The sequence below is a fragment of the Brucella pituitosa genome, assembly GCF_965577835.1.
Classification (GTDB): domain Bacteria; phylum Pseudomonadota; class Alphaproteobacteria; order Rhizobiales; family Rhizobiaceae; genus Brucella; species Brucella pituitosa.
Genome location: NZ_OZ264094.1, coordinates 57,672 through 519,044, shown reverse-complemented (window position 1 = coordinate 519,044; position 461,373 = coordinate 57,672). Strand labels below are relative to the sequence as shown.

Sequence of the window (461,373 nt, the reverse complement as noted above, 5' to 3'; positions counted from 1 at the left end):
GGGCCAGCAATTCTGGTACCGAGACTTGAGCGTTCATGATGACGAGTTCCTACCATTTGTTTTGAACCAGTCTAAAAACTGTCAGGCTCGTCTCACATTTTGACAATAGCACTTTTTTTCAACATGGATTAGTTTAAGTAATCTCAAGGTTTCCCCGCCACTTTGCTGGCTTCAAGATTGCGGATGAGGTTTCTGTGGCCAGACCTTATGACCTTTCCTCCATAACCGCACTCATCTGTTTTGAGGCTGCGGCACGCAATCTCAGTTTCAAGAAAGCCGCGCAGGAACTGAATGTGACACCTGCGGCAATCAGTCACCAGATAAAGGCGCTTGAAGCGGACCTTGGATGCGTCCTGTTCATCCGGCAAAACAAGGGTGTGGAGCTGACGGAAAAAGGCGCATTTTTATTCGTGGCCCTGCAACGAGGCTTTGAATCCATCTCCGAAACGGTCAGCCAGTTGAGGGAGATACCGGAAACTGTGGACGTTACCGTGCGCTCCACGACGGCTGTGAGTTCATTATGGCTGACACCAAAGATTTCAGCGTTCTGGAAAAACCACCCCACAGTTACGATTGCGCAGATTGTCAGCGACATTGCGTCCGACACCAGCCGCTGTGACCTTAGCATTCATTATGGCATCCCCGACGAAGGCAGCGAATGCTGCAGCCTCTTTCGCGACCGCATCGTAGCACTTGGAACGCCGCGCTTCGCTGCGGAACATGGTATTTCGACTATTAAGGATCTGATTTCTGCGCCGCTAATACATTCCAGCGGCGAAGAAACCAACTGGACGAAATGGTCAGACTGGTTTTCGTCGCTTGGCCAGTCCACTCCGAAGGGTCGTAATTTCTACGTCAACAATTACATGATTGCCCTCCAGACTGCACAAGACGATCTTGGCGCAGTTCTAGGGTGGGATGGATTGGTCAAGAGCCTGTTGGATGAGGGAAGGTTCATACAACTCGTGCCCGATTGCATCGCTTCGCCAATGCCATTCTATCTGAAAATTCATCCACGCGCCTCAACGAAGGCGCGCATTTTTGCCGAATGGCTCGTAGGAAATGTCTGAAACCTTTATGCCTAAATCCTTTCCCACGGAAAAGTATCGAGCCGCTCGACACCATTTTTCGTGACCAGCATCTGGGTTTCCAGCTTGATGCTTTCGGAACCTTTTTCGGCAATCAGGCTTTCGACGTTAAGTACCATATTTTCCTCAATCATCCCGCTGAAATCATTATCGAAGTCCGGGTGCAGCATGATACCTGGCCATTCGTCAGCCATCCCGGTCCCATGGACTGCCAGCGAATAACGGTACGGGAGGTATTTCTCAGGTATGCGCCAGCTTTTCTCATTGAACTCAACGAAGCTCACACCAGGACGAATGATTGAAATATTATGATCGATCTGGTCCCGGGCAGCGGCGTAGAGCTTCTTTTGCTTTGCACTCATCGCGACATGGCCGCAGGTCCATGAGCGCGACAGGTCGGCGCAATAGCCGTAAGGACCTATCATATCTGTATCAAAGGCGATCATCTCGCCTTGTTTAATGACATAATCGGAGCATTCCTGATACCATGGATTTGTCCGTAGGCCCGCTGTCAGCAGTTTGGTTTCGAGCCATTCGCCACCGCTTCGTGCATTTTCGAAATGAAGCTCGGCCCAGATTTCGCGCTCTGTCCGCCCCGGTTCTGAAACCTCGTACATGCGCGCCATACCTGCCTCACATACGCGAATGGTCCAGCGCATCAGTTCGATTTCTTCCGCACTTTTTATTGAACGGGCCCGCTCGGCCAGTTCCTGACCATCCAGCAAGACAAAGCCGCGTGCCTGCAATTCATACACCGGTCCCGGTTCCAAGCGATCCACAGCAACACGGTCGTTAGCGCCATGTTGCTTGATGATACCGGCGATCTCATCAGCCCAGGATTTCAGGCGCTGTTCAACCAGATTGCCGGCTGTGAAGAACAGAAAGGATTTGGCTGTACGGACCTCATCGACCCCGGGCAGTCCGTCATTGACATGTTCAGCGCCTTCGAATTCGAACATGATGGCAGGTCCTTCAGCCAAAATGAGCGCATAGCGTGAGGGATTGTGCATTGTCCATATGCTCATATCGGACGAATCCAGCGCATAACGAATATTGACCGGATCGTAGAGAAGCAGTGCTCCACAATCCGTCTGGCGCATTTTGAGGCGAAGGCGGTCGAGGCGATAATGTCTTGCCCTATCGAGCGTTTCGATGGGTATCGGGCTGATTAGTGGTCGATCCGCACCTTCTGGATTGAGATAAGTGAGTTTTCGCTCGTCTTTGAAGACCGCTGCACTTTGTCCGGTCATATGGTCGTCAGGCGCCATTCAAATATTCCTCTTTAAGCAAAGCGCCAGGAACTTCGGATGCTCGTTTCGCATCCGAAGCAATCGTTTAAGTGGCGCTCGTGGGTTTCTCAGGAACAAGCAGAGAATTTCGAGCAATATGGCAGATGGGACAAGCGTCCGATAATCAGTGCGGGACGCCGTTCTTTTTTGCGGTCCAGGTCGCCAGATAATCCATCAACGCCGGCGAGAGGCAGTCATAGGGTTCAAGCCCAACCTCTTTCAGCCGGGCCCGTATACCCGCCATTTCATCAGGATCGACGCCGCCTTCAATGACCGAGGATACGAAGGCTGCGAATTCCGGCCCGGGCCAGTCTGCGTTTTCGAACCGTTCTGGATGGATGAAGGATAGTCCCTGGAATGCATGTTCACGTTCAACGGGACCGTACATGTGCACACCGCACTCCTTGCAGGCATGGCGTTGGATCAAGGCGCCAGCATCGACGACGGCAAGCTTGTCGCCATTTTCAATAACGCTGACCTTCTCCGTCGGCGCGACGGCGACGACGGAGAAGGTTGCACCTTCCGGCTTCCAGCATTTCGTGCAGCCACAAGCGTGGTTATGGGCGATCGGGGCTGCGACCTTCACCTTGACTGTGCGTTCGGAACATTTGCAGGCAAGCGTCCCGCCGGCAAACTGATTGCTACCTTTTTGCAGTCCATCCTGGATGGCAGGATGTAGAAGTCTCGTGCTCATGTCTTCCTCCCATGATGTCATGTTTCAGTTATTCGTCGACTGGACACTTCACCAGAAGTGCCCAGAAAGCGAAGAGTGGCATATCGAGCGAGCGTACGGCGTGCTTGATACCAGGGACATTATAGAACGAACCACCGATGCCCGGTGAGAACCAATCACCGTCCGCCTGACTGAATTCGCCATCGGAGCAAACGAGATAAACCTCTTCAGGAGCATGGTTGTGATCTGGATAGCGGACATTGGGGGCAAGCAGCGTCGCGCCAATCCACAGATCATCACGCTGTTCAATTCCTCCAGCACCGACTACCATAGCATTGCCATGTCCGTCCGCATAATTGGCGCTAGCTGAGCCGTCGGGATCAACACGCCGCCGCCAGTCCAGGCGCGGCGCTATTGTTTGAAAGGTTGCGATCAGACGGCGGAGCAAGGGATCCTTGACATCGACTGCCAAGGCGGCATCGAGATGTTGGCAAACAGGTAACTGCTTCCCCTCGCCCACGCGCTGTTCCCCTGGCGTTTTGAGTGCATCGAATATCTGGCCGATTGAACGTCTGGATTCACCATGACTGGCGAATTGACCGAAAGCAGCCTCTGTCGCATCAAGAAAGGCCTGCAATGCTTCATCACGAACTGTCATGCGAACCTCTATGAACTTCAAATCGGGAATTATCTCCGGATCATATATCCTTTGCTAGCCGCAGACCGTCATAAATCGCGGCATGAGTGTTACGGGCTGCGACAGCGTCACCGATCCTGAAGAGCTGGAATGTTCCGTTCGGATTGCGAACGACTGATTGCGGTTGACCAGCCAGCAATTGTTTATAGGACGTTTCGCCGCCATTGGACGATAGCGGTTTGAGTTCGAAATAGAGTTCGTCCAATGGAATGGTACCGTGGTTGACGACGACCTGATCGACAATACGTTGCTTGACAACACCCCCATAGTCGCTGCCAATTTGCGAGACTAGCTGGTTGCCGGTCTTTTCGACCGACTCCAGACGGAAGGTCACGGTGAACGTTACATCGAGCTTTTGCAGCGACCGCATATAGGGAACGAGGTTCATGGCCATGACCTCTGGCGCAAACGCCCGATCAGGTGTCATGATTTCAACCTTGGCACCTGACTGTGCGATGATTTCCGCAGCCTGCAGGCCTGAATGGTCGCCTGCATCGTCATAGACCAGGACATTGGAACCCGGTTTTACATCTGCGGCGATGATATCCCATGCCGAGACGACGAGTTCGTTGCCCTTGGCCAGCACTTCGGTATGTGGCAGGCCGCCCGTGGCGATTATCACTACATCGGGCGCGAGCGCCTGAACGGTTTCAGCATCGGCCCATTTGTTGAAATGAAAGATGACGCCGTGTTTCTCGCATTGAGCCATACGCCAGTCAATGATGGAGATCATCTCGCGTCGACGTTCGCTTTGAGCGGTCAGGCGGACCTGGCCACCGGGATGTGCGGAAGCTTCAAGGACAATGACTTCGTGACCACGCTCGGCGGCGACGCGTGCCGCTTCCAGACCGGCTGGTCCCGCACCAACAATCACGACCTTTCGGCGTTCCGTTGCCCTGTCGACGACATGTGGCATGGTCAGTTCGCGACCCGTGGCGGCGTTGTGGATACAATAGGCGGCACCGCCCTGATAAATGCGGTCAAGGCAATAATTGGCACCGACGCATGGACGGATATCGTCCTCGCGTTTTTCCATTATCTTGCGCACGATATGCGGATCGGTCATATGGGCCCGGGTCATGCCGATCATGTCAACCTTGCCTGATGCAATGGCATGACGCGCCGTAGCAACATCTTGAATCTTGGCTGCGTGGAAGGTCGGAAAATCGGTTGCCGCGCGTATCTCACCAGCAAAATCGAGATGAGGCGCGCTGGCCATACCTTGAATTGGGATCACATCGGTGAGACCAGCATCGGTATCGATATGGCCACGAATAATGTTGAGATAATCGATTAGGCCGCTGTCCCTGAGGCGACGCGAAATTTCCATTCCCTCAGCCTTGTCGGTTCCCCCGGCCAGGGTTTCGTCGGCGGTATAACGAACGCCGAGAATGAAGTCGTCACCAACGCGCTTGCGTATCGCTCGAAAGACGCCGAAACAAAACCGCATGCGGTTTTCAAGCGAACCGCCGTAGGGACCGTCGAGATCGTTGGTAAGCGGCGAGTTAAACTGGTCGATGAGATGACCATAGGCCTCCAGTTCGACACCATCCATGCCGCCGGCCTTCATGCGTTCTGCGGCATCCGCGAAATCAGTAATGATGCGCTCGATGTCCCAGTCCTCGAGTTTTTTGGGGAAAGCGCGATGTGCCGGTTCTCGATGGTGTGAGGGGGCAACGACCGGCAGCCAGTCAGCCTTGTCCCAGCGGGTACGTCGACCCAGATGAGTGAGCTGGATCATGATCGCCGCACCTTCTTCGTGCACGGCATCGGTCATTTCCCTGATCCAGGGAACGATCTCGTCTTTGTAGGCGAGAAGATTGTTGAACACAGGCGGACTATCCCGCGATACGGCTGCCGAACCCGCAGTCATGGTGAGAGCGACCCCACCTTTCGCCCGCTCTATTGTATAGGCGCGGTAGCGTTCCTTGGGCATTCCGTCTTCGGGATAAGCCGGCTCGTGAGATGTCACGATAATCCGATTACGTAGCGTCAAATGCTTGAGTTTATACGGCTGCAGAAGAGGATCGTTCGACATCCCACCGGTTCCCATTTATTGAGTTTTCCAGAACGCTAAGTCGAAATGTACATAAGTGTCAATCACGAAAACATAGTAGTGCGTCTATTTGACATAAATGTACATTTTACTTGCAGCATCGCGACAGGCTTGATAGGAAATGGCTATGGATGAACTTTTACACGACAGTGGCTGGCGTGGATCGACCGAAGGATGGCTGGAAGCAGCTTATCAATCGCTGGTGGAAGCCGGTGTCGACTCCGTCAAAATTCTGCCGCTGGCGAAAAAACTCAATCTCTCGCGCACCAGTTTCTATTGGTTCTTCAAGGACCGCGAAGAGTTACTCAGCGCATTGATCGCCAAATGGAGAGACAAGAATACTGGCGGCATCGTCAAGCAGTCGGAGGCCTATGCCGAGTCAGTTGCAGAAGCTATGCTGAATGTGTTCGATTGCTGGCTCAACAAAGAGCTGTTCGACTCTAAGTTTGAATTTGCTGTTCGCAGTTGGGCGCTGCAGTCTCCCGAATTATTGAATGAGATACAGGAAGCGGATCAGCTTCGCATGGAAGCGCTAAAACGGATGTTCATGCGCTTCGGAATGCCTGAAATAAGCGCCGATGTGCGGGCCAGAACAACATATCTGGTTCAGATCGGTTACATTTCTATGCAGGCCCAGGAAGATGCCGCGACAAGAATGCGACGTATCCCTGAATACATTCAGATCTATACGAGCCAAAAGCCCGAACAACGGGAACTTGATCGTTTTTTTTCGCGCCACGGTTTTAAACCGGGTTAGGAGTTTAGATGCGGCAGCCGGTTAAAATTGGCATTATTGGTGGCGCAGGCTGGCTTGGCAAAGCCATATCAAGCGCCATCATAACTGCGGGAATAACTGACGCTGCACGGCTAACACTGTCCTTTCGTAACAAAGCACCAGCAGAATATACACAGGGAAACTGGACCACAGATAATCAACATCTCGTGGATTTTTCAGACGTTGTCATTCTTTCTGTCCGGCCAGAAGACTGGCGCGGACTAAAAATTGATATGTCCGGAAAACTGGTCATTTCCGTCATGGCAGGAGTGAGCCTCCAGAAACTTATGTCCCATCATTCGTCAGACCGCGTCATCAAGGCAATGCCGAACGCGGCAGCGGCGGTAGGAAAATCCTATACGCCGTGGATCGGTTCAGAAAAGTCGACCCAAGCAGACAAACAGCTTGCAGCGTCGATTTTTGTGGCCTTCGGTCTGGAAGACGAGTTGGCTCAAGAAAGTGAGATCGATTATTTTGCGGGCCTGTCCGGCTCTGGACCAGCATTTCCCGCCCTGCTTGCATCCACGATGTTTGACGAGGCGGTCGCCTTTGGAATTCCGCCGAGGATTGCCCTTCGCGCTGTCACCACATTGCTTGTCGGCACGGGACGGCTGTTGGAAGCCACCCCCCAACCACCGCAGGAGATCGTCAACACTTTTCTCAACTATAGAGGGACGACGACAGCTGCACTCGATGCCATGCGTGCGGCCGAATTTGATCTGGCCATCGCTAAAGGACTGTCGGCAGCCTTCATGAAGTCGATGAGTATGGGGGAAACTGTCTGAGATTCACACAGCGGGTAAGCGCAACGCCCCGTCATCCAACAAACGCGTTGCGACAGAGGGAACAATAATGAAGAAACTTCTAGCATCTACATGTCTTTTCTTTGGTACCCTTGGGATCAGTTCGATTGGTCATGCTGCCGATTGCGGTTCCTTGACTATTGCGAGCATGAACTGGCAGAGCGCCGAAGTCCTTTCAAATCTGGACAAAATCATCCTGAACGAAGGATTTGGGTGCAGTGTCGAAATCACTGTCGGCGATACGGTTCCAACCATCACGTCTATGGCTGAGAAAGGGCAACCCGATATCGCGCCCGAGGCCTGGATCGATCTTCTTCCGGACGTCGTAAAAAAGGGCACCGATGAAGGCAAGATAATCCAGATCGGCTCTCCGCTACCGGACGGTGGTGTGCAAGGATGGTGGATTCCCAAGTATACGGCCGAGGCCCATCCTGATATCAAGACCATTCCTGATGCACTAAAGCACCCGGAACTTTTCCCCGGTTCGGAAGACACGTCCAGGGGAGCTATCTTCAATGGACCGCAGGGCTGGGGCGGTACCGTTGTGACTTCACAGTTCTACAAGGCGTTTAACGGCGAAGCAGCGAAGTTTGTATTGGTGGATACGGGATCTGCTGCTGGACTCGACGGTGCTATTGCCAAGGCGTACGAACGCAAGCAGGATTTCATCACCTATTATTGGGCACCGACTGCGCTGCTCGGAAAATACGAAATGGTGAAGCTGGAGGCCGGCGTCGATCACGACGCTATGGAATGGCAACGATGCAACACCGTGGCCGACTGTCCCGATCCGAAGCCAAACGCCTGGCCCATCGATAAAGTCGTGACACTCGTCGCGAAAAATTCTTCCGACAAAATTGGCCCGGAAGCCATGGCCTATCTTGAGAAGCGGTCCTGGAGCAATGCGACCGTCAATAAACTCATGGCGTGGATGAGTGAAAATCAGGCATCCGGAGAAGACGGCGCAAAGCATTTCCTCAAGGAAAATACTGAGGACTGGACAAAGTGGGTTTCGCCGGAAGTCGCCGAAAAAGTCAAAGCTTCTCTCTGACGAATAGGTTCAGCGGTACACGGCCGTGTACCGCTGATGCCGACGATCAAAACCAACCGACAAAAAAATAAGGGGAAGCGGATGGATTGGTTTTATAAGTTTCCACATATGAACGACGACGCACTTCGTGCCTTGAAGAAGGCGATCGACGATGGCTTTCGTGGCTTCACGCGTACCTATGGCGATATCATAGAGACAATTTTCTCGCCGCTTCAGCATTTTCTCATCGGTACCGACCGCTTCATGACCCAGACTCCCTGGCCGATCATCATCCTGTTGATTGTGGGGATCGCGTGGTTCGCAAGCCGAAGCCTCAAGGTTGCTCTGACCAGTCTCATCATTCTCCTGGCAATTGGCTATTTCGATATGTGGGATGATACGATGCGGACTATCTCCATGATCCTCGTCTGCACTATCCTTTCAATCGCCATAGGAATTCCGCTGGGTATTCTCATGTCGCGTTCTGACGGCATTCAAAGAATTGTAAATCCTATTCTCGACGTTATGCAGACAATGCCAAGTTTTGTGTATCTCATACCGGTCGTCATGCTGCTCGGCATCGGAAAAGTCCCCGGTCTCATTGCCGTCGTCATTTATGCGATCCCTCCGATCATCCGCCTGACCGACCTGGGTATTCGTCTTGTTGATCGCGATGTCCTCGAAGCGGCGGACGCATTCGGTTCATCGAATTCACAAAAGCTTTTCAAAGTGCAACTCCCGCTCGCTTTGCCCACAATCATGGCTGGTATCAATCAGACAATCATGATGGCCCTTGCCATGGTCGTGGTCGCTTCGATGATTGGCGTGCAAGGGCTGGGGCAACCCGTTCTAAAGGCCATTGCCAATCAGTATTTTACACTGGGTGTCTTTAACGGACTGGCAATTGTCGGCATCGCGATTATCTTCGACCGGGTTAGTCAGGCCTATGGCAAGCGTCTCCAGAAACATCAGGAGGCGGCCCATGGCTGAGCCTACGTTCGGCGGCATTCAAATCCGCCACCTTTACAAGATTTTCGGTCCAAATCCCGCTGCCCATGTCGATGCGGTACGGAGCGGCCTGTCCAAAACAGAACTGAACGAAAAATTTGGACACATACTTGGCTTGAAAGACATCAACATCGAAATTCCCCCCGGCCGCATCCAAGTCATCATGGGACTGTCGGGATCGGGGAAATCTACCCTTATCCGCCACGTTAACCGCCTGATCGATCCAACTGCTGGAGAGGTCATTGTGGGCGGTGCCGATGTCATGAAGATGAACCAGGCCGAATTGCGCGATTTCCGGCGTCATCAAACGGCGATGGTGTTTCAGAAATTCGCACTTCTTCCCCATCGCAATGTGCTGGACAATACAATCTATGGATTGGAAGTGCAGGGAGTTGAGCGTGGAAAGGCTGTCAACACGGCCATGCGCTGGCTGGAGCGCGTAGGACTGAAAGGCTTTGAGAAAAAATTTCCCAATCAGCTATCAGGTGGAATGCAGCAGCGGGTAGGTCTTGCCCGCGCCCTTTCCAACGATGCTCCAGTACTTTTGATGGATGAAGCTTATTCCGCGCTCGATCCACTTATCCGTACGGATATGCAATCTGTTCTGCTCGATATTCAGAAAGAGATCAAAAAGACAATTGTCTTTATCACACATGATTTGGACGAAGCATTACGGCTCGGCGACCAGATAGCGATACTGCGCGATGGTGAAGTTATTCAGCAGGGAACCAGTCAGGAGATCGTCTTGCGCCCGGCTGATGAATACGTCGCCAACTTCGTCAAGGAAGTCAATCGCGGCCGCGTCATCCATGTGGACGCTGTAATGACACAAGATGCCAACATCGTTGCTCAAGAGGGCCCATCGATCAATTGTCGAACGACTATTGAAGAAGCTGTCAGAATATTAACGTCAACGCAGCGTTCGCAGCTAGCGGTTTTGGATGACCGCTCAAGGCTTGTGGGAACGGTTTCGTTGCAGCAACTCGCTCACGCCATGGTGAATTCTCGCCCCAGCCACCTGTAACTAAAGTAAGCCTCATGGTGGCTTAAACTCAGGTTAGGAGAGCACAAATGGTTAGCGAGGACGATCCCGGTCAACAGCCAGAAAGATCTCTGTTGAGTTTCAGCTTATTTAAAATATCTTTTCATTTCGTGTTGATCCTACAGCAACACAAAAATCAGCGAAACTCCAAAAAACAATCAATCAGTCCCCAAGGGAAACCCTCTTTTAGTTCACTTGGGGACTTCTTAATATTATAGGTCTGCCAGAAGGTCGTTAATTCTGTTTTCTGATTCCGCAAGGGCTTCTTCTATAGGCTTATTTCCTACGATTGCCGCATTTAGTTCTTCTGCTAAAATGTCCTGGATAGCAAACTGTCTTTGAACTTGTGGTGGCAACGTCTGGCCTGTAGTTGCAATTTTCTCGATATCAGAGCGGTGTGGCATCGCTGCGAATGTTTCTGAATCGACTATGGACTGGATTGCAGGCAAATGCCCAGTGCGGGCCCACTCAGTTTCATTGTCAGCTAAAAACTTAAACAGCTTGCCTATTGCCGCACTTTGCTCATCCGATCTATCCTTTTTCGGAAGCACCCATGCATGTCCATCGGCATAAGTCGCATCTTTCTCAGGAAAGAGCTGAGATACCGGATAGACGCGATAGCCACCGGACAGAGAATTGCCCGCCTTTTTAGCTTGCTCATCGAATGTTCCAATGAGCCACGTGCCATTTACCGCAATACCACCCGCACCCTGACTAAAGGCGGCCACCGAGGCGGCATAATCCATATCCTTAGTACTCAGGCCTTCAGTATAAATCCTCTTCATCAGCGAAAGCGCTGCAACACCCGCTGGCGTGTTTAGCTTTACCTCTGAAGGATTGGCGAAGAAATCTGAATTCTGTTGCTGCAACCACGTGTAGAACAGCCTTGCGTAGGCTGCGCTTTCGTTAGCCGTGATTTGCACAAAGTAAGGCTTTCCAGTTTTCTCCTTAAACTGAGCGCCTTGCACGAACAATTCATCGACAGTCTTGGGCAGAATTGGAGTGCCATCCGGGTTTACCAGACCCGCTTCCTTCATAAGGTTCATGTTGACATGAAGCAACATTGTCCAAGTGTCAAAAGGCAGACCATAAACGGCCTCTTCTTTTGTCACGCCGCTTTTGGCCACCTCAGTAAAAGTCGTCAAATCAACCCCTGAACTGGTCAATAGTTCATCGATCGGCTCTATGAGCCCACGCGACTGATAATCAGGTATGATTGAATAATGCATGCTCACCACGTCGGGAGCAGACCGAGACGCCAGCTGCGCATTAAGCTGATCATAACCAGGCCACTCGACTGTCGTGACATTCACTTTTATATCAGGGTTATCTTGCTGAAACTTATTAACCAGAGTGGTTATGATGCCGCATTCGCCGACGGCTTTTGAAACATCCGTACTCTTGCCATATTCAGCTTCGCAAGCACCGAAGAATCGTTGCAGATTGATCGTAACTTCGGCCTGCGCAACCGACATCAGGCTATAAAAGCCAAATACACTTCCAAGTAAAATTCGTTTCATTTCTCTCTCCCTTTTTTACTTCGTGTGAAAGATCGCTCCTCCGATCCATCACCTGTTATTTGACAGCTCCACCTGACACGGCGGTGACAATGTGTTTTTGAAACAGAACATAGACGATGATCACTGGTAGGCTGGCAAAGACAGCCTGAGCCGTCAGAAAGCCGAGACCTTCACTCTGCGCAAAGTTGGTCTGACTCGAAGCAATCCCCACTGTAAGCGTGTACATCTCTTTGTTTGTCGCAGAAATCAAAGGCCACCAGTAATCATTCCATGCATGAAGGAATGTAAAAATACCAAGTGTTGCCTGTGCCGGTAATGTGAGTGGCAATAGAACGCGCCAGAATATTTTAAAGCGTGACGCGTGATCAAGAAGCGCTGCCTCATCAATTTCGGGTGGAATAGCCTTAAAAAACTGGGTCATCAGGAAGACCCCGAAAGGAGCTGACAGGCCCGGCAAGATCAAGGCTTGATAAGTATTATGCCAACCAATCCATGTGAACATCTGATGGCGGGCAATGATCACTGCTTGTTCTGGCACTGCCAATCCGAACAATACGATGACAAACAAAACTTTTCGAAACGGAAACTCCAGTCGGGCAAAAGCATAGCCAGCCAATGATGAGAGGGCCAGAACACCGACAGTCATCCCAACCGCTACGATGAAACTGTTTCCTAGCCAGCGGAACACCATGCTGGATTGGCCGATGTCAGCGTAGTTACGCAAGGTATAGGGGAAGCTGAACACGGCTTCAGATCCCAAGGCAAGTTCCGCATTTGCCTTAAACGATAGACCAACGACCCACAAAAAAGGCGCTAGCATGATGATCGCGAGCACTGTTATACCAATCAGAATAATCCGATCGTTACTCTTGTTGGATGTAATCATGATCGACCCTCCTTGCGTCGGGTTACAAAATATTGCGCCATCGCTGCGAGCAGAATGATCATGAACAAGACTTCTGACGCAGCAGCAGCTCTGCCGATTTCCCAGCGGACAAAACCAGTTTCGTAGATGTACATAACGATCGGACGTGATGAACCCGATGGCCCGCCATTGGTCATTAGCAAAGCCTGACCAAATAGCTGAAATTGCATCACGATTTGAATAATCGTTACGAGGATCAGCGTTCGCATAATTTGGGGAAGCGTTATATGCGTCAGAACGCGACGATGCGATGTATTATCCAATGCCGCCGCTTCGTAAATGTCGCGCGGGATTTGTTGCAAAGCCGCGAGAAACAACATCATTGGCAATCCGATGCACCACCATACTGTTGCAACACCAACAGAAAATAGTGACCATCCCGATGTTGATAGAAACCCTATCGGCTCCAATCCGAGTTTAGAGAAGATCATCGCCATCAGACCTTCATTCGGAATGAAAACAATGCGCCAGATAAGCGTCACAATAGTGACAGACAGTACCGATGATGCGAAAAAAGTTCCCCTCAGTACTGACGATAAACGACCCGGCCTGTTGAGTGCCAGCGCAAGCCCTAATCCGATAACAACAAGTGTTGGAACCGAGAAAACTACGAAAACGACGGTATTGCGTAATGCCTGAAGGAAGACCCGATCATTAAAGAGACGTTCATAATTCCGAAACCCAACAAACTGTCCGGGGGCAAACAAATCTACCTTTAGCAATGAAAGCCACATACCCCAAAACAGGGGAATGACAAGCATGCTGACAAACATCAACATGAATGGCACAACAAAAAGAGTATTACTATGGCGCTCTTTCATGCTGTACCAACCTTAGTCGGTATGGCCCTTCCATCTTGAGCAAACAGATGCACAAAATTCAAATCTGGCTTCAGATAAATTTCGTCTTTTGCTTTGATCAAAGTTCGACCATCAGCCTGTGCGGTCAACTGTGATCCATCGTTCAGACGTGTATAAAGCAGGGTTCGTTCACCAAGGCGTTCAACAATTTCGACTTTCGCCTTTACACAGCCAACTTCCTCCGGGTTAACAACCTTCACGTCTTCAGGACGAACACCCATCGTTTCAATTTCTAAACCATCTTCACGCATTGGAAGACGAAGGGCCCCAATACCACTAACGTCTATGCTCGTTCTGTCACTGTTTGCCTGTACTGACAAAACGCGCAGGAAGCTCATCGCGGGCGTCCCAACGAACCCCGCCACGAAACGCGTGGCCGGTCTTTGATAGATCTCAGTTGGCGTGCCAATTTGCTCAATTTTGCATGCATTCATAACAACAATACGGTCAGCAAGGGTCATTGCTTCCACTTGATCATGTGTAACGAAGACCATTGTCGCGCCCAGCCGCTGATGCAAGCTTGCTAATTCGAGGCGTGTACGGCCACGCAGCGCAGCATCAAGATTGGAAAGCGGTTCATCAAACAAAAATGCTTTGGGCTCTTTAACAATCGCGCGACCGATAGCAACACGCTGACGCTGCCCGCCTGAAAGCTGTTGGGGCTTTCTGTCCAGATAAGACGCAATTTCAAGGATTTGAGCGGCACTGTTTACACGCCGTTCAATCTCGCTTTTTGACGTGTTGATGTTTTCAAGACCAAATGACAAGTTCTGCCGGACAGTCATATGCGGATAGAGCGCATATGACTGAAAAACCATGGCAACTCCTCGCGCGCCGGGCTTAAGTTCATCAATCCGATTGCCACCGAGACGGATCTCGCCAGACGACAATGTTTCCAAGCCGGCAATCATGCGAAGCAATGTTGATTTTCCGCAACCCGACGGCCCAAGAAATGCAACAAACTCGCCTGCATTCACGTTCAATGAGATGTCGTCGAGAACCGTTAGATTACCGAAATTCTTGGTGACATTACGTATTTCAATCGCTGCCGACATGCTTCGCCTCCAGACGGATCATCCGGTAGCTCAGCGGCGAAATACGCGACTTTACGCGACCATCAACAGCAACCGTACCTTCACCATTCTGCGGCCCTACAATCTCGCCTTGCAGACCGTTTACTGCTCGCAGGTCAGGATGAATGATGACCTTATCTTCAATCACTTGGAGATCCTGATAGCCATCAAGTGCGATATTGAAATCGATAGCTTCATTTTCATGGCGATTGACGACAAATAGAGTGATGCCTGTGTCATTCTCTACCGCAGAAACGTCAAGGTATGGCACATTATCGCAGTATTCTGACTTGTACGTCGGGCATTCTACGTTCAGACGTAAGGCTGTACCGCGTCCATATTTTGATGCGAAGAGAAACGGATAGAAAATGGTTTGCTTCCACGCAGGCCCACCGGGAACGGTCATGATAGGCGCAATCACATTGACCAATTGTGCCAGACAGCCAATCCGCACGACGTCAGAACGCCGAATGAAGCTGTTGATGATGCAACCCACCTGCAGTACATCTTCAAAATTATAGATGTCTTCCAGCAGTTCTGGGGCATGGGGCCAACCATCTCTGCCTTCGAGAACCATACGATCCGCTTCGCGAGAGTGATACCAAACGTTCCACTCATCAAAGCTGATATAGACATTTTTCTTGGAGCGTTTTTTCGCCTTTGTGAAGGTTATAACGCCCGCGATAGTATCTATATATTGTTCCAGACGCGCATTCTGGGCGAGATATTCGGCAGTATTTCCCGCATGATTTTCGAAATACATATGCAGGCTGATATAGTCGACAACATCATATGTATAATCAAGAACAGTCGCCTCCCACTCTGGATACGTGGCCATTTTGGGCGATGATGATCCACATACAACCAATTCGATTGATTTATCGAAAGCACGCATCGCTTTGGCAGTTTCAAATGCTATTCGGCCATATTCATCTGCGGTCTTTTGGCCTATCTGCCATGGTCCGTCCATTTCATTGCCGAGACACCAAAGCTTTACGTTCCAGGGTTCGCTTTGTCCGTTCTTTTGACGTAAGTCTGACCAGTAAGTTCCACCGGGATGATTAACGTATTCCAGAAAATTGCGTGCTGCATCAAGGCCGCGTGAACCAAGGTTCACAGCCAGCATCATCTCAGTGCCTGCTGCTTTTGCCCAATCTGCGAATTCGTGAATACCAACTGCATTGCTCTCAGATGTATGCCATGCAAGATCGAGGCGTACGGGGCGGTCCTCTTTCGGACCGATACCATCTTCCCAATTATATGCAGATACAAAATTACCACCGGGATAACGAACGACTGGAACGTCCAGTTCTCGAACTAGGTCAAGAACATCTTCTCTGAAGCCATGTGCATTTGCTGTCTTATGGTCCGGTTCATAAATACCCGTATAAATGGCTCGTCCGAGATGCTCAATGAAAGAACCATATAGACGCGGATCGATGTCCGCGACTTTGAAACCGCGATTTGCGGTAACATCTGCACGCATTGTAAGTCTTCCTCCACAATATCAGCTTTTCTGATATATATCTCCTTTATAGATATTCTTATGAAGAGGAAGTTGCGTCAAGAGCCTTTTCTAAATCAGGTGCGAACTCGAAGCTTAATACCTTGATTATAATTACCAAATTCCCGGCCAAAAATATTTACACCGCCTGGATTCTTAGCCGTATCGGAAACTCCGATACGAATCCTTATCGAACGATGATCTTTCAAGCCAAGATCATTGATTGTGACATCGGACATACGTGTACCATCGATAAACGTACCCGCAGTGGTCACGCGCCATGATTTTAAGACACCATACTGGCTACCATGCAGCTTCCACCAATCTGGCGTATATTTTCCACGCTGATCGCCGAAATCTCCCGGCGAGGTCCAAGTTGCAAGCTTTACTCCATTGAGAAAAACATCAATATCTGATGGCCATTCTTCGGATGTACCTGGAACTTCTGATGAGAGCTCCAGTACGAGTTCCAGTTCGGTGATGCTTTTACCATCAATGCGTGCATTGTTGGGAAACTGATAGTCAATATAGCCTCGCGTGAACCAAACCAGTCCTGCTTTCATGCGCTCTGGGTTGAGAAACGTGTCTGGATTATCAAGGTATCCAATGATTTTTTCATCAGAACACATTCCGCACGGTGCCGTGACGTCAAAACCAGTATAAAGCCCGACCGGCATTTCAACTTCGATCCAGTCATTGCCTGGCTTATCCGCCTCGGCATTAAAGACCAGCATGACTTCTTCATGCAAAACCTTGCAGATCTTTTGACTACCTTTACGTGCCTTACGCGTTTCAGTGTGGATCAAGCCAACTTCTTCAAGCATCGAAATGTTGGCCGATACACTGGACTGCGGTTGCCCTAAGCGGTCCGCAAGTTCGTTAACATTTAAAGGCCCTTGATTATGTAAAATTTTCAATATTTCCAGTCGTGCGGCCGATGCGAGCCCACGCAATACCGGCAAAGCATCATCTGCCGTGAGAACAAGAAAATTTTGTGCCATCTTCGCCCACTCTATATATCGGATATCTTGCTTTATATATTAATTATCCGATATAGAGAAACCAATCTACATGTTTATGATATCGGTAATGTCAAATATCTTAGATGAGGCTCATATAGACCATTGAGTCATTACCATTTGCATCTTATCGCAAGCAGATGCACCCCTGCCGCGACTTCAGATTGCCATTCAAGAAATTACTCGCCGGAGACACGATTGTGGTCTGCTCCCTGAGGCGTTGGTGCATGAAGCGAATTAGGGGCGGATTCCGGTCTTTGACGCTGTATTATGTGGTTTCAACTTTCACGCGGACGGATTTCGGGCGTGGTGTCTGCAGCATGCGATTACGGACACCGCATCCAATCTTAACTTCAGTCTTCTGATTGGCAAAATTGCGCAATCTCAGCGTTGACCCGTTTGTTGATTTATAATTGCCTATGGCGTTTTCTACTCTCGCTCGCTTCCCATACCCGGTAAGATTTTGCCATGCCATCCGACCGAGTTGACCAATTATACGGCTATGCCAATCACATTGATCTGGTGGGCCGTATAGGGCTGCTTGTAAGTTTCGCATTCGTGGTGGAATGATAATGCTCACACCAGGACTATGGCTGCGTAAGGCTTGATAGGTTTTATCGCTGTCATACGCACCATCGGCCATGAAACTAGCGATCGGGTGATCAATCATTCCCAGCAAATCAGGTCCCTGGCTGAGGTCAATTGTATTCTGATCTGTCAGTGTTTCTGCAATGACTTGATTGCTATCTGCATCAATAGCAAAGTGCAGCTTGCGCCATTTGCGGGCAGACTTAGCGCCATGCTTTTCTTCAAGCCATTGTCCTGCGCCGTATATCTTCATACCAGTGCTATCGACGATCACATGAAGAGGCCCGTCAGTTCCATCTATCCTGGCACACCGGGTTAAGCTGGACATCTCGAGATCGGCGCAGCGTCTGCTTAATGTTGTATGATCTGGTACTGGCAGTTCAACATTGAGCGGCGTCAATAACGAGGCCATCAAACCTTCTGTCTGACGCAAAGGCTGGTTAAACACTTTGCCACATATCAGCGTCGTTTCAATCGCCAGATCACAATAGCGACGTTGACCGCCGCGCGTTTTGCGCGGTGGCGCAATCCACCCGGCTATCGCTGCTTCACTGATCCAGAAAGTAACACTGCCACGCTGACGCAAGCCGGATTCATACTCCGCCCAGTTCGTGACCTTGAACTTCTGTTTAGGTATCCGATGACGATGAGCGCAATTGTGTTTGAAAGGCATTGGCTTGTTCCAAATTCTAAACAGGCCTCTAACATTACAACCCAATACTGTAGGTTTTCTGAAACTGAAATGTTATTTATGTACCAACGCCGGATCGCAGCTTATCGGTGATGATACGTTTGGGTGCACAACCTTGTTTCTTCAAAAGCCGAACCAGCAAACGCTTTGCTGCCTTGGTGTTGCGGTGGGTTTGAACAATCTCCTCGAGCACATAGCCATCTTGATCAACTGCGCGCCACAGCCAGCACTTCTTGCCGCCGATGCTAACAACGACTTCATCGAGATGCCAGACGTCACTGGCCGAGGGTGTCTTGCGGCGCAATCGCGCGGTGAGCAAAGAGCCATGTGACCGGCACCATCAGCGGATCGTTTCGTAAGAAACCTCAACGCCCCGTTCAAGTATCATTTCTTCAACTTCACGCAGGCTAAGATTGAAGCGGAAATACAGCCAGATTGCACGCGCTACGATTGAGATGGGAAAGCGATGGTTTTTGTACGTCGGGGCTTGCTCATTCATAGACATCAAATACTGCAATCACCTTGACGAATAATCAATGTGACAGCACCCGAAGATCCGTTAAGGCGACGCCACCGAGGCTCATTATGGTTCAGACACCAAGGTTTTCAGCGCTGTTTATGAAAATCTTTAGGATCTTCCGTAGCCTGTCTGCCGGACATTTAACCGGCCAATCACATGGAATTCAGCGAGCTTTGAAGTTTCACAAATGTATGATATTATTTGGTTTTTAGTGATGTCCGCAGTGGTCATAAAAGCGGACAGAAAGCAGGACAAATGCCAATCCCCGACGATGGCGAGACGATAGGCTTGTTCGAACCCCTCATGGTTTCGGAAGGCTCTCCCGCGCGCGCGGGCTTAAATGATCTCGTACTTGAACTTGCGGAAAAATCTGCCGCATTCCGTAGTGGCCTTCCTGCTTCCATTGCCGAGGCTCTTGCCGATCTCGTGCGGGCGATGAACTGCTACTACAGTAACCTTATTGAAGGACACGACACCCATCCGATCGACATCGAACGCGCGATGCGAAACGACTATAGCGTAGATCCGAAGAAACGGAGCCTTCAGCTCGAAGCCAAAGCGCATGTCGCCGTTCAGAAATGGATCGATGAAGGCGGCATGGTGGAACCGCCGACAGCACCCGCATCGATCATCGAATTGCATCGCCGTTTCTGCGAGATGTTGCCGCCAGAGCTTCTCTTTGTTCTCAACCCGAAGACGGGCGAGACGATTCCTGTTGTTCCTGGCGAGCTGCGCACCCGCTATGTGGAAATCGGACGGCACATCGCCATCAGTCCTGGCGCGGTGCCACGATTTCTCGAACGAATGCACAAAGCTTACACCCTTCCTGGCAGGATCGAGCCGATCCTTGCCGCAGCCTGTGCCCACCATCGGCTTCTCTGGGTGCATCCTTTCCTCGATGGAAACGGACGGGTTGCCCGTCTCATGTCCTACGCCATGTTGCGCAAGACGCTGGACACGCGCGGTCTTTGGTCGGTGGCACGCGGGCTGGCGCGGCAAGAGGCGGCTTACAAGGACCACCTTGCCGCTTGTGACGGTCCCCGTCGGGGGGATCGTGACGGGCGCGGCACCTTGAGCGAGTCCGCGCTTGCCTCCTTCACGGGTTTCTTTCTGCGTACCTGCATCGACCAGGTGGAGTTTATGGAAAACCTCATGCGTCCGGATCGGTTACGTGACCGCATACTGATTTGGGCTGAAGAAGAAATCCGTGCCGGAGCCCTGCCTCAGAAAGCTGATGCCATATTGAAGGCCGTCCTCTATCAGGGACAGATCGAGCGCGGAGAGGTCGAGGTGGTTCTTGGCACCAGTGACCGCACCGCACGACGGGTTACGTCCGCGCTTCTCGAAGTGGGCGCTCTGTCCTCCGCATCAACGCGCGCTCCACTCAAACTAGCGTTTCCCGCCAGGTATGCAGGGCGGTGGATGCCAGGACTGTTCCCCGATCGGGATGAATGAGACGGATGGCTGGTATAGGGTCCGCTGCGGTGCTGTCACATTGATTATTCGTCAAGGTGATTGCAGTATTTGATGTCTATGAATGAGCAAGCCCCGACGTACAAAAACCATCGCTTTCCCATCTCAATGTCAATCGGAACGGAATATTCACCCCTTTTACTTATCCAATATTGACCCCCTGATTACGGATTAGCACCTGGCCTGCCCGACGCTGGCCGGGGTTGCAAAGGGTAGGCCAAGTGCGGGTGATCAGCTCTTTCGGCTTTAGCTTTGAGAGCGGTTTTTAAAGCGCCATGAATCGTTGCTTGTCTCTACGATTGGGGGTGCGGATAAAAACTTGGACTGGTCTTACGTCACAATGCCAAGACTGTTTCGATATTCGATTGGGCTTTGTGCACCAAGTGATATCTTGATCCGCTTCTCGTTGTACCACCGAATGTAGCCATCGACTTCTTTGATAAACTGCTCGAGCGTGGTGTTCTTCCAATCACGCGGATAAAGGAGTTCTGTTTTCAGCCTGCCGAAGAAGCCTTCACATGCAGCGTTATCTGGCGAACACGCCTTGCGGGACATTGAGCGGACCAGCTTCGCATCACTAATCCTCGATAGCCAACCCGGCCAGCGATAGTGTGCACCGCGATCAGAATGAACTATTGACCGCTCTTCTGTACCTGTCACAGTGGTGCGTCGCCTTAACCTATTGATTTCATTGATTCGAGGTGCAACTTAAATTATAGAATCAAATATCTAACTGCCTGTTTAAGTCCTTCGTGGATCTACTCGTCTCGTGATCCGAATTGAGTACGTCGAGCCTTCTGCGCTTCGACAATCCCATTTCTCAGGTCTTCAAAAAGCCCACGGGGCAACATACCGTAGTAGAAAGTTCCATCAGGCTTTGGTCGAAGGTCATAGCCTGGCCATGTGAAACGGTTGAGTTCATCAAAGCGAATCCAATGCCGCGCACTATCCAAGCCTAAGGTTTTGCAAACGTTGACTGGAATTTCAAGCGACATGCTCGGGTCGACAAGCACGGAGTGAGTGATCGGTGCAACGATGGTTCGAATCTGCCCACTGTCGCCCTGAGGGACTGCAACCACAATGGCGCAAGGCCTGTCCTTTTTTCCTTCGAGTGCACCAGCTTCATGCTCAGAACTCCAAAGGAAACTATAACGAATGACGAGACCTGGTTTTGGGAGAGGAATACTCACCGTGTAGCGCCGTACTCAGCCGCCTCGATAGCTGCAAGTGTTTCGTCGTCGAGTTCGCCAGTCTTGAGGACCTGACGTTCTCTGAGTTTAAGGCGCTCAAAATGTTCAAGTTCAGTAGCGGAAAGATAAGCGCCAACTATCCGTCCATGGCTCGTCACGCTAATGATGCCGGCTTTGATCGCCTCATCTTGGTAACGACCAAAATTGCGAGAAAAATCGCTTGCGGGCACAGCTCTAAATTCTGGCATTGTGTATCTCCTACTGTTCACGCAAATTACGTAATTTACGTAAAAATGTCAATTCTCGATCAGAGGGCAATACGATATTTACGATCGCCCGCTTATTAGCTGCCCTTTGGAATAAGGATTTTGCGTAAGTTCGAACGCATTCGTGCATTAACACTTGTAACCCTAGTGAACCGCCTCGAATTTACCGCAGACCGTTTGGCTTAAGTTATGCGGCCATGGCTGGCGCGTCCAGCATGGCGTCATATCGTTCTTCTGCTTCGGCAGGTGGAATGTTTCCGATGGGCTCAAGAAGACGCCTGTTGGATGGGCAGAAATACAAGAGGTCATAGGGCAACACGTTCTTGTAACCCGGTAGATTTGTTGGCGACTTTGAGATTTAGATTGACAGTCTGGAGCGCATTCCGAAAAGGGTGAAGTGTTTTCAGAAAAAGGTGCGCGTAAAAACAAATAGATATGGCATTTCCAATGATTCAATCAAAACAGAAAATGCTCCAGGTCCTGGGGGAACTCAATCCATCACAGACTTGCCGTTATGCCACCGTCGACGAAAATCGTCTGCCCGTTGACGAACGAGGCTGCATCACTGGCCAGGAATACTGCAGCGCCGACCAGTTCATTGACATCGCCCCAGCGCCCTGCAGGGGTACGTTTAGTAAGCCAACCCGAAAAATCGGCGTCTGCTACCAACGCCGCATTGAGCGGCGTCCGAAAATAGCCTGGCGCAATTGCATTGATTTGCAGCCCGTGGCGCGCCCAATCGGTGCACATACCGCGCGTCAGGTTACGGATCGCACCTTTGGTAGCCGTATATGGCGCTATTCCTGGCCTAGCCAACTCACTCTGTACGGAAGCAATATTGATAATCCGTCCTCGCCCACGGTTTATCATGTGACATGCCACCGCCTGGCTGACATAGAAAACACTGGTAACATTGGTCTTAAAGAGTTCTTCCCAACGTTCATGATCGAAGTCTTCCAGCGGTTGCCGATGTTGGACACCGGCATTGTTGAAAAGAATATCAATCGCGCCGATGTCCCGCTCGATTCGCTCCACTGCCTCGAAGACAGCCTTGGGATTGGTTACATCGAATGCCGCTCCTTCGGCATCCAATCCCATTTCGCGAAGGCGTGCGCATTCGTCCTGCACGACATCTGTCCGCCTTCCATTCAGGACGACTTTTGCGCCCCGCTCGGCGAGGCCTTGCGCTAGCGCAAGGCCTATACCGCCGCTCGATCCCGTGATCAGCACGATGCGACCATTCACATTGAAGAGTTTGTCCATTGCTCACCCGCAAAATAGTTCTCTGAAGATCAGGAGGTTTTTACCCGAGCCGAGTGTCAATCCGCGCTTTCTGCAAACGCCTCCTGCCGCGTTTTCCGAATTGCCGGAATGGCGACAAGAACCAGCATGATGGCAGTCGCCGCCAGAAGCACACACGATAGTGGTTCACGCACGAAGATCGTCCAGTCGCCTCGTGACAGGATCATCGCGCGGCGCAGATATTCTTCCATGAGCGGTCCGAGCACGATGCCAAGAAGCAGCGGCGCCGGTTCACATTCGAGCTTGCGCCATAGGTAGCCGAGGGCAGCGAAGGGAATGGTCATCCAGATATCGAATACGCTGTTGCTCATGGAGTAAGCACCGATCACGCAGAACATGAGAATGGCCGGCACAAGTATGCGATAAGGAATCGACAGCATTCGGACCCACAGGCCCACCAACGGCAGGTTCAGTACGACCAGCATTAAGTTGCCGACCCACATCGATGCGATCAACCCCCAGAACAGCGTAGGGTTGCTGGTCATCACCTGAGGTCCAGGCTGGATATTGTGGATCATAAGCGCTGAAATCATCAACGCCATCACCGGATTGGACGGCAAGCCCAATGTAAGCATGGGAATGAAGGACGTCTGAGCACCAGCATTGTTGGCGGCCTCTGGACCAGCAACTCCAGCAAGCGCGCCTTTGCCAAAAGTTTCCGGCTTGTCGGAGAGCTTCTTTTCAAGAGCGTAGGAGCTAAAGGAGGAAAGTGTCGCACCACCACCAGGCAGCACCCCTAGCACCGAGCCGAATGCCGTTCCACGCAGTGCCGGTAGAAAGGAGTGCTTCAATTCTTCCCAGCTCGGCATCAGTCTTCCGATCCGCATGTTGACCTTGCTTCGATTTTCACGCTGCTCCAGATTTGTAATGATCTCAGCAAAGCCGAAGATGCCGATTGCGATTGCAGCAATCTCCAGCCCGTCTGTCAGTTGCGGCATGTCGAACGAGAACCGGGCGACGCCGGAGTTGACATCTGTTCCCACCATTCCGATCAGCAAACCGAGGACAACCATCGCAAGTGCCTTGAGAATAGAACCGTGTGCCAGCACGACGGCTGCGATGAGACCAAGAACCATCAGGGAGAAATATTCGGCGGGACCAAATTCGAATGCGAGACTTGCCATCGGCACAGCGGCTACGGCGATGACGACAGTTGCGACCGTACCAGCCAGGAACGAACTCAGGGCGGCAATTGATAATGCAACCCCGGGCTTTCCCTGGCGAGCCAACTGGTAGCCATCCAGCGCGGTGACGACAGACGATGTCTCACCAGGCAAATTGACGAGAATGGCGGTCGTCGATCCACCATATTGAGCGCCGTAATAAATTCCGGCTAACATGATCAACGCCGCGTCCGGACTGGCCATCTGAAAGGTAATTGGCAATAGCATGGCGATGGTAGCCAAAGGCCCGAGACCCGGCAGAACACCGATGGCAGTGCCAAGCAGCACGCCGAGAAAACAATATGCAAGGTTTTGAAGCTGTAACGCTGTCGAAAGACCGAGCGCTATGTTGCCAAATATATCCATCTTAACCTCCCAGAAAGATGGGCCAGACGGGAAGCGGTACGCCAAGGCCATAAATGAAGATCAGGTAGCAGGCAAAGCTGAGAGCGATAGCGACCACCACGACTTCCAACGGTCTTTTTTCATGCCCCGCCAGCGCAGACGTTATAACCATCAGCACAATCGCGACGATAACCCCGAGATAAGGGAGAAGCAGCGCGAAGAACGCAATCGACAGAAGCACCAGCAGAAGTTCCCGCCAGCCGACCGGCTCAATCGCGTCATCAACGGCGACCCCGGCGACGCGGCGACGCGAAGCACCTACAACGATCAAAATGCCCAGCACTGCCAAAGTGACGCCAAGCGCAAAAGGAAACCAGCCAGGCCCCATTTGCCTCAACGTGCCCAAGTCATACTCGCGCGCCAATGCGGCGAAGGTTGCGCCGAAGCCCGTGAACATAATGCCCGACCAGAAATCACGCCGATTGTGGATCCGCAGTTTCATGGGTCCTCCTGGTTTAAAGCGTGAGCGCCGGAATGCGACGGTCGCGCGTGACATGCCGCGTTTCAAGCTTTCAGTGCACCGAGAGTCTGCTGCGCGCCCAGACGGATAAGTCTGGTATCTGCAGCCACCGTGATCAGCTTGAACCCCTGATCACGGCGTTGTTTCGCATCTTCGATACTCACCGCGTGAATACCGGCAATCTTTCCAAGTTGATTTGTGATTTCGAGGATCGCAGCAATTCCGTCCTCGGTCTCTGGGGCTAAAGCACTGTCTGGTGAGTGGCCAAGCGAAATATTGAGATCGCTCGGCCCAACAAAACAACCGGAAATACCGTCGACTTCCAAAATTTCCTGAACATTGGCCAAGCCCTCTGCCGATTCCAACATCGGCAGGGTGAGAAGTTCCTGAGACGAGCCGGAGAAGTAATCGTTTCCAGCATACATTGTGGCGCGCGTCGGCCCCCAGCTACGGCTACCAAGCGGAGGATAGAATGCGTTTTGAACGATAGCTTCAGCCTCCTGTCTGTTATTGATGAAGGGGACGATGACACCATAGGCCCCGAGATCGAGCACGCGCTGGATCTGGATCGAGCTGTTGGCAGTAACGCGGACAATAGGAGTTGTCGACGAGATACTAAGTGCTTGCAGCATCACCTGGACACCATCAAGACTATTTTCACCGTGCTGCAGATCGACCACGATGAAGTCATAACCACACTGGCCCAGGGTTTCCGCGCCAAGCGGGCTAGCAAGGTTGCACATCGTGCCGATCATTGTGTCACCGGCAGTCGCACGCTGCCGCGTCGTGTTTATACGCATATCGGGATATCCTGTGTTTGATTTTGACGTGCCTGTCGCAAAGACCCGCGTTTCCGTTACGGTGTTGCGACGCCGGCATCTTCGGCGACCTTGCGCCAGTTCTTCAGTTCTTCGGCTATCAATTGACCAAATTCTGCAGGCGTATCGGATGCGGGCTCAGCGCCAATCGAAGCAAGTTTCGCCTGCACCACTGGATTTGCCATCACTTTCGTAAATGTTGCATTCAGCTTCATTACGATTTCGTCAGGCGTTCCCTTTGGTGCCAAGACGCCGTACCAGTTGTTGAGTTGGTAACCCGGCAGGCCACTCTCATCAAAAGTCGGCACATCAGGAGTGCTTGGGGACCGCTTGCTGCTGGTAATGCCGATGAGCTTCAACTGCCCGCTATCAACGAAGCCACGTACTGGCGCCAAAGAAGTCCACAGCAATTGCACGCGATCAGCAACGAGATCGGTGATCGCAGGACCATTGCCGTTGTAAGGAACATGAGTAAGCTTCACACCTGCGAAATGCTGGAATCGCTCGCCGGCCATGTGGTTGCTCCCGCCAATACCGCCCGATGCATAGTAAATTGTTTCGGGCTCTGCTTTGGCGAGGGCAATCACGTCAGCGATAGTCTTTGCAGGTAATTTTGAATTGGCTACAAGGTAGTGAGAGTAACGCAGCAACAGGGAAACCGGTGCGAAATCTTTTACAGGGTCGAAGGCTGGCTTCTTCTGGACGCTCGGCACGATGGTGACGTCAGATGACGTCAGAAGCAACGAGTAGCCATCCGCCTCCGCCTGGGCAATGTTGACAGTACCGATCACGCCGGCGGCGCCCGGAAGGTTCTCAACAATGATTGATTGCCCGAGTTCCCTACCCAGTTGCTCTGCAACTACGCGCCCAACGAAGTCCGAAGTACCGCCGGGTGGAAAAGGCACAACCATCTTTATCGATTTTGATGGGTATGTCTCGGCGGCGACAACATTACCGGCCAATGCCATTATGCCAATTAAAGCTGCCGTTGCTGGTTTCAGAAAATTCATGGCGTCCTCCTCCAGGATCCCTTGACGGCGTCACGACAACAACGATGTCTTAGCCGAACAAAAACATTGCTAAAAGATATTTGATCAAATATCAATGTGCTTCAAGCAGTTTTCTGGACGGACGAAGATGAAACAGCAAATTTTGCAGATGGGACCGCTTCTCCCCGAAACGATGAGCGAACTGGAAACGACCTATATCGTCCATAGATATGACCTGGTGCCCGACAAGTCGAAACTTTTGTCCAGGATCGCGCCCGCCCTCTGTGCGATCGCAACTCGAGGCGACTACCTGCTCGGCGAAGACATCATGCGCAGCTTGCCAAATTTGAAGTTAATCGCTTCATCTGGCGCGGGGTTCGACGGGATTGATGCAAAGGCTGCGAAGGCACAAGGCATCACTGTTACCAACACGCCTGGCGTCGTCTCGGAATGCGTCGCAGATCTAGCCATGGCTCTTATCCTCACCACGATCCGGAAAACACTCGTTCACGATCGTTTCGTCAGATCCGGCGAATGGCGACATACGAAGCCCACACTGACCGAGAAAGTCTGGGGTGAACGTATTGGAATAATCGGCTTAGGCGGCATAGGCAAAGCCATTGCCCGGCGTGCAACAGCGTTTAGGATGCCGGTAGGCTATTATGGTCGCCAGAAGCAGGAAACAGTGGATTTTCAATATTTTGGTGATCTTGTTAAACTTGCGCACTGGGCGAAGATACTCGTCGTCGCCGTTCCCGGAGGCAGTGCCACGGCAGGTCTTGTATCTCGTGCAGTCATAGACGCACTCGGTCCCACCGGTGTTCTGATCAACGTCTCTCGCGGATCGGTCATTGACGAGCCCTATCTTGTAGATGCGTTGGTTACAAGGCGACTGGCAGGCGCAGGACTGGATGTCTTCGCCGATGAACCGAACATCCCCGAACGGCTTTTGGAACTGGATACAGTAGTGCTCCAACCACACATCGGTAGCGGCTCAAACTACACCCGCATTGCCATGGGTCAACTACTTCTCGACAACCTTGCAGCGTTCTTTGCAAACCGACCTCTGCTCTCGCCTACATCCTAATATTGATTTGAAATCGAGTATAACTTAGCATTTACTCCAACCTCAGGTGAGTTATTGGCAATGGCCGACCCGATCCAGCGTTCCTCTACACTCCGCATAGGCGCGACGACATCCATGCAGGTAGCAGCAGATCTACGTCGACGTATCTTGGAAGGAGAACTGGTTCCCGGACAGCGGTTGAAGATCGATGAGATCGCCGTGATGTGCGGAGTTAGCCACATGCCTGTCCGCACAGCTCTGCAAGAACTGGAGTCGGAGGGAATAATCGCCGTCCATCCCAGACGCGGAGCCGAGATCCGGACAATCGACGCCGAGTATATTACTTCAATGCTTGATGTTCGAGGCGCGATGGAGGTTATGCTCACCGCAAAATGCGCAACGATGATCGACGAAGCTGGCCTGGTTACCATGGAGCGGCTCGTCATTAACTTCGAGGAGAAAGCCAAGCTGCAGGATCCGCCTGCGATGCTCCGCGCAAATCTCGAACTTCATAGTTTCATCAACGGTATTGCGAAAAACTCCGAAGCCCTGCGTGTACTAGGGCGGGGCCGCCTGCTCATCGAGGCTATGCGTATTCGATACGGATATGGGGGGACGCGAACCGCCACAATCATTGAGGAACACCGCATCATTTATGACGCGATCCGGCGGCGAGATGTCAAGACAGCTCGCGATATTGCGCTTCAGCACTGTGAACATGCACGTGATGAATTGCTCAATATGCTAAAGTAGTGAGTATATTTTATAAGGTCCACTAATATATTCCCTGGAAGGGTATCCAGTGCGAAAGCACAAATTGGAGGTTTTATCGCAATTTGTTGAATATTGGCGTCCTTATATGTGAACACAATCATGCTGTAAGCTCCGTAAAGGGTACAATCAGATTGATTATCCGTCACTATGATTGCACCTACTCGATCCATGAAAGCTCATCTCAGTTTCTGATGCAGGGATACAGAAAAGCTCTGGCGTAATCATCCGTAGGCGCTCTTCGGGACAAAAATTAAAAATGGAGAATTTCGATGTCGCAAGCTGAAATAGGTCTGATCGGCCTCGGCGTTATGGGGTCTAATCTGGCGCTGAATATTGCCGAGAAAGGCAACCGCATCGCTGTGTTTAATCGTACCGTTGAAGCGACACGCAAGTTTTATGAGGATGCGGGCGAGCTTCAGAGCAAGATCATCCCTTGTGAAACCATTGAAGAATTTATAGCCGCCGTTCGTCCGCCACGCCCAATCATCATCATGATCAAAGCGGGTGAAGCCGTTGATCAGCAGATGGACGCGCTTTCCGGTTATCTTGCAGATGGCGATATCATGATCGATGCAGGGAATGCAAATTTCCGCGACACCATGCGTCGTTTTGAAAGCCTCAAAGATAGCGGCCTGACGTTCATTGGCATGGGTGTTTCCGGTGGTGAAGAAGGCGCGCGGCATGGACCTTCGATCATGGTGGGTGGCACGGAAGATTCGTACAATCGCGTCCAGTCCGTTCTGAAATCGATTGGCGCGAAATTTAACGATGAACCTTGTGTTGCGTGGCTTGGCGAAAATGGTGCGGGCCATTTTGTAAAAACAATCCACAATGGCATTGAATATGCCGACATGCAGATGATCGCTGAAATCTATGGTGTATTGCGCGATGGTCTGGGCATGTCTGCTGCCGAAATTGGAGAGGTTTTCGGGAAATGGAATAAAGGGCGCTTAAACTCGTATCTGATCGAAATTACCCAGAAGGTTCTTGCTACAAGTGATCCCGTCAGCGGAAACCCAGTTGTCGATATGATCCTTGACAAAGCAGGGCAAAAAGGCACCGGGAAGTGGTCTGTGATCGAAGCGCAGAATATGGGCGTTGCGGCAATCAGCATAGAAGCCGCTGTTGCTGCGCGTTGTATCTCTTCGCTGAAAGAAGAGCGCATCGCTGCTGAAAACATTCTCGGACTGCCACCGGTTCCTGCACTGTCAGTCGCAGATAAGGCGACTTTCATTGATGATCTCGAGAACGCCCTTCTGGCGGCTAAGATTGGCGCTTATGCGCAGGGGTTTGCAACGCTTTCCGCAGCTTCGCGGGAATTCAACTGGAACCTGCCAATGCCTACCATCGCCAAGATATGGCGTGAAGGTTGCATTATTCGTTCTCAGTTCCTTGATGAGATTGCGAGTGCATTTGAAGCTGCACCTGACGCTGCCAATCTTATTGTGACAGCGGCTTTCGCAGCCCTCATTAATGAAACAGATGGGGCATTGCGGCGCGTTGTTTCGACGGCAGTACTAGCTGGCTTGCCTGTGCCAGCGCTCGCATCTGCACTTGGTTATTTTGATAGTTATCGTCGCTCACGGGGATCTGCCAATGTCATTCAAGCACAGCGCGATTTCTTCGGAGCACATGGCTTTGATCGTGTTGACGGGAGGGACATCCACCACGGCCCATGGGGAAGTCACATCTGACCAACACTCATTGGCTAGAATCGATGCGCCGAATCTCGCAATCCAATTGAAATGATTGTCCATGGATCGGCGATAGGCTTGCACCATGCCTTACAACGGCGTTGGTGCATGAAGCGAATTAGGGGGCGGATTCCGGTCCTTGACGCTGTATTATGTGGTTTCAACTTTCACGCGGACGGATTTCGGGCGTGGTGTCTGCAGCATGCGATTACGGACACCGCATCCAATCTTAACTTCAGTCTTCTGATTGGCAAAATTGCGCAATCTCAGCGTTGACCCGTTTGTTGATTTATAATTGCCTATGGCGTTTTCTACTCTCGCTCGCTTCCCATACCCGGTAAGATTTTGCCATGCCATCCGACCGAGTTGACCAATTGTACGGCTATGCCAGTCACGTTGATCTGGTGGGCCGTATAGGGCTTCTTGTAAGTTTCGCATTCGTGGTGGAATGATAATGCTCACACCGGGACTATGGCTGCGAAAGGCTTGATAGGTTTTATCGCTGTCATACGCACCATCGGCCATGAAACTAGCGATCGGGTGATCAATCATTCCCAGCAAATCAGGTCCCTGGCTGAGGTCAATTGTATTCTGATCTGTCAGTGTTTCTGCAATGACTTGATTGCTATCTGCATCAATAGCAAAGTGCAGCTTGCGCCATTTGCGGGCAGACTTAGCGCCATGCTTTTCTTCAAGCCATTGTCCTGCGCCGTATATCTTCATCCCAGTGCTATCGACGATCACATGAAGAGGCCCGTCAGTTCCATCTATCCTGGTACACCGGATTAAGCTGGACACCTCGAGATCGGCGCAGCGTCTGCTTAATGTTGTATGATCTGGTACTGGCAGTTCAACATTGAGCAGCGTCAATAACGAGGCCATCAAACCTTCTGTCTGACGCAAAAGCTGGTTAAACACTTTGCCACATATCGGCGTCGTTTCAATCGCCAGATCACAATAGCGACGTTGACCGCCGCGCGTTTTGCGCGATGGCGCAATCCACCCGGCTATCGCTGCTTCACTGATCCAGAAAGTAACACTGCCGCGCTGACACAAGCCGGATTCATACTCCGCCCAGTTCGTGACCTTGAACTTCTGTTTAGGCATCCGATGACGATGAGCGCAATTGTGTTTGAAAGGCATTGGCTTGTTCCAAATTCTAAACAGGCCTCTAACATTACAACCCAATACTGTAGGTTTTCTGAAACTGAAATGTTATTTATGCACCATGTGTAGACGCCCACATTGCAAGAAGAATCTTTGGTTAGCATTGCGCGTTGTCGGGTGCTGACATGTGTCCGGCCTGTGATGCGGCTTTCTTACATGCCGCTGGCCCGTATGGTGTTCGAAGGTCAGGTCCAAATCAACGCCGCGTGCTTGTAAGGCACTTTGGTGCACACTGGTTTTCCTGATCCCGTCTCACGACCGTTGCGCCATACTTTCCAATGACCTCTCTTGCTACGACGTCCCCACGGTTACGTTGGCTTATGCCTTCGCAACCGGAGCTCTGTATATCTCTCCCTTAGCCATAATAGCCCAAACAATGCGTGCCATCTTGTTAGCAAGTGCTACTCTCACAAGCATTGGCGGTTTATGCGCCAGCATTTTGGCAAGCCAGGTTCCAGGCATTGCACCCTTTCGGGTTCGCCATACGACCACACTATTGGCACCCATTATCAAGAGCCGGCGTAGAGATCGCTCCCCCATCTTTGTCGTAGACCCGAGGCGTTGTTTGCCTCCCGTCGAATGCTGTCGCGGAACAAGCCCAAGCCATGCAGCAACATCACGCCCACGTTTCAAAGTCTCGGGTGATGGCGCAAGTGCTACCAAGGCCGTTGCAATCAGGGGCCCAATTCCGGAGATCGTCATCAACCGATGTGCGGTCTCGTTCTCTTTGGTATTGCGCACAATCTGTGCGTCCATTGCGCGGATCTGATCAGTTTGTTGTAACAAAGTGGCACTCAGAAAGTGCATCGATGTGCGTGCCGTTTCAGGAAGTGCTGTTTGCAAATCCTCAATCATCGCGATCAGCTTGGATGCATAATGCGATCCTTGCGGTGCTATCAAGCCAAACTCTGCCAGATGACCGCGTAAAGCATTGATAGTTTGTGTACGCTGCCGGATTAAAAGATCACGGGTACGCAACATGACCGCTGCGGCTTGTGTCTCTTCGCTCTTCACCCCAACAAATCGCATTGTCGGTCGTTGCGCAGCCTCGCAGATGGCCTCAGCATCTGCCATGTCATTCTTCTGCCGCTTTACAAAAGGCTTCACATAAGCGGGTGGGATCATACGAACCTCGTGTCCCAACTGGCCAATCTCGCGAGCCCAGAAATGGGAACTGCCGCAGGCTTCCATAGCAACCAGGCAACGGGGTAAGCTTTCAAAGAACTTCAAAACCTGAACACACCGCAACTGCTTACGAAATACAACGGCTCCCGATGCATCCGCGCCGTGAACTTGAAATACGTTCTTCGCCAAATCCAAACCAATTGTACGAACTTCGATCATGATGCCCATCTCCATAAATGGTTTAACAAACCCACTCTGACACAGATTAGGGTCGTCGGGGGCGTCTACATCATCAACGCCGCGCCGCGCTTTGCATAACGCTGACACAGCATATTAGATGTCGGATGAATGCGTTTGATACCGTGAAAGAGGTCGCGTCATCATCGCTGGCCTCCGATCCAGCAATGATCTTGAATCGCAAAATCAAACCCGAGCGAATCTAATGGCGATCCCGAGTAGCGCTAACAGACTCTAAGGTCGGTATTGTTGAATTCCAAAGGCTGCGGCGGATTTACCCGTGTGCATTGATGACGGCCAAAAAGGCCGGGCCATAGCGTTCGAGTTTTGTATCGCCGACACCGGGCACGTCGGCCATTTGGGCGCGTGAGGCTGGTCTTGCTGTGGCCAGTTCGATCAGTGTGCGATCGTGGAAAATGACGTAAGGCGGAACATTTTGCGCGCGCGCGATCTCTAACCGCTTCTCGCGCAGCGCCTGAAACAGTGCTTCATCACGCTCCGAAAGGGCGGATGTTACCGATTTTCCACGCGTAACAGCACCACGCGATGACTTCGATTTCGGCGGGACACGCAACATGAGCGTCTGCTTTGCGCGCAAAAACTGCCTGCCTGCCTCTGAGATCGACAAACCGCCATGCCCGGCAAAGTCGACATCGATCAGCCGCTGCGCGACCAACTGCCGTACGATCGCTCGCCAGGTGTGATTGTCATGCTCGCGGCCGATTCCGAAAGTCGAAATCTGGTCGTGGCCGAAGCGGCTGATACGCTCATCCTCGACGCCAAGCAGGACATCGACAATATAGGCTTGCCCGAACCGTTCCCCGGTTCTGTGAATGCAGGACAATATTTTCTGCGCGGCTATTGTCCCATCGAAGAGGGTCGGTGGTTCGGCGCAGGTATCGCAATTGCCGCATGGTTCACATCGATCACCGAAATAAGACAGCAGCACCTGTCTGCGACAGTTCGCGGCTTCGGCGAGCCCAAGAAGTGTGTCGAGTTTCTGCCGCTCCATCCGCTTGCGCTGATCGGGCGCGTCGGATTCCTCAATGAAGCGGCTGCGCAGGACGATATCGTCATAACCGTAGAGCATCATCGCGTCGGCTGGTAGTCCGTCGCGCCCCGCACGCCCTGTCTCCTGATAATAGGCTTCGATGCTTCCCGGCAGATCGATATGGGCGACGAAACGGACATCCGGTTTGTCGATGCCCATCCCAAAGGCAATCGTTGCCACCATGATGACCGCTTCGTCATGCTGGAATCGTGCCTGGTTCGCCTCGCGCGCAGACTTTTCCATGCCGCCGTGATAGGCGAGGGCGTCGTAGCCAAGGCTACGCAGCCATTCGGCCGTTTCTTCCGTCTTCCGTTTCGAAAGGCAGTAAACGATGCCGCTTTCGCCCTGGTGGTCCTGTAGAAAGCGTTTCAACTGCGCACGAGGATTGTCCTTCTCCGTGATCGCGTAGCGAATATTGGGACGGTCGAAACCGGCGATGAAGGAATCGCGCTTGTCAATCTGCAGATGCGACAGGATTTCCGCGCGTGTCGGCTCGTCGGCGGTTGCGGTCAACGCCATGCGCGGCGTATCGGGAAACTGCGTCATCAACACATCAAGCTGCCGATAGGACGGCCTGAAATCATGCCCCCATTGCGACAGACAATGGGCTTCGTCGATAGCGATCAGCGAGAGAGGCGCATCGCTCAGGCGTTGCAATGTATCCGGTCTGAGCAGTGTTTCAGGCGCGACATAGAGCAGATCAAGCGCCCCAGCATGGATATCACGCCACAAGGCCTGCCTGTCATCGCCAGCAAGGTCGGAATTGAGCGCCGCTGCCTTCACACCCGCCTGCCGGAGCGCGGAGACCTGATCGGCCATCAGCGCCAGAAGTGGTGAAACCACGATCCCCATACCCGGTCGCGCAAGGGCGGGAATCTGGTAGCATAGCGATTTGCCGCCGCCCGTTGGCATCAGGACGAATGCATTATTGCCCGCTATCGCATGCGATACGATCTCCGCTTGCCGCCCACGGAAGGCATCGTATCCATAAATGGTTTTGAGAATGTGGAGCGGGTCGGTCATCATCATCAGCAGTCAAGGCATCATTTGTTGTTCAGATTCGGCAACCACAGTCTTAGCAGACATCAGCGGAAAGCCAGCCCTTCATCACAAGAAATGATACCGCACATCAGCTCGCCAGAGGATATCTTTCACAAGGCGTTGCTGGTCATCGGGACCGAGCCTTTGCCGTCCCGATGAGAACGCCTTAGTTTAACCGCACCTTGCTGGAGTGATCAAACAAATGCATGCGGTGGGAGGAAATATTTAGCCCCACTTTGTCGCCTGCGGCGTAATGCGTCTCTCCTTCAACGGTCGCCGTCAGCTTTTCGTCGCCCACTTCAAGGACGATATGTGTCTGAGCACCCGTCGGCTCAACGAGCCGAACTTTGGCCGGCAAACCACCTTTCGATCCAATCTGCAGATGTTCGGGTCGCATCCCCAGTATTATTTTCTGACCGGCCTGCAGTGCACCTTCAGGCAATGGAAGTACGGCTTCACCGATACGGGCAACGCTTCCTGAAGCATCTCGCTCAATCGAAGCTTGGAGAAAGTTCATTGAAGGTGAGCCGATAAATCCGGCAACAAAAACATTTGCCGGGCGCGTGTAAAGCTCCATCGGCGTTCCTTGCTGTTCGATCCTTCCCTTGTTCAGAACGACAACCCGGTCGGCCAATGTCATCGCCTCTATCTGGTCGTGTGTCACATAGATCGATGTCGTGCGTACTTTCTGATGCAATTCCTTGATCTCGGCTCGCATCAGGACGCGCAGTTTTGCATCCAAATTGGATAATGGTTCATCGAACAGAAAAACCGACGGTTTGCGAACGACAGCACGTCCCATCGCAACACGCTGGCGCTGCCCACCCGAAAGCTGGTGCGGTTTGCGCTCCAGCAGATCTGTAAGGTCGAGCATTCGGGCTGCGTCGGCCACACGTTCCTTTATTTCGGCTTTAGGACGACCTGCGAGTTGAAGATTAAACGCAATATTGTCGAAAACCGTCATATGTGGGTAGAGGGCGTAGTTCTGAAAAACCATCGCGACATCCCGATCACTCGGGTTGGCGCGATTGACATTCCTGTCGCCGATCAGCAAGTCACCGGCGGTAATCTGCTCTAGTCCCGCGATCATTCTGAGCAAGGTGGACTTGCCGCAGCCGGACGGCCCGACAAGCGCCACAAACTCCTCATCTGCAATCTTCAGATCAACGTTCGGGATGACCTCCACATTGCCATAGCATTTGCGGATTGAATGAAGCTCGACCGAAGCCATTTGCTCAACCTTTCTGCCCTGGTGCTATCCGATTTTGCCGCCCCGCCACCAGAACGGCCAGATCCGGGCGATCGGTGGTCAATTGACCTATCGGCTTAGACATCCAGTATTCCAGTTCGGATTCGGTATTGGGAACCCAGCACCCCAGCCTCGCCGTTCCCACGTCCGCAACGCACTGCTCCAGCACGTTTTCCAGCAGACTTTTCTCAAATGCCAATATCGTGGCCGTGTCGAGGCCCCGCCTGAGCACCTTGTCGAAGCCGCCGAAGAATTCGGCAGAACGACGATCTATCGACATGAGCAATTGCTGCTGGGGAAACCGACGATGAATATCCTCCAGAACTTCCGGAACGAAACAGGTGAGAAAGACGCGATCGATCATGCCGCGTTCTTTAGCCAGTGCGATGATTTTCTCTGGCAGATCGGGATAAGGCACACCCCGCTCATCGATTTTGATCTCCAGCTCCAGCTCCAGTCGGGTCGGCGCGAAAACATCGAGCACCGCCGCAAGCGTTGGAATTGTCTCGCCACGGCTATCGTTCAGAACAATCCGGCCAAGCGCTTCTGCACTTTGAGCTTGAACCGGCCCTCGCCCGTTCGTCGTCCGGTCGAGCAAGGGATCGTGGATCACAACCGGGACGCCATCGAAGCTCAAGTGGACATCCAGTTCCACGGCATCCACATCGAGGGCTAGCAGGTTACGGAAGCCGGCTAGGCTGTTTTCAGCCCACAAATTTCGACCGCCACGATGGCCGATGATCTTAACCATTTGAATTTCTCCGGTTTTATTATTTTCCGCTGTCCACCAGGCCTTTGACGAACCACCGCTGCATAACAAGGATTACAAGTACAGGTGGAAGCATGGTCCAAAGGGAAGCGTTCATAAGAAGATGCCATGTCGGCAGTCCATCGGACTGCGGCATAACCTGTTTCAAGCCGACCACCGCGGTTGCCATGCTGGGATCAGTCGTCATGAGCAACGGCCAGAGATACTGGTTCCAGCCCATGAGGAACAGGATGATCGACAACGCCACGATATTTGACCGCGACAATGGTAGTAGAATTCGAAAGAAGAACTGCATCGGTTTGGCGCCGTCGATGCGGGCTGCCTCACATAGATCGTCCGGAATTGTCAGGAAGAATTGCCGAAACAGGAATGTAGCGGTTGCCGATGCGATGATCGGCAGGATGAGGCCCGGATAAGTGTTGACCATATTCCAGTTCAACTCGACCGCTATGCCGAGCCAGCCGAAAAGAATGTTCAACGGCAGCGCCATGTTGGCGGCAGATTCATAGGTCGGTACGATGCGGACCTCGATTGGCAGCATCATCGATATGAATATCAGCCAGAAGGCGGTCATCCGGAAAGGAAACCGAAAGTAGGTGACGGCAAATGCTGCAAGCAGGGACAGAACCAGTTTGCCGGCAGTAATCCCGAGTGCCACGATAAATGTGTTCACCAGAAGCTGGCCAAAATTGATCGTGTTCAAAACTTCGCGCGAATTGACGAAGAACTGATCGCCGGGGAGCCAGCTCAACGGAACTTTGAGCACATCCTGCTGGCTCAAAGAACTCGTGACCAGAACAAAGTACAGCGGGAGACAAACCAGGACGATCCCGAGTATCAGAATCGCATGGCAAACCGCATCGAGGATTGGAGTGCGCTCATTCATAGCTCAAACCGCATAGTTGACGCGCCGCTCGACCAGTCGAAACTGGGCAAAAGTGAGGGCGAGAGCGAGGATCATGAGAATGACGGACTGGGCGGCAGAAGAACCCATATCCAGATTGACGAAGCCATCCTGGTAAACCTTGTAAACAAGGATCGAGGTCGCACCGGCAGGTCCGCCGCGCGTCGTCGCATCGATGATGGCAAAGGTGTCGAACAGGCCATAAACAAAATTGATGACCACCAGAAAGAACAGCGTCGGCGCGATCATTGGCAGCGAGATGCGCTGGAACCGCCGCAAAGGTCCGGCACCGTCGATGGCGGCTGACTCCAGAATCGAGCGCGGCACAGCCAGGAGAGCTGCTGCGAGAAAGATATAATTGTAGCAGATATGCTTCCACGAAGCGGCGAGCACAATGAGGATCATTGCGTCCGTCGAATTCTTGGTCGGATCCCAGCCGATCCCCATCATATGCATCATCTGGGAGATCGGACCTACACGCGTATTGAAGAGAAATGCCAGCATGATCCCTGCGACAGCGGGAGCAATGGCATAGGGAAGCAATAATATTGTGCGATATGTTCCACGTGCGCGGATAACATGGTTCGTAGCAAAGGCGAACAGGAGCGCAACTGACAGCGTTATGGCATTTTGCCAGAGCGTAAACCACAGCGTCAGCTTGGCCGATGCCCAGTAGGGCGCACTTGCAAACAATGCTGTGAAATTGGCAAAGCCCACCCACTGCACGGACCCGCCAAATGGATCGTTCAACTGAAATGCCTGAATGAGCGCGCGAAACGAGGGAATAAAGAAAAAGAACAGCAAGACCAGCAACTGAGGCAAGAGAAGCAGGATCGGTGTTCTCAACTCCTGGAAATGCGCGCGCTTCAACCCGCTTTCCTTCCGCTCCGCAAGGGAGCGGAAGCGGAGAGAACGTCCACGTAGAGACATCATCGCATCACTTTCCCGCGTTCAGTTTCTCGAAGCGACGGAGCACTTCATTACCGCGGGCGACGGCGGAATCCAGAGCTTCCTGGGCCGTCTTCTGACCCAATGCTGCAGCCATCACTTCTTCCATGATCAGAACATTTGCCTGATTGGAGTTGCCGAAACGGAATCCCATCGAATTGTCCGAATTCGGTTTGCGCATGAGCTGTTCGATAGCAATCGCGCGGGTCGGGTGCTGCTCGAAATAGCCTTCCTTTTTCAACGCATCGTAAGCCGTGGTTGTAACAGGAACATAGCCGGTATTCTTGCTCCACCAGACCTGTGTTTCGGGCTTGGCCAGAAAATCGAAGAAAGCCGCAGCGCCCTTATATTCATCCTCGGAATGACCCTTCATGGTCCACAAGGCACCGCCGCCGATGACGCTGTTATGGGGAGTACGATCCTTCTCATGCGGGAGAAACGTCGCATTCCACGGGAATTTTGCCGAAGCCTCCACAGCGGCATGTGAGGCGGTCGAGGCAATTATGGTCGAACAGGTGCCAGACGTGAACAACTGGACAGGCTGAACACCCTGCCCTGCGATCTCCATGACGCCGCTCGAGATCAGATCATGCATACGCTCGACCTGAGTACCGAGATATTTGTTGAACACAAACTCCGTATCGATCCCGTCGATACCATTTCGTTTCGTGCCATAGGGGAAATCATTCACAGCCGAATAATTCTCGAGAAAGCTCCACTCATAGTCACCGGGCAGAGACATCGCGCATTGCGAGACGCCCTTATCGTGGATCGCGTGGAGTTGCTGGGTAAGTTCCGGCCAGTTGTCTGCTGGCTTGTCGAAACCGGCAGCTTTGAAATGCTCCTGATTATACCAGAGAATTGGCGTCGACGAATTAAAGGGTAGCGCCTGCAGCTTTCCCTTGTCGCTGTAATAGGCAGCAACCGGAGCTATCACGGTGCTCCAGTCGATAGTGTAACCCTCTTTGCTCATCAGATCCGCGACGGGAATGACCGCGCCGGAATTCAGCATCGTGAGGAATGCACGCTCGTTCGTCTGGACGATTGTCGGCGCGCGCTTCGCCCGATAAGCGGCAATCATAGCATTAATGAGTTCTTCGTAACTGCCCTTATTGACCGGAACGACGGTGTACTGATCCTGCGTTTCGTTGAACTGTTTTGCCAGTTCGCCGACACGATCGTTAAGCACACCTCCCATTGCATGCCAGAATTCGATCTGGGTCTTGGCCTCTGCCGACATACTGACCAGCATTGAACAGCCTGCCATCATAGCCGCTATTAAAAGACGCTTCATCGCTTCCTCCCATATCGATCAAGTGCTTGAATTACGAGCATACGCTCTGATGCATGTTTGTCCAGCCCGTTTTTCCACCCGCCCACACTTCCTCCATAGCGAGATAGTCACAACCATAATCGAAGGATATTTAACCGATAAGCACTTAAATTCTCAAGTATCAAGCACTTCGTCAGTTGATCTTTCGATCACATCAGACTTATCATACGCTCTTAGTATAATCATAATCTCAGGATTCCTTCCATGGCAGCTACCCTTCAACCAAGCAATCCCGGGGATTTCGATCTCGTCATTTTTGACTGTGACGGCGTGCTGGTCGACAGTGAGATAATCAGTTGTAGTGCGGTCGCGGAGGTTTTGACCCAATACGGTGTCCCGACAGAACTTGAATATGTGATGCGCAACTTCCTCGGGCGTCCCGCTTCAGCGGTAACGGACGAGTTTGTGCAGCGCGCGGGCAGAGCCCTGCCGGAAGATTTTGTAACGAGCTGGCGAGAGAGCCTATTCAAGCGCTTCGAGCTGGAGCTTGTCGCGGTTAAAGGTATTCAGGACGCGATTGAGGCAATTCCTCTTCCATACTGTGTCGCATCGTCCAGCGACGAAGAGCGCCTCGACGTCTCATTGGGGAAAACCGGTCTGTTATCGCTGTTTGAAGGCAATATCTTCAGCACAACAATGGTGAAGCGCGGCAAGCCCGCACCCGATCTTTTTCTGCTTGCTGCCGACAAATTGGGGGCGAAGCCCTCGCGATGTGTCGTCGTTGAAGACAGCCGTAGTGGTGTGCAGGCAGCCAAGGCGGCTGGAATGACAGCAATCGGCTTTACCGGCGGCAGCCATTATTTGGTGCTGGATAATACGGAGGCATTGCGCGAAGCGGGTGCCGATCATATTCTGACGAACGCTGCCGACCTGCCCGCCTTATTGAAAGATATTTCCTCTGATGGCCGATAACGAAAAGCCTAAACTGGATGACGCCGCACGGGCTGGCTGGCTATATTACATTGCTGGCAAGACACAGGACGAAATTGCGCAGATGCTGGGCGTTTCCCGGCCTACTGCCCAACGTTTTGTTTCCCAGTGCCGATCCGAAGGCCTTATTACATTCCGGATGAACCATCCGATAGCCGACTGCATGGAACTGTCCAGCAGGCTTACAGACAAATTCGAACTGGTTTATTGCGAAGTCGTACCTTCAGAAGGAACATGGCCGGACGTATCAACTGCTGTTCCCGAGGCTGCTGCCGTTTTGATTGAACGCCAGTTGCGGTCACGAAGCGCCATTGTTATGGCCGTGGGAACCGGACGCACGATGCGGGCAACAGTTCAACGTGTTTCGCCGTTGAACGGCTCCATTCACCGACTGGTTTCGCTTGTCGGGCACATCGGGATCGATGGATCGGCAAGTCCATTCGACGCTCTGATCAAGCTTTCAGAAACCGTGAATGCTCAACACTTTCCCCTCCTCCTGCCGCTTTATCTCCCCTCCTCCGAGGAGAGAGACGTTCTGCTCTCAATAGAGCCTGTTCGCCGGGTTCATGAGCTTGCGACGACCGCCGATCTTTGGCTAACCGGTATTAGTGATCTGTTGGCCGGGTCTCCTTTGTCCAAAGAAGGATTTCTCAATAGGGACGAACTGTTCGAGCTCAATCGTCTCGGGGCAGTTGGGGAAATCTGCGGTTGGGCATTCGATGCCGAAGGAAGAATATTGGACGGCGCCACCAATCTGCGGATTACAAGCGTTGCACCGCAGATCGGGGTCACGCGGCCGAGAATTTGTGTTGCTTCGGGACAACGCAAGCTGGCCCCGTTAAAGGCGGCCTTGCACGGGCGCATAATCAATGGGCTGATAACCGATGAGGACACAGCAAAGCGACTTTTGATGTGACCGTGACGCCAATATTCCAGGCTTGCATCTTGGACCGGCATGCGCGGCAAGGCTGTTGTGTCGTTGTCGGTCCCACTCAGGACCGATCATCGTCTGAGTTGTGACGGTTCCCGCAGTTGTCTGGCTGCCCGCTATTGCCCTGCTGCGCCAAGCTGGCGGAGAAAGCTCCGATAATCCGTCCGAACCCATTCCTCCACAAGTCGTCCCTGCCCGTCGAAACGGAATATGTTGATCAGGTCCATTACAATACGTTGTCCGTTGGGTGGTAGTGTTCCCGCCGGAGACATCGTGAAGTCCCGGACAAATACCCCTTCGATCCAGGTCTGACAGGCGATGTTGTTATCCTCGGCGATCATGATCCCGCGCCGAATCGAACGGTCGTCAAATGCTGCACGAAGTGCCTGAAAATATGCCGAAAGTCCTGCATAGTCCGTTTCGAACCCGTCGGGACCGTGGAAGCGGAATTCGTCCATGTTGAAATAGGTATCCGTCTCCAGTTGGTCCGCACCGGAGACCTCCAGTTCACCAGCTCTGATCAGGCAAGCGATCAATTCGTCTCGACGCAATATCATGTCTTATCCTTTGCAATGGCAATCTTCGCCCCTCGTCCGGATAAAAATAGAAGGGAAAGACTGGAGGGATAAGATGGCCAGTGCCGCATGATACGGTGAATAATTTTCACCAAACTGGACAACGTATCCCGCAAGGGCACCAGAATAAATCGGCTTTCTCAACTTGACGTTGCCGACAATCGCGCCCTGATATCCGGAGTCCTCAAGATGTCGACGAAGGCCCGCAGGGCTGACGGCACATGTCGGCGACCGGGATAATAGAGCATCAGAGGAGAAAACGGAGGGCACCAGTCTTCAAGCACCGTCACGAGGTCACCGGCGACCAGCAAATCATATGCGAGGTTCTCCGGCACATAGGCAATACCCAGTCCCGCGGCAGCCGCCCCGATCATCAGATCATTGTCGTCAAGCGTCAGCGTGCCGGGAACATCGATCGTCACTTCCTGGCCATGCTTCTCAAATTCCCAGCGATACCGTTTGCCGCTCGGCAAACGCTGGCGGATGCAGCGGTGATTGCGCAAATCATCTGGAATCAGAGGACGACCGAAATCGCGTACATAGGCAGGAGCAACGACCGCGAGGAAGCGCAGCTCTTCGCTGACGCGGACGCCGATCATGTCTTGTGGCACCGCTTCTCCCAGCCGCACACCGGCATCGAAGCCCTGCTCCACGATATCGACCAGTTTCCCGTCGCTGACCAGATCCAGTTCCACTTCGGGATAACGGGTCAAAAAGGTAGGCACGACATGGCGAAGCAAGATGCGGGCCGCTCCCTTACTAGCATTGATGCGCAAAGAGCCGCTTGGACTGCCACGCTGATCGGCAAGGGTATCGAGCGCCATATCGAGCTCCCGAAGGGTTGGAGACACCCTTTGCAGCAGCTTCGTGCCGGCTTCCGTGGGAGAAACACTGCGGGTGGTGCGGTGCAGCAGCCTGATATCGAGCTGCGCTTCGAGTTTTTTCATGCGATGGCTGAGTGCGGAGCGCGATACACCAAGGAGATCGGCAGCTCGGCGAAAGCTGCGCTCGGTGGCGACCGTTGCAAAGGCTTCCAGATCCGCGAGTGTCGGTTTCATGACTGATGAAATCCTTTCGCCAATACATGTTTATTGAAATGCGGACAGTATCGCCACGGTCCGTTCACCGCCAGTATCCCCGACGCTGGCAAGTCGCGTCGGCATCACAAACACAAAAGGCGATAGCCGGCCTCGATGGAGTCCGGCTATCGCCTCATTTTTCCCGGTGTCAGCCGATCATCATGCCGTCTGGGACGGTTGCTCATAGCGATCGTGGCGGCGGACCCAGTCCATTCCCCCGACCTCGTTGCGACCTTTCGGAGCGAGATCGAGCATATTGTAGGTGCCCATCATTACCTCGACGCCGCGTCCATAGGTCGAGTAAGTGCGGAAAACCTCGCCCTTGTCGTTCTTGTAGAAGGCGCTGACGCCAGGCCATTCTGCGCCGGTTCCCTGCCATTCGCCGAAGTTGTAATCTATTCTTTCGCCAGCGACCTCATCGGGTGTGAAGCTGACCCGGAAGTCGTAGTTGAAGTCGGTGTCGAAGGACGACACCCAATTGAACTGCCAGCCCATGCGCTTGCGGTAACGCTCGATGTCGGCAAGCGGCGCGCGGGAGACGGCGATCATGGTGACGTCATGATGCGCAAGGTGCTGGTTCATACCGTCGGTATGGTCGGCCATGAAGGAGCAGCTGGGGCAGCCTTCCTTCCATCCCGGCGCGAACATGAAATGCTGCACCACGAGTTGCGACCGACCGTCGAAGAGATCGGCCAGCGTGCGTGTACCCTCCGGTGTGTCGAACAGGTATTCCTTGTCGATACGAACCCAAGGCAGTGCGAGCCGCTGCTGGGCAACCTTGTCGCGAAGATGCGTCAATTCCTTCTCCGCTTTCAGGAACTCCCGGCGGGCGGTCAACCATTCATCGTGTGAAACAACAGTGTGTTGCATTGTCAGTCTCCTATGGTTTGAGTATCGGTGCGCCGCAACCGGGAGGCAGATAGCTTCATCCACGGCGACAGGTGAAAGACACTCATCAGCACGTACATCACGGCCATGTCGTCGACGGGAAAGAAGGTCGACGCGCCGGAGCACATCGTCATGCCCTGCGAGCCGACGACAGAAATCCATGCCATCAGCGCGAAGGTCGGGGTTGCGGCAAGCCCAATCCAACTGGCCGCATCGCTCGTCGGTCTCGGCGGCGAACCGATCCTTTCTGTTAAACTGCGCATTGGCATATCCGCTTCTCCCATCGAATTGCCGTTTCCGGCGGTTGCGATACAATGAAGCTAGCTCGAATGGAGGAGTGCGTGAGAGTTACAAGTGTGACGGGATTTCAATGGATACGCTGATCGCCGCTGCCGCAGGTGCTCTCTCGGCTGGCGATCCCCTCGCTGCGCTAAAAAGGGTCGCATTACGCGATGACCCACCGGCGCTGGCATTGCGGGGCATTGCAATGGCGCAACTTGGCGACTTCGCGCGCGCCCGAGCGCTTCTGCGAAGCGCGGCGCGTATGTTCAGCCCGAAAGAAATTATAGCCCGTGCGCGTTGTACCGTTGCCGAAGCGGAAATCGCGCTTGTTTCCCGCGATCTCGGACGGTCGTTGCAAACGCTCAATGCAGCCCGTGCAGTCCTTGAAGCCTCCGGCGACCGAAGGAACGCGGCCCATGCCGGTTATCTCGAGGCCCGGCACCTTCTGCTGATAGGCCGTCTCGATGAAGCCGAAGCGGTGCTCGGAGAGTTCCATGCCAGCGCTCTGCCGCGCGCGTCGCTGGCCGGGCGCGAACTGGTGGCTGCGGGCATAGCCATCCGTCGCGTCAAGACCGAACCGGCGAAAGCGGCTCTGCAGCGGGCAAAGCAGGCAGCGGCAGAGGCAGGCATTCCGGCGCTGTCGGCAGAGGTTGACCAGGCGGTACGAGCCTTCGCAACACCGGCAGCGCGCTTGATCACGTGCGGCGGCGAGCGCTTGCTCCATCTCGAAGACGTCGAAAGGCTTTTGGCCACCGATACGCTGATCGTAGATGCCTGCCGCAATGTGGTGCGTGGCGGGACAACGATCATTCCGCTCGCCACCCGTCCGGTATTGCTTGCCCTCATGCGCGCTTTGGCGGAAGCCTGGCCGAAGGATGCAACACGCGAAACCCTTCTCAATCGCGCTTTCGGCGCACGGCATGCCGATGCATCGCACCGTGCGCGACTGCGCGTTGAAGTCGCCCGGCTGCGTGAGGCTCTTAAACCGCTGGCGACACTGAGTGCAACGGGGGAAGGTTTTGTTCTGCAACCGAACGCCACCCGCAATGTTGCCGTGCTGGCACCCCGCGTGGAAGGCGACCGTGCCGAAGTCCTCGCTCTGCTCAGCGATGGGGAAGCGTGGTCGAGTTCGGCATTGGCGCTGGCGTTGAACGTGAGCCCGCGCACAGTGCAGCGAGCACTTGAGGAGCTTGCCCGTGATTGCAAGGTCGAGACGTTCGGGCGCGGACGGGCTTGCCGCTGGATCGCGTCGAGCGTTCCCGGTTTCCCGACAAGCTTGTTGCTCCCCGTTACGCGGATTTACAGCTAGGATGAAGACATGAAACACTCAACCGCCGAAATCATTCGTGAATATGGTCCCTTTCCCGATGCGGACGACGTGGCCGGGGTCAGCTTCGACGGCAATCAAGTCTGGTTCGCAACGGGCAAAAAGCTGAATGCTCTTGATCCCGAAAGCGGAGAGATCCTGCGTTCGCTCGATGTGGTCGCCGATGCGGGAACTGCATTCGACGGCGAACACTTGTTCCAGATCGGCGATGCCATGATCCGCAAGATTGATCCCAGGACCGGCGAGGTTGTGTCGGTAATACCAGCGCCCGATGGCGGAAATTCCGGTCTGGCCTGGGCGGAGGGTTCGCTCTGGGTCGGACAGCATCGCGGCCGCAAGATACATCAGGTGGATCCCGAGACCGGAGAAGTGCTGCGTACAATCGAATCCGATCGGTTCGTCACCGGTGTCACCTGGGTTGACGGCGAACTTTGGCACGGCACATGGGAAGACAATGGAAGCGATATTCGCCGCATCGATCAGAAAACAGGTGCCGTACTCGAGCGATTGGACATGCCGTCCGGAGCAGGAGTTTCGGGGCTTGAATCCGATGGCGGCGACCGGTTTTTCTGCGGCGGCGGGGATAGCGGAACGGTAAGGGTCGTTCTTCGGCCCCGGCGTGGCGTCTAGAAAGAATCCCGAACCATGTGAAACGGTTTTCGAACGAGATGCACGTTAAGCCTCTCAGTGCCCCGACCGCGGCTCATGAATTTTGGGCAGGAACCACGCCAGAAGTCCAAACAATGGGAGGTAAGAGCACAACCGGTAAACGGTCTCCACGCCATATTGATCTGCGAGCACACCTAGAATTGCAGCGGCAATGCCTCCAAGCCCGAAATTCAAGCCATAGAAGAGACCACCAATAAGCCCGATGCGATTGGGCAAGAGTTCCATCGCATAGATGAGGATCGATGCGAATGCGCTCGCCATAATCAGATTGATGAAAACGGTGAGAACGCCGGTCCAGAAAAGATCCACATAGGGAAGCATCAATGTCAGCGGCAAAGGTCCCAGCACGGAAATCCAGATAATCTTGTAGCGACCTATCCGGTCTCCCACGATGCCACCGATCAATGCGCCCGCCGCAGAGGACATCAGAAAAATAAAGAGCATCATCTGTGCGGAAGGAATGGACAGCCCAAATTTGTCCATCAGATAGAACGTGTAAAATGAGCGAAAGCTTTCGCCATATGCGTTCTTTGTAAACATCAAAAGGGTCAATACGACCAGACCTGTGGCGATGGTAGCCGGCGCATGACGGATGGGTTCCCCACCTGCGCTACCCCCTGCCCGCACCGCAGTGAATGCAGCACGAATTTCTTTCTGTTTACTGCCGATCCAGACAAGGAGCGACATCGCGAGCAAAGCCAATACTGCGAACCAGGCAAGACTTTGCTGCCCCCATGGCACGAGTATCAGTGCCGCAAGAACAGGTCCAAGCGAACCGCCTGCCTGCCCGCCCACCTGGAAAATACCCTGTGCAAGCCCCTGACGTCCTCCTGCCGCATATCGAGCCATCCGCGTGGCTTCCGGATGGAAGATCGAGGATCCAATGCCGATGAGCGCCACAGAGACAAGTATCACTGCATAACTATGCGCGAAAGCTAGACTCACCAACCCGGAAAGCGTGAACATCATGCCGACTACCGGCGAATAAGGTGCAGGTCTTTTGTCGGTAATCATCCCGATGATTGGCTGGAGCAAAGACCCTGCAATCTGGAACATAAGGGTGATCATCCCGATCTGCACGAAGTCGAGCGCATAGGCGTCTTTGAGGATCGGATAAGATGCAGAAATCAGGGATTGCATCAAGTCGTTCAAAAGATGCGAGAAACCCAGAACGAGCAGCACAGCTATGTAAGATTTGGAATGCGTTCTGGCGGGACTTGATGCTATTACGTTCACTGGTTCCCCCAAAAGCAATAGAAAGCAAACAATATTCTTGCTTTACCTCATACTCTGATCAACGTCCATGTTATGTGGCAAATAACACTCTGAACAACGATCTCAAAAGATCGCGATCAGGTGCGGACGTTCTCTACGAAAACGGCCATCAATATCCATGGAAACACACTCTTGACGGAAAACGGAGACTGATCGAGCATGCAGCTCAGCATCTGAACCCTTTCTGATCAGCGCCAAGGAGTAAACCATGAGTGACGATCATCATCACTATTCGGATAGATGGAAGCATGACGGCGTGCGCGTGATCAAAGGGGATCAGCTTGATCCGAATACCGCGCAAACGCCCGGCATGTTTCGTCAGGCGGCGATCAATCACGCGCGCGTCGGAGCACAGAAAATCTGGGCCGGAACGGTCGCAATCGAGCCCAATGCGAAAACCGGCGTCCATCACCATGGTGCGCTGGAAAGCGTCATTTTTGTTCTTCGAGGCAAGGCACGGATGCGATGGGGAGATCATCTCGAATATGTGGCCGAAGCGGGACCGGGCGATTTTATCTTTGTGCCACCCTATGTTCCCCATCAGGAAATAAATGCCGATCCAGACAATGTGCTGGAATGCGTTTTGGTTCGATCCGACAATGAAGCGGTTGTCGTGAACATCACGGACGTCGATCCGATAGAAGATCCGGAGGAAGTTTATTGGGTGGACCCGATACATCCTCATCCCAAATAACGGCACCTGCCTGTCCGACATAAGGGACGTCGCCATCAAACGTCAGTCCTTGAACTGAGGTTGATCAATTGTTTTATGAGGATTTTCTCCGATGTGATTGGGAAGGCTTGCTCTTTTTAGATAAGCGCAATGGAAAACTCGTCATTCTTTTCAGGGTCTCGTCGTGCCGGATGAGATGATGATGAAGCGCCGCGATAACGTGCAGCGTGACAATAGCGATGGCGCCATAAACGAGCGCGGCGTGCAGCCACGACCAGAATGCTTCGTCAGCGTCTGAGACGGTCAACGGCAAATTCGGCATGACGAACAAGTCAAAGACATAGCTCGGGATATCGAGAGGCGAAGTTGACACAACTGCCCATCCGCTGAGCGGAATCAGGACAGTCAGTGCCAAAAGCATTCGATGAGCGCCCCCTGCCAGCAGCACCTCCAGCCGGTGCGTATCCTTGTAAGGCAAGGGGTGAATGCTCGTAGCAAACCAAAAAACCCGGATGAGTGCCAATCCGAAAATCGCGAAGCCGAGTGATTTGTGCCACTGATAGAGCGTGAACTGGAACACCGGGTCGGAACCCGTTGTCTGTGTGAGAAAACCGAGACCGATCTGAAGAATAAACAGGCAGGCGATCAGCCAATGCAGAAGCTGCGCCACAAACCCGTATTTGGTTTCAGTATTGTGCCACATCACAATCTTTCCGAAAGGCTTCAAACCTGTTTCATTCGAACTGCTTATAGGCACTCAAGGCAATTTCCTGGAGTCGTGCGCGAGGCATGTCGCCGACAAGCGCACAACTGATGGCATTGTCTGTCCATACAAGCGCTTCCAAATTGTCCTGAGACAGATAACGCAAGGACGTCTCCTTCATGTCGTCCGACGGCACGATGAACAGAGTGACGCGCTTGCCTCCCCGCTCTTCATACATCAGTTGCGCTGCAGGTCCGCCCTGGGCAGGCAGCAGGCGCCCGCCAACCAGCGAAAGCCCTTCGGCCTGCAAATCGGGAATGGTAAGGGCGCGATCAAGCCGCCTGGAGAGCCACGCCGAAAGATGTTGCTCCTGCTCGGCTTTCACTTCCACGGGATGCACGATTTCGCTGGCGTAAAGATTGTGAGCCGCCATAGCATCACTTGCGAGTGGCCATGCAGACGCCGGCGCGGGGCCAGAAAAATCGCGCCCGAACCAACCGCCGAGCCCTGCCAGTGCCACCAGAAACACCACAGCAGCGGCCATGCGCCACCCTTGTTGTCGCGCGGCGAGAACCTGCTTGTTGAGATTGTCTGGGAGAAGTCGCGCGGGGAGCGGTTCGTCGGGGACAGGGACATATAGTGCTCGCAACGTCTCGTTCTGCCTTTGCCAGATAGCGACTTCCGACTTCAAAGATGGATTGGATAAAAACGCGGCCTCCACTGCCTGACGGCGTTCCTCGCTCAAAAATCCATCAGCATAGGCCTGCAATTCGGTGTCGCTGATCAGGTTGCTCTTCATTTCACGACCCTCAATTGCGCACCTGCCTCCTCCGTTAGCCTGCGTAAAGTGGCCCGCGCACGCCCCAACCGAGACATCAGTGTGCCGAGCGGAATATCCAGTACCGCGGCAGCTTCCGTGTAACTCATGCCCTCGATTGCGATAAGCAAAAGCGCTTCCCGTTGTTCGGCAGACAGCAACTCTATTGCGCGCGCAGTTTCGGCAAAAGCAAGCCGGGAGGGAGATGCGCTGGCAACCTGCGGTTCTATCGTGACGCTCGATAACGGCGCATTATCCGGTGCGCGTCGCCTGTGGCGCAATTCGTTTCGCCAAATATTGATAAGCATCCGAAACAGCCATGCACGCAAGGGCCCGGAAGGTTGCCAAAGACTGCGTTTGCGAATGGCGCGCTCCAGACAATCCTGAACGAGATCGTCTGCCCGGTCGGCGTCATGTGTCAGCGCCCGGGCGTACCGCCGGAGCGCTGGAACACATTCTTCCATTTCATCCAGGAAGCGCGACATGTCTTTTTATCCGGCTTTCTCAATCCTTCGCGACATGCCAGACGCCGCCGACGCCATCGCCGGAAACGTCACCCGGCTTTTTATCGCCTTGCCAAAGATAGAGAGGTTTTTCTTCATAGGCCCATTGTTTCGTGCCATCCTTACGGGCAACAAGACTGAACTCGTCACCGGCAGTCGCCTTTCCGTCAGCCTTCAACGGTGGCCACTTCTTCGCACAGTCATCGTAACAGTTGGATGTCCCTTTGGTGTCCTTGTCGAAGACGTAAAGCGTCATCCCTTTGGCGTTCGTGAGGACCTCCCCTTTCGCCGTTTTCATCGTTTTTATGGTTCCCGATGCGTAATCTTCTGCATGCGCAACGAACGGCAAGCCAGTCATAAGAGTGACGGCCACGAAAAATATTGTCGGTCTGCACATAATAATCCTCCTTTGCGCTGTTGTCCTTGCTTCCATTCACGACAACACCGCGCCCGCGAAATTAATCCGCAGCCGGAGACATTATTTTGCTCCACGCAGATTCATCTCGAATTTAACCACGTTGGAATAGATCGGTGTGCCAACATCCATCCCGTATGGGGAACGGAGCACGTCGCCGGTCACATGAAACGTAACCGTTTTCGCGTCGTTGCCGACAAGGGCTGCAAAAAATGTCTCGCCATGGGTTTTACCGCGCGCTGTCAGCATCCCGTCGATACGGGCCGTGCGCGGACCGGTCTGCGTAATCCGGGTCGATTCAAAAGTCAGAACCGGATAATTTCGAACGTCGAAGACCGCAGAGGACTTCAGAAAGTCCGTGATGCGAGATTGCCTTGCATCGACGCTTGCGGGCCGGAGCCGAAGCGATACAGAGGATCTGGAGAGATTTTGTGCATCGAGCTCCAGATTGCCGGTGAACTCGCCAAATGAGCCGCCCAGACCGCCACCCCCGACCTGGCTCACGGTAAAGGCGATTTGTGACGACTGCTGAATGGTATAATGCCCGCTGGCAACAACGAACGTATCGGCATGCGATGAGCCGGGCATCGCGGCTATGACCATTGCGATAGCGAAGGGGCGGAACATGACGACCTCCCATGTTTGCCGTGTCCCAACATCAACACCGGTCGCGCTTTTTTAATCCGTCTGTGAGCGTATTTTTTTAAACCGCGATGCTTGTTCGCAAGTCTAGCACATTTGAGTTGAGCCAATTTTGCGAGCGGTTGCTTGCAATAGCGTGAAAGCCTCAAAACGCCTGTCGTGCCATTTGGCTCGCCCGGCATCTGGCCTGTTCACCTCCCCAAGTTCCGACATGGAAAGCATTGCGGAAGCAAGATCAGAATAAGCACCCGACGCCAGCGCACCCAGCATGGCAGAGCCGAGCAGAACAGGTTCCGGCGACGTTGAGGCGGCGATGACAAGGCCTGTCGTGTCGGCAAGCACCTGTCGCACCAGATGCGAACGCGCTGCTCCGCCCGAGACGACGATAGTGTCTGTCACAATGCCCTTTGTCTTCTGGGCCTCGACGATCTGTCGCGCACCATAGCCAAGGCCGCACAGCCCAGCGAGATAAAGCGCCGTCAAGCTATCGATTCCGGCATCAAGGTCCAGCCCAGCAATGATCGCGCGCGCATCGGGATCGGCGAACGGTGCACGATTGCCGAGGAACTCCGGCACGACATGAATGTCACCGATGATCGCCTGCGCATTTTCAACACCACCTCTAGCCTCGACTTCGGCTGCAAGACCGTCAGCCAGACCCATGCCTTGAGCTGCCGCCAGCTTTTCGGCTTCCACAGCGAACGGATGCATGTGGATCAGATGATCAATAGCGGCACCCGCAGCCGACTGACCGCCTTCATTGAGCCACAAACCCGGTACCATCGCGGAATAATACGGACCCCAAACACCATCCACAAAGACCGGCTGTTCGGTGGTGGTCATGGTGCAGGCCGAGGTGCCGAACACATAGGCCATGCGCGACAATATCCGGCCTTCCGCACCACGTGCTCCGACAGTGCCGATACCGCCTGCATGAGCATCAATCAGTCCGGCGGCAATTGCTGTGCCCGGCATCAGGCCAAGTTCTGTCGCAGCCTGTTCGCTCAAGCCGCCAAGTTTCTCGCCACCCGCGCGAACGTCGGTACCAATGCGAACGAAATTTTCATCCGCCAACTCGCCAAGGCCGACTTCACGGAAATAAGCCTCGTCCCAGCGCTTTTCATGGCTGAGATAAGTCCATTTGCAGGTAACGGTGCAGGCCGAGCGGGCAAGACTACCGCAGGATTTCCATGTGAGAAAATCGGTGAGGTCGAAAAACTGCCAGGCAGCGGCGAACGTTTCCGGCTTGTTTTCCTTCAGCCACAACAATTTCGGCGTTTCCATCTCGGGAGAAATGGTGCCGCCAACATAGTCGAGTACCTTGGCGTTGGTCGCGTTGATCCGCTCTGCCTGTTCGACAGCGCGATGATCCATCCAGACAATGATGTCGCGCGCCGGATCGTTTGACTGGCCAACGGCCAACGGCTTGCCGCCCTCGCCCAGCACGACCAGCGAGCATGTCGCGTCATAGCCAATACCGGCAATGTCTGCCGAATTGACACCCGCAATCCTGACGGCTTCGCGCACACTTTCGCACACGGCCTGCCAGATATTGGCGCTCGACTGCTCGACAACACTGCCTGCTTCGCGCCAGATGGTGATATCGCGCTTGGCCGAAGCAAGCATGGTACCGCTGGCGTCAAACAGGCCAGCGCGGGCGCTGCCGGTGCCGACATCGACGCCCAGATAATAGCTGGTCATGGTCGCTCCTGTTTACAGATCTAGACTCTGCGGAAGAATAACCAAATCGCGGATGGTGATGTTGCGCGGGCGGGTCAGCATGAACATAACGGATTCCGCAACTTCCTTCGGCTCCATCAGACTGCCATTGGCAAGCGCTTCATCGAGCTTGGCCTTCGGCCAATCGCTGATGAGTGCGGTCACGACTGGGCCGGGCAGAACACCGCCAACGCGGATTCCATGCGGGGCAACCTGACGACGAACCGTGTGCACGAAAGCCTGAACGGCATGTTTGGATGCTGTATAGATCGGCTCCCAGATCACCGGCACGACGCCTGCAACGGAGCTGGTCATGATAATATCGCCAGTCTTGCGTTCCATCATATGCGGCAGCACCGCATGAATGGTGCGGAAGGCTGCATTGATATTGAGGTTTAACATGCGGTCCCAAGCGTCTGGATCGCCCTCCCACAGAGGGCCGCCAATATAGGCGCCAGCATTGGCGTGAAACACGTCCAATTGGCCGGCCTGTTCGAGTATCTGCGGCATCATGGTGGCAACCGAAGCCGGGTTGAGCAGATCAATGACCAGAGGCTTGGCTTGGTTGCCTAGCTCGGCGCATTTTTCCTTCAGCGCCTTCTCGTCGCGATCGACGAGAAACACGGTCATACCTGCTTCAATCATATGCTTTGCACATTCGAAGCCAATGCCTGAGGCAGCACCAGTTACAGCGCCAACTTTTCCGTTGAGATCCTGAGCCATTTTTCAGTCCTTAAAATTTTAAGCGCGACCGTGCGACTGGCGCGAGCGGCGGGCAATGGAATCGACGATCACCGCGATTGCGAGCACTGCGCCTGTGATCATGTAGCGAAGCGAAGACGACAGATCGAGCAGCGTTAGGCCACTGGCGATCGATTGAATGACAATAATGCCGAGCAGAGCCGACCAGGCGCTGCCGCGACCACCGAAAAGGCTAGTGCCACCAATGACGGCTGCCGCGATGGCATTGAGGTTGACGTCACCGGTGCCGGCCTGCTGACTGGACGATGCCAGACGAGATGCTGCCAGAATGCCACCGGCTGCAGCAAGAACAGAACAGGTCATGAAAGCCGACATATAGATGAACTTCACATTGATACCGGCACGGCGCGCTGCTTCACGATTACCGCCGACTGCTTGCATGGCCCGCCCCCATTTTGTGCGGGTAAGCGCATAGTTCATCGCGATGACTAGCGCCACGAAGAGTCCGAACATCCATGGCACGCCGCGCGACTGGTTGAGGTAGAACACCGCACCACCTACAATGATTGTGATGATGATGGCTTTGAGCGCGATCCCAACTGACGACGGTGTCGACAGACCGGCTTCGCGTCGACGCTGCGCCGAACGAAAACCAGTGAAGAAAATGGCAAGCCCGGCAATCAGCACCAGTGCATAGGAAAGCGGACGCGGCATCACCAGAAGTTGGCCGAAGCTGACGAGCCACGAGCCGTAAGGCAGGTTGATTGAGCCCGTATTGCCAAGGAGATAAAGCTGAAGGCCAAGCGCTGCCAGCAGACCGGCCAGAGTTGAAACAAAGCTTGGCATGCTGAAGCGGTTATAGAGAAAGGCATAAAGCAGGCCGATCAGCGCGCCGGCACACAGCGCCGCCAGCATCGCGATCCCGACAGGCCAGCCATGATTGACCCAGAGCACGCCGACGATAGCCGAAGCCAGACCGCTGACCGAACCGACCGAAAGATCTATTTCGCCCAACATCAGGATGCAGACGATACCGAGTGAGATCACACCGATGGTCGAGCAGTCGAATAACAGGTTGACGAGGTTGTTGCTCGATAAGAAGACCGGGTTCAACGTCTGGAAAACAGTCCAGATGATGATGAGACCGACGATAACCGGCAGCGATCCAAGATCGCCCGAACGAACACGATCAAAGAAACTGCGCAACGCACCTGAAACGCCTTCATCGTGGCGCACCCGCGTATCCTGGCGATCAAGAGGGGTATTTCCGGTTGCCTGGTTCATTATGCTTCTCCCCCATCATGGGTCTCACCGGCATCATGCTGCGCTTGACGCCGTTCGGCGCGGCGGGAAACGGAATTGCTGCTCGCGCCAGTAATGGCTGCGACCAGTTCCTCATTTGAGGAATCCGGATAAAAAACACCATTGTTGCGGCCAAGCCGCAGAACGACGATGCGGTCTGCCACCGCGCGCACATCTTCCATATTGTGGCTAATCATCAAGACGCCGAGCCCGCGGTCACGGACACGCTCAATAAGATCGAGAACTTCAGCCGTCTGTGCGACACCCAACGCTGCCGTTGGCTCGTCGAGCATGATTAGCTTTGGATCGAGCAGCAGCGAACGCGAGATCGCAACCGTCTGGCGCTGGCCGCCTGAAAGAGAGGCGACGGGCTCACGCACGCTCGGAATACGTGCGGAAAGCTCGTTGAGAAGCTTCCAAGCCTTGATTTCCATCGACACTTCGTCGAGGCGGTAGGGGTTCAATTCGCGGCCAAGGAAGATATTGGCCACGACATCGAGATTCTCGCACAGCGCCAGGTCCTGAAAGACCGTCGCAATGCCGAGGCCGAGCGCATCACCCGGCGACGAAAGGGTAACCTTCTCGCCATTGAATTCGATTGCGCCGGATGTCGGCTGGTGAACGCCTGCCAGCGTCTTGATAAGGGTCGACTTCCCCGCGCCGTTATCGCCCACAAGAGCGACAACTTCGCCCGGAAAGACTTCCAGATCGATATCGGTGAGCGCTGAAACGGCGCCGAAATTCTTGGATATGCCGCTTAGGCGCAGCACTGGTTGCCGCGACGACGCAGCGGCTTTGTGATCTTGGGACATGTTTGCTTTCCCTGGATGTCGCAATTTTCCCCAACGTCCACCGCACATGATAACACGCACGGGGAAAGAATGCGTCCGGCCTATGCCGGACGCATAGTTGGGTTACTTCGTGATACCGAGCTTCTTGCAGCCATCGGCATAACGGTCGACGCACAGCGTTTCGGCTGAAACGATGTTCTTATCGATGATCTCCGCCTTGAGGTTTTCAGCTGTCACAACCACAGGAACAAAAAGCTTTGATGGCGTATTGTAGAGCGTGGCTTCAGCCTTCGGGGTTTCGCTGTTGAGAAGCTGGCCAGCCACGCGTGCGGCTTCTGCAGCAACGATTTCAGATGGCTTGTTGATTGTGTTGTACTGATCACCCGAAATGATGAGCTGCAGTGCGGCAATCGTCGCATCATTGCCCGTGACCGGCGGAAGCGGATCGATACCGGCTGCCTTCATGGCTGCAATCGCGCCGCCTGCAGTGCCGTCATTGGCAGCCACGACGCCGACGATCTGGTCATTGAAGCGAGTGATCTGGCCGCTAGCCCACTGCTGAGCCTTGCTTGGTGCCCATTCAGGCGTGTCATATTCGGCAAGCGTCTTGTAACCGCTATCCTTCAGTCCGGCATGGATACCCTTTTTGATGAGACCAGCTGCGGCATCGGTCGGTGAGCCGTTGATCTGCAGAACGCCACCCTTGTCACCCGCGACGCCCTTGTCCTTCAGGTGCTTAACCAACGATTCCGCAATCGACTTGCCGATGGCTTCATTGTCGAACGACACGTAAAAATCGGAAGTTGCGTCTGGAATCGGGCGGTCATAAGCGATAACCTTGATGTCCTGTGACTGAGCGAGCTTGACCAACGAAGCTGCCGCTGCTGTGTCAACCGCATCAAGCACGATGACCTTCGCGCCTTGCGAAATGACCGAATTAAACTGCTGTTGCTGCTTGCTCGCATCGCCATCGGCGTTGAGATAAAGCACCTTGCAGCTTTCGCATATTTTTTTCATCTCAGCAGCGAAGCCCGGATAATCGCGCTCCTCATAACGTGTTGATGCCTGATCCGGCATCAGAAAGCCGACTACTGCATCCTTCACTTCCGCCTGCGCGCCACTGCTTGCGAAAGATGATAGCACCACCGCAGCAAAAGCTGCCTTACCAAGTATATTTCTCATGTCTCACTCCCACTGCTTTCAGTTTCTGGTTCGCACAAACTTGCGGGCGAATTTGATCCGCCGCTCCACCCATATTTTCCCCTGTAGCGGCCTCCCACTCCATGAATGCCGTTCCTGAGGCGTTGCTTTGCTTTGCTGCTTATCGCACCACCTGGGGTATAAACATGTTGCACCATCGATAGTGCAGTACTACCATTGCTCGACATCCGGCACCTGGTCAAGAGGAAAGTGACGGAGGAATAGATTGGATTACCCCTCGCTCCTACTTGCAGCGGCCGGTATCAGCCCGCTAAGATTAGGCACCAATTCAGACGGATAAGCGCACTTGATGAGTATTCCCCGGAAAGTAACTATCTATGATATATCGGAGCGAGCGGGCGTATCCGCCTCGACCGTTGCTTCCGTTATGAATGGATCCTGGAAAAACCGAAGGATTACCAAAGCAACGGCCGATAAAGTCAGAGGAATAGCGGGCGAGCTTGGCTATACAATCAATCTCCAGGCACGAGGACTGCGCATATCAAATTCCGGTCTGATCGGCATGATCTTGCCAATGCTGGACAATCGCTATTTCAGTTCGATGGCAGCTTCGTTTGAAACAGTAGCACGCTCACGCAATCTTGTCCCCGTCGTGGCCAGCACATTGCGCGACCCGCAACAAGAACGCAGCACCGTGGAAACATTGATCGCCCATAATGTCGACGCGTTGTTGATCGCTGGCGCAACTGACCCAGACAGTGTTGCCAGGCTCTGTGAAACGGCTCACCTGAAACATATCAATGTAGATCTTCCAGGAAAACACGGCGCTTCCGTCATCAGTGACAATTATGATGGTGCCCGTCAGCTCACACAACAAATTGCCCGTCGTAGGCCACCTCGGAAAGAAAGCCGTTTCTACTTCATTGGCGGGGTAGACGGCGACCACAACACACGTGCGCGAGTGCAGGGCTATCAAGACGAGCTGGCTGCACTGAACCTTCCGGTTCACGCTGATACCATCATGACGAATGGTTATGATCCCGATATCGCAGCAAGGACGATCCGTGATATCTACAACAAACTGAACGGACTACCGGAAGCACTATTCGTCAATTCGACGAGCCCTTTTGAAGGCGTCGTCAGCTTTCTCAAAACACTTCCGGTTGACGAGGTTCGAGAGTGTTCTATCGGATGTTTCGATTGGGATCCCTTCATTGAAGTTCTCCACTTCCCGGTCGTTATGATCCGTCAGAATGTCCAAGCAATGATTGAGCGCGCATTTGAGCTTCTGGACGAGCCGGCCCAAGCAACCGATCAGCCCGAAATGATTTCGACCGAGCTGATCGTTCCCCGCGATCTTTGAATTTCACACAGTGAACAACAGGAAATATTACTTCTTTACATTCACCTTGTGTTCTATCTGTTGATTGCCGCTGAGAGCGGGGTGCGGACGAAAACTTGGACTATCAAGGAGGTAGTTCATGTATTCCTACGAAGACCGGATGCGAGCAGTTGCGCTTTACATCAAGCTGGGCAAGCGCGCGAAAGCGACTATTCGCCAGCTGGGCTATCCAAGCAAGAATGCGCTGAAGGGCTGGTGCCTGGAATATGAGCACCATCTTGATCTGCGTGCAGGATTTTCGCCCCGAGCTTCTAAGTTCACACAGGCGCAGAAGGAAGCCGCTGTTGAGCACTACCGCACGCATGGTCGTAGTGTTTCTGCAACGATGCGCGCCATGGGCTATCCAGGTCGTGCGACATTGACAGCATGGGTTCGTGAGGCGTTTCCTGAAGCTCAAGCAGCTACAGTTGGTAAAGTTGCTCCTCCACGATATCCGGAGACGTTGAAGAAGGCTGGCGTCGTCGGACTTTATAATCGGCAAGAAAGCGCGCAGGCTTTGGCCGAAAAGCTCGGCGTATGCAGACCGACACTGTATAACTGGAAAAGCCAGTTACTTGGTCCGGAGGCTCCCGCAATCATGAAACGCAAGAACACTTCACCGCCAGTGCCTGAGCGAAAAGAATTAGAGCTTCAGCTCGAAACGCTGCGCGACGATCTGTATGAATGATATCTATCGCCAAGGTGGCACAAAAAATCGGCTCCATTTTAATCAGGCTGACCATGATTGCCGGTCAAAAACATTCTTAAAGAGCTTCATTGGTGCACTTGGGGGTACTTCACCAAAGCAAGCGCAAAACTTACCTCAGCAATGACTATGGACCTGCAAAAGGAACGTCCGAATATTGGCATCCGCAGCTCAACGCCCGCACAGAACTGGATATGGCTTCTTGAAATCCTCTTACGAGATCCCCCAAAAAGCCATGGAACTATCTCTATTCTGAACTACGGAAATCCCTAGTCGTTTGGAACCTTTATTTCGGCCGGCTTTACAATAATTCTTGAATCCAAATTATGCGTTTTCGTCTGGTAGTACGCGTTGTTCTAAGTGAGTGAAGCTAACGAACGTGTAAAAAGATGACAATTAGATTTATGAACCAGATGTTGAGACAAATCGTTCGACTTTTTGCCGAAACCTAAGAATGCACGAACCATCAAAAAGGTCCGTGCATCAGCTTGAGTGTATTTATTTTGGTTAGTGGAATTTACTTTTTACGGCATGGCATGTCAGTCCCTTCAGCATTGATAGCCGTGCCTTCAGCGGTTTCAATGCCGTAGAGGAGTTTCGAACGCGCTTCGATTGACGCAAGCAGTGCTTCACCAAGGTCTAATGCTCGTTCTGACTGACGCACGCTGTAATCCGTCAGATACTTAGAAGCCAGCTCCGGCTTTTCAGCCTTGTAAAGGATATCAGCTGTCGCCTGAACTTCAGGAATGTCATCGATTTGCTTCGCTTCGAAGGCCTCAAGGGCTTGCGTTATTTCAGGCATGATTGTTTCCGGATTTGCGCACGCATGGTACATAATCCGCTTAAACAAGCGCCCCGCAAACTGTGTGGCTTCCTGCGACTGATAGTCGGCGTTGAGGAATGTGGAACCAGCATCGCGAAACAGGTATCTGTGAATGCCATACTCAGGGATGACCTTATCGATCCCGATATGATAGGGCACAAACGGCGCAGTGACAGAACCTGTTGGCGCAACCCACAGCAGATTCAAACCTGAATGCGCTGTATCACGCAGCTGAGCAACTTCACCATAACCGGAACGCTCAGTTGATACACGCGGATCACGGACCAGTTTCATCATTTTTTTCAGTGTGACCGGTGCCATATCGTGGAGTTCTTTTTCCACGGTTTCAATTGTCCAGTGCTTTTGACCGGTTCGCATCGGGCGGTCTTGTTCGCTATAGACGGCATGAACATTAAACGGCTTATCGCCATCCCGTTTCCACCAACCCTGTTCGACAGCAAAATCATAGAAATTTGGTGATGCCATATAGTCTTCGTTGTCAGTTATGTCGGCTGGAATATCGCCAATATAGCCAGGATATGAAACGCGCACATCATCTGGACCTAAGCGTTCAGCGACCCATAAGCCTTTGCCGCCTGCGAACTGAAGTACTACCCAACCTTCATTCTTATCGGCAATCAGGTGCGAGTTACCGCCGTAGGTCGTATAACCATGTTCATTGATAAGATCGCCGATAATCTCGACGGCTTCACGCGCTGTTTTAGCACGCTCCAAAGCAATGCGTGCCAGATCGCTGTATTGGGGACCCGTTTGCGGGTTTGGTGTCATTTCAACCAGTTCGTCGCGTGAGTTCGACCAGATATCCCGTACCGCCACGCCGTGCTCGTTCAAACCGCCATTGGTCAGCGGTGCTGGAAAGCCTTCGAAATCGCTATAATTCATGTTTATGTATTTGAAAGTCTCAGGAACCTGAGGAATTTCAATGAGTTTGCCTGGCATATAGGCCTTATCAGTTGCTCCTACAGACATTGTCGAACCTTTGGGATGCTTTTTAGCTGGCACAACAGTCAACCAATGTCCCGAAACTTCCTCACCTGTACCACCAATCAATACAGATCCGTCTTCAGTCAGATTTTTTCCAACATAAAAGCCATAACTAGCAAACGCATTCGAGTACAACGAAGATAATATCAATACATTCAAAGATATAATTTTACAAAATTTACTTGTTTTCATCATTTCAACTTTCATTTATCATTTCTTTTTGCACATTGATTAAACACCGTCAGACATTTATGTGCTCGTCACAGGATTGTTTATATCGAAACGATTGTAAATATTAAATATTTAATCGACAAAGATCACATTTAACTTATTGAAGCGATGTCCGGTCTCACTGAGGCGGCGTCGGATTACGGGTGCGATAACGCGATTTACAAGCTTTGATTTTTCGTCACGCTGCACAAGACAGATGCGCACCAATATCCACATAGTTTCTCAATAGAGATGATGGCATTAAGAGAAAGTTTTCTTTATGTTCGCATAATACGGGTGATTTGCTGACTTCATGTCAGAAATATTCCCAGGGAATATGCTAAGCGGAGCACGAACATGCAGACCGAATTCGACAGTCTTCTCCAGCAATCCGGGCTGTCAGTTGCAGACGCTGCAGAGATTCTCGGCTATTCCGAGGGGCATATCTACCGCTGGCGACGCGGCGAGGAAACCCCACGAAAAGCGGTTGTGAATGTTTTACGCAGCGAAGCGGAAAAACGTCGTCAGCCATCGGGCGATAGTTCGTTCACCTTCATCGATTTGTTCGCAGGTATTGGCGGATTGCGGCGCGCTATGGAAAGTGTGGGCGGGCGCTGTGTGTTCACGTCCGAATGGGATAAATATGCCCAGAAGACCTACCACGCCAATTACCGTGATAACCGGCCAATTGCTGGCGATATCCGGGAAGTGGCAGCCGATGAGGTGCCTGACCATGATGTGCTGGTTGCAGGCTTTCCCTGCCAGCCCTTCTCGATTGCCGGCGTTTCCAAGAAAAATGCACTGGGCCGCGCGCACGGGTTTGACGATGAAACACAGGGCACGTTGTTTTTTGATGTTCTGCGTATTCTCAAGCATCACCGTCCGGCAGCATTTCTTCTGGAGAATGTGAAGAACCTGAAAAGCCACGATAAAGGCCGGACATTCAGCGTGATCCGGCGTAAGCTCGAAGAAGAGCTTGGCTATTCAATCCATACCTGTGTGATCGATGCCGGGCATTTTGTGCCACAGCACAGAGAGCGTATTGTCATTGTCGGCTTCCGCACACCGGTCGATTTCAGCTTTGATGCACTTGAACTGCCTGCTTATGGCGCAAAACGGCTTAATTCAATTTTGCATCCGGAAGATGGCAGCGAAAAGCCGGAAGGGGAGTTCACAATGGGCGCCTCTGCTGAGGTCAATAAAAAGTACATCCTCACAGACAAACTCTGGCAATATCTGCAGGACTATGCAGCCAAACACAAAGCAAAGGGCAATGGCTTTGGATTTGGTCTTGTCGGCCCCGAACACATCGCACGCACGCTTTCAGCCCGCTACTATAAGGACGGATCAGAAATCCTCATCAACCGTGGTGAAGGCAAAAGCCCGCGCCGCCTGACACCACGCGAATGTGCGCGACTTATGGGATATGATGATGATTTCCGCATACCTGTGTCTGACACACAGGCCTATAAGCAGTTCGGCAATTCGGTCGCTGTTCCGGTCTTTGCCGAGGTTGCACGGATTATGCAGCCCTATATTCTGGAGCTTATTGCGCAAAGCAGAATACCGGCACGTAAGGTTGGCTGACGTTCATGATAAAGCGACGCGCAGCCGCAACATGGCTGCGATACGCGCTACCAATACAAAGCCGGAACTGATGATCCGCAAAGGACTGCATGCCAGCGGGTTCCGCTACCGCCTGCATGCAAAAAAACTTCCCGGCAAACCCGATCTTGTACTGGCAAAATATCGCGCAGTCGTATTCATCAATGGATGTTTCTGGCACGGACATGATTGCCATCTGTTTCACTGGCCAGCCACGCGCGAAGCGTTCTGGCGTGAAAAGATTGGTGGCAATGTCGCCCGTGATGAGCGCAATCTTACAGAACTGAGAAATGCCGGTTGGCGTATTGCACTCATCTGGGAATGCGCGCTGAAGGGAAAGACCCGCAGATCCTCCGGGGAAGTGATTGACACTCTCGGCCGCTGGCTTTTGACTGACGACAGGGAATTGCAGATTCGCGGCGTACAGATTTAGACGAATAATTGGGGCGGACTGAACGTGGCTGGACGGGGTTATTTATCGGGATACTTTATCGGTGCTGGTGCAAAGGTTCTTCGCGGTACCGAAGTTGATCCGACTGTCTCCAACGGACACGAGTTTCAGGGGGTTGATATTTTCCGGGCCTTTGTCGGCACGCCGGACGAGAAAGAAAAAATCCCCCTCACCTATATCTGGATGGATGACGAACAGGACGAACCACTGCGACTGGAACTGACCGGCACGTGGTACAACAGCCGTAAGAGGCAAACGCATCGCGCACCGGAGTATCGCCTCTTTTACCCCGCAGCTGCGGAAAGCGTTGTCTACCGCGCAAAGGCTGGCGATACACTCTTCCTCTGCATGACAGCGGAGCGCAAGGTTCTGGCAATCCTGTGTCCGTCAGGAAGCTCAATCGAGCAGAAGCTTCTCTGGCTGTTCGGACTGCAACTCACCACCGATTTTAAGCTCTCGCAGCAGAATATTGCCAATGACGGTGGGCGCGATGTTGACCTTGCCGCAAAGTTTATTCTGGATGAGCTCGGCATTGAAACGGAAGAACCCGAACCCGATGCGCTCAGTCTGCTGATTACCCGCTTTGGCAACATATTTCCCGGAACAGCGAAATTTTCAGAGTTCGCCCGCAAAACACTCAAAGATGTCGATCCGCTTGCAGATCCTGACGGTGCCCTCACTGCATGGATGGAGCATGAGGAAGCGCTGTTCCGCCACATGGAGCGCGTTGTCGTGGCCGAGCGACTGAAAGCAGGCTTCCTGCACAATGGTGATGCAGACGTCGATGGCTTTCTGTCGTTTTCATTGAGTGTGCAGAACCGGCGCAAGTCACGCGCAGGCTATGCGTTTGCTCATCATGTGGAAGCGGTGCTGAAAGCACACAAGATTGCTTATAAGCGTGAAGCAACCACCGAGAAACGCAACGCGGCAGATTTTCTGTTTCCGGATGAAGCGTCCTATGCCAATCCCGCCTTCCCCGCAGAAAACCTTCGCATGCTGGCAGTCAAGACGACCTGTAAAGACCGCTGGCGCCAGGTGCTGGCTGAAGCAAACAGGATTTCAGAAAAGCATCTGCTGACCCTTGAGCCGTCAATTTCCAGAACCCAGACCACCGAAATGCAGGCACAGTCCCTGCGTCTCGTCCTGCCAAAAAGCATTCACACGACCTATCACATAGATCAGCAGGAATGGCTGGTGAATATCGGGGAGTTTCTGAAACTGGTCCAGTGACGACTAGCCATATTTCCCTGGGTGAGGCGAATATTGCTCTTTGGTTGAAACAGCTGAATTGCGTTCGCGAAATCTGCGTCTGATGCCAACATCCTTTATTTCTTGTTTCGTCTGGCGTTGGTAAGAGCCTCTGCCATTGGGCGGTGTACTGGTCGCACATCAGGGAATGTAATGTTCCACCGGTTAACGCAGTTTCGCGGCGGCCTTTCACGTAGGTTTCTATGTCTATGGGCAGGCTTACAGAGTTCAAACCTGCTCTACGAACGCAAGCATAATCGTTAACGGCTTAACAACTTCAAGCGCGCGCTCGGTAACCATGAAGTTCCTCAGAATATGTGAACTCTCTTGTTCGCAGAGACGTGACATCTCGAGAGATCGCTCCAGCGCCGCGATCTGGCCGAACCTCAATTCGCGCGGTCCGGTGTCCATCGGCGCTTTTTTTCGTCGTTCAAGCGCTACTTCACGGTTCCAGGATTCTTCTTGCCAATGAAAAGTCAATCTAGATTGTAATGAGTCCGAAAGTGGAGAAATAATGGATCGAGCATTGTCATCCAGCTCTTTTATCTTGATATTCATCATATCAGTCTGCCGGCGTCTCACTGCACCTAATATCTCGGTTTTCAAAAAAGGCCGGACGGGTGTTCTACCCTTCGCACATTGGACGTGTGTTCCAAACACCAGGGGTCGTAGAATGGTATCAATTTTATCAGACGCGACGTCCGTCCATTTTCCTGCTGTTTCAGACGAAGCAACCTTGCAGAGTTGTGCTGGGACTTTGAAACGAACCCAACGCTGAACTGCACGCGCCATAAAATGAAGTGACAGTCGATCGTTAGCGAGTCCCTCGCGCTGGACATCTGTTACTGCAGTCGCAAAGATTGCTTTGGCGGCGGGAGACCATAGAGGCGGAAGCATTTCGTCGGGAAACGGATCAAAGTCCAACACAGTGACCATAGTCGGAGGCTGTCCGTTTGCCGGATGTCCTTCGGGAAGCGTCACCGTGGAATGAACGACGGGCTGGGCTGTCCCGAAGGTTTTCCGACCTTCCGAAATGTATCCCTCAACCAGTGCGTCGTGAAGCAGGCTGCCGTGATCAAGAAAGTGAAGAGGCCGAGCCGCATCTTCTCCAGTATCTGTGACTACGGTTTTTCGTGGTGGTGACGGTATCCGGGAACGTTGGATAATATAAGGCTGGTGATCCGACATCCAGTTCTCGGCTCTGGTCCCGGGAAGGGTGAAAGGTATGTAAGCAGGGCGCCCTCTCCCGTTCAGGCGATAGTACCAGAAAGTTCCGAACCGGAATTTGGAATCTTGCCCATCAGGCCTAGTCCCAATTTCAAAGTCACCTGATCTGGTAATGACCTCGAGCCAAGAGCGCATTGCTCCCTCCGAATTCTCGATCTGCCCATGTACCTTTCGCTTCAGCATCACCGGTTGAACGACAGGCTGTTTTTCCCACGCTTCGAAGGCGGCAATTGCGTTTTCTTTAGTAAACGGATCCAGATCCTGAAGGGATGTGACAAGGCCGGTAGATACAGGATTTATCCTGGCAAGCCCGGCGGGCGCGGCACGGCGGATGGCGGCCTTTGACATGACTTCGTACACACCTTTCCGTTCATCATCAGACAACGGCGGCAACGGCGCGTCAAAAACCCCGAGCTGCGACGCAACATCGGCAATTGCCGCCTCTTGAGCTCCCTCGTGGACAAGTCGCCATATACGAACCTGTCTTTGCCCTCTCTCGCGCGTGGACGCCGATCCCAGCCGGTCAACGCGTCCGATTAGCTGGTCGATGCTTTCCATTTCCCAAGGGATCGAATAAAATACAACCCGGCTCGCCGCATGATGCAGGTTCAGCCCCGCCTGCACCCAGTCCCCAACAAGGAGCAAGCGGGTCGAGCCATTCAGAAACGGCGCAAGCGTTTCCTGGACCTCACGTAAGTTCGTAACGGCCTCGATTTCTGCAGTGGCCGGCCGCCTCAGAATTCCAATGCGATCCGTGAGATCAGGAAAATAACGCGGGAGGGCGGTTCTCAGCATATCGATTGTCGGGTTGTCCCCACAAACAACGATGAAGGCTTTTGTCGTATCGTTTCGCCACTCTTCAGACAGAAGATCGAGCAACGCCTCCAATCTGCTGTCACCGGGGTCATCGAGAGATGCGGCACGGGCACGCTCCGCTTTTTGACCCAGTGCTCCACCTTGGCTGGCGATTTCCGCCAGAACATCTCTTGCTGCCCGGGCACTTCTTTGTAAAGCGCGAACGGACGTCCAGGGTCGACCTTGCATATCCCCGCTGCGGTCATTGCTGACAAGCAACTCCGCAGCAATTGCATGACGTTCACGTTCTGCGGCAAGCGGCTGGATCAGGACTTGCGTGTTGCGCCTTACCGGAAGGTACGCTCCCCAGCCATCTCTTCCATTCCTGATGACCCTTCGTGTTGCCGCGAACTGCAAATAGGTTCCGGAAGTATGCGGCTCCTGTGCCAAATGCGCCTGAGCCTCACGATCAGACAGTATGTCTCCGATCGCGCGATCCTCAAAGCGGGCCCTGAAGGCAGCCGCCGGCTCGACCATTCGCATGATCAGATCACGCCACACTGCGTCGCCCAGTCGCGGGGTTGCTGAAAGGACAAGTACCTGACGGAAGCCGTCAGCAGCTTGGGAGATCGTTTGTACAATCTCCCGTGGCATGGTCTGGGGTTCGTCAACAACAAGCAGATCAAACTTGCGGTCATCGAGCTCTACAACCCGCTCTGCGTCTCCTGGCCGACGAACAAGATCACGAGGCCTTGCGAGCAAAACCGGTTTCTTATCGGAATCCTCGTCAGAGGCGACACCTGCCAGTGCTGGCATGACATGACCACGTATCCAGCATTCCTCCTGCCACTGCGCGAGCAGATTATCAGGCGCGATAATCAATGCCCGATGCCTTGGATATTGCCATCTGAGCGCGTTCATTATCATCAGCGCCTGAACCGTCTTGCCAAGGCCGACCTCGTCAGAAAGAAGGTGGCGGACATCTGTATCGGAAAGCACACGACGCACCGTCGCGATCTGGTGGGGTAACGGGTCGGCTGCAACACCCAAAGCACCTCCCATCGCGATCCCCAGCGCTTCAGTTCGACGCCTTAGTGCCTGAATGCAATTCACAAAACGCAGGTAGTGATCCATCACACCAAGCTTTCTTCAGGGAAATCGAGTCTTGAGAGCTTCCGCCTCAGAGCTGCGTAGCGCACCGCCCTCGCCGTCTGCATGTCGGAAAGGCTCTTTGCCAAATATCGCTGCCATTCTCCCGCCTCGAGAAGCCTTCGTGGTGAGATCCACAGTTCCAGAATTGCCCGAAGTTCCGGCCGTCCGATCCAACGCAATCCCGGTCGGCGAAAAGAGTCCACATGGCAGCTGTCGAGTAGATCGATGATCTCATCCTCGGTAGCCGTTTCATAAGAAAACATGGAAAGTGACTCCCACCTCGGGTTCGGAAGGACAAGCGCCTTGAACATCGAGAGATGAGGGATGTCTCGCGCACGCTCGAGCGCAAGCAGCCATGTGCGCGCGTCCCGCTTCATGTCAGGCTCTTCGAAGGCATCGCGACCTTCATCAAGCATGTGCTTGCGCAAATCCTCATAGGCCTCGATTACAGCGAGATCGAGCTCGCCTCCGAGGTCGTCATTCCATTCAGCTATTGCAGTCTCGTGATCCGGGATTGCCTGATGGAGACGGATCCTGATCCTTCGAGCAAGAAAGACAGCATCAGGCGAGCGAAAGACCGATGGCAGATCGTCGCCGGACAGAAGCCCGTGTCGTTCCGCACTGATGTAGAGTGCGCCAGCGGGCGAGAGGACCGAAAGGTTCAGGCGCTCCTCGATCTGGCGCCACTTGTCCCCGCAGAGAAGGCCCACCAGACCGGCTTCAAGGCTGTCAGCAGCCTTATGCTGCAACCAATGAGCAACCGGGTCGCCGGCCTCTGCAAGGCGCCAGGCAAGATAGGCGCCTGTCATCTCATCGAGACCGGGAACACCATCCCTTGAGGATGCTTCTCTCACCGTGCGAAGAGATTGAGGCTGGACGTATGCCGTCTGCCCCAAACGAAACACGTTCTTCTCATGAAAAATCTTGCCTGCCCCGAGAGCTCCCCAGTTTTCGCTGTCAGGGAGAAGCAGCGTGAATTCCTCATTTGCAGCAGTTGATTTCGACGGAAACAGCTTTGAAAGCGTTGCCACCCGCGAGGCGACTTTCCGCTCGCTGTCCTGCGCGTCGCTCCACGACCGGCGCTGCTCATCGTAGAGGAAAAGGTGTGTCGCCGGCAGAAGCACAAACTGTTCTGCCAACACCCCCTCCACACGAACGTGCAGGCGGGCAGCGGCTGCTGACGCGATGCCTCGCTTTGTCAGCGATGTTCTCAGATCCCTGAGCAGGGGCATGCGTCCGGCGATGTGGACTGGTAACCGGTCTATCGTGTCCTCCGATACGAGATCCTCTTCACCTGCCACCACAAGTCTGATCTGGACCGCAACATTTTCAAGCGGAAGAGGCGCGCGGATCCGGATTTCGAGTGTTCCTTCCATCAGGTCGGTAAGCGTGGCACCGGCGGGATGGAGGGCAATACTCGCCGCGTCGATGTCAGGCGGATCGACCATCCAGAACGGCAGGTGGGAAGCCTCATCAGAACCTTCTGGACCTACTGTATGCTCTCCAATCTCAGGCATGAATATTGCCCATTCGCATCCATCAATGGCCAGACAGTCGTTCGCCGCAGCTTTCTGATCAAGTACCAGCGCTGTCTGATTGGATGTTTTTCTCGCCAGTAACGGAAAGCCGGTCGAGAAATGACCGCCGGTCCCTGCCATTGGCAATCCCGATAAGACGATGGGCCGGCCACTACGCACGCTCCGACCGTGCTTTCTGAGAATCTCGACATCTTTTGTCGAAGATGCGTCAAGCCTCTGGATGATGGACAGGCCGTCGCCGTCATTCCTGATCCTGACAATTTTTGAATCTTGCTCGATCTGCTCACCGTGCGAGAGTGCAATGGCTGCTTGCGATTCATTTTCCAGCCGGAAAAATTCTGTCTGTTCAGGCTGCAGGCCGTCCATGAGCTGTGCGGCCTGTGAAGACAGGGCACTCGCTCCATCGCCGCGCCGCAGGGGTGAATCGGGCCAATCTGCGGTCGTACAGAGATCCAGCTCGCCTCCCGCCAGAAAGTGACGAAGGTGGATGACGTCCCGTGACATTGTAGTCCCGAGAACATCTCCCTGCATTCGCAGGGTAGCGACAACCTGATCACGAAGTTCAGCAGTCAGGACCGGCCCTCTCACTGAAAGCCTGACGACGATATCGCCGTCGAGCACAACCACGAATCTCGACGCAGCAACTTCAGCCTGCCGCCCGGATCTTCGCGCTGTCAGGCGCCTCGCTTCGCCGATAGCCCGCCATGACTCGACATCGCGACGCACGTCTGCGTCCAGCCGGCGGACGAACATTTCGGTAAGCCAGCCATCTGCAGCAGGATCAAGCAGTCGCGCCATCACCTCGCGCGATAGATCGCTTCGCTGCAACCAGTTTTCAAAACGTCGGCCTGACTGCCCGGAAGCGACATTGCGGACATAGCCGAGAAGAGTATCCTTGTTGTCCGGGGAAATACCGGCCCGGACAGCGGCTCTTAAAGCCGAGGCGAGCGGCCCTTGCACCTCAAGTGGAACTGCAGCATTGCCGATCGGCCAGGAAATGTGCGGGAAGTGTTGCTCCCAGGGACTGTCGCCGGGTCGGGCAAGGCCAAATTTCCGGTGCGACAATTCGAAGAGATGTGATAGATTCGCAGGAGAAATTGACCGCGGATCGAGTTCAAGATCTCGCGCAAGCAATGGCCAGAAATCAGTCCCGGTCCCACGATATCTGTATCCCACCTCAGCAGCGATAACGACAAGCGGAAGGTAGCTGACGCCCCAACCCACTCCTGCCAGGTCAGGATCAATTTCCAGCTGTCTGGAAACCTTCCGACGGAGCACCGGTAAGGCAGCCGCGTCGAGGCCATGCTCGATTGCGAACACCGGCAAACCTGAACGGGAAATTGAAAGTTGACCGAAGTGATCTCCAAGAGCTTCATGGCAATCCTTCAAGTGTTCAATAACCGACATAGCGGGCTTCCAACAACATCAAACGGAAGAAAGGTGAAATTTGCTTTTGATGCAACTTTATTTCATTGACGAGACTCACTTTGGCAGACAATCTTCGCAATGTGTGGTTGTTGAGTAAAGTCCTTGGAATCAAAATACTACCTTGCCCGACTGGAAAAAATCTATCAGGACAATGAGCTCGACCGGGGTGTTATCGCAGATCTTGTTCGCGCGATTGTGAGGGCTCGAAGGGGGGTCAGCAAATATTCTGTCTTCGAATGGATCTTAGGCTTTGTCGGTGAAAATCATCGTGCAGCGTGCCGACCGGTAATTGAATCTGTTGTTGATGTACTCTGCGGAGCCGGAGATATCGGCATTGGGCTGATGAATGGTGAGAAAGTTCTTGTCGCGGTACCGCACCAGCGCATTGCGCTACCTGACGGTCGGATCATCGGGCTCGGCGACCATGGAGAAATAGTTGACCGCGGTCCTCACGAGCTTTTCCCGACTGTCTCCGGACGGTCGACCTCGACACTTGTTGATTTGCTTGAAACACGGCGAACGACAACAGGGGAGATCTCCTCACGCTTCCTGACAGCCGATGGTCGAATCTTTTCCGGTGAGGTGGTTCCTTTGGGAACTATCATTGTGCTTTCTCTCTGCGGAAGCTTCAATCCGGGCCTAGGTTCGTGGTCGATAGGGGAGCATAATGCTGCCTTCCTGAGAGATTGGTTCGGGGTGCCGTCCAAGAGCGAAACAGAAACCGAGTTTACTCCGGACATGGAGCAAAAGCTTGTCGCAGGAGCAGGCTGTACAGAGCGTATTGTCGTGGAGGCAGGACCAGGCACCGGCAAGACGAAGACTGCAGTCGAGCGCGTGATGAGGCTTGTGGCGGAAGGATTGACGCCTTCCCGGATTGTCCTGTTAAGTTTTACCCGTATTGCAGTCGCCGAGTTGAGAGAGAGGATCAAGAATCGCCTTTCGTCCATCCCTGGCGTCGCAATGGTGCAGATACATACTTTCGATTCATATGCAGCACGATTACTTGTCGCCGCCAGCGCCAGAATGGCAGGCGGTCATGATGCGACCGTTCAGGTTGCGGCGAGCCTTTTGCGAGCGCGAGACCCCCTTGTGGTAAATCTCATCGACCCGCTTGAACACGTAATCATCGACGAGGCGCAGGACCTTGTCGGATCGCGAAAGGCGTTTTGTGAAGCACTGATCAACGAAGTCCATCCGAAATGCGGGATAACGGTCTTCGGGGATTTTGCCCAAGCAATCTACGGATACCAGAGCTTCCGGAACGAGAACGATACGCTTCTTGATCATGTCCAGCAGTTATCGGAATTTCGCACGATGCGAATATCGAAGGATCACCGCGCCAGAACAAACAGTCTTCGGGCGCTTTTCCGGGATGCCCGCGAGTTTCTTCGCGCTAACGACCCTGTAACCCGGGACAAGTATTTCGAACTCCGTGACCTGATTGAAAAAAGCGCCTCGGAGACACGGATTCGCGACTACACCGGACACCCGTCAACCTCCCGCGGCCTGATCCTCACCCGGTACCGGTCGAGCCTTCTAGAAGCTGCAGAAGCGATGCGCATGAAGAAAAGGCCCTTTCGCATCCGCCTTAACGACAGGCCGTTGCGTATCGAGCCATGGATTGGCGCCTGCCTCGGTGGACTGGATCCGGATACAAGACTGACCAGAGAAGCATTCGGCCAGATGTATGCGGGCTGCCGGACCTCGATTTCCCGATCGCCGGATGAGTGCTGGGAGATTCTGCGCGAACTCGATGACACAGGCCGCAGCGAGCTTGCCGTTGGCCGAATTGCCGAGGGGCTTGAGTTCCCACCACCAGACCTCATCAGTGATCATGAGGGAACGTCCGGGCCGCTTCTGTCGACCATACACTCAATCAAAGGGCGACAGTCAGATCGCGTCCTGGTTCTGTTTAACGCGGAACGCCGGGAGGAAGGTGTTGACTGGTCAGAGGAGGCGCGCATCCTCTATGTAGCGGCCACGCGTGCCAGCGATGAGCTTCGTACTGGATGGGCGCCCTCAGGTCGCTTCTACACAGCCGGGACTCCCGAACGACACTGGCGGGCGCGGCGGGATTATCGAGAGATTGAAATCGGTCTTGAGGGAGACCTCATCGAATGGAGCAGATTTATGAAATCTGGCCACGGTGCCTCTCCACAAGATGTTCTTGGCTCTATCTGGCGTGCATCAGCTGATCGATTGACTGCGGATGCGGTGCCAATCAGCAGTGACCAGTTACTGGTTCGGTTGCATTCCGACGGAACGCCGATTGGCGTACTTGGCCAGCAATTCACTGACGTGCTTCGAAAGATAATCAGAGCTCCGGAGGGATCCGCACTGCCGGAGGTATCCGGGATTTCTATTACGGGGGCCACAACGGTTGTTGTGGCGGGATCAGCCACGAGAGAGCCATCCCTGACACTGATGCCCTTGTTGGGCGGCTTCGCAAGAGTTTCCGGATAGATTTTTAATGAGGGGGCAGGTTTATGAGCGATGCGCGAGACACATTGATTGACCGGATGAAAGTGGATTTGATGGGTCCGGAGGCACCCGAAGAGGTGATGTCTGACCGACCTACCGATCGCTACCTTACCGGTATCCTCTTTCCGCCGAGAACGGCGATCCCCGCCGAAGAGGACGATGAGGCGGCCGAGAGTGAGGATGCGGAGATCAACGGCACTGCCCTTGATAGTGTAAAAGCCGCATCCACCTTTCGCCCGAGCACAGCTGGACTGTCCTTTGCAATAGCGCCTGCAGGAGGCAATCCTGTTCTGAGGATCCGGGTTGATGGTGCTCGCTATATTGAGCACGAGGCAGAAGAAGATAAGGAGCCCCGGACACGGAAGCAGCAGAACTGGAAAAGAGAACCGCGACGCGCCGAGATCCTTGTTGACCTTGTTGTTGCCTCGCAACCGGGCTTTCCCGGAATAAACCTCGGCGACAAGGGGCAACCGGGCGTAACGCTCCATTTGCGGATCGCCCCATGGAAATCAGTCCTGCTGGTCACGCTCGCCATCGCCAACGATGCCGGCCCGTCGGAGAAGGTCAGTCGCTCTGCGAATGAAAAAGCCGCGCTTTTTCAGGTAAAGATGACGGTGTGGTGTGAGGCCGATTGCAGCTTCGTGCCGAAACCGGCTCCCGCGGGCGCGCCGGATCTGGACGATGAAGATCGGTCGAGTTCTGCCCTGCTGTATCGTCAGACCCAACAATGGGCGGTGGGGCACACATGTTCGGCAATCTGGGACGAGTCGACTGACGGTACCGTGGGCTGGGTTTCCACCAGCTGGTTTCCGGAATCCACCGTGTACGTTGTCAGCGCAAGCGGTGCCGGCAACTTCCGGACAGGTTCCGTTGACAAAATCCTGTCCGCATCCGTCCTCACAGAAACAGATGACGTAAATCTGGTCTCGGGGCTGAACACATTCGTCGATGCCTACGGCGACTGGATAACAGAGGCTGAAGGTCGGGTCGCCAATCTGCCGGCGGGTCTCGCTGGACAGGGCGATGTTCATATGCGCACCTGCCGTTCTGCGGAAACTCGCATGCGATCGGGGATCGAGCTTGTCCGATCGGACAAAAATGCCCTCGCGGCTTTCCGTATGGCCAATGCTGCCATGGCCCTTCAATACTCCTGGCGAAGTGACGCCAGCCCGGACGGACTGAAATGGCGACCCTTCCAGTTGGGTTTCGCTCTTCTGTGCCTGTCTTCACTCGCCGAGCCCGAGGATAACGATCGGGAGACCATGGACCTGCTTTGGTTTCCCACGGGCGGTGGTAAAACTGAAGCATATCTCCTGCTGACCGCTTTCACGATCTTCCTTCGCAGACTCCGGGCAGCAGGCGATCCCGCTGGAGGGGGCGTTACAACCTTCATGCGGTATACGCTTCGCCTTCTCACGGTACAGCAGTTCGAGCGCGCTGCAGCTCTGGTGCTCGCATGCGAAATGATCCGGAAAGGCCGGGCAAAAGCCGGTGCTGCAGAGGCTCCTTCGCACTTCGCCACCGACACACCCATTTCTCTCGGCTTGTGGGTGGGTCAGGGCGCCACTCCAAATTTCGTCAAGGATGCCGAGGCAGCACTCCTGCCAGAAAGCGAAAACTCACCGGCGCAGCTCCGCGCCTGCCCGTGCTGCCACGGGACCCTGGACTGGCGGGTTGCTCGGGACCGCAGCTGCGTGGAAGTGCGATGCGAGACCACGGGATGCGCCGTCTCTTCCGGTATGGAGCGGCTGCCGGTATGGACTGTTGATGAAGACGTCTACAACCGGCAGCCGACCCTGGTGATCGGCACAGTGGACAAGTATGCGCAGATCACCCGTAATCAGCACACTGGTAAGCTGTTCGGGATCGGTACTCCCGCGGCGCCCCCGGATCTTATCATACAGGACGAATTGCACCTTATCTCCGGACCCCTTGGAAGCCTGGCCGGTCTTTATGAAACCGCAGTTGACGAGCTTTGCCGTACGTCCGACGGGCGTCGCGCCAAGGTAATCGGTTCAACCGCAACGATCCGGCGCGCATCCCAACAGATACGCGCGCTTTTCGACAGAACCTCCTTCCAGTTTCCGCCACCCGGTCTGGACTATAGTGACTCAGGTTTCGCCGTCGAGGACAGGACGCTTCCCGGACGCCGGTATGTCGGTATCAGTACTGTCGGCCGGTCTGCCAAATTCACCCAGCAAGCCGTCTCAGCTACTCTCCTGCAGGCTGCAACGGATCCGGCAATCCAGGATCATGTCCGTGACGGTTACTGGACACTGATCAATTACTTCAACTCTCTGCGTGAGCTCGGCGGTGCACTCGTTCTGATGCGTGATGACGTGACGAGGAGCATTGGCGACTATGCTGCACGCCGCGTTGGCGAGAGGGAGCGCCTTACTGACAACCAGATCGAACTCACCAGCCGGGTACGGTCAAACGACATCCCACGATATCTTAAAAATCTGGAACGTAACTGGCAGGATGAAGAGCATGTCGACATCGTACTCGCGAGTAATATGATTTCCGTTGGAATGGACGTATCACGGCTCGGTCTTATGCTTGTGAATGGGCAGCCAAAGACAATCGCTGAATACATCCAGGCCACCAGCCGCGTTGGTCGAGATCGGCGCTGGCCGGGGCTCGTAGTCACTCTCTTCAACGCGGCAAAGTCCCGTGACCGGAGCCGCTACGAGACATTCGCAAGCTGGCATAACAGTCTCTACAGAGAGGTCGAGGCGACAAGCGTTACCCCTTTCGCCCCACGCGCCAGAGACAGAGCGTTACACGCTCCCTTTGTTGCATTGGTTCGTCATCTGGTGGCCGGCATGTCAGATCCCGGGGCGATCGACGACCACCAGAGAGAAGCGGAAGCATTACTGAACCGCATCGTAGAACGCGTACATAGAATTGATCCCGGTGAAGCAAACGCATCAAGAGAGCAGCTGGATGCGTTCCTGAATGACTGGTTCGATTTCCAGGGGCTCAAGTCGTACTGGGACGACCACAATCCGGCTCTTCTGACTTCCGCCGAAACGGCTGCAGCCCGGGGAAACAAAAGCCGATACCGGTACCAGAAGCCCACACCCAACAGCCTTCGCTCAGTTGAGGCATCGACTCCATTTGTTCTGGTCGAACAGGCCCGCAGCAGAGAGGACAGACAATGAAACCGATCGGTAACATCAGACGGAGCCAGGTCCTTTCCGGCAACGGACCGGGTGCCATTATCGACTTTCGTGGCGACGGAGGCGCGCCACTTTCGGTCGTCGCTGCGGGGCTTGAGGCCTGGGATCAGTTTTCAGCCCGGCAAGGGCTGCTGAACGATCAGCGCATCTCTCACGAACCACTGCAGGCTCGACTGGGCGTTCGAGGATTTCGCCTTCCTCCTGTGGGCCAGGAGCGGGTGAACAATGTAAACCGTGACCGGCTGTTACCTGCCTACCGGTTTCCCGACTGGCATGTGTGCCCTAAATGCGAGCTTCTGCAACGCAGTCACTCGTGGGGAAAGGAAACCGATCGGCCCGAGCTTTTCTGTCCTTCCTGCAGCACGGGTCGTGGGCGACGAGCCAGGAAAGCATTTGTCGTCCCTGTCAGATTTGTCGTCACCTGCCTCGATGGACATCTCCAGGATTTTCCGTGGGCATCCTGGCCCCGCCATGCCGAAGGGTGCCGCAGGAAACCGCTAAAGCTCATGGGCGCCGGGTCCGGCCTGAAGGGATTGCGGGTTCACTGCACCGAATGCGCGGCAGAAAGAGATCTCGATGGAGCTTTGAGCCCCGGCACGCTCAAATCCATGAAGATCCGCTGCGATGGTCTTCAACCCTGGCTCAAGGGCGAGGGTTGCGAATGTACAAACGAGCCGGTGGCCATTCAGCGTGGCGCGTCCAACGCCTATTTTCCGGTTATTGCTTCAGCACTAGATGTGCCGCCATTCGGTGGCTCGTTCCGCGACGATCTTGAGCGGTTCTGGGACGATCTGAAAGAGCTTGACGATCCGGAACAGCTACCCCGCTATGTCCGTCAAAAAATCCATCCTGAATGGCCGGATCAGTATGTGACCGCGGATCAACTGACCTCGAAGATAAAGACCTTGCTGACAATACTTTCGAGCGATTCAGCCGATCTCCGCCTGAATGAGCACATGATGCTTTGCTCCGGGCCGCGACGGGACGAGGAGTTTCCCGAGTTCAAGATCAATCCTCAGCGGATCCCTGCCTCACTCGAGACCTACTTTTCCAACCTCGTTTCGGTCGACAGACTTCGTGAAGTCCGTGCACTGCGCGGTTTCACGCGCCTGAGCCCGGCAGAGGCCGAGGATCGGAATGCAAAAATCGCTCCCTTGTCTCGCGAAAAGCTGAACTGGCTCCCTGCGATAGAGGTTCGTGGAGAAGGTATCTTTCTGAACTTCGCTCCGGGCAGCGTGAGCGAGTGGGAAGATAATGAGGAAGTCAAAGCTCGCGCGGCAGCAGCTCATGCGGCTGCCAAACGCGCCTGGGAAGAGCATAATGGCTCGGACCGCCCTTTTCCGATGGAAGTCTCACCAAGATTTCTTCTTGTTCATACAACGGCTCATGCGTTGGCCGAGCGGCTGTCGCTCGACAGCGGATATTCGACTGCCTCGATACGCGAGCGGCTTTATGTATCTCCGGGGCAAGGCGGGATGTGCGGTTTCCTGCTCTACACTTCGGCCCCTGACGCAGACGGGACGCTGGGCGGCCTTTCGCGCAAAGGGCGGGCGGCCGAGCTGGAGCCGGTTCTTCTCGCAGCGCTTCGCGACATGGAATGGTGCTCCTCCGACCCGCTCTGCAGCACCGGCATCCTGTCTCTGTCGGAGGGATCCGGATCTGCCGCGTGTCATTGCTGCGCCTTCGTACCGGAAACTTCGTGCGAGCATTTTAACCGCCATCTCGATCGGGGCTTGCTCGTAGGTACTCCTCAGAATCCGTCACTGGGCTTCTTCCGCAAACTCCTGGAAAAAGGGAACTGAAATGGCTCGCATGCATCCAAGAACGCTGGCCCCGCATATCCTTAATGATCCAAAACGCTCTTCGGAAGTCCGGGTGTACGATCGTATCCGCGACCAGGTCCCGGACGACTATGTTTGCTACTATTCTCGCTCCTGGCATCAAGCTGACACGGACGGCGCCGAGCACGATGGAGAAGCAGACTTCATTCTGGCCCACGCACAGTACGGGCTGCTGTTTATTGAAGTGAAAGGTGGGCGTGTTAGTTGTCGTGAAGAGGATGAGCAGTGGCTAAGCACAGATCGGGATGGCTTCCGGTTCAAGATCAAAAATCCCATTGCGCAGGCAAGGAGCAGCAAGCATCACTTTTTGAAGCGGCTGAACGACAACAGGCGGCTGGGTCGACGATTTATCCGCGCTCGCCATGCCGCTGTTCTGCCGGGAAGTGCCAAACCCGCGCGCGCACTTGGTCCTGATGCACCGATCGACATCATAGCGTTCGGGGATGACATGGATACTCTGGGGAAATGGCTGGTTGACCGGATCAGGGAAGGTGGAGATGTGCGTGAGCAGCCACTCGGCCTCGACGGTATGCATGCGCTGGACGAGCTGGTAACGGGCCATTTCGAACTGCGCGCCCACATTGGAACGAGTCTTGCCGAGGATGCACAGGTGATCGAGCGGCTGACGGCCGAACAGGCGTGGCTCCTGGACTCGCTCGAAGACAATCGTGAGATGGCGATATCCGGTGGCGCTGGAAGCGGAAAAACTGTTCTGGCCATCGAGAAGGCATTCCGGTCTTCAGCGGACGGCCGACGGACGCTCCTGACGTGTTTCAACGCTCCGTTGGCCAACTATCTCAAAGAGCTTTGCAAGGATCGACAAAATCTGGTGGTTGCGAGCTTTCACTCAATCTGCCGTACAATAGCCGAACAATCAGGAACGCCACTTCCGCGGAATAGCGGTCCGGAATATTTCGAAACCTTGCTTCCGGAAGCTCTTGTTGAAGCCGTTACTTCGAGCCCCGAACTCGGATTTGATACTGTCATCATTGATGAGGGACAAGATTTTCGAGACAGCTGGCTCAACGCCCTCAGGCTGTGCTTGCGTGAGATCAACGACGGCGAATTCTATGTGTTTTACGATGACAACCAGCGTCTTTTCGCTCAGGATGACACCTTCATCCGCGCCTTGCCGCAAGCCAATATCTCACTGACGCGTAATCTCCGAAATACTCGCAAGATCCATTCTCTTATGTCGCGGTGGTATCAGGGAAAGTCGAACCGCGCGGTGGGACCGGATGGAGAAGCAGTCGGTGCAATCAGCGTGAAACGACATGATCTCGCCTTTGCCCGTGTTAATGAGCGCGTTGCACAACTTATACGTTCTGGCCAGGCAACACCTGGACAGATCGCAGTTCTGACAGGACGTTCGAGCGATGTTGAAGCGGGCTTGTTTCGTATTGCCGGGGTTGAAACTTGTCAGGCCGACGATATGCACCCAGCGCGAGCTATCTTCGATACAGTCCGACGGTTCAAAGGTCTTTCTCGTCCATGCGTCTTCATAGTAGGTATTGAAGATATTAGTGAACCGGAACTTGTTTACGTTGCAATCAGTCGCGCAAATTTGCTCTTGGAGGTGGCAGGCGCCGAAAGTGACCTCAGGCGTTTTGGTGTGGGGCTCAAGGAATGAGTGGGCGCTTCCTCCAACAGCTGCTCAAACCGCCCAGTTAAAAAGGGAAAAAGTAGCGAGTTGGTTGCACCGAACCCACCGTCTCGTTTCCTGCAAAGAACCGTGCGAACGCTGAAAAGCTTCTTTGAGGGGACGGAACAAGTTGGTGTGGTTGCCGCCCTCCCTTAACGGCATCGTAATGTACCAAGATGGTGTGGTGTAGACCACATAATGGAGACGACGGCAGATGAAGGATACGATTATCGGCGTAGACCTGGCAAAGAATGTTTTCCAGCTACACGCTGCGTTTATGACAGGCGAATTGAAGTTTCGTAAGAAGCTGTCAAGCGGGCAGTTTTCCCGGTTAGTGTCTGAGCAGGCAGATGCTGGGCACGCGACAGAACGCACCTTCCGCGCTCAGCTAATACTTGCGGGTGATCACTCGCGCGATGGGCGTGGACCGTGTACTAGCCCTTCGCCCAATTTTCAAACGAAGCGACTACAAGCGCCGGGCCAGCGGCATTGCGATTCCGTGTGGACAGGCGGACGGCTCGGTCAATGAAATCGTCGGTGTTTGTACCAGGCGACCGAACGATATCATCAACTACATGCGGCTTGCCGCAGACAATGCTGAACTCGCGTTCGTCGCTGCACATGGTCGCGACCGGGACTTCTATCAGCGCCGTGTACTGCGCTCCGGCCAGCTCCAACGTCAAAGGGGCCAGAAGGGTATCCTGCATCTCGAACCCCTCGGTTTCGGAACAATGGGGTATGAACAGTGTCGCGCCGGGTGTGGATCCGAGAGCGAGGAAGTCGCGGTACTTGTCGATCCAATCGAAGAACTCGGACAAGAGCAATGCGGGTTTGGTGGATGGATTGTGCCGTTGCATTGCCGCGCGTATCCGACGAAGCATGGGTACGACCGGGATCCAGTTCCAGAACCCTCCCTGCCCCTCTTCGATTGCGAGCCGCAATTCACCTGGAATGCCGTCGATCTCTATCTTGAGCTCTCTTTTTGATCTTGCCAATATTGCGCCTACTTCGATAATTGCTACCGCTTCGTCCAGATCGACCGTTCGGGAACCATCATAGTCGAAGCATACCCCGCCCTGCTCCTTTTCAAAATCGAGGATTACCTCAAAAAACGGATTTGCAAGGCGAACTGGCGCTTTCTCATCGCTCTCATCCATGGGCGGTACCGCGTACAGTTCGACCGAAAACCTCGTCCAGTCACCCTCTTCGATTTCTTCAAGTTCGATCGTCCCAGTTCAAACGCCGGCGCATGATACTCAAGGACGGCCTGATCGAAGAAACTTGTATCGTTCGCAAGAGAGATGCCGAAACGACGGTTCTCAATGGTGAGGTCGGCGACATCAATTTCACTACTCCTCCCCAGCAAGAGGTTTTGGATCCGTTCCTTGGCGTCCTTTCCACGAACGGCAAAGCGACCTGTTGCCATGCCCTCGTCGTATCCGCATGTTTCGCGTATCCTTATCTTGTCTTTCACGTAATCTGAAAACGACCCGCCAACCATATGGTCGAGCGTCTTAGACAAACCTTCACCTGTCGGAGAAAGTTCGATGGCACCATCAAGTGGTATACGAACACGCTCCTTGTGAAGGCTTCGCTTTCCAGCCGCTTCCCGCTGCCTCGTCCGATGCAGGGCATAAGATATCAATTGTGCATCAACGGTAACAACCCGGCAGCGTTTAGGTTGCCGGGCGCCTTTGCCGAATTCCAGAATGATGATCACCGCAGGCATATCGGCATCAACCAGATGCTTCAGTGCAGACAGCTTGATCCGAGGAGCTTCTCCTAACCGGTCGGTGGACTTTATCTGGACAAGAAACTTCGGGAGTTCATTCTGGCGGTCAAGCGGCAAGTCATCACGCGGTTCGGGCTCGCGCTCCAGGATGAAATCCCAGCCCAGTCGATCATTGGATGGTCTGGTCCATTTGAAGCCCTCGGGTTCGCACCAACTGATAAACTCGTTTTCGCCGATTGTCCCAACATCCCGACGTTTCATGCATGCCCCTCTTTATACTCAGATACACAACCTTGCATGCATCACTCCCAATGAGATACGGCTTCCCCTTTGAGACACGTCTGGTGACGAACGTCATATATTGGCGAGTGTCTTCTTTTCTCTCGTGTAATGCGGCCCGACCGTCAGTTGGCTTCTTTCAAGTTCCGGATCGATCATTGATGTTGTGAAGATGATCTGATGCGGGAATTTCGCATTCTTCGATTCTTCGATCATGATTTTCTGGAATTTATGGCTTCGCATCGGCTCCATTCCCTTGTCTTCGATGTTGTCCATCAAGAGAAATTTTGGATGCCAGAATTCAGCGTCATAGGAAGCGCCGAGCATCAATGACAGAATGGACGTGTTTTTGAGAACCACGTTACTGCTCTCGGCGAAGTTCATTTTGCCATCGACCAACATCGCATCGTCCGCAAAATTGATCGAAAATGTCGTCGGATTCTCAAAGACTTCCTGCCGCTTGATGTCTTTTCTCAAGATACGCTTGGCAATTGTGCTGACAAGATTCATCGCTTTCTCGGTACGCGCATGAGACGATGAGTGGAGGCGCTTGATCCTGGCTTCTAGCCGAACGATATCGTCATTAAGCTTCGCCCGCTGTGCGGAAAGCTTATCGATCTCTTGGAGGGTCGCTCTTAGTTCCTCCAAATATTCGAGTTCCTTTTCAAGGCCACCGAGTAGCTTAAATCGCTCCGCGAGATAGCTTTCGCGCGGGGAGTTGCTGACATAATAGCGCGAGGAAAATTCGGTCATCGCCGATGCGTAATCGCGGCGAAGAACTCTTGCTAATCCCTCAAGATGATCGGCTTCCGCCGCCTTCGCCGCAAGGAGCTGGCGCGATTCTCTGATCTGGAGCTCGTTGTCGACCTTCAGCTCAAAATATTGCGATCGTGCCTTTTCCTCGTCAATCACCTCGTCACATACAATACAATGCTGGACATGCTTATCGGAAAGCGGCTTCAAGCAGGAAGGGCAGTATTGGAATTCAATGTTACCAAGTTTGGTTGAAAGGTCTTCAGCTGCATTGAGGGCGGCAAGTTGTTGCCCAAGATACTCTATGAATTTCTCGAGCTCTACGCTCTCGTCCTTGAGATCTGTCAAGCCTAGCTCTTTAATTTGAAGTTCATTGACCATCTTCTGCAATTGGCGGCGCAGTGTTTGGCGCTCCGCGACAAACTGCTTCGTCTGATCCTCCCCGACGGCGGCATGCACATTGCGAATTTCTGTTTCGATCTTTTGTTTTCGTTCGCTCAACTCGCCAAGTCGGGTATCTAGATTGGCAATCGAAGTCAGACCTTCAGCTCTGGGCAGCGACATCAATGCAGCCCTGTAGAGGCGGTCCATCTCTGTGTATTCGGCTTTGGTCTCTCTAAGCGCAATCAGGCTTTCATAGAGTTCGTATCCATTGACCCCAATGACGAGTTGTCCCACGGTCTCACGAATTTCGCGCGTGTCGAAGCTTTCAAACCGAAACAGCTTCCCAGGAGGCGTTTGCTGATCGGCGTAGAGCAGCCGCAGCAACTGGTGCATCGTGATATTCGAGTTTGCCGCGTTCGGTGCTTCTGGTATTTCCGCGGCTTGAAACATGATCTGCGTAAAGGAGAGATCGAGCCCCCCTGGAGGCCGGCGGATCGGCAAGCGCTGCCATTCGTCAATGCCCTTGTCGAGGGATTCTTCCAGTGAACCGTAAAATACGAATATTGGCTCCTGCTTCGTGCCAATAGAGCGCTGGACCGTGAAAACCGACTGAGCCGTCTCGACTTCAATTCGGACTGCAGAGCAGTCTCTGGCAGCGTCTTTCCAACGATCAAATTCGCCGCCAAGGCCATAGAAGATAAAGTCGGCTATCGTCGACTTTCCCGATCCATTCTCGCCCCTGATGATGTTGACGCCACGATGGAAGACCTCATCATAGGCAACCTTCTGGCCCTGAGTTACACGAAGTCGCCTGAGTGCAAAAAATGAAACCACGCTAGGTACCGATCCTTCTTAGCCCGGTCATCTCGCGCAGCCCACGCTTCCCCTGGCCGATTGTGACGTAGTCTGTGACAAGAAAATTCAAAATCTTTTCCTCGCCGGGCAGAACGAGACGATCACCCAACTGAGATGCAAGATTCCGTCCAGCTTCATTGAGGCAGTAGCGATCCTGGTCGACGAGCTCTAAATCGACGAGCCCCTTCCCGATAAGGTTGTGTAACGCCTGAGCCTGAATCCCACCCATTTTCGTATAAAGCAGTGGGGGAGACGGATACTGGATGAAGGTATCGCCCGGTCTTGGAATATGTAAGTCGGTAAATATCCTCCGGACGTCACCTGTCATTCGAGTGAGATGCAAGAGGCTTGGGTTTACGAAATAGAAGTCGGAAACGAAGAGACGGTCCCGGGTCGGTGGCTCCATCTTCCAACGTGTGAGCAGCGCCAGATAACGACGGGCGGTGTCAAAAAGATCGAGCTGGGCGTACCAGCTGCGAATTTCGTGATGTTTCATGGCCGGTCCCAACGGATATGACATCTCTCGGTTAGAAAATAGAGTGCGTTCATAATCGTCTTTGCCGTCGCGTTGTCCGAAGCATAGTCCCGACTAAGTGGATCTATTATATGGTCTTGAATTGCTGCGGTGATTGCGCGCTCGTCTGCACCGTTACAGATGAGCGGATAAAAAACGTACTGCTGGAAACGCTGTTCGACATCGGCAAGCAAACGCTTGTAGACAGTCGATATTGGCGTTTTCAGTCCGTTTGCCAGAAACGGCCTGGCAAATTTGCTTTGAGAGTCATTAGCGAAACCATACTGTTCTTCGCGACCCGCAGCGATCATTTTCGTCAATAGGTCCCGCCGATCGTTCGCAGCCGGCTCGGCAAGATCATCATCTTCAAACCTTCCGAGAGCAGCCGCATCTGTTGGCGGCTCTGGGGGTGCCATTGTCTTCAGCCGGTATTTTATACTGCTGTAAAAGGTACTATTCCGACTCGTTGGCTTGCAGATGTTGATGTGATCAGCATCGACGGGGAGTGTCATGACCCCGCTGATACCTGGATCGGCACTTCTCTGGTCAACGACGAGCAACGCTTTTTTAGTAAGATATTTTTCGAAATAGACGACAACTTTCATTTCCTTTCGCGCGCAATGGGCGCGGAAGCTCTCGTTCAACTCGACGAGGTCATCGTTATCCTCGCGGAGCTTGTTGACGTGTGACGATGTAAAGCCCCTCGCGAAGGTTTTGAGCAGATTTGCGAGGCTGGAGCCACTGTGCGGCGTGGCGATGAAGATAACGCCAGTACAACGGTCACCGATGGTCTGCCAGGCTTCTTCGCTCGATTCAAGCGCCGTGCGCAATATCTGTTTGACCAGCAATCCACCAAGACTGTGACAGATGAATATGATGGGTCGACTGCCAAACTCATAACTTGCGAGGGTCTCAAGGACATGCTTGGCCTGATCGTAGAGATTGTTTTCCTTCTTTGCCCATTGAGCAAAGACACTTGCTGCATAGCCGACTGTGTAGAGATTGAGATGCGGAAGATCTACCGCAATCCATTTCGGCCAGTACCCACCTTCCGGCTCGTTGCAGGGGTCGGCCGTCCATGTCTCTACAGCATGTCCCGAAAGCCCATGTACGAAAACTACGTCGGTATTGCCGCCGTTTGCGGCAATGGTGGCGAAGAAATTGGTATCGGCAGACACAATGTTTCCTAGTAGAGCAAATCACTAATACAACCCTAAATTATAGCTCCATTATTTCAAGTGATATGATAACTGAAATGACTGGTTTCTCCTGATTTCCAAGGCTTTGGTCAAGTTCTGAGATAGAACAAACCCGTTGTGATGGATAAGCTTTAGCCATTCTTATTCCTGTGACCGAGCTCGATTCACGGCGGAGACGTGGAGATGATTGTACTCCGTTTGACACTGTTACCTTAACCTCAGAGTAAGCATGTGCGACGATAACAGGATATGACCGAACCACGCGCCTCACTTTATCACCGCCATTGTTGTCCCGGTGATATTATCGCCGAAGCTGTATGGTTGTATTTTCGCTTCCCACTGAGCTATAGCATGGTCGAAGATATGCTGGCTCATTGCGGGATCTCCATCACAAATAAAACGGTGTACGAATGGGCTGAGAAATTCGGACGTGCCTATGCGGCTAGTATACGTCGCCGGAACTCACGCTTTGGGGATAAATGGCATCTGGATGAATGCGTGATATCGATCAAAGGCAAGGATCACATTCTATGCCGTGCGGTTGATCGAGATAGCTTAGTGTTGGATGATCTGGTCCAGAAACGCCGCAAAACTCTTCATGAGAAAACTTCTCTCTGCGCAGGGCTGTTCTCTGCGCACCATGGTCACTGACAAGCTAGAATCATATGGTTCTGCCAAACGAGAAATAGGTCTGAGCGTTTGCAATCATTGCCAGCACAAGGAGTTGAACAAACGAGCGGAGAGTTTGCATCAGCCGATCCGAAGACGAGAGCGAGTTATGAAGTGCTTTAAATCGGCGTGACATGTGCAACAGTTCACGTCGATCCATGATCCCATTTACGAAGTGCATTACTTTCCTCGCAGCAAATTCAACGCAACGGATCACCGTGAGTTACGCCAAACCGCCAACACCGTGTGGCCTCACTTAACGCTGGACTACAAGCCACCGGCACCCCAAACGACTATTTGGCCTCGCCAGAACGCACCGGCTTCAACACCAGCGGTGGCCAGAAGGCCAAGCATGCACTAACATTCCAAACGGATCATCCCATGGGGAAGACCACAAAACCCGCATTGTTTCGCCAATGCTGCTTCGGATCGGCCTCCTGCAGGAACGTCTTCTTCAACAATGACCTGGCGGGGGCTTAGCCTAAGGAGGCTAACTAATGCGTAATCTTTTGGCTCGGAAAGGAATGAGTCCTGAGCCTAAATTATTCTATGAGGTCCGACAGGAGCTGGTCAATATTCCCGGCCGTCGTCGAAATACGGCCATCAACGAAATGAGAGAACCCAGAAGCCGCCTCGAAATTATAACTGCATCGAAACGCTTCAGCTTCAGCGCCCGAAAGCTCAATGCTGGCAGCAGTCAATCGCTCATATGCATGCACTATGAAGTTCAACAGACACGGATTAATATTTACAACGTTACCGTACCAATGAAACCGGTGTTCACAAGCATATCGTGACTGGCTTTTGTAGCGTACACTTGTCTGCTCTATCGCGTCATCTATCAGATTTCGGGGAACTAAACACAAGAACAGCAGATCGGAATCAATAGGAAGGTCGCGAGTGGGGATCACGCGAACGCTATGGCGCAACTCATCATGGTGATGAAAGAAGTTCCTGAGGCATTTTAGAGCGAGAAAATCAGGCAAGTCTATGAAGTCAATGCCACAAGCTTTCTTCAAACGATCATTCGCACTGTGCATGGCTTCGAGTAGCGCAAACAGTGTATCGGGATCAGGTTCTAGGGAATGCTTGTGATACGCACGCATCAAGCGTTCAGCAGATGCCGATGCATTTGCAATATTGTTGTCGCTCATAACTTTTTCATCCGATCCACAGAGTGTCTCATTAAATTATCCCCCATGCCCGAAACCTCCCCCTGCCGGTCATTTCGCGTAGGTTTAGCTCCTCGACGAGGCGCAGAGCGGCACGGGGTGTGATGCTAAGTTCGGCGGCGATCATGCCAGCCGAAACCAGGGGCCTGGCCAGCACCAGCTCGATGAGTCCTGGTAAATTAGACGAGGCCCGCCTGCCCATAAGCCGCCTTTCCATCATCTGCCGTGCCAGCATCAGCCGGTCATGCTCCCTAAAACCAAGCTCGACACCGGCCATCAGCCCGTCGAGACTGGACATGAGCCGGGTTTCAAAACTGCTATGACGTCGCCGTTCGACGCGAATGGTTTTCAGACCGGCGTTAAAGGCGAGAAGATGCGCCTGACTTGTCAGGCCTTCGCGCCGGAGCAATGAGGCGGCCAGCAGACGGCCCAGCCACGGCGCCCGCTGCAAGACCGCCAGTTCGTTCCAGGCATCGAGCGCCAGGATGGCCTGCAGCACCGGCGGCAGATCGCGGATCGACCGCAACACGGTTCGCCATTGCTCTAACCGTTCGTCCTCATCCCAGTCGGGATCGCGGATCAGCGGGTCTGCCTCGGCCTTCGGCAACCGCTGCGGCTGTCTCGCTTTCGCGAGAACGTCTTCGGACCGTGCCAGAACCGCGTCGATGGCGTCGAGATCGACACCGGGCAGGTCGAGCCCGTCATCCAGACGATTGTTTCTCCCCTCCCCGTCCCGACCCGGCCGATCGACGGCCACATCGTAATCTGCAGCACTCTCACCCTCCGCGACGATGCCATCATTAGCAAAAGAGGGTGCCGGTCCCGCCTGCCGCAAACTGCGCAAGCCGTTCGCACTCAGCGCCCAGTCTGGCGACTGCGCGACAATGCGCAGTCGGGTCTTCAACACGTCCCGGGCAATGGTCAGTTGGTGGCTCGGTGAGCGAATATCGCGGGCCGCCTCGTGCAGGACGAGATCTTCCATCTCGACCAGTTCGCCATCGAGCCACAACGAGGCGCAGGCATCGGCAAAATGCAAACGTTCAATCAGGCCTTTGCCGACCGGCGAATGAGCAAGGCGCTCATCGAGACGCGCCAAAGCTGCACCGGCGCGCGCCAGCGGCTGCAACAGGGACTTCAGAGGCAATTGGTCGAGATCGTAACGCATTGAATTTATGGTAAACAAATTCTCAAACGGACACCAGTGCTTATTTATTGTCCGGCACTATGGATACTTCTGGGTTGGGCTTATAACCTCCGATAAGTATAGGTTATCGGAGGTGATATGTACGAGGCACTTGTACGTGCTGTAAAACAATGGTATCAATGGCGTACGACCAATTTCGGAGGTCCCGATGCCCCAGACGCGCTACAAGATCAGCGAAGCCCGCAAGAATTTCGCCGAAGTCCTCGATCGCGCCAACCAGGGCGAAGAGATCGTCATCATGCGTGGCAACGAAGTTTACGCCCGCATCGGTCCAGCAGCGGACGGTGGCAAGCGCCCTTTTGGCCTGTTGCGCCATCGTGGCCTGCCCGACAACCTGTTCGATACAGTTGATGCAGAGCAGGCGGCGATCGATGCCGGAGACTGGAATGATGATACCGGCGTCTGGCAAGGCAAATCCAACAATAGCGAAAACACGCAATGAAAATCCTGCTCGACAGCCACGCCGTCTACTGGTGGACAATCGGTAGTGATCGCCTGTCCACGAAGGCACGATCGCTGATCGAGGACAAGGCAAATGCTATCCTCGTCAGTGCGGTCACGTTCTATGAGCTGGACAACAAGATGCGCCTGAACAAGCTTGATCTCAAGCCCCAGGAACTGCGGGCAGCCGTCACGGAAAGCGGCCTGCAAACACTAGCCATCACCGATCTGCATGCCGAACTTGCAGCAAATTTTGATTGGGAACATCGCGATCCGTGGGACCGGATTCTTGCCGCTCAGGCGCGGCTTGAGCACTGCACTTTCATCTCGACGGATCCGGCGTTCGACGCGATTCTGCATGAGCGCATCTGGTAAGGGCAGTGGCGGTGAAGGTATTCGTGGACATTGCCGAGGCGGCGGAGCGATTTGACGAACTGATTGACTTCGTTTTGCGCGATGACGAGGTTGTCATCTGTCGAGCTGGCGATCCTATTGCCGCGATCGTGCCAATTTCGCAGAACGGCCAGGGCACATGGGATGAAGTCTGGGCGCTGGCGCTTAAGGGAAGGCCTGCAAACACGCACCAGACTTCGAACCACGATGAACTCTATGACGAGAACGGACTGCCGAAATGAGCAGCTCGTCGTCAGGTTCGATTGAAAAACGCACCGGGACTTTAGATACGATAGCGGCTGTTCTGCCGCTGAACCGCCGCGACAGGCTCGCCGGGCTATTGACCGATCAGGATATCGAAACCCTGCGCCACCTGGTCAATGAAGGCATGGGCGAAAACACCCTGCGCGCGCTGACTTCGGATCTGGCCTATCTCGAAGCCTGGTCGATGGCTGCAACCGGCAGCCCCCTGCCCTTCCCCTCGACCGAAGCCCTGTTGCTGAAATTCGTTGCCCATCATCTCTGGCGGCCGCAGCAGCGCGAGCTCGAACCCGATCACGGCATGCCGGCCGACGTGGAAGAGGAATTGCGCCAACAAGGCTTTCTGCGCGTGTCGGGGCCACATGCACCGGCTACCGTCCGCCGCCGCCTGGCCAACTGGTCGACGCTGACCCGCTGGCGCGGGCTGGAAGGCGCGTTCTCGTCACTGTCCATCAAATCGGCAATCCGGCTTGCGGTGCGCGCCCTGAACCAGCCGCGCAGCCGCAAGAGTGCCAGTGCCATCACCGGCGATATTCTGGGCAAGTTACTGGCGACGTGTTCATGCGAGGATCTCACCGCATTGCGGGATCGGGCCATTCTGATGGTGGCCTTTGCCTCGGGCGGTCGCCGGCGCAGCGAAGTGGCCGGATTGCGCATAGAACAGCTTGTCAAACAGACACCTGTCACCGATGAAGACGGCCCTCCCCTCCCCTCGCTCGGCATTCATCTTGGGCGCACCAAAACCAGTGGCGCGGATCACGATGAAATCGTCTATCTGTCCGGGCGTCCTGTCGAAGCCCTCACGCGCTGGCTGGAAGCAGCAAAAATCGACAAGGGCAGCGTGTTTCGAAAAGTTGATCGCTGGGGCAATGTTTCGGCGCGCGCACTCGAACCGAGCGCCATCAACGCGATCGTCAAAAAGCGAGCTGAGATGGCCGGCCTCGACGCGAGAGAATTCTCGGCACACGGCTTACGTTCAGGCTATCTCACCGAAGCCGCCAATCGCGGCATTTCCCTGCCAGAGGCCATGGAACAATCGCGTCATCGCTCCGTGCAGCAGGCATCAAGCTATTACAACAATGCCAAACGGCGCAGCGGCCGGGCATCAAGATTGCTTTGATGCATTATTCTTCAAATAGGTTGTCGGTGACTACTTCAGAAAATGCGATGGTTATTGATAAGATTGAACAGCAATTTTCGCATTCATCATTTCACTGATCGGCTTCCATTCAGCACGCATGCAACAAGGCACGACCTGACTTTGGATTTTATGTTCTCTGAGCGCTGGAACCTCACGCTTCACGGCGCTTCTTTAAAAAGACTACCGCAAGCAGTGGTGTTCCGCACAAGATCGTCGCTGATTAAAGCAGAGTCAATTTGGCTGGAAATCCACTCTTAGAACACATTCGGAAAAGTGCCGAACTGATTTCAGATCAAAACGCGCTCTTAAACCTGGCGCTCATGAATTAATTTGCAGCATATTTTTCGTTAGTTTCAATTGCCTGGATGTCATTGAAAAAGTGCAAGCAATCCGTCAGACAGTGCCCCTCGCCATATAATGTAATCATGACCGCCTGAATATTCTTGATAGTTAGTCGGGACTCCCTTTGCCTGCAAAACATCGCGCAAGTGCCTATTGGTTTCCAATATCGACATAGTGCCCCCGCTGTGCCCTGTTTCAAACAGACCCGCAGACATAAATACACGTAGCGGCGGCTTATCGACATTTGCAATCCGGTAAGCCATATACTCAGTTCGGTCAGGTGGCGTGCCTTCAGGGCTCCACCAGAAAGAACCAGACATGCTCAGAACATTGCCAAAAGTATGCGGATGGGCAAGTGCAACTGTCATGGACGCCAAACCACCATAGCTTGATCCTGCTAAAACAGTTCGCTCTGCGCGATGCTTGATTTGCGTCCTTTTCAGCACTTCTGGCAAAACGTCTTCAGCCATGAAATCCGCGAAATCACTATTTCCGGGCAGCTCTTTTGCACGCGTATTGCTATCAGGATTGGATACAAAAACGGCAACCGTTTGCGGGATAAGTTTCTCAGCAATCATATTGTCGAGAATAAGCGGCGCCGGAACTTTGGTTTGATACTCAACCCCGTCGAAAACGAATAACAGAATTGTATCATTGCGACTGGCGTCGAAATCAGCTGGGCGATAAATTGTTATTCTGCGGGTATTTCCGAGCTGTTTGCTTTCAAAATCAAAGTTTTCCAACGTGCCCTTGGGGTTGCCTTGCGGCTTGATGAGATGTTGTTCCTGGGTACTTTCTGTTTCAAATACCGAATCCTGATTAAAGGCATCGGGTGCATTTTCTGGAATTGGATGGAGGTTAAACGGGTCTGCTTTCGCCGTCGCAAGGATCGCCACACGTTTTTCACGCGCAGTTCCGGGAATTATCGGAACATCGACCGCGATTTGATAAGAAAGCCGCGTATCAGCGGGGACAATAAAGCTTTTAAACCACACATCAGAAGCACTCAGTCGCTGCATTTCTTCATGTTCACCAGTGGGCGCTCCAAAGATACGTGCATTGTTGCGCGCTCCTCGGACAAGAAATGTCATAATTTTCTGGCCATCCTGACCATCTTCAAAAAGTGGTGTACCGCTCTTCTTGATGTCCCGCCAGAATGTCTCCGTTGAACTGCCTTTTGACATGCCATCAGCAAGTTTCTGGATTGCCGGGCTTATCAGCACTTGGGTTTCATTGAGCTTCTGCTGCTCGATTTCTGCAACATGAATCTTCTTATCTATAGACAGGCGAAAATCACCCGCTGTCAAAACAGACAATTTGAAACGGAGCCCCTCCTCTGCAACAAACCGAAAACTCCGTTCGCCGCTCGCCTGCGACGCAAGCCTCCTGACGTGATGCCCCTTTTTATCCAGTAAGTTGAGATCATAAATACCCTTCTCGCTATGCAGGCTGGCAACAACATAATCTCCTGCATCTGCGTCGATTGTCAGCTCTCTCGCTGTCCCAGCGTTGAGGTATGTCTCCGCCAGCAGTACGTCCTGCGAAGCATTCGCTGTTGTTATGACCGACGTGATGAACATGATCGTCGCCACGATAGAGATAAGGGACTGCTGCGATATCAAGACTACCAGGCCTTTTTCAGAGTTGCGATGAGGCTGCGACCTTCACCGTAGAAACACGCATAAGCATTCGCACAGGAGGCCACATAGTTTTTGTCGCCAAGGTTTTTCGCATTTACTTGCAAAGAAAGGCCTTCCAGCTCAGTTTTCAGCGCACCAAAGTCATAGCTGACCATGGCATCGACGAGCATCACAGATGGCACTTCAAAACTATTGGCATTGTTGCCCCAACTCTTGCCGATATAACGGACACCAGCACCAACCTTCAAACCTTCGAGATGTGTACCGACAAAGTCATAAGTTCCCCACAAAGCAGCCTGATGTTCCGGGATACGTGCAGGCGTCATGTTCACTTCGCTTGCCGTTACCGACTCTTCGATTTTTGACCGCGTATACGCATAGCTTGCAATTAGTGACAGGTTGGCTGTTACATCGCCACGCGCAGAGAGTTCGATGCCGTGATTGTGTATCTTGCCAATTTGCGAATAGACAGTTTGGCCGAGCGTACTATCCCACGCGCCACTCACTACATCATTTTGCTTAAGGTCATAATAGGCTGCGGTCAGCAAAATATTGCTACCTTCCGGTGCATATTTCACGCCAACTTCAAGCTGACTGGCCGTTGTTGGATCAAAAGCGGGCTCACCAGCCAATGGAGAATAGAGAGCCGGATCGAAAGACGTTGAATAGCTGATATAGGGCGCAATGCCGTTATCGAAGGAATAAAGCGCGCCAACACGCCAAGTAAGTGCCTTATCGTCATAAGACTGATCATTGCCATTTAGCCGATCATCAATCTCAGTGCTCGCCCAGTCATAACGTAACCCGGCCAGAAGATTAAGTCCGCCGATCTGCACCTGATCCTGAAGGTAAATACCCGTCTGGCGCGCTGTGAGATGTTCCAGGCTATTTGTAACAAGCTCAACAGAGTCATAATCGAACCCGCCATATTGAGGATCCGTGAGCGAAATAGAGGGTACGGATGCCCTACCCCAGCGATAGTCGCGCACACGATATCGTACATCTACTCCGGCGAGCATAGTATGTTCGAATGCTCCAGTATCAAATTTTGCCTCAAGCTGGCTGTCAGATGTAAATTGTTTCCACTTGTCCGTGCCACCCGAGGCTGAACGAGTGATCGTTGTCGCATATCCAGTCACAGGATCAGCAGTGGCTGAGCCCCAGATAAGCGAGCGATGAGACATATTCATCTCATAATACCTCGCCCTTTGCCGGAAGGTAAATGTGTCATTCAGTGTCTGTTCAAGCTCGGCACCAATCCATGCCTGCTCGCGGCTGAAGTGCTCGTAATTCGGATCGGACACGAAGAAATCGCGGGGAACGTAGCCATAACCTTCGATCGACGTCAAGGTGCCAGCTGCGTCCAGGAAGTTGCGGAATCCCGCATGCGGTTCATTCTGATAGCCACCCAAAACTGTGAGTTTTGTATCCGCATCCGGCGACCAGGTAAGCGAAGGGGCGATCGCATATCCACGCTTCTTGGTGTAATTCTCTTGCAGATCCGTGCTTAGCCCAGTGGCTACAATACGATAAGATAAAGCATCACTTCCAGGAACTTTATCGCTGATATCAATCGAGGCGCTGACATGTTTATTTGTGCCGGCAGAAACTTCGATCTCACGTAATGGTCCATCTGTTGGCTTCTTCGAAACCATATTCAGAATACCGCCAGGATTGGCCTGACCATACAGAACCGATGATGGGCCGGAAATCAACTCGACGCGTTCCAGCAAATAGGGGTTGATCTGCGCGTAAGACAGCTCGCCGGAAAGGAACATGCCATCAAGGTAGCGTGGAATATAATAGAACCCACGCGCGAAGACTTCATCTCTCAGATTAGAAGCACCGCGATATTCGGTGAACACACCGGGAGTATAACGGAGGGCTTCCGCAACCGACTGAACGCTCTGGTCCTGCATCTGGTCTTTGGTGACCACCGCAATAGATTGCGGAGTACGTTCAATCGGTGTGTCTGTTTTTGTCGCCGTCAAACTTTGACGCGCGACATATCCCTGAACCGGGCCGTCGCCCCTCTCCCCGCCTCGACCTTTCACTTCGATAACGTTCAACTTTATAGTCGCAGCAGCCTCTTCTGCGAAAGCTTCGCCATATTCAGCCGGCTGCAAAGCAGCGAAAATTAAGGTGCTGGCGGCTGTCAATAGAAGAAGCCGAACTTGACGAAGAGAACGAATATCTGGGCGCAAAACGAGCAACATCGACGACTCCTGCTGCGATGCGGTTCACATGCAGCTTAAACTTGATTGACGTACTCATCTATATGGCTAGAATTACGCGTGTCGATTAAAATCACTTCGTCAAAAGCGGCAAAAACCTACGCTAAAAAGGCGGCGTTTAATTGCCGAGACCAGAACACTATGAATACACGACCAAATATACCGCAGCAAATTTTCGTTGGAGCGACGCAGGGAACCCCTAGTTGCACGCCGGATTCGAATGTTTATGAGGTTTGGCCGAAACTCCTCGTAATGGTCCTTCTGAACGGCTCACAACATTTCGAGATGGACGGTGTTCGCTTTGACATAACCGCAGGGGATGGGGAAAGTTCAACGCCCATTGTCTTTATGCTCAATGTAGCTGACTTCTGCTCCTTGCGGTTTTTCAATGAAAGTTCTGTTCCATTAAATAAGGTTCAAATATCAGTTCCGCGGCCGTGGATCGAAACACTGCTCAATACAAATCCGGAAGAAATGCCAAAGCTAAAGCATTTTTTGGGCGGGCATCTGAATACATTTGAATTCACGCCGGGTGAGAAAATTACCCAAGCGGTAGCACAAATGCTTAATCCTCCGCCATCAGTCGAGAGGGAATTGCAGACGCTGCATCGCCGCTCTCTCGGAATGGATATTCTTTACACTGCCTGTGCAAACCTGCTGGCTGAGACCGGGCGAAATTTCCAAGAAAAGCCCTCGCAAAATATCGGAAAAAGGCGCCAGGCCGAGAATATTCGCGATCATATCCTAGCCAGTATCAATCAGGAATTGACCATCACCGGCATTGCCCGTGCATTACATTCTAATGTTTCGACTATTCAACGAACGTTCAAAGACCATTACGGGATGACGGTATTTCACTTTATCCGTAATGAAAGGCTCGAACGCGCCCGCTCCGCACTTGAAACGCAAGGCATGTCTGTTTCTCAGGTTGCCTATATGTGTGGGTATGAAAACCCGGCCAGTTTTGCGACCGCGTTCAGAAAGCTTTATGGCATAACACCGAAACAGTTACGGATTGCGTGCGGATAAAAACTTGGACTGGTTTATGGCACAAAGCCTAGATTTTCTGATATTTGATTGGGCTAAGAGCACAAAGTGATATATTGCCGTTCAACTCAGTCAGCTGGAAGCGCGCGTGGCGCAAGGCGGGCAGAAAAAGAATGGGTATATGTCCCGCGAACCCTCCATTGAGGGCGTCAACGTTGTATGACACAGCACTCACAGCAGAATTTCCTAAATTCGATCCTGAAATTAGGTTGCTCGACGACTTTAAGAACGCAGCAAACCGTACAAACCTGTTATCGGTGTAATCGCCAGAAGGCTTGTAAATATTGCAAACGCACTCCTCAAATCAGGCTCGGTTTGGAGAAATCAGCCTGCCGCCGAAACACAGTTGCCAGGGTTATGTTCCGAGGCATCATCGTGATAGATAGCGAGCCCTTCTTCTGTTAGGCAGTATTGTGTAGGATGCACCGAAACGATCCTGACAAGTTCTTTTTTCAACAATTGTCGCAGCGTCGAATGTGCGCTCGACAGATTAATTGTCTGCCTTGTTGCGGAAGGCAATTCCGCAATCTCACTTGGTAAAACAGGTCGCTTTTTATTCCCAACTCTAACAGAAGTCATTCGGGTTGCCCGACGCCATCAGCTCAGCGCTTATGATGCCGCTTATCTGGCTCTCACTCTCACCGAGGGTCTGCCCCTGGCCACGCTTGACCGTAAACTTGCAGGCGCAGCCCGTGCGGAAAGGGCGATTGTTCTGGGCTCGCTCGCCCATGGTCACTGACAGCCATCAAACACAAACACTATTGCGCGCGGAGGCACTCGATACGATCGCGGCTGTCTTGCCGATGAACCGCCGCGATATGCTGGCCGAAATTTTGACGGATCAGGACGTCGAGACTTTGCACCATCTGGTCAATAAAGGCATGGGCGAAAACACCCTGCGTGCGCTGACCTCGGATCTGGCCTATCTCGAAGCTTGGGCAATGGTCGTAACCGGCAGTCCCCTCCCCTTTCCGGCGCCCGAAACGCTGCTGCTGAAATTCATCGCCCCTCATCTCTGGCGGCCGCAGCAGCGCGAGATCGACCCCGATCATGGCATGCCAGTCGGTGTCGAACACCAATTGCGCGCGCAAGGCTTTCTGCGCGTGTCCGGACCGCATGCGCCGGCTACCGTGCGTCGGCGTCTGGCGAACTGGTCGACATTGACGCGCTGGCGGGGGCTCGAAGGGCCGTTTTCGTCACCTCCCGTCAAATCGACGATCCGGTTAGCCGTCCGGGCCACCAACCGGCCCAGAGCCCGCAAGAGTGCCAATGCCATCACTGGCGATATTCTGGGCAAACTTCTGGCAACCTGTTCCGGTGAGGATTTGACCGCCCTGCGCGATCAAGCCATCCTGATGGTGGCCTTTGCCTCCGATGGGCGTCGCCGCAGCGAAGTTGCCAGCTTGCGAACAGAACAGCTCGTCAAACAGACGCCTGTCACCGATGAGAGCGGCTCTCCCCTCCCCTCGCTCGGCATTCATCTCGGGCGAACCAAAACCAGTGGCGCCGATCACGATGAAATCGTCTATCTGACCGGGCGACTCGTCGACGCCCTCACGCGGTGGCTCGAAGCAGCGCGGATCGACAAGGGCAGCGTGTTTCGCAAGATTGATCGCTGGGGCAATGTTTCCGCGCGGGCGCTCGAACCCATTGCTATAAACCGGATCGTCAAGCAGCGCGCGCAAATGGCAGGTCTTGATGCCACAGAAATCTCCGCCTACGGCCTGCGCTCCGGCTACCTCACAGAAGCGGCCAATCGCGGCATTCCTCTACCCGAGGCTATGGTACAATCGCGTCATCGCTCTGTCCAGCAGGCTTTTGACTATTACAATAATGCAGAACGCAGATCAGGAAAGGCCGCAAGGCTGATTTCATAAAGTTCATCTGGGGCAAATGTAAGTTATCACCCCCGGAGCAATAGTCTTGACCCACGGTTGGCTATTGCCATTTTTAACCTTGTGCAGCACGTCTCCAGGCGCTCAATATAGGACTATACTGATCTGTAGAATCAATTAGATGCTCAGCATTTGATCGCTCCGCTCGGAGTGTTTGCGTAAATATAAGGGATAGAGTTTTATGAAAGAACTTGGGAAACTAATTTCAGCAGCGCTTGTGATTACGGCTTTCAATAGTACTGCATTAACACAAAGTTTTTCGAAGACATTAGTTTATTGCTCCGAAGCATCTCCAGAAAATTTTGACGCCGCACAAACCACCTCAGGTGCCGTGTATGATGCATCAGCACGCAATATTGCGAACACTCTTATTAAAATAAAGCGTGGTTCGACCGAGCTTGAGCCAGGCCTCGCGGAAAGCTGGGACGTTTCTCAAGACGGCAAAGAATATACATTCCATTTGCGAAAAGGCGTGAAGTTTCACACGACAGATTTCTTCACACCGACGCGTGAGTTCAGTTCCGATGACGTAGTATTCACTTTTGAGCGTCAGGGCGATGAAAAGAACCCCTATTATAATCAGGGTACTTGGCCACAGTTCGGCGCTTATTCTTTCCCTTCGCTGATCGAGAAGATTGAAAAGATTGACGACAACACCGTCAAGTTTGTACTCTCACAGCCTGAAGCAACCTTCATCTCAACACTTTCGCTGACGTTCTCTGCAATTCAGTCAAAGGAATATGCGGATAAACTCGTTGCTGAAGGCCGATTGGAAGATTTCAGTCAGCAACCGGTTGGAACGGGCCCTTATCAGTTTGTCGCCTATCAGAAAGACAGCGCCATACGTTACAAAGCCAATCCAGATTATTGGGGCGGCCGTCAGAAGATTGATAATCTTATCTTCGCGATAACACCGGACGCGGCAGTCCGGCATCAGAAACTGAAAACAGGCGAGTGCCACGTCATCGCCGCTCCCAATCCGGCCGATATTGCGGAAATGAAGCAGGATCCTTCCATATCGATGCTGAGCAAAGATGGATTGAACCTCTCATTTCTTGCTTACAACACACAGCAAAAGCCATTTGATGATGTCCGCGTGCGAAAAGCACTCAATATGGCCGTCAACAAGCCCGCAATCATCGAGGCCGTCTATAACGGCTCGGCTATTGTTTCTGTAAACCCACTCCCGCCTTCAGTCTGGGGCTATAACAAGGACGTCAAGGATGATCCTTATGATCCAGAGCAGGCGCGCAAATTGCTGGAAGAAGCAGGCGTTAAAGACCTTAAAATGAAAATCTGGGCCATGCCTGTGCAGCGCCCTTATATGCCAAATGCGCGCCGGGCTGCCGAACTGATACAATCAGATTTTGCAAAAGCGGGTGTTAACGCGGAAATCATTACCTATGACTGGGGTGAATATCTCAAGCGCTCGCTGGAAAAAGACCGTGACGGCGCAGTTATGCTGGGCTGGACCGGCGGCATTGCGGACCCCGACAACTTTCTGGCGGCTCTCCTTGGCTGTCAGGCTGTCGGCAGTGCAAATCGCGCGAACTGGTGCAATGAAGAGTTTGAAAAACTGATCCGCGCTGCCAAACTAACCACCGATCAGGCCGAACGCACAAAGTTCTATGAGCAGGCACAGGTCATATTCAAGGAGCAAGCTCCATGGCTGACGATTGCGCATCAGGTAGTAGAGCAACCTGTAAGCACTAAAGTTAAAGACTTCAAAATCGATCCCTTTGGTGGCTATCTCTTTGAAGACGTCGACATCGATGAATAAAACCATATGAATCTGGTCGGATAACAAGCCGGACATAATCGGGTTGCGGGTTTATCATCGCCCGCAACTCTAACAATTAAGAGACATTTTCTGAGCCTTAAATCGGCTCAATGCCTAAGAAGATTTGCTATGAACATCACAGAACGTTTTTTGAACTACACGCGTATTAACACCACAGCCGTTCCCAATGCCGGCAAGCTTCCCTCAAGCGAAGGCCAGACACAGCTTGCAACTCTTCTTGCAGGTGAAATGCGCGTTCTGGGACTTGATGTTGAAGAGCATGATCATTCTATTGTGGTGGGCACATTAGCGGCCAATGTATCAACGGAAAATCATAATTTCCCAACGATCGCATGGGTTGCGCATCTTGATACGTCTGCAGAATATGCGACCGACACACATGCACACATTGTCGAATATAACGGCGGTGACATTGTTCTTAACGAAGCAACCAACGCTGTCATGCGGGCGTCCGAGTTTCCGGAACTTCTCGACTATGTCGGTGATCGCATCATTGTAACGGATGGCGCAAGCCTGCTCGGCGCTGACAATAAGTCTGCTATCGCTGAAATTATGGATGCCGTTCAGTATCTCACCAATCATCCCGAAATCGAACATGGCCCGGTAAAAGTCGTTTTTGTACCCGATGAAGAAATTGGGCTGCTTGGTGCCAAAGCACTTGACACATCATCGTTGAATGCAGATTTCGCATATACGCTTGATTGCTGCGCTATCGGCGAAATCGTCTATGAAAACTGGAACGCGGGAGAATTCCGTATCAGTTTTACCGGCCAGCCTGCGCATCCAATGTCGGCCAAGGGCAAGCTGCGCAACTCTATTCTCCACGCACAGCAGTTCATTGCTATGCTGCCCGGCGGTGAGCGTCCTGAATATACCGAAGGCACCGAAGGCTATTACTGGGTAAAGGGAATTGAAGGCACCGTCGCAAAGACCACTCTCACAATAGATATTCGCGACTTTACCAGCGATGGATTTGAAAAGCGGCGACAGTTCATCGAGAATTTAGCTGCCAGCTTCAATCAGTTGTCTGGCGAAGACATAGTCGGTTTTGACTACAAGCCCGTCTATCGTAACGTTGCAGAAAGCCTTCAGGGCGAAAATCGCTACCCGGTTGAACTCGCTTTAAGCGCGATGAAGACTATTGGGGTTGAACCAAAGTCCATTCCGATGCGGGGCGGCTATGACGGTGCCGTCCTTTCTGAAAAGGGTGTCCCTTGCCCCAATCTCTTCTGCGGCGCCCATAATTTCCACTCAATCTACGAATTTCTTCCGGAGAACTCCCTGAAGACGGCCTCGAAAATGGTGGTTGAAATTATAAAGAGCGCTAGGAAGCACACTTAATCCATCACCCATAAACAAACTGGCTACCACGGCTGACTTATTTTGTGCGCAGCCGTGGTATCACGCTAACTGCATAACTGGCATTTTAACTGATGTTCAACAAAGCTAATATTGACGGGCCAGAAAGGGCTTAGGCAGCTAAACCACCTATTATTGACTATCCGTCAGAACTCACAGATCGCCGCCATCTTGCACAACATGCCGATGCTTATCGAAGCGTATTGATTTCAGGCCGCAAATCAGTATGTCAGTCGGCCAGGACGACTGGAATCGCCCGAGTTTCCAGTCTATCGGGCAGATTTCGGCAAGTTTCGGTGGACTGTGTTTTGCAATCGCGCGCGTGCACTCCTACGCTCTGATCGCATGTTTATTACGCGCTGCTGCGATAATTCCCTTCCGGGTCAATGTCTTGCCCTCCCCTTCCCCCCAAACTGCTGGACTTTCCGCAATTTTCGCCAGAATAAGCCGCTGAGGCGTAATAGGGTGTCGTTATGCACCGCCCCTCCAACTGCTTTGACTTTCTAGCAGAATTTTTACAGCAGGGCAGCGAGTACGCAAGAATAAGACTATTTCTGCAAGAATTTGCAAGAATTGATTAGAATTGATTAGTAGAACTGGGATTGAATAGCCTTTAGTCTGCCACATAATTTCGCGGGGGAAATTTTTTCTCGACATAACCAATACGAGCCGGATGAAAACTCAAACGGCGTCGGCGACCAGTCAGGGGCCTCATTTATGCGCTTGTCACGAAAAGCAAAACTGTTTTCTACAGCCTCATTCTCCAGCTTTGTGGTCTTGAGTTCGGCGACATTCGCGGTTACGCCTGCCATTGCGCAAAGTGTTTGGACCGGCACCGGCTCATCTGACTGGTTTGACAGCGTAAATTGGCAGGATGGAGCTGTGCCAGACAGCCAAGACAGCGTCAGCATCGACACGTCTCTGCCTTATCCCGTCGTGATCAGCGGAAGTGTTGCCTCAAGCCTTCTTGTGGACATCGGCGTGTCGAATCCCACAGCGGCGGGTGTGGTCACTGTTACCGGTTCCAGTTCCCGATGGGAGATTACGAACCAGCTTAATGTCGGCAATCTGGGCAGCGGTAAGCTTGCGATTGAGGACGGAGCGGCAGTCAACAGCAACGAAGGCGCTCTCGGACTGTTCGAAAGTGGCGAGGGCACTGTTGAGGTCAGTGGCATGGGGTCAAGCTGGACCATGAACGGCGACCTTTATATCGGCAGAGAAGGCAGCGGTACGCTGACGATTGCGGGTAGCGGCGTGGCCTCGAGTATGCGGGGCGTTGTTGGTTACTTTGCCGGATCAATGGGTACTGTCACCGTGACCGGACAAAACTCCAGCTGGACGATTAACGACATATTGCAGGTCGGCCGAGCAGGTACAGGTGAACTTCTCATTGCAGATGGCGGTAGCATCAGATCTGGATATGGATCGGTTGGTTCTGAGACTAGCAATGCTGCGGGCAATGCGACAGTGACAGGTAGAGGTTCGTCTTGGATCATTGACGATATGCTATATGTTGGTCGTTTCGGAAACGGTGATTTGCTTGTTGCCGAGGGCGGCGTGGTTTCCTCTGGCTTTGGAAGGATCGGGGAGGGTTCGAACTCCAATGGGATTGCTGTCATCGACGGTCCGAACGCGCGATGGGAGAATGCTGGTGAGCTGGTTGTGGGAGTGGCTGGTTCCGCCTCGCTCATTGTCAAGAATGGCGGTGTGTTATCTGCCCATAGCATAACCGTAGCGCAACTGGGTTGGGGAACGGGTACGCTCGCGATTGGCGCTGATGCGGATTCCCCTGCGGCCGCGCCCGGTACCGTCGACTCATCCACCATCACCCTTGGTAACGGCAATGGCACCATTGTTTTCAATCATACAGCGAATGATTACGTGTTTGCTCCGGCGATCAGCGGCAACGGAACAGTCAATACGGTTTCAGGCCGCACCAGTCTGACGGGGGCGAACACCTATACCGGCGGCACTACGATATCGGGTGGAACAGTCGTCGCCAATCACGAAACAGACGGCGTCATCGATGCACTCGGCACTGGCCTGATTACGCTTAGCGGCGGACGACTACACTCTGCTCTGGGAAGCTCCACAATCAACAGCTATCTGGTTGCGGCCGGCAAAACGGGCACGATCAGTACTGCAACAGGCACAGAACTCTGGCTCAATGGCGGATCGGGTCAAGAATTCTCACTTCAGGGCAATCTGGTGATCGGAGCGGTTGACGGAGCAGGTGACGTTATCATGGACGTCATCGGCACTCCGACAGCCCAAGATGCAACTATAACAGTTGCCTTTGGCCGCCTTATTGATGGAAATAGCTCGCTGGGTATTCTCACGAGCATCGCAGGGGCGACACGCGTTGCCACAGGCGCAACAATCGATTTCTCCGGCCATGGTGGGGCAATTCGCAACTTACAGGACGCAACGCCGGGAAATGGCGGTACGGTCTCGTGGGGTAACGACCTATTGCGCGTATATGGCGGCAGTTTTTCCGGCCAATTCGTGAATTCACTGGGTGGTGAACTCGTTAAGGTCAGTACGGATACTCTCCTCCTCAATGGCAACAACTCAAGCTTTACGGGTACCACCACAGTCGCAGATGGAAAGCTGATCGTTGGCGATGTCAACAACAGCAGCGCTGTCCTCGGTGGCAACATCTCCGTTTTATCCGGTGCCACTCTGGGCGGTTACGGCTCGGTCGGCGAGACGACGGCTCAATCGGGCGGTATCTTGTCGCCCGGCAATTCCATCGGCACACTGACCATCGATGGCAATCTGACGCTCGCACCTGGCTCGGTGCTTGAGATCGAAATAGCCGGCAATGGCACTTCTGATCGTGTTGATGTGGCGGGAACAGCTACAGTTTCCGGCAGCAATGTCTCGGTCAAGACCATCGATCCAGAAACCAGTTACCAGAACGGTCAGCTCTATCATATCCTGACCGCGGACGGTGGCATCAGCGGTGAATTTGCAGGCGTTGTGTCTAACTCAGCCTTTCTCGATATGAGCCTTGCCTATGACGACACAGCGGCAGACCTCAAAATCTGCTTGAAGACAGGTTGCCCAGCACCCGTTGACCCCGGCACCTCTGAGCCTGAACAGCCCTCCCCTGCCCTCTTTACGACTGTGGCCCAGACCCGCAATCAGCTCGCAACCGCTGGCGGTCTGGATACGCTGGCGCAGACAGGTTCGTCGCTTACGCTCTATAATACCCTGTTGATGCTGTCGGCCGATGAGGCGCGTGCGGCATTCGACAGCCTTTCCGGCGAGGCGTATGCTTCCGCCAAGGGCGTTTTGATCAACGACAGCCAGTTTATCCGCAACGCAGCCCTCGGTCGTCTGCAGCAGGCGTTTGGCGGCACGCCGGCAACGCCGATCAATGCGCTGTCCTATGCCGGATCGCAGAGACATGTATCGGCTTCAGCCTCGGCCATCGATACTGTGGCTCCAGCCAGCATTGCTCCAGTTCAAAATCTCTATGCCGCCTGGGGCTATGCCTATGGCGCATGGACCAGACAGGATGGCAACGGCAATGCGGGCGCTGTAAAATCATCTGTTGGCGGCTTTGTCACCGGTATTGATGGCACGGTCCTCGACACATGGCGTCTCGGCCTTCTGGCCGGCTACAGCCATTCCAGTTTTGATGTGGATGATCGCGCCTCATCGGGCAGCAGCGATAATTATACGCTCGGTGCCTATGCCGGAACCGAATGGACGCTCAATAACGGTCATGCCCTGGCATTCCGGTCCGGTCTTGCCTATACATGGCATAATGTCGACATGAACCGTTCTGTCGCCTTCCCCGGCTTTGCCGATAATCTGACCGGTGATTATGATGCGGGAAGTTTCCAGGTCTTTGGCGAACTTGGCTATAAGATCCATTCTGGCAAAGCCCTGTTCGAGCCTTATGCGGGTCTTGCCTATGTTCGCCTCAAGACCGACGGGTTTGATGAAAAGGGCCAGACCGCAGCAGCTCTATCCGTTCAGTCCGGAACGACGGATACCAGCTTCTCGACGCTCGGGTTCCGCGCATCGACAGAGTTTGTTCTGGGCAGCGTCACGGCAACGGCACGAACCGACCTTGGCTGGCGACATGCCTATGGCGATATCACGCCGGTTTCCACTGCAAGCTTCATCGGTTCGGATGCCTTCACAGTCTCCGGTCTTCCGATTGCCGAAGATGCGGCTCTCATCGAAGCGGGGCTTGATTTCAAGCTGACAGAAGATGCCACTCTCGGCATCTCCTATAACGGCCAGTTCGCATCAGGCGCCAAACAGAACGGCTTCAATGCCAAACTCAGCGTCGGTTTCTAGCTTCTGCTAACCGATGCAGAGATATTGGGAATGACAACTACGCGGCCCGAAGCACTCGGGCCGGCTTCGGTGATCGCGTATGCAACAGCAGCCATGGAACTAAACAGTTATCTATGACCGTTTCCGACCCCATGCACGAACCCGCTACGCGGGAGGGCGCATGTGGCAAGGTTTGACGTTTTAGTCTGAAGCACTGGGCAAATAGGGGTTATGGTTAGAACATGGAGTTCCTTTCAACAGGAGGAACTCGCAATGACCATATTTCACAATGATGTCCCTACCACACCACTTCGCCAGCGTATGCAGCAAGATATGGTGATGCGGGGCCTGGGATCCCATACACAGCATGATTACATTCGACATGTCCGTCGCTTTGCCGCTTTCCTCGGGCGACCTCCCGACACTGCGGATGCCGAGGATATCCGACGCTACCAACTGTACCAACATGATGATGGTGTGGGACCGGCCACAATCAACAGCACAGTTTCGGCGCTCCGCTTTCTGTTCACGGTGACGCTGAAGCGGCGGGATTTGGCGCGAATGCTGGTGATAACCCGCAATCCACGCAAACTACCCGATGTGCTGAGCATAGAGGAAGCTGCACAGTTGCTCGAGGCGGCACCAGGCATCAAATACAAGGCGGCACTCGCTGTCGCTTATGGTGCGGGCTTGCGTGTCTCCGAAGTCGCCCATCTCAAGGTCGATGATATCGATTCAACGCGCATGTTGATCCGGGTCGAGCAGGGCAAGGGACGCAAGGACCGCAATGCCATGCTTTCTCCGCAACTTCTGGAACTTTTGCGGCTATGGTGGCGCGAAGGCAAGCGGCGCGGCGTCATGCTGCCCCATGGCTGGCTGTTTCCGGGACGCAGCCGCACCGGTCCGATCTCGTCGCGACAATTGCATCGTGCGGTGCAGGAAGCCGCCGAGGTTGCCGGTATCCACAAGCGCGTCAGCCCGCATACATTACGCCACAGCTTTGCCACCCACCTTCTGGAGGACGGAACCGATATCCGGATCATTCAGGTTCTGCTCGGACACAGCAAGCTCGAGACAACCGCGCTTTACGCCAAGGTCTCCACCCGAACGATCCACGCGGTCGCGGGGCCTCTCGACCGGCTGATGGCGCTGATGGAAGGCAAGACACCCGACAGCTGAGCCGTGCGTGCCTCGATTGAGGTTGCCGATATTTTCCGTGCAGCAGGGCCTGCCTACCGTACCGCTCATGCCGGGCACCTTAGCCTCACCCAGCTCAAGGTCATGTCGGCGATCGAGAACTGCCGCACCGCAGCGCTCGGCGGCCACGTCGAAGCCTGTGAGGATTGCGGGTACTGGCGTATTGCCTACAACTCCTGTCGCAACCGGCACTGTCCGAAGTGTCAGGGCGCATCCGCGCGGACGTGGTTGGCCGAACGAGAGGCAGACTTGCTTCCAGTGGGCTACTTCCATGTTGTGTTCACGCTGCCAACCGAGATCGCCGATATTGCGTTCCAGAACAAGGCGCTCGTCTACGATTTGCTGTTCAAAGCAGCATCAGAGACGATGCTGACCATCGCGGCTGATCGCAAGCACCTCGGCGCGCGCATTGGCATCACCGCAGTCCTTCACACATGGGGTTCCGCGATAACGCATCATCCACATGTCCACATGGTCGTGCCTGGCGGGGGCATCGCCAGGGACGGAAGTCGATGGATAGCATCGCTCCCGGCCTTTCTGTTTCCCGTACGCGTGCTCGGCAAACTGTTTCGACGACTGTTCCTCACACGGCTGGTTGCCCTGCACGACGCCGGGCGGCTTGGCTTCTATGGATTGATGACACACCTCACCGAGCGGCGGGCATTCCTGCGCTACCTTTCTCCAGCCCGAAAGAAACGCTGGGTGGTCTATTCCAAGGCACCGTTTGCAGGGCCCGAGGCGGTGCTAGCCTATCTGTCGCGCTACACCCATCGGGTCGCAATCTCGAACAGCAGGCTGATCGCATTCGACCAGAGTGGTGTAACCTTCCGCTACAAGGACTACCGCCGCGACAGCTGCGACCGCCAGCAGATCATGACGATCACGGCTGACGAGTTCATTCGCCGCTTCCTGATCCATGTCCTGCCGCACGGCTTCCATCGTATCCGCCACTATGGGTTGCTCGCCAGTTCCGCCCGCAAGGCCAGCCTTGCACTTGCCCGTGAACTCCTCAACGTCGCCGCACCGCCCGATGACGATACGCCCGATACACCGGACGACTCCCGCACCCCATGTCCCTGCTGCGGTGGACGCATGATTGTCATCGAAGTGTTCGAATGCTGTAGAAAGCCACGCGGACCTCCGAATGCAGCGTCAACATACCGGGAGACCTCACCATGACCCGGTGTGACAGCATTCAGACATCAGCCGCAGGTGCCACACTTCCGGCAACGGAGCCGTGTGCGGATATGGTGACCATCGGTACCGATAAGACTACATTCACCGACGCGAAGCACACACAGCATCAGGATGAGAAACAACCAGGCAATCCGTTTGTTACTATCCAGGCGCTTTCCGGAAATGCCATCCCTATCACCAACGTCAGCCGAAAATCGAAATCCCCATAACCATTACAATCTGGCCCGCGGGTTCCTGCATGAGGGGCTTTCGTACGCCTGACGGCACCCGAAACCCTTCACCTTCTCAGACGTTGAATGCATGATAAGCATGAACGTCCGGTTTCGACTGCGAGGCAATGCTACGCTAATGACTGAAATTGGTTCAAAGCCGTCAAACTGTCAGTTCGGCTCGCGAAGCAACCGCCACAATTTTCCCGCTGGAACCAGCTATTAAGACGCATTCAACAAACGATATCAGTGAATGAATTTCGAAGACTGATCACTTGTGGGTTAGCCCTCTTTTTAGCTCCGCTCCGCTCGAGTATTTGTTCGGCGGACCATTTTATTGACGTGGTGCAAAGGCCAGCGCAACAGCAATCAGTGCCAGCAGCGGACCCATCCATTTAAAGTGCCAAACAAAGCGATTGAACCATTCCTGATCACTGCTGAATTTAATGTGGTCAAAGCCGACCGCACTCATCCATATGCCCGCAGCGAACATTATAATCTGATCTATATATTGCAATTCACACCCTCCTCCACGCGCATTTACAGGTACTAAGCTGGTCCACCTTAAAAGAAGCGAGAGCGTTTTACATCGAACTGCAAATCAGAAGGGCACTCGCTCAAAAAACAGGCATTTTGTTTCCGATCCTTGCTTAGACTGTAAACCTACAATTATGGTTATCGAATGCTATGTGGCCAACACTTGACCAAATACCGTCATGCTGTTAATTATTGCTATTAAAAGCGGTGTTGAAGGCCGTCCAAACCATTCTCCAACGGAGCATTCCACATGACCGTTTCAGTCAAGGTTGCAGAAGCCAAAACCCATCTCTCGGAACTGCTGGCGAAAGTTGAAGCGGGGGAAGAGGTCATTATCTCACGCGGCAATACGCCCATCGCAAAGCTTTCACGCATTCGCCGTGAAAACAACGTCGAAGCGCTGATCGCGGAGATCAAGGCCCAACGTCTCACGCGGCAGTCGACAACACAGGACGAGATTCGTGAGTGGATCGAGGAAGGCCGCCGCTACTGATGTCTTTTGTTCTTGATGCATCCATAGCCGCGGCCTGGTTCCTGCCAGACGAACAACACGACGCGACCGATCGTTTGATGTCCGACCTGCGCACATCTGTTGCTTTCGTGCCATCCCTTTTTTGGTTCGAAGCCCGCAATCTGTTTTTTGTATCCGAACGCCGCAAACGGCTCAAACCAGGTGAAGCCCTATTATTGATGGCGCAGTTGCGTGGCTTCCCCTTAGAGGATTTTGGCTCAGGGGGCGACGGGGCCGTACTCGGCTTTTGCGAGCGACATGGTTTAAGCGGCTATGATGCCTCCTATCTTGCCCTGTCTCTCGCAGAAAAAGTCCCGTTGGCAACCGGTGATCGAAAGCTTGCTGCCGCCGCCCGTTCGGAAGGAGTCATCATTCTCGGACCGTTAGAGAATGAACACTAATCTTTCCAGGCCGGACGACGGGTTCCATCTGCGCGCTGATGCGCTCGACACGATTGCAGCTGTTCTGCCGATAAACCGCCGTGACATGCTGGCCAAGATTTTGACCGATCAGGATGTCGAGACGCTCCGTCATCTGGTCAATGAAGGCATGGGCGAAAACACGCTGCGCGCGCTGACCTCGGATCTCGCCTATCTCGAAGCCTGGTCGATGGCTGCAACCGGCACCCCCCTCCCCTTTCCCGCGCCTGAAGCTCTACTACTGAAATTCGTCGCCCATCATCTCTGGCGGCCTAAACAACGCGAGATCGAAGCCGATCACGGCATGCCGGCCGGCGTGGAAGAAGAATTGCGCCGAGGCGGCTTTCTGCGTGTGTCCGGACCACATGCACCGGCAACCGTCCGCCGTCGTCTTGCCAACTGGTCAACACTGACCCGCTGGCGCGGGCTGCATGGGTCGTTTTCGTCACCGGCCGTCAAATCGGCCATTCGGCTTGCGGTCCGCGCCATCAACCGGCCGCGCAGCCGCAAGAGTGCCAGTGCAATCACCGGCGATATTTTAGCAAAACTCCTGGCGACCTGTTCAGGCGAGGATCTCACCGCCTTGCGTGACCGGGCAATCCTGATGGTAGCCTTTGCCTCGGGCGGGCGCCGGCGCAGCGAAATTGCCGGACTGCGAACGGAACAGCTTGTCAAACAGGCGCCTGTCACCGATGAGAACGGCCCTCCCCTCCCTTCGCTCGGCATCCATCTCGGCCGCACCAAAACCAGTGGTACTGATCAGGACGAAATCGTCTATCTGACCGGCCGTCCCGTCGAAGCCCTTACTCACTGGCTGGAAGCAGCCAGGATCGACAAGGGCAGTGTGTTTCGCAAGGTCGACCGCTGGGGCAATGTTTCCGCGCGGGCACTGGAACCCAGCGCCATCAACCGGATCGTCAAGCAGCGCGCACAAATGGCAGGTCTTGATGCAAGTGAATTCTCCGCCCACGGTCTGCGTTCCGGCTATCTCACCGAAGCGGCCAATCGCGGTATCCCGCTGCCCGAAGCCATGGAACAATCCCGCCATCGCTCTGTCCAGCAGGCTTCTGACTATTACAACAATGCCAAACGGCGCAGTGGACGGTCGTCGAGGTTGCTTTGAAAGTCCAGCCCAGATGTCTGAAATCGGGGTTGAGAGGCGATCATCCGCACGTGGGCCCGACCACGTGATAGCTGTCAATGAACAATTTAGAGCCATCGTCATTGGTTTTTGAACGAATAGTTCGGGCCTTGCTTAGGCAGGTGAGACCGATCCAGGCAGACGCTCAGTCCTTGGATTTGCCGTCTGAGTGCATGGATGCCGCGTTCTCAGATGGTGCCCCTGAAAAACCGGTGCATCGACCATGCGCACAAACCTCATTCAAAAATCCGTTTAAAGGGGCCCTTCTTAGATATCGGCTACATCGCGCAGCCGTACGCCAGAGAAGTTGGCCGCACTCAATGCATCAAACATGGCGCGGTCGCAGATGGGAGGCGCTCCCATTAGATCCTGGCGGAAGATATGGGCATCTCCCACAACATCCGGTTTGAACACCAAGCTGGCTCCGCCGACGAGGCTATAAAGTTTCTCGTCCTCGCCGGTCTGATAATTGTGGTCGAGCTTGATCCTCACGCGAGAGGAGGCTTCATCCAGGGCATCGAGTCTACGCAGCACATTGCCTAGATAGTACTGAGGACCGAGGCTGCCGTCAGCAAGGCTGAAGTCGCATGCCATAAATGCAAACGCCTCGGCGTCCATCTGCTCAAACAGTTGCTTCAAAGGTTCCGACACAATCCATATGCCAGAGAGTTCTTCCAGATCGCGCGGCATTCCGCCCTTCTCCGGTACATGAACCAGGTGGGGACGCTCCGGATACTGATCTGGCATTCCGTTAGGACGCGAGACGACATTCATCCCCGGATGGACCAGCTTCTCTTCGTTGGCGATTTCTATGCCGGGGACCCTGCCGTTACTCAAGAAGCTGGCATCGACTAGGAAAAATTCGCCCTTATGAGATGCGGCTTCGACTGAAATTTCAATGGCGGTCGGTTCGTTCACGGTGGCTTCCATCATGGATTCGGGGGGACAGACCGGGAAAGCAGTTGAGCCGATGCTAGCCAGGCTTTAGCGTAGCCACAAGTTCTGTCGAAACGGTGCTCACGATAATTGATTCACGTGAGTCTCGGGGGGAGTTCGGAACAATGGTCGACAAGATGCTGGCTACGCTTTCCAATAGAGACGTTGACCCATGCCATCGTTCTCAATGACTGCGGCCACTCACTTTCCGATGAAGCCGATATTGTGGAGCATATCACCAGGATGGTTGCAGGATATCTTGGTACAGCACCACTGCCTATCCGCACTATTCTGCAAGAAGCAGCATAATCTCAAAGTTTGGAGGCCGGCGCTTTGGCAGTCTCACACAAGCCGCTCGCAACGGCATTCCCTGTCCGAGTTTATGCAGCAGTCGCAGCATAAATCCGTCAATCACGCAGCGCGCTACTACAATTATGCTGAACGCAAATCAGGAAAAGCGGCAAGGCTGATCGTATGAGTTGATCTGTAGTCGATGCAGTTCAGCAATCCCGTTTTCCTTTCGCCGGAATTTGGGGATGCGTCTCAGTTTCTGCTGACCGCCCACATTTGCCAATTGTCGAGCTTAGACTTAAACAGCTTAAACAATAGCTGGAGTGCAACTTGAAAATTATTGCCGTTGATTTTGAAACCGCAAATGAACAGCGGGGAAGCGCCTGCTCAGTGGGCTTGGCATGGATTGAAAACGGCCGCGTTATGCGTGTCGTCGAACGATTGATCCGCCCCAAAGAGATGCGCTTTTCTTCTTTCAACATCGCCATTCATGGCATTAGACCGGAACATGTCGAAGATGCGGCTGAATTTCCTGAAGTTATGGATGAGTTTGCCGATGATTTCTGCGGCGCAACAATGATTGCGCATAACGCTTCTTTTGATTTCAGTGTCTGGCGTGCGTGTCTTGATCAATACCGAAAGAGCTATCCCGCGCTTCAATATCTTTGCTCGGTCAAAATGGCACAAAAGGTCTGGCCCAATCTGTCGTCACATAAATTAAATGTACTGGCCAGTTATCTGGGATTGAGCTTCAAACATCACAATGCTGCCGAAGATGCCGCCATTTGTGCAGAGGCTTCAATTGCCATGGCCAAGGCGCTGCGTGTTACAACGTTGCTCGACGTTCCTGCTCACATCGGTATGAAACCTGGCCGATTATTTGCTGGAGGCTATGAGGCATGCACATGCCGAAAACGGTAAAATCGCTTACGAAACTACTGACTAATTACGTCACAAATACCCATTTTCGGTCGTTTCGAGCACTCCTGCAATGAAAACAAGAGGACTAATCAGGCAGATAATTTCAGGTGATGTGGCATGATAAAGCCGCGTGAATTTCTGGACACCAGGCTATATCCCTAGACCGGTGAGATGCAATGGTAATCGGGCTATCTGCCGTGCCTATTCTCACCGCTAATTACAATGGGTACGACTGGAGCGTCGCCGACGCGAAACGAAGCTAACAGGAAGCGTTGCGCTTGACGTGGCGATTTGAACCACCCCATGATTTTCTCTCCTTCCTGGTTTGGCGAGGTCAGTTTTCAATTCTGTTATTCAGGCCCTTGTGGGCCCGATAGTTAGCAACTGGCGCCAAGTTTTGTATCGGCTTGGTGTAGCTACGCAACTTGTCCGTCACGACGACACGCGGCTCACCAAATTGCGTGGCTAGCCTGGAGACAAAACGCCTGGCAGCCTTGATCTGCCCGTCGAGCTTGTTAATGCGACGGTTCAGGGTGACGATCATAGTATCGATATCGCGCAGTAATTCAGGCTGATTTGCACTATGATGGCGCAGTTTTTCCGCCTTGCGCGTATCGACTAACTGTTTGCGACGGCGCAGGAAATCCGCCAAGTGCACGTGCGAATTCCCGCGCCTGTCTTGGATCGACGCGAGAGTAAGAGATATGCTGCGCCGCCAGGATTTCCATCAGGATGCCATCGCATCCGCTTGTCGCTTCGAAGAAGGCGAGCAAGTGACTAGCATGAGGGAAGTCACCTGTTTTGATGACGCTTTCGCAGACACTACGATTGCAGTTAGTCTCAAGCCTGTCCGAGGCGTTTGCGCAATTCTTCATTTTCTGCGCGCAATTTTGCAGCCAGTTCCTGACGCAGCCTCAGATTTTCGGCTTCAAGGGCGACAAGCGATTTCAGGTCGTCGTTTGCCGCTGTCTTTGCTGCTGCCGGTGCTGCTTTTCCGGCGGCGTTCTTCCAGTTGTAATAGGTCTGTTCGCTGACTTCCAACTGTTGTAGTGCAGTTTTCAACGTGGTTTTGCCATTTTTGGTGGCCTTTTCAACTGACGCAAGAATGGAAGCGCGTTGTGCGGGCGTATATTTCTTGATCGTCCGCGCTACAGGCTCTGCTATAACGGATGCTGCCTTGGATGCTTTAGAAGCAGGTGTTGCAGCTGGCTTTGCAGGTTTAGGCTCACCTTTTTTGCGTGGTGCGCGAGTTTTCTTTGTGTCACCCACAGGCTCGGCGGCTTTCACGTCAACTGGTGTTTCGTTTACTGTCGCAATGGTCTCGTCTGGCATGGTAGATTGCTCCGGATTGTTGTTTGGAAATTCATTTAGGCGTCAAACATATAGGTCAATAGCTCATGTAACAATACGGCGGTGTACTTCATGTGTTCAGGAGGAGACAGGCTTGTATTCAGAGCATACTGATTGGGTCCAACGCTCTATCGAATGTTGAAAACCTGACGTATAATATGTAGCTACTGATAAAAGCTCTTTAGCGCTCACAGAGCGTCTTCACATTTTGCCGGGAAAGCTATTCACGGATGAAAAATCCAAACCGTAATGTTGTCGTTGAATATAAAAACAGGCGTGCCCGCAAGGGCTCGTCATCTTTGTGGGGAAATCTGGATTTGAAGTCGATTGCCCGGCAAGTGAAAGCGGATGCGCCGCAATCTCCGTTGGATGTTCAGCTTCAATCTGATCTAACCAGGCCGGTCGAGCGCAGCACTGATATCAAATCCACAAAAGCTGTATCGTTGACGGAACCGGTCATTGAGAAAGTTGATGACGCTCCAGCCGGGCCAGCACTTTCCGACATTGATACGCCAGAACCTGAAGAAGCGCCTACCACAAGGGAAGAACCGCAAACAGCTGGCATAACAGAAGCGACTGTTGTCGGGGAGAAAAAGCCATTTGTTCGACGTCGTTTGAAAAAATTGGTTTTGCAGAAACAAGAAGCGACAAATTGGATCGTTGCCGCGTCCGATATTCAGGCTGAATTGTTAGCTCTGGAAATTGAGAATGCCGATCTGAAACGCGAACTGGTCGCCAGGTTGCGGGCGGAGAATGGGCAGTTGGTCAAAATGCTCCGACAATTGGAGCATCGGGAGATCAATGGTCGCTAAGAATACCCTGCCAGCCTCGATGACCGATCGTATTCATGCGTTCTGGTGACATGCGCAAGGGTAATCGTTGCCAAAACTATTGTGTTGTGTGGATTAAGCTGACAGCATCTCGTCACACCGTTGCGGTGCTGACAATAGGAGGCCGATCACGATGAAGTCACTGGGGGAGCGTCTCGTTGCCGGGTTGAAGAACTGGCGGTCGCGGAAAAAATCGGCCCTACCGGACGAAATGCCAGATGCTGGTCCTGCGGCCAGCGAAAGCCCCGAGCAGCTTGATCATATATTGCCCACGAGACTGTCGACCAAAGTTACGACAAAAGATCCCGATGAAGGGAATGATAAGACAACAGGGCGGGTTGAGCTGGCAGATTCCCCCGAGATGTTATCGCCCGTTGAAGAACCGCAGGCCCCTCAGGAAGCGCCAGTTGTTGTGGAGCCCGAGAGGAAGGAGGGAACAGATGAAATCCTCGCCTCGCCTCCGGCTCTCAAATCACCGCAAAAACAACCCCGCGCGAGAAAGCCGGGCCCAAAGACTGAAGACGGGCCGGTGACAGACGAAGAACTGGAAGAGCTGGAAGCGGAAAATGCCCGGCTCAGGCTTCTGCTAAATGAGCGTCAGAAAGCGAAGCAGGATGGTTCTTAGACTGACCTGCCGGTAAAGATAAAATGGTTGTGTTGCAAAGATTTTACTGTTTCTACGTTATTTGTCGGTCATTACAGATAATGGCGTGAGGTGCAGAGGAATGGCAATAGATTCCAAAGGAATGCATTTTCCCAAAGTGCCATCCTTTATGCTGTTGCTGTAGTCTTTTACGTTCGTTATACGGGCTCTTATCGCGACATTCAGGAAATTACGGCTGAACGAAACGTTGATGTAGACCATACCACTTTGAACCGGTGGGTTGTTCGATACTCTCCTCAGATTGCAGATCAGGCACCGAAACATAAGCGGCCAACGCTTGACTCCTGGCGGGTCGACGAGGCTTATTTAAAGGTCCAGGGGAAATGGACCTATCTGTATTGGGCTGTGGATCGTGACAGGCAAACCCTGGAATTTATGCTCTCCGAACGCCGAAATCTCGCGGCCGCGAGGCGTTTCTTTAAGAAAGCTATCGCGAGCAACGGTTTCCCGGACAAAATCGTCATTGATAAAAGTGGAGCCTACCTGGCGGGCGCACAGGCTATCAATAACATCTTGAAAATCACCGGTACGGGCAAAGTGGTTGAAATCCTGCAAGTCAAAAATCTGAGCAATATCCCTGAGAAGGACCATCAGCTCATCAAGCGGATCACCAGGCACATGTTGGGCTTCAAAGCATTTCATTCAGCTTCAGCTACCATTGCGGGTATTGAAGTGGCGCATATGATCCACAAAAACCAATTCGCGAATGACAACCGTTCGTCATTCAAGATCTTTGCAGAGCTCGCAGCATAATTGCGTCCAGAGATAAGACCGGTTTTTACCTGCTGAAATATTTGCGACAAAGCCTCGTAAAGATGGGGCCAAGCCCGCTCCGTAAAGAGCTAAAATTGATGAACTTTAAGAAGCACGGGCTTGGGGCTGTTGATGCTAACTGCGTCCAGCGACCTCTCTGTCGATTTCGCGCAGAATAGTGACAAGGCTTTTCACATCGCGCGGGCCGTCATAGCGAACGCCATTAATGAACAAAGTCGGCGTACCGTTCACACCACTATGGATGCCGCCAGAAAAATCGATCCTGATTTTCTGGTCGAAACTGCCGTCAAAGGCCTTTTCAATGACTTTGTCATCGATACCGAGCGCCTTGCCATACCGCAGTAAATCTTCATCTCTCAGTGCATTCTGGTTTTCATAGAGCATATCATGCGCCTGCCAGAATTTACCGACGCTCGCGGCCATTTCCGCAAATTCGGCAGCACGGAAGGCATGAGGATGCATTTCGGTGAGCGGAAAATTGCGGAAGGCAAAATTCAGCTCCCGGCCCAACGCCTGCTGAACCGTTTTGAGCACCGGATAGGCTTCTCCACAATAGGGGCATTCGTAATCGCCATATTCGACAAGGCTGAGAGGAGCGGAATCCGGACCTGTTCTGTGATCGGAAACACCCAACGGAATTGTAAGACGAGGCATGATGCAGTTTCCTTTCGATTTCAGGATTTAAGGTTGCTGAGCGCTGTGAGAATGCCGTCAGCGCCGGGATTGATACCGAGCGGAGAAATATAGCTCCAGCGGATCACACCTGCGCCGTCGATCACGAAAAGCGCACGATCGGCGATGCCTTCTTTTTCGCGATAAACGCCATAGTGTTTTGCGACTTCTCCCTTGGGTTCAAAGTCAGCGAGCAGGGTGAAATGAAGATGCCGGTCGGCTGCAAAAGCCGCGTGGCACCACACGCCATCTACCGAGATACCCAGAAGCTGAGCACCGTCATGATGAAATTCAGGCAGGATTTCATTATAGAGGCCCATCTGATCACCGCAGACCGGGCTCCAGTCGGCAGGATAAAACGCCAGAATGACCGGAGATCCACGCAAATCGCTGAGCGAAACCATCTGATCGGGCGTGGCAGGCAGGCTAAAGTCGGGGGCTGGTGTGCCCGCAGGTAAAATCTTCGCGGGATAGGCGTCGGACATGATGTTTCTCCGGACTGTTAAAACGGATGCATGTCACGGAGATTAGGCCTCGTCGAAAGACGACATAACCAGCGGAAGGTCTGCTACCGCTATACATTAGTGCAGGTTAATCGGCACTGCTTTCGCGGCGACGGCGCTTCCATGGCCATTCGCCATCGATTTCCGCTTCCAGAGAAAAGCTGAGGAAGGTTCTGATCAGAACGATAAGGCCCAGCAAGCCAACGCTTTCCCATGTGAGCGGTGAAATGATAGTGGCAATAATGTCGGCACCGATCAGGATTTCAAGGCCAAGCAGAATGCCGCGACCGAGATTTGCCCGGTAACGCGTATAGGCGTTCTCGCCCGACACAACGAACACATCCTTGAGATAGATAAGCGTTGCAACGGCCACGCCGATAATGATGACGGCGACACCGAAAAACTCGAGCGCGGATGCCATTGGCTCCAGTATCGGCGCAATCAGACTTACAAATTCGCCGCGTTCCACACCCGCATTCATCCCATCCGTCCCCTGCCCGTTGACCAGCAATCAAAACCTGTCGCGAAAAACTTAAAAAGATGCGGCAAGTCTCCCTGCCACATCTTTAATCATTTCAACATTCAAGCCTGAATGAAAGCCAGAAGATCAGCGTTCAGAACATCGGCATTGACTGTCAGCATACCGTGCGAGAAGCCCGGATAGGTCTTGAGTGTGCCGTTCTTGAGAAGCTTGATCGCTTTGAGTGCCGCATCAGCAATTGGCACGATCTGGTCGTCTTCGCCATGCAGGACCAGTGTTGGCACGCTGATCGCCTTGAGGTCTTCGGTCTGGTCGGTTTCAGAGAAAGCCTTGATGCCTTCATAATGTGCCTTTGCGCCGCCCATCATGCCCTGACGCCACCAATTCTGGATTACGCCTTCCTGCACATTCACACCGTCACGGTTGAAACCATAGAACGGGCCAGCAGGAACATCGCGGAAGAACTGGGCGCGGTTTGCTGCCAGCGCCGAACGGAAGCCGTCAAACACTTCCATAGGCAGGCCTTCCGGGTTGGATGCAGTCTTCAGCATCAGCGGAGGAACTGCGGAAACCAGAACTGCCTTGGCAACGCGACCTGCCGGTTCACCATGCTTGGCGACATAGCGGGCGACTTCGCCACCGCCGGTCGAATGGCCAATATGCACGACATTCTTGAGATCAAGTGCTTCGACAACCGCAAAGGCGTCAGAAGCGTAATGGTCCATATCATGACCTTCGGAAACCTGAGCCGAACGGCCGTGACCACGGCGGTCATGGGCGATAACGCGATAGCCTTTCGAAAGGAAGAACAACATCTGGGCGTCCCAGTCGTCCGAGCTCAGTGGCCAGCCATGATGGAACATGATTGGCTGTGCATCCTTCGAGCCCAAATCCTTGTAAAAGATTTCGGTGCCGTCTTTTGTGGTGATAAAGCCCATGGTGTTTTCTCCTTCGGATGAGATGTTGGTGGTGTTGGTCTGAGTTGTTTCTGCGAGAGCAAAACCGGCTGGCAGTGAAATCGTTGCAGCAAGTGCTGCGCCTGTAAGCAGAATGTCGCGACGGTTGATGACTGTGGAAGTGCTTTTCATTCTAAGTTTGCGGACGCTGGAAGTTGTTGTCTTCACACGTTCCGTCGCCGCCTTTCTGCCTGGTTATGTTGTTCGATGGTTGGATATTGCGCCAATGCACCGGCACAAACAATTGCAATAATAATTGCGATACTGTTTCCTAAAATGTAATTATATGCGCGTGATTGTCCGTATTCCGTGCGCGCATGCTGCAAAGACGAAAGCGTTCAGATTGTTATCTATGTTCCAGGATTTGATAAGCAGCACCGTCATGCGGCTGCAGACAATTCAGGCGCTGGTTATGGCGCCTGAACTGGTTTTCATTTTCAATCAGACAGCCCAGCAGGCGCAGCCAAGTGCTCCAAAGAAGCCCTTGAGATCGCCGATTGGTAGCTGAGAACCCCATGCTGCCGCATGATCATGCCCATGAACACCGCAGTTGCTCGAGCAGCCGCATGTGGATATTGCAGTGCGACGAAGGCTGTTTTTGCCCGCACCTTCCGGCTCGCCCCATGCCGCATAGCCCCCAAATTTACGCACCGGCGACCAGTCAGGCATTGCAGGCGGAATTGGGTTTTCATCCAGATCCTTGAAGGCGTTTGCACCATAGACAACCTTGCCGCCAACCATGGTCAGATCCGACGTCAGGAATGAAATCTCGTCTTCGCTGCAATTGAAGAAGTCTTTGTCCGGCACCACCAGATCAGCAAACTGGCCTTTCTCAATGCGGCCCTTCTTGCCTTCTTCATTGGAAAACCATGTGACCTTTTCCGTCCACATCCTCAGCGCCGTTTCACGATCGAGACAATTGCGGCGCGGATAAAGCTGCATACCGCCAACCGTCTTGCCGGTGATCATCCATGAAAGCGAAACCCACGGATTATAGGACGCAACGCGCGTCGCATCCGTACCTGCCGAGACATGCACGCCTTTCGAGAGCATCTTGCCAATCGGTGGCGTTACTTCTGCAGCTGCATGACCATATTGCTCGACGAAGTATTCGCCCTGATAGGCCATGCGGTGCTGCACGGCGATACCACCGCCAAGTGCTGCAATACGATCAATCGAGCGGTCCGAGATGGTCTCGGCATGGTCAAAAAACCAGTTCAGACCTTCAAGTGGAATGTCCTTATTGACCTTCTCAAACACATCAAGCGAACGGCTGATGGTTTCGTCATAAGTTGCGTGCATCCGCCATGGCCAGCGATTTTCAGCCAGAATTCTGACGACATCTTCCAGCTCGCCTTCCATTTCCGGCCCCATATCCGGGCGCGGCTGACGAAAATCCTCAAAATCGGCGGCAGAAAACACAAGCATTTCACCTGCGCCATTGTGACGGAAATAGTCGTTGCCTTGCTTGTATTTCACCGAAGCCGTCCAGTTGAGGAAGTCTTCCTTCTCTTCCTTCGGCTTCTGCGTGAAGAGATTATAGGCCAGACGCACAGTCATCTGACCTTCGTCCGACAATTGCTGAATAACTTCATAGTCATCCGGATAATTCTGAAACCCGCCACCCGCATCAATCACGCCGGTCACGCCAAGACGGTTCAATTCGCGCATGAAATGGCGGGTCGAATTGACCTGATATTCCAACGGCAGCTTTGGACCTTTGGCGAGCGTCGAATAGAGGATGCCTGCATTGGGCTTCGCAAGCAACAGGCCGGTTGGGTTGCCATTGGCATCGCGCAGGATTTCGCCACCCGGAGGGTTTGGCGTGTTCTTGTCATAGCCAACAGCACGGAGCGCTGCACCATTGAGAAGTGCGCGATCATAAAGATGGAGCAAAAAGACCGGCGTATCTGGCGCAATCGCATTGATTTCTTCAATGGTTGGAAGACGCTTTTCGGCAAATTGATGTTCGGTAAAGCCACCAACAACGCGTACCCATTGCGGCGCGGGCGTTACCGCTACCTGCCGCTTGAGCATGTCCATGGCATCGGCCAGCGAGCGCACCCCATCCCAGCGCAATTCCATATTGAAGTTGAGACCACCACGCACAACGTGGGTGTGGTTGTCGATAAGACCCGGCAATGCACGACGACCTTTCAGATCGATCTTGCGGGTCGTAGAACCTGCATGGCCAAGCACTTCTTCATCCGCACCGACCGCGGTAAAAATGCCGTCCTTGATTGCAACAGCCGAAGCTGCGGGATTTGTGCGGTCAAGTGTCGTGAATTTACCGTTATAAAGAATGATATCTGCGGTCATGAAATCGTACCTTCTGTGGCCTACGCTGAATTAATCGCAGGAATCGCTCAATGAAATTGTTTCGGGCAGGCAGGCTTGTCCGGAAAATCCAGAGCGTGTCGCACTTAATATTACCCGCTGCGCTTGCTCTATCTTCTTGTTTTAACGCATGTCGTTATCAGAAAACCGGTTCCCACTTTTCCGCGACATGCTTTACCCATTTTCTCACACGTTTGATAAGCAAATTACACATCACCGTTTTGCTTCGCACCCTTACGTTCTGCGAGTGAATGCCCGGATGGCATATGGCCGAATACATGGGGTTTGACCTGATGCAGCCATGAAATGACCGCAGGTTCTTTAGCTATAAGGGACTTTGCAAAAGGAATGATCTGCTCGCCAGCCAGAATGCCTAACAGTCCGATCAGCGCCACCATCGGTGGCGCCGGCGAACGAACATTGAGCAAGCTATAGATGACCCCAACCAGAATGCCGGCAAAGAGTGATAGAAGATAGATTTTCACAGGCGCACCTCCAGTTGGCTATATTTGATCAGTGGCCTTCGGAGGCGTTGAACATGGTCTTGGCGTAGATGATACCCAGACCATAAGAACCACCGAACTTCTTGGCGATTCCTGTTGTCAACTCGTAAGTCTGCGTACGCGCCCAGTCGCGCTGGAGTTCAAGCAGATATTGCAGCGATGTCATCGGCTGTGCGCCTGCCTGCACCATACGGTCCATGGCGCGATTATGCGCCTCATCGGAAACGTCACCGCAGGCATCGGAAATTACGCAGACTTCAAAGCCCTGATCAATTGCCGACAAAGCAGGACCGACAATGCAAACGCTCGTCCAAAGACCGCTGAGAACAATGCGCTTCTTGCCGATGCGGTTGATTTCATCGATGACGGATTCGTCTTCCCATGTATTCATGGAGGTACGGTCGAACAGCACCTGACCGGGGAAGGCATCGGTGATTTCGTTGAACATTGGGCCGGAGAAGCTCTTTTCCGCAACCGTTGTCAGAATGGTCGAAACGCCAAAGCCCTTGGCACCATTTGCGACCAGCGCCGCATTATTGCGCAGGTTTACAGCGTCGATATTCTTGGTTGCAAAGGACATCTGCGACTGAAAATCGATCATGATCAGCGTGTGATCAGACGGTGTCAGCAGTTTCGATCCCGGTGTAGCGGTTGCAGTCAGGGCCATATCTTTCCTCGGCATGAAGCGCATCCTCAAAAAGACGCGCGTTAAAGCTCTTGGTATTCACGCGCCCATTATGGCTTGCCGGGCTGCTACCCTTCTTGTCATCCAGTCGCAAAAATTGGATGTTTTTATCGCGTGCTTTGTACAAGACTGCTATGGTCCACTTAACCCACCAGAGGAAACCTCACATGTCGCGACACACTTCGGCGAGCAATCAGTATATGGAATATATACGCCCGAAGGAGGATACGACGGTTTATTCAAGCGTGCTCAACCAGGGGATGGTGACGGCTACGCGGATTACACGCAGCGCACCGAATTTCGGCTTTGTCGATCAGCATGTCACTGAAGATGCCTTCATGCTGTCGGTACAGCTCAAGGATTATCACGGTGATCTCTGGGTAGACGGCAAGAAGGTGGATTTCCCTGCAAGCCATAAAGGCAACTTCACGCTCTATGATTATAACCGCATCTGGCAGGCAGACCTGAAGTCGGCCTTCGATTGCGTGAATTTCTATCTTCCGCGCAGCGCACTTGTTACGCTGGAAGAAGACTTCGGTTCGCGCAAGGTAGAAAACTTCAATGTTCTGCCGGGTGCCGACATTGCCGACAATACTATTCGCGGCCTGACAGAAGCACTTTTGCCCGCATTGGAAAATCCCGCGCAGGCAAGCCGCCTGTTCGTCGATCATGTCGGGCTGGCGCTTGCCATGCACATGGCTGCGACTTACGGCACTGCCGAACTGCGCGCTCCGGCCCCGACTGGCGGGCTCGCGCCATGGCAGCTCAAGCGCGCAATGGCAATCATGGATTCAAAACTCGATGGCGACATCCCTATTGCCGTCATTGCCCAATTCTGCGGATTATCTCCGTCTTATTTTACCCGTGCGTTCAAAATCAGCACGGGCATGCCACCGCACAAATGGCTGCTCAAGCGCAAGGTAGAGAAAGCCACGAACCTGCTGCGCACCACGCGGATGAGCTTGAGTGAAATTGCTGTCGATTGCGGCTTTGTCGATCAAAGCCACTTTACCCGCGTTTTCTCAAGGGCCATTGGTGCAGCACCCGGCCAATGGCGTAAAAGCATCAATTCATAAGCTGAGACGTTACGCTTTGCGATAACGCCGGCGCCACATGCCAGGCGCTTCGCCGACGATCTCGGAAAAGACCCGCGTGAAGTGGCTTTGGTCTGCAAAGCCACAGGCCAAAGCAATTTCGGCAATCGATGGACCCGCAATCAGCATGTCGCTCGCCTGCGCGATCCGATATTCAATCAGCCAGCGATAAGGCGTCTTGCCAAAAGTTTCCTTGAAAGCCCGCATGAAATGACTGCGCGACAGGCCGCAGGCATCTGCCACATCTGAAATGGAAAAATCGGCATCGAGATGTGCCGCGAGAAACTCGGTCGCACGGCGTTCCTGCTTCAGAGAAAGCGTGCCCTTGCGCTCATGGGGAAAGTAAAGTCCGCCATACGTCTGTGTGAGATGAACCATAATGGCGAGTTCGATCTGTTCAAGAAACACCGTACTCGCCAGATCCGGTCGGGCCAGAAATGGCAGCAAGGCCCGCGCCAGACCGAGGACAACGTTGTCAGTCGCGCAATGAACATTCTGCAGCGTCCTGAATTCCGGACGTCCGGCTTCCTCTGCAAAAGCACGAATATCAGCGAACGGAATCCGGAACTCTATATCGTCGAAAGGAGAAAGCTGGTGCCTTTTCCACTCCTGGCTGAGTTCTGCAATTGCCAGCGAACCCTCGTTTCGCGCGCCTTCATAGACCAGACTTCCACCGCACCAGAGCTTCTGCAGTCGAAGGTCTGTAAGCTGGGTGGTGATACTGAAGGCTTCCTCATTGGACAAAACATCTTCGAGCGGCATCGCCTCGCCCGGAAAATGGCGGCGCATGACAGTCATCGCCGACATTTGCATCAGCGATTTGGTGATGCCGGGTGTTGTCTGCTCCGCGCAATCCATTGTGTCACTCTTACCTTTGCCGGAATGGCCTTCATCGAAACTGGACACCATCAGTGATAAACCGATTTTCGCCACAGGCCGGGCGATACGCCTGTGGTGTCGACAAACCTGCTTGCCAATGCGCTCTCGCTTGAAAAGCCACAGCGGCTTGCGACCTGCTTAATTGTCAGCGAACGATCTTTCAGCAGAAGCTTAGCGTGTTCGAGTCTGACTGCCATTAACCAGGCCTCCGGCCCAATGCCTGTGCTGTTGCGAAAACGAATGCTGAATTCACCAACTGGCACACCGATGGAAGCTGCGATCTCGGTCACAGAAATGTCTTCGCCATAGTTTTCCGACATGAACTTCTTAGCCCCTGTTTCCTGCCAGATTGAAAGGCCGGACTTTGCCGTGATCGCTGCAAGCTCCGGCTTGGCTCCCTCATGCAGAAGATGCGCGCAAAGTGCCGTCGCTATGTGCTGTAGCAATGCAGGATGAAATGTATTGGCATAATCAAACAGCGGCAGAAGGGCTGTTCCCAGATTGGCAATCACCTCATCGGCCTCGCCACGTCGACATCGCAGATCTCTGGATCCATCGGAAGCGGTCAGCGCGGATGTTTCGGCGAACAATGCGCGCGGCAGCACGAAGGCCAGAGCATGCAGATTGCTATGAAGAATAATTGAAGCGCCCTGCTTGATGTCGATCAGGCAGACTGTGTTCTGCGGGTAAAGCTTTGGCGCAAGAAAGCACTCGCCATTCTCAACGTCACCGTGAACGGTATCCGCGAGATAAAGCATCAGGAAATAGGCGTCGCTGGCCGGGATATCGATCTTCGGCGTTTCATCGTGACCAAGCTTTCTATGCAGCTTCGTGACCGTGAACTGCGCTGATTTCAAAGGAACGGTCGTCAGAGCCGGAGCATCCAGAACACCGAAACGTGAACCAATACAATCATTATTAAAATGCGATTTCAAAACTCCCCCAGCCGACACCGCCACTCACCTATATTTGTTTGGTTGTTGGAGTTCACACTCCAGCTCAACGCAGAATTGCCAACATTCCTACCTGAAAGCCCACTTCAAGTCCTGAACAAATAGCACGCAGGAACATGGTTTTATTGTAAATTTCTGACTTTTACAGGACTTAAGCGTCCCATCAAGACATATCTTGTTCTGTCATTTTTCCGCCCCACACTGTTCACATATACTTGAATAAACCGTGTTTTCTTGGACATTCCGTCCATTTAAAGGGCTTATTGTCTACTCTTTTAGATACAATTTGTGAACCAAACGGTGGCTAGGCGCTGTCGATGGAAAGGCCTATCTCTTGGTCATCGAAACGACGAACACATCGCCGCTTCACACAAACCAAGGAGATAGAAGATGAAAAAGTTTGTTCTTGCTACTGTTGCTGTTGTTCTGAGCGCCGGCGCAGCTTTTGCTGAAAACCCAAATGTTGGCACCCCTGCTGATCTTTATGCAAATGACCGCACTCCAGTTGCTGCCCAGCAGGTTGATAACACTGCGACCGCTTCGATTGGGCAGAAGACCTATCAGGATGGTTCTGCTCATCGCTTTGGAGACGCGTCGCCTTCGAGCTTCCAGAACTAAGACTAAATTATTGAACAATCCCGCCTGACGGATCAATCCGAAAGGCAATCCCAGTTATCTCCCCGGTGGATGGCATTGATGCCACTCCGGTGCCCCGGAAGCACTGATGCCATCCAAAGGGCGGTTAAAAAGGAATAGAAAAATGAAAAAGTTTGCTCTTGCTGCCGTAGCCGTTGCTCTTAGCGCCGGTGCTGCTTTTGCTGAAAACCCAAATGTTGGCACCCCTGCCGATCTTTATGCGAATGACCGCACACCCGTTGCAGCCCAGCAGGTTGATAACACTGCAACCGCTTCCATTGGCCAGTCTTCGTTCCAGGATGGTTCGGCTCATCGCTTCGGTGATGCATCGCCTTCGAGCTTCCAGAACTAATATCGGCACCAGCCGGTAAGACGACACAAAAAGGCGAAGCCCATGAGGCTCCGCCTTTTGTTGTTTTTATTGCCGCCTCAACGGACATTATATCATGCGCGTAACGATTGCCTTGATTTCGCGCTCGAAGAAGTCTGAGAAGGCTGCAATACGCGGCGGCAGTTTCTGGAATGGCGGATAATAAAGAGTAAGCCAGAGCTGCGGCGGCGACCATTCCGGCAGAATCTGCACGAGACGCCCGGTGCGCAGATGCTCAGCCACAATAAAGGCCGGCAGCATCGCAGCCCCTGCCCCACCAGCCGCCATATTGGCCAGCACTTCACCATTATTGGCGCTGATCATACGCCCCGCAGATACATTGACCGTCGAACTTCCATCTGACAAAACCCAGTTTTCCCGGCGGCTTTCCGAACTATAGCCCAGACATCCATCCGATGTCAGCTCGCTCGGATGCGTTACATCAACATATGGTGTACCGGGCGCTGCGACCAGAATGCGCTTGATCTCAATAATCTTGCGCCAGATGGTGAATTTATCCGATGGTGCGCCTGAAATGCGGATCGCCAGATCGAAATCCTGCTCGACAATATCGAGCATCTGGTCGGTCAGCGAAAGCTCGACCTCAATTTTTGGATAAAGCTCGCGGAACGCTGACAGTATCTGCGGCAACACCTGCTGACCAAGCGACATCGGCGCATTGATCCGCAAGCGCCCCTGATCTGCCTTATGCACATTCATCAGTTCCAGCCGCGCAGCTTCCAGTGCATTGACCGCCGGTTCAATACGCGCCGCAAAGACCGCGCCGTCGCTCGTCAGTGAAACTTGCCGCGTGGTGCGAACAAAAAGCTGTACGCCCAATTCCTCCTCAAGTGCAGCGATTGTGCGGGTGACGGAAGCCGGTGTCATATCCATCTCGCGCGAGACCTGCGCAAAGTTGCGCTTCTCGGCAGCCAGAAGAAAGGTTTTCAGTGCTTTAAGTTCGTTCATCCGATTATTGCATTCGTTGTAATATAATCGCAATATTTGCATCAATTGTTATCAACAATCAATCCCATTAGATTGGCTTCAACAAGATTATGGAGCGGTCATGCCGCAGAAAGGCAAACATCATGCTGAACCAGATCAGAGGCCTTCATCACGTCACGTCGATGGCGGCTGATGCACGCCAGAACAACAGCTTCTTTACCGATACACTCGGCCTGCGTCGCGTGAAGAAGACGGTGAACTTTGACGAACCAAGTGTTTATCACCTCTATTATGGTGATGAAGTCGGTACCCCCGGCTCGGTCATGACCTACTTCCCGTTCCCGAACATCGTGCGCGGTCGTCCGGGCGTTGGCGAAGTCGGCGAAACCGAATTCGCTGTGCCAAAGGATTCACTTGGCTTCTGGAAAGACCGTCTGGTCGCAAAAGGCGTAACCGGCCTTGAAGCTGACCGCGTGTTTGGCGCTGAACGTCTGCGTTTCCAGGGGCCGGATGGCGATGGCTTTGCACTCGTTGAGATTGACGACGACAAGCGTGCGCCATGGATCAGTGCGGGCGTTTCCGAAGATGTCGCTATCCGCGGCTTCAGCGGCGCACGCATGCGGCTTCACGACATTGACGCCAGTGCCGAACTGCTCAGGTTCATGGGTTATGAACGCGCTGAAACCCAAGGCAATATCAGCCGCTTCATCATTCCAAATGGCAATGGTGCCGATACGGTTGATCTCGAAGCCCTTCCTTCGGCACAGGCTGCACGTCAGGGCGCAGGTTCTGTCCACCACATCGCCTTTGCCGTACCGGACCGGGCTGCACAGCTTGAAGTGCGCAAGGCGCTGATGGACACAGGCTATCATGTCACACCGGTGATCGACCGTGATTACTTCTGGGCGATCTACTTCCGCACCCCGGGCGGCGTGCTGTTTGAAATTGCCACCAACGAACCCGGCTTTGACCGCGATGAAGACACGGCGCATCTGGGCGAAGCACTCAAGCTGCCAAGCCGCTATGAGGCCTATCGTGATCGCATCGAAGCCAATCTTGAGCCTTTGACTGATAAATAACTGGATGCCTCCGGCTTTGCCGGAGGCACCCTCCTTTGGAGGATTATCATGACAAAAAATGAATATCTCAGCTTCCGGCGCGAAGGTGTTGCCGGTTCGCCGGTCGTCATCGCGTTTCACGGCACAGGCGGCAATGAGCACCAGTTCACCGGCCTGATCGACCAGATACTGCCCGATGCAGGTATTGTCGCGCCACGCGGCGATGTATCGGAATTCGGTGCCAATCGCTTCTTCCGCCGTACAGGCGAAGGCGTCTATGACATGGATGACCTTCACCTGCGCACGGAGAAGATGCTGGGCTTTATCAGCGAGGTTCGTGAGCAGCATCCGGGTCGTGAAATCTATGCGCTCGGTTATTCGAACGGAGCCAACATTCTGGCATCCATGCTGTTTGGCGACCCAAACCTGTTCGACCGTGCAGCACTCATGCATCCGCTGATCCCATGGACACCGGAACCGCAGCCCGCACTCTCCGGCAAACGGGTTCTCATCACGGCTGGCGAAGTCGATCCGATCTCGCCAATCAAGCTCTCAAAGAGCCTGATTGAATGGTTCAAAGCACAGGGTGCAGACGTCAAATCCCTGATTGCACCCGGCGGGCATGAAATCAGTCCCGTCGAATTGGAGAGCCTTGAAAACTTTCTGCGCGCTGCCTGATAAAATTATCTCGCAGTGAGCGGACGAAACCGAACCACGCCCCGGTGAGCAAGCTCGCCGGGCTTTTTTCGTTTCCGCCCCAACACAGCGTTCTTTTCATTATTACATAATACGTAATATAGTCACAATTATTGTTGCAATTGTTATCAATTATCGATCCGGCTAATTTGGGTTCAACAAGATCGCAGGGCAAGAGGCAAGCGATCACCACCACAGACCAAACTCAAAACCAAACGGAGATAATCATGTCCAACAAGCTCGAAGTTCTCACCCCATCGAACAGCCAGATCATCTTCATCGATCATCAGCCACAGATGGCTTTCGGCGTGCAGTCAATCGACCGTCAGGTTTTGAAGAATAATACTGTCGGACTGGCAAAGGCCGCCAGGGTTTTCAACATTCCAACCGTCATCACCACGGTTGAAACCGACAGCTTCTCCGGCCAGACCTATCCGGAACTGCTTGATGTTTTCCCGGATTCACCGCTTCTCGAACGCACTTCGATGAACTCTTGGGACGATCTGAAAGTCCGCGAAGCTCTTGCAAAACGTGCTGCTGAAGGCCGCAAGAAGATCATCGTTTCGGGCCTCTGGACCGAAGTTTGTAACACCACTTTCGCTCTTTCAGCCCTCAACGACACGGATTACGAAATCTACATGGTCGCCGATGCATCGGGTGGAACCTCGCTGGAAGCCCATAATTATGCAATGGATCGCATGGTTCAGGCTGGCGTTATCCCTGTCACCTGGCAGCAGGTGCTGCTTGAATGGCAACGCGACTGGGCACACCGCGAAACCTATGATGCTGTTATGAACATCGTGCGAGAACATTCGGGTGCTTACGGCATGGGCGTCGATTACGCTTACACCATGGTGCATGGCGCAAAATCACGCAGCCAGCATAATGGCCCACGCCTCGCGCCAAAGCCAGCGCTTTAATTGAGATATGGCCCGGCACAAAAGCCGGGCCACTTCAGGCCGGTATTTCTGTACAATCATCAGAACGGCCGTGCGTGATATTTAAAGCCGAAGTGCTTTTTCCAAATCCATCCCCCATTCAAACCATCTGAATTCTGAAAAAGGAAACAAGATGACCGCCGCCACTCCCCCCAAACAGGATGCCACTTCCGGCTCCGCCGGCCCATTGAGCTTCCCCGTTTTCAGAGCGCTCTGGATCGCAACCATCATCTCCAATATCGGCACATGGATGAACGATGTTGGCTCCGCATGGCTGATGACTTCGCTCTCGCCAAGCCCTATGTTTGTGGCGCTCGTACAGGCCGCAACCACCATGCCGATGTTCCTGCTGGCACTTCCTGCCGGTGCCATGGCCGACATCGTTGACCGCCGCAAACTTCTTCTGGGTGCACAGGTTCTGGGCCTCGTCGGCGCTGCAACACTTGCACTGCTGACCCTAGCCGGTCTCACCACACCCTGGGTGCTTCTTGGTGTGACCTTCGTACTCGGTATATCGGCGGCCCTTAGCGCCCCTGTCTTTCAGGCTATCGTGCCGGAACTCGTCGACAAGCAGGCACTGCCTGATGCGGTTGCACTCAACAGCCTTGGCGTCAATATTTCCCGTGCTATCGGCCCGGCACTTGGCGGCGTGATTGTTGCACTGGCTGGCATTCCAGCCGTCTTCGCGCTGAATGCAGTCTCCGTTATCGCTGTTTTGATCGTTGTTTTCTTTTGGAAGCGTACACCGACCCAATCGGCTCTGCCTGCTGAACATTTCTTCGGCGCGCTGCGTGCAGGCTACCGCTATGCACGTCACTCGGCTGCGATGCGTCTTGTTCTGATCCGTTCGGCTGGTTTCTTCCTGTTCGGCAGTGCTCTTTGGGCGATGCTTCCGCTGGTTGGCCGTCGTGAACTCGGTCTTGATGCTGCTGGCTATGGCGCTCTTCTTGGCTGTATGGGTGCGGGTGCCGTACTTGGCGCGCTCATTCTGAAAAAACTCCGCAAAAACGTTGCTGCAAACACCATTTCCATCTGGGCAACGCTGCTATTCGCCTTTGCAACCCTCACACTGGCACTCGTACCCAATGCATGGATCGGTGGCGCCGTCATGTTCCTTGCTGGCCTTGCCTGGATCGGCATGCTGACCTCGCTCAATGTTGCAGCACAGATGGCTGCACCCGGCTGGGTCAAGGCACGTGCTCTCGCTGTTTACCTTCTGGTTTTTCAGGGTGCCATGACCGGCGGCAGCATCATCTGGGGTACGCTTGCATCGCGCTTCAATGTCACAACCGCCCTCGTCGTTGCAGCCATTGCTTTGGTCATCTCTCTGGTGCTGGCTCGTATCTGGCAACTGCCAAAAGACTCGACCACAGATCTCGCCCCTTCAAACCATTGGGCAGAACCTGTTGTTGCTGTTCGTCCTGAAGGTGATCGCGGTCCGGTTCTGATCGAAATCGAATATAAGATCGAACCAACGCGTATTACAGAATTCACCACGGCACTGCGCAAGTTCAGTGCAGTTCGTTACCGGGATGGCGCTATTCGCTGGGATGTGTGGGAAGACGTGGCTGTGCCCGGGCGTGTGGTTGAAGCCTTCATCGTTGAAAGCTGGATCGAACACCAGCGCCAGCATGCCCGCATCACCCATTCAGATCAGCTTGATCAAAAGACCCTGAACAAGTTCCATCTGGGGGATACTCCGCCGGTTGTGAGGCATCTGATCAAACCGAATAAAGATGCTTCTGAAAAGCGCCATTGACGAGTCGTTATGCCAGAACAAAACGTTCCGATCTCTTCCGCTTCATGCAAAAGCGCTTGAAACATCCAAGAACTTGAACAAGCGAGCAGGTAGTATTTCGCCATAAGATACAAAAAAGGCACAGGGGTATGACCAAAACCGATAACCTCTTTAATCTCCCTGTGCGCGACGGATTGGATATGCTGCCCGAACCTATCGACCTGCCAGTTGACTGGCTAAGCTGCAGTGAATTTCGACACCCTTTATCAAAGCCTGCCTCAAAGCGCGTCCCAGAATCCCCCTGCTCTCAAACCGACAACACGCGTTTACGAACGAAAGGACCATCATCATGACCGACAATGTAAAATCCCGTCGCTCTGCCTCTCTCAAGACACCAAGCGGTTTTTCGGAAGAAGCCGTGAAGGAGATTTCCGGTGGCATCACTGCCCTGCTCGCAGATGTGTTTGCGATTTATCTCAAGACCAAGAATTTCCATTGGCATATGTCTGGCGCGCATTTCCGCGATTATCATCTGCTGCTGGACGAACAGGGCGATCAGATTTTTGCGATCACCGACGATCTGGCAGAACGCGCCCGCAAGCTTGGTGGCAACACGCTGCGCTCTATCGGCGATATTTCGCGCCACCAGCGCATTCTCGATAATGATGCGGAGTTTGTGCATCCGCATGAAATGCTCGCCGAGCTGCGCGAGGACAACAAGGCGCTTGTTGAAAGTATGCGCGTGCTGCACGAGCTTTGCGACGAATATGGCGATGTGGCAACCGCAAGCCTGCTCGAAAACTGGATCGACGAAGGCGAACGCCGCGTTTGGTTCCTGTTTGAAACGCTGCGCGGTACCAATGGCTGATCGCAGGATCAGTCACACAAAAGAAAGGGGCCGTTGGCCCCTTTTTCGTTTGTGCACGAGGTGAAGCTCAAACCCGCGCACCCTATACCCAAGTATAGAGTAGCAAAAACTCAGGTGTATGGTTTTGCACTCATAGTACGGTTTCGCACAACGCCGCATCATCCCAAAATCCTCCCATATCCAACGCAGTTCAACGACTTTACGGGAGATCGATGATGTCACACTTTACAGCACCAGTTGACCAAAAGCAGCCACGCCTTCCCCTCGACAAGTTCGCAAGCGAGACATCGATCAAGGTCTCGGCCTTGTTGCTAAATGCCGTAAAGCTTCTCGAGGAAGATGAGACAATTGCGATTGATCTGGTCAACCAGGCTTCAAGCCTGCTCGGCACACGCATGGTCGACGGCAATGATGTGGCCGACCGGATCGTTGTTGGCGGGCTGGCATCATGGCAAGTCAAGCGCGTGCGCCGCTATATTGATGAGCACATTTCCTATACAATTTTGATTGATGACATGGCCCGTCTGGTGAAGCTCAGCACTAGCTATTTCTCGGCAGCCTTCAAGAACAGCTTTGGCGTTTCACCACATAACTACATCATTCAGCGTCGCGTAGAGTTTGCCAAGGACAAGATGCTCAATAGCAACACGCCTCTTTGCGAAATCGCGCTTGATTGCGGCCTTTCCGATCAGGCTCACTTGTCGCGTGTGTTCCGCCGTATCACCGGTACGACACCAAGCGCATGGCGCCGTTATCAGACCCGTCCGAATGTTAGGGCGAATATTGCTTCAAATCTCGCAGTCGCGGAAATCTACTGACGTTTCACGCGTGAAAGTTTTCAGCCGATGCCGCAATCGCCTCCCTCAATGCGGCAATGAAAACACGGACCTTCGGCAAGACCAGTCTGGTGGTCGGATAGACTGCCCAGATATTGAGTGTTTCAGGTCTTGCTTCACCGAAATCAAGCCTGACCAGACGCCCCGCTTTCACATCGTCACTGACATACCAGGTCGATAGAAGGGCAAGCCCACCGCTCGCAAGGCAGGTGGCATAACAGCCCTCCATCGTGTTGGCGGAAAAGCGGGCGTTAAGACGAATGTGCTTTTCGCCTTCGGGCGTCGAGAAAGTCCAGTGTGTTGCAGAGCCGAGCGGCAGGCAGTCATGCTCTGCAATCTGATCAGTCGCGTGCGGTATGCCGCGTCTGGCCAGATAGTCCGGGCTTGCGACGATGCAACGAGGATTGTCGCTGAGCTTCTGCGCAATCAGGCTGCTGTCGCGCAGCCGGGCAATGCGGATCGCGAGATCCGTGCCGGTCGCAACCAGATCGGGCAAGTGATCCGTGAGATCAAGCGCGATACGCAGTTCGGGATTCAGCTCAAGCAGTTGCGGCACAAGCGGCGTGACATAGCGAAGACCAAAGGCGACGGGAACCGAAACACGCAAAAGACCTGCCGCACCTCTGGCTTCTGCCCGCAACAGCGCTTTGGCTTCGGTTTCATTTTCGATCATCGCGCGCGCAAAAGGCATGAAGGTTTCACCTTCAGGCGTCAGCGAAAGCGAACGTGTCGTGCGATGTAGCAGCCGGACACCGAGCATTGTTTCAAGAGCAGCGAGACGGCGTGTGGCAACCATCGGCTGGAGACCAAGCCTCCGGGCCGCTTCAGCCAGGCTTCCGGCATTCACTGCCGCCAGAAATACAACAACGTCATCCGTATTCATTATATCGTTTTTCGTTATACCGGCAGATCTTTCAAGATCACTAAAACGAAAATAGATAAAAAGCTAGATAGTCAGACACCGATCGCGATAGGGCGGCCATGGCTTCAAGGTGCCTTTGATAGCCGTCCTATCCAAGTTTTTCACGCGTCGTTCCGCCGGAAAGCGCCTTCCACTTTCTTCGGGACCAGCCACAAGAGGGCAGAAAAATGGACCATAACAACCAATCTTCAACGCAAGCCGCGCAAGCCGGCGCCGGTATCGGCACAGGAGCTCTGTTTGCAATGGCAGTAGCCAGCGGCGTGGCGGTTGCAAATATCTATTACAATCAGCCGATGCTCGGGATCATCGAAGCAGATTTTCCAAATGATCCGATGACGGGCTTCATCCCGACAGCAACGCAGCTTGGCTATGCCGCTGGTTTGTTCTTCCTGCTTCCGCTGGGGGATATCGTTCACCGGCGCAAGCTGATCATCGGCCAGTTCATCATTCTGGCAGTCGCGCTTGCTATTGCCGCTATCGCACCATCGGCGCTGGCTCTGGTGATTGCATCGCTCATCGTGGGTGCAAGCTCGACAGTCGCACAGCAGATCGTGCCTTTTGCGGCCTCGCTTGCCGTGCCTGAAAAGCGCGGTGCAACCATCGGCACGGTAATGGCAGGCGTCCTTTCGGGCATTCTGTTCAGCCGTACGCTTTCCGGCTTTGTCGGTGAGCATGCTGGCTGGCGCGAAATGTTCTGGATCGGTGTGCCGCTGGCGCTCTTTGCCGGTTTGCTGATGTTTTTCGCGCTGCCGAACCATCGTTCAACATCGCATATGCGTTATCACACAGCGATCCGTTCGCTGGCTAAAATTTGGAAAACGCACAGCGCGCTACGCATTGCAGCACTGACGCAGGCAGCCCTTTTTGCAGCCTTCACGGCTTTCTGGACCATTCTCGCGCTTTACCTGCAAACGCCTGAATTTGGCTTGGGCGCAGATGTTGCCGGTCTCTTCGGTATTGTGGGTGCAGTTGGTGTTTTTGCAGCACCATTTGCAGGCCGGATTGCCGACCGCAAAGGTCCGCACTTTGTCGTGCTTATGGGAGCGATCCTCACGCTGATTTCGTGGGTGATTTTCGGTCTCTGGTCGTCGCTTATCGCGCTGGTCATCGGTGTGATCGTGCTCGATTTCGGTATCCAGAGCGCTCTCGTTTCCAATCAGCACATTATCTATGCACTTGATCCGGAAGCAAGGAGCCGCCTCAATACCATCTTCATGACGGCTATGTTCCTCGGTGGTGCGGCGGGCGCTGCACTCTCAACGCTTGCATGGAAGCATGGCGGCTGGCTTGATGTGAGCCTGCTGGGCGGTTTGCTCGCCATCATAGCGCTGGCTATTCAGTTCGTCGCTTTTCGTGTTCGCAGCTCGATTGCTGCCCAACATTGAGAGGAGTGTGTCATGCGCAAACTCAAAATAAGGATTGTGGGAGGTTCGCTTGCCGGATTGTTTGCAGGCATCCTGCTCAAGCGCGACGGCCACGACGTAAGAATCTATGAGCGCTCTTCATCTGGACTGGCCGGACGTGGAGCGGGACTGGTGGCGCAGGCTGAAGTGTTTCATATTCTGCGTGTGCTGGGATTTGAACGGTTGGCACGTATCGGAGTCATCGCCGAAGAGCGTATCTACTTCAACCGCGACGGCAGCATTGCTGATCGCATGAATATGCCACAAACTCAGATTTCCTGGGATGTGCTTTATTCGACGGTGGCCTCTCAGTTTTCCACTGACGATTATATTCTCGGCCACCGCGTTCACAAGGTCACTGCAAGCAAAAGCGGTGCAGTCATAACCTTTGAAAATGGCGAAGCTGAACATGCTGATCTTGTGATTGGGGCGGACGGGCTTGGTTCGGTTGTGCGGTCAGCATTGAACGAACGGGCAGAGAACCAGTATGCGGGCTACACAGCTTGGCGTGGACTTATCGCTGAAAACGTCCTTCCGAAAGAGGCGTCCGTACTTATTGATCGTTTTGCTTTCTACACTACGCGCGGCATACATGTGCTTGGCTATCTTGTTCCGGGATCGCACGGCGAAGTTCAGCCGGGCAAACGCCGCTATAACTGGGTCTGGTTCCGACCCGTGGATACGACCAGCCTTCAGGCGGAATTGACTGGTCAGGACAATCGAAGCTTTGAATTTTCGCTCCCACGCGGAGAAATGTCTGTTGAGCGTCGAAGCAGACTCCATCAGGATGCTCTCGCGATGCTGCCGCCGCCTTTCGCATATGCAGTCAGTGCTGAACCTTTGCCTTCCATTCAGGGAATATTCGATTACGAAGCTCAGCATATAGCGGGCGAATGCGTTGCACTGATCGGTGATGCGGCCTTTGTCGCGAGGCCACATACAGCCATGGGTGTTGCGAAGGCGGCAGGTGATGCGCTTTCCCTGCGTGAATGCCTGCATACCGAACTCAAACTGTCGTCAGCGCTTGCTCGCTACGAAGCGGAACGTTTGCCAGTAGGCAAAACGGTCGTCGCTTATGGTCGCAGACTGGGTGCAACGGCGCTTTAGATTGTATTTTATACGAATATTGCTCTCATCAAGAACCGGCCAAACGTGCGCAAAAACTCTCAAATGCAGGCATTAGCAAGGTTCTGCGAATGAGGATAATGCGTTTGAAACATATAATTCGCGGCCTTTGGCCTGGAGTGAGAGCTACGTGTTCAACCAGGCATGGTGACGGATTGCTACACCTTCATTTTCAGGGGAATGGACCAGCACTTTTGTTCCGATTTTCGCCAGGACAGGGGAGGTACACCCTTTAAAGTCCCAAACGTGCGCGTAAAATGCGCCTGATCTGAGAAACCGCAATGCGCGGCGATCTCTCCGATGGGCAGAGATGAATTTTTAAGCAGGTCCGTGGCAATTTCAATTCTGTGATCCATCAACCATTTATAAGGTGATTGCCCGGTTGAAACTTTGAATGCCCGGGAAAAATAGGAAAGCGAAAGGCCACATTCTCCTGCAATTTCTGACAGTGAAACTTCACCCGTAATATTCGCGGCCAATAAATCTTTTGCACGTTTAAGCTGTCGATGAGTCAAGCCGCCGCGTTTGAACGCTGCCGACTGCTGCGCGTTCCCATAGGTCGACAACAGATGAACGATCAGACCTGCACCAACATAGTCCAGCATGAGCTGACTGGCCTGATGGCGTCCATCGAAGAATGGAAGCATCGAGCTTACGATACCGGTGACGACGGGATCATTCGTGTTTACACCAGGGGCGATATTGAAATCACGGAACTTCTGGGGTCCGATCTCTTCCTCAAGTGTGATTAAAGCGCGCCGTGATATATGAAAATTGACGCAATCAAAGCTGGATTGTAAGTCCGCAGACCACACCCGCGAGTAGTCATAGACGGTAAAACTTCCGGCGGCGCCTCCCCGAAAATCTAAATCTGAACCATCTACCCATAAGGCCCCTTTGTAATCACGAAGCTGCATGGACAGAAGAAAAGCATCTTCCTGAACATGCTCACCCGTCAAACCGTGACCTTCCGTGCTTCTCGTGAGCCTCGATGCTGAGAACAGATTCCCACTGAGTGCCGAAACGGATAGCTCCGGGACCGGTCGGGATACGAGATAATCCATCTCACTGTTGTCTGCTGAACTGCTTTTCGCCACTGTCGGGTCTCCGTCGAACTCCAATCTCAATAAGAATGATATGTTACAGGCTGGTGAATATCTTAGCTTGTCAATCCGGACGGTTAAATAGTCGGGGCCGTCTTTGTTAGAGCCCTAACGCCTCGCAGCTGCTTTTCACATAAAATGCAAATATCGTTGCCTCTTCGTGTTAGGGAGACTGAGTTTTATTGCTTTTTCGCTTTCCTCAAAACCGGATAAAGCGAGACCGCCTCCCTGCACATGGGCCAATGTATTCGCAATCGCCAGTTTTATTTCCCTGCTCGTGTAATTAGCGGTATCTGGTCCTGCACCGTCACGGTTGCGCGCCGATGGACGCGCGTCGTCTGAGATTTTGACCACAAATTCATGATGGTGGTGCTCTCCGAGTATTCTTAGCTTTCTTTGCGTGCCTGAACCTTTCAGGCTGTCGAGAGCAGCGCTAATGATATTGACGAGTGCCTGGTGGAGTTGCTTTGGCTCAGCGAACACGAACTCTTCACCTAAAAGGCCACAGTCGCTGGTAATATCAAATTCAAGAAATTCATGTTCCAACTCATCCAGCGCGCGAACGACAGCCTTCCTGATATCCACCAAACCCGCTTCAGGAAGTTTCCCTTTCCCGGCCGATTTGTAAACAGAAATGATGCCCCCGGCTGAAAAGGCTGCAGCCGCTATTCGGTCAAGGGACAGTTTCGCCCGGTGAATTTCGGGCGCGCCTTTATTTATCCATCTTAAAGCAGCGCTTGTATGCGCAACAATGGCGGTGAGTGAGTTGTTAATCTCTATTGCTATCGATTTTGCAACTTCGGCCAGGTCGGATGGATCGATATATCCTGGATTGACCACCGATACCGTTTCATCGGGAACGGTCCCGTTCCCATCACAACCGACTATTATTTGCTCTTCTGAGTTGTAGCAATCGAGATCGATGACCGTGCCAAGGGTAATGCCAAACAGTTCAAAGGCTCTTTTATCCCCATCAGATATTAAATGTACCGATCCTTGTGAGCGGATGTACAACGCAGCTTTCTCTGCCCGCTTCACCGTGACCGGCACGCAGAGAATGTTGGCATCGCCTGTTTCACCAGTTCCCTGGTAAGTTTTGTCAGATCGCAATACCTCGCTCACAATGCTGATCATAGCGAGATTGCATCCAACATCAGGATCAGGTCGACAACTTGCTTTATTGGCATGGTCGGCTGCTGCGTAACCCTGCACGACCAGACCGCTATCATAATCTCTAAACAGAAAAGCTTCATGCGCCCGGCCAAATTCAACGACCACGGCGAGTAACGTCGAAACGTTGAAACCTGAGCGCGCAACAGATATCAATCCGCCACCGCTCGACCATTTTTGCGCGTCGCTCATCTCACCCACCTAAAGTACCTTTCGGATCAACAACTAACCATTGCGCGCAGGTGAAGAGTCAATAAAGAGCGATAAAGCGGCAAGTGATTGCAATCCGCACATACAAAATATGGATTTCTAGGACATTTATCTTCAATTCTTCAGACATACGGTGACGCCAGACAACGTCAGCTTTTCTGACACTCTGGCCTTTCACATAAGCTCGGCTGATATCGCGTGAAGTTTATGATCGTTTGTCAAAATAGAGCCAGATCATCCAATCTCCGGAAGACGTCTCCCGTTATTCTCTCGTCTACAGGCACGGTCTTAAGCCGATGCAGTGTTTGCGATGGAGCCCGTTATGACAAAAGAGTTCAATCCTTCCCTCAACCGTCGTCAGGCATTGATTGCCGGTGCAGGCCTAACCTTAGTCGCTGCAGTGCCCGCTTTAGCGACAGAGCGTAAAACCACAACCAACATCCCCCAAGGAGCAAGTATCATGGCCGAAGAATTCATCACGACTAAAGATGGCGTCGAAATTTTCTTTAAGGATTGGGGTCCACGTGATGCCCAGGTGATTGTTTTCCATCACGGCTGGCCACTTTCGGCTGATGACTGGGACACGCAGATGCTTTATTTCCTGAATAAGGGATACCGTGTGGTTGCACATGACCGGCGTGGACATGGACGATCATCCCAGGTGAGCGACGGACACGACATGGACCATTACGCCGCTGACGCTTCTGCCGTTGTTGAGCATCTCGATCTGCGAAATGCGATCCACATTGGTCATTCCACTGGCGGCGGCGAAGTTGCACGATATGTCGCCCGATATGGACAGCCACAAGGCCGCGTCTCTAAGGCAATTCTGGTCAGTTCAGTCCCACCTTTGATGCTTAAGACTGCTGCAAACCCGGATGGCACCCCGATTGAGGTGTTCAATGGCTATCGCGACGCACTTGCCGCCAATCGTGCGCAGTTTTACCGCGACGTTGCTTCCGGTCCGTTTTATGGTTTCAACCGGCCTGATGCAAAAATTTCTCAGGGAGTGATCGATAACTGGTGGCGCCAGGGTATGATGGGCGGCGCTAAACCGCATTATGATGGCATTAAAGCATTCTCCGAAACCGATCAGACGCAGGATCTCAAGGACATCAAAGTTCCTACGCTCGTCACACAGGGCAGCGACGACCAGATTGTCCCTTACAAGGACGCGGCGCTGCTCCAGCACAAGCTCATTAAGGGCAGCATACTTAAGATCTATGAGGGCTATCCTCACGGCATGCTGACGACACATGCGGATGTTATCAATCCCGACCTTCTGACATTCATCAAGGGTTGATTGTTGCCGGTTAGCACTATCTCGCATAATGCGGGGGCTCGCGCTCCCGCATTATGCGTTTTGGCTATGACCACTATAGTATTTCTTTGAGAAGCAGACTGTGTGGCCTGCTGAGCTGCGCCGCCTGATATCCCTTTTTCCAGACAGTCGTGAGTTCACAGCAGGCACCAATTCCTCCCTGCTTCGAAGATCTAATCACCCCACCCCCAAAAAGACGAACAGTCTGTACAAGGGATAATGTGTCCACAAAAGGCGACGGGATACCAGGAGAATGCATCCGAAACTTCACAATAAAACAGTTTCAGAACCAGATTCCGATCGGTTCTTACCAATGGTTCCACGACCCGCGATCAATTCTATAGTCTGTATGACCTACACCAAAGTGCAGTTTCTGGTGTTCTGATTATAGCGTAATTTTCAAGAGTAACCTCGATAGTCCCCAACGAGGTTTTATCAGAGGTAAGTGTATCAACCCAGCTTCTCCCCTCTCTGGGCTTCCCCTCCCCACTTACCTCTCAAGGCCATCTTCTTCGTGTAAGAAGATGGCCTTTTTTAATCCAACAAATAAAAAATATTGATATTAATATCATTTATAATTCCGAGATTTGTCTCTCAATTATAAAATTATATTTTAATACAACACCAGTATTATCGTCCAATTATAGTTATATCGATATTGCTATGGTGATCTCACAGTGAAGCAATCGCTGCACTCAATTTAAACGGAGAGCCATCATGAAAAATGTACTTGCTTCCGCAGCCATCCTTCTGGCCACTATGGGTTACGCTTATGCTGAAAGCCCCTATGAAGGCGAGCCGGCTAATCAGGTAAGGGAAGACAAAGCATTCAATCAGCCGGACACACAGGATGCCCTGAAAAACAACGTAGCCGATCAGTCTTCGGTCATTAAGAGCGCAGATGTCACCAAAAAGCCGGTTGTTTACCAGGACGGCTCAGCCCGCGATTTCGATGATGAATTTGGCAACACCGACGTCAAATAGCTAAAAGAACTCATCTCATAAGGGTGGCAGTCGTCCCGGCGACTCCCGCCCTTTTTGCTATACTGAGCCTGCTACAGTCACAAGACGTTTATCATTACCACCCATTCACGTTTCAGATTTCCAGTCATTCGCAACACACAAAACCAAGCTTCTGCAATACATAAAACAACCCAATTTCGGGTGTTAATCGCAATCAGCAAATAGCCCAAAAATCAGCTCATCCTTACGCGCATCGAATGAATACCAGAACCAACCCTCGGATAAGGATTATATGTACCTCCCGGTACATAAGGTATATTTCCGTTCAATTCTGATAGAGAAGCCACTTCTGATTGATATCTGGTGTATTGCCTGAGCTTTTGCTGCTGTTACAGCGATAACTGGCGTCATGGACCGAACGCCTTGACGTTCAATCAACCATTGAAATGGTCGCCATATGAGAAGTGAGGTTCACATTGCCAGATAACAAAGCCGCCTTCTCTGGACAGGAAAAGGCGGCTTTTTCAAACATCACTCCCGTTACCGGTTGCCTACAGCACCTCATGGCTCCTCGCCAAAGTAAGGGGTCTGGCTTGTTTCACTTTGCCTGACGTAGCATCGGGAGTAACAAGATCGATACAACGGCTCCGTACATCATGAATGTAAAGCAATCACCATAGGAAATAATTGTTGCCTGCGTGGTCACAAGCTGATCAACCACCTGTAGTCCAATTTGCGTGTTCAGATCCACTGCATGACTGTTCAGCTGTACGCCGCGCTCAAAGGGCGATATATGACCAACAAGTCCTGAACGGGTTACCTGTGTATTGTAGAATAGAACGTACCCGACAACGGAGATACCTACCGATGAGCCGATATTGCGCATTAAGTTGTAGAAGGCCGTGCCCTGGGTTCGAAGTCCGGGCTCCAGTGTCGCAAATATCACGGTGGAAAGCGGCACAAATACAAAACCAAATCCGAAACCTTGCAGAATGCCAGTACGGATAAGCATTGACTGTGTCACTGAAGGCGTAAACAGCGACATTTCATAAAGAGCATAAGCAGTAAGGACGAATCCAAACATCAGCAGATACCTACTGCTCACATGAGTGATGAGCCTGCCAACCAGCAACATAGCAACCATCGTTCCTAAACCGCGAGGAGCCAGGATTATGCCTGCTGTCATAGTCGGATAATCCATAAGGTTTTCGAGATAGGGGGTCAGCAACGAAAGCGTTGCGAGCAATACTGCTCCAACGACGAACGCAAGAATAATCCCGACCACGAAATTCCGATCAATAAATAGCCTTCGATCGACGAATCCATCGCTTTTCGAAGCGGTATGAACAATAAAAATCCAAAGACCGATGATAAAGAGCGCGAATTCGAACATGATTTCACGAGACGAGAACCAATCCAACTGCTCGCCCCGATCAAGAAAAATCTGAAGAGATGCGACAGCCAGCCCCAGGCTTGCAAATCCGAGCCAGTCAAGTCGCTTCTTCTCACGAGGTGAATCTGGCAGCACAGCCAGAGCGAGCATTAGAGCCAGCGCTCCGACCGGAACGTTCACGTAAAAAACCCACCGCCAGTTATAATTCTCTGTCAGCCAGCCGCCAAGCGTAGGCCCAAGGATAGGGCCGAGCATGACACCAAGCCCAAATATGGCCATTGCCTGACCTCTTTTGCTTTCAGGATAAGTGTCGAGAAGTGTCGCCTGTGCCAGCGGAACGAGTGGTGCACCAAAGATACCCTGTAACAAACGGAAAATGACGATCTCGCTTAAACTCGTCGATGTCCCGCAAAGCATCGATGCCAGTACAAAGCCGGCAATGGAAAACATAAAAAGCTTTCGGCGACCGAACCAGGATTCTAAAATGCTGGTTGCAGGCGTCATGATCGCTGCGGCGACAATGTATGAGGTCAGGACCCAGTTAATCTGGCTACTGGTAGCGGACAGCGAACCCTGCATGTGAGGCAAAGCAACATTCGCGATGGTCGTATCGAGCGCCTGCATCAGTGTCGCTATAATCACGCAGGCAGTAATGGCTACGACACTGTTTCCAGGCACGCTGCCCGTGACCACTGAATTCGGTGTCATAAGCCTGCTACCGCTTTAATGTCTCTTAAGAGGGTGTTCAAAGATCGATGATAGTTCGTCCGGATATTGACGGTGGCACTTGACCCAACCCTGAGCTCCGGTGCTTCTTTCAGGTCCTCAATATTTATGCGTATCGGAATTCTCTGGACAACCTTGATCCAGTTTCCACTCGCGTTCTGAGCAGGCAGCAGAGAAAAGACTGTGCCACTTGCAGGCGCTATGCTTGAGACCACACCTTTGAAAATGCGACCGGGATAGTTATCAACATCCACCAGCACCTCGTCCCCGTTCCGGACATGAACGAGATCGGTTTCCTTAAGGTTGGCCGTTATCCAGACATCAGTGGACACGAGCATAAATGCGGGCTGGCCTTCACTTAAGAATGAACCTGTCTGAACGTTGTCGACCTGCGTGACAATTCCTGAGAATGGAGCCGTGACGTTGGTGAGTTTGAGATTTCGCTCAGCCAGTTGCAGGTTCGCTGCGCTTTGCAGGTAACTCGCTCTGCTTTCAACGGGGCTATCAACGTCTCCCCCAAGGGATGCTAGGGTTGAGCTCGCGGCATCCTGGGTTGCAGTCAGCTGATCGCGCGCCACTTTAAGGTTCCTGGTAGCCTCATCGACCGCCTGCTGGGTGCCAACTGAACTGTGGAGAAGGGCCTGTGCTCGTGACAGTTCGCTTTCAGCATAAGCGACATCTGCCTGCGCCTGAGAAGCAGCAGCGGTATTCTGTTTATAGGTAATCAACAGCGCGCTGAGCTGATCTCGGGCACTCTGGAGCTGGGCTCGGGCCTGATTGACTGCAATCAGATAGGGTTGCGGATCGATTGAAAATAGCTCATCGCCCTGTGAGACAGACTGATTGTCTTTCACGTTGACGCGAACGATTTTGCCGGGAACGGAAGAATTTACAGCCACATTCCGTGCACCGATATAGGCATCATCTTCGCTGACTATGCTGCCGCCTGACATGTAAAACCAGGCCCCGAAACCTGCTACAGCCACAGGACCAAACCAAAGGAGACCTGATCGAAGTTGGGATTTAAGAAGGGTCATCTTTTTGCCACTCGTGAGCGGATGCATAAATCTGAAATCGGAATCCAAAATCACTTCAAATGCATACCGGAGAAACATCGATTAGTGCGAACTTCCGCTTTCAACCTCGAGTGTGTGGTCGGCGTGCCCGTCTGTAATTGAAATCCAGCAACGTCGGGCGCGAGACACCCGGACGAGTTTGTGCATATCGAGCCTGGTGTTTTCCTCCAGATGCGAAAACTGAGGCAATTTGATCTCCAGGGCATCGGGTTGATAGCGGGATTTACCGGTACGGAGATTCCCTGTCGCGCTCCCCGGATTGTCGCTGCCACAACGCCCCGCCGTTTCACGTATCAACCGTGCAAATGATGACTGGGACACGCCGTCAGCCTTATTAACGAGTGCGATCATCGGATCGAGCAGGATTGTCTCTAAAGTGAAATGCTCGGTCATTACTTACTCCAGTTGCTATTTGTCTTCGCTGAAACAAAAGCATGTTCTTTGATGAGAGGTTTTAGCGAATGGAACCAATCAATAGGGCCATCGTTATTGCCTGCATTTATATCTCGACATTAAGTGTCGGAGATACTCACACCAAAGTATGTGTCGCTTAAACATCGAGATAGATTCAACGCGCTCGCAAAGCGCGTATCTTGATGTGACAGAAGCAGATTTTCTAAAGCAGTTCTTTGAACGACTGCTTCGGTGATCTCAGCCTTTGTGCAGACCCTCCTAAATCTCGTGCAGTCCCAAATGACGGCACCGTCTTAAGCAACGACCAGATGCGAGCTTCTCAGAAGACGCCCTGGCATCATCATATTGTGAGGAAAATCTCGTGCGCCCACTCCTGTTCGCAATCATCCCTGCTGCACTTATCGTATCAGCTCCGGCATTTGCTGCTACCAAACATCTCGAAGTTGGTAAGCTAGAGTGCAATTTGTCTGGCAATTTTGGTGCAATTCTTGCCGCGAAGGAAACGACGTCCTGCGTATTCACCCCCTCCGCACCTGGTGATACCGTCAAATATACCGGTACGATTACTGAGTTTGGTCTCGACATTGGTAAGATCAAAGCGGCCAAACTTGTCTGGCTGGTGGACGCAGTCAGTGAACAGCCGAACTACGACCTCGCCGGCACTTATGTCGGCGTGGAAGCGGATGCCTCTTTTGGCCTCGGCGCGGGTGCTTATGTTCTCACAGGTTCGCAAAATGCACTGACGCTGCAACCAGTAGCAGTCGATGGTGAGGAAGGCATCAATGCCGCGGTAGGAGTTGTCAGATTTGATCTGAAACCTGCCAGCTGATCTCTGGAATAATTCGCAAGAAAGGCCGGCAATCGTCGGCCTTTTTTCATGCGCGGCTGTAAATAGCTCCGGTTTTGATGAATAGCACTACGCTGCCCCCCTGAAAGTCGGCAATGAAGTGGATTTACAGTTGCAGTCAGTATCGGGAGAGCAGAGTTCAAAAATGCGATCGTAATGCTAATTTCGCACCTTTATCTTTCGGTGCATTGACAAAAATATCTCAAAACATCGCAGAGAATACTGTCAGAATGAAGAAAGTTAGCCCGATCAGCAGCGACACGCTCAGACCCACATGATCATAGATGAGTGACCCTGTAAACGCACCTGCGACAAAGCAGATCCAGACGCTAAAATTGGCTAACGCTTTTAATGCTTCGGCTTTGTCGTCCCTAATTCGCGCAAGCGACTGACCAAAGTTAAACAACGAACCGGTAATGAAGCCACGACCGACATCTGCACCACTTACGGTCTGATGTAAGCTGTTCTGCATCCCCATCGCCAATGCGACCCAAACAAGCGCCAGATATCCGTGCCCAAGGATGGAGACACAGCAGGCGAACATGAGAACCAGAGTTTCAGCTGTCGAAACCGCAAATAATAATCGTTCACTTAAATGATCGGCGATGCAGGTCCCTGCAAAAACACCCAGAACGAAAGCGGCAATGATCGATACGATCGTCAGGACAGACGAAACGTCAAAGCTCGATAGAGCCATACCCAGATGGGTACTGTTCCCGCTCATAAATGAGACATAGAGATGATTTAATTCAACATAGCCGACAACATCAAAAAAGCCGGCAAGAAAGGTCAATGCCGCCGCAAATCGGAACGCATTTCTGGGCTTTGAAGCTCGAAAAAGTTGAGCTGTTTGCGGCATGGCCAGACCAATCGAACAATAACTGAAAAGCAATAGAGCCCGCAATCATTGTGCGATTGCGGGCTGGTTCCAATGTATCAGCGAAGCAGAGGATTGTGCCCAGTTGGGATCATCTGAATTTCCTCCCCAGTCAGATTTGTGTGAGCAGTTACCGCCTGTTCAGGCAATGCACGCAGCCACTGATTAAGAGAAATCTCCTTAAACTCAGGTGCAACGAAGAGCTCAATGAAAACAAGATCTTCATCGCCGGTGTTTTCAATATAGTGACCCGCCATATTCGAAACGAAGCCCACGTCATTGGCATTAAAGTCCATTGTGCGGGCTGCTTCCTGACCAGGGAACACTGTCATACGTCCCTTTCCGCTAAGCCAGTACTGCCACTCACTTCCATTTGGATGCCAGTGCATTTCCCGGATACAGCCAGGTTTAACCGTAACAATTGCCGATGCTATCTTTTGTGAAACAGGGAAATTACGGGAGTCGATGATCTTTACGTTGCCTGCATCGCTCTCACGGGTTGGCTTCATTTCGCTTGCTTTGAACGTGTAGGAAATCTTCGGCTTTCTTGCATAACGCGCAGCTTCAGCAATCTCCTCTTCCAGTGACTTTTTTGGCTCATCACTCGCAAAAATATAGAGTGGCTCACCCTTGGGGAGCCGTGCAATTGCTTCAGAATCCAGCTGGAAATTCTGCTGGAGAATTTCAGGTGGGGTATGTTTCAGCCAGTCTGAGAGCAGAAGCGTGCTTTCTTCGGAAAAATTTCCCTGATTAAAGACGAGAAGGAATTCGCAGCCTTCATCGCCTAGGGCCTGAATGGAATGCGGCGCTCCGGCAGGGAAAAGCCACAGATCGCCCGCGGAGACATCGTCGATAAACATCTCTCCTTCCGGCGTGAACACTGTCACCCGGGCCTTGCCGGTCAGCATGAGCGCCCACTCATCTGCAAGGTGCCAGTGCAGCTCGCGAAAACTGCCTTTGGTCAGACGCATATTCACGCCTGCGATTTCATCGGAAGCGGGCAATTCCCGTGACGTCACCTGATGCGTCCATCCGCCTTCCTGAACGCGGCGATGCGTCAGATCAAAAGAATACCAGAATGGCTCAACGACACCATGATCAGTGGGCGGAGGAACATCAGCATTAGGGTTCATTTTAACAAGCCCTGTATTCTGAGGGCCGAAATTTGAAGACGAAGCATCACGTTCTGCCTTGTAGGTTTCTGCAGCCAGCCCGGAGAATTCCGAATCCGCGTCAATTGGAGTTTTGGGAGACATGAAAGAACCTTTCCTGATGTACCACGGTGAAATGTGGATGTTTTGGTTTCGGCTCTGACAGTAATCGACGAGTTTATTCCAATGAACTATACATACGTATTAAAGATCGTATCTATCCATATGTTACGAATGGAAGAAAATTGAATTAAATAGGTTTGTTCAAGACTGCTGATTTCCATGAATGCAAAGCAAATCTGATAAGCGCAAGGGATGTGGTGTAAATGGCCGTAAGATTTAAAACGGGTGATATCGTTGGGTGGAATTCAGAAGTCGGGTATGTGACTGGAACAATCATTGAAGTTCATTCCAGCGATTTCACTTTCAAAGGATATCACCATCGAGCGTCAGAAAGCTGTCCGCAGTATGAAATCAAAAGCTTAAGAACTGATCATGTTGCTGCCCATAAGGATGCAGCCCTTTTCAAAATTTCGGAACCCAGATGAGCCATCCATTTTTCACGATCGGACATTCGGACAGAAGTACGGAACAGTTCTTTTCCCTGCTCACAAAGAATAGAGTCCGGATGATCGCTGACGTGAGAAAAATTCCGGCCTCGCGAAAAAACCCACAGTTCAATGAAGATAATTTAGCCAGCACAGCGTCTGAACTTGGTATCAGATATTTACATATTTCCGATCTTGGCGGATTGAGGTCATCCCAGAATATTCCAGCCGGGACGAACGATTTTTGGGAAAACAAGAGCTTTCACAACTATGCTGACTATGCGCTGTCCGACCGATTTCGCACAGGCCTCAATCACCTTATCGAGTGTGGTATGAACGGCTCTGTCGCCATTATGTGCGCTGAGTCTGTGTGGTGGCGCTGTCACAGACGAATAATTGCAGATTATCTGATTGCTCGCGGCGAGGTTGTTTTTCATATCATCTCTGACAGAGATCCCGAAATTGCCCACCTGACAGAAAATGCATCTGTTCAACCAGACGGCACGATCATTTATCCAGCGGTCAGGATTAGTTGTCTCTAGAATAAACCACCTATTTTACAGGCTTTCCATTGCATTCGGTTTATGATTGTTTCACATTATCTCCGTTTTGAAGACGCACTGTTCACAAATGAAAACTTTTCTCTGATGCCGCACATACGTTAGCTCGGGCCACAATATTAGGCAGGTAACCTTAAAAAACGTGGCCGAGCATAGATTATGCGGGGGGCAGATTCTGAATGACGGCAATCCAGTCCTCAAAAGACTCTTTTGGTTGTGATAAGACTGACCTCCTGGTGGATAAAAGCTTTCAGGTCAATGCACTGAAATTTCACCTGAAGCGAGGCCGGAACGCGCTGCCGCATCAGGTCAGGAACCTCGCCTCGTCCGACGACCACCTGATTGGTGTATCGCTCTCTGACAACCATTACCGCACAGTCTGGCACTCCAGCCATTCGGAGAGGCACAAATTTAACGCCGGTGACATATATCTGCGAACGTTGGATAGCGATTACTCCGCTGAACTGACTGGAAGCTTCGACTTTCTTCTCATTGAGATCGACGCTCACGCATTGGCGCAGATGAGCCACGATACGGGAATGGAAAATGTCAGCGGACTGAGACGTTCGATAGCAACGGCAGATCCGGTTCTGGGAGGGCTTGCAGCTGTCATATCGCTCAATACCTCTAATGAACTTCTGATCGAAAGCGCCTCACTTGCGATTGCAAACCATCTGTGCACGACGTACGGCATCGACAGACAGAGGAAGCTATTGAACAATAGCATTCTTTCCCTCTCAGCTCAGAGAATTGCACTTGAATATATATCAACGCATTTATCCCGGAACATCACCGTCGGTGAAATCGCTAAGGAATGCGTGCTTTCAACCTCTGCTTTTACGCGGTCATTCACTGCAACGTTTGGCAAGTCGCCGTACCAATGGATCACTGACGCAAGACTGGATCTGGCGTGTGATCTTATGATTTCGACGCCTCTGAGCATCTCAAAAATTGCAATGCGTTGTGGCTTCCACGATAATTCACATTTCGGTCGCGTATTTCTTCACCGCTTCGGAATGAGACCTGGTGCGTGGCGAAAGTTGAACGAGCATTGACAGCAAATTCCATCAGGATCAGCTGATCGAGGCCAGTCTCGACTTAAGTTCATCATAGACTGCCTGCTGTTCATCAATCTGCTGATTGATGATTTCATCATCGGCAGCACCACTCAGAGCGGCCGCCTTTTCCGTAAGAACCCGGAGATTCTCAGCAACAACAGCTAATCTTTGCTCAATTTCGCTTCGCGACAATTCCATAGCCGGCCTCACCATCTCAAAAACAATATCTGATCATTATACCTCTAAAAGTATGGAATCTTGTAAAATTCCATCCTCTTGAGCAACATTCGTTTCCGCACAATCGAGCGGGATGACCGTACGTGGCTGACCAACCGTTTTTGTATGTAAGTTCCGCTTTTTGAATATTGCCGTTCTATAATCGCATGGACAGCCGAATTGCCTTTGACAGCATCTTGCATACCGATCCATCGATAGTTGAAGAGAACAGATTGGTGGATGCCTGATGACAATTGCGCTTCGCAATGCAAAAGTTTTCGGCCGCGTTGGCGAGCTGAAAATTCTACGAGACGCTTATGATCGCGTTTCCCAAACAGGCTTCGGAGAAATCGTTCTCATCGGAGCGCCTTCAGGCTATGGAAAAACGACCCTCGTCAATGCTTTTATAGCAGAAAACAGCGTCTATCATACTGTGGGGAAAGCTGACGAAGCTCTGCGAGGCGTCCCATATAGCGCAATCCTGAAGGCATTATCCGATTTCGTTTCGCCAGAAACTATCAATGACCTGACAACATTGCGCGACGATAGCAGCGTAACCTCTCCGGCGCGTGCGCGCGATCGATTTGCCAGTGCGATCCAGTCAAGTGCGCAATCCACCAATCCGCTCGTGCTCTTCATAGATGATCTGCAATGGCTTGATGAAAGTTCATCACAACTCATGCGATCTTTCTCTGAGCGTGGCTTCCGGGATATGCTCATAATCGGAACTTACCGATCTGACGCGACATCAGATTTTCATGAGAATGGACTTGCCAGGATACTCGGTGAAACTGCGGTACGAGTAACTGACGTGCCACTGACAACTCTGGCGTATGAGGCCGTCGAAGACCTGATTTCTTCGCAGAATTATGGAGATACGAGTAAGCAGCTCGCTCGGCTCGTACAGTCGGTCGCTTCAGGCAACCCGTTTCATATTGGTCTTATACTGAATGTTCTCAATCGTGCGGAAAAAGCCCCCGATCTCGCGGCTTTTGTTTCTAACCAGAAAAACTGGAGCCTCTATTCCCTCTTAGCCAAGCTCGTGGCGGGTCTGCCGGAAGAGACGCGCAATATTCTTCAGTACGCATCCTGTGCCGGCTTCACCACCGAACAGACATTGCTAATGACACTTCGCGACCTCTCGCATGAAGAGCTGCAGCGAATACTGGAACCGGCCGCTGAGTTAGGGCTGGTGAAACTGGACGGCAAGCTTCATCATTTTTCGCACGACTCTGTCCGCGAACACATTAACAGTGAGATCCAGAAAGATCAGGCTGAATTCCTTCATGCTGAAATAGCCAGAAGCATGCTCAGACTCAATGTCACATCCACGGATCAGCACCTGGCCATCGCGGAACAGATTGTCAAAGCAAACCGAAATTCACTGATTTTCGACGTTCTTGATGCCGCACTTCCGGCATTGTTGAAGGCATCGCAGATTGCAAAAGCAGTTGGGTCTCTAAAGGCCGCGCTACGCTATGCGGAACACGGTATCGCACTTCTGTCAGACAATAATGCTGTCAATTCATACCGCTGGAAACTGGCGGAACTTCGGTGTGCAATTCTCGTTGATATTCACGGTTCTGCATTAAACGACCGTGAGGTCGAAAGACTTCTTTCACAAGCTGAAAGTGCAGTTGAACGGGCAAAAGCAATAAAACTGCGCTCGGCTGTCCTGATCCTCCGGGGACAGTTTGAGGACGCAATCGACACGGCAATCAAGGGGCTTGCCGATCTGGATGTTGTCATTTCGCGTAAGCCTTCGCAGACTGAGGTTGCAGAAGCATACGAGAGCACCATAAGGGCGATCCGCAAACTCTCCGGCGACAACGTCAGTCAGCAACAGGCGATTGCCGATGAGAGTGTCACAGTTGCCATGGATTTGCTGGCAACTCTGCAGTCGTCATGGTTTTCGAACGACAGTCTAAAGTTCCTTCATGTCGCAAAAATCGTTGAATTGTCTGCCAGACATGGCGTCGCAGAAGCGACTTGCTACGGTCTTGCATGGTCTGGCGTGATACTGGCCAGCGACTATGCAGATTATGAAACCGCATTGCTGGCTGCCGAAACCGGGGTTGCTCTTTCTTATGCGCGGTCTTTCACCGCTTACCGGACATCTGCCCTGGTCGCTCTTGATCAGGTGAGTGTATGGCGGAAGCCTTTATCCTATGCGCTCGCGCGAGCGAAAGAGGCGTTTGATCACGGAAAGAACAGCGGCGATATCAGCATGGCCTGCTATGCGACAAACCACGTTGTCTCTGATCTGCTCGCGATGGGCGCTCCGCTCGGTGTGGTTGCAAATGAAGCCAATCGTGGCCTTGCACTGGCAAGCTCGGTCGGCTTCCAGGAAGTTATCGCAATCCTACAGACGCAACTGGCTTTCGCGCATTCGCTAAGGAATGAACACTATCTGCCCGGCTCCATCATGGCTCTCGCGACGACAGATGCAAAATCTCAGATGTCGCCATTGATTTTCTGGGGTCATCTCTTCGAAGGTATAGCTGCATTTCATCATGGGTTTTTCGAAGACGCGTCAAGATCCCTTGAAGAGGCTAAGGTCTGGAGCTGGACGACACCGGCGCATATTCATATTGCTGAACTGCATTTTTATTCGGCGCTCAGCGCGCACAGGAATGGGTATGAACCCGACAGTAAGGGCCTGGAAGCGCTTTGTCGTTTTGCCGCAAGCAATCCTTTAACGTTCACTAACAAAGTTTGTTTTCTGGAAGCCGAAGGCGCACTGTTCAGGGGAAACAAACTGGAAGCGCTGCGTTTGTTTGAAAAGTCAATACAGGCAGCAAAGAACGCAGAACTGTGGCATGAGCTTGCAATCGTGCATGAACGATCTGCGCGTGTTTCCCTGGATGAAGGACTGACATTTGCTGGCCTCGAGCATATCCGTCACGCTCAGTCGTATTATCGTAAATGGGGCGCGGATCATCACGTCAGCAGGCTGGAATATGAGTTCAAAGGAATGTTTACGCTTGCCGGTGATCGAAATGCTGGTCTGGTAACAGAGATACGCTTTCAGGCAACCGATACCTTCACCGACCATATAGTCGTGACTGCTATCAAGTATTCTGGTGCGTTACGGGGTAAACTCATCAGCGTTGATAAAGACGAATTTCTTGTAATAGCTAACACTCGTATCTTCAACGGAGCTTCTGAAGTTGCCTCAGAGACAACCCGTCCAACGAGTGAGACGCTTCCGACGTCAATCCTGAAGCACGTTGTCGACTCGGCACAGTCCCTGCGCTACGGCCACGCCGTTCTGGAGGCAGGCGCTCCGCACGCGGCCAGTCTGAAAGACTGTCCGGTCAGATCTGTTCTTTGTGTCCCCCTCATAAATGAGGACCGGGTTTTCTCCGTTCTTTATCTCGAAAACAACGCCGTAAGTGATGCGTTCACTCTGGAAACAGAGAAGGCGATCGAGCTTTTCGTGGTTGCGGCGTCCAAAGCTCTCGTTTTGAAAGCCGAACTGGACGAAGAGCGGGAGAGCAGCCTCGCACAAAGCCATCGGGATAAATCCATGCTCACGGCTCGCGCCGACCTTATTAAGAATTCGCATATCACGGTTCTTGGTGGCATGGCTGCTTCGATTGTGCATGAAGTCAATCAGCCACTTTCCGCTATTTCAACGTTTGCAAACTCCGGAACACGCTGGCTTCGTCAGAGTACACCTCAGATCGACAAAGCAATCACAAATTTCTCGAAAATCGAAGAGTCCAGCCTGCGGGCGAGCGCCATCATATCGGCGCTCCGCTCATTAGCAAAACAGGCGCCGGCTAATCTGGAATTCGTAAGCTTTAATCAGATCGTGGCAAATGTCCTCGAATTTATTGAAACAGATGACCGGACAAATAACCTCAGGATTGATTGTGTACTCGTCGAGAACAGCACTGTTTTTGCCGATGCGATCCAGATTCAGCAGGTCGTTTACAATCTTGTGACGAATGCACTGGATGCAATGGAAGGGCAAAATGCCGGGCGTTCTTTAAAGATAGCCAGTGAATTGAGAGAGGGATCTGTTGTGCTTTCGGTTTCCGACAGCGGCTCGGGTATCCCGGCTGCATCAAGAGAAACAATATTTGATCCATTCTTCACAACCAAAGACCGCGGTCTTGGAATGGGCCTCGCAATATGCAGGTCGATCGCAAAAGTTCACGGCGGCGACTTGCTGGTCGGACAGTCCAGCGCCAATGGAACGACGATGATCTTGCGCTTACCTGTCCATAACGCTCAATAACCGCTGAGACGTTGGCTCAGTGATGTTGTAAAATAATGGGGGGGGCTGCGTCTGCGGCCCCATTCCGTCCAAATCAGATTATGAGACGACAGCTGGTTATCGAAGATTACATTCGCTACAACCGGCTCATAACCTAAGCGCATTTTCAAGATGGTCGAGCAGTTTGGTCACATCGACCGGCTTGCCCAGAAAAGCGAAAGCGCCGCCTTCCATGGCCGCATTGCGGGTACGGTCGTCTTCAAAGGATGTCATGAAGATCATCGGCGGATGGGCCGTCTGCTTGTTCAGTTCGGCCTGAAGCTCGATTCCGCTTAATCCCGGCATTTTCACATCAACCAGCATACAATCGATATCCGATTGCGCCTCATAGGCGAGATATTCTTCGGCTGATGCGAAAAGACGGCTTTCATAACCGCAGGATTTGACGAGATCATCGAGAGCTTCCCGGATGCCCTGATCGTCATCAACAATGGCTATGGTATGAATTTGCGCTGCGGACAAGATATTGGACCTTGAATTGCTAAAATCTGATCGCACATCCCGAAAACGATTCCTGTTTTTAGAGATGCACTTAAGGCCCTTTATGCGCTCTGGCAGAGCACAAATATACCATACTTAGATACAGGTCACTTTGTCGTTTCGCTGAGGAACTCGGCTTTGCGAACCAGATCAGCAAGAGAACGCACATCCATCTTGCGCATGACATTGCCCCGATGAAGCTTCACCGTCACTTCACTGATGCCAAGATCAAAGGCGATCTGCTTGTTCATTTTGCCGGTGACGACGGCGTCCATCACTTCCCGCTCACGCGGGGTCAGGGTTTGCGCCAGTTCGACGACGGCCTGATTTTGCGCTGCCTCCTGCCTGCGCACGCTATCGCGCTGCACAGCCGAACTCACCGCATCCAGCACATCCTGTTCCTTGAACGGCTTGGTGAGAAAGTCGACGGCGCCTGCCTTCATCGCACGTACCGTCATTGGAATATCGCCAAAGCCCGTCATGAAAACCACGGGAAGGCGAATGCCCGATTTTTCAAGCTGGCTCTGAAAATCAAGGCCGCTGATGCCTGGCAAACGGACGTCGAGGAGAATGCAGCCAGGTCTGTCCACCCGCGATTGATCCGGGAATTTTGCCATGAAGGCTGCGGCTGTTTCAAATGCTTCCGCATCGAACTGCATGGACAAAAACAGATCAGCAAGCGATTCCCGCATCGACGGATCATCATCTATGATGAAGACCACCGGCTTGTCGTTTGATTGCTTTTGGGGTTTGCGTATCTCAGGCATCCTGCACTTCCCAATTGATCGGCAGGCGCATTTCAAATTCCGCGCCACCTGTTTCGTGGTTGGTCCCGGTCAAGGTTCCACCGCTTGCTTCAACCGTGCTGCGGCAGATCGAAAGCCCCATACCCATGCCGGAAGCCTTGGTTGTATGAAACGGCATGAACAGCCGCTTGAGCGTATCCTGATCTATTCCCGGTCCGCTGTCACGAATGCTGATCACGGCATGATCATTGTCGGTGCGTCCGATGGTGATCACAATCGAACGCGAACAGGTTCTGGATGCTTCCATCGCTTGAATGGCGTTGGTTACAAGATTGATAATCACTTGCTGCAGCTCAATTCGCACGCCCTCAATCACGGGCGAACGCCAGTTCTGTGCCATGCGAACCTGCGTGCTGCTGCGTTGCAGCTCATGTTCCATGAGCGCAATGGTTTCGCGAACCAGCATGGTGAGGTCGAGGGATTCCACACGACGCTTGGCCCGGCTCAGCATATTGCGCGTGTTCTGGATAACCTCGCTTGCGCGATCGCTATCGCGAATGATCCGTTCGGCAGAGCGTCGCACGGCGGTGAGGTCCGGGGGATCGCGGTCGAGCCAGCGCAACACTGTCTGCGCATTGAGCATGATGGCGCCAAGCGGCTGGTTGAGTTCATGGGCCAGCGATGCAGACAAGGCACCAACGGTTGCGGCCCGCGAGGCTTTGGTCAGTTCGGCCTGTGCTTCTGCCAGCGCCTTCTGCGCCAGTTCGCGCTGAGTGATATCAACCATGCTCAGCACAACGCGGTTGAAAGCAGCAGGATCACTCGGGAAGCTGATGCCAAGCAGGACCAGCCGTTCTTCACCGCCTAGAGTGTGAAACTCAACTTTCTCCTCGAAATAGCGCTCTCCGTCGAGCAACGCCTGCAATACATGTAAAAACTGATCTTCGCGCGGTACAAAAAGACCGCCAAGCCGATTAGGCTGATTTTCGTCGGTACCAACGAGCTCATAGGCGGCTTCATTGGCCGCTACAGTTGAAGTCAATGCGATGCATTGCGCCAAGAAATCGGGATGCGCGTTGGCATAGTTGCCGATTTCCGTGACGCCTTGTGCTTTCAGCTTCATTAAATGGGCACGAAGCCGCGAATAATCCCGTTCGCAAAGGGCGACGCGCGTGCGGTCAAAAATGGAGCGATAGCGCGCTTCGCTTTCTTTGAGCGCGGCATGGGATGCAAGCAATTCCTGCTGCGCCATTTTGTTTCTCAGAATAAGAACAGCTGTGACGACAACAGCAGCAACTGCAACGGCCAGACGGATCGTCGTCTGAAAATCCGGATCCGGACCATGCGTTGCATAATAAGATGTGATGGTGAGGATGAAGCTGCCAAAGCCACTGAGTATGATGCCTGTGCGCCCCGTTACTTCAGCTGCCAGCAGCAGCACGATGGCGTAGAGAACAGCAATAGCGCCTTCAATATCGGTGAAAGTATCGACGTAAAACACTGCAAGCGCCAGCGCGATAGCGAAAAAGCCCGCTGTCAGACTACTGCCTCGCTTATGCACGCCCTCTGCATGTTTAAACATCGTTTGTCGTTCCCCAGTTTCGACTGCGCGAAACCATAGAGCAATTTTAGTGGTTGCGAACCTATACCTAGGTTTGGGTGACAGTAGGCTTGCCGCGCCATTCGATGATCTAGTTCAGGCAAAGTCCAAAGCCTCAGCTCTTCTGTGCTCGCTTCAGTCCGATCAACAAATCGGCGATCTGCTCGTTCTCTTCGTTCAGCTTGGCGCTGTAACGGTAGCAGGTCTTGCTGACACCAAAGGTACGGCAGGCCAGTGCAATGCTGACCCCGCGTAACGCCACGGCTTTCCTGGCCATCTCTCGGCGTTGAGATGACCGCATTATTTTTTTCCAAGAGCCTCTTTTAAAAGCTCTGTCTGCATGCTCATCTCGGCATACATCTTCTTGAGCCGACGGTTGCTCCGCCGGGCAATTGATTCACTGGATCAATTGCTCTTCCGGCTTCGATCCTCCAGAGCCTTCATTTGGCTGATCATCGACGCATCCATGCCGCCATACTTGGCGCGCCACTTGTAGAATGAAGCATTGCTCATTCCAAGTTCGCGGCATAGCTCCGGTACTGGAACACCACCTTCTGCCTGACGCAGGATCGCAACAATCTGCTTATCTTCATCAACAATATCCTCGATCATAATGCCGAGAAAATTCTACTTTTAAACCCGATTAATTTCTGCGCGGGCTACCGCATGATCGGCGTTATTCGGGTAAGACCTGTTGGGGAGCTATGCACTGGCGCTGTCTGTCGGATCAGACATTTCCGGTTCCGTATCAGCAATTTGTCTATGAGGAATACAAATGTCGGATCCGTGAATTGGAAGAACTTTGCAAACGTTTAGAGGCAGTGCTTATCGAAGCGATGCAAGAGTGGCAGGTGGTACCGATCGTTGAGGCTTTACAAGCTTTGCACGGTATCCGGCTTATCGCCGCCGCTACCCTTGTTTGCGAAATTGGCGATATGCATCGTTTCGATAATCCTAAAACGTATACTTATAATCTGAGACACCAGATGCGGACAGAGATCAGTTTGATTGCAGCGAGACAATTGACAGGGTACTTGTCATAGCGCGTTGCGACGCTACGATAGTGCTTGATGCGTTTAAAGAAACGCTCGACTAAATTTCTCTGACGATAAACCATGGCGGGAATGAAAAGACACCCTTGCGGTTGGATTTGGGTGGAATATTGGCCCCTATTTTGCGGTCTGCTGCCTTCTTCCGGATAGTATCGGTATCGTAAGTTTGGTCCGCAAGCAGCGTGCCGCCTTCTTTGAGAACATTGATAAAAGCTTCTTTCTGTGAACAGGCCGCAACCTGATCGCCGGTCAGGCAACCATCGTCAACATCCCCTTTTTTCCGTGGCTCCGTGCTGGTGAATGCGAATACAGGTGCTGTCGATCATCACAATATCTCCCTCATAGGCCTCAGAGACAACCTCCAGCAACCGGCCCCAGACACCAGCACGACGCCAAGCGAACAAACCGGTTGTAACAGGCTGTTGCAATGCCATAGCGTTCAGGGATTTCGGACCACGACAAGCCAGTGCTGAAGCGCCACAGAATACCATTGAGAACCATGCGATCATCGACCCGGGGATGCTGCGCGGTTTGCACAGCAACAGGGGGGCAATAATCGACAATTCCCGTTCTGTGTGTTCATAGCGGCGTCGTGACATCAAAGAACTCTTATTCCGAGGCATTTGAATCATTAATCCGTTCAAATAACCAGCCACTTTTTGAGTGTACGGCCTCATTCCGGGGCGCAATCACAGCACTCCTGCTGCATAAAAACTGCCTATTTTCGTTTTCCAGATTACCGAAAAGGAGTTTGGCAACATCCGTTTCCCCAGTGCGTATCTTCGCCGTAAGGAAGCGCAGATACCCGCCAGGTGATTTAATTTCACCACCTCGTTGTAATATCCAGGCTATGAGAGCTGAAATGCGTTCGCGACCCATAATCGAAGTGGCGTCCTGGTATGCATTATCGGAAATACCAAGAAATGACGCAACGCCTTTTGTTGTATCAACGAGATCTCTCCAGCAAGCAATACCTTGTGCAGCATACTCGCGGATATCTGGGCAGGCTCTTAGAACCATATCAAGCGAGAACGCTCTGGATGTTTGGTGTTGTATTGGTTCCAACGCAGAAGAAAGCTTTGGAACGAAAGGTGGTTTCAAATCAACCAAATTACATAAAGAAGATTCAAAAGAGGATTCAGTCAGGGATTCCTTATAGTGCCGCTCATTTTGGGCATCACTGGTGCTCATTTCTTCCGTATTATCCTGAAAATTCAAGGATATAGACAATTGGGCATGTAATGCAGACAGATTTTCTAAGTTCTGAGTTAATTCAAGGCTTGTGGCACGGCGGGGGAGCTCTTTGATGAGTGCCTGGAAATGATCGTTTTCAGGTTGAATGGATGAAGAATTGCCTTCCGTTTCTGCTGCCAGAATTAACTGGGCGATCTCACGGCGCAACAGAGTGATTTTCTCACGCGTACGTTTCAAGACTAATGCTTCAGCCTGAATTGATTGAGCAGCTTGCGCAATTTCATCTGCGCGCTCTAGGAGCGGCTGGAAAGAAAAGCCAAACGCCTCTTCAACCTCCCCTGTCCTATCCTTATAAGCGTATCGTTTGCCATTGGGGCTGTCACGACGCAGGATCAGCCCGGCCTTAACGAGCGCTGAGATATGACGCCTTAAAGTCGATTCCGGCATACCGTGGGCACGCAGAGCCAATTGGCGATTGGAGGGAAATACCACCAAGCCTGTTTTATGACTTATTTCGTTGTTGGGATAAAATGACAGCAGAGAACTCAGGACTGCCAGACAACGATCATTTACCCCAAACTGTGTCTTGGCTATGCAAAGCTGTTTGTAGATGGCCCATCTATTAACGGATTTATTAACAGACGTGTTAGATGTCTTTGCCTGCATTTGCGCAAGAGTCATCGTTCGCCCGCGAAACGCGGACGTTATCCTCTCCAGTACCTGCATTTCCCTTCACCTTTCAAAAGGCAAAAGAAATTCGCCCGTCAAAATGACGTTCAACACTCTTGACAGTGATTCATGGAAATGCGATTCTCGAAGCGACCAAACTTGAGGAAGGCTTCCATGACGGAAACGTTATCGGGGGCCTTTTTCTTTTGCGGTTAATCTCCACTCGATTGCGGTTTTGATTGTTTATATTCGGTATAGAAACGATCCATATTGCTTGAAAGCCAGTCACTGAATGGGCGCGCTTCCGCGCTGGAAAGTTCTATGGCGACGTTTTTCGGCTTTTGCTTCATCAAAAAGCGAACGGCTTTATCCTCTGAAGCCCATGACTTTTCTGTTGTGACCTTTGCCGGCGCTTTAGCGGCAGAACGGACACTGTATTTCTTCAGATACTCATGGAGGGCATCAAACCTCTCCTCTTCAGGCAAAGCCATAAACCCAACTGATGCAATACGCGAAAGCGCCACATCAAGATGAGCTGGATTTAGGATTATCTGGCGAAGCGAAAGCCATTTGTCTCGGCCGATCTTTTTGGATGCCCCCATTGCCATGATCATGGTCGAGGGTACAGTCTCCACCACACTTAACATTTTGGACAACAGCGCGTCATCGATGCCAATGGCTGACTTAACGATATCCTTGCCCATCCCGCTTGAAAGGAGGTTCTGTGCAAAATAAGCCCGTTCAATGAAGGACAGGTTGGATCGCGCTGAGTTTTCCTGCCCCTGAGCGATTGCGGAAGAAATATCGTCGAGCTTTTTGACAACGGCTTTAACGCGAATACCGAGATCCATTGCGACACGCGCACGGCGATGACCGAACACCACCATATAACGTTCACTGTTGTTTGGATTCGGTCGTACGAGAATCGGCGTCGCCTGCCCCTGTTCCTTAATCGCTTCTCTGAGCGCTTCAAACTCATCATCGTCTTCCGATAGACGATCAGCAGCGAATGAGACATCGAGAAGCTGTGGTTCTATTTCGATGATGGTCTCGCCGTCCATCAATCGCTTTGTATTCTCGGCCATTTCTTCAATGGAACGGACAACAGTTTTGGCAGCACCCGTCATACCATAGCCAGCTTTTGCGGCCGGTTTATCGCTGCTGATTGAAGAAAGATCGAGATTGGCAAATGGATTCTTACGTGACATTGGCTGCTACCTCCACGGTCATTTCGGATAACCAGCTGAATAATAATGGGAAAATTGGAAAAAAAACGGCTGACAAAAGCTTCATTTGCGCCCCCATGTCTGATGGATAAGTTCGGCGACCTCTCCATTCGTGGCGTTCAGGCTTTCCATGGCTCGCTCATATGTTGAACGGACAAAGTCAGCCTTCTCAACTTCGTAAAGGGTCTGTTTCTTGATCGACGCATCAGAAATAGCTGTCGATTTCAGAACATGGTTTTTAAGCATGTTCTGCGCAAACATGGATTGCATGAAACCGACCATCTGAGCCTGGGGAATGTCCGTAGGTTCAAAACGGGTTATAAGATAGCGGAACCATTTGACTTTGATTTGTGCTCCTGCATCTGCCACTGACGTCATGATACCGCCGAGCATCTGAAGAAACTGAGACATCGACATAATATCGAGCATCTGGGGGTGGATGGTGATTAAAATACCCGTGGACGCCATCAGAGCTGTGATTGTCAGATAACCGAGCTGCGGCGGACAATCGATTACCACCACGTCGTAATTGTCTTCAATTTCTTTCAAAGCCTTGACAATACGCAAATGGAACAGTCGTCCCTCCTCACCCTTGCGACCCGAGATGGCGAGCGGCACATCATATTCATATTCCTGCAAAAGCAGATTTGCAGGAACGATGTCGAGGTTTGGAATATTGGTGGACTGGATGATTTCCGCAATCGGCTTCTTTTCATCGTCAAACCGCAATGCTTCGTAAAGTGAGGCAATGTCATCAAGTTCGGGCTGAATCCCGAACAGCGACGTTAGAGATGCCTGTGGATCAAGGTCAATGGCCAGCACACGATGGCCGGTCAGTGCGAGGTATTGTGCCAGATGGGCAGATGTCGTTGTCTTGCCGGACCCGCCTTTGAAGTTGACGACCGAAAGAACCTGAAGTGGTTCGCCGTCCTTGCGACGAGGAAGATATATACGCCTATCCGACTTTTTATTCTCTTCCAGATGAGCGCGAAGCTCGAGCATCTGTTCGGCAGTATAATAGCGGCGCCCTGAAACCACCTCAATCTCAGGGCCTTTGCCTTCGCTGTGTAGCTGTCTCAAATGCGATTGCGTGACGCCGATAAGATCCGCAACTTCAGGGAGTTGAAACCGCCGAAGGCTTTTACGTGCATCCGGCGGATACTGTTGAGTCCGAAGCATATTTAGCGCGCTGGAAATTTTTGAGCCCTGGCTCGCAATTTCGTGGTCAAACCGGCTTGTATTGTGATCGTTCATTTTGTGAACTAAAGTCCTTGTTTGGGTCACTTTCGCAAAAAAGCGCGCGGCATTGATATTTTCGCAACTATAAATCCGATTCTGGCCTTACGGCAAGGAATTTAAGGTTAACGAAAGATTAATTGTCGGAGTTAAAAATAAAGGGCTCAACCAAGTCCAATTATTTTGTTTTTGCTGCTTCAAAGAAATGTCAGCATAGCAGAAGAAACAATTAATGGGCATTGAGATGAATAGCTGCAGCCGCTCCGGCTCCAGCATATTTGATCGATAATCTCCCTGATCTGGTGATCGAAAGTGCACCCCGGGCGCCAAAATCAAGCAGCTGGAGATTGGGAGCATGAAAGGCGGCCCAGATTTTGTCCATTGTTGCCTTCGTGAGCGATGATAGCGTTGGGATGTGCGGCCTCGACAGTTTGTTATCCAAACCCATAGAACGTAAGACGAGGGGTCATGTTGAGGGTGAGATATCGGCAATACTCCGCTGAACCCGGACAATGCCGGAACCTTGCCTATCTCCTTCGATTGAACGAGGGTTGGCAAAGGGACCAAAAAATCTGCGTTTCTCCCATAGGCAGGACGAGATTGATAATAAAGCTAGTAGCAGTAAGTTGTCACAGATCAGTACAATTCCCTCGCGTTGCCATGCTGGGACTTCATGTTCATTCTCTTTACGCGGCCGGTTCTTCTTCAAGTCGTTGTTGAGGCAGGGGAATGCCAGGCTCTCAGGTCGACGATTACCGGCGCGGCACAATCTGACGGGAGGCGGAGTATCTGTCAGGATCAGGCATTGTCCGTCTGGTCAACATCTCGCGCGGCGTCTGTTGTTGGCTTGATGGAAGCGACATGGCGGCTGGCCTGTCGCGGAGTCTTGGTGCCGCTTGGGACTTTCATCCATCACAGGCGGGGAAAGGAGGGATCAAATCCGACAAGTCATTGAAAATATGTGGTTTTACCTCAAAAAATACGGCTGACAAAAAGCCGAAGAGCTTCAATGAAACCAAGGCGAAATTTTGCGGCATTGAATTCAATTGGTTTGCTGCTTGGCAATAAGCCACGGCTGTTTAACCGGGGATTTGCAGTACGGGGGAGGCGGGCTTTGAGGTGAATATGTTGTTTTAGACATAGTGTGGGGCGATGTTGGGGCTTGGCTCGATTAAAGGGCCAATCAGAGGAGGAACATCCTGGTAAACCGGATTGTTCATTCTGTATTGTGTTTAGCTTGGAGCCGTCGCGCTGCATGCTTATGAATAGTCGGAGGTGATCCTTGGTTAGCAACGGCTGAGCTTCCACGAAGCAACGTTGCTCTGTGGATATTGGGAAGGGAGGGATGCGACAAAATTGGGTCGCCTACTTTATTCGGGTGCGTATTTAGCGCGGGGCACCGAGCATCAGGATAGCTAAATGCAAATCAGAGATTCTGTTGAAAGGTCGAGCGACAAACTATGAAATCTGCATGTTTGAAGTGCCCTTATTAGGGCCCAACGGGTGGCCCGAATAATTAGAACTCATGTGCCATTCACAGGGGGTATAGGTCGCCGCGTTGCAGCTTGCATCCGCTTTGTTGCGAAAGCTAATGTGCCCACGGGCCGTATCAGCAGGCTTTAGCAGCAGATATAGGCAGGACGGTTCATCAGTCCAAGTAACCCGAGGTGCATAGATTAAGGCGTATAGTCATGCACGTCTGCGATTAAAGCCATTGACTGAATACCGGAGCACCGATCTGATTGATAGAATCTGATGGGCGCTCTAATCATTTGTTTCATGCACATCTTTTCCGAAAATCGTTCCACACTTTTTGGGATGTGCTCTAACCGATAAACTGATTTAATCAATGCCTAACGCGCTACTGTTCTTCGCGTTGCAGCGGCATCTTGACTGACAACGTCAGCCAGATCGGTGGAAAGGAGTACGAAGCGAGTTCTTATCCATATTGGGGGGACGCCAACGTATAACTAACGGCCCATTATGCGAGATGGCTAAAGACAAGGCTAAATATCGTGGTTCTTATTGCTATCTGAGTAATGTTTATCTACCCATTCATGACACATCATATTTTCGGCTCCTCCCGCAAGCGAGAGGAGGGGGTAAAAAGTCAGCTAATTTCAAGGCGATTGTCCGTGTTTGAAGCTTCGGCGTTCATGTTTATGTTTCATCCTTGAAGGGAGGCAGATTAATTTTAACCGGCAGACTCGCCAGTCAAAATCGGTGAAGTTTCGCATTTACCGCGGGTAAGTTCGGCGAGCGGTTTGGTCTTCAACGACTTTAAAATGATCGAGGACTGCGGATTGCCCGATGACGGGGCACACGCGACGGCGGGACTGTGCTTCGAGGCGCACATCTAAGCCCAGGAATTAATTTTGAATATGCTCGTATTTGTGAGTTGTACAATTCTGCTGATTGTTGTCGACGAGCATCGTGCATGAAAAAAGCGTCGTTGAATGCGAATGTCCGTTAGTAGCAGATTAACTCTGAGCGCCTTTTATCTGCGAATGATGGGAAGGAACCACGGCTCCATAGTCGCTCTCATCGCTGTGTAATCTGTGTACTGTCCCATATTGCGTTTTCGTGCGAACTGGATCATAGATAGACCAACTCATTCTGCTCCCGACAGCCATTCAGGCTTGGTCAAAGATTCCTAAATATATACTTGTATTCATGCCCTTCCTGGGAGTCACAGTAGTGAAACTTAATGGCATTTTAAGTTTCATAATGGTGAAGATGTCGTTGAAGATCAACGAAATTTATAGAAAGATTTAGTCAGCATGAAGGGCAACTGGCGGGGTGTCGGGGTGAATTTGTAATCGGTTCGTTCACCTGGATATCCCGAGGCCGATTAGGTCACGGCGAACGTAAAAGGAATTGTAGTCAGAAAGGCTACGCTTTCATTGCAGTTCCTCCGATTATCGCTCCGCTGGGTACGTATTTTCAGAATGTAACCAAAAGCTAGCAGTGATTGCGCTGATTGCTGTCTGGCGCAGACGCCCACCGTTTTTCCCGACTAACGTATGAAACCGACGGGTAAGATCGGATCCGGGCTGGTGCCGTAACCATAACGAGGCCAGATGGGCATAGTTGTTCGAAGCCTTGGGTTACCGACTTTGCAAATATCCTATTCGCGGATCAATTGATCCCCATCCACAAGGGGTGGGCGTAAACCGGCATACCCCGGGATCTTTTCATCAATGATAGCGATGAGAGCCTTAGGATCTCTCGGCTGCAAAGTGTTTTCGATGTTTAAAGGTCGCCATTTCGACAAATCCGTTATTCTTCTGTGTTCAATGGTATCTGATTTACAATCTGAGCCTGCGGAATCTGAAGGAAGTGAAGGCCAAGCGCGCTATTGATCTGGACCACTCGACGGTGCATCGCTGGTTGTGCTTGCAGCCCGAAACTTCTTGTGCGCTTCGATCGAACGAAGCGTCAGGTCATACGGAAGCGGAACCTGGATGAAGCCTATGTGAAAGTTAAAGGCGAGTGCCTTTATCTCTACCGTGCGGTTGGCGGCAACGGTGATACACTCGAATTGCTATTTAGCAGAAAACGTTAATTGACTGCTGCCAAGGGCACCGTAACTTTAACCTGCTCGTGGGCCAACTTGGTCCATGACATTTATATTAAGCGGCTTTCAGGCATGCATTTGACGACACAAGGTGGCAGCGGCTTGGCGCAGTTAACGGTGGTCGGATGAGTTGAAACGGTCGCGGGGAAAGTGATGAAGATTGTAGATCGGGTCATGGATGGATGCGAAGCATTGTAAATGGCGTACTGATTTAGAGCGCTTCATCACCCGCTCTCGTCGTCGCATCGGTTGATGGTTGATGTGAATTCTCAGCCCGATTATTCAAGCCATTATGCTGGCGGTGTTCACAGCGCGTGAGGCCTATCTCTCGGTTGGGGGCTCCATAAGAGCCCAGCTTATCGGTGACCATGAGACGTGGTGAGTAACCCTGGCCGGATAAAAGCTTACGCATGAACTGTTTGGCAGCCTTGGTATCGCGGCGTTTCTGGACAAGAACATCAAGCACAAAGCCACCCTGATCAACCGCACGCCAGAAGATGTGGTGCGTTCATCCAGATGCCACAATAAGCCAGTATATCCTCAACTATGGGAAAGCTCAGTGGAAAACGAAAATACAGCTGCACCACTTCCACAATGATCTCAGCTGGAAAACGATGGCGATGATAAAACGGTGCACGAGGTGCAGTCATAGCTCATTATCGCTGTTCAGGCTTGCTATAAAGTTATGGTTACGGTGCCCTGAAAATCAGGAAGCCAATTACCAATTGCGATGAATGCGTGTTGATCGGTTGGGAGATGTTTCAGAGTTGAAAAGCTCTGGCCAAGTGTACGCGATACGGTGTTCTCAGTTGAGAACACGGGCCAAACGATTAAGCCAATCTATAGATATCCTATTCGGCTGGGACAAGCTCAGACATATATATTGATGCATAGTCATAAAAGCCTCTTTGCATATACGGTCCGTTTAATCACCGATATTGGCCGTTCCTTGCAGGGATCACGCTACCACAAACCTGACGTTGGGAACGACTGAACGTGTCGCGGCTTCGGGATTTTTGCGACACTGGAGACCGGAAACGAGCCAACAGGGGTTTTGGGGAGGATGCATCCTTTCGACTGCCACAGAACTGCGCTACACTGATGCGGCTGGATATGTCCATCGGAGAGAACCCTATCATGACAGATACGCCAAGCCTCGATCGTCGCGAGTTCCTGATCGCAACCACGCTCGCGACTATCGGCGGCGCTACAGCGTCGGTTGTTCTCTCTTCCGATCAAGCAGCAGCACAAGGCGCCGCGGCCCAACTGCCGGGAGGAACAGTCTACACTCGCGAGCAAATCCAGGGAAAGAAAGTCGTCAGCGCGCTCAATGTGAACGATCTGGAGGCCGGACAGAAGCACCTTTTGTATTTTCAGGGTGTGGAGACACCTACCGGGCAGCACTGGTACGTGTCGGTTATAGTCGCCAAGGGGGCGAAGCCCGGCAAGCGCGTCGTTCTGACAAGCGGTGTGCATGGCGACGAGATGAGTTCCATACACACGGTCCAGACCGTGATGAACCAGCTCGATCCCGCGCAGATGTCAGGCACGGTAATGGCGGTGACAGACATATCCCGCCCGGCCTTGGAAAGCATGCAGCGTCGGTGGCCGAACCAAGGCAGAGGTATTGATCTGATCGATATGAACCGCGAATGGCCGGGGAACGAGAACGGTCTGACAGCACCGAGCCGCCATGCCGGGATGCTGTTCAACCGGCTGTTGCGGCCGAACGCCGACGTTGCGATCGATTTCCATACTGGGACAACGGGGCTGGAGGTCACCGCATTCAACATTGGTGATACGGCTAGACCCGAGGTCAAGGAGATGCTGGACCTTTATCCCGTCGGTCAGATCCTCGACATGCCGAAACAGGCCTATCCTACTGTTCTGCATAACGCGTTTCTGGACGTTGGAATCCCGGCCTTTTGTCCGGAGATCGGTGCTGCGCGTGTGCTGGACCCCGAGATGATCGCGCTATTCGTGGAAGGCACGATGAACGTTCTCAAACATCATGGCATTCTTGCTGGACCAATGGGCCGCACTGGCAAAGACGTAACCGTCTTTGTTGGTAATAGTGGGTTCCCGGTGCTGGCCACAGCGGGTGGAATCGTCGAGCATCTGGTGAAGCTCAACGACAAAGTCGAAGCCGGACAGAGAGTGGCCATTCAACGCAACAGCTTCGGCGAAGTGGTCGCAGAGTATACAAGCGGAGTAGCGGGCGAGGTATTGAGTCAGCGCAGCGATGTGATGTCGGAACCCGGGAACATGCTGTTGATCATTCTATTCAATAATTCGACGCCAGGCGGCGTTGAAACCTATCCCGAGTAGGCTATCTGCGCGAGCGATGTTTTAAAAGCTTGGATAACTGAGCCGTCGGCTCTCTTGGCGATAGCGCCTGTTGCCGACACAAAAATGACGGATGCTCTGCGCACAGAGTGCAAGCTTAGAGGACTATCATGTTGGGAAATCTGACTGTCTTAACAATCATTGCCACGGTGCTTGCAAGCTTTGCGAATTCCGCTTCTGGCGCATCGGTTGGTGCGGGTAATCCCTATCCCGTCAGCAACTACACGTGCGAGGACGGCACGCGTCTCGCAGTGCGTCTGCTCGGTGATGGCGCTTCGGTATCCATCAACGGCGCTAGTGCAGTGGACCTGCCGTCCATGGGGCCAGACGGAACGACCTATTCGAACGGCCAGCACACGCTGACAATCGTACAGGGACGCCTGTCGTGGGGCGTTGGCCGAGCCATGCCGTCCACATGCACCGGCGGTTGAGCGTCTCGAGCGATCAATAACAGCCAGAGCTCTTCCGTTGCTGAGCCGAGCAAGGGGCCTGGAGCGCCTTGATGACCCTAATTCTGGAAGCGGACATAGACCGAGTTCATGTAGTGTTGCTTTCAGCCATGATACGCAGAGGCAAGGCGGCTAGCTGCGCATGGAGCAGTCTGTTTAGAAAGTGGCTTTTATCCCCATAGGTCAGGCAATCTTTTTCCTCCTTTAGGAAAAGTTGACAAAAACCACATGATCCCCAATCATATGCTGGCGCGGTAGAAGTTTGGTACGCGCGCAACGCAATACGCGATATATGAAACGGTGCTTTACGCGCAATGGTCGTCTCATTTGTGACAATATTTTAATCAGCATCCGAACGTGGGCGAAATAGATTTTTTATTCTTCGTGTTGATGCGGCGTTCGAAATTATCGTCCTGTGTGAGCTTTTTCGAAGATCTGCAAAAGCCTATCAGTCTGCTTCCCGCCCCATTTCAAACGTCAGCGGATTAGCTCTGCGCTGGCGTCTCATATTTTATAGCAACCTCGACGACCGTCCACTGCGCCGTTTGGCATTGTTGTAATAGTCAGAAGCCTGCTGGACAGAGCGATGGCGGGATTGTTCCATGGCTTCGGGCAGCGGGATACCGCGATTGGCCGCTTCGGTGAGATAGCCGGAACGCAGACCGTGGGCGGAGAATTCACTTGCATCAAGACCTGCCATTTGTGCGCGCTGCTTGACGATCCGGTTGATGGCGCTGGGTTCCAGTGCCCGCGCGGAAACATTGCCCCAGCGGTCGACCTTGCGAAACACACTGCCCTTGTCGATCCTGGCTGCTTCCAGCCAGTGAGTAAGGGCTTCGACGGGACGGCCGGTCAGATAGACGATTTCGTCCTGATCAGTACCACTGGTTTTGGTGCGGCCGAGATGGATGCCGAGCGAAGGGGGGGAGGGCCGTTCTCATCGGTGACAGGCGCCTGTTTGACAAGCTGTTCCGTTCGCAGTCCGGCAATTTCGCTGCGCCGGCGCCCGCCCGAGGCAAAGGCTACCATCAGGATTGCCCGGTCACGCAAGGCGGTGAGATCCTCGCCCGAACAGGTCGCCAGGAGTTTTGCTAAAATATCGCCGGTGATTGCACTGGCACTCTTGCGGCTGCGCGGCCGGTTGATGGCGCGGACCGCAAGCCGAATGGCCGATTTGACGGCCGGTGACGAAAACGACCCATGCAGCCCGCGCCAGCGGGTCAGTGTTGACCAGTTGGCAAGACGACGGCGGACGGTTGCCGGTGCATGTGGTCCGGACACACGCAGAAAGCCGCCTCGGCGCAATTCTTCTTCCACGCCGGCCGGCATGCCGTGATCGGCTTCGATCTCGCGTTGTTTAGGTCGCCACAAATGGTGCGCGATGAATTTCAACAACAAGGCTTCAGGTGCCGGAAAGGGGAGGGGGTTGCCGGTCGCGGCCAGCGACCAGGCTTCGAGATAAGCCAGATCCGAGGTCAGCGCGCGCAGCGTGTTTTCGCCCATGCCTTCATTGACCAGATGACGCAGCGTCTCGACATCCTGATCTGTCAATATCTCGGCCAGCATGTCGCACCGGTTCATTGGCAGTACAACTGCAAACGTATCCAATTGGTGGGTGCGCCATTCGATCGGCTTTTCTTCGACCATCGCTAAAATGTCGAAGATTCAGTGTGCAATTTGAGATCGGTTTGACCAAAATCATGCCCTTTGAACAGCAGCGGTGCTTTAGCAACGCTGGCCACAGCATAGGAATAGCAGTCGCCCATGTTCAGCGACGCCGGATGGCGTCCTTTGCCAAATAGATCAAATGCGTGTTCAGCCGCGCGATAATGCGCTTGATCGAAAGCTATTGCTGTGATGTTTGGCAAATCCAAGAGCTGGTCGATAATTGCAGCGGCATTCTGAAATCCCTTGCCTGTCAGAACCATCCGGGTTTCCAACAGCGTCGGCCACCCGATAATCACCGCCTCGCGCCGCAGCAGACCTTCAAAAGGAATAGCTTCCGCCTCCCGCAGCGCCATCGCCAGGATAATCGATGTATCAATGGCAATCATCGTGGCAACCCATATTCATCGTAGAGGTCATCATGGGCAGAGGTCGTACCTTCTGGCACATCTCTACGGCCTTCTGCCATCAGATCCAACAGCGCATCCATGGGTGTGAACGCCTGCTGCTGGCGCAGCTCCTGATCATAGCGCTCCAGTGCCCGCTCGACGAGCTTGTTGATTGGCTGGCCGGTGCGTTTGGCCAGCGCATGGGCGAGATCGCGTGCTTTGGAGCTGCGCACAGACAGCTGTGGTTCAGACATTGTCATTTCCTCATTGCTTTTGCAGATTATATAGCAACCAGCGCTTCAGATGGCAAGGTTGACGCATTAGATGGCTAGCCTCCGATAACTATAAATCATGTTTGAGTACGCTACCGCAAGCGACTATGCCACCCCTTTTGTCGGCGAGTGGTCTTCGTTTCTCTGATGGGATAACGGCGAGCGATATTATGTTTCGACGGCATATCGGATCATTTACGCTGTATTAGATCGCAACCGCATATTGAAATTTAATCAGTGCACCCAAGTGAAAAATAGTATCAAACGGTAACGCGCATCTTCGCATTGAGGGAAGCATGCGTTGGGTATTCTGGGGGCAATCATGACTGTGAAATATCGCCTGCTGACGGGCGTTTCCTTCCTCGCGCTGTGCATCATGGCAGAAACGGGGAAGGCGCAGACTGTCACCCCGGATGGAGATGTACCGCAGTGGGACGGATCACCGCTAACAAGTCCATGGGATGTGGGCGGTGACCTTTATGTCGGCCGTTCCGGCGCGGGGACGTTAGTGGTTGAGGATGGGGGTAGCGTTAGCAATAGGATCGGATATCTCGGAGCCCATTCCGGCAGTACAGGCAGCGCGACGGTGACGGGCCCCGATTCGATATGGACCAACAGTGAATGGCTTTCTGTGGGCCATTTTGGTACGGGGACGCTGACGGTTGAGGATCGCGGCAGCGTAAAAAACACATATGCTTATATCGGATACGATTCCGGTATCACAGGCCGTGTGACAGTGAGGGGTGCCGGTTCGAGCTGGACCAACACCAGTACTGTGTCTGTTGGTTTTTACGGCACTGGGACGTTGGTCGTCGAGAACGGTGGCAGCGTCAGCAATACGGGCGGATATCTCGGATATAATTCCAGTGGCATGGGCACTGCGACGGTGACGGGTATCGCTTCGACCTGGGACAACAGCGGTGAATTGGCTATCGGCTTTGACGGCACGGGGACATTGGTCGTCAAGGATGGTGGCAACGTCCGCAATGCCTACGGATATCTCGGAACCAGGCTCGGTAGCACAGGCAGTGCGACGGTGAGCGGCCCCGGTTCGAGCTGGATCAACACCAGCATTCTCTCTGTCGGTCTTTTCGGCACCGGAGTGCTGACGGTCGAAGGTGGAGGCAGCGTCAGCACTAGGGTCGGATCTCTTGGAGCCAATCCCGGCAGCACAGGCAGTGCGACAGTGACGGGTCCCGGTTCGAGCTGGGCCAACAGCGACGAATTGTATGTCGGCGGATCCGGCAAGGGGACGTTGGTCGTTGAGAACGGTGGCCATGTCAGCAATACGAACGGATACCTCGGACGCGATTCCGGTAGCACAGGCATTGTGATGGTGACGGGATTGGGCTCGGAGTGGACGAACGACAATTTGCTTTCTGTCGGCAATTTCGGCACCGGGACGCTGATGGTCGGGGACGGCGGTAGCGTGAGCGCCAGTGAGGTGAGGCTTGCGACCATCAGTGGATCGAGCGGCACGCTCATCATAGGAGCGGCACAAGGCGAGACCGCGACTGCGCCGGGTACACTGAACGCTGCGACAGTGTCGTTCGGCGACGGCAGTGCCGAGATGATTTTCAACCACACGGGCACCGACTACACGTTTTCGAGCGTTCTAGAAAGCAGCGGAACGGGTACGCACAGGATAGAGGTCCTCTCCGGCATCACCAAACTGACCGCCGACAATTCCGGTTTCTCCGGGACGACAGAGGTGAATGGCGGCAAACTCATCGTCAACGGCAACCTTGGCGGCTCTCTCGACATTGCCGCTGGCAGCTGGCTTGGCGGTTCGGGTACGATAGGATCAGGGACTGGCTCGTTAATCCAGGCCATGTCGGGCGCGACAATAGCACCGGGCAATTCGATCGGTACGCTGACGGTTATGGGCGATCTCCTGCTATCCCCCGGCTCAATCTATGAAGTCGAGATTGCCAACGATGGCCGATCTGACCTGATTAATGTCATCGGTGGTACAGCGACAGTGGCGGATGCCACTGTGAAGCCAATGACACTGGACCCGGAAACAAGCTACCGCGATGGACAGACCTATCGCATTGTGAGCGCGAGCAATGGGGTTACAGGCCAGTTCCCGACGATTGCGACGACATCCGCGTTCCTCGATTATTCGCTCGCATACGATGCGAACACTGTCGATCTGACAGTGCGGGTCAAATCCACGACACCTCCAGTGACGCCTGAACCACCGGTCGTGTTCCAGAGCGTGGCGGAGACGCCGAACCAGTATGCGACCGCAGGGGCACTCGACAGTCTTGCTGAGAGTGGTCCGTCACTGGCCCTCTACAACAGGCTTCTTATGCTGGACGCCGATCAGGCGCGATCTGCTTTCGACGCTCTTTCCGGGGAAATCCATGCTTCGACCCGGACGGCCCTGGTCGAAGACAGTCGCCATGTCCGCGAGGCAATGAATGCACGCCTGCGCGCCGCTTTCGATGCGACAGGTGCTTCCTCGTCTCCAGTCATCGCTTATGATCCGGCCAACCCGTCTGCTTCAGTCGCTCCTGACTATGCGGGGGCCGCTTTGTGGACTTATGGCTTCGGTTCGTGGGGATCGGGCGACAGCAATGATAACGCTGCTGCGACTGACCGCAGGACCGGCGGTGTTCTGCTTGGCATGGATGCGGATGTAGCAGACTGGCGCGTCGGCCTTGTGGCAGGCTACAGCCGTTCCAACATAGAGGCAGACGCCCGCCTGTCCTCGGCCGATAGTGATAACTGGCATGCTGGCCTTTACGGCGGGACGCAATGGGGTAGTCTCGCTCTCAGGGGTGGAGCGGCCTACACATGGAGCAATATCGACACCAGCCGTAACATTGTCATACCGGGACTGCAGGAAACAGAAAAGGCCGGTTACGATGCAGGTCTGGTTCAGGCATTCGGTGAACTGGCTTACGGTCTTGATGCAGGCGGCACCCGGTTCGAACCATTCGCTAACCTGGCCCATGTCAGCCTGCACCGCGACGGTTTCCAGGAGAGTGGCGGCATGGCGGCGCTGTCAGGTCGGAGCGACACGCAGAACGTGACCTTCACGACGATCGGACTTCGGGCGGAACACCAGTTGAAGATGGGAGATGCGCCGCTGCTGCTTTCGGGAATGCTGGGCTGGCGGCATGCATTTGGCGACAGGACCGCAGAAAGCATTCATGCCTTCGACACCGGCAATGCCTTCCTCATCGAGGGCGTACCAATCACAACAGATAGTGCCGCTATTGATTTTGGGGTGGATCTGGAATTGTCGCAACAGGCCTCGGTTGGATTGTCCTATAGCGGGCAATGGTCGTCGAGCGCCCGCGACAATGCCGTCAAGGCTCAGTTGAAGGTCAAATTCTGATACGACCTGTCACAGCTGGCATTGCCATGTCGGGATGATGCCTTTATGGCAAAGTGATTTAGGGGCACTGTTACATTAGAGCGCGTTTCGATCCGATTGAATCAGATCTGTGCTCTTATGCTAGTGTGGCTTTGAATCTGAAATTCGATCAAAGCCCTACTCCAAAGTGATACGAATTTCAGATTCGCCACACTAGCATGGCCTCCTGGGGCGATCTCAGGGCATGGCCGCACGGGCTATGCTCTCACGAGAACGCGAAAGCTTTTGAGGAGCGACATGTCTGGCGGAGTTCCCATTCAAATTAAATACCCCGCCCATAAGCTGCAAACAACTTCGCAATACCCCTCACTACCGTGGATGTTCTGCGAGCCCGGGCAAGCTACCAATTTGTAGATTCTGCCAAAATGTATCTCCCTCTGGCAACCCTCACAAATAAAGCGGCATCCGGCGGCTGATTATCGCTACAGTTGCTTGCAAGGTAAGAAAAATATCTTGGGTAGGGCCATCCTGGCGCCACTCGTCTGACGTCTTTCGGTGTAAATGGCTCTTTTAGAGACCTTTTCACGCGCACAGCATAGAATATCAGCTGATAGGTATTTTCCCCGCCCCGTTTCATTTCGGAACAATAACGTCAAAAACACAATTAATCAAATTAGATTAATGCTCAATGGCGTTTGAATACGTTTAAATGTTCGACGTGTATACGATAAGATGTTCTGCCTTTTCCAATTCGTAGCGTACGCGCTCAAAGACGGCCCACGTTAAAAAAGCATACATACCACAAGGACCACGATGACATAAGTATTCGGCTTCATAGCATTATCCAATGCGCTGTTACGTTCGCGCATAAGGCTCTTTCAGGAAATATCAGCAATAGTTAATATGACATTGCTGATATGCACGATGATCCCCAGTCCTGCAAATTCGCGCCGAATGGCGTTGGTTATTTCAATGTCATTACCCGCATCCTCGCGCCAAACGGGTTGCGCGGCGCCGCCTTCGCCGTTGAGTTTTGATCTGTATGGTAATGGGTTGGTATGAAAATCGCTCCGACCATTTGTTACAAGCACCATAGCTTTCGGGGTGAGATCATTGTGGCCAAGCGATCTGGTGTATTGTCGATTTCCACTCAGCCTGCGCGACGTTGAATATCTGTTGGCCGATCGCGGCATCGATGGCACTTTTCGGAGTGGAAATCAGCAATCATCCGTGTTGTTGACCAGAACCGCTTTCTCGATACGAGTTGATAATAGCCCTACTCAGAACCTTATTCACAAACGAAGGTATCTATTCAGCGCAGGTTTTGGAAAGCGAATGGAAGCTATCTGCTGTAGCGCGTTACGATACGTCACAAAAGCGGAGAGCGGGTTTATGTGAAGTTGTTCATCTGACTGAGGTGACAAACGACACTGCAGAAGATGGTACAAATGATCAGGGGGCAAACATTGGCGAAATCATCTGAATTAACCTGGCACCAACGAACAGCAATTGTTAGAGTTGGGAATAAAAAGCGACCTGTTTTACCAAGTGAGATTGCGGAATTGCCTTCCGCAACAAGGCAGACAATTAATCTGTCGAGCGCACATTCGACGCTGCGACAATTGTTGAAAAAAGAACTTGTCAGGATCGTTTCGGTGCATCCTACACAATACTGCCTAACAGAAGAAGGGCTCGCTATCTATCACGATGATGCCTCGGAACATAACCCTGGCAACTGTGTTTCGGCGGCAGGCTGATTTCTCCAAACCGAGCCTGATTTGAGGAGTGCGTTTGTAATATTTACAAGCCTTCTGGCGATTACACCGATAACAGGTTTGTACGGTTTGCTGCGTTCTTAAAGTCGTCGAGCAGCCTAATTTCAGGATCGAATTTAGGAAATTCTGCTGTGAGTGCTGTGTCATACAACGTTGACGCCCTCAATGGAGGGCTCGCGGGACATATTACCCATTCTTTTTCTGCCCGCCTTGCGCCACGCGCGCTTCCAGCTGACCGAGTTGAGCGACAATGTCGCAAAGGGACAATCCCGGACCCGCGATCGCGGCGACAAGCTTCAGGGGCGGAGATTGCCGGTCAAGGTAAAGCCCAGCCTTCGAGGTGGGCCAGGTTTGAAGTCAGTGCACGCAGAGTGTTTTCGCCCATGCCTTCATTGACCAGATGACGCAGCGTCCCGACATATTGATCGGTCAATAGCCCGGCGAGCCTGTCGTGGCGTTTCATCGGCAAGACGGCAGCAATAGTGCCGAGCTTTTCAGCGCGTCGTTCAACAGCGGAGTCGCGTGATAGGATCACCGGTCAGCCTGAGCAGGGGGGCGGTCGCGGAGAAGGGCCAAAAGGGAAGAATTGATGTAGAGGTTCTCGCGCCCCGCTTTGATTTCCTGAAGCAGGCCGTTATCGGTGAGTGCTTTCAGATAGACGGAGGCTGCCTGACGTTTTGCGATGCCGGCCTGGACAAGGTCGCTAATTCGGCAGTATGGGTTGACGAAGATCACCTCGGCCAGCTCTCGCGTGTAGAGCTTTGGAAGATCGCGGCGAATTCGTTCGGCGGTCAGTTCGAGCAAACTGCGAATGGCCCTAATACGTGCTGTTGACCATTCGGCGGTCTCACGTACAGCTTCCAGCATGTAGAGAATCCATTCTTCCCAGGAAGCTTGTGTGGTGACGGCGAGAAGCCTATCGTAATAAGCGGGCTTGTTGCCGATGATGTATCGGCTCAGATAGAGGACGGGGATGTCCAGCAGGCCTTTATCGACCAGATAGAGAAGGTTGAGGACGCGACCTGTGCGACCATTTCCATCGATGAAGGGATGAATGGCCTCAAACTGGTAGTGCATCACGGCCAGGCGAACCAACGGGTCGATTTCGTCAGCCTCATGAATATAGCGTTCCCAGTTGGCAAGCTTGCTCCGGAGCAAATCCTGTCCTTCCGGCGGCGTATAGATTACCGTGCCGGTTGCCTCGTTCATCAATGCAGTGCCGGGCGTTGAGCGTATGTCGAGATCAATGCCCTTGATTCTGCGGCAGATAGCGACAGCCGTGGACGTTGATACTGGACGCTCTTTGAGTGACTGAACCCCTTCGCTGAGAGCTGTGCGATATCGCAGCGCCTCTTTCGTTGCGGGATCGGCCTGATCCCCAGGCTCGTTGGCGAAGCGGAACAGTCTATCTGTCGTGGTGACTATATTTTCGATTTCGGAACTTGCCTGCGCCTCGAGCAGCGGGATCGAATTGATGAGGACCGACTGGTTGGGGATGAGTTGTCCTGACACGCGAAGTTCGGCTAGTGAGGCCCTTGCGGCAATGCATGCCTTGAGCACGGCCTTTGTCTCGACGTCCTCTCGGGGCGGTAGAGATGGGAGATCGTTATAGGGGTGATCAGGACGGAATGTCATGTCGGTCAAACCTCATTTTGACGACACGTCGTATCGGATATGTCGATGGCATCGACACATCAGCAATGCATGTCGACAAAAGATAATTCTATCGACATATCATCAGATCTACAAGTTGGTTTTCCGAACGCTGAAAATGAGCTCCTAGGGTCGTCTCCGTGCTGGGCTGGATCGTTTGAATTCTCCGTGAAATCTGACGGGCGGATTGCCATTTGGAGATGAGGGACCTTCACACAGTTAGACGGCTGACTTTCACTCTGGCGGTCTTCCTGATTGAGCGGAGACCGTTTCATTGAATCGGCAGCACTATTCGTTTTCCCGGAGCACTGGAATTTGTTCAGTTGACCGTAAAATCGGGATGATCATGATCCTGCTCGTCGTTGAACGGTCATGTTCGGCTAGCGCGCTGAAAGTTACTGAATAAATCGCGACCGTGCCCTGCAAGGGTTTGTCGGTGCTCCACCGATCTTGGCCGAAATCTGCTCAAAAGACCGGAGCTTGGGCGTTTCCGGTCGTCCTGGCGACCGACATCACTGATTTGCGGCTTCAAATCAATAACCTCTGATAAGCGATACTTAAGATGACTTTGGCTTCAATATGAGGATATTTATGCATATTTGCGGTAGCTTCACGCAGCGAATGGCTGCCAGTTCAAAGCATAACGGGTGAAGCGCAACTGACCACTGCGCGCCAACGCGCCTTTGTCGACCAGATCCTGCAGATCACGGGTGGCGGTGGCGCGTGAGGTCTTGGTGATGGCGAGATAATTGTCCGCACTGAGGCCACCGATAAAGCCATCCGGTCCCGTCTCGAACAAACGTGCAATGACCTTTTCCTGCCGTGGGTTGAAGGCTCCCCGGAACCGATCATAAAAATGCGTTTTGGCGATGTAAAAGTGCACCCGCTGCAATGTGAGCTGTTGCACTGCCAGCACGGTTTGCGCAAACCACACCAGCCATTGGGTGACGTCGAGGGTCTGCTGATGCTGTTCCAGCTGCGCGTAATAGGCTGTTCGGCTCTGTTCGATGGCAAAACTCAGCAGGATCAGACTGGGCTGGCCCAGGGACTGCGCGAGGGCCTTTTCTGCCAGCGCCCGTCCCAGACGTCCATTGCCGTCTTCAAACGGGTGGATGCTTTCAAACCAGATAAGACTAAGGGCTGAGCGGGTCAGCGCGGGGAGCGGGGAGGGGCCGTTGGGTGCAGTTTCGTTGAACCAGGTAATGAAACGATGCATTTCGATGGGCACTCGTTTTGATGGAGGGGCCTCGAAATGAATGGTTGGACGGCCCAACTGGCCGGAAACGATCTGCATGGCGTCGGCATGGGTTCGGTAGGCACCGATAGTGTCCAGATGTCGACTGCCTGCCATCAACATGGCATGCCATCGAAACAGCGTGGCGTCATCAAGCGGCAGGGCATAGGTGCCGTACACGTCGACCGTCATTTCTGCGATCCCGTGTTCACGCGGTTGCACCGAACGCCGGTCGGTCGTCAGTCCCAGCTGCCGCCGCAGCGATGACTGCACACTCAAACGGTCCAAAGTCTCGCCCTCAATGGCGCTCGTCTTGATCGCTTCATCGCTCAAAAGTTCGATGCGCAACTGATTGCGTTCGTTGGGATTGATATGGCGCATCGCGCCGATGACTTCGCCGGAGGAGAGCAGAAATTGCCGTTCCAGAACCTACAGCGGCGCGGCGTCATAGCGAAAATGCGGCCAATCAGGCTGTATCCAGTTCCAGGGCAAGAGCGATAGTGTCCTTATCTATCGCTCTTAATATCAAATAAGTATGAGTAATAGAAGCCGCCCCGGTCACTCACGGCCCTGATTGAGGAGAAGATGTTATGTCCGCTTAGCGCTTCATGCACGAACCCGCTACGCGGGAGGGCGCATGTGGCAAGGTTTGACGTTTTAGTCTGAAGCACTGGGCAAATAGGGGTTATGGTTAGAACATGGAGTTCCTTTCAACAGGAGGAACTCGCAATGACCATATTTCACAATGATGTCCCTACCACACCACTTCGCCAGCGTATGCAGCAAGATATGGTGATGCGGGGCCTGGGATCCCATACACAGCATGATTACATTCGACATGTCCGTCGCTTTGCCGCTTTCCTCGGGCGACCTCCCGACACTGCGGATGCCGAGGATATCCGACGCTACCAACTGTACCAACATGATGATGGTGTGGGACCGGCCACAATCAACAGCACAGTTTCGGCGCTCCGCTTTCTGTTCACGGTGACGCTGAAGCGGCGGGATTTGGCGCGAATGCTGGTGATAACCCGCAATCCACGCAAACTACCCGATGTGCTGAGCATAGAGGAAGCTGCACAGTTGCTCGAGGCGGCACCAGGCATCAAATACAAGGCGGCACTCGCTGTCGCTTATGGTGCGGGCTTGCGTGTCTCCGAAGTCGCCCATCTCAAGGTCGATGATATCGATTCAACGCGCATGTTGATCCGGGTCGAGCAGGGCAAGGGACGCAAGGACCGCAATGCCATGCTTTCTCCGCAACTTCTGGAACTTTTGCGGCTATGGTGGCGCGAAGGCAAGCGGCGCGGCGTCATGCTGCCCCATGGCTGGCTGTTTCCGGGACGCAGCCGCACCGGTCCGATCTCGTCGCGACAATTGCATCGTGCGGTGCAGGAAGCCGCCGAGGTTGCCGGTATCCACAAGCGCGTCAGCCCGCATACATTACGCCACAGCTTTGCCACCCACCTTCTGGAGGACGGAACCGATATCCGGATCATTCAGGTTCTGCTCGGACACAGCAAGCTCGAGACAACCGCGCTTTACGCCAAGGTCTCCACCCGAACGATCCACGCGGTCGCGGGGCCTCTCGACCGGCTGATGGCGCTGATGGAAGGCAAGACACCCGACAGCTGAGCCGTGCGTGCCTCGATTGAGGTTGCCGATATTTTCCGTGCAGCAGGGCCTGCCTACCGTACCGCTCATGCCGGGCACCTTAGCCTCACCCAGCTCAAGGTCATGTCGGCGATCGAGAACTGCCGCACCGCAGCGCTCGGCGGCCACGTCGAAGCCTGTGAGGATTGCGGGTACTGGCGTATTGCCTACAACTCCTGTCGCAACCGGCACTGTCCGAAGTGTCAGGGCGCATCCGCGCGGACGTGGTTGGCCGAACGAGAGGCAGACTTGCTTCCAGTGGGCTACTTCCATGTTGTGTTCACGCTGCCAACCGAGATCGCCGATATTGCGTTCCAGAACAAGGCGCTCGTCTACGATTTGCTGTTCAAAGCAGCATCAGAGACGATGCTGACCATCGCGGCTGATCGCAAGCACCTCGGCGCGCGCATTGGCATCACCGCAGTCCTTCACACATGGGGTTCCGCGATAACGCATCATCCACATGTCCACATGGTCGTGCCTGGCGGGGGCATCGCCAGGGACGGAAGTCGATGGATAGCATCGCTCCCGGCCTTTCTGTTTCCCGTACGCGTGCTCGGCAAACTGTTTCGACGACTGTTCCTCACACGGCTGGTTGCCCTGCACGACGCCGGGCGGCTTGGCTTCTATGGATTGATGACACACCTCACCGAGCGGCGGGCATTCCTGCGCTACCTTTCTCCAGCCCGAAAGAAACGCTGGGTGGTCTATTCCAAGGCACCGTTTGCAGGGCCCGAGGCGGTGCTAGCCTATCTGTCGCGCTACACCCATCGGGTCGCAATCTCGAACAGCAGGCTGATCGCATTCGACCAGAGTGGTGTAACCTTCCGCTACAAGGACTACCGCCGCGACAGCTGCGACCGCCAGCAGATCATGACGATCACGGCTGACGAGTTCATTCGCCGCTTCCTGATCCATGTCCTGCCGCACGGCTTCCATCGTATCCGCCACTATGGGTTGCTCGCCAGTTCCGCCCGCAAGGCCAGCCTTGCACTTGCCCGTGAACTCCTCAACGTCGCCGCACCGCCCGATGACGATACGCCCGATACACCGGACGACTCCCGCACCCCATGTCCCTGCTGCGGTGGACGCATGATTGTCATCGAAGTGTTCGAATGCTGTAGAAAGCCACGCGGACCTCCGAATGCAGCGTCAACATACCGGGAGACCTCACCATGACCCGGTGTGACAGCATTCAGACATCAGCCGCAGGTGCCACACTTCCGGCAACGGAGCCGTGTGCGGATATGGTGACCATCGGTACCGATAAGACTACATTCACCGACGCGAAGCACACACAGCATCAGGATGAGAAACAACCAGGCAATCCGTTTGTTACTATCCAGGCGCTTTCCGGAAATGCCATCCCTATCACCAACGTCAGCCGAAAATCGAAATCCCCATAACCATTACAATCTGGCCCGCGGGTTCCTGCATGAGGGGCTTTCGTACGCCTGACGGCACCCGAAACCCTTCACCATTTCAGACATACTGCATATGTTTGCTACGTAAGCATGACGCTTTGATGCTAATCGGGTCTGATGGCCACAATCCCAGGTGTCTTGATCGGACTGGTTGCAGACGGCGTATGTTGCCCTCTCGCAGTAAATCCCGCTAACCCTCAGCTGCAAATGCTAGGCAGCATATTAGTGCTGTACATTTGAAATCCGGATAGTTTGCCGAACGAGTAAACTGACCCCTGGTGTACCATTCATAGACGCATATCGGGCTTCGATTATCTGCCATAGAAACTATGCATAGTTTTCGCAGCTCGCCCACCTTAGAAAGGCTGGGTGCGCGGCTTGTGTTGAATATGCTATGAGATTTGCTTAGCAGGTGGGTATCATGACGTGAAATTGTGTAGGGCTTTGAGATGATTGAAACGGACCATTTGATTTTAAGGAAGCCCATTGCAGAAGATTTTGCATCGTATGCTGATTTGTTCAACGACCCTCTCGTTACCATTCATATTGGTGGTAATCTTACCCGAACTGAAGCGTGGGCGCGATTTCTTCGGGATGTTGGTCACTGGACTTTGGAAGGATTTGGGCAATTCATCATCGTTGAACAGGCAACGTCTTCCTTTGTCGGAAAGCTTGGCTTCGCAAAGTTCGAGCGAGAATTAGGACCACACGCAAATACTTCGGTAGAATGCACATGGACGTTGAGTGCGGCGTTTCATGGGAAAGGATATGCGAAAGAGGCCGCAATCGCAGCGCACATTTGGCATGATAAACATAGTAACGCACCAACTGCTTGTCTTATCGCAGTGGACAACATTCCATCCCTTAAATTAGCTTCTGCTCTCGGTTATAGGGAAATTGATCGGTTAGAACGCCGCTCACACGTCGTGATCGTGCTGGAGCGAAATTTTGAGTGCTAGTCTTTCACACGTCCGCTTAGGCTTAGCGCTTTATATCGGTCATTAAAATGATTTTCTGGAACACCTAAAAGCGGACGCCATACCTACAACGCGGTAAATGTCTATGACTAGTGGATTCAGTTCATTCCTCCTTTGGGAAATGGAGGCTGATATAAACTGATAAGGAGCGATTGATCGCGTTGAAAGCTTGAGCCAGATTACAATCTGCATTCTGAAGCTGACGGAGGCTCATATGAACGGTATTGGCTACACGATGGTCGGAACAACTGATCTTCCTCGCGCATTAGCATTCTATGATCCGATTTTTGCGGCAATGGGCTTCGATACATGCTGGCGTGATGAACGCTCTGCCTCTTGGGGCAAGTCTGACGATGAGAAATTTCCCCGCTTTTTTACAGGATATCCACAGGATGGTGATGAAGCGAAAGCAGGGAACGGAACGATGACAGCATTCCTGTGCACCCCACAGCTCATTGACCAACTTCATGATCTGGCTTTGAAGAACGGTGGAACTAGTGAAGGTGCACCTGGACGTCGTCCACATTATGGTGACGGCTTCTACGGCGGATATGTTCGCGACCCAGATGGCAATAAGCTCGCCTTCGTGTGTTACGAAGCTCCTTAAGCTCAAGTGAGACGTAAAGAATTCAGTTGGTAGCTTTAGCATTAAGCGCGAAGTAATCATTGCAAATACCGAGTGAGAATTCCCAGAACCGGGCGGTTTCAGACCGGCATCTCAGGCGCGCTAAGCTGATGGCGCACGGATTCCACCGCCACTGTTACAAACTATGTGGTACGCGATTTCGGCCCAAACCACTATGCATCTCATGACCGCTTCGAGAATTACAATCAGTGCCAACCAAGGCTAAATTTAAGGTCGGAAGCTGCCGGACGGCATTGCGTCTTCATTCCTGGCATTAGCGTAGTACTCACACGCTTTCCAAAACGGTCGGTCGTTCCGCTTGTCATACATTCAATGTCTGAGAAGGGGTGGAGAAGGTCCAGTCAGCTTCTGGCATCCAACTGAAGCTGACGCGTATGAGTCGATCAATTTTTCCAACCTGCTTGTCGCTCGTCAACACCGTCATGACGTCGGGAACTGCCAGCGACAATACCGGGCAAGTCGCGCGCTTCGCATCAGGGCTTTGGAAACAGGGGTATACCTGCAGCGACCCTGGTTCCCGGTAATGTTCTTGTGTCGCAGTGTTGATTGCCGAATTTCTCGAACAGCTTTCTACTTGCTCCCGGCAGCAGCGGGGCAATACACCTCGCGATCACAAGCAAGGAAACCGCCAGGCTCAACAACGTGTTGTCCAACCTGGTCTCGCCCGCCGCAGCTATCTCGCTGTCGGGCGAGGCTGCAACCCTGGCCAGATCCCAGGGCGCTTCTTCTGCCACATATCGGTTGGCATCCGCCACGAAGGACCAGATCGCATCAAGCGCACGGTCGAAGGCAAAGACGTGCAGATTTGTCGCAACCGTGTCAGGGAGCAGATTGGCGGCTTGCAACAGCCTATCGCTTTCGACAAAGCCTTCGGAAGGCGTGGGCACAACTCCTTCTCGATAGCGCTCGATCATGCTCAGGACACGATGCACGAGGTTGCCCAGTTGCCCTGCAAGCTCGGAATCATAAGCCTGCCGAAAGCATGCATGTGAGAAATCGCCGTCGCCTGTCGATCGGATGTGTCGTAAAAGGAAGTAGCGCAACGCGTCCGGTCCAAACTCTTCCGCCAAGGGCAGGGGATCAATGGCGTTGCCGGCCGATTTGCCAATCTTGCGTCCCTCGACTGTAACATAGCCGTGGACAAGAATCCGTGTCGGCACCGGCAAACCGGCAGAAAGTAGTATAGCGGGCCAGTAGATCGCGTGGAAACGAGTGATGCCTTTTCCGATGACGTGTTCCCGCGAGATGGCTTGCGTCCACCATCGCGTCAGGGTGTCGTCGTTGCTGCCATAGCCCAATGCACTGATATAGTTGCCGAGTGCGTCGAACCAGACATAGATCACTTGCTCTCCTCCGTCCCCGGGCACGGGTATTCCCCAGCCACGCGCACGAGTCGCACTGCGCGAAATGCTGAAATCTTCGAGCCCCTGCTCAATCCACGACAGCACTTCGTTGCGCCGGGCGTCGGGAACGATCCTGGTGTTGCCTTTGACATAGAGGTCGCGCAATTTGCTTTCATATCGCGAGAGGCGGAAGAACCAGTTTTCTTCTTCGATCAGTTCCGGCCTAGTTCCGTGCTCAGAACATTTGCCTTCGTCAAGCTCCTCTGCGTTGTAGAACTGCTCGCAACCCGTACAGTAGAGGCCGCTATAGGCGCGCTTGTAGATGTCACCACGCTCGAAGCATGCTTTCCAAAGGCGCTCGACGCCGGGTCGGTGGCGTTGATCGGCGCTAGTGCGAATGAAATCGTCGTAGGAAAGATCTAGGCTTTCCTTCAGTGCAAGGAACCGAATTGCGTTGCGCTCTACTAAATTTACAACTGAAAGCCCTGCCTTTTCCGCAGCTTGAACGTTCTTAATGCTGTTCTCGTCCGTTCCAGCCTGAAGCCGTACCTGCCAGCCCTGTTGACGGTAGAAGCGGGCCAGTGCGTCAGCCTGTATCACCTCCAGGGCAAAGCCAATATGGGGCACAGCGTTCACGTAAGGAATTGCAGTAGTAAGATAGCGGCTTGGGATCAGAACGTCTTGCGGCTGTTCGTTCGGCATGTCGGAAACTCCTCTAGATAAAGGGCGAGGCGGATTCCAGACAAAAAAATACCGCCTCGAATTGAAGCGGCTTTGGTGTGTCGGTTGATCGTGGTCAGGTCACATACCGAAACGTCCCGCTTCCAGAATGGAGAGCGGCATCATCATCGTCGAAGTGATACTCGATCGGTTGCTGTTCATGGCATTAAAGTAGCCGATCAGTGACCTCTGGTCAACCTCAGGCGGGTATGCGCCATTTTCGCGGAACGTGCGAACCTGTGTCATATGATACCTGTCAATTAGCCAATTGACAGGTCCGCTTCCAATCTCCTTGGCTCTCCTTATTAACGCTGGCAAAAGAGCAAGACCGTTGAGGCAGGTTTTTCGACCGAACGGATTGTTAGCCGCCATTTATCTTCTAGTCACGGCTGAAGCGTACCTTTCGACCTCAGGAAATCCATGATTACCTCGATAATGCCAAACGCGAGGGGAAGGTTTGGATTGGAATAAGTGGCGATATTGGCCGCCGGGTCGTCCGAGACGACGGTTTTAAGGATGTGGTTAGTGTGCGGAAGCCGCGTGAGTTTCGCCGACGGTGCGGCCGCCTTTATGCCATCGCATCAGGGATGCCTATCTGAAGGTCACGTTCGCCTTGAAGAATCAGGATTGGTTTGGCGACATGCCTGGCGAGTTCCGCCGGATCAACTGTGAATATGCTTATTAGAAAGTCCTGTATGGCAGGGTTGAACAGCGATGCTAACGACGCAGGCAACTCGGTATGATTGACGTGCTTGCCTTCAGCCAAGGTATTGATTGCGGTATCTGCTGAAGAAAGAATAGATGCATTGGCAGGATTGGAACGAAGCTGTTCCTTTAAAACGTCACCGAGAGGGCGACCTGACGTTGCGATGAGTATCAGTCCGCAAATTTGTGGCTCGACCTGGGCCGTGGCCAATGCGACGAGGCCGCCCTCGCTATGCCCGAGGAGCCAAACGCAGTCAGAACTCGTTTTCCTTCGAATGCCCTCCACCCAGGCACGAGTATCGCTCACATAATCGTTGATTGTTACTGCATTAGCATCAAGAACAGCGCTAGAGCTTCCGAACATGCCACGTTTGTCGAACCGAACCGTTGCGATACTTTCTGCCCCCAACCCTTCGGCCAGAAGGCGGTACGATCCGGCGCTGATCCCCAGCGGGCTGTTCCCATCTCGATCTGTAGGTCCCGAGCCAGGGATGATGAGAACAATGGGAGCAGCTGCGTCTGAGGCTTTCGTCCATGTTCCACTTAACTCCCCAAAGGGACCTGCTACTGAGATTTCCTGTGATGATAATGCGGCAGCGGCAAACACGAATACGGACGCAAGTAAAAGCATCATTCCTCCAATTCTCGGGATGAGTTCCCCTTCAATGCCGCATATTCTTGTGACGTCTGGCTCTAAGCAAGTTCGAATAGAGTCGAAGTGTCCTAAAAGAGGGTTGGGAGCCGTCGGACAGCTGAGCGCGAGTCTCGGCCATACACGCAGCTATCATATCTCCCAAAAGTAGCCGCTCGGCCTATTGGAGTTATAGGCTTTGATAAGGGTAGGGAAAGCATCCCAATCTGCGGCGTTGCTTCAGTAAAAAGCTTGCAATTCAATTTGATATTTCCCTAAATATGAGATTAATAGGCAAGTTTTATGTTTGGTTGTCGACAGCCTGTCTTTCGCAAGGACTTTAACGGGATAGGTGTATTGAACGACATGGGCGATGCTAAATCGAATTAATAATCATTCGAATTGGCGTTGCGGAAATTGGGTGGGGTGCGATGGTTGTTCGCAATGAAATTGAGGTTTTGTATAGCGAGGAGCGACCGGGTCTTCTGAAACGTGTAGCCCGACGCCTTGGATCACAATCCGTAGCGGCTGATATTGTACAGGACGTATTTCTGCGACTGTGGGAGCGTGGCTCGGGCAGTCTTGACAGTGATGTGGCTTATCTCAACCGCTCAGTCAGCAATGCAATTGTTGATCATGCGCGCGCGGAGCGCGTCCGTTCAGCCTATGTCGCCAATATTCTGCCTGAGCAGTGTGCAGCCACCATACCAACGCCTTATGACCTTGTCGAAATACGCGATGTAGTCCGGCAGCTGGATGATGTCATCCGTGCGATGCCGGAGCGGACGCGACATATTTTTCTGCTGAACAAGGTTCATGGCTGCAAATACTCAGAAATTGCAGAGGTGCTCGGAATATCGCGCAGTGCCGTCGAAAAGCATATGGCCCGCGCCATGATCGCTTGTATCGGTTTTCAGGAGCAGTCTCTGTGAGACTTATGCATGAATTGATGCAATCCGGTGCGTTATTGTATAGAGATGCGTGGCTTACGGCTGGAAGCACTCTTCATGACCATTGATAGACATTCATCGCCGGATCGGGATATGGGACGGATCGATCAGGAAGCGATCGCATGGTTTACCCGTATCAACGGCGAGCCGTCATCTGCGGACCAGAAAAACTTTGAAGCCTGGCTTAACAAGAGCCCGCTTCATGATGAGGCTTACCGGCGGATCGGTTCGCGGTGGGTCGATGCCAATCGTCCCAGCGCGATGATTGCCTCCGAAGACGCAGATCAGCTAAGCGGCTATCTTGATGCGATTGGTCAGGTGCGCAAGCGTCGTCGCACACGAAATGCCCTCGCTGGTATTGCAGGTGCACTTGTTGCGGCACTGATGGGTTTTAATGTCTGGTTAGAGAATCCGCATTTTTTGCAAGATTTTTCAGCTGATTACGTAACAGCGCGGGCAGAGCGCCAGACAATCGTTCTGCCAGATGGCTCTACCGCGTTGCTGGATGCAGACAGTGCTATTTCCACCGATATGACGACTGACAAGCGCGGCATAAAACTTCTGCGCGGCGCAGCCTATTTTGATGTCAAATCGTCAGAGACGCCGTTTGTGGTCGATGCCGGTCGGGGTGAAACGCGTGTTACCGGCACAGCGTTCTCAGTAGAAATCCGAGGGCAGGATGTGGCGGTCAATCTTGCCCGAGGGCACGTTATCGTGTCGTCCGAAGCCGATGGAGAAAGCGCAGAACTGGAAGCCGGACAGGGCATTGGCTATGATAATGGTGGCCTTGGTGCCGTGCATCCGGTTGCTATTGATGAAGTAATGGCCTGGCAGAATGGGCGTCTCATATTCGACCAGACGCGACTCGGCGATATTCTGAATCAGATCGGCCGTTACAGGTCTGGACGGATTGTTGTCATCGGCACAGAGCTTGCCGATCAGCTGGTGAGTGGTAACCTTCCGCTTGAGGATTCAGACAGTGCTCTCGCATCTCTCCAGGCAACAGTAGGGTTCAAGATCAGCAGGCTTACCGGAAAAGTGGTGATCATTAGCCCGTAATTAATAATTATTCCAATGAATACAATTACTTGGACTTACTTGTAAAAAAGAGTCAAGTTTTTAGTGAGTATCTGATCGCTCCCAAACGTGTAACTGATTGAGAGGAACAGAATATTGAAAGCATGGCTCCCTCTCCGGTTCATGTAATGAGAGGGTTTGTTTTCATGACAAAAGGTAAGCGGGCGCGCGATCGGGTTGTTGCGCTGATGGCAACGACAATCCTTGCGATGGGTGGGACAGTGGCAAGCCCTGTTTTGCCAGCACTCGGACAAACGGCAACACAGCAGACGTATAATTTCAGAATATCTGCAAAGCCGGTGCGTCAGGCTCTCAATGATATTTCAAATATTACCGGGATTTCGGTCGTCTTTCAGGATGCATCAGCCGGCGGGATCAGTGGTTCGCCCGTGACAGGCACCATGACACGCGAAGCAGCACTTGCAGTGTTGCTCAGAGATACCGGGCTGCCTTACCATTTTACCAATAGTAATACCGTCACTGTCGCAGGCCGTTCCGGCGGCACGTCAGCTCAGGAAGTTCCGGCTAGTGCCAATGGATCACTGTTGCTCGATACAATCACGGTCACGGGTGGACGTGGCGCGTCACTTGCGGATGTTCCTTATGAAACGGCAGGATCGGGTGCATACATCAGTGCAGAGCAGATAGGCCGCGTCCCACCTTCCAGCCCCGGCGACATGTTCCGCAATACGCCCGGCGTATTTTCCGCTGGCAATCGCACAGGCCAGTCGCTGAATGTGAATATACGCGGTTTGCAGGGCATGAACCGCATTGCCACGCTGGTTGATGGCGCTCAGCAAAGTTCCTCGACCTATCGCGGATATAAAGGGATGAGCAGCCGAACCTTTGTTGATCCGGAATTCATCGGTGGGATCGAAATTGAAAAGGGGCCGTCGGGTGGTCCTTTTGGCAGTGGTGCGATGGGTGGCGTGGTGAATATGCGCACACTCAATGCGGATGATATTCTGCTGGAAGGTAAATCCTATGGCATGAAGATCAAAGGGGGCTTTGGGGGTAATAGTGTCGATCCGGGACCTTATGTTGCACCGCCCAACGAGATTAAGCAGCGATTTGATGGCAATGACTGGCTGGACAGCGGCAATCGGGTGGGGAGTATTGCACTCGCAGCGCGAAATGAAGATTTTGAGCTGACGGGCGCACTCGCCTATCGGCGCAATGGCAATTATTTTGCCGGCAAAAATGGTGAAAGGCTCGTGAAGCGGTTTGGATTTCGTAATACTGAATTCTGGGATCCGATGTCTGATTTAAAACCCGGCGGCGAAGTATATAATACGTCTCAGGACACACGATCCGTGTTGCTCAAGGGCAAGTTCAACTTTGATTATGATCAGACAATTGAGCTTGGATATATCCGATACGACAGCACCTATGGCGAAGAATACGGGGATATGAATAACCCATTCTCCCAATATAGCTGGGATCCGTATCAGGCAAATCTTAGTCATGTAACTTCGGACATGTATACCGCCAAATATACATGGAATCCTGGTGACAATGACCTTATCGATTTTCATGCCAATATTTGGCATACGAGAGTGTCCGATAAATGGGCAGCGATTGAAATTCTGACAGGCTCGCCGAGCATTTCAAAAGTTGACACGACGGGGGGAGAGATCTGGAACACATCGCATTTCGACGCACAGTTTGGCATATTTGATGTGAAGTATGGTGCAACCTATTCTTATGAAAATATAAACCAGAATCCTGGTGCGCAATTGAATATTGAAGGAGATCGCTCGGTTGCTTCGATCTTCACCAATGTAGATTATAAGCCTGCGGACTGGTTAAAACTATCCGCTGGTTTGCGCTATGAAGATTATCAGACCAATGATCGCAAGGAAGTGGACCCGACTGACGGGCTGGAAAGTAACATCTTCAATCCGCGTCTGGGTATTACCGTAGAGCCGCTTGATGGTCTTCAGCTATTCGCCACCTATGCAAAAGGCTGGCGACCACCGAGTGTGCGTGAGACGGTCTTTACGATGCCGGGACAGATTGAACCCAATCCTTATCTGAAGCCGGAGAAATCTACCAATTACGAAGTTGGGATCAATTATCTGAAGAACGACACCCTGACGGCCAATGATAAGCTACGCTTCAAGGCAGCTTACTTTGACAATGATTATGACGATTATATCGTCAGAATTTACGGTAACCGTGCGGGCCTGCCGTTCGCTTATAGAACTTTTGCGAATATCGATGGTGCGAAATATAAAGGCTTTGAACTATCGCTATCTTATGATGCCGGACGGTTTTTCGCGGATGCAAATATCAATCGCTATACGGATATTCAGTATTGCTTTGCAGAAAAGGTTGGCGAAAGTGCTTCATGCGTAGAAGCAACACCTCAGGATGATTATCTTAGCGTTTATGTACCACCCTCCTATAGCGGATCTATCACACTTGGAGCTCGTTTTCTTGATGAGAAACTCACCACTGGTGGGCGTGTATCATTCGCCGGAGAGCGCGCCATTAAGCGGCAGGGCACAGGAATTGAAAGCGACTGGCGCTCTTATCAGGTCTATGATGCATTTGCTTCTTATAAAGTAAGTGAGAGCCTGACCCTCAACGCAAGCATCGATAATGTCTTTGATCTCTATTATCTTGATGCGCTGACTGAAGCTTTGACACCTGCGCCCGGACGTACTTTCCGTATGAGCGCAACTGCAAAGTTTTAGTCGTTTAACGTCACCTTTTTAGGGCGTGTTTCAATCTGATTGGATCAGAACCGCGCTCTAAATAACTATTTAAAAACACATTTTTATCCTATTAGCGCGCGTCAGAAATCAGAGCTCTGTTGCAGATATTTTTTCGGTATTGGTGCATGGACGCAAATTAAGACTGGATCGGTTCTGTTGCAAAAAATGGTTTGGCGCGAGACATGGCTTGCGTGTTGGCGCAATGATAAGGCGAGGCTGTGAAACTACTGCTGGAGAGCGTGTGTTGTCCCTGAGGCGAAGACGCATTGCTGCTGTCGTGTTATTTGAATGAGTTCGGTGCCCGTTCACGAGAATGGAGCCTCCTCCCTGAGAGGCAGTGGAACTTATATAATGTGATTAGGCGCCGAAGACTGACTCCACGAATTCTGCCATTAACCTGCTGACTTAAATACCATATTGCCGTTCGGAGAGGGGTCATAGTCGGCGCTTATCAAGCCCTTCTTAGAATGCAGATAAACTTTTTAAATTGAATGGTTTAGATGACATTTTTGGTGAGTCACGTTTCCGCGCTTAATCACAGACATGGGGCCTCTGCGCGAAGCGCTGACGCGACTTACTGGCGATGGGCTTGTCACGTTCGAGGAAAACAAATGTTATCGGGTTGCTCCGGTTTGGCGGGGTGACCTCATGGATCTTGCGGAGGTGCGCGCGCATGACACCGAACGTCGAGATCTTGAAGCCTTGCGGGAAGCAATTCGCGCAGGGCTGGAGAGCGGCCCTGCTATCCCCGCAGAAGTAGTCTTTGCAGACCTGCGCGCACGTTACACCAAGGCCTGACAATGGCTTTGTTCATTCGTCCGGCGGCACAGGCGGACCTGATCGAGATCGGCGATTACATCGCGCTCGACAACCCGGATCGGGCGCTGACCTTTATCGCGGAATTCGAAGCGCTGATATTCAGCGTGATTGCGGCGCGACCCGACCTCGGCGAGGGTCTGCGCGTCGCGCGCCACCACCGCTATGTAGTCTTCTTCACGCACGACGCAGAACGCATCGAGGTGCTGCCGCATCCTCCACGGTGTGCGCGTGACCTGCAGGCTCTTCTGCACTGAGCCGTGGTGAAGCTACCTCAAGTGCATCATGCCTTCGGCAATGTCACCTCGAAGCGCATTTTTGCAGTTCATTTCTTTTCTACCCATTTGGCACCGTGGTTCGACGGTTTTGGGTCAGAACCAAGAATCTTGACTGGAAATCAGCTAGCGCAGTGAATTAAATCTCTTCTATTCATATAGCTGTCGGTAGCGATTCCGCAGAATGTTCTTTTGAACCTTGCCCATAGTGTTTCGAGGCAATCCGTCTAAAAACAGAATGCGCTTCTGCAGTTTGTAGCGCACCAGTCGTTCTATCGAAGTCGCCAGCACGCGAAGGCATAGACCGATATGCTAACGGACGGAAAAAATACCCTGATGGAGGACATCATGTCTGCTCAGACGGAGGATCGGCCGGGCAATAAAAGCCATCCGTCCGTCGACGGATGGCAGATACCACGGTCTTGCCGGGCCGCAAAAAGACTGATCACGCCACGCTTTTCAGCGATTGTGTTGACGTGATCCCACTTGATCTCAGCGCTGTAGTAATGGGCCGCGCTTCGGTGGTGGCTACTACCGGTGCGGCTTATCTATTTGCAACTGGAGAAATTGTCAAGTAATATCAACTAGTTAAACTATTATAATAAGCATTTGCAACTAGAGAAATTATAAAAGCACTACAGGACATTGATGGGTTTTTAATGTTTTGATCGGGGTGTCTGTCTCGAATTTATATGCGCCTGGTCGTAAGTTTTGCGCATCGTTGCCGGTTCGATTGAGCCGGAGCGAGGGTGGGAACCCACCCGAAACGCGGAGACCAATGATTATGGCTTATGATGAACTCAAAACGAGGCTTTGTGGTGTAACAACTGCACTTGTCACGCCGTTTCGCAATAGCGAAGTCGATTACCGCGCCTTTGCCGATCTCGTAAACTGGCAAATCGGAGAAGGCATCCATGCGCTCTCCCCCTGTGGGACCACCGGTGAAGCGCCGACATTGAACACAGCCGAAAAAATCCGTCTCATTAGAACCTGTGTCGAGGTTTCGGCCAGACGCGTGCCAATCATCGCCGGGACAGGAACGAATGACACGCTCTCGACAATCGCCCTGACCAGTGCCGCCGCCGCATGCGGGGCCGATGTCGCGCTTATCGTGACGCCCTATTATAATCGTCCATCGCAAGAAGGGCTTTATCGCCACTTTGAGGCGGTCGCCAACAACACCGAGATTCCGATCATTCTCTATAATGTGCCCGCGCGAACCGGTGTCGACCTGTCGCTGGACACCATCGAACGGCTTTGCAAACTCCCGGCGATCGTCGGCATCAAGGACGCCACTGGCGATCTGGAGCGCCCCAAGCGTCTCCTTCGTCGTATGGGAAGTCGGCTTATCCAGCTTTCAGGCCATGACACGACCTCCATGGCTTTCAATCTGGAAGGCGGTGACGGCACGATATCGGTGATCTCGAACGTGGTACCAGCCCAAATGGTCGCTATCCACAGTGCCTGCCAGCGCAACGATGGCTGTAGCGCGCGCTCACTCGCCTTTGCACTCAAGCCGCTTTTGACGGCTCTGGAGCAAGACACCAACCCAGTTCCTATCAAATATGCGCTGCATCACACGCGCGGCCTGTCGCCGGATGTGCGGTTGCCGCTTGTCACGGCGAATGACGAGACCACGGCCTCTATCCGCCGTGCGATTGCTGCACACGATCCCGATGGGCATCCAATCGCTGCTTTGCGTGACCCCGACGACAATAGCCGTAAGCAGCTGGCGGTCGTTCCCCGCTGACACATTCCTTGAAACGATACTTAAGGTATAACCATCATGACCAGCATCCAGAAAACTGTAATCCCCGAACAGCGAGCCAGATTTACCATCGGTCAGGACAGGTGGGGGCAATGGCTCGTGTGCGACCGGCTTGGCCTGACCGGCGGATTGTTTACCGACCGCGAAACTGCGCTTCGTTTTGCGAAGAGAGCTTGCCGCACCACATCAGACACGGTCTGTCTCTCATCCGGTTCTATCGCGTCGGATGCGATCTTCGGCAAGAAATCGACGCTCTTGAGACTAGTCCGATAGGTAGCACTTTGGCCCACAGATTTCACCAAATTCGCGCCCGGATTTACCCACGCGGGCGATGCTCTCCACATCAGCACACATCAGCCTGTTCACGCATATCGCACGTCTTCTACACCATGTTGCCTCTCATCGTCGCTGGCATGCTGGCATGGGTGTTGACCAGGGTTTTCTCGCCGTCGTGAGGCGGCGCCGAACGCACCGCTTCGTTCAAGCACTCGGGCTTTGCGCCGGGCAGCAGCTTCGTAAACCGCCAATAATGATGCGTGAATCGTAAAGTGACTTTGTCAGTTTCCCCTATCATACTGTTCCCATCAAAAAACAAAGGGGAGAGATGATGAAGAAGTTCAATCACTTGCTGGTGGCGGGTATCGCGCTCCTGTCCGTTGCTCCGGCTTTTGCAGCCGAAGCAGAATCCTGTAAAGCGCCGAAATTCTCGGATGTCGGCTGGACCGACATCACCGCGACCACGGCGCTCGCATCGCTTTTGCTTGAAAAGGCTGGATACCAGCCCCAGACGACAATTCTCTCAGTACCGGTGACCTTCCAGTCACTGGAAAATGGCCAGATCGATATCTTCCTTGGAAACTGGATGCCGCTTCAGGAGGAAGCGCGCAAACCCTATCTCGAAGGAAAGAAGATCGAGCAGGCCGGTATCAATCTCGAAAATGCAAAGATCGGTCTTGCCGCCACTGGCAAGGATCTCGGCATCAAGACCTATGCCGACATAGCAAAATTCAAGGACCAGCTCGGCGGGAAGATCTACGGCATCGAAGCAGGCAGCAGTGCCAATGCAACGATCCAGTCGATGATCGAGAAGAACAATTTCGATCTCAAGGATTTCCAGCTGGCGGAATCGAGCGAACAGGCCATGTTGTCACAGGTGCAAAACGCCGTGCGCAAGGATGAGCCGGTGGTATTCTTCGCATGGACCCCACATCCCATGAACATTCGCTACAAGCTCACCTATCTGGAGAACGGCGATAATCTCTTTGGCCCCAATGACGGTGCCGCAACCGTCGAGACGCTGACCCGCAAGGGCTATGCAGCCGACTGCCCGAATGTGTCGCATTTTCTGTCAAAGTTGAAGTTCACGACCGAGATGGAAAGCACCATGATGAACATGATCCTCAATGACGGGATGGAAGCCAAAGATGCCGTCACGAAATGGATCAAGGAGAACCCGGCGCAGCTCGACGCGTGGCTGGACGGCTTCAATACTTTAGACGGTAAGCCAGCACTCGCTGAAGTGAAGTCCGGCCTCGGCTTGCAATAATTATTAAGCCGCGAAACTATTTTTGCCGCAACTTGCTCGGCGCCTGTCCGAAATGCCGCTTGAAAGCGCGGGAAAGCGAACTGATCGATGAAAAGCCGGTCTGTTCCGCCGTATCCGCCATTGAAAGATGCGTATCGAGGATGAGGCGTCGAGCAGCCTTGAGCCGAAGCGACAGATAATAATTGCCCGGCGATTGCCCGATCACATTGGCAAACAGCATTTCGAGGCTCCGCGTCGAAAGCCCAAGCCTTCTGGCAATCCGCGTCACTGGTATAGGCCGGTCGATATGGCTCTCCATAATCTTGATGGCATCGGCCAGTCGCGGCTCGCGCTTCAAAAGCCGCCCCAGCGACACGAGTGGCTGCGCATCCGAAGCCTGCCGCACCTCGTCATAAACATAAAGGCTCGCAACATCGAGCGCGATGGAATAGCCATGCCGGGCGCGGATCAGCGCCAGCATCATGTCGAGTGCCGGAGCCGCACCGCCCGTGGTCAGAAAAGCGCCGTCGCGCACCCAGCGGTCCGACTGCATTTCCACATCGGGAAATCGTTGCGAGAAGGCTTCCAGGTCCTCCCAATGGGTGGTGGCTTTCCTACTATTGAGCAGCCCGGCCTTTGCCAGCACCCAAGAACCTGCCTCGACGCCGATCACCAGTTGAGACTGTTTGGCAGCCCGGCGCAGCTGCGCAAGAAGCTTTGGGGTCGCGTGTTCCAGCGCATGAAATGCACTGACGACAATCAGGATATCCTGCGGCGTCGCTTCAAATTTTCCATTCACACCAACCTTCAGGCCGCTTGATGTGATGGGGTCGCTTCCATCCGGAGACAGCACCCGCCACGTATAGAGTGAGCGACCCGTTACGCGATTGGCTCCGCGCATCGGGTCGAGCGTAGCTGCGAGCGACATGAGCGAACAATCAGGCAAAACCAAGAGGGTGACGGACAGTTGTTCATCGGATGGTTCAAAGATCACGTGCTTCGCTCTTCGCCAAACTAATTTCGTAAAATGATAATCTCAGCAATCTGCGACCTGTCAAGCTCGACAAAAATCGAGGGAAATCATCATGCCTTTGCAGCCCGCTCGCGAAACCTTCATCACAGCCGCCGTTACCGGTGCTGGCGCCACCACACATCGCTCCAAGAAGGTGCCCATCACACCAAGGCAGATTGCCGATGCTGCGATTGAAAGTGCTAGAGCAGGCGCGGCAATCGCTCATATTCACGTGCGTGATCCTGAAACGGGCGAACCATCGCGCAAGATCGAACTGTTCCGCGAAGTGGTCGATCATATCCGGGCGTCGGACGTGGATATCGTGCTTAACCTAACCGCAGGCGTCGGTGGCGATTTGGTCTTCGGTTCCGCTGAGGCACCCCTGCCGCCGGATGCGTCGAAGACCGACATGGCGGGCGCGACAGAGCGTCTTGCGCATGTTGCAGCACTTTTGCCGGAAATCTGCACGCTTGATTGCGGCACCATGAATTTCGGTGAAGGCGATTATGTGATGACCAACACCCCTGCCATGCTGAAAGAGATGGCAGGGCAGATCCAGCGCTTGGGCGTGCGCCCGGAAATCGAGATTTTTGATACGGGTCACCTGCCATTGGCCCAATGGCTGCAACAGCAAGGCCTGCTTGACGACCCGGTGATGGTGCAACTGTGCATGGGCATTCCATGGGGCGCACCGGATGATCTCGCGACGCTGGTGTCCATCCTCCATAATCTGCCAGATAACTGGATATTCTCGGCATTTTCCATTGGCCGTAACCAGTTGCCTTATGCTGCGCTTTCGGTGCTCGCTGGCGGCAATATCCGCGTCGGTCTTGAAGACAATATCTGGCTCGAAAAGGGCGTCCTCGCCTCCAATGGCGATCTGGTGGAACGCGCCAGAAACATCGCGGTCAATATGGGATCCAAGATACTCACGCCCGGCGAAGTTCGCGAAAAGCTCAAGCTCAAGAAGCGTTGGTGATACCCATGAACAATCGTCCTCCCAAGATTGCCTGCATTGGCAGCGGCGTTATCGGCAGCGGCTGGGCCGCGCGCTTTCTGCTCAACGGCTACGATGTTGCGGTTTATGATCCGTCGCCGGAAGCGCAGGCCACAACTGAGCACATCCTCGACAATGCCCGGCGCGCACTGTCTGCCCTGACGCCAAAGCGCCTGCCAGACGAAGGCGTGCTTTCCTTCGCGCCTTCACTGGCCGATGCCGTGCGTGATGCCATCCTGATTCAGGAAAGTGTCCCCGAAAGGCTCGACCTGAAACTCGTGGTTCTCAAGGAGATTGAGGCATCCTGTTCAAGCGATGCGCTGATTGCATCATCCACTTCCGGCTTCCTGCCAAGCAAGCTGCAAGCCCCCTTGCAGCACCCGGAACGGTTGATTATCGCGCACCCTTATAATCCGGTCTATCTGCTTCCCTTAGTGGAACTCGTACCGGGAGAAAAGACCGACCGTCACGCTATCGAAAAGGCCTCCGCCCTTTACCGCCATACAGGCATGGAAGCTGTCATTCTCGAAAAGGAAATCGATGCCTTTGTCGGTGACCGCTTGCTGGAAGCCTTGTGGCGCGAAGCGCTCTGGCTCGTCAAAGACGGCATCGCAACAGTCGAGCAGATCGACAATATAATCCGCTATTCGTTTGGTTTGCGCTGGGCGCAGATGGGCTTGTTCCAAACCTATCGCATCGCAGGTGGTCCAGCAGGGATGAAGCATTTTCTAGCCCAGTTTGGTCCCGCACTGCAATGGCCGTGGACGAAACTGACAGATGTTCCGGAGCTGGACGACACGCTGATAGGTCGCATTGCCAGCCAGTCCGACGAGCAAAACGAAAAACTGTCGATACGCGATCTTGAATTCATTCGCGACGCCAATCTGGTGGCCATCATCCGCGCCCTCTCCCAGCAACAGCAGGGCAAAGGCTGGGGAGCAGGCGCACTCCTGAACGACTATACGGCGCGGCTCGACACATCCGACGGCGCGGCCACGCCCCGTTCTGGCCCGCTGCGACTGCTCGACGTCCGTGTGATCCCGGAATGGATCGACTATAATGGCCACATGACCGAACATCGGTATCTCGATCTTTTCGGGCAGACCACCGACCAGTTTCTCGCACAAATCGGTGTCGATGCCGCTTATCTGAACGGTGGCCACAGTTACTATACCGTCGAAACCCACATCATGCATCGCGATGAAGCCAAAGTTGGTGACGATCTGCATGTCGACACACAGCTTCTGTCTTTCGATGCAAAGCGCGTTCACCTGATCCATTCGTTGAAACGCGGTGAGACAGAACTTGCAAGCGCCGAACAGATGCTGCTCCATGTCGATACGAAAGCAGGCAAAGCGGTTGCCGCCGATCCTGTCATTTTGCAAACGCTGGAAGACCTCACACTCTCCCAGAAAGGCTTGACCGTTCCCGCTGCTGTCGGACGATATGTGGGGCAGCGCGCCTGAGCGCTGCGCGATTTGGCCACAGAGCGGCCCATCATGCAAATTCGTTTCACATTTCTGCGCATAATGCTCGTACATTCCTCGCCGGTAGCACGGAGGAGGAAAATAAAATGGCCGAAAAGGCATCATCCAAGCCGGTTCTCCGATCTGGTGGCAACCCGCAAATTCCAAAGGGCGAAGGCGACGCACCGGTCAATACCTATAACGCCGCTTTGCCCGGCTGAATACGCTCATCGAGCAAACGGTTCCGAACGTTCACAAAGTGGTCAAATGGAATGCGCCTTTCTAAGGGCTTGAAGGACAAGGCTGGTTTCTGAACCACCATTCCTTCGCCAAATATATAAAGGTCGTCTTCTTTCGCGGCCTTCCCTGACGCCGCGGTGATGTTGCTTTTGTTCGCGCTAAGAGGCGCTGATCTAGGCCGGCAGATTCTAACTGTAACTCTAAAATCAGAAACCCGCCAACAAATCTGCCGCTCTTACCCTGGCCGCTCAGTAACTCTGTTATTGAAGTCCATATCCTCCAAAGCAGTGCTTCCACTTCCATTTTTGAAAGACAACGAAAACTTTGATAATTATCTCATGCTGCTTTTTCGAAATATCAATCGCTACAGGGCAGCGTTATATGTCGTAATATTGCAATCGGTAATCTCTGAACTGGCATCAACTACATCGAAAGCTTGAATAGCGAGCTCAGAGCAGAATGCCCAAATGCCCAGTGGTTCAATTCCCGAAAATGTTTGCACAGAGCCCTTCTTTCGAGGGGGCCTGTTAATTCCCTACTTAGATTTCCCTCAACAGCGTATCGGCGATGCGCACGCTCAGCGCCGCACCTGTCAGTGTCGGGTTGACACAAGAAGACGAAGGCATGACGCTGGTGCCCGCAATGAACATATTACGGTGATCATGTGTGCGGCAGTCGCGGTCCACAACCGAATTCTTCGGATCATCGCCCATGATTGTTGTGCCCATGATGTGCTGGCGGTTCTGCCATTTCACATCGGTGCTGACAATATCCGCATCCAGAAGCTTTGCGATCTGATCAAAATCCTGCAATGCGCGGTCGCGGCCTGCATTCCAGTAATCGGTCACGCTGTAATAGATGGACGGAACCGGAATACCCAGCGCATCGACCTTATTCGTGCTTGGGAGGACACGGTTCTCAGCCAGTGGAAGCGTTTCAAAATCCACCGCCCAGTTCAGCGAACGCGCCGAATAACGGCGAATTTCTGCATCAAGCTTTGAACCAAGAACACCCTTGGAGATAAGGCTTGAGGTCGTCTGGCCAGTCGGAACGGTGTTACGAACCTTGATCTTATAGCTTGGATAGTTTTTGCGGAATTCGCCATCGCGCTGATTGAGATAAACAAGAAGCTGGGTTGGACCTTCGCCCGGCCAGAAATCTTCCTTCGCCATCACATTCATGCTGATGCCGGTATGGTCCATCAGATTGCGACCAACCTGATCAGATGAATTCGCGATACCGTTGGGGAAACGATCAGACTTTGAAAGCAGCATGATCTTTGGCGATTCAATGCCGTAAGCAGCCATCACGAAATAACGTGCGGTGAGCTTATGCTCCGAACCATCTGGACGCTTGTACCAGATCGCGGTGATCTTGCCGCTATCATCAGCATCGATCTTACAGACAACTGAATTGTCCTGAATGATCGCGCCATGACGTTCCGCTTCGTCGATATGCATCGAGCCGTCATATTTCGCGGCAATCGGGCAGACCGGGTTGCAATTGTTGTTGCCGCCACAGGGCGGACGCTGGCCATAGGGGCGCGTTGCGCGGCCATTCGGCTCAAGGATCGGATTGAAACCGCCCTTTGAAAGCTTTTCTGAAAGCTGATCGAACATGTAGCTCGGCTTGAGGCCACGCATCGGATAAGGAATCGAACGTGGTGGATAGGCGCTACCCCCCTTTCCGCTTTCATCCTGACCATCGACGCCGCTGACACCCAGCTCTGTTTCAGCGCGAGCGTAAAATGGCTCGAGTTCATCATAGCTCACCGGCCAATCGCGACCATGGCCATAAAGCGACTTCAGGCGGAAGTCATTCGGGATCATACGCCATAGCGACGAACCGAAGTGCCATGTCGTACCGCCGACTACGCGTAAGTATGAGGTGTTGTACTTAACTGGGCCAACCTGCTGGAGATAATCACCATAGGTGGATGGTGCGTGTGGCAGGCTCGGAAACGGCGAGCCAGCGCCCTGCAACTTTGCATTGGCCAGCGAAAGCTTGACAGGGGCATTGCGGAAAGTCTCAACAATGTCGCGGCGATCTACGCGCGGGCCCGCTTCCAGCACGATCACTTTCTTGCCAGCTTTTGCAAGGCTGCTGGCAATGATCCCGCCCATTACGCCCGAGCCGATAATGATCAGGTCCGCATCATATGCGTCGTTTGCCATTGTTCTCTTCCTGTCAAATCTTGGTGTCAGGTTTCGGACCCCAGGCATCTGGGCCAGGTCCATAGGTCGGGATCGCCAGAATGCCGCGTGTCGGGCGGTACATCAGCGCTTCTCCGTAAGCGATAAGCTCTGCATCTTCCGGCTCACCGACCACGCCGAGATACCAGGCCGACACAATCTTGGTTGCGGTTTCCATCAGCTTTGGCTCAACGGAAGGCAGCTCAAGAAATGCATCCATACTGGCGACATTGCTCTGCTTGATGACCGAACCGAGCGCGTTCATTTGCGCTACGAGATCGGGATTGCGCTTCTGCAAGGCCGCGAAATAGCGGCTGCCCAGCACCGGATCGAGATCATGACCGGTCAGAAACGCCGAAAGCTGCATGAAGTCCTGCTGCGTCGCATCGGCGGCGGCCGCAGGCAGTGGACCTGCAAGTGCGGCTATGGCACCGAGCGCTGCAAGAGCAACTGTTCCGCGCAACACGGATCGGCGAGAGATTTGACGACCGAAAGCGGTGTCCAGAAAATTATCGACTGGCATTATTGGTCTCCTGCGGGAGTGCTCAATGCTATGGGCAAATAAAGAAACAAGCTGATCAGACGCGCACTGCACGCTTGCGGCGACGAACCAGCCAGACAATCAGCACGATCAAGAACAAAATGCCGATCACGATTGCCGGTGCTGCAAATGGTGCGAGCTTGGCAATCAGCGGCTTCGGTCCACCTTCGCGCATCAGTTTGACATCGGCGGGCGTCACTTTGACATCCGGATTGCCGTATTGCGCCAGCACATAGTTGCTGACATCGGCAATATCCTGATCGGAAAGATGATCCGTGTAGAAGGCATCTGGCCCGAAGCCCGGCATGAATGCCGTTTCCCCGTCGACTGTACGATTGACACCAAATACGATTGCGGAAAGCAGATTGTCCGAACGGTCAGCACCCGTAACCGTGTTGTGGAATAGCGACGGATATCGCTTGTTGCCTTCACCATTCATCTGATGGCAGTTCGCACAAACGCCACTGAAAATACGGAACCCACTTTCATTCGGTTCTTCCCCCGGAAGACCGCGCAACGCATATTCAGTCACTGATGGCTTGCCGAACTTGTCACGCGGAGTTGTGTCTCCGGACGAAACCGGAGCCACATCCTTGACGTAAACCGCAATCGCTTTCAGATCTTCATCGGCCAGATGCTGGAGGCTGTGTTCGATGGCTTCTGCCATAGGGCCTGCGGCCTGCGCCTTGCCCGCAACGTGGCCCGTGCGCAGATATTGCACCAGTTCTTCCTGTGACCAGTCACCAATACCGCTGACAGGATCGGACGTAATGTTGGGCGCATACCAGGAACCGAGCGAACCACCCGAAAGTGCTTGGCTAGCCTGCTCGGCCATCAGATCATTGCGTGGTGTATGACAGGTGCTGCAATGGGCCAGCGCTTCGGAGAGATAGGCACCACGGTTCCACTCTTCCGACTTGTTGGCATCCGGCGCGAAACGGGTCTTATCAAGGAAAAGAAGGTTCCATGCCGCCATCGATGTACGTATGTTGAACGGGAACGGCAGTTCAGTTTTCTGCGGCTGATGATCGACCGGCTTCACCTCATGCATGAAATAGGCATAAAGCGCTTTCACATCTTCGTCTGTCATCTTCGCATAGGCCGTGTAAGGCATGGCCGGATAAAGATGCGATCCGTCTTTCGTCACGCCGTCACGAACTGCATGCGCAAATTCTTCTTCGGTGTAATTGCCGATGCCATCAGCCTTTGATGGCGTGATATTTGTCGAGAAAATCGTGCCGAGCGGTGACGCAATACCATACCCGCCTGCAAAAGGCTGACCGCTGTGAGGTGCCGTGTGGCAGGCTGCGCAATCTGATGCGGTGGCAATGTAGCGGCCTTTGGCAACCAGTTCCGCAGACGGCTCGTCGGCCATCGCAACTGATCCGAGTGCCATAATGGAAACGGCTGTTGCGCTGAAAAGTGCTTTCCATGAAGAACGGGGTGCAAAGGGGTATTGCCTGAAGCTGCCTGATTGCGACATTCTGAACGAGCTTTCATGAAGCATGAATAATTCAATGCGAGTCGAAGGTGGCTTTCTTTGAGAAAACTACCTGCCCGCCTCGCCGGGAACGGAACAAGCATAGCAACCCAAGAATCGAAATTTCTTGGATATTCCTATTCTCCTCAATAATTCAGAGAGTTGCGTATGCAGTGTCCTGCGACTTGGTTTTTGGAATAGCTCTAAGTGACTGGATAAGAAAATCAGTCTTTGCTAAAGCCTGCTTTCATCATTTGTGAAAGCTTGACACATGAAATTCGACCTTATTGATCTGCGCATCTTCGTATCCGCCATTGAAGGCGGAAGCCTGACGGCTGCTGCGGGTCAGAACAATATTGTGGTAGCTGCGGTCAGTGCGCGCCTCAAAAAACTGGAAGAGTCCTTTAATCTCAAGCTGTTCGAAAGAACCGGTCGCGGTATTCGCCCAACTTTGGCAGGTGAAATGTTTGCGCGAAACGCGCGCAAGCTTATCGATGATGCCCGGCGGGCACAGACCGCACTTGATGATTTTGCCGACGGTCGCGGTGGTCATGTACGATTGCTGTCGAACACGAATATGTTAGCGGAACATATCCCTCATACGCTTGGGACATTTCTTGCGGCACACCCCGATGTGACGGTGAGCGTCGAGGACAAGCCCAGTCTCGAAGTGGTGAGTCTGCTGAGGAACGGGGAAGCAGACATTGGCATTGTCGCATCTTCTGCGGACATGAGTGGCCTGGAAAGCTGGCGTTTTGTTCCCGACAGGCTGGTCCTTGTAACGCCGCCAGAGCATCCGCTCGCGGCATCGGCGGTGAACTATTCGAGAATCCTCGATTTCAAACTGATTGGCTTGCCGAAGCATACTGCACTTATGCAATTCATGGGGCGGCTTGCCAATGAACTTGGCCGCAAAGTCTATTACCGCATTCGTGCAGAAAATTTTGAAAGCGCTTGTCGCATGGTTGAATGCGGCGCAGGCATCGCAATTGTCCCTCAAACAGCAGCGCTGCGCTACGGGCACTACATGGTTCTGAACATCACCGAAATTGATGAAGGCTGGGCCGATCGTAATCTCTACCTTTGCGTAAGAAATGAATTACAATTACCTACGTATACGGCGAGCTTGCTTGATCACCTTCGTCGTTATACACAAAAAGCTACCTGATTTTCATAATTCCATTGAGCTCAGCGCGCTGGATGCTTTTACTAACTATAGAAGCAATGCAGGAATTTCTGCACCCATAAATATCGTATAGTGGTGCTGTCATATTGATCATTCTTCAACACGATTACGTTATTTATTTTTTATGTATAAGCCGGACAATACGTACAAAATAATCACCTTACAATTTCGATCATGGCGCGTGTAATCTGGCTGTACTTTCGCTTCAATCTCAGTCTGCGTGAAGTTGAAGAAGTGATGCTTGAGCGTGGCGTTGATGTTGGCGATCTGCACCGGCCATCTACTTCATCTCGCTGCATACTGAAGGGAGAAGGTGAGGGTTATTTGATTGCAATAGAGGTGTGTCAAACAAGTGTAAGCGCGTGGTTCCATGTTCGTCCCCGAATTCAGCCTGGCGACGTTGTCGTCATGGACAATCTGTCGAGCCACAAGGCGCCTTGGATCCGCGAGATGATCGAGGCGGCAGGTGCTAAACAACTAGCCTCCTCCGCCTCCCGCTCTACAGTCCCGACCTCAAGCCTTCATTACGCCGCAGACGATGCAGGCAATTCTTGTCACGCTTTGGAAGTCGGGTTTCATAAAGCGCACGGGCTCATTTGGAGTGCGTATGCGTGCAGAAAACCGAGTTGACGCATACGGGGGAACAGGCCCTGGAGGCAGCATCTGCAATCGTTGCCGATACCGAAAAGCGCCTTGTCGATGCTACGACGCCGCTCAGTCCCTGAGCTTGCCGCAACGATGCTGATGCGGTTGGCAAATGCCCTTTGATAGCTGGCAGCTTCCCGATTGGGCGGGTAAGAGCAGGGAGTTCGCTCGATCCATTCTCGAATAGGCGCTTAGGATGATCCTGCTGGAGGATGTCCGACGATATCGCCCTTCAAGAACGATATGAGTGCACGCAACGGCGGCGGCGTCTGGCGACGGCTGGGATGATAAAGGTAGAAGCCAGATAATGGCTTGCACCACGCTTCCAGCACCCTGACCAACGTGCCTGAGGCGATCTGTGTTGCCACACTAGTTTCGGGGAGATACGCCAATCCCATTCCAGCGATTGCCGCGTCGCGGATGATGCTCGTATCGTTCACCAACAGCGGCCCTTCGACAGCGACGTCCACGGACCCGCTCGCGTCATCGAATTGCCATCGATGCAGGCGCCCGGAAGAGGCCCATCGATAGACAATGCATTCATGATTGCGGAGATCCCGTGGGGTCTCGGGCCGTGGATGCCTTGCGAAATAGCTGGGAGCACCGACGACAGCGACACGGAACGGGTCGGTCAGACGGATCGCAATCATATCTTGAGCCAACAGTTCACCCATCCGAATACCAGCATCGCATCCGGCCGCGACCACGTCGCTTATGTCGTCGTCAATCATTAGGTTGAGGCGGATGCCGGGATTGAGTTCGTGGAATTGCGCCATGCGGGGCAGTAGGATCAATTCCGCCGCCAGGCGCGGAAGATTGAGCCGCACCATTCCGACGGGGCTTTCGCGAAGCGCAGCGACGTCGCCGACAGCCTCCTCCAGGCCACTCAACGCCGGTCCAAGACGGGCATAAAGCAGTTCGCCAGCCTCGGTCGGGCTCACGCTTCGTGTTGTTCGGTTCAAAAGGCGTACACCGATACGTCGCTCCAGCCGGTTCAGTGTTCGGCTGAGAGCGGATGGCGTTACGTTCAATCGCCGCGCCGCGCCACGGAAACTGCTAGCCTCGAAAACCGCCATGAAAGCGGTCAGTTCGCCAAAGTCGCCACGATTCATTGTTGCTCCTGAGTCAACAGCCAGTGCCACATATAGACGATTGTAGTTTACAGTCTAAGCGACGATCTTCGAGACATATTCTTGAGGAATCAGTACATGACTGAAATTGTGAACATGGCCGCCTGGCAGAATGCACCGGGGCAATCGCTTGTGATCAGGCCGGTCTCTCCGACCGTCTTGGGTCCTGCCGAAATTCTCATCCGCAATGCCGCCGTCGCCATCAATCCGCTCGACTGGCTGTTACAGGAGAATGCCTTGCTGCCTTGGCTCGATTATCCCGCGATCCTTGGCAGTGATGTCGCCGGTGAGGTTGTTGTGGTTGGAACGGGCGTAATGCGGTTTAAGGTCGGTGACCGGGTGCTCGGTCAGGCGGTCGGAACGACGGTCAATGATCCGGCACAGGGCGCGTTCCAGACGCACACGGTGGTGCCGGAAAACATGGCTTCGCCGATACCGGACACGATGGCATTCACGGCGGCGGCGGTCCTGCCGCTTGGTTTGGGCACGGCTGCTTGTGGCCTTTACCAAGAAGTTCATCTCGGATTGACACCCCCGTCGCTGGCGCCCACACCCACCGATCAAGTGGTCCTGATCTGGGGCGCATCCTCAAGCGTCGGCTGCAATGCTGTTCAGCTTGCGGTTGCGTCGGGTTACCAATGCATCTCGGTCGCCTCGACCCATCATGCCGAGTTGTTGAAGCGGCTCGGAGCGTCCTTGGTCCTCGATCATCGACGGCCCAGCATCATTGAAGACGTCGTGCACGCGCTGCGCGGCAAGACGCTAGCGGGAGCATTGCATGCCACCGGCAATATGGCGGACTCCCTTGCCGTCGTGGCTCGCTCCGAGGGGCGCCGTGTTGTCGCGACAACGTTGCCTCCGTCGGACGGCGTGCCTCCGCAGGTCGAGGCACGGCAGATCTTCGGCACCAGCCTTAAAGACGACGCGGTGGGCGCGATGATCTACCGCGATTTTCTGCCTGCGGCGCTGGCCGTTGGGCGTTATCACGCCGCGCCGCCACCACGCATCGCAGGAAATGGGCTTGAAAGTCTTCAAACGGCAATAGAAATGCAAAAAGCCGGCGTGTCCGGGGAGAAAGTTGTCGTCAGTATGAGTTGAACTGCTGCCTCCCCGCGAGTTGACTAGACACCCGGGTCCTGCATGATCGATTTGCAAGTTGTCCCCTGGCCGTCGACTTCCGTCCACGGACGATATCGCCGTCCATCACCGATTTAGCGCAAGGCGACACTGGGTTCGCCTGCTATACGCAATTATCGACACTACCCACTTTGAGTGATAACTCATGGAAACAACCAATGTAACAGTCAAGCAATTGGTGGATTTGAGGCTTGCTAATGACTGATATCCGGCCAATCCAGACACAAGTGAACCGGCAACCTGGGTGGCCGGAGATCGCAATCGCAGTAGGTGTTTATGTCCTCGGCATTAGCTTTCTTGGATACTGGCTGCTACTCCAACCCGACGACAAAGCCGTTTTTCGCATCAACATTGCTGGCGCACTGAACTTTGCGCTTGGCTTTGCTGGGTTTCTCGGCGCTTACCTCTATCGTGTTCGCAACTGGAAGGCATTCGGTTTTCGTCCGACGACGCTCAAATGGATAGCGATCAGCATAGCGCTCGGCGTGATCGGCTTTGGCCTGATTTTCATTGTCGAAGCAGTCTATTTCCATTTCATCACCGAAGCGAATACGCAGGCGGATTTTCAAGCTGCGGCAAACGGCGGGCTCACAGGGATACTGCTTCTATTGTTCACTAGCGCAGTCTTGGGACCGATTGGCGAGGAACTCGTTTTTCGCGGAGTGGTTCAAAGTGGCCTCGAAAAATTCGGATCAGGAGTCGCGTTAGTTGGCAGTTCGCTTATGTTTGCGGCGGTTCATGGTCCAAGCGTCATCTTTTTCGATGCTTTTGTGATGGGTCTTTTCTTCGGTGCGGTGTTCCGGCTGTCAGGCTCCATCTGGCCGGCAGTAGTCCTCCACATAGTCTACAACGGCCTCAACCTCATTTATTATTCGACGATCTAGAGGCGGAACGCTGGCCGCGCTTGTAAGCAGTCCTGATCGCTATCAATGCCAGTATGAAAACTTTGACGAGGGTCCGATCATAGTCATTTCGACTCACTATCCTGAAACGCGGTGACGAACCGGGCGACGTCGGAGCCCATCGATCAGGCGTCGGAATTACCTGCCAATGACTTGTCGCGAAGGCGCGCATCCTGCACGAATTTGCGTTTTCGACCGGAGTCGAGGCCGATAGTTCTTCGTAACTTCTACGTAATTTTCGGCAGCCATACGTCTCAGTCTCGGTGCTTATCAACGGTCGACGGACGGCCGTAGTGGCAATGGATCGAAAGGACAGGCATGAAAAAGATCATTTCAGGCGTACTCGTTTGCTTGACGCTGACAGCGTGCAGCCAGACGGAAAAGGGCGCCGGCATTGGTGCTGCGGGCGGCGCTATCATTGGTGGGCTGGCAAGCGGTACCTGGGAGGGCGCTGCAGTGGGAGCCGCCGCAGGTGGCGCGGGCGGGGCCGTGGTAGGAAACATCAGAGAACGTAACAACAGAAACAGCCGCGACCGCTGGGAACAACGGGACCGCCGGAACTACGACTGCAGATACAGGGATAATTACGGCCGCTGCCGATAAAGATTGCGGCCTGGGTGGCGCACGTAGAGGCCGAGCTTGTTCAGCGGAAACCCGTTTAACTTCTTCTTATCAACCAGATGTCGCGTAACTTCGAATATTTGTTGCACAAAATAAAAATGGAATCTCATATGAAGCTACGTCACGGTTTACCAAGTGATATTCCTTTTATTTATCGCTTGGAAAAACAGTACATTGAAGAGCTTGAAAATGATCAGCTAACAAAATGGCAGGGCAATATAGAGCGCCATCTCGAACAATGGATTAGCAGCCTTCCCCAGACAACAATTGCACAGTTGCAGGGCGCGCGGGCAGGCTATCTGTTTTGGGAGCGCGAAGGCGAGAAAGCGCTAATTGCGTCGGTGAATGTCGCTACTGAATGCAGACGCAAGGGAGTCGGTTTGGCTCTAGTAGAAAGTTTCGAGAGTGAAGCTCGGCTCGCCGGGTGTTCCGTGGCGGAACTGGGCTTCGTCACCCATAATCCTGCAAGATATTTATATGAAAAATGCGGCTATCAACTCTCGGGTATGGAAGGCCGCTATGTGTTGATGACCAAGCGCTTAGGAACGCTTGGTCTCAAAAGCTTTGACTGAGATTTCCGAGACCAGTTCGCCATTTTTGTAGAGGCTACCCGAAGCGTACCATTTTGGTCGATTTGGAATTGAATTTGATGGCCTTTGTTCTTGACTTGATCTCAAGAACGGGATTGCTCCATTCTCAGCAAACGTGCTCGGCTCTCTTTCCAAATAACCGACCAAGAACAATGATCACGACTTCAATGTTCAGATAAGGCTTCCTGCCAATTTTGGCCGCCATAAAAGAAGCCAAGCACAACAACCTCTTGCTCAGTGTCATTGAAGGCGTTCGTAACTCTACGTTCAAAGCCAACGGTTCGCAGTCCTTCGCGTATATCGTTACGAAAAGTGCCGCACTCAGAAGCGTAGTCGAAGCCGCGAATATAATTTTCAAGCCTATCGATGTATCCGAGCGCTGTCTGAGGCGAAGCTCTTTTGGCTCCAGTCATAAAGAGCCAAAAGAGCTGCCTCCGCTTCCGGTGATAAAATAACCCCCCTGCGGATCACTTTCGCACTTTCATGCGTCCAGCATGTCGATTGCAAACTGAAGCAAAAGCAGAATCGACACTTACCGCACGGGACGGGTCGGATTTCATTGCGTCATACGATGCAGCAATTTCATTATGTAGCCAGCGCTCAATCACTTCATCCCGCTCTCTTAATGCTCGGATGCCAGCACGAACAACCTCACTAACTGAGGCGTAATCCCCATTCCTGACTTTGGATTCGATGAAGGCTGCTTGCTCACTAGGCAGGCTAATCGTACGTTTTTTGATATTGGCCATTCTACTTTTCTTTTTGATCGCATCAAGCATGGTATGAATAATTCACACCATCAATTAAGCTCCATGCAAAGGGCCTGTCTATTGGATGCAAAAACCCAAAAATGGTAATTTTGAACTGATGCTAACACAAGAAGCTATTTCAAGAGATCGGGGCATCCGGACGGCGCGCATTTCCAGAGTGCCAGTCAAGGCATTTGCGTAAGCCTCAACATAAGCAGACGCTCAATTACAGACGTTGGTGGTATATGCTTTCAACGAAGCTCAGGCATTGGCAATTCGGCCGGATGCATCTACATTCTCTCTAAAAAGAAACGACAGTTGTGCCAATTCACAAGAAAGCTCAGTGCATAAGCATTTCATTGCAGTGATTGAATAATATCGTATCTGATTGCCCGAAGCGCTCGCAGAGGCGTGGGGAACTAAATTTATAATGCGGGCTCGCCCGTCGCAACATAGTCTGGGAGGACACTATGATGAAACTCATCGCCACTCTGGCGACAACACTTGCTATTTCCACTGCGGCTTTCACCGCACAAGCACAGAATTATCCGGAACGAACGATAACCATGGTCGTGCCATTCGCTGCTGGTGGACCTACAGACACTGTAACGCGACTCGTCGCGGAATCCATGTCCAAGGATCTTGGACAACAGGTCATTGTCGAAAATGTCGGCGGCGCGGGTGGAACACTTGGTGCAGGGCGTGTCGCAACCGCCGATCCGGATGGTTATACGCTTCTGCTGCATCATATCGGCATGGCCACAAGCGCTACGCTCTACCGCAAGCTCGCCTATGACACGCTGAATGCCTTCGAATATGTCGGCCTCGTCACGGAAGTTCCGATGACCATTGTTGCGCGCAAGGATCTCGAACCGACCGATCTGAAGGGACTGATCGATTACGCCAAGGCCAACAAGGACACCGTGACAGTCGCCAATGCAGGTATCGGTGCAGCATCGCATCTTTGTGGCATGCTTTTCATGAGCGCTATTGAAACTCCGCTCGTCACAGTTCCTTACAAAGGAACAGGCCCGGCTATGACTGATCTGCTCGGCGGACAGGTCGATATCATGTGCGATCAGACGACCAACACAACCAAGCAGATTCAGGCAGGCACGATCAAGGCCTACGCTGTGACATCCTCCGAACGTCTGGGCGTGTTGAAAGACCTTCCAACAACCAAGGAAGCGGGTCTGGACGGTATGGAAGTGGGTATCTGGCACGGCATTTATGCACCAAAGGGAACACCGGCGGACATTACCGAGCGACTGTCGAAATCGCTTCAGCTGGCCCTGCAAGATCAAAACGTGGTTGCCCGTTTCGCTGAACTCGGCACGAAGCCGTCATCGGAATCCGATGCAACGCCAGCCGCATTGAAGGCCAAGCTCGAAGCCGAAGTCACCCGCTGGAAACCGATTATCGAGGCTGCCGGACAATACGCTGACTAATGATATTGCAAGCAATCGCGGCGCGTTTTCTAACGCGCTTCGATTGTCGATATTCGCGTCTGCGCGTCGAAGTCACAGCCGCCGGATACACAACCGATTTCATATGCCGGACCACCGGCATAGCCCTTTCAACGGCAAATCCGAAAGATGATGGGCCCATGAACGAGCCTTCGCGGAAACTCTCAATCGATCCGCCTAATGGATTGTGCGGCGCCCTTCTCGCACTGACCGGCGCCTTTTTTGCCTATCAGTCGCTGGGGCTGGACATAGGTACATCGTTTCGAATGGGACCGGGATATTTCCCGCTTGTCCTGTCCGGTGTCCTGATCCTGCTTGGACTGGTTATCCTTATACAAGCCACACGGGTCTCCGGCGAGCCCATGGGCCCAATTGCATGGCGCGGCCTTTTCTTCATTCTGCCTGCCCCGATATTCTTCGGCCTAACCGTGCGCGGCCTCGGTTTCGTACCGTCGCTGTTCCTGACGTGCCTCATCGCCTCTTTCGCCTCAATGCGCATGAAACCTCTCGCAGCCATCATTCTTGCTGCTGCGGTCACGATTTTCTCCGTCATTGTGTTCAGCTACGCGCTCGCGCTGCCCTATCAGCGTTTCGGGCCGTGGTGGCCATTCTAAGGGGGCACGAGCATGGAACTTTTCAGCAATCTCGCGCTTGGCTTTTCGACCGCATCAACGCTTGCCAATCTCGGCTTTTGCCTGATCGGGGTGCTGCTCGGCACATTGATCGGCGTCCTGCCTGGCATCGGCGCCACGGCCACTATCGCCATGCTTCTTCCGGTCACGTTTCAGATCGGCGATCCGGTTTCCGCACTGATCATGCTGGCTGGCATCTATTACGGCGCCCAGTATGGCGGTTCGACAACCGCTATTCTCATCAACATGCCCGGCGAATCCTCATCCGCCGTGACCGCCATCGACGGTTACCAAATGGCCCGCCGTGGGCGTGCGGGTGCGGCACTGGCAATTGCGGCAATCGGATCATTCTTCGCCGGGACTGTCTCCACCTTTCTGGTCGCGATCTTTGCTCCGCCGCTGACTGAAATCGCCCTGAAATTCGGCTCGGCCGAATATTTCTCGCTGATGCTCGTGGGTTTGGTTTCGTCCGTAGCGTTGGCGCACGGTTCAATCATCAAAGCTCTGGCGATGGTCGTTCTGGGACTTCTGCTGGGTCTTGTCGGCACGGATATCTACACCGGCGCGCCGCGTTTCACCCTTGGCATCACGGAATATGCCGACGGCCTCAATTTCGTGGCCGTTGCGGTCGGCGTGTTCGGCATTGCCGAAATCCTACGCAATCTTGAAAGCGAACATTCGCGCGAAGTGCTGATGGCGAAGGTCACAGGGCTGATGCCGACACGAGACGATTTCAAGCGTATGGCAGCTCCAATCTTGCGCGGAACGGTCATCGGCTCGGCGCTTGGCATCTTGCCTGGCGGCGGTGCCATTCTCGCCTCGTTCGCTTCCTACACGGTTGAAAAACGCATTTCTAAAACGCCGGAGGAATTCGGCAAAGGCGCGATCGCGGGCGTTGCAGGACCCGAATCCGCCAACAATGCCGGTGCACAGACATCTTTCATCCCCATGCTGACGCTCGGCATTCCAGCCAATCCGGTCATGGCATTGATGATCGGCGCTATGATTATTCAAGGTATTGTACCCGGCCCAAATGTGGCAGCCGAACAGCCCGCCTTATTCTGGGGTGTGATCGCATCGATGTGGATCGGCAATCTCATGCTTATAGTCCTGAACCTGCCGCTGATCGGTCTTTGGGTGAAGCTTCTAACGGTACCTTATTATGTGCTGTTCCCCATTATCATGACGTTTTGTTCCATCGGAGTTTATAGCGTTAATTCCAATGTCTACGATCTCTACGCGGTCGCCTTCTTCGGCTTGATCGGCTATCTGCTGGCCAAACTGCGTTGCGAACCCGCTCCGCTGCTGCTCGGCTTCGTTCTCGGCCCGTTATTGGAGGAGCATTTACGTCGCGCCATGATCCTGTCACGGGGCGACCCGGCAACCTTCATCACCCGGCCAATCAGCGCAATTCTGCTGACAATAGCCGCAGCCGTTCTGGTGGTCGTTCTACTTCCATCGATACGCAAGAAGCGCGACGAGGTGTTTGTGGAAGAGAGCTAGCTGTCTGGTTGCAGAACATCATTGGGATGTTGTAGGTTGGGCTATCGCAGAGAATGCTTGGCGTTTCGAACCCATGTTGAGCGAGAGCCTTTGAGATGATGCAATCCATCCTCAAGCACGAACAACCCCAGCAGTACGAACAGAGATTGCTCGATCAACGGAGCCGACAAGTGTCGTCGCCAGACGTTATGGTATCAGCGATGAAACAGTGCGCAAATGGCGCAAACGGGGAGAGCATGCAGTCCAGGACCGTTCGAGCCGGTCAAAACGTTTGCCATGGCGCGTAACGGAGGAGGAACGGGCCATCATCTGCGCAGTGCGACGCGCGACCGGTTTTCCACTGGATGACCTGACTTTCGTTCTTCGCCACTTTCTGCCGCATCTCAACCGAGACAACATCTATCGTGTGCTGAAAGCTGAAGGTTTGAACCGGCGCCCTGCAAAACCATCGACCGGCCCGGTCAAAGGACAACGCCGCTTTCGCGAATACGATCTTGGCTATATCCATATCGACGTCAAACATTTGTCAAAGCTGCGAACCGCAGATGGAGAGATCCGCAAGCGTTATCTCTATGTTGCAATCGATCGCTGTTCCCGCTTCGTGCATCTGGCTGTTTACGATGCTGAAAATGCAGCCAACGCTGTTGCCTTCCTGAGCCGGGCACGAAAGGCCTTTCCATTCCGCATCACCCATGTGCTCACGGATCTTGGGTCCTGCTTCACCGCTGATGTCTTCGAAGAAGCATGCGTGAAACTCAAAGTCGTCCTCGTACGACGAAGCCCTATACGCCCCAGACCAATGGAATGGTGGAACGTTTTAACGGTCGTATCGCCAGCGAAGTTCGTGGGATTAATGTTGCCGATCATCTCGATCTTGAGACCCTGCTCGTCGGCTTCAATCATTCCTATAATAGTCGACGGCAGCGCGTGCTCAAGGGTCTCACACCCTCCCAGATCGTTGAAAGGCACATCAACATCTCACCGCAGTTGTCCAATCCGCGCTATAAGCCCACAAAACAGGATCGCGTCATGGAAAAGGTCGATAACGTCACTCATAAGTGGGTTGCCCATATATCCGATTCCATACCCGATAATGCACGAAGCATTTCGTTCGGGTCCGCGGCGGAAATCAGCCAAAGTTTAGCATAGACGACAGGCATTCCCTTGTTCGATCTCCGACGGAGGCGAGAGAACATTCCTTCGTCCCGAACAGCCATCGTCTGATCGACTCTTAAGCGTACACGTCAAGCCCCAAGCCTTCGGGCGTGACGTTGCGCTGAGGTCGACAGAATGGCCCAGAAAGGAGCGAGGGAAAGGTGAGACGCTGGTTTCCAAAGGGGTGGCGAAGGACCCCTTTGATCGCGGTTCCAAGTTTTTTGGGTTGCCGGGCTCTGGAGAATGGAATTGGAGCAAGAAGCTGGTATTGCGGTCCCAACTCTCCGTGGCAAAAAGGAGCGACTGAGAAAATCACTACGGCGTAGACTCATAAACTGATGCACCAGATGCGGACAGCGATGAGTTTGACAGCAGCCAGGAAATTGGCCGGGTTTTTGTCGTAACGTGTTGCAATGCCGCGATAGTGCTTGAGGCGGTTAAAGAAGCGCTCGACCAAGTTTCTCTGGCGATATACCCATGGCGAGAACGCAAATACGTCCTTACGGTTTGATTTGGGAGGAATATTGGCCCAGATTTTCCGTTCCGCTGCGGTCTTCCGGATCGTATCGGTATCGTATGCTTTGTCCGCAAGCAGCGTGCCGCCTTCTTTGATGCATTCTAAGAGCCCCTCAGCCTGTGAACAATCAGCGGCCTGTCCACCTGTCAGGCAAAGATTGATCGGACGGCCTTCTGCATCAACAATCGCGTGGATTTTGCTTGTGAGGCCGCCACGGGAACGTCCCATGCAACCATCGTCGGCATCCCCTTTTTTCCTGTGGCTCCGTGCTGGTGAACGCGGACACAGGTACTGTCGATCATCACAATATCACCGTCATAGGCTTGAGAGACGGCCTCCAGCAGTCGATCCCAGACACCAGCACGTCGCCAACGAACGAACCGGTTGTAGCAAGTCGTTGCAACACCATAGCGCTCAGGGATTTCAGACCATGACGATCCTGTGCGGAAGCGCCATAGAATGCCATTGAGTACCATGCGATCATCGACGCGGGGTACACCACGCGGTTTGCATGGCAACAGCGGCGCAATAATCGACCATTCGCGTTCTGTCAGTTCATAGCGGCGACGTGACATCAAAGACCTCCAAATCCGAGACATTTGAATCACTAATCCATTCAAATAGCTAGACTATTTATGAGTGCACGACCTAGTTGCAAGGGCAATCTCTGTGATGATGAACCATTATGATGTTCAAGAAATGGCGCTTCAGCTGTCCAGACGAGGCGTCGTCCTTTTTCGTCAAGTGAAACAATTCTTTCTCGCGCCGTTGCACCGTCGACAAACGTCACGATGCGCGCTCCCGGTACGACTTTCGTATCGATGACAAAGCCCGGTACAAGCCGTGTGTGTAAAGCGCCAATATCGCGAATGGCATCCCAAGTCTGATCGGGAGAAGCGCGGGTCACCACTTCTTTCTGGATTGTGGCCATGATTGTCAGTCCTGCAAATTACAAAAGGCTTCCAGGCGATAGCCATCGGGATCTTTGACAAACGCCGCGTAGTAGCCGGGTCCGTAATCCTCTCTTATGCCAGGCTTTCCGTTATCCAACGATTCCTGCTTCATAGCAGCGTCGTAAAAGGCTTCGACATTTTGCTTGGTCTTCGCGGTGAAACAAAAGTGGAGCCCAGATGTCTCATCAGCTGGTACTGGCTTTTTACTTTTCAGGACGTAAAATCGAGCTTTTTCGATGCCATAGCCAAGCGCAGTTTCGTCTTCGCTTAAACACCCGTAACCCAAAACTCCGAGTACAGCGTCATAGAATGTTTTGCTTCGTTCGAGATCTTTTACGCCAATCGAGATATGATCGAGCATGCTGTTTTCCCTTTACTGTTGTCACGGGAGTTTAAAAATGACTGAGATAAAAAACTTGGGAAAAATTGCTTTTCTCAACACAGGACGTGACAGTGACTGACAGAGTGGAAATTAAGCCCATCGCATCTGGAAGTGGCTGGCACGTCGTCGATTTGACTTGCCATTCCGGTCCCAATGACAAGCCTTTTGAAGAAGAGCACAATAGCGTCGCGGTAGCAGCAGTTTTGAGCGGTACTTTCTCATACCGGACAACTCAGGGGCGAGCGCTACTTGCTCCCGGATCGATTTTGTTAGGCAATCACGGACGCTGCTTTCAATGTGAACACGAGCACGGTATCGGCGATCGCTGCATCTCGTTCCATTTTACACCTGATTATTGGGAGGAGATCGCAAGCAGCACTCCCGGAAAGCACCGAGGCGTCTTCAACATGGCAAGCCTGCCTCCGTCGAAAGCCGTCCTTCCAACAGTTTCCCTGATCGAGGCGACGTTAGGCCAACAAGAGGCGGATATGGAAGTCGTCGCTCACGATTTAGCCGCTATAGCGCTAGGCCTTGCCATAGGTTCAGTTGCTGTGAACGGAAATGTTCAGAAAGAGCATGAACGCCGCGTTTCTCAGATCATTCGCCATATTGAAACGACTGCTTATGATCTGGAGAATAATGCAACATCGCTTGCGGCGCTCGCTAACCAAACCCGTCTTAGCCGCTATCATTTCCTGCGGATATTCCGAAAGCTCGTCGGCATCCCCCCGCACCAGTACATTCTCAGTTTACGCTTAAAAAGAGCGGCTGTAGTTATAAGAACAACCAATACGCCTCTATCCATCGTCGCACTTGAGGCCGGATTTAATGATCTTTCCACCTTCATCCGTCAGTTCCGCGGGATCATGGGTGTCAGTCCCCGGGAATATCGCAGGCTTTTCTGATTACCGATTTGAGGAACTGATTTAGTAATCGACGCCGAAAAGGACGGCATTGTTGCCAGCATTGGAAGTACGCGCTGGAAAATCTCACCGCCTACCTACCAATATTTATGGCGGGTTTCCCAGCACACGCGAAGCCACTATTTTTGCGCCGTTCGCGCAAGGGACGATTGCAGTAATTCTACTAACGTCGAGCGCTGATCCGGTTTGAGTTTGTCGAGCTTACGTTGTCGCTAGCGGATCGCCGGGAGCTCTGCAACGTGGCTGATTTTCAGCAATTTCCAAGCGGGGTCACCACGCCCAAAGCTAATCAGAAATTCGCGTTGTTGATCTGGCATTTTTCCGATCACCATTTCAATCATTTCATGTTGCGTTTCGATTAGCTCCTTAATATCAACGGTGTTTTCAGTCATGCCCTCGAAACCGTTGCGGTATTCATTCTCAAGATCTTTTACTCGACCCGAAAGCACTGCTCCCATGGGACGATTATGGCTCAGGAGATAGACAATAAAAGCTTCGCCAACGCGTCGCTTAAGGCTTCTGATCTGCGCATGCCTCAATGTTCGCTATGGTCAAATACAGAGGCGCTTCCGAATTTTGATCGCATGAATGAAAAGGAAAAATCCGAAGCGGAACTATATGGCTTACTCACGGAGGATAAACTCGAATCGAGCCAATATAGAAAAAGTGTCAAAAAACGGTGACGTAAACTCTCTAGGAAGACGATTTAAAGCTTAGAGAGTTTCGAGGTCATATGCTGGATTTGAACGATCTACGGCTTTTCGTGGGCATTGCCGATCAACAGGGCATTGTCAAAGCGGGACGCCTGTTTAATCTCCCCAAATCAACAATGAGCAGGCGACTTTCGGCTCTCGAAGATCAGGTCAAAGGGCAGCTTGTTATACGTAACAGCGAAGAGTTTAGACTGACCCAACTTGGGAAAGAACTCTACGATATCGGTAAGTCGATGTTAGAAATCGCCCAACTCGCAGAAGATGTGGTCGATGACAAAAAAGTGCAGATTGCAGGCAAGGTCTCACTCAGCGTTTCTCCACTTATTGGAGAACTTATTTTCAAATCCTGGCCGCACATTGAAGATCCATTTCAAAACCTATCACTGACGTTAGATATTTCGGATCGCGTAATCGAAGGCTCATCAAGCTTCAGCGATCTCTATATCGTCGCGCACTCCTGGCAGTTGCGTGACAATGCGTTTGTTCAAAGACGCATATGTCGAAATCCCCTTCTTATTGTGGGATCTCCTGATTTGAAGATAGTTCCGCCCCAGACAGAAGGAGGCATCCTCAAACTACCTCACCGTTTATTCAGCTACGGACGTGATGCCGAGGAAACGACATTCATCTTCAAAGATGCGTACGAAAAGAGCGTTGTGTTATCGCAAAAGCCCAATCTGGTAACAACCGACGCGGCTTGCCTGAAACAACTCGCCATCGCAGGGCACGGCTTGGCAATTGTACCAGAATTCGCTGTTCGGGAGAGCGTTCGCCGCGGCTTATTAATTTCGGTTCTGCCGGGCTGGATTGGGCCTGACGTTACGTTCAGCCTCTTAACACCATCTCGCCGTCTGATGAGCAAGACGCTGCGATATGTTGCCGATACTGTCGGGGAGGTAATCAAGGACAGTGTGATCCGCGGTAAACCCTTGTATTCGATGGTTCCAAATTGGGAACCAGCAGTTCCAGCCAATTACAGACGTATTGTTACAGGACTGTCATATGCGTCCTCTAGCAAGACACTGTCTGAACCGGACAGACCGGCTTCAACAAATCCTGAAATTGAACCGGCGGAAAGCGACCTTACAATGCTCCCTTCCTTGAAAGCCCTAGGTATTGCCGCGATGGCGACAGCTGGCATTCCTCTCGTGGCCGTTGCTGATGACGCGCAAGGCCCTCTCGTCCTTTATACCAACGATTTTGAAGGCGTGATCACGGACCGCTTTGAGGCCGACAGTGGCCGTCAGATCGATGTCGTACAGATGAGCGGCGGTGAAATCCTCGCACGTATCGCTGCAGAAGCCAACAATCCGCAATGGGACGTTTTGATCTATAACGGTTCTTACAGTTTCCATAGTCTGGATCAGCAGGGCTTGTTGAAGCGCGATGTTTCGCCATCCAATATCGGCAATTTAAATGAGATTGGCGTTAAGCATCTGCCGGAAAACCATTCTTGGTTTCCAATCGGAATGGCTGCCTCCTGCGTGATGGTCTATCGTCCGGATCTCGTCAAACAGCCACCCCTTAATTATGCTGACCTCGCGGATCCGCGTTTCAAGGGCATTTTTGGGATGGCAGACCCAGCAGTTGCAGCACCTGCATATCCGTGTGTTGCTGAGTTCTTCCATTCAATGGGCAAGGAAAAGGCAGAAGGCCTTTTTACTAATTTCTTTGACAATGGCATGCGCGTTTTCCGCACCAATGGCCCGGTAGGCCGCGCTTTAACGGCAGGTGAAATCTCAGTCGCGATGATTACGTCGCAGGTTGCTTACACCCTGAAGGCATCCAGTGAAGCTCCTGTTGAAATTGTCTGGCCGCAGGAAGGTGCACCTGGGGTTATCCGGGGTGTAGGCATTCAGGCAAAGACGCAGCGACCTGAAGCGGCACAGGACTTTGTCGAATGGCTGTTAAAGCCTGAAACTCAGGGCTATCTGCAAGAGGCAGCTGATTCAGACGGTCTTTTCGAGCCTACAGTCAAAAATGCGCCACGTCGCGCAGATGGTCCTGCAGAAGGACTGGTTTATCGCGTTGCACCTGATGACTATGCCGTCGAGCATGAAGCTGAGATCAAGACGTGGTTCGCTGACCGCGCTGTGAACTGATCGAGCGGAAACGGGACAAATCCTGCCGTTAATTAAGAGAACAATATGACCGACGTTTTTGTCTCACGACGAAATGGCGAGCGGACGACTGTCCGCGCGCGTCTGATACCGGAAGTTAAAGCCGAAGATGTGCTGGGTATGCTTGTCGTGCTGGCGTTGTTCATTCTGGTGCTGGCGCCACTTGGCACCGTACTGATACAGGCATTTTTGCCCGGCTTATTTCATTCACAATCAACGCATTTCAGCTTGAGTGGTTTGGCTGAAGTGTTCAGTCGACCGCTGTGGCGCACGGCTCTCCAGAATTCGCTTTTCCTTGCGAGTGCTTCGGCCTTTTTTGGCTGTCTGTTCGGCACGCTGCTTGCGATTTTACGCCAGTCACCGGCACTTAGATTTGGGTGGATGCTCGATGTTGCAGCCTGGGCTGTGATCATCCTGCCCTCTTTCATTTTGGCGCAGGGATGGAGCCTATTCGGCAGTCGTGGAGGTATTGCCGTTTCTTGGTTGGGATTGGACTTCATACCAACTGCACTTTTCAGTCCGTGGGGGCTGGTCTTCATCATGAGCGTTAAGGCAAGCCCCTATGCGTATCTGACGGTACTCGCAGCCCTGCAATGGAAGATGGATGATTTCACGCATGCGGCGCGTCTTTGCGGCGCCTCTCCATTCCGTGTGCTTACAACGATCAGCATTCCAATGCTGTTGCCTGCCGTTCTATCAGGCGCCGTGTTGATATTTATTGACGTTCTGGGCGATTTTGGTCTGCCAGCTGCCCTTGCCACCACATATCGTTTTCCAACGCTTACCTACGCAATTTATGTGGCAATCAATCAATCGCCGATCCGCTTTGATCTCGCGGGCATTCTGGCTTTCTACGTTACAGCGATCATGCTGATGGCAGTTCTTGCTTATCTGTTCTTGGTGCGCCGTCGGCGTTATGACTTTCTCGGTGGCAAAGCACAGCTCTTCCAGCATAACAAAACGACGCCAAGCCTGTTTTTAAACGGAGCCGCATTGGCGGCAATATTTCTGCTGCTGATCATACCTATCGGCTCCAGCGTTCTCGTTTCTTTCACACAGCGAGTGAGTGCCGGGTTCAATTTTGAAAACCTGACGCTCGATCATTATCGCTACGTCTTGAACACGAGCGGAGCATTTCTGACAGCGTTGCGCAACTCGCTGCAAATTGCTGCTCTCGCGGCTGTTGGGAGTGCCATTCTTGCTGCTGCCGCATCTTATGTGCTGATCTTTTCTGATTTTCGGTTCAACAAGTTGATCGACGTAACATGCACTTTAAGTCTTGCAGTGCCCGGTGTTGTATTGGGTATTGGTTATATCTTCGTCTGGAATGCGCCAATTCTAAGCGACTTTAATATTTCGCTCTATGGGAAGCCATCGATATTGGTGCTGGCGGGCATTGCGGGATCGGTCCCGATTGCTATTCGTGTTCTGTTGGGTGCTATGGCACAGGTTCCTGCATCAATGCTCTCAGCTGCGGCGCTGCAAGGTGCCGGACTTGGCAGGCGCATCGTTACGATTGTTCTGCCGCTTATCGCCGCAGCCCTTCTTTCCGCGACCCTGACTGCTTTCGGCTCGGCCGTATTCGATCTTGCAATCAACTCAATCCTTCGTCCACCACGCCTTGATGTTCTGCCAGTTCATGTCAACCGTGCGTTTGAACAGGGACTGTTTGGTGCGGCGACGGCCGCAACGCTTATCGCGGGTTCAGCGACGATCGTAATAATCTTTGTCTTGCGCACACTGACGCTCTCCACATTGCGCAGGTTGATAACTGCTCCGAGGACATGACATGCTTGAGATGGTGAATATCTCCCGTAAGTACGGTAAAAATACAGTTCTTGACAATTTGTCTCTGACTGTCCCGGAAGGTAAAGTCGCATGCCTAGTGGGGCCTTCTGGTTGTGGGAAGTCTTCGATCCTGAGGCTTGTGGCTGGGCTGGATCGTCCTGATGAAGGCGAAATACGCCTACGTGGGAAAGCGATATCAACGCCGGCTAAAGTACTTGAGCCGCAGCGGCGTGGGCTTAATATGGTTTTTCAGGACTACGCGCTCTGGCCGCATATGAGCGTTGAACGCATCGTCGGATATGGTTTGAACCGATATGCAAAGGAAGCACGCTCCAAACGCGTTAACGACCTTCTCCACACGATGCAAATCACGCATCTTGCCAAGCGTCTGCCCTCGCAAATCTCAGGTGGGCAACAGCAACGCGTGGCAATTGCCCGCGCTCTTGCAACCAATCCCGATCTCCTGCTGTTCGACGAGCCGCTTTCTAATCTCGACGTGCAATTGCGTCTTGAGATGCGTCGAGAATTCGCGCGCCTATTTCGTGATCTTGGCAAGACCGTGCTTTACGTTACACATGATCCATTGGAGGCGAGCAGCTTCGCCGATGTTCTTGTCGTTTTAAAACAGGGGCGTATCGAACAAGTCGGCGATCCGCAGGACTTGTTTTCTAAACCGCAGTCCAAATGGATCGCGGGACTCGCGGGCTATGACAATCGGATTGCTGCACAGATCGTTGGCGCAACAAATAACGGTATGCTCTTAGTCAGAGCAGGGTCTCAAGACCTTGTCCTGCCGGCAAGTGTAGACGTAAATAGCGGCTATAGGGGTGAGGTCGATCTTATGCTTCGCCCCGAAGCAACTGCTGTCGATGTCAGCGTGTCCGGAGAACCGGGTCGATTACGGCTACATGGTCAGGTGTTGCAAAGCTTGTTTGAAGGTGGAAAGTGGCGCGTAGAAACGGACCTCGGCAACGCAACGATTGCTGCATTCATTTTGAACGAACGCCACGCATCTGGGACAGTTATCAGTCTTGATATTGATCAAACGCATGCCCTTCTTTTTCGCCCCTGATTTGATACTTAGAAAAATGTTCCCGAAACCAATGATCAAGCCTTATTCCAAACCATCTTTTGCCGACGAAGCATTTCGTGAGTGGTATCTGCCATCGGGTACTCAGTGTCTGGGATATGTTCCATTCCCGGTCGCTACGGTTTTGATCCGTAATGGGCTGTTTGTAGATAACGGCGCGCGCCTTGAGTTGAAGGGGTGCTGCGAGCAGATGAGTGGCCTCACTGCGACACTTGAGAAAGTCCGGGATGCCTTATGGTCAGAAGGATTAATCGTTGAACACCGCAATGAGGTCATGGATGTTCTTTACCATTGTAACGCTGAACCCATAGCCACTATTGACCGCAGCGCATTGCGAATTTTGGGGCTGTGGGCAACGAAAGTTCATGTGAATGGTGTTATAAAGACATCTGAAAACAGCAATGCCGAAATATGGCTTTCGCAGCGTTCTGATACCGCGAATGCAGCACCAGGACATTGGGATACGTTGGTGGCGGGCGGCAAGGCAAGCAATATAAGTGCACTTGAAACCGCTGTTAAAGAGGGATGGGAAGAAGCCGGTATTACAACAGAACTCATGTCCGATCTTATGCAACGTGGCCGTACCCCATGTATCTATTTTAGTCCACAAGGAATGCATCGGGAATTGCTTGTCTCGTATGATCTCGTTCTTCCATGCGATTTCGAACCCATATGCAACGACGATGAGGTTCAGGATTTCAGGCGTGTCGATGCAAGAACACTAACTCCTTCAGATGGTAAAACCCTACCCATCAAGTTCAGCTCCAAGATGGTTCTCACCTCATGGGAAATTGGTTCATGAAATTGGACGGTCCTCATTGAGTTACCTAGGTTTCTAAGCCTCTAATTAAAAATTTCCGTCAAGGATAGCGGTGATTTCGTTTGTGAGTCATGCCGAAGCGCGACTTTTGCATTTCACTTCTTTTCTACTCGAATGGCGTCATGTTTCAAATGATTTGAGCTAGAACTGGGAATCTTGACCGGTTATCTGTAAAAGAGGGCATCGGTGTGTATCTGGCTTGATTCCGACCGCTATGTTCTTGACCATCCGTCAGGCTTGTAGCCTTGTAAACGTTACGATATTGGGTGCGTGTATAGAACTTCTGGTATCAATATCGCACTGCGAAACTCTTATCGATGGTGAGTGATTTCAGGCTGCGAAACCGGCTGGGATGACCAGAATTGCCTGGATTTCCATGCTTCTTAGCCGATTTCCGCCGGGATTGGCGGCCCCGATCCAAGCGCATTGACTGGCCCCACATCGATTTATCCAATGTATTTCATGATGGTTGCTGAGAATGACAGGTGAACCACAAGCAAAGAAAACTTGGCTTAAATTTCTGGTCAATCAGGGAAATTCCGGTGATCTCGGAAGACGAACGGTTTCATCAATTCAGGGGATCTGTCTCCGCCCAATCAGGAAGACCGACGGGCTGTGATGTTAAGGGAGGAGATAGTCCACTGAATCATATTCTTTATGCGGGCAAGTAAATTTCTCGCACGCGGGTGTCTCCTGCCAGTCTCTCTGCCGGACCAGATACGTGGATTTGACCATGCTCGAAAGCATAGACATAGTCGGCAATTTCAAGTGAAAGATCGACATTCTGTTCGACGAGAACAATCGATACACCCGCTTCAGCCAGTTTGATGATGATCTCAAAAATCTGATGAATGATGATGGGCGCCAAGCCCAGCGAAGGTTCATCCAAAAGCAACAGTTCCGGATTGCCCATCAATGATCTTGCAATTGCCACCATTTGCTGTTGCCCGCCTGACAACCGCCCAGCCTGACTTTTCCTCCGCTCTGCCAGAACAGGGAACAGCGAGTACACATGGTCGAATAACTCAGCTTCTGTCTTACCGCGCCCTTCTAAATAACCAGCCATCAGATTTTCTTCGATGGTGAGGTGCTGGAAAACTGCGCGGCCTTCCGGACAATGGCCGAGCCCGCGCTTTGCGATCTGATAAGGCTTCATACGGTCGATACGTTCGCCCTTGAAACTGATTTTTCCTGCGGAAATGGGGCAAACGCCGCTTATAGAGCGCAGAAGCGTGCTTTTACCGGCTCCATTCGGGCCGATCAGAGAAACAATTTCTCCTGCATGTAGCTCAAGGTTGATGCCATGCAAGACTTTCACCCGACCGTAGCCGGATTCGATTTGCTCGACTGCGAGCAGCGGCTTCGATGTCACTGATTGCACCTGGCTGGCCAAGATAAGCCTCCTGAACTTGCTGATTGTTACGGATGTCGTCAGGCGTTCCATGCGCCAATACACTACCGCGGTTCATCACATAGATTTCGTCTGAGATGGACATAATGAGTTTCATGTCATGCTCAATGAGTACGACGGCGATGTCGCCAGATTTAAGATCAACAATATGATGCTTGAGCTCTTCTGTTTCGCCGTGATTGAGGCCTGCGGCGGGTTCGTCCAGAAGAATAGCATGGGGATCATTGACCATTGCGCGGGCGAGTTCGACCAGCTTTTGCTGACCATAGGCGAGCGATCCGGCGAGCCTTTGCGCATGATGCGAGATGCCCAGCTTTTCCAGAATAGCGTGGCACTTATCACGACGATGTCTTTCGGCACTTCTGCCGGGCAGGGCGTCTGCGATAAGCGCTGAAATGGTTCGAGGAACCAGTGCTACTTCAAGGTTTTGCATCACGGTCATGCCGTCGAACAGGCGAATATTCTGGTATGTGCGGCCAAGGCCGGCATGGGCCACAGCATGTTTTGGCAGCCGTTGTAGTTCAACACCGTTAAGAACAATTCGTCCTGATGTCACCTGATAGGAACCAGCCGCCATATTGACGAGGGTTGATTTACCCGCACCATTCGGGCCGATGATTGAGGTGATTTTACCAGGCTTCATGGTGAGCGAGGCATCATCGACCGCTTTATGTGCACCAAAGGCTTTGGTGACGTGTTCAAAAATTAGCATCAGCGTCTCCCCAATTTCGCGGCTAGCCATGAGGGACCATATTGGCGGCTGATAATGCCCATAGGCCGTAGCAGGATAACGGAGACGAGCGCGATGCCGAATACGAGCTGACGATAATCCGCGTAGTCACGCATTAATTCCGGGATGAGCACGAGAATGGCTGCTCCGAGCATAGCACCGAATGGGTTTCCGAGGCCGCCGACAACCAACACAAGAACAATGGTGAGCGACTCCCAGAAGGTGAAGCTTTCCGGGCTGACGAAGCGTTGCATGGATGCAAAGACAACGCCGCAGATACCCCCGATTACTGCACTGGTAGCAAAAGCTACGAGCTTGACCTTTGTCGTATTGATACCGCAGCCACGAGCGGCATCCTGATCTTCACGCACCGCAGACAAAGCAATTCCAAGTGCGCTCTGCTGCAACTTCCAGACAAAGAGGAATGTGATGATTAGCAAGCCGATGAGAAGATATAGAAAATCCAACGGTGACGAGATCGTCCAGCCAAGAAGCTTCGGCTCGTCAATACGGGCGATGCCCTGTGGCCCATTTGTCAACCAGTTCAGATTGTTCATCAGAACTCGAATGATTTCACCAAATCCAAGTGTGACAATCGCCAGATAATCGCCACGCAATCGCAGCACTGGGATACCAAGCAGGATGCCAGCGATGCCAGCCAGGACTGCACCGATCACCAGAATAACTGGAAAAGGCAGGTGTAACCCCAACTGGTCGGACGCCAACAGTGCATATGTATAGGCGCCGATCGCGTAGAAGGCGACGTAACCCAGATCGAGCAGTCCGGCATAACCAACAACGATATTAAGACCCATTGCCAGAACGGCATAAAGCAGAATCGTGTCGAGTACGCGCAAGGGATAAGTGGGGAGGAATTGCCCAAGAATAATGAGCGCGAGGGGAAATATCGCAAGCAACAACATGGTTCGCCCCAAGGCGTTACTTGTTGGTGCTGGAACGCAATCTGCGCTCAGGGGAGGAGCTTTAGAAGTCACTTTTGTACACCATCGTTTCTTCACTGACCTTTGCGCCCAGTAGGCCGGACGGACGGAACAGAAGGATGAGAACGAGAACGGAGAAGGCGAAGATATCGCGATATTCCGTGCCGATGACGCCGCCGGTCAAACCCGGAAGGAGAGCTGTTGCAAAGGTTTCGATGAAGCCGAGCAAGATGCCACCCAACATCGCACCGGGGATAGAGCCGATGCCGCCGAGAATAGCTGCCGTAAAGGCCTTCATGCCGATTACAAAACCCATCGTGAAGGTCGCAACCCCATAGTATGATGCATAAAGAAGACCTGCGACAGCACCGAGACCGGGTCCGATAAAGAAGATGACCGAAATTGGAATATTTGGATTAATGCCGATAAGCGAAGCTGTATTGGCATTTTCTGCGACAGCACGAATACGGATACCCATACGGCTTCGATTGACGAATAACTCCAGTGCAACCATTAGAATAAGCGCGATTGCGAGGATCGTAATCTGCTTCCAAGTAATAATGATGCCGCCAATTTCAATTACGCCGCTTGGCAGCATAGATGGATAGATGATGGGACGGCGTCCTGCGATAAGCATGACGACATTCTGGATAATGATAGCCATGCCAAGTGCGGAAAGCATTGGGGCGAGGCGGGATTTGTTGCGCAAAGGTCTGTATGCAGCGACTTCAATCGACATTCCAAGAACGCCGATTATGACGAATGAGAGAATGCCAACGATGACGGCTGCACCCGGAAAACCGGCAATCCCCAGTGAACCACTGAGAAACACAGCGATGAATGCGCCTGACATGAACATTTCGCTATGCGCGAAATTGATCAAGCGTAAAACGCCGTAAACCATCGTATAGCCCAGCGCGATAAGGGCGTAAATTGAGCCGACTGTCAGCGCATTGACAGTCTGCTGGAGGAGGAAGGAAGACATCTGCGAAGCCTCGATTGCCGAGGTGCGCTTAGGAAAAAGCAAAGCACAGCCATGCTCGGGGGATCCAAGCGCACCATTTTCAAGTTTGGACAGCAAGCCTCTGACTATTGCGAGAGGCTTGTCTGCGCCAGATCAGCGTTACTTCACGAGGGCGAACTTACCGCCATCAACCTTGTACAGGAAGATGAAAGGGTTGGTGAGTTCACCGTCCGGTTTGAAGGATACTGTTCCAACCATGGATTTGAGGTTCGTCTTCGCGATTTCTTCTGCAATTGCCTTGCGTGTCAGCGGTGCTGGCAGCTTCTTCATGGCTTCTAGGATGACTGAAGCTTCAACAAAGCCATAGGCTGAATATGGCCCAGCATCTTCACCGAATGCATCCTTATAGGACTTGGCGAAGGCTTCCAGTTCTGGTGACGAGTCATAAGGAGGTGCCTGGAACGAAACGATGGCGCCTTCAGCATTCTCAGGGCCTGCACCATTGATGAAGTCTGACGAGAATGCGGAATCTGCGCCGAAAATCGTCGACTTAATGCCAAACTCGCGTGCTTGTTTCACGAAAAGGCCAACGGCTGGCATAACGCCGCCAAAATAGATGACATCTGGATTTTCTGAACGAATACTGGTGAGCAAAGCCGAGAAATCAACGTCGGTCTGTGTGACGCCAGAGAACGAGGTCACATTGCCGCCGTCTTTTGTGAATGTATCGCGGAATACTTCGGCAACGCCCTGACCAAAGGCTTGCTTATCATGGATGATTGCAGCTGATTTGGCCTTTAGCGTGTTGATTGCATAGTCAGCAGGGGCCGAACCTTGCGAAAGATCATTGGCAATTGGGCGGAAAAGATTCTTGTAACCCGACTGCGTGACTTTCGGATTTGAGGCGTTTGTTACTTGTGGCAGGTCGCAGCGATTGTAGACGTCTGAGGATGGGATGGTTACGCCGCTGTTGAAATTGGCAACCACGCCAAGCATCGCAGCATTGTCGCAATGTTTTTGCGCAATCAGTGTGCCTTGCTTTGGATCGCCATTGTCGTCGTCGCGCTGAAGAACGACTTTCTCACCATTGATACCGCCCGCGTCATTGACCTGACGAATAGCGATCTCCATGCCATTCATCCATGTCACACCGAAGATTGACTCGGCATTGGTCAACGGACCGGCTGCGCCAATGATGATATCTGCATGGGCAGCACTCGACAGGCCTGCAACAGCAATCGTTGCTGCAAGAAACTTTTTATAAGCTTTCATTGTAACCCTCTTTTGGTTTTTTCTAGCCTTCATGGGCTGGTATTATTTTTATTTTGCGGATTGACCGTCACCCGCCGACGCCTTTTTGCTTTCAGGCTATTGCCTTAAGCCGTCTCCTGTTCCCGTTGATCTGATCTGCTTTCGATCAAAGATTTCATGAGATTGTTTGCAACGCGCTGAATATGCTTGCGCAGCGTTTCGACAGCACGCTCAGTGTCTTTCAGCTTCGCATAAGCCAGAAGGGCACGATGGTCGGAGAGTTCGAGTTCAACGTCCTGAGCGACTGCGATCTGAAGGTTAATATAACGGTTCGCATTATCATGGACGCTTTTGAGCAACTTCAGCGCGACTGTGCGTCCGCTCGGCGCATAAAGCGTTTCATGAAATTGCCAGTTCAAGTCACCCCAGTTTTCGACGTTACCGTCGACAAGGGTTTCGTCTGTCAACTGCTCTGCACGACGTAGGTCGGCGTCAGAAAGACGTGGTATCGCCATCTCAAAAAGCCATGTCTCAAGATGAATACGAATGTCAAAAAGTTCCTGAATCTCAGCCAGTGACAGCGCCTTAACGACTGTTCCCTTGTGCAATTCAGATTGGACAAAGCCTTCTGCCTCCAGCTGACGAATAGCTTCACGAATAGGAATGCGAGAAACGCCAAGCTCGGTTGCCAATGCTTCCTGCCGTAGCGGGGTGCCTTCCGCGAGCTCGCCAGCAATAATTCTGCGGCGTAGCTCCACTACGATCTGGTCAGTAAGGGATTGTCTCCCGATCTTGTTTGTCATCAGGCTCTCCATTTCCAAATTGGATACAATATGCAAAAATAAGAGTCAATAGTGAAAAATAATGTCTTATATAGCCAAATATAGAAAAATAATTTCATTTATAGCGTTGACGACGGCATTATTTCCGTTACAGTTGGATATTGTATCCAATATTGACGAGTAAAAGCTCGCATCGGGGAATCGAAATGACCAATAAAGACACGAGGGCAATCGCTGGAGAGGGTCCTTGCGGAGATGTACTTATCGTTCAACCGGGTTCAGCTGAAAGCTACTGGCAACCAGTTCCTGCGAATGGTTCTATCGATGTCATTTTTGCACCGCATCGGGTTCCGATGGAGCATCCGATTGGCTTTGGAACGCAGACAGTTCCGCCGGGTGGTTATGTACGGGAACACGCTCACGATCAGAATGAAGAAGTCATCTTCGTCGTATCCGGCAAAGGGCGTGCGGTGATTGATGGCGAGAGCCATGAAATGAACCCGGGTTCCGCTTTTTTCATCGGCAAAAATCGTCGCCACATGTTTATCAATGAAGGCGAGACCGATATTCTCTGGACATGGCTGATTGTGCCTAATGGTTTGGAAGATTTCTTCCGCCTGATCGGGCGTGATCGCGTGGATGGTGAGCCTGCACCGGAGCCGTTCCCGAGACCTGAGAATGTGTTGCAGATCGAGCGCGATACCGTTTTCGCAGCTCCGCCATCCAATCCTTACAAGGTTTAAATACAAAAATCCCCGGCCAGCAAACATTGCTGGCTTCTCCCTGAAGCTTGGAACGACCCGCAAACATGCGGGACGGCTGGCTAGTTATGTTCGAGGAAAAAATGCGTCTGAAAGACAAAGTCGCCATCATCACCGGTGCCGGTGCGGGTATTGGCAAGGCCGCCGCTCATATTTTTGTTCGCGAAGGGGCTAAAGTCATTGTCGCTGATCGTGATGGGGGAAAGGCTGCTGCGGTTGCTGCCGAACTCGGTGATGCAGCATTTGCGTTTACCGTTGATGTTTCGCGCTCGGATGAAGTGAAGCAGATGATCGATACTGCCGTTAGTAAATTCGGACGTCTCGATATTCTGGCTAACAATGCAGGATACGGTATTCCCGGCACTGTCGTGAACACAGAGGAAGATGATTGGGATGCCCTGATGGCTGTCAATCTCAAGGGCGTTTATCTTTGCTGTAAACACGCGATCCCGGTGATGGCAGCACAGGGCGGTGGCACAATCGTCAATACGGCATCCAATGTTGCAACTGTCGGTATCTTTGATCGTGCGGCTTATGTTGCCTCGAAGGGCGGCGTAGCAGCTCTTACTAAAGCTATGGCTCTGGATCACGCGAAGGAAAAAATTCGCGTAAACTGTGTGGCTCCGGGTGTCACATGGTCAAGCTACTTCGAGAAAATGGTGGAAACAACACCTGACCCCGATGGTTTCAAAAATGCATTGAAAGCGCGTTCGCCGATCAATCGCTGGGCAGAACCACAAGAAATCGCAAACTGCATTTTGTGGCTAGCGTCGGATGAAGCGTCCTTTGCGACAGGGGCTATGTTCACCGTCGATGGCGGCATGTCGGCCTGGTAAGCGCTATGACCATCGCGACCGCTACCGTTCCACATATAGCACTTCTTGGCTTCGGCGCCATCGGAAGAGATCTGTGCAGCAAGCTTCTGGCCTGCCGCTGTCAGATCACTGTGTTGTTGCGCGAAGGCGCATCAGCACCGGACCAGCCACCCCGCGGAGTCCGGTTTGTCAACGACGTGAATGCGTTGTTGGCCTCAAAGCCTTCTGTTGTTGTCGAGGCCGCCGGACAGGATGCCTTAAAAGCATTCTGTCCGGTTTTTTTAGAAGCCGGAATTGATGTGATCGCGGCCTCTGTTGGTGTCATTGGCGATGCGGATTTCAAACGTAGAGCGGCAGAAGCAAGTCGGAAAAGCGGTGCAAGGCTGATTTTCCCAACTGGTGCAGTAGGTGGTCTGGATTATCTTCACGTTGTAGCTCAAGTAGTCGATCTCAGCGTGACTTATACGTCCCGAAAGCCGGTCTCCGCTTGGGTGGCCGAACTAAAAGAGCTTGGATTGGACCCGGAGAACGTGCGCGAAGCGGTCGTGCTTTATGAAGGCAACGCCATTCGTGCAGCAGAGCTCTATCCGCGCAATCTGAATGCGGGGCTGACGATTGCACTGGCTTCCGGTGTGGAGCGCACGGCAGTCAGGGTCGTGGCAGACCCGGCGGTTTCGTTCAATACTCATGAGATTGAAGCACGAAGTTCATATGGTGAAGCGTTCATGCGGTTCGCCAACCAGCCTTCACCGGACAATCCCAAGACCTCAGCCATTACCGCCGCCAGCCTCTTAACCGAAGTCACACGTTATTTTGCCGGGCGATTAGTTCAGGCGCAGTGAATGGATGGAATGCCGAATGAGCAATGTTCTCATTGCAGGTGCAGGAATAATAGGACTGAGCGCAGCGCGTTCTTTACTCGCTGAGGGACACAGTGTCACGATTGTTGACCGCGACCCGGCAGGCGACAAGGCGTCTTTTGGCAATGCGGGCGGGCTTGGCGTTACAGAGATCGTGCCTGCAAGTGTACCTGGCCTCGTCTGGAAAGTGCCTGGCTGGTTATGTGATCCGCTTGGTCCTCTGTCCGTGCGGCCTGCACATTTTCCGAAGCTTGTCCCGTGGCTTGCGCGCTTTATGCGTAGCGGGTCACAGTCGGAGATGTTGCGTATTACCAAAGCCCTCGCAACGCTGACTGCGCCGGTTTACGATGATTATATGCCGTTGCTGGAGGAGTTGAAACTCACGCATGAGCTGCATCAGATTGGCGCATTGTGGGTCTATGAGACTGAAGCAGCGTTTCAAGCAGACGCGGTGGATCGCGACCTCCGTCGCAGTTACGGCATTATCTTTGATGAGATGGACGGTGATGAAGCGCGAAAACTTGAACCAGCTCTTGGGAAGGCTGTCGTTCGAGCCGCAATGACACCGCAATGGTCGCATTTTGATGATCCCAAACGTGTCGTGGATCGCCTGCGTGATCTTGTTGTTGAGCGCGGCGCAAAGCTTGTAACCGGCGAAGTCCTTGCAGTGGATGGTAAGCTGTTGCGTTTGGCTGATGGCAAGGCGGTTGATTTCGATCAGTTGATCATCGCAACCGGCGCATGGTCAGCACGTCTTGCAAAGACGATTGGTGATCGTGTGCTGCTCGAAAGTGAACGCGGCTATAACATCACAATCCCTAATTCTGGCGTTTCGCTTACACGTGAAGTTATTTTCGCTGAACGCAAATTCGTGGCCACACCCATGGATATGGGATTGCGTATTGGTGGTGCTGCCGAGTTTGCAGGGCTTGAAACTGCACCCAATTATGCGCGTAGCGATGCACTCGCCAAGTTGGCGCGCATTTATCTACCCGATCTTAAAGCGCATGAAGGAACGCGCTGGATGGGCCATCGTCCGACAACACCGGACAGTCTGCCAGTGATCGGACGCTCACCGCACCGCGATGACGTTATTCATGCCTATGGTCATAGCCATGGGGGGCTAACACTCGGGCCAACCACAGGTCGTCTCGTTGCTGACCTGGTTGCGCGAAGACACTCCACTATTGATCTCTCACCTTTTTCCGTCAGCCGGTTTTCCTGATCTGGAGCAGAATATGAACCCTCATACCTTTATCTGTGTTGATGCACATACTTGCGGCAATCCTGTACGCGTTGTCTCTGGTGGTGCGCCTATTTTGCCAAATGTCAGCATGGCAGAAAAACGCCAGATTTTCCTGCGTGACCATGATTGGGTGCGCCAGGCGCTCATGTTTGAACCACGTGGGCACGATGTCATGTCTGGGTCGGTTCTTTATCCACCATCACGCGATGATTGCGATCTTGGTGTATTGTTTATCGAAGTGTCAGGATGTTTGCCGATGTGCGGACACGGCACAATTGGCACCGTCACTGTCGCGCTTGAACAGGGCTTTGTCGTTCCGAAGACTGAGGGCAAACTGGCGCTTGAAGTTCCTGCCGGTCGGGTCGAGGTTGAATATAAGCGCAACGGTCGTTTCGTTGATGAAGTCCGCATTTACAATGTGCCTGCCTATCTTCATGCCAGTGAAGCGAAGATCGATGTTCCGGGTATGGGGGAACTCGTAGTCGATGTTTCGTATGGTGGTAATTTCTACGCCATTATTGAACCGCAGAAGAACTGGGCCGGTCTCGATATGATGAGCGCCGACGATATTCTGAAGATCAGCCCACTGGTGCGGAAACTTGTGCAAGAAGCCGTCGCTCCGGTTCATCCCGAGGATGATCGCATTGCCGGTGTCAGTCATGTTATGTGGGCCGATAAGGGCAAGCATCCTGAAGCTGATGCACGCAATGCGGTGTTTTATGGCGATAAAGCTATTGATCGCTCACCCTGCGGAACTGGCACTTCAGCCCGCATGGCGCAGCGTGTTGCTAAAGGCTTGCTGAAAGTCGGCGAAACTTTTGTGCATGAATCGATCATTGGAACGCTGTTTCATGGACGGGTTGAGAGTGCTGCGGAAGTTGCAGGTCGACCTGCCATTCGCCCAAGCATTGGCGGCTGGGCGCGGGTCACGGGTTACAACACGATACTGGTCGATGAGCGTGATCCGCTCGCCTTTGGCTTTCAGGTAAAGTGAGCCGGTCATGATCCTTGAAGAGCGCGATTATCATATCGTTCCGGGTCGCATGGCGGAGTTCATTGCGACTTATGAAAAGCTTGGTCTTACAATTCAGACAGAAATTCTTGGCGGGTTCGTCGGCCATTTTGTCTGCGATATTGGCGAGTTGAACCATGTTGTTGCGCTTTGGCGATATGAAAATATCTCGGATCGCGAGGAAAGACGTGCACGCATGCTCGCCCATCCGGGATGGCAAACCTATCTCGAAGCAATCAAAGGCATGATCGAGCGCCAGAGTATCCGCATTCTGAAGCCAACCGCAATTTCTCCGATGGTGTAGCCATGAAAGCTGTTCTGCCTTCTCTAGTCGATCTTGTCCCAGAGCGCATGAAGCCGGGGGCCGATCTTATCGCTGAAGGCAGAAAGCTTTCCCGTGACTGGCGGGTTGGCAGAAATGCTTTTCTTGACGCCAATAATGTAACCTGCGAGGCGGAATATAAACGCCGCAAAGCCGCTGAAGGTCGCATGATGCAACATGCGCATATCGGTTTTCGAAGCGTTGAGCGCACGGTTGAAGCAATTGGCGAAGTGCACGGCACTTGTGCCAGCCGTGGCGTGACCGTTGATCGTTTCGGTATCACACTTGATTGGTCTATGGGCTATCCGGTCGCTTTGCGCAAAGACAGACCGAGGGGCACCGGCATTGTTTTGAACGGGCCGGAGGATTTCGCCCGCATCACTAATGCTGCACCAGCGGCTGCGCATTTTGGCGACTTCATGCTTGGCTTGCCCGGTGCCATTGAAAATACCAAGGGCGCGCTTGCCGCCGGGGCGACTGCCATCGGTAATCTCGGGCAATACTTCACTTTCCGCTTGCCCTATTGGGATGATGATGTTGCGACGACGGAAGCCGCGGTTACGGCGCTTGGTTTGATTGCTGCTCAGGATGAGGAAGTGCTCGTTCATTCCAATCTGGATGACGGGTTCGCAGGCTTGTTTGCAGATATGAGTTCGGCGCTTGGGATGGTGTTGATCGAGCGTCATATCGTCGAAAATCTGATCGGTGGACGCATGTCCCACTGCTTTGGCCACCATTATACAGCGCCACTCGTGCGTATGGCTTTCCATAAGGCTCTGGCGACGTTCAGTGATGCTCCAGGCACTATGCTTTTCGGGAATACTGTGAGCTATAAGTCAAGCCCTGCGGGCAATTTCGCAAGTCTTGCCAGCTATTTGCAGGCCGATATCTGGGCCTTGGCGCGCATTCATACGGGACATGCCATCAATCCAGTTCCTGTGACTGAAAATCAGCGCATACCGGATATTGATGAAATCATCGATGCACAGACTTTTGCGACACGTATGGCTGACCATGCAATCCCAACAGCCAGTCTGATTGACATGGCACAGGTGGATAAAGCCGCTGATCGCCTGATTGAGGCGGGACAACGTTTCAGCAAAAATGTTCTTTCCGGTCTCGAAGAGGCTGGCGTCAATATTAATGATGCGGCTGCACTTATGCTCGCCTTGCGGCGCATTGGGCCGAAGCGCTTGGAAAGCCTCTACGGCGCAGGCAACGAAGACGCGACAGCCTGGGGCGGTCGTCGTTCGGTGATGTTGGCCGAATGGGTCGAAGAGCTTGAAGAAAGTGCGCATGAATGGGTCGAACTTGTCCCCGAAGCGGCGCGCATCACCATTGCTGAGAGCGGCTTATGTGGATGCGTTGCTTCATCTGATGTTCATGAGCATGGCAAGAACCTGATCGAGCGCATTCTAGGCATGAGTTCTGTCGGTATCATTGATGGAGGTACTTCTGCGGACCCGGAAGCAGTTGTCGCGACAGCCCTTGCCGAGAAGGCCGATTTCATCGCCATTTCGACTTATAACGGCATTGCATTGCGCTATGCCCGTGATGTGCTGGCCGCTCTCAAAGAGGCCGGTTCCGATATGCCAGTTCTGATTGGTGGAAAGCTTAACGAGATACCAGAGGACTCCAATTCGGGTCTTCCGGTGGACGTCAAAGCCGATATCGAAGCGCTTGGTGCTTTGCCTTGCGAAACACCCGAAGCGATGACGAAATTTATCGAAAATTTTATAACAAGCACAAATAAGGGAACAAGAGCATGACACGTTGGACAGGTGTATTTCCGGCCGTTACCACGAAGCTCAAACAGGACGGTGCGCTCGACCTTGATGCGACCGCCGCTTCCATTGATCGGCTGATTGCCAATGGGGTTTCTGGCGTTATCGTTTTACCGATGTTGGGCGAGAACGCATCGCTGAAGGCAGAAGAACGTGATCAGGTTATTCTGGCGGCTAAAGAAGTTGTCGCAGGTCGTGTGCCACTATTATCCGGACTTGCGCAGATTTCGACAGCCGATGCAGGTGCCGCTGCGCGTCATTATGAAAAGCTTGGCGCTCAAGGCCTGATGGCGTTCCCGTCACTTGCCTATAAAACCGACCCGCGGGAGACAGTGACCTGGTACAAATCGTTGGCCGCAAGCAGTGGCCTGCCGATTATGATCTATAACAATCCGATTGCTTATGGTGTGGATGTCACGCCGGAAATTCTTAAACAGCTGGAAGATACGCCGTCTATTGTCTGCATTAAGGAAGAGTGCGGCGATATCCGTCGTGTCACCGATCTTTACAATGCATGCGGCGACCGTTTCTCTGTCTTTTGCGGCGTGGATGACCTTATTGTTGAAAGCCTCGCTTTGGGCGTCACTGGCTGGGTTTCTGGCATGACGAATGTCTGGCCTGCCGAATGCGTGAAACTGTTCAATATGGCCTCTTCGGGCAATTTCGATGAAGCGCGCAAACTCTATCGTTTGCTGACGCCAGCGTTCCATCTCGATACGCATGTGAAATTGGTTCAGTACATTAAACTCGCAGAAAAGCTTGTCTATGGCGCACCGGAATGGGTGCGTGAACCGCGATTGCCTTTAGTCGGCGACGAACGCACGCATGTTGAAACTGTCGTAAATGACGCCATTGCCAAACTCGCTTCCTTGAAGGATTGAGCTATGCGCTTTTCCAAGATGATCAATGTCGTCGGCGTTCATGCTGCGGGCGAATTGAATGAAGTGATTACCGGCGGCGTCCTCGACGTGCCGGGTTCTTCGATGTTCGAGAAAATGCAGTATCTTGAAAGCAAAGCTGATGATCTGCGGAATTTTCTGCTGAACGAGCCGCGTGGTCGCGTAACGCAATGCGTCAATCTTGTTTTGCCGGCCACAAAGCAAGAAGCAGATGCTGGCTTTGTTATTATGGAGTCAGATTTTTATGTGCCAATGTCCGGCACGAATACAATCTGCACCGTAACTGCATTGCTTGAAACTGGCATGATCCCCATGAAGGAGCCCGAAACCAAGCTTGTGCTAGAAGCTCCGGCTGGACTTGTGCCAGTGACAGCACAGTGTGAAAACGGCAAATGCGTAAACGTTACATTTGAGAATGTTCCATCCTTTGTTTTCGCGCTGGATGCAAAGGTCGATGTTCCGGGGCTGGGGGCCATCACGGTTGATGTCGCCTATGGTGGGATGATCTATGTTCTTGTCGATGCCGCATCTATCGGTTTTAACGTCGACAAAACGGAAGCCGCTAAACTCGTAGAAGTGGGAGAGCGAATTAAGAAAGCCGCTGCTGAACAGCTTCCAGCTATCCACCCCGAAAATCCAGAAATCTATACGATTAATCAGACGCTTTTTGCGGGTCCGTTGGAAGAACGCGATGGCGTCAAGCGTTCGCGCAATGCCGTGATTGTATCGCCGGGCCGTATCGATCGCTCACCTTGTGGCACTGGCACAAGTGCACGGCTTGCTGTCATGCATGCGCGTGATCAGATTGCCGTTGGCGAAACATTCATTCATGAATCGATCATTGGTACTGAGTTTATTGGTCGCGTGCTTGAGGAAACAACGTGTGGCGATAAGGCCGCCATTCGTCCGGCGATAACCGGGCAGGCGTGGATCACTGCTTTCCATAATTATGTGCTCGACCCGACGGACCCGTTCCCGACGGGGTTCCGCCTCGGCGACACTTGGCCGGGTAACTGATTGAGAAAGAACGAGAAATGTCGATAGCTTTGGCCGATGATGGTTGCCGTCTTTACTATGAGGTGAAAGGCGAGGGTGAGCCGGTTGTGCTCATCCCCGGCCTGGGAGGCGATGGTCGCTTCTGGGTTGGAGTCGAGAAGGCTCTCAAAGGGTTTCAGATCATCACGGTTGATCATCGCGGTGCGGGGCGAAGTGACCGTCCCGACGAAGGCTATTCGATTGACCGGATTGCACGTGATGTTCTGACTATTCTGGATGTAGAGAAGATCGATGCCGCGCATCTGGTCGGTCATTCTACGGGTGGCACGGTCGTGCAAACCATTGCGCTTGATGCGCCTGAGCGAGCCAAGTCGCTCGTCATAAGCGGAAGCTGGGCATGTCCAGATGCACGCTTTCGTGCGCTGTTCGAGTCGCGTTTGGAAATGATGCAGAAGGGCGAGGTGACAGCCTATCAGAACCTGACACATGTCTTCGGCTATACGCCGGAATGGATAGCCGCGCATGAGGTCGAGCTGAGTGCTGCTGTAGGGAATGCAGCGGACAATCTTGCGCCATACACAGTGACAGCACAGCGCATTTCCATGTTGCTAGACTTTGATCGATCGCAAGAACTAAACGCGATCCGTCAGCCCACACTTTTGCTCGGCGCAAGTGACGACATCATGATTCCATTTCATCATATTGAAGAACTTCATCATATGATTGTGCTTTCCGAAATGCAGGAGATGGAGGGTGGTCACTTTTATCCGCGTGTTGCTCCGCGAAGGTTTGCTAATGCCATTGCTATTTTCTTCAAATCGACCTGAGCATAGCTTGGCTGTTCTGCAAATATTATACAGTCATGGTATCAACATGGTTATGTAGGGGCTTCTGTTACAAACTTTTCGTCCATGCATTTGGTAACGCGGCTCGACGGCTTTGAATTGGAACCGTGACGCTTTACCGGTAATTTGAACGAGAGAGTATCTGGTCCGGCCTGGCTTTATGCCGATCCTGATGTTCTTGACTTCGCCTCTAAATCACAAACATGCCATCGGATTTGTCCCGCGTACTTGCTTATCCTCGTCGTTCTCAGGGAAAGTGGGTGGTCCGGAAAGTGGCCATTTATTCAAGATATGGCGTCAGCAGGTCTTCGATCCACTTCATGAATGCGCGAACCCGGTGCGAAAGGTTGCTTCGATGCGCTACGACGAGGGAAACCGCTATCGCCCGGGGACGAAATTCGGGCATGATCTCCACAAGCGCTCCACTTCCAAAGTGTTGGCCAATCCCTATGAGCGGCGCTTGAATCAGGCCAAGGCCGGCGAGAGCAGCGGCGTCGTAGGTCTGCGCACTGTTGACATGCAGCGCACCTGGCAACTGAAGTCTGGCGTGACCGGTGCCGTCCGGATATTCCCATCCATAGGGTCTTGAGCCCAGAACTGTCGAAAAATGAATTGTCCGATGTTCCTGACGCTGGAGATCCTCTATTGAATGAGGGACGCCATAGCGTGCTAGGTAGGCTGGACTGGCAGCGTTGGCCATGCGCAACAGACCCAACGGGCGGGCAATCAGTGTCTCGTCCCTGATGGCGCCAAGCCGCAACACACAGTCGAACCCCTCTTGAACCAGATCGACTTGGCGATCTGTAGTCGAAATTTCCAGCTCCAACTTGGGGTGCGCCGCCATGAAATCCGGCAAGGCTGGCATGATCACAGTGCGCGCCACCTCGGTCGGAAGATCAACCCGCAAACGCCCGCGGAGCGCTACGCGATCGTCTGCGAACATTGAGTGTAGATCATCGACTTCTGCAAGCAAGTCACGGGCGCGGGCATGAAAAACGCGTCCATCTTCCGTCAACTGCACGCTGCGCGTCGTACGGTGCAGAAGCCTGACACCGAGATATTCTTCCAGCTTCCGGACGGCCGTTGAGGCCCTTCCCTTCTGAATGCCCAGGCTTTCGGCCGCTCGGGTGAAGCTTCCCATTTCCGCTACCGTTATGAAAATGAGGATGGGTTCGAGATTCTGCATGTTCGTGCCCCGGTACTGTTCTCCAAATGAAGAACAGTGAGTTCGTTCTATCGGAATTTATCACGTCTGGCAGATACAGTAAGCTCCGAATATGAAATCCTTCGTTGGAGAATGACTAGTGTCTGAGGTTATGAACCAGCATCACGTGACTGAATCTGCGACGTTGCATCGGTCCCTGTTCGTCGGCCGGATGATGAGCGCGCTTGTTGCTATCGTGCTGATGGCAGATGGGACTATTCAGCTATTCGCACCGACGCAGATCGCAAGCATATTGCAGGAAACCGGGTTCACAATGGATCTGACCCGCATCGTGGGTCCGATCATACTCGCTTGCGCCACCCTTTATGCTGTTCCGGTCACCGCCGTCCTTGGCGCAATCCTGGTGACGGGCTTTTTGGGAGGCGCCATCTGCGCCCATATCCGGATTGGCGAGTTGGGGTCGCCGCCGGAGATTATTTCCCTGCTTCTGGGGGTGATGACATGGGGCGGCCTCTATCTCCGCGATCCGCGTATCCGGGCTATTCTGCCGTTCATCCGTTAAATCAAATGGGCATTGTTCTGTCCCTGAAAATCAGGAAAAAAGCATGTTTTTAGTAATGGGAATTACCGGAAAAGTCGGTGGTGCAACCGCCCAACATCTGTTGGCACAAGGCAAGAAAGTACGCGCTCTTGTCCGCAATCGTGAAAAGGCGGCTCATTGGTCGGCCCAAGGCGTCGAGCTGGTAGACGGCGATTGGAATGACACGGCAGCCATCGAGCGCGCGCTCGATGGCGTTGAGGGCGCATTTGTTATGTTGCCTTCTGTCTGGACGCCTTCGTCTGACTACAGGGAAGCAAAGGGCATGATTGCGAACTATGTCACGGCACTCACCAAGGCAGCGGCGCCACGAGTGGTAGCGCTCTCGTCGATGGGTGCAAACAGAACCAGCGGGCTGGGGATGATCATGGCCCTGTCGCTTCTGGAGCAAGGTTTTCTCAATCTGACATCTCCGGTTACCTTTGTGCGCGCAGGCGGTTTCTTCGAAAACTTCCTATACGGCTTAGAGGTCGCTCAAGGTGGGTCGCTACCGGTCTTCTATAACCCGACAGACCGGAAATCGACTATGGTCGCGACGAAGGATATTGGTGCGGAGGTTGCATCCCTTTTGACTGGGCCAGCCTGGTTAGAACAGCGCGTCATCGAGCTCGGTTCGATGGTCAGTGCGGATGAAATTGCTACCCAGCTGGGTGAAGTCCTGAAACTTGACGTGAAAGCCTTTGCAATTCCACGTGCAGGATGGGCAGAAGCGTTCGAGCAGTTCGGCATTCCGAAGGGCCGTACCGGACCTGCTGAAGAAATGTATGATGCAGTGAATGCGGGATGGATGTCCTTAGGAGTAAAGGGTACGGAGCACGTAGCGGCTACGACGTCCGCACGCGATGTCTTCGCGGCTGCGCAGAGCGCCGCCAAGGCGTAAATCGGGGACGGCCAGCCATGACGGAGACTGCCGCTTCTGCATCGAACGCGTCGTGGGAAGCACTCAACAGTCCGAGCCAACACGCGAGGCGTCTCTACCCCCGCCCGATTGTAAGAAAATGTCCGCTATCCGCGCCTTCCTATGTAATAGCAGCCTGACTGCTTTCCTGATCCCATTTTTGTCGTTAGATCTGATGGTCTATGATTGGTAATTTACGCGTGAGCTGGATAGCCAGATCGGCCCAATCATTGAAGGCTTAGGCCGCAATCAATTGGTATGGACAGGCAACTGACGTACTCCAGGATTTCATGATGAAACTCGGCGGGCTGCAAATAGTGAAAGTGATGATGAAGTGACTGCGAGCTGAGCGGCTTTCAAGAACTGATTACTGCCATCTTTACCAATGCAGGAAAACTCTCCCACCAATCATACCGAGAAAGCCCATGATTGCGATTCCGAGCGTATACCAGATTGCAATAAACGGCATTCCGGATTCTGGACAGTGTAGTGAGTAGACGAGAACTCCTGCGGCGCCAGCAATGATACCGGCGACAAGACCGGTCAGAGCAGGATTTGCCGGAGCAAGCCGTCGCATCGCAGCAAGCAGAAATCCGAGCATGGGAAGTGCTATGAGAACAATCAACCAGGGACAGACCAACGCCGTCCGCCCCCATATCAACACTTCTGCTTGTCCGGGCTTAGCGTTTAGCAGTTGGATTGATGCCGCACCTGCAAGACAGGCCAGAAGTATGGCCAGCGGCAACCAGTGCAATCCCGTGCGAACGGGCCGCGACAAGTTGAATAATGCGGGAACCAGTATCAATAAAAGCAGGACTGCATAGCCGAATTTCATCCAATAGGCTGCCGTGGTCATCGCCAACAGCAAATCGTGACGCGCGCCAAGAAAAACCAGCATAATCGCAAGGCCGGCTGCAATACCTCCCGTTGCGTAACGCAAGAAAAGCTGGCGCATTGCGTTAGGGCCAACCGGTTTGACATCTTCTGTCAGCTTCTCGATCAGATCATCGGTCATGCCCTTTGCCTCCAAATCTTTGCGCTATTGTTGCAAGGCCGCGGTGGATGGCAACTTTGACCGCGCTCTGGCTCAAGCCTGTGTCACGTGCGGCTTCATCTATGGATTGTCCCTCGATTTTGACTTTGCGGATCAAACCTGCCGTGCGTTCGGAAACACCGCTCAACATCCTGTCCACGTCCATGCGCGCGTCGGTGGCTTCAGATTCATCGGACACAGGAACATCTTCTTCCAGAGGTATAGCAGTATCACGCCCGTGACGACGTAAATGATCGATAAGCTTGTGATGTGCAATTCCATTCACCCAGGGTAGAAACGCCATGCCTCGATCATAGGTTATGCGTCGGGTATGCATCGCCAGCAAAGTCTCCTGAATAAGGTCTTCCGCTTGCGATTTATCCCCGAAAAGACGCCGTAGAAAATAAGGTTTCAGTCGGCGCGACAAATCCTCAAGCAAGGTCCGATAGGCTGCCTTGTCTCCATCGAGCGCCAATATCATCAGTTTTTTCAACCTCTCTTCGTTCGAATAGGTCAGGTTACAACTCCCAATCACCGGCATATTCGAGAAAGAAGCGGAAAAGGTTACAACTTCCGATGAGGTGATCACATCACCGTGATCGGTGTAACCATTTGCCTCTGCATGTCGAAACTCCTCCTGTTAGGCGCTGCTGGCGCCCAGATGAACAGGAGTATCGTCATGACCATCAAACAGAACATAGTAGTCCTTCCGGCGCTTGCCTTGCTTGCCGCTATATCTTTCACGCCGGTTTCTTTCGCGCAAGACGCGATGAAATCCGACACCATGAAGTCTGACACTATGAAGAAGGATTCCATGGGCAAGCATGACGCCATGAAAGGTGACGCCATGCATAGCGATACAAAAAAGAAAATGAAGAAACATGACGACAAAGCGATGAAGAGCAATACCATGAAACAGGACGCGATGCAGTCCGGCTCCATGAAAAAGCCTCAGTAATTGTTCTGGCCCGCCAGTCTTCCCTCAGGATTGGCGGGCAAATTACCGGAGCGCAACATCATGAAACAGCTCGTCTATCGCCAGCGTCTGCTGACGCGCCTCACACACTGGATTTGGGCTGCAAGCCTCTTCTTTTTGCTGCTCTCGGGGCTGCAGATATTCAATGCACACCCCATGCTCTATCTCGGTAACGAATCCGGTTTCCACTATGATAATGCCGTTCTGGCAATTTATGCCGTCGATGGCGAAAGCGGCCCTGAAGGTCGTGTCGATATCTTGGGCAAAAGCTTCCAGACAACCGGTTTTCTCGGCGTATCGGGCGCCACAAGTGCTCCCGCCTATCAGGCATTTCCCCCTGCGTTGACCATTCCGTCTTATCGCGATCTGGCAACCGGACGTGTGGTTCACTTTTTCTTCGCCTGGGTTCTGGTGGGCACACTCATGCTATGGTTGGTCGGCAGTGTTTTGAACGGGCATCTGAAGAACGAGTTACTGCCATCTGCATTGGATATAAAGAGCCTGCCCGGCGATATTCTGAACCATCTCAAGTTTCGCTTCCAGCATGGGAAAACATATAATCCTATGCAGAAACTGACCTACTGCATGGTGTTTTTCGGGCTTTTCCCGATGATTATAATTACGGGGCTGGCCATGTCTCCCGGCATGGATGCCGTACTACCGCTGACGAAATGGCTCGGCGGACGCCAGACAGCCCGCACTCTTCATTTTGCAGCCGTTTTCCTGCTTTGCGCATTCGTCGTCATTCATATCGTGATGGTGTTTGCGTCAGGTCCGTTCAACGAAATGCGATCGATGATTTCCGGTTGGTATCGCGCCGAACTTCCGAAAAAAGACGAGGACAGGTGCCCATGAGCAAGCTCAATATTTCCAGACGACAGTTCCTAATTCTTTCCGGAGCCGCAGCCTCTTCCATTATGTTGGGCGGTTGTGACGCATTCGATTTTGTCGGCAACAACGAAAGCTCTACGCGGCACGTCCTCGAAAAGGCGAACGATCTGACCTACCTCATTCAACGGCAACTTCAGGGACATAATGCACTTGCAAGGGAGTATGGGGAAAGTGAGCTGCGCCAGGGTCAAAAGCCGAATGGTGAAACCAATCCCGCAACAGAGGAATATGAAGCACTTCGCGCTGCCGATTTCTCAAATTACGTTTTGCAGGTAACAGGTCTCGTGGAAAAACCGGCAAGTTTTTCGCTGGAGCAACTGCGCAACATGCCAGGGCGCACCCAGATCACCCGCCACGACTGCGTGGAAGGCTGGAGTACAATCGCCAAATGGACAGGCGTTCCCTTGAGCCAGATTCTCGATGTGGCACGGCCCGCACCATCTGCGTGCTTTGTCGTCTTCCACTGCTTCGATAGCGTAGACGGCGCGAAAGGGGCAGCGTCATTTTACGGCAGTATTGACCTGATTGATGCCCGTCATCCGCAGACTATATTGGCCTACGGTCTCAACAATCGGGCCCTTCCGGTGGAGAACGGAGCTCCGCTTCGCCTGCGCGTTGAAAGACAGCTCGGATACAAGATGAGCAAATACATCAAGTCGATTGAGCTCGTCTCGAGCTTCGCAAATATTCAGGGTGGAAAAGGTGGATACTGGGAGGATCATGGATATGACTGGTACGGAGGACTATGATTCATTGAAATACGTCGACAGTAACGATATCGATACGGCATGTTGTCTGACACGTGACGAGCCGACAGCGCCGCAAGGATATCACCTTGTGAATATCATACCGCCGGTTCATCCAACACAATTTATGAATAACATTATTCGATCATCAATCAGCTACTCTGGTCTAACGCAATAGCGCCCGTCCTCGGAGCCTCCGCTAAATCGGGCTGTCCCCTTTTCTTGCTTCTATCGTTAGTATCAAGAATGCAAGTTTTAGATTAGCAATCAATGTTGTCGCCCAGTTGAATAACTGAACGGTAGAGTTCAAAATCCGTGAAACGCCATATCGAGCGCGGATACGATCTCGTCATGTGAAGTAAAAAGGTTTGTGACTGGGTTCTTTAATACGGACACCGGAATTGCCGACATAAACTGTGTAACCAACACATGCTCCTCTCCTTCAATCTCGAAGCTCGGATTGAGTCGCTTCGCCGGGATGGGGGCCAGCGCTTTAATAATTAGAGGGATGACAATACGTGTTTTCAGCTCATCCAGTAGGTCAGCCTGTACGTCGAGCACATAGCCGCCACCCCCCGGATTGGAGTAAACGTCATATCTCGCCATTAGAATTGACGATAACGTTCAAGAGGTAAGCCATTTGCTTCGACGTAAGCATTAGAACTTTGCATTGCTGGACGATTTTCTTCTTTCCAAATTGCTGACTTGGCAGCAGCTAGCGCCTGCGCAATTCCACTCTCGGCTGCACGCGAAATATTTATCTTATGTCGGCGCGCTTCAGAAAGAAGCTCATTATCGATTGAAAGATTGGTGGCGCGCTTGAATGTCCGGGCGGATTCCAGTTGTGGCATAAGACGTGCTCCTTTGGCTGATAGTTATATGCGCATATTTATGTGCATTCAACCGATATCGGTATGTATCTCGTAGGCAGATAATGGCTCTGGATTAGTTGCATTTATGCTGATGGTCACTGTCTCACGTCGTATCGCACTAAGTTCCAATGAAGAAGCATGGTTACTCGATATAAGAACAACTGACGGATCCGGTGGGGAGCGAGACACGCGAAACTCTGACTGGTAATCAGTGGCTGTTTGCAACCGACATCTGGAATCCTAGTTACAATCACCAATCGAAACGGATGCCGAAGGTGCCTGCCGTTGCTGTTTGGTTACTGCGCCCACTATCGGGAGACCAGCGGTAGCTGGCCTGACCGTACAGGCTCACATTCTCCTTTAGACGCGCCGTGAGGCCGCCGCCGATCTCAAGTGCTGTGTCGCCGAAGCTGTTCTCAATCGCGGGTGAGGATGGTCCAAAGAACACGGTGTCATTGCCTGAGAAGGAATGCCAGAGATTGAACCGCGCATAAGGCTGCCACAATGTTCCGCGCTCATCTCGGGTTGAATATTGCAATCGTGCGCCAAGCCGGCCGGTCCAGGCTCTCCCTGCATCCCAATCCACTCTCGAATATTGATCGTGTGACCCGTCCACCGACATGTACTGATAGACGATCTGTGCTTGCGGTTCGATCAGCCAACGATCATCCTCACCAAAGCGGATTGGATAGCCTGCTTCGAGCGATGCCGTATATCCGGTTGCATTTGTGGTGAGGCCAGCGTTGTAAGCCGATACCGCATCCGCGTCGTACCAGCTTCCCTGTACGACCGCATCGACATACCAGCCAATGGGTGCAAAATGCGTCCAATAGGCTCCGAGCGATGGGCCTTTCAGCGTCAGTTCGCCCACGCCCAGGTCTTGCGTTCCTTGTGCAAAGCCGCGCACCGAGCTCGAATCATAGTTCGAATAGGCGAAATACAGACCAGCATGGTCACGGTGGCCACTGTCCGTTGTCCGCCGCAGAATGTCGAGGCCCGCCTGGAAGCCGGTCAGATCACCTTTCGCGCTAGCATCGACCGAACCGCCCCATCGGTTGCTGAGGTGCTCTCCGAACATCCGTCCCCAGGCGCCGTTTACGTAAGTCCGCGATTGCGGCACGCCTCGCAGGTTTTCCTCCTCGCCGACACGCTCATGTAGTGTGCCCAGGGTGGCAAGACCCATTTGCCGCGCTATAGCAGGGATTGGCGCATAAAGCGCGACTTCCGGGCGATAGAGCGGAATTTCCGGTCCTTCCGTCGCGGGGGCTGCCGGTGTGTCGATGATGTGGGACCGGAGGAACCAGTCGTTCGAATCTGTGCTGCCACCGCGGAAAAGCTGGTACTCGTAAGCGCCCGCAGTCACCCGCTGGCCGAGCGTGAAAGCGTCGTTCGTGGTGGTGCCGCCATTTGTCACCTGCACCAGCCTGATGCCGTCCGCTGCAGTCTGCTCTCCCGGACCGCCGGTATTGTTGACAAGTACCGATGTCGTGCCGCCGACTTGGCCGCTATTGATAACCAACAGATTGCTCGGCGAATTGTCAGCGCCAAGATAGGTGTTGAAGCCAATCCGGCTACCTGCGCTACCGCTGTAGCTGCCGACTGTCAGGGTCGTGTAGGTATTTGATCGTGGCAGGAACTGGATCAGACCGCTATTGGCAACCGTATCGGTTGCGTTGGAATGGCCGGTGACGTTCCAGATACTGTTGGCATCAATCGTGATATACGTCGCGTTTCTGGCCAATCCGGTCCACAGGCTGCCCTGCGCCAATGACAGATCTGTAGTGTTGCCAGTGTCGGCCAGCAGATCACCCGTCCATTTAGATGTAGTCAGGCTGGCGCTGACAGTATTGCCAGCACCGACGAGCATAAGATTGCCGGTCCACCGGCTGTTGCTGAGATTATAAGTGAGCGTCGAAGGGTCCACGACGATGTCACCCGTAAGCGACGAAATGCCGTTGATATTGAGTATCAGGTTGCTTGACGCACCTGCTGCATCCTCGGTCACTTTTGCCAGCAAGAGCTGTCCGTTGACCACAGCTGGCTTAATAGTTGTGTTGCCATTGATCGAGATGGTGCCGACACCTCCCTCGGCAAGGATGATTGGACCATTTGCGGCGCTGAGACTTCCGCCCGAGAACGACACGGTGCTCGGCGCACTTCCGGCAAGGTAAACAGCAGATGATCCCGAGCCATTTACTGCGATTGTGGAGCCGGATGCGGTGAGCGTGCCGCCATTGGCTGATGCGAGGCCGTGCGCAGCACTGCCCATTGTGGCAACGGTTGCATTAGAAGCGGTGATGCTACCGCCTGCCATCGAGTGCAGGCCGATGGCGTCAGTTTTTTGCGTGGCGACTTTGGTGCCGGTCAGGGTGATCGTGCTGCCAGCGTCGGTCGAACGGACACCATCGGCACCACCGAATGCAGCGCTATCACCACCCTTTGTTGTTATTGTGCCACCCGTGATCACGGCCGTGGCACCCTGACTGACACGAACGCCGATGCTCCCATCGCCAATAGTAGTGATAGTCGCGTTCTGGGCATGCAGTTCGCTGCCTGTCCCGATTACATCCGCGCCGTGGCTCTCCAGCCCCACCTCTGCCACCGGGAATTGAAGGACAGGGGGATTGCTGCCAGTCACGGTGAAGCCTGTTGTGATTTCTGTTCCAGTTACGGTGATCGTGCCAGCATCGGTGACGAGCAGACCTGCGCTGGACGGACCGGACGTCCGGACTATGGTGTTGGTTAGTATGACCGTACTGTCTGCACCGCTTGCCTCTGAGCCGGTCGAATTGGGTTGGTAGGTGAAAATGCCATAACCGGCGAAATCAATGCTGCCTCCGGAATCGGCCCATACACCTTGGCTGTTTGCACCATAAGTGGCGGTACTGGCACCATCACGAACAACAATGCTGCTGTCAACGCCGCGAGCAAGCATGCCAGGAGCGTCGCTATTGATTGTGCCGCCATAATAATCGCCGGAGGCGATAGCGCCGCCACCCATGGTGACTGTTCCCCCACCGGTAGCGAACAGAACAGCGCCACCACTTCCGTAGCCGTTTATATAGCCATTATTGAGGATGAGATTACTGCCGACGCCGGAAGCTACCGCTCCCGGTGCATTGTCGCCAAAGCTGAACGTATTTAGATAATTGAGAGTGATCGCCCCCCCGGCATCTGCAAATGCGGCAGAGGCGGCCGTGCCGTAGATTGTGAGATCGGTGCGGGTGAGCGTGATTATTCCGCCACCTACTGCGTAGGCTCCGTGCGCGTTGTCCAGGACGGTGGACACGGAACTATCGGTCAGCGTGACGCTGCTATTGGCTCCAACTGCGCTGATGCCATAAGCGTTGGTGCCATAGGCGGTGACCGTAGTATAGTTTCCTGTAATCACCCCGCCTGCCTCGGCGTGGAGGCCGTGACCGCCCGTGCCGTTGGTGGTTATCTCAGAAACAGCATCTGAGGAGGTGCCGATCAAGTTAGCAGTACCTTTACCACTCGCACGCACGCCGTGACCGCTGCCAGTAGCTGTAAGCAAAACAGAGGTGCCACTATAGCTGCCGGTGCCTGAGACGTCGACCACCGGCACAACATTAGCGCTTTCTCGCGTGGTGAGAGCTGGATCCGAGCAACTGCCGGAAGAAATACTAACGGATGCCGGGGCCGATGGAGCGCATTGCGCCAGCACCTGCGAGGAGGGCGACAGCGTCGTCATCGCTACGGCCAGGGTCGCAGGATTAAAGAAAATGGAACTCAATAGTGCTTTCTTGCTCGCGCCAAGCCTTGGAATCGCGACAGGTATCCCCATATGGTCATCACGCAATCGATGCCCCCCCAAACACGAAAACCATTGATACCAGGTAACTTGAGAATCAATTAAATATATTAATATAGTCTGCTTAAGTGTTTGCAAGTCTGCTTATAGATGTTTCGAAACCGCCAAAATGTTAAAAATAGCCATTTATCGCGCTTGGAGAAGCCACGCCGTAATCGTCCCGCCATTGGCGAGATTATCTGATTACGTTGCTGTCTGCAAAAATGCAGCTACGCAAACAAACCTGTGCGCCACACGCGAACTTGTTAGATAGAGAAAGGCGTCGATGGATCCGATCGCCGCATCCACCTCCAGCAAAAATATCGCTCCTTCTGACTCAGCGATAATTTAGCACGCTCCACAGTATCTAGCCGGGTACCAAGCCTACAGACAGCTGCCGGTATCAGGTCGGCCTTAACTGCCGGAGCACATGCCTCATCACGTGAATTGTCCTCAAACCTTATGCGAGTAGTGCCGCCGCGCTCTCATGAGTAAAGCAGGCCAACATTTATTGACTGGATATCAAGGCGGTCGATGACTGCTGTGCTCTAATAACCTATGGCAGCACCCGCGACGGCACGGCTGTCGATAGCGCCATAATATCGGCTGTCGCCGCCCTTTTGGATGGCCGCCATATCCTTGCCGCCGACAAGAATGCCTGCCGCCTCCCCCCAGACCGGCCAGTCAGCGTCTTCTCCGACCGTATAGCCCATGCCGGTCAGCAGCCGGATCGTATCCGGCGAAAGCGCGTTCGCTTCCATATAGACCCGATCCGGTAGCCACTGGTGATGGATGCGCGGGGCATCGATAGCCTCCTGAATGTCCATACCGTGATCGATGACATTCATGATCGCCTCCAGCGTGATCGTGATGATGCGCGAACCGCCGGGACTGCCGATGACCATGAACGGTTTACCATCCTTCGATACGATGGTCGGGCTCATTGAGGACAACGGTGACTTGCGCGGTTCAATGGCATTGGCTTCGCCCTGTATGAGACCATAGAGATTGGCCACGCCCGGCTTAATGGTGAAGTCGTCCATCTCGTTATTGAGAAGAATGCCGGTGCCTTCGGCCACTTTGGCCGTGCCGAACGATCCGTTCAGCGTATAGGTCACAGCAACGGCGTTGCCATCCTTGTCCACAATCGAATAATGCGTGGTTTCGTTGGATTCCTTGAATTCGGCTGGCTTGAGAGCCTCGCTGACGCCTGCGCGATAAGGATCGATGCGGCCACGGATTTCTTCGGCATAAGCCTTGCTGGTGAGCTTCTCGATTGGATTATCAACGAAATCAGGATCGCCCAGTGCCGTGTTGCGGTCGACATAGGCATGGCGCATTGCTTCCACCATCAAACGCGTGGTTTCCGCGGAACCATAGCCAAGATAGGAAATTGGATAACCCTCCAGCACGTTCAGGATTTCGCAGATGATCAGTCCGCCCGAAGAAGGCGGCGGCGATGAAACGATGTCATAGCCGCGATAGCTGCACTTGACCGGTTCCAGCTCACGGACCTTGTATTGCTCGAAATCGGCCTTGGCGAGAATACCGCCATTTTCCTTGCTCGATTTGACGATCAGATCGGCGATGCCGCCCTGATAGAAGGCCGATGTGCCCTTTTCCGAAATGGCCGAAAGCGATTTTGCCAAATCCGGCTGAACAAGCTTCTCACCCAACGGAAGCGGCTTTCCGTCTTTCAGAAAGATTTTCGCAGCCGCAGGATCTTTTGCCAGTCTATCATTGCCGTCAGCAAAGGAGAGAACATCGCCCAGCTCAAGCGCAAACCCATCCTTGGCGAGTTTCAGTGCCGGCTCTATCAGTTCCTCGCGCTCGCGGGTGCCATATTTTTCGCGTGCTTCCTCAAGGCCAGCCACCGTGCCTGGCACGCCGATGGCGAGATAGGTTTCAGTACTGGCGCCGTCGACCGGCTTGCCATCTTTGTCCAGATACATCGTCTTTGTGGCAGCGAGCGGTGCGCGCTCGCGAAAATCAAGAAACGTGCTCTTGCCGTCTTTGAAGCGGATTGTCATGAAGCCGCCGCCGCCGAGATTACCGGCTGTCGGATAAACGACTGCCAGTGCATAGCCGACAGCAACAGCAGCATCGACGGCATTGCCGCCGTTCTTCAGCACGCTAACACCGACCTGCGAGGCAAGATGCTGAGCTGTAACCACCATGCCGTTTTGCCCTTCCGCCGGAGCTGGTGATGCCGCGTGAGCCGAAGGCAGATGACCCGCAATGGCGATGACAGCGGCAAGGGAAAACGATTTCAGTCCGTAATGCTGCATGTCTTTTCCTCCTATGTAATCTGCCAGGTGGGTTGGACAACAACGTGCGCAATATCGCAGGCAAAAGCAAGCACGAGAAAATTTAACTAATTGATGTTGCGAATAGCGCGTGGAGCGATACTCATGTGCCAATTTTGCGGAATGAAGTGGTGATTTATGGTGTCTGACATTATTCCCGGCAATGTTTGCAAGTCCTCGGGAACTGCCTCGTACTCATTAGCACCCTTTGCTACATATCAGCGTCGTCTCAATCGCCGTATCAGAATAGCGACGTTGGCCGCATCAATTGAGCATGCCGATTAAGGAAACCGGCACGCATCTTATTGAATATCAAGCTCACATAATTTTGGGCAGAGGCTCATCCACATTCATGGCGTGATCCAGCACGCGTTGCAGATTAGCTGCGTGGCGGAAATCTGGCTGAAGGCTAACGCCATTGGCGACAGCTTTGGCAAAGCGTTGATAGTTCGTTTTTACCGTTCCCGCATCAATATCGCGCCATGTGGCCGTTTCGATATCTTCGCCAATTGAGCCGCGGAGGCTCGAGCCTGTTGGTGTGTGAAGCACCTCAAGCGCCCCTTTGTCACCGTGAATACGCAGGCGCAATTCGTTGAGATGCCCGGTTGCCCAGCGGCTTGCATGGATGACGCCCAATGCACCGTTTGCATATTCGGTACTCATGACGAAGCTGTCATTCGCGTCCATTACATATTCGCCGATTTGGTTATTATCAGCTTTCTCGAACGTTTTTAGATGTGCGGAAGCGCGCTCCACATCGCTGCCAATGGCATAAGATGCGAAGTCGAGAATATGGATGCCAACATCGCCTAGAACGCCGTTGGAGCCATGTTTTGTGGAAAGCCGCCAGAGCCATTTACTTTCAGTTTTCCAGTCGCCCCATGCTTTTGAGACGAGCCAGCTTTGCAGATAAGACGCTTCAAAATGGCGTATCTGGCCAATCTCTCCAGCGAGAACCATCTCTCGTGCTTTTTGCAGCGGAGCGACGTTGCGGTAAGTCAGATTTACCATATTGATGATGCCAGTTTGCTCGGCTGCATTGGCCATTTCTGCTGCCAGTGCATAGTTTTCCGCTAGTGGCTTTTCACAGAAAACATGCTTGCCAGCACCAATAAGCGCCAAGGTGGTTGGGTGGTGTATGGCATCGGGCGTCACATTTGCCACAGCATCAAACTCACCCCATGCAATTGCATCTTCAAGTCGGGTGAAGCGGTTGTTGATACCATGATTTTCAGAAAACGCATCGACACGTTCCGCTGAGACATCGCAGGCCGCAATGAGTTCTACACCTTCAATCGCCTTGAAGGCTTCAGCATGGCTTTTTGCCATGCCGCCTGTTCCCAGAATAAGGAGCCTCATCATGCACCTCAGCGATAACCGGCTTCGCCGGCCTTGTGCAGTTTTGGGCCGCGCTCTTCGATGGGTTCTGGTGCCTTATCGACAGGTACGTTTGGTGCCATGTGGATGCCTGTCCAGGCAGGTTGCGGGTTATAGGCCCATTTGACTGAGTTGCGCAGAACAGTCTGCACATTGGCGTCATGATAGGTGGGATAGGTTTCATGGCCGGGGCGGAAATAGAAGATATTGCCAGCGCCACGACGCCACGTCATGCCGGAGCGGAACACTTCGCCACCTGCAAACCATGAAATGAAGACAGTTTCGAGTGGTTCAGGCACCGAGAACTGCTCGCCATACATTTCCTCATTTTCAAGCACGAAGTTATCTTCTAAGCCCTGTGTAATCGGATGACCACGATTGACGACCCACACACGCTCGCGCTCGCCAGCCTCACGCCATTTCAATGCGCATGGGGTACCCATCAGGCGTTTGAAGATTTTCGAGAAATGGCCGGAGTGCAGAACGATGAGGCCCATGCCTTCAAACACACGCTTCGCAACACGTTCAACGATCTCGTCATTGACACCGCCATGGTCCTTATGACCCCACCAGACAAGGACATCGGTTTGCGCAAGTCGTTCCTCGCTCAGGCCGTGGTCCGGTTCCTGCAAGGTTGCGGTTGTTGCATCAATTTCGGCATCCCCATTCAGGCTTGCAGCAATCGTGTTGTGCATACCATCCGGATAAATCGAGCGGACGGTTTCGTTGATCTTCTCGTGAACATTTTCACCCCAGACGATAGTGCGAATAGGCACGATTATTCTCCTTGTTTTGGCGTTGTCGCCTTGGACATTGAATTTGGGAGGTCTGCGTCAAATGCGCGGCCTGCTTCATCGAAGCGATGAATGTTTTCTTCTGCGGGGGAGATGGAAAGTGTCTCGCCAGACTTGCGCGTTGCCACGCCGTTCTCACGAACCACAAGCGGCTCCTCAAGTCCGAGATTGATATAGACATAGGTGTCTGAACCCAGAATTTCTGTATGAATTACGCGCCCGGTCCAGCGTCCATCGTTTGGCACAATTTTAAGGTGTTCAGGGCGTAGGCCTATGGTGTGTGCATTGAACCCTTCAGCATGGTCGCCGGTCAGGAAGTTCATTTTTGGCGAGCCGATAAATCCGGCAACGAATAGTGAATTCGGCTTTTCATAAAGCTCGAGCGGCGTACCGATCTGCTCCACACGACCATCACGCAAGACACAGATGCGATCAGCGAGCGTCATGGCCTCCACCTGATCGTGGGTTACGTAGATCATGGTGGTGCTTTCCATGCTCTGATGGAGCTTTGCGATTTCAAGCCGTGTTGCCACGCGCAGAGCTGCATCAAGATTGGATAAAGGCTCGTCAAACAGGAAGACTTTGGGATCGCGCACGATGGCGCGGCCGATGGCAACGCGCTGTCGCTGGCCACCAGAAAGCTGCCGGGGAAGGCGCTCCAGATAGGGTGTGAGTTGGAGCATCTCGGCGGCACTTTGAATGCGGTCTTTGCATTCCTGCTTGGTTTTTCCGGCAAGCTGCATACCAAAGGCCATGTTTTGATACACAGTCATATGCGGATAAAGCGCATAGGATTGAAACACCATCGCAATGCCGCGCTTGGATGGGCTGAGGCTGTTGACGACAGTTCCGTCGATGGACAATTCGCCTTCGGTAATTTCCTCGAGACCCGCGATCAGGCGAAGAAGTGTAGACTTGCCGCAGCCAGACGGCCCGACAAAAACCATGAATTCGCCCGGGCGTATATCCATATCCACGCCCTTGATGACTTCAAAATTGCCAAAAGATTTGCGCACCTTGCGCAGTTGAAGTTCGGCCATTGGTTAAACTCCTAGCCTTTGACACCGCCAGCCGTAAGACCAGAAACGATCCGACGCTGGAAGATGAGAACGAGGACGACAAGAGGAACGGTGACGATGACCGAAGCGGCCATGATGTTGCCCCATGGAATTTCAAACTGGCTGCTGCCAGACAGAAGCGCTATGGCGACCGGAACCGTGCGTTGCCCTGCCGATGAGGTGAAGGTGAGCGCGAAAAGAAACTCGTTCCATGCAGAAATGAAGGCGAGCAGCCCGGTTGTGACGAGAGCGGGCCACATCAGTGGCATGAAAACGCGCGTAATAATCACCCATGGCGACGCGCCGTCGACAATTGCCGCTTCTTCGATCTCGACAGGAAGATCACGCATGAAGGTGGTGAGTACCCAAACTGTGAATGGTAGCGTGAAGATCATGTAAGAGAAAATCAGCGCAAGGGGGGTATTGAAGATGCCGAGAAAGCGGATCAGCTCGAACAGGCCCGCCAGCACCGCAATTTGCGGGAACATTGAGACTGAGAGAATGGTCAGCAGCAACAATCCGCGACCGCGGAAGTTGACACGCGCCAGCGCATAGGCGGCTGTCACGGCAAGCAGCAGCGAGATTGCTACAACAACCGTTGCAACAAGAAGTGAGTTTCCGAGGCTTTGAACGAAGCTTCCATGGGTCAGCACGCCGGTATAATTGGCGACCGAGAAGTTTTCCGGCCAGAAATCGACCTGAAACAGTGCGGTTCCCGATTTGAAGCTCGTGATGATCGCATAGTAGAACGGAAACACAGCAATCAGGATGATGAACGCAACCAGCAGATAAAAGCTAAGGGTCTTCACATAGTGCATGATGCTACTCTCCCTTGCCGTTGAGGTTTACGCGTCCAAAAAACATGTAGAGGACAGTGATCGCTGCGATGATGAGAAAAAGCATCGTGGAGGCAGTCGCCCCATAAGCGAACTTGTCGAAGTCGAAGAGATTTTCACGCGCGAAGACTGACATGGTTTTCGTCTGGGCATTGTTGGGTGTCAGTACGTAAATCAGGTCAAATATGCGCAATGCATCGAGCATGCGGAAGATCACAGCCACCATGAGTGCAGGACGGATAAGCGGTAGTGTAACGCGCCAGAAAACCTTGATCGGGTGGATGCCATCGATTTTTGCAGCTTCGTAAATGTCTGATGGCACCATTTGCAACCCTGCAAGGATCAATAGCGCCATGAAGGGCGTTGTTTTCCAAACGTCAACGATCAGAACTGCAATCATTGCCGTGTCAGGATTGGCTGTCCATGCGATCTTCTGGCTGATGACGCCGAGATTAAGCAGAATGTGATTGAGAATGCCGAACTGGTCATTGAGCATCCAGCCCCACATCTTGGCCGAGACAATAGTCGGTATTGCCCATGGGATGAGAATGGCTGCGCGTACCAACCCGCGACCGCGAAACTGCGCGTTCAACACCAATGCCACGATGAGGCCGAATAAGGTCTCGAGACTGACGGAAAAAACGGTGAAGCGGATGGTGTTCCAAACTGCACCCCACCATGCCGGATCGACCAGAAGCCCGCGATAAACGGTTTTACCGCTCTTGAGTGTGATCCATGTCAGGTAGTTCTTGAAGCCTACAAATTCAGCCGTTGCCAAGCTTGTTAGCGATGCATTGGTGAAACTGAAATAGATGGTGCGGAGCAGCGGCCATCCGGCAACGAGCGCCAAGACAAGCAGTGTCGGTGCAAGAAACAACCAAGCCGAGCGAATTCGCTGCTTGTGGAGGTCCGAGTGGCGTCGGCTTCCCGATGCCGCTCTTGAACCATCAAGAGAGGTCTCCGTCATGATTTTCCTCTAAAATTTCTTTCGCGCGAAGTAAGCTTGGCCTTCGAAAAATGCGTTCGGATTGCTTGGGACGATAATCCGAACGCTGCTTGAACAGTGCTTACCAGCCAGAACCTTCGAGTTCGGTCAGTTCGACTTCAAGCAATTCAAGATTTTCAGCCGCAGTACCGTTGCCCGAAAGGGTCTTGTGAACGGCATTCCAGAATTTTGCTGAAACCTCGTTATATTTAACTTTGGTGGCTGCTGACGGGCGCGGAACAGCGTTTTGGAATATCGGCTTCCAGTTGGCCATAAAAGGCTGTGCTGTGACGATCTCCTGATCATCATAAAGCGCTTCAATTGTCGGAAGACGCGAGATTTCGAGGGCCTGCACCTTCTGCACTTCGGGCGATGCGAGATATTTCACCAGAGCCACCGCCGCGTCTTGCTTGGTTGAGTATTTAGATACAGCGAGGTTCCAGCCACCCAGCGCAGAGGAGGGCGCTTCACCTTCGGCACTGGCGGGCAAGGGTGCAACGTCAAATTTGCCTTTTACCGCACTGTCGTCATTGTTGCCGAGTGCATAAGCATAGGGCCAATTGCGCATGAAGACGGCATTGCCCGTCTGCCAGACACCGCGCGATTCTTCTTCCTGATAGGCCAGCACACCCTGCGGTGATATTGAGTTGATCCAGCCTTTTGCGCGATCAAGAGCTGCTGCGGCCTGTTCATTGTTGACTGAAATTGTTCCGTCGGCCTCAACAATCTGACCGCCGCCTGACGATTTAACCCACTCAAGTGCGTTGCATGTCAGTCCTTCATAAGCATTGCCTTGGAACACAAAGCCCCAAAGATCGGCCTTACCGTCCGCACGCTCTTTATCCATAATTTCTTTGGCAGTCGTCGTCATTTCTTCCCATGTTTTCGGGACGGACTTGCTATATTTTTCCAGCAAATCTTTGCGATAAAACAGTGCTGGTGCATCGGTATAAAATGGCAGTGCGACTAATTTCCCGTTCACAGTTTGCGAAGCAATAATTGACGGGAAATGCGTGCCAGTGACGTCTTTTGTTGCTTCTTTCAGGTCGACAAACTGGTCTGAAAGCTGCGGTGCCCACACGATGTCGGTTTGATAAACGTCAATATCGGCATTGCCTGCCGCAAGCCACAACCGATACTGGCTGAACTGTTCGCTACTGGATGACGGCATCGCAACAATATTGACCTTGTGGCCGGTGTCTTTTTCAAATTTAGAAATCTGGTCTTGTAGAAATTTGATGTTATTGCCAGTTGAGTTTGCGGCAATTGAAATCTCGTCGGCCTGAGCAAAGGTTGTTGCCAGACCGAATGCAGCACATGCTGCAAGAACACTCTTGATATTTTTCATTGGTTCCTCCTCCCATCCATTCAGCAAGCGGTTTGATAAAATCGAAAACGGTTTGGATGATGAAAAGGTTGCAGACAGCAGCTTTCCTGTCAACTCATTCGTTATTGCAGCTGAATAACATTTAAATTTCTAGGATTTTATTACGTAGATTCAATGAATTAATGTTGACGCTGAAACGCAGGGCGTTACTTTCAACGCTGCGATCTTGCGATAATTCACTATAAGTTTTTGAAAAATATTGAAAACGCTTTCAAAATTCGTCATTGTCGTTACAATCAACTCTGGATATGCCAATTGTTAATAGCTGCAACCCTGCAATAATCGCTTACCTCATATGTCTTTAAATCGATAACCCAAATGAAACTTCGCGAATTTGCCAAACAAGTCGGTCTCTCTGCCACCACTGTCAGCCGTGCGCTGAGCGGTTATCCGGAGGTTGCCGAAAGCACACGCAAGCGCGTGATGGACGAAGCTGTCCGTCTCGGCTACAGGCCGAACGTCAATGCTGTGCGGCTGGTAACGGGACGTGCCGGGGCGATTGGCGTTGTGATGGGACGCAACAGCGAGTTTCACTTTGCAGAATTTATGCGCGGAATGGCCGAACGCCTGAGCGTGGACGAGGTCGATATTCTCGTCAGCCCGACTGCAAGCACGGGCACAGACGATGAGGTTCAGCTCTGTCGCAGGTTAGCAACCAGCAGGCGGGTCGATGCGATTATCATCACATCACCGAAGCCAAATGACGAACGCATAAGATTACTTCATGAACTTGGCATGCCGTTTCTTGTCCACGGGCGGTCAGACACGGACATACCGCATGCATGGCTTGATATCGATAATGAAGGTGCTGTTTATCGTTCGACAGCACATTTGCTTGATCTCGGTCACACGCATATCGCCATGATTAATGGACGATATGGGTTTACTTTTTCGCTCCATCGCGATGCAGGTTATCGCAAGGCACTTGAGGAAAAGGGTGTCGTTTTCGATCCTGATCTCATTGAACATGGCGACTTCACCGATGAAGTAGGCTATCGTCTTGCAAAAAGATTGCTGGAGCGGACCCCCCGACCAACAGCGTTTGTTGCTGGCTCCATGATGACGGCACTTGGTATTTATCGCGCAGCACGATCGCGTGGTTTGACCATCGGCAAAGATATTTCAGTCATTGCGCATGATGACGTTATTTCATTTTTGAGCGCCGATAATATGGTGCCGTCACTCACCGCTACACGTTCTTCTATGCGTGCCGCTGGTAAACGCTCTGCTGACTTATTGATGGATATGCTCGATGGCCGCGTGGCGTCTGATGTTCACGAACTCTGGCCGGTTGAACTCATCTTGAGAGAAACAGCTGTCCGCGCGCCGAAATAGGGTCTGTTGACGTTCAGGGTTCCTGACACAGTTGATTGCTGATTCAGGGTTGCAAACAAAGGAGCGCAACCTTGCCCCGTCGGATAGTCGCACAATTGCTGAATTGGGTCGGATGGAATGGCAGAATCTTACCGAGCATGGGAAACGCGCCAGAGCAGAAAATGCCATCGGTGGCTATAAATCTACAAATGGCACGTCATTACGATCACGCATTATGTGATCGTATTTCCATCTCATGCTTTCTGTTGCAACTGCTGGGCAAGCGATATTCCTTCAAATTGCCATTTCAGGCTACTTCCCTAGAACGAGCCGGATCACAGAAGTTTTTATTCGCGAGTCTGGCGCAATTGGCGGTGATCGGATGAGGTGACGCGATTGCGGGAAAGTGGTTGGACTTGCCTGATAAAGTGGAGAGCGAAGGCTTCTTCATGCACCCAGCTTGAGTGGTATGCTCTCAAACTGAATTGGGCTTTTGCAACCCAAGGATAAATGTCTTCTTTTGGGATTCCGGTCATCGGAATTGGACGTACGCGAATTCTTGCTTAGCAATCGGTGTGATCAGGCGCCGAAGACTGACCCCGCGAATTCTGCCATTAACCTACTGACTTAAATGCCATATTGCCGTTCGGAGAGGGGGCATAGTCGGCGCTTATCATGCCCTTCTTAGAAGGCAGATAACCTTTTTAAATTGAATGGTTTAGATGACATTTTTGGTGAGTCACGTTTCCGCGCTTTATCACATGCAAGACAACACCACGGGTTCTTCTGCTCGTGCGGTTCATTCCGCCTTACGGTCACATCATACCATCGTCACTCCGCCAACTGTGGTGCCCCGAAAGGCAAAGCTTCTTCGTGGTTCAGGACGCCAACGGCATCTCCGGGAAAATTCAACCATCATTGCGCCTTAGGAACAAACCCCATAGAAAATCCGAACAATCGGCCAATTTTAACTAAAGTATCAAGCGTTGGGTTCGCGGTACCGGCTTCGATCTCCGCAACTTGTCGCCGAGTAAGCGACAGCATCTTGGCAAACTCCTCTTGCGTCATGCCAATCCCCTTACGAATTTCCGCCACCGCACCGGGCAGTCTCAGGTCCCCGGTTCGAGCACGCTCCGCCAGTGTTCGCCGGTTTTCCAGAATCTCTTCTTTCGTCGGTTTCTTCCATCGAGCCATTTAGCTATCCTTCGACATTAATGGCAGCTCTCCAGAACGCTATCCGCGATTTCCAAGCAGCGGCCCATTGCACGTTCCAGAATCGCCGGGGCCGCACCCATATCTTTCGCCAGATCCGGTGCGTGTCGCAGGTGCTCGGCGAATGTGGAAAGCGCAGCGGCGAGAGCTTTCTGCTCAAAGGGTTTATGCACCAGTTCAGTGCAAATCCGCTTCCAATCGGGAAGATGGTCGCGACCACCATCACGCATGATCGCCCATCGAGTGGAGCGAACGATCCCCTCTTTGGCGAGCCGCATTGGCGCGAAATCAAACAGTGGAGACAGGCGGATCGTGCTGTCCTGGTGCTTGCTAAGAGCCGAGTTCCGGCCGTGATTGTCGGGATTGCCAAGCGCGAGGTTGGCGATGTCGCGCTTAAGGTATTCGACAATTTCCGCGAAAGGATTGGCCGAATATTGACGCGGAACATCGACATAGGCCTCATGCGTGCCGACATGGCCGAAATCGGCAACGCCGATCGCTGACACCAGGCTTTCCTGGCCCAGCCGGACGGTTCCACTGCCTTCCTTCTTCCTGTCGAAACGGGGAATGATAAGGACGCCTTCGAGAATAAGGTGGTCTACAGGCTCGCTGCTCCGGACAAGCTTGACGATGACGTGGCGCACGGCTTCAGCATCGGTCACGAAGCTGTCAGGATAGTAAAGCCCATCAGTCCGCCCGTGTCATCGAGACCTTCGGCTATTCGCCTTGCAGGCCGCTGGAGCCGAGCATTCCAAAGCGATCGGCAACTTCCATAAAGCGATCCGACCGCGCAAGCATTTCCGCTTCTGTAACTCCTTGGCGCTCAACACCACGCAGCCGCCTCGTTTCGGCCTCGACCGGTTCTTTGATCCGGATATTGCCTATGCCGCCTGTTGCCGATCGCAGAAGTAGCGGGAGATCCGAAGCGCGCGAACCTTCAATAATACCAAGATGCTCGGCAAGCTTACGCCTTGCATGTCCTTGAGGCATAAGGTCCAGGACAAAGGGCGGCCAGCTGCGGCTGTATCGATTCTCAAGATCAACGGGATAGCGGACGGACAACGCGCGATGGTCGCGGACGGTCTTTCCACCTGCGAACTCCGCCGATGCCACAGTGACGAAATAGTCGAGATCGTAATCGACGATCGACGCGCCCTGGAAACCGACCGCGTCGTCGTTAAGTTCCAGTGCCGCGGCGTGATGCCACTCACCATCAAAATGGGTTTGAAGCGTTAGGCGCATTAAGTGATCCTTTTAATGGTTCAAATAATGCATTTCATTAATTTGTTCGACCCATTAAAGTGGGTTAATAAATGCCGTTAGGACTGCCAGCTACCAAAGCTTCCATGGTCATTGCATCGCCGTGCACTAGGTTCTGCAACCAGACAACACTCTGCGTGACTGGTCGAAGGATCAGCATTCGAAAAGAATGCTTCAGGAGTGCCCACTTCGCCGGTGGATCATGGGAGCGATTCGACCCTCTCGGCCATTCGGCGAGGAAGTCGGGCAGCGGCGGCCATAGCACCGAACAGAGCGACAGCTACTATGGTTCCTATCCATGCGCCATAGAAGCCCCAGCCCAAAATCAACCCCGCCAAAGCAGGCGAAATAACATCTGTCACCGCTACGAGTGCTTGCCCCGTCCCCATGACTATCCCGTGCCGTTCTGGAGGGACTTGTACAGATAATGCAGCAAGGTAGGTAGGCTTCGCAAGAGCATCACTGACGCTGACAAACAGGACTGCAACGGCCAAAACAGCAATTGTGCTTGCCAAACCGGCTGCAATAACGCCCGTACCGATGAGGCCGAAGATCAGAACAATCAACTGACGCTCATTTAAAGACCGACCGAGCCACCCAAGGAGGAAAAGCTGGACGAGGATGTTGATCATCCCGTCAGCGGCTATGAGATAACTGAACTCGCGCGGCCCAAGCGCATGACCATTCCAGACAAACTTTTCTGCCAGGAAATTCGGGAGTTGCGAAACATACATTCCGTAAGCAAAGAAATGGCACAACATGACAATAATCAGCACGCGCATGACAGGAGAGTTGGTTATTGCGCGCAATGAGATTTGCTGCCGATTCCGTAATGCCACGTTTTGTTTCGCCACCTTGCCCTTTTTGATAAAGACGGAGGTCACGACGAGCCCGGAAAGTGCCAGACCCAGTGCCATATAGATCGGGACAAGTAATGAGATTTCCACCAGCATGCTCGAAAGGCCTGCACCGAGGATTGCTCCCAGACCGAGGCTGGCACTCACGATGCCGATCGCTTGTCGTCGCGTCGCCACCGAACTATTGTCTGCTGCATATGCTGCCGCTGCAGAGAAATTACCAGAGGTGAAACCGAACAGGAAACGAGCCAAAAGGACAGTGAAGATATTTTGCGCCAGTGCAAGCACCAACAGGCTTAGGATCGCCACTGCCTGACTGGCCATGAGAACCTGTTTGCGTCCGAAGCGGTCGGAAAGCTGGCCCAACATGGGAGATGCCGCAGATTGGCTTAGTGCTTCGGTTGAAAGAACAAGGCCGAAGATCAGGGGGCTCGCTCCCATCTCACGCAGATAAAACGGCAACACAGGTAGAACCGCCCCTACACCAGCAGCATACAGGGTTACGATACAGGCCAGTGGCAACATCAATCGCCATTCGAGCTTATCTCTTGGGATAAGGTCTCCTTCCACCCCCTTTTCGGCGCTCATCTTGGGGTTTCCTCGCAGCAAACAAGGCCCACTCTTTCCAGATAATCTTCCAATTTTGCGAGTTGGCCGACTTCAAAGGCTGCACCCACATACCCGTCTGGGCGGATCAGCACGCATTCCCCTGCTTGCAATGCATAGGCTTCCCTTATGTACCCCCACTGGTCAATGACATCGCCATCAGTACCGACGTGGTGAATGCGGAGACCTGCGCGTGGTGTGACATCTTCGGGTTCTGTCCCATGGATAAGCAATGTCCAATGGGGACCCTGCATGAGTTGGAATAGCCGTGTTGGCTGACCCGCCGCACCTTTGCAAGGCGCATCCGGAGCGCGATCTCCCGCGCAAAGCGCTTCGCCTTGGCTGCGATTCTCACTGGAAAGAGAAGATCCTGAATAACCGATATCAAGCTGATGGACCTCGCGGCCGCGCCGCATCTCACCTTGCTTCTGATCATTGAGCAATCGGCCGGACAGGCCGAGCACTGCTTTGGCTACCGGCCGCCGCTCCTCCTCATAACTGTCGAGCAGATGATCCGAAGCGCCGTCGAGCACCGCTGCCAGTTTCCAGCCGAGGTTATAGGCATCCTGGACACTGGTGTTTAGTCCTTGACCACCTGTCGGAGGATGGATGTGAGCAGCATCCCCGACAAGAAACACGCGACCGATCCGATACCGGTCAGCAAGTCGGGCGTTCATCGTATAAGCTGATGCCCACTTGACCGAGCGCACCTGTATATTTTGTTGGCATGTTCGCTCATTCAACAAGCGCTGAAGACTGCCAGCCGAGAGGTCAAAGTCTCCCTCCGACGAAATAGGTGCCTGGATTTGGAAAAGATCGGTTCCGGCTAGCGGGCAAACATGTACCATTTTCTCGATGTCGCCGTGATTGAACTGATGCCAGGCATCTCGACTTAATCCTGTCAGCATCACATCTGCCACTACCGCGCGCGCGCCCAACGTTTTGCCGGGAAAACTGATGCCCAAGGCGCCACGCACGAAACTTCGGCCTCCATCCGCACCAACAAGAAAGCGCGCCTGAAGGCTTTTCTCTCCATTAGCCCCTCCAACTCGAGCAACGACCCCATCTGTACTTTGTTCAAATCTGCTTAGTTCGAGTCCAAATTCGACTTTATGCCCCATCTCAGCCAGCCGTTCACGCAAGATGGTTTCGGTAAGAAACTGCGGAATCATCAGCGGAATATGGTACGGCTCCGCAGGCGTCGGATTAATATATTCAATCGGGTTCGTTTCGGAATAAGACCCGTCATCGTGATACACCCGCAACGGGGGGTAGATGCCGCCGGCAGCAACTATCCTGTCGAGAATCCCGAAATCTTCGAAAATTTCTTGCGTTCTTGGTTGGATTCCCTTCCCGCGCGAACCCGGAAACGGCACCTCCATTTTTTCGATTAGTCGAAAAGAAACGCCTCGACGTGCAAGTTCAATCGCTAGCGTCAAGCCAGCCGCTCCCGCACCGCAGATGAGTACATCTGCCGGAAAATCATTTGTCATCTCGATCTCCTTGTGTGTATTATGCACATAAACTCAAATCGGAATAACGTCAATGATAAATGTGCATAATACACATAATGAAAACCAACTTATTCGCGAACTCCATGAATCGCTAATCGACATCGTTACTCTCATGAACCGTCCTCAGCGCGATGAGCAAATGGTCAGGGAAGCTGGTATTGCACTCGACCGGGCTCTGTTTCCGCTGTTGGTAGGCGTCGAACGACGAGGGCCTATTGGTATCGTGGAACTCGCTGACGGAACGGGTCGGGACTACAGCACGGTCAGCCGTCAGGTGACCAAACTGGAAAGTCTCGATTTGGTCGAACGCAGGCAAAGTGCTGCCGACAAGCGTGTCAATGAAGTCGTCGTCACGTCGAAAGGCAAAGCAATGACCGCCAAGATAGACGCCGCACGCGAAAAGCTTGCTCGCTCAATCTTCAAATCGTGGGACAAGCACGACGTCAATGAGCTTGTGCGCCTGATGCGGAAATTTGCAGACGCCGTAAAAGACGAACCAACAAATCGTTGACCGCGAGCAAAACAGGTTGGCGCGAGACGAACGGAAAACGATGATCATGTGCAGACGACAACCGCACTCATCATGTGGTAGCGATGCGCGTGAGGTCTTCGTGGTGGTAAGATAATTGTCAGCGCTCAACTCCCGACACAGTCATCGGGACCAGTCTCGAATAAACGTGCATTCAACTTTTCCTTACGCGGATTGAGTTGCTGCGGAATCGATCTAAAAATACGCTTTGGCGATATAGAAACGGACGCGCTGCCGTAAGAAATCACCACGCCACGCTCAAACATCATTTCTTCAACTTCACGCGAGCTACGATTGAGATAGGAAAGTGATGGTTCTTGTACGTCGAGCCTGCTTGATCATGACGTCAAATACCGCAATCACACTGACGAATAATCAACATGACAGCACCCGTTCGCCCAGTTACATGATAGGGTGCACTATTCTTAACGAGGAGGCACGGGGATGCGCTTGAAGATGGGAATGCTGCTGGCGGGTGTCAGCATTTTGAGCGGAATAAGTTTGGCACAGGCTGAGGAGAGCGTTGAAGTCCTGCATTACTGGACTTCGGGCGGTGAGGCAGCCGCGCTCAATCTCCTGAAGGAAAACCTTCAGAGCCAGGGTATTGGCTGGGTCGATATGCCGGTTGCCGGTGGTGCGGGCGAAGCCGCGATGACGACCTTGCGCGCCCGCGTGACGGCGGGCAATCCGCCAGCCGCCGTGCAGATGCAGGGCTTCGATATTTTGGACTGGGCACAACAGGGCGTGCTCGGCAATCTGGATGAAGTCGCCGACAAGGAAGGTTGGGATAAGGTCATCCCGCCCGCTATCCAGCACTTCTCGAAGTATGACGGTCACTGGATTGCCGCGCCCGTCAATGTGCATTCCACCAATTGGGCCTGGTACAACAAGTCCGCGCTCGACAAAGCTGGCGGAAAAGTGCCGCAGAACTGGGATGAACTTATTGCGCTGCTCGACAAGTTCAAGGAGCAGGGGATTACGCCGATTGCGCATGGCGGCCAGCCCTGGCAGGAAGCGCTTATCTTTACCAGTGTCGTGATGTCGTTCGGGCCGGATTTCTACAAAAAGGCGCTGATCGATCTCGATCCGGAAGCCCTGAAGAGCGATACCATGAAACAGGTATTCGAGCGGATGGCGAAGCTGTACACCTATGTCGACGACAATTTCTCTGGACGCGACTGGAATCTCGCCTCCGCCATGGTCATTGACGACAAGGCGGGCGTGCAGTTCATGGGCGACTGGGCCAAGGGCGAATTCACGAAAGCTGGGAAAAAGCCAGGGGCTGATTTCGTTTGCGGGCGTTTCCCGGGAACGGAAGGCTCCGTGGCGTTCAACGCTGATCAGTTCGCCGTCTTTGAAGTTGGTCAAGACAAGCGTAAGGCGCAGCTTGCACTCGCGACCGCTGTGGAAGACGTCAATTTCCAATCAGCCTTTAATGTAGTGAAGGGATCGGCGCCTGCTCGCACTGATGTGCCGACCACGGCATTCGACGAATGCGGGCAGAAGGCAATCAAGGATCTGGCGGCCGCTGACAAGAGCGGATCACTGCTCGGTTCATTCTCGCAGTCGCACGCACAGCCCACCGCGATCAAAAATGCAATGTTCGATGTCATCACCCGCCAGTTCAACGGTCAGCTGACAGTGGAACAAGCAGTGGAAGAGCTTAGCGCCGCCATCGAAATAGCAAAATAAGCAATTGCGGCATGGGGGCAGAGGTGGCTTACGAGTAGAAGACTGGACCGATTAATTTCTTACGTTCTTAGATATGATGCGAGCATATTGCTTATCGCTTATTTTCAAGAGCTGAATTACGCTTGGCTTCATAGCGGGGTATGCGGTTGGGGGGAAGGCAGCTTTGGGACTCGACCAGAACACTTTGTTTTTTGCGACTGGTATCTGCTCTCTGGCGGTCGGCCTTACGATTCTGAGCGTCTGGTATCAGAACGCGCGTGACAAATTTCTGCTCTGGGGCTGCCTTGGCATGATTTTGCTCGGCACGGGGGTGGTGCTTTATTATGCTGGACCTCTGCCGTTGGCTACGGCCTCCATTGCAGCCTTTGGTCTGGAGAGTGTCGGTTTCATCTTCCTGATTGTCGGGTCACGACAGATTTCCGGACGTCCGATGCGCCGAAGCTTTCTGGTCGTTCTGGGGATTGCGGTCATATGCGCAACGACGCTTCCCATTCTGGCCGGGCAGACGGGCACCGGCACGGCGATCTTCAACCTGACGTCGGCTCTGTTGATTTTGCTGACGGTGAAAGAATATTTGCATGTTTATCGGGAGGCACCGGTACCGGTCACGGCCATGATCGTTCTTTATACCCTGACGGCGATTTCGTTCTTTCTGTGCGGCGCTGTTATCCTGCATGAACAACAATGGGTCATGACTGTGATCCCAAGCAATTGGGCCGAAGATATCAATGCCATCACTGCCATTATAGGCATTACGGGCATTGGCGCGCTGTCGCTGAATTTCACCCAGTCGCGCATTGCGCGCCGTCATGCTAACGAGGCACGCACCGACAGTCTGACCGGATTGCTGAACCGGCGCGCGCTTTACGACGTGCTGGGCGACAATGAACTGCAGCTGGGAGATTCAGTCGTGATCTTCGACCTTGATGCGTTCAAATCCATCAATGATACGCACGGTCACATTATCGGTGATCAGGTACTGGGCACCTTCTCTGACGTTCTGCGCACCCATATCAAAGGCGCAGCTCTCATCTCCCGTATCGGCGGCGAGGAGTTCGTTCTGATCCTGAGGCAGATACACAATAGCGATGTTCTTGCTCTGGCCGACGCAATCCGCAAAGCCTTTGCGGCGGTAGCCTTCGAGGGCTTAGCTGGGGAATTCTCAACGACGACCAGTGCGGGGATCGCTTTTTGCACGCCCGGAGACGATGATTTCCAGATGGTCTTCCGCAGAGCCGATGCTGCGCTTTATCGCGCCAAGCATATGGGCCGCAACAAGGTCTGCACGGAACTACACAGCGTCGCCTGAATATTGAATTACGCTTGTTGCAGAAAAATTGAAGCAATTATCCTGATTGCATTGAATGCTTTTTAAGAAAAATGCGTACACGGTGTCGGTTAAGTAGCAACAATACGTTCGGGAGAGGCTAAAAATGTTAAGTGCCGAGCATGAAAAGTCTCTGGCCGCCCTACAAACCGACACCCTTGAGAAAGTGGCTTACGGAGAGCTACTGGCGTCGGTAGCCGATCATCTTTGCAGGCGAGTGGAAACGATAGCCCCGGGCGTTATCTGTTCCGTTCTGGCCGTTGATCAAAATTCCAGGCTACGAACGCTTGCAGGTCCGAGCCTTCCAGAGCAGTATTCGCGGGCGATCGACGGAACGCTGATTGGGCCTGATGTTGGTTGTTGTGGCTCAGCGGCATATCGTGGCATTGCAGTTGAAATCACAGACATTGAATGTAACCCACATTTCGACAATTACAGGTCGTATTTACTTCCGCTTGGTTTAAAAGCCTGCTGGTCCAGTCCCATTAAGGCGCGGGATGGTCGCGTTGTTGGCACTTTCGCCTTTTATTATTCTTCCCAACGAGGACCGACAGACGTCGAAAGGGAAGTGGTTGAGCGCTGTACTCATCTTTGCAGCATCGCCATCGAGCACGATGAGATCCGACGGCGCATGCACGAATTGGCATTCGTCGACCCTCTGTCGGGAGCGCCTAACCGCGCCAGCTTCAATCTACGCATCAGTCAATTGACGGGCGATAACCCGAAACCTTTTGCCCTGCTGTTAATCGACCTAGATCACCTGAAAGAAATCAATGATACATTGGGGCATGCTGGCGGCGACGCGTTGATACGCACTACTGCGCTACAGCTCAAGTCCGCACCGGTCGCGCATGAGGCCTTTCGTATCGGAGGGGATGAATTTGCAGTGATCATACCGGATTGTCGTACGGATTCCGAGATGATCGAGGCTGCAAATATCTTGATTGAAACAATAAGCGTGCCATCCGAGTATGACGGATACACGGTCGTGTCCAGCGTGACAGGCGGAGGCGCGCTTTATGCACCGGGAGGTATCGATGCCGAAACCCTATACCAAAACGCGGACTTTGCACTCTATAATTCAAAGACAGAATCCAGAGGCGGGTTCATTTCCTTCGTGCCAGGGATGCGCACAGTCATCACCCATAGGATTCAAACGATACGTGAGGTCAGAGACGCACTATCCGAAGGTCGCCTCTTCGCTGCTTATCAGCCGATCGTGCGGATCGATACTGCCCAGATCGTTGGCGTGGAAGCGTTGGTGCGCATGCGCACCCCGGAAGGGAGAATTGTATCAGCCGACCAGTTTCATGAAGCCATTTCGGACCCACGCATTGGCAACAATCTGACGGTGCAGATGCTGTCGCAAGTGACCACTGATGTGAGGGCATGGCTTGATAACGGTATTTCGCTCCAGCACGTCGGTATTAATGTTGCTGGCTCCGATTTCCAGAAAAGCGGTCTCGAAGAACGGATCGTAGAAAAGTTTGCAGCCGCCAATATCCCTATAGAACATGTCATTCTCGAAATTAATGAAACGGTTTTTGTGGGTGGATACGACAATCACGTCGCGCGAGCAGCCGAAAATCTTCGGGCTAAGGGAATGCGTGTTGCGCTCGATGACTTCGGCACCGGTCACGCCTCGCTCACCCATCTCATAGATTTCCCCGTTGATATCATCAAGATCGACAAAACATTCGTCGGCCGTATGATAGAAGACCGTCGGAGCCTGGCAATCGTCGAAGGATTGATCGAAGTCGCACATAAGCTTGATATGACAATCATTGCCGAAGGCATCGAGACGGAGGAACAGGCCAACAAACTAACGACCCTCGGCTGCTCACTCGGCCAAGGCTATCGCTACGGGCGTCCTGTCTCGGCATCAGCCACGCTCAAACTTCTGCAACGCTTTTCGCGACAGCCCGATAAGCATTCAAAATATCAAGTGCCTTATCTATTACGAGAATAGCAATGCACCAACGGGTATCGTTAAGTTAACCTGTCGGCGGTTGACCTGTGCGGTCTTTCAGCATGACCCAAGTCGCTCGTGATCGCCTTTATCACCGCCATCGGTTTCCAGTTGAAGTGATTGCCCATGCCGTGTGGCTCTATCTTCGTTTTCCGCTCAGTTTGCGCATGGTCGAAGATCTGCTGATGCCACATGGGATAATCGCTTCGCACCAGACCGTGTGTCTGTGGGTGGAGAAATTCGGTCGACGTTTTGCCAATAGATTGCCAAGTTCGGCCATCGCATCGCTGCCTCATAACCTTTCCGGCTACTCTGCTTGTATATTCTGCGTGCGTATTTCAGGCTCATCTGCACTTTTGGTGCGGGGCGGGGCATTTTTTTGGGATGTTTCCGTTTCCTGCTGCGGAGGCCATTTGTTATAAAACACATCGAAACAAGATTTTCCCTGTAGACACGAGACACGCTTAGCTCGACTCACATGAGGGGGCACGAGCTTTTAACAATCCAACGTACGTTCCTTCGCTCATTTGTTTCCGTTGTCGGTTCCAACTTACATATGGTCGCCGCACTTGTCGGCTGCACTATGATCCGCTTGTACTGCGGCAGAAACTCAGGAGAGCGATCCCATCCTTTGTAACGGCACTTGATGCCCTATCGAGCTTCGGGTCGTTCACCTGGATCAGCCAGGCCGGTATTGCTAGAGGATCTGAAAACGCTGACCGGCAAGACCGACGAAATAGATCGTGTGCAGAAAGGGGCGCTGTACGAAAAGATCCTACGCGAACGTTTTGTCGATTCTGGCTCAATTCTCGCCAATGCCAGAGGCTGGGTCGCCGATAGGGTGGTCGCGTAACAATCCAAAGTCAGTCGGGAGCTCCTATGGCTTTCTCGTAATCCCCCAAGGGAACCCTTCATTCTGCGGGGGCGCGTCTGAAATGGTTTGTGTTTGCCCACAAGCGGGCCCGCGTTAAATTTTTACCCGCGTTATACATAGATCAAAGAATAAATATTCATCGTAATCAATTATAGGTGAATATTTGTTTGGTTATTATGAGTGATAGTTGATGTGTAGTATATCATTATATTAAGAATATACTCGTTGCCAAATAATAGTAATACGCGAAGCTTGGAGGTCAAAATCAGGATAGTAAAGTGAATGTGTTGCAATATTCTTCCGAAATATATTATTAACATCGACAAGACAATGGAAATTTTATAGGATATTATCCTAAAGTGGGCGCTGATTGTTAGTCGCGCCGGTGAACATCTTGCAATCGTTGGCATGGCGGCAGTAACACTCTATGCCGCGTCAATCATGATCCCGTCCTGCGCGAAGCGGCACGTGGCATGGGCCTTACGCGGATGTAGCGCCCACGCTAAGTCGAACTGCCAATTGGGGTCCCGGTCATCTTGGTGGGTGTTCGCATGGCGGTGGTGATGAACATTGGAGTCACAGCCATTGCTGCTTATATTGGTGCCGGCGGCCTTGGCGCCTTTATCTGGCGCGGCATCAGCCAATCAGATCCACGTCAGCTCATTACCGGCGCATTGGCTGTGAGCATATTGTCGATTTTGTAGGTTGCCGGGGCTGGAGAAACCTTATGTCTTCAAGGTTGGTCGCGCCGATCGCAAATCCATGGTTTCCGGGCTTACCTGCTCGGTTCTGAAGAATGGTCAGGTCGACATTGCACTTGTGACTGCAATCGATGGGCGCGTGAAGGCCTTCAATTTTCGCATTCTGACCGATAACAAGGAATTCTTCCCAAACTAATCCGCTGTGGCTGTTGTGCGCACGGCTGTTCTCGAAGCTAACCCAGGTATCGAAAAGCCCCTCAACGAGCTCTCTGCCAAGCTGACGAATGAGATGATGCAGACGCTGAACACTCAAGTCGATGTCGACAAAAGGCCATCGAAGCAGTTGCGAAGCAATTTCTAACCGAAAGTGGCCTTATCTAAGTTTAATGATGAGATTTCCCGTTTGGTATAGCGAACGGGAAATCCCGACTGTGATTAAGCGCGGAAACGTGACTCACCAAAAATGTCATCTAAGCCATTCAATTTAAAAAGGTTATCTGCATTCTAAGAGGGGCATGATAGGCGCCGACTATACCCCCTCTCCGAACGGCAATATGGCATTTAAGTCAGTAGGTTAGTGGCAGAATTCGAGGGGTCAGTCTTCGGCGCTTAATCACAACTGTGGGACGAAACTCGCCCTTGAAGCCTGTGAAGGAACTTTCGCACTTAATGATAGAATTAGCGTCGGAATTCGACCCGAGAATACCAGGATTACTCGCGAAGAAGCTGACGGACCTGTCTTCTCTGGTTCGGTTGACCTTCTAGAACATCTGGGCGAGGTGCAGATCCTTTATATCGACATGGCCGGTTTCGACACCAAATATCTGATCAAGACGCCTGAAGAAGCGGATTTCAGGCTATCAGATACGTTATCATTTACAGCATCGACGAAGGACATGCATATCTTCTCCGCCAATGGAACAGCGGTTCCGGCTCAAGTAATCTAGAGTTTTGAGTATCAATTTGAACGATGATTTCGGCGCAGCGGCTCATAGTGCGGTTTTGCAAAGGTATTGCAGTGATCTCTGGTAAACGCAATTGATTGTCGTACGCGCTCGGTCGGTCGGAAAAGATCGTAGACGGCGAGCTCCACATTATGGAGGCCATCACCATATAGCGAGCAGCCATGGCAACGTCGGGAACGACAGTAGCCCCGGCCCAACATCAACGAAGATTGCGCTGGGGCCGATGCGGTTAGGCTCAGGACCCATTGATTTCAGAATGATGAGCTGATTCAGTTTCGCCTTAGGAGACTGATCGGTTCTGTCGCGAATTTTTTACTTCTGCTGCGTTATTGTCGCTTCAGTGCACATGATTGGGTGAGGTGACTGGGTACGGCGATCGCTTTCAAAGGGGCCCATTTCCCCAAAAGTGTCATGCTTTATGCGGTGTTCTTCTATGTTCGCTATCCGGTTTCCTATTGCGACCTTCAGGAAAATATGGCTGAGCGTGGCGTAGATGTTGATCATGCAACATTAACCGCTGGGTCGTTCGCTACTCCCGACAGATTGCGGATCAGGCACAGAAACGCAAACACCCAACGCTTGGCTCCTGGCGGGTCGACGAGACCTATATAAAGGTCAAAGGGAAATGGACCTATCTGTACAGAGCCGTTGATCGTGACGGCCAAACTTTGGAATTTATGCTCTCGGAGCGTCGAAATCTCATTGCAGCAAGGCGTTTCTTTAAGAAAGCCATTGCAAGCAATGGGGTTCCGCACAAGGTCGTCATTGATAAAAGCGGAGCGAACCTGGCTGGTGCACAGGCTGTAAACACGATCCTGAAAATCACGGGCACGGGCAAGATGATTGAAATCCTGAGGGTTAAATATCTCAACAACATCCTTGAGTAGGATCATCGGTTCATTAAGCGGATCACCAAACACATGTTAGGCTTCAAAGCATTCCATTCAGCTTCGGCTACTATTGCGGGCATTGAAGTGGTGCATATGCTCCGCAAAAACCAATTCGCAAATGACAACCGTTCGCTATTTCAAGTCTTTGCGGAGCTCGCAGCATAATTGCGTCCACAAATAAGGCCGCTCTTAACCGGCTGAAATTTTTGCGACAAAACCGGACGAACTGGCATACCGAGCAGTAATGCACCTTACAAATGTTTCTGCTATTGAGCGCGGGGTGCGAAACGTCAGTCTCGACAATCTGTATTTCCTGGCGAAGGCGTTGGAAATTTCTCCCTCCAGGTTGATTGAAAAAACTGCAGAAGTTGATGTGTCTGCTGAAGGCAATTAAACGGTCAGAACTATTGCTGACCGTAGTAACAGTAATATCGTGTCAATCCGAGCCTCGGGCAACTTAAAGTTTATCGCGTACTGCACCAAGCGCGATTTCCGCATTTTTTTGAGCGATATCTTTTGTCTTTGCAGCCGACCGGATGGTAAGGCGATCCCCATCTTTTAAAAAAGTAAGGTTGACGCTGACTCTTCCACCAGCAAGGCGGATAGATGTCATCCGTCCAACTAACGAGCCAACAGATAACTTGTTGATCTGGCAAGGCAGCCCTTGCTGATTGCAGGCTTCTTCCAACTGCAGAAAATAAGCCGCATCGGACATATCTTTTTGTCCCACATCGGCATTTTGCCGATCAATCAACAATTTGATCGTCTGACCCTGGAAGTCATCCACACTGATCATACTGTCTTTGATGGAAACCTTAAAGTCGCTTCCAAATGCTTGAGTAATTTCTTTCTCGTCTTCGTGAAAATCAAGCGGCTTGAATCCTTCCGCAAAGGCAACGCCATTCTGGAGCAGGGCAATAGTCAATAAAGCCGTAAAAAAAACCGCAGTCGAGCGCAATACCGTGTCCTCCTCGTTGAAGGGCTCAATCAAATATCGGATTTTGCCCTGCTTTGCGGTTGCAGCCTTCTGGTCAATTCAAGCGGTAATGTGACATTGTCGCTCCAAAAACATAAAACGGCACAATACGCGGCGGAGGGTAATATTTGAAATTGCTGCTAATCATTTGCGCACCGGATAAGTGCTATCCCAAAGGTCATATCTTATCCTTTCTGTGTCTGTAGGCATCGGCCAGCTGAGCGAATTGACGCTAAATATCACTAACTTCTGCCGCCTTTCCCGGCTTTTTCGGAACACTCTTCCCGCGGATGTAAAGCGTCGCTTGACATTGTTTTTGTAAAGCATTACTTTCCATTCATGGAGATAGAGAATGTTCGCCATAAGGCATTGAGAAAGTTCATCGAAACTGGAAAGCCTAAAGGTTTGCCAGGCGATTTGATTGATCGGCTGTTTAAAATGGTGAACTATATCATAGATGCTGCCTCGATCGACGAACTCGAAATTCCGCCAAATTACGGCCTTCACCAGTTGGTTGGCGATAGGGCGGGAACCTTTGCTATGACAGTTTCGCGTAACTGGCGCATGACATTTGCGTTAAACGATGACGGAGCAATCATCGATCTGGACCTGGAGGATTATCACTGATGGCAATTAAAATTCATTCTTCTTTCGCGATCCATGCCGGTGAGTGGCTCAAGTCAGAAATCGTAGAAGCCCACGGCATTAGAATCAACGATCTGGCAGAAGCTTTTGGCGTGAGCCGACAGGCTGTCAGTGGTTTGCTCAACGGCCGTTACGCTCTAACGGCAGACATGGCGATCCGGTTCGAAAACGCCTTTGGTGTAAAAGCTGAAACGCTGATGCGCATGCAGGCCCGTTATGAGCTGGCTAAAGCGCGGGAACACGGGGCTGAATTGGCTGTTAAAAGTCTTGTTGCTGCATAGCCAATTCAAAAACTGGCACTGTAAACTTAACATCTTCTGATCAAAGACATGGTCTGTGGCTTCTGCTAATGCTGCCTGCAAGCATGCGATCTCACTCCACACTTACATAGCGACGGCTCTGCACCAGCTCGTCAAGAACGAACTCATCAAGATACCACTTGTCGCCAAACTGACCGGTGGACCGCCGGCACTGTAACGTTAACTTTGTTGTCATCTGAGTTGGCGATTATGCGCTATGCCACAGTCTCGTTCCTCGCTTTACCACCGTCATCGTTTTCCAGCTGATATTATTGCTGAGGCCGTATGGCTATATTTCCGTTTTCCATTGAGCTTTCGCATGGTCGAGGACATGCTTTCTTATCGGGGGATCGGCGTTACTCATAAGACAGTCCGCGAATGGGCTGAGAAGTTCGGGCGACAATATGCCAATAGTATCCGTCGCCGTACGCCACGGCTTGATGACAAATGGCATCTGGATGAATGCGTGATATCAATCCGAGGTGAGAAGCATATTCTTCGGCGTGCGGTAGATCAGGATGGGTTTGTAGATGAAGTTTTGGTGCAGAAACGCCGAGATACCAAGGCTGCAAAACGCTTTATCCGTAAACTCTTATCCGGCCAAGGCTGTTCGTCCCGCGTCATGGTCACCGATAAGCTTGGTTCTTACGGTGCTGCAAACCGTGAGATCGGCCTGAGCGTTTGCGAACATCGCCAGCATAAGGGTTTAAACAATCGCGCAGAGAATTCGCATCAGCCGATCCGGCGACGAGAACGCATAATGAAGCGTTTCAAATCCGCGCGACATGTACAAAAGTTCGCTTCCATTCACGACCCAATTTACAACTTGCATTACTTCCCACGCAGCAAATTCAGTTCAGCCAATCACCGTGAATTACGGCAAGCCGCAACCAACATGTGGCGTGAAATTGCATGCCTGGAAACCGCGTAATGATAGCCGCAAATATCTAACCGCGTCTGTTCTCAAGTTAACGTTACAGTGCCCGGTTTTGAAGGGCGTGCATTTCAACATCTCCTGCCGTTCGGGGACCTGGCATTCGATTTCGAAATGAATGTCATGTGGTTCGCACCCGGAACGTTCTTTCCTGCCATCGAAACGCACGTGATGGAACATGGGCTGTTCATGCTGGAGGGGCAGGGGCTCTATCTGCTGGATGACGAATGGCACGAGATTTGGGCCGACGATTTCATATGGATGGGACCGTTCTGCCCGCAGCAATTCTACCCCTCTGGTCCGGAAGAGGCCTGCTACCTACTTTATAAGGACATGAACAGAGATATTCCGCTTTGACATAATGTCACCGGGATAAGTACATACAATATCGGATCGCCAACACACTTCCGTACCCGAAATAGTATACCGATCAGGCCTCCTTATGTCTGATGAGAATAAAATAAAACCTTTCAACAAGTTGAGCCGCGAGCACTGTGGGCAGCGGTTCGATTCTTTTCAAGACTGTTATGGAATTGGGCTCGTCGGCTGACAATGAACACTCAACGGTAGTTTTCGCCCCACATGAGTGGAAAGTGGTTAGCAGCCAGATGGGACGAAGATCTTTCGGGGTCGAGAAGTGAGGTCAGTTTCCCGCTCTAGCCTAAATTACGCTGACGTTTTCGGCCTTGGACTTGCCCGTTTTGCGGTCTTGTCCGATATCGTAGCTGACTTTTTGTCCATCCTGAAGTGCGCCGCCAAAAGCGACTGCTGAGATGTGAACAAACACATCTGCCCCGCCATTTTCAGGAGTAATAAAGCCGAAGCCTTTCTCGGTGTTGAAAAACTTAACTGTACCAGTCGCCATCGTTTCCTCTTGGGACATTGTTGCTAGTATACGTCTATCTTTCTCGACAATCAGTCGCAACAGGAAACAGAAACAATCATGCACGACATCATCTGCCCGCATTGCAACAAAGCTTTCAAGATCGACGAGGCTGGATATGCGGATATCCTTAAGCAGGTCAGAGACGGTGATTTCGAGAAGCAGCTGCATGAACGTTTGGAGTTGGCCGAACAGGACAAGCGGAACGCAGTTGAGCTTGCGCAGGCCAAGGTCGCCAGCGAATTGCAGAAAACGACTTCTGCGAAGGATTTTGAAATCCATGAATTGCGGGCAAAGCTTGAGGCAGGCGAAGTCGCGCGGAAACTTGCGGTAGCTGAGGCTTTGAGCGAGATCGAAAAGCAGCGCGACAAGCTGGTGAACGACCTTGATAACGCCAGGCGCGATCAGGAAGCGATGTCCAAACTCGCTGAGGCAAAGCTCATTTCAGAGTTGCAAAAAGCTGGTTCAATTAAGGACGCTGAAATCCAGAGTTTAAAGGCTCGGCTCGATGCCGGTGAGCTATCGCAGCAACTCGCCGTTACACAAGCGGTTAGTGCGATGGAAAAAGAGCGCGAGGAGCTGAAGAACGGGCTTTCTCGAGTGGAGCTCGAAAAGCAACTGGCTGAAACAGCTCTCAAGGACAAATATGAAACACAGCTCCGGGATCGCGATGACGCAATTGAGCGTTTGAGGGATATGAAGGCGAAGCTGTCGACTAAGATGATCGGTGAGACGCTCGAACAACATTGTGCCACTGAGTTCGACCGCATTCGGGCGACCGCCTTTCCCCGCGCTTACTTTGAAAAAGACAACGACGCACGTAACGGAAGTAAGGGTGACTTTATCTTCCGCGATATCGAAGACGCAGGCTCGGAAATTGTTTCGATCATGTTCGAGATGAAGAACGAGAACGACGAGACCGCGACCAAAAAGAAGAATGAAGATTTTTTCAAAGAGTTAGACAAGGATCGCAGCGCTAAGGACTGTGAGTATGCAGTACTGGTTTCACTTCTGGAGCCTGAGAGCGAGCTCTACAACACAGGAATTGTAGACGTTTCTCATCGTTATCCGAAAATGTACGTGGTGCGACCGCAATTTTTCATCCCAATCATCACACTCTTACGAAATGCGGCGATGAATTCGCTTAAATACAAGACAGAGCTGGCATTGGTGAGAGCGCAGAACGTTGACATCACCAACTTTGAATCCCACCTTGACGATTTCAAATCAGCGTTTGGTCGAAACTGGCGTCTGGCTTCAGATGGTTTCGAAGAAGCAGTCAGGCGTATTGATGAAGCCATCAAAGATCTGGAAAAGACAAAAGAAGCGCTTCACAAGTCGGCCAATAATCTTCGACTTGCAAATGACAAGGCTGAGGATCTGACGGTCAAGCGTCTCACACGTGGTAATCCGACTATGGCAGCGAAATTTAACGAACTTAAGCCTGGAACCTCTGAGGCGGAATGATGCGTGAGGAAGCCCCAAAGCTTTAAACTCGACAGACACTGACAATATTGTTTTGATCCGGTTGCGGATTGGGGACAACTGTCATTGTCGAAAGCCAAAAACTGGATCATTGGTGCTGCATCCATTTTCATCATTGTGAAGGTGTTTGGCGACGACACGCCACGGCCAGGATCGCCGCCCGTACCTGTTTCTCCTTCCAATGAACTACAAAAGCCAGTGGCTTCAGAACAACAGGAAGCGGCCTTTGGCTTGTTACAGCCACCATCCCCGCAAAATTCAGACCAGCCAGCAAACGCGACCAATCAACATCCTTTTGGCCTTAAGTTTCTAATAGTCTACTCGATAAGGGGTCTCAATGACCTTCGAAGTATATCCCACTGACATATCCCTTCCGGTACGCTACCTATATCATATTAACGTGGATACAGTGAGGAGTGACGCAGATGGAGCAGGGAGCAGTATTTCAGAGCAATCGAAGTCAAGCTATCCGCTTGCCGAAGGCAGTAGCTTTGCCTGCCGATGTGAAGCGTGTTGATATTGTTGCTGTGGGGCGCACTCGAATTATAGCACCTGTTGGTGAGGTGTGGGATAGCTGGTTTGAGGGTATTGAACCGACATCCGACTTCATGATTGAGCGTGATCAGCCTGCGTCGCAGGAACGCGAGGCGTTGTAATGCTGAAGTACATGCTGGACACTAATATATGCATTTTTACGATCAAGAATCGACCACAGCAAGTGCGGGAAGCATTTAACCGCTTCCACGATCAATTATGCATCAGTTCGATTAGCTTGATGGAATTGATTTATGGGGCGGAAAAGTCCGCCAATCCCGAAAAAACCTTGCAGTCGTGGAGGGGGTCGCAGCTCGCCTTGAGGTATTATCGTACGATGAACTGGCAGCAAACCATACGGGCCAATTACGTGCCGAATTGGCCCGTAACGGAACTCCTATCGTCCCATATGATCAACTGATAGCTGGCCACGCCCGCTCACGTGGTCTGATTATGGTTACGAACAATCGCAGAGAGTTTGATCGTGTTCCTGGCTTACGAGTAGAAGACTGGACCCTTCAATTTCTAACTCCCGTTCATGGACTATTGGTATTCCGTGATTGTTTGTTCCATCCAAATCACTGACGGGGCGTAGGCTCAATTCCTTTCAGGATATTATGGACCATGTTGTCGCTGCTAAGGAACACCCGCTACGAATCTTGACTGGCAATCAGATCCGCGCTTAGCCGGCTTAGCGCCTTCATTTCAGTCGCTCGAGGCATCTGATCCAGCCCTCATAAGCGGACACCTTAGAAAGGTCTTCGTCTGAAGTAGGCGAGAAACGGTCGGGGCAGGTCTAGGCTCACCGTCAGGTCGGCTCTCCCAGATGCTCTCGCATCCAGCGGGCCTCCTCGGTAGCACTTCGCCCGAAATGTTTGCGGAAATCGCGGCTGAACTGGGTGGCACTGGCATAGCCGACTTCGGCTGCAACACTGGCGATTGAGCCACGGTTGGATGCGATCATCAAGCGCGCTTCGTGCAGTCGCATGGCCTTGACGTAGCGGACTGGTGATGTACCGGTGAAGGCCTTGAAATGGGTGTGATAGGAAGGAACACTCATACAAGCCTCTGCTGCTAATTCCGGGACGGAAACGCCTGTTGTGAATGATGCGCGAATACGTGCAAGGCTATCCACGATCCGGCCAGCAGGGCCCCGGTGACGCAGGGTGGCCCGAAGAGCGCCCCCTGAGGCCCGACGAGGACCAAGTAATGCAGTTCCCGCATTATGCCGGGTCCGAGGATCGCGCATTCCTGCGGGTCCGCAAGCGCGTTCATGGTTCTGCGCAGGAGATCTCGCAACTGCGTAGACAAGGGGCTTGAGACAAGACTCCGAGCTTGCTGTCGCGTCGTGTTTTTACCGTTCTCAAGCATCACAGCGATCTCGGCAGCCAGATGCAGGTCGAATTCCATGTAGAGCGCGAGCAGTGGCATTTCGGGACTGGCTTGCGACGCCATGCGGAATGGGACTGGAACCGATACGCCGAGATAGTGATCAGCATCGTAGCGATAGATTTGCCCATCCAGGAAGCCCTGTTTCGCGCCTTGCAGCACAAAGACCGCACCAGGTCGATAGAGAACCGGCACATCCTCCAGAACGGCCTCAGACCGTAAGATACGTATGCCACCCAAGGCCGTTGGGTTGTATCCGGGGTGTGGTGCTAGTTTGGATGCCTGCCAGGCTAGTTCGTCAGGTTTCATAGGATCGTTCAACTATAACAGAGGATCCGTGCTGTTGGACGGGTTCGTTTCAGATTATTTTACAATCTATCGAAACGCACAAGCAAGGCCCAATCATGACAGCTAAGACGTTCTTCATTACGGGTGCCAATTCGGGTTTCGGGTTTGCCATTGCCAGGGCAGCATCGCGGGCGGGACACAATGTGATCGGCACCGTTCGTTCCGAAGAGGCACGCAGCTCCCTGCTCGAGCGACTTCCAAGAGCCCATGCTGTATTATGTGACATCACCGAATTTGAACGCATTGAGGGGATCGTTCAAAGAGCCGAGGCCGATTTCGGCCCGGTTGACGTGCTGATTAACAATGCCGGTTACGGGCACGAGGGAGTGCTGGAGGAATCCCCATTGTCTGAGATGCAGCGCCAGTTCGACGTGAATACTTTTGGCGCCGTCGCTGTGGCCAAGGCGTTCTTGCCGCACTTCCGCCAGAGACGTTCGGGATTTGTCGTCAATGTAACCTCGATGGGCGGCCTTATCACAATGCCGGGGATCGCCTATTACTGCGGCAGCAAGTTTGCGCTACAGGGTATTTCCGAAGCCATGCGTACCGAGATGGCACCATTTGGGGTGCACGTCACCGCGCTTTGCCCAGGCTCTTTCCGCACCGACTGGGCGGGACGCTCCATGGTACGCACAGAGCGCTCGATCGACGAGTACGACAGGCTCTTTGATCCGATCCGCGAAGCGCGGCAAAAAAGCACGGAGCACAGCTCGGTGACCCGGAAAAGCTTGCTGAAGCAGTCATGTCTCTCGTGATGTCGGAAAATCCTCCGTCGCAACTGCTTTTGGGCAGCGACGCACTTGGTCTTGTTCGCAATCGGCTTCACGCGATGCTCCGCGAGATCTACGACTGGGAAGCACTCACCCGTTCCACGGACGGCTGACAATCAATTAGGTAGTCCGCCGCAAGCCCAGTCCCAAACGTCTATAAGTTTTGGGTTGGGGTTTGCGGATAGCATCTACGTTGCGAGTTTGTTGTCGTCATCCGCCCGCTGAGGGGGTAGGGTGAGCCGAGACATTGTGCAATACTTGCCATTGCCCGTCTGGATGATGATTTGGGGATGGTAGGACGGAGATTGCAGCAATGGTAGAGGAACGGCTGCCCATAGGATACGCGGGGGCGGCGCAGCAGCACCGGCCCCGTATCGCGGTTAATTGGGGACGATAACACTCATGCCGCCATCGGCCATGACGACGGCTCCGACGATATAGCTGGCTCTTGGCGAAGAAAGGAACGCGATCACTTCGGCGATCTCGTGCGGTTCTGCGGCGCGCTTGATTGGAGAGTTAGCACCATGCTGGCGTAGATAATCTTCGCTCAGAATATTTGTCGCGACATCACCCGAGCCGACCGCATTGACGCGAATGCCGTGCTCGATCGCTTCCAGGGAGAGTACACGCGTAAGCTGAGCGAGAGCCCCCTTCGAGGCGGCATAGGCGGCGAGCGTTGGGAACGCCTGGAAGCAGGCGTAAGAACCGATGTTGACTATCGTGCCACTCTTCGCGGGTATCATCACTTTCATGGCTTCGCGAGAAAATAGGAATGCACCTGTAACGTTTACAGCGAGGACTCCGTTCCAATCGTCGAGGGTCATATCGACAACCGGTTTGTTGATGATGATACCTGCATTGTTGACGACGATATCCAGGCGTCCGAATTCCTTCATGGCCGTCTGTACAGCACCGGAAGCAGTCGCCTCTTTGGAAACGTCACCGATGAACGGGACAATGCCTGGTTTTGCAATGGCCTCGACATTCGAACCGCGGCTAACGGCAATGATCTTGGCTCCGCGAGCATGAAGCAGTTCCGCGGTTGCTTTGCCGATACCACTCGCAGCGCCAGTGACGATTGCGACCTTGCCTGCGAACTCTTCGGATAATGCTTTGATACTTTCCATCTGATCTCTCCTTTCGAGAATTTCTGATCGAGACTTTGCCAGAGCGACCGGCATGAAGCCGGCCGCAGAACAAAGGGAGCTTCACTGTCCTTCGGGGAAGTCCGTGGCTGCCGAAGCATCGCCCCAAGCCTCGAGGTCTTTTCGAACGCCAGCAATCTTTGCTTCGGCCAGCTCGTTGGCGATCGTGCCGGCGAACAGATGCAGCGGCGGTTCGGCTGCTGCCACGGCAGTGATGATGAGTTGCGCCACTTTCTCGGGATCGCCTGCCTGTTTCCCATCCAAATGATCAAGGTGAAGGTCGAGTGAGGCCTTTGCCTCCGTATATTCGTCGATGCTGTGCTTCGCGATGGTGAGACTTCCGGTAGACAGGAAGTCGGTTCGAACCGGGCCAGGATAGACAACCGTCGCCTTGATTCCGACTTCAGCGACCTCGGCAGCCAGAGACTCGGTTAAGCCCGCGAGCGCGAACTTGGTCGCGACATAGCTGCTCCAGCCCGCGTAGCCACCCTGGATGCCGACGATCGAGGCCACGTTGACGATGTGGCCCGCTCGCTGACGCCGCATATGGGAAAGCGCGAACCGCATGACGTGGAGCGGCGCGAACACGTTCACCTCGAAGTTCCGACGATATTCTTCATCACTGAGTGCCTCGACGGTACCTTGCTGACCGTAGCCGGCATTGTTCACCACCACGTCGATGGCGCCGAATCGCTCGACCGTTGCATCGATCGCCGCCTTGACACTGGTTTCGCTCGTCAGGTCGGTTTCCAGAGCCAGCAGGCCATCTGCACCAGCAAAACTCTTCTCGAGAGCTGCCCTGTCTCGAGACGTCACGGCGACGCGATGTCCGCTCGCCAGAAGCGACTTTGCGAGTATTTGACCGATACCTTTTGCGGCACCAGTAATGAACCAGACTTTTGAACTGTTCGTCATTTCAAGATTTCCTTTTCTGATAGAAGGCAGAAGTTCGATGGAGCCAACTCACGGCCCGTTTCCGAGGGATCATGCAAGCAGTGCCACTCAGGGCAGATGCCGCCATTTGCTCATGCGGTGGTGCAGATCAAGGACATCTCCATCGATGACGAAGCTGCCGTCGCCTCGATGATGGATGGTTCGCCGCTCCTTGCGATCGGCATCGAGCCAGAGCCGTTCGACCTTCAAAATGAAGAGGTTGTACTCGTCGACGAGGCTGGCATCGGCCACCCTGCATTCGATATTGGCGACGCACTCCCTGATCAGGGGCGGCCCGACGTTGCCGGCAGGTACCTGCGTCAGGTTGAAACGCTGGAATTTATTGAGGGTATCCCCGGAGCAGTTACCAATATCGACGACCGTTTCTGCCAGATCGACGGTCGGTATGGCGATGACGCACTCATCGGTTTCCCGCAGCGCTTCATAGGTGTGGTCCCACGGGCCGATGATGCAGCCGATCAGCGCAGGAGCATGCTGGATCATCATGTGGAAACCCATTGTCATAATGTTGGGCTTTCCACGCAGGCTGGTCGTCACGAGCACAACTGGCCCCGGCTCGAGCAGCCGATGGGCATGCGCGGCTGGTAGCTCCTTCATGGTGGGCATGGACTTCTTCCTCTGTATTTTGGGCAGCGCTTCGGAAAGTGGAAACGCGTGCTTGCTTGTCGAGGAAAGGATATGCAGGAACTTCGCGCTTTGATCTCTCGGTGATTTGCGCGTCCTGTTGGGATATTGCTTAATTCGTCATCGGTCTAAGCCGTGGGTTTAAGCTCCGCGATAGTCGGTCGGAGACAGTCCTGTTTCGCGACGGAAGATCTGGGCGAAATGACTGGGACTGGAATAACCCACCGCCAGCCCGATCTCTATGACGCTCGCGTCTGTTTCTTGTAGCAGCAGCTGGGCTTTCGCCACCCGCTGCCGAATGAAAAAGAGTGATGGAGGTAGCCCCGTCGCCTTCTTGAACAACCGGCTGAAATGAAACTCGCTCATTCCTACCGCCTTTGCCAGACGCGTCAGATCAAACGGCTCCGCAAGATGGGCATCCATGTATGTGGTAGCCTGTCGGAGTTTCGATCCGGGAAGGGCGTTTGACCGACGTGCGTCCTGCCCGGACGCCGTGTATTTGCGCACGAGGTGGACCGCCAGGCTCTGCGCCAGGCCTTCAACGAACAAGGCATCGGCGTCCCCTTTGACCAGGGCTTCGTGAACAAGGCTCAGAATATGAGATAGGGTTGAATCACGGCCTCCGGAAATGTCCTGCAGGGAAACGGAGCTGTTCGTTCCAAGCATCTCCCGGACAATCCGCTCAAACAACGGAACCGCCAAATAGAGGTGCATCACCTCAAACGGCTGATCTCCTTCGCTTCGCCATCGCATCTCGTATGGCTCCGGCGTACGGGTGAGAAAGAAGTCTGTGGGTTTTACTTGCGATGCCGACCACTCTCCGCCGAGATCGCGCTCTTCAACGATCGCTTCACCTGAAATGACCCAGACAATGAGAGGCTCAGCCACGGCCGGGACGAGGAATGGCGCCTGACTTCGATTTCGTGAGAACAGCTGAACAAACAGATCCCGCCAGGTCACGCCGTCGCTGCTGATAAGCGTCGTCCCACTGATGTAGCTTTCGAGCCCGATCGGCGAGGTTCGCGCGGGAGCAGTTAGCAGCGAGGGAGATTGATCTGGGGTCACGGTCTTACGCATCCGGCTTTCGCTTCTGTTCGTCGTTACCAACCATCTGAAAGAGCGGCAGATACATCGACATTACCACTGAGCTTTCTCCTGACATCAGTCCGAATCCGGCCTTCAAATTGAAGGATGCCGTCGGAATGACCGACAAGCCGCAGTGGAGCGGACATGAGTCGTATCCGATGGTTTCCATTGCGACGCGCTGGTGACGCGAAGATAGATAATCGATCCGCATCGCTGGATGCGACAGAACCTACTAAACGTACCCCTGCAGGGCGCTGGGGCGATGTCAATGAACTGGTCGGCGCTGCAGTATTCCTGGCCAGTGATGCAGCCTCGTTCGTCAACGGGCAGACGATTTTCGTCGACGGTGGCATAACGGCAAGTCTGTGATGGATTGAGTTCCCCCAGGACCTGGAGCATTTTCTGTTTTGATTGAATCATTGGAAATGCTATAACTATTTGTTTTTACGCGCATCTTTTTCTGAAAACCACTTCACCCTTTTCGGAATGCGCTCCAGACTGTCAATCAGATGATTGGATCAATCATTTCAATCGTTGATCGCACCATTCTTTTTCAAAGCGAACTGCGAAACAGATAGCATCGTTTCATAATTAATTGTGAAACGGCTTGTAAAGGCGTGCGCCAGCTTTTTCGGCCGCAACCTTTAAGCGCTTGTCTCGGGTCCATAGTGACGTTCGCCTGTCAAGAAGAACCGACGCCAGCAGGTGGACATCCGTATAGCCAATGCCCATGCTAAAAATACAGTGCTTTTCAACCATGGTCATGACTTCATCATGTGTTGCGATTACAGCTTCACGCTGCACATTCAAAAAAGCCAGGACACTCGTTCTGTCTCGGAGGCTGCCCAACGCAAGTTCGCCAATAATTACTGGATGGCAAAGCAAGAGATCATCACTGATAATTTTAATAAGCTCATTATCGCCGCCGCGGAAATGGTCGATCCAAATTGAAGTGTCTGCCAGTATCACTTATCCACTGAGCTCCGGCGGCGAGGGGCTGCTTCCATGTCAGGCATCGTGCCTCCGAGGGCGATAAGGCGTTTACCAGTCTCCAGTCGCACAAGTGTTTCCAGCGCTTGACGGACTAAAGCGGCTGTTTCTTTCGTGCCTGTCAAGGATTTGGCTTTTTCTAATAGATTGTCGTCAAGATTGATGGTTGAGCGCATGATTAACTCCCTATATATCACCTAAAATAGCACCAAATGATGCCGATATCAACATTCCCCTGTCTGCTCATTCCTAACGATCCTGACTGGAAATCAGCACGTAGCCCAATGGCAGGGGTCCGCGGCGGCGGGGACGAGATCCTTGGTATATATATCTGCCTGATGATAGGCCGTTCTCGTTTGCAGGGTTCTGTGCAACAAATGACCCGCTTGGTATCAGTTCCTGCACCAATTTGACCGCTATGCCCGTCGAACCCATTTCATCAATCCACACCAAGATGCCGATAATCCTAAAACCGGAGGTCTATGAAGCGTGGATTGATCCCGCAACTCGGTTCCAGACGCGAAGGAATTGCTGAAATGGCACCTGGATGGCGATCTTCAAATGTATCGAGTTGACCGCCAGATTAATTCAAGTCGCTGGGCAGATGATGAAACGCAGATTCAGCCGATTTAGATTCAGAAGGAACTCGTTCGGCATAAACGACCTGATTTCGGCCTTTGTTCTTGGCCGCATAAAGGGCTTTGTCGGCTCGAGTAAGAGTTTCTGAAAACGTGGCTTTGTCGATATGGAGGACAACTCCAATTGAAACCGTTACAGAAATCGCTGTTGTACCTATCTGGAATCTTTTGCTACCAATGACCTGGCGAATTCTCTCGGCCGATATCTCGGGTGACATACTTCCCTTGTGGCCGAAAATAATGACAAATTCTTCGCCGCCGGAGCGGGCGATAAAATCTTCCGGGTACATCACGTCCACAATCCGAACCGCAATGTCTTGAAGCACGAGATCACCAGATTGATGACCATAGGTATCGTTGATGGTTTTAAAATCGTCGATATCGAGCATCGCAACGGCGCGACGGCCCTGGTTATCCTGATTGTTCTCCAAGCACGCCTGTCCGAAAGCAATAAGCGAACGGCGATTGGGGAGTTCCGTTAGATGATCACGAGAGGCCGCATCTTCCCACCGCTTTTTCACCTGGTCGGAACACATTAACAGGAACGACGTCGTGCCTATGACAGGCATAATGCAAAGAATCATCGGAGTAATTGCATTCATCCAATGTCCGTTATCTGCGACAGTATTCAGACCGTGATCTTCATAGAACAAATAAATGAGCGTGCGTGCCAGATTGGCGATTGTGACCGCGACATAAATAACAGTCATCGAAAGATTACCCCGGGAACGATATTCCGGATTTCTGATGTTCTGAATTAAGATGGTGGCAGATGCACAAGTGATGAATCCCCAAAGAATTGCCACAATAAATATGCGTGCTCCAATATCGGGAACAATAAAAAGATAATAGGCATACGGGATCGTACCAATCGCAGGAACAATAAAGGCGTTGGTATAGACACTAAACCCATGAAATTTTCGAATGCTTGCGTGATATGAACAAAGGGCGATTAATAGCACCGCGTTGGCCAGTGCTGTTGCCAAATTATGTGGGATATGATCTTCGATGGCAAATGTAACGCAGCCAATTGCTACCAAAAGAGTAGCCGCTTGCCATATACGAGCTGCGGGGCGAAGGGATTGGGGAAGATCGGCCAATACTGCTGTCAGGACACCACCGTTCGCAAGAATGACGAGCGTTACTGTTATATAAACAGATCGAGTGTCCATGATTACCCCCTCGTAGACAACTCGATCATATTGGGAAACGGTTTAAATAACAACGCGACCAATAAAGCGAAGTGTGCCGTTCGACGCCCAGTCCTACGAGAGGAATTGGAAGTAGAGGGGAATAGCCTATATGGCTTCCCGCTGACCTCCGACCTCATCTGGGGATGGCTATGTGCTAAACAAAAAGCATTGTAGCACATCTTGAAGAAGACCCCGACCACCAGACCGACATTTGGGCGGTTGCGGTAATCTTTTGGGGAGTTCAACTGGAACGTCCGATCGGACTTTCCATCGTGACGACGTGAAGTAACCGCACTGGCCAACCGCTCTTCGGTTCCATAATTTGTCTTCCACCTCCCGCCAATGCGATCAATTTCGCTGGATCTGCGGGATCACGGATGACGTCATTCACGGATAGCGATCCTTCAAACATTGTTGACGGTCTGGTCAATCAAGTACCACGTCACTCGTTAATGAGTGCTACCTGAGATAGATTCCGATCATCCATAACCTCGCAATCGCTATCCTGATCCGCATAAAACTTTCGGTATCGACCGTTGTTGTGACTAATCAGTTCGGCATGACTGCCCTGTTCGGCAATCCGTCCGTCTTCGATTACTATGATGCGATCGGCATTGACGATGGTCGCTAGCCTGTGGGCTATAACGAGCGTGGTGCGGCCCTGCGATAGTTCGGCCAGCGATTGCTGGATGGCACGCTCCGTCTCAGTGTCGAGCGCAGATGTCGCTTCATCGAGGATCAGGATCGGCGGGTTTTTCAGGAAGATGCGCGCGATGGCCAGACGCTGCTTCTGTCCGCCCGATAGTTTAACACCGCGTTCGCCAATGATCGTGTCCAGACCATCCGGAAGTGAGGCGATCATTCTGTCGAGCCTTGCACGACGGGCCGTTTCGACGATCTCTGCTTCCGTGGCATCGAGACGACCATAGGCGATGTTCTCACGGATTGTACCGGCGAACAGGAAGACGTCCTGCTGCACGATGCCGAGGTTAGAGCGCAGGGACTTCATGCTCATGTCGCGAATATCGGTACCATCGATGCAGATTGCGCCATCGGTCACTTCATAGAAGCGTGGTAAAAGCGAGCAGATCGTTGTCTTGCCCGCGCCGGACGAGCCGACGAAAGCGACAGTTTCTCCGGCGCGGATGGAGAGGTTTATTCCGTCGAGTGTTAGTTTTTCGGAACTGTAGCCGAAGCAAACATTTTGATAGTGGATGTCGCCAGTCAGCCTCTCGGTTGAACGTGCCTGTGGCCGGTCTGTAATATCGGGTATCGTATTCAGGAACTGTGTATATCGTTGGAAGCCAGCAATGCCCTTCGGATATGTTTCAATGATCGCATTGATCTTGTCGATCGGTCGGAAGAACACACCAACCAGAAGCAGGAAACCGACAAAGCCGCCCGCCGACAGTTCGCCTCGCGCCACGAACCATGCTCCCGCCAACATCACCACGACCTGCACGAAGCGCGTCGAAAGGTAGGACAGTGACATGGACGCCGCGAGGGCTTTGTAGGTTTCCAGCTTGGTTGTCAGATAGTTTTGATTGTTTTCAGCAAAAAGTTTCCGTTCATGATCCTCATTGGTGAAGGCCTGTACCACCCGGATACCGCCGACGTTTTCCTCGATACGGGCATTGAACTCTGCTACACGCCCGTAAAGCGCGCGCCAGGCTCTGGTCATGCGCTTGCTGTAACGGGCGGAAAAGATCGCAGTCACTGGCACAATGGTCGCGGTGATCAGCGCCAGCGGCACATGCACCCACATCATGAGAACAAAAGCGCCGATCAGCGTCATGAGCGCGATAAACAGATCTTCGGGCCCGTGATGGGCGACCTCGCCAATCTCCTCGAGATCTTTGGTCAGTCTTGCGACCAGGTGACCAGTCTTCTGGTTGTCGAAGAAGCCGAAGGAGAGTTTTTGCAGATGGTCGAAGGCCTTCCTTCGCATCTCGGTTTCGATCTTGAGGCCGAGCATATGGCCCCAATAGGTGACGATGACCTGAAGACCGGCATTAACCAGATAGATCAGGAGCAAGCCCAGAGATGCCAACGCGATCATGCCCAGTTGGTTGGTGGGAAGCAGGCGGTCGATGAACAATGTCACCGCGATCGGGAAAGCCAATTCCAAAAGTCCGGCTACGACTGCGCTGGAGAAATCAAGCGCGAACAGCCAACGGTGTGGCTTATAATAGGCGGCGAAGCGCATCAGTAAGTCAGTCATGGGGCTGCTCTTTTCCCGGGTGACGGGCTTTATCCAGCCGCAGCGCTTGCGATGCTGACATCGCATCGAGTGCCTGCCGCCCTTTCGGCACGATCAGCGGAGTATTTGACACCGGATCAGGAATGATGACGGACGGTAGACCAAACACGTCTTCAACCAACCGTTCGGTGACGATGGCTGACGGTTCGCCTTCGGCGACGATTGCCCCGTCCTTCATGGCGATCAGGTGCGAGGCATATCGGCAAGCATGGTTGAGGTCATGCAGCACGGCGACGATGGTGCGACCTTGACGGTTTAAATCCGCCAGCAGGTCCATGAGTTCGATCTGGTGGGCTATGTCGAGAAAGGTCGTCGGCTCGTCCAGAAGCAGGATCGGCGTTTCCTGCGCCAGCACCATCGCGATCCAGACGCGCTGGTGTTGATTGCCGCTGAGAAGTGACCCGGTGGGGGTGCGGACAAAAACTTGGACTATCATGGAGGTAGTTCATGTATTCCTACGAAGACCGGATGCGAGCCTTTGCGCTCTACATCAAGCTGGGCAAGCGTGCGAAGGCCACTATTCGCCAGTTGGGCTATCCAAGCAAGAATGCTTTGAAGGGCTGGTGCCGGGAATATGAGCACCATCTTGAACTGCGTTTAGGATTTGCACCTCGAGCCCCGAAGTTTACACAAGCCCAGAAGGAAGCGGCTGTTGAGCATTACCGCACGCATGGTCGTTGTGTTTCTGCAACGATGCGCGCCTTGGGCTATCCTGGTCGTGCAATGTTGACCGCTTGGGTTCGAGAGGCGTTCCCTGAAGCTCAAAAATCTACAGTTGGTAGGGCTGCTCCTCCACGATATCCGGAGACATTGAAGAAGACTGGCGTCGTGGGGCTTTATAATCGGCAAGAAAGTGCGCAGTCCCTGGCTGAAAAGCTCGGCGTATGCAGACCGACACTGTATAACTGGAAAAACCAGTTACTTGGTCCGGAGGCTCCTGCAATCATGAAACGTAAGAACAACTCGCCGCCAGTGCCAGAGCGAGAAGAATTAGAGCGTCAGCTCGAAACACTGCAGCACGATATACAGAAACTGCAGCTTGAGCACGACCTTTTGAAGAAAGCGAATGAAATTCTAAAAAAAGACCTGGGCGTCGATCTGCAACTCCTGAGTAATTGGGAGAAAACGCTGTTGGTTGACGCCCTAAAAGATCTTTATCAACTCTCCGATCTGCTTGCTCAGTTGCGACTGGCGCGCAGTTCATATTTTTATCATCGAGCCCGTATGAGGGTGACCGACAAGTACCTCACTATACGTCAGAACATCACCGAAATCTTCGGAGCCAACCGTCGATGCTATGGCTACCGCAGGCTACAGGCGTCATTGGCCAAGCAATCCGTTATAATCTCAGAGAAGGTTGTGCAGCGCTTGATGAAACAGGAGAACCTGATCGTTGCCACGCCCAAGCGGCGGCGATACCGCTCCTATCTGGGAGAAATCAGTCCGGCACCCGAGAACCTTATTAATCGCGACTTCCAGGCCACAGCGCCGAACGAGAAATGGCTAACTGATATCACTGAATTCCATATCCCGGCTGGCAAGGTGTATCTCTCGCCCATCATCGACTGCTTCGATGGTCTGGTCATAAGCTGGTCTATCGGAACGAAACCAGATGCGGAATTGGTCAATATGATGCTCGATGCCGCAATAGAAACTCTCACAGGTAGAGATGAGCGGCCAATAGTGCATTCTGATCGTGGTGCGCACTATCGCTGGCCGGGTTGGCTATCGAGGATCAGTGATGCAAAGCTGGTGCGCTCAATGTCCCGCAAGGCGTGTTCTCCAGATAACGCTGCGTGCGAAGGCTTCTTCGGAAGGCTGAAAACAGAGTTCTTTTATCCCAGCGATTGGAAGAACACCACACTCGAGCAGTTTATCAAGGAAGTTGATGGCTACATTCGGTGGTACAACGAGAAACGGATCAAGATATCGCTTGGCGCTCGAAGCCCAATCGAATATCGAAACAGTCTTGGCATTGTGACGTAAAACCAGTCCAAGTTTTTATCCGCACCACCCCGGGTCACTTCTCAGCGACAATCAACACATTCTGTACCGAAACGAAAATTTGTGTGCAACGACAGAGATTTAGAGCAATTCTAACCAATGGGTTGTCATGCACAAACCGCACTATTAAACTTGTATTTTAAAGTCATGTTTCTTGCTGATTTTATTGCAAGTTGGATTTTACATCACGTGTAAATCGTGCAGGTAGGCGGCCACGAGACGGGCGCATTAATATCTGCCCCTGTTGCCGATTGGCAACGGTATTTGGCGCTATGAGCCAGTGCGCGGTAGCTGAGCTTAATTGGCCTACAAATTTGAATCGGCGGGGGCCTCCTAGGCAAACGAGATGGCGTCGGATCACGGCAGAGATTTCTGGCAAAATGGGCAGCGCTTATTATCGCATCTTCAATCTGCGGAATCTTGACTGGCAATCACGGGACAGGAGTAATGGGCAGCTGTGAGTTTGACCGCCTAATATAGCCGATCAGCGCTCGTAATTTGGGAGCCATGTTGCGGCGTTGCGGGAAATACAAGAAAAATCCAGGGAAAGGCGGCAGAAACTCTTTGAGCAGCGGCACCAGTTGGCCCGTTTCCACGAACGGTCGGAACGTCTCTTCCGGTGCAAAGGTGATGCCGCCTCCGGCGAGCGCAGTGCGTAGCATTAGGCGGAGATCGTTAGTTGTGATCTGAGGTTCGACGGCGACGTCGAATGGAATGCCGTTCTCTTCAAATTCCCATCGATACGGAGCGACATTGGGCGCGGGGCGCCAGCCGATGCAGCGATGATGAACAAGTTCGCGTGGATGTATCGGCGCTCCGTGTATGGCAAGATAGGCTGGGCTCGCAACGACCATTTCCCGCTGATCGTCGGTTATCGGAATGGCGACCATGTCTTGTTCTATAACCTCTCCCAATCTTACTCCCGCGTCATAGCCAGCGGCTACGATATCAAACTCATCATCCGTGACTGTGACATCAATTGTCACGAAAGGATTAGTCGCCGCAAAAGAAGCTATCAGCGGGCCGGAGAGGAACTGCTCGGCGATTGAGGTGGCGGCGATCCTAAGGAGTCCGCGCGGCACGTTATCGCTCGCCACGTTTTCAAAGGCAGTTTCGATATCCGAAAAAGGTTGGGACAATGCGTCGTGCAGGCGCCCGCCCGCTTCCGTCAGGCGTACAGAACGCGTCGTTCGCATAACCAGCGCTATGCCAAATGCGTCTTCTAGTCGTCGGATCCCCTGGCTGACGGCTGAACGCGTAACACCCAGTCGATCGGCGGCAGCTCTGAAATTATGCTCCTGCGCGACGGCGAGAAAGAGTGGCAGAAGATTGAGATCGATTTTCATTGTCCAGCACAGCTAACCATTTAGTCCACCAAATGATGGATACCATTACCACTTGCGATCGTCCATCTTCTCTTCCAGCATATAGAGGAGAACCACATGGACAAGGTCATTCTGATTGCTGGTGCGTCCAGCGGAATCGGTGAAGGCATTGCTCGGGAGCTCGGCGTAGCCGGAGCAAGGCTATTACTGGGTGCACGTCGCATCGAGCGGGTCGAGGCAATCGCGGCAGAGATCCGTGGTACGGATGGTATTGCGGACGCCCGCTTACTGGACGTCACTGATCGCTCGTCCGTGGCCGCCTTCGTCCAGACAGCCATGGAGAAATGGGGACGCATTGACGTTATGGTCAACAACGCCGGTGTGATGCCGCTCTCGCCGCTCGCTGCTGGCAAGCAGGATGAATGGGAGCGCATGGTGGATGTCAACGTGAAGGGCGTACTCTGGGGCATCGGCGCGGTGTTGCCGGTTATGGAAGCTCAGGGAAGCGGCCACATCATCAATATCGGTTCCATCGGCGCACTGCAGGTGGTGCCGACAGCTGCGGTTTATTGCGCAACGAAATTCGCAGTCCGGGCGATTTCCGATGGACTACGGCAAGAAAGCACAAATATTCGCGTCACCTGCGTTAATCCGGGCGTTGTCGAAAGCGAGCTTGCCTCAACCATCACCCATCAGGAAACTGCGGCCGTGATGGATGCATATCGCACAATCGCGCTTCAGCCTTCTGACATAGCACGTGCGGTGAGGCATGTGATCGAGGCGCCGGCGGGTGTTGATACGACTGAGATTACCATCCGCCCTACAGCCTCAGCAAACTGAAGCGTGGTGAAAAATTAAGAAGAGTATCAATTGGCGACCACTGGCCGAAAGCTGCATGATCAGTACCCCTCTCACACTCACAACCCTGAAACGGATTTGACCCATGATCATTTTCCCGCGAACCGGAAGTAATTACATTACAACAAGAAATCTACTGATTGCCCTCGCTTTGAGCGCTTTTACTGTGCCAGGGCTCGCCAGCACCATTGCCCGGACAGTGACCAATGCCGAGGCGAATAACGAAGCTGTTGTGCGCGAGGCTTTTGAACAATGGGCAGCCGGAAGCGGCAATGTCTTTGACCTGCTCTCACCGAATGTCCGCTGGAAGATCCACGGTACCGGACCAGTCGCTGATACGTACAACGGCGTCGAGGATTTCATGCAGCGAGGTTCAGTTCCTCTGGTCAGCCGCCTGGCATCTCCATTAACACCGGTTGTCCACCATGTCTGGGCGGTCGGGGACAGGGTCTTCGTCCGGTTTGATGCGTCGGCAACGACGACGTCTGGTGCGCCGTATCGCAATCAGTTCGTGTGGTTATTCCGCCTGGAGGACGGATTGGTTGTCGAGGCAGAGGCGTTTCTCGATCTCGTCGCCTACCAGGAAGTGATCGACAATAACGAACCTCGCCCCCGATAGTGGTGAGATGGGAACGGCCGCGGTGGGCGTCGTTCCTTTACTGCCAACGAAAATATAGCGATTGAGGAATTCCACTGTGAAGCGCATATTATTCTGCCTGGCTACCGCAACGGTTATGTCTCAAACCCTCATTGAGGCGAAAACCGAAATGCTGATCAACCACCCCTATGTTGGTCTTTGGGTGACTGAGGACGGATACATCCGACACGAACTCCTAGCCAATGGCCGTTATGTGGAAGCGCGTGGCACGCGTGAACGCGCCTACGAAGGTCGTTACGAAGTTACCGGCGCCTACATCGAATACTGGGATGATACCGGTTTCACCGCCGATGGCGAGTTTATCAATGACATTCTCCATCACGCCGGGATGATCCTTTTCCGCCGCTGATGTCAGATTGTGCATAGCAAATCAAAGTGAGCGGAATGCGGTCCTCGGGGCTTCCAGCCCTAATACCTTTAAGCGCGATGACTGCTGATATTTCTTACATCTTCCTTGCGAACGGGCACCGGTACTGAAGCGCCGTCTGGCGTTTGAATTTGAATGTGAATCTTGAGGAGGACTGTGCCGGGATCTGTTGTAAATTTTCGTTAACGAATGAGCTCATAGGATCTTGGCTTTTAAGAGCTGAGTATTTTTGATGTTCAAGGGCCGCCATTTCGATAAGTCTGTCATCATCTTGTGCGGTCGATGGTACCAGACTTACAATCCGAGCCTGTGCGATCTAAAGGAGATGATGGCTGAGCGTGGCATTGATCTGGACCACTCGACGGTGCATCGCTGAGTTATTAGTTTCAGTCCGAAACTGCTTGAACGTTTCAATGGGAAGAAGCGTCAGGTCACGCGTAAATGGAACATCGATGAAACCTATAGTGCACCTCGCTCCGGAATAGGGGTAAGCGTGTGACGCCCTTGTAAGAGTCAAGACGAGATTTGGCTTTGATTGATTTCCCCGTGCCGCCGCATGAGAATGGCGAAGACTTCGCGGGTGATGTAGCGGTTGAGGCGGTGAATTGCCCCGAGCTTCGAATTTCCGGCTGCTATCGGCCGGGCGAAGTAGTCCTGCGTGCGTGCCTCCAATCCAAGCTTCCCGATAGCGATGATGTGATTGGCACTGTTTACAGCGCAATCGCCACCCCCTGTTCAACCTGTGCCGAATCGTTTTTCCGGAAGAGGCGGGGACGGGGCTGGCGCCACACAATGCGGCGAAGCTCGCTTCGGATTTCAACCGATCCGAGTTATCGCCCGCCGAGAGCGGCTACTGCGCCGCACTGTTCACGCCGATTTTGGTTTGAGCAAGCAGTTCAGGAGCGAGATCCTTGACGATGGCCTCAATCATGTCGCCCAGGTCGGCGACCACATCATGTAGTTCGAGATAAAGTCGCGCCAGAGACTTGAGAAATATGCGGTAGGCTTCCTCGATCTGGCGATATGCAGTAAGGTAGGGTTCTGCTGGCTGCGAACGCACGGATCAATTGCATCCGCGTCATGGTGTGTAGCGGATCGCGGATGTTGTCTGGTGTGCAGACGATAGTCATCCGGATCATCTGCAGGGCAATGCGGCGCGCCTGAATACCAGTCTTGTGGCAAACCCTTAGGACGCGTAAATTTTCTACTATGCCGTCCCTGCTGCGTGGGCCGCTCCGGCGACGGTCGAGTTTGTCAGGTATGGTGACCTCCAGCATTTAGACACCTGCGGTTTGCATGTAGCGCAGCAACCCCGCGCCGTAGCTGCGAGAGCATTCGATCCCGACCCGCTGGAGACCCCGAAGGATCGCATCCAAACCAGCATCATGCGATAGCCGTGTCGGGTTGTCGGGAAGCTCTCGGTACCGAGAACGTGGTCTCGATGATCAACCACTGCCGCGACATGCAAGTCCTTGTGTGTATCAACACCACCAATGGCGTGAGTTTCTGCTCGGTGTCCAGCTATCTAAATATCCTCTCCTGCGGCACGAGAATTATTTGCCTGAAGGATGCAAGGACAGGACAGTCATGGGACAGGATGGTCATGCCCTTCTTGGGTTCCAGCAGCACCTTCGGGGCAAGGCCTTACCGCAGGGCGTTCACGGATGATCAACAGGTCCGCGGAAAGGCACATACTGGGACGATCGGAATGAGGGTCAGATCAGGCCGGGCAGCCGTGCGGCATCAGTTCAGAGAATGGCCAATCGGTGTTTGAGTCAAACTACCCGAGAACTGATATCAATCATATGACTGTAGCCCAGCTGGCGAATAGTAGCTTTCGCGCGCTTGCCCAGCTTGATGTAGAGCGCAACTGATTTTCATGCGAATACATGAACTAGCTCCTTGACGCGTAAGGACCCGCTGTGAGTAAGCAGAAATAATTCTGAGACTACACGCCTGCGCGGCAACATTATCTCCGGCGTCGGAATTCTTGAGTAATAGATATCTATAAAAACTATAAAATTTATGGATTAATGAATTCGTTGGCTCTCCAGAGAGGATACCATGCCCAAAACAAAATCCAATCTTATCACGTTCGGAACCTGCTTAGCGGAATTCAAGGACAGCCGGTTTCCGCGCGACTATGTCGGAAGGGGACTTGTTGTCGTTGCAGACAATAGCAATGACGCTGAAGGACATCCGGCGAAGATGCTGGAGCGTGTGGGCGATGAGGCGAAGACCTACGGATATGATTTTTCCAATCTGAAGAATCCATCGCAGTGGGTTGCCAAGTCTTATGAAGCCACCAACAGGCCGGCCCTCTTCCTTCATGACCGTGATTGCAAGCTTGTGTATCGTGGCCAATTCGATGATGCCCGGCTTGGCAATAAACCGTCCTGGTTCTTGACCGCTGGCTGATACGCAACACAAACGGCCGCACTGCCGGTCGGCTCCTCCTTTTCTGTATCGGAACATCATGGCATCGCGTCGCAAGGAACAGCCCACCAAAGAAGGGCAGCACATCGAAACGGACGTGTTGGTCGTTGGTGGCGGTCCCGCCGCCGCTTGGGCAGCGCTCTCTGCCGCGGAGACCGGCATGCGTGTTGTGCTGGCGGACAAGGGCTATCACGGTACGAGCGGTGCAACAGCTCCGTCCAACACGGGAACGTGGTGCGTGCCGCCAGGAGAGGGGCGGGTAGCTTCAGTCGAGCAGCGTTTCAAGCGGACGGCTGGCCTTGCCAATCGCCACTGGATGTTGCGTGCAGCGGACAGAGCTTACGAAAATCTCCTGAAGCTCGCAGAGTGGGGTTATCCCTTTCCCAGCGACGAGGCTGGCGACCTCTACATCGCCAACCTGCGCGGTCCGGATTATATGCGCTTCATGCGCCAGCGCGTACAAAAGGCCGGTGTCACCGTCCTTGACCACCATCCCATCCTGGAATTGCTTGGCGACGATCATCTTGTCGGCGGGGCTGCAGGACTCGCGCGCCGCAATGGTGCAAGCTTCATTGTTTCAGCTGGCGCCGTCGTGCTTGCCACCGGTGGCTGCGCCTTCTTCGAACGCATCCTCGGAGGCACGGGGCTTACAGGCGATGGCTATCTCCTCGCTGCGGAGGCTGGCGCCTCCCTTTCCGGCATGGAGTTCACCGGCAAATACACACTTGCCCCTTATGGTTCCTCGCTGAACAAAGGGTTACCTTTCCGGTGGGCGACCTTTTACCGAGAGAACGGCGAGGTGCTGCGGGATGCTTGCGGCGAGCCGGTGACGAACGGTATCGGAGGCAGCGAGAAGCAAGTGTCGGCGGCGCTTCTGTCCGGTCCGGTTTATGCCCGGATAGATCTTGCCGAACCCGCGATGCAAGATTGGCTGCGTCGCGGCCAGCCGAATTGTTTTCAGCCCTACGACCGCATGGGGATTAACCCGTTCGAGGAGTTGTTCCGGGTCGACCTCAAATACGAAGGCACAGTGCGTGGCACTGGCGGTATCCGCATCGTCTCTTCCGAATGTGCAACAGGAATTGCCGGGCTTTATGCCGCCGGTGATGCTGCTAGCCGTGAAAACGTAACTGGCGGTATTTCCGGAGGCGGTGCGATTAACGCTTCCTGGGCGATAGCCAGTGGTTGGTGGGCCGGTCATGGAGCAGCCCAACATGCCCGCAGCAGAAGATCCCGGGATGCCACGCGCTTGCGACCACTCGGTACGACGGGTTTGCGCGGTGCGGGCGATAGCAAGGCTGTCAATCTCGCCACGGCCGCCCGGATAGTACACGACGAAATCGCGCCACTCGACAGAAGCTATTGGCGCAACGCCGATACGCTGGAAGCGAGCCGCCGAATTTTGGAAGATGTCTGGGCCGATCTCAATCAGACGGTGCCGGCGGTCGGCACAGACCGTCTTCGCGCACGAGAGGTAGCGTCGGTTACGGCAAGCGCCCGTTGGACCGTAGCTGCTGCGCTCTTACGCACGGAAAGCCGGGGCATGCATCGCCGCAGTGATTTTCCCATAGAAGACCAGGCACAGGCCAGCCGTATCGTCGTCTCTGGCCTCGATCATGTAAGCGCCGTGCGTGAAGACCTCGCGTTTGAAACCGCTCGGGAGGGCTGAACGATGATCGAAGTGATCTCTGTCGACCGCTGCATTCGCTGCGATATCTGTGAACGGATTTGCCCGGCATTTGTCTTTGATCGTGACGAGACAGGTCTACCAGTTATCACGAGGCAAGATGACTGCCAAACCTGTTTCCTCTGCGAGATCTACTGTCCGACGGATGCGCTCTATGTCTCCGAGAAGGCGGACGGACCGATAGGAATTTCTGAGATTGAGGTGCTGCAGCGAGATCTTTTTGGCGCTTACGCCCGGTCGCTCGGCTGGAACCGCGGCCGTGCCGGTGGCACACAAGATGATCCGACGCGCCACATCCGCGTGGCGCAGGTCTGAAGGGAGTTCGATCATGGAACGCATTACAGTGAGCGCGTTGTGCAAAACTTTTACCCTCAAGCAAGGACAAACCGTGACCGTCGACGGTGTCGCCTCCAACCGTGTTCCAGTGCTGGATGGTGTCGAGCTGAACATCAAACGTGGTGAATTCATCACGCTGGTCGGGCCTTCTGGTAGCGGTAAATCGGTGCTGCTGGACGTTATTGCTGGCCTGACCGATGCTACTTCCGGGGGCGCCCTCATCGACGGCATAGAGGTCTCGAAGCCGAATGCCCGTACTGCATACGTCTTTCAGCAATATGCGCTCTTTCCATGGCGGACGGCTTTGCAGAACGTCGAATATGCACTGGAGGTTCGCGGCGCAACCGCCGTACAACGCCGCGAGAAAGCGCGTCATTTCCTGCATCTCTTCGGCCTCAAGGGGTTTGAAGACCGCTATCCCTCGCAGCTTTCTGGCGGTATGCAGCAGCGCGTGGCAATCGCCCGAGCACTGTCCACCGATCCGCAGGTTCTCCTCATGGACGAGCCGTTTGCCGCGCTCGACGCCCAGACGCGCGATATCCTGCAAAGCGAGCTTCTGCGCATATGGGAGCAGATCAAAACGACTGTTGTCTTTGTCACCCATTCGATTGACGAAGCCATTTATCTCGCTGACCGCGTTGTCGTAATGACTGCGCGTCCGGCGAGGGTCAAGGAAATCGTCGAGATTGATCTGCCGCGCCCGCGTGATCTCAATATCCGCAACAGCGCGGCCTTCAATACCTATCGCGAACGCGTCTGGGAAAGCCTGCGTGACGAGGTCGTCAAAGCCCAGCGCGACTGGGTGCTCGCATCAAACTATACCAATTAAGGGAGGATCGGATGAGTCTGATCACTGACCGCAACCTACCGCTCCGCAAAACATTTCCATCGCCTCTAAAGCGTGCAGCAAAGTCGCCAATCGTATTTGGCGAAACCTTCTCAACGATAACACTGGGCTTACCAGCGCTCATCGCTTTTGCCCTTCTTTGGGAGATTGCGCCGCGCGCCGGCTGGATCAATTCGCTCTTTTTCCCTCCGCTCAGTCAAGTGCTTTCGGTGCTATGGGAAATGATTGTATCCGGTCAACTCGCGGGCCATATCGGCATCAGTCTGCAGCGTGCGGCAATCGGCTTTTCGCTTGCGGTTATCGTCGCGGTTCCGCTTGGCTGTTTGATGGGGCGATATCCGCTCTTTGAAAAATCTTCTGACTTTCTCGTACAGACCCTGCGCAACACATCGCAATTTGCCTTGCTCCCGGTCTTCATCCTGCTGTTGGGTATCGGTGAGGCGTCGAAGATCGCCATCACCTTTTACGCCGCTGTCTTCTTTTTGCTGATCAACACCATCGTCGGTGTGAAGTCCGTAGACCCTCTGCTCGTAAAGGCAGCCAGATCCATGGGGACATCGGATTGGGATCTCTTCAAGAAGGTCATTCTTCCCTCGGCTGTACCTTCTATTGTCGCAGGAGCAAGGCTGGGTGTGAAAACCTCGCTCTTCTCGGTCATTGCCGCAGAGATGCTCGCAGCCCAGTCCGGCATTGGCTACCTAATCCAGAATTCCTCGCTGATGTTGGAAACCGATAGAATGTATGCCGGCATCCTCACGCTGACGATCATCGGCCTCATTCTGAATTATCTGCTTGTGGCCGGGGAACGGCGCGCAACACATTGGCGTAGTAACGCTGAAAGCGGACCCAACTGAGCCTTTTCTTCCAACGAACACGCGACTTCAAAGGATCCATTCATGACATCCAAGCCACTCCGCCGGACACTATTGAAACTAGCGATCGCACTCTCGCTTCTTCCGGCCGCCGGCGCAGCGTCGGCTTTCGCCGACGAGGCGAAGCCTGAGGTCATTCGCATCGGTTCAACTGCTCCGGGTCACCTGAAATTCATCCTCTATCGCAATAAGAAGTTGCTGGAGGACGAATTCGCGAAGGATGGCATTAAGATCGAGCTCACGACATTCGATGGCGGTTCCGCCGCCACCGTTGCGCTCGGTTCGGGAGGGATCGACTTCACTTATATTGGTAACAACCCGTCGCTCCGCCTTGCGGCGACCGGGGCCGATGTGAAGCTCATCGGCCTTTCGAGCTGGAACCGTTCGAACGAGACACAGATCGTCGTCAAACCGGAATCTTCGATTCAGACAATCGAGGACCTGAAAGGCAAGAAGGTTGCCTATCTCTCTGGCACCGTGCGTCATTCGACCTTCGCTAAGGCCCTCAAGGCCGCAGGTCTTTCCCTTAAGGATGTGGAGAGCCTGAACCTCGGCATCGAAAATTCCGGCCCGGCGCTGGCTCGCGGTGACGTCGACGCCATCGTTGAGAGCACCGGTACGGTCCAGACACTCGTCGAAAAGGGCGCGGCGCGGTTGATATTCGATGCTGGCACGTCGGGACGTCCTGACTGGGCGGTTCCACATCTCCTCAGCGTCAACGGAGGGTTCGCGCGCAAATATCCTGAAATCGTGACGCGTCTTCTAGCTGTAGATATTGCGACTGCCCGCTGGGCCGATGCAAACCCGGAAGAGACAACCGCTATCTTCATTAAAGAGACTGGCAGCAGCGAAAAGGCAGTTCGCGCCACTTATCCGGAGGGTAAGTTCTTCCAGGACCCGGAGATCACGCAGGAGGCCGTGACGGCACTTCAGGGGGAGGAAGCCTTCATGGCAGATGCTGATCTGTTGAAAGGCAAAGTCAACTACGATACCTGGGTTGACCGGTCCTTCTACGAAGCAGCTTTAAAAAGGCTTGCTGCGAGCAACTGATCCGTTAGCTTCAGACAGCGAACATGTGTCGCTGCTCATTCTTCGCACCGATATTGTCCCGGTCGTTGTGACCGGGGCCTTGCTATGGATCATTCAACCGTGAATTGGTGGGATAGATGGCCCCTTCGGCTGGCGTCAATTTATGATAATTGCCTGGTGCGATGGTGGCGCTCACCAATAAGAGCAAATTCCGGTGTAAAGCAAAAGCGACTGGAGAACGGCAGCAGGTCACCTAAACTCGCCATTAAACTCGGAGAGCGAGGTTTGCTTTGAAGCCGTGTTGCTTTGCGCTACTGGCTAGTTGCCCCTGATAGGACAGACCAAGGGTCGCTGATGGCGTCAGAACCATATCGAAACCAGTTTCTATCAATGCTGCATCCTCTGCGATCGAAGTGCCGGCAATAGTGAAGTTCTCTCCAGCCGAAAATATCAGTGAAGAGATAGGTGTTGCGTCGCCAAAAGCGTGGCGCCATCCGAGCACAGCACGTGCTGCAGCGTTCATGCTTCTGATGGCGAATTCTGTTGAGGCTCTGATCCCTAATGTGGTGAAGGTTGTATCCGTTATCTGGCTGCTGGCATGAAGCGCCGCAGTCGCGCCATTTTCCGCAAAATCGTCAGTGCGCAGCGTCACATAAGCCAGTGCGGCAAATGGCTCGAAGTCGGCAATATCTGTATCTAGTCGGTAACCAAGATCGCCAAAAGCCTGAAACATTTCAGCACTATAACTGCTCTCTAAATTATCTGAAAAACCAGGGAAGGAAACCGAGCGGCTGAAATCCATTTCATGCCAACTGTAGGAAAGACCGGTTCGCAGACCCAGTGTCCCTCCACCCATGTTCACGCTGGTACCGCCATACACGCCCAGATGATAATTATCACTATCACCCTGAGAAAAGCGTTCGTCCACATGGATGTTGGTGTGGCTATATCCTGCAACCACACCCAAACGCCAGGTATCGAACACCGGTGCGTCTGCACCAAACAGGAAACCGCCCGTGGAGTATTTAAGTGTGGTGGCATTGGAATGACTGTCATAGTCACTCCAGGCACCCAAGCCTTGCCCCCAGACGGACAGCCCGCCCGCATTAGATTGAACAGGATTTGTTGCAGTTCGGCTATCAAACGGCACAGCCTTCATCGAGGGCGTGTCGTCATCAAAGGTCGACCGAATACGATTGATTGCCGCATCGCGTACAAAATGGCTGCCTTCAATCAAAGCGGTTTTGATAGATGCATGGATCTCACCGGAAAGTTGATCTAAAGCATATCTCGCACCGGTCTCATCAGGAAGTGCCGCAACAGCATTATAAGCAGAATTGCCGCCACCTGTGCTTTCAAGGCCATTTCCGATAGCGCACTGGTTGCGGGTCTCTGCAATCTCACAAAACGCAACCGTGTTGCGAACGACGTCGATATAAACGTGGTTGGCATTATAGGCGAGTGCCAGATCAACAAAAGGCATGTTCTGGTCAAGGTTGTCGAAAGCACCGGAAACCCCGCCATCAGCACCAATAATCGCCCAGCGACTGCCCGGTATATAGAGGCCGGCGGCCTTCAAAGCGTAAACCGTACCACCGTGGATTGTGACTGTACCGCTCGCATTGATCAAATCGCTTTCAAGTGCGGGGGTGATTTCGGCCTGATAAAATGATTCAGGCTCTTAATCCTCGCGCTTTTGTAACTGTCAGTTAAGGCAACCAAAGAGCCATCGCGTCAAATTTGCAACAGCATAGAGAGATGTAATATGCAATTCTACTAATCAATTCTTACCAATTCTTGCATAGATAAGCATAGGCTTGCGTACTCGTTCAACTCCTGCAAAACTTTTGATACAAAATTCAGCGCCATGGAGGGGATAGCTTGATGTCGACAGGTTTGAATGCTTGATCTCAAAACGATCATGGTCGTCACGATGGCGGTTGCCAGTCTGCAGGCTGTCGCCTGGATATTTGTCTGGAGAGTATGGCGACACCTTTACGAACTGAAATTTTTGGCCGCTGGTTTCATCGCTATCGCTGTTGGCGTATTGATGATGCTTTTGCGCGGGCAGAATCCGACCGGGTGGGAGATTGTTCTACATAATACAATCATCAAGCTGGGCCTGGTTTTGCTCGCCGAGGGGCTGGCTCGATTCCTGGGCCAGGCACGCTACACCTGGATATATATCGTACTGCTGCTTCTCCATACTTTCGTCTGGAGTGCCGTTGTGATCACTGACCCTGAAAACATCGCGATCCGCATCCATAGTTCAACGATCTTCACCGTCATTGTGATGACGATAATGTGCCGCGCCCTCACACGTGATCGGACTCAGCCCCAACTGCTCCGCTGGATCACGATCGCTATCCTCATTGAGTATATGATGGCCAGCATAGTTCAAAGTGCGATCGAACTACGCTTACCTGCCGGTTTCGAAAGTGCGCCGGTGCTCGCCGACCGTAACGCGTGGTATTTGCTACAGGGCACGCTGTTTCTGATCGCGCTTTTTGCTTGCCTGCTCTTCATGGTGAATTCACGCTTGTCAGCCGACCTGCGTGAAAAGAATGTGTCCTTGCAGCTTGAGGTCGAGGAACGGCGAAGATTGGAAGTTCGATTGAACGCAAGCCTTGAAGCCGAGCGGTCGTTGCGTGACGAACAAACGGATTTCATGCGCGTCGTTAGCCATGAATTCCGAACGCCGCTCGCTGTGATCCGCAATGCCGCTGAGATGATCGGGCTAGTGGGCAACAAGTCACCAGACGCAACACGGGAGCGGCTTATTGGTATCAACGAAGCCCTCAATCGTCTGTTTTCTCTTATTAACCGCTTCATGACAGAAGACCGTGAAAGCGGGTTTCAACCGGAATTGATACAAATCGGTTCGCTTATAGGGGACGTGCAACTGCATTTCGAAATGACCGGGCGAGGAAAACGCCTGCACTTCACGATGGAAGACGAAACCTTTGCCTTTCATGCGGATCCGGACATGCTCGCCACGATTATTATCAATCTGATTGACAACGCTCTTAAATACTCACCCAGCAGCCAACCGGTCGATATTCATGCCAGAGCGGACCACCGATCGATCACAATTGAGATACGTGACCGCGGCATGGGTATCCCTGCAGCGGAACTTGGCGCAATTGGACGTCGCTTTTTTCGTGCTTCCAATGCCAAGACAGTCGTTGGCACTGGGCTGGGATTATATACGGCTCAACGATTGCTGGCTTACCATGACGGTAAGCTGCAGATCGGCCCTAACGGGCAGCAGGGAACAATCGCGATCATGCAATTACCTTTGCCGGAAAACTCGGCAACCCAAATCCGGTCCATAAAGGAGTTAGCAGATTGACACATATCCTGATTGTCGAGGACGAGCCCAGATTGCGCAAAGATTTGGTCGATTTCCTTGCGTTAACTGGCTTCACCGCGAGGGGCGTCGCGACGGCTGCCGAAATGAGAGATGCTCTCGAGAATGACCAGTTCCCCTCTGTCATTGTGCTTGATATTGGACTGCCAGACGGCAACGGGTTTGATCTTGCAGCCGAGGTTCGCAAGGCGCATGACTGTGGCATCGTTATGCTGACCGCTTTTGGCGACAGTCACGACCGCATACGAGGCTTTGACAGCGGTGCAGACATCTACCTGGTCAAAGACAGTACGTTGCGTGAAGTCGAGGCCGCAATTCGTAGTCTGTTAAGACGTGCCGGCAATCTTACTGAAAACGCGAAAGAAACCGCTGAACTGTGGATACTGAACAGTGCGAACTGGACGCTGATTGCACCCAATCAGCAAATACTCAAATTGACCGCTACGGAGTTTGCTTTCATGAAGGCATTGTGCAGTCGTTGCGGAGACATTGTTCAGCGTGAGGGGCTAGCAGAGATTTTGGCCTGTCAGAGGTCCAGTTTTGACAAGCGGCATCTTGATACCGTCGTCAGTCGCCTGCGCCGAAAGATAGAAGATCGATCCAGGCTGCCTGCACCTATCATGGTCGTTTATGGCGTCGGTTATACATTTACAGCGACTGCCGCCGTCGCTTGAGGGTATTTGGGCACACGTTATTGAATACGGATACGCATGTCGTTTGATATAAGTTAAGCACCTGTCTTAGCCATGGTTGTGATGGGAGAAGCAGGCTTGCTGGACGGAAAGAAATGATCAGGTACGAGCATAAACTGTCACTCGCACGACGGGCTATACCGCATAAGGTCTATTTAAAAGCGGTGACACCAATGATGGTGCAGCATAGTCGAGGCGGAAATCTGCTTAACAAATTACACGAGACTGTTCAGACCAGCGGAACCACCTCTTTTTTCTATCGATCTCTGACTGATCCAAGTTTTCTAATAATACCAAATTTCAGTGATGGCTTTTAGAGCAGATTGCCTTCTTATGTACGGCGAGGCTTGGCGATTTCATGGGGGCACATAAGGTCGTGACTGGCAATAGCGTTAACTATCCAACCGTCAGAGTACTTATTGTTGTACCGTTATACAGTTCAAGCCAATTCCTTCACATTTTTCGAGATCAGCTGTGTCGCTTCTGGCATGCTTCCGAGCTTGGCAATATGCTTATAACGAGGCAATAAAATCATGAAGTCTACCATTGTGACGGCTTTTGCTCTTGTGTCGGGAACGTGTTTATCGACAGCCGTTTGGGCACAAGAAACATACGATTTTCTTGACTCAAAAGGGCAGCCATTCATAACCGCAAAATATTACGGCGTTAACGATGGGGCGTTTGGTGCCGATGGTAATTCATCAACCTGGAACCTTTCATCGTTTGACGTTGGTCAACTTAATCTCGCCATCAATCATTGGGGTGAAATCATTCAGGTCATTCCCGGATCATCGCCCGCGATCTTCAATATAGGTACGATGGATGACTATAATGCGTATGCTACCAGCCCTATAGCCTCTGAGCGAGAGGGCGCACCTACAAAAGTCCAGGCAGCCTTAATAGGCCAGAGGCCCGGCGACCTGCTCAATGAAGCTCAAGGGTTTATCCAGATCGGCACTCTTCCCTGGGCAAAAGTGGACTACACCCCCTCTCAGCTTCCCATGACGTCAGAAATTTCGCTCACGGGAACAATGATCCATGAAATCGGGCATGCTTTGGGGATTTCGAGTAATTTTCAGGGTGACGAACAGGACGATGGCTCGGCTCTTATTTACATAGATGAAAACCCAAATTCCTGGATAAGCCATCTTTATGACGACAATGGACAACAAAGCAGGCCGGATCAAATTGTCTGGTGCTCATTCTGCGACAACATTGCGCTTAATGATGATGACGAGCCTTTGGGACCTGAAGACATATTTGATGTTCGCAATAATAGCGCATATTTCGGTGGTGCACATGTCGATGACGTGCTTGCAGGAGCAATGGCGGGTGTGCCGCTAAGTATGGTATCTTCTCGAGATCCCAATGTGCCAGACATGCCTTTTTTGGCTCATATCGAACTGAAAAACAGCTTGATGAGCCATCAGCCTTACCGCAATTATACGAATTTTATGGAAGCGGAATTGGCTATATTGCAGGATCTCGGCTACAAGATAGATCGCCGGAATTTCTTTGGCTACTCCGTTTACGGAGACAATCAGATCCTCATAAATGATAACCCGTTTTTTGGACGAAATGCTGCAGGGACAGCTTATCTTCAAGAAACATATAATACGGCGACGCTTGGTCTTGGATTGCATGTTTATGGTAGCAATAACACAATAATCCAGCGTGCTGATCTGCTGTCCGCTGGAGCAGGAGGCGCTGGAATTCGTGTTGACGGTGGCAGCAACGATCTGACCATTCTGCCTGGCATCCGTGTTTATGCAGATGGCGTAAACGGGCGCGGCGTCATGTTTTCTTACGGTAAAGACCATACACTTACACATCGCGGCGATATACAGGCACTTGGTAGAGACGGTGTCGCTGTGAGCTTTGATTTTGGCCATAATGCAATGGGGGATGATGGTCCGATTGGCGAATATAGAGGTTCTTACATCCTTCGCGGGGATCAATCTCTTAGTCGATACACCCCGGAAGCTTTGCAGGCGACACGGAACGAAATCAACGGATCTTTAATCTCAACGTTTGATCTGACTGGGCGAGTGGCCGGCACGAAAGCTGCGATTTATATGTCGGACAATGCTTATGTTAGTGAGATCAATGTCATGCAGGGAGCGACCATCGCTGGTGACATTATTTCCAACTATGCAGAGGTTGATGAGGATGATGATCTTCGTTTGACCAATCTAACCTTTGGTCTGGAAGCCGATAGCGATGGCCATTCGACTGATCGTGTCGATTCCGATTTTGCACTCACTTATGATGGCAATGCCACCGGTAAAAATCTGTCGTTACAGATTGATGGCGGGACCACGACCCTGACCGGGGATCATCTGCTCTATAATGCGAGGGTGGCTGAAACAGCCATCCTGGCCGGAACCGGATCCTATCAGATCGATGCAACGCAGCGGTTTAGCAATGCTGGTGTGCTCAATCCTTCAGTCTCAGGGCAAGCCATTACAATTACTGGAAATTATGGCCAGTCAACAAATGGAACACTACAGCTTGCCTTCAACGACCAAAAGACAATCAGCAACCTGATTGTTGACGGCAATGCCGAACTTGGCGGCGCAATCGCCTTTGCACCGGAGCGCGGCTACTACGCTAGCGGTTTTAGTGTCACGTCGGATCAGTGGCTGCAAGCCAATACGTTCAATGGCGCTTTTAATAAAGTCAAAACGAGCCTCACGTCACCGACGCTGAGTGCAACTGCGACCAACGATGGTGGTAACAGCTATACAGTTTCACTTACCCGCATTGTTAATGCCTATTCGCAATATGGTGACACCGCCAACAGCCAAGATGTGGGCTATGCGCTCGATGTGATGAGCCACAATGTTGTGCCTGTGATGCAGCCATTACTGGCAGCCCTTGATTTTTCTGCAGCCGATGGTTCGATTATAAGATCGGTTCTGCCGCAGCTTTCAGGAGAGGCCTATGCTTCAGCTGCGAGTGTAATTGCCAATACAAGTGTTGCCACCCGGCTGTCGGTCAATAGCCGTTTGTCGCAAGCTTTTGGCGGTATGCCTGTAACACCGGTTTCAGTGCTGGCCTTTGCTCCGAAACAGAAAACAACTCAAGCCGAAGCGGCGATTGAAAAAGTCGAGTCCGCTCGAACTAATCTGGAGGATCTGAACCAATATATAGCTTGGGGGGCTGTATCTGGCAGCTGGTCAAGCCAGTCGGGAGATGCAAATGCTGCGCGTACAAAATCCACACTCGGTGGTTTTATCACAGGTATCGATGCAAGTGTCTATGATAATTGGCGGCTGGGTATTATGGCGGGCTACAGCCGTTCCACCGTCAACACTGCTCGCTTAAACTCTTCCGGATCCAGCGATAATTATACCATTGGTGCCTATACGGGGACCGAATGGGCGACAGTAGAAGGTGCTGTGGGCTTGCGTGCTGGTTTAAGCTATTCTTGGCATAAGATTGAGATGAGCCGTTCAGTCATCTTCAATGGTTTTTCCGATAATCTATCGGCGGACTACAATGCTGGCACGCTTCAGGTTTTTGGTGAACTGGGCTATAAACACAGTCTCAATCAGCGCTCAATTATAGAACCTTACGCCAATCTCGCTTATGTGCATCTGGAGACTGATGGCTTTAGAGAAGCGGGCCATAATGGTGCGGCGCTGGTCGTTCAGCCCGGCACGATGGAAACCACATTGTCGACCCTTGGCATCCGCACTTCGACCATCATTGATCTCGGTAATGTCTTAACAACCGCACGCGCTGACCTTGGCTGGCGGCATGGTTTCGGCGACGTAATCCCAGCTTCAACAGTGAGTTTTGCAGCAGGCTCCAACGGCTTCACTGCTACCGGAAACTCGATTGGCAAAGATACTGCACTCATTGAGGTTGGGCTTGATTTCGCAGTTGCAGAAAATGCTAAACTTGGCCTGGCTTATCAGGGACAGTTTGGATCGGGCCTCACTCAAAATGGCGCTAATGCCAGTTTAAGTAAGAAATTTTGACCCGTGTTAGCGAATTTGTGAACGCAGATTTGTTGGTCTAGAAATTCGTTTATGGATTGGTGTGTTATGAGTCCTCAATGGCACGAGTTTGGAAACCGATTCTTGGTATTAATATGATGAGAGGCTGACGCGGTCGTGCCACTGGTATGATATTTAATTGGGAAATTAGACAATGAGCTTTGCAGTTTTCCAGATTTGCAACTAGCGCTTTAGTCGTAGCAGTCAACCTGATTGACGGATTTGTGCTGTGACTGTTCTATGCCTAGGGCAAAGGGGATGCAGCGATTAACCGCTTCGGGGAGATAGCCGGTCTTGTTGCAATCTTTCCACCGCGCTTTGCTGGGTCATTTACTTCAGTCCAAAACTGCTTGAACGTTTCAATCAGAAAAAAGTGTCAGGTCACACGCAAATGGAACCTGGATGAAACCTATATCAAGGTCAAAGGCAAGTGGCTGTACTTATATCGTGTGATTGATAGCAACGGGGATACGATTGAGCTCTACTTCAACAAGGAACCTGATTTAGCCGCTGCCAAACGCTTTATACGTAAGGCTTTGGCTAAACACGGCAGGCCGAAGCGAACTACCATTGACGGAAGTGAGACCAATAGAACAGCTATCTTGCAATGTGATGTAGAGAACCGGCTCAGCCAGCCTGGCAAACCCATTGCCATTCGTTCCGGCAAATACATGAACAATATCCCTGAGCTGACCATCGGTTCATCAAGTGGCTCACTAAGCACATGTGATGCTTTAAAGCATTTCATTCAGCTTCAGCTACCATTGTGGGTATTGAGGTGGCGCTGTGATCCGCAAAAGCCAATTCGCGAATGAGACCCGTTCGTCATTCAAGGTCTTTGCAGAGCTCGCAGCATAATTGTGTCCAGAGATAAGGCCGTTTTAACCTGCTGAAATATTTGCGACAAGGCCAAGTGGCGTCCCAATAACGGGGCATGGAACGGCCCCACAACAATTAGGTGCAAGCGGTGCCGACTGGAAAATAGCGTTATCGGTCACCCAAGCCGACCTGGCTTGGGTATCAGTGTCAACATAGTTCCAGCTCCCATCCATCGAGATTTTTAGATACGATAAAACGACTTACCGTTCTCAGAGAAGATCTTTGCCGATATCGCTTCATTGAAGTTGTCCCTGATTAACTCCACATCTCGAAGCTCGAAGGGCCGCTTAGCCCTCGTAGAAGGGACATCGCTTCCAAATATAAGAGCGTCTTCATTGATCTCCGAGATATTCTTCATGACTTCCAATGGGTCGAAGTTCAACCGGCCAAACCCGGACGCTTTCACCTTTGCCCCGCTTTCGACTAGCTTCAGCAGCGTCGGAAGACCTTCTCGTGAGAGCCCAAGGTGGTCTAACGATATTTGTGGCAACTCTCGTAGCTCACTGACGTAAGGCACGAGAGTGGACGCATCCGCATAGAACTCTGAATGCATTCCACCAATTTTATGGACGCGATGTGCAAGCTTGGAGATGCTACCGAAATCGTACGATTCTCCGCGTTTCAAGTTGAATCTGACACCTCTGACACGAGCTTTAGCGAGGCGATCTATTTCGTCGTCTGATATATCGAATGGGAGTTGAGTGACGCCGACCCAATTTCTGTCCAGCTTCGAAAGAGTATGAATGAGGTAGGTTTGATCGAAGGCCTGGTAGGAACCTGATACGATAGCTCCCCCGGTAGCATTCCAGTTTTTGGAATCTTGCTGATACTGCTGCAAAGTGTACTTCGGCGGCAAATATCCCTGGTTCTCGACCAAGGGAAACCCTGGCTCCAGAATATGGAAATGGGCGTCAAATGTAATTTGTGGCGGCTTTGCGCATGCTAAGACAGGTGAGCCAGCCACCATGGCCAGCCCTGCAAATCCTTGGAGCAGGCTGCGTCGGTTCAACTCAAATGTCATCGCCAACTCCTCCCGGATTGAGAAAGCGCTCGATAATATATACTACCTTCTCAGAGCACTCGATCGGTGCAAAGTGTTTCGCGTTTTTCAGGATCACGAGTTCGGCGCCAGATATGTTCCATGCCATTTCCTGCGCCATGGATAGTGGAGTGGCGTAGTCATGCTCTGCAACAATCACGAGAGTTCTGGCTCGTATCTGATTGAGTTGCGTCCGTAGATCGACTTCAGCAAGCGCTTTGCAAACTTCGGCATAGTGATGAGGATTGTTTTTGATAAACACGTCCTCACAGCGTGCCACGATTTCCGGGTTGGCGCTTACGAACTCATCGGTGAACCAACGTTCGAGTTGAAAGGGTAGGAGGGCTTTCAGCCCATCGCGGATCGCGGTGGTTGACCTTTGTTCCCATTTCGATGCGGCATGATTCCCGTAATAGGCCGTCGTATCGATCAAGATGAGATCTTCAACCAATTCCGGATAATCAATCGCCATTGCCTGCGCGATACACCCACCCATCGAACAACCTGCGACAACGCTCTTTTCCCAGCCAATCGCCTTCATCAGTTCAGCCAGATCGTGGGAGAAAGCTTTGATTGTGTATGGTCCCGGAGGGCCAAAGCTGTCTCCGTGAGCTCTGCAATCTGGAATGAGAAGACCCCAATCCTGTGGAACATGCGAAGCGAATTCGGTCCACTGTGAAGAGTCCATAGCCAATGCATGTATCAAGACAAGTCGCGGACTTTTCTCTGTAAGCGGTGACCGCAGGCGGTATGCTATCTCGCCCATTTCGACATCAAGTCTACGCAGAGATGTAAGTTGGCCTTCGAACATAATGGAGCCTCCAATCACAGGTCAGTTTGTTGCAGTAAGCTCGCGGTGGTCACGCTTCAACATGACAGCGATTACCTGTGAAAGGACCGCGGAAAGGATCATGAATGCGGCCATAAACGCGACGCCCCATGTGAATGATCCCGTCAAATCCTTTGCGATTCCAACGAACCAGGGTCCAAGAAAGCCACCCAGGTTGCCAATCGAATTGATCATCGCGATCCCGCCAGCCGCTGCTCCTCCGGTCAAGAACATCGTAGGCACAGGCCAAAACATAGGTCTCGCAGCCATGTTGCCGATGAGGCTTACCGAGATGCCGAAGATTGCAAACCAAAGGTTTGATGTTGCAGCGGTAATGAACATTCCGATGCCGCCGACTGTGCAAGCGACCACGAGGTCGATGAGAGAAGAGCTGCGCTTCCGTGCGATCTTGCCCCACCAAACCATTCCGATAACAGCGACGAGGTAAGGAAGAGCGGAAAGCAAACCGATCATATTAATCGACAGTTGGTGCTCTTTCAGGATCTGCGGCAGCCAGATGCCGATGCCGTAGGAAGCAACCGTGAAGCCCATCTGAACAATCGCCAGTACCAGTACGCGCTTATCAACGATAGATGCCCAGAAAGATGCAACGTGTCGGCCACCTTGGGTCTCTAAGGACATCAATTGGCTTAGCCTTTGTTTCTCACCTTCAGTAAGAAATTTAGCGTCGGAGATCGATTTCGGCAGGAACACAAATACAGCGATACCCAGCAAACAAGCAGGCAAGCCTTCTACAATAAACATCCACTGCCATCCTCTAAGGCCAACGATACCGTCGTGAGAAAGGAGCCATGCTGAAAGGGGGGCGCCGATCAAGCCGGAAAGCGGTATCGCGGTCATGAAGAGGGCGGTGATGCGAACTCGGTATACCTTCGGGAACCAGTACATCACGTAGAAAATTGCTGCAGGGAAAAAGCCAGCTTCCGCTGCTCCCAACAGGAAGCGGATAACGTAGAAACTCATCGGGCCTTGAGCAAAGGCAGCCGCTGCTGAGATAATACCCCAGGTGACCATAATCCGCACGATCCAATTTCTTGCACCGTACCGCTGCATCGCAAGGCTGCTTGGAATCTCAAATGTGAAATATGCCAAGAAAAAGAGGCCTGCACCCCAACCGAACTGGGTGGCTGTGAGCCCCAGATCCTGGTTCATAGTGAGGGCTGCAAAGCCGATGTTTACGCGGTCTAGATAGTTCACGAAGTAGCAAAGGCCCATCAAGGGCACGATCCGCCACGCCACCTTTTTTACGATCTGTGCATCGTTCGCTTGAGAATTGTCCATAATTCCTCCCGTTCAATTCCTCTCCATAAAGCCACAAATATTCAACCTGTCAACCGGTTATACGTATGACTGAATGACTTGATGAATTATCCGGGTTGTGCGATAAGCTGGAAAAAAGGTGATTTATGTTATTAGACGGCGACCACAGATTACCGCTTTACGCTCGGCTCCGTGACGTGCTGGCAACACAGGTTGCAGAGCTCGTTTGGAAAGTTGATGAGGCAATTCCGACAGAAAGCGAGTTGTCATCAGAGTATGGTGTTTCGGTCCATACCGTCCGTAAGGCTGTAGAGCAACTGGTCAATGAGGGGCTTCTGGAGCGCAGGCATGGAAGCGGTACATTCGTTCGGCGACCGTCCTTCCACAATAGTCTTTTTCGATGGTTTAACTTCGAGGACACGTCTCAGTCCGGCCACAAAACCGTTCCAGAGAGCCGTCTGCTTTCAAGAGTCGTGGAGCCCGCTCCATTGGACCTCGTCCCAGACACAAAGTTCCTGCGCAGCGCCGAGGTTATTCATATAGAGCGCATCCGGCTTTGGAGCGGAGAGGTTCTCATGCTGGAGGACATCTATCTCTCTCACCCGAAGTTCGAAGCTGTTTTGAAAGATGAAGAGCACGAAATCGGGCCCTTGTTATATCCCTACTATGAGCGTCGTTTCTCGCGTCTGGTTACTGGTGTCGAGGACGAGATATCGGTTGGCCTGGCGAACGATCGGCTTGCCAGCGTTTTTTCCGTGGAAGTCGGTGCACCGGTCGTCCAGATTGACCGCCTGTCGAAAAGCGCTGACGGAGTACTTGAAGTGAGGCGTGCTTACGGGCGCGGGGATCGGTTTCGCTACCGAGTTAAGATGTCGTGAGCGGTGATGATGCTCAAGCTTGCACTTCTCGATGATTACCAGAATGTCGCTCTGAAGTCTGCCGATTGGTCCGTTTTGAATGGGCTTGTCGAAATCACAGCCTTTCATGAGCCACTTAACCCTGAAACACTGACTGAAACCCTTCGACCATTCGATGCGCTTTGCCTGATGAGAGAGCGCACTCGGTTGAGCGCGGAGGTTATCTCACTACTGCCGAACCTCAAGTTTATATGCTCGACAGGCCGATCAAATGCGGCACTTGATGTAGATGCTGCTGAACAAGCAGGCGTTCGAGTCCGGATGACCGGAAGCAGGGCCAATGGGCCAGTTGAACTGACTTGGGCACTCATTCTGTCTGCTGCTTGTAATCTTGGCGAGCAGACGCGATCGGTTCGGGATGGTGGCTGGCAGAACAATGTCAGCACCGACCTTGAAGGTGGTGTCCTTGGGGTCGTGGGGCTTGGTCGTATTGGCTCACGCGTCGCCGCCGTAGCCAAAGCCTTCGGCATGGAGGTCGAGGCATGGAGCCCAAATCTCACCCAGGAGCGTGCGTCTGCGGCAGGAGCTACCTATCAAAGCAAGGAAGCTTTGTTCGAAAAGGCGGACTTCGTGACCATCCACATGTCGTTTAGTTCTACGACGCAAGGCCTTGTAGGCGAGGCAGAATTGAACACAATGAAACCCTCAGCTTGGTTGATCAATACATCGCGATCACAGCTGGTAGATCAGCAGGCTTTGAGGGTTGTTTTGTCGACGAGGCGCATAGCCGGTGCAGCACTAGACGTGTTCCCCGAAGAGCCTCTTCCAGCCGATGACCCATTTCGATGGCAGCAGAACGTGATTTGCACGCCTCACATCGGCTTCGTCACCAAGAATAACTACCAGGAATATTTCACCCAAACTGTCGAGCACGTCCGTGAGTGGCTGGCTTCAGAGCAAACTCGGTGTAGTCCCTAAAAAACAAGACAGGGAGACGAAGATGAATGAGCATCTGAAAATTCGTACAATAGACGGTGTTCTCAGTTACCCGGTCCATCATATGCGTGGTGGAACGTCCACCGGCGTGATTTTTAACGAGGCGTACGTCCCAAAAGAACTGGCGTTACGCGAGGAGTTGCTGCGACACATTTTTGGGGTCCCTTTGAACGGAGTTATCGATAAAAATAGTCAGACGACTGGTCTGGGCCGTGGCTACCCGACTAGCAACAAGGCGTTCCTCGTCAGCATCGATCGCGATAAGGGAAAGGTTTCTAGTACCTTAGCCCAACTCGCAGCAACTAAGTCGGATATCGATTGGAGTGTGAATTGCGGGAATATGTCTTCGGCGATTCCGCTTTGGCTCTCAGAAATCGGCTGGTTTGACCAGAAAACCGGTAATCTCGAGGTCGATATTTTTAATACCAATACTGGTGTAACAACGCTTGCGCGCATGCATAAAGATTCTGGCGGAAAATTTTCATGTAGCGAAATTCCGGGCGTTGCAGGTCAATTCCCAAGCGTGGATCTTTTTCTCAATGAACCGGTGGGATCGAAAACCGGCCGCCTTCTTCCTACCGGTAGCGCAGTGAATATCATCCAAGGTAAAACCGTATCATGTGTAGATGTGGCAGTGCCTATGGTGATCTGTGAGGCCTCAGAATTTGGCATGACAGGAGACGAAAGCCCATCCGAGCTCTCAGGCAATAAAAAGCTGATGGATGATCTCAGAGAGGTATGGATTAGCGCAGGTTTGCTGATGGGTCTCAAGAAACGAGACGGAGCGCCGATGACACGTGAGGACCTCGCCCGCTCGGAGACAATTCCGAAGATTTGTCTGGTATCTCCTGCTCGAGGAAGTGGTAAACTGAGTGTCCGATATTTTACGCCCCAACAGTGCCACCAGTCTCTCGCAGTTTCTGGAGGCTGCTGTCTTGCAGCTGCGTCACTTTTACCCGGCACTGTAGCGAACAAATGCGCGGAGAACCTGCAAGCTCTCACAGGCGATTGGTCTGAGATTGAGATGGCGATCGAGAATCCAGCAGGCTTGTTAGAGATGACTATCAAGGCCAGGTCGGTTTCCGATGGCGTTTTGGTGTCTCGAGCAGGTTACAGACGAAATGCGCAGCTTCTAGTCGAGGGATATATGTCGCTCTACGGTGCTTCGGATCAATTGCGCGACGCGTTGATCGAAATGTCTGCGAGTTAACCCATGGCGTGCCAATCTGCATTGTGACGCGGCTCCGACACAGTATTGGTGGTCAACAGCCTATCTCTTCGCGCCGTTTCATGAATTTTTTGTCGCGATACACAGTCGCTTTGCCGGGGCTCACAAACACTGCAGCGCGGTCAGAACAGGTCACCCTCAATAAACAAATCGCTGGTCCCACGAAAACAGGCGATTGCGACGATGGATCGGAAGTTTCTTGCTGTTATCTCACAACGTAATGCGACACGTTTGAAGCGTTTGAGCTTCCCCATCATTTGTTCGATACGTGCGCGACCTCGATAAAGCGCCGTGGCAAAATGTTTCGGAATATTCTGCCTGTTTGATCTGTAAGGGATCACAGGGATAGCGCCAGCCTTTCGCGCAATCTCTCGATTAACGTCGCTATCATAGCCCTTGTCAGCAATGATAGCGCGGTGCCGGATTTGAGGTCCAGTTTCCATGAGGCTTTCAAACTGTTTGCTATCGGAGACTTCGCCTCCGGTCAGTTCAAACCCAAGGGGCTGACCATTTCGGTCGGTTTTGATAGATTTTGGTTCCGAACCCTCCGCGCGAACGCCCAAGCGCTTGATCTTTCTGCCCCCTTTGGCACAGGCTGCGGAAACATGAGCGCGAATGACCGTGCTATCGAACATCGCAATCAGATGAGCGCTTTCATCAAGCCCAGCCAAAATGGAAAAATCGTCTTCGAAAACACCCGCTTTACCCAAGGGGTCAAAACGCTTCCATATGCTGTTCCAGTTACCAAATTGCTCAGGCAAAGCCCGCCAGCAGATGTTGTGAAGGGTGAAATAATGTAACGCCTCAAGAAATAGACGGTCATTTTTGCTTTCGCGCCAACGGCTGTTAGACAAGTCCGAAAAACCTCCAGTGCCAGTTTATAGTGACTTTCTGTCATCTTGGTGCACTTTGCCGAACTCCAAATCACGTTGGCAATATGTGAATCACGTTGAGAGAAAATCTGGAACCGGAAAACTTACACCTGAGCCAATTCGTCCACACGGCCCAGACACGTCATTGCATCAAACAATGTGACGGCACCGTTAAATAACTTGCAATATCGACTGGCGACATGTGCGCACCGGACAAGGCTGATGAGCGTTTCCGAGGGCGCATCGTGACCTGGCGGTCAAACTATCTGCCTGAGGGTAAGATGAGCCGGTTGATCGTTTATCAGGCTATGGGATCACCAGGCTTTTGCTGTGCCGACCTGCGCTCGGCGATGGCTATTCTAAAAGCTGCCGTTTGAGCAGGGTTTCGAGCCAATTGGTAAAGACCTGCAAGCGCCGCGAGAGGTGCTGCCGGTGGGGATAAAGTAATGTCATGGGCATGGGTTCGGCGCGATGATCTGGCATGACTTCGATCAGTTCCCCAGCCTCAAGATGGATACGCACGTCATAAACTGGGATCTGGATCAGTCCGAGCCCAGCCAGGCAGCATGCGATATAGGCTTCGGCGCTGTTAACAGTCACGCGCCCACGTAACGACATAGTACTGAGCATCCCGTTTTCGATCCACTCCCAATCCTCGACGCGCCCACTGGACGGTGAGGCATAGTTGACCGCCCAATGGCTTCCGAGATCATTGGGCGTGCAAGGCGTTCCGTGGTTCCTCAGATAATCGGGGCTCGCAACATTGATAAGCGGTAGTTTGCCGATTGGTCGCGCGATCAGAGCGGAATCGTTTAAAGGGCCAACGCGCAGCACACAATCGACGCTGTCTTCCACCAGATTGACTGAACGATCGGTCACACCAAAATCGATATCAATCTGCGGATAAAGTTCGAAAAAATCGGGCAATGCTGGCGCAATGATCAGGCGTCCAATCCGCCCCGGAACATCGACCCGCAGGCGGCCTGATGGCTGTGCTGCAGTCTGGCGGAACAAGTTTTCTGCGTCCTCGACATCGGCGATTACGCGCAGGCAGCGTTCATATAAGGCGGCACCATCCTGCGTCGCCGAGACCTTGCGCGTCGTGCGATGGAGTAGCCTCGCACCAACACGCCCCTCCAGTTCCTGGATTGCCGCCGAGACGGAGGAACGCGGCACACCGAGCGTATCGGCGGCGCGGGTAAAGCTCGAACATTCGACGACACGGGCGAAAATGCGGAACAGGTCTATGCGGTCCAAAGTGTGGGGCTTTCCAATTGTGCAGCGTTTCTGACAAGTGATGTCAGAATGGGCGTCTTTATCATGCAATCCTAGGCGATAAAGTTTCAAGTTGAAAGCGGTTGCCAATGCGATCGCATGCCGGCGAAGGAGCCCCCATGACCGACCACAGCATTAAAGGAAAAACAGTCATCATCGCTGGAGGTGCAAAAAACCTTGGTGGTCTGATTGCACGCGATCTTGCAGCTCATGGCGCGAAAGCCATTGCGATCCACTACAACAGTGCAGCGTCCAAACCGGAGGCGGACGCGACTGTTGCTGCGGTCAAAGCAGCAGGTGCTGAAGCCATTGCGTTCCAGGCGGATCTGACCACAGCGAGTGCCGTCGCCAGGCTTTTCGCTGATGCGGTCGCCGCTATTGGTAACCCGGACATTGCCATCAACACGGTCGGAAAAGTGCTTAAGAAGCCGATCGTCGAGATTTCTGAAGCTGAATATGATGCGATGAGTGCGGTCAACGCCAAGACGGCCTTCTTCTTCATCAAGGAAGCGGGTAAACATCTCAATGATAATGGTAAATTGGTGACACTCGTCACATCACTGCTCGGTGCATTTACTCCATTTTACTCGAGCTATGCTGGCACCAAAGCACCAGTCGAGCACTTTACGCGTGCGGCATCCAAGGAATTTGGCGAGCGGGGTATTTCGGTGACTGCGATCGGTCCCGGACCAATGGACACATCGTTTTTCTACCCAGCTGAAGGCGCGGATGCAGTTGCGTATCATAAAACTGCAGCTGCTCTATCGAACTTTTCGAAAACAGGTCTTACCGACATTGAGGATATTGTGCCATATATCCGATTTATGGTTTCGGACGGATGGTGGATGACTGGTCAGACTATTCTCGTCAACGGCGGTTATACCACGAAGTAAGAACAGATGATCGGCTTTCCAGCTCGGGCAGGCCGTTCATCACACCATCGCGATAACGGGGATGCGTTCATGCATATGTTGCTGGTCATCTGCGGGGGCATTGTCCTTTTGGGTGTGTTTGCTCTATTTGGAAAACTCTGGGGCGGCGATGCGGCTGGTATCGCGACGGGACTGAAATTCTTTATCCCGGTCTGGCTGATGATCTCATTTGCCAACATGTGGGTTGGCGTTGCCAAAGCCGGCTACACGGTTGCGCAGGAATTACCGGTCTTGCTTGTTGTCATAGCCGTCCCGGCAGCGCTCACGTCGATCCTCGTGTGGCAACTGACGAGGAGCTGAAAATGGCTGTAGAACCGGTTTCTCACGCCGCTTAAGCCGCTGCAGTCCATACTCTAATCTGGACCCATTGTCGTGTTGCTGGGGGCTCAGTCGTCGCGACCCTGACGGCGACAATCAGCGCTTCTATGGCGCTGATTGTCGCGGTTCGTGATCATCCTGCATGACCGGCTAATGCCGAAGTTGACTCCGTCCATGGAAGATATCGAGGCCGCAGGAAGTTAAGGGTTCTTTCAGTGGCGTGTCGGGGTACATATTATTTGTCCGAGACTATTATGACGCGTCCGAGGATGGATGTATTTTCGGCATAGGCGTGGGCTGCAGCGGCGTTTGCGAGTGGGAATATCTTGTCCACAACCACCTCAAGATCACCAGTCGCTGCCAGTTCCAGCATCCGGGAGATCGTGGCATGGATCTCTGGCTTTTCCAACTGAGTTCCCATAAATACGCCGAGAAGCGATTGGTTCGCCTGCAGTGCTGGCCAAAGATCGATGCTCAGTACCGAACCACCCGCGTTGCCGACAAACACCAAGCGCCCCTCCGAGCGAAGCACCGCAAGGGAGTTTTTCAGTGTCGCGCCAACCGGGTCGATGACCAGATCAACGCCACGCCCACCAGTTAGGCGCATGACCGTATCGATGACGTCGACCGAATGGTGATCGATAACATAATCCAACCCGAGACCGATAAGACGTTCGGCTCTTTCAGCGCCAGACACCGTCGCGAGCACCGTCGCGCCTGCTCGGTGCGCGAGTTGGATGGCAGCGACACCTACTCCACCCGCGCCCGCCTGAATGAGAACGGTTTCGCCGCGATTTAAATTACCTCGTGCGAACAGGCAGTGATGAGCTGTTCCGAATGCGATCGGCAACGCAGCAGCGGCAGGCATGTCGAGGCCTTCCGGCACCAGCCAGGTCCGGCTCGCGGCAACCGCACGTAACTCCGCGTGTGATCCGGCGAGATCAAAACTTGTCACCTTCTGGCCCACCTGACGATCCGATACGTTTTCTCCAATCGCAATAATTTCACCAGCGGCCGCAAACCCAACGATGAAGGCTGGATGGGGTGGCTGCGCAGACGCGCGATTGATCAGGTCACCGCCCTCGATAGCGGCGGCCGCGACACGGATCAAGACGCCATTGCTCGGACAAATCGGGTCAGGCACATCAGTATAGCGCAGGACTTCTGGAGGGCCAGGATGGTCGTAGATGGCTGCTTTCATGATTATCTCACTGTAAGATTGCTCACTTTGGGATGAAAGATGCAGCTGACGCGTTTCATATTCACTGAAATCTGAGTGCGCCACTAACGAGGCGGTGGAACATCAGCTGACGTTTATGATGGTTCTTCTCATCAAGAGAGAACGTGCCGGATGAGGCAACAATTGTACGTTTGGGCAATAGCGCCATTGGCAAATATCTCACTCCCAGCTATAAAGTTGCGGTTTCCTGATGCGAGAAAAATTGCTGCCACGCAGATCTCATCCAGCTTCGCGACACGTCTGATCGGTGTTGCATTTCCAATGCACCTCGATACCGTTGTCTCTCATGAGTTCAAGCACCTCTTGAGTTCGTGTGTCACTTGGGACAAAACATTGAAGTGAATTCGACGCTTGATCGGTTCCAGTGTCCAATTAGATACTACGCTACGTACTGTCGCTTTTGTTTCGGTATACAGGCTGAAATTCGGAAATGACTTCGCCGACGCTCTTTATCCCGGAACAGCACGGGCATTGAACCCGCGTGTCACTACCGCTTCGCCAGGGTCGACTGTGTGCAGTCAAAGAGGAACAACAAAGGTTCTCGCATTGATGAAACGCTTGGCAAATGCAAAGCCGATCCCGGTCGATCTGACAGAAATTGCGGCCGTCTTGCATTCAAACGTGCCCATTTTGTGATCCTCTTATCTAATCCTCAGCAGTTTCAGTTCTGGACAAACTCCAGAAGGTCGGCATTCAACACATCACCATTTATTGTCAGCATGCCATGCGAAAAGCCAGGATATGTCTTCAACGAGCCGTTCGGCAGCAGGTTTACCGCCTTTAAAGCCGAGGCTGCCATCGGAACGACTTGATCGTCCTCTCCGTGCAGCACCAGCGTCGGCACGGTGATTGTCTTAAGGTCATCGGTCTGATCGGTCTCCGAGAAGGCCTTGATGCCATCGTGGTGTGCTATAGCGCTCCCCATCATGCCCTGTCGCCACCAGTTTTGGATCACGCCTTCATGGACCTCTACACCCTTGCGGTTGAAACCGTAGAATGGGCCCGACGCAACGTCGCGGAAGAACTGCGCGCGATTGCGGATCAGCGCCGTCCGAAAACCGTCGAAGACGTCCATTGGTGTGCCCTCGGGGTTGTCACTGGTCTTCAGCATCAGGGGCGGAATGGCGGCCACGAGAACAGCCTTGGCAACCCGACCCGAAGGTTCGCCAAATCTTGCCACGTAGCGTGCGACTTCGCCACCGCCGGTGGAGTGACCGATATGTACGGCATTCTTCAGATCCAGTGCTTTGACGACTGCAAAGGCATCTGCCGCATAGTTTGCAATGTCGTGACCGTGGGCGATCTGCTCGGAGCGCCCATGGCCGCGCCGGTCATGAGCGACGACGCGATAACCCTTTGAGAGGAAGAATAGCATCTGCGCGTCCCAGTCGTCTGAGCTGAGCGGCCAACCATGGTGAAAGACAATCGGCTGGGCGTTCTTGGGACCCCAGTCTTTGTAGAAAATCTGAATGCCGTTCTCGGTTGTGACAAAGCCCATGGTGTATTCTCCTTCCTGAGTGTCGCAGGTGATGAGACCTGCAGCATGCGCAGTACCCACGGAAACGCGAATTTTGCGGTAAGCACCGAGCCGGTATCACGGGTAATCGCGCACATGATCGGGGTTGTTTCGTTAGATAGCTCCCAGTGAGGCGAGGGCGACGAGCGCCAACAAACAGGCGTTTCAACCCTCGCCGAAATGTTTGCCATGCCGGTCGAGATCAGCCAGTTACGGGCGTGTTGAGAAGCTGCTGTTCCCAAAGATACGCAATGCCGCTGCCACCGAAATGTTGGATGAGAATCTCGGTCAGTGCATCGACATGTTCGGTGCGGGCCCAATCGCGTTGCCATTCACCAGCGAGTGCCATCACGGTCATCACGTTCGCACCAGCCATAATCATCCGCTGGATGGCAACTTCGTGAGACTCCTTGGAAATCCCACCCGACGCGTCGGTGATCACGGTCACGTCCCAGCCTTCGCCAGCAGCCTGGATCACGGGCATTGCGACGCAAACCTCAGTCCACAGACCCGCGATGATCAGCTGCTTGCGGCCGGTCGCCTTGACGGCGTTTACCACATTTTCGTCCTGCCAGGTGTTCACCCAGGTGCGATCAATGACTTCCTGGTCCGGAAATACGTCGGTGATCTGCTTAAAGAGAAGTCCGCCGCGCCCCGCGATCACGCTGGTCAGAATGGTCGGAACATCGAAGGCTTTTGCCAGCTTCGCCAGTGCGGTTGTGCTGTTGACCACAGCTTGCGGGTCGTGGCTGTTGAGGTTGGCCAACTGGTAAGGCTGGTGATCGATCAGCACGAGGACCGAATCTTCGGGGCGAAGAAGAGAATCGAGGCCGTTACGAAGGGTCATCAAGACTTCCTTTCTCTGCCGTCATGAACGGCGATGGGTTCAAGTGAGACACGCGTCAGTGGGTGACGTTGCCTCGACGCAATTTGCTGTTCCTTTTGGGAGGGTGGTAGTGCCATAGTCCGGCAAACTGTGTCGCGAAACAAGGAACGTCGAAATGGACATCGAAGATCTACAGACATTTGTTGCAGTAGCGGATGCCGGGGGTATATCTGCTGCTGCGCGTCGTCTCGGTGTCTCGAAGTCGATTGTCAGCCGGCGGCTCTTTCGAATTGAAACGGAGCTTGGTGTGCAGCTTCTTGCGCGAACGACTCGTGGTGCAGCGCTTACGGAAGCAGGTGTGACATTCAGAGACCATGCAGCCAGAGCAAGCGCTGAGATTGATACAGCCAGGGAAGCGATCCTTCCTGCCGGTGAATTGCGCGGCCGCTTGAGAGTTGCCATGCCGCTTACCTTAGGTGCGACCCACTTTGCCCCCGTGCTCGCCGAAATGGCGCGTCTGCACCCAAAACTTCACATCCACACTTCCTATAGTGATCGCTTTGTCGATCTCATTGCGGAGGGTTTTGATTGCGCAATTCGTGGCGCTTACCTTCAGGACTCCAATCTTATCGCGAGGCGCGTTGGGCCGATCCATGGAAAGCTTGTCGCAAGCCCGGATTATGTCGAAAAACACGGCTCACCTGAAACCCTTGATGAGCTCGTTAACCATCAGGCCCTCATGCAGGGAACAGAAGCCTGGCAGTTCATGGATGGAAGCAGGATTGTTACGGTCCAACTACAAGGCAGATTCAAGGCCGACAGTGCTACGGCGCTCGCCGCAGCCGCTGCGGCGAGTCTGGGCATCGCCTGGCTCCCTGATTGTATTACACATGAGTATGTGGCCGCCGGTGCACTGGTTCCAATCATGACACGCTATCCGGTCCCTCCGGGGGCCGCCTATGTCGTGCGCCCGCCAGGCCAGCATCCCACGCGCAAAGTGCGGGTGCTCACAGAAATGCTGACCGAGCATTTTAAACGCAACCCCGAACTTTGGGGTATGGATGACTAGGCAAACATTGGTGGACCTTGTTAGGGACCGGTTTGTAGCGGTCGTTCGATAGGGAGGGATCGGGCCCGCGTTCCGCTTGCTTTGTAGAAACCTCTTCGCTCCTCGGTATCTTTTCCCGGCAGCTTTTGGGAGAGCTTAGAATTAGTCAGTGCGCACGTTCTGCTTCTGTGTGCCGAGACCTTCGATGCCGAGTTCGACAACGTCGCCAGCCTTGAGGTAGCGCGGTGGCTTCATGCCCATGCCAACGCCGGGAGGCGTGCCGGTAGAGATGATGTCGCCCGGCTGCAAAGACATGAACTGCGAGAGATAGGAAACCAGATGACGCACGCCATAGACCATGGTCTTGGTCGAGCCGTCCTGCATGGTTTCGCCGTTGACCTTGAGCCACATGCCAAGGTTCTGCGGATCGGCAACTTCGTCCTTTGTCACCAGCCATGGACCTGTCGGACCAAATGTGTCGCAGGATTTGCCCTTGGTCCACTGACCAGCGCGCTCGATCTGGAAAGCGCGTTCCGAAACGTCATGCAGCGTGCAATAGCCCGCAACATAATCAAGCGCATCGTCTTCCGAGACGTATTTCGCGGTCTTGCCGATAACGATGCCGAGTTCGACTTCCCAGTCGGTCTTTTCCGAACCGCGCGGGATCAGCAGATCATCATTCGGACCAACGATTGCTGAAGTAGCCTTCATGAAGATCACTGGTTCTGGCGGTACAGCCATGCCGGATTCTGCAGCGTGATCAGCATAGTTGAGGCCGATGCAGATGAACTTGCCGGTGCCTGCAACGCATGGGCCGAGGCGTGGGTTGCCTTCGACCTTCGGCAGCGCATTGACATCCAGCGAACCGAGTTTGGCGAGTGCATCCGGGGCCAGAGCCGCGCCGGAAAGATCGCCTACATGGGCGGACAGATCACGGATATTGCCGTCTGCATCGAGAAGGCCCGGCTTTTCCTGACCGGTTTCGCCATAGCGAAGAAATTTCATGAGTTTACTCCTTGTGGGGATTTTCGGCAGCGAACTTAAATCGTCCAGCCTCCATCAATGTTATAAGCCTGACCGGTCGTGTACGTTGCACCCGCGAGATAGACCGCGAGATCGGCGATTTCTTCCGGCTGGCCGATACGGCCAATTGGCTGACGCGCGATGAAGGCCGCGCGCTGCTCTTCATAATCGCCCTGCGCACGCAGACGGTCCTGCAGCGATGGGCTTTCAACCGTACCGGGACAGATGGCGTTGCAGCGGATGCCATTGGCAACATAATCGGCAGCAACAGCCTTAGTCAGACCGATGACAGCGGCCTTGGTGACGCCATAGGCAAAGCGGTTCGGCACGCCCTTCACGCTCGAAGCGACCGACGCCATGTTGACGATGGCACCGTCCTTGCGTTCCAGCATGCCCGGCAACACGGCGCGAATGGTGCGGATCATCGCCTTGATGTTGAGATTGATCGCGAAGTCGAGGTCTTCGTCCTTCATCTCAAGGATTGAGCCGCCATGGACGACGCCCGCGCAGTTGAACAGGATATCGACCTGACCGATCTCGGCGACCGCTGCCTTCACTTCCGCCTCATCAAGCACATTGAGCTTGCGGGTGATAATGCCCGAAACACCGTCGAGTTCCTTGAGGGCTGCCTCATTGATATCGGTCGCGTAGACCTTGGCGCCAGCTTCCGCAAAAGCCAGCGCACTCGCACGGCCAATGCCCTGAGCAGCAGCCGTGATGAGTGCGGTTTTTCCATCAAATCGTATCGTCATGACAAACTAACCCGCATAACCACCATGCCACCAATGTTCTAACGGATTGGAATGCAATATACGTTCGATTGTACTTTCGCTGATGCGAGGCAGATTTGTTCCCTCAATCTGATCGTTGATAGAACGAAGCCCTTGAATGGATTCTTCAACGGTTGTCCAGGGAAAATCGGTACCCCAGAAGATCTTGTTACGTTCTGTGATCAGATATTCCTGCGCACAAACCAGGATATTGTAGAACTGCCAGGGGCGATAATAGAGTGCGGAGACTTCGCAATAAACATTGGGTTGTTTGCGGGCAACGATGATGCATTCTTCATACCAGGGGTGCCCCATATGGGCCATTACCATCTTTAAATCCGGATAACGTGCCGCGATTGTGTCGACGTCGAGAGGGCGGCCATATTGAACAGGCGCATTGGCACCGAACGTTGTTCCCATGTGCATGGTGAGAGGCAAATTTTTGCGCTGTAAATATTCGTAAACCGGTTCCAGACGTGGATCGAGCAAAGAAACACCATTGTAGATCGGTCCGAACTTCACGCCTTTAAGACCGAGGTCTTCAATCGCATGAACCAAAAGGTCCATGTAGTCCGGGCGACGTGGATCCATAGCGGCAAAGCCGATAAACTTGTCGGGATATTTTGCCACTGCGGCGGCGGTAACTTCGTCGTCGCCGTCAACGCCGATAGCATCTTTGTATCGAAGCGAGAATATGATGGCCTTATCGACGTCGGCCATAGCTTTGTAAATTGTATCTGCATCAGCAGCCATTCCCATCGACCCGGGACGCGAGCTCGGCGTCAGGCTATGGAACAGCGGCAGTGTTTGTTCCGGGTTGAATATGTTCACATGGCAATCGACGATCATTTTTGGCTCCCATTTGATGACATATAACGTTAAATATTCTTGGCAAAATTCTGTCAAGTATTAGTCGTATTAAATTTGGCAGACGGCGACATATGCAACTTTAAAACAGAATTTATTGGACCATATTGACATCATTTCCAAAAACCGATTAGCTATATATAACGTTAAATGTAATCATAAGAATATTCGGGAACTCATCCATGGGCACAAAGAGAGAGCTTCGCAGTTCGCAGTGGTTCGGTACAGCCGACAAATATGGGTTCTACGCCCGCAGCTGGATGAAAAATCAGGGTATTCTTCCGGAAATGTTCGATGGGCGTCCGGTGATCGGGATATGCAATACCTGGTCGGAGCTCACTCCATGCAATGCACATCTTCGCGGGCTTGCCGAACACGTCAAGAAAGGCGTTCTGGCCGCTGGAGGGCTTCCGCTCGAATTCCCGGTCATGAGCCTTGGTGAGTCCCTGGTGCGACCAACGGCGATGATTTATCGCAATCAGGTCAGCATGGATGTGGAAGAAACCATACGGGCCAACCCTATTGACGGGGTTGTGTTGCTGGCGGGTTGCGACAAGACCACGCCAGCGCTCCTGATGGGGGCAGCCAGTGTCGATGTTCCCGCCATCATGGTTTCTGGTGGCCCGATGCTGAACGGGCGGTTCAGGGGACGTCAGCTCGGGTCCGGAACCGACGTCATTCGCTTTGATGAAATGCTGCATACCGGAGAGATGTCCACGGCAGAGTTCCTCGATGCCGAGGCCGCGATGAGCCGGTCAGCTGGCTCATGCATGACGATGGGAACCGCATCAACCATGGCATCTCTTGCCGAGGCCATGGGTATGGCGTTGTCGCAAAATGCTGCAATCCCGGCAGTAGACAGTCGTCGCGCTGTTCTCGCTGCGCAGTCTGGCAAGCGTATCGTTGAGCTGGTGAAGAACGATATCCGGCTCTCGCATATCTTGACCAGGCAGGCACTGGAAAATGCGATTATCGTGAACGGTGGCATTGGCGGTTCAACCAATGCGGTGGTGCATCTTTTGGCTATCGCCGGGCGATTGGGTATCGACCTCACACTTGACGATTGGGATCGTCTTGGAAAAACCGTGCCTTGTCTTCTCAATCTGATGCCATCTGGCACATATCTGATGGAAGATTTCTACGATGCAGGCGGTTTGCCTGCGCTCATGCGAGAGTTGCTGCCGTTGATGCACGGTGATGCGATGACCGTTTCCGGGCGCACGATCGCGCAGGAAGTAGCAAATGCGGCTTGTGACAATCCGGATGTCATTCGACCATTTGAAGAACCCTTCAAGGCCCGTGGTGGAATTGCGGTTCTACGTGGAAATCTCGCGCCTGACGGTGCAGTTATCAAACCCTCTGCGGCGTCGCAAGAGCTGATGCAGCACCGGGGCAGGGCGGTGGTATTCGAGGATATGCGGGATTTCAAGGCCCGGATAGACGATCCCGAGCTTGACGTGGATGAGAGCTGCATTCTCGTTCTCAAACATGCAGGCCCGGTTGGCTATCCCGGCATGCCGGAGGTTGGCAATATGACATTGCCGAACAAGTTACTCCGCAAAGGCGTGCGTGACATGGTCCGTATATCGGACGGGCGAATGAGCGGCACTGCTTTTGGAACTGTCGTTCTTCATGTTGCTCCTGAATCTGCAATTGGCGGTCCTCTCGCCTTCGTACGCAATGGTGACATGATTGAACTTGATGTCGAAACGGGTCGTCTTCATCTGGATATTACGGATCAGGAAATGGTGGCACGCCGGGCCGAATGGCAGCCGCCTCAGCCCCATTACGAGCGAGGCTATGGCCGTATCTTCATCGACAATGTGATGCAGGCCGACAAGGGAGCCGATTTTGGCGTTTTGGTGGGCTCCAGTGGGAGTGCCGTTCCAGCGAAATCCGTTTGAAACAAAACTACTATCAATCAACCTGAAGAGAGAAGATTATGACAGCCAAGAAACTTCCGGATAATTACCACCTGCTTTTCTCAGCATTGGTTTCCGATGCGCTTGATGCAGTGGGCGTGCGCGATTGCGCGATGCCTTCCCATATACGCCCACTTGATGAATCCCTTCAGCTTTGCGGACGTGCGCGCACTGGAATCTATATGGAGGTCGCTCATGTCGAAGAAGGCGTCAATCCATATGAGCTTGAAATAAAGCTGGTCGATGATCTGAAGGTCAATGATATTGCAGTGCTCGCCTGTGGTGGGTCCGGCAGGATTGCTCCATGGGGCGGATTGCTGAGCACTGCCACCGTAGGCCGAGGGGCTGCTGGCTGCATAACCGATGGCTTTGTTCGCGATATCAAAACAATCCGTGAGCTGAAATTGCCGGTTTATCATGGCGGCATAGCACCACTTGATTCCAAGGGGCGTGGTCAGATCATGGCCATCGATGTTCCGGTAATCTGCGCCGGCGTGCGCGTGAAATACGGTGACCTGATCATTGGTGATGCTGACGGTGTCGTGGTCGTGCCGCAAGAAATCGAGGATGAGGTGCTGGCTGTCGCGTTCAACAAGCTGGAGGGGGAAGATCGCTCAAGCTCGGAGCTTCGCAGTGGCGGCTATCTTCGCGATGTCTATGCGCGATACGGCGTGCTTTAGAACGAATTGCAGTCCCCGGTTACGGGTGTTCGACAAATAAAGCAGTATCACCTCGTCGGGATGCGCTTCAGATTATCGATATGCGGACATGAAGGCGCTGTGATCGCGTCTTGGCACTTCCGGCAGCCAGCTGTCCTTGACTGCTGCCGGAATTGTTCCCAGAGAGGCATGATATGCAGAGCAATCGAGACGACAAACTTCAACAAGCGCTGCCACTATTAGAGCAGCTACTTGGTGATCGGGTCACCACCGCTCATGCTGAGCGAGACAGGCATGGACGAGGAGAGGCCTATCACCCCGTCTCCCCACCCGATGCGGTGTGTTTTCCTCGTTCAACCGCAGAAGTCGCGGAAATTCTCCGCATATGCCATGCAATTGAGTTGCCCGTTATAGCTTTCGGTGCAGGTACTTCGCTCGAAGGTCACGTTGCAGCGCTGCACGGAGGATTAAGCGTCGATCTTTCCCGTATGGATGCGGTACTTAATGTCAGCGCTGGCGATCTCGATGCTACAGTTCAGGCAGGGGTTACCCGGCAACAGCTAAATAGTTACTTGCGTGATACCGGACTTTTCTTTCCAGTAGACCCCGGTGCTGAGGCGACCATTGGTGGTATGGTTGCCACCAGAGCATCCGGAACAAATGCTGTGCGTTACGGCACTATGCGCGAGAATGTCGTGCGACTAACCGTTGTACTGGCTGACGGTCGCATCCTGCAAACAGGAAGCAGGGCGAAAAAATCTGCAGCAGGCTATGATTTGACGCGCCTGTTTGTCGGTTCCGAAGGTACGCTCGGTATCATCACCGAAATCACTGTCAGATTGCATGGTCGCCCGGAGAGTGAAGCAACGGCCATATCTGCGTTTCCTACGACACAAGCGGCAGTTTCGGCGGCCATTTTGATTGTGCAGTCGGGGATTGCAGTTGCACGAATGGAACTGGTTGATGCCAATGGCATCATTGCTTCGAATAAATATTCGAAAACAACGTTCAACGAGACACCGACACTCTTCTTCGAGTTTCATGGCACGCAGGTTGATGTCGATGATCAGGCTGAACGTGTTCGTAAAATTGTAGTGGAAGAAGGAGCGGCGGACTTCGTGTGGGAACGCGATGTTGAAGCCCGTGAAAAGCTCTGGCATACTCGTCACAACCTACATTACGCTATCAGTAACATGCGCCCAGGTGCCAGATTGTGGGGTACAGATGTTTGTGTCCCGATTTCCCGCCTCGCTGATTGCATAGCACTTGCACTCGAAGACAGCCGCGAGATGCCATTCTATGTTGCAGTTGTGGGGCATGTCGGCGACGGCAATTTTCATGTGACCTATGTCGTTGATCCCGGGAAAGAGGACGAGATGCGCGCCGTTGGCGTGCTGAGCGAACGCCTCGTACTGCACGCCATTGCTGCTGATGGAACCTGTACCGGAGAGCATGGTATCGGCTACGGGAAAATAAAATATATGAAAGCGGAACACGGCGCGACAGCGGTAGATGTCATGCGAACCATCAAGCAGGCACTCGATCCGCTGAACATTCTAAACCCCGGCAAAATTCTGCCCGAAGGTTAGCGCGTATCGATCTGATTAAAGCAGATCAGCGCTCTTGAACATATATTTTCTGGAAATCGGATTATGCGTATAAAGGCTTCGGATCATATGACCCGAAGCCTTTTGGAAAGGCGGGCATCGCGCTAGAGCTCCCGAAAAGTGCGAAGCGGTTTTCGGAAAAAGATGCGTATAAAGACAAATGGATTGAGCATTGCCAATGGTTCAATCAAAACAGGAAATGCTCTAGCCATCTTGTTTGGGCGATGAGGTTCTTGTTTTCTTCAGTACGGCAACAAGTCCGAGCAATGCCACTGATCCGAATGTAAGAAGGGTTGAAACGGCAGCAACAACGGGCGAGACATCGAAATCCAGATCCTCGAAAATTTTGCGTGGCAGAGTTTTGTCGCGCACACTGGAAAGAAAGAAAGACACCACCGGCTCATCGAAGGATACAATGAATGCGAAGATGCCGCCTGCAAGGAGCCCGGGCAGTATCAGTGGTAGTGTGACATGGCGAAATGCGTTCCAGCGAGAGGCCCCGAGACTCATCGCGGCAAGTTCCAGATCCCTGTCCGTGGCGGCAAGAGCAGCAGATACTGTGATGATCACGTAAGGTGCTGCAAGTGTGGTGTGTGCCAGAACGAAGGCTACAGTCGAGCCAGCCATCCCCATTTGCGAGAACATCAGATACATGGCGACACCAACAACGATGTTGGGGGCAATAATTGGCGCAAGCATTCCCATTGAGATCAGTTGTTTCCCCGGCAGGCGTCCCCGTGAAAGTGCCAATGCGACCATGGTGCCGAAAACCGTTGAAATGACGGCTACGGTGATCGCAATCTTGAAGGAAAAGAGGGCGGGCCCAAGCCAGGCAGGGTCCGCAAGAAGCTCCCTATACCAATCAAATGTGAAGCCGCGTGGTGGAAAACGCAGATAACGGTCAGGACCGAAAGAGATTGGTATGACGATCAGTGTCGGCATCAGCAGGAATGCGAGGCCGAAGATGCCCGCCACACGCGTCAACAGGACAGGCAGCGGCAAGCCCGAGAGAATACGGTTCATTATCGTTGATCCAATTGGTTCAGCTTCATGAAGCGGTTAAAAATCGCAATCAATACGAGAACGGCAATGAGCAAGATCGCGGAAAGTGTCGCGCCCCGTGCCCAGTCGAATTTCTCGGTAATTTCATTACTGATTGCCGTCGCAAGCATCATCGTCCGAGGTCCGCCAATGAGAGCGGGTGTCACGAAAGCCCCGAGCGATACAATAAAAACGATCAGGAAGCCCGCGGTAACCCCTGGCCGTGCAAGTGGCCAAATAACATGGCGAAATACTGAACCATGTGAAGCGCCAAGGCTGAGTGCAGCACGCGGCAATTCTTCAGGAATGGCGCGCAGGGATTGATAGATGGGCATGACCATGAAAGGTAGCATCACATGGGCCTGAGCGACGATGACAGCGGTTTCATTGTATAAAAAGCCTATCGGTGCATCCGTGATTCCCGTCCACTGCAGAAACGTATTGAAAACACCATTGCGCTGTAAAAAGACGGTCCATGCAAAACTGCGAACCAGAACACTGGTCCATAGCGGTATCAGCACACATGCTCCAATGATAGTCGCTCCCATAGGGGATGCATTTCTCATCAGGTTCGCGATGGGGAAGCCTATAATCAGAGCCAATGCTGCAACAAGAAAGCTGACCTTGAACGTACGCCAGAAAATGATCAGCGTGAAATCGTCTGAAAGCACGGCTTGATAATGACGAAGTGTGAAATCAGGATCGAACAGGCTGGTTGCTATCAATCTGAGGATCGGCCAGAGAAAAACCACGAGAAGAATGAGTAGCAATGGCAAAACAAGCATCAGGCTTGATGACAGAGACAAGCTTCGACGGTTGGTTTCAGCACTCATTGCGTGGCGCCTTCTTTAAGAAAGCAGGTGGCGCGGCCTGGCTGGACTGACAAGAATACCGTCCCATCGCTCGGAATATTCGCCGCCGCGTCCAGCCCCAGTCGGGCTGCAATACGCACATTGGCTTTTGTCCGGCTGGTGACTACGATTGATGCCCCGGTAAAACTCTTGGAGACGATACTGGCTTCGAATGTTCCCGGCGATGCGTTGGACGATGCGATGATATGTTCCGGCCGCACGAATATCTCGACAGCAGAGCCTTCGTTTACGGAGTTGCCTGAAGGTAATATCGCCTGCACATCGCCGCCGCCATCCAAAGCCACGAGTACAGAGCCGTCTGAGTTTCGTTTTACAGTGCCCGGCAGGCAGCTTGTTTCGCCAACGAAACCTGCCACGAACCGGGTGGTCGGTTCTCGATAAAGCATGTCGGGAGCTGCAATCTGCTCGATCCGCCCATGTGTCATCACAGCAATACGATCAGACATCGTAAGTGCTTCTTCCTGATCATGTGTGACGAATATAATGGTCAAACCCAGCTTGCGTTGCAGTTCTTTGATCTCGATCTGCATCTCTTCCCGCAGTTTCTTGTCCAATGCGGAGAGTGGTTCATCCATAAGCAACAGCGGTGGACGAAAGGCGATTGCACGGGCTATCGCAACACGCTGTTGCTGGCCGCCGGAAAGCTGATCGGGCATGCGATCGGCGAGGCCGGAGAGCCTGACTGTAGCCAGCGCTTCTTCGACAACCGCGTCGGATTCAGCCTTTGCCATACTGCGCATTTTCAAAGGAAAACGTACATTCTCGCGCACACTCATATGGGGAAAAAGCGCATAGCGCTGAAATATGACCCCGATCTCACGCTTGTTCGGTGGTAATGCGGTTACATCCCGCCCACCGATGTCAATCGTTCCGGAGGTTGGAACCTCAAATCCGGCGAGACACATCAATATCGATGTTTTCCCCGAACCACTCGGCCCGAGCACCGACAGAAACTCTCCTGCATCTACTTTGAAATTCGCATTATCAACCGCTGTAACATTGCTTCCATATCGCTTGACCAGATTTGTGATCTCGACCTGGGCACCCATTCTAGACATCAAAATTCTCCGGATTGAGCCTTGTCAGGCACATGAGAGCGGTCCACTCAACGTAGAGCCGTGGGAACCGCTCTAATTCGATTTTCCATAACTGTGATGTTTCTGGATTTATCGACTGAGAAACTCAATCATGCGTTGACGCATTGCAGCATCATTTTCTGCAATCCATTTCCAGTCAGGATCGATTTGTACAGCCATATTGGCCGGGTCTCCGCCACGCGTTTTCCGCTCTTCCGGACTGATCAGATCCAAAGCCTTGCTGTTCGGCGTCTCGAAGGGGAATTCTTTGGAGAAGGCTACGTGTGCTTCAGGGTTGGCGAGGAAGAAATTGATAAATTTGATCGCGCCCTCTTTGTTTTTCGCATTTTTGAGGACAGCCCACATGCCGGTGTCCTTGATGCCCTGATTCCAGGTAAATTTGATAGGCTCGCCGCTGGCGATCAGGGTAGAGGCGCGTCCGGATCCCATCATCGACATGACGACTTCACCAGTACGCAAGATGTTTTGCGACTGGTCAGCGGTCTTCCACCACACGACAATATTGGGTTTGATCTGTTCGAGTTTTGCGAATGCCCGTTCGACGTCGAGCGGGAAGAGCTCGTCCTTAGAAACACCATCGGCTTCAAGTGCAGCAACCAGCAACCAGGGCCAGTAGCTGGCGTCAGGCATTGCGCGGGGGCCAGGGAATTGTTCCACATTCCAGAAATCTGCCCAGTTCTGCGGCTGCTTTCCGTCAGGAAAACTGTCCGTGTTCCAAGCCAACACATTCGCACCCCAGGTGCGCAGGACAGCATGCCCCATGCATGTTCCCTCGATAGCAAATTCTGCCGCGTTCGAGAGCTGATCGCAAGTGATAGGTTCCAGATATTGCGCTTGGGCAAAATTGTCGTTGGGGAGCGCGGTTACGATGTCCCACTCCGCTTCAGGCAGGCTGGCCATTGCTTTGACTTTGGCCCACTGGGCTCCCAGGCCCGATGCCACGGAGATAACTTCGATGCCGGTTTCTTTTGTAAATGGCTCGAAGAAGTTCTTCTTCATCGCCTGTTCGAATACACCGCCGGCTGTTACGACAACGATTGACTTGTCATCCGCAGAAGCTCCGGCCACCCCCAGAAGCAGTCCGGCGGCCAGCACCGCGGATGCGGCAATTCCATGCATATGTTTCCTCATGCAGAGTTCCCCTATTTTTTGAAATGAACCTACTCTTTTCGAAGGTTATATTTAACGTTACATATTGCGTGTTGCCTGTCAATTTCCAATATTAGATGGGTATGTGAGCCAGATTGTTTCTCCATATTGCTTTTTTCTATTTTACGTTATAGTTCCATGGCTTGACGCTACGCCGCTTTGCGTGCTCCCTTGCCTGCAGGTAGAGGTTGCATTCAACAGACAAACAAAAGCGGATATCGCCGCCAGCGTTGAGATGGCTGTTGAGCGGGAACTATGGAAGAAAAGCAAAAATGACATCCGGCCCTGCAGACACAAGAAGACGTCGTGTAACCATCAAGGATGTGGCAGCAGCTGCTGGCGTCTCACCCATGACCGTTTCCAATGTCATTAACGGCAGACACAAGTTCGTCAGTGAAAGCACGCGCAAAACCGTTGAAAAAGAAATCCTACGCCTGAATTATCGCGTGCAAGAGAGTGCACGTGGCTTGCGCATGGCGCAAAGCAGGGCAGTTGGCGTTATTATCGTCGATGAAACGCGCTCATTCTTATCGGATCATTTCAATGCACATGTTGTGGCAGGACTGAGCAACGTCTTGAGCAATCGCGAGCACGCCCTGACACTGCAAGGCATTCCATTGGAACAGTTCAGCAAGTCATTTGCTGTCCGCAATTTTTCCGTAGACGGTTTCTGTGTCATCCTGTCTGGCCCGGAACAAAAACGCCAACAGATCATCGAGGATCTGATCCGTATGGACCAACCTGTTGTGTTGTTACAGGAACCAGCGCGCATCAATGGTGATATCTGCACGATACGACAGGATGACTATCGCGGCGGGCAGATGTTGGCCGATCATTTTGCTGCGCGCAGGTTTAAGCGGATACTTATCATCAGGCCGAAAACGGATTGGCCAGCTGTAGAAGCGCGTATTGCCAGCTTTTCTGCTGAAATCAAGCGGCTGTCTCCAGAAGCGTCCGTTGATATCATCGACTCGCCTTCTGAAGATTTTGATACGGCGCAGAAGGCGCTGACCGAATACCTCGATCATAATCCACTTCCGGAAGCCATTTTTGGTGCCAATGATCGTCTGGCGATAGGCGCGATGTATTTACTTCAATCAAGAGGGGTCTCGATCCCCGGTGAGGTTGCGATTGCAGGCTTTAACGGGTTTGAGTCACGACGCTACGCGCGCCCTTTGATCACGACCGTCATATCTCCCGCCTATGCAATCGGTGAAACTGCCGGGCAGCAATTGCTGGACCGGTTCAGTAACGGTTATTTCAGCGAAGCTGAAATTGTGCTTCCGGTTTATCTCGAGACAGGCGAGACGACATAGAAATTCTTTTCAAAGGCTGCTGAATTAAGCTTTATTACTTTTTGCAAGAAGCCAACTCGTAGATGGAGTAACCGACATGGCGGCCCATCCAGATGATCTCAAAGAGGTATCATGTGATCCCCAGTTGCAGCCTGCTTCTATGAAGCGGCGCAGGTTCTGCTGGCGTGAGTCACGAGGTGGTCGATAACCTTCTCATCCGCTGTTTTTCAGCGAGCCTGGTTTCTCTCAAAGGCGGTGATCTGAGGCAAAAAAACCAATTGTAGGGGGGCACGTTTACTGTCATTACAAATCGAGGGCCGATATCATGAGCTCTACTGCTGACGATATTGGTGCTATAATAGGAATTTCGAAGCGAGATCGCAGATATTCGGCTGCTTCACCGAGAGGGCCTCCACCGATTATGACAGCTTGTGCCCCGTCAAGAACACAAAGGTTTACTGCCTTCTCCAATTCCTCACACAATTGATCGTTGTTGCTGGCAAGCTTTTGCGGATCGCCGAGTGTACAACGTATTCCTGTGTAGAGCTGCATCAATCCAAGACTATCTGCCCGAGCAGCTATTGCATCCGCAAGGTCTGGAGTTACGGTCGCCACGCCAAACTTGCGATCCCTTCCTGCTGCCATGATCATCGAAGCTTCGCAGATGCCGATCACAGGTACGGACAATTTGTCCTGCAAATGTGCGACCCCCGGGTCTCCGTAGGCGCTGACAATCACCCCGGCACATGCGGAGGCATGGTTGATGCCAATTTCTATAACCTGCGCTGCAGACGCTATCAGTTGTGGTTCATTGGTGATCATTGGCGGACTGCGGTCGGCCGTGGCGGCTTCAAGCTGAAGCCGCCCTGCGGCCGTGCGCCGCGCAATACTAAGCATCATCTCCGTCGTGGCTTCTGAACTGTTCGGGTTGATCAGCAAAACATAAGGAGACAATGCCATTATTGTTACGCCTGTTCTTTCGCAGTTTTAAGTGTTGTTGGGTGTGGGGTATCTGCTTCCGCAGGCTGAGTCAGATCCTCCATGGAACGACGATAGGTCTCTGGTCCGAGCTGGATGCAGAATGCAAAGACGGCGTACATCGATGCCGCCAGACTAAACACACCAATCATTCCGAAACTGTCAAACAGTGCTCCGGCAATGGTTGGAACGAAGGAGCCTGCCGCTGAACCGCTCGCCAGGATCAGAGCCACACCGAAACCGCGGATACGGGTCGGATAAAGTTCCGGCGCATAAATCCAGATTGAGGTATTGAGAAGCAAGACGAAAAATTGGAACACCGCGCCGAAGAAGAGCACTAAATACAGGCTTGTTCCAAGATAAATGATAGCAAGTGCCGCTACGCACGCACATACCGAACCCAAAGTGAGAACTTTCTTACGCGGGAAATAATACCCGAAGGCCGACGCTGCAATCGCGCCCAGAACGCTGCCGCTTTGGATAATCATGCTGTAAAGAAGGCTGCCTGAAAGCGTATATCCCATTGAGATAAAAATCATGGGCATGAGCGTCAGAACGGATAGCTGAGCGCCGTAGCTCATGAGGATGGCAATCGCCACCGGGATAGTGCGGCCGATAAATGGAGGGTGGAAAAGTTCCTTCCAATTGCCTTTTGTCGGCTTGACTTCGCTCGCTTCCTGCGTGGAAAGATATTCTTTCACTTTCAGATTCCTGGGCCTCAATGTGCCCGACGCCAAAATTGAAAGTACTTTGTTGGCTTCCTCGATCTTGCCTTGCGAGGCCAGAAAGCGTGGGGTTTCAGGAACATAGCGTCGGAAAAAAACCACGAGGAAAGCAGGAATTGCAAGAACAGCGAACAGCCAACGCCAGCTGTTTTCCCCAGGGAATAGTGTGAATACCAGCAGACCGAACGCGGGAGCAAGGAAGTTCCCAAACCCACCAGCGCCTACATTGACAAGTCCTGCAGCTGTTCCACGAAATTTCGGTGAGCAGAATTCGGCCAACATTGTCACCGCTGTTGAAATTTCTCCGCCTACACCAAAGCCCACAATCGCACGCGCCACGCACATCCATCCGAAGCTTGGCGCGAGAGCACACAAGGCTGAGCCAAGAGTAAATAGCAGCAGATTGATGCTGAGCATCACACGCCGGCCATAACGATCTCCGAGAATACCGGACAACAGACGACCCGCAGCAGCGCTTGCAAATGTGATTGTGTTCAGAAAGCCGATATCTGTTCCCGACAGACCCCATTGTTCCCGTAGGATTGGCCCAACCAGGCCAATGGTGTTTTGTTCGAAGCTATCGAAGAGACATCCAATCAAAACGAGTAGCAGAATTTGCTTGTGGGCACCCGTGACACCAATCGTCCCGAGGGCCTCCTCCATCTGCCGGTTTGCTGGCGACGTTGCGCCAGATTGTATCATTTGTTCCCCTGCCATAACGGTCTAACTCCTTTGTTCAGCCGTATGAAATTATTTTTTCATATTGAAGCACAGGAAAATCAATTTTGACAACAATTTTTTTATTATTTGAAATCAAATGGATAGTCGAGCCAGTGTTTGATCAAAAAGAATGCACTCTCCTTGAAAATCTGCTAATAATTCAGGCAATCTGAAAACTGGATTTCAACTTACACTCATGAATGCTGCCCCACGATCATTCCTCTCGCGTGTGAGAGATGTACTCAAGGATCTGCCTCCAGCGGAGAAGAGACTGGGCGATTTCGTCTGTGACTTTCCGGGCGAACTTGCAAGTTATTCAGCTTCCGAACTTGCATCTCTCGCCCATGTATCCAATGCGACGGTCACCCGATTTGTTCGCCGTTTGGGTTATGAGTCTTATGAAGAATCCAGAAGACATGCGCGGGAAGAAAAGCAGACCGGCTCACGCCTTTTTCTGTCCAGCGTGACAGATCAAACCGAAGGACAATCTCTTGCAGCACATATTGGTCAGGGGATAGCGAACCTTGAAAAAACGTTTCTGTCTATTCGCGATGCTCAGATTGATGCCGTAATTGAAATACTGTTAACAACCCGCAAGACCTGGGTTATGGGTTTTCGCAGCAGCCAGCCCTTTGCCTCATACCTGCAATGGCAGATGATGCAAGTTGTCGACAATATTGTTGCAGTCCCTGGCCCGGGACAAACATTGGCCGAGTATATAGCTGCAATCGCACCGAATGATCTTGTAATTGTTTTTGCGCTTCGCCGACGGGTTGCAAAGATGGACGACATCCTTTCGGTGATCGAAAAACGGGGCGCAAAGCTACTCTATATTACTGACGAAGGTGCCCCATTGCGTTCGTCAGCACAGTGGCATTTTTATTGTCAAACCCTCGCGCCGGGGCCACTGTTCAACCATGTTGCCGTGATGGGGCTTTGCCACCTACTGGCGACGCGAGCCATTGAAAAAGCCGGTGTTGCGGGCCGAAAACGACTAAGGGACATTGAAGCATTCGGGGATGTCTTGGAGGAACTTTAGTCATTATTTGGCAAAAACGCGGTGCCGCGTTACACGATAGGTAAGCGCCAAAGATAATTATTGGATAAGTTCTCAATTATAAGAGTATTAGAGCAGTGAGTTTTCGGGAATCTTAAATATGTTTGCCACAATGAATTTGGATCAGCAGACAATGTTTACGATCAACGCTCTTTTGCTCGTGGTTTTCGCCATCGCTTTTTCATTCGCGGGGCTTGGAGCAAAGGATCGCACTTACTGGCTTTATATGGTGGCTTCAAATATCGTTCTTGCTGTTGCCTTTTTTATGTTTTCTCGAGAAATGGGTGGAAGCGCCAACAGCATTATCCTGCCAAATTTGCTGCTTTTTGTAGGATTGAGTTTCCGCTGGATCGCAATCCGCGTATTTTTTAGCCATTCTGTGCCGTTGAAGGTTATAACCTTAATTCCTCTGGCAGCGTCTTGCGCCTTCCTATTGAGACCCCTGTTAGGTAACGGCCCCGTATTCGGTGTCATCAATCTGTTGATTGCGATGCAGATCCTCGCAATTATCTGGACTATTGTCTTCGAAAAGGAAGATCTAAAATCCAGGTGGGGCTTATGCATTAGTTATGCGGTGCTCGTTCTGTCTTCATTTTTACGTACTTTACAAGGATGGATATTCGATCCCTCCATGGACTCCTTGTTACCCGTAGATATCTTTTTGCAACTTAATCTCATTGCTGCGGCCATCCACATTAGCGCGAGTGGAGCGTTTTCCTTATTGATCGCTTACGAGCGTAGTGTGAACAACCTGCGGGAAATAGCGTTGCGTGATCCTCTGACAGGTCTTCTGAACAGATGGAGCATTGAAACTTTTTCAGATTCTATGCCGGGAACAAAAAAAACCAGCCTGGTGTCGGTCATCATGATCGACATTGACCATTTCAAGTCGATAAATGACACATATGGTCATTCTGCCGGCGATGCTGCTCTCAAGCATTGCGCGAAGGTGCTCAAAGAAACCTTCAAGGAAAATGGTATGATCGCAAGAGTGGGCGGTGAGGAATTCATGATCCTTGCTCCAGGGCTACCATCCGGTTCAAGTGCAGACCTGTGCGAGATTTTTCGAACAAACCTTGCCGCACGGCCTTTTAGTCACAACGGCATACCTGTTCCGTTTACGGTGAGTATCGGTATTTATTCGGGTTACATGAAAGAGCGCACAGAACTCGATATATTCTGGGAGAATGCAGACAAGGCGCTTTACAAGGCCAAATCGCTTGGCCGGAACAAGACTGAACTCTTTGAGGAAAATGATGCTCTCCTCTGATGCAGCCAGAACGCTTTAAGCTTTGAGTTCCACATTGGCGAATCGAGGCGAAGTGATACGCTTCACGCTGTAAGCGTCTCTGTGAGAGTGTTGTCATTTGGCAACGTTTTGAGGAAATCAACGACGATTATCTGTGCAGAGGAGCCTTCTTGAAGATGCGCCTGGCGCTGAATATGACCGAAAAACATGACATTAAGACGCAACTTTATGATTTTGGGTGGTTAGGCCACTTGGAAATCATCTAAATATCTATGCTTGCAAGGTAATTTGGCTGCTCGTAGGAAATACACAGCCGATCAATTGTGATCGCCAGAAGCGAAATCTGTTTCCTTATGACCGCAAGAACGGACGAAATTGCAGCGTTATACGTTGCTGAACATGACAGGCTTGAGCGACAGATATGTCGGCGGGTGGGATGTCGTGCAACCGCATGCGATTTGGTTCACGACATTTTTCTGCGTATCTGGGAGAAGGCGACAGAACGTAAGGGCAATCAGTCGGCCTATCTGACGCGGTGCGCTCGAAATGCAGCAATTGACCATGCACGCTCTGAACGCAGCCGCGCGAAATTCGTAAGTGGCGTATTGCCGGAGCAATATGCTGCCGATCCGGCTACCCCTCTCGAGATACTGGCAGTCCGACAAGAACTCTGCAGCATTGATGAAATGCTGGCAACTCTTCCAAAGCAGACACGGCATATCTTCCTTCTTAACCGCATTCACGGCAGAAGCTTTTCCGAAATAGCTGCTGTACTGGGCATTTCGCAGCGTGCCGTTGCGAAGCATATGGCAAGAGCGGTTGCAGCCTGTGATAAGATCACTTAACGATCCACGCTGATTACAGTAAACAGAGAAGCGCGTGTTTTTGCGGGTTTCGTCAAGTCAGGTTTACAGGAGCCTATGAGTTTTAACGACCATTTGCCACCAAACACTGCCGAGGCCGCAATCCGAAAAGCCGCGAGGGAGTGGTTTGTGGCTCTGCTTGACTCACCATCGGCCGCTAAGCAAGCAGAATTTGATAACTGGCTCCGATCCGATCCCGCCCATTATAAAGCGTATCAGGCTGTTGAAAGCACATGGCATGCAACGGAGCGGCCGGGAGAAATACTTGCTGCAAGGGAAGCCGAAGAGCTTTCCGTTTATCTTCGGGCGATGGACCGGGCGAAGAAACAAACAAAGACATTTCGCCGTTTGTCAACGCTGAGTGTGATCCTCCTGTTGTCGCTGGCGGGCGGGGTATGGCTGGAGCGCCCCGGTCTGCTTGAGGACCTTACTGCCGACTATACGACGGTCCGGGCTGAACGTCGTACGATTACAATGGAAGATGGATCAACGATTGAGCTGGACGCCGACAGTGCGTTGTCTAGTGAATATGCACAGAATGAACGACGGGTAAAACTGATACGGGGAGGGGCTTTCTTTAGCGTCGTTCCTTCAACGATCCCTTTCATAGTGGAAGCTGCAAGCGGGGAAGTTCGTGTGTTGGGTACGCGCTTTGACGTCAGGCTCAGCGAGGATGGAGCTTCAGTGACACTGGAGCACGGCCGAGTAGCTGTAAGCATGGCGAACCAGACTGACACAGCTGTTCTCGATCCCGGCCAGCAGGTTCATTTTGGTGCAGCGGGAATAGATCCGGTCCGCATGGTTGATGTATCTGATGCGCTCGCCTGGCGTGACGGGAGATTTGTCTTTTACCGGGCCCGCTTATCAGACGTTGTTCGGGAAATTGAGCGTTATCGTAAGGGTCGTGTTGTCATCGCGACGTCAAAACTTGCTGATGAGCTTGTAACCGGAAGCTTTGTCTTGTCTGAACCGGATGCTGCGCTTGCCTCGCTTCAGGCAAGTGTCGGTTTTCGGATGAACACGATCGCTGGTCGACTGACCATTCTCCACCCTTGAAATTCCGATGGCCAAATAAAAAGGCGTTCTCTGGAAAAAATATGAATCCGGGGTTCAGTGATTGACCGTCTCATCCGTGAACGTATCAGAAGCACGGATGAGGCTGGCATTGACTGCCATCCGCGCTCGAAAATGTTCAAGCGTGAGAAGGGCAGGCGGAAATGATGGTGTACGGGGTTCGTAGGGTAAGCTTTGTTTTGGCGGCAGCACTGTTGGCAGCGACAAGCAGTGTCTCAATTACTATTGCGCAAGCCCAACAACAGTCAGCCCAACGTCAGATCAGTTTCAACATTCCCGCCAAGCCCGTTACACAGGCAGTCAATGATATTGGCCGGGTTGCAGGCCTGTCGGTTGTGTTTCGCGAAAACCAGGCCATTACTGCATCAGGTCGCGCTGTGCGGGGCACTATGACCGCCGAAGCCGCTCTTTCGATGCTGTTAAACGGTACAGGTCTGACGTATCGCTTCAGCAATGCTACGACCGTTCAGATTTTCGATCCATCAGCATCTGCATCGAATGGCGCTGCAATCTCTGCAGACGGCACGACAGTTCTGAATACAATTACAGTTGAAGGAAATTCACAAAGTGCTTGGGGACCCGTTGACGGTATAGTTGCGACGCAAAGCTCGACAGCGACCAAAACTGACACGCCATTGATCGAAACCCCGCAATCAATATCGGTGATCACGCGCGACAGAATGGACGTGCAGGATGTTAACCGTTTGGACGAAGCTGTGCGCTACACGGCGGGCGTTCGATCTGATTATGGTGGTGCAGTTGTCGCTGCCGATAATATTTTTATCCGAGGACAGTACATAAACACCTATACCGATGGCCTCCGCGAAACGCCGTTCAGTTATTTCGGTATCATGGCGACCGAGCCCTTTGCGGTTGAGCGTGTTGAAGTCCTGAAAGGTCCGGTCTCGGTTCTATACGGACAGAACCAACCGGGGGGCATGATTAATCTGGTTACGAAGCGGCCAACTGACTTTGCGCGTGGCGAAGTTCAGACATCGATAGGGACAAACAATCACAAGCAGGTTGCGGTCGACGTGAGCGGCCCGCTGAATGACGAAAAGACTGTTCTGGGTCGGTTCGTGGCATTGGGTCGTCTGGCTGATGGGACTGTCGACTATACAGACGACGATCGGTTGCTGATTGCGCCAAGCATCACGTTTAAACGCGATAAAGAAACACAATTGACGCTTTTTGGCTCGTATCAGCGTAACAAGGCATTGGCAGTCACTAATTTCCCTTGGGCTGCGGTCAACGGATCGAGCCCTTTTGGTCGGATGCCAATGCATCGGTTTCTTGGTGAAACCGGATTTGACGCGGAAACGCAGGAAAAGGCGAGTTTTGGTTATGAATTCTCGCATCAGATCAACAGCAACATCTCTTTCAAGCAGAATTTCCGATATTCCAATTTCGAAAATCAGGAAAACTATCTGGCGAGGAATAGTGGGCTTCTCTATAGCGACGTCACGGGTGGTGCGACGGCCATTGCACGCAACTGGCAGTTCCGACATGCTTTTGGCGACACTGTGGGTTTAGACAATCAGTTCAATGTGAAAGCAGAAACGGGTCCATTTGAACACAATGCGTTGTTCGGATTTGATTATGCCTGGAGCCGGGCGACCCGTGATGAAAAATGGGGTACCGGGCCCCGCATCGAGAATATCTTCTCTCCGCAATATGGAAGCCCAATAGACTTTTCGTCTTGGAACTCGTGGGTGAATGGTCGCACAACGACCAGTCAGTACGGTCTCTATGCGCAAGACCAGATAGCCTATGACAAGTGGCGTCTGACTGTGGGTTTGCGACAGGATTGGATCAACGCCAAGGTTGACGATCTCTGGGATGGCGACACTGGCACCTCGTCGCGGCCGAAGTCTGCCACAGCACTGCAGGACAGCAGCTGGAATGCGCTTACGGGTCGGGCAGGACTTACCTATCTCTTTGACAATGGAATTGCTCCCTACATCAGCTATTCGGAATCGTTCAATCCCGTCGTTGGCGAAGATAGGTTCGGCACTGCTTTTGAACCGGAGAAAAACCGACAGTATGAAGTTGGCGTCAAATATCAGCCCGAGGGTTGGGATGGGTTCTTTACAGTCTCCGCATTTGATCTCACTCGTACAAACGTCACAACCGCAGATCCGGACGATCTGACCAAGTCAGCGCAGATTGGCGAAGTTCGTACGCCGGGGCTTTGAATTTGAAGCAACCGCTCAACTCAGTGATGGCCTTAGTCTGATCGGCGCTTACACCTACCTTGACTCGAAAGTCACCAAAGCCACTGCCGAAGGCAGTTATGCGACTGAAGGCAAGCAGCTCATTCGCATACCCAATCACATGGCCTCGGCATGGCTCGACTATGAAGTACAGTCCGGAGTTCTCGAAGGATTGGGAGTTTCCGGAGGGGTGAGATATACAGGATCGTCGTGGGGGGACGCTCTTAATACTTTCAAAACACCGTCCTACACGTTGGTTGATGCCGCTCTGCGTTACGATTTTGGCAAGAAAAATCCTGAGCTCGAAGGCCTGACGGCCAAAGTCAACTTCACTAACCTCTTTGATAAATATTATGTTTCGAGCTGTTTCTTCACGCTCGCCTGTAATGTTGGCGAAGGGCGCAGTGTTGTCGGTACACTTCAGTATAAGTGGTGAGTATGGTCCTACACCAAAATGACGGCGAATTTTTCGCCGTCAGTTTCCGTCGGCATTGGGTAAATTCTTGATATGCTTCTCAACAGGCGTATAGTTCTGAGCACGATTGCCACTCTGCTTCTCAGTTCGAGAGCGTCTGGTGAGGCGATCACACGTGAGAGAGTCATTGCGCTCGACTGGGCGTCGGCTGAGACTCTTTTTGCTCTGGGTATCCAGCCTTTGGCCATCACGGAGAAAGCCCGGTTCCAGAGTTATTTTGGAGATACACTGGCTGCACAGGAGGTTCTGGATCTGGGGCCACCGTGGGAGCCCAACCTTGAACTCATCGAAATACTCAAACCCAGTCTGATTTATACGAGCAACTATACCCACCTGATACAGTCGCAGCTGATGAAAATCGCACCAACTGAGGTTTCGGATCTTCACGGCGGGCGTCGGGATCAAATGCAGCGCTGTGTCGATTTTGCTGTTAAGATTTCAAGAAGGCTTCCCTCCTCAGCCACATCTGATCGGCTAACATCACTGGTGAGTGGTTTAAAGCGCACGAAAGACATGCTGCGTTCCACAGATCGGCGCGACGCGGTATGCATATATCTTCATAACAATGCTCGTTTCGCAAATGTATTCGGTCCTGGAAGCTTTCCGGGAAATGTACTTGAGCATGTTGGCCTTAAGAATGGCTGGCGCGGTCCCTCGAACGACAATGGCTTTGCTTATGTCGGAATAGAGCGACTTGCTGCGCTAAAAGGCACGCGGTTATACATCCTTGGAGATGGCGACGTTACGCGCGTAACGCTTCGTAAGCTAGAGTCCAGTACAATCTGGAACGCCATCCCGGCAGTGCAACAACAAGAAGTGGTGTTACTCCCGAATATCCCGATGTATGGCGCTCTTTCTACGGCTGTAAAACTGTCTGAGCAGCTCGTGGCAGGTATCAAGCCTGATCAGAATGGGCGTATTTGAAGTGCGAAGCGCAGCGGGGGTTGGATTTCAGCGTGGTGCAATATTAAAACTGACGATTGGGCTCTCGATTTTTGCAGCAATTCTCAGCTTTATCAGTTTGAATCAGGTGCTGCCATACGAGCAATGGTATTCAGCCCTCAAAAACGATCATGCATCTGAGATTCCGGCAATCCTGTTTTCTTATGCTTATCTGCCGCGTATCGCAGTGAGCATTCTGGCAGGTGCAGCCCTTGGGCTATCGGGATGTATTTTCCAGCAAGTTTTACAAAATCCATTGGCTGAGCCGACCACTTTAGGCGTTTCTACCGGCGCACAATTGGCTCTTGTCCTATCCATGCTCTGGTGGCCCGGATCCCTTGAATATAGCCGCGAGAGCATTGCGATCGCCGGATCCCTTTTTGCTGCCTGCCTCGTTTTTATAATCGCCGGGAGGGACGGCCTCTCTTCAATATCGTTGATCATGGCAGGTCTTGTCGTCAATATGACGCTTGGCTCGCTGGCGGCTATTACAACGCTCTTCAATCATGAGTTCCTGTCCGAGCTTTTTGTCTGGCAATCGGGTCGGCTTGAACAGGATGGATGGCAACAGGTTCAGTTTCTCGGTACCAGGCTTGCGCTTGCGTTGGTGATCGCTTTGGCATTCTTACGGCCCCTTAGTCTCATGGAGATTGGCGAGGAAAGCGCTTTGGGATTGGGCTTGCGAGGTGCCTGGGTAAGGCCTCTTATCTTGCTCGTTCCGCTTCTGTTGGCAGCAAGCGTTGTTTCAGCAATTGGGGTCATCGCATTTATTGGTCTGGCTGCTCCTGCACTTGCTCGACTGGCAGGTGCACGGCGTCTCAGAGAGCGATTAATTGGTTCAGCAATGCTTGGCTCAGCAATATTGTGGCTTGCCGATCAACTGGTTCAGGCGATCCCGATGAGCAGTGCAGTTGTACCAACCGGTGTTGCCACCGCCATGTTAGGCGCGCCGCTTCTTCTGCTTTTGCTTGGGCGAGCCAATACAATATCTGCTCGCCCTCAGCATGAGCGGCTCATCAAGTGGCGTGAACTTTCAAACCCTGGAGTCAAGTTGGTGGGGTTGTTGCTGATATTGCTTCTTCTGATCTTCTTTTCGGCCTGCATGGGGCGTGGGGAACATGGATGGGTTTTTCAGGGGGCAGAACACCTCGACTTCATTGGTCGGTGGCGAGCCCCACGGATCATCTCGTCGCTGGGTGCAGGGCTGCTTCTGGGTTTGGCAGGCGTGTTTGTTCAGCGAATGTTCGGCAACTCCATGGCCAGTCCTGAAGTTCTGGGAATTTCATCGGGTGCGAGCCTTGGAGTAATAACGCTGGTCTTGCTGTTGCCATTATACCAACCTGCTTCGGTGATCGCTGCGGCAGCGATTGGCGCATTAGGTACGACCGGCTTTGTACTGCTGTTGAACAACAGATTTGGATACTCGCCTCAGAGAACAATCCTGTTTGGTGTAGCGCTTGGAACTTTGCTTGGCGCGATATCGGAGTTCCTGATTGCAGGTGGAGGATCGGCGCGCACTCTTCTGCTCACATGGATGTCTGGCTCGACCTATCGCGCTGACTGGGCCACAGCCACATCGGTTTTAGTCGTGGCAGCGGTGGCATTGCTTATTCTGCCATTGTTCGGTCGTTGGCTCGCACTTCTTCCACTGGGTGAAAGCACAGCTCGCTCAATGGGCCTTGATGTAAAAGGCGCGCGAGGACTGATCATTCTGGCCGCTTCCTTAATGACTGCAGCTGCTACTATTGTAGTTGGTCCGCTAAGTTTTATTGGGCTGATGGCTCCCCACATTGCACGGGCTGCGGGCTTCCGGAAAACTATGTCTCAATTGTACGCCGCAGCCCTTTTGGGAGCAATCATTCTTGTCGCTGCCGACTTGCTCGGGCGGCTTATAATTTTCCCATGGCAAGTGCCGGCTGGTTTGCTTTCAGCGCTCATTGGAGGTCCATATTTCTTGACTATGATGTGGAAAAAATCGCATGGCTAGAAAGCTGGACAACCCTTTTGTCGCCAGAATTATCGGAAAGAAGTGGATCTCATCATCGATCATCAGACTTGTGTTTGGTGGGGATGGATTGGCCGGGTTCAAGTCGCTCGGTATTGCAGATGAATGGATACGGTTTGTTTTCCGAATTGGACATACCTACACCACTCGACCGTATACAGTGCGGTACTGGGATGCTCAGACACTTCAAATGACCGTAGATATCATCATGCATGATGGTGGGATTGCAGCGGACTGGGCATCAAGTGCTTTGATAGGCTCACTGATTGAATTTACCGGCCCAGAGGGACGTTACCAACCACCTCATAGCATTTCTTGGGTTCTTTTACTCGCAGACATTACGGGATTGCCCGCAGCAGGGCGGATTATTGAAACATCGCCGCGATCCGTCGTGATCCATTCACATATTTGCCTGCCCGACATGCGGGATATGCAACGCGATCTGGAACACGAGCATTCAAGTCTTATTACGTGGCACAGAGATACGCATGGCGGTCCGGCCGCCGCACCGCTATCGCAGATCGCTAAGAATGTCGTGTTGCCCGAAGGTGAGGGTTATATCTGGATTGCTGGCGAAGCCAATCAGGTCGCAGATGCACGCGCTCATTTTCGCGATGAAAAAGATTTCGACAAGAATAGGATAACAGCCATCGGTTATTGGTTCGAAGGGCGCCCCAGAGAGTAGGGAACCATGCCCACCAATGGCTGTCTGCGGTCAATCCACGTTTTGGATTGCGCAACCGATATCGCCTTCACCCAAGTGCTGCGCCGGATCAACGCCTGTCTGCCCATCACAACCGCTTTGCCGACGCAACCATCTGTTTAGCTCAGCAGCTTCTGCAAGCTCCCTGTCGCGAGCAATTCATCAGCCAGAGCCATCATTGGCGGCAGAGGATAGTGATCACCATTGTCGCGCAAGACACGGATATGGCTTACGGCCTTCTCGAAATCGGGAAAAGCGGTCGGGTCTTTCAAATGCAGGTAGAGGGCGAGCACCGCAACCGAACGGGAACGACCGCCACGGCAATTGACCAGCACATTGCCCGCACGGTGAGCCGGATAATAGGGTTTGCCCGGACTCGCCTGTGTTACCAGCCCATCAAGAGCCAGCACTGCCGCAGCCATATGCGCTACATTGTTACCTTCGCCGTCGATAAGTCCGACTTTCGCCCGTCGCACATGAATACCATCGGGCAGCTGCACTTCCGGCACATGAATATTGAGTGAAACATTCAACGAGGAGGTGACATTTTCAGCGAGCATAGCTTGCGGATCACAAGCGCCCGTCAGATTACCGACATAAAGCGTGCATGTTCTGCCATTCTCAAGTGTCAGCGTGTGAACCGGCACCAGAATGGTATCGTCATTTTCGGCGCGTTCTTTTGGCGTTTCTTCAATGTTCATCATTACTCTTTTTATCCCGCGTATCACTAACATCAATGATACGGTTTACATTCCAGTAGGCGTCGAGGCCGTTGTTTAATTTGGGGGCATCCACCAAATTGCCAAAGGCCGGAACCATGATGTCGGCTTTTGTGATTGCACGCAGCCAGCCATGATCGCTTACGCGCGGATGCACATTCCAGCTGGTGCGAGAGCCTTTGCCTGAGGCAATCAGCTTGTTGGCGCGGCTGTTCGGAGCAATATGGCCGGTGAAGACAAATTTCCACGGTCTGCTGTTATCATCACTGAAATCCTGCAACAGATTATTTGATTTTTCGCTGTCGGCCAAAATAATTACCGCATCATCATCCGTACTTTCCGGCGCTTGAACAATGGTCAGTTGCGGCAACACGGCCTTGATCTGCGCTTTTGTTGAAGGCAGAACTGCGTCAGTTTCATCGGTAGATAAGACCAGCATTTCCTGTCGGATCTGCATACAGATCGAAACCTTCACACCGGCTTCATGCAGGCGTAATACCATTTCAGTGCCGCGTGCCATAATCGGAACCGGGAAAATTGTGCCGGGTTTTGCAAGGTCTGTGAGAATTTCAAACTGTTCGCATAGTGGCTGATCGCGATCGAGATAGGAAATATCCGTCTGCACGATTTTTGCCGGTGGCGGATTGTCAAAAGCGAGAACGGTGGATTCCCTGCTCCAGTCGGCCATATAAATCACACCGCCGTCGTTCTCAAAATGTATCCATTGCCCACCGATGGCATGGCCGGAGCGCCCCAGCGTGATGTCCAGGTCAAGAATGCTGGCGCGGCCTGTCAGCGGTAGAAAATGACGGGCATGTTCCGGCAGCGGTAAACCCATGACAGACAAAGCGGAGAAAGTTTCGGCACTGGCGTAGACTGGCGGTTTGCCTAAATTTTCCCAAAGATCAATTGCACCCACATGGTCGATATGCCCATGCGACAGGAAAATGGCATCAACATAGTCGATACCTGAAAAATCAGGACGCACGCCAGGTTCCGGGCCTTCACCGATATCGAGTAAAATCCGTTTACCCTTAATATCGAGCAGAAATGCTGCCGGTAATTTGCCGTTGAGGCCGCTGACGCAGGTTAAAATTGCCATGGCAGAACTCCTTTGGGCAACCAACGCGAGAATACAACCGATAGCAACATCAAAATCAGAATGCCGAAGATCATCAAACAGCCGACAGCTGCAGCAAGGGTCGACGCACCACCTTCTTCAAGGAAGATGATCATCGGGCCGATTGTCCGTGTGCTGGACGAGATGAGCAGGATCGATGTCTGTATTTCATTTATCGCACTCATAAATACGATGATCGCACTAGCAATGGAAACTGGTGCAATGATCGGCCAGATAATATCCTTCATTCGGCGTAAGAAACCTGCACCGGATATCTGAGCGGCTTCTTCCAGCGAGCGGTCAATCTGCTGGTAGCCCGACAAGACAGGTCGCAAGGCCACAGCAAAGAAGCCGGAAATGTAAGCGGCCAGAATAATCCATGGGGTTCCATAAATCGAGATATCGATAACCGGTACAGGTCTGAGAAACAACAAGATCATCGCCACACCCAATGTAACGCCGGGCAATGTATAGGTCAGTTCAGCACCGATATGCAGGAAGCGCACTAGTTTACCGCGCTTCCATGTCAGAAAATAACCCATGAACAAGGCGCAGATGGTCAGGAATATCACCGCAGTTGTGGTCAGCCACAGTGAGGTCAGGAATGCATCGCGCAAAGAGGCATGACTGAACAGTGCGGAAGTGTAATTTTTGAGTGTGAATGTTTCAGTCGTCAACGCCAGACCATAGGCTGGCACCAGCGAGGTTTGTAAAAGCGCACTGAAAGGCAGAACCATGCTGATAATGAGATAAAGCCAGACAATCGCCGAAATTGGACGCTCATATCTACCCAGCGGCATATTGAAACCACGACCGCCCATGTCAACGCGGCTGTCACCACGGTTCATACCGAAATTTGCCAGCACAATGGCGGCAATGGTCAGTGCTGCCAGCACGAGTGACAGAGCTGCCATGTTCGGCAGTGCGTTGGGTCCAATATTGTTGATCTGCTGATAGATCTGGGTGATCAGCGTAGGAACGCGTGCCGGTATTCCGAGCATTGCCTGAATACCGAAATTGCTGATCGCAGATACGAAAGACAAACAGGCCGCAGCAATCAGCCCGCCTCGGGCAAGTGGCAGGATGATGGTAAGTAAAACACGTATCCGGCTGGCGCCGGCAGCACGGGCTGCCTCAGTCAGGTTAACCGGAATGCGTTTAAGACTACCCTGCAAAGCCAGATAAACCAGTGGCGCATTGTAGATGCCAAGTACCAGAACAATTCCGCCGATTGAATAAAGCGGATGTTTGCCGCCCGGTGCCACAGAAATTCCGAGCAGATTAAAAATCGGGCTAGATGGAGAAAAGGCCTGCAACCAAGCCATCGCAATCACCTGTGGCGGGATCATCAGTGGCAGCACAAAGGCGAAAACGGCAGCGGACTTGGCGCGTAAATCGGTCTGGATCACCAGCACCGCGAATATCGTGCCGACGACCAGAGAGAAAGCTGTTGCGGCAACGGCGATAATCAGCGTGTTGATGATCGCAGCACTGGTCTGGCTGCGCAGGAATAGCTTGTTGAGGCGGTCAAAAGCAAAGCTGCCATCATCCAAAAGCGCAGATATGACCAGTCGCATTAATGGTGCTATAGAAACCAGAACCACCAGTAAGGTCAGCAAGATCAGAACAGTTGTTTGCGACGACAGGCGTAAAGATGGAAAATGCGCCAACCATGATTGGCGCATTTCCTGTGTTTTAGTGTGAGCATTCATTGAATTCAGCCACCAAAAATATTGATGAATTTCTCACGAGCTTCAGCATCTTCTTTGACGGCTTTGTCTACATCAAGCGACATAAGCTTTACATCATCAACGGAAGGCATACCTTCAGGGGAAGGGACGCTTGACAGTACGGGAATGTAGCCCTGCTGTGCTGCCAGTTTCTGACCATCTTCGGAAAGCACGAACGCAACAAATTTCTTGGCGGCTTCCGGAACGGAAGTTGATGCCATGATGGCTACCGGCTCTGAGAAGAAGCTTGAACCTTCTTCCGGATAGATAAACTCAACCGGAGAGCCGGCTTTTTTTGCGCGCAGCACATCCGCATCGATATTGATGCCATAGTTGACCTGACCGCCAGCAACAGCCTTCAGAACGGGGCCATTGCCGCCTTCAGGAACAATGTCCAGTTCATTGAGACGGTTATAATACTTCCAGCCCCATGCCGGATCTTGCAACTGGCTGTGCATGTGGACGAGTGCCGCGCCAGAATACAGCGGGCTGGGAGCTGCGATCTGTCCGGCATTTTCATCCACGAATAGTTCAGCCCAGCCCTTCACAGGCTTGGAAGTCTTCGTATTATATACAATGCCGGTCGTTGAAAGCTTGGTTCCGAAAAAGGTTTTATCCTGATCGTAGAGTTTAGAGTCAATATTTTCTACCGGAGCTTCTGGCCATGCGAGCAACTGGCCATCTTTTTTCAGAATGCCCAGATTAATAGCATCGGCAACCAGCAATACGTCGGCCTTCACTGCACCGGCCTGCCGCTCGGCTGTGAGAATATTCATCAGCTGTGATGTGCCGTTGCGCATCCATTCGACTTTAATGTCGGGATTTTTTTCCATGAAGGCATCAACAGTCTGCTGTGCAATTTCTGGCGACTGGGACGTGTACAACATAAGGGTCGACTGCGCATAAAGCGCAGAAGAACTCATGAGAAGTGCAGCGGTTGCGAGAACTAGACGCATTGTAATTGCTCCTGGGAGGTAAGGCTTAATTTCTGTTGGCTCTGGGAGAAGTTTTGTTCATTTTGTGCATCGGGAATGCACCAGAGATCGGAAAAGGAAATCGAGGCCAGATGACCGATTTCCGGAATGAAATCAGCATTATCATTCACCTCGGCATGTATGCTCAGTTCAGGCGCATCATGCGGGGAGACGGTGATTGACCAGAAGCCGCCGCGATAAACACGATTGGTCACACGTACCGGTGCGCCGTCCGCATTATAATCCTTGATGCGGATATCCTGTGGGTGTACGCACGCCTGCGCTTCGGCACGTGGCTGCTCATTAGCGCTACAGCGCATCGTGACCTGATGGCCGAGAAATTCACCACTCGCCTGACCATTGCCGTTGAGGCGGACATTTTCAATAGGCAGCACCATGCCGTTACCGATGAAGGTCGCAACAGTTGCATTTGCGGGTTCACGATACAGCGTGATCGGTGAGGCATATTGCAGAATATGGCCTTTATCCATCACCGCAATCCGGTCAGCCAGTGCCATCGCTTCCGACTGATCATGGGTGATATAAAGTAGCGTCGCGCCGCTTTCCTTATGGAAACGCCGGAATTCGTCTTCCATGGTTGAGCGCAGATGTACGTCGAGATTGGCAAGCGGTTCATCGAGCAAAACGATACTGGAACCGGCGGCGAGACAACGGGCAAGGGCAACGCGCTGACGTTGTCCGCCGGATAAATCAGCAGGGCGGCGTTCAGCAAACGGCCCCAAATTGACCTTGTCCAATGCCTGCGCAATACGGGCTTGACGCTCAATCTTTGCAATGCCTGCGACTTTCAAAGCATAGCCGACATTCTCAGCGACCGACATATGTGGCCACAGGGCGTAGTTCTGGAAAACAATACCGATATTGCGATGTTCAGGTTGAACCAGTGTTCCTGTATCGTTGGCAACGATCTGATTTCTGATCTCGATCTGACCGCTATTGTTGCTTTCAAAACCAGCGATCAGGCGTAACAACGTGGTCTTGCCACAGCCGGAAGGGCCAAGAACAGCGACAAACTCGCCTTCATTAATTTCAAAATGAATATTTTCTAAAACAGTTGTTTCAGCATATTTTTTACTGACATTCGTCAGACGCAATCCAGACACCAAAGCAACCCTTACTGGTTATGTTGGGCGCTGAATATGCAGCTTATGTGAACGTGGCATGACGCCGCGATGAAGAAATTTTGAAACTCAAGTGCTTGGGATGGAGTTGCGTAATCTTTGTTGAGTTCGCAAACGGCACAATAGATTTTCCGCATCATGACAAGAAAACGGGGCCACAGGGCCCCGCTGCATGTTCAGGCATTGAAGATGCTTATCGCAGTTGTTTTACCGGCCTGCGGCCTGCTGCGCAAAGACATAGCTGTCATACGTATATTCAGCGACACGGAACCACTCGAAGCCTTCGTCACGGAATTTCTTCCAGCTTGGATAAATTTTGGCCCATGCTGGATTTTTCTCGTTGTACTCTGCGTAGAGATCAAAAGTCACTTTGTATGCGGCGTCGAGCACATCACGCGGCAGCGGCTGAAGTTTGACCCCCTTCGATACCAATGAACGGATTGCAGTTGTGTTCTTGACGTCATAAAGCGAGATCATGTTCTGAGTGGCTGCTTCGGCGGCCGTATTGAGCGCTACCTTGTAAGGTTCCGGCAGGCTTTCATATTGCTCCTTATTGATGAAGAAGTGGACCGATGCACCCCCTTCCCAGAAGGCAGGGTAATAGTAATAAGGCGCGATCTGATAGAAGCCGAGCTTCTCGTCGTCATAAGGCCCTACCCATTCTGCTGCATCAATAGTGCCGCGCTCGAGGGATGGGTAGATATCGCCGCCGGGCAACTGCTGTGGTACGACGCCCAGACGTGACATCACTTCACCGGCAACGCCTGCGATGCGCATCTTGAGTCCCTTGAGGTCGGCGAGGCTTTTGATTTCTTTTCGATACCAGCCGCCCATCTGCGCGGCTGTGTTACCGCCAACAATCCCCACAACGCCATAGTCTGACAGAAACTCGTTATAGAGTTCATTGCCACCGCCGTGATAGAGCCAGGCATTCTGGAGGCGGGTATTCATGCCGAACGGGATCGCGGTGCCGATGGCAAAAGCCGGATTCTTGCCGGTAAAATAGTAGCCACAGGTATGCGCCATTTCGACAGTATTCGCCTGCACCGCGTCGATTGCCTGTGGTCCTGGTACGATTTCTCCAGCCTGGAACACCTGGATCTGGAACTTGCCTTCTGTCATCTTTGAAACGGCATTAGCCATATAAACTGCGCCGCCATAAATAGTATCCAGGTTGTTTGGAAAACCTGAGGTCAGGCGCCAGCGCAGCGTTGGCAGTTCTTGCGCTATGGCTGGCGTTGCAAGCGACGCTCCACTGGCTGCAGCGGCTGCGCCAATAGCGGCGCCTTTTGTCAGGAATGTTCGGCGGTTTAAGTCCTGTTTCATGTCTTTCCTCCTCTAAGACTCTTGATTATATGCAGTAGGGACAGCGGTTCCATTTGAGACTGGATCGTTGGAACTACTGTAACTATTTGTTTTTAAGCATTATCTTACGCAAAATCGCTTCACGCTTTTGGCTCCGCTGCTTTAGCGTCGCCGTCACTGATCCGGCTTTTCCTGTTGGTTTGAACCCTGGCCGAACGAAGGCGGGGAGGGCGTGCCGAATGATGGTGCGGGCAACGGTTCACCCGGAGAGGGCGCAGGCGCACCAAATGGGGCTGGTGCATCGCCAAATGGGTTTCCTCCACCTGCATCTGGCATCGGCACATTGATCTGGATGGTCGACGGGTCCAGCTGTTTATGGTTGCCCTTATAGTGGGTGACGATGCCGGGAAACCCTATGATGATCCCGACCATGACGAGCTGGATTATCAGAAACGGTATCGAGCCAACATAAATCTGCCCGGATGTAACAGGTTGGATTGTCGCTCCCGTTACTTTGTCCTTGTATGGTCGGGACGGTGCAACAGAACGCAAATAGAATAACGAAAAACCAAATGGCGGATGCATGAACGATGTCTGCATGTTAACCGCCAGCATCACGCCGAACCAGACAAGATCAATTCCAAGACTATCTGCTACAGGTGCTAAAAGTGGAATGATGATGAAGGCCAGCTCGAAGTAATCGAGAAAGAATGCCAGAAAAAACACAAGCAGATTGGCAACGATCAGAAATCCAACTTCGCCGCCAGGAATTGACGTCATCAGGTGTTCAACCCACACGTGACCGTTAACACCATAAAATGTAAGCGAGAAAACACGTGCGCCGAGCAAAATGAAGATAACGAATGAAGACAGTTTTGCTGTCGCGTAGAGAGCGGAAGTCAGCATCGGCAGATTAAGACGACGATTAATTATAGCAAGAAGCAACGCCCCGACCGCTCCCATGGCGCCGCCTTCCGTTGGCGTTGCCAGACCGATAAAGATTGTTCCAAGAACAAGAAAGATCAACACAAGCGGCGGTACTAATGAGAATACGACACGCCGAACGAGCTTCCAGCCCTTCAATGTTCGTGCGTGAACCGGTAGCGCGGGAACAGTATTGGGTCGCAAGATCGACATGCCGATGATGAAGGCACAGTAAAAGCCGACAAGCATCAGTCCCGGGACAAGTGCCCCTTTGTACATATCGCCTACCGAGCGTCCAAGCTGATCGGCGAGAACAATGAGGACAAGGCTGGGAGGGATGATCTGCGCCAAGGTTCCGGACGCCGCAATTGTTCCGGCAGCGACTTTCCGGTCATAGCCATAACGCAGCATGATCGGCAGGGAAATAAGTCCCATGGAAATGACAGAGGCTGCAACCACGCCGGTCGTTGCTGCAAGCAACGCACCAACAATAATGACAGCAAATGCGAGCCCCCCGCGTACAGGTCCGAAAAGCTGCCCGATCGTATCAAGCAAATCTTCTGCCATGCCGCTTCGTTCCAGAATCAAGCCCATAAAGGTGAAGAATGGAATGGCAAGCAACGTTTCGTTCGACATCTGCCCAAAGATGCGATCAGGAATTGCACCGAACAGATTGACCGGTAACAGGCCCAGTTCGATGCCGATAAAGCCGAAGACGAAGCCAACAAAGGCAAGGGCAAAAGCGACCGGATAGCCCAACAGGAGCACGGCCACCAGGGAGAGAAACATAAGGGGAGCGAGATTTTCCGTGAAAAATGCAATCATATCCATCCCTCTCAAAGCGCTTGCGCTTCGGCATCTTCAACGGCGACCTTATCGGGGATCTGCCCTTTGAGTATGGCGATACGCTTGATGATTTCGGATATGCCTTGCAGCGCCAGCAAACCGAAGCCGATGGGAATCAGGATCCAGACCGGCCAAAGCACCAACCCGCCTGTATTATTGGAGGTTTCGCTGCTGGCCAGCTTTGCCTCAACGATTGGCCATGAGAGGTAGATCGTGATGAGGCAGAATGGCAGAAGAAAGAAAATCGTACCGAATATCTCGACCAGCAACTGGGTTCGTCGTGAATAACGACTGTAGAGAAGGTCGACTTTGACGTGCTCGCTGTGCAGCAGCGTGTAGCCTGCGGCAAGCAGAAAAACCGCAGAGAACAGATACCACTGCGCTTCAAGCCATGCATTGGAACTGATGTTGAAAAGCTTGCGGGAGACAGCATTGATGGCACTTATAAGAACCGCCACAAGTATCAACCAGGATGCTGACTTTCCGATGAAATTATTGGCCGCGTCAATGGCGCGCGACAACGCCAGCAAAACTGACATCGTTCCTCCCCTTCTTTTCCGCCTCCTCAAGCGGTTTTGGAGGATACTATGACCGGGGATTCATCGCGGCAAGACGACTATAGATCAAAGCAACAAAGCCCTACCCACTAGTGGGTAAGCGAATTGTTCTTTGGGGAGAACCGGAGCATAATCCGACCGGAGTGAAACGAGGATCGATAAGATTATGCTTAAAATAGAAGAAGTTAGAGCGCCGATCTGATCCAATCAGTTCAAAACGCGCTCTAATGCGATGAGAGGCTCATTCTGTTTTCGATGACATAGCGTGTGAGGCCGGCAGTGCTGGCAATTCCGAGCTTCTTCTTGATATTCTTACGATGTGTTTCTACCGTTGCTTCTGAAATCCCCAGTCTGGTCGCAATCTCACGATTGCTGCCACCTTCGGCGACCAGTACCAGCACATCGGCTTCGCGCGCAGACAGTCCTTCAGATTTTTTCTCGCCTCTTTCCAAGAGCGCTTCGGAAACGCCCGAAGAGAAATATGTGCCGCCAGATGCAACAGTATGAATTGCCGAGACAATTTCTGTTGTTGAGACATCTTTCAAAACATAGCCTGAAGCTCCACGCATGATAGACGTGGAAATGTATTCGCGACTGTCATGCATGGACAACATGAGGATACGAGTACCGGGCAGTTGCTTCTTGAAAAGTTCGATCGCATCAATGCCATTGAGAAGCGGCATATTGATATCCATCAACACCACATCGGGACCAACCGATGACGCAAGCTCCAGGGCGGTGCGGGCATTTGCAGCAGCGCCAACTATTTCAATATCGTCATAGGTTTCAAGAACCGCACGCAAACCGTCCAGAACCAGAGGATGATTATCGACCAGCAATACGCGAATTTTACATTCGTTCGTCATGCGACTCCTGATTCCGGTCTTTTTTCTGTGACCGACTTCGGCAACTGTGCGGTGAGTTGCGTACCATTTACGCCTGTTTCAACCAAGAGCACACCGCCAAAATGTGCCATACGTTCCTGCATATTCCGCAAACCCAGTCCCGATAGTCCATCCTTCAGGTCACGTGCGGTGAAGCCGTTGCCATTGTCGGTAATTGTCATTGTTATTTTGCCTTTCAGGCCGCGAAGCCGGATATCGACCTGGTTGGCACCAGAATGCCGCTCAATATTGGTAAGAGCTTCCTGCACAACCCGATAAAGCGCTGTACTTGGTTCCGGTTTCACCATTTCGCTCAAGCCACTTGCTTCAAAATGCGTCTCTATGCCCGTGCGTTCTGAAAAATGTTCGCAAAGTGCTTTCAAAGCTATCGTCAGCCCCAGGTCATCGAGAATACGCGGACGCAGATCATGCGAGAGACGGCGCACTTCCTTGATCGCTCCATTAAGGGCGTCTGCCGCTTTTTCGATTGCCTGTGGAGAGCCGCCACTCGCTGTTCCGACCTGACGACTTGCAAGATCGATGGCATAGCGCACGCCTACGAGGTTCTGCGATATGCCGTCATGCAGTTCGCGCGCCAGTCGTGCTCTTTCTTCTTCCTGTGTATCGATGATGCGCTGCGCCAGCTCTTTCAGTTTGGTGTCGGCCATTCGCCGTTCCCGCAAGTTAAGCAACATGCAGGTAGCAAAGACAAGCATCACTGCCGGGACGGCAATTAGGCTGACGATCAGGAATGTTGTGCGGATATTGGCCCGGAAATCCGCATTTGCGGCGGCGGTTTGTGCGTAGACATCATCGAGATAGACGCCCGTTCCGAGCATCCATTTCCATTTGTCCAGCCCCACAGCAAAGGATAGCTTATCAGCCATTTCGGCACTAGAGGGCTTTTCCCATTTATACTGATGCAGGCCACCTCCTTCCTTTGCCTTGCCAATCAGATTGGCGATGACGCGATCCCCATCCGGATCGACGAGATTGAGCCAGTTGTGCCCCGGCCGAAACAATTGGCGAGGATGAACTACGTTGTTGCCGTCATAGTCATAAACGAAAAAATAGCCATCACGGCCGTAATCGAGCGACGTTAGGATCGCCCGCACTTTTTCCATGGCTTCCGCATCATCAGGACCGGCGTCCTCATAGATTTTCTGAATGGATGACAGTGCGAGATTGGTAAGGTTCAGCAGCTCCGTTTCCTTAGCCTTCAGCATGTTTTGCTCAAAAGTGGCAATGCTACTTTGCACAAGCTTTGCTGACTGCCATGTGATGAAGGCAGTTACGGTGAGGATAGCCACGATAAGCGGCACGATTGCCAATGCAACGATCTGATAACGTAGCGTCAAGTCCGAGCCTCCGACTTCATCGCACATGACTTTATCTTTAGATTGCTGTCACGTTAAGCGAAAGAGGAGTAACCTGAGTGTATCTCCCAAAAGTGCAAACCGGTTTTGGCCGGTTTTGGGATGAGGAACGGCTGCCCGGTCGCATCGATTTCAGTAGAGTTGGCAGGGTATGTTGGGCCATGTTGGGGCTGAACGCATGCATTGCCCCCCTATCCATTCACCTCAGCTCGCGTAACTGCTCAGCTGTGAGTGTTACGGAGCCAGTCGGCGAGCGAACGGCGGCTGCCGGAGCGGCCGCGCATGGCCTCGGCTGCGCACATAGAGTTGAGCACGGCCTCCTGTGTAGATTCGGTTGCAGCACGAAAAAGAATATCGATGCGGTTTTCGTTAAGCGCTGCGAAATTCACGATATCGTTTGGTTCATCATGGTCAAACGATACTGCTGTTGAAAACCCAACAGCTATGTCCCCGCTACCATGTCCCCAGAAAGCGCCAAGCCGTGCCAGGCCAGCGCCGCAACGGCGCGTGACGCGTTTTAACTGGCGATGTTCCATCGGAACATCGGTCGCAAGAACGAGAATGACAGAGCCTTTTTCCGGTTGAGGCTGGGTTTTGGGGGAAGGCATACGCCCATCCGGCAGAACCAGATCACCCGCACGACCAAAATTGGTGAGTGCCAAAACGCCCAGATGATACGATTTGCCATCTAGTTCGAACTGGCGTGAAGACGTGCCAATGCCTCCCTTGAAACCAAAACAAGTCATGCCTGTCCCAGCCCCGACGTTGCCTTGAGCAACACAGGAGCCTGAATTGAGCAGCGCCAGATGTGCATGTTCTTCGGTAACCGCCATTGCCTGAATGTCACTGAGGGGCCCATCATTGCATTCAAGCACAACCGGATTGACGGTTGCTGTCGCGCGGCCAATATCGGGATTGAACGCAATCGCTTCACGGATCAATGCGTTGGCGCAGGTCCCCACACCGAAGGTATTTGTGAGGAGAATTGGAGTTTCAAGAGTTCCCAATTCCTCAATTTGCAACAGACCCGTGCTTTTGCCGAAGCCATTGATAATATCGCAGGCAGCCAGCACCTTTCGGCGATATATGTTCCCGTCATGCGGGATGATAGCCGTAACGCCTGTATTGATATCACCCTCGTGCAACGTATGATGACCAACACGTACGCCCGGTACATCGGTGATGGCGTTGTTTGCACCTGTCGGCAAAATGCCACAAACGATGCCGAAGTCGCGTGCCGTATCAGTCATTTTTGTCTCCGGTTCCCGTCTTTTCCTAAAGGCGTCCAGCTTCTATAATGCGTTTGAGGAATGTTTGCGTACGTTCACCCTGCGGATTGCCGAAAATCTGCGAAGGTGGGCCTTCCTCATAGACTTTACCGTTTTGCAGGAAGCAGACCTTGTCTGCGACCTCGCGGGCAAAGCCCATCTCATGGGTGGCAAGCACCATGGTCATGCCTTTTTTGGCCAGATCACGCACGATATCAAGCACTTCTGATACAAGTTCAGGATCAAGTGCCGAGGTAATTTCATCCAGAAGCAGAAGTGTCGGATCCATCAGCAGGGCACGTACAATGGCCACACGTTGCTGCTGACCGCCGGAAAGACGGTCGGGATATTCCTTAGCCTTGTGATCAAGGCCAATGCGGGCGAGCAATGCCAGTCCCTTTTCCTCGGCTTCTTTGAGGGGCATACCGAGAACTTTAGTCGGGGCCAGCGTCACATTTTCCATCACGGTCATATGAGGAAACAGGTTGTATCCCTGAAAAACGATGCCGATCTCGCGACGTAACAAGTCAAGATCGACGCCCGGACCCGTGACCCGGTCACCATGGAGACGAATTTCACCTTCATCGATCGTTTCCAATCTATTGATGCACCGCAGCAGAGTAGATTTTCCGCATCCGGAGGGACCAATCAGGCAAACCACCTGATGTTCCTCGATGTCGAGAGAAATGCCGGATAGCACTTCCAGTGCGCCATAACGCTTATAAGCCTTATCAATTTCAATCAGTGCCATTTGTCTGGTCCTTTCTCACAGGCTCGAACGTGTTTTCCGACGATCCCGTTCGATCAGACGATCGACGAAACGCGCCTGTGGGATGGTGATCAGGATGAACAGAATGGCCACCGTGGTGACGGCTGAGAGATTGAAATAGTTGCTGGCGATGATCTTGGACTGGTTGAAGGCGTCGATTGTGCCGATGATGGCCACCAATGCAGTATCTTTTTGCAGGCTGATACAGTTGTTCATAAGTGGAGGGATGATCCCACGCACTGCAAGTGGAATTACGACATAGCGCATCGTGCGTGTATAAGAGAGGCCAAGCGAGCGGGCAGCCGCAATCTGGCTTGGGTGTACGCTTTCAATGCCTGCCCGGTAGACCTCTGACGTATAGGCGCCGTAGGTCAGCGTTAACGCGATAATCGCATAGGAAATTGAAGACAGATCCTTGATGATTGGCAGCCCTGTCAGTGGAAGGCCGAACCCAATGAGATAGATGGTTATGATGGCGGGCAGACCGCGGAAAAGATCGCAATAGAACGTTGCAAGCACGCGGATAGGTCTGCCAGCCTTACCCGGCAGCGTTCGGGCAATCGCTATGATCAGTGCCCAAACGAGGATCAACAAGGCAGCAATGAAGAAGATAATGATATTCGTGCCAAAGGCCTTGAGCACAGTGCCAGAGGATTTCACTATAAGACTGACATCGAAGAACGTACGACTGACGGCTGCGTCATTGGCGATGAGAAACCATGCGCTCGCACTGATGATCAGCAATGCCACAGCATAGGAAATAGCTTGCCAGGATATATCTGATGCCTGAGCGCCGAACGCCCGTCCCTGATAAATATCGGTAGTGTTTCCGGCCTTGCTGGAGAGTTGAACGGCCCGCCAGGCAAACCAAAGGACGCCAAGCGGAGCAATAAGAATAGCCAAGCCGGCCGCAATAACCGGTGTTGAAGACCAACCCTGGCTTATTGTGTAACTGGCAACACTATATGCGGTTTGTGCCATCGCCAGAAAGGTGAGGAACGAAAAGGCAAAAGCAAACAGAGATCGCCCACCATGGGTGCGGACCTTGTTGCGGTCGCGCCATTGTTGGGCGCGTTGTGCGCTGGCTTCAGGTGCCAGATGGGACATGACTTTACTCTCGATGAAACAGGTCAGGGCCTCGCTTTATTCACCGCCGGATATGCATCCCGAAGAGTAAGAAACGGCTTTCGGGATGCGTGTCAAAACGAACAGTTAGAACACTCATCTGATTCATTCAGATCAAAACATGCCCTATATGCGGTGTACGAAGCAGAAACCCTCACTTGACCAGGGTCGTATTTGAATATTGACCGGGCTGCAGCCCTAACGCCAAGCTGCAGCCCGAAAGATCGGTAGTTTACGGCTTCCAGAGTGGGATATTGTCGGGAGATGTACCCCATGACGGTAGCAGGTAAGCTTCCTCGAGCTTCTTGAGCGTACCATCCTTGTGCATGTCTTCGATCAGCTGATCGATGACTTTGCCATTCGGCGAACCCTTTGGATAAATGCCAGCGGTTTCACCGCTCGATTCATATTTACCCACCACAGCGAGCCTGCCGTTGGAATTGTGTGCCTGACCGAGCGTGATCGACAGATCGGTCATGACAGCATCGACCTTGCCTGCCGCAAGTGCGGTAAACATGGATGCGGTGTCGTCAAAAACGTCAAGGCTTGCGACTTTGAGCGTGTCTTGTGCGAAAGGAACGAGTGTTGTTCCTGCTTGTGTACCCACCTTAACCGTTTTGATATCGGCTTCAGTCACAGGCTTATCGGCACGCGCCGCGACGCCATAGCCAGAATTCATGTAAGGCGCAGAAAAGTCTACAACTTTCTTTCGTGGCTCTGTAACGGAAATCAGCGCCAGAGCGATGTCATAGTCCTTGTTCTGCCCAGCTACGATGGAGTCAAACGAAGCATTGACCAGTTTTACTTTATCGAGGCCCAGACGATGGGCAACATTAACCGCCATGCAGAATTCATAGCCGTCTTTGATCGTATCCGGCGTGTCGCCATTAAACTGGCCGACCGCAGGCAGATTGATAATGACAGTGAACTGGTCGGCTACTGCCGGTTCTATCTTCGCTGTGCCTTTTTCGCCGATCAGCGGACAGTCGCCATAACCCTCAGTGGCGGCAGATGCTGTGCTGGCATAAGTTATGACGGCGGCACTTGCAAAAAGTGCTCCGTAAGCGGTTTGTTTGAAAAGTTTTTTTATTGTCATGTTCCCCTCTTTTTATCCTTTGTTTGAAGGTTACTGTTGAAAAACTGGCTCACTCCCGGTGCGTGCGAGGTCCAGATAGACTTGTTGCAGACGACGTGTGATTGGCCCCGGTTCACCGTCTCCGATTGTATGATCTTGGATGCCAATGATCGGCGTTACAAAGCTCGAAGCGCTGGTCAGAAATGCTTCCTTTGCACCCTTCGCCTCATCGACTGTGAAAAGACGTTCTTCGATACTGAGGTGCTGCTCTTTGGCAATTTGCAAAACCGCCCGGCGAGTGCAGCCCGGTAAAATTGCATGCGAGTTCGGGCGGGTAATCAGCACATTCTCGTTGGTGATAATGAAAGCAGTCGACGAGCCGCCTTCAGTGACGAAACCATCCTCGATCAACCAGACCTCGTGGTAGCCCTTGGTCTTGGCTTGCTTCTTGGCCAGCACCTGCGCCAAAAGCATTACGGTTTTGATGTCGCGGCGCGCCCAGCGTGTGTCAGGGGCAACATCGACGCGTACACCGTGAAGCACAGCAGGAGAATTCGCGAGATTTTTTGCCTGTGTCAGCATGACGAAGTTCGGCTTCATGTTGTCGGCGTAAACGAAGTCGCGCTCGGCTTCGCCGCGTGTAACCTGCATATAGACGACGCCTTCATGCAAAGCATTACGGCGAATTAGTTCTGTTTGAGCCTCGCGAATGTCACCGAGTGATGCAGGAAGCGGAATACCTATCTCCTTCACCGAACGTTCAAGGCGTGCGAGATGCAGATCATTGTCGACCAGGCGTCCGTCGAGAACCGCACTGACTTCATAAATGCCATCACCAAAAAGAAAGCCGCGATCAAAAACCGAAACTTTCGCTTCGCTCTCTTCTACGAAGGCTCCATTCAAATAAATTACCCTAGCCAAAACACGCCCTCGGACATTTCATTTTTTGCTGAGGGGGACGGTAAGTAAAAAGAATTTGGCAGGCCAATGCTATGTTTTGCAATCACTATGCAAAAATTGCATAACAGGTTTTGATGGCGATATATTGCGCAGAGGCTTTTCCGTAGCATTACGGTGAAGCCGAAATTCAAAGTGCTGGATGGGTCGAAAATGGAACTGAAATGGCTTGAAGACTTTATCGCGCTTGCAAATACTTCGAGCTTTTCGCGCGCCGCTGATACACGCCATGTTACGCAATCTGCATTCTCGCGGCGGATCAAGCAGCTTGAGCTCTGGTTGGGGGTGACGCTTGTCAATCGGGCGGTTTTTCCCGCAGAACTTACGAAAGAAGGCAGGACTTTTCTGTCCATTGCGCAGGATACGGTTCGACAGTTTTACAACACCCGCAAGGCGTTCCAGCCAAATCGTGAAGTCAAAAACCCGGTCATCACCTTTTCCGCTCTACACACACTGACGGTTACTTTCTTTCCGCAATGGCTCAAGCAGATCGACGAGGAAATTGGCACTATACGCTCGCGGCTCAGTCCGGATCGGGGAGGGTTCGAAGATAACATCGCCACCCTCACCGAAGGTGAGGTTGACTTCTTTCTCACCTATGCGCATCCGTCTGTGCCTATACTCATTGATCCTCAGCAATTTCCATCAATCGTGTTGGGTACTGACAGATTGATACCTGTTTCACGCCCTTCAGAAATTGGTCCAGTGCTGGATCATGCAATCGCCAACGGGGAGGCATTGCCTTATCTGAGTTACGGCGATTTTTCATTCTTCGGGGCAGCACTTTCACAAAAATTCCTCGCTGGACCCGATTTCAAACGACAGGTGATGCACGAGAACACGATCTCCATCGGGCTGAAGGCAATGGCGCTGGCGGGTTGGGGAATGGCGTGGCTGCCTGAAAGCCTTATTTATGATGAGGTGCAACAAGGAGAACTGGTGCGTGCTTCCACGGATTCCTATTGGGATCTCACCGTTGAAATCCGCATCTACCGTCACGATACTCCGCTTCAAAAGCACGCTGAAAGCTTCTGGGAATTCCTATGCGCAAAACGGAAGCTTATTTCAGAGCAGGGGATTTGATACGCAGCGACCGGATGTTCAGCAAAAGGCATCCAAGGTTTGGATGGCGGGTGGCGGGTGATGGTAAAGCCGGCGTGTGACGGAATTTCGATTTCAAACCAGCGTTGTCTCAGATCCCGCTGAATTACTAATGATGTCATTGCGGAGATCAGCTTCGCATTGACCTTTCATAGCGTTGTCATCTAAGCAACGCTGCGTTCCCCCGGGGATGGCTGGTGCTGGAGCGCAAACTGATCATACTTGCCCGAAAGCGCGTATGAAGAAACCACAAGGAGAGCCGCGTGAAGGGGAATAACGTATTTGCTTTGCGACATATCTGGTTGCATGCATTTGTGCTGCTGATCATTTCTATTTCAGAACTGATAGGCATCCAAAAATTATCCATCGGTATTGGTGCTGTCATCTTTTTGCCTATGCTTTACGCATTTGCTTTAGGTGTCGTCTTTAATCCCAATATTCTTAAGGTAACCGGCAAAGTCCTGAAGTCGGATTCGGTTAAGCTTTCCGGCACAATGATCACCATTGCCATTATGCCGTTTATTGCCAAGTTTGGCACAACGGTTGGCCCGCAGATTGAAAACATCATTGCTGCCGGTCCTGCTCTGGTATTGCAGGAAATTGGTAATTTGGGCACCATCGCGTTGGCGTTCCCGATAGCGGTGTTTGTGCTGCGTATGGGACGTGAAACCGTCGGCGCAACCTACTCTATCGATCGTGAACCAAATCTGGCTTTGATTGCCGATAAATATGGACTTGATAGTCCCGAAGGTGCCGGTGTGATGGGCGTTTATGCGACCGGCACTTTGATTGGTACATTCGTTTTCGCGCTGTTGCCGCCGATCGTTCACAGTTTCGGACTGTTTGATTTCCGCGCGCTTGCCATGTCATGCGGCGTGGGTTCAGGCAGCATGCTCGCCGCCTGTACTGGCGGATTGGTCAGCGTAATTCCGGAACAGAAGGATCTGATCCTGGCTTTGGCTGCAGCCAGCAATATTCTCACTTATGCGACGGGCCTCTATGTCGGCTTGTTCGTGGCGCTGCCTTTGACGGAATGGCTCTATAAGAAGTGCCGTCCTGAAGAATATCGCGATGCTGCATAAGGGGACGAGAATATGACTTCCGATTCTATGAAAAACAAAATCGACACTCTGACCCTGTCCGTTGAGACGACCGATGAGCGCAAGATCGATATTGTCGAAAATGCACTGCTGCTGATAATCGCCTGTTTTCTCGGGTTGGTTGCCAACTGGATTGGCACCGGTGTTACACCGGTACAGGCTCTGCCTGGCATGGCGATTCTTTATGCAGCGTCCATCTTTGGTTTGATGCTGGCCCGCTTCATGCCATTTTATCTGCCAAGTGTTGCATGGGTTTCGCTGATTGCCATCATCATCACCATTCCGGGTGTACCGGGCGCTGATTACGTGGTGGCCAAAGTCGCTGACCTGAACTTCCTGGCACTCGCGACACCTGCGCTTGCCTATGGCGGTCTGGCACTGACCCGCAACGAGTTTGAGATCGCCCGCCGCTCGGGCTGGAAGATCGTTATCGTTGCCATCTGCGTGATGATCGGTACTTATCTCGGCTCAGTTATTGTCGCGGATCTGACATTGCGTATAACGGGATAAAAGGTTTCCGGGGCAGGTTCATGAACCTGCCCCGGTTAGATGTCTCACATAGGGAATATTCATATGGCTGTTTTTCTGTCAGAAGCTGATATCGCGGAAGCGCTTGCATGGCGGCATGATTTACACCGCCATCCTGAATTGGGTTTTGAGGAAAATCGTACAGCCGGGTTCATTACCGAAAAGCTCGTGCAATGGGGCTTTGCCGTCAGGACGGGCTTTGCCCGAACGGGTGTCATTGGTAGTTTGACGCGTGGTACATCCAAGCGCTCCATTGGTATCCGTGCTGATATGGATGCATTGCCGATTGTCGAGAAAAGCGGCGTGACCTACGCCTCGCAGACGACAGGAAAGATGCACGCCTGTGGGCACGACGGGCATGTAACAATGGCTCTTGCCGCCGCGAAAGCAATCAGTCAGCTCGAATTTGATGGCACAGTGCATTTCATCTTTCAGCCAGCAGAAGAAAACGAGGGCGGCGGCCGTGAAATGGTTCGTGAGGGTCTGTTCACAGATTTTCCCGTTGACGCGATCTATGGCCTGCACAATTGGCCAGCGCTTGATGTGGGCACATGTGTAGCGCGTGACGATGCCATGATGGCGGCGTTTGGCACATTTGAGATCGAAGTCACAGGCAAGGGTGCTCATGGAGCCATGCCACATGAAGGTGCTGACCCTGTGGTTGCAGCAGCTCAGATCGTCACTGCTCTGCAGACCATCGCCAGCCGTAACGTTTCACCGCTTGAATCTGCCGTTGTTTCCGTGACGCAGATACATGGTGGCGACGCCTGGAATGTCATTCCTGAGAGCATGACGATCCGTGGCACGACACGCTGGTTCTCAACTGAAGTCGGAGCCACGATCTCTCGTCGTATGCAAACGCTGGCAGCGTCGATTGCAGAAGGTTTTGGCTGTACGGCGCGTGTCATATACGAAGAACGCTATCCATCGACAATCAATACAGCGGAGAATGCCCGCAAGATACGTGAACTGGCTGCTTCGCCTGATCTTGGTCTTAAGGTGCTTGATGTGGCACCAAGCATGGCTGCGGAAGATTTCGCGTTCATGCTCCAGGAAAGCCCGGGCTGCTATTTCTGGCTTGGCAGCCGCCGTGATGGAAATAATCCGGGCCTGCATTCGCCTTATTATGATTTCAACGATGCGCTTTTGCCAATAGGTGCCAATTTCTGGATCAAGCTCGTCGCGACTGAACTGTCTCCGGAGTAATGATCGTGTTGCGATATCCGGGATGCTTGTTGACCAACGGTGGCTGCTGAGCAACATACCGGTATGGAAACGCTCGACGCTAAAGAATTACGTATGTTCATAGCGGTGGTCCGGATCGGTTCGATCCGGGGTGCTGCCGAACACATGAACGTCGCGCCTTCGGTGGTGAGCCGCCAGATTGCGGATACAGAACGCAATATAGGCTTGCCGTTGTTTGAACGCAACGCGCGTGGCATGGCTTTGACCGAAGCGGGTGAACTGGTTCTTGAGCATAGCAGGCGGGTTCTTGAAGAAAGCAGCCTTTTGACGGAGCAATTAGGCCTCCTCAAAGGTTTGCAACAGCGGCGTGTCCGCATCCTGTGCGGAGAGGGGTTTCTGGCCGATGTACTTGAGTATGGACTTGGCTCTTTTGTAAAAGTTTACCCTGACGTTCAGTATGATCTGCAACTTGGCAGCACCGAAAGCGTTCTTGATGGTATTGCCAATGGCGATGCGGATATTGGTATTGCTTACAATCCGCTGCTGGATACGCGGGTTCGTTCGCTGGCTATTTCACGACAGCCGCTGTGTGTAGTGACGCCGCCTGAGCACCCGTTGCTGAAAAAAGACCGATTGCATCTTGCTGACTGTGCAGGCTTGCCCAATGCGCTTTTGCGCCCGGGGCATGGCATCACGCAATTGGTCACGCGTGTTGCTGCTGATCGCGGTTTTGCTATTGCTCCCTTGGTGGAAACGACATCAATCGATGTTCTGCGACGGTTTGTGATTGCTGGCCTTGGCATATCTTTTCTGCCTCGCTTTGCAGTATCCACCGAGCTTGCGCGTGGCGCGGTCGGAATACGCGAACTGTCGGACCCGCCATTAGCTGAAGCGAGTGCGCATTTGATGGTGCGCGCACGCCGCCGCCTGCCGCTTTCGGTTGAACGCCTCAGCGGTTTCCTCGCTGGCAGCATGGCGGCCTTCAGGTAAGATATCCGTTCGACTGTTGCTTGCGGTGGGACGCTGCGTTGTCCGCAATCCGGCTATGCGCTGCCCCCCATAGGTGCGAGCTTTCCTCCATTGAATTTTGACTGGCCCCGGCCGGTTTGATAAAAATGGAGATGCGGAATGTCGCTACAAGAAAAACCGGTGATTGGCGTTGTGGGCCTCGGCAGTATGGGGCTTGGCATGGCGCAGACGCTTGCGGCGAAAGGGTTTGCGACGCTGGGTTTTGATTTGTCTGCCGAACGTAAGGCGCTGGCAGAAAAGGCGGGTGTAACGCCGTCTGACACGCTGGACCTCCTGTTTGAGAAGTCGAACTTTCTTGTTTTCTCCCTACCGACGGCACGCGATGTTGAAAACGTCGTCAATGCGCATAGTCATCTGTTGGCAAGTGCCGATCGCGGTCGTGTGATCATTATCGACACTTCCACATCCGAACCCGATGTAAGCCGCGCGCTTGCGGCCAAGCTTGATGCCATGGGACATGGGTTCCTTGATGCGCCCGTCAGCGGTGGACCGGCTGGTGCGGCCTCAGGTAAATTGACCATGATGATTGGTGGCAGCGATGCCGATCTGGCGCTCGCCCAGCCCGTGATCGAAACCATGGCCGCCAAAGCACTGCATGTCGGCCCAAGCGGTGCAGGTAATGTCGCAAAGCTCGTCAATAATCTGTTGGCGGCCGCGCATATGGTGACCACCAGCGAGGGGCTGAAACTGGCGCTTGCTGCCGGAATAAGCCCGGAATCCGCATTGCGCGTGCTGAATGCTGCATCAGGGAAGTCTATGATAAGCGAGGTCCATTTCCCGACCTGGGTAATGAACGACCGGTTCGACAGCGGCTTTTCGATGGGGCTGATGCGCAAGGATGTTCGTCTTGCCCAGGAAATGGCCGTGCGCACTGGTGCGGAAAACCCGCTGACATCGGTTGTAGCAAAGCTTTGGGCCGGTGCTGATCACCTCAAAGACAGTGATGATTTCACCCGCATGGGTGCGTTTCAGCCTGAATCCTCCAAATAAAGAGCAATATGATGACCCAACCCATTGACCCACAGGCACAGGCTGCCCGCATCTCCGAGATTTTCAAAGGCTTCTTTCCAAAAGGTGAAATAGGCAGTTTCGTAAACGGGGAAATAATCGCAGGCAGTGGTGCCGATCAGTACCTCACCGATCCCGCGACCGGCAAGGTCTTCGCGTCGTTTAAGGACGCAGACCAGTCGGTCATCAATGCCGCTATGGATAGTACTGCCCGCGCTCAGAAAGAATGGATGTCACTAACGGCGTCAGCACGCGGTCGTGTGATGAATGAAATCGCCCGGCGTATTCGCGAACATGCCCCTTTGATTGCCGAAATTGAAAGTCGCTCCGCAGGTCGCCCGATCCGTGACATTCGCGGCGAGGCTGTGCGTGTCGCCGAAATGTTTGAATATTATGCCGGCTGGTGCGACAAGCTTTACGGCGATGTCATTCCCGTACCGAGTAGTCATCTCAATTACACTCGGCACGAGCCAATTGGCGTTGTCACACAGATCACGCCGTGGAACGCACCGCTTTTCACCGGCGGCTGGCAGATTGCACCGGCAATCTGTGCAGGCAATGGCGTCGTAATTAAACCCTCCGAACTAACGCCTCTTTCCACGCTCATTCTTGGCTTGATGTGCGAGGAGGGCGGAGCGCCACGCGGATTGGTCAACGTTATTGCGGGGCAGGGACCGACTGCGGGTCAGGCTGCGGTTTCGCATCCGCGCACCGGTCTTGTCGTTTTTGTTGGCTCGGCACAGGCAGGTTCTGCCATTGCAGCAACGGCTGCCAAAAATGTTGTTCCCTGCATACTTGAGCTCGGTGGTAAGTCCGGGAATATCGTCTTTCCGGATGCCAATATCGAGCGTGCAATTATCGGCGCACAGTCGGCAATCTTCAGCGGTGCCGGACAGAGCTGCGTTTCTGGCTCACGCTTGTTGGTGCATCGTTCTATCCATCAGCAATTTGTAGAGCGCTATGCCGATGCAGCAAACCGCATCGTTGTCGGTAATCCATATGACGACAATTCGCATATCGGTCCGATTAACAACGAACGCCAATGGTCAAAGATCGATCAGATGGTGCGTGACGGCGTTGCCGACGGTGCTGTTCTTGCAGCAGGCGGCAAAAAGCCTGAACAGCTGGAGGAAACAGGCGGTTATTATTATGCCCCGACGATCCTCGACCGGGTTGAACCCGGAATGGCGATCGCAAAGGAAGAAGTGTTCGGTCCGGTTGTTGCCGTAATGCCTTTCGATGACGAAGCAGAAGCGATTGCCCTTGCAAATGACAATCCTTATGGGCTTGCTGGTGCTGTGTGGACAGAGAATGTAGCGCGCGCACATCGGGTGGCTGCAAATGTGCGGGCAGGCACCTTCTGGATCAATGGCTATAAAACCATTTCGGTCATGTCCCCGTTCGGTGGTTTCGGGCGTAGCGGTTACGGACGCTCAAGTGGCAAGGATGCACTGATGGCCTACACGCAGGCTAAGAGCATATGGGTCGAAACGGCAGAAAACCCTGCCGTGACTTTTGGGTATTCGCCCGAAGCTTAAAGCGCATAGGCTTGCGTTCATCTGACAGTAAAGGTGATGATAAAGAGTATCTGACAAATACAGTACGCTTTATCATCATCCCGAATTCCGATTTTTATTGTGTTATAAATTTTATTTTGGATCACGAGTTCTGGCTTTTCACCGATTTAAGATAATGTCAGCTGCTTTCTCCGCGATCATGATAACTGGTGAATTTGTATTGCCGGACACAATCTTTGGCATGATCGATGCATCGACAACACGCAGCCCCTCAATGCCGCGTACTCGCAAATTATCATCGACAACCGAGTTGGTGTCACTTCCCATCTTGCATGTCCCGACCGGGTGGAAGATCGTCGTCGCTATGTCTCCGGCACGCTGAACCAGCTCATCATCACTTTGATGTTGAATACCTGGAAGCATTTCAAATGGCTGGTATTTTGCAAGTGTCCTTGTTGCCATCAAATTACGCGCGTGACGAATGGACTTAGCCGCGACCAGTTTATCTCCAGGGGTTGAGAGATAATTGGGTCGGATATGAGGTGAAAGTTCTATGTCTGGCCCAGCAATATGAACAGAACCTCGGCTTTCAGGGCGCAAATTGCATACAGAAACGGTCACAGCCGGATAACGATGCAATGGCTCGCCCAGCCGGTCTGTGCTGAGTGGCTGAACGTGATACTCAAGATCCGGCGTTTCCAGAGAAGTATCGCTCTTTGCAAAAATTCCGAGCTGGCTTGGGGCCATTGAAAGAGGGCCGGAACGGCGAAAAGCATATTGCAGTCCCATACCTGCACGCTTAAAAAGATTATGATAAAGCTGGTTCAGCGTGTTTGCACCTTCGATGCGAAACACTGTACGGATTTGCAGATGATCCTGCAAATTCTCGCCAACACCGGATAAGGCATGTTTGGGTGTGATGCCGGAGTTTTTGAGAATGTCGGGATTGCCAATGCCTGATAGTTCAAGAATTTTGGGTGAGTTGATCGCTCCGGCAGACAGAGTAATTTCTCCCTTGGCCGTCGCAATGCATGACTGTCCATTTTTGCGGAAGCGAACACCAGTCGCGCTTTTCCCGTTGATTTCAAGTCCCTCAACCTCAGCGTCAATAATCACGCGTAGATTAGGTCTTTTCAGCGCGGGTCGAAGAAAGGCTTTCGTCGTGTTCCAGCGAACGCCACCCTTTTGATTGACTTCAAAATAGCCGGAACCTTCATTGTCGCCGCCATTGAAATCATCGGTTTTTGGAATCCCTATTTCTTCTGCAGCATCGCGAAATGCGTCCAGAATCGGCCAAGAAACTCGTTGTTTCTCCACACGCCATTCACCGCCCGCTCGGTGCAGGGGTGTATTTCCGCGAAAATTGTCCTCTGATTTTAGAAAATAGGGCAGTACCTCATCCCAGTTCCAGCCTTTATTACCCGCCTGCTGCCAGTTATCATAATCGGCTGCCTGTCCACGCATATAAATCATGCCGTTGATGGAAGAGCAGCCGCCCAGCACTTTGCCGCGCGGATAGGCAAGCGAACGTCCATTGAGGCCCGCTTCGGCTTGTGTTCTCATCATCCAATCTGTGCGCGGATTACCCATACAGTAAAGATAACCGATCGGAATATGTACCCAATGATAGCGATCATTTTTGCCGGCCTCGAGCAGCAGAACGCGGTTTTGAGGGTTGGCCGATAAACGATTGGCCATAACACAGCCTGCGGATCCTGCACCAACAATGATAAAATCGTAAGTGCCTTCATCTTTCAGAGGTTGATTGACGCTGCTTTTCACGCCGCTTCCTCCGTTGCTGTTGGTTCAACTGCGGCCATGCGCTTCCATATCGGTGCCATTGCATCAGCGATATCGCGGTAAAGCTGATAACGGCGGGCATAATGTGCAGCGCGTAACGCGTTAGGTTGGTAGTTGCGCTCGCTACGAACCATTGCATTGGCTCCGGCTTCGAAGTCTGTAAAAATTCCGACGGACGTTCCAGCAGCAATGGCCACACCCAACGCTCCCGTTTGGTTGGAATGAGTTACTGTGACAGGAACGCCCAATACATCGGCAAATATTTGCGGCCAGAGCAGGCTGCGCGAGCCGCCACCGGAAATCACGGCTTCATTGAAATCAACACCCGCTATGCGCAATGTTTCAATATGCTGACGATGACCAAAAGCCACGCCTTCTAAGAGTGCCCGGATCAGATGACCTTTTGTATGCCATCCGGCAACGCCATAAAAGCCAGCCCGTGCATTACCGTTTTGCTGCGCGCCATAAAGAAACGGATGGTAGATCGGATCATTGGCGGCAGGCTCAATTGCGCCAGCCAGTTCGCAACAGATATCAAACGGGGAGCGCGGATCAGCGTGCTCGTCATGAAAAAACTCGCGCACCAGCCATTCCAGATTGGCTGCTGACGTCGCACTCGACTCGATTGCCATAAATCGTTGACGGTCAAAGGTTGACGACATGAAGACCGGGCTTTTGAGAATTGGTTTGTCAGTAATGACCTGATTAATGCTCCATGTGCCAACAATAATGGATGCCGCATTGGTTCGGGTTACGCCAGAACCAATGGCTGAGGCCACAACATCAAAAAGTCCAGCGATAACCGGCGTGCCAACTGCAAGTCCGGTTTGTTCTGCCGCGCTCTCAGAGACCGTTCCGGCGATATCGGCGCTTTCAATGAGAGGTGGCAGCAAATCCATGCTATCACCAAGGCCGTATGCACACATTAAGTCGTGATCATATTGTCGTTTGGCGACATTGAGTAAGCCGCTGCCGGCCATATCGGACGTCTCGCTCACTCGCTGGTCGGTCAGTCTATTGACGATGAAATCCTTGCAGAAAAAAACTGTCCCGATTTTTGCAAAGAGTTCCGGTCGCTTTTGTTTGATCCATGCGAGCAGCGTTGGTGTTTGCGAAGGCCAGGGGCGCTGGAGCGAAATCGGATAGGTGCGATCGCCCAAATTTGCGGATTGCCATTCTTCGACAAGATCTGCGGCGCGTGTATCGAGCGATTGGATGGCCAGCAATGGTTCGCCCTCCTGATCAAGCGTATACAACCCGTTGCCATGTCCCGCACAGCCAATTGCGGCAATCTGCGTTGGGCGTATGCCCGCATCAATGATTGCCTGTTTAATCACCGCACGGGCATTCGACCATAGCTCTGTGAGGCCGCGCTCCACATGACCGGGATGCGGCATACGGCTATGTCCTTCCTCTGCAACGGACGCAACTTCATTGCCGTGCAGATCAAAGATCACGGCCTTGATGACAGTGTTGCCGGCATCCAGCCCTAAAAGATACTCTCCCAAACTGAACCCCTCCCAAGGTTTTGTTCTTATATCTAGCGATTTGTTTCCGACATTTGCATCCGTCAGTTACAAGCGTTGAGCAAATGTCGGGATCAAACATCAAATTCAATCCACTAGCCTTGTTGGTAGAGAGTGTAGGCATCCTCACCCTTTGCATCGCTGTGGATGATTGCCATTAACCCGCGCACAACTGCGCCCGGATTTTTATGCTGGTAGATATTGCGCCCGTACACCATACCGACCGCACCCTGCTGCATCAGCGCTGCGGACTTTTCAAACACAGCGCGTAGATCTTCCTTACCACCACCACGCACCAGAACGGGGCAACGTGCAGCCTCTACCACGCGGTGAAAATCCTCTGCATTGGTCGTCGGATCGGCTTTGATGATATCTGCGCCCATTTCGCGGGCAAGTCTTGTCAGGGTCACGATTTTATCGGCGTCACCGTCGACCATGTATCCGCCGCGCTCCGTCACCGGCTGCATGACCAATGGTTCAATCATCAATGGCATGCCATATTTATCGCAATCAGCGCGCACACGCGCAATATTTTGCACGCACTGACGGAAAAGATCAGGCTCGTCCGGCACCATAAACAGATTAACGACCACGCAAGCGGCATCCATTTTGATAGCGCCGATCAGCGGTTCAGCTTCGTTTTGCAAAACGGCCCACATGGCCCGATGACGGATATGATTATAGGGATTCCCCATATCAATGCGCATCACCAGTGCCGGTTTGTCTTTGCCTTGCACATCCTGCAGCAGATCAGCCTGACCATAATTCATCTGAATGGCATCAGGGGCTGCACTGATCAATGCCTTGACAGTCGCTTGCATGTTTTCAAGCCCGTCCAAAAAAGAAGGCTCGTTACAGACACCGTGGTCAATAGCCACATCAAGGCAGCGTCCGCTACCAAAAAGGCGGTTCATCCGTACTTTAGAATTACCACGCATGATCTACTCCCTGTTTATTTCTGTCGTTAAGAATATCGAGGCCAACGCTATGGCGCTCATGGAGAAGGGTGAGGAACCGGCTACGCTCATTGCTTTTTTGTGTTGGTGGCCAGCGCTTTTCTTGTGCCAGCAGATCAAGCGCGGCATCCGTCATCTCGAGGGATAGTTGCCCGCTGATGGCCAAAGTGGTGCGTCGCAACAAAAGATCATCAAGATGTTCGACCGCTTCACTTTTGATCAGGTAGCGTAACTCGCGAACTGAATAATCCGCACATGGGAGTAGCTGATCCGGCTCTTGTCCGATGAACTCCGCTATTGCCTGAGCATCAGTGCCATAGCGTTGAAAAAGCACTGCTATCCTCGTTTCTGGTAGGCCAGTTTTGGCGATCAGATGCGCAATCCACGCGTCTGAATTTGCCGGATAATTCCTCCCGCCACCAATCGCACGATCAGTTGTACCTACAAGCCGAGGTCTGTTGAGACGCTGCAAAACCAAGTCGGCGGCCAGGGCACCAAAAGAGCGAAATGTCGTCCATTTGCCACCAATCATACATAGGATCGGCGGATTAACTCCTGTGTGTCCTATACCCGTGGGTTCTATAAAAGTGCAGTAATGCTCGCGTGGAATGCGACCGGTGAAATTGTCTTTACTGGCGGGTAGCGGTCTCACACCGGAAAACTGAAACACAATGTCCGGCGGTTCAATTTTAATATCGGGCAGCACAAAACCCAGTGATTGAAGAATATAATCCCGCTCATCGGGACTGCATATGGCTTCTTCCGGATTATCAATGCGGATATCCGTAGAGCCGACCAGTACCTTGCCGAGATATGGAAACAGGATGCAAATGCGCCCGTCTTCGTTCTCGTAATAAAGCATGTGCTCGCCCAGTGCGTTGCGTAACGCATCATTCTCAATAATCAGGTGCGAGCCTTTTGTTCCACCTAACAGCGGTGCGCCATGAGAAGCCTCCGGCAACAGGCTTTCATTGGCAATATCAATCCAGCCACCGGTAGCGTTGACAATCAAAGTCGGTTGGATGGGGGTTCGTGTCCCATTGATGTGGTCGAGTACTGTAAAGCCGCCATTTCCTTGGCTTTGCAGTTCGGCATAATTAAGTGCCCGCGCATTTGGGCCTGCCGAAAACCCGTCCTGTAAAAGTTCAAAACCAATGCGTTCCGGTTGTTTAACCCATGCGTCGTAATAGGTTGCCGAGCTTTTGACGGCAGGATTAAGCGCTGGCCATTTATCAAGTGTTGCCCGCCGCCCGCGAAAGCGATGTTTGGGCATAAGTGCACGTTTACGTGTAAGATAATCGTAAATACTCAATCCTGCTTTAACGACAATTGCGCCTCGTCGGCTTGGCTTACGGCTCAATCCAAGAAAACGCACAATACTATTTGCTAGCCCCGAAAAGACACCAAACACCGGAACGGTGGTTGGTAACGGGTGAACCAGATGCGGTGCGTTGCGCAATAGCCGGTCACGCTCCACGAGAGATTCTTTCACCAGGCTGAACTCACCGTTTTCGAGATATCGCAGACCGCCATGCACCATGCGCGACAGAGCCGCACTGGCACCTGAGCAATAGTCGTGCTTCTCAACAAGCACAACGGAGAGCCCTTGCAGCGTTAGTTCACGGAACACACTGATTCCGTTAATACCACCGCCAACAACGCACACGTCTACCTTCGGACTTTCATGAAGTCCGCTCAATATCTCTTCACGGGTCATGATGGGTCCGTTATTTGTCCAGATTGGTCAGCTTTGCTGCGATGGTCGTATCGATGACATCAAGATCATGCTGATCGAGTCTGATTGTCCCGGCCTTTGCATTTTCCAGTGCCTGTGCCGGATTACGCGCTCCGCATAAAGCAAATGTCACGCCTGGTTGTGTTAGCGTCCAGGCAATAACGATTTGCGCAATGCTTGCCTGATGCCTGTCGGCTACAGCCTGAATGTCTTCAACAAAAGAACTTATTTTCAGTCGGTTAGCTTTTGAAAACCGAGGATTATCTTTGCGCTGATCATCGCCTGAGAAAGTCCGCTCCGCATCCATTGTTCCAGCAAGCAGACCAAGCGCTAGCGATGAATAACTCAGGGTTGAAACATTGTTTGCCTGCGTCAACGGCAAAAGCTCTGTTTCAATCTCCCTGTCTATCATGCTGAATTTTTCCTGTATTGCATCCAGAAAACCGGTTGCGATATAGGCCTTCAGCTCTACTGCATTGACATTGCTGGCACCAATTGAGCGGATTTTTCCGGCTGTACGTAAGTCTTCAAGCGCACGCAAGGTTTCTTCAATCGGAGTGGTGGGGTCTTGCCAATGGGTAATATAGAGGTCGATATAGTCTGTATTGAGACGCCTCAGACTTTCATCCACCTCATGCATAATCGCATCTCGTCCGAGATAGCGATGCACAGGCTGGGTGTCCTGATCAAAAAAATACTGACCTCTTTGTGTATGCCATACGAGACCGCATTTGGTTGCGATGATAGCCTTATCGCGCCGCCCCTTGAGTGCCTTACCGACAATCTCTTCAGAGCGGCCAAGTCCGTAAGCGGGAGCGGTGTCAAGGAGTGTCACTCCGGCATCAAGCGAGGACTGAATGGCGGCGATTGACTCCTGCTCATCTGTGCCACCCCACATCCAGCCACCAATCGCCCAGGTTCCCAGCCCGACAGCAGATGCTTCCACACCCGATTTTCCAATTGCGCGTGTTAATTGTGTGTGGCTCATCCCCGTGCCCCTTCTGCATCTGCTATGTCAAGAATACGTTGTCCCGTCGCCTCATCTGTAATCAGCACATCAAGATGATTGCCGCGCAGGATGCTCAAGATCGGCCAAGCTTTGTTTGGTCCGCTGGCTAAACCGATTTTTGTTGGTATGGATTTGAATTCTTCTAGCTTCAGCGACACCAATGAATCATTGAGACTATAACCGCAGACACGGCCATGATCGTCCAGCAGGTGTGCGAGAAGTTCGCTGCGTGCGCCTGAGCGTTCAATCGCGTCTCGATCCATGCTGGAAGATGGATGCAGATCGTAATAACTCGAATCGTCAGTCAAAATGGACCCAATACCAACGACGGCAATGTTCGCTTCCTTCGCACGGCTGAAAACATCTGCGACCGAGCGCATGTTGATCAGCATTGTGCATTCGGCAGGACTGTCTGCAAAGAGCGGTGCATGGATTTGATAAGCGCGACCACCGAGCTTCTCGGCCATAAGCGTAGAGACGTGGTTTACATCGGTATAGTGTTTGCCCTGTACGCATCCAGTCAGCGGGATAACGTCAACATCAAAGCGACGAGGTGCCTGCAAACCTGCAACGACTGCGCTCACTCCTTTGCCGCCGGTGATGCAGATCGTATCGCCATCAGCGATTTCTTCGATCAACAGACGCGCGGCTGCTTCACCTACCGCCTGAAGTGCCGTCTGCGGGTTGTCCGAAACAGTTGGAACTACGATAGCGCGCTGAATTCCGCCTAACGCCAATAAGCGCTCTTCCATATCAACCAGTGGTTCAATGGGGGAAGTGATTTTAATTTCCACTAACCCTAATTGACGCCCACGTTTGATCAAGCGATTGACCGTTGGCTGTGAAATGCCGAGCCGTTCCGCGATCTGTGCTTGTGTCAGTCCTTCCAGAAAATGCAGGACCAAAGCCTGATGCATCTGGCGTGCAACTACAATTTCTTCGCGTGGCGCAGTGACAGTTTTGGGCTTCATCCGTACAATACTCATGATCAAGCCGCCTTTCGTTTATGTAGAAAATGGTCAATCGAAACGGCAGCGAGAAGAATGCAGCCTTTTATCATGTCCTGCCAATAGACAGACACGTTGAGCAATACCAGTGAACTTGTGACCAATGAGAGTAATGCGATACCAAGGATCGCACCAAGAATGGTTCCCGAACCACCATTGAGCGATGCACCACCTATGACCGCTGCTGCAATGATATTGAGTTCCATGCCAACACCAAAAGTAGGGGTGGCTGCACCGAAACGCGACATGTAGATAACACCGGCAACACCAGCAAGCGTTGAGCAAAGTACGGTGACCCAGAATTTAACTTGTTTGGTTTTAATGCCGGAATACAAAGCGGCTTTCTCATTGCTGCCCGTGTAAAAGACCTTGCGAAAGGCCGCTGCACGACGCAGCAGAAAATCAAACAACACAACAATCATCACGAAAATCAGGATGACATAGGGCACTCCATAAAAGTTGCCCTGTCCGATCATTTTAAAGGTTGGAGGCAGAGTGAATAGTGAAAGCGGAGTACCTTTGGTGATGATCAGACACAGGCCACGCACAATTACCATTGCGGCCAGTGATGTGATGAAATGATTGAGCCCCACAACTGTTACGAACAATCCCATCACACAGCCGATCAACCCACTGGAAAAAATACCGATGAGAGATGCACTCCATGGGTCCAATCCAGCAATAAACAGTGTTCCCGACAGCACCATTGCGAAACAGACGACCGAACCAACTGAAAGATCAATGCCGCCAACAATCAGTAATATTGTCATGCCTACAACGACAATGCCTTCGACTGAAAAACTCATCAACATGGCGCGGAAGTTGCCAAAGGTGAGGAAATGAGGCGATACGAAACTCATGGCAATACAAAGAACGAGAATGATCGCGATCAAGCCCGCCTCGCGCATTGAGCCAAGGCGTTTCCACGGTAAACTGCGTTGATTGTTTGCCGGCATCGTATCTACTGTCATTTGACTATCCCCTATTGTCTTTTTACGCGGCATGTTCTGTTGCATGCAGTGTTTTTTCCTCTTTCAGACCCGATGCGAGCCGGATAATGGCTTCTTCCGTCATTTCGTCCGCATTTAGCTCGCCAGCCACGGTTCCCTCGCGAATAACCAGGACGCGATCACACAGTCCCAACAGCTCTGGGAGTTCAGATGAAATGACAATAATTCCGATGCCAGAGCTCGCCAGCTCACGAAGCAACAAGTGGATTTCTGACTTTGCGCCGACATCAATGCCGCGCGTGGGCTCATCCATTAAAATCACTTTCGGACGAACCGCGAGTTGCTTTGCTATCGCCACTTTTTGCTGGTTGCCGCCGCTTAACGCGGAGACAGGCATATCCACATCACTCATTCTTACATTGAGGTGTTTTGAGAAATCTTTCGCTAACTGTTTTTCACTCTTTGCGTCAATCAAACCAAAGCGGGTGGTCAAGGATGCAAGGTTCAAAACTGAAATATTCTGCGCAATTGAGAGATCGAGAAAGATGCCGGAACCCTTCCGGTCTTCGGACAAATATACAATCCCAGCTTTCACCGCATTGGCATATTGTCGTATTTCCCGCAGTTGATCATTCAGGCGGATTTCCCCCTGGGTAATGGCGCGCAAACCACAAATACCTTCAGCAATTTCTGTTCTGCCCGAGCCAATCAAACCACCAATGCCCAGGATTTCTCCATGCATGAGGTCAAAGCTCACATCGTCAAATCGCGCGTCGTCACAGATATTGCGTATTGATAACAATGGTTTGGTTGAACGCTCAGCGGGATTTTGCTTTGCGGGGTAGAGCTGAGTAATTTCACGTCCCACCATCAGCCGCACGATATCATCGGCAGTGATGTCTGCTATATTTTCGGTTGAAACAAAGCAACCGTCGCGCAGAACTGTTACCCGATCACAGAGACTGAATATTTCGGCCATGCGATGGCTGATATAGATGATGGAAATACCTTGTGCTTTCAATTCGCGGATAATGTCAAACAGGATACGCGTCTCTGCTTCCGTTAATGCCGCTGTAGGCTCGTCAAAGATCAGAATCCGGCAATCCAGCGTCAGCGCTTTAGCGATTTCAACCAGTTGCTGACTGGAAATCGCAAGATCGCCCACTTTCCGCCGAACATCGATCGGCGCAAGCCGGTCCATGGTATTCTGTGCTTCATGCTCCAATTTGCGATAGTTCATCAGTAACGAACGCTGACGATTGGTTGCTGCCATGAAAATATTTTCAGCAACACTTGCATCGGGACACAGTGCAATTTCCTGATGCACGAGACCGATGCCAAGTGCCTGTGCTACAGTGGGTGAAGTAATTTTAACGGATACATTGTCGATCAGAATTTCGCCGTCGTCAGGCTGCAAAATACCGGCAATGATATTCATCAAGGTTGATTTGCCAGCGCCATTCTCGCCGCACACTGCATGAATTTCGCCTTTTTCCAAGGCAAAGCTCATGTTCGTAAGTGCCTTTACCGGACCAAACTGTTTGGTGACAGAGCAGATTTTTAAGACTGGCTTCAACGTCAACTTGTCTCACTCCCTGAATAGATCGTTAGTTCTGAGACATGATTTAGAGAGATATTTCTATCCACTCTAAATCATTGCCACTTACATCCTCAGAAAACCAAACTCGTATGACTTACTCTTCTATACCTTTTGTACCGCGGCGTTTGAGATACTTATCCCAATAAAAATCATCGGCATTGGTGGCAGTAACGATGGACAATCCATTGTCCACGAAAGGAATACTCATGGGGTTGGAGCCAGCGCGTTTTGCATCATTCATTGGATCAATCAGCTCAGGGTGCTTGGCAAACCAGAGCATCAAAAAGCCCATGTAACCCTGCATGCCCTGATTAGGATTGATCGAACCAAAGACTTCACCAGCTTTGATCATATCAAGAATATTCGCATTCACGTCGGCACACATGACAAGAACTTTGCCACCGCTTTCCTTGTTGGCTTGTGCTGCACCAATGGCCGAATTCGCTTCAGGCATGAACACAGCATTCAGATTAGGGTTGGCCTGAATAATACTCATCAGGGCCTGATAAGCTTTGGTCGGATCCTGATTGGATGCGGCTCTCCCAACCAGTTTCATGTCCGGCCATTTTTCCTTCATCCGCGCAGTAAATGCTGCCACGCGCTTATCGTGATTATCCTGACCAGGATTTTCGAGCACCGCATATTCGCCTTTGCCGCCCAACTTTTCCGCAATCGCATCAGCGGCATAAGTGCCTTCACGTGTATTGTCGGATGTGATGAACGAAACCCGCTTGGAAAGTGGTGAATCTGCTGCGAATGTAACCACTGCTGTTCCCTGATCAACCGCACGATTGATAGGTTCGATGAATGGATCTGAATTCATTGGGTGCACAAGAATGCCAGCCGGGTTTTGGGCTAAGGCTTGATCGAAACTGGCGATCTGCTTGTTAACATCATATTCCGGGGTGCCAGTGTAGGCGGTCTCACAACCAAATTGCTGACCGGCTTGTTTGAACATTTCATAGACCGGGAACCAATATTCAACCCCGGACACCATCACGTTCATCACGTATTTTTCCCCCGGTTTGCAATGAAACGGATTTTCCGTTTCAGCATGCGCGGCAAATGAGAGAAGTGTAGAGGCAAGAACTGTTAGTGCTGTCGTACTCAGAAATTTGCGCAAGATTCCCCCTTTAGGGCCAAAGGCCCATCCGTTGATGCGCGCCTTAAATGGCGCAGCTATTCTTTATGAAGTCCAGCACTCCTCCTCGAATGCTGATTGAGACAGCTAAGCGTAAGATTAAATGCCTGTCAATATAATTCAGTTAATGAATAATAATTCACAAAATTAGGTTGCGTGCCAGCACGGCCTCCGAGACGGAACTCGGCACACTCAAGACTTATGCCGAAACACGATATCAATGGGATAATGAAGAAGATGCCGGATCGACGGTAGTCTACGCTATGGTTACATTGATTTAGGCGATCTTCGCATTGGGCTTGATCAGTCTGCTTTTATCTCTTTTGTTGGCTATCTGGGCGATGTTTATAATGATGATGTGATCCTGGCCGGCGGCTATCGTACCGGACTTATCAGTTATACCTATTCTGGCGGTAACGGCGTATCGGCAATCCTGTCGCTGGAACAGCGTAAAAACAAGGATACCGATAGCAAATATGGCTATAACGGTACCATTAAGGACTACACTTCGCATGTTGTCGGTGGATTAAAATATGCCCAGGGCTGGGGTTCGGTGATTGCCGTCGCTGCCTATGATGCGCGTAATGAAAAATGGGCAGGTAAGTTACGTGGAAATCTCAATATCACGGATCGACTTTCACTGCGGGCGATGGGTGGTTACAAGTCCAACAAAGACACCTATATGGACGTCAAAGATGATAGTGGTCAGATTGCCGGTCAAGTACGCGCGATCAATAGTTTTTATGGTCAAATGGGGCGACGAGTGGGCTGCATGGGGCAGGGCGGCCTAAAAGGCAACTGACAAGGCAATCTTAAATGCTGAACTCGCCTATGATGGCACGAAGACTTTTTATGCAACCGCTAACTTCGCCTATGAAATGGTCCCCGGTTTCACCATCAACCCGGAAGTGTCTTATGTGCGGTGGCGCGATTATAAATCTGTCCAGAATGGTACAGATGCCTGGCAGGGCTTGATAATGTTCCAGCGGACTTTCTGAGGTAGAAATCAGCATCTGATGAGGTGCTTTCTGCTGATAGGCTTGTGACTATTAGAGCGCCGATCTGATTCAATCAAATCGGCGCTCTCACATTTCGGTATTTTCTCGCGCTTTCGGCAAGAAAATACTTTCGTCGATAGCCTTGCGTTCAGCGGCACATTCCCGCGCCAGAAAGTCGATCAGGGTACGCACCGAAGGCAGCAGGCCACGCCGGGATGGAAATACCGCATGCACGATGCCCGCAGCCGGGCGCCATTCGGGCAGGACAGGCACCAATTTACCTGCGGCAAGGTCCCGCCAGATCATCATGGTCGGTAGCTGCACGATCCCGGCACCGTCGAGTGCTGCATCGCGCAAGGCCGCCATATCGTCAGTCAGGAAGCGGGGACGGTGCGGAATGACGGCCCGTTCGCCATTGTGCTTCTCAAGCCGCCATTCGTAATTATGGGAGGCTGATGTCCATGCGAGGCTTGGCAGCCCCACCAGATCGGCCGGTGTCGTTACAGGCTCATTAAGGAAGCCCGGCCGCGCAACCAGATACTGCGAACTGTCGTCCAGTTTACGCATCAGAAGATCGGTTTGCTCCAGTGGCGGAAACCGCACGCGGATGGAAACATCGAAACGTTCACCGATCACGTCAACACGGCGATTGGTGCTTTCCAGATGCAGATCCACCTTCGGGTAGGCTGTGAGAAACTTGGCAAACAACGCACCGAACTGGAATGAAATCAGCGCTGTCGGGCAGCTCAATCGAACCACACCTTGCGGCTCATCGCGATGTTGCGCGATGAAAGCAGTGGCGGCCTCGGCTTCGACCAGAACGGCCAGACAGCGGCGATAGTATTCACGCCCGATATCGGTGACGGAAAAGTGGCGCGACGAGCGCTGGATCAATCGAATGCCAAGGCGCTCCTCCAGAATCGCGATGCGGCGACTGAGTTTCGATTTTTGCAGGCCGATGGCGCGGCCTGCCTGCGCGAAGCCGCCATGATCAACCACCTGCACAAAGTAATAAAGGTCGTTCAGGTCTTCCATCGTTTCATTAATAGAACGCAGCGTCGATTTTGACAATCTTTTGCGCTTTTCGTTGCTGGGATAGCTTTCACCCATTCTACCAACGCCAAACGTTACATGAGTGTACGGGTGGCGATCTATCCTCTGACTTCCTGAAAGGAAACGTCGATGACCAAGCCTTATGTACGCCTCAACAAGGACGATGTTGCTGTTCTTCTCGTTGATCACCAGACTGGCCTTCTGTCGCTGGTACGGGATTTCGACCCGGACAAATTCAAGAACAATGTGCTGGCGCTCGCCGATCTCGCCAGGTATTTCAAGCTGCCGACCGTTCTGACCACCAGTTTTGAAAACGGCCCGAATGGCCCATTGGTGCCCGAGCTGAAAGAAACATTCCCCGATGCTCCTTATATTGCTCGCCCCGGCCAGATCAACGCCTGGGACAATGAGGAATTCGTCAAGGCAGTGAAGGCCACCGGCAAGAAGCAGTTGCTGATCGCTGGTGTTGTGACCGAAGTCTGCGTGGCTTTCCCGGCATTGTCCGCTATCGAAGCCGGTTTCGATGTCTTTGTCGTCACCGATGCGTCGGGAACCTTCAATGAAGTGACCCGTCATTCGGCATGGGACCGCATGAGTGCAGCCGGTGTGCAGCTGATGACCTGGTTCGGCGTTGCCTGTGAACTGCACCGCGACTGGCGCAACGATATCGAAGGTCTGGGCACGCTGTTTGCCAACCACATTCCAGATTATCGCAACCTGATCACCAGCTACAACACGATGACGTCCGGCAAATAGACCGCCGCGACAATTCCGGTAAGCGAGCTTTGCTTGTCGGTTGGAACGTTGCAATAGAACGCCGGGTACATAGCCCGGCGTTTTGTTTTCTAAATGATTACACTTCAGAGGCGGTTATTGCTTCGCGAAGAACAGAGCGCAGCCAGGCAACAGCCGGATGCGCCCCGAAAGTATTGTGCGAGAGCATGTTGATCTGTGTGGCAGGAAGCGGATAAGGCGCATCATGCAGAACAAGACCGTAGGTATCTTGGTATGTTTCCGCGACACTGCGCGGTAACAGGGCGATCATATTGGTCGCTGCTACAAGCGGCGGTACGGCAAGAATGAGGGAGGTGGTAGCGCCGATGCGGCGTGACAGTCCGGCCTCCCGCAGCAACCCCTCAAGAAATAGCGGATTGCTGGTTACAAATGCACGTTCAAGGCCTTCCTGCTCTTGCATACCTGCAGCTTCCATTGCTGCACGGCCTGACAATAGGATGTCAATGTGCGGATAATGCCCGAGTGTTTCAATCGTCAGCGGTCCAGACGATGCCGGATGGCCCTTGCGCATGATCCAGACATTATCGACGGATACGAGCAGTTCGCGCCTGAAACGGCTGGGAACACGCCCGAAAGCCCCAACAACGAGATGCAGCGTTCCGCGATCCAGCTCTTCGACCAGATTGAGATCGTTAAACAACCGCAACCAAAGCCGGATGCCCGGCGCTTCCCTTTCAAGCCGCTCCATGACTGCTGGGAAGAGGGTGCTGATATAAAAATCGGAAGTGGCAACCACGAAGCTCATATCTGCTGTGGCGGGATCGAACTGAACTGGTGAAAGCGCTGCCGATATGTCGGCAAGGGCCGAACGCAGCGGCTGTGATAGCTCTTCGGCGCGAGGCGTTGGATGCATACCCTGCGGACCGCGCACGAACAGTTCGTCAGACAGAATATATCGTAATTTTCCAAGTGCGTGACTGACTGCCGACTGGGTGAGATTGAGCCTCTCCCCGGCCTTGGTCACGTTCCGCTCTTCCATCAAAGCGTTGAAGACGCGGATCAGATTAAGATCGATATTATGAATTTTGCTCATAATTCAGATTATAACAAATCATTTCAATCATGAAAGGGGTCGTACCATATTCGCTCCATCAAACGGCTTTGATTTTCACAAGCCAAAACAAAGTCCCAAGGAGACAGAAAATGAAAAAGATCGCTTTTGCTATTACCGCAATTGTTCTCAGTACCGGTGCTGCTCTGGCTGAAAACCCATTCGTCGGTCAGCCCGAAGCCATGGCTGAACAGGACAAGGAATTTGTTCTGCCCGGACGGGATGTGAACTTTCCTGTTCGCAAGCTCGACTTCACCAGCACGGCGGCGATCACCCCTGCACCACAGGTGAAGGAAGACGGTTCGGCGCATCGCTTTGGTGATGCTTCACCTTCCAGCTTCCAGAACTAACCAGATCCGACTTGCTGTGAAACTGAAGGCGAAGCTTGGGCTTCGCCTTTCGGTTCTCACAGTCCGAACATCGATTCAGATAAACAACTCAGGAACTGCGTGTCATGAACAAGCCAGTTGTTCTCTTTCAGCAGCCGGCTCCAGCCAAGGATAAGCCGGAGACCCCTAAAGCAGCAGGAAAGTCCCGTCGCCGAGCCTATCTCAGCCTTGCGCGCGCGTCTGTGATTGTCGCCGGGATCGGTTTGGCCATTGTTATACCGCTTGGCTGGGGAAGCTGGGTGGCGGGCATGACCAGCCAGACGACCGACAATGCCTATCTGCGCGCTGACACAACGCCCGTTAGCGCCGAGGTTGGCGGGCGTATCGTGCACCTGCTGGTAGGGGATTACCAGCACGTCAAGACCGGACAATTGCTGATGGAGATCGATCCGACCCAATATCAGGCACAGGTGGATCAGGCCAGGGCAAGCGTAGCCGCCGCACAGGCCACAATCCGCAATGCGCAGAGTAACATCACCTTGCAGCAGCGTGTGATCGAACAGGCAGAAGCCGGACTGGCGGCACTCAACGCCGACCGCGAGCGTGTCGTCAGCGAAGGTCACCGTCAGACATCCCTGACCAAAGACGGTTGGTCGACGGCCCAGAAGCTGGAAGCCGCAATCGCCGACGTCAAACGCATCGAAGCGCAGATCGCCGAAAAACAGGCCGAAATAGCAGCCGAACGCCAGAAACTGGACGTTCTGGCTACCCAATCCGATCAGGCGCAGGCTGAACTGTCCAATCAGCAGGCTGCATTGCGGCTCGCGCAGATCGATCTGGATCGTACCCGCATTTTAGCCCCGATGGATGGCGTTGTGGGTGTCAGCGGCGCGCGCGAAGGACAATATGTGCGGGCCGGGTCGCAGCTCGTTTCCATCGTGCCTGTCTCGAAGCTTTATGTCGTCGCTAATTTCAAGGAAACGCAGCTGGCCAAGTTCAGGCCGGGGCAGCTTGTCAGCGTGACGGTCGATACATTCCCGGGCAAGGAGCTGCGCGGTCATGTGGAGCGATTGTCACCGGCAACCGGATCAGAATTCAGCCTGCTGCCGCCGGACAATGCGACCGGCAACTTCACCAAAGTGGCCCAGCGCGTCGGCGTGCGTATCGCACTTGAACACAATGATGAACTCGACGGTCTGCTTCGCCCGGGCATGTCAGTCGTGGCAACCGTGCATACAGACCAGAGCATTGAGACAACAGCCAGTCTCATCAAATAGCTAATTAGGCCGCTTGCCGCGAAACTTCGTTTGAGACGGCAGGCGGCAGGAGCCGAAAAGCCATGTCCACCGCTGCGACCGTTCAGGGTTCTGCCCAATCGCGCCCCACAAGCCTACCCAACATGCGGGCTTTGATCGGCGTCGCCGCCGTCCTGCTTGGCACAACGACATCCCTGTTGAACTCGCGCCTCACCGATATCGGGCTTGCCGATATTCGCGGAGCGCTTGGCGTCGGCATGGATGAGGCGAGCTGGCTGACGACAGCTTATGTCGTTGCCGAAGTGGCCGCCATACCATCCGCCGTCTGGCTACGCTCGATCCTCTCGCCCGCCCGCGGGGTCATGATCGGAGCGCTTATTTTCACGATCGCATCGATGCTGGCGCCGTTCAGCCCCAATCTCGAAACCCTGATCAGCATTCAGGCGGTACGCGGCCTGAGTGCAGGTATCCTGATGCCGATGGCTTATGCCGTGATCATGCGGCATCTGCCACAGCACTTGCGGCTCTATGGCTTGTCGCTTTATGCGCTGGCTTCGTCACTGACGCCAAGTCTCGCCGTCAGCATCGAGGGATGGGTGATTACTCACTTGTCTTGGCAATATCTGTTCTGGATCAACATTATACCCGGCAGTCTTACACTGCTGGCGGGAGCCTACGGGCTCGCCAACGATCCTATCAAATTCCTGCGTTTCCGCCGACATGACGGTTTCGGTCTGCTGGCGCTTTCTTTCGGGCTGGCTGCATTGGTTACGGCACTCGATCAGGGCAACCGCCTCGACTGGCTCGGGTCGGGATTGATCGTGGGTCTACTAGTTTCAGCTCTGTTCTTCCTGAGCATTTATTTCATCCATGCATTGTGGCATCCGGATCCGGTGGTCAGTCCGCGTCTGCTTGCCAGACGGAATATTGGCTTCAGCCTGTTCCTGATGTTCGCCATGCGCATCGGGTTGATGACCTCTGCTTATCTGCTGCCGCAGTACCTGATCCGTATTCAGGGCTATCGCGCGCTGGAAAGCGGCACGATGTTCTGGGTCTCTGTTCTGCCGCAGATCGTTCTGACGCCATTCGTTGCCTGGCTGGCCTACAGGATGGATCCGCGCAGTCTGGCAGCATTCGGGCTGATGCTGTTCGGCGCAGGCGTTCTTATGCTGTCCGGTCTCACGCATCTGTGGACCTCGGATCAGATATTGCCTTCGTTGTTCGTGCAGTCCATCGCGGCACCATTCACCGCCATACCTCTGATGGTTCTGATAACGGAAGACATCAGCGTCAGGGAAATACCGTGGATTGCTTCCCTTGTTCATATCGTTCGCACGGTTGGCACAGCCATTGGCCTTGCTGCGGTCAGCACATTTACACGCATGCAGGAGCAGCTGCACTCCAATCTGCTTGGCCTGCATCTGGAACGGGGCGCTGCGGATGTGCAGGGCCGTATCGATCGAACCGCAGCCATGCTGGAAGCTCATAACAGCGATCCGACGACGGTGACTGCCCAAGCCACGGCCATGCTCGCCAGAACCGTTCAACGGGAGGCTTTCGTGTTGGCCTACAGCGACATGTTTGTCTTGATCGGTCTTGCCATTGCTCTTGCAGCGCTCGCAACACTCTTCATGCGCCGGCCAAAGCTGCCAGGGAAATTCCTGTGATACCGGCTGTATCTGCTGCAGTTCCCGCTTCAACGCAAGCAACCGTCCTATTTATAGGACATTGAGTACCGAAATCCGAACTACACAGCGTTGCGCCCCACAGCTACTTACAAAGGCATCGAAGCGATCACTGTATTCACGCTTCACGGTTAAATCTCGACAAGGAAATGGACATGAGAAAGTTCGTACTGCCATTCTTAGCCTCGTTGCTGTCAGTCTCGGCTGCCCAGGCTGCGGATTACAAACTGGACCCAACACATACAAAAGCTGTTTTCTATATTGATCACTTCAATACATCGACAAACAGCGGCGGTTTCTATGAAATCAACGGCGATATCTCGTTCGATCCTGAAACCATGGATGGGAAGATGGATATTTCAATTCCCGTAAAGACGCTGAATACAGGCATGGCCGCATTTGATAAGCACGTGACAGGTGCCGACATGCTGGACGCGGAAAAGTTCCCGACCATTGAGTTCAAGTCGACTAAGTGGAACTTTGACGAAAACAAGCTGGTATCGGTGGATGGCAATCTGACCATGAAGGGAAAGACCCAGCCAATCCAACTCACGGCCACCAAGTTCGGTTGCTACCAGAGCCCGATCTTCAAGGCAGAAGTCTGTGGTGGCGATTTTGAAGCAACCATCGATCGCACCCAATGGGGCGTGGACTTCCTTGTAAAGGAAGGCATGGCCAAGATGGTCAAGCTTGAAATTCAGGCTGAGGCTATCAAGCAGTAAATCAACTGCTCTGACGACATGTATAGGCTTATAGTTCTTTGTCCCCATATGACAGCCAGCGAGCCAAACGGCACGCGTGGCCATGGGGACAATTTAGTGTCGATCAACCCGCCGTTTTGAACGCCGCGTTGTCGTTTCAGCTGAGGAACAGTCTGACGAGCAACGGAACAACAAGTGACGTTGCAATAGCGTTCAGGGCCATGGCAATCCCGGCGAAGAGCCCAGCCGTCTCATCGACATCAAAGGCACGCGCGGTTCCGATGCCGTGCGACGTCAGCCCCACCGCAAATCCACGTGCAGCGTAGTCCTTTATCCGCATGGCATTCATGAAAGGTGTAACCACAAGCGCGCCGATAATGCCGGTAAGTACGACCAACACCGCAGTTAGCGACGGTGTGCCGCCAAGTGTGGAAGAGATCGCCATGGCAACCCCTGCAGTTGCGGATTTTGGCAGAAAAGAAATCAGCACTTCATTGGAGAGATTGGCCCATTTGCCCATCACCACAATGGAAAGAACTGCAAAGAACGAGCCGACGACGAGCGCTGCTCCCATTGGGATGAGCGCTTGCCGCACCTGATGCCATTGGCGGAACAGAGGCACGGCGATAGCGACAGTGGCTGGACCGAGCAGGAAGTGGATAAACTGGGCTCCCTCAAAGAACTCTCCATAGGGAACATCGAAGATCACAAGAAGGCTGGACAGCAGCACGATGGAAATCAGTACAGGATTGGCCAATGGGTGGCGCTTCAGTCGAACGGAAATATGCGTTGCCACGATCCATGCGCATAATGTGAGAGTAAGCCACAGCAGTGGCGATGCTGAAAGGTAAACCCAGAGTTCCAGCGGATGTTTCATAACGCTACCTCCGCCCCATTAAGCGTTGCACAAGAATGAAGGTCCAGACCGTCACCGCCAATGTGAGAATTGCCGAGATCACAACGATAGCCAGAATTGCGGTGGCTTGCCCCTGAATCTGGCTCCACATAGCCACCACTCCGACGCCGGCCGGGACAAAAAGCAGGCCGAGATTACTGAGAAAGCCATCGGCCGCCGTTTCAGCTTCGGCAAAGACACCCCAGTCGAATATTTTGCACAGTTGCATGGCAACGAACAGAAGCACGAGCCCCACAACGGGGCCCGGTATGGGGAGCCCGCTCAAGAAGATGATGCTTTCGCCAAGCAGCTGAAACAACAATAGCAGCGCTATACCCTTGATCATGAAAGCTTCGTCTCCGGTTGTAATCTGAGTAACCAAGGTAAACGACCGGCAGTCCCACAGTCTATACCGTCGACGGCGATAGTGTTTCTGATTTGCATGATCATATGTCCGTCGAGCGGGTCCATATCGAGGGCACTTTCAGGATACCGGGTTTCGATAATGTGCCTTCTTGCATGCGCACTGGCAGTACCGATATTATACTCAGTTACTAAGATATACTGTCGACCAAGATTGTCGGCATGGGCCTTAAGGAGAGAATGACATGGAATTGGGCGTATATAGTTTCGGGGACGTGCAGAAGAATACCGCCACTGGCGAGCTTGGCTCTACGGCAGACGCAATGCGCAACCTGCTCGAGGCGATCCAACTTGCTGATGAGGTGGGTCTCGATTATTTTGGTATCGGCGAGCATCATACACGCGAGATGCCAGCTTCGGCTGCGACGGTTATTCTGGGCGCAGCAGCATCGACGACAACAAACATTAAACTTGGTAGTGCGGTCACAGTGCTCAGCACCGATGACCCGGTGCGTGTTTATCAGCAGTTTGCTACGGTGGACGCATTGTCGAACGGACGTGCCGAAATTACGGCTGGCAGAGGATCCTCAACAGAATCCTTTCCGCTTTTCGGACATGATCTCAACAACTATGACGAGCTTTATGCCGAAAAACTTGAACTGCTTTTGAAGATCAACGAAAGCGAAAAAGTTACCTGGAAGGGTAAATTTCGTCCGGTGCTGAACGACGCACTTGTAGTGCCTCGCCCGGATAGCGGATCGTTGCCGGTATGGCTCGCGACCGGGGGCAACCCGCATTCGTCGGTTCGTGCCGGTCTTCTCGGCCTTCCGATTTCCTACGCTATTATCGGCGGTCAGGCGTCGCGATTTGCACCATTGGCTGATCTTTACCGACGCGCGGCCGCCCAGGCGGAAATCGCACCGGAAAAGGTGAAGGTCTCGGTCGCAAGCCCGGGTTTCATCGGCGAGGATGCAAAGGAAGCCAAGGAGTTTTTCTGGACCCATTGGCATGCCGTCATGGAACAGCTCGGCAAGATCCGAGGCTTCGCGCCGCCGCCACGCTCCCACTATGACAAGGAAGCGAGTGGTGCGGGCGCACTCTTTGCGGGTAGTCCGGAGGAAATAGCCGAGCGTATCGTCGAATTGTACAAGCATATCGGTCATACGCGACAGTTCTTCCAGATGGACGTCGGACAGATGCCACACAAGGCATTCCTGCGTTCGATAGAACTGCTGGGTACCAAGGTGAAGCCGCTCGTCGATGCGGAACTGGGTTCAGGAAAATAAACAGGAACGAACTGAATATGCCAATATCTCAGGCCAAAACCATCGGCATATTGGGTGCGGGCCGTGTCGGCACCGCCATAGCTCGTCGCGCAATTGCGGCGGGCTATGAGGTGCGATTGGCCTTCCAAAATGCCGGAAGATATCGCGCTCGTGGTGGAAATTATGGTGCCGGGTGCAAAAGCTGATACGGCGGAAAACGTGATAGCGGCTGCCAATATTGTCGTACTTGCTTTGCCACTTTCCAAATATCGCAGCCTTTCACCGGAACTGTTGGCCGACAAGATTGTTGTTGATGCCATGAACTACTGGGCACCAACAGACGAAACAATTGCAGAGTTTGAAGGCGAGCGCTCGTACAGGCCGGAGATGTCGTGATTGACGCCACTACGGTGCCCTGTGGCAGAGGTGCTCTCTCGGCAGGCACCTGCCCGTCCGTAAGGCTAATAAGAGCGTCGAATTTTCTTGCGGAAATCCGGGCCGTTGAGCCGCGGTACTCGATATGCGGCGTTCACAGGTCACAGGAAACCGAGGGGTCAATCTCGCCCTGAGCGGCTCGGTATGCGACGCGCTTCTGGTGCCGACACCTGCCGAACTGCCATACGCGATAAACCGATACGGCCGCCTGTCGAAGGTGCTGGTTGTCTCTGCCCGCGAGATCCTGATTGCTATCCGATTGCGGCAAGAACGTTATCGTGATTGTTTCAGGCGGCAATATTGAACCCGTAGTTTTAAACAAGCGCTCACACGGACCACACATCGTCGCTTTTGCGATAAATCTTTATTCAAGAGGTTAAAATGGTTTCGGTCATTGAAAAATTCGCCACCCTCGCCACCGACAATGCACCGGGGCAGGAAGTCAGGCAAAGCGTAGGTAATATCAGCGACCTGATGCGCGGTGATGAAATGTCCGGTCGTCTGGTCGATTTCTCGCACGGCGACGTCGATGCCTTCACTCCGACGCCAGGCTCGTTCGAGCGGTTTTCGGAGGCGGTTCTGGCCGGTGGTCGTCAAGCCTATACCGAGTATCGCGGTTCGTCTGAAATCCGGGTCGAACTGGCTGGGCGGCTTGCAGCTTTCACCGGTGCACCGGTTTCTGCTGACGAGGGCATTATCCTCACCCCGGGGACGCAAGGTGCGTTGTTTCTGGCCGTCGCCTCAACAGTCACTGACGGCGACAAAGTGGCGATTGTGCAGCCGGACTACTTTGCCAATCGCAAACTAGTCCAGTTTTTCGGTGGTCAGGTGATGCCGGTGACGATGAATTATATGAATTCAACTGTTGAGGCAGGTCTGGATCTTTCTCATCTGCGTGCCACATTCGAGGCGGGGGCCAAGACTTTCCTATTCTCCAACCCGAACAATCCGACTGGCGCAGTCTATTCCGAATCTGAGATCGACCAGATCGTCGAACTAGCCAAGGAGTTTGACGTTACGATCATTGCTGATCAGCTTTATTCCCGGCTGCGTTATGAAGGCGAATCCTACACTCATATCCGGGCTCGCGGTTTGTCGGCCGAAAAAGTGCTGACCATTATGGGGCCGTCAAAAACGGAATCGCTCAGCGGCTATCGTCTCGGAGTGGCATTTGGCTCTCCAACAATCATCGGTAGAATGGAGAAGCTGCAAGCCATCGTATCGCTGCGTGCGGCAGGCTACAACCAAGCGGTATTCAGGACCTGGTTCAATGAGCCAGAGGGATGGATGGATGAGCGCATCCGGCTGCATCAGGCGATCAGAGACGACCTGCTCAAGGTGTTCCGTAGTGGTGGCCTTGAGGCACGCACGCCGCAAGCTGGAAGCTATTTGTTTCCGACACTACCAACACTTTCGGTCGACCTTCAGGATTTCGTCAGACTGCTTCGGCATCAGGCCAGTGTCATCGTCACCCCCGGAACCGAATTCGGGCCCCACACCAATAGCGTTCGCCTGAACTTCTCACAGGATCATTCGGCCACTGTTGAAGCTGGAAAGCGCATAGTGGAGATGGTCAAGCGCTATCGGAGCTAGGAAAGCGGCCAATTGTTTAATTAAACTCATCTCTGAATGCCAGCTTGATGTCGAATATGGCTATGATTTCGTTTTCGAAGCCGAATTGACGAGCAAGCATATCGCCGTTAACAAACACTCGTGTCAAAATGCTGAATTGTATATCGTACATCTTCTGCCTGCCTGAAATAGCACTTCGGTTCGCTGGAATTCTTTTCTCAAGAGGCATGATGTGGTGGCGATAACAATTCAACCACATATTGCTGATGCTAATGATATCTACGGAGCTCGAGAATGATAAACGTCAGAAAATGGTCTTGTGGAATTGCGTTTGGTCTAAGCCTGACGCCTCTGTTGTTTTCTCAAGCTCTGGCCGCGTCATCGAATTCGGGAGATCTTTCTGCCGAGCAACGCGCCGAACTTCAGCGCTCTGCTGGTATCAGTTGCGACGCGAATGGCAATGACGATTGCACCGCCGGCAACGTTGAAAGTGGCGATTATTACAACGTACGGATCTATGGTGATTGCGCGAATGCTGCTTATTTTGGGCGGATAAGCGATAAGGCGGTTTCTCTGAGGAAAGATGTCGCAACAACTGGGACAGAAGGCAAAACAAATGGGCCGTTGGCGCCTGAGCAATTGGTTTGTATCAAAGCGGCCGCTCAGGTGAACGTGACAGATAAAGAATATTATGTCATGGCGCTCCCAATGGATCACGGCCCGGAATGCAAAGGCGAAGAGCTGTGCAAGAAGCCTCGGTCACTTCCAGAAAACTATCAAAAGACGATGGCTAATTGCCAGCCTGACAGTCAGAATGACTATCGCGGCTGTCCACAGGGATGGGTTTTTGCAACTGAAATGGAGGCTTATTCAAACGGGCTGCCTGGTGCACAGTAACTGACAGCCGCGCACGATGATAACGAGGGTCTCTGACATTCACGCGGTTGGGTTTTCACTGCGGGAACCGCAGCGCTATGTTCAATTGCAGCATGTCGCTTCAGCTATAGCGGAGGCAGACCCCATACGATTGACACTGAAAAGCTGGAGCAAATTTCACGCGCTCAATCCTAAAGCCCGTAAAGCCTTCGTTTGCCGGACATTTAGCCTGCGGTATAAACGATCTGCACTGGACTTCAAATCAGAGCCTTCTGTCAATCAACACTCAGGTCAAAGCACTTGGGAGCGGCTTTTCACGGCGTAAGCGTTCCGGCAGATCAGGATTTGCAATGAAGGGCCGACCGAAGGCAATCGTGTCAGAGTTTCCCGACAGGACAGCTGCGCGTGCCGTTCCCGGCTGGAAGCCATCCGCAGAAACGATAGGGACAACGAACGCCATCTTAAAGAGCGCAGCCACCTCGGGGGTATCCATGTCAAGCGGCTTTTCGTCATTGGTGAAGTCCGCGCGGTGGCAGGTCCTTCCCAAGCTTAGGGTATTGCTGTCGGCTTCCGTGCGAATGCGTTTGTAAATTGGCAAAAAAGATTGCGATCAAGGTGTGCGGGAAACAACTGCCTAAATTCTGCTTAGAGAAGTCCAGTCAATCGACATAAAGCCAACATGTAGCCTTTACAAAGAGTTAGGACTTTAGTTCAGGCATAGACGTCCGAAACGTCGTATCAAGGCCAAGCCGTGTGAGGACCGCCAACAAGATCACTCTGGACTTTTCCAGACCAGGAGGGTCCACGGCAACGGGTTTATTGAAGCCTTCAATAGCAAGCTTGGTGCAGGGTGTTTGAATGCACATTGTTTCTTAACGCAGGAAGAGGCGCGCGAAAAATTGGAGAGGTTGCGTAGAGACTACAATGAGGATCATCTTTATTTGACAATCGGATATATCGTACCGATTGGCTTGCATAATCCCGGTGGCGTAACCGGAACGCCACTGGCATAAGGGCTGAAAAGTCCTGATTTCTGGCGGTCTAATCTTGGGGTTCAGTGCAACGACTGGTAACGGTCAAGGTATCACCGATCATGAAAATAAGTTGTCGGGACCTGATTCAAGGGAGACAGGCTTGAGGCTTGGCTAAAATCCTGTCGTTGTTTGATAATGTTCGGAATTCACGCCACAGCACCCTTGTATTTGCCCTATGAGGCCGCCCAGAGCTGCGGCCGACGAAACAAGCCCCCGGCTCCCAAGAAATGGGATCGCACAAACTGCGCCGAAGAATTTCAATGTCCTGCCAGTTAATTTGATGGGTAGTCCTCTGACGGTCTTCACGGGGTTTTCTCTGTAACGTGCTGAGAATTCGGTGATGTTATGATCGCGATTGCGTCGGAAGTGATACGCAAGGGTGAGGCGTGAAGCAGGAACGGTTTCGTACACAATAGCATCGTGCGCCCAGCCGGTTTCGGCGCCCAGGCTCTTGGCTGTCGCCCACAGGTTCCAGTCTTCTCCACCGGAGAGATCAAATCTTTGATCGAAGCGAAGGCCTGTTTCCCGGAAAAAGCTTAAGCGCCCCATCCAGCTTCCCGTTGCAATTTTGATAGTATGGCCCTGACCAGACAGCGCTTTTGTTTTGCATTTGCGTTCCGATTTCATACTGCTGTGTTTTATACCAGACCATACGATCTTCTGCATAAGGCTCAAATCCTTCCCAAAAGGGATAGGACGAACTGGCGATCCGATTATATCGAGATCAAGCCTGTCGCGCTCGGCAAGCAAATTGATAAGCCAGTCTTTGTGTACTTGCTCGTCATCATCAACGTAGACCAGAAAGTCATAACCTTTGTCGACCGTGTAATTCAGAGCGAAGTTTCTGACAGCGCATATGCCAGGTTTACCCTGGTTGAAATAGGCAACTTCGGTATCTGTGACAGAGGAGCGGAATTGGTCGACGATCTCGCCCAAAGAACAATGGTCCTTATTTTCGATGATCAGGAAAGAAACCTTATCCATTGCCGGGAGCGTCATATCCCTTAATGAAGCCAGCAGATTAGCTAACATCTTTGGCCTGTCTCGCGTTGCCACGGAAACACAAATATGACGCCCCATGCTCAACCCCACCTTTAATTCATGCATTGCCCAGCGGTGATTTGATCGGGAATATGAAAATTAGATATCACTGAAACTTGGTATTTTATGAGATCCCATAGACTGCACATAAAGGCAGGATGTCAAAAATACCTGAATTCAGGGATATGCAGCAGGTCCTGCTAATTTTACTTGGTTCTCCAGCCTGCGGGTATTATTGGAGAAACAACATGAATCTGAGATCACTTCTTATCGCATCTGGCATCGCACTTTCGAGTGCAGGCGTTGCGAATGCCGCCGATGCTATTCTCTCACAAGAGCCGACGCCAGCTATTTCGGCTCCTGTTTTTTCATGGTCAGGCAGTTATATCGGCGGTCAAGTCGGTTATGGTTGGGGCAAGTCGAGGCTCGGTGATGGCGAAGAGTCCATTTCTCTGAAGCCTGATGGTTTCCTCGGTGGCCTTTATGCGGGCTATAATTTCGACACGGGAAACAATGTGGTTCTGGGTATCGACGGAGATCTGACTTTCAACAATCAGAAAGACAGCATTTCAGAAAGCGATGATTTTCTTACGGCCACAATTGAAAGCAAGCTTCGTTGGTCGGGTGCAGTGCGTGCTCGGGCGGGTGTCGCGGTCGACCGCTTCCTGCCTTATATCGCTGGTGGCGTAGCGTTCGGCAGTGTTAAGAATTCTGTTTCCCTCACCGATGGAATCGATAGTATCAGCGCCTCGCAAAGCAAGACTTTGACGGGTTGGACGATCGGTGGCGGTGTTGATTATGCCGCAACCGATAATGTGATCCTGCGACTTGAATACCGTTATACGGATTATGGCAAAAAGACCTTCAGTGCCGGTGACGACGATTTCGGTTTCGATTCCGTCCATAACAAATTCAAGACAAACGAAATTCGACTTGGCGTAGCATACAAATTCTAAAACACGTCAAAAGTTAACGGCTTGAGGTATCGTCCGGGTTCTCCAGAGGATACCTCAACAATTGTATCAGATTATTTATCAAATTCCTTGAGATAAAGATGTTTAGTTGTAATAGAAGTTTCTAAACCAGTAATTGGTCTGAAAGGAGATGCCGATGCCACTGAGCGCGCTTGCAGCCGATATCGCGTTGCCTGCACCGGTGCTTCTCGTTGAAGACGATATGGTGGTGCGACGCAGGCTCGAAATGCTGCTGCTTCAGTTTGGCTACCAACTGGAAGCAATTATCTTTGCCGCTTCACTGGCCGAGGCGCGCGCCTGTATGGCGGATCAGCCAGTTGCACTGGCTTTGGTCGATATCGGTTTGCCTGATGGCAGTGGAATTGATCTGATTTCTGAACTTCATGCTTCAGATCCGGGGCTGGCTATTCTTGTTATTTCGGCATGGTGTACGCAGGATGTTATTCTTTCTGCCTTGAGGGCAGGCGCTGTAGGTTATGTTCTTAAAGAACGTGACGATCTGGAAGTTGCCATCGCAATAAGAAGTGTCTTGCGCGGTGGGGCACCTATCGATCCGTTTGTCGCAAAGCGAATTATCGAGGAATTGCCTGCTCAATCGCCAGAACGGATGGCCGATGACGGCATGCAAGTACTGACTGCGCGCGAGAGCCAGATATTGCTTTTGGTGGCCGAAGGACTTGGCAATAGGGATATTGCAGAGCGCCTCTGCCTGTCACGGTACACTGTGGAGTGTCATATCAAACGGATTTATCGCAAGCTTGCCGTCTCCTCACGGACGCGAGCCATCCATACCGCGAGACAGCGCGGATTGTTGGCGTGAGGTGGCTGCTATTTCTGTGTTTGTGCATTTTTTCAACACCTGCGTGGGTGCAAGTGAATTCTACGTCATCAACATGTTCGGTGCGCGTAGTTGACGTCAAAGCGGCTGCGGCTACTTCTGATGGTGGTAGGGCAGAGGTTTCGCAATGGGAACATGTGACTCTTCCAGATGATTGGAATTGGCGACATTCTCACGAGGCTGATAAAGTCTGGTATCGTATCGACTGGCAACGAAGTTGCACTGCTGACAGCAAAGAGCCCGTGGCCCTGCTTTTGCGATCCGTCGTTATGGCTGGAGAAGTTTACGTCAACGACCACCATCTCTGGAGTGATGAGCAATTAACGGAGCCGCTTTCACGCAGTTGGAACATGCCCCGCTATTGGCTTTTGCAGAACTCTTGGCTGCATGAGGATATAAATACACTCTGGATCAGTGTTGTCGGCATAGAAGGACAGTCCTTAGGGCTTGGCCCCGTCGTCTTTGGTGAGCCCAGACAAATTTATGAGCAATATGAAAATCTGTGGTGGCGTAACCGCACACTATATGTTGCAAACATCATCGTATCGGGCGTTATCGGCATTTTATTCTTTTGCATCTGGATCGTTCGCAGGGATCAGACTGCATACGGATGGTATGCATTTTCGTCCTTATTCTGGGTAGTTTTCATATCAAATATTCTTGTCACGAAACCCTGGCCATTCCCGGACACTCTTACGGCAGCCAAAGTAAACGCAATTGCCTTGTTGTTATGCGTGGCCTGCTTTTGCTTATTTACACTGCGTTTTGGCGAAAGGAGATTTAAGCGCTACGAGCGTATTCTATGGAGCACGACAGCATGCCTGATTATCGCGCTTGTTATCGCGCCGGTTCACGTTATCGGTTATGTTCAGATACTCAGCTTACTGTTGGCAACTGTGGCGTTTCTGGCGAATTGCCTGCAATTTCCTCTCTATGCTCTGCATACGCGCCAGCGTGAACATTTGATGCTCGCTCTTTGCCTGCTGGTTTTATTCGTGACAAGCCTGCATGATTTTCTGCTGATTTTTAAACTCATTCCTGGTGAATTTTCGATCCTGCCTTATGCGAATATAGCGATTACTCTCTGTTTATCAGGGATATTGGGATTGCGTCACGCGCACAATGTCCGACGAATAGAACAGTTCAATGTTGAACTGGCGGACAATGTGGCCAAGGCGCGTGCTGAACTCGCAACTATCCTTGAGCGTGAATATACTCTGGCACTGAGCAATACGAGACTTAGAGACAGGTTGGATATTGCACACGACCTTCACGATGGCATAGGCGGATCACTCGTGCACATGATGGCTTCGGTGGAGCAGGGCCAAGGTCCCGTCAACCGGCCACAGGTCGTCTCCATGCTTAAGTTGATCCGCGACGATCTACGCCAGACCATTGACAGCAATTCCAGCCCCAGCATCAAGGTTCCAGCCACTCCATTGGAATGGATAGCTCCTTTACGACACCGGTTCACGGCACTTTTTGATGAACTTGGCATAAAGTCCGAATGGGTGTTTCCAGGTCAGTGGCTCAATCCTCCCAACACGCTACAATGTTTGGCGCTGACCCGAATTGTTGAGGAAGCATTGACAAATGTCATAAAGCACAGCCGCGCAAGAATAGTGACATTGTCATTGGTCCAGAGTTCTCGTGACACACTCGTACTGCATATCGAAGACAATGGCATTGGCTTCGATGTAGAGGCTGTGCACCAGGCCAATATCAGTATTGGCATGCGCAGCATGTCTACGCGTATGGCGCGCGTCGGGGGAAAGATCGAGCTTACGTCAATACCGGGTCGAACTCTCTTGAGCGCGGTGCTCGCGATTGGATCTTGATGAAAGGGATGCGGGCGACACGATTGGTGCTGTTTCGGCCCGGATTGTGATCTCCATGCTCAATAAGAATACGAATGGTTGCTAAAAGACCATAATTGTTTCACATAAATTGTGGTCTGAATGTTCTGCTTCGAGAAAATGGGGTGCAAGTTGTTACGCAAGAAGTTTGGTTTTCTCTTCCTTTTCCTTGCAATTATTGCGTTGCCCGCAAATGCTTTTGAAGCAGGTTCTCCGCCGGAACTAAAGCCGTTGCCGCAGCAGGTTCAGGCTGCACGTTTGACGGCAGAGTTCCTTTCGCGCTTTCATTATAAGCCAGTTCCCTTGGACGATGCTCTGTCCGTCAAGATCATGAATCGCTATATCGATTCCCTTGATCCTGATCGGCTGATTTTCCTGCAGTCGGATATTGATAGCTTCAAAACCAGCAGCAAAGAAATCGATGACGCCATCAACCAGGAAGACCTGAGCATCCCGTTTGCCATTTTCAATATTTATGGGCAGCGTGTCGTTGACCGCATGACTTATGCACGCAGTCTGCTCAATCAGAAGTTCGACTTCAGTGTCGAGGAAGACTATCCGATTGTTCGCGATAAAGCAGTTTGGCCGCAGTCGGATGCGGAGCGCAATGACTTGTGGCGCAAACGCGTCAAAAACGATTGGCTACGTTTGAAATTGGCTGGCAAAGACGATGCCACAATTCGCGAGACGCTGGGCAAGCGCTATGAGAACACTCTCGCGCGGACGTATAAGTCGAAAGCCGACGACGTTTTTCAGATCTTTATGGCTGCTTATACGACGTCCATCGATCCTCATACCGACTATTTTGGTGCGAATGCTTCGGCAGAATTTGATATTGCTATGAAGCTGTCCCTTGTTGGTATCGGCGCTGTTTTGCAGGAACGCGATGATTACACGACTATCCGCGAACTCGTGGCTGGTGGTCCTGCTCAATCGTCAGGCAAGCTTGCCGTTGGGGATCGTATTGTTGGTGTCGGTCAGGACGAAGACGGGCCGATAAAAGAAGTCGTTGGATTGCGTCTTGATGAAGTTGTGCAACTGATACGCGGCGCCAAAGGGTCGATTGTGCGTCTGGATATCTTGCCAGCGGATGCCGGACCGGATGGTGCACATCACGTCGTTCGTCTGGTTCGCGACAAGATCAGTCTCGAAAAACAAGCGGCCCAAAAGACAGTGCTGTCGGTAAAAGATGGAACGACCACGCGAAAGATAGGCGTAATCACACTACCTGCGTTTTACGAGGATATTGAGGCACGTCGAAAAGGTGACAAGGATTATCGAAGCGCCAGCCGTGATGTCGCTAAACTCGTAACGGAACTGAAGCAGGACAAAGTCGATGGTATTCTCATTGATCTTCGCAACAATGGCGGTGGTTCGTTGACCGAAGCCATCGACCTTACTGGCTTATTTGTCGGCAAGGGTCCTGTGGTTCAGCAACGCAATGCAAAAGGCGAAGTGAAAGTAGAGAATGATGACCTTCCGGCTCCGATCTGGAATGGACCGCTCGGAGTTCTCATAAATCGTGGATCGGCATCAGCTTCCGAGATTTTTGCTGCGGCGGTTCAGGATTATGGGCGGGGTGTCATTATTGGTGAGCCTAGTTTCGGCAAAGGAACAGTGCAGACCGTTATCAATCTTGATGAGGTGGTACAGAATCCAGAACCGAAATTCGGCGAACTGAAGTTGACGGTTGCCCAGTTTTTCCGTGTGAATGGCGGCACAACGCAATTACGCGGTGTAACACCCGATATCAGCCTGCCTGGAACATTTAATATCAAGACCACCGGTGAATCGAGTTTCGATAATGCCCTGCCCTGGAGCGAGGTGAAGGCTGCGAAGTTCAAGTCGTTTGGCGATATGGCAGCTACGATATCGCAGCTGCAAGAACGGCACGATAATCGAGTAAAGAGTGAACCGGAATTTCAACGGTTTGTGGAAGATATTGCAGCCCTAAAGGCACAGCGCGAAAAGACAATCATATCTCTTAACGAAGCCACGCGTCGTGATGAGATCTCGGCAGAAACAAATCGCCTGAAGGCACGTGGTGAGAACAAAGATGAAGTCGCCACGGATCAGGATGATGGCCTACAGTCCAATGAGCGGAGTTTGAGCGCTGAAATTGCCATCGAAAAAGCCCGTACAAGTGCAAAAGATGTTCTGCAAAATGAGGCGGCGGCTATCATTGGCAATTTGGCAGATTTGCAAAAGGAAGCGTCGAAATAGAGCTTTATTGCAAACTCATTCGTCAATGATGATGATGGTAGTAGCATTCTGGCTATAGTCTGAATCGGCGTAACGCACAGGAAATGATGGCTGAGCGCGGCTCCAGCTCCTTCTTGGGTTACGGTTACACCGGCCCAGTGCCTGGAGCCTCGGTGCGACGGCGGCCTGTCTTCCGATGACATGAATTCGTCTCTGTTCAATGGCGCGATGGCCTTCGGCTATGTGCTGAGTGCCGAGGTGGGCCAGCGTGTCGCCATTGATGATCATTGGTCGCTGATGCCACAGGCGCAGTTGATGCGGATGCCTTTCACGACATCTGGGGCAACCGCGTACATATGTAGGACGGGGACAGCCTGACGGTACGCTTCGATCTTGCTGCCGGCTACCGCAATGACTGGACGGGCGAAGATGGCCACATAGTCAACAGTTCGGTCTATGGCATTACTATTGTCTATCAGGAGTTTCTCGGCGGCACGCGGATCAATGTGGCCGGTGTTCCCATCGATGCCGACAACAATAAGACTTGGGCGGACCAAATACACCGTCCATGGTGAGGGCTCCATCAACACATCCCTCAACCGTTTCGCTGACAGCTATGCCCGGTTTTCAATTGGTATCGAACATCCCGGTGATATCATCGCCGATCTCAAACATGCGCTTTCAGTGGGGAGCGCTGTTCCTCAACCTCTGCTCCGCATAAACGAAGGCTGAATTGATCAGAACCGCAAGTGCTGCGACGATGAAGCCACCTTGCAGAACGAATGCCGTATTGCCGGATAGAAGTCCTGCAACGATGACTTCGCCAAGCGTGCTTGCCGCAACAGTCGAGCCAATGGTCGCGGTAGAGAGTGAGATAATCGCTGCGAGGCGTATGCCCGATAAAATCACTGGTAGCGCGAGCGGCAGTTCTACATTGAATAATAATTGCCGGTCGGTCATGCCCATGCCGCGGCCTGCATCGACAACAGATGGTTCAAGCTCGGTGAGGCCGGTCAGCGTGTTCTCAAAAATAGGTAGCAGGCCATAAAGCAGCAGAGCGATGAAAGCCGGAACTGAACCAAAGCCGAAGATTGGCACTGCGATGGCCAGAACGGCAACAGGCGGAAAGGTCTGGCCGATATTGGCGATGGCGCGCGACAGTGGCAGGAATTCGCGTCCGCTTGGCCGGGTGGTCAAAATGCCAAGTGTTACTGCAATGATAGTCGCGGCCAGCGTTGCGATGCCGACCAGTGCCAGATGGTTGATAGTCAGCGCCAAGAGCGAATTCTGCGTGTAGATCGCCGGTGCATTGTTACGGGTGAACGGTGCCAACCAGCTCTGAAACCACTCCGGCCTCAGAATGAAAATACAAAGAATTCCCAGCAGTCCGGCTTTCAGAACTGTGCCCAGTTTCATGCGACCCTCCGGGCATGGTCTTCAATTGCCGTACGGGTGATGCGGCCAACAATCTGGCCGTTGCGGCTCACGGGAAGTGCAGGGCGGCCTGACCACAGGCTGGCACCAAGTGCTTCGCGCAGCGACGTCTCGCTGGATATTGCTTCGCCATCGGCTTGGCCCGGTTCAATGAGACCATCGACTGTTTCAAGTGACAACAGGCGGAATACGCGGTCGCTGCCTCCACCGAGCAGCGCATGGACAAATTCTGTTGCGGGCTGCGTGATAATTTCTTCCGGCGTCGCATATTGCAGTAGCTTACCCTTATCCATTACTGCGATGCGCGAACCAAGCCGGATAGCTTCTTCCATGTCGTGGGTCACGAGAACAATCGTGGTGCCATAATGCTTCTGGATGGCCAGCAGATCTTCCTGCGCTTTATCCCGGATGATTGGGTCAAGCGCGCCGAATGGCTCATCCATCAAAAGGATGGCTGGATTGGATGCCAGCGCGCGTGCGACGCCGATGCGTTGCTGTTGACCACCTGAAAGTTCATGCGGCATACGATCACGATAGATCGCCGGGTCGAGATGAAACAGCGACAACAATTCATCGACACGAGCAGAGATTTTGGCCTTGTCCCATCCGAGCAGAGTAGGGACAGTTGCAATATTTTCGGCGATTGTGCGGTGTGGAAACAGCCCGTGACCCTGAATGGCATAGCCGATACCGCGGCGCAGAATATGAGGTGGCAGTTCGCGATTGTCTTTGCCGTCGATCTTGATCACGCCATGGCTCGGTTCGACAAGACGGTTGATCATGCGCATCAGCGTTGTCTTGCCGGAGCCGGATGTGCCGACGATGACAGCCACGTCACCTGCCTGAATAGTCAGTGAGACGTTGTCGACGGCCGTCTGTGCACCATAGAGACGTGTGATGTTTGAAATCTCGATCATAGGACGGGCTCCTAATTCTGATGGCCGCGGCTGATTTCAATCAGCGCGTCTAGCAAGATGGCAGCGACGAAGGCCATTGCAACGGTTGGCAATGCGCCGAGCAGCACCAGATCGGTGGCTGTCTGGGCGATCCCCTGAAAGACGAACATGCCAAGACCGCCGCCGCCGACGAGACCGGCAATCACCGCAAGGCCGATATTCTGTACCAAAACCACGCGGACACCGGTAAGGACCACGGGGAAAGCCAGTGGCAATTCCACCGAGAACAGGCGTTGGCGGCGCGTCATACCCACACCACGGGCCGCGTCCACAATGGAAGGCGACACATTATCGAGACCGGTAACGGTTGCCGAAACGATGGGAAGAAGTGCATAGGCAACAAGCGCGATGAATGCGGGTGCCGGACCGATACCGGCAATACCGAGAGCGCTTGCGCCCGGCAGGTTCGCGCCAACCCACGCAAGCGGGGCGATCAGCACACCAAATAGCGCCATGGATGGGATAGTTTGGATCACATTGAAAAAAGACAGAACCGCATCACGGATGCGCTTAACGCGATGGATTAGGATGCCGATGGGTGTGGCAATGATGAAGGCGGCAATCAGTGAGCCGATCGCCAGAAAAGCATGAGTGCTTAGTGCGTTCTTGAATGCGCTACGGCGGGAAGCATACTCCTTGAGAATAGAAACATCGTTCCAGACACCGCTATAGAGAAACACACCGAGCAACAGAACGAAGATGCCAAGTGCTGCCAACCGTGACAGGGGCTTGAGGCGTAGCCGCACAAGCGTGTCACCAATGGCAAGTGCCAGAGCAAAGACCATCAGCCACAAGCTGCCGCCAGGCGAAACACGTGCGTAATTATTGCCAGCTGGCGTAAGATAGGTTGCGCTCCAGCCAATGGAGATGGCCAGCATGATGAGGGTGATAACCAGAATTCCAAGCCGGACACCAGACTTCGAACGTAGCGCCATGAAGAGTGCTGTGCCAAGCGCCAGCGCTATTAGAACAAGCGCCTGCAACAAAGGCAATGCGTTCCAGATATAGACTGGTGCAGTTGCCGCAACACGATTGGGGCGCACGAGGGCAAAAGGCTGGATGACCATCGCGAGAATGATGATGAGCGCAATAACCAGCCCCAGTCTGTCGAAGGCAAAACGTGATGGAGAGGCGGCGGCACGGTCTGCGGTTATTTGCATGGTAAGTCCTGTTCGCCGGGAGTTCTGCTGGCTTTAACGACAATTGTGTGAAGCGCTCTCTCTAAAGCAAACCATCAGGAAATGAATCCCTGCCGGAGCGATGAACGTCCGGCAGGGGAAGGGATTACTTGATGAAGCCTTTAGAGGTCAGGTACTCGTGAGCAACATCAGCTGCAGGCTCGCCGCCGACCTGAACGCGACCGTTGAGTTCCTGAAGGCTTTCGAGAGTGAAGGACTCAAATACCGGCTTTAGCAGTTCGGCAATTTGTGGGTTTTCCTTCAGCACTGCTTCGCGAATAATCGGGGTCGGCAGATAAACCGGCTGCACACCCTTGTCGTCTTCCAGCACCACAAGATTCGCAGGTCCGATGCCGCCATCGGTGCCATAGACCATGGCCGCATTGGCGCCCGAGGTCTGCTGTGCAGCAGCAGCGATTGTCGCTGCCGTGTCACCACCAGAAAGCGTGATCAGCTGATCGGGCTTGAGGGTGAAACTATACGCTGTCTGGAAAGCGGGCAAGGCTGTTGCCGAGCTTACAAATTCTGACGATGCTGCAAGCTTTACCTCACCGCCATCGCTCACATATTTGCCGAAATCAGTCAGAGACTTCAGATTGTTCTTTTCTGCTACATCGCGGCGCACAGCAATTGCCCATGTATTGTTGGCATTGGCGGGCGTCAGCCAGACAATCTTGTTGGCATCGTAATCGAGTTTCTTGGCTTCTTCATATCCTGCTTCGGCCTTGTTCCATACAGGCAGATCGCCCTTGTTGAAGAAGAAAGCGGCATTGCCGGTATATTCAGGATAGATATCAATCTGGCCTTGCGTAATGGCTTCGCGCACGATCGGCGTCGCACCAAGCTGGATCTTATCGACAACAGGAATGTTGTTGGCCTTAAGAACCTGCGAAATAATATTTCCCAACACGCCGCCTTCCGTGTCGATTTTGGAGCCGACAACAACGTCGGCAGCCAAGGCAGAGCTGGCAGCAGTTATCATGCCGGCCAATATGCCGACCATCCTCAGCGATGTCTTCATAGTTATGTTCTCCCTCACAGTCAGACGCTGTTTGAGTTTCAGGCTAATTTAAAACACCGGAAAGGGATATATCCCAGATTCCGAACGAAGGATGCCTCAGCAAGCGCTGCCATCCCGGTAACGTTTTATAAGCGTCGAAAACCAGTCCTCGCGAGAAATAAAATTCTACTAATCGTCCTCTGTTAGCAGTGACACCATCTCATTTAACATCGTTGGTGTGAAAGTGTTCCGTCGCCAGACAAATGAAAGTATCTGCCGGTGTTCTTGTCCAAGCGGATATTGCGTAATCGGAAATGGGAGACGTGCAACGACGGGTTCAGGCAATATCGAAAGGTAGCCATGACGAGTGACCAGATTGATGATCACGGGAATTGAGTCCATTTCTATTAAGCGCAGTTTGGACGACCCTACTTGGCCAAGTACGCTTTCCAAATAAAGCATTGCGTGTTGTCGGATACCGCTCTTGGCGCTGGGGAGTGCCAGACGATGCTTCTGTAAAAATGCAGCCATATCGCCATTGAGCTCTGCCATGACCTGATGATCGCCAATCAGTGCGAGCGGCGCATCGGATACGATGCGGCCATCAAAATCTTTGGAAAAGTCGTCATGGTCTATGAGAATTGCATCATAGCGGCGGCTTTTAAGGCCGGAGATCAGCTCTTCAGCGGTGTTGGCCGAGATTGACAGAGGTTGACGCGGATAGAGTTTTTCCCATCCGGCAGTCAGATTGGCGAGTATCTGGGCAATATTGCTTTCATGGCCAAGTGGCATAACGGAACCGACCCGGCATGTCGCAAGATTGTACCGGAAGCGATCGGAGGATGCATGAGACAATTCCTCCCAATTGCTTATAATTCCCTCAACAAGAGTGAGCATTTTCTCTCCGGTCTCAGTGCAGTTGACGCCAGACCGCGTTCGTTCAAACAAACAGCAGCTAAGGTTGCGCTCCAGTTCGGACAGCTGACGGGTCAACTGTGGCTGCCCCATACCGAGGCTTTTTGCTGCGGCACGGATGCTGCCCGCTTGGGCTGCAGCAGAAAAGCGAGTGAGAGCGGTGAGAGAAATGGCTGCGCGACTATTGGTAACGCCGCCGATTGATTGCAATTGACGACCAAGCTGGGCTGTTTCGTCAAACAGTCTGCGGCGCTTTTGTGCTTCCAGAGTGAGACTCAGGACTGCCCCCTCCCGCCGCATGAGCGGTACCGCAAGTGCGTTTTCCATTCGCTCCAGTGCTGCGCTGACTGTGGATGGAGCACGGTCTTCCTGGCGTGCTGTTTCGCGAATGGAGCAAGTTGCAAGCAGTGAATTGATGATCAGGATGGTGGCAATATCCATTAATATACCCCGATTCACTTTTTATAGCCGCACGGCACGCGATGTGCCTGCTGAACAATAGGCCTCAACTTGTCGATGGCCTATCGCATAGATTCATATTGCTTGCATCAAGACTTATGCAGGTCTTTATATTTAGCGAATGCCAATCCCGCGAGATTAGCAGTGTGTTGTGAATGAAGTCGCGACCTGAATGTATCCCTCCCGGCGTTCGCGGCTCCTACTAAATTAAAATTCCCACATCGCGCGTTCGCAATATGGGATATCCCTTATGCTCTCTGTGTCAGATAAGCTCATCCTGACAGCCCAGTCTTAAAGGTATCGAAAACAGTGCAGATCGTATTGAACGGGCAGCCAATTGGCTTTGCCGATATGATGAAGATCGGGAATGGAGAAGTGGAAGTCGCAGCTTCTGCGGAGGGCATGGAGCGCGTGAGAGCATCCCGCACCGTGCTGGAAGAGGCGATCCGCAATGGCGTTCCCGTTTATGGCACTACAACCGGGGTCGGTGCGATGAAGGATGTTGCCTGGTCCAGTGAAGAGCTTGATGAGTTCAATATGGGGCTGGTGCGCGCACATCATTTTGGTACCGGTGCTGCTTTCCCACCGTCAGTCGTGCGCAAGGCCATTGCCATTCGCATCAATACAATCCTCACGGGGCAGGTCGGTTGCACAACGGGACTGGTTGATGCCTATCTAGATTTGTTACGGGCAGATGTTATCCCTGTTGTGCGCCGTACAGGCTCGATCGGCTGTGCTGATATCGGCCTCATGGGGCAGATCGGGGCTGTTCTGACGGGTGTCGGTGAGGCAATCTATCATGGTGAGCGTATGCCAGCCCACGAGGCGTTGGCCGCCGCCGGCCTTAAAGCTCATCGCATGGCACCGCGTGATGCATTAGCCTCGCTTTCGGCGAATGCGGTAAGCTTTGCCGCCGCCGCGCGTGCCCTTCGTGATGCGGCTTCGGTCATTCGGGTTATGCTGGCGACAAGCCTCACAGCTTCTGGTGCGCTCGGTGCATCGCCGGACCCCTGGCTTGCAGCCTGTCATGTTGGTACGCCGCGTGAAGCACTGGTCGGAAAATGGTACTGCGACGCGGCAGCTTCATGGCAATGGCCGGTATCAACCCACGTGCAGGACCCGTTGAGCCTTCGCATGGTTGCGCAAGTTTTTGGCGCAATAATCGAGAGCCTGCTTGGTGCGGGTTACAAGATTCTGCAGGCGACGGGCCGCTCTGACGACAATCCGGTGGTGGTTGACGGTCGTGTTGTAACGTCTGGCGGTTCACTGCCACTCGACGTAACGGTTTTGCTTGAATCGGTTTCCATTTGCATGGCTCATGCTGCGCGCAATGCTTTCAATCGCTGCGTTCTGTTTGGTAATGGTCATCGCCGGGGTTTGCCACTCAATCTTGTACCAGAGGGTAGAATCGCAACCGGCTTTGGCCCGATCATCAAGCTTGCCGGCGAAATCTTCTCGCGGGTTCTGTCGCTCAGCCATCCCGTATCCGCCCAGTCATTGGTTGTGGCAGGTGGGATGGAAGACGAAGCCGCTTTTCTGCCGTTGGTGATCGAGCGTTTTGAACGTCAGGTCGAAGCGCTGAAACGTCTGGCAGCTTTGGAAGCACTTCTAGCCGCGCAAGCCATTGATATTGTCGGTGATGAACCCAAAGGCGTGGCAGGTCTGATCTATGAGCAGGTACGCAAATGCTCACCGTTCTATGGCAAGGACCGACCGCTTTCTGCTGAGGTGGAATGCATCGAAGAACTGATTTGCTCGGACGCGATTGTGGCACAAATCATCAACCGCGCACCAATCAACAGCTTCGACGGCTTCTTTGCACTGGGTACTGCACCCGAAGGCACGCCCGAAGCGACACGCGCGAAAGTTGTTGCTGCGGTCATTTCATTTGAGGAGGATTGATATGGCCGATTTCGATCTGGTTTTACAGGGAACCGTTGTGTTGGCTGATCGCGTGGTGAAGCGCGGTTACGTGGCGGTGCGCGATGGCAGGATTATCCAGCTTGGCACCGGAACACCGCCGGAAGCCAAAGAGCGTCACCTGTTGGGTGAAGCGCTGATTATGCCGGGCGCAATCGACGCGCAGGTGCATTCGCTGTCGCAGAAAAACCAGGAAGACTTCATCTGGTCGACGCGTACGGCGGCGGCTGGCGGCGTTACCACTATTGTAGATATGCCTTATGATGAAGGTGACTTGATCTGCTCCGCAGCGGCGGTGGAACGCAAGATCGCGCATGCGGGTAAGCAGGCTTTCGTCGATTTCGCGCTTTATGGGACGATTGATCCACTCGAAGGTGCCAAGCGCATTGCCGAACAGGCGGAGGCAGGCGTGGCAGCGTTCAAGTTCTCTACTTTCGGCACCGATCCAAAGCGCTTCCCGCGTATCAATCCGCCGCTTCTGGCTGATTGCTTTGCGGAAGTGGCCAAAACCGGTCTGACTGCTGGTGTGCATAATGAGAATGATGAATATGTGCAGTCGGCAATGAAAAAGGTCAAAGAAGCAGGCATTACCGATTATCGTGCGCACGGATTGTCGCGTCCACCGCTGACCGAACTTCTTGCCATGACCGAGATTTATGAAATTGGCGCGGCAACCGGTTGTCCGGCGCATGTGGTGCATTGCTCGCTGGGTCGTGGTTACGAGATTGCCGCATCTTATCGCGCGCAGGGTTATCAGGCGACGGTCGAGTGTCTCATTCACTATCTGATGCTGGATGAAGAAAATGACGCAAAGCGTCTTGGCGGGCGCTCTAAATGTAACCCGCCATTGCGTCCACGTGCCGAAGTGGAAAAGCTGTGGCGTGAACTGGCCAATGGCAATGTCACGCTGCTCTCCACCGATCATGTGAGCTGGTCACTTGACCGGAAAACTAATCCGGACATGCTTGCCAATGCATCTGGTTTACCGGGGCTGGAAACGCTTATTCCGCTGTTTGTGAAAGGTGCGATGGAGCGCGGTGTGTCGCTTTCATGGGGTGCAAAGCTGATGGCAGAGAACCCTGCGAAGCATTTCCGCCTTGATCATATCAAGGGCGCACTGACGCCGGATCGCGATGCTGATATCACGATCCTGACACCTGAAACATATATCTATGATGCGGCCTCGACAGGGAATAATGTTGCTGGCTGGTCACCTTTCGACGGGATAGAGCTGCCGTACAAAGTGGCGGCAACCTATGTGCGGGGTCAAAAGGTCTTCGATGGTAAGAATGTCATTGCAACCGCAGGCTCAGGCCAGTTCATTCGCCCACCGCTGGGTCATATCATTGCTGGACACGCATAATGAGCGCCAATCTGCCGGTTCAGGCTATGCGTATCGCGGAAGACATCGACGCGTTGGCTGCAATTACCGAGCCGGGTCGTCCGTGGACAAGGCGCGTGTTCTCACCGCTTTATCTGGAAGGTCGTGCATATCTGGAAAAGCGTATGCGGGCGGCTGGTCTTGAAACCCGCATCGATGCGGCAGGCAATCTGATCGGCCTGCGTAAAGGCAAGGGAGCCGGTAAGGGCGTTATTATGCTCGGTTCCCATTCTGATACCGTGCCGGAAGGCGGGCGCTTTGACGGCATTGCCGGGATTGTTGCAGCGCTCGAAGTGGCGCGTGCGTTGAGCAATCACGGCGTTGAGCTTGATCACGATCTTGAAGTCGTTGATTTTCTGGCAGAAGAAGTGAGCCCGTTTGGCGTTTCCTGTATTGGCAGTCGCGGCATGACCGGACAATTGCCGAAGGAATGGCTGGAACGTGTCAGTGACGGGCGCACGCTCTATGCTGCATTTGGCGAAGTCGGCGGCGATGCAGAAAGGGTTCTAAGCCAGGGCCGCTCCGATCTTGCCACCTTTCTGGAACTGCATATCGAGCAGGGGCCGGTGCTTGAAACCGAGCATGTAGATATTGGCATTGTTACGGCAATTGCCGGTATCAGCCGGTTTGAAATTATCATCGAAGGTCGCGCCGATCATGCAGGTACCACACCGATGGGACAGCGGTCGGATGCATTGGTCGCGGCCTCAAAGCTGGTACTGGAGATTAACGAAAAGGCTTTTGAACTGTCGGCAACGCCGGGACACTTCACGGCGACCGTCGGTGAATTCCGCATCGAGCCGAACGCTGCCAATGTGGTGCCGTCACTGGCGCGCCTCCTGATCGATGCACGGGCAGAATTTCGCGATGATATGCTGAGCTTTGCCGCGTGGCTTGATCAGGCTTGTGTCAAGCGTGCTGAGACCGATGGTGTTGTGATCGCAGGCGTTAATCGCGTGTCAGATAACAATCCGGCTCCAAGTGATGCGACTGTTCTGACACATCTCGAACTGGCTTGTGAGAAGGTCGGTGCAACGCATCGGCGTCTCGCATCCGGTGCGGGTCATGACGCGGCATGGCTTTCAAAAGTCACGCCAACGGCAATGATCTTTGTGCCAAGCAAAGGCGGGCGTAGTCACACACCAGAAGAATGGACAGAAAACAACGAAATCACCTTGGGTGCTGCCGTGCTTTATGAAGCGGTACTTTCCCTCGACAAAGCGCTGACAACACAGAGTTAGAACGCAGGAGAAGCTGAATGGGACGCATACTCGTTGAGAAAGACGTTGAAGCCGCAGTCAAGGGCGGTTCCGTTTACGCGGCTGGCGGCGGTGGCTGGGCCGATCATGGCCGTATGCTGGGTTATGCGGCGGTGAGTATCGGGAAGCCTGAACTGGTTTCCATTGATGAGCTTGATGACAATGACTGGATTGCTACAGCTGCTGCCATTGGCGCACCGGCTTCGACCACTCCATGGGAAATGCAGGGCGTCGATTACGTCAAGGCCGTTGATCTGTTGCAAAAGGAACTGGGCGAGCCGCTCAAAGGTCTGATCATCGGGCAGAACGGCAAGTCTTCGACGCTCAATGGATGGTTGCCATCAGCCATTCTAGGCACCAAGGTTGTTGATGCGGTGGGCGATATCCGTGCGCATCCGACCGGTGACATGGGCTCAATTGGCATGGCCGGTTCGCCGGAACAGATGATCCAGACGGCGGTTGGTGGCAATCGCTCGGAAAATCGCTACATCGAGTTGGTGGTGAAGGGTGCTACCGCGAAAGTTTCGCCAATCCTGCGTGCAGCGTCCGACCAGTCGGGTGGTTTCATTGCGTCTTGCCGCAATCCGCTGCGCGCTTCATATGTGCGCACCCATGCGGCTCTTGGCGGTATTTCCATGGCATTGAGTCTTGGCGAAGCAATTGTCGCTGCCGAAGCCAGGGGTGGTCACGCTGTCATCGATGCTATTTGTAAAAATACCGGCGGTCATATTCTGGCCGAAGGCGTGATCACGGAAAAGAACGTGGTCTATACCAGGGAAGCCTTTGATATTGGCACTGTTAAAGTCGGCACAGGTGATAAGGCCGTGCTGCTGCATGTCATGAATGAATATATGGCAGTGGATGACAAGGACGGCCAGCGTGTCGCAACTTTCCCATCGGTCATCACCACGCTTTCGGAAGAAGGCCATCCCTTAAGCGTTGGCGAATTGTGCGAGGGCATGAAGATTTTCATCCTGCATGTGCCGATGAACATTATCCCGCTTTCAGCCAGCGTGTTGGATGCAACTGTCTATCCGTCGGTTGAAAAAGCGATGGGCATTGAAATTGCGAAATATGTTCAGGGAGTGAAGTAACCATGCCAAAGGCAAATCCACGTCATCCGAACTTTCCCATCCCGGGTGGTCCGGAGCTTCGTGCCAAGGGCTGGCGGCAGGAAGCGTTGCTGCGCTTGCTTGAAAACGTACTCTCGGTTGGTGAAGATCCGGAAAACCTGATCGTTTATGCGGCGCTCGGCAAGGCTGCACGTAACTGGCCTGCGCATCGCGCCATCGTGAAGACCCTTCTGGAAATGGATGAAAATCAGACATTGCTCATCCAGTCTGGCAAGCCTGTGGGTTTGATGAAAACCCATGCCAAAGCGCCGCTTGTCATTATGGCGAATTGCAATATTGTCGGGCAGTGGGCGAAGGCTGAATATTTCTACGAGCTACAGCGCAAGGGCCTGATCTGCTGGGGCGGTCTGACGGCTGGCGCGTGGCAATATATCGGAAGTCAGGGTGTTATTCAGGGCACTTATGAAATCTTCATGCGCATTGCGCAGAAGCGTTTCGACGGTGATCTGGCCGGACGGTTCATTCTGACTGCTGGTCTCGGTGGCATGGGTGGTGCGCAGCCGCTTGCCGGTCGTATGGCAGGGGCTGCAATCCTCTGTGTGGATATTGATCCTGAGCGTGCCCGCATGCGCAAGGAAATAGGCTATTTGCAGGAAATCGCCCCTGATCTCGATGCGGCGCTCGCCATGATCGATCAGGCGGTGAAGGAACGGCGGGCTCTGTCGGTTGGCCTTGTTGGCAATGCCGCTGAAATTTATCCGGAAATTGCGCGTCGTGGCATTGTGCCGGATATCGTCACAGATCAGACTTCAGCGCATGATCTCGTTTATGGCTATGTACCAAAGGGTATGAGCCTTGGTCACGTCAGGGAACTGCGCGAAGACGGTCAGGGCCAGCTGATGGCCGCAAGCCGCGCTTCGATTGTTGAGCATGTGCGAGCAATGCTGAGCTTTCAGAAAAATGGTTCTGAAGTGTTTGACAACGGCAACCTGATCCGCACGCAAGCCAAGGAAGGCGGCGTCGAAAACGCGTTCGACATTCCGATTTTCACGGAAGCTTATTTACGTCCACTCTTTGCCCGCGCTATTGGTCCGTTCCGCTGGATGGCAACGTCCGGTGAAGAAAGCGACATCGCCAAGATTGATGATGTGTTGCTGGAAATGTTTGCAGACAACCAGATCGTCACCAACTGGATCAAGCTTGCCCGCGAGCATATCCCGTTTGAAGGCTTGCCAGCACGTATCGCATGGCTTGGTCATGGTGAACGCACGGCGTTGGCGCTACGCGTCAATGATATGGTGGCGTCTGGTGAACTCAAAGGCCCTGTAGCCTTCTCGCGTGACCACCTTGATGCCGGGGCTATGGCGCATCCAAATATCATGACTGAGGGCATGAAAGATGGTTCAGATGCTATCGCGGACTGGCCGTTGATCGATGCGATGATGCTCTGCGCATCGATGGCCGATCTGGTGGTGGTGCATTCCGGTGGTGGCGGTTACGCCGGTTACATGACCAGTGCGGGTGTAACCGTGGTGGCCGATGGTACTCCTGAAGGTGCGGAGCGTCTCGAACATTCGCTGACCAATGATACCGCGCTTGGCGTTATTCGTTATGCAGATGCAGGATACGAAGAATCCATTGACGAAATTGCCAGGAAAAACGTGCCCTATATTTCGCTGATCTAAGTTATCTGCTTGTCCGGAAACGTGGGAAAATCTCCATTGTGAGATAATCTTCATTGAAACTGGAAATATGCACCAGAGCAGCACGGTTGAGAAATTCAACCGTGTTGTTTCGAAAGGTCAGCAAATCATCGCTGCGCAATTCACGCAGCATTCGATTAATATGTATCGGCGTAAGTCCAAGAGCATCACCAAGTTCGGATTGTGTGAGGGGACAGAAAAAACGCTCCTCATTTCCTGTTCCGTTCAGTCTTGCTCGATGGCCCAGTTCCAACAGCAGGTGGGCCACGCGAACAAGAGCGCTACGCCGTCCTATACTGATAATATGTTCCACAAGGATTGCGCGTTGCCGGGCCATCAGTTCCATGAAGGTCATGGCGAGGCGCGGGGATTTCGCAAGACATTCAGTGAGATGGTCGAGAGAAAGCTCAAAGACTGCGAGTTCAGTGACTGAGATCAAAGTATAGTAGTTAAATCCGATTCCGGTTCTAAAGCCGAGAAAGTCGCCTTTCATCGGAAAGTCGAGGATCTGGCGGTCACCGTCTGCCAGGTCACGATAGATGCATCCCCAGCCACCTCTGATGATATGGAGAGAGTTGGCCCAGTCGCCCTGACTGCTGACAACCGTATGCGGCGCGTACGTTTTCATGGACACTGGAAGTGCGCTGAGGATGCCAAAATCGCTCTCCTCAAAAACTGCACCAATTGGCGGGCTTTCGAGGAAATGGCGAAATGTTTTTGCGTCGTCAGTCATGACCGCCATTGGCACATATCCGCAGAAATGATGGTTTGCCTGATTCTCGCGCCTTCCGATTTCTTAAGGAGCGGGCGATCTACTAAGTGTCGGGGAGCACATTTGTTTTGGCAAGGTAGTAATCTCTACCACTAATTGCGTAGATATCTGAGCTTTTACTAAACCATATTTCCCGCAAGTGCTTAATCTAGGTTAATGACACTGTGATAAAATTCGGGCAATCTTCTAATCAATAAAAGCAAAAATAAGAATTGATTACGGGGTTAGAAATATATCTCACTGAAATCAAAAAACAGGCGGCCGTTGCGCTTCAGTCATCGTGACATGAATACGAAAGAGCTGTGCGCATAATTCGGATTTGAGGGCGAAAAGATGAACGTTTCTCCGCATTTCAATGGCGTGAACAGTGAATTAAGAAATAGTAGTCAGGTTGTATCTAAAGATGCATCAGTTAAGTCGGAAGATTCTTTCGACAGTTTACTGCCATTACTTGTAATAATCGACAACCGTGCGTTGGATCGCGAATGTTTGGCGCATGGGCTAACCAACCACAGTATCGAAATGTCGATCGCGACATTCAGTTCCTTCGAACAGTGGCAGCATCAGCGTCGTGGGCGTACTGTGAGCGCCGTACTGTTCAATATTGGTGGTCAGAAAGTTTCGGATCCTGCCGTAGGCAATTATCTGAATCGTATCGTCAACGACTGTGCACCGGCGCCGGTCATCATTTTGGCGGACAAGGAGGAAATCTCCCAGGTTCTCAAGGCACTCGATCATGGTGTACGGGGCTATATTCCTACATCCGTCAATGTGAATGTATGTGTAGAGGCTTTACGGCTGGCAATGGCTGGTGGAACCTTTGTTCCTGCAAGTAGCGTACTTGCTCTTCGACACGCGACAGATCCGAATTCGCATCGACTTCAGCCATTGGGGGGCATGTTTACCCAGCGCCAGGCAGAGGTTGTCAATGCTTTGCGTCGTGGCAAGGCAAACAAGATCATCGCCTATGAACTCAAACTTCGGGAAAGCACTGTTAAGGTTCATATTCGCAACATCATGAAGAAACTGAAGGCGTCTAATCGCACAGAAGTTGCCTGCATTATCAACGAGCTGTTTCCGTCGGAAACATCCTTTTCCGACATCCATTAACCACTCACGGGTTCGGTAAAACAGCTTCGTCACAACGCAGAGCCTTTTCTCATAAAGGAGACTTTTTGTGATTATCTCCGACGTTTCATCAGGAAACGCGCGGCAGCCACTGGCTGACCTGCTCGAAACCATAAAACGCAGAAAAACATTGCTTATTGTACCGGTCGTAGCAGGGGCTTGCATTGGATTTGCAGGCTACCTGACTGCGCCTGTAAGTTATGTTTCAGAATCTGTTCTCGTGCTTGATATGCGACGTGTGCAGGCACTTCCAAATGAGAGTGCTATCACCCCTTTGCCTCAGGACAGCCCAGTTCTTCGTTCTGAACTTGATATTATCAGTTCACGCATGATGGCGCGTAAGGTCATAGATATTCTGCAAGCTGATAATATTGTCGTGCCGACCGAGTTCCGTTCGCGTACCGTGCTTTCTTCTGCATCCGATAATGTGGCGAGGGAGCGTGAAGCACGTGATGTAGACCCCGTAGCACGTGAGCGTCAGCGGATCGACCTTTTGCTTTCGCGTCTACGGGTGAATAACGACGGTCGATCATATACGATATTCATTTCATATCGTGCTTCCGACCCCGTTTATGCGGCAAAGGTCGCCAATGCGTTCGTTACGGCTTATCTGGATCATCAGATTGATGTGCAACAATCGGCAGCACGTCGCGTTAGTGAATGGCTTGGTGAAAAGCTAGTTACGTTGCGTAGCGGCCTTGAAGAGGCTGAACGTGCCGCCGAAGATTTCAGACAAAAGTCGCGCCTCGCCGGAGAACCGGGACAGATTAGTTTTCAGGCGCAACGCGTTGCGGCATTAAACACTGAAATCGTTGCGGCAACCGGTGCGGTATCGCTCGCGGAGGCAAGGCTTCGCACGGCGGAGTCTTTGAAAACAAATAATGAAGCGCCGGCGATGACCGAAGTGTTAGCCTCACCAGCGATCCAGACACTTCGCAACGAACAAGCTCGTGTCGAGCGCCAGCTTGATGAGCTGAGGTCTAATGGCGCTTTGAAAAGTGCGGAAATTCCTGTTCTCACAGCGGAACGGGACGCGCTCAAGCAACAGATCTCGGCACAGGTTGATGAAATCACAAAGAGTCTCAGTAATGAAATCCAAATCGCTCGACAACGCAGGGTAGGGCTTGAAGAAGCGCTCAAAGCTGCGGAAGCCGAACTTGGAGACGCCAATCAAGCTCAAGTCAAAGCTGTGCAACTTGATCGTGAAGCCAATGCCAGCAGAACCGTCTATGAGAGTTATCTGACCCGGTATAAGCAGCTCATTGAACAGGACGGGATTGCTGTACCTGAAGCGCAAATGATCTCTGCTGCAGAGCCAGCAATGGCCAAGGCGAGCCCTAATCTTGCAAACTGGCTGTTACTCGGTTTGGGACTTGGTGGACTGGTCTCGCTCCTTGGCACGGTCTTAAGAGAAACATTCGATACAATTCGTCCTGCTCAGACGGCGTCGTTCATTCTGCCGGGTATTCCCGCAGCGACTCTGCTGCCGTTGACGCGTCAGCTGACAGTTCCGGTGCTTGTCAATCGCGGGCTTGATCCAACCAGCGCTTTCGGGCGTGCAATCAAATCAGTTCATGATCGTTTGCGGCTGCTGACACGTGGGCGGGATTCCCTTGCTCTTTCAGTCGTATCTCTGACTGATAATGAAGGAAAAACTCTGCTTATCACAGCATTGGCACAACAGTTTGCTGCATCGGGAATGGCTGTGGCCGTTATTGATGCAACCAACCGACAGTCACGGCTTTCGGAGGCATTCGGACTTCCTGAAAATGAATATGGCGTAACGTCGTTTGGCAAAGCATTATCCGGAGCAACTCTCATACACGATCACAGTTCAGGAATTGATATCATAACTCCTGGGAAACAATTGCAAGAGGGTGAATGGCTCGCAGATCTTATCGCCCAACTTCGTTCTGACCATAAAATTATACTCGTGGATCTCCCGGCTGTGATGGAGGACAAGCGTTCGCTTCTTTTGTCCCGAGCGACTGATACCGCACTTTTGGTGGTCCAGCCGGATCGAAAAGATCAGCATGCGAATCTGGCGCTTATACAAACAATGGCGTCTTTGGGACGCAAGCCAGCACTTGCGGTCGTCAACCAGGTTTCAACATCCTATCGCAACTGGATCAATATTGCTGTTGCATACTTTCGTCCGGGCGTCGGAAAAGCCAGCAGGTTTCTGCGAGCGGCAATTACGCGGCGCAATCAGGCCGGGGCTGACAAAATGCAAGATCAGGCGTGAGGCAATAAGATGGTTTACAGACTTAATCACTTCCGGCTGAGTGCCCGTTTTAAAGCAGCATTGTTGTCGGGATTTATCGCTGTGGGGGCGCCCAATGGGGTCTTGGCACAAGGACAGGCCTATCTCGTCAGCCCCAATGATGTTTTGCAGGTCACAGTTTATGGTCAGCCATCTCTGACGGGGCTCTACCCTGTCGATGTGGATGGCAATATTGGCTATCCGGTTGTGGGGAACATCAATGTCAGGGGTCTGACAACGCCACAAATCAGTGAAAAGATCGCCAGCTCGTTGTCCGAGCATATACCGGGGCTGACTGTGACTGCCGTGATTAATCAGTATGCGTCCGTATTTGTTGTCGGCGATGTAAAGGCGCCTGGTAAATACGAGTTTCGTCCGGGGATGGTGGCACTTGAGCTCATGGCTTTGGGCGGGGGGGCTGGAAAAGGTGAAGCGCCAGCAGTCACAGCCGGTATGCAATTAATTTCTGCGCAACAAGAATATGCTGATCTGCAAATGCAGATTACGACGACGAATATCCGTAGGGTCCGTCTCCAGGCTGAACTCAATGGAACGGAGTTCAAGTATGAATTACCGGATTCTACACCGGCGAATAAGCAGGCCGCAGCGCTCAGTCAGCATATGTTAGAGGGTGAAAAGACGCTTTTCGATGTTCGTCGTAATAATCTTGCTGCCGAACGTCAGGCATTGGAAGCGCAGTCAGCAAGTTATGGAGATGAAATCCAGACACTCCAGCAGAGCATCAAACTTCATGATGCTGAAATCCAACTTCTGCAGGAAAATGTCGATTCAAGTAAATCACTCGTCGACCGTGGGCTCGCTGCAAAGTCCAATCTTCGTGACATGGAGCGCGATCTTTCAGCAACACGGCGCGATGCACTGGAACTGGGATCGTTTTTGGCCCGGGCAAGACAAAATCAACTGGCTGTACAACAGCGTATTGCCAATCTTGAGGAGGTTCGCAAAAGCGAAGCCGCTGGAAGTCTGCAGGAGCTGGATCTCAATATTGCCCGTATGGAACTGCGCAGCAATGCCCAACTTCAAACAATGGCCGAAATCGCCAAATCTTCAGGCAATATTTCATCGTCTGATATGCGTCAGAAACTGGTTTTTACAATCAGTCGGAATGTAAATGGCACATTTGAGGACATCGTCGGCAACGAGCGCACTGAGATCAAGCCCGGTGATATTTTGCGTATAGAGCTGGACATGAGTAAACTAACGGGCTCACCTTCGTAAGTGCAGCCTATCAAAGATCCTTAATAAGAAGGGCGCTTCCAATAAACTGGAAGCGCCCTTCTTATTGTTGCAACGACATTGAACGTTGTCGCTTAAGCCGCGACTGGTGCGGTAACGCTTTGAACCCAGTTCTGGTAAACTTCCCGGATGCCATCATGGAGACGGATACGTGGTCTCCAGCCAAGCGCATGCATCAGTGAGGTGTCGAGGAGCTTACGCGGCGTTCCATCTGGTTTGCTGAGATCATGTACGAATGTGCCTTCGAAGCCGACGATGTTCGCGATTGTCAGAGCGAGTTCTTTGATCGATATTTCTTCCCCGGTGCCGATATTTACCGGTTCGATGCTCTCGCTGAAACGCAACAGATGTATACAGGCATCAGCAAGGTCATCGACATGCAGGAACTCGCGCAATGGGGTGCCGCTTCCCCACAGCGTAATATGATCACTGCCATTGATTTTTGCTTCGTGAATGCGGCGCATCAGTGCTGGCAATACATGGGATGTATGAGGATCAAAGTTGTCGTTGGGCCCATAGAGGTTTGTCGGCATGGCGGTCATAAATCGATTGCCGAATTGGTGAGAGCACGCCTGTGCGTATTTGAGGGCCGCGATCTTCGCGATTGCATAGGCTTCGTTGGTTGGCTCCAATGCTCCGGTCAACAATGCTTGCTCATGCAAGGGTTGAGGAGCATCCCGGGGATATATACAACTTGACCCCAGCCAAAGCAGGCGTTCGACATTTGATAAATGTGCAGCACGAATAACGTTCATGCCAATGGTCAGATTGTCGTAGAGAAAGTCCGCCGGGAATTGTGAATTGGCCAGAATTCCACCAACACGAGCTGCGGCCACAATAACGACATCGGGCTTATGATGCGCGATATATTGCTCTGTCGGACTTTGTCGTGTGAGATCAAGATCGCTATGGGCGATGCTAATGACTTCACAGTCTACAGATTGAAGTCTTCGCAGTATTGCCGACCCCACCATGCCGGTATGACCGGCAATGAAAACTTTCTTCCCCGAAAGCGAGTAGACTGCACGAGGCGTGTGATCAGCCGTAGAAGTCATTGCGTCCAGCCTCCCGCATAATATTACGCAAATCCCATTCGACCATTTCAACGACGAGATTTCCAAATTCCGTCGTATGTTTCCAGCCAAGTCTGTTCTCCGCTTTGGATGCATCGCCTAACAGGAAATCAACTTCGTTGGGACGAAAATAGCGCGGATCTATTTCGATGAGACATTTACCTGATTTTCGGTCGATACCGATTTCGTTGACTCCGTCACCGTCCCACTCGATCTGCTTATCGACAGCGTTAAATGCCAGCTCGACAAATTCGCGCACTGTGTGTGTTTCTCCTGTGGCAAGAACATAGTCGTCAGCTACATCTTCTTGCAAAATCCGCCACATTCCCTCGACATAGTCGCGCGCATGACCCCAGTCACGGCGGGCGTTAAGATTGCCAAGCCGCAGCTTTTCCTGAAGTCCTCGCTCGATTGCCGCAACTGCGCGTGTGATCTTGCGTGTGACGAAGGTTTCGCCGCGCAGAGGACTTTCATGGTTGAACAAAATGCCATTGGAGGCATGAAAGCCATAGGCCTGACGATAGTTGACCGTTGTCCAGTAAGCAAAAAGCTTAGCGGTTGCATATGGGCTTTGCGGGGCGAATGGCGTTTGTTCACTTTGTGCGTATGGTGAGCTGTTTCCAAACAGTTCTGATGTTGAAGCCTGATAAAAGCGGCATGTATTGCCAAGCCCCAGAATGCGTATCGATTCAAGCAATCTCAAAGTGCCGAGTGCATCTGTATTCGCAGTATATTCGGGCGTTTCAAAACTAACCTGAACGTGGCTTTGTGCGCCGAGATTATAAATCTCGTCGGGGCGGACTTCCTGAATAACGCGGCAGAGATTGGTTGCGTCGGTCAAGTCGCCAAAATGCAGGCGAAAGCGGATATCCTCTTCATGCGGGTCCTGATAAAGATGGTCGATGCGTGCCGTATTGAACGAAGAAGACCTCCGCTTAAGACCGTGTACCCGATAGCCTTTGTTGAGCAGTAGCTCACTTAAATAGGCGCCATCCTGCCCTGTCACGCCAATGATGAGAGCTGTCTTTTCCTGCAAGGTCTTCCCTCCGGTCAGAATTAAATACAGCCATGATAGCGATTTAGATCTCCGACTAAACGGCTTCAAAACGGTAATACAGACGCCAAGTATCCCACTTCGGATAAGCATCAAATTGCATTGAGCATGCCCTGTTTAGACAAAAGAGGTAGGCCTCTCGCCCGCTGTCTGTGTTCCCTATGCCATTGGGCTCCTTGCGACATTGGAGATGGTGTTGCCATCCTGATCAAAACCCGATCGAGCTATGGGAAATCAAAATCATGCGTGTGGTTCTGGCAAACAGGTATTTTTATCCCGATCAATCCGCGACGAGCCGGATGGTGACGAGCCTGGCACATGAACTGGTGCGCGAAGGTGTAGAGACCACCGTGGTTGCCAGCCGCAACTACCACGAAAATGGCAAACCTGTTTTACCCGCGCGCGAAACAATCGAGGGTGTCGATGTCCACCGAATATGGACGTCTGGTTTTGGTCGCAAGAAACTTGCGGGTCGGGCAATTGACTATGCAACGTTTCACCTCTCGGCTGCGGCATGGTTTGCTGCCAACGCAAAGAAGGACGATATATGCGTGGTTTGCACTGATCCACCACTCCTTTCCGTTTCTGCCGCACTACCTGTTCGGTTCCGACGAGCGCACCTCGTTAACTGGGTCATGGATCTGTTCCCCGAAACGGCCATCGAACTGGGATTGATGAAACACCAAAATGCATCCGGCAGACTGGCTGTTGCGTTACGCAACTGGTCGATGCGCCAATCCGCACTTACGATCTGCCCGATAGAGAAGATGGCACACTACTTGTCTGAAAAAGGCATACCTTCTGACAATCTGGCAGTGGTGCATCACTGGGCAGATAAAAACGAAATCCTGCCAGTGAACCGTGAAGAGAATGCGTTGCGCAATCTATGGGGACTGGAGGAAAAGTTTGTCATTGGCTATTCAGGCAATTTTGGTCGGGCGCACGAGTTCAGCACTGTGCTTGATGCGGCAGAACAGCTTCAAACGAATTCGGATATCGTCTTTTTGATGATTGGCGAGGGACAACAGCGCGCCTATGTCGAACAAGAAGTCAAACGACGCAGACTATCGAATGTTGTCATGAAACCTTTCCAGCCGGTGGAGCAGCTTTCAGAAAGCCTTGGAGCTGCGGATGTTCATCTGGTGTCGCTGAAACCTGAGCTTGAACACTGTATTGTGCCGAGCAAATTCTATGGTGTTTTAGCAGCTGCGCGTCCGACAATTTTCATTGGCGACCCTGACGGCGAGATAGCAACTGTTGTACGCGATTTTCACTGCGGCTTGTCGCTGTGTCCGGGTGAGGTCGAGATGCTGATTAGCGCGATACTTTTGTTGCGAAACTCACAGCTCAATCGCAATACCATGGGAAACAATGCACGCTATCTCATGGAAACTGCTTATTCGCGCGAATTTGGCGCTGCCGTCTGGCAGTCAGCAATTGGCCGAATAGTGAGGAAAGGCCAGCTCTCAGCAATGCCGGTTCTCGACCGGCGGTTTCATGCGGAGAAAATGTGATGGAAGGCTCTTTTGTCGTAAGCCAATTGGGCGCGCGAATGCATTATGCGGTGCCTCGCATATTTGCAAATCATCAGAGGCTCGCACATTTTTACACTGATATTTGCGCCTTGCAGGGATGGCCGAGGCTTCTCAATAGGTTGCCTTCCACGGTGTTGCCAACTGCAGTGCGGCGACTGGTAGGGCGTGCACCGCAGGGTATTCCTCAAGAAAATATGACAACTTTTCCGACTTTTGGTCTCCATTCCGCGATGCGAAGACTGGCCAACCAGACGGGCCCACGGTCCACTGCCAATGCGATATGGGCGGGTGAGACGTTTGGTAAGCTGGTCGCAGCCAAGGGCTTTCATGGTGCAAGCGGGGTCTATGCGTTCAGTGGAGAAGCACTCGAACTTTTGAGCGCGGCAAAAGAACAGGGCCTTTGGACAGCAGTTGAACAAATGATTGCGCCGCGTGGCATTGTCGATCAGTTGGCCTGTGAGGAGGAAATTCTAAATCCAGGCTGGCAAGTATCGGCGACTGACGATGAGAATGCCGCAGCCTTCGCCGCAAGAGAAAAGGCCGAATGGCAGATCGCAGACGCCGTGATATGTCCGTCGAATTTTGTAGCAAAACACGTGATAGAAGCGGGCTGTGCGCCCGAAAAAGTGGTCGTAGTGCCCTATGGTGTCGATGATCGCTTTTCGATCAGTCCAAGGGCCCGTCAACCGGGACCATTGAGGGTTTTAACCGTTGGAGCGGTGGGGCTTAGAAAAGGCTCACCCTATGTGGGCGAGGTCGCGCGAAAGCTCAATGGACAGGTTCAGTTTCGTATGGTTGGACCAGTCGATATCCAGCCAGAAGCGTATGAACAGCTTAAAAAGGCCGTTGAGCTGACAGGTCCAATACCGCGCAGCGAAATGCGATCACAGTTTGAATGGGCGGACGTTTTCTATCTTCCTTCATTGTGCGAAGGATCGGCAACAGCATGTTATGAGGCTCTCGCCGCAGGTCTTCCAGTGATCTGTACTGAGAATACCGGAAGCGTTGTTCGCCACGGAATAGATGGATACATCGTCCCGATCCGTGATGTTGATGAAACCGTCGAGATCCTTCGTCGGTTTTCGAGTAATCCCATGACACTGTTCAGGATGAGTGAGAATGCACGCGAAAGAGCGAGCGATTTCACCATTTTGCGCTACGGCGAACGGTTGGTCAAAGCCTTGTCACAACTCTCGATGGGTGAAGCTTCATGAAGATCGTCCATGTCATTGGGTCATTCGACCCCGCTAAAGGCGGTCCGCAAGCGGTCGTCGTTCGTCTTGCTGCAGCTCAGGCATCTCTCGGGCACGACGTGACTATAGTCAGTTATAGTGATGATGAGATCAATTATCGCGCTGTAAAAGCCACAGCTGCGATCCCCGGTTTCGGTAAGGTGCGAACATTCCTGCTTGCAATGCCCGATATACGTGAGAAGTTTTTGGGTAGTCACGCCGCTAAAGCGATGTCCTCCCTTATACGTTCAGCAGATTTTGTACACATTCATGGTGTGTGGGAATCCAACTTGCTAAGAGCGGCAATGCTCTGTCGTCGCTATCGTGTTGCTTACTGCATATGCTGTTGTGGCATGCTTGATGTTTGGAGTATGCAACAAAAGGCTTGGAAAAAGAAACTCGCATTGAAGTTTGGTTTCCGCAAAATGCTTGATGGAGCAGCATTTATCCAGGCGCTTAATCAAGATGAGATTGAGCTGATGCGACCGTTGGGCTTAAAGCCTCCATCTATTATCATCCCAAACGGAATATTTCTCAGTGAAGTAGAGGGGCGTGAGGGTACCAGAGCTGACTTGCCTGATCGTCCCTATGTGCTTTTCTTGTCTCGACTGCATTATAAAAAGGGCCTCGACATTCTGGCCGATGCATTTCGACGGATTGCTTCTTTCTTCCCCGAAGTGGATCTTGTGGTTGCGGGACCCGATGGTGGGGCGGAAACAGAGTTTCTGAAAACCATTCGTGAGGCCGGTCTTGAAGATCGTGTGCACTTGACGGGTGGTCTTTATGGCGACGCTAAGATCAAGGCGTTGAAGAACGCTGCCTGTTTCTGTCTGCCCAGCCGTCAGGAGGGCTTTAGCGTTGCAATTACTGAAGCGCTTGCCTGTGGTGTTCCAGTTGTCATCACGGACGCTTGCCATTTTCCTGAAGTCGCTGATGCGAATGCCGGTGTCGTATGCACCCTATCTCCGGGAGCAGTCGCAGCGGGGCTCATTCATATACTCGAAGATCCTGAGCGTGCCGGTCAAATGGGCATTGCCGGGGCGCGCCTGGTGCGCAAGAATTACACTTGGCCACGAATTGCCCATCAAACTATCGATGCTTATCAGACATGGCAACTTCCTAAGGCTGAGGTAGTCTCTGGTCAGGATGCTCTGAAAACTATCACTGTAACATGAGGGCTATTTCCGGCATTCAGAGCGCCAAGTTGAAGAAAACTGGCGCTCTGATCTATATTTTCACTTCTCGGAAGGCGCTCTAAATATTTGTTTTAACGCGCTTCTTTGTCCGAAAACCGTTTCACACTTTTCGGGATGCGCTCTAAGCTGATTTTCGTCTTGGACGTATTGGTGTCGCTGGATTACCAGCATAAACCATCCATGGTTCCATACTTCGGAAACTGACTGCTCTTGCCCCCAATACGGCACCTTCCCCCACATTTACTCCCGGTCCGACAAAAGCTTCTGCAGCTATCCAGGCACAAGGCCCGATGACAATCGGAGCTGCAGTGAGCGGGAAGTCGTGCTGATCGATATTATGGCCTGCGGTACACAGATGGGCGCGTTGCGAGACAATGGCATAAGGAGCCAGTGTTACTTGCGCAACGTTATAACAAAGAACCTCCGGGCCAAGTGAAGAATGGGCATCCATGACAAGATTTCCCGGCCACCATATCCGGGCGCTACCGCGCACAATGGCAGTTTTGTGAATTTGGGCACCGAATGCCCGCAATATCATCGCTCGCCAGCGCCACAGGAAAGAAGGTGTCCATGCCGCCAGAGAAAACCATGTCAGTTGCCAGAAGAGACGCTGAAGACGGTGTGTTAATGTGAAGGTTGCTCCGCCCTCCATTGGACGGGAGGAGCCCTTCCGTCCATTTATGGTGATGTGAGAATCTGATCGCGATGTAATAGACATCATTCCCATCCTTTACATAAATTGAGGGATGTGCGGATTGCGTTGCAACGGTGTCGGCAGACCCACTGACTGATTGCGTATGCGGCAAAGCGATAGAACAGGTATCAGGAAAATCGCCATATGGATCCAGACCGGAATAACCCAGTCAGTCTGATGCGATATTGCATGCATGGCTGGCACGATCGATAACATATAGACCAGTTGCCCCAGCATTTCTCCAGCCATCGCAGTTTCCCAAAGCCTACGCATTATCCATGCAAGGAGCAGAAACTTGAAAGCGCCGAAGTACCAGAATGATGCAAATGCATCGACCAGTCCGGTTTCGGTTGTGCCCGTCGAAGGATTGTAGTCGCGGCTTGGTTTGGGCGTGTTGAACTGAAGTGAATCCTTCAATTTCGAGCCGACGAGCTGCGCTGGGACAAAAGTGAAGATCACGCGGTTCCAGTGAAATTTGCCGTAATCAAACTCCAACCGCCTGTCGATTTCGTCAATACGCTGCACCGCATTGCGCATTTCGAGACCGCCGCGCTCCAGCGTCTCATTGAAGTTTTCCGCATAATCGATCTGCATAATGTCATCGAGAACAAAGCCTGAGGCTGCGCGCGTAATCTGGCGATAGTCGCCCATGCTCGTCATCAGAAACGTCCCCGCAAGAATGCCCAATGACATAAGAATGCGCGGCACAACAAACCGACGGTAGAACCACAAAGCGAGCAATATCATAAGCAAAAGCTGAATTGCCTCTGCGCGCTTTCCCGTTACGAGAATGCGGTCGAGATAGAAAACCAGATCAAAAGCGATAATCGCCAGCACAGTCCATGAAGGCCGGCGTGCAAAGCAAAGAAGGGCGATTGCGAGGCCATAGGGCATAAGCTGAGCAAAGAACAGATAGACAACGGGAATGCCTGTCATCTGCATTCCGATTGAAACGTCACCGGGCAGACGACTTAAAAGAAAATAGAAGATTGCACCAAATGCCGATAGTCCTGCTGCAGCCCAGATTAGGCGGCGTTCACTAAAGCTCATGCTGAGAAAGCCGATGGGCTTTTTGGTCATACGCCAACCAAGTGCCAGCATTGCGAGCGATAGAATTCCCATAAACATTGTCTTGGCGTAAGCACCTGATGGTAGAAACTGGTCATGCACCAAAGCCGGAATCTGTGGCAGCAGGAAACCAAATGTCATTACGCCTGCAAGAAAAGGAAACTGGTACATACGTTCTGCGCGAAACAGCAGCCCACCTGCCAGAAAGCATCCCACAAGACCAACAAAAATCCAGGTGAGTGAAATATTCATGGGCTTTTACCATAAGGCGCGCACACGCTGGAGAGGGTAGGGGAGGAATTGTCCGGAACCAGATCCCATGGGAAAATGCGGCCAGACACCAGATACCAGCCTAGTTTCACGTATTCTTTTGCCACCAGTTCTATATCGGCAGGGGTGGTAGGAAAGCCTGTCTGTCGGCCGTCTCCTCCAATGGGCGAAGAACTGAAATGCATTTGCGGGCAGGCTGCGCGAAAGCTCGCTATTGCACGACGCGAATGATACCAGTTCGTAACAATCAACGCTTTTCTTGCCTGAATTTCACGCATGACAGGCACGGAATAATAAGCGTTTTGCCAAGTGCTGCCCGATTGGCATTCTACGAGGATTGCGGATGGGTTCACGCCGTCACGAACCATTATCTGCTTATTGAAAAGGCAGTCGCCATCGCCAGTAATCAGAATAAGTGGCGAACGACCTTCTTTCCAGAGGCGCGCTGCCTGCGCTGCCCGTGGTGGTCCATCGCCACCGGGAACAACAATAACATCAGCTTTAGTGCCATCATCCTGCAATGTCAGAACAGGTTCTGAATAAAACATTGCAGCCAACCCGAAGAGAACGGCACAGGGCAGGAAGATCAATAACATCATACCATACGCCGCTCTGGTTCTTTATTCTCCAGGCCATGGCGAACCGGTGCGCTGTCCAACTTGACGCTTTGATTGCGACGCCGCTCTTCCATCTTGATAACGATCATGAATTCATAAGCAGCAAGAAGCCGACAATAAAGATAGCCGGGCTTTCCATCAAGGAAGCCTCGACGCACCAGATACATGTAAAGAAAGCGCAGGGATGGCCTGAAGGGCATGTGATAAGAAAGGGATTTTAGCGCCCGTCTTCGCCTCTCTGGCGCAGTGGAAATTATGCCACCCCAGTCAATCTTTCGTTCAAGCAGACGGTTGGACGAAAGATCAGCTTCGGCCGAAGAGTAACGATTGTGCTTGTCGTACCAGGCCTCAAGGCCTTTATTGAAACTGTAGTGAATGAAATGCGACTGTAAAGCGCCTTCTGGGCCACCGCTTGCACGCGAATGTACTGAGCGTTCAAATCGGACGCGATCAGGACGCACCAAACGGGTGATCCATGTGGGATAAAGGCTCGCATGTTTTATCCAGCGACCCATGAACATGTTTTTGTAGCGTGCTTTAAAGAACACTTCTGGCCGGGTTGGATCTGATGCTATTGCCAGCATTTCATCACGCAAATCTGCAGGCGTTATCTCGTCGGCATCCGGTGTGTAGACCCAATCGTGTTTGAATTTTATTTCAGTTAGTCCGTACATTCGCTGTCGGTCTTCGGTATCGTAAGGCCGCTGAAACACACGTGCGCCTGCAGCTTTTGCGAGTTCTACCGTGCGGTCGTCACTGAATGAATCGAGTACGACAATATCATCACACCAATCCAGCGAGGACAGGCAGGCCGGTAGATTTACCTCTTCATTCCATGTCATGATAAGAACGGAAACGCTCATGAAGTTGCCCCTGGTAGAGTCACGTTAGCTTTTGTCGTTTGAGCTGGCTCTGCCGCCGTTATTTTAACAACAGGGCGCAAACCTCTGTTGGTGCGCAGGACGAACAGCGTGTGTGCAATTGCCGGGATAATGAGCGCTATAAGCATTGACCAGGCGGGTATTCCCAGTCGTATCGAAATATAGGCTATGGCGCCTGCCAGGAAATTGAGTGCCATGACGGCAACTGCGGTCTGTCCTGCTGATAACCCGGTGTCCATGAACAGATGATGCAAATGCTGCCTATCAGGAGAGAACGGGCTTCTGCGCGCTGCAAGACGACGCACAATGAGGCTGAGTGTATCGGTCACTGGAACGACAACCACCCACAGCACGGCCGGAAAGGCTATTTCGGCATGCGCATTTGTGAGAATTAGGATTATCCCGGCAAGTGTCGCACCGAGAAAAGTACTGCCGCCGTCACCGAGAAAGAGACTGGCTTTTGCACGCCAGCGATGCCGCATGTTGAACAGGAGAAAACCGCTGCATGCAGCTGCTAAGGCCAGTGTCTGTAAGCCGATGCGGTTTTCGCCTACCCAGAAGCAGATAGCTGCCAGCCAGAAAAAGGCCACAGCACTCGCTGAGCCTGCAAGACCGTCAACACCATCACTCATATTGATGGCATTCACGAGGCCGACCACAAAAGCGAGTGCGATAAGTAGGAAAAGCGGCCCCACCAGAACTTCGCCCGGAATTTCTGTTGCTGGGAGGAATACGCTTTGTATTGCACCTACAGCAAGACCAAGATGGATCTGTGTTAATCCAGCAATTCCGATAATCAGGAATGCAGCAACCACTTGCATTGCAAGGCGCGGTGCGACGGGAAGATTAAACCTGTCGTCCAGAACGCCGGTTGCAAGGATCAGAAACAGGCCTGGTAACAAAGCTATAGCATTCGCTGAGCCTGCCAAGGATGGTGTCAGAACAACTGCTACCAGGAATGAAAGAAAAACCGCTATTCCCCCACAAAGGGGCACATTTCCATCATGTCTCTTCCGGGCATCGGGGATATCAATAAGATACCACTCGCGAGCAAGTCCGCGAAACCCTAAGCAGAACAATACTGATAAGGTAAAAGCAAGAAGCGTGATGCAGAAAAGACTGATCATGTCTCCTCCCTGGCGCGGGTAAAAATTAGGACTGGCTAGATTTTTACCGGCTCACGCACGCACCGACGACTTGGCTATAGAGCGTGCACCATACTCCTTTCAGGTCAGGGCCTAACACCAACGGTGACGTTCCCCGTTGGCCGCAAACGGTTATCCTTACGCACCAGAATGAAACGCAGCCCATTGCTGTTCTGTTTCGTCCGTCCGGGGGGATAAAATATCTTGAAAGAACACAAGCAGCTTGCAGCGCAGTCCGAAAAACTTAGCAGGGTCTTCGGATCGAAACACGCTTTGCCTGAACTCCCGAAGAGGAGCAGATGATGAGCGGTAGCCGACGAGGCATTCTTATGGCCGCGCTGGAGCAATATGCTGGCCTGCTGTTTAATTTCCTGACAGTTATTGCAGTCTCCCGCTTTCTCGGTCCGGCTGAAACAGGCGCGGGTGTGGTAGGGTTGAGTATCGCGGCAATTGTCTTTTCTTTACGCGAGTTTGCCAGCCCTGAATTTCTGATCCGGATTGAAAAAGTCGAGGACCACGACATCAGGACTTCGATGACCTTCCTCATGATTGTAACACTGCTGCTCTCGGCCGGGCTTTATCTGGCGCGGGAGTATTTTGCGGCGTCCTATCATGATCCGTTGTTATTGATGTTCCTCGATATAACCATCATCGCGGCAATCGTCGAAAGCATCTCATTACCGGTCGTAGCATTATTGCGACGTGAAATGGCATTTGGTATTCTTGCCAGAATTCGCACTGCCGGTTCTGGTTTCGGAGCGGCTGTGACGATTGGGATGGCTACGTGTGGCTTTGGGCATATGTGTTTTGCTTTCGGGTTGCTTGCCAGTGCGTTGATGACAACGGGTTTGGCGATGGCCATCTATCCTCTTGGGCGTCTGTTACGTCCTTCATTCGCCAGCATTGATGTGGCCTGGAGATTTGGCATTTATCTCGGCGGCAATGCCGGTCTGAACAAGATATGCGAAACCTTCCCTCAACTGATGCTTGGGCGTTTCATGCCGATTGCATCTGTTGGCATATATAATCGTGCAAACACCGTAAGCGGGTTGCCTGATCGTGTTTTTCTTTCTGCAGTCTTCACGGTCGCATTTCCTATGCTTTCGGCGCACGTTCGTGCAGGCGGCGATATCAGTCGCGCCTATGTTCGGGCTTTGTCTTATATTTCAGTCGTTTATTGGCCTGCACAGGCGCTACTGGCACTTTTGGCTTATCCTGCTGTTCGTATCATTTTGGGGCCGGGATGGTCTGAAGCAGCACTTATTGTTGCCATCACAAGTCTTGCAAGCCTGTTCTGGTTTCCAGTCATTCTGACCTATCCCCTTCTCATGGCACTTGGTGCAAACCGCGAGGCTTTCGTTTCCAATTTCATTTCAAGATCTGTCGCCACGATTATCTTGTGTCTTGCAGCATTTCACGGATTGCTTGCTGTGGCGTTGAGCCAGTTCATCAGTTTGCCTTTTCAAATGATTGTGGCCATTCTTTATGTGCGAAAGCACGTGAATTTTTCCTATCGGGTACTCGCCAAAGAACTGATGAAGAGTGCACTTGTTACTATATTTGCGCTTGCAGGCCCGCTTATCATGGTGGCAGCGGATGGATTTAATCTTGATATGCATTGGACGAGAGCAGTTATCACTGGGGTAGTGGCTGTCGCTGGCTGGCTCTTGGCGTTGTTTATAATCCGTCATCCCTTCAGGGAAGAGCTTATCCCGATTTTCAGATGGCTTTTTGGTAAGTTCGCACGCAGTTTTGGTTGGTCGCGACTGCTGCGATCAAACCTATCCGAGCCAGCGGAATGAGGCAGGTTATGCAGACGCGGTTCACCGATCAGCCAACTGTCGACGTTGTGATACCCAACTATAATTATGGTCATTATCTGCTTGAATGTGCAGATAGTGTGCTATCGCAAACGGGTGTCAACGTCCGTCTGCTCATCATTGACAACGCATCTGAAGACAATAGTGCAGCAATAGCGCGTGATCTTGCAGTGCATGACAAGCGCATCGAACTGTTACTAAGATCAAAAAATGCAGGGCCGCATGCGTCTTTTAACGAAGGTATCGATTGGGCGCGGTCCGAGTATTTTCTTATATTATGCGCTGATGATTTGCTTGCGCATGGAGCATTGTCTCGGGCTGTGCATGTGCTTGAGCAATGTCCCGATGCTCACCTTGCATATGGGGCGACCCAAAAAATCTCAAAAGATGAAAAGCGTCCCCAAAGACCCACGATTGCGGGCTGTGGGCAATGGAATATCAGCTCTGGCACTGACTTCATTGAACTTGCATGCAAACATGCTTTCAACCCGGTCGCCGGGCCGACGGCGGTGTTGCGTACATCAGTTCAGAAACAGGCCGGATATTACCGCCAAACACTTCCGCATACTGATGATCTTGAGATGTGGTTGCGTCTGGCGTTGTTCGGGAATGTTGCCTCGACTGAATCTGTCCAGGCTTATGCGCGTGTTCATTCGAACAACCAGTCGGCTAAGGTTGCAGGAATCATGCACTGGAATCGAGAGTTTGAAGCTGGATTTCGCTCATTCTTCGAGAATGACGGCCGAGATATGCCGCAGGCCAAACAATATCTCGCGGCAGCGTGTGATTGCCTTACCAAACGAGCTTATTGGTCGGCGTGGTCAAATCTTGTCAGACGCGAAGAAGGGTCTGTATCTCTGATGACCTTTGCGCTTAAAAGGCATCCCCTGATGGCCTTGATGCCACCTTTTGACTATTTGTTTCAGCGTCGCCGGCGGCTTTCCCCGTAATGATCCGTCAAAATTGGGATTATCTTATTTTCTGGAGAAGATGGACGCGCAAGACCTCTTCTTGTTTGGCAAGTCGCTCGCGATAGACCGCCACACCAGCGTTGACGGTTTTGACGAGTTCTTCGCGGTGAGAAAACATATTATCGATCTGAGCGAGTAATATTTTCGGATCAAAGTTCTCGATGTGATGGCAAAATTCACTCAGGCCGGTGTCATTTAGAAGTGCATCATTCTTACGGGCATAGCCAATCGAAATTGCGGGCCTGCCCATGGAAAGAGAGCAAACGATGTTATGATATCGGCTGGCAACGACGATATCCGTTTTTGCAATTTGCTGCATGAGGTCATTCAGAGAGGCAACGGGCTCGAAAATAACATTACTTAAATTGGGCGCGCGGATACGTTTTTGCAGATCATAAACGGCCTCAAGATCGCCCTTATCACCGGTGAGAAGGCGCACCTGCCGTCCGTCCAGCACAAGTTCGTCAATCAGCTCGGTCATCTTGTCGAGATAATTATTGTAAATTGCAGCACCGTCGGCAGCCCGCTTTTTCCAGCCTTTATAAGTCATAATGCCCAAACCGACCCGCTGATCGCCGCTGTTACGTAACTCGTCTTCGACAGTCGGAAGCGCAAACGCGATATCCGCACTGACACCGTCCTTTGCAGCATCGACGTTCAAAGACTTCATGAAATCGTATGAAACCTGATCGCGATAGGAACGGTAAGCGGCCATCATCGACGCTTTGCGGACGAAAAAGCGACTGAGAGGATGAGTGACAGGTCCTGCACCAATGGAAATGAAAGCAAAACGCGCCCCCGCCAATTTTGCGGCCACCGACCAACGCAGAACGGCAAATGGCCAGCCAAACGGATCTTCATTGAAGTCATCAAGAATACCGGTGCCCGGAACGATGATCAGATCAATTCCCTGAGCGAACGACACAGCACCTAGAAAGCCGGTAATACGGCGTGGAAACTGTAAGAGAACCTTATTGATCAGCCTGATGAATGCATTGTCTGATGCAGGCTGCCCAACAGGAATCGCGTCTATTTGAAATCTCTCATCAATGATTTCAGGTCTTGAACATATACAGATGAGTTGAGCGCCAGGGCATGTACGTTTCAACAGTTGCAGCATTGCTTCAAGCGATCCGTCATTGCCGGTATTGCCAGAACCGAACTGACCGAAAAGACCTATTCTCATACAAGTGTCTCCAGCTGCATTCACAAGCTAAGCCGGTATGAGTTATTATGAAAACTGGCAGAAGGGTGAACACCATCCTCTAATGTATGAAGGGATATACCCCTCATAGACAAAATGCGCTGTCGAGCAATTTCGTTACACTGGCAAGCGGTATATCAAACGCCCCCCGATATACCGGAGTAAGGCTTCGAGGGATTTTTCCCTCGAAGTCTTGGTCTCTGGGCAGCAGGGTTGTGATCATGAAATGTGCTTACTTTGTCCGTCCACATATCGGTGGGACCTACTCTGTATTTACGCGCCTGAGCTCGTCACTTCGACAATCCGGCATTGAATTGCGGTGGCTTGCTGCGGGAGCAGCAGGAGAAACGATCAGTTTTCCACCTGCAGGTCAGGGACTAAGTGATGCGTTGCGAAAAGGCGATGCAATTGATCAGATGGGCGTGCTGGACGAGGAAACACGTGCCAGAAGGATGATCGCGTTTCTACGCGATAACAAATTTCAAGCGGTGTTCGTGAATGTCCTGTCCAGCCGCTTTGAAACAAATCTGGTGCGATATCTCCCAGATGACATCTTGCGTATTATGATCGTGCACAACATCACGCCGGGAACTTATGCGGCCGCTCGTGCAATTCGCGATCATGTTCATGCGACGGTTGGCGTATCAAAACGTTGCCGGGATGATCTGGTCAACCAATATGGCTTTGATGCCGCGCGAACGTTGGTTATCCCACATGGCCTGAGCAAGGACATTCTCGCCCCGCAGATGGCCTCCCCGCAGGGTGAAAACGCACCTTTACGGTTGCTTTATCTCGGGCGAATTGAGGACAATTCTAAAGGTGTGTTCTGGCTACCCACCATTCTGCGTGAGCTAAAATGCGACTATCATCTGACCGTCGCGGGTGACGGTCCGGATTTGGTTGAACTGCGCCATCGGCTTGAAAGTTTTCGTGAGAAAGTAAGTTTTACGAGTTGGGTCGCACCATCAGATGTCCCCTGGCTTGTCAGTCAGCACGACGTTATGGTTATGCCATCCCGTTTTGAGGGGTTTGGCCTTACTTTAATTGAAGCAATGAGCCAGGGTTGCCCTGCCGTCGTTTCGAAGATCGCGGGCGTGACCGATACAATCGTCACAAACGGTGAAGATGGCTTTTTGTTTCCTGTTGGAGATTTCAGACAGGCCGCGCGTCATATAGATCTTCTTGCAGACAATAAGCAGTTGAGAATGGAAATGGCTCAGGCTGCCGTCCTTAAAGTCGCGGTAGCTTTCAATAGTGATCTGGCGGGGCAGGCCTATGCAGGGCTTCTCGAAAACCTGATGCAGAACCGGCCCGCCATTGCCCAATCTTTAGCGCTCTCACAATGGACAATGCCGAACGCTTTGCATTCAAGCCTGCGAAGCCGGCTGCCCAAACCAGTCAAGAACTGGCTCCGACAGATGCGAGAGCGCCTCAACACAGCCTGGTCCACAGTGTGATCGTCAAAACTGGTAATTAACAAAGGGACAAGGTCATGAACCTTTTCACATCCCGGTTTCGCAATTCGCAATTGCTCAGAAGTAAAGCCCATGCCCTCATACCGGGCGGCTGCCATACCTATGCCAAAGGTGATGATCAATATCCGGTCCTGGCGCCGGGTTTCATACAACGTGGTTCCGGATCGCATGTGTTCGATGTCGATGGAAACCAGTATATTGAGTACGGAATGGGCAATCGCGCCGTGGGACTTGGACATGCCTATCCCCCGGTGCTGCATGCGGCGCGTGATTCGTTGCAGGATGGTTGCAACTTTACACGCCCCAGCGCGATTGAAATTGAATGTGCGGAGAGTTTCCTTGAGCTGATCGAGGGAGCAGAAATGGTGAAATTCTGCAAGGATGGATCGGATGCCACCTCCGGAGCTGTGCGTCTGGCGCGCGCCTATACCGGTCGCGATATGATAGCATGTTGTGCCGATCATCCGTTTTTCTCGACTGATGACTGGTTCATCGGAACGACGAAAATGAATGCAGGTATTCCTGCATCGGTGTCAGCGTTGACGACCACTTTTCGCTACAATGACATTGCGAGCGTGAGAACGTTGTTTGAAAATTATCCGGGCATGATTGCAGCGCTAATTCTTGAACCCGCGCGGATGGATGAACCTCAAGATAACTTTCTGCATGAGGCAAAACGGATTGCCCATGAAAATGGTGCTCTATTTATCCTCGATGAGATGATAACGGGCTTTCGCTGGCATATGCGCGGCGCTCAGAAGCTTTATGGCATCGAGCCTGATCTATCTTGCTTTGGTAAAGCTTTGGGAAATGGCTTCGCGATCTCGGCACTTGCAGGGAAAGCTGAATATATGCAGCTCGGTGGGCTTACCCAAACCGATTATGCCCGCGTCTTTTTGCTTTCGACCACGCACGGGGCCGAAACGCACGCTATGGCGGCTGCAATCGCCACCATGAAAGTCTATCGCGATGAGCCTGTCATTGAACGGCTTTACGAACAGGGGCGGAAGCTTGTCGAAGGGGTCAATACGGCGATTTCAGCCCATGGGTTGGAAAACAATGTTCGCTTGGTCGGACGCCCTTGCTGCCTGGCTTACGCTACTCTCGACGAGAATGGACAATCCTCTCAGGCGTTGCGGACACTTTTCCTTCAGGAGACCATCCGGCGCGGTGTTTTGATGCCGTCTCTGGTTGTAAGCTACACGCACAGTGATACGGACATTGCACGTACAATCGACGCAATTGATGGAGCGCTTGGCGTTTATGTTCGAGCTCTCAATGATGGTGTCGACAATTATCTTACTGGCCGCCCGTCGCAAGTGGTGTATCGCCGATTTAACGATGCGCCATCCTATCCACCAGCAACGCGATGATGCTGTCGCGATTAGGTTTAATCTTGGGTTTTCTGCTGCTTCTGACAGGAGTGGTTCGAGCCGAAAATGCGTTTCCGATCAGAGTAAGCCAGGATCATCGTATTTTTGAAGATGCTCAAGGTCGGCCGTTTTTGTTGCAGGGCGACACGGCATGGTCATTGATTGCGGAGCTGAAACGAGGCGATGTCGAAACTTATCTGGCTGATCGCAGCAAGCGCGGCTTTAATGCCATTCTGGTCAATCTGATTGAGCATCAGTTTTCAAGCAATCCGCCAAGGAATGCCTATGGTGAGCAACCTTTCGTACGGGAGGCCTTTGGCGCGCTTAACCCTAAATACTTTGATCATGCTGCCTGGACAATTGAACAGGCCCAAAAGCTTGGGCTGGTGGTCTTTCTTGCTCCTGCATATCTTGGAGTAAACGGTGGCGATCAGGGTTGGTTCGCTAAAGCACAAGCTGCGGGCCCTGACAAAATGGAAGTCTATGGCAAAGCCATCGCGCAACGGTTCTCGAAATTCTCCAACATTGTTTGGGTGTTGGGCGGTGATTTTGATGCGCCGGATCGAGCATTGGTGTCAAAGCTTGCAGAAGGAATTGCAGCAATTTCTCCCCAGGCGCTGCAGACTGTTCATTCGGGACGCGATACAAACACGAATGAGATCTGGAAAGATCAGCCTTGGTTTGCGATCGACACGGTCTATACATATAACGACGTTCACAAAACGATCCTGGATCGCAGCAAATCAGGCGGAATGCCCATAATCCTTCTTGAAGGGGCTTATGAGTATGAGCGTGAGACGACTGCACGTATGATACGGAGGAATGCATATGGTGCGCTTTTAGGTGGTGCAGCCGGGCAGTTTTTTGGAAACAACCCCATCTGGCATTTTTCAGGCCCGGGCGTCTTCACCTCGGATCAAAGCTGGCAAGAAGCACTGGCCAGTCCGGGAGCGCAGTCTATGTCAGTCATGAATGCTTTTTTTGATAAGATACCTTGGGCACAACTGAAGCCAGATCGAGAGAATGAGATTTCCGGCGTTGCTCAAAGCTATGCGGCAGCTTTGCCGGATCACAGTCTGATTGTCATCTATGGTGATGCTGACGGCTTTAAGGTGAAACGAAGTGTTATTGGCAATGGTCAGATCGCTTTATGGGTTGATCCTGCATCTGGTAAATTTCTACCGTCAAAGGCACCAGAATTCGGCCCAGAATTTGACAATGAGTTTGGCATTTTTCCGGCACCGGAAGACCGAAAAAATGTAAATAACAGCGACTGGATTTTATTGATCGGCGGTCCTGAACAGTTGCAGATCATTCAAAAGAGGTAGTCTCCACTACCTTTCGCGTCTTAATTCACCGCTTGTCCGAAGCAAACATGCCTTCGTTTAACTCGTCGCTTCCGATGAGGCCCGTTACCTTGAATCCATCGTTCAGCTGAGGAACCGGACATGAAGGTACTTGTTACAGGGCATCAGGGCTATATCGGATCAGTGATGGTGCCGACACTGATCAATTCGGGACATGATGTTTCAGGCTATGATGTCGGCCTATATCAGCATTGTCTTTTCGAAGAAGGTGGCACGGTTATGAATGTGCCGACGATCCGTAAGGATGTGCGCGATGTGTCTCCACGCGATCTGGAGGGTTTCGACGCTGTTATTCATCTGGCGGCACTGTCCAATGATCCGCTTGGCAATCTCAATGAAGAGCTTACCTATGAGATCAACCATCATGCCAGTGTGGCTATGGCGAAAGCGGCAAAATCAGCCGGTGTTGCCAGATTCTTATTTGCATCATCGTGCAGCAATTACGGCATCAGTGACGCGGATTTAATTGATGAAACCGGAGAGCTTAAACCCGTCACTGCTTACGGACGCTCCAAAGTCAGGGCCGAGCAAGAGATACGAGCATTGGCAGATTCCAGCTTTTGCCCGGTATATCTGCGACCGGCGACTGCCTACGGCGTTTCGCCATTCCTGCGTTTCGACATTGTGCTGAACAATCTGGTTGCCTGGGCAGTTACCAAGGGGCTTATCTACCTTAAATCCGACGGTACACCTTGGCGACCGATTGTTCATATTCGCGATATCTCGCGTGCGTTTAATGCGGCAATGGAAGCACCGCGTGAAAAGGTCTTCAATGAATCTTTCAATGTGGGTTCGACCGAGCATAATTACCGTATCCGCGATATTGCCGGCATTGTTGCAGACAATGTTCCTGATTGCCGGATCGAGTATGCAGATGATGCAGGCCCCGACACGCGTTCTTATCGGGTTAGTTTTGAAAAACTGGCGCGCGTTTTGCCGGAGGCCAAGCCGCAATGGGATGCGGTCGCAGGGGCACAGGAGCTTCTGGCTGCGTATAGTCGGTCTTCATTGACACTGGAGGAATTCGAGGGGCCGCGGTTTCAGCGTATTGCCCATATTCGCAAGCTAATTGCCCAAGGTGTGCTGGATGCCAATCTGCGTCGGCTAGATGAACAGCCACAACCGCTTCTGGCAACTGCATAATGGACAACAGGTTAGGCAGCCCGCAGATTGAAGATTCCCAGGTGCATTCTTCCTCTGGAAGGAGCATTTACGAGCTCGCTTCGCGGCTCTTCCCAATTTGCCGTAGTCTCACTGGTGATGGCGTGCGCGAAACGCTCGCCATCGTCGGTGAGCATTTGCCGTTGAAAATTCATAGAATCCAGACGGGTACGCAACTTTTCGATTGGCAGGCACCGCAGGAGTGGCTGATCCGGGACGCTTACATTATGGATTCTGCCGGTCGGCGCGTTGTAGACTTTGCAAAGCACAATCTGCACGTCGTCAATTTCAGTACGCCGGTGCGCAAGAAGTTTACGCTCAACGAACTAAAAGAACACATACACACACTGCCTGATCAGCCCGATTTAATTCCCTACCGCACCTGTTATCATACGGAAGCCTGGGGTTTCTGCATGACGCATAATGCGTTTATGCAGATGAAGGAGCTGACCTATGAGGTGGTGATTGATGCAGAACGGCGCGACGGTTCTCTCGTTTTTGGTGAATTCATCCACCAAGGTGAAACAGAAGAAACCTTCTTGCTTTCAACTCATCTTTGTCACCCTTCCCTTGCCAACGATAACTGCTCAGGAATAGCGCTGCTTACCCGCTTGGGTGAAGCATTGAAGTCGCGAAAGACACGTTTCACATACCGGCTTTTGTTCGGTCCTGCGACTTTCGGGGCTCTCGCCTGGCTCAAACAGAACGAAGAGAATCTGGGCCTTGTGAAGCATGGCATCGTATTGTCGTGTGTTGGCGACGGCGGTGGCCCCAACTATAAGTGTAGCCGTCGTGGCAATTCGGAAATCGATCGCATTATGACGCAAGTTCTGGAAAGTTCCGGACTTCCTGAGGCGAAGCTGCATGATTTCTGGCCATATGGATATGACGAGCGTCAGTTTTGTTCTCCGGGCTTCAATCTGCCGGTTGGTTTGTTTCAGCGCAGTCTTTATGGGGAGTTTCCTGAATATCATACTTCCGCTGACAATCTTGATTTCATCAAACCTGAATATCTGGAGCAGTCTTATAATCTTATCATTCAAGCGATTGAGATTGCAGAGCGTAACTGGACGCCGATTAATTTGTCGCCAAAGGGGGAGCCGCAACTTGGCCGTCGAGGCCTTTACGGTAATACCGGAGGGGATCGAAATGCGGCTAAGAATGCGATGACTATGTTATGGGTGCTCAATCTGGCCGACGGCGATCATTCGCTCCTCGATATGGCTGAGCGTGCCGGGTTGCCATTCGCACAATTAGCAGATGCCGCAGAACGGCTTCGTGGTGCCGGTCTATTGACGGCACTTTAAGTTCAGAGTGTCTGAACCAAAATTCAGCGGTTAGAGGAGGGGCCAGTTTCTGTCTTTTTCCGACATGACACTTGGCGTGTCGGGCCATGGAATCCCGAGGGCAGGGTCATCATGTCGTAATCCTGTTGCGAAATCAGGTGCGTAGGGACGAGATATCATATAGCGAAGCAACACATCGTCCGTGAGCGTTTGAAAGCCATGTGCACAGCCTTTAGGAATGTAGAGCTGTACGCCATTTTCCGACGATAACTCCAATCCAGTCCAGCGTCGATAGGTAGGCGAATTCGGTCGCAGATCGACAAGAACATCCCAGATTACGCCTTTTAAACATGTCACAAGCTTGGTCTCGGAGTGTGGTTCATTTTGATAATGCAGCCCGCGTAAAGTTCCTTTTTCCCGAGAAAAAGAGAGGCTGTGTTGTGGGAAATCCGTTTCCATTTCCCGTTCGGCAAATGCGTTCTCACAATAGACGCGCGCGAACCAACCCCGCTCATCTTCGAGCTTATCTGGTTCAACGGACCATGCACCGTCTATATTAAGCGGGGTAAATCGCATTGTTCGCCTCAGATCACTGCATATGGCCATTCTGACAGTTCCGTGCTTTGGGAATAGTATTGTTTTCGGGGCAGCGGACCGGCCCTAAGATCAAGGTCCAGCTACCTAAAAGGCGTAGCCATGTACCCCTTCATCGACATTGGGCGAGGTTAGGGGGATTGTCGGGGATCAATCGACGGATGGTGGGGGCGGCCAATCGTATGTATGGCTCGCTCCTCATTACAGTCTCGGAAAAACCGGGCAAACTTAGTAATTTTGATCGTCCGGCATTGAACGGAATTCAAACCCACATACCCGTAAGGGACCGAGCAGGGCGAGGTATATCTATGACCATCCAAACGCCGGGCATATCACGGAGTGCAGGCATGGCTCGAGAGCAGGCAGGTTGCCGCTTGTGCGGGACACTTCTCAAACACACATTTGTAGATCTGGGCATGTCTCCGCCGTGTGAGAGTTTTCTCACTGTGGAACAACTTGATCACATGGAGCCGTATTATCCGCTATATGCTTTTGTGTGCGACCATTGTTATTTGGTTCAGCTAAAAGAATATTTCAGCCCTGCCGATATTTTCACCGAGTATGCTTATTTTTCTTCCTATGCTACAAGCTGGGTCAATCACGCTCGGATCTATTGTGATGAAATTACTGAAAAGCTGGGTCTCAACGGAAATAGCTTCGTTGTTGAGATTGCAAGTAACGACGGCTATTTACTTCAGCATTTCCTACCCAAGGGTATTCCAATTCTGGGAATTGAACCCGCTGCCAATGTAGCCAAAACAGCGATCTCCAAAGGCGTGCCCACCCGTATCGACTTCTTTGGCTCGACCCTTGCTGCGCAAATGGTTGCGGAAGGCGGAAAGGCTGATCTGATCATCGGAAATAATGTTCTGGCACAGGTGCCGGACCTCAATGATTTTGTTCGGGGTATGCAACTTCTGCTAAAACCTGAAGGTGTTATTACTCTTGAGTTTCCACATCTCGCCAATCTGATCGAGCAAAACCAGTTCGATACAATTTATCACGAACACTTCTCGTATTTTTCACTTCTGACGATCCGCTATATGGCTCATCGTCATCATCTCAAGGTGATTGACGTTGAAGAGGTGTCGACGCATGGCGGTTCGCTCCGTGTTTATCTCGCGCACAATGCCAGCAAACGAAAGGCCGGGCCACGCGTTGCAGCGCTTTTGAAACGCGAACAGACATTCGGTCTCAATGAAATTTCCACGTATGAACAATTCTCGGAAAAAACACGTCGTACAAAACGGGATCTGCTGTCGTTTCTGATCGCTGCAAAAAATGCGGGTAAACGTATCTGTGGTTACGGCGCGCCTGGGAAGGGCAATACGCTCCTTAACTACTGTGGAATAGGAACTGATTTTCTGGATTTCACAGTTGATCGCAACCCGTACAAACACGGTCGTTTCACTCCCGGTATGCATATTCCGATTTATGATACCTCGATGATTGATAGCTATAAGCCTGATTATATTCTGATCCTGCCCTGGAACTTCAAGGATGAGATTATTCGTCAGATGCAGCATGTGGTCGAATGGGGTGGAAAGTTCATCATACCTATCCCGCATGTCACACTGATCGATCCAGCATTACTCACAGAGGAGCGCTAGATTATGAAGGTCGTTCTTTTCTGCGGTGGCCTTGGCACTCGAATAAGGGAATATTCAGAGAATGTTCCCAAGCCGATGATCCCGCTTGGTCACCAGCCGATCCTCCATCATGTCATGGAGTACTATTCCGATTACGGCCATAACGACTTCGTTTTGTGCCTCGGATACAAGGCAAATGTGGTCAAAGACTTTTTCCTTAACATACGGCCGCAAACATTTGCGGATTGTGTAGTTTCCGATGGTGGACGCAATGTTCGCTTGCTTGAAGAGGTCGATCGCGACTGGAGCGTGACTTTGCTCGACACGGGTATCTGGCGCAACATCGGTGAAAGATTGTGGAGTGCACGTTCACATGTCGAAGGTGAGGATATGTTCCTCGCAAACTACAGCGACGGTCTCAGTGATGTCGACCTCGACGATATGACCGATCGTTTTCGCAAGAGCGGTAAACTGGCATGTTTTCTGGCTGTCCGTCCGCCGTTGACATACCATCTTGCCGACATTGCAGAAGGTGGCGATGTCCGCGCTTTCAGAACCTCCAACACCTCTGATATCTGGATAAATGGCGGTTATTTCCTTTTCCGCAATGAGATATTCGATTACATGCGCGAGGGTGAGGAGCTTGTGTTGGAACCATTCAGCCGCCTGATCGCCGATAATCAGCTTATGGCCTATAAATATGAGGGTTTCTGGCGTTCGATGGACACGCTACGAGATTGGCAGACTCTCGAGGATATGGTCGAGAAGGGGGATATGCCCTGGAAAAAGCACAAGACAGAAATTAGTGCAGCCAACATCGCGATTGCACTATGATTGATCTGAGTTCCCTGACGCAACTTGGCAGGCCGCTCAGACTGCTCTGTCTGGGCGCGCATTCAGACGATATCGAAATTGGATGTGGAGGAACGCTTCTAAGTCTGATCGGGATGGGAGTCCCTCTGGAGGTAGATTGGTGCGTTTTGTCGGGAGGAGGAGATCGGCGTGCAGAAGCGGAAGCTTCGGCGCGTGATTTTCTTGTTGGAGTGCAAAGAAGCAGAATTCACTTAAAGGATTTTGAGGACAGTTATTTTCCTGCTCAAAGCAGGGCCATCAAAGAATGGCTGATAGGGCTGCGCAACACAAACCAGCCGGATCTTGTTTTTACGCATAGCCAGGGGGATGCCCATCAGGATCACCGTATGGTTCGGGAACTCACATGGAATATTTTCCGTGACCAATTAATTCTGGAGTATGAAATTCCCAAATGGGACGGCGATCTGGGGCGACCAAATGCTTATGTTGCATTGTCAGCAGTGGTACTGGAAAAGAAGATTGAACTACTGATAAAAAACTTCGGCACTCAACGATCCAAAGACTGGTTTGATCAGGAAACTTTTCGCGGAATTGCGCGTTTGCGTGGGATGGAATGTCGCGCCCCTGAAGCATATGCGGAAGCATTTTACGCGCCAAAGATCAAAATCTTTTAAGATCACTGAGATCGAGCAAGAGCTTTACCATGTGGTCGGGCTTTGATGAAACACGAATGATCGTGACGGGCTACGCAGTCTTTAGTCGCTTAAAAATCAGTTCTCCAATGGGGATGGCTGATGTGGCGGCTGGCGAAGGCGCATTGCACACATGCAAGCTGCGTTTTGTTTGCAAAAATTTGAAGTCGTGAATGAGGTGGCCTGAATTGGAAACCGCCTGCGCTCTTATGCCAGCTCTGTAAGGAAGCAAGTCGTTTGCTTGAAGTGTGGGGCAATATTTTCGACATTTATCGAGATAGCTTGATTTAAAGACGCTATCCTTTACTTCCTCAATGCCGGACCGCAGATTTTGCGAGATGACTTTCCAAAATCCGGGGAAGCGCGTGTAAGTCATGATGTCATTTAAACTGGCAGAAAATTTTGCATAGCCTTCCCGCGAAAGTCCGAGGACGGCGTTTGGTCCTACGGTCAGGCTCCCATCCATCATTGGAGTGAGATGGATTCCAAGAAACGGCATTGACGGATCAGGCACCGGATAAATCATTCGTTCGACTAAATTATTCAGCTCCGGTTTGAGTGCATAATATTCGCCCCGAAACGGTACGATTTGAAAGTCGATTTCCAAACCAGAGCGTTGCGCGAGGCGATCGGACTGAAGTCCGGCACAGGCAACGATGTATCGGCTTTCCCAGACACCTTTGTTGGTATGAACACGTATGCATTCGCTGCGTTCTTCTACAAAACTGACATCGGTGCCCAAAATGATTGTTGCGCCGCGCGCTTTAATCAGTTCGCCCATTGCACTGGAAACAGCCCGATAGTCAACAATACCACTTTGTTCAACCAAAAGAGCTTTCAGACCGGTGACGGCTGGCTCCATTTCGATGAGTTCCGACTGATTGATCATCCGACAGTTTATTTTGTTGGCTGCGGCATTTGCCTCAAGCCCATTGAGGCGTTGCAACTCGATATCATTTGTTGCCACGACCAGCTTACCCGGTGTTCGATACGGGATATCGTGTGTGTCGCAAAATTGCTTTGTTGCTCGTTCCCCGGCCCGACATAGTTCAGCCTTTAGGCTACCGGGCTGATAATAGATGCCCGCGTGGATGACGCCGCTATTGTGTCCGGTTTGGTGAGAAGCAAGCGAGAGCTCTTTTTCGAGGAGGAGAATGCGTGCGTCTGGTTCGCTCCTGGTGATTGCCAGTGCGGTTGCCAGGCCAACAATTCCTCCCCCAACAATACAGTATTCGAACATGTTCAAGCTCGATATTATTGCCGCATGAAACCCTCGTGATTAGTCACACAACCATTCCAAAGCGTCAACTGAACTTCCGCTTTACGCCGATATGCCAATTACCTCGTTGGTATAAAGGCGTGATCGGTTCCACTGTCTTAGAATACTTATTTGACGACAAGCCAACGCGCGTGCCCGACGCTGCATTGAAGAATTTTGGGCCTGACATGCGACTTTTTCAGAAAACCAGTCTAATGCTTCAACCGAAGAGAGAAAGGTGCGGTGCTTCCAGATGGTCACAAATAGGAACGATCTTTCCGATCTCTCTGTGTTTTTGCTGATTGTGAGATACCGGAGTTTCCGAAAAGCTGCTGATCAACTGGATTTATCCGTGTCTGCACTTAGCCATCGAATGAAGGCGCTTGAAGCACGTCTTGGAGTGCGATTGCTTAATCGAACCAGCCGGAGTGTTGCTCCAACTGCGGCAGGCGCGGTATTGGCAGATAAAGTTGCTGCAGGTCTTGATATCATCAACGGCGGCATAGAAGAATTGCAGGGACAATTCAGCGGTATCGCAGGAAGCGTGCGCATTAACGTGCTCAAGGACGCTGTTCCGCTGTTGCTTCAATCTGTCTTGCCCGTTTTCCGCGAACGTTATCCAAACATTGAGCTGGAAATTGCCGCTGATGACAACTTTCTTGATGTTACGGCGGAGGGTTTTGATGCCGGGCTCAGATATGCTGGCTCTATCCCCGAGGATATGATCGCGGTTGCGATCAGTGAACCGTTGAATTGGGTTGCGGTGGCCTCGCCAGCCTATCTGACGCGCGCCGGGCATCCCAAACATCCGGCTGAACTGATGAACCACAACTGCATCAGGATAAGGACGGGGCGTGGTCAGATTTTCCATTGGGAGTTCGATCGCGGCGACGAGAGTTTACAGATTGATGTTCCTGGCTCGCTGATTTCTGGCTCAACAGATGTCTCTATGGCTGCAGCTCTGTCCGGGACCGGGATTGCGTATTGTCTGGAAAAACTGGCTGAACCATATGTGAAAACGGGACAGTTACAAATAATTTTGCCCGAATGGGCCTCTCTTGGTCCTCCACTGGCCTTCTATTATTCCAGCCGCCGCCAGTTGCCTTATGGTCTTCAGATGCTGATCAAAACAATCCGGGAATTACGCCCGATTGATCGTTGAGATAAACTAAATGATCCATTGAATTGACCATGATTGATTCAACCATCAGCGCCCCGTACTTATGCTGATGGAAGATGGGCAAGCAAGCGCATATGAATTCGTATGGAGACGACATGTATATTCCCAATGCAGACCGATATGAAGGTGTCGACTATCGCCGCACTGGCCGTTCGGGTCTAAGGTTGCCGCCGATCTCACTTGGTCTGTGGCAGAATTTTGGAGGTGCTGATGTATTTGAAACAGGTCGCGCCATCATTCGCCGGGCTTTTGATCGCGGTGTTACGCATTTTGACCTCGCCAACAATTATGGCCCTCCATATGGATCGGCAGAAGAGAACTTCGGCAACGTTCTGAAGAAAGATTTCCGCGATCATCGCGACGAACTGGTGATTTCGACGAAAGCCGGTTGGGACATGTGGTCCGGGCCTTATGGTCGGGGTGGTTCTCGCAAGCATGTGCTGGCTTCCCTTGATCAGAGCCTTCAGCGCATGGGGCTCGATTACGTTGATATTTTCTATTCGCATCGCCCAACCAACGACGTGCCACTTGAAGAAACTGTTGGCGCTCTTGTCCAGATGGTTCGTCAGGGCAAAGCGCTTTATATTGGTGTTTCTTCTTACAATCCGGAACGCACTCGGGAAACTGAAGCTCTCTTGCGGGCCGAAGGCATCCCGCTATTGATCCATCAGCCATCCTATTCGATGCTCAATCGCTGGATTGAGGAAGAACTTCTTGGAACGCTGGATGCGTTAGGCACGGGTTGTATTGCGTTCTCACCACTGGCGCAGGGGCTTCTGACCTCGAAATATCTTGGCAACGTACCAAAAGACGCACGTGTTTCCCGAGGCGGATCTTTCAACGAGCGATTGCTCAGTGACGATAACCTTGCACGCGTTCGCGCGCTTGATGCGATTGCAAAGAAGCGTGGTCAGTCATTGGCTCAGATGGCGATTGCCTGGGTCTTGCGTGATCCTCGTGTGACGTCTGCGCTCGTCGGTGCCCGCACAGTCGAGCAGCTTGATGATTCCCTTGATGCACTCAAGAACCTGAGTTTCAGCAAAGAAGAGCTCAAGGAAATCGATACCCATGCAGGCGAAGGCAGCGTCGACCTCTGGCGCAATGTGATGCAGCAGAACTAAACGGTTTTAGAACCAGGATGCGCTCAGGCAAATGAGTAGCGCGCCGATCTTTTTCAATTGGATCGGCGCGCTAATTTCTTGCCCCTAGATAGGATCGTTCAAAGAGGCATTTTTTTGTTTTCAGTGCTTGCCGAAGTCGGTGTAAATATCGGTGCGCGTTTGCGGCACTGCTGAGATCCCGCGCCTACGTTTGGAGGCCAGGGTCTGATTGATTTGAACTGTCCCTCGTTCAAACGCCAATGCACAGCCCGCCAGATAAAGCACCCAAAGGCGTGCCTTTGGATAGCCAATTTCCTCGATGGCCTTGTCGAAATTTGCATAGAGCCGCTCACACCATAAACGGCACGTCCGGCCATAATGTTCGCGCAGGTTCTCCACATCATGAACCTCAAAGCCGTGTCCTTCGAGATTTTCAACGGTCATGCCGAGATGATCCAATTCCCCGCCTGGGAAAATATACTTCACCAGCGCGAGATGTTCAGCACTTTTACGATTAAAGGCTTTCTTGCTTTTCTTCATGCGACGGGTGATCGCGTGATGCATATAAAGACCGCCGGGACGCAAAAGCCGGTTCACTGCAGTGAAATAACCATCGTAATTTTCGATGCCTACGTGCTCGAACATTCCCACCGACGATATCTTGTCAAACTGGCCGTCCAGCTCAGCATAAGATTTAATGTGGATTGTGATTTTATCTTCAAGGCCCGCCGCCCTGATCCGCTCGCGCGCAAGCGCTGTCTGCGCTTCGGACAGGGAAACACCCGTGCCGGTGACGCCAAAGTTCTGCGCAGCATAGATCAGCAATGCTCCCCAGCCACAG

Annotated in this window: 402 protein-coding genes and 35 pseudogenes (2 of these 437 running past the window's edge); 224 read left to right on the top strand and 213 right to left on the bottom strand. The window is 52.5% G+C overall.

From position 1 onward, the window contains the following. Positions 1-37 carry the start of an aromatic ring-hydroxylating oxygenase subunit alpha gene (locus tag ACSME1_RS21690; RefSeq protein ID WP_105707729.1) on the bottom strand. 1,199 nt of this gene lie to the left of the window's left edge, so only the first 37 of its 1,236 coding nucleotides appear in the window; the start codon lies at positions 35-37; its stop codon lies off the left edge, out of view. A gap of 157 nt (positions 38-194) precedes the next feature. Here ACSME1_RS21690 and ACSME1_RS21685 point away from each other — a divergent pair, with 157 nt between their 5' ends. Next, positions 195-1,070, top strand: a complete 876-nt coding sequence (locus ACSME1_RS21685; RefSeq protein WP_105707727.1) for a LysR family transcriptional regulator — start codon at positions 195-197, stop codon at positions 1,068-1,070. A gap of 11 nt (positions 1,071-1,081) precedes the next feature. Here the strand turns inward: ACSME1_RS21685 and ACSME1_RS21680 are convergent, their stop codons facing one another. The 4 genes from ACSME1_RS21680 to ACSME1_RS21665 all read right to left on the bottom strand — a co-directional run bounded on the left by ACSME1_RS21680 (position 1,082) and on the right by ACSME1_RS21665 (position 5,785). Next, a complete protein-coding gene (locus tag ACSME1_RS21680; RefSeq protein ID WP_105707725.1) occupies positions 1,082-2,356 on the bottom strand; it encodes a M24 family metallopeptidase in 1,275 nt (424 codons plus the stop codon). Positions 2,357-2,501: 145 nt separating this feature from the next. After that, positions 2,502-3,071, bottom strand: coding sequence for an S-(hydroxymethyl)glutathione synthase (gene gfa / locus ACSME1_RS21675; RefSeq protein ID WP_105707723.1), 570 nt, complete (start codon positions 3,069-3,071; stop codon positions 2,502-2,504). Positions 3,072-3,099: 28 nt separating this feature from the next. Then, complete coding sequence (locus tag ACSME1_RS21670; protein ID WP_105707721.1) at positions 3,100-3,708, bottom strand: dimethylsulfoniopropionate lyase; 609 nt, start codon at positions 3,706-3,708, stop codon at positions 3,100-3,102. Positions 3,709-3,748: 40 nt separating this feature from the next. Next, positions 3,749-5,785: an NADH:flavin oxidoreductase gene (locus tag ACSME1_RS21665; protein WP_105707862.1), complete on the bottom strand. Its 2,037-nt coding sequence runs from the start codon at positions 5,783-5,785 to the stop codon at positions 3,749-3,751. A 145-nt stretch (positions 5,786-5,930) separates the two neighbouring features. On the opposite strand from ACSME1_RS21665, the gene ACSME1_RS21660 reads away from it, so the two are divergent. The 5 genes from ACSME1_RS21660 to ACSME1_RS21640 all read left to right on the top strand — a co-directional run bounded on the left by ACSME1_RS21660 (position 5,931) and on the right by ACSME1_RS21640 (position 10,443). Beyond that, positions 5,931-6,560 (top strand): TetR/AcrR family transcriptional regulator, encoded by a 630-nt coding sequence (locus tag ACSME1_RS21660; RefSeq protein ID WP_105707719.1) that lies wholly within the window; start codon positions 5,931-5,933, stop codon positions 6,558-6,560. 8 nt (positions 6,561-6,568) lie between these two features. Then, positions 6,569-7,363: a pyrroline-5-carboxylate reductase family protein gene (locus ACSME1_RS21655; protein ID WP_105707718.1), complete on the top strand. Its 795-nt coding sequence runs from the start codon at positions 6,569-6,571 to the stop codon at positions 7,361-7,363. Between the two features lie 67 nt (positions 7,364-7,430). Then, on the top strand, positions 7,431-8,432 hold the full coding sequence (locus ACSME1_RS21650; protein WP_105707716.1) for an ABC transporter substrate-binding protein: 1,002 nt from the start codon (positions 7,431-7,433) through the stop codon (positions 8,430-8,432). Between the two features lie 81 nt (positions 8,433-8,513). After that, positions 8,514-9,401: an ABC transporter permease gene (locus ACSME1_RS21645; protein ID WP_105707714.1), complete on the top strand. Its 888-nt coding sequence runs from the start codon at positions 8,514-8,516 to the stop codon at positions 9,399-9,401. Continuing rightward, positions 9,394-10,443, top strand: a complete 1,050-nt coding sequence (locus ACSME1_RS21640; RefSeq protein ID WP_105707712.1) for a quaternary amine ABC transporter ATP-binding protein — start codon at positions 9,394-9,396, stop codon at positions 10,441-10,443. Before ACSME1_RS21645 ends, ACSME1_RS21640 begins: the two co-directional genes overlap by 8 nt. Before the next feature lie 230 nt (positions 10,444-10,673). Here ACSME1_RS21640 and ACSME1_RS21635 read toward each other — a convergent pair whose 3' ends face one another. The 8 genes and pseudogenes from ACSME1_RS21635 to ACSME1_RS21600 all read right to left on the bottom strand — a co-directional run. Then, the gene (locus ACSME1_RS21635) at positions 10,674-11,981 is read right to left on the bottom strand and encodes an extracellular solute-binding protein (protein WP_105707708.1); all 1,308 of its coding nucleotides are present in this window, start codon (positions 11,979-11,981) and stop codon (positions 10,674-10,676) included. A 55-nt stretch (positions 11,982-12,036) separates the two neighbouring features. Beyond that, on the bottom strand, positions 12,037-12,867 hold the full coding sequence (locus ACSME1_RS21630) for a carbohydrate ABC transporter permease (protein ID WP_105707706.1): 831 nt from the start codon (positions 12,865-12,867) through the stop codon (positions 12,037-12,039). Next, positions 12,864-13,727 carry a carbohydrate ABC transporter permease gene (locus ACSME1_RS21625; RefSeq protein WP_105707704.1) on the bottom strand — a complete coding sequence of 288 codons (864 nt, stop codon included), beginning with the start codon at positions 13,725-13,727 and terminating at the stop codon, positions 12,864-12,866. Before ACSME1_RS21625 ends, ACSME1_RS21630 begins: the two co-directional genes overlap by 4 nt. Beyond that, positions 13,724-14,821: an ABC transporter ATP-binding protein gene (locus tag ACSME1_RS21620; RefSeq protein WP_105707702.1), complete on the bottom strand. Its 1,098-nt coding sequence runs from the start codon at positions 14,819-14,821 to the stop codon at positions 13,724-13,726. The genes ACSME1_RS21625 and ACSME1_RS21620 overlap by 4 nt, the downstream gene beginning before the upstream one ends. Further along, positions 14,805-16,325, bottom strand: a complete 1,521-nt coding sequence (locus tag ACSME1_RS21615) for an alpha-N-arabinofuranosidase (protein WP_105707700.1) — start codon at positions 16,323-16,325, stop codon at positions 14,805-14,807. Before ACSME1_RS21615 ends, ACSME1_RS21620 begins: the two co-directional genes overlap by 17 nt. 95 nt (positions 16,326-16,420) lie before the next feature. Then, on the bottom strand, positions 16,421-17,344 hold the full coding sequence (locus ACSME1_RS21610; RefSeq protein ID WP_105707699.1) for an ArsR/SmtB family transcription factor: 924 nt from the start codon (positions 17,342-17,344) through the stop codon (positions 16,421-16,423). A 286-nt stretch (positions 17,345-17,630) separates the two neighbouring features. Then, positions 17,631-18,623 (bottom strand): IS5 family transposase, encoded by a 993-nt coding sequence (locus ACSME1_RS21605; RefSeq protein WP_105707697.1) that lies wholly within the window; start codon positions 18,621-18,623, stop codon positions 17,631-17,633. A 91-nt stretch (positions 18,624-18,714) separates the two neighbouring features. Further along, positions 18,715-19,140, bottom strand: a pseudogene (locus ACSME1_RS21600) (IS6 family transposase); the annotation flags it as partial. A gap of 276 nt (positions 19,141-19,416) precedes the next feature. On the opposite strand from ACSME1_RS21600, the gene ACSME1_RS21595 reads away from it, so the two are divergent. Then, the gene (locus ACSME1_RS21595; RefSeq protein WP_105707695.1) at positions 19,417-20,616 is read left to right on the top strand and encodes a Fic family protein; all 1,200 of its coding nucleotides are present in this window, start codon (positions 19,417-19,419) and stop codon (positions 20,614-20,616) included. 348 nt (positions 20,617-20,964) lie between these two features. On the opposite strand, the pseudogene ACSME1_RS21590 reads toward ACSME1_RS21595, so the two are convergent. From ACSME1_RS21590 to ACSME1_RS21555, 8 genes and pseudogenes are all read right to left on the bottom strand, one after another. Beyond that, a pseudogene (locus ACSME1_RS21590) lies at positions 20,965-21,297 on the bottom strand (transposase); the annotation flags it as partial. A 95-nt stretch (positions 21,298-21,392) separates the two neighbouring features. After that, positions 21,393-21,824 (bottom strand): hypothetical protein, encoded by a 432-nt coding sequence (locus tag ACSME1_RS21585; RefSeq protein ID WP_105707693.1) that lies wholly within the window; start codon positions 21,822-21,824, stop codon positions 21,393-21,395. After that, positions 21,821-22,072: a type II toxin-antitoxin system Phd/YefM family antitoxin gene (locus ACSME1_RS21580; protein WP_105707691.1), complete on the bottom strand. Its 252-nt coding sequence runs from the start codon at positions 22,070-22,072 to the stop codon at positions 21,821-21,823. The genes ACSME1_RS21585 and ACSME1_RS21580 overlap by 4 nt, the downstream gene beginning before the upstream one ends. Positions 22,073-22,588: 516 nt before the next feature. Further along, positions 22,589-23,353 (bottom strand): SDR family oxidoreductase, encoded by a 765-nt coding sequence (locus tag ACSME1_RS21575; protein ID WP_105707689.1) that lies wholly within the window; start codon positions 23,351-23,353, stop codon positions 22,589-22,591. A 56-nt stretch (positions 23,354-23,409) separates the two neighbouring features. Continuing rightward, positions 23,410-24,921, bottom strand: a complete 1,512-nt coding sequence (locus ACSME1_RS21570) for a tripartite tricarboxylate transporter permease (protein WP_105707687.1) — start codon at positions 24,919-24,921, stop codon at positions 23,410-23,412. A 1-nt stretch (position 24,922) separates the two neighbouring features. Further along, positions 24,923-25,402: a tripartite tricarboxylate transporter TctB family protein gene (locus ACSME1_RS21565; protein ID WP_181153675.1), complete on the bottom strand. Its 480-nt coding sequence runs from the start codon at positions 25,400-25,402 to the stop codon at positions 24,923-24,925. A 62-nt stretch (positions 25,403-25,464) separates the two neighbouring features. After that, entirely contained in the window at positions 25,465-26,220 is a 756-nt protein-coding gene (locus ACSME1_RS21560) for an HpcH/HpaI aldolase family protein (RefSeq protein WP_105707683.1), read from the bottom strand. Positions 26,221-26,276: 56 nt separating this feature from the next. After that, a complete protein-coding gene (locus tag ACSME1_RS21555) occupies positions 26,277-27,248 on the bottom strand; it encodes a tripartite tricarboxylate transporter substrate binding protein (protein WP_105707681.1) in 972 nt (323 codons plus the stop codon). A 127-nt stretch (positions 27,249-27,375) separates the two neighbouring features. On the opposite strand from ACSME1_RS21555, the gene ACSME1_RS21550 reads away from it, so the two are divergent. The 3 genes from ACSME1_RS21550 (at position 27,376) to gndA (ending at position 30,761) form a co-directional block, all read left to right on the top strand. Continuing rightward, positions 27,376-28,314 carry a 2-hydroxyacid dehydrogenase gene (locus tag ACSME1_RS21550; RefSeq protein WP_435655488.1) on the top strand — a complete coding sequence of 313 codons (939 nt, stop codon included), beginning with the start codon at positions 27,376-27,378 and terminating at the stop codon, positions 28,312-28,314. A gap of 60 nt (positions 28,315-28,374) precedes the next feature. After that, positions 28,375-29,046 (top strand): GntR family transcriptional regulator, encoded by a 672-nt coding sequence (locus ACSME1_RS21545; protein ID WP_105707677.1) that lies wholly within the window; start codon positions 28,375-28,377, stop codon positions 29,044-29,046. Between the two features lie 290 nt (positions 29,047-29,336). Then, positions 29,337-30,761, top strand: coding sequence for an NADP-dependent phosphogluconate dehydrogenase (gndA, locus tag ACSME1_RS21540; protein WP_435655487.1), 1,425 nt, complete (start codon positions 29,337-29,339; stop codon positions 30,759-30,761). 150 nt (positions 30,762-30,911) lie between these two features. On the opposite strand, the gene ACSME1_RS21535 is transcribed toward gndA, so the two are convergent. From ACSME1_RS21535 to ACSME1_RS21500, 8 genes are all read right to left on the bottom strand, one after another. Beyond that, positions 30,912-31,904: an IS5 family transposase gene (locus tag ACSME1_RS21535; RefSeq protein WP_435655486.1), complete on the bottom strand. Its 993-nt coding sequence runs from the start codon at positions 31,902-31,904 to the stop codon at positions 30,912-30,914. Between the two features lie 342 nt (positions 31,905-32,246). Next, the gene (locus tag ACSME1_RS21530) at positions 32,247-33,272 is read right to left on the bottom strand and encodes an IS110 family transposase (RefSeq protein ID WP_435655485.1); all 1,026 of its coding nucleotides are present in this window, start codon (positions 33,270-33,272) and stop codon (positions 32,247-32,249) included. 292 nt (positions 33,273-33,564) lie between these two features. Beyond that, positions 33,565-35,367 (bottom strand): DNA helicase RecQ, encoded by a 1,803-nt coding sequence (gene recQ / locus ACSME1_RS21525; RefSeq protein WP_207490305.1) that lies wholly within the window; start codon positions 35,365-35,367, stop codon positions 33,565-33,567. A 181-nt stretch (positions 35,368-35,548) separates the two neighbouring features. Then, entirely contained in the window at positions 35,549-36,613 is a 1,065-nt protein-coding gene (locus ACSME1_RS21520; protein WP_134157392.1) for an ABC transporter ATP-binding protein, read from the bottom strand. A 4-nt stretch (positions 36,614-36,617) separates the two neighbouring features. Continuing rightward, a complete protein-coding gene (locus ACSME1_RS21515; protein WP_207490280.1) occupies positions 36,618-37,382 on the bottom strand; it encodes a glycerophosphodiester phosphodiesterase family protein in 765 nt (254 codons plus the stop codon). 19 nt (positions 37,383-37,401) lie between these two features. After that, positions 37,402-38,286 (bottom strand): sn-glycerol-3-phosphate ABC transporter permease UgpE, encoded by an 885-nt coding sequence (gene ugpE / locus ACSME1_RS21510; protein ID WP_111785883.1) that lies wholly within the window; start codon positions 38,284-38,286, stop codon positions 37,402-37,404. A 3-nt stretch (positions 38,287-38,289) separates the two neighbouring features. Continuing rightward, a complete protein-coding gene (locus ACSME1_RS21505) occupies positions 38,290-39,237 on the bottom strand; it encodes an ABC transporter permease subunit (RefSeq protein ID WP_105544379.1) in 948 nt (315 codons plus the stop codon). A 4-nt stretch (positions 39,238-39,241) separates the two neighbouring features. Next, positions 39,242-40,546, bottom strand: coding sequence for an extracellular solute-binding protein (locus tag ACSME1_RS21500; protein WP_435655484.1), 1,305 nt, complete (start codon positions 40,544-40,546; stop codon positions 39,242-39,244). Between the two features lie 243 nt (positions 40,547-40,789). On the opposite strand from ACSME1_RS21500, the gene ACSME1_RS21495 reads away from it, so the two are divergent. Together ACSME1_RS21495 and ACSME1_RS21490 are read left to right on the top strand one after the other, a co-directional pair. Continuing rightward, a complete protein-coding gene (locus ACSME1_RS21495) occupies positions 40,790-41,497 on the top strand; it encodes an HAD family hydrolase (protein ID WP_134157393.1) in 708 nt (235 codons plus the stop codon). Beyond that, positions 41,487-42,431 (top strand): sugar-binding transcriptional regulator, encoded by a 945-nt coding sequence (locus ACSME1_RS21490; protein WP_111785886.1) that lies wholly within the window; start codon positions 41,487-41,489, stop codon positions 42,429-42,431. The genes ACSME1_RS21495 and ACSME1_RS21490 overlap by 11 nt, the downstream gene beginning before the upstream one ends. 131 nt (positions 42,432-42,562) lie before the next feature. Here ACSME1_RS21490 and ACSME1_RS21485 read toward each other — a convergent pair whose 3' ends face one another. The 4 genes from ACSME1_RS21485 to ACSME1_RS21470 all read right to left on the bottom strand — a co-directional run bounded on the left by ACSME1_RS21485 (position 42,563) and on the right by ACSME1_RS21470 (position 45,272). Further along, a complete protein-coding gene (locus ACSME1_RS21485) occupies positions 42,563-43,003 on the bottom strand; it encodes an ester cyclase (protein ID WP_134157394.1) in 441 nt (146 codons plus the stop codon). Between the two features lie 158 nt (positions 43,004-43,161). Beyond that, on the bottom strand, positions 43,162-44,079 hold the full coding sequence (locus ACSME1_RS21480; RefSeq protein ID WP_134157395.1) for a LysR family transcriptional regulator: 918 nt from the start codon (positions 44,077-44,079) through the stop codon (positions 43,162-43,164). A 180-nt stretch (positions 44,080-44,259) separates the two neighbouring features. Next, positions 44,260-44,970 carry a DUF899 domain-containing protein gene (locus ACSME1_RS21475; RefSeq protein ID WP_435655483.1) on the bottom strand — a complete coding sequence of 237 codons (711 nt, stop codon included), beginning with the start codon at positions 44,968-44,970 and terminating at the stop codon, positions 44,260-44,262. Between the two features lie 2 nt (positions 44,971-44,972). After that, the gene (locus tag ACSME1_RS21470; RefSeq protein ID WP_134157397.1) at positions 44,973-45,272 is read right to left on the bottom strand and encodes a hypothetical protein; all 300 of its coding nucleotides are present in this window, start codon (positions 45,270-45,272) and stop codon (positions 44,973-44,975) included. An 86-nt stretch (positions 45,273-45,358) separates the two neighbouring features. Between ACSME1_RS21470 and ACSME1_RS21465 the strand changes: the two genes are divergently transcribed. Both ACSME1_RS21465 and ACSME1_RS21460 read left to right on the top strand, forming a co-directional pair. Continuing rightward, positions 45,359-46,579 carry a helix-turn-helix domain-containing protein gene (locus ACSME1_RS21465; RefSeq protein ID WP_435655482.1) on the top strand — a complete coding sequence of 407 codons (1,221 nt, stop codon included), beginning with the start codon at positions 45,359-45,361 and terminating at the stop codon, positions 46,577-46,579. Positions 46,580-46,588: 9 nt separating this feature from the next. Next, positions 46,589-47,227, top strand: coding sequence for a Vgb family protein (locus tag ACSME1_RS21460; protein WP_435655481.1), 639 nt, complete (start codon positions 46,589-46,591; stop codon positions 47,225-47,227). A 54-nt stretch (positions 47,228-47,281) separates the two neighbouring features. Here ACSME1_RS21460 and ACSME1_RS21455 read toward each other — a convergent pair whose 3' ends face one another. Beyond that, a complete protein-coding gene (locus ACSME1_RS21455; protein ID WP_435655793.1) occupies positions 47,282-48,406 on the bottom strand; it encodes an MFS transporter in 1,125 nt (374 codons plus the stop codon). A gap of 343 nt (positions 48,407-48,749) precedes the next feature. Between ACSME1_RS21455 and ACSME1_RS21450 the strand changes: the two genes are divergently transcribed. Beyond that, positions 48,750-49,235, top strand: coding sequence for a cupin domain-containing protein (locus ACSME1_RS21450; RefSeq protein ID WP_435655480.1), 486 nt, complete (start codon positions 48,750-48,752; stop codon positions 49,233-49,235). A gap of 73 nt (positions 49,236-49,308) precedes the next feature. Here the strand turns inward: ACSME1_RS21450 and ACSME1_RS21445 are convergent, their stop codons facing one another. The 10 genes from ACSME1_RS21445 to ACSME1_RS21400 form a co-directional block, all read right to left on the bottom strand. Further along, complete coding sequence (locus tag ACSME1_RS21445; protein ID WP_435655479.1) at positions 49,309-49,884, bottom strand: cytochrome b; 576 nt, start codon at positions 49,882-49,884, stop codon at positions 49,309-49,311. A 64-nt stretch (positions 49,885-49,948) separates the two neighbouring features. Next, a complete protein-coding gene (locus ACSME1_RS21440; RefSeq protein WP_435655478.1) occupies positions 49,949-50,716 on the bottom strand; it encodes an anti-sigma factor family protein in 768 nt (255 codons plus the stop codon). Then, positions 50,713-51,219 (bottom strand): sigma-70 family RNA polymerase sigma factor, encoded by a 507-nt coding sequence (locus ACSME1_RS21435; RefSeq protein ID WP_111785895.1) that lies wholly within the window; start codon positions 51,217-51,219, stop codon positions 50,713-50,715. Before ACSME1_RS21435 ends, ACSME1_RS21440 begins: the two co-directional genes overlap by 4 nt. Positions 51,220-51,238: 19 nt before the next feature. After that, positions 51,239-51,634, bottom strand: coding sequence for a COG4315 family predicted lipoprotein (locus tag ACSME1_RS21430; RefSeq protein ID WP_247880332.1), 396 nt, complete (start codon positions 51,632-51,634; stop codon positions 51,239-51,241). Positions 51,635-51,715: 81 nt separating this feature from the next. Continuing rightward, a complete protein-coding gene (locus tag ACSME1_RS21425) occupies positions 51,716-52,279 on the bottom strand; it encodes a YceI family protein (protein WP_435655477.1) in 564 nt (187 codons plus the stop codon). A gap of 102 nt (positions 52,280-52,381) precedes the next feature. Beyond that, complete coding sequence (locus ACSME1_RS21420) at positions 52,382-53,995, bottom strand: FGGY-family carbohydrate kinase (RefSeq protein ID WP_134157403.1); 1,614 nt, start codon at positions 53,993-53,995, stop codon at positions 52,382-52,384. 12 nt (positions 53,996-54,007) lie between these two features. Beyond that, complete coding sequence (locus tag ACSME1_RS21415; protein ID WP_111785897.1) at positions 54,008-54,736, bottom strand: SDR family oxidoreductase; 729 nt, start codon at positions 54,734-54,736, stop codon at positions 54,008-54,010. An 18-nt stretch (positions 54,737-54,754) separates the two neighbouring features. Further along, positions 54,755-55,999, bottom strand: coding sequence for an ABC transporter permease subunit (locus tag ACSME1_RS21410; protein WP_134157404.1), 1,245 nt, complete (start codon positions 55,997-55,999; stop codon positions 54,755-54,757). Beyond that, entirely contained in the window at positions 55,999-56,829 is an 831-nt protein-coding gene (locus ACSME1_RS21405) for an ATP-binding cassette domain-containing protein (protein ID WP_111785898.1), read from the bottom strand. Before ACSME1_RS21405 ends, ACSME1_RS21410 begins: the two co-directional genes overlap by 1 nt. 102 nt (positions 56,830-56,931) lie before the next feature. After that, positions 56,932-57,990: an ABC transporter substrate-binding protein gene (locus ACSME1_RS21400; RefSeq protein ID WP_105543662.1), complete on the bottom strand. Its 1,059-nt coding sequence runs from the start codon at positions 57,988-57,990 to the stop codon at positions 56,932-56,934. 328 nt (positions 57,991-58,318) lie between these two features. Here ACSME1_RS21400 and ACSME1_RS21395 point away from each other — a divergent pair, with 328 nt between their 5' ends. Together ACSME1_RS21395 and ACSME1_RS21390 are read left to right on the top strand one after the other, a co-directional pair. Beyond that, positions 58,319-59,332 (top strand): LacI family DNA-binding transcriptional regulator, encoded by a 1,014-nt coding sequence (locus ACSME1_RS21395; protein WP_134157406.1) that lies wholly within the window; start codon positions 58,319-58,321, stop codon positions 59,330-59,332. A gap of 118 nt (positions 59,333-59,450) precedes the next feature. Further along, a pseudogene (locus ACSME1_RS21390) lies at positions 59,451-60,029 on the top strand (transposase); the annotation flags it as partial. A gap of 544 nt (positions 60,030-60,573) precedes the next feature. Here ACSME1_RS21390 and ACSME1_RS21385 read toward each other — a convergent pair. After that, a complete protein-coding gene (locus ACSME1_RS21385; RefSeq protein WP_435655476.1) occupies positions 60,574-62,091 on the bottom strand; it encodes a C69 family dipeptidase in 1,518 nt (505 codons plus the stop codon). Positions 62,092-62,451: 360 nt separating this feature from the next. On the opposite strand from ACSME1_RS21385, the gene dcm reads away from it, so the two are divergent. The 3 genes from dcm to ACSME1_RS21370 are packed head-to-tail and all read left to right on the top strand — an operon-like array spanning position 62,452 to position 65,380. Beyond that, entirely contained in the window at positions 62,452-63,681 is a 1,230-nt protein-coding gene (gene dcm, locus ACSME1_RS21380; RefSeq protein ID WP_435655475.1) for a DNA (cytosine-5-)-methyltransferase, read from the top strand. 31 nt (positions 63,682-63,712) lie between these two features. After that, the gene (locus tag ACSME1_RS21375; RefSeq protein ID WP_435655474.1) at positions 63,713-64,132 is read left to right on the top strand and encodes a very short patch repair endonuclease; all 420 of its coding nucleotides are present in this window, start codon (positions 63,713-63,715) and stop codon (positions 64,130-64,132) included. A gap of 24 nt (positions 64,133-64,156) precedes the next feature. Beyond that, a complete protein-coding gene (locus ACSME1_RS21370; RefSeq protein ID WP_435655473.1) occupies positions 64,157-65,380 on the top strand; it encodes a type II restriction endonuclease in 1,224 nt (407 codons plus the stop codon). A 246-nt stretch (positions 65,381-65,626) separates the two neighbouring features. On the opposite strand, the gene ACSME1_RS21365 is transcribed toward ACSME1_RS21370, so the two are convergent. Next, entirely contained in the window at positions 65,627-68,554 is a 2,928-nt protein-coding gene (locus tag ACSME1_RS21365) for an SNF2-related protein (RefSeq protein WP_435655472.1), read from the bottom strand. Then, positions 68,554-71,517, bottom strand: a complete 2,964-nt coding sequence (locus ACSME1_RS21360; RefSeq protein WP_435655471.1) for a hypothetical protein — start codon at positions 71,515-71,517, stop codon at positions 68,554-68,556. Before ACSME1_RS21360 ends, ACSME1_RS21365 begins: the two co-directional genes overlap by 1 nt. A gap of 363 nt (positions 71,518-71,880) precedes the next feature. Between ACSME1_RS21360 and ACSME1_RS21355 the strand changes: the two genes are divergently transcribed. Genes ACSME1_RS21355 through ACSME1_RS21340 form a run of 4 tightly spaced genes read left to right on the top strand, consistent with a single transcriptional unit; the run spans position 71,881 to position 80,672 of the window. Then, entirely contained in the window at positions 71,881-74,001 is a 2,121-nt protein-coding gene (locus ACSME1_RS21355) for a UvrD-helicase domain-containing protein (protein ID WP_435655470.1), read from the top strand. Between the two features lie 23 nt (positions 74,002-74,024). Then, positions 74,025-77,183, top strand: a complete 3,159-nt coding sequence (locus ACSME1_RS21350; RefSeq protein WP_435655781.1) for a helicase-related protein — start codon at positions 74,025-74,027, stop codon at positions 77,181-77,183. Continuing rightward, entirely contained in the window at positions 77,180-79,003 is a 1,824-nt protein-coding gene (gene drmB / locus ACSME1_RS21345) for a DrmB family protein (RefSeq protein WP_435655780.1), read from the top strand. The genes ACSME1_RS21350 and drmB overlap by 4 nt, the downstream gene beginning before the upstream one ends. 1 nt (position 79,004) lies before the next feature. Beyond that, on the top strand, positions 79,005-80,672 hold the full coding sequence (locus tag ACSME1_RS21340; RefSeq protein WP_435655779.1) for an NERD domain-containing protein: 1,668 nt from the start codon (positions 79,005-79,007) through the stop codon (positions 80,670-80,672). A 446-nt stretch (positions 80,673-81,118) separates the two neighbouring features. Here the strand turns inward: ACSME1_RS21340 and ACSME1_RS21335 are convergent, their stop codons facing one another. From ACSME1_RS21335 to ACSME1_RS21315, 5 genes are all read right to left on the bottom strand, one after another. After that, positions 81,119-81,841, bottom strand: coding sequence for a hypothetical protein (locus tag ACSME1_RS21335; protein WP_435655778.1), 723 nt, complete (start codon positions 81,839-81,841; stop codon positions 81,119-81,121). After that, a complete protein-coding gene (locus ACSME1_RS21330; protein ID WP_435655777.1) occupies positions 81,784-82,677 on the bottom strand; it encodes a hypothetical protein in 894 nt (297 codons plus the stop codon). Before ACSME1_RS21330 ends, ACSME1_RS21335 begins: the two co-directional genes overlap by 58 nt. A 93-nt stretch (positions 82,678-82,770) precedes the next feature. Next, positions 82,771-84,666 carry an AAA family ATPase gene (locus tag ACSME1_RS21325; RefSeq protein WP_435655776.1) on the bottom strand — a complete coding sequence of 632 codons (1,896 nt, stop codon included), beginning with the start codon at positions 84,664-84,666 and terminating at the stop codon, positions 82,771-82,773. A 1-nt stretch (position 84,667) separates the two neighbouring features. Next, positions 84,668-85,183 (bottom strand): ABC-three component system middle component 5, encoded by a 516-nt coding sequence (locus ACSME1_RS21320; RefSeq protein ID WP_435655775.1) that lies wholly within the window; start codon positions 85,181-85,183, stop codon positions 84,668-84,670. Next, on the bottom strand, positions 85,180-86,379 hold the full coding sequence (locus tag ACSME1_RS21315; protein WP_435655774.1) for an ABC-three component system protein: 1,200 nt from the start codon (positions 86,377-86,379) through the stop codon (positions 85,180-85,182). The genes ACSME1_RS21320 and ACSME1_RS21315 overlap by 4 nt, the downstream gene beginning before the upstream one ends. Positions 86,380-86,649: 270 nt before the next feature. Here ACSME1_RS21315 and ACSME1_RS21310 point away from each other — a divergent pair. Then, a pseudogene (locus ACSME1_RS21310) lies at positions 86,650-87,334 on the top strand (IS6 family transposase); the annotation flags it as partial. Positions 87,335-87,611: 277 nt separating this feature from the next. On the opposite strand, the gene ACSME1_RS21305 reads toward ACSME1_RS21310, so the two are convergent. Together ACSME1_RS21305 and ACSME1_RS21300 are read right to left on the bottom strand one after the other, a co-directional pair. Then, positions 87,612-88,223: a hypothetical protein gene (locus tag ACSME1_RS21305; protein ID WP_435655773.1), complete on the bottom strand. Its 612-nt coding sequence runs from the start codon at positions 88,221-88,223 to the stop codon at positions 87,612-87,614. 31 nt (positions 88,224-88,254) lie between these two features. Then, positions 88,255-89,415 carry an RHE_PE00001 family protein gene (locus ACSME1_RS21300; protein WP_435655792.1) on the bottom strand — a complete coding sequence of 387 codons (1,161 nt, stop codon included), beginning with the start codon at positions 89,413-89,415 and terminating at the stop codon, positions 88,255-88,257. A 178-nt stretch (positions 89,416-89,593) separates the two neighbouring features. Between ACSME1_RS21300 and ACSME1_RS21295 the strand changes: the two genes are divergently transcribed. The 5 genes and pseudogenes from ACSME1_RS21295 to ACSME1_RS21275 form a co-directional block, all read left to right on the top strand. Further along, complete coding sequence (locus tag ACSME1_RS21295; RefSeq protein ID WP_105708629.1) at positions 89,594-89,887, top strand: type II toxin-antitoxin system Phd/YefM family antitoxin; 294 nt, start codon at positions 89,594-89,596, stop codon at positions 89,885-89,887. Next, the gene (locus ACSME1_RS21290) at positions 89,884-90,261 is read left to right on the top strand and encodes a type II toxin-antitoxin system VapC family toxin (RefSeq protein ID WP_105708631.1); all 378 of its coding nucleotides are present in this window, start codon (positions 89,884-89,886) and stop codon (positions 90,259-90,261) included. Before ACSME1_RS21295 ends, ACSME1_RS21290 begins: the two co-directional genes overlap by 4 nt. Before the next feature lie 11 nt (positions 90,262-90,272). After that, positions 90,273-90,521, top strand: a complete 249-nt coding sequence (locus tag ACSME1_RS21285; protein WP_374844116.1) for a type II toxin-antitoxin system Phd/YefM family antitoxin — start codon at positions 90,273-90,275, stop codon at positions 90,519-90,521. Next, a complete protein-coding gene (locus ACSME1_RS21280) occupies positions 90,518-91,660 on the top strand; it encodes a site-specific integrase (protein ID WP_435655772.1) in 1,143 nt (380 codons plus the stop codon). The genes ACSME1_RS21285 and ACSME1_RS21280 overlap by 4 nt, the downstream gene beginning before the upstream one ends. Positions 91,661-91,786: 126 nt before the next feature. Next, positions 91,787-91,902: pseudogene (locus ACSME1_RS21275) on the top strand (IS6 family transposase); the annotation flags it as partial. 147 nt (positions 91,903-92,049) lie between these two features. Here ACSME1_RS21275 and ACSME1_RS21270 read toward each other — a convergent pair. After that, positions 92,050-93,603 carry an alpha/beta hydrolase-fold protein gene (locus ACSME1_RS21270; RefSeq protein WP_435655771.1) on the bottom strand — a complete coding sequence of 518 codons (1,554 nt, stop codon included), beginning with the start codon at positions 93,601-93,603 and terminating at the stop codon, positions 92,050-92,052. A 44-nt stretch (positions 93,604-93,647) separates the two neighbouring features. After that, complete coding sequence (locus ACSME1_RS21265) at positions 93,648-95,879, bottom strand: TonB-dependent siderophore receptor (protein WP_435655770.1); 2,232 nt, start codon at positions 95,877-95,879, stop codon at positions 93,648-93,650. A gap of 78 nt (positions 95,880-95,957) precedes the next feature. On the opposite strand from ACSME1_RS21265, the gene ACSME1_RS21260 reads away from it, so the two are divergent. From ACSME1_RS21260 to ACSME1_RS21225, 8 genes are all read left to right on the top strand, one after another. Then, a complete protein-coding gene (locus ACSME1_RS21260; protein ID WP_435655769.1) occupies positions 95,958-96,926 on the top strand; it encodes a helix-turn-helix transcriptional regulator in 969 nt (322 codons plus the stop codon). 746 nt (positions 96,927-97,672) lie between these two features. Then, positions 97,673-98,821, top strand: a complete 1,149-nt coding sequence (locus tag ACSME1_RS21255) for a tyrosine-type recombinase/integrase (RefSeq protein WP_435655768.1) — start codon at positions 97,673-97,675, stop codon at positions 98,819-98,821. 199 nt (positions 98,822-99,020) lie between these two features. Then, positions 99,021-100,619 carry an ABC transporter substrate-binding protein gene (locus ACSME1_RS21250; protein ID WP_435655767.1) on the top strand — a complete coding sequence of 533 codons (1,599 nt, stop codon included), beginning with the start codon at positions 99,021-99,023 and terminating at the stop codon, positions 100,617-100,619. A 129-nt stretch (positions 100,620-100,748) separates the two neighbouring features. Further along, positions 100,749-101,981 carry a peptidase T gene (gene pepT, locus ACSME1_RS21245; protein WP_435655766.1) on the top strand — a complete coding sequence of 411 codons (1,233 nt, stop codon included), beginning with the start codon at positions 100,749-100,751 and terminating at the stop codon, positions 101,979-101,981. A gap of 735 nt (positions 101,982-102,716) precedes the next feature. Continuing rightward, positions 102,717-106,316 (top strand): autotransporter domain-containing protein, encoded by a 3,600-nt coding sequence (locus tag ACSME1_RS21240; RefSeq protein ID WP_435655765.1) that lies wholly within the window; start codon positions 102,717-102,719, stop codon positions 106,314-106,316. 252 nt (positions 106,317-106,568) lie between these two features. Next, positions 106,569-107,474, top strand: coding sequence for a tyrosine-type recombinase/integrase (locus ACSME1_RS21235; protein WP_435655518.1), 906 nt, complete (start codon positions 106,569-106,571; stop codon positions 107,472-107,474). A gap of 3 nt (positions 107,475-107,477) precedes the next feature. Further along, on the top strand, positions 107,478-108,671 hold the full coding sequence (locus ACSME1_RS21230) for an IS91 family transposase (protein ID WP_435655519.1): 1,194 nt from the start codon (positions 107,478-107,480) through the stop codon (positions 108,669-108,671). Next, positions 108,668-108,898 carry a hypothetical protein gene (locus tag ACSME1_RS21225; protein WP_435655520.1) on the top strand — a complete coding sequence of 77 codons (231 nt, stop codon included), beginning with the start codon at positions 108,668-108,670 and terminating at the stop codon, positions 108,896-108,898. The genes ACSME1_RS21230 and ACSME1_RS21225 overlap by 4 nt, the downstream gene beginning before the upstream one ends. 334 nt (positions 108,899-109,232) lie before the next feature. Here the strand turns inward: ACSME1_RS21225 and ACSME1_RS21220 are convergent, their stop codons facing one another. Further along, the gene (locus ACSME1_RS21220; protein WP_181153716.1) at positions 109,233-109,370 is read right to left on the bottom strand and encodes a hypothetical protein; all 138 of its coding nucleotides are present in this window, start codon (positions 109,368-109,370) and stop codon (positions 109,233-109,235) included. 315 nt (positions 109,371-109,685) lie between these two features. On the opposite strand from ACSME1_RS21220, the gene ACSME1_RS21215 reads away from it, so the two are divergent. From ACSME1_RS21215 to ACSME1_RS21205, 3 genes are read left to right on the top strand one after another with little or no spacing between them, the layout of a single operon-like run. Continuing rightward, entirely contained in the window at positions 109,686-109,928 is a 243-nt protein-coding gene (locus tag ACSME1_RS21215; protein WP_435655764.1) for a type II toxin-antitoxin system Phd/YefM family antitoxin, read from the top strand. Continuing rightward, complete coding sequence (locus ACSME1_RS21210; RefSeq protein ID WP_435655763.1) at positions 109,928-110,347, top strand: type II toxin-antitoxin system VapC family toxin; 420 nt, start codon at positions 109,928-109,930, stop codon at positions 110,345-110,347. The genes ACSME1_RS21215 and ACSME1_RS21210 overlap by 1 nt, the downstream gene beginning before the upstream one ends. Then, positions 110,337-111,488, top strand: coding sequence for a site-specific integrase (locus ACSME1_RS21205; protein ID WP_435655762.1), 1,152 nt, complete (start codon positions 110,337-110,339; stop codon positions 111,486-111,488). Before ACSME1_RS21210 ends, ACSME1_RS21205 begins: the two co-directional genes overlap by 11 nt. A gap of 285 nt (positions 111,489-111,773) precedes the next feature. On the opposite strand, the gene ACSME1_RS21200 is transcribed toward ACSME1_RS21205, so the two are convergent. Next, entirely contained in the window at positions 111,774-112,424 is a 651-nt protein-coding gene (locus tag ACSME1_RS21200; protein ID WP_435655761.1) for an imm11 family protein, read from the bottom strand. A 183-nt stretch (positions 112,425-112,607) separates the two neighbouring features. On the opposite strand from ACSME1_RS21200, the gene ACSME1_RS21195 reads away from it, so the two are divergent. The 3 genes and pseudogenes from ACSME1_RS21195 to ACSME1_RS21185 all read left to right on the top strand — a co-directional run bounded on the left by ACSME1_RS21195 (position 112,608) and on the right by ACSME1_RS21185 (position 113,654). Beyond that, a complete protein-coding gene (locus tag ACSME1_RS21195) occupies positions 112,608-112,751 on the top strand; it encodes a hypothetical protein (protein WP_435655760.1) in 144 nt (47 codons plus the stop codon). 14 nt (positions 112,752-112,765) lie between these two features. After that, positions 112,766-112,920: pseudogene (locus tag ACSME1_RS21190) on the top strand (integrase); the annotation flags it as partial. Between the two features lie 143 nt (positions 112,921-113,063). Continuing rightward, complete coding sequence (locus ACSME1_RS21185) at positions 113,064-113,654, top strand: 3'-5' exonuclease (protein WP_435655759.1); 591 nt, start codon at positions 113,064-113,066, stop codon at positions 113,652-113,654. A 257-nt stretch (positions 113,655-113,911) separates the two neighbouring features. Here the strand turns inward: ACSME1_RS21185 and ACSME1_RS21180 are convergent. Both ACSME1_RS21180 and ACSME1_RS21175 read right to left on the bottom strand, forming a co-directional pair. Further along, positions 113,912-114,150 (bottom strand): annotated as a pseudogene (locus ACSME1_RS21180) (DDE-type integrase/transposase/recombinase); the annotation flags it as partial. A gap of 344 nt (positions 114,151-114,494) precedes the next feature. Next, positions 114,495-114,986: a transposase gene (locus ACSME1_RS21175; protein WP_105708669.1), complete on the bottom strand. Its 492-nt coding sequence runs from the start codon at positions 114,984-114,986 to the stop codon at positions 114,495-114,497. A gap of 248 nt (positions 114,987-115,234) precedes the next feature. On the opposite strand from ACSME1_RS21175, the gene ACSME1_RS21170 reads away from it, so the two are divergent. The 3 genes and pseudogenes from ACSME1_RS21170 (at position 115,235) to ACSME1_RS21160 (ending at position 117,251) form a co-directional block, all read left to right on the top strand. After that, positions 115,235-115,816 (top strand): hypothetical protein, encoded by a 582-nt coding sequence (locus ACSME1_RS21170; RefSeq protein ID WP_435655758.1) that lies wholly within the window; start codon positions 115,235-115,237, stop codon positions 115,814-115,816. Between the two features lie 151 nt (positions 115,817-115,967). Beyond that, positions 115,968-116,459 carry a hypothetical protein gene (locus tag ACSME1_RS21165; RefSeq protein ID WP_435655757.1) on the top strand — a complete coding sequence of 164 codons (492 nt, stop codon included), beginning with the start codon at positions 115,968-115,970 and terminating at the stop codon, positions 116,457-116,459. A 100-nt stretch (positions 116,460-116,559) separates the two neighbouring features. Beyond that, a pseudogene (locus ACSME1_RS21160) lies at positions 116,560-117,251 on the top strand (IS6 family transposase). Positions 117,252-117,386: 135 nt separating this feature from the next. Here ACSME1_RS21160 and ACSME1_RS21155 read toward each other — a convergent pair. The 7 genes from ACSME1_RS21155 to ACSME1_RS21125 all read right to left on the bottom strand — a co-directional run bounded on the left by ACSME1_RS21155 (position 117,387) and on the right by ACSME1_RS21125 (position 123,385). After that, positions 117,387-117,926 carry a DsbA family protein gene (locus ACSME1_RS21155; protein WP_105708606.1) on the bottom strand — a complete coding sequence of 180 codons (540 nt, stop codon included), beginning with the start codon at positions 117,924-117,926 and terminating at the stop codon, positions 117,387-117,389. 20 nt (positions 117,927-117,946) lie between these two features. Further along, positions 117,947-118,429, bottom strand: a complete 483-nt coding sequence (locus tag ACSME1_RS21150; protein ID WP_105708608.1) for a redoxin domain-containing protein — start codon at positions 118,427-118,429, stop codon at positions 117,947-117,949. 106 nt (positions 118,430-118,535) lie between these two features. Next, the gene (locus ACSME1_RS21145; protein ID WP_105708609.1) at positions 118,536-118,928 is read right to left on the bottom strand and encodes a DUF1622 domain-containing protein; all 393 of its coding nucleotides are present in this window, start codon (positions 118,926-118,928) and stop codon (positions 118,536-118,538) included. A gap of 101 nt (positions 118,929-119,029) precedes the next feature. Further along, on the bottom strand, positions 119,030-119,866 hold the full coding sequence (locus tag ACSME1_RS21140; protein WP_435655791.1) for an alpha/beta fold hydrolase: 837 nt from the start codon (positions 119,864-119,866) through the stop codon (positions 119,030-119,032). Between the two features lie 459 nt (positions 119,867-120,325). Then, entirely contained in the window at positions 120,326-122,203 is a 1,878-nt protein-coding gene (locus tag ACSME1_RS21135) for an amidohydrolase (RefSeq protein ID WP_105708611.1), read from the bottom strand. Positions 122,204-122,427: 224 nt separating this feature from the next. After that, a complete protein-coding gene (locus tag ACSME1_RS21130) occupies positions 122,428-122,706 on the bottom strand; it encodes a XapX domain-containing protein (RefSeq protein ID WP_435655756.1) in 279 nt (92 codons plus the stop codon). Positions 122,707-122,734: 28 nt separating this feature from the next. Further along, on the bottom strand, positions 122,735-123,385 hold the full coding sequence (locus ACSME1_RS21125; RefSeq protein WP_435655790.1) for a hydrolase: 651 nt from the start codon (positions 123,383-123,385) through the stop codon (positions 122,735-122,737). Positions 123,386-123,576: 191 nt separating this feature from the next. Here ACSME1_RS21125 and ACSME1_RS21120 point away from each other — a divergent pair, with 191 nt between their 5' ends. Continuing rightward, on the top strand, positions 123,577-124,485 hold the full coding sequence (locus ACSME1_RS21120; protein WP_435655755.1) for a helix-turn-helix domain-containing protein: 909 nt from the start codon (positions 123,577-123,579) through the stop codon (positions 124,483-124,485). 9 nt (positions 124,486-124,494) lie between these two features. On the opposite strand, the gene ACSME1_RS21115 is transcribed toward ACSME1_RS21120, so the two are convergent. Both ACSME1_RS21115 and ACSME1_RS21110 read right to left on the bottom strand, forming a co-directional pair. After that, positions 124,495-125,412: a helix-turn-helix domain-containing protein gene (locus ACSME1_RS21115; RefSeq protein ID WP_435655754.1), complete on the bottom strand. Its 918-nt coding sequence runs from the start codon at positions 125,410-125,412 to the stop codon at positions 124,495-124,497. Next, entirely contained in the window at positions 125,412-126,317 is a 906-nt protein-coding gene (locus tag ACSME1_RS21110) for a helix-turn-helix domain-containing protein (protein ID WP_435655753.1), read from the bottom strand. The genes ACSME1_RS21115 and ACSME1_RS21110 overlap by 1 nt, the downstream gene beginning before the upstream one ends. 408 nt (positions 126,318-126,725) lie before the next feature. Between ACSME1_RS21110 and ACSME1_RS21105 the strand changes: the two genes are divergently transcribed. Continuing rightward, positions 126,726-126,953, top strand: a complete 228-nt coding sequence (locus tag ACSME1_RS21105; RefSeq protein WP_105708623.1) for a hypothetical protein — start codon at positions 126,726-126,728, stop codon at positions 126,951-126,953. A gap of 142 nt (positions 126,954-127,095) precedes the next feature. Next, positions 127,096-127,323 (top strand): hypothetical protein, encoded by a 228-nt coding sequence (locus ACSME1_RS21100; RefSeq protein WP_435655752.1) that lies wholly within the window; start codon positions 127,096-127,098, stop codon positions 127,321-127,323. A gap of 87 nt (positions 127,324-127,410) precedes the next feature. Here the strand turns inward: ACSME1_RS21100 and ACSME1_RS21095 are convergent, their stop codons facing one another. Continuing rightward, positions 127,411-128,310 carry a LysR substrate-binding domain-containing protein gene (locus ACSME1_RS21095; protein ID WP_435655751.1) on the bottom strand — a complete coding sequence of 300 codons (900 nt, stop codon included), beginning with the start codon at positions 128,308-128,310 and terminating at the stop codon, positions 127,411-127,413. Positions 128,311-128,432: 122 nt separating this feature from the next. Between ACSME1_RS21095 and ACSME1_RS21090 the strand changes: the two genes are divergently transcribed. The 6 genes from ACSME1_RS21090 (at position 128,433) to ACSME1_RS21065 (ending at position 134,405) form a co-directional block, all read left to right on the top strand. Continuing rightward, positions 128,433-129,368, top strand: coding sequence for a VOC family protein (locus tag ACSME1_RS21090; RefSeq protein WP_435655623.1), 936 nt, complete (start codon positions 128,433-128,435; stop codon positions 129,366-129,368). A gap of 48 nt (positions 129,369-129,416) precedes the next feature. Further along, the gene (locus ACSME1_RS21085) at positions 129,417-130,025 is read left to right on the top strand and encodes an alpha/beta hydrolase (RefSeq protein WP_435655750.1); all 609 of its coding nucleotides are present in this window, start codon (positions 129,417-129,419) and stop codon (positions 130,023-130,025) included. A gap of 245 nt (positions 130,026-130,270) precedes the next feature. After that, complete coding sequence (locus ACSME1_RS21080) at positions 130,271-130,963, top strand: hydrolase (RefSeq protein ID WP_435655749.1); 693 nt, start codon at positions 130,271-130,273, stop codon at positions 130,961-130,963. Between the two features lie 151 nt (positions 130,964-131,114). Continuing rightward, complete coding sequence (locus tag ACSME1_RS21075; protein WP_435655748.1) at positions 131,115-132,740, top strand: MFS transporter; 1,626 nt, start codon at positions 131,115-131,117, stop codon at positions 132,738-132,740. Positions 132,741-133,068: 328 nt separating this feature from the next. Beyond that, on the top strand, positions 133,069-133,587 hold the full coding sequence (locus ACSME1_RS21070) for a Dps family protein (protein WP_105708535.1): 519 nt from the start codon (positions 133,069-133,071) through the stop codon (positions 133,585-133,587). A 212-nt stretch (positions 133,588-133,799) separates the two neighbouring features. Further along, complete coding sequence (locus ACSME1_RS21065; protein WP_435655747.1) at positions 133,800-134,405, top strand: helix-turn-helix domain-containing protein; 606 nt, start codon at positions 133,800-133,802, stop codon at positions 134,403-134,405. Positions 134,406-134,409: 4 nt separating this feature from the next. Here the strand turns inward: ACSME1_RS21065 and ACSME1_RS21060 are convergent, their stop codons facing one another. After that, positions 134,410-135,306, bottom strand: a complete 897-nt coding sequence (locus ACSME1_RS21060) for a LysR family transcriptional regulator (RefSeq protein WP_435655746.1) — start codon at positions 135,304-135,306, stop codon at positions 134,410-134,412. Between the two features lie 206 nt (positions 135,307-135,512). On the opposite strand from ACSME1_RS21060, the gene ACSME1_RS21055 reads away from it, so the two are divergent. Both ACSME1_RS21055 and ACSME1_RS21050 read left to right on the top strand, forming a co-directional pair. Beyond that, positions 135,513-136,730 (top strand): MFS transporter, encoded by a 1,218-nt coding sequence (locus tag ACSME1_RS21055; protein WP_105708529.1) that lies wholly within the window; start codon positions 135,513-135,515, stop codon positions 136,728-136,730. A gap of 12 nt (positions 136,731-136,742) precedes the next feature. Then, on the top strand, positions 136,743-137,855 hold the full coding sequence (locus ACSME1_RS21050; RefSeq protein ID WP_435655745.1) for an FAD binding domain-containing protein: 1,113 nt from the start codon (positions 136,743-136,745) through the stop codon (positions 137,853-137,855). Positions 137,856-138,031: 176 nt separating this feature from the next. Here ACSME1_RS21050 and ACSME1_RS21045 read toward each other — a convergent pair whose 3' ends face one another. Together ACSME1_RS21045 and ACSME1_RS21040 are read right to left on the bottom strand one after the other, a co-directional pair. Beyond that, positions 138,032-138,970, bottom strand: a complete 939-nt coding sequence (locus tag ACSME1_RS21045; RefSeq protein ID WP_435655744.1) for a helix-turn-helix domain-containing protein — start codon at positions 138,968-138,970, stop codon at positions 138,032-138,034. A 135-nt stretch (positions 138,971-139,105) separates the two neighbouring features. Further along, on the bottom strand, positions 139,106-140,338 hold the full coding sequence (locus ACSME1_RS21040) for a hypothetical protein (RefSeq protein ID WP_435655743.1): 1,233 nt from the start codon (positions 140,336-140,338) through the stop codon (positions 139,106-139,108). Positions 140,339-140,678: 340 nt separating this feature from the next. On the opposite strand from ACSME1_RS21040, the gene ACSME1_RS21035 reads away from it, so the two are divergent. Further along, on the top strand, positions 140,679-141,659 hold the full coding sequence (locus ACSME1_RS21035; protein ID WP_435655742.1) for an alpha/beta fold hydrolase: 981 nt from the start codon (positions 140,679-140,681) through the stop codon (positions 141,657-141,659). A 735-nt stretch (positions 141,660-142,394) separates the two neighbouring features. After that, positions 142,395-142,661 carry a hypothetical protein gene (locus tag ACSME1_RS21030; protein WP_435655741.1) on the top strand — a complete coding sequence of 89 codons (267 nt, stop codon included), beginning with the start codon at positions 142,395-142,397 and terminating at the stop codon, positions 142,659-142,661. A 577-nt stretch (positions 142,662-143,238) separates the two neighbouring features. Here the strand turns inward: ACSME1_RS21030 and ACSME1_RS21025 are convergent. The 3 genes from ACSME1_RS21025 to ACSME1_RS21015 form a co-directional block, all read right to left on the bottom strand. Next, positions 143,239-144,741, bottom strand: a complete 1,503-nt coding sequence (locus ACSME1_RS21025; protein ID WP_105708520.1) for a DHA2 family efflux MFS transporter permease subunit — start codon at positions 144,739-144,741, stop codon at positions 143,239-143,241. After that, a complete protein-coding gene (locus ACSME1_RS21020) occupies positions 144,738-145,796 on the bottom strand; it encodes an HlyD family secretion protein (RefSeq protein ID WP_435655740.1) in 1,059 nt (352 codons plus the stop codon). Before ACSME1_RS21020 ends, ACSME1_RS21025 begins: the two co-directional genes overlap by 4 nt. A gap of 81 nt (positions 145,797-145,877) precedes the next feature. Beyond that, positions 145,878-146,228: a hypothetical protein gene (locus ACSME1_RS21015; protein WP_105708517.1), complete on the bottom strand. Its 351-nt coding sequence runs from the start codon at positions 146,226-146,228 to the stop codon at positions 145,878-145,880. Positions 146,229-146,610: 382 nt separating this feature from the next. On the opposite strand from ACSME1_RS21015, the gene ACSME1_RS21010 reads away from it, so the two are divergent. Then, on the top strand, positions 146,611-147,078 hold the full coding sequence (locus tag ACSME1_RS21010; RefSeq protein ID WP_435655739.1) for a DUF992 domain-containing protein: 468 nt from the start codon (positions 146,611-146,613) through the stop codon (positions 147,076-147,078). A gap of 220 nt (positions 147,079-147,298) precedes the next feature. Here ACSME1_RS21010 and ACSME1_RS21005 read toward each other — a convergent pair whose 3' ends face one another. After that, entirely contained in the window at positions 147,299-147,955 is a 657-nt protein-coding gene (locus ACSME1_RS21005) for a YoaK family protein (RefSeq protein WP_146113601.1), read from the bottom strand. Positions 147,956-148,032: 77 nt separating this feature from the next. Next, positions 148,033-149,229: a cupin domain-containing protein gene (locus ACSME1_RS21000; protein WP_435655738.1), complete on the bottom strand. Its 1,197-nt coding sequence runs from the start codon at positions 149,227-149,229 to the stop codon at positions 148,033-148,035. 221 nt (positions 149,230-149,450) lie between these two features. Between ACSME1_RS21000 and ACSME1_RS20995 the strand changes: the two genes are divergently transcribed. The 3 genes from ACSME1_RS20995 (at position 149,451) to ACSME1_RS20985 (ending at position 151,287) form a co-directional block, all read left to right on the top strand. After that, a complete protein-coding gene (locus ACSME1_RS20995; RefSeq protein ID WP_435655737.1) occupies positions 149,451-149,672 on the top strand; it encodes a DUF2945 domain-containing protein in 222 nt (73 codons plus the stop codon). After that, positions 149,669-150,214 carry a DUF488 domain-containing protein gene (locus ACSME1_RS20990; RefSeq protein WP_435655736.1) on the top strand — a complete coding sequence of 182 codons (546 nt, stop codon included), beginning with the start codon at positions 149,669-149,671 and terminating at the stop codon, positions 150,212-150,214. Before ACSME1_RS20995 ends, ACSME1_RS20990 begins: the two co-directional genes overlap by 4 nt. 197 nt (positions 150,215-150,411) lie before the next feature. Beyond that, the gene (locus ACSME1_RS20985; RefSeq protein ID WP_435655735.1) at positions 150,412-151,287 is read left to right on the top strand and encodes a helix-turn-helix domain-containing protein; all 876 of its coding nucleotides are present in this window, start codon (positions 150,412-150,414) and stop codon (positions 151,285-151,287) included. 18 nt (positions 151,288-151,305) lie between these two features. Here ACSME1_RS20985 and ACSME1_RS20980 read toward each other — a convergent pair whose 3' ends face one another. Continuing rightward, positions 151,306-151,488, bottom strand: coding sequence for a hypothetical protein (locus tag ACSME1_RS20980; protein ID WP_435655734.1), 183 nt, complete (start codon positions 151,486-151,488; stop codon positions 151,306-151,308). A gap of 265 nt (positions 151,489-151,753) precedes the next feature. Between ACSME1_RS20980 and ACSME1_RS20975 the strand changes: the two genes are divergently transcribed. Beyond that, the gene (locus tag ACSME1_RS20975) at positions 151,754-155,752 is read left to right on the top strand and encodes an ATP-binding protein (RefSeq protein WP_435655733.1); all 3,999 of its coding nucleotides are present in this window, start codon (positions 151,754-151,756) and stop codon (positions 155,750-155,752) included. A 126-nt stretch (positions 155,753-155,878) separates the two neighbouring features. Here ACSME1_RS20975 and ACSME1_RS20970 read toward each other — a convergent pair whose 3' ends face one another. The 8 genes and pseudogenes from ACSME1_RS20970 to repA form a co-directional block, all read right to left on the bottom strand. Next, a complete protein-coding gene (locus tag ACSME1_RS20970) occupies positions 155,879-156,253 on the bottom strand; it encodes a response regulator transcription factor (protein ID WP_435655732.1) in 375 nt (124 codons plus the stop codon). 125 nt (positions 156,254-156,378) lie between these two features. Next, a complete protein-coding gene (locus ACSME1_RS20965) occupies positions 156,379-157,038 on the bottom strand; it encodes a response regulator transcription factor (protein WP_435655731.1) in 660 nt (219 codons plus the stop codon). Continuing rightward, a complete protein-coding gene (locus tag ACSME1_RS20960; RefSeq protein ID WP_105708550.1) occupies positions 157,031-158,599 on the bottom strand; it encodes a sensor histidine kinase in 1,569 nt (522 codons plus the stop codon). The genes ACSME1_RS20965 and ACSME1_RS20960 overlap by 8 nt, the downstream gene beginning before the upstream one ends. 136 nt (positions 158,600-158,735) lie before the next feature. Continuing rightward, positions 158,736-159,229 (bottom strand): annotated as a pseudogene (locus ACSME1_RS20955) (transposase); the annotation flags it as partial. 355 nt (positions 159,230-159,584) lie between these two features. Further along, positions 159,585-160,268 (bottom strand): annotated as a pseudogene (locus tag ACSME1_RS20950) (transposase). Between the two features lie 10 nt (positions 160,269-160,278). Beyond that, a complete protein-coding gene (gene repC / locus ACSME1_RS20945) occupies positions 160,279-161,589 on the bottom strand; it encodes a plasmid replication protein RepC (protein ID WP_105708549.1) in 1,311 nt (436 codons plus the stop codon). A 155-nt stretch (positions 161,590-161,744) separates the two neighbouring features. Further along, entirely contained in the window at positions 161,745-162,740 is a 996-nt protein-coding gene (gene repB / locus ACSME1_RS20940) for a plasmid partitioning protein RepB (RefSeq protein WP_105708547.1), read from the bottom strand. Between the two features lie 81 nt (positions 162,741-162,821). Further along, on the bottom strand, positions 162,822-164,012 hold the full coding sequence (repA, locus tag ACSME1_RS20935; RefSeq protein ID WP_105708545.1) for a plasmid partitioning protein RepA: 1,191 nt from the start codon (positions 164,010-164,012) through the stop codon (positions 162,822-162,824). 843 nt (positions 164,013-164,855) lie between these two features. Here repA and ACSME1_RS20930 point away from each other — a divergent pair. Together ACSME1_RS20930 and ACSME1_RS20925 are read left to right on the top strand one after the other, a co-directional pair. Continuing rightward, the gene (locus tag ACSME1_RS20930; protein WP_105708544.1) at positions 164,856-165,062 is read left to right on the top strand and encodes a hypothetical protein; all 207 of its coding nucleotides are present in this window, start codon (positions 164,856-164,858) and stop codon (positions 165,060-165,062) included. A 2,180-nt stretch (positions 165,063-167,242) separates the two neighbouring features. Next, positions 167,243-167,556: pseudogene (locus ACSME1_RS20925) on the top strand (DDE-type integrase/transposase/recombinase); the annotation flags it as partial. A 126-nt stretch (positions 167,557-167,682) separates the two neighbouring features. Here the strand turns inward: ACSME1_RS20925 and ACSME1_RS20920 are convergent. Then, positions 167,683-168,221: pseudogene (locus ACSME1_RS20920) on the bottom strand (IS6 family transposase). 487 nt (positions 168,222-168,708) lie between these two features. Here ACSME1_RS20920 and ACSME1_RS20915 point away from each other — a divergent pair. Then, the gene (locus tag ACSME1_RS20915; protein WP_435655730.1) at positions 168,709-169,899 is read left to right on the top strand and encodes a succinylglutamate desuccinylase/aspartoacylase family protein; all 1,191 of its coding nucleotides are present in this window, start codon (positions 168,709-168,711) and stop codon (positions 169,897-169,899) included. Between the two features lie 128 nt (positions 169,900-170,027). Continuing rightward, entirely contained in the window at positions 170,028-170,348 is a 321-nt protein-coding gene (locus ACSME1_RS20910) for a hypothetical protein (RefSeq protein WP_105708540.1), read from the top strand. 529 nt (positions 170,349-170,877) lie between these two features. On the opposite strand, the pseudogene ACSME1_RS20905 reads toward ACSME1_RS20910, so the two are convergent. The 3 genes and pseudogenes from ACSME1_RS20905 to ACSME1_RS20895 form a co-directional block, all read right to left on the bottom strand. Then, positions 170,878-172,013, bottom strand: a pseudogene (locus ACSME1_RS20905) (site-specific integrase). Between the two features lie 2 nt (positions 172,014-172,015). Continuing rightward, the gene (locus ACSME1_RS20900; RefSeq protein ID WP_105708665.1) at positions 172,016-172,420 is read right to left on the bottom strand and encodes a type II toxin-antitoxin system VapC family toxin; all 405 of its coding nucleotides are present in this window, start codon (positions 172,418-172,420) and stop codon (positions 172,016-172,018) included. Beyond that, a complete protein-coding gene (locus tag ACSME1_RS20895) occupies positions 172,417-172,674 on the bottom strand; it encodes a type II toxin-antitoxin system VapB family antitoxin (protein ID WP_105708663.1) in 258 nt (85 codons plus the stop codon). The genes ACSME1_RS20900 and ACSME1_RS20895 overlap by 4 nt, the downstream gene beginning before the upstream one ends. 340 nt (positions 172,675-173,014) lie before the next feature. Between ACSME1_RS20895 and ACSME1_RS20890 the strand changes: the two genes are divergently transcribed. Continuing rightward, positions 173,015-176,041 carry an autotransporter domain-containing protein gene (locus ACSME1_RS20890; protein ID WP_435655729.1) on the top strand — a complete coding sequence of 1,009 codons (3,027 nt, stop codon included), beginning with the start codon at positions 173,015-173,017 and terminating at the stop codon, positions 176,039-176,041. Between the two features lie 857 nt (positions 176,042-176,898). On the opposite strand, the gene ACSME1_RS20885 is transcribed toward ACSME1_RS20890, so the two are convergent. Next, positions 176,899-177,114, bottom strand: coding sequence for a hypothetical protein (locus ACSME1_RS20885; protein ID WP_435655728.1), 216 nt, complete (start codon positions 177,112-177,114; stop codon positions 176,899-176,901). Positions 177,115-177,486: 372 nt separating this feature from the next. On the opposite strand from ACSME1_RS20885, the gene ACSME1_RS20880 reads away from it, so the two are divergent. Then, the gene (locus tag ACSME1_RS20880) at positions 177,487-177,777 is read left to right on the top strand and encodes a hypothetical protein (RefSeq protein ID WP_435655727.1); all 291 of its coding nucleotides are present in this window, start codon (positions 177,487-177,489) and stop codon (positions 177,775-177,777) included. Positions 177,778-178,117: 340 nt separating this feature from the next. Here ACSME1_RS20880 and ACSME1_RS20875 read toward each other — a convergent pair. From ACSME1_RS20875 to ACSME1_RS20865, 3 genes and pseudogenes are all read right to left on the bottom strand, one after another. Beyond that, positions 178,118-178,330, bottom strand: a pseudogene (locus tag ACSME1_RS20875) (integrase); the annotation flags it as partial. Continuing rightward, a complete protein-coding gene (gene fic / locus ACSME1_RS20870) occupies positions 178,327-179,430 on the bottom strand; it encodes a protein adenylyltransferase Fic (RefSeq protein WP_435655726.1) in 1,104 nt (367 codons plus the stop codon). The pseudogene ACSME1_RS20875 and the gene fic, both read right to left, overlap by 4 nt. 628 nt (positions 179,431-180,058) lie before the next feature. Continuing rightward, positions 180,059-181,174 (bottom strand): annotated as a pseudogene (locus ACSME1_RS20865) (Fic family protein). A 237-nt stretch (positions 181,175-181,411) separates the two neighbouring features. On the opposite strand from ACSME1_RS20865, the gene ACSME1_RS20860 reads away from it, so the two are divergent. The 5 genes from ACSME1_RS20860 (at position 181,412) to ACSME1_RS20840 (ending at position 185,343) form a co-directional block, all read left to right on the top strand. Next, positions 181,412-182,317, top strand: coding sequence for a tyrosine-type recombinase/integrase (locus tag ACSME1_RS20860; protein WP_435655518.1), 906 nt, complete (start codon positions 181,412-181,414; stop codon positions 182,315-182,317). A gap of 3 nt (positions 182,318-182,320) precedes the next feature. Then, positions 182,321-183,514: an IS91 family transposase gene (locus ACSME1_RS20855; RefSeq protein WP_435655519.1), complete on the top strand. Its 1,194-nt coding sequence runs from the start codon at positions 182,321-182,323 to the stop codon at positions 183,512-183,514. Next, positions 183,511-183,741, top strand: a complete 231-nt coding sequence (locus tag ACSME1_RS20850; RefSeq protein WP_435655520.1) for a hypothetical protein — start codon at positions 183,511-183,513, stop codon at positions 183,739-183,741. The genes ACSME1_RS20855 and ACSME1_RS20850 overlap by 4 nt, the downstream gene beginning before the upstream one ends. A gap of 467 nt (positions 183,742-184,208) precedes the next feature. Further along, the gene (locus tag ACSME1_RS20845) at positions 184,209-184,718 is read left to right on the top strand and encodes a GNAT family N-acetyltransferase (protein ID WP_105708450.1); all 510 of its coding nucleotides are present in this window, start codon (positions 184,209-184,211) and stop codon (positions 184,716-184,718) included. Between the two features lie 232 nt (positions 184,719-184,950). Beyond that, positions 184,951-185,343 (top strand): VOC family protein, encoded by a 393-nt coding sequence (locus ACSME1_RS20840; RefSeq protein ID WP_105708448.1) that lies wholly within the window; start codon positions 184,951-184,953, stop codon positions 185,341-185,343. Positions 185,344-185,855: 512 nt separating this feature from the next. Here ACSME1_RS20840 and metG read toward each other — a convergent pair. The 3 genes from metG to ACSME1_RS20825 form a co-directional block, all read right to left on the bottom strand. Next, positions 185,856-187,427 (bottom strand): methionine--tRNA ligase, encoded by a 1,572-nt coding sequence (gene metG / locus ACSME1_RS20835; protein WP_435655725.1) that lies wholly within the window; start codon positions 187,425-187,427, stop codon positions 185,856-185,858. A 99-nt stretch (positions 187,428-187,526) separates the two neighbouring features. Next, entirely contained in the window at positions 187,527-187,691 is a 165-nt protein-coding gene (locus ACSME1_RS20830) for a hypothetical protein (protein ID WP_181153707.1), read from the bottom strand. Between the two features lie 322 nt (positions 187,692-188,013). Continuing rightward, the gene (locus tag ACSME1_RS20825) at positions 188,014-188,784 is read right to left on the bottom strand and encodes an alpha/beta fold hydrolase (RefSeq protein ID WP_210202203.1); all 771 of its coding nucleotides are present in this window, start codon (positions 188,782-188,784) and stop codon (positions 188,014-188,016) included. Between the two features lie 428 nt (positions 188,785-189,212). On the opposite strand from ACSME1_RS20825, the gene ACSME1_RS20820 reads away from it, so the two are divergent. The 8 genes from ACSME1_RS20820 to choX all read left to right on the top strand — a co-directional run bounded on the left by ACSME1_RS20820 (position 189,213) and on the right by choX (position 197,933). Next, complete coding sequence (locus ACSME1_RS20820; RefSeq protein ID WP_105708446.1) at positions 189,213-189,713, top strand: RNA polymerase sigma factor; 501 nt, start codon at positions 189,213-189,215, stop codon at positions 189,711-189,713. A 75-nt stretch (positions 189,714-189,788) separates the two neighbouring features. Beyond that, positions 189,789-190,790 (top strand): FecR domain-containing protein, encoded by a 1,002-nt coding sequence (locus ACSME1_RS20815; protein WP_181153706.1) that lies wholly within the window; start codon positions 189,789-189,791, stop codon positions 190,788-190,790. A 164-nt stretch (positions 190,791-190,954) separates the two neighbouring features. After that, positions 190,955-193,507 (top strand): TonB-dependent receptor, encoded by a 2,553-nt coding sequence (locus ACSME1_RS20810; RefSeq protein WP_181153705.1) that lies wholly within the window; start codon positions 190,955-190,957, stop codon positions 193,505-193,507. A 564-nt stretch (positions 193,508-194,071) separates the two neighbouring features. After that, positions 194,072-194,326 carry a hypothetical protein gene (locus tag ACSME1_RS20805; RefSeq protein ID WP_210202202.1) on the top strand — a complete coding sequence of 85 codons (255 nt, stop codon included), beginning with the start codon at positions 194,072-194,074 and terminating at the stop codon, positions 194,324-194,326. A 2-nt stretch (positions 194,327-194,328) separates the two neighbouring features. Next, on the top strand, positions 194,329-194,601 hold the full coding sequence (locus ACSME1_RS20800; RefSeq protein ID WP_105708439.1) for a type II toxin-antitoxin system RelE/ParE family toxin: 273 nt from the start codon (positions 194,329-194,331) through the stop codon (positions 194,599-194,601). Positions 194,602-195,403: 802 nt separating this feature from the next. Next, positions 195,404-196,369, top strand: a complete 966-nt coding sequence (gene dapA / locus ACSME1_RS20795) for a 4-hydroxy-tetrahydrodipicolinate synthase (RefSeq protein WP_105708437.1) — start codon at positions 195,404-195,406, stop codon at positions 196,367-196,369. 36 nt (positions 196,370-196,405) lie between these two features. Beyond that, positions 196,406-196,660, top strand: a complete 255-nt coding sequence (locus ACSME1_RS20790; RefSeq protein ID WP_105708436.1) for a hypothetical protein — start codon at positions 196,406-196,408, stop codon at positions 196,658-196,660. Positions 196,661-196,994: 334 nt separating this feature from the next. Beyond that, entirely contained in the window at positions 196,995-197,933 is a 939-nt protein-coding gene (gene choX / locus ACSME1_RS20785) for a choline ABC transporter substrate-binding protein (RefSeq protein ID WP_105708432.1), read from the top strand. 16 nt (positions 197,934-197,949) lie between these two features. Here choX and ACSME1_RS20780 read toward each other — a convergent pair whose 3' ends face one another. Beyond that, positions 197,950-198,906: a GlxA family transcriptional regulator gene (locus ACSME1_RS20780; RefSeq protein WP_105708430.1), complete on the bottom strand. Its 957-nt coding sequence runs from the start codon at positions 198,904-198,906 to the stop codon at positions 197,950-197,952. Between the two features lie 91 nt (positions 198,907-198,997). Here ACSME1_RS20780 and ACSME1_RS20775 point away from each other — a divergent pair, with 91 nt between their 5' ends. From ACSME1_RS20775 to ACSME1_RS20765, 3 genes and pseudogenes are all read left to right on the top strand, one after another. Beyond that, complete coding sequence (locus ACSME1_RS20775; protein WP_105708429.1) at positions 198,998-199,903, top strand: 3-keto-5-aminohexanoate cleavage protein; 906 nt, start codon at positions 198,998-199,000, stop codon at positions 199,901-199,903. A 5-nt stretch (positions 199,904-199,908) separates the two neighbouring features. Continuing rightward, the gene (locus tag ACSME1_RS20770; protein WP_105708427.1) at positions 199,909-201,387 is read left to right on the top strand and encodes a carnitine 3-dehydrogenase; all 1,479 of its coding nucleotides are present in this window, start codon (positions 199,909-199,911) and stop codon (positions 201,385-201,387) included. Positions 201,388-201,494: 107 nt separating this feature from the next. Next, a pseudogene (locus ACSME1_RS20765) lies at positions 201,495-201,748 on the top strand (DUF1801 domain-containing protein); the annotation flags it as partial. Positions 201,749-202,166: 418 nt separating this feature from the next. On the opposite strand, the gene ACSME1_RS20760 reads toward ACSME1_RS20765, so the two are convergent. Genes ACSME1_RS20760 through ACSME1_RS20750 form a run of 3 tightly spaced genes read right to left on the bottom strand, consistent with a single transcriptional unit; the run spans position 202,167 to position 205,756 of the window. After that, entirely contained in the window at positions 202,167-203,801 is a 1,635-nt protein-coding gene (locus tag ACSME1_RS20760) for a GMC family oxidoreductase (protein ID WP_105708424.1), read from the bottom strand. 13 nt (positions 203,802-203,814) lie between these two features. Continuing rightward, positions 203,815-204,342, bottom strand: coding sequence for a sugar dehydrogenase complex small subunit (locus ACSME1_RS20755; RefSeq protein WP_105708422.1), 528 nt, complete (start codon positions 204,340-204,342; stop codon positions 203,815-203,817). A gap of 55 nt (positions 204,343-204,397) precedes the next feature. Further along, entirely contained in the window at positions 204,398-205,756 is a 1,359-nt protein-coding gene (locus ACSME1_RS20750; RefSeq protein WP_105708420.1) for a c-type cytochrome, read from the bottom strand. A 355-nt stretch (positions 205,757-206,111) separates the two neighbouring features. On the opposite strand from ACSME1_RS20750, the gene ACSME1_RS20745 reads away from it, so the two are divergent. From ACSME1_RS20745 to ACSME1_RS20735, 3 genes and pseudogenes are all read left to right on the top strand, one after another. Beyond that, a complete protein-coding gene (locus ACSME1_RS20745) occupies positions 206,112-207,008 on the top strand; it encodes a LysR family transcriptional regulator (RefSeq protein WP_105708419.1) in 897 nt (298 codons plus the stop codon). A 192-nt stretch (positions 207,009-207,200) separates the two neighbouring features. Beyond that, positions 207,201-207,287, top strand: a pseudogene (locus ACSME1_RS20740) (IS6 family transposase); the annotation flags it as partial. A gap of 117 nt (positions 207,288-207,404) precedes the next feature. Continuing rightward, positions 207,405-207,547, top strand: a pseudogene (locus ACSME1_RS20735) (transposase); the annotation flags it as partial. Between the two features lie 315 nt (positions 207,548-207,862). Here ACSME1_RS20735 and ACSME1_RS20730 read toward each other — a convergent pair. After that, positions 207,863-208,783 (bottom strand): LysR family transcriptional regulator, encoded by a 921-nt coding sequence (locus ACSME1_RS20730; protein WP_435655724.1) that lies wholly within the window; start codon positions 208,781-208,783, stop codon positions 207,863-207,865. A gap of 96 nt (positions 208,784-208,879) precedes the next feature. On the opposite strand from ACSME1_RS20730, the gene ACSME1_RS20725 reads away from it, so the two are divergent. The 4 genes from ACSME1_RS20725 to ACSME1_RS20710 all read left to right on the top strand — a co-directional run bounded on the left by ACSME1_RS20725 (position 208,880) and on the right by ACSME1_RS20710 (position 212,033). Next, positions 208,880-209,899, top strand: a complete 1,020-nt coding sequence (locus tag ACSME1_RS20725) for a zinc-binding alcohol dehydrogenase family protein (RefSeq protein WP_105708415.1) — start codon at positions 208,880-208,882, stop codon at positions 209,897-209,899. Positions 209,900-210,135: 236 nt separating this feature from the next. Next, a complete protein-coding gene (locus tag ACSME1_RS20720) occupies positions 210,136-210,822 on the top strand; it encodes a CPBP family intramembrane glutamic endopeptidase (protein ID WP_105708413.1) in 687 nt (228 codons plus the stop codon). A 336-nt stretch (positions 210,823-211,158) separates the two neighbouring features. Beyond that, on the top strand, positions 211,159-211,443 hold the full coding sequence (locus ACSME1_RS20715) for a YMGG-like glycine zipper-containing protein (RefSeq protein ID WP_128094653.1): 285 nt from the start codon (positions 211,159-211,161) through the stop codon (positions 211,441-211,443). A 128-nt stretch (positions 211,444-211,571) separates the two neighbouring features. After that, positions 211,572-212,033, top strand: a complete 462-nt coding sequence (locus ACSME1_RS20710) for a GNAT family N-acetyltransferase (protein ID WP_181153659.1) — start codon at positions 211,572-211,574, stop codon at positions 212,031-212,033. Positions 212,034-212,518: 485 nt separating this feature from the next. On the opposite strand, the gene ACSME1_RS20705 is transcribed toward ACSME1_RS20710, so the two are convergent. Then, the gene (locus tag ACSME1_RS20705; protein ID WP_105707498.1) at positions 212,519-212,800 is read right to left on the bottom strand and encodes a type II toxin-antitoxin system ParD family antitoxin; all 282 of its coding nucleotides are present in this window, start codon (positions 212,798-212,800) and stop codon (positions 212,519-212,521) included. Positions 212,801-213,270: 470 nt separating this feature from the next. Here ACSME1_RS20705 and ACSME1_RS20700 point away from each other — a divergent pair, with 470 nt between their 5' ends. The 5 genes and pseudogenes from ACSME1_RS20700 to ACSME1_RS20680 form a co-directional block, all read left to right on the top strand. Continuing rightward, complete coding sequence (locus ACSME1_RS20700; protein WP_435655723.1) at positions 213,271-214,248, top strand: tripartite tricarboxylate transporter substrate-binding protein; 978 nt, start codon at positions 213,271-213,273, stop codon at positions 214,246-214,248. Positions 214,249-214,406: 158 nt separating this feature from the next. Next, on the top strand, positions 214,407-214,880 hold the full coding sequence (locus ACSME1_RS20695; RefSeq protein ID WP_105707499.1) for a tripartite tricarboxylate transporter TctB family protein: 474 nt from the start codon (positions 214,407-214,409) through the stop codon (positions 214,878-214,880). A gap of 12 nt (positions 214,881-214,892) precedes the next feature. Further along, entirely contained in the window at positions 214,893-216,401 is a 1,509-nt protein-coding gene (locus ACSME1_RS20690; RefSeq protein WP_105535469.1) for a tripartite tricarboxylate transporter permease, read from the top strand. A 103-nt stretch (positions 216,402-216,504) separates the two neighbouring features. Further along, positions 216,505-217,550 (top strand): annotated as a pseudogene (locus ACSME1_RS20685) (IS481 family transposase). A 205-nt stretch (positions 217,551-217,755) separates the two neighbouring features. After that, positions 217,756-217,864 (top strand): annotated as a pseudogene (locus tag ACSME1_RS20680) (IS30 family transposase); the annotation flags it as partial. A gap of 20 nt (positions 217,865-217,884) precedes the next feature. On the opposite strand, the pseudogene ACSME1_RS20675 reads toward ACSME1_RS20680, so the two are convergent. The 3 genes and pseudogenes from ACSME1_RS20675 to ACSME1_RS20665 all read right to left on the bottom strand — a co-directional run bounded on the left by ACSME1_RS20675 (position 217,885) and on the right by ACSME1_RS20665 (position 219,387). Beyond that, a pseudogene (locus ACSME1_RS20675) lies at positions 217,885-218,648 on the bottom strand (IS5 family transposase). 41 nt (positions 218,649-218,689) lie between these two features. Next, complete coding sequence (locus tag ACSME1_RS20670; RefSeq protein WP_435655722.1) at positions 218,690-219,004, bottom strand: SRPBCC family protein; 315 nt, start codon at positions 219,002-219,004, stop codon at positions 218,690-218,692. A 5-nt stretch (positions 219,005-219,009) separates the two neighbouring features. Continuing rightward, positions 219,010-219,387, bottom strand: a complete 378-nt coding sequence (locus ACSME1_RS20665; protein WP_435655721.1) for a VOC family protein — start codon at positions 219,385-219,387, stop codon at positions 219,010-219,012. A gap of 104 nt (positions 219,388-219,491) precedes the next feature. Here ACSME1_RS20665 and ACSME1_RS20660 point away from each other — a divergent pair, with 104 nt between their 5' ends. Further along, on the top strand, positions 219,492-220,313 hold the full coding sequence (locus tag ACSME1_RS20660) for a helix-turn-helix transcriptional regulator (protein ID WP_435655720.1): 822 nt from the start codon (positions 219,492-219,494) through the stop codon (positions 220,311-220,313). A gap of 230 nt (positions 220,314-220,543) precedes the next feature. On the opposite strand, the gene ACSME1_RS20655 is transcribed toward ACSME1_RS20660, so the two are convergent. Then, entirely contained in the window at positions 220,544-220,789 is a 246-nt protein-coding gene (locus tag ACSME1_RS20655; protein ID WP_435655719.1) for a hypothetical protein, read from the bottom strand. A 275-nt stretch (positions 220,790-221,064) separates the two neighbouring features. On the opposite strand from ACSME1_RS20655, the gene ACSME1_RS20650 reads away from it, so the two are divergent. The 4 genes from ACSME1_RS20650 to ACSME1_RS20635 are packed head-to-tail and all read left to right on the top strand — an operon-like array spanning position 221,065 to position 226,844. After that, entirely contained in the window at positions 221,065-223,146 is a 2,082-nt protein-coding gene (locus ACSME1_RS20650; RefSeq protein WP_435655718.1) for an extracellular solute-binding protein, read from the top strand. Positions 223,147-223,191: 45 nt separating this feature from the next. Further along, on the top strand, positions 223,192-224,952 hold the full coding sequence (locus ACSME1_RS20645) for an ABC transporter permease (protein WP_435655717.1): 1,761 nt from the start codon (positions 223,192-223,194) through the stop codon (positions 224,950-224,952). Position 224,953: 1 nt separating this feature from the next. Next, positions 224,954-226,024, top strand: coding sequence for an ABC transporter ATP-binding protein (locus tag ACSME1_RS20640; RefSeq protein WP_435655716.1), 1,071 nt, complete (start codon positions 224,954-224,956; stop codon positions 226,022-226,024). Further along, positions 226,002-226,844: an NUDIX domain-containing protein gene (locus tag ACSME1_RS20635; RefSeq protein ID WP_435655715.1), complete on the top strand. Its 843-nt coding sequence runs from the start codon at positions 226,002-226,004 to the stop codon at positions 226,842-226,844. The genes ACSME1_RS20640 and ACSME1_RS20635 overlap by 23 nt, the downstream gene beginning before the upstream one ends. Positions 226,845-227,517: 673 nt before the next feature. On the opposite strand, the gene ACSME1_RS20630 is transcribed toward ACSME1_RS20635, so the two are convergent. From ACSME1_RS20630 to ACSME1_RS20605, 6 genes are all read right to left on the bottom strand, one after another. Continuing rightward, positions 227,518-228,219 carry an ABC transporter ATP-binding protein gene (locus tag ACSME1_RS20630; protein ID WP_181153668.1) on the bottom strand — a complete coding sequence of 234 codons (702 nt, stop codon included), beginning with the start codon at positions 228,217-228,219 and terminating at the stop codon, positions 227,518-227,520. Then, a complete protein-coding gene (locus tag ACSME1_RS20625; RefSeq protein ID WP_105707456.1) occupies positions 228,152-228,985 on the bottom strand; it encodes an ABC transporter ATP-binding protein in 834 nt (277 codons plus the stop codon). The genes ACSME1_RS20630 and ACSME1_RS20625 overlap by 68 nt, the downstream gene beginning before the upstream one ends. Next, positions 228,985-229,926 carry a branched-chain amino acid ABC transporter permease gene (locus tag ACSME1_RS20620; protein WP_105707457.1) on the bottom strand — a complete coding sequence of 314 codons (942 nt, stop codon included), beginning with the start codon at positions 229,924-229,926 and terminating at the stop codon, positions 228,985-228,987. Before ACSME1_RS20620 ends, ACSME1_RS20625 begins: the two co-directional genes overlap by 1 nt. Positions 229,927-229,987: 61 nt before the next feature. Further along, a complete protein-coding gene (locus ACSME1_RS20615) occupies positions 229,988-230,929 on the bottom strand; it encodes a branched-chain amino acid ABC transporter permease (RefSeq protein ID WP_435655714.1) in 942 nt (313 codons plus the stop codon). A 138-nt stretch (positions 230,930-231,067) separates the two neighbouring features. Beyond that, positions 231,068-232,180 carry a branched-chain amino acid ABC transporter substrate-binding protein gene (locus tag ACSME1_RS20610; RefSeq protein WP_105707459.1) on the bottom strand — a complete coding sequence of 371 codons (1,113 nt, stop codon included), beginning with the start codon at positions 232,178-232,180 and terminating at the stop codon, positions 231,068-231,070. 104 nt (positions 232,181-232,284) lie between these two features. Beyond that, entirely contained in the window at positions 232,285-232,962 is a 678-nt protein-coding gene (locus ACSME1_RS20605; RefSeq protein WP_105707460.1) for a GntR family transcriptional regulator, read from the bottom strand. A gap of 185 nt (positions 232,963-233,147) precedes the next feature. Between ACSME1_RS20605 and ACSME1_RS20600 the strand changes: the two genes are divergently transcribed. The 10 genes from ACSME1_RS20600 to ACSME1_RS20555 all read left to right on the top strand — a co-directional run bounded on the left by ACSME1_RS20600 (position 233,148) and on the right by ACSME1_RS20555 (position 242,463). Beyond that, positions 233,148-233,684 (top strand): cupin domain-containing protein, encoded by a 537-nt coding sequence (locus tag ACSME1_RS20600; RefSeq protein ID WP_105707462.1) that lies wholly within the window; start codon positions 233,148-233,150, stop codon positions 233,682-233,684. A gap of 86 nt (positions 233,685-233,770) precedes the next feature. Next, positions 233,771-234,538 carry an SDR family oxidoreductase gene (locus tag ACSME1_RS20595; RefSeq protein WP_435655713.1) on the top strand — a complete coding sequence of 256 codons (768 nt, stop codon included), beginning with the start codon at positions 233,771-233,773 and terminating at the stop codon, positions 234,536-234,538. 5 nt (positions 234,539-234,543) lie between these two features. Beyond that, positions 234,544-235,359: an aspartate dehydrogenase gene (locus ACSME1_RS20590; RefSeq protein WP_435655712.1), complete on the top strand. Its 816-nt coding sequence runs from the start codon at positions 234,544-234,546 to the stop codon at positions 235,357-235,359. A gap of 16 nt (positions 235,360-235,375) precedes the next feature. Next, on the top strand, positions 235,376-236,602 hold the full coding sequence (locus ACSME1_RS20585) for an NAD(P)/FAD-dependent oxidoreductase (protein WP_435655711.1): 1,227 nt from the start codon (positions 235,376-235,378) through the stop codon (positions 236,600-236,602). A gap of 13 nt (positions 236,603-236,615) precedes the next feature. Further along, positions 236,616-237,617, top strand: a complete 1,002-nt coding sequence (locus tag ACSME1_RS20580) for a 4-hydroxyproline epimerase (protein ID WP_435655710.1) — start codon at positions 236,616-236,618, stop codon at positions 237,615-237,617. Between the two features lie 7 nt (positions 237,618-237,624). Continuing rightward, entirely contained in the window at positions 237,625-237,939 is a 315-nt protein-coding gene (locus tag ACSME1_RS20575; RefSeq protein ID WP_105707469.1) for an NIPSNAP family protein, read from the top strand. Positions 237,940-237,941: 2 nt separating this feature from the next. Beyond that, entirely contained in the window at positions 237,942-239,726 is a 1,785-nt protein-coding gene (locus tag ACSME1_RS20570) for a cobalamin-dependent protein (protein ID WP_435655709.1), read from the top strand. Beyond that, a complete protein-coding gene (locus ACSME1_RS20565; protein WP_105707472.1) occupies positions 239,723-240,622 on the top strand; it encodes a dihydrodipicolinate synthase family protein in 900 nt (299 codons plus the stop codon). Before ACSME1_RS20570 ends, ACSME1_RS20565 begins: the two co-directional genes overlap by 4 nt. A 3-nt stretch (positions 240,623-240,625) precedes the next feature. Continuing rightward, positions 240,626-241,657 carry a proline racemase family protein gene (locus ACSME1_RS20560; RefSeq protein WP_435655708.1) on the top strand — a complete coding sequence of 344 codons (1,032 nt, stop codon included), beginning with the start codon at positions 240,626-240,628 and terminating at the stop codon, positions 241,655-241,657. 17 nt (positions 241,658-241,674) lie between these two features. Continuing rightward, positions 241,675-242,463, top strand: coding sequence for an alpha/beta fold hydrolase (locus tag ACSME1_RS20555; protein WP_105707475.1), 789 nt, complete (start codon positions 241,675-241,677; stop codon positions 242,461-242,463). A 298-nt stretch (positions 242,464-242,761) separates the two neighbouring features. Here ACSME1_RS20555 and ACSME1_RS20550 read toward each other — a convergent pair whose 3' ends face one another. After that, on the bottom strand, positions 242,762-243,667 hold the full coding sequence (locus ACSME1_RS20550) for a LysR family transcriptional regulator (RefSeq protein ID WP_105707477.1): 906 nt from the start codon (positions 243,665-243,667) through the stop codon (positions 242,762-242,764). 118 nt (positions 243,668-243,785) lie between these two features. On the opposite strand from ACSME1_RS20550, the gene ACSME1_RS20545 reads away from it, so the two are divergent. Together ACSME1_RS20545 and ACSME1_RS20540 are read left to right on the top strand one after the other, a co-directional pair. Further along, complete coding sequence (locus ACSME1_RS20545; RefSeq protein WP_105707479.1) at positions 243,786-244,208, top strand: DoxX family protein; 423 nt, start codon at positions 243,786-243,788, stop codon at positions 244,206-244,208. 43 nt (positions 244,209-244,251) lie between these two features. Further along, complete coding sequence (locus ACSME1_RS20540) at positions 244,252-245,124, top strand: NmrA family NAD(P)-binding protein (protein ID WP_105707480.1); 873 nt, start codon at positions 244,252-244,254, stop codon at positions 245,122-245,124. Positions 245,125-245,521: 397 nt separating this feature from the next. On the opposite strand, the gene ACSME1_RS20535 is transcribed toward ACSME1_RS20540, so the two are convergent. Next, a complete protein-coding gene (locus ACSME1_RS20535; RefSeq protein ID WP_105707482.1) occupies positions 245,522-246,157 on the bottom strand; it encodes an NrsF family protein in 636 nt (211 codons plus the stop codon). Beyond that, positions 246,147-246,656, bottom strand: a complete 510-nt coding sequence (locus ACSME1_RS20530; RefSeq protein ID WP_105707484.1) for a sigma-70 family RNA polymerase sigma factor — start codon at positions 246,654-246,656, stop codon at positions 246,147-246,149. The genes ACSME1_RS20535 and ACSME1_RS20530 overlap by 11 nt, the downstream gene beginning before the upstream one ends. 198 nt (positions 246,657-246,854) lie before the next feature. On the opposite strand from ACSME1_RS20530, the gene ACSME1_RS20525 reads away from it, so the two are divergent. From ACSME1_RS20525 to ACSME1_RS20515, 3 genes are read left to right on the top strand one after another with little or no spacing between them, the layout of a single operon-like run. After that, positions 246,855-247,133 (top strand): pentapeptide MXKDX repeat protein, encoded by a 279-nt coding sequence (locus ACSME1_RS20525; RefSeq protein WP_105707527.1) that lies wholly within the window; start codon positions 246,855-246,857, stop codon positions 247,131-247,133. 60 nt (positions 247,134-247,193) lie between these two features. Continuing rightward, a complete protein-coding gene (locus ACSME1_RS20520) occupies positions 247,194-248,006 on the top strand; it encodes a cytochrome b/b6 domain-containing protein (protein WP_435655707.1) in 813 nt (270 codons plus the stop codon). Further along, positions 248,003-248,791 carry a molybdopterin-binding protein gene (locus tag ACSME1_RS20515; RefSeq protein WP_435655706.1) on the top strand — a complete coding sequence of 263 codons (789 nt, stop codon included), beginning with the start codon at positions 248,003-248,005 and terminating at the stop codon, positions 248,789-248,791. The genes ACSME1_RS20520 and ACSME1_RS20515 overlap by 4 nt, the downstream gene beginning before the upstream one ends. 303 nt (positions 248,792-249,094) lie before the next feature. On the opposite strand, the gene ACSME1_RS20510 is transcribed toward ACSME1_RS20515, so the two are convergent. The 10 genes from ACSME1_RS20510 to ACSME1_RS20465 all read right to left on the bottom strand — a co-directional run bounded on the left by ACSME1_RS20510 (position 249,095) and on the right by ACSME1_RS20465 (position 262,175). After that, positions 249,095-249,394, bottom strand: a complete 300-nt coding sequence (locus ACSME1_RS20510; protein WP_105707490.1) for a CcdB family protein — start codon at positions 249,392-249,394, stop codon at positions 249,095-249,097. Then, positions 249,394-249,639: a type II toxin-antitoxin system CcdA family antitoxin gene (locus ACSME1_RS20505; protein WP_105707492.1), complete on the bottom strand. Its 246-nt coding sequence runs from the start codon at positions 249,637-249,639 to the stop codon at positions 249,394-249,396. Before ACSME1_RS20505 ends, ACSME1_RS20510 begins: the two co-directional genes overlap by 1 nt. Positions 249,640-249,910: 271 nt before the next feature. Next, positions 249,911-253,480 (bottom strand): autotransporter outer membrane beta-barrel domain-containing protein, encoded by a 3,570-nt coding sequence (locus ACSME1_RS20500; RefSeq protein ID WP_435655705.1) that lies wholly within the window; start codon positions 253,478-253,480, stop codon positions 249,911-249,913. Between the two features lie 539 nt (positions 253,481-254,019). Beyond that, positions 254,020-255,759, bottom strand: coding sequence for a gamma-glutamyltransferase (gene ggt / locus ACSME1_RS20495; protein ID WP_435655704.1), 1,740 nt, complete (start codon positions 255,757-255,759; stop codon positions 254,020-254,022). Positions 255,760-256,095: 336 nt separating this feature from the next. Then, on the bottom strand, positions 256,096-257,136 hold the full coding sequence (locus tag ACSME1_RS20490; protein ID WP_105708283.1) for a Gfo/Idh/MocA family protein: 1,041 nt from the start codon (positions 257,134-257,136) through the stop codon (positions 256,096-256,098). An 8-nt stretch (positions 257,137-257,144) separates the two neighbouring features. After that, positions 257,145-257,930: a ThuA domain-containing protein gene (locus tag ACSME1_RS20485; protein ID WP_105708285.1), complete on the bottom strand. Its 786-nt coding sequence runs from the start codon at positions 257,928-257,930 to the stop codon at positions 257,145-257,147. 2 nt (positions 257,931-257,932) lie between these two features. After that, the gene (locus ACSME1_RS20480; RefSeq protein WP_105708287.1) at positions 257,933-258,988 is read right to left on the bottom strand and encodes an ABC transporter ATP-binding protein; all 1,056 of its coding nucleotides are present in this window, start codon (positions 258,986-258,988) and stop codon (positions 257,933-257,935) included. An 11-nt stretch (positions 258,989-258,999) separates the two neighbouring features. Continuing rightward, on the bottom strand, positions 259,000-259,824 hold the full coding sequence (locus ACSME1_RS20475; RefSeq protein ID WP_105708289.1) for a carbohydrate ABC transporter permease: 825 nt from the start codon (positions 259,822-259,824) through the stop codon (positions 259,000-259,002). A gap of 4 nt (positions 259,825-259,828) precedes the next feature. Then, positions 259,829-260,809, bottom strand: a complete 981-nt coding sequence (locus ACSME1_RS20470) for a carbohydrate ABC transporter permease (RefSeq protein ID WP_105708291.1) — start codon at positions 260,807-260,809, stop codon at positions 259,829-259,831. A 100-nt stretch (positions 260,810-260,909) separates the two neighbouring features. Next, a complete protein-coding gene (locus tag ACSME1_RS20465) occupies positions 260,910-262,175 on the bottom strand; it encodes an ABC transporter substrate-binding protein (protein WP_105708293.1) in 1,266 nt (421 codons plus the stop codon). Positions 262,176-262,532: 357 nt separating this feature from the next. Between ACSME1_RS20465 and ACSME1_RS20460 the strand changes: the two genes are divergently transcribed. Beyond that, the gene (locus ACSME1_RS20460) at positions 262,533-263,549 is read left to right on the top strand and encodes a substrate-binding domain-containing protein (protein ID WP_105708295.1); all 1,017 of its coding nucleotides are present in this window, start codon (positions 262,533-262,535) and stop codon (positions 263,547-263,549) included. Between the two features lie 82 nt (positions 263,550-263,631). Beyond that, positions 263,632-263,760: pseudogene (locus ACSME1_RS20455) on the top strand (IS5/IS1182 family transposase); the annotation flags it as partial. Between the two features lie 683 nt (positions 263,761-264,443). Here ACSME1_RS20455 and ACSME1_RS20450 read toward each other — a convergent pair. The 5 genes from ACSME1_RS20450 to ACSME1_RS20430 all read right to left on the bottom strand — a co-directional run bounded on the left by ACSME1_RS20450 (position 264,444) and on the right by ACSME1_RS20430 (position 268,956). Then, entirely contained in the window at positions 264,444-264,722 is a 279-nt protein-coding gene (locus ACSME1_RS20450; protein ID WP_105708297.1) for a helix-turn-helix transcriptional regulator, read from the bottom strand. Positions 264,723-264,739: 17 nt separating this feature from the next. Beyond that, entirely contained in the window at positions 264,740-265,402 is a 663-nt protein-coding gene (locus ACSME1_RS20445) for a HipA domain-containing protein (protein WP_435655703.1), read from the bottom strand. Positions 265,403-265,457: 55 nt separating this feature from the next. Then, on the bottom strand, positions 265,458-265,982 hold the full coding sequence (locus ACSME1_RS20440; protein WP_435655702.1) for a HipA N-terminal domain-containing protein: 525 nt from the start codon (positions 265,980-265,982) through the stop codon (positions 265,458-265,460). Between the two features lie 218 nt (positions 265,983-266,200). Next, positions 266,201-267,445: an MFS transporter gene (locus ACSME1_RS20435; protein WP_105708298.1), complete on the bottom strand. Its 1,245-nt coding sequence runs from the start codon at positions 267,443-267,445 to the stop codon at positions 266,201-266,203. After that, positions 267,442-268,956, bottom strand: coding sequence for an FAD-dependent oxidoreductase (locus ACSME1_RS20430; protein ID WP_105708300.1), 1,515 nt, complete (start codon positions 268,954-268,956; stop codon positions 267,442-267,444). Before ACSME1_RS20430 ends, ACSME1_RS20435 begins: the two co-directional genes overlap by 4 nt. 43 nt (positions 268,957-268,999) lie before the next feature. Here ACSME1_RS20430 and ACSME1_RS20425 point away from each other — a divergent pair, with 43 nt between their 5' ends. The 12 genes and pseudogenes from ACSME1_RS20425 (at position 269,000) to ACSME1_RS20370 (ending at position 278,318) form a co-directional block, all read left to right on the top strand. Beyond that, entirely contained in the window at positions 269,000-269,488 is a 489-nt protein-coding gene (locus ACSME1_RS20425; RefSeq protein ID WP_105708302.1) for a MarR family winged helix-turn-helix transcriptional regulator, read from the top strand. Positions 269,489-269,950: 462 nt separating this feature from the next. Beyond that, the gene (locus ACSME1_RS20420; protein ID WP_105708303.1) at positions 269,951-271,198 is read left to right on the top strand and encodes an ABC transporter substrate-binding protein; all 1,248 of its coding nucleotides are present in this window, start codon (positions 269,951-269,953) and stop codon (positions 271,196-271,198) included. Positions 271,199-271,361: 163 nt separating this feature from the next. Beyond that, positions 271,362-272,507 (top strand): GGDEF domain-containing protein, encoded by a 1,146-nt coding sequence (locus ACSME1_RS20415; protein WP_105708305.1) that lies wholly within the window; start codon positions 271,362-271,364, stop codon positions 272,505-272,507. Positions 272,508-272,631: 124 nt separating this feature from the next. After that, positions 272,632-274,494 (top strand): putative bifunctional diguanylate cyclase/phosphodiesterase, encoded by a 1,863-nt coding sequence (locus ACSME1_RS20410; protein WP_105708307.1) that lies wholly within the window; start codon positions 272,632-272,634, stop codon positions 274,492-274,494. A gap of 62 nt (positions 274,495-274,556) precedes the next feature. Beyond that, positions 274,557-274,781: pseudogene (locus ACSME1_RS20405) on the top strand (IS6 family transposase); the annotation flags it as partial. Between the two features lie 359 nt (positions 274,782-275,140). Further along, positions 275,141-275,347: a hypothetical protein gene (locus ACSME1_RS20400; protein ID WP_435655701.1), complete on the top strand. Its 207-nt coding sequence runs from the start codon at positions 275,141-275,143 to the stop codon at positions 275,345-275,347. Positions 275,348-275,931: 584 nt separating this feature from the next. Then, positions 275,932-276,072, top strand: coding sequence for a hypothetical protein (locus tag ACSME1_RS20395; RefSeq protein WP_435655700.1), 141 nt, complete (start codon positions 275,932-275,934; stop codon positions 276,070-276,072). A 1-nt stretch (position 276,073) separates the two neighbouring features. Beyond that, on the top strand, positions 276,074-276,265 hold the full coding sequence (locus ACSME1_RS20390) for a hypothetical protein (RefSeq protein ID WP_435655699.1): 192 nt from the start codon (positions 276,074-276,076) through the stop codon (positions 276,263-276,265). A gap of 6 nt (positions 276,266-276,271) precedes the next feature. Next, positions 276,272-276,430 (top strand): glycine betaine ABC transporter substrate-binding protein, encoded by a 159-nt coding sequence (locus ACSME1_RS20385; RefSeq protein ID WP_435655698.1) that lies wholly within the window; start codon positions 276,272-276,274, stop codon positions 276,428-276,430. 316 nt (positions 276,431-276,746) lie between these two features. Next, positions 276,747-277,016, top strand: a complete 270-nt coding sequence (locus ACSME1_RS20380) for a TOBE domain-containing protein (RefSeq protein ID WP_435655789.1) — start codon at positions 276,747-276,749, stop codon at positions 277,014-277,016. 429 nt (positions 277,017-277,445) lie between these two features. Next, a pseudogene (locus tag ACSME1_RS20375) lies at positions 277,446-278,089 on the top strand (IS6 family transposase). A 37-nt stretch (positions 278,090-278,126) separates the two neighbouring features. After that, positions 278,127-278,318, top strand: coding sequence for a helix-turn-helix domain-containing protein (locus tag ACSME1_RS20370; RefSeq protein ID WP_435655788.1), 192 nt, complete (start codon positions 278,127-278,129; stop codon positions 278,316-278,318). A gap of 63 nt (positions 278,319-278,381) precedes the next feature. Here ACSME1_RS20370 and ACSME1_RS20365 read toward each other — a convergent pair whose 3' ends face one another. Beyond that, entirely contained in the window at positions 278,382-278,882 is a 501-nt protein-coding gene (locus tag ACSME1_RS20365; protein ID WP_146113594.1) for a hypothetical protein, read from the bottom strand. Between the two features lie 357 nt (positions 278,883-279,239). On the opposite strand from ACSME1_RS20365, the gene ACSME1_RS20360 reads away from it, so the two are divergent. Further along, positions 279,240-279,527, top strand: coding sequence for a type II toxin-antitoxin system RelE/ParE family toxin (locus ACSME1_RS20360; RefSeq protein ID WP_105708317.1), 288 nt, complete (start codon positions 279,240-279,242; stop codon positions 279,525-279,527). Next, positions 279,527-279,826 (top strand): HigA family addiction module antitoxin, encoded by a 300-nt coding sequence (locus tag ACSME1_RS20355; RefSeq protein WP_100558202.1) that lies wholly within the window; start codon positions 279,527-279,529, stop codon positions 279,824-279,826. The genes ACSME1_RS20360 and ACSME1_RS20355 overlap by 1 nt, the downstream gene beginning before the upstream one ends. 112 nt (positions 279,827-279,938) lie before the next feature. On the opposite strand, the pseudogene ACSME1_RS20350 reads toward ACSME1_RS20355, so the two are convergent. After that, a pseudogene (locus tag ACSME1_RS20350) lies at positions 279,939-280,013 on the bottom strand (IS6 family transposase); the annotation flags it as partial. 48 nt (positions 280,014-280,061) lie between these two features. Here ACSME1_RS20350 and ACSME1_RS20345 point away from each other — a divergent pair. Together ACSME1_RS20345 and ACSME1_RS20340 are read left to right on the top strand one after the other, a co-directional pair. After that, a complete protein-coding gene (locus ACSME1_RS20345) occupies positions 280,062-280,775 on the top strand; it encodes an IS6 family transposase (RefSeq protein WP_105708318.1) in 714 nt (237 codons plus the stop codon). 48 nt (positions 280,776-280,823) lie between these two features. Then, complete coding sequence (locus ACSME1_RS20340) at positions 280,824-281,135, top strand: hypothetical protein (protein ID WP_435655697.1); 312 nt, start codon at positions 280,824-280,826, stop codon at positions 281,133-281,135. Positions 281,136-281,439: 304 nt separating this feature from the next. Here ACSME1_RS20340 and ACSME1_RS20335 read toward each other — a convergent pair whose 3' ends face one another. Beyond that, on the bottom strand, positions 281,440-281,643 hold the full coding sequence (locus ACSME1_RS20335; RefSeq protein WP_105708320.1) for a cold-shock protein: 204 nt from the start codon (positions 281,641-281,643) through the stop codon (positions 281,440-281,442). Positions 281,644-282,003: 360 nt separating this feature from the next. Here ACSME1_RS20335 and ACSME1_RS20330 point away from each other — a divergent pair, with 360 nt between their 5' ends. From ACSME1_RS20330 to vapC, 3 genes and pseudogenes are all read left to right on the top strand, one after another. After that, positions 282,004-283,128, top strand: a complete 1,125-nt coding sequence (locus ACSME1_RS20330) for a DUF2130 domain-containing protein (protein WP_435655696.1) — start codon at positions 282,004-282,006, stop codon at positions 283,126-283,128. Positions 283,129-283,571: 443 nt separating this feature from the next. After that, positions 283,572-283,802 carry a type II toxin-antitoxin system VapB family antitoxin gene (gene vapB, locus ACSME1_RS20325; protein WP_105708324.1) on the top strand — a complete coding sequence of 77 codons (231 nt, stop codon included), beginning with the start codon at positions 283,572-283,574 and terminating at the stop codon, positions 283,800-283,802. Beyond that, positions 283,802-284,265, top strand: a pseudogene (vapC, locus tag ACSME1_RS20320) (type II toxin-antitoxin system tRNA(fMet)-specific endonuclease VapC). The gene vapB and the pseudogene vapC overlap by 1 nt, the downstream one beginning before the upstream one ends. 223 nt (positions 284,266-284,488) lie before the next feature. On the opposite strand, the pseudogene ACSME1_RS20315 reads toward vapC, so the two are convergent. Beyond that, a pseudogene (locus tag ACSME1_RS20315) lies at positions 284,489-285,378 on the bottom strand (AraC family transcriptional regulator N-terminal domain-containing protein). Positions 285,379-285,473: 95 nt separating this feature from the next. Here ACSME1_RS20315 and ACSME1_RS20310 point away from each other — a divergent pair. Next, positions 285,474-286,300: pseudogene (locus tag ACSME1_RS20310) on the top strand (oxidoreductase). A 267-nt stretch (positions 286,301-286,567) separates the two neighbouring features. On the opposite strand, the gene ACSME1_RS20305 reads toward ACSME1_RS20310, so the two are convergent. The 4 genes from ACSME1_RS20305 to ACSME1_RS20290 form a co-directional block, all read right to left on the bottom strand. Next, positions 286,568-287,314: an SDR family NAD(P)-dependent oxidoreductase gene (locus tag ACSME1_RS20305; protein WP_105708330.1), complete on the bottom strand. Its 747-nt coding sequence runs from the start codon at positions 287,312-287,314 to the stop codon at positions 286,568-286,570. Between the two features lie 81 nt (positions 287,315-287,395). Further along, positions 287,396-288,247 (bottom strand): SDR family oxidoreductase, encoded by an 852-nt coding sequence (locus ACSME1_RS20300; protein WP_105708332.1) that lies wholly within the window; start codon positions 288,245-288,247, stop codon positions 287,396-287,398. 87 nt (positions 288,248-288,334) lie between these two features. Then, a complete protein-coding gene (locus ACSME1_RS20295; RefSeq protein ID WP_105708344.1) occupies positions 288,335-288,883 on the bottom strand; it encodes a flavin reductase family protein in 549 nt (182 codons plus the stop codon). Positions 288,884-289,051: 168 nt separating this feature from the next. Continuing rightward, positions 289,052-289,987 (bottom strand): helix-turn-helix domain-containing protein, encoded by a 936-nt coding sequence (locus ACSME1_RS20290; RefSeq protein ID WP_435655695.1) that lies wholly within the window; start codon positions 289,985-289,987, stop codon positions 289,052-289,054. A 243-nt stretch (positions 289,988-290,230) separates the two neighbouring features. Here ACSME1_RS20290 and ACSME1_RS20285 point away from each other — a divergent pair. Next, positions 290,231-290,365 (top strand): annotated as a pseudogene (locus tag ACSME1_RS20285) (SDR family oxidoreductase); the annotation flags it as partial. Between the two features lie 222 nt (positions 290,366-290,587). Here ACSME1_RS20285 and ACSME1_RS20280 read toward each other — a convergent pair. Further along, positions 290,588-290,965, bottom strand: coding sequence for a type II toxin-antitoxin system VapC family toxin (locus ACSME1_RS20280; protein WP_100558512.1), 378 nt, complete (start codon positions 290,963-290,965; stop codon positions 290,588-290,590). After that, positions 290,962-291,162, bottom strand: a complete 201-nt coding sequence (locus ACSME1_RS20275) for a type II toxin-antitoxin system VapB family antitoxin (RefSeq protein WP_105708336.1) — start codon at positions 291,160-291,162, stop codon at positions 290,962-290,964. The genes ACSME1_RS20280 and ACSME1_RS20275 overlap by 4 nt, the downstream gene beginning before the upstream one ends. A 140-nt stretch (positions 291,163-291,302) precedes the next feature. Between ACSME1_RS20275 and ACSME1_RS20270 the strand changes: the two are divergent. After that, positions 291,303-291,521 (top strand): annotated as a pseudogene (locus ACSME1_RS20270) (SOS response-associated peptidase family protein); the annotation flags it as partial. A gap of 48 nt (positions 291,522-291,569) precedes the next feature. On the opposite strand, the gene ACSME1_RS20265 reads toward ACSME1_RS20270, so the two are convergent. The 3 genes and pseudogenes from ACSME1_RS20265 to ACSME1_RS20255 all read right to left on the bottom strand — a co-directional run. After that, entirely contained in the window at positions 291,570-292,796 is a 1,227-nt protein-coding gene (locus ACSME1_RS20265) for a GGDEF domain-containing protein (RefSeq protein WP_105708340.1), read from the bottom strand. A 463-nt stretch (positions 292,797-293,259) separates the two neighbouring features. Next, entirely contained in the window at positions 293,260-295,038 is a 1,779-nt protein-coding gene (locus ACSME1_RS20260; protein WP_105708342.1) for an ABC transporter ATP-binding protein, read from the bottom strand. Continuing rightward, positions 295,031-295,471 (bottom strand): annotated as a pseudogene (locus ACSME1_RS20255) (ABC transporter ATP-binding protein); the annotation flags it as partial. The pseudogene ACSME1_RS20255 and the gene ACSME1_RS20260, both read right to left, overlap by 8 nt. A gap of 53 nt (positions 295,472-295,524) precedes the next feature. On the opposite strand from ACSME1_RS20255, the gene ACSME1_RS20250 reads away from it, so the two are divergent. After that, the gene (locus tag ACSME1_RS20250) at positions 295,525-297,063 is read left to right on the top strand and encodes an IS3 family transposase (RefSeq protein WP_435655694.1); all 1,539 of its coding nucleotides are present in this window, start codon (positions 295,525-295,527) and stop codon (positions 297,061-297,063) included. A 449-nt stretch (positions 297,064-297,512) separates the two neighbouring features. On the opposite strand, the gene ACSME1_RS20245 is transcribed toward ACSME1_RS20250, so the two are convergent. Beyond that, positions 297,513-298,427, bottom strand: coding sequence for a LysR family transcriptional regulator (locus ACSME1_RS20245; protein WP_105707245.1), 915 nt, complete (start codon positions 298,425-298,427; stop codon positions 297,513-297,515). A 96-nt stretch (positions 298,428-298,523) separates the two neighbouring features. On the opposite strand from ACSME1_RS20245, the gene ACSME1_RS20240 reads away from it, so the two are divergent. From ACSME1_RS20240 to ACSME1_RS20225, 4 genes and pseudogenes are all read left to right on the top strand, one after another. After that, on the top strand, positions 298,524-299,246 hold the full coding sequence (locus ACSME1_RS20240; protein ID WP_105707243.1) for an SDR family oxidoreductase: 723 nt from the start codon (positions 298,524-298,526) through the stop codon (positions 299,244-299,246). Between the two features lie 103 nt (positions 299,247-299,349). After that, positions 299,350-299,883: a nuclear transport factor 2 family protein gene (locus tag ACSME1_RS20235; RefSeq protein ID WP_105707242.1), complete on the top strand. Its 534-nt coding sequence runs from the start codon at positions 299,350-299,352 to the stop codon at positions 299,881-299,883. 115 nt (positions 299,884-299,998) lie between these two features. Then, a complete protein-coding gene (locus ACSME1_RS20230; RefSeq protein ID WP_105707240.1) occupies positions 299,999-300,271 on the top strand; it encodes an Atu4866 domain-containing protein in 273 nt (90 codons plus the stop codon). Positions 300,272-300,521: 250 nt separating this feature from the next. Beyond that, positions 300,522-300,752 (top strand): annotated as a pseudogene (locus tag ACSME1_RS20225) (IS6 family transposase); the annotation flags it as partial. A 50-nt stretch (positions 300,753-300,802) separates the two neighbouring features. Here ACSME1_RS20225 and ACSME1_RS20220 read toward each other — a convergent pair. After that, positions 300,803-301,814, bottom strand: a pseudogene (locus tag ACSME1_RS20220) (IS110 family transposase). A 539-nt stretch (positions 301,815-302,353) separates the two neighbouring features. On the opposite strand from ACSME1_RS20220, the gene ACSME1_RS20215 reads away from it, so the two are divergent. The 6 genes from ACSME1_RS20215 to ACSME1_RS20190 are packed head-to-tail and all read left to right on the top strand — an operon-like array spanning position 302,354 to position 307,517. Next, on the top strand, positions 302,354-302,707 hold the full coding sequence (locus ACSME1_RS20215) for a hypothetical protein (protein WP_105707238.1): 354 nt from the start codon (positions 302,354-302,356) through the stop codon (positions 302,705-302,707). A 58-nt stretch (positions 302,708-302,765) separates the two neighbouring features. Next, positions 302,766-304,394 carry an FAD-dependent oxidoreductase gene (locus ACSME1_RS20210; RefSeq protein WP_105707237.1) on the top strand — a complete coding sequence of 543 codons (1,629 nt, stop codon included), beginning with the start codon at positions 302,766-302,768 and terminating at the stop codon, positions 304,392-304,394. A gap of 3 nt (positions 304,395-304,397) precedes the next feature. Next, positions 304,398-304,727 carry a 4Fe-4S dicluster domain-containing protein gene (locus tag ACSME1_RS20205; protein WP_105535436.1) on the top strand — a complete coding sequence of 110 codons (330 nt, stop codon included), beginning with the start codon at positions 304,398-304,400 and terminating at the stop codon, positions 304,725-304,727. A 13-nt stretch (positions 304,728-304,740) separates the two neighbouring features. Beyond that, positions 304,741-305,577, top strand: coding sequence for an ABC transporter ATP-binding protein (locus tag ACSME1_RS20200; protein ID WP_105707235.1), 837 nt, complete (start codon positions 304,741-304,743; stop codon positions 305,575-305,577). Positions 305,578-305,588: 11 nt separating this feature from the next. Beyond that, positions 305,589-306,449, top strand: coding sequence for an ABC transporter permease (locus tag ACSME1_RS20195; protein ID WP_105707233.1), 861 nt, complete (start codon positions 305,589-305,591; stop codon positions 306,447-306,449). Between the two features lie 42 nt (positions 306,450-306,491). Next, positions 306,492-307,517, top strand: coding sequence for an aliphatic sulfonate ABC transporter substrate-binding protein (locus ACSME1_RS20190; protein ID WP_105707231.1), 1,026 nt, complete (start codon positions 306,492-306,494; stop codon positions 307,515-307,517). Positions 307,518-307,761: 244 nt separating this feature from the next. On the opposite strand, the gene ACSME1_RS20185 is transcribed toward ACSME1_RS20190, so the two are convergent. Beyond that, positions 307,762-309,126 (bottom strand): autotransporter domain-containing protein, encoded by a 1,365-nt coding sequence (locus tag ACSME1_RS20185; protein ID WP_181153657.1) that lies wholly within the window; start codon positions 309,124-309,126, stop codon positions 307,762-307,764. Between the two features lie 270 nt (positions 309,127-309,396). Here ACSME1_RS20185 and ACSME1_RS20180 point away from each other — a divergent pair, with 270 nt between their 5' ends. The 4 genes and pseudogenes from ACSME1_RS20180 to ACSME1_RS20165 form a co-directional block, all read left to right on the top strand. Continuing rightward, complete coding sequence (locus tag ACSME1_RS20180) at positions 309,397-310,848, top strand: sensor histidine kinase (protein WP_105707227.1); 1,452 nt, start codon at positions 309,397-309,399, stop codon at positions 310,846-310,848. Then, the gene (locus tag ACSME1_RS20175) at positions 310,845-311,540 is read left to right on the top strand and encodes a response regulator transcription factor (protein ID WP_105707225.1); all 696 of its coding nucleotides are present in this window, start codon (positions 310,845-310,847) and stop codon (positions 311,538-311,540) included. The genes ACSME1_RS20180 and ACSME1_RS20175 overlap by 4 nt, the downstream gene beginning before the upstream one ends. Before the next feature lie 551 nt (positions 311,541-312,091). After that, entirely contained in the window at positions 312,092-315,544 is a 3,453-nt protein-coding gene (locus ACSME1_RS20170) for an autotransporter outer membrane beta-barrel domain-containing protein (RefSeq protein WP_435655693.1), read from the top strand. A gap of 325 nt (positions 315,545-315,869) precedes the next feature. After that, positions 315,870-316,289: pseudogene (locus ACSME1_RS20165) on the top strand (DDE-type integrase/transposase/recombinase); the annotation flags it as partial. Positions 316,290-316,622: 333 nt separating this feature from the next. On the opposite strand, the gene ACSME1_RS20160 reads toward ACSME1_RS20165, so the two are convergent. The 3 genes from ACSME1_RS20160 to ACSME1_RS20150 form a co-directional block, all read right to left on the bottom strand. Continuing rightward, positions 316,623-317,462: an amidohydrolase family protein gene (locus tag ACSME1_RS20160; protein WP_210202180.1), complete on the bottom strand. Its 840-nt coding sequence runs from the start codon at positions 317,460-317,462 to the stop codon at positions 316,623-316,625. Then, a complete protein-coding gene (locus tag ACSME1_RS20155) occupies positions 317,452-318,246 on the bottom strand; it encodes an alpha/beta fold hydrolase (protein WP_435655787.1) in 795 nt (264 codons plus the stop codon). The genes ACSME1_RS20160 and ACSME1_RS20155 overlap by 11 nt, the downstream gene beginning before the upstream one ends. A gap of 66 nt (positions 318,247-318,312) precedes the next feature. Beyond that, positions 318,313-319,611 carry an MFS transporter gene (locus ACSME1_RS20150; protein ID WP_105707220.1) on the bottom strand — a complete coding sequence of 433 codons (1,299 nt, stop codon included), beginning with the start codon at positions 319,609-319,611 and terminating at the stop codon, positions 318,313-318,315. A gap of 125 nt (positions 319,612-319,736) precedes the next feature. Here ACSME1_RS20150 and ACSME1_RS20145 point away from each other — a divergent pair, with 125 nt between their 5' ends. From ACSME1_RS20145 to ACSME1_RS20135, 3 genes are read left to right on the top strand one after another with little or no spacing between them, the layout of a single operon-like run. After that, positions 319,737-320,468, top strand: coding sequence for a GntR family transcriptional regulator (locus ACSME1_RS20145; RefSeq protein WP_105707218.1), 732 nt, complete (start codon positions 319,737-319,739; stop codon positions 320,466-320,468). 6 nt (positions 320,469-320,474) lie between these two features. After that, positions 320,475-321,425 carry a D-2-hydroxyacid dehydrogenase family protein gene (locus ACSME1_RS20140; protein WP_210202179.1) on the top strand — a complete coding sequence of 317 codons (951 nt, stop codon included), beginning with the start codon at positions 320,475-320,477 and terminating at the stop codon, positions 321,423-321,425. Between the two features lie 22 nt (positions 321,426-321,447). Then, positions 321,448-322,653, top strand: coding sequence for a PrpF domain-containing protein (locus tag ACSME1_RS20135; RefSeq protein ID WP_105707216.1), 1,206 nt, complete (start codon positions 321,448-321,450; stop codon positions 322,651-322,653). A 140-nt stretch (positions 322,654-322,793) separates the two neighbouring features. On the opposite strand, the gene ACSME1_RS20130 is transcribed toward ACSME1_RS20135, so the two are convergent. Both ACSME1_RS20130 and ACSME1_RS20125 read right to left on the bottom strand, forming a co-directional pair. Next, positions 322,794-323,525: an IS5 family transposase gene (locus ACSME1_RS20130; protein ID WP_105707214.1), complete on the bottom strand. Its 732-nt coding sequence runs from the start codon at positions 323,523-323,525 to the stop codon at positions 322,794-322,796. 372 nt (positions 323,526-323,897) lie between these two features. Continuing rightward, entirely contained in the window at positions 323,898-324,800 is a 903-nt protein-coding gene (locus ACSME1_RS20125) for a LysR family transcriptional regulator (RefSeq protein ID WP_105707212.1), read from the bottom strand. Between the two features lie 137 nt (positions 324,801-324,937). Here ACSME1_RS20125 and ACSME1_RS20120 point away from each other — a divergent pair, with 137 nt between their 5' ends. Both ACSME1_RS20120 and ACSME1_RS20115 read left to right on the top strand, forming a co-directional pair. Next, positions 324,938-325,711 (top strand): SDR family oxidoreductase, encoded by a 774-nt coding sequence (locus tag ACSME1_RS20120; protein WP_105707265.1) that lies wholly within the window; start codon positions 324,938-324,940, stop codon positions 325,709-325,711. A 69-nt stretch (positions 325,712-325,780) separates the two neighbouring features. Then, positions 325,781-326,050, top strand: a complete 270-nt coding sequence (locus ACSME1_RS20115; protein ID WP_105707263.1) for a hypothetical protein — start codon at positions 325,781-325,783, stop codon at positions 326,048-326,050. A 253-nt stretch (positions 326,051-326,303) separates the two neighbouring features. On the opposite strand, the gene ACSME1_RS20110 is transcribed toward ACSME1_RS20115, so the two are convergent. The 3 genes from ACSME1_RS20110 to ACSME1_RS20100 form a co-directional block, all read right to left on the bottom strand. Beyond that, complete coding sequence (locus ACSME1_RS20110) at positions 326,304-327,269, bottom strand: quinone oxidoreductase family protein (RefSeq protein ID WP_105707210.1); 966 nt, start codon at positions 327,267-327,269, stop codon at positions 326,304-326,306. A 700-nt stretch (positions 327,270-327,969) separates the two neighbouring features. Then, entirely contained in the window at positions 327,970-328,806 is an 837-nt protein-coding gene (locus tag ACSME1_RS20105) for an alpha/beta fold hydrolase (protein ID WP_105707208.1), read from the bottom strand. A gap of 220 nt (positions 328,807-329,026) precedes the next feature. After that, complete coding sequence (locus ACSME1_RS20100; RefSeq protein ID WP_105707206.1) at positions 329,027-329,671, bottom strand: hydrolase; 645 nt, start codon at positions 329,669-329,671, stop codon at positions 329,027-329,029. Between the two features lie 154 nt (positions 329,672-329,825). Here ACSME1_RS20100 and ACSME1_RS20095 point away from each other — a divergent pair, with 154 nt between their 5' ends. After that, positions 329,826-330,719 (top strand): LysR family transcriptional regulator, encoded by an 894-nt coding sequence (locus tag ACSME1_RS20095; RefSeq protein ID WP_105707204.1) that lies wholly within the window; start codon positions 329,826-329,828, stop codon positions 330,717-330,719. Between the two features lie 141 nt (positions 330,720-330,860). Here ACSME1_RS20095 and ACSME1_RS20090 read toward each other — a convergent pair whose 3' ends face one another. From ACSME1_RS20090 to ACSME1_RS20080, 3 genes are read right to left on the bottom strand one after another with little or no spacing between them, the layout of a single operon-like run. After that, positions 330,861-331,703 carry a fumarylacetoacetate hydrolase family protein gene (locus ACSME1_RS20090; protein WP_105707202.1) on the bottom strand — a complete coding sequence of 281 codons (843 nt, stop codon included), beginning with the start codon at positions 331,701-331,703 and terminating at the stop codon, positions 330,861-330,863. Between the two features lie 35 nt (positions 331,704-331,738). Next, positions 331,739-332,473: an SDR family oxidoreductase gene (locus tag ACSME1_RS20085; RefSeq protein WP_105707200.1), complete on the bottom strand. Its 735-nt coding sequence runs from the start codon at positions 332,471-332,473 to the stop codon at positions 331,739-331,741. A 6-nt stretch (positions 332,474-332,479) separates the two neighbouring features. Beyond that, positions 332,480-333,340, bottom strand: coding sequence for an amidohydrolase family protein (locus ACSME1_RS20080; RefSeq protein WP_105535244.1), 861 nt, complete (start codon positions 333,338-333,340; stop codon positions 332,480-332,482). A gap of 200 nt (positions 333,341-333,540) precedes the next feature. Here ACSME1_RS20080 and ACSME1_RS20075 point away from each other — a divergent pair, with 200 nt between their 5' ends. From ACSME1_RS20075 to ACSME1_RS20065, 3 genes are all read left to right on the top strand, one after another. Then, positions 333,541-335,262, top strand: coding sequence for an IlvD/Edd family dehydratase (locus ACSME1_RS20075; protein WP_105707198.1), 1,722 nt, complete (start codon positions 333,541-333,543; stop codon positions 335,260-335,262). Positions 335,263-335,300: 38 nt separating this feature from the next. Next, complete coding sequence (locus ACSME1_RS20070; RefSeq protein WP_435655692.1) at positions 335,301-335,960, top strand: RraA family protein; 660 nt, start codon at positions 335,301-335,303, stop codon at positions 335,958-335,960. A gap of 173 nt (positions 335,961-336,133) precedes the next feature. Then, complete coding sequence (locus ACSME1_RS20065) at positions 336,134-337,528, top strand: FAD-binding oxidoreductase (RefSeq protein WP_105707196.1); 1,395 nt, start codon at positions 336,134-336,136, stop codon at positions 337,526-337,528. Between the two features lie 222 nt (positions 337,529-337,750). Here the strand turns inward: ACSME1_RS20065 and ACSME1_RS20060 are convergent, their stop codons facing one another. The 4 genes from ACSME1_RS20060 to ACSME1_RS20045 form a co-directional block, all read right to left on the bottom strand. Then, positions 337,751-338,569, bottom strand: coding sequence for an ABC transporter permease (locus ACSME1_RS20060; protein WP_105707195.1), 819 nt, complete (start codon positions 338,567-338,569; stop codon positions 337,751-337,753). Continuing rightward, positions 338,569-339,420, bottom strand: coding sequence for an ABC transporter permease (locus ACSME1_RS20055; RefSeq protein ID WP_100559819.1), 852 nt, complete (start codon positions 339,418-339,420; stop codon positions 338,569-338,571). The genes ACSME1_RS20060 and ACSME1_RS20055 overlap by 1 nt, the downstream gene beginning before the upstream one ends. Beyond that, positions 339,417-340,517 (bottom strand): ABC transporter ATP-binding protein, encoded by a 1,101-nt coding sequence (locus ACSME1_RS20050; protein WP_105707192.1) that lies wholly within the window; start codon positions 340,515-340,517, stop codon positions 339,417-339,419. The genes ACSME1_RS20055 and ACSME1_RS20050 overlap by 4 nt, the downstream gene beginning before the upstream one ends. A 108-nt stretch (positions 340,518-340,625) precedes the next feature. Continuing rightward, on the bottom strand, positions 340,626-341,675 hold the full coding sequence (locus ACSME1_RS20045; protein ID WP_210202178.1) for an ABC transporter substrate-binding protein: 1,050 nt from the start codon (positions 341,673-341,675) through the stop codon (positions 340,626-340,628). Between the two features lie 302 nt (positions 341,676-341,977). On the opposite strand from ACSME1_RS20045, the gene ACSME1_RS20040 reads away from it, so the two are divergent. Then, complete coding sequence (locus tag ACSME1_RS20040; protein ID WP_100559825.1) at positions 341,978-343,021, top strand: LacI family DNA-binding transcriptional regulator; 1,044 nt, start codon at positions 341,978-341,980, stop codon at positions 343,019-343,021. A 282-nt stretch (positions 343,022-343,303) separates the two neighbouring features. Here ACSME1_RS20040 and ACSME1_RS20035 read toward each other — a convergent pair whose 3' ends face one another. After that, complete coding sequence (locus ACSME1_RS20035; RefSeq protein ID WP_181153658.1) at positions 343,304-343,954, bottom strand: aspartate/glutamate racemase family protein; 651 nt, start codon at positions 343,952-343,954, stop codon at positions 343,304-343,306. Between the two features lie 11 nt (positions 343,955-343,965). Beyond that, entirely contained in the window at positions 343,966-345,420 is a 1,455-nt protein-coding gene (locus tag ACSME1_RS20030) for an MFS transporter (RefSeq protein WP_181153653.1), read from the bottom strand. Between the two features lie 199 nt (positions 345,421-345,619). Here ACSME1_RS20030 and ACSME1_RS20025 point away from each other — a divergent pair, with 199 nt between their 5' ends. The 9 genes from ACSME1_RS20025 to ACSME1_RS19985 all read left to right on the top strand — a co-directional run bounded on the left by ACSME1_RS20025 (position 345,620) and on the right by ACSME1_RS19985 (position 355,986). Next, positions 345,620-346,462: a MurR/RpiR family transcriptional regulator gene (locus ACSME1_RS20025; protein WP_105707186.1), complete on the top strand. Its 843-nt coding sequence runs from the start codon at positions 345,620-345,622 to the stop codon at positions 346,460-346,462. A gap of 118 nt (positions 346,463-346,580) precedes the next feature. Then, positions 346,581-347,750 (top strand): GGDEF domain-containing protein, encoded by a 1,170-nt coding sequence (locus ACSME1_RS20020; RefSeq protein WP_105707184.1) that lies wholly within the window; start codon positions 346,581-346,583, stop codon positions 347,748-347,750. Positions 347,751-348,082: 332 nt separating this feature from the next. After that, complete coding sequence (locus tag ACSME1_RS20015; protein ID WP_105707262.1) at positions 348,083-348,574, top strand: RNA polymerase sigma factor; 492 nt, start codon at positions 348,083-348,085, stop codon at positions 348,572-348,574. 75 nt (positions 348,575-348,649) lie between these two features. Continuing rightward, positions 348,650-349,648, top strand: coding sequence for a FecR family protein (locus tag ACSME1_RS20010; RefSeq protein ID WP_105707183.1), 999 nt, complete (start codon positions 348,650-348,652; stop codon positions 349,646-349,648). Between the two features lie 212 nt (positions 349,649-349,860). Continuing rightward, positions 349,861-351,861 (top strand): TonB-dependent siderophore receptor, encoded by a 2,001-nt coding sequence (locus tag ACSME1_RS20005; protein WP_435655691.1) that lies wholly within the window; start codon positions 349,861-349,863, stop codon positions 351,859-351,861. After that, entirely contained in the window at positions 351,833-352,315 is a 483-nt protein-coding gene (locus ACSME1_RS20000) for a TonB-dependent siderophore receptor (protein ID WP_435655690.1), read from the top strand. The genes ACSME1_RS20005 and ACSME1_RS20000 overlap by 29 nt, the downstream gene beginning before the upstream one ends. A 72-nt stretch (positions 352,316-352,387) precedes the next feature. Further along, complete coding sequence (locus ACSME1_RS19995; protein ID WP_105707180.1) at positions 352,388-353,278, top strand: ABC transporter substrate-binding protein; 891 nt, start codon at positions 352,388-352,390, stop codon at positions 353,276-353,278. Then, positions 353,265-355,283: a Fe(3+)-hydroxamate ABC transporter permease FhuB gene (fhuB, locus tag ACSME1_RS19990; protein WP_105707179.1), complete on the top strand. Its 2,019-nt coding sequence runs from the start codon at positions 353,265-353,267 to the stop codon at positions 355,281-355,283. The genes ACSME1_RS19995 and fhuB overlap by 14 nt, the downstream gene beginning before the upstream one ends. Then, complete coding sequence (locus ACSME1_RS19985) at positions 355,276-355,986, top strand: siderophore-interacting protein (protein ID WP_105707178.1); 711 nt, start codon at positions 355,276-355,278, stop codon at positions 355,984-355,986. The genes fhuB and ACSME1_RS19985 overlap by 8 nt, the downstream gene beginning before the upstream one ends. Before the next feature lie 137 nt (positions 355,987-356,123). Here the strand turns inward: ACSME1_RS19985 and ACSME1_RS19980 are convergent, their stop codons facing one another. The 15 genes from ACSME1_RS19980 to ACSME1_RS19910 all read right to left on the bottom strand — a co-directional run bounded on the left by ACSME1_RS19980 (position 356,124) and on the right by ACSME1_RS19910 (position 372,721). After that, complete coding sequence (locus tag ACSME1_RS19980) at positions 356,124-356,708, bottom strand: protein phosphatase (protein WP_210202177.1); 585 nt, start codon at positions 356,706-356,708, stop codon at positions 356,124-356,126. After that, a complete protein-coding gene (locus tag ACSME1_RS19975; protein ID WP_105707176.1) occupies positions 356,695-357,825 on the bottom strand; it encodes an MBL fold metallo-hydrolase in 1,131 nt (376 codons plus the stop codon). The genes ACSME1_RS19980 and ACSME1_RS19975 overlap by 14 nt, the downstream gene beginning before the upstream one ends. Further along, positions 357,813-359,555 (bottom strand): ABC transporter permease, encoded by a 1,743-nt coding sequence (locus ACSME1_RS19970; RefSeq protein WP_435655689.1) that lies wholly within the window; start codon positions 359,553-359,555, stop codon positions 357,813-357,815. Before ACSME1_RS19970 ends, ACSME1_RS19975 begins: the two co-directional genes overlap by 13 nt. 5 nt (positions 359,556-359,560) lie before the next feature. Then, on the bottom strand, positions 359,561-360,529 hold the full coding sequence (locus tag ACSME1_RS19965; protein ID WP_105707175.1) for an ABC transporter substrate-binding protein: 969 nt from the start codon (positions 360,527-360,529) through the stop codon (positions 359,561-359,563). Then, complete coding sequence (locus ACSME1_RS19960; RefSeq protein WP_105707173.1) at positions 360,520-361,671, bottom strand: ABC transporter ATP-binding protein; 1,152 nt, start codon at positions 361,669-361,671, stop codon at positions 360,520-360,522. Before ACSME1_RS19960 ends, ACSME1_RS19965 begins: the two co-directional genes overlap by 10 nt. 225 nt (positions 361,672-361,896) lie before the next feature. Continuing rightward, complete coding sequence (locus ACSME1_RS19955) at positions 361,897-363,015, bottom strand: TRAP transporter substrate-binding protein (RefSeq protein ID WP_100559849.1); 1,119 nt, start codon at positions 363,013-363,015, stop codon at positions 361,897-361,899. A gap of 153 nt (positions 363,016-363,168) precedes the next feature. Beyond that, complete coding sequence (locus ACSME1_RS19950; protein ID WP_105707257.1) at positions 363,169-364,743, bottom strand: TRAP transporter large permease; 1,575 nt, start codon at positions 364,741-364,743, stop codon at positions 363,169-363,171. An 11-nt stretch (positions 364,744-364,754) separates the two neighbouring features. Next, positions 364,755-365,303, bottom strand: coding sequence for a TRAP transporter small permease subunit (locus tag ACSME1_RS19945; protein ID WP_105707172.1), 549 nt, complete (start codon positions 365,301-365,303; stop codon positions 364,755-364,757). A gap of 242 nt (positions 365,304-365,545) precedes the next feature. After that, positions 365,546-366,187, bottom strand: a complete 642-nt coding sequence (locus ACSME1_RS19940) for a response regulator transcription factor (RefSeq protein WP_105707170.1) — start codon at positions 366,185-366,187, stop codon at positions 365,546-365,548. Beyond that, positions 366,184-367,563, bottom strand: coding sequence for a cache domain-containing protein (locus tag ACSME1_RS19935; protein WP_105707169.1), 1,380 nt, complete (start codon positions 367,561-367,563; stop codon positions 366,184-366,186). The genes ACSME1_RS19940 and ACSME1_RS19935 overlap by 4 nt, the downstream gene beginning before the upstream one ends. 239 nt (positions 367,564-367,802) lie before the next feature. Next, entirely contained in the window at positions 367,803-368,831 is a 1,029-nt protein-coding gene (locus ACSME1_RS19930; protein WP_435655688.1) for a P1 family peptidase, read from the bottom strand. A 25-nt stretch (positions 368,832-368,856) separates the two neighbouring features. Then, complete coding sequence (locus tag ACSME1_RS19925) at positions 368,857-369,600, bottom strand: amino acid ABC transporter ATP-binding protein (RefSeq protein ID WP_105707166.1); 744 nt, start codon at positions 369,598-369,600, stop codon at positions 368,857-368,859. Between the two features lie 15 nt (positions 369,601-369,615). After that, entirely contained in the window at positions 369,616-370,725 is a 1,110-nt protein-coding gene (locus tag ACSME1_RS19920) for an amino acid ABC transporter permease (protein WP_105707164.1), read from the bottom strand. Between the two features lie 250 nt (positions 370,726-370,975). Beyond that, on the bottom strand, positions 370,976-371,839 hold the full coding sequence (locus ACSME1_RS19915; RefSeq protein ID WP_100559862.1) for an ABC transporter substrate-binding protein: 864 nt from the start codon (positions 371,837-371,839) through the stop codon (positions 370,976-370,978). A 30-nt stretch (positions 371,840-371,869) separates the two neighbouring features. Then, a complete protein-coding gene (locus tag ACSME1_RS19910) occupies positions 371,870-372,721 on the bottom strand; it encodes a D-amino-acid transaminase (RefSeq protein ID WP_105707163.1) in 852 nt (283 codons plus the stop codon). 207 nt (positions 372,722-372,928) lie between these two features. Between ACSME1_RS19910 and ACSME1_RS19905 the strand changes: the two genes are divergently transcribed. From ACSME1_RS19905 to ACSME1_RS19875, 7 genes are all read left to right on the top strand, one after another. After that, the gene (locus tag ACSME1_RS19905) at positions 372,929-373,858 is read left to right on the top strand and encodes a LysR family transcriptional regulator (protein WP_105535218.1); all 930 of its coding nucleotides are present in this window, start codon (positions 372,929-372,931) and stop codon (positions 373,856-373,858) included. A gap of 281 nt (positions 373,859-374,139) precedes the next feature. Beyond that, positions 374,140-374,958 (top strand): DUF3100 domain-containing protein, encoded by an 819-nt coding sequence (locus ACSME1_RS19900; protein WP_105535217.1) that lies wholly within the window; start codon positions 374,140-374,142, stop codon positions 374,956-374,958. A gap of 12 nt (positions 374,959-374,970) precedes the next feature. Further along, the gene (locus tag ACSME1_RS19895) at positions 374,971-375,486 is read left to right on the top strand and encodes a hypothetical protein (RefSeq protein WP_094542141.1); all 516 of its coding nucleotides are present in this window, start codon (positions 374,971-374,973) and stop codon (positions 375,484-375,486) included. Between the two features lie 63 nt (positions 375,487-375,549). Beyond that, a complete protein-coding gene (locus ACSME1_RS19890; RefSeq protein ID WP_105707161.1) occupies positions 375,550-376,710 on the top strand; it encodes a M20 aminoacylase family protein in 1,161 nt (386 codons plus the stop codon). A 39-nt stretch (positions 376,711-376,749) separates the two neighbouring features. Beyond that, the gene (locus ACSME1_RS19885; protein WP_435655687.1) at positions 376,750-377,679 is read left to right on the top strand and encodes a LysR family transcriptional regulator; all 930 of its coding nucleotides are present in this window, start codon (positions 376,750-376,752) and stop codon (positions 377,677-377,679) included. A gap of 138 nt (positions 377,680-377,817) precedes the next feature. Next, a complete protein-coding gene (locus tag ACSME1_RS19880) occupies positions 377,818-378,708 on the top strand; it encodes an NAD(P)-dependent oxidoreductase (RefSeq protein WP_435655686.1) in 891 nt (296 codons plus the stop codon). Between the two features lie 11 nt (positions 378,709-378,719). Then, entirely contained in the window at positions 378,720-380,264 is a 1,545-nt protein-coding gene (locus tag ACSME1_RS19875) for an aldehyde dehydrogenase family protein (protein WP_105707155.1), read from the top strand. Between the two features lie 138 nt (positions 380,265-380,402). Here ACSME1_RS19875 and ACSME1_RS19870 read toward each other — a convergent pair whose 3' ends face one another. From ACSME1_RS19870 to ACSME1_RS19830, 9 genes are all read right to left on the bottom strand, one after another. After that, positions 380,403-382,025, bottom strand: a complete 1,623-nt coding sequence (locus ACSME1_RS19870) for a GMC family oxidoreductase (protein WP_105707154.1) — start codon at positions 382,023-382,025, stop codon at positions 380,403-380,405. Beyond that, positions 382,022-383,551 carry an FGGY-family carbohydrate kinase gene (locus tag ACSME1_RS19865; RefSeq protein WP_435655685.1) on the bottom strand — a complete coding sequence of 510 codons (1,530 nt, stop codon included), beginning with the start codon at positions 383,549-383,551 and terminating at the stop codon, positions 382,022-382,024. Before ACSME1_RS19865 ends, ACSME1_RS19870 begins: the two co-directional genes overlap by 4 nt. A gap of 113 nt (positions 383,552-383,664) precedes the next feature. After that, a complete protein-coding gene (locus ACSME1_RS19860) occupies positions 383,665-384,507 on the bottom strand; it encodes a class I fructose-bisphosphate aldolase (protein ID WP_105707150.1) in 843 nt (280 codons plus the stop codon). Next, positions 384,497-386,242 (bottom strand): glycerol-3-phosphate dehydrogenase/oxidase, encoded by a 1,746-nt coding sequence (locus ACSME1_RS19855; protein WP_105707148.1) that lies wholly within the window; start codon positions 386,240-386,242, stop codon positions 384,497-384,499. The genes ACSME1_RS19860 and ACSME1_RS19855 overlap by 11 nt, the downstream gene beginning before the upstream one ends. A 10-nt stretch (positions 386,243-386,252) precedes the next feature. Then, positions 386,253-387,248 (bottom strand): aldo/keto reductase, encoded by a 996-nt coding sequence (locus ACSME1_RS19850; protein ID WP_435655684.1) that lies wholly within the window; start codon positions 387,246-387,248, stop codon positions 386,253-386,255. Further along, positions 387,245-388,255: a sugar-binding transcriptional regulator gene (locus ACSME1_RS19845; protein WP_105707144.1), complete on the bottom strand. Its 1,011-nt coding sequence runs from the start codon at positions 388,253-388,255 to the stop codon at positions 387,245-387,247. The genes ACSME1_RS19850 and ACSME1_RS19845 overlap by 4 nt, the downstream gene beginning before the upstream one ends. Before the next feature lie 2 nt (positions 388,256-388,257). Next, positions 388,258-389,247, bottom strand: coding sequence for an ABC transporter permease (locus ACSME1_RS19840; protein WP_181153649.1), 990 nt, complete (start codon positions 389,245-389,247; stop codon positions 388,258-388,260). A gap of 22 nt (positions 389,248-389,269) precedes the next feature. Next, positions 389,270-390,808, bottom strand: a complete 1,539-nt coding sequence (locus ACSME1_RS19835) for a sugar ABC transporter ATP-binding protein (protein WP_105707142.1) — start codon at positions 390,806-390,808, stop codon at positions 389,270-389,272. 112 nt (positions 390,809-390,920) lie between these two features. Then, a complete protein-coding gene (locus ACSME1_RS19830) occupies positions 390,921-391,949 on the bottom strand; it encodes a substrate-binding domain-containing protein (protein ID WP_100559888.1) in 1,029 nt (342 codons plus the stop codon). A 161-nt stretch (positions 391,950-392,110) separates the two neighbouring features. On the opposite strand from ACSME1_RS19830, the pseudogene ACSME1_RS19825 reads away from it, so the two are divergent. After that, a pseudogene (locus tag ACSME1_RS19825) lies at positions 392,111-392,965 on the top strand (porin); the annotation flags it as partial. A gap of 87 nt (positions 392,966-393,052) precedes the next feature. On the opposite strand, the gene ACSME1_RS19820 reads toward ACSME1_RS19825, so the two are convergent. After that, on the bottom strand, positions 393,053-394,000 hold the full coding sequence (locus ACSME1_RS19820) for a LysR substrate-binding domain-containing protein (protein ID WP_435655786.1): 948 nt from the start codon (positions 393,998-394,000) through the stop codon (positions 393,053-393,055). 147 nt (positions 394,001-394,147) lie between these two features. Between ACSME1_RS19820 and ycaC the strand changes: the two genes are divergently transcribed. Then, complete coding sequence (ycaC, locus tag ACSME1_RS19815) at positions 394,148-394,774, top strand: isochorismate family cysteine hydrolase YcaC (protein ID WP_105707140.1); 627 nt, start codon at positions 394,148-394,150, stop codon at positions 394,772-394,774. Between the two features lie 97 nt (positions 394,775-394,871). On the opposite strand, the gene ACSME1_RS19810 is transcribed toward ycaC, so the two are convergent. Then, positions 394,872-395,846, bottom strand: coding sequence for a LysR substrate-binding domain-containing protein (locus ACSME1_RS19810; protein ID WP_105707138.1), 975 nt, complete (start codon positions 395,844-395,846; stop codon positions 394,872-394,874). A gap of 110 nt (positions 395,847-395,956) precedes the next feature. On the opposite strand from ACSME1_RS19810, the gene ACSME1_RS19805 reads away from it, so the two are divergent. The 4 genes from ACSME1_RS19805 to ACSME1_RS19790 all read left to right on the top strand — a co-directional run bounded on the left by ACSME1_RS19805 (position 395,957) and on the right by ACSME1_RS19790 (position 399,856). Further along, a complete protein-coding gene (locus ACSME1_RS19805; protein WP_435655683.1) occupies positions 395,957-396,214 on the top strand; it encodes a hypothetical protein in 258 nt (85 codons plus the stop codon). A 104-nt stretch (positions 396,215-396,318) separates the two neighbouring features. Next, positions 396,319-397,470, top strand: coding sequence for an HlyD family secretion protein (locus ACSME1_RS19800; protein WP_435655682.1), 1,152 nt, complete (start codon positions 396,319-396,321; stop codon positions 397,468-397,470). Positions 397,471-397,532: 62 nt separating this feature from the next. Then, positions 397,533-399,116 carry a DHA2 family efflux MFS transporter permease subunit gene (locus tag ACSME1_RS19795; RefSeq protein WP_435655681.1) on the top strand — a complete coding sequence of 528 codons (1,584 nt, stop codon included), beginning with the start codon at positions 397,533-397,535 and terminating at the stop codon, positions 399,114-399,116. Between the two features lie 173 nt (positions 399,117-399,289). Then, positions 399,290-399,856 (top strand): YceI family protein, encoded by a 567-nt coding sequence (locus tag ACSME1_RS19790; protein ID WP_435655680.1) that lies wholly within the window; start codon positions 399,290-399,292, stop codon positions 399,854-399,856. 136 nt (positions 399,857-399,992) lie between these two features. On the opposite strand, the gene ACSME1_RS19785 is transcribed toward ACSME1_RS19790, so the two are convergent. Together ACSME1_RS19785 and ACSME1_RS19780 are read right to left on the bottom strand one after the other, a co-directional pair. Beyond that, complete coding sequence (locus tag ACSME1_RS19785; protein ID WP_105707128.1) at positions 399,993-400,712, bottom strand: LrgB family protein; 720 nt, start codon at positions 400,710-400,712, stop codon at positions 399,993-399,995. A 4-nt stretch (positions 400,713-400,716) separates the two neighbouring features. Next, the gene (locus ACSME1_RS19780; RefSeq protein WP_435655679.1) at positions 400,717-401,076 is read right to left on the bottom strand and encodes a CidA/LrgA family protein; all 360 of its coding nucleotides are present in this window, start codon (positions 401,074-401,076) and stop codon (positions 400,717-400,719) included. 262 nt (positions 401,077-401,338) lie between these two features. Here ACSME1_RS19780 and ACSME1_RS19775 point away from each other — a divergent pair, with 262 nt between their 5' ends. The 6 genes from ACSME1_RS19775 to ACSME1_RS19750 all read left to right on the top strand — a co-directional run bounded on the left by ACSME1_RS19775 (position 401,339) and on the right by ACSME1_RS19750 (position 405,262). Then, positions 401,339-402,379, top strand: coding sequence for an LLM class flavin-dependent oxidoreductase (locus ACSME1_RS19775; protein ID WP_105707124.1), 1,041 nt, complete (start codon positions 401,339-401,341; stop codon positions 402,377-402,379). Between the two features lie 17 nt (positions 402,380-402,396). Further along, a complete protein-coding gene (locus ACSME1_RS19770) occupies positions 402,397-402,564 on the top strand; it encodes an NAD(P)-binding domain-containing protein (RefSeq protein WP_210202176.1) in 168 nt (55 codons plus the stop codon). Beyond that, a complete protein-coding gene (locus ACSME1_RS19765; protein WP_435655678.1) occupies positions 402,509-402,754 on the top strand; it encodes an NAD(P)-binding domain-containing protein in 246 nt (81 codons plus the stop codon). Before ACSME1_RS19770 ends, ACSME1_RS19765 begins: the two co-directional genes overlap by 56 nt. A gap of 124 nt (positions 402,755-402,878) precedes the next feature. Beyond that, on the top strand, positions 402,879-403,097 hold the full coding sequence (locus ACSME1_RS19760) for a hypothetical protein (RefSeq protein WP_435655677.1): 219 nt from the start codon (positions 402,879-402,881) through the stop codon (positions 403,095-403,097). A gap of 77 nt (positions 403,098-403,174) precedes the next feature. Next, on the top strand, positions 403,175-404,386 hold the full coding sequence (locus tag ACSME1_RS19755) for a pyridoxal phosphate-dependent aminotransferase (protein WP_105707122.1): 1,212 nt from the start codon (positions 403,175-403,177) through the stop codon (positions 404,384-404,386). A 273-nt stretch (positions 404,387-404,659) separates the two neighbouring features. Further along, entirely contained in the window at positions 404,660-405,262 is a 603-nt protein-coding gene (locus tag ACSME1_RS19750; RefSeq protein ID WP_105535198.1) for a hypothetical protein, read from the top strand. A gap of 265 nt (positions 405,263-405,527) precedes the next feature. Here the strand turns inward: ACSME1_RS19750 and ACSME1_RS19745 are convergent, their stop codons facing one another. Continuing rightward, positions 405,528-405,719 carry a hypothetical protein gene (locus ACSME1_RS19745; protein WP_435655676.1) on the bottom strand — a complete coding sequence of 64 codons (192 nt, stop codon included), beginning with the start codon at positions 405,717-405,719 and terminating at the stop codon, positions 405,528-405,530. A gap of 259 nt (positions 405,720-405,978) precedes the next feature. On the opposite strand from ACSME1_RS19745, the gene ACSME1_RS19740 reads away from it, so the two are divergent. Further along, on the top strand, positions 405,979-406,254 hold the full coding sequence (locus ACSME1_RS19740; RefSeq protein ID WP_435655785.1) for an integrase core domain-containing protein: 276 nt from the start codon (positions 405,979-405,981) through the stop codon (positions 406,252-406,254). A 132-nt stretch (positions 406,255-406,386) separates the two neighbouring features. On the opposite strand, the gene ACSME1_RS19735 is transcribed toward ACSME1_RS19740, so the two are convergent. Further along, on the bottom strand, positions 406,387-407,355 hold the full coding sequence (locus ACSME1_RS19735; RefSeq protein WP_105707251.1) for a glycosyltransferase family 2 protein: 969 nt from the start codon (positions 407,353-407,355) through the stop codon (positions 406,387-406,389). A gap of 209 nt (positions 407,356-407,564) precedes the next feature. On the opposite strand from ACSME1_RS19735, the gene ACSME1_RS19730 reads away from it, so the two are divergent. The 4 genes from ACSME1_RS19730 to ACSME1_RS19715 all read left to right on the top strand — a co-directional run bounded on the left by ACSME1_RS19730 (position 407,565) and on the right by ACSME1_RS19715 (position 413,207). After that, positions 407,565-408,272, top strand: coding sequence for an outer membrane protein (locus ACSME1_RS19730; RefSeq protein WP_105707115.1), 708 nt, complete (start codon positions 407,565-407,567; stop codon positions 408,270-408,272). A 154-nt stretch (positions 408,273-408,426) separates the two neighbouring features. After that, complete coding sequence (locus ACSME1_RS19725; RefSeq protein WP_105707113.1) at positions 408,427-409,110, top strand: response regulator transcription factor; 684 nt, start codon at positions 408,427-408,429, stop codon at positions 409,108-409,110. 155 nt (positions 409,111-409,265) lie between these two features. Next, positions 409,266-410,966 carry a 7TM diverse intracellular signaling domain-containing protein gene (locus tag ACSME1_RS19720; RefSeq protein WP_435655675.1) on the top strand — a complete coding sequence of 567 codons (1,701 nt, stop codon included), beginning with the start codon at positions 409,266-409,268 and terminating at the stop codon, positions 410,964-410,966. 138 nt (positions 410,967-411,104) lie between these two features. Continuing rightward, entirely contained in the window at positions 411,105-413,207 is a 2,103-nt protein-coding gene (locus ACSME1_RS19715; RefSeq protein ID WP_435655674.1) for a carboxy terminal-processing peptidase, read from the top strand. Positions 413,208-413,470: 263 nt separating this feature from the next. Here ACSME1_RS19715 and ACSME1_RS19710 read toward each other — a convergent pair whose 3' ends face one another. From ACSME1_RS19710 to ACSME1_RS19685, 6 genes are all read right to left on the bottom strand, one after another. Next, positions 413,471-413,770 carry a hypothetical protein gene (locus ACSME1_RS19710; protein ID WP_435655673.1) on the bottom strand — a complete coding sequence of 100 codons (300 nt, stop codon included), beginning with the start codon at positions 413,768-413,770 and terminating at the stop codon, positions 413,471-413,473. A gap of 97 nt (positions 413,771-413,867) precedes the next feature. Continuing rightward, positions 413,868-414,602, bottom strand: a complete 735-nt coding sequence (locus tag ACSME1_RS19705; protein WP_207489574.1) for an ABC transporter permease — start codon at positions 414,600-414,602, stop codon at positions 413,868-413,870. Then, positions 414,599-415,537, bottom strand: a complete 939-nt coding sequence (locus ACSME1_RS19700) for an ABC transporter ATP-binding protein (RefSeq protein WP_207489573.1) — start codon at positions 415,535-415,537, stop codon at positions 414,599-414,601. The genes ACSME1_RS19705 and ACSME1_RS19700 overlap by 4 nt, the downstream gene beginning before the upstream one ends. An 11-nt stretch (positions 415,538-415,548) precedes the next feature. Next, entirely contained in the window at positions 415,549-416,736 is a 1,188-nt protein-coding gene (locus ACSME1_RS19695) for an ABC transporter permease (protein WP_435655672.1), read from the bottom strand. A gap of 124 nt (positions 416,737-416,860) precedes the next feature. Next, positions 416,861-417,775 (bottom strand): glycine betaine ABC transporter substrate-binding protein OsmF, encoded by a 915-nt coding sequence (gene osmF / locus ACSME1_RS19690; RefSeq protein WP_435655671.1) that lies wholly within the window; start codon positions 417,773-417,775, stop codon positions 416,861-416,863. Positions 417,776-417,943: 168 nt separating this feature from the next. After that, entirely contained in the window at positions 417,944-419,110 is a 1,167-nt protein-coding gene (locus ACSME1_RS19685; RefSeq protein ID WP_435655670.1) for a LysR family transcriptional regulator, read from the bottom strand. Between the two features lie 369 nt (positions 419,111-419,479). On the opposite strand from ACSME1_RS19685, the gene ACSME1_RS19680 reads away from it, so the two are divergent. The 5 genes from ACSME1_RS19680 to ACSME1_RS19660 are packed head-to-tail and all read left to right on the top strand — an operon-like array spanning position 419,480 to position 426,446. After that, positions 419,480-421,030, top strand: a complete 1,551-nt coding sequence (locus ACSME1_RS19680) for an aromatic amino acid lyase (RefSeq protein ID WP_105707249.1) — start codon at positions 419,480-419,482, stop codon at positions 421,028-421,030. Position 421,031: 1 nt separating this feature from the next. Then, positions 421,032-422,411, top strand: a complete 1,380-nt coding sequence (locus tag ACSME1_RS19675; RefSeq protein WP_435655669.1) for a dihydroorotase — start codon at positions 421,032-421,034, stop codon at positions 422,409-422,411. Next, positions 422,411-423,670 (top strand): Zn-dependent hydrolase, encoded by a 1,260-nt coding sequence (locus ACSME1_RS19670; RefSeq protein WP_435655668.1) that lies wholly within the window; start codon positions 422,411-422,413, stop codon positions 423,668-423,670. The genes ACSME1_RS19675 and ACSME1_RS19670 overlap by 1 nt, the downstream gene beginning before the upstream one ends. A 17-nt stretch (positions 423,671-423,687) precedes the next feature. Further along, the gene (locus ACSME1_RS19665; RefSeq protein ID WP_435655667.1) at positions 423,688-424,782 is read left to right on the top strand and encodes a DUF917 domain-containing protein; all 1,095 of its coding nucleotides are present in this window, start codon (positions 423,688-423,690) and stop codon (positions 424,780-424,782) included. Positions 424,783-424,784: 2 nt separating this feature from the next. Continuing rightward, positions 424,785-426,446, top strand: coding sequence for a urocanate hydratase (locus ACSME1_RS19660; protein ID WP_435655666.1), 1,662 nt, complete (start codon positions 424,785-424,787; stop codon positions 426,444-426,446). A gap of 1 nt (position 426,447) precedes the next feature. On the opposite strand, the gene ACSME1_RS19655 is transcribed toward ACSME1_RS19660, so the two are convergent. After that, positions 426,448-427,206 (bottom strand): Crp/Fnr family transcriptional regulator, encoded by a 759-nt coding sequence (locus ACSME1_RS19655; protein WP_100557779.1) that lies wholly within the window; start codon positions 427,204-427,206, stop codon positions 426,448-426,450. A 363-nt stretch (positions 427,207-427,569) separates the two neighbouring features. Between ACSME1_RS19655 and ACSME1_RS19650 the strand changes: the two genes are divergently transcribed. The 3 genes from ACSME1_RS19650 (at position 427,570) to ACSME1_RS19640 (ending at position 431,866) form a co-directional block, all read left to right on the top strand. After that, a complete protein-coding gene (locus ACSME1_RS19650; RefSeq protein WP_100557780.1) occupies positions 427,570-428,346 on the top strand; it encodes a response regulator transcription factor in 777 nt (258 codons plus the stop codon). Positions 428,347-428,413: 67 nt separating this feature from the next. Beyond that, positions 428,414-430,609, top strand: a complete 2,196-nt coding sequence (locus ACSME1_RS19645) for a lipopolysaccharide biosynthesis protein (RefSeq protein ID WP_207489565.1) — start codon at positions 428,414-428,416, stop codon at positions 430,607-430,609. Positions 430,610-430,618: 9 nt separating this feature from the next. Next, positions 430,619-431,866: a polysaccharide biosynthesis/export family protein gene (locus ACSME1_RS19640; protein WP_100557782.1), complete on the top strand. Its 1,248-nt coding sequence runs from the start codon at positions 430,619-430,621 to the stop codon at positions 431,864-431,866. 92 nt (positions 431,867-431,958) lie between these two features. Here the strand turns inward: ACSME1_RS19640 and ACSME1_RS19635 are convergent, their stop codons facing one another. Both ACSME1_RS19635 and gmd read right to left on the bottom strand, forming a co-directional pair. Beyond that, positions 431,959-432,939 carry a GDP-L-fucose synthase family protein gene (locus tag ACSME1_RS19635; RefSeq protein WP_435655665.1) on the bottom strand — a complete coding sequence of 327 codons (981 nt, stop codon included), beginning with the start codon at positions 432,937-432,939 and terminating at the stop codon, positions 431,959-431,961. Beyond that, positions 432,923-433,993, bottom strand: a complete 1,071-nt coding sequence (gene gmd, locus ACSME1_RS19630) for a GDP-mannose 4,6-dehydratase (protein ID WP_435655664.1) — start codon at positions 433,991-433,993, stop codon at positions 432,923-432,925. The genes ACSME1_RS19635 and gmd overlap by 17 nt, the downstream gene beginning before the upstream one ends. A 260-nt stretch (positions 433,994-434,253) precedes the next feature. Here gmd and ACSME1_RS19625 point away from each other — a divergent pair, with 260 nt between their 5' ends. Genes ACSME1_RS19625 through ACSME1_RS19615 form a run of 3 tightly spaced genes read left to right on the top strand, consistent with a single transcriptional unit; the run spans position 434,254 to position 437,953 of the window. Continuing rightward, on the top strand, positions 434,254-435,525 hold the full coding sequence (locus ACSME1_RS19625; protein WP_105535181.1) for a glycosyltransferase family 4 protein: 1,272 nt from the start codon (positions 434,254-434,256) through the stop codon (positions 435,523-435,525). Beyond that, positions 435,525-436,760, top strand: coding sequence for a glycosyltransferase family 4 protein (locus ACSME1_RS19620; protein WP_435655663.1), 1,236 nt, complete (start codon positions 435,525-435,527; stop codon positions 436,758-436,760). Before ACSME1_RS19625 ends, ACSME1_RS19620 begins: the two co-directional genes overlap by 1 nt. Continuing rightward, entirely contained in the window at positions 436,757-437,953 is a 1,197-nt protein-coding gene (locus ACSME1_RS19615; protein ID WP_435655662.1) for a glycosyltransferase, read from the top strand. The genes ACSME1_RS19620 and ACSME1_RS19615 overlap by 4 nt, the downstream gene beginning before the upstream one ends. A gap of 142 nt (positions 437,954-438,095) precedes the next feature. Here the strand turns inward: ACSME1_RS19615 and ACSME1_RS19610 are convergent, their stop codons facing one another. Genes ACSME1_RS19610 through ACSME1_RS19590 form a run of 5 tightly spaced genes read right to left on the bottom strand, consistent with a single transcriptional unit; the run spans position 438,096 to position 442,631 of the window. Continuing rightward, a complete protein-coding gene (locus ACSME1_RS19610; RefSeq protein ID WP_084486712.1) occupies positions 438,096-438,692 on the bottom strand; it encodes a putative colanic acid biosynthesis acetyltransferase in 597 nt (198 codons plus the stop codon). A gap of 12 nt (positions 438,693-438,704) precedes the next feature. Next, positions 438,705-439,988, bottom strand: a complete 1,284-nt coding sequence (locus tag ACSME1_RS19605; RefSeq protein WP_435655661.1) for a hypothetical protein — start codon at positions 439,986-439,988, stop codon at positions 438,705-438,707. Next, positions 439,985-440,602 carry a YdcF family protein gene (locus tag ACSME1_RS19600; RefSeq protein ID WP_024896691.1) on the bottom strand — a complete coding sequence of 206 codons (618 nt, stop codon included), beginning with the start codon at positions 440,600-440,602 and terminating at the stop codon, positions 439,985-439,987. The genes ACSME1_RS19605 and ACSME1_RS19600 overlap by 4 nt, the downstream gene beginning before the upstream one ends. Next, positions 440,602-441,486 carry a glycosyltransferase family 2 protein gene (locus ACSME1_RS19595; protein WP_435655660.1) on the bottom strand — a complete coding sequence of 295 codons (885 nt, stop codon included), beginning with the start codon at positions 441,484-441,486 and terminating at the stop codon, positions 440,602-440,604. The genes ACSME1_RS19600 and ACSME1_RS19595 overlap by 1 nt, the downstream gene beginning before the upstream one ends. After that, positions 441,483-442,631: an MraY family glycosyltransferase gene (locus ACSME1_RS19590; RefSeq protein ID WP_100557790.1), complete on the bottom strand. Its 1,149-nt coding sequence runs from the start codon at positions 442,629-442,631 to the stop codon at positions 441,483-441,485. The genes ACSME1_RS19595 and ACSME1_RS19590 overlap by 4 nt, the downstream gene beginning before the upstream one ends. Before the next feature lie 320 nt (positions 442,632-442,951). Between ACSME1_RS19590 and ACSME1_RS19585 the strand changes: the two genes are divergently transcribed. Both ACSME1_RS19585 and ACSME1_RS19580 read left to right on the top strand, forming a co-directional pair. Beyond that, on the top strand, positions 442,952-444,451 hold the full coding sequence (locus ACSME1_RS19585; protein ID WP_100557791.1) for an oligosaccharide flippase family protein: 1,500 nt from the start codon (positions 442,952-442,954) through the stop codon (positions 444,449-444,451). Positions 444,452-444,459: 8 nt separating this feature from the next. After that, the gene (locus ACSME1_RS19580) at positions 444,460-445,419 is read left to right on the top strand and encodes a glycosyltransferase (RefSeq protein ID WP_435655659.1); all 960 of its coding nucleotides are present in this window, start codon (positions 444,460-444,462) and stop codon (positions 445,417-445,419) included. 19 nt (positions 445,420-445,438) lie between these two features. On the opposite strand, the gene ACSME1_RS19575 is transcribed toward ACSME1_RS19580, so the two are convergent. Beyond that, positions 445,439-446,626, bottom strand: a complete 1,188-nt coding sequence (locus ACSME1_RS19575) for a polysaccharide pyruvyl transferase family protein (RefSeq protein ID WP_100557793.1) — start codon at positions 446,624-446,626, stop codon at positions 445,439-445,441. Positions 446,627-446,865: 239 nt separating this feature from the next. On the opposite strand from ACSME1_RS19575, the gene ACSME1_RS19570 reads away from it, so the two are divergent. From ACSME1_RS19570 to ACSME1_RS19550, 5 genes are all read left to right on the top strand, one after another. Beyond that, positions 446,866-448,101 carry a glycosyltransferase family 4 protein gene (locus ACSME1_RS19570; RefSeq protein WP_435655658.1) on the top strand — a complete coding sequence of 412 codons (1,236 nt, stop codon included), beginning with the start codon at positions 446,866-446,868 and terminating at the stop codon, positions 448,099-448,101. 35 nt (positions 448,102-448,136) lie between these two features. Then, on the top strand, positions 448,137-449,492 hold the full coding sequence (locus tag ACSME1_RS19565) for a glutamate-1-semialdehyde 2,1-aminomutase (RefSeq protein WP_435655657.1): 1,356 nt from the start codon (positions 448,137-448,139) through the stop codon (positions 449,490-449,492). A 23-nt stretch (positions 449,493-449,515) separates the two neighbouring features. Beyond that, positions 449,516-450,820, top strand: coding sequence for a DUF4038 domain-containing protein (locus tag ACSME1_RS19560; protein WP_435655656.1), 1,305 nt, complete (start codon positions 449,516-449,518; stop codon positions 450,818-450,820). A gap of 120 nt (positions 450,821-450,940) precedes the next feature. Next, positions 450,941-452,002: an NAD-dependent epimerase/dehydratase family protein gene (locus ACSME1_RS19555; RefSeq protein WP_100557796.1), complete on the top strand. Its 1,062-nt coding sequence runs from the start codon at positions 450,941-450,943 to the stop codon at positions 452,000-452,002. Continuing rightward, positions 452,002-453,327, top strand: a complete 1,326-nt coding sequence (locus tag ACSME1_RS19550; protein WP_435655655.1) for a DUF4910 domain-containing protein — start codon at positions 452,002-452,004, stop codon at positions 453,325-453,327. The genes ACSME1_RS19555 and ACSME1_RS19550 overlap by 1 nt, the downstream gene beginning before the upstream one ends. A 30-nt stretch (positions 453,328-453,357) precedes the next feature. Here ACSME1_RS19550 and rfbC read toward each other — a convergent pair whose 3' ends face one another. Then, positions 453,358-453,882 carry a dTDP-4-dehydrorhamnose 3,5-epimerase gene (rfbC, locus tag ACSME1_RS19545; RefSeq protein WP_424576646.1) on the bottom strand — a complete coding sequence of 175 codons (525 nt, stop codon included), beginning with the start codon at positions 453,880-453,882 and terminating at the stop codon, positions 453,358-453,360. 326 nt (positions 453,883-454,208) lie between these two features. On the opposite strand from rfbC, the gene ACSME1_RS19540 reads away from it, so the two are divergent. Genes ACSME1_RS19540 through ACSME1_RS19530 form a run of 3 tightly spaced genes read left to right on the top strand, consistent with a single transcriptional unit; the run spans position 454,209 to position 456,976 of the window. After that, the gene (locus ACSME1_RS19540) at positions 454,209-455,510 is read left to right on the top strand and encodes a class I SAM-dependent methyltransferase (RefSeq protein WP_100557799.1); all 1,302 of its coding nucleotides are present in this window, start codon (positions 454,209-454,211) and stop codon (positions 455,508-455,510) included. Positions 455,511-455,513: 3 nt separating this feature from the next. Next, on the top strand, positions 455,514-456,323 hold the full coding sequence (locus ACSME1_RS19535) for a sugar phosphate nucleotidyltransferase (RefSeq protein ID WP_435655654.1): 810 nt from the start codon (positions 455,514-455,516) through the stop codon (positions 456,321-456,323). Further along, positions 456,320-456,976: a PIG-L deacetylase family protein gene (locus ACSME1_RS19530; protein WP_435655653.1), complete on the top strand. Its 657-nt coding sequence runs from the start codon at positions 456,320-456,322 to the stop codon at positions 456,974-456,976. Before ACSME1_RS19535 ends, ACSME1_RS19530 begins: the two co-directional genes overlap by 4 nt. A gap of 70 nt (positions 456,977-457,046) precedes the next feature. On the opposite strand, the gene lhgO is transcribed toward ACSME1_RS19530, so the two are convergent. After that, the gene (gene lhgO / locus ACSME1_RS19525; RefSeq protein WP_435655784.1) at positions 457,047-458,234 is read right to left on the bottom strand and encodes an L-2-hydroxyglutarate oxidase; all 1,188 of its coding nucleotides are present in this window, start codon (positions 458,232-458,234) and stop codon (positions 457,047-457,049) included. 271 nt (positions 458,235-458,505) lie between these two features. On the opposite strand from lhgO, the gene ACSME1_RS19520 reads away from it, so the two are divergent. Together ACSME1_RS19520 and mgrA are read left to right on the top strand one after the other, a co-directional pair. Next, positions 458,506-459,414 (top strand): LysR substrate-binding domain-containing protein, encoded by a 909-nt coding sequence (locus ACSME1_RS19520; RefSeq protein WP_024896707.1) that lies wholly within the window; start codon positions 458,506-458,508, stop codon positions 459,412-459,414. A 113-nt stretch (positions 459,415-459,527) separates the two neighbouring features. Continuing rightward, a complete protein-coding gene (gene mgrA, locus ACSME1_RS19515; RefSeq protein ID WP_435655652.1) occupies positions 459,528-460,553 on the top strand; it encodes an L-glyceraldehyde 3-phosphate reductase in 1,026 nt (341 codons plus the stop codon). A 120-nt stretch (positions 460,554-460,673) separates the two neighbouring features. Here the strand turns inward: mgrA and ACSME1_RS19510 are convergent, their stop codons facing one another. After that, positions 460,674-461,373 carry the 3' portion of an SAM-dependent methyltransferase gene (locus ACSME1_RS19510; RefSeq protein ID WP_024896709.1) on the bottom strand. It continues 581 nt past the right edge of the window, so the window shows 700 of its 1,281 coding nt (coding positions 582-1,281); its start codon lies off the right edge, out of view; the stop codon is at positions 460,674-460,676.

Excerpts from the sequence above, each read along its gene's own strand:
- ACSME1_RS21680 (WP_105707725.1), bottom strand. The coding sequence starts at position 2,356 with ATGGCGCCTGACGACCATATGACCGGACAAAGTGCAGCGGTCTTCAAA.
- gfa (WP_105707723.1), bottom strand. The coding sequence starts at position 3,071 with ATGAGCACGAGACTTCTACATCCTGCCATCCAGGATGGACTGCAAAAA.
- ACSME1_RS21670 (WP_105707721.1), bottom strand. The coding sequence starts at position 3,708 with ATGACAGTTCGTGATGAAGCATTGCAGGCCTTTCTTGATGCGACAGAG.
- ACSME1_RS21665 (WP_105707862.1), bottom strand. The coding sequence starts at position 5,785 with ATGTCGAACGATCCTCTTCTGCAGCCGTATAAACTCAAGCATTTGACG.
- ACSME1_RS21660 (WP_105707719.1), top strand. The coding sequence starts at position 5,931 with ATGGATGAACTTTTACACGACAGTGGCTGGCGTGGATCGACCGAAGGA.
- ACSME1_RS21655 (WP_105707718.1), top strand. The coding sequence starts at position 6,569 with ATGCGGCAGCCGGTTAAAATTGGCATTATTGGTGGCGCAGGCTGGCTT.
- ACSME1_RS21650 (WP_105707716.1), top strand. The coding sequence starts at position 7,431 with ATGAAGAAACTTCTAGCATCTACATGTCTTTTCTTTGGTACCCTTGGG.
- ACSME1_RS21645 (WP_105707714.1), top strand. The coding sequence starts at position 8,514 with ATGGATTGGTTTTATAAGTTTCCACATATGAACGACGACGCACTTCGT.
- ACSME1_RS21640 (WP_105707712.1), top strand. The coding sequence starts at position 9,394 with ATGGCTGAGCCTACGTTCGGCGGCATTCAAATCCGCCACCTTTACAAG.
- ACSME1_RS21635 (WP_105707708.1), bottom strand. The coding sequence starts at position 11,981 with ATGAAACGAATTTTACTTGGAAGTGTATTTGGCTTTTATAGCCTGATG.
- ACSME1_RS21630 (WP_105707706.1), bottom strand. The coding sequence starts at position 12,867 with ATGATTACATCCAACAAGAGTAACGATCGGATTATTCTGATTGGTATA.
- ACSME1_RS21625 (WP_105707704.1), bottom strand. The coding sequence starts at position 13,727 with ATGAAAGAGCGCCATAGTAATACTCTTTTTGTTGTGCCATTCATGTTG.
- ACSME1_RS21620 (WP_105707702.1), bottom strand. The coding sequence starts at position 14,821 with ATGTCGGCAGCGATTGAAATACGTAATGTCACCAAGAATTTCGGTAAT.
- ACSME1_RS21615 (WP_105707700.1), bottom strand. The coding sequence starts at position 16,325 with ATGCGTGCAGATGTTACCGCAAATCGCGGTTTCAAAGTCGCGGACATC.
- ACSME1_RS21610 (WP_105707699.1), bottom strand. The coding sequence starts at position 17,344 with ATGGCACAAAATTTTCTTGTTCTCACGGCAGATGATGCTTTGCCGGTA.
- ACSME1_RS21605 (WP_105707697.1), bottom strand. The coding sequence starts at position 18,623 with ATGCCTTTCAAACACAATTGCGCTCATCGTCATCGGATACCTAAACAG.
- ACSME1_RS21595 (WP_105707695.1), top strand. The coding sequence starts at position 19,417 with ATGCCAATCCCCGACGATGGCGAGACGATAGGCTTGTTCGAACCCCTC.
- ACSME1_RS21580 (WP_105707691.1), bottom strand. The coding sequence starts at position 22,072 with ATGCCAGAATTTAGAGCTGTGCCCGCAAGCGATTTTTCTCGCAATTTT.
- ACSME1_RS21575 (WP_105707689.1), bottom strand. The coding sequence starts at position 23,353 with ATGGACAAACTCTTCAATGTGAATGGTCGCATCGTGCTGATCACGGGA.
- ACSME1_RS21570 (WP_105707687.1), bottom strand. The coding sequence starts at position 24,921 with ATGGATATATTTGGCAACATAGCGCTCGGTCTTTCGACAGCGTTACAG.
- ACSME1_RS21565 (WP_181153675.1), bottom strand. The coding sequence starts at position 25,402 with ATGAAACTGCGGATCCACAATCGGCGTGATTTCTGGTCGGGCATTATG.
- ACSME1_RS21560 (WP_105707683.1), bottom strand. The coding sequence starts at position 26,220 with ATGCGTATAAACACGACGCGGCAGCGTGCGACTGCCGGTGACACAATG.
- ACSME1_RS21555 (WP_105707681.1), bottom strand. The coding sequence starts at position 27,248 with ATGAATTTTCTGAAACCAGCAACGGCAGCTTTAATTGGCATAATGGCA.
- ACSME1_RS21550 (WP_435655488.1), top strand. The coding sequence starts at position 27,376 with ATGAAACAGCAAATTTTGCAGATGGGACCGCTTCTCCCCGAAACGATG.
- ACSME1_RS21545 (WP_105707677.1), top strand. The coding sequence starts at position 28,375 with ATGGCCGACCCGATCCAGCGTTCCTCTACACTCCGCATAGGCGCGACG.
- gndA (WP_435655487.1), top strand. The coding sequence starts at position 29,337 with ATGTCGCAAGCTGAAATAGGTCTGATCGGCCTCGGCGTTATGGGGTCT.
- ACSME1_RS21535 (WP_435655486.1), bottom strand. The coding sequence starts at position 31,904 with ATGCCTTTCAAACACAATTGCGCTCATCGTCATCGGATGCCTAAACAG.
- ACSME1_RS21530 (WP_435655485.1), bottom strand. The coding sequence starts at position 33,272 with ATGATCGAAGTTCGTACAATTGGTTTGGATTTGGCGAAGAACGTATTT.
- recQ (WP_207490305.1), bottom strand. The coding sequence starts at position 35,367 with ATGATGACCGACCCGCTCCACATTCTCAAAACCATTTATGGATACGAT.
- ACSME1_RS21520 (WP_134157392.1), bottom strand. The coding sequence starts at position 36,613 with ATGGCTTCGGTCGAGCTTCATTCAATCCGCAAATGCTATGGCAATGTG.
- ACSME1_RS21515 (WP_207490280.1), bottom strand. The coding sequence starts at position 37,382 with ATGGTTAAGATCATCGGCCATCGTGGCGGTCGAAATTTGTGGGCTGAA.
- ugpE (WP_111785883.1), bottom strand. The coding sequence starts at position 38,286 with ATGAATGAGCGCACTCCAATCCTCGATGCGGTTTGCCATGCGATTCTG.
- ACSME1_RS21505 (WP_105544379.1), bottom strand. The coding sequence starts at position 39,237 with ATGATGTCTCTACGTGGACGTTCTCTCCGCTTCCGCTCCCTTGCGGAG.
- ACSME1_RS21500 (WP_435655484.1), bottom strand. The coding sequence starts at position 40,546 with ATGAAGCGTCTTTTAATAGCGGCTATGATGGCAGGCTGTTCAATGCTG.
- ACSME1_RS21495 (WP_134157393.1), top strand. The coding sequence starts at position 40,790 with ATGGCAGCTACCCTTCAACCAAGCAATCCCGGGGATTTCGATCTCGTC.
- ACSME1_RS21490 (WP_111785886.1), top strand. The coding sequence starts at position 41,487 with ATGGCCGATAACGAAAAGCCTAAACTGGATGACGCCGCACGGGCTGGC.
- ACSME1_RS21485 (WP_134157394.1), bottom strand. The coding sequence starts at position 43,003 with ATGATATTGCGTCGAGACGAATTGATCGCTTGCCTGATCAGAGCTGGT.
- ACSME1_RS21480 (WP_134157395.1), bottom strand. The coding sequence starts at position 44,079 with ATGAAACCGACACTCGCGGATCTGGAAGCCTTTGCAACGGTCGCCACC.
- ACSME1_RS21475 (WP_435655483.1), bottom strand. The coding sequence starts at position 44,970 with ATGCAACACACTGTTGTTTCACACGATGAATGGTTGACCGCCCGCCGG.
- ACSME1_RS21470 (WP_134157397.1), bottom strand. The coding sequence starts at position 45,272 with ATGGGAGAAGCGGATATGCCAATGCGCAGTTTAACAGAAAGGATCGGT.
- ACSME1_RS21465 (WP_435655482.1), top strand. The coding sequence starts at position 45,359 with ATGGATACGCTGATCGCCGCTGCCGCAGGTGCTCTCTCGGCTGGCGAT.
- ACSME1_RS21460 (WP_435655481.1), top strand. The coding sequence starts at position 46,589 with ATGAAACACTCAACCGCCGAAATCATTCGTGAATATGGTCCCTTTCCC.
- ACSME1_RS21455 (WP_435655793.1), bottom strand. The coding sequence starts at position 48,406 with ATGCAATCCCTGATTTCTGCATCTTATCCGATCCTCAAAGACGCCTAT.
- ACSME1_RS21450 (WP_435655480.1), top strand. The coding sequence starts at position 48,750 with ATGAGTGACGATCATCATCACTATTCGGATAGATGGAAGCATGACGGC.
- ACSME1_RS21440 (WP_435655478.1), bottom strand. The coding sequence starts at position 50,716 with ATGAAGAGCAACCTGATCAGCGACACCGAATTGCAGGCCTATGCTGAT.
- ACSME1_RS21435 (WP_111785895.1), bottom strand. The coding sequence starts at position 51,219 with ATGTCGCGCTTCCTGGATGAAATGGAAGAATGTGTTCCAGCGCTCCGG.
- ACSME1_RS21430 (WP_247880332.1), bottom strand. The coding sequence starts at position 51,634 with ATGTGCAGACCGACAATATTTTTCGTGGCCGTCACTCTTATGACTGGC.
- ACSME1_RS21425 (WP_435655477.1), bottom strand. The coding sequence starts at position 52,279 with ATGTTCCGCCCCTTCGCTATCGCAATGGTCATAGCCGCGATGCCCGGC.
- ACSME1_RS21420 (WP_134157403.1), bottom strand. The coding sequence starts at position 53,995 with ATGACCAGCTATTATCTGGGCGTCGATGTCGGCACCGGCAGCGCCCGC.
- ACSME1_RS21415 (WP_111785897.1), bottom strand. The coding sequence starts at position 54,736 with ATGGCTCAGGATCTCAACGGAAAAGTTGGCGCTGTAACTGGTGCTGCC.
- ACSME1_RS21410 (WP_134157404.1), bottom strand. The coding sequence starts at position 55,999 with ATGAACCAGGCAACCGGAAATACCCCTCTTGATCGCCAGGATACGCGG.
- ACSME1_RS21405 (WP_111785898.1), bottom strand. The coding sequence starts at position 56,829 with ATGTCCCAAGATCACAAAGCCGCTGCGTCGTCGCGGCAACCAGTGCTG.
- ACSME1_RS21400 (WP_105543662.1), bottom strand. The coding sequence starts at position 57,990 with ATGAGAAATATACTTGGTAAGGCAGCTTTTGCTGCGGTGGTGCTATCA.
- ACSME1_RS21395 (WP_134157406.1), top strand. The coding sequence starts at position 58,319 with ATGAGTATTCCCCGGAAAGTAACTATCTATGATATATCGGAGCGAGCG.
- ACSME1_RS21385 (WP_435655476.1), bottom strand. The coding sequence starts at position 62,091 with ATGAAAGTTGAAATGATGAAAACAAGTAAATTTTGTAAAATTATATCT.
- dcm (WP_435655475.1), top strand. The coding sequence starts at position 62,452 with ATGCAGACCGAATTCGACAGTCTTCTCCAGCAATCCGGGCTGTCAGTT.
- ACSME1_RS21375 (WP_435655474.1), top strand. The coding sequence starts at position 63,713 with ATGGCTGCGATACGCGCTACCAATACAAAGCCGGAACTGATGATCCGC.
- ACSME1_RS21365 (WP_435655472.1), bottom strand. The coding sequence starts at position 68,554 with ATGGATCACTACCTGCGTTTTGTGAATTGCATTCAGGCACTAAGGCGT.
- ACSME1_RS21360 (WP_435655471.1), bottom strand. The coding sequence starts at position 71,517 with ATGTCGGTTATTGAACACTTGAAGGATTGCCATGAAGCTCTTGGAGAT.
- ACSME1_RS21355 (WP_435655470.1), top strand. The coding sequence starts at position 71,881 with ATGAATGGTGAGAAAGTTCTTGTCGCGGTACCGCACCAGCGCATTGCG.
- ACSME1_RS21350 (WP_435655781.1), top strand. The coding sequence starts at position 74,025 with ATGAGCGATGCGCGAGACACATTGATTGACCGGATGAAAGTGGATTTG.
- drmB (WP_435655780.1), top strand. The coding sequence starts at position 77,180 with ATGAAACCGATCGGTAACATCAGACGGAGCCAGGTCCTTTCCGGCAAC.
- ACSME1_RS21340 (WP_435655779.1), top strand. The coding sequence starts at position 79,005 with ATGGCTCGCATGCATCCAAGAACGCTGGCCCCGCATATCCTTAATGAT.
- ACSME1_RS21335 (WP_435655778.1), bottom strand. The coding sequence starts at position 81,841 with ATGGATGAGAGCGATGAGAAAGCGCCAGTTCGCCTTGCAAATCCGTTT.
- ACSME1_RS21330 (WP_435655777.1), bottom strand. The coding sequence starts at position 82,677 with ATGAAACGTCGGGATGTTGGGACAATCGGCGAAAACGAGTTTATCAGT.
- ACSME1_RS21320 (WP_435655775.1), bottom strand. The coding sequence starts at position 85,183 with ATGAAACATCACGAAATTCGCAGCTGGTACGCCCAGCTCGATCTTTTT.
- ACSME1_RS21305 (WP_435655773.1), bottom strand. The coding sequence starts at position 88,223 with ATGAGCGACAACAATATTGCAAATGCATCGGCATCTGCTGAACGCTTG.
- ACSME1_RS21295 (WP_105708629.1), top strand. The coding sequence starts at position 89,594 with ATGCCCCAGACGCGCTACAAGATCAGCGAAGCCCGCAAGAATTTCGCC.
- ACSME1_RS21290 (WP_105708631.1), top strand. The coding sequence starts at position 89,884 with ATGAAAATCCTGCTCGACAGCCACGCCGTCTACTGGTGGACAATCGGT.
- ACSME1_RS21280 (WP_435655772.1), top strand. The coding sequence starts at position 90,518 with ATGAGCAGCTCGTCGTCAGGTTCGATTGAAAAACGCACCGGGACTTTA.
- ACSME1_RS21270 (WP_435655771.1), bottom strand. The coding sequence starts at position 93,603 with ATGTTCATCACGTCGGTCATAACAACAGCGAATGCTTCGCAGGACGTA.
- ACSME1_RS21265 (WP_435655770.1), bottom strand. The coding sequence starts at position 95,879 with ATGTTGCTCGTTTTGCGCCCAGATATTCGTTCTCTTCGTCAAGTTCGG.
- ACSME1_RS21255 (WP_435655768.1), top strand. The coding sequence starts at position 97,673 with ATGGTCACTGACAGCCATCAAACACAAACACTATTGCGCGCGGAGGCA.
- ACSME1_RS21250 (WP_435655767.1), top strand. The coding sequence starts at position 99,021 with ATGAAAGAACTTGGGAAACTAATTTCAGCAGCGCTTGTGATTACGGCT.
- pepT (WP_435655766.1), top strand. The coding sequence starts at position 100,749 with ATGAACATCACAGAACGTTTTTTGAACTACACGCGTATTAACACCACA.
- ACSME1_RS21240 (WP_435655765.1), top strand. The coding sequence starts at position 102,717 with ATGCGCTTGTCACGAAAAGCAAAACTGTTTTCTACAGCCTCATTCTCC.
- ACSME1_RS21235 (WP_435655518.1), top strand. The coding sequence starts at position 106,569 with ATGACCATATTTCACAATGATGTCCCTACCACACCACTTCGCCAGCGT.
- ACSME1_RS21225 (WP_435655520.1), top strand. The coding sequence starts at position 108,668 with ATGACCCGGTGTGACAGCATTCAGACATCAGCCGCAGGTGCCACACTT.
- ACSME1_RS21220 (WP_181153716.1), bottom strand. The coding sequence starts at position 109,370 with ATGAGTGCGGTCGGCTTTGACCACATTAAATTCAGCAGTGATCAGGAA.
- ACSME1_RS21215 (WP_435655764.1), top strand. The coding sequence starts at position 109,686 with ATGACCGTTTCAGTCAAGGTTGCAGAAGCCAAAACCCATCTCTCGGAA.
- ACSME1_RS21210 (WP_435655763.1), top strand. The coding sequence starts at position 109,928 with ATGTCTTTTGTTCTTGATGCATCCATAGCCGCGGCCTGGTTCCTGCCA.
- ACSME1_RS21205 (WP_435655762.1), top strand. The coding sequence starts at position 110,337 with ATGAACACTAATCTTTCCAGGCCGGACGACGGGTTCCATCTGCGCGCT.
- ACSME1_RS21175 (WP_105708669.1), bottom strand. The coding sequence starts at position 114,986 with ATGCCAGACGAGACCATTGCGACAGTAAACGAAACACCAGTTGACGTG.
- ACSME1_RS21170 (WP_435655758.1), top strand. The coding sequence starts at position 115,235 with ATGAAAAATCCAAACCGTAATGTTGTCGTTGAATATAAAAACAGGCGT.
- ACSME1_RS21165 (WP_435655757.1), top strand. The coding sequence starts at position 115,968 with ATGAAGTCACTGGGGGAGCGTCTCGTTGCCGGGTTGAAGAACTGGCGG.
- ACSME1_RS21155 (WP_105708606.1), bottom strand. The coding sequence starts at position 117,926 with ATGCCTCGTCTTACAATTCCGTTGGGTGTTTCCGATCACAGAACAGGT.
- ACSME1_RS21150 (WP_105708608.1), bottom strand. The coding sequence starts at position 118,429 with ATGTCCGACGCCTATCCCGCGAAGATTTTACCTGCGGGCACACCAGCC.
- ACSME1_RS21145 (WP_105708609.1), bottom strand. The coding sequence starts at position 118,928 with ATGAATGCGGGTGTGGAACGCGGCGAATTTGTAAGTCTGATTGCGCCG.
- ACSME1_RS21140 (WP_435655791.1), bottom strand. The coding sequence starts at position 119,866 with ATGGGCTTTATCACCACAAAAGACGGCACCGAAATCTTTTACAAGGAT.
- ACSME1_RS21135 (WP_105708611.1), bottom strand. The coding sequence starts at position 122,203 with ATGACCGCAGATATCATTCTTTATAACGGTAAATTCACGACACTTGAC.
- ACSME1_RS21120 (WP_435655755.1), top strand. The coding sequence starts at position 123,577 with ATGTCGCGACACACTTCGGCGAGCAATCAGTATATGGAATATATACGC.
- ACSME1_RS21115 (WP_435655754.1), bottom strand. The coding sequence starts at position 125,412 with ATGGTGTCCAGTTTCGATGAAGGCCATTCCGGCAAAGGTAAGAGTGAC.
- ACSME1_RS21105 (WP_105708623.1), top strand. The coding sequence starts at position 126,726 with ATGAAAAAGTTTGTTCTTGCTACTGTTGCTGTTGTTCTGAGCGCCGGC.
- ACSME1_RS21100 (WP_435655752.1), top strand. The coding sequence starts at position 127,096 with ATGAAAAAGTTTGCTCTTGCTGCCGTAGCCGTTGCTCTTAGCGCCGGT.
- ACSME1_RS21095 (WP_435655751.1), bottom strand. The coding sequence starts at position 128,310 with ATGAACGAACTTAAAGCACTGAAAACCTTTCTTCTGGCTGCCGAGAAG.
- ACSME1_RS21090 (WP_435655623.1), top strand. The coding sequence starts at position 128,433 with ATGCTGAACCAGATCAGAGGCCTTCATCACGTCACGTCGATGGCGGCT.
- ACSME1_RS21085 (WP_435655750.1), top strand. The coding sequence starts at position 129,417 with ATGACAAAAAATGAATATCTCAGCTTCCGGCGCGAAGGTGTTGCCGGT.
- ACSME1_RS21080 (WP_435655749.1), top strand. The coding sequence starts at position 130,271 with ATGTCCAACAAGCTCGAAGTTCTCACCCCATCGAACAGCCAGATCATC.
- ACSME1_RS21075 (WP_435655748.1), top strand. The coding sequence starts at position 131,115 with ATGACCGCCGCCACTCCCCCCAAACAGGATGCCACTTCCGGCTCCGCC.
- ACSME1_RS21070 (WP_105708535.1), top strand. The coding sequence starts at position 133,069 with ATGACCGACAATGTAAAATCCCGTCGCTCTGCCTCTCTCAAGACACCA.
- ACSME1_RS21065 (WP_435655747.1), top strand. The coding sequence starts at position 133,800 with ATGATGTCACACTTTACAGCACCAGTTGACCAAAAGCAGCCACGCCTT.
- ACSME1_RS21060 (WP_435655746.1), bottom strand. The coding sequence starts at position 135,306 with ATGAATACGGATGACGTTGTTGTATTTCTGGCGGCAGTGAATGCCGGA.
- ACSME1_RS21055 (WP_105708529.1), top strand. The coding sequence starts at position 135,513 with ATGGACCATAACAACCAATCTTCAACGCAAGCCGCGCAAGCCGGCGCC.
- ACSME1_RS21050 (WP_435655745.1), top strand. The coding sequence starts at position 136,743 with ATGCGCAAACTCAAAATAAGGATTGTGGGAGGTTCGCTTGCCGGATTG.
- ACSME1_RS21040 (WP_435655743.1), bottom strand. The coding sequence starts at position 140,338 with ATGAGCGACGCGCAAAAATGGTCGAGCGGTGGCGGATTGATATCTGTT.
- ACSME1_RS21035 (WP_435655742.1), top strand. The coding sequence starts at position 140,679 with ATGACAAAAGAGTTCAATCCTTCCCTCAACCGTCGTCAGGCATTGATT.
- ACSME1_RS21030 (WP_435655741.1), top strand. The coding sequence starts at position 142,395 with ATGAAAAATGTACTTGCTTCCGCAGCCATCCTTCTGGCCACTATGGGT.
- ACSME1_RS21025 (WP_105708520.1), bottom strand. The coding sequence starts at position 144,741 with ATGACACCGAATTCAGTGGTCACGGGCAGCGTGCCTGGAAACAGTGTC.
- ACSME1_RS21020 (WP_435655740.1), bottom strand. The coding sequence starts at position 145,796 with ATGACCCTTCTTAAATCCCAACTTCGATCAGGTCTCCTTTGGTTTGGT.
- ACSME1_RS21015 (WP_105708517.1), bottom strand. The coding sequence starts at position 146,228 with ATGACCGAGCATTTCACTTTAGAGACAATCCTGCTCGATCCGATGATC.
- ACSME1_RS21005 (WP_146113601.1), bottom strand. The coding sequence starts at position 147,955 with ATGCCGCAAACAGCTCAACTTTTTCGAGCTTCAAAGCCCAGAAATGCG.
- ACSME1_RS21000 (WP_435655738.1), bottom strand. The coding sequence starts at position 149,229 with ATGTCTCCCAAAACTCCAATTGACGCGGATTCGGAATTCTCCGGGCTG.
- ACSME1_RS20995 (WP_435655737.1), top strand. The coding sequence starts at position 149,451 with ATGGCCGTAAGATTTAAAACGGGTGATATCGTTGGGTGGAATTCAGAA.
- ACSME1_RS20990 (WP_435655736.1), top strand. The coding sequence starts at position 149,669 with ATGAGCCATCCATTTTTCACGATCGGACATTCGGACAGAAGTACGGAA.
- ACSME1_RS20985 (WP_435655735.1), top strand. The coding sequence starts at position 150,412 with ATGACGGCAATCCAGTCCTCAAAAGACTCTTTTGGTTGTGATAAGACT.
- ACSME1_RS20980 (WP_435655734.1), bottom strand. The coding sequence starts at position 151,488 with ATGGAATTGTCGCGAAGCGAAATTGAGCAAAGATTAGCTGTTGTTGCT.
- ACSME1_RS20975 (WP_435655733.1), top strand. The coding sequence starts at position 151,754 with ATGACAATTGCGCTTCGCAATGCAAAAGTTTTCGGCCGCGTTGGCGAG.
- ACSME1_RS20965 (WP_435655731.1), bottom strand. The coding sequence starts at position 157,038 with ATGCCTGAGATACGCAAACCCCAAAAGCAATCAAACGACAAGCCGGTG.
- ACSME1_RS20960 (WP_105708550.1), bottom strand. The coding sequence starts at position 158,599 with ATGTTTAAACATGCAGAGGGCGTGCATAAGCGAGGCAGTAGTCTGACA.
- repC (WP_105708549.1), bottom strand. The coding sequence starts at position 161,589 with ATGCAGGTACTGGAGAGGATAACGTCCGCGTTTCGCGGGCGAACGATG.
- repB (WP_105708547.1), bottom strand. The coding sequence starts at position 162,740 with ATGTCACGTAAGAATCCATTTGCCAATCTCGATCTTTCTTCAATCAGC.
- repA (WP_105708545.1), bottom strand. The coding sequence starts at position 164,012 with ATGAACGATCACAATACAAGCCGGTTTGACCACGAAATTGCGAGCCAG.
- ACSME1_RS20930 (WP_105708544.1), top strand. The coding sequence starts at position 164,856 with ATGGCGGCTGGCCTGTCGCGGAGTCTTGGTGCCGCTTGGGACTTTCAT.
- ACSME1_RS20915 (WP_435655730.1), top strand. The coding sequence starts at position 168,709 with ATGACAGATACGCCAAGCCTCGATCGTCGCGAGTTCCTGATCGCAACC.
- ACSME1_RS20910 (WP_105708540.1), top strand. The coding sequence starts at position 170,028 with ATGTTGGGAAATCTGACTGTCTTAACAATCATTGCCACGGTGCTTGCA.
- ACSME1_RS20900 (WP_105708665.1), bottom strand. The coding sequence starts at position 172,420 with ATGATTGCCATTGATACATCGATTATCCTGGCGATGGCGCTGCGGGAG.
- ACSME1_RS20895 (WP_105708663.1), bottom strand. The coding sequence starts at position 172,674 with ATGTCTGAACCACAGCTGTCTGTGCGCAGCTCCAAAGCACGCGATCTC.
- ACSME1_RS20890 (WP_435655729.1), top strand. The coding sequence starts at position 173,015 with ATGACTGTGAAATATCGCCTGCTGACGGGCGTTTCCTTCCTCGCGCTG.
- ACSME1_RS20885 (WP_435655728.1), bottom strand. The coding sequence starts at position 177,114 with ATGGTGCTTGTAACAAATGGTCGGAGCGATTTTCATACCAACCCATTA.
- fic (WP_435655726.1), bottom strand. The coding sequence starts at position 179,430 with ATGACATTCCGTCCTGATCACCCCTATAACGATCTCCCATCTCTACCG.
- ACSME1_RS20860 (WP_435655518.1), top strand. The coding sequence starts at position 181,412 with ATGACCATATTTCACAATGATGTCCCTACCACACCACTTCGCCAGCGT.
- ACSME1_RS20850 (WP_435655520.1), top strand. The coding sequence starts at position 183,511 with ATGACCCGGTGTGACAGCATTCAGACATCAGCCGCAGGTGCCACACTT.
- ACSME1_RS20845 (WP_105708450.1), top strand. The coding sequence starts at position 184,209 with ATGATTGAAACGGACCATTTGATTTTAAGGAAGCCCATTGCAGAAGAT.
- ACSME1_RS20840 (WP_105708448.1), top strand. The coding sequence starts at position 184,951 with ATGAACGGTATTGGCTACACGATGGTCGGAACAACTGATCTTCCTCGC.
- metG (WP_435655725.1), bottom strand. The coding sequence starts at position 187,427 with ATGCCGAACGAACAGCCGCAAGACGTTCTGATCCCAAGCCGCTATCTT.
- ACSME1_RS20830 (WP_181153707.1), bottom strand. The coding sequence starts at position 187,691 with ATGACACAGGTTCGCACGTTCCGCGAAAATGGCGCATACCCGCCTGAG.
- ACSME1_RS20825 (WP_210202203.1), bottom strand. The coding sequence starts at position 188,784 with ATGATGCTTTTACTTGCGTCCGTATTCGTGTTTGCCGCTGCCGCATTA.
- ACSME1_RS20820 (WP_105708446.1), top strand. The coding sequence starts at position 189,213 with ATGGTTGTTCGCAATGAAATTGAGGTTTTGTATAGCGAGGAGCGACCG.
- ACSME1_RS20815 (WP_181153706.1), top strand. The coding sequence starts at position 189,789 with ATGACCATTGATAGACATTCATCGCCGGATCGGGATATGGGACGGATC.
- ACSME1_RS20810 (WP_181153705.1), top strand. The coding sequence starts at position 190,955 with ATGACAAAAGGTAAGCGGGCGCGCGATCGGGTTGTTGCGCTGATGGCA.
- ACSME1_RS20805 (WP_210202202.1), top strand. The coding sequence starts at position 194,072 with ATGGGGCCTCTGCGCGAAGCGCTGACGCGACTTACTGGCGATGGGCTT.
- ACSME1_RS20800 (WP_105708439.1), top strand. The coding sequence starts at position 194,329 with ATGGCTTTGTTCATTCGTCCGGCGGCACAGGCGGACCTGATCGAGATC.
- dapA (WP_105708437.1), top strand. The coding sequence starts at position 195,404 with ATGGCTTATGATGAACTCAAAACGAGGCTTTGTGGTGTAACAACTGCA.
- ACSME1_RS20790 (WP_105708436.1), top strand. The coding sequence starts at position 196,406 with ATGACCAGCATCCAGAAAACTGTAATCCCCGAACAGCGAGCCAGATTT.
- choX (WP_105708432.1), top strand. The coding sequence starts at position 196,995 with ATGAAGAAGTTCAATCACTTGCTGGTGGCGGGTATCGCGCTCCTGTCC.
- ACSME1_RS20775 (WP_105708429.1), top strand. The coding sequence starts at position 198,998 with ATGCCTTTGCAGCCCGCTCGCGAAACCTTCATCACAGCCGCCGTTACC.
- ACSME1_RS20770 (WP_105708427.1), top strand. The coding sequence starts at position 199,909 with ATGAACAATCGTCCTCCCAAGATTGCCTGCATTGGCAGCGGCGTTATC.
- ACSME1_RS20760 (WP_105708424.1), bottom strand. The coding sequence starts at position 203,801 with ATGGCAAACGACGCATATGATGCGGACCTGATCATTATCGGCTCGGGC.
- ACSME1_RS20755 (WP_105708422.1), bottom strand. The coding sequence starts at position 204,342 with ATGCCAGTCGATAATTTTCTGGACACCGCTTTCGGTCGTCAAATCTCT.
- ACSME1_RS20750 (WP_105708420.1), bottom strand. The coding sequence starts at position 205,756 with ATGGCACTCGGATCAGTTGCGATGGCCGACGAGCCGTCTGCGGAACTG.
- ACSME1_RS20745 (WP_105708419.1), top strand. The coding sequence starts at position 206,112 with ATGAAATTCGACCTTATTGATCTGCGCATCTTCGTATCCGCCATTGAA.
- ACSME1_RS20730 (WP_435655724.1), bottom strand. The coding sequence starts at position 208,783 with ATGAATCGTGGCGACTTTGGCGAACTGACCGCTTTCATGGCGGTTTTC.
- ACSME1_RS20725 (WP_105708415.1), top strand. The coding sequence starts at position 208,880 with ATGACTGAAATTGTGAACATGGCCGCCTGGCAGAATGCACCGGGGCAA.
- ACSME1_RS20720 (WP_105708413.1), top strand. The coding sequence starts at position 210,136 with ATGACTGATATCCGGCCAATCCAGACACAAGTGAACCGGCAACCTGGG.
- ACSME1_RS20715 (WP_128094653.1), top strand. The coding sequence starts at position 211,159 with ATGAAAAAGATCATTTCAGGCGTACTCGTTTGCTTGACGCTGACAGCG.
- ACSME1_RS20710 (WP_181153659.1), top strand. The coding sequence starts at position 211,572 with ATGAAGCTACGTCACGGTTTACCAAGTGATATTCCTTTTATTTATCGC.
- ACSME1_RS20705 (WP_105707498.1), bottom strand. The coding sequence starts at position 212,800 with ATGGCCAATATCAAAAAACGTACGATTAGCCTGCCTAGTGAGCAAGCA.
- ACSME1_RS20700 (WP_435655723.1), top strand. The coding sequence starts at position 213,271 with ATGATGAAACTCATCGCCACTCTGGCGACAACACTTGCTATTTCCACT.
- ACSME1_RS20695 (WP_105707499.1), top strand. The coding sequence starts at position 214,407 with ATGAACGAGCCTTCGCGGAAACTCTCAATCGATCCGCCTAATGGATTG.
- ACSME1_RS20690 (WP_105535469.1), top strand. The coding sequence starts at position 214,893 with ATGGAACTTTTCAGCAATCTCGCGCTTGGCTTTTCGACCGCATCAACG.
- ACSME1_RS20670 (WP_435655722.1), bottom strand. The coding sequence starts at position 219,004 with ATGGCCACAATCCAGAAAGAAGTGGTGACCCGCGCTTCTCCCGATCAG.
- ACSME1_RS20665 (WP_435655721.1), bottom strand. The coding sequence starts at position 219,387 with ATGCTCGATCATATCTCGATTGGCGTAAAAGATCTCGAACGAAGCAAA.
- ACSME1_RS20655 (WP_435655719.1), bottom strand. The coding sequence starts at position 220,789 with ATGGGAGCAGTGCTTTCGGGTCGAGTAAAAGATCTTGAGAATGAATAC.
- ACSME1_RS20650 (WP_435655718.1), top strand. The coding sequence starts at position 221,065 with ATGCTGGATTTGAACGATCTACGGCTTTTCGTGGGCATTGCCGATCAA.
- ACSME1_RS20645 (WP_435655717.1), top strand. The coding sequence starts at position 223,192 with ATGACCGACGTTTTTGTCTCACGACGAAATGGCGAGCGGACGACTGTC.
- ACSME1_RS20640 (WP_435655716.1), top strand. The coding sequence starts at position 224,954 with ATGCTTGAGATGGTGAATATCTCCCGTAAGTACGGTAAAAATACAGTT.
- ACSME1_RS20635 (WP_435655715.1), top strand. The coding sequence starts at position 226,002 with ATGCCCTTCTTTTTCGCCCCTGATTTGATACTTAGAAAAATGTTCCCG.
- ACSME1_RS20625 (WP_105707456.1), bottom strand. The coding sequence starts at position 228,985 with ATGCTAATTTTTGAACACGTCACCAAAGCCTTTGGTGCACATAAAGCG.
- ACSME1_RS20620 (WP_105707457.1), bottom strand. The coding sequence starts at position 229,926 with ATGTTGTTGCTTGCGATATTTCCCCTCGCGCTCATTATTCTTGGGCAA.
- ACSME1_RS20615 (WP_435655714.1), bottom strand. The coding sequence starts at position 230,929 with ATGTCTTCCTTCCTCCTCCAGCAGACTGTCAATGCGCTGACAGTCGGC.
- ACSME1_RS20610 (WP_105707459.1), bottom strand. The coding sequence starts at position 232,180 with ATGAAAGCTTATAAAAAGTTTCTTGCAGCAACGATTGCTGTTGCAGGC.
- ACSME1_RS20605 (WP_105707460.1), bottom strand. The coding sequence starts at position 232,962 with ATGACAAACAAGATCGGGAGACAATCCCTTACTGACCAGATCGTAGTG.
- ACSME1_RS20600 (WP_105707462.1), top strand. The coding sequence starts at position 233,148 with ATGACCAATAAAGACACGAGGGCAATCGCTGGAGAGGGTCCTTGCGGA.
- ACSME1_RS20595 (WP_435655713.1), top strand. The coding sequence starts at position 233,771 with ATGTTCGAGGAAAAAATGCGTCTGAAAGACAAAGTCGCCATCATCACC.
- ACSME1_RS20590 (WP_435655712.1), top strand. The coding sequence starts at position 234,544 with ATGACCATCGCGACCGCTACCGTTCCACATATAGCACTTCTTGGCTTC.
- ACSME1_RS20585 (WP_435655711.1), top strand. The coding sequence starts at position 235,376 with ATGAGCAATGTTCTCATTGCAGGTGCAGGAATAATAGGACTGAGCGCA.
- ACSME1_RS20580 (WP_435655710.1), top strand. The coding sequence starts at position 236,616 with ATGAACCCTCATACCTTTATCTGTGTTGATGCACATACTTGCGGCAAT.
- ACSME1_RS20575 (WP_105707469.1), top strand. The coding sequence starts at position 237,625 with ATGATCCTTGAAGAGCGCGATTATCATATCGTTCCGGGTCGCATGGCG.
- ACSME1_RS20570 (WP_435655709.1), top strand. The coding sequence starts at position 237,942 with ATGAAAGCTGTTCTGCCTTCTCTAGTCGATCTTGTCCCAGAGCGCATG.
- ACSME1_RS20565 (WP_105707472.1), top strand. The coding sequence starts at position 239,723 with ATGACACGTTGGACAGGTGTATTTCCGGCCGTTACCACGAAGCTCAAA.
- ACSME1_RS20560 (WP_435655708.1), top strand. The coding sequence starts at position 240,626 with ATGCGCTTTTCCAAGATGATCAATGTCGTCGGCGTTCATGCTGCGGGC.
- ACSME1_RS20555 (WP_105707475.1), top strand. The coding sequence starts at position 241,675 with ATGTCGATAGCTTTGGCCGATGATGGTTGCCGTCTTTACTATGAGGTG.
- ACSME1_RS20550 (WP_105707477.1), bottom strand. The coding sequence starts at position 243,667 with ATGCAGAATCTCGAACCCATCCTCATTTTCATAACGGTAGCGGAAATG.
- ACSME1_RS20540 (WP_105707480.1), top strand. The coding sequence starts at position 244,252 with ATGTTTTTAGTAATGGGAATTACCGGAAAAGTCGGTGGTGCAACCGCC.
- ACSME1_RS20535 (WP_105707482.1), bottom strand. The coding sequence starts at position 246,157 with ATGACCGATGATCTGATCGAGAAGCTGACAGAAGATGTCAAACCGGTT.
- ACSME1_RS20530 (WP_105707484.1), bottom strand. The coding sequence starts at position 246,656 with ATGATATTGGCGCTCGATGGAGACAAGGCAGCCTATCGGACCTTGCTT.
- ACSME1_RS20525 (WP_105707527.1), top strand. The coding sequence starts at position 246,855 with ATGACCATCAAACAGAACATAGTAGTCCTTCCGGCGCTTGCCTTGCTT.
- ACSME1_RS20520 (WP_435655707.1), top strand. The coding sequence starts at position 247,194 with ATGAAACAGCTCGTCTATCGCCAGCGTCTGCTGACGCGCCTCACACAC.
- ACSME1_RS20515 (WP_435655706.1), top strand. The coding sequence starts at position 248,003 with ATGAGCAAGCTCAATATTTCCAGACGACAGTTCCTAATTCTTTCCGGA.
- ACSME1_RS20510 (WP_105707490.1), bottom strand. The coding sequence starts at position 249,394 with ATGGCGAGATATGACGTTTACTCCAATCCGGGGGGTGGCGGCTATGTG.
- ACSME1_RS20505 (WP_105707492.1), bottom strand. The coding sequence starts at position 249,639 with ATGCCACAACTGGAATCCGCCCGGACATTCAAGCGCGCCACCAATCTT.
- ggt (WP_435655704.1), bottom strand. The coding sequence starts at position 255,759 with ATGCAGCATTACGGACTGAAATCGTTTTCCCTTGCCGCTGTCATCGCC.
- ACSME1_RS20490 (WP_105708283.1), bottom strand. The coding sequence starts at position 257,136 with ATGAGGCTCCTTATTCTGGGAACAGGCGGCATGGCAAAAAGCCATGCT.
- ACSME1_RS20480 (WP_105708287.1), bottom strand. The coding sequence starts at position 258,988 with ATGGCCGAACTTCAACTGCGCAAGGTGCGCAAATCTTTTGGCAATTTT.
- ACSME1_RS20475 (WP_105708289.1), bottom strand. The coding sequence starts at position 259,824 with ATGCACTATGTGAAGACCCTTAGCTTTTATCTGCTGGTTGCGTTCATC.
- ACSME1_RS20470 (WP_105708291.1), bottom strand. The coding sequence starts at position 260,809 with ATGACGGAGACCTCTCTTGATGGTTCAAGAGCGGCATCGGGAAGCCGA.
- ACSME1_RS20465 (WP_105708293.1), bottom strand. The coding sequence starts at position 262,175 with ATGAAAAATATCAAGAGTGTTCTTGCAGCATGTGCTGCATTCGGTCTG.
- ACSME1_RS20460 (WP_105708295.1), top strand. The coding sequence starts at position 262,533 with ATGAAACTTCGCGAATTTGCCAAACAAGTCGGTCTCTCTGCCACCACT.
- ACSME1_RS20450 (WP_105708297.1), bottom strand. The coding sequence starts at position 264,722 with ATGGCTCGATGGAAGAAACCGACGAAAGAAGAGATTCTGGAAAACCGG.
- ACSME1_RS20440 (WP_435655702.1), bottom strand. The coding sequence starts at position 265,982 with ATGCGCCTAACGCTTCAAACCCATTTTGATGGTGAGTGGCATCACGCC.
- ACSME1_RS20435 (WP_105708298.1), bottom strand. The coding sequence starts at position 267,445 with ATGAGCGCCGAAAAGGGGGTGGAAGGAGACCTTATCCCAAGAGATAAG.
- ACSME1_RS20430 (WP_105708300.1), bottom strand. The coding sequence starts at position 268,956 with ATGACAAATGATTTTCCGGCAGATGTACTCATCTGCGGTGCGGGAGCG.
- ACSME1_RS20420 (WP_105708303.1), top strand. The coding sequence starts at position 269,951 with ATGCGCTTGAAGATGGGAATGCTGCTGGCGGGTGTCAGCATTTTGAGC.
- ACSME1_RS20410 (WP_105708307.1), top strand. The coding sequence starts at position 272,632 with ATGTTAAGTGCCGAGCATGAAAAGTCTCTGGCCGCCCTACAAACCGAC.
- ACSME1_RS20400 (WP_435655701.1), top strand. The coding sequence starts at position 275,141 with ATGCCCTATCGAGCTTCGGGTCGTTCACCTGGATCAGCCAGGCCGGTA.
- ACSME1_RS20395 (WP_435655700.1), top strand. The coding sequence starts at position 275,932 with ATGAACATTGGAGTCACAGCCATTGCTGCTTATATTGGTGCCGGCGGC.
- ACSME1_RS20360 (WP_105708317.1), top strand. The coding sequence starts at position 279,240 with ATGGAGATAGAGAATGTTCGCCATAAGGCATTGAGAAAGTTCATCGAA.
- ACSME1_RS20355 (WP_100558202.1), top strand. The coding sequence starts at position 279,527 with ATGGCAATTAAAATTCATTCTTCTTTCGCGATCCATGCCGGTGAGTGG.
- ACSME1_RS20345 (WP_105708318.1), top strand. The coding sequence starts at position 280,062 with ATGCCACAGTCTCGTTCCTCGCTTTACCACCGTCATCGTTTTCCAGCT.
- ACSME1_RS20335 (WP_105708320.1), bottom strand. The coding sequence starts at position 281,643 with ATGGCGACTGGTACAGTTAAGTTTTTCAACACCGAGAAAGGCTTCGGC.
- vapB (WP_105708324.1), top strand. The coding sequence starts at position 283,572 with ATGGAGCAGGGAGCAGTATTTCAGAGCAATCGAAGTCAAGCTATCCGC.
- ACSME1_RS20305 (WP_105708330.1), bottom strand. The coding sequence starts at position 287,314 with ATGGAAAGTATCAAAGCATTATCCGAAGAGTTCGCAGGCAAGGTCGCA.
- ACSME1_RS20300 (WP_105708332.1), bottom strand. The coding sequence starts at position 288,247 with ATGACGAACAGTTCAAAAGTCTGGTTCATTACTGGTGCCGCAAAAGGT.
- ACSME1_RS20295 (WP_105708344.1), bottom strand. The coding sequence starts at position 288,883 with ATGAAGGAGCTACCAGCCGCGCATGCCCATCGGCTGCTCGAGCCGGGG.
- ACSME1_RS20290 (WP_435655695.1), bottom strand. The coding sequence starts at position 289,987 with ATGCGTAAGACCGTGACCCCAGATCAATCTCCCTCGCTGCTAACTGCT.
- ACSME1_RS20275 (WP_105708336.1), bottom strand. The coding sequence starts at position 291,162 with ATGCGCTCAACCATCAATCTTGACGACAATCTATTAGAAAAAGCCAAA.
- ACSME1_RS20265 (WP_105708340.1), bottom strand. The coding sequence starts at position 292,796 with ATGGACACTCGATCTGTTTATATAACAGTAACGCTCGTCATTCTTGCG.
- ACSME1_RS20260 (WP_105708342.1), bottom strand. The coding sequence starts at position 295,038 with ATGACTGACTTACTGATGCGCTTCGCCGCCTATTATAAGCCACACCGT.
- ACSME1_RS20250 (WP_435655694.1), top strand. The coding sequence starts at position 295,525 with ATGTATTCCTACGAAGACCGGATGCGAGCCTTTGCGCTCTACATCAAG.
- ACSME1_RS20245 (WP_105707245.1), bottom strand. The coding sequence starts at position 298,427 with ATGAAAATCGATCTCAATCTTCTGCCACTCTTTCTCGCCGTCGCGCAG.
- ACSME1_RS20240 (WP_105707243.1), top strand. The coding sequence starts at position 298,524 with ATGGACAAGGTCATTCTGATTGCTGGTGCGTCCAGCGGAATCGGTGAA.
- ACSME1_RS20235 (WP_105707242.1), top strand. The coding sequence starts at position 299,350 with ATGATCATTTTCCCGCGAACCGGAAGTAATTACATTACAACAAGAAAT.
- ACSME1_RS20230 (WP_105707240.1), top strand. The coding sequence starts at position 299,999 with ATGTCTCAAACCCTCATTGAGGCGAAAACCGAAATGCTGATCAACCAC.
- ACSME1_RS20215 (WP_105707238.1), top strand. The coding sequence starts at position 302,354 with ATGCCCAAAACAAAATCCAATCTTATCACGTTCGGAACCTGCTTAGCG.
- ACSME1_RS20210 (WP_105707237.1), top strand. The coding sequence starts at position 302,766 with ATGGCATCGCGTCGCAAGGAACAGCCCACCAAAGAAGGGCAGCACATC.
- ACSME1_RS20205 (WP_105535436.1), top strand. The coding sequence starts at position 304,398 with ATGATCGAAGTGATCTCTGTCGACCGCTGCATTCGCTGCGATATCTGT.
- ACSME1_RS20200 (WP_105707235.1), top strand. The coding sequence starts at position 304,741 with ATGGAACGCATTACAGTGAGCGCGTTGTGCAAAACTTTTACCCTCAAG.
- ACSME1_RS20195 (WP_105707233.1), top strand. The coding sequence starts at position 305,589 with ATGAGTCTGATCACTGACCGCAACCTACCGCTCCGCAAAACATTTCCA.
- ACSME1_RS20190 (WP_105707231.1), top strand. The coding sequence starts at position 306,492 with ATGACATCCAAGCCACTCCGCCGGACACTATTGAAACTAGCGATCGCA.
- ACSME1_RS20180 (WP_105707227.1), top strand. The coding sequence starts at position 309,397 with ATGCTTGATCTCAAAACGATCATGGTCGTCACGATGGCGGTTGCCAGT.
- ACSME1_RS20170 (WP_435655693.1), top strand. The coding sequence starts at position 312,092 with ATGAAGTCTACCATTGTGACGGCTTTTGCTCTTGTGTCGGGAACGTGT.
- ACSME1_RS20160 (WP_210202180.1), bottom strand. The coding sequence starts at position 317,462 with ATGACATTTGAGTTGAACCGACGCAGCCTGCTCCAAGGATTTGCAGGG.
- ACSME1_RS20155 (WP_435655787.1), bottom strand. The coding sequence starts at position 318,246 with ATGGGCGAGATAGCATACCGCCTGCGGTCACCGCTTACAGAGAAAAGT.
- ACSME1_RS20150 (WP_105707220.1), bottom strand. The coding sequence starts at position 319,611 with ATGGACAATTCTCAAGCGAACGATGCACAGATCGTAAAAAAGGTGGCG.
- ACSME1_RS20145 (WP_105707218.1), top strand. The coding sequence starts at position 319,737 with ATGTTATTAGACGGCGACCACAGATTACCGCTTTACGCTCGGCTCCGT.
- ACSME1_RS20140 (WP_210202179.1), top strand. The coding sequence starts at position 320,475 with ATGATGCTCAAGCTTGCACTTCTCGATGATTACCAGAATGTCGCTCTG.
- ACSME1_RS20135 (WP_105707216.1), top strand. The coding sequence starts at position 321,448 with ATGAATGAGCATCTGAAAATTCGTACAATAGACGGTGTTCTCAGTTAC.
- ACSME1_RS20120 (WP_105707265.1), top strand. The coding sequence starts at position 324,938 with ATGACCGACCACAGCATTAAAGGAAAAACAGTCATCATCGCTGGAGGT.
- ACSME1_RS20115 (WP_105707263.1), top strand. The coding sequence starts at position 325,781 with ATGCATATGTTGCTGGTCATCTGCGGGGGCATTGTCCTTTTGGGTGTG.
- ACSME1_RS20110 (WP_105707210.1), bottom strand. The coding sequence starts at position 327,269 with ATGAAAGCAGCCATCTACGACCATCCTGGCCCTCCAGAAGTCCTGCGC.
- ACSME1_RS20105 (WP_105707208.1), bottom strand. The coding sequence starts at position 328,806 with ATGGGCTTTGTCACAACCGAGAACGGCATTCAGATTTTCTACAAAGAC.
- ACSME1_RS20100 (WP_105707206.1), bottom strand. The coding sequence starts at position 329,671 with ATGACCCTTCGTAACGGCCTCGATTCTCTTCTTCGCCCCGAAGATTCG.
- ACSME1_RS20095 (WP_105707204.1), top strand. The coding sequence starts at position 329,826 with ATGGACATCGAAGATCTACAGACATTTGTTGCAGTAGCGGATGCCGGG.
- ACSME1_RS20090 (WP_105707202.1), bottom strand. The coding sequence starts at position 331,703 with ATGAAATTTCTTCGCTATGGCGAAACCGGTCAGGAAAAGCCGGGCCTT.
- ACSME1_RS20085 (WP_105707200.1), bottom strand. The coding sequence starts at position 332,473 with ATGACGATACGATTTGATGGAAAAACCGCACTCATCACGGCTGCTGCT.
- ACSME1_RS20080 (WP_105535244.1), bottom strand. The coding sequence starts at position 333,340 with ATGATCGTCGATTGCCATGTGAACATATTCAACCCGGAACAAACACTG.
- ACSME1_RS20075 (WP_105707198.1), top strand. The coding sequence starts at position 333,541 with ATGGGCACAAAGAGAGAGCTTCGCAGTTCGCAGTGGTTCGGTACAGCC.
- ACSME1_RS20070 (WP_435655692.1), top strand. The coding sequence starts at position 335,301 with ATGACAGCCAAGAAACTTCCGGATAATTACCACCTGCTTTTCTCAGCA.
- ACSME1_RS20065 (WP_105707196.1), top strand. The coding sequence starts at position 336,134 with ATGCAGAGCAATCGAGACGACAAACTTCAACAAGCGCTGCCACTATTA.
- ACSME1_RS20060 (WP_105707195.1), bottom strand. The coding sequence starts at position 338,569 with ATGAACCGTATTCTCTCGGGCTTGCCGCTGCCTGTCCTGTTGACGCGT.
- ACSME1_RS20055 (WP_100559819.1), bottom strand. The coding sequence starts at position 339,420 with ATGAGTGCTGAAACCAACCGTCGAAGCTTGTCTCTGTCATCAAGCCTG.
- ACSME1_RS20050 (WP_105707192.1), bottom strand. The coding sequence starts at position 340,517 with ATGTCTAGAATGGGTGCCCAGGTCGAGATCACAAATCTGGTCAAGCGA.
- ACSME1_RS20045 (WP_210202178.1), bottom strand. The coding sequence starts at position 341,675 with ATGCATGGAATTGCCGCATCCGCGGTGCTGGCCGCCGGACTGCTTCTG.
- ACSME1_RS20040 (WP_100559825.1), top strand. The coding sequence starts at position 341,978 with ATGACATCCGGCCCTGCAGACACAAGAAGACGTCGTGTAACCATCAAG.
- ACSME1_RS20030 (WP_181153653.1), bottom strand. The coding sequence starts at position 345,420 with ATGGCAGGGGAACAAATGATACAATCTGGCGCAACGTCGCCAGCAAAC.
- ACSME1_RS20025 (WP_105707186.1), top strand. The coding sequence starts at position 345,620 with ATGAATGCTGCCCCACGATCATTCCTCTCGCGTGTGAGAGATGTACTC.
- ACSME1_RS20020 (WP_105707184.1), top strand. The coding sequence starts at position 346,581 with ATGTTTGCCACAATGAATTTGGATCAGCAGACAATGTTTACGATCAAC.
- ACSME1_RS20015 (WP_105707262.1), top strand. The coding sequence starts at position 348,083 with ATGACCGCAAGAACGGACGAAATTGCAGCGTTATACGTTGCTGAACAT.
- ACSME1_RS20010 (WP_105707183.1), top strand. The coding sequence starts at position 348,650 with ATGAGTTTTAACGACCATTTGCCACCAAACACTGCCGAGGCCGCAATC.
- ACSME1_RS19995 (WP_105707180.1), top strand. The coding sequence starts at position 352,388 with ATGCTTCTCAACAGGCGTATAGTTCTGAGCACGATTGCCACTCTGCTT.
- fhuB (WP_105707179.1), top strand. The coding sequence starts at position 353,265 with ATGGGCGTATTTGAAGTGCGAAGCGCAGCGGGGGTTGGATTTCAGCGT.
- ACSME1_RS19985 (WP_105707178.1), top strand. The coding sequence starts at position 355,276 with ATGGCTAGAAAGCTGGACAACCCTTTTGTCGCCAGAATTATCGGAAAG.
- ACSME1_RS19980 (WP_210202177.1), bottom strand. The coding sequence starts at position 356,708 with ATGATGAACATTGAAGAAACGCCAAAAGAACGCGCCGAAAATGACGAT.
- ACSME1_RS19975 (WP_105707176.1), bottom strand. The coding sequence starts at position 357,825 with ATGGCAATTTTAACCTGCGTCAGCGGCCTCAACGGCAAATTACCGGCA.
- ACSME1_RS19970 (WP_435655689.1), bottom strand. The coding sequence starts at position 359,555 with ATGAATGCTCACACTAAAACACAGGAAATGCGCCAATCATGGTTGGCG.
- ACSME1_RS19965 (WP_105707175.1), bottom strand. The coding sequence starts at position 360,529 with ATGCGTCTAGTTCTCGCAACCGCTGCACTTCTCATGAGTTCTTCTGCG.
- ACSME1_RS19955 (WP_100559849.1), bottom strand. The coding sequence starts at position 363,015 with ATGAAACAGGACTTAAACCGCCGAACATTCCTGACAAAAGGCGCCGCT.
- ACSME1_RS19950 (WP_105707257.1), bottom strand. The coding sequence starts at position 364,743 with ATGATTGCATTTTTCACGGAAAATCTCGCTCCCCTTATGTTTCTCTCC.
- ACSME1_RS19945 (WP_105707172.1), bottom strand. The coding sequence starts at position 365,303 with ATGTCAGTTTTGCTGGCGTTGTCGCGCGCCATTGACGCGGCCAATAAT.
- ACSME1_RS19940 (WP_105707170.1), bottom strand. The coding sequence starts at position 366,187 with ATGACGAACGAATGTAAAATTCGCGTATTGCTGGTCGATAATCATCCT.
- ACSME1_RS19930 (WP_435655688.1), bottom strand. The coding sequence starts at position 368,831 with ATGACTGATACGGCACGCGACTTCGGCATCGTTTGTGGCATTTTGCCG.
- ACSME1_RS19925 (WP_105707166.1), bottom strand. The coding sequence starts at position 369,600 with ATGGCACTGATTGAAATTGATAAGGCTTATAAGCGTTATGGCGCACTG.
- ACSME1_RS19920 (WP_105707164.1), bottom strand. The coding sequence starts at position 370,725 with ATGTCCCATCTGGCACCTGAAGCCAGCGCACAACGCGCCCAACAATGG.
- ACSME1_RS19915 (WP_100559862.1), bottom strand. The coding sequence starts at position 371,839 with ATGACAATAAAAAAACTTTTCAAACAAACCGCTTACGGAGCACTTTTT.
- ACSME1_RS19905 (WP_105535218.1), top strand. The coding sequence starts at position 372,929 with ATGGAACTGAAATGGCTTGAAGACTTTATCGCGCTTGCAAATACTTCG.
- ACSME1_RS19895 (WP_094542141.1), top strand. The coding sequence starts at position 374,971 with ATGACTTCCGATTCTATGAAAAACAAAATCGACACTCTGACCCTGTCC.
- ACSME1_RS19890 (WP_105707161.1), top strand. The coding sequence starts at position 375,550 with ATGGCTGTTTTTCTGTCAGAAGCTGATATCGCGGAAGCGCTTGCATGG.
- ACSME1_RS19880 (WP_435655686.1), top strand. The coding sequence starts at position 377,818 with ATGTCGCTACAAGAAAAACCGGTGATTGGCGTTGTGGGCCTCGGCAGT.
- ACSME1_RS19875 (WP_105707155.1), top strand. The coding sequence starts at position 378,720 with ATGACCCAACCCATTGACCCACAGGCACAGGCTGCCCGCATCTCCGAG.
- ACSME1_RS19860 (WP_105707150.1), bottom strand. The coding sequence starts at position 384,507 with ATGCGTGGTAATTCTAAAGTACGGATGAACCGCCTTTTTGGTAGCGGA.
- ACSME1_RS19855 (WP_105707148.1), bottom strand. The coding sequence starts at position 386,242 with ATGACCCGTGAAGAGATATTGAGCGGACTTCATGAAAGTCCGAAGGTA.
- ACSME1_RS19850 (WP_435655684.1), bottom strand. The coding sequence starts at position 387,248 with ATGAGCCACACACAATTAACACGCGCAATTGGAAAATCGGGTGTGGAA.
- ACSME1_RS19845 (WP_105707144.1), bottom strand. The coding sequence starts at position 388,255 with ATGAGTATTGTACGGATGAAGCCCAAAACTGTCACTGCGCCACGCGAA.
- ACSME1_RS19840 (WP_181153649.1), bottom strand. The coding sequence starts at position 389,247 with ATGACAGTAGATACGATGCCGGCAAACAATCAACGCAGTTTACCGTGG.
- ACSME1_RS19820 (WP_435655786.1), bottom strand. The coding sequence starts at position 394,000 with ATGGAAGACCTGAACGACCTTTATTACTTTGTGCAGGTGGTTGATCAT.
- ycaC (WP_105707140.1), top strand. The coding sequence starts at position 394,148 with ATGACCAAGCCTTATGTACGCCTCAACAAGGACGATGTTGCTGTTCTT.
- ACSME1_RS19810 (WP_105707138.1), bottom strand. The coding sequence starts at position 395,846 with ATGAGCAAAATTCATAATATCGATCTTAATCTGATCCGCGTCTTCAAC.
- ACSME1_RS19805 (WP_435655683.1), top strand. The coding sequence starts at position 395,957 with ATGAAAAAGATCGCTTTTGCTATTACCGCAATTGTTCTCAGTACCGGT.
- ACSME1_RS19800 (WP_435655682.1), top strand. The coding sequence starts at position 396,319 with ATGAACAAGCCAGTTGTTCTCTTTCAGCAGCCGGCTCCAGCCAAGGAT.
- ACSME1_RS19795 (WP_435655681.1), top strand. The coding sequence starts at position 397,533 with ATGTCCACCGCTGCGACCGTTCAGGGTTCTGCCCAATCGCGCCCCACA.
- ACSME1_RS19790 (WP_435655680.1), top strand. The coding sequence starts at position 399,290 with ATGAGAAAGTTCGTACTGCCATTCTTAGCCTCGTTGCTGTCAGTCTCG.
- ACSME1_RS19785 (WP_105707128.1), bottom strand. The coding sequence starts at position 400,712 with ATGAAACATCCGCTGGAACTCTGGGTTTACCTTTCAGCATCGCCACTG.
- ACSME1_RS19780 (WP_435655679.1), bottom strand. The coding sequence starts at position 401,076 with ATGATCAAGGGTATAGCGCTGCTATTGTTGTTTCAGCTGCTTGGCGAA.
- ACSME1_RS19775 (WP_105707124.1), top strand. The coding sequence starts at position 401,339 with ATGGAATTGGGCGTATATAGTTTCGGGGACGTGCAGAAGAATACCGCC.
- ACSME1_RS19770 (WP_210202176.1), top strand. The coding sequence starts at position 402,397 with ATGCCAATATCTCAGGCCAAAACCATCGGCATATTGGGTGCGGGCCGT.
- ACSME1_RS19765 (WP_435655678.1), top strand. The coding sequence starts at position 402,509 with ATGCCGGAAGATATCGCGCTCGTGGTGGAAATTATGGTGCCGGGTGCA.
- ACSME1_RS19760 (WP_435655677.1), top strand. The coding sequence starts at position 402,879 with ATGCGGCGTTCACAGGTCACAGGAAACCGAGGGGTCAATCTCGCCCTG.
- ACSME1_RS19755 (WP_105707122.1), top strand. The coding sequence starts at position 403,175 with ATGGTTTCGGTCATTGAAAAATTCGCCACCCTCGCCACCGACAATGCA.
- ACSME1_RS19750 (WP_105535198.1), top strand. The coding sequence starts at position 404,660 with ATGATAAACGTCAGAAAATGGTCTTGTGGAATTGCGTTTGGTCTAAGC.
- ACSME1_RS19735 (WP_105707251.1), bottom strand. The coding sequence starts at position 407,355 with ATGGGGCGTCATATTTGTGTTTCCGTGGCAACGCGAGACAGGCCAAAG.
- ACSME1_RS19730 (WP_105707115.1), top strand. The coding sequence starts at position 407,565 with ATGAATCTGAGATCACTTCTTATCGCATCTGGCATCGCACTTTCGAGT.
- ACSME1_RS19725 (WP_105707113.1), top strand. The coding sequence starts at position 408,427 with ATGCCACTGAGCGCGCTTGCAGCCGATATCGCGTTGCCTGCACCGGTG.
- ACSME1_RS19715 (WP_435655674.1), top strand. The coding sequence starts at position 411,105 with ATGGGGTGCAAGTTGTTACGCAAGAAGTTTGGTTTTCTCTTCCTTTTC.
- ACSME1_RS19710 (WP_435655673.1), bottom strand. The coding sequence starts at position 413,770 with ATGGAGCCCTCACCATGGACGGTGTATTTGGTCCGCCCAAGTCTTATT.
- ACSME1_RS19705 (WP_207489574.1), bottom strand. The coding sequence starts at position 414,602 with ATGAAACTGGGCACAGTTCTGAAAGCCGGACTGCTGGGAATTCTTTGT.
- ACSME1_RS19700 (WP_207489573.1), bottom strand. The coding sequence starts at position 415,537 with ATGATCGAGATTTCAAACATCACACGTCTCTATGGTGCACAGACGGCC.
- ACSME1_RS19695 (WP_435655672.1), bottom strand. The coding sequence starts at position 416,736 with ATGCAAATAACCGCAGACCGTGCCGCCGCCTCTCCATCACGTTTTGCC.
- osmF (WP_435655671.1), bottom strand. The coding sequence starts at position 417,775 with ATGAAGACATCGCTGAGGATGGTCGGCATATTGGCCGGCATGATAACT.
- ACSME1_RS19685 (WP_435655670.1), bottom strand. The coding sequence starts at position 419,110 with ATGGATATTGCCACCATCCTGATCATCAATTCACTGCTTGCAACTTGC.
- ACSME1_RS19680 (WP_105707249.1), top strand. The coding sequence starts at position 419,480 with ATGATGAAGATCGGGAATGGAGAAGTGGAAGTCGCAGCTTCTGCGGAG.
- ACSME1_RS19675 (WP_435655669.1), top strand. The coding sequence starts at position 421,032 with ATGGCCGATTTCGATCTGGTTTTACAGGGAACCGTTGTGTTGGCTGAT.
- ACSME1_RS19670 (WP_435655668.1), top strand. The coding sequence starts at position 422,411 with ATGAGCGCCAATCTGCCGGTTCAGGCTATGCGTATCGCGGAAGACATC.
- ACSME1_RS19665 (WP_435655667.1), top strand. The coding sequence starts at position 423,688 with ATGGGACGCATACTCGTTGAGAAAGACGTTGAAGCCGCAGTCAAGGGC.
- ACSME1_RS19660 (WP_435655666.1), top strand. The coding sequence starts at position 424,785 with ATGCCAAAGGCAAATCCACGTCATCCGAACTTTCCCATCCCGGGTGGT.
- ACSME1_RS19655 (WP_100557779.1), bottom strand. The coding sequence starts at position 427,206 with ATGGCGGTCATGACTGACGACGCAAAAACATTTCGCCATTTCCTCGAA.
- ACSME1_RS19650 (WP_100557780.1), top strand. The coding sequence starts at position 427,570 with ATGAACGTTTCTCCGCATTTCAATGGCGTGAACAGTGAATTAAGAAAT.
- ACSME1_RS19640 (WP_100557782.1), top strand. The coding sequence starts at position 430,619 with ATGGTTTACAGACTTAATCACTTCCGGCTGAGTGCCCGTTTTAAAGCA.
- ACSME1_RS19635 (WP_435655665.1), bottom strand. The coding sequence starts at position 432,939 with ATGACTTCTACGGCTGATCACACGCCTCGTGCAGTCTACTCGCTTTCG.
- ACSME1_RS19625 (WP_105535181.1), top strand. The coding sequence starts at position 434,254 with ATGCGTGTGGTTCTGGCAAACAGGTATTTTTATCCCGATCAATCCGCG.
- ACSME1_RS19620 (WP_435655663.1), top strand. The coding sequence starts at position 435,525 with ATGGAAGGCTCTTTTGTCGTAAGCCAATTGGGCGCGCGAATGCATTAT.
- ACSME1_RS19615 (WP_435655662.1), top strand. The coding sequence starts at position 436,757 with ATGAAGATCGTCCATGTCATTGGGTCATTCGACCCCGCTAAAGGCGGT.
- ACSME1_RS19610 (WP_084486712.1), bottom strand. The coding sequence starts at position 438,692 with ATGTCTATTACATCGCGATCAGATTCTCACATCACCATAAATGGACGG.
- ACSME1_RS19605 (WP_435655661.1), bottom strand. The coding sequence starts at position 439,988 with ATGAATATTTCACTCACCTGGATTTTTGTTGGTCTTGTGGGATGCTTT.
- ACSME1_RS19600 (WP_024896691.1), bottom strand. The coding sequence starts at position 440,602 with ATGTTATTGATCTTCCTGCCCTGTGCCGTTCTCTTCGGGTTGGCTGCA.
- ACSME1_RS19595 (WP_435655660.1), bottom strand. The coding sequence starts at position 441,486 with ATGAGCGTTTCCGTTCTTATCATGACATGGAATGAAGAGGTAAATCTA.
- ACSME1_RS19590 (WP_100557790.1), bottom strand. The coding sequence starts at position 442,631 with ATGATCAGTCTTTTCTGCATCACGCTTCTTGCTTTTACCTTATCAGTA.
- ACSME1_RS19585 (WP_100557791.1), top strand. The coding sequence starts at position 442,952 with ATGAGCGGTAGCCGACGAGGCATTCTTATGGCCGCGCTGGAGCAATAT.
- ACSME1_RS19580 (WP_435655659.1), top strand. The coding sequence starts at position 444,460 with ATGCAGACGCGGTTCACCGATCAGCCAACTGTCGACGTTGTGATACCC.
- ACSME1_RS19575 (WP_100557793.1), bottom strand. The coding sequence starts at position 446,626 with ATGAGAATAGGTCTTTTCGGTCAGTTCGGTTCTGGCAATACCGGCAAT.
- ACSME1_RS19570 (WP_435655658.1), top strand. The coding sequence starts at position 446,866 with ATGAAATGTGCTTACTTTGTCCGTCCACATATCGGTGGGACCTACTCT.
- ACSME1_RS19565 (WP_435655657.1), top strand. The coding sequence starts at position 448,137 with ATGAACCTTTTCACATCCCGGTTTCGCAATTCGCAATTGCTCAGAAGT.
- ACSME1_RS19555 (WP_100557796.1), top strand. The coding sequence starts at position 450,941 with ATGAAGGTACTTGTTACAGGGCATCAGGGCTATATCGGATCAGTGATG.
- ACSME1_RS19550 (WP_435655655.1), top strand. The coding sequence starts at position 452,002 with ATGGACAACAGGTTAGGCAGCCCGCAGATTGAAGATTCCCAGGTGCAT.
- rfbC (WP_424576646.1), bottom strand. The coding sequence starts at position 453,882 with ATGCGATTTACCCCGCTTAATATAGACGGTGCATGGTCCGTTGAACCA.
- ACSME1_RS19540 (WP_100557799.1), top strand. The coding sequence starts at position 454,209 with ATGACCATCCAAACGCCGGGCATATCACGGAGTGCAGGCATGGCTCGA.
- ACSME1_RS19535 (WP_435655654.1), top strand. The coding sequence starts at position 455,514 with ATGAAGGTCGTTCTTTTCTGCGGTGGCCTTGGCACTCGAATAAGGGAA.
- ACSME1_RS19530 (WP_435655653.1), top strand. The coding sequence starts at position 456,320 with ATGATTGATCTGAGTTCCCTGACGCAACTTGGCAGGCCGCTCAGACTG.
- lhgO (WP_435655784.1), bottom strand. The coding sequence starts at position 458,234 with ATGTTCGAATACTGTATTGTTGGGGGAGGAATTGTTGGCCTGGCAACC.
- ACSME1_RS19520 (WP_024896707.1), top strand. The coding sequence starts at position 458,506 with ATGGTCACAAATAGGAACGATCTTTCCGATCTCTCTGTGTTTTTGCTG.
- mgrA (WP_435655652.1), top strand. The coding sequence starts at position 459,528 with ATGTATATTCCCAATGCAGACCGATATGAAGGTGTCGACTATCGCCGC.